We start from the raw sequence: 451,095 nt of genomic DNA on the forward strand, positions 1-451,095 counted from the left end.
TTCACCCAGCTACGGCAGAACCTGGCCGCCGAGCTTGACAGCGTCATCAACGACGCGGAGGAAGTCGTGGTCACCCGTTCCGGCCACGAGCCCGTGGTGATCGTGCCGCTTGCCGAGTACGAGTCGATGAAGGAGACCGAATACCTCCTGCGCAACCCGAGCAACGCCGCCGCGCTGCGCCGGTCGATGGCGGAGCTGGAGAAGGGTGACGCGGCCGAGCGGGATCTGATCGACCCGGCCAGCGTGCGGGACGTCGCGTGAGGCTGGTCTTCACCGCGACAGCGTGGAGTCAGTACCTCAGCCACACGGACCGGAAGCTGGTCAAGCGCATCAACGACCTGATCGCGGACGTGATGCGCAACGAATACGAGGGCATCGGCAAACCGGAACCCCTGCGGGGCGAGCTGTCGGGCTTCTGGTCCCGCCGAATCGATCGTGAACACCGGCTGGTGTACCGGATCACCAAGGACGACGTCGAGATCATCGCCTGCCGGTACCACTACGGCGACCGCTAGCGGACCGGACTGAACCCGCAGCGCGGTTGGGCCATGCCGTCCGCTCGTCCGGCAGCCGTCGGCGTTGGCCGTCCAAGCTTCTCATCGCACAGGCCACCGACGCCTGCGCCTGACCGGGCCGGCCGCGTGGCTGCACGCGGTCCTCTTCGCGTACTTCCGCTTCGGCGCCGCGGCACTGACGACCGCAACCTTCCTGATGCCGGTTCGTGCCGGACAAGCCGGATCGCAGGCCGTAACTGACGACCGCTGACCACGGGACCGGGCTTGACGCGGCATGCCTTCGGACCGTCGGTCGGAGTTGGTGGTCTCAGTGGCTGGACGCCGTTGCTCATGCGTCTGGCCAATCAGCCGCAATGATCAACGGGATTGAGTCCGGCGACCGGTATTCGTCACCAGGGAAGTACTCGATGTGCTGATGCCGACGGACTGCCCGGTCATCGGCGGTCTCGGCTTGCTCGGCCACACCATCGAGCGCGTCCCAGATGATGTCGAGATACTCATGCCCGCCGGAGAAGTGCAGCGTGGTCCCGCCGAGCAAACTGACGAGCAGCGGGCCTGCGGTCACTTCTTGGCCGACGGCCCCGTCGGTGACCGCCACCTCGAAGGGCTCAACATGGTGGCGTAGCAGCCGGCTGAGGGCGCGGAGCGCAGCTGGGGGCCCGGCAAGCTCCAACTCGTGGTCGCTGACGGAGAGACGGCAGCGTCGGTGATCATCCATCGGGCGCATTGCCCTTCACTGCGCGGGCCAGGGCCGAGTAGCCGCCCAAGGGTCAGAACCGCGCCCACGGCGGGGTGTACCGGCTCACGTAGTCGCGGGCACGGGGCAGCGGATCTTGCCAGTACTGGTGTGGCATGCGGGAGTGGTGCGCCTCGCAGAATTCGGCGAGACCATCCATGATCTTGACGCTCTCCAGCGGGCGGCCCTCGAAGAAGGTGTTGGCCTCCAGCAGCTCCGGTTCGGCGTTCCAGCCCGAGTGGTCGAACGCCCAGCCGTCCCAGAGCGCATAGACGTGGAAGACCTGCCATTCGCCTGCCAGCCGCACTCCCGCGATCTCGATCGGCCGGTCCGGATAGGAGGCCCGGCACACCCAGGCGAGGATGTGGCACGCTCCGGCAGCGAAGAAGGCCTGGTCCGTCCGGTTCCAGGAGATGCGCTGATCAGCTCGCTCGATCGGTGTCCGACGATATGCACCCGCTGCTTGGGCCGCCACCGCCCGAACGCTAGCGGACTGTCCGTCTGACCGGGCGAATGGCGGTACTGGAGACCTCCTCGAAGCGCATTGGCCAAGCCTCAGTCGCCGCCGTACTCGTCCACATCCAGCTCGGCTCCCGTGCGGTGAAGGAAGTCCAAGGCCCGGCGGTCGAGGTGCCAGCCGAGAAGCTGATGCTGCGGACTCCCCTCCACGTCACCGTCGTCATCGAGGTAGCGCACTACTTGGAGCGTCCCGGTGATGCCCGGCCCCTCCGACGCATCGATCTCTCTAATGAGGGCTGCGATCTCATCGGCGAAGGGCTCAAGTCGGCCGATGACGCGGTCAATTTGCTCATCGAGCGGCAGGCCTCCGTCACGGCACACAACCCTCCACGCATGAACACGCGGCACCGGAGGGTTCTCCCGCTTGCTGGCCTTGACAGTCGTCTCGTCTGCCCCCAGGCCCAACCGCGCTGACATCTCGTGGGCCGGCAGGTGGTCCGATGACAGGGAGAAGTACACGTACTGATGCACCCGTGCCTACTTCACCTTCTGCATCGGCTGACCGGTCCAGGCGCTGTAGACGACAGTCACCAAAATCATGGTGCCGGCCGCTGCGAAAGCTACGCCCATCGCCCGTTCCAGCAGGATGAAGCGCGCCAGACGCTCCTCATCCGGGGCATCGGGCAGCCAACGCCATGGCGGGACTCGCCGCAACCCGCTCGCGAGAGACATCGATTGCCGCACGTGCCACTCCGTGACCCCGCGAAAATTGCTGGCCAGTGCGACGCCTAGAAGACTCAGAGCCGGGCCGATGCTGACAGCCGCCACGACACGCCACGTCTCCATCTGTCCCCTCCGGGTGTGTTACCGGAGCTTAGTTGAGGCCGGCGAGCCCCACAGTCAGCAGACGCACTCGAACGGGAGGCAGCAGCGGCGTACCGCAGTGGCGCCTTGCCGGGTCCGGGACTTTTCGGATGTCCAGGTACGGCGCACGGTGTCATCATGGCGAGATGGCGACCCCAAAGAATGGATCATGAGCCGTACGCCTCCGAGCCATCTACGAGTGCCTCGGTATACCAGGCACGCCGACGCCTCCCCACGGGTTCCCGACGGGATCTCGGCCAAGGTGCTGCGGCAGATCACCGATGCCGCACAGGCAGGGCGCTGTCATGACGTGGAGTCGATGGCCTCGGCGGTTGCCACCTTGAAGCGGTTTCTGCGGCGATCCGGCGCGGTGTTGACGCTCGATCAGGACGCCGACTGCCCCTGCTGTGACCCGCGTCAGGCGATGGACACCCTGCACAGGATCGCCAGGGCGGTCCCTCCGACCGGCAGGCGCGAGATCCAGGCGATCGTGGATCCCCTTGCTGAGCGGTACCGCGCCCGCACCCTGCACGATCCGAGCTGGCCGCAGGACAGCCAGTGGTGGTGGCGACGCATCGCCGATCGCTGAGTGACCGCGAGACCACTGCGGCGCGGGTCGGCCCGTCCGTCACTCGCGTCGGGCGGCGCCGCGCATCGCGTACGCCATGATGCCCGTGACCGCCAGGACGGCCGCGACCACGACCGCCGGCCGACTGTCGTGGGGTTGGCCGGGCCAGGTGGCGAGCGTGCCCCACGTGCCCGGTTGGGGAAACATGGCGGCGATGACCGCCCAGCCCACGGGGAGGAACCAGGCGCGGGCCGCGCCCGCGACCGTCGCGCAGAGCGCGGTCAGGCCCAGCAGGCCGGCGGCGTCGCGGACCAGCAGCGCGGTGGGGCCGAAACGGGCGCCGGTGGGTTGGGTGGCGAGCAACACGACGAGTACGAGCGCCAGCGCGGCCAGCAGGTGCACGGCTCGCCGCCACGGCCAGCGCAGTGCGGCGGTGCGTTCCAGGTCCTCGTCGGGGGCGGCCAGGGTGGTCGAAAGGGCCGCCACCATCAGCGTGACCGTCAGGACGACGAGCAGGAGGATGACGTCGCGCTCGGTGGAGAGGGTCAGCCACAGCGCCCAGATCAGGGCGGCGGCGCTGACGGACGCGGCCAGTGCCACGGGTACGCGTCGTGCGCGTAGGTGCAGGATCATCGGGACAGCAGTCCGGTGGGGTCCTGGCAGGCCAGGATCGCGTCGCGTACCGCCGTCACGCGGGAGAGCGCTTCCGGCGCGGGCAGCTTCTGGAGGTCTCGCCACAGGGTGACCGCCTCGGCGTTGAGCTGCGGATCCTCCTCGATCATTTCGGGGATGACGCCGACGTCGGAGACCGGCTCGCGGCCGAGCAGGTGGTATGCGGCGGCTCGTTCGACCGCGCCGTTGCGCTCGCAGTCCGGGCCGCCGTATCCGGTGCCCAGGCCGAACACCATCTCGGGGACCACGGCGTCGGGATGAGCCAGGCCGCCGTGGTCGTCGATCCGGACGTCGATCGTGACGGTGTCGGCGTCGCGGACGGGCACGTCCCCGATGAGGTAGGCCCGCGTGTCCTCGTGCGCCTGGGTGGGGGCGTCCGGCATCTTGGCGAGGGCGGCCAGGCCCTGGCGGGCGAGCGGGGTCAGCGTGTCCAGCACGTTGGCGTTGACCCGGGTGACGCAGACCTTCGGGGCGTCGTCGGTGCAGACGAGTTCGCGGGCCACGGGGTCGATCGGTGCGACGAGGGTTGCCTCGTCACGAGGGACGAGCGCCGCCGCGACACCGAAGCCGAGCAACACCGGCAGCACGGCGGCCACCGACGTACGGGGACCATGCGCTACCAGCAGGAGTACGCCGGTCAGCGCCAGCCCGCCCAGGAAGATGGCGAGCGCGGCGGTGACCCGGGGGTCGATGGTCTGGAACGGGTAGAACGTGCTGCTGCCGTACGCGGGAGACAGGATCGCGCCCATCCAGTCCGGCCGCATGATCGCGGTGAAGAAGACCAGCAGCACACCGGCCACGGCGAGCACGGGCGCGGTCACCAGAGCGGGTAGCAGCCGCCCGATGCCCAGGCCGAGCCAGGCCGCCGCGACCAGGGAGAACGCGCCGACCAGTGTGATGGCGACGACGTCCGGCGGGAAGTACGCGGCGGTGGACGCGATCCGCACGCCGCCCGCGCCGAGCACCAGCAGGAAGGCGAGCCCGAGCGCGGCGCCCATCGCGACGAGGACCGGAATCATCCGGCGGGCGCGGGACCGGGGTGTGGTGGCGAAGAGTTCCCCGACCTTGGCCCGGTGTTCGCGGCGGCCCTGCCACGCTCCGGCGGCGAGGGCGATCGGCCAGAGCAGGAGCAGGTACTCCTTGACGGCGAGTGTGAGGGACATCCACCCCTCCGACCAGCGGCCCGGGGCGAGGTAGAGGGCGGCGACGCCGACCGCCACCGCGAGGAGCGCGGCGCCGGCTGCGGCGGAGCGCCGGAGTTCGATCCGCAGGACGCTCATCGGCTGGCCGCCTCGTGACGGCGGAGCAGTGCCGAGTAGCCGCGTTCGGCGGGGCTGTCGCCCGGGTGGCGCTCGTCGCCCTCGGCGGCCAGACCGGCGGGCGTGCCCTGCCACACCAACCTACCCTCGTTGATCAGCACCACCTCGGTGCAGGCGGCGACCACGTCCTCGACGAGGTGCGTGGAGACCAGCACGCAGGCGTCCGTACCCAGGTCGCGCAGCAGTTCGCGCAGGTCGAGGCGCTGCTCGGGGTCGAGGCCGACGGTCGGCTCGTCCAGCAGCAGCACCCGCGGATCGTTGACGATGGCCTGGGCGACGCCGGCCCGGCGCAGCATCCCGCCGGAGAGTGTGCGGAGCTTGGCGTCGGCCTTGGCGCTGAGGCCGACACGGTCGATCGCGCGCTGCGTGGCCGCCGGGATGTCGGGCTTCGGCATCTCCTTCAGCCAGGCCAGGTACGACACGAACTCCCGCACCGTGAACCGCGGGTAGTAGCCGAAGTGCTGCGGCAGGTAGCCCAGCGAACGCCGGGCCTGGCGCAGGTCGGCGCGACCGTCCACCGAACTGCCGAGCAGGGTGAGCCGGCCGCCGGACGGCTTGAGCACCGTGGCCAGGGCCCGCATCAACGTCGTCTTGCCCGCACCGTTGCGCCCCAGCAGGCCGTGCACGCCGGTGCCGAGGCTCAGGTCGAGCCCGTCGACGGCCAGGTGCCGGCCGGCCCGCACCTTCAGCGCCTCGGCGTGGATGGCCCAGGGGTGGATGGTGGTGGCCGTCTCGGCCAGGCTCACCGCTCGCATGGTTGGTCCCTTCAGAACGAGGTGAGGCGCCGGAAGCTGTTGGCGCGCAGGAGGGTCAGGGCGGCCAGCACGACCGTGACGACGGCCCACCCACCGATGGCCGCCGGTTCCAGGAGCACCGGTAACTCGGCGGCGGCGAGGCTGGGTGCGACCACGGCGGCGGCCCAGGCGGCCATCAGCCCGACCGCGGCGCGGCGGACGCCGACGAGGGAGCCGAGCAGCAGCGTGGCGGCGGTGAAGGCCAGGCACGGCAGCAGCATCAGCGCGGGGTTCACCCGGCCGGCCCCGTAGGCGGCGAGCACGGCGAGCACGGGGATGACGAGGACGAGCACCCCGGCGGTACGGCGCAGGAGCATCGTCAGACCGGCCGAGGGGGTGCCGACGACCAGTTCCCAGGCCGGGTCCCCGCGTCTGCTCCAGGCCGCCGCGACCCCGGGCAGCGGCGCGAGGGGCGCGAGCAGCAGCACGATCGACGGCAACTCGGACAGGAAGTACGTGAGCAGGGCCGCGGTGCCGAGCACGCCGGCGGTCATGGCCACCCAGGGCAGCAGCGCCGCCACGAACCAGCGCTGCCGCAGCGGCGTACGAAGGAAAGCCCTTGATCGTGGGGCGGGGCCGGCGGCGATCGTGCGGTCGACGACCGCCGCGACCTCGGCGACCAGGGCGCGCGACTCGGCCGTGGTGCTTCCGGCGAGGCGGGCGCGGCAGTCGGCGCAGCTCTCCAGGTGCACCTCGATCGTCCAGACGGTCGCCTCGTCGAGGCCGGCATCGCCGTCGGCGTAGCGGTCGATGTCGTTCAGGGTGGGATGCGTGGTCATGACAGGGCCTCCCGCAGGACGATCCGGGCGCGGCGGATCCGGGACTTGACGGTGTTCTCGGGTACGCCCAGCAGCACGGACGTCTCGCGGACGGTGAATCCGTCCAGGACGGTGGCGCGCAGCACCGCGCGGACCTCGGGCGGCAGCACGGCGAGGGCCTGTTCGAGTTCCTGCCCGACCCGACCGGCGAGCGCCTCGTCCTCGGCGGCGGGCACGACCGTCTCGACCGGATGCACCTGCGGCACCCGGGCCTGCCGCGAACGACGCCGGAACGCGTCCACCAGGCGGTGCGCGGCGATGGTCCACAACCAGCCGACGGCGCTGCCGCTGACCTGGTCGCCGGCGAAGCTGCCGGCCGCCCGCCACACCGTCAGGTAGGTCTCCTGGAGGACGTCGGCGACCACGTCCGGGTCCGCGCACCGGCGGCGCAGGCGCACCTCCAACCAGGGCGCGGTACGCCGGTACAGCTCGTCGAAGGCCCGCCGGTCACCGCAGGCCACGCGACGGACGAGTTCCTGCTCGTCCGCCGCGTCCAGGCTTCGTCTCACGTGAGGTAAGACGACCGTCTCCGCGCATTCGGGTGCCTCGCGACTGTGACCGCCGTCACGAGTCGCCGGATCCTTTGGTGATCTGTTGCATCAGGTTGCGGAAGTCCCCTGTCCCACCCTCACCGTCGTGGATCTGCACATGGTGGTGTGCCGTGCCCTGTGCGCCGTCACCTGTGCGATGTGCTGGGCATGCGATGTGTGGTGGGGAATCGAACCCCTGCGCCTGCCCCCGGCGCGCCAGGAGGTAGCCGGATTGCCCGCCGGCTTGCGGGTTCGTGCACGCCTCCACGTCGGCTACCTGCTCCGCAACTCCTAGTCCAGCAGGTCGACCTCCCAGTTCGTACGCTGGATCAGCGTGTCCACCTCACGAAGCTGCCGGGCCAGGTCGTCGGCCTGTCGGCGCAGCTCGGCCACCGGCAGCGCCGGGATCATCTTCAACTCCGACCGCAACTGCCGGTACCCACGCTGGCCTTCACCAGCGGCGGCCGCCGCGGCCGACGTGACGACGTTGTGCCGCAGACGGAGTACGTCGCGCCGGGCGAGTGCATCGGTGAGCGTGCCGCCGCCCACGACGGTGGCGGCGTTCGTGCGGTTGATCCGCCGGATCAACGACTCCAACTCGTCGAGCGTCTCGCCCACCTCGACGAGCAGAGCCGAGGCGTCCTCGGCGGGATTCTCGCCCTCCTGGAAGCGAGCGCTGGCGGTGATGCGGGCACGGAGTTGTTCGGCGCGGCGCGCCGCGTCCGCGCGCACCGCCAAGGCCTCAGCGAGCTTCATGGGCACCAGTATCGCCAGCGAAGATCATTGCCCGCGCCTGATTTTCCGGCGCGCGAATGCGGCAAGGTCATCGCTTGTCGAGTTGTACGCGGGCGCGCATCAAGGCGAACCCGAGAAGATTCCGACCGCGCCACTGGGCCGGATCCTCGGCGCGCGGGTCCGTGGCCGCCAGCCCGATGCCCCACACCCGGTCCACGGGGCTGGCTTCGACCAAGATCCGGTTGGCCGTGCGAGCCAGGTACCGCCCGAGGTCGAGGTGCTGGTTGAACTTCGCCACGTTGCCAGCGACCACCAGACCGAAGCTGTGCTCGTCCCAGCTGGCCTGATCGAATCCGCGTACCTGTCGGCCCAGGGCCTTGACCGCGCCCGGGTGCGACGCCGTCAGCATCTGTGCGGCGATCGCCTCGTCACCGAACAGGCGGGCCTTGCCGACCATCATGTAGTGCTCAGCGGTCAGATAACGCTCTCCATCTACGGTGAACGGCGCCGGCCACCACTGGCTCAGACACCCCGGACCGATGCTGCCGTCGGCCTGCGGCCGGTGACCCCAGAAGAACAGGTACTTGGGACGCCCGCCCTCAGCGACATGGGTGCGCAGGCTGGGGAGGTCGCAGGGCAACGGATCCGTCGTGGTCACGTCGAGCAGGGTGCCAGACCTGTGCGACATCGAGCGTCGGGTGACCTGGCCCGGCGCAGGTGGCCTGCACCTGCTCGGCATCCGAACCCCCGAACGGATGTGAGCGAAACCGGCGCGGTCGGAAGCCCCGCCATCCATGCTGGCGATCCCAGGATCACGAGCAGCGTAGGTAGATTGGACCGAAGTAAGATGCAATCTAGCTTCGGAGGGGTCGAACCGGCTGCCTCACATGGCAGGACCGGCCGTTCGACCGGCGCCACCTCGACGAACTACGCCGCCACGCCCCAGCGATCCCGGGCTTCGAACCCGGGACCAGCGGCCTGGTCGTCGTCAGCCGATCCGGCACAGCCCTGCCGAGCGATGCTGTGGATCTCGTCTGGGGTCCTGACGACATCATGCGTGCCTGGTCGGTCTGATGCGGTCACGTCATGCCGTCGGTTCCGCGCCGGCACCCCCGGACCGGCGATTGGTCGTCCGCGGGAGTTGCCAACGCCGCTCGGAGCCTGGCGCGGACGGCTCACGTGGCTATCCTCTTCAGGTGCTGGTCCGTGTGGAGATCGTTGACGCGGGTCCGGCATTTCGAAGGGACTAGCGACATGGCCCGTGTGGTACCGGCAGTTATCCGCGCACTCGACGTCCTCGAACTGTTCCTGGACTGCCCCCAACTGTCGGCCCGTCAGGTGATGGAGCGGCTCGACCTGCCGCGCACTACCGTCCACGAGTTGCTCGTGACGCTCGAAGCCCGCTCGTACCTGATCTCCGTGCCGGGTCAACCGGTGCAGTATCGGCTCGGGATGCCGCTGTTCCAGCTGGGCGCGGCGTTCGCGGGTCGGCTCGATCTCGTACGCGAGGCGCAGGGTGTCGCGCGGGACGTGGCCGCCGCCTGTGACGAGGCGGTTCACGTGGCGGTGCTGGACGGCGCCGATGTCGTCTACCTCGTCAAGTTCGACAGCATTCACCCCGTTCGGATGGTGTCCGGAGTCGGGTTGCGGCTGCCCGCCCACTGCACGGCGGTCGGCAAGGTGCTGCTGTCGGCCCTCGATCCGGAGGACCTGGACGCGGTCCTGTTGAAGGATCCCCTGCCGGGCATGACGCCGGACAGCATCACCGATCCGGACCTCCTGCGGGAGCATCTCGACCAGGTCCGGGCGGAGGGCGTCGCGGTCGACGTCGGCGAGTCGGACAGCGCGATGCGCTGCGTCGCGGCGGCGATCCGGGATCACTCCGGGGCCGTCATCGCCGCGATGAGCCTGTCCGCGCCGATCATCCGGTGGACACCGCAGGTGCAGGTGGAGTGGACCGGGCTGGTTCGCGAGGGCGCGGCAGCGCTGTCGGAGCGCATGGGCTACCGGGCCCAGTCCCGGTAGCAAACCTCCCGCTTTTGGTTCGAAACAGCATCGAAACATTGACATCGCTGACCGGGCTGCTCTAGCGTCGCACCACTCGATGCGGTATATCGAACCTAGTTCGAAATCTCGAACGGCGGTGGTCCCGTGACACGACCGAACCGGAACGTCAGCGTCACTGTCTCGGCCCTGTCGCCGACCGCCTCGACCACGTCGCGCCATCCGAGGTGCGGCACCCGACAGATCTCGGGTGGCTCGGACGGAGCATGCGTGAGCGGACGTCCCGCGGCGGCCGGCTGGCCCGCTCGCCGTGACGGCGACCGACGAGCGAACTGATCTCGACAGGCGACCCTCCCCGGTCGCCACCACAGAAGCCCAACTGGAAACACGACGATCGCGGCGTTCGCCGGGTACGCCTTCGGCGTGCAGCCGTGCGCGGCGAGATGAAGGAGGCGGGTGTCCATGGAGGACAAATCGGGTTGGTCTCGACGCGGCGTGCTGGGGATGGGGGTGGGAGTGCTCGGCGCGGCAGGTCTGGCCGCGTGTGGAGGCACTTCCGAATCGCCGACCAAGGTGCAGGCCGAGGTCCCGCAGGAGCTGATCGACGCCGCCGCGTCGATGAAGGGCTCCTCGATGGGAATGTTGTCGCAGAAGCTGTACTCGACGGCTGCGAACGACGCGCTCGACAGCTCGATCAAGAAGTTCGCCGACACCACCGGCACGAAGATCGAGAACAGCCTGGTCCAGGCCGACGCGGGTGACGTGGTCGCCAAGATCGATGCCGAGGTCAAGGGCGGGGTGGCACGTGACCTGGCGTTCATGACCGACTCCCGGTTCGTCGCGCAGTTCCAGGCGCTGGGCGACCTGGAGGACGTCACCGACGTGGTCCAGGCGCTGACCGCCAAGTACGGCGAGCCGTGCGCGGAGTCCAAGAACTACTGCGTCTTCGACGGCAAGTGGTTCGCGATCCCGTACCACTTCATCGGGATCGGGTCGTTCCTGCGCAAGGATTGGATGCAGGACAAGGGCATCACGCCCAAGGACATCTACAGCTGGGAGGAGCTGCGGGACGTCTGCCTGGAGATCTCCGATCCGAGCAAGCGCCGGTTCGGCTGGGGCATGACGATCAACCGGTCCGGTGACGCCAACGGCATGATCGAGGCGCTGATCAACGCGTACGGCGGGTCGATCGCCTCCAACGACGGCCGGAAGGTCACGTTCGAGTCGCCGGAGACGGTGCAGGCGGTGACCTTCCTCGGCGACATCTACACCAACGCCAAGTACAAGCCGATGCTGCCGCCGGGGATCGCGAGCTGGACCGACACCAGCAACAACGAGAACTGGCTCGCCGGGATCCTCGGCTACACCCGCAACCAGTTCAGCGTCTACGCGGACTCGCGGACCAAGAAGAACCCGGTGCACGCCAACACCCACGTGTTCTCCGACTGCATCGGACCGGCCACGAACAACCCTCTGCTGCTCGGCCAGTCGCAGGGCTTCGTCGTCTTCAAGGGCGCCAAGAACCCCGCGCTCGCCAAGCTCCTGGCGCAGTACCTGGTCAGCGCGCCCGCGCTGCTCGGCGTGGCGAAGGAGGCCCCCGGTCTGGTGATGCCCGCCTGGGAGAAGGTCTGGGACGCGGACCCGTTCTTCACCAGCGGTGACCCTGCGTTCCCCATGCTGCGCAAGATCACCCAGTTGCAGCTGCCGTTGAACACGAAGAATGGCCTGACCTTCCCGCAGAAGGCCAGCGCCGGCCAGCAGGCCGTCGGCTCGGCCTACGTCCTGACCGACATGATGCAGCAGGTCGTGCAGGGCACCGCGCCCGCGCAGGCCGTGAAGGCGGCCCACACGAAGATGGTGCAGATCTTCAACCAGCAGGGGCTGCCGCAGTGAGGACGCTCCGTCCCGCGCGGGTCCCGGCGGCGAGGGTCTCCTCGCCGCCGGGATCCGGCTCCCTCACGCCGACCCAGCGCCGACTGGGTCGTGACTGGCGAATGGCGGCGCTGTTCCTGACGCCGATGGCCGTGCTGGTCGGCGGCCTCGTGCTCGTACCGATCGCCCGATCGATCGTCACCAGCACCACCGAACGGCACGGGCAGGAGTCCGTGTTCGTCGGCCTGGACAACTATCTGCACCTCGTCGGAGACGACCAGTTCCACACGGGCGTGGTGAACTCGTTCGTCTTCACCGCGTACGCCGAGATCTTCAAGGTCGTGCTCGGGCTGGCCGCGGCCCTGCTGCTGCACCACCGACGCCGCGGGCGGGCGGTGCTGGCGGGGTTGCTCCTGGTGCCGTGGGTGGTGCCGACCGTGGTGACGGCGTTCAGCTGGCGCGCGCTGCTCGATCCGATCTTCGGCAGCGTCAACAACCTGCTCACCGCCACCGGAATCGGGCCGCTGCTGGTCGACCTGCACCTGGTGGACAGTTGGCCGGCGGGCTGGTTGTCCGACCCGTCGCTGGCGATGCCGTCGGTGATCATGGTGAACGTCTGGAAGGGGGTGCCCTTCTTCACCGTGTGCTTCCTCGCCGGCCTGAAGGCCATCCCGGCCGACCTGTACGAGGCGGCGACCATCGACGGCGCCTCGGCGTGGCAACGGTTTGCCAACGTGACGCTGCCCGGCCTGCGCCACGTGATCACCGTGACGGTGACCCTGTCGTCGATCTGGACGTTCAACAACTTCGACCTCGTCTGGCTGCTCACCCAGGGTGGTCCGGGCGACGTGACCGCGCCGTACGTGCTCGTCGCGTACTCGAAGGCGATCCTGCAGTTGCAGTACGGCGCGGGCGCGGCGGTCACGCTCGTGATGCTGCCGGTCATCGGCGGGCTGGTGTTCTTCCTGGTCCGGCTGTTGCGCCAGGATTCGGGGGCGAAACTGCCCCGGGCACGACGCACGGCCCTGCGGCTCGGTACGCGGGCGCGTAAGGCCCTGCCGTGGGTGATCACGGCGGTGGTCACCGGGCTGCTGATCTGGGCGTCGCCGGAGATCTTCTGGAAGGCGGCGGTCGTCCTCGGGGTGATCCTGCTGATCGCGGCGGCGGTCGGCCGGGTGGTGTCGACCCTCCAGTCGCGCGGCGGTCGCCGGGCATCCTCGGCGGTGTCGGGCTTCGGCTCCTGGGTCGCGCTCGCCGGGCTGCTCTTCTTCGTGCTCGGTCCGCTGTACTGGATCGGCGTCACGGCCTTCAAGTCCGAGGGCCAGGTCGTCATGCGTACGGACGACCTGTGGCCGACGCCGTGGACCACGGAGCAGTTCACCGGGCTCTTCGCCAACCAGCCGTTCGGTCGCTGGTACCTCAACACCCTGCTGGTGTCCGCGGCGTCCACGGCGGTGGCGCTGGTCTGCGCCGCTCTCGCGGGTTACGCGCTGGCCCGGCTGCGGTTCCGTGGCGCGCAGGGGTTCACCGTCACCGTGCTGCTCACCTACGTGATGCCGGGCGCGCTGCTGTTCATCCCGCTCTACCAGATGCTCATCGGCGTGCGACTCACCGACTCGTTGTGGTCGCTGGTGGTGACGTACCCGACGTTCACGCTTCCGTTCGCCACGTGGCTGCTGGTCGGCTACTTCTCCTCGATCCCCGTGGAGCTGGAGGAGGCCGCGCTCGTCGACGGCTGCACCCGTCTACAGGCGTTCGGCCGGGTGGTGTTGCCGCTGGCCAAGCCCGGACTGCTGGCGGTCGCGCTCTTCACCCTGACCAACGCCTGGAACGAGTTCCTCTTCGCCTTCGTGTTCATCACCAAGGACGAGTACAAGACGTTGCCGGTGGGGATGCAGTCGATGATCGCCGGAGATGTCGTACCGCAGGGACAGCTCGCCGCGGCCTCGCTCCTCGTCAGCATCCCCGTGGTGATCATGTACGCGCTCGGGCAGCGCTTCCTGACCGAAGGCCTCACCGCGGGGGCGGTCAAGGGCTGATCGGTGGGGACGTTCAGGTGTACGCGAGCAGGAAGTCGACGGTGCCCGTACCGCCGGGCTGGCCCTGCGGGGTCTGGAGTGCGGGCTCGCTGTTGATGACGTAGAACCCGCCGTTGCCGACCAGGCGAGGGGTGACCGCCATCGCCTGGTGGGCCAGGTTCGCCCCGGTCGGGCGTACGACGAAGTCGCGCAGCAGCGTGAACAGGTTGTCGTTCAGATTCGACACGTGCAGCACGCGGTAGGAGCGGGGGGCCGGGGCGCCCCCGCTCGTCAGGCCCCAGATCGGGACGATCTGGTTCCGCCAGTTCGCCGGGTTGTTGCTGATCACGTTGTCGTACGAGTTGAGCTGCGTCTGGATTCCACTGTGGATGCCGGCCAGGTGGATGTGCAGTTGGTCCTGCTGGCGGGCGTCGGCCGAGTTGATCCCGAGCCCGATGTTCGGGTACACCACGTGCGAGGGCTGCCCGGGCTGCGCGTTGATCCAGGCGTCCAACCAGTAGTTCGGCGCGGCGGCGGTGGCGATGAACGGGCACTCGATGCCCTTCACGCGGCAGGTCGGCACGAGCAGATAGTTGTGGGTGTTCGGCGGCGCGCCGTTGAGCACCACGTAGGTGGACGTGGTGCGCAGGCAGTTGGTCGGCGGTGAGGTCCGCGTACCCAGGCAGACCTGGACCCGGTCCCAGAGGTCGAACCGGCCGCCGGTGTCGGTGGGATAGCCGCACAGCGCCGACGGCGTCGGGCAGGCGGTGCCGCCCGGGTTCGGCGGTGGCGGGGGTTGGGTTGTGCCGTCACCACCGTCGGCCATTCCGCCGTCCGCCCCGGCCAGGGTGAGAAGCCCGCCCGCGCTGGCGGCCCCGGACAACTTGACGAACTGACGTCGGGCCATCTGGTCGATCCGTCTGCTGCCGCTCATCGCCACTCTCCACCCAGGACGGTCCGAGGACGCTGCCCGCCCGAAGCCCCTGGTCAGGGTTCGGACGAGAAGGTCGGAACGTGCTGAGATTAGGACAAACTTTCACACCTCAGCAGACCGCTGGCGGCGGAGTCCCCTGATCGTGTCCGGACGCGCTCTGCTCAGCGCGCGAGCGGTTTCTCGAACCAGTGGTGGGCGTAGCGCTCGGTGTTGTACGGCGGGATCTCCCGGTAACCGGCCGAGCGGTACAGGGCGATCGCCTCGGTGAGGTTGCGGTTGGTGTCCAGCCGCACGGCGGTCGCGCCGCGCTCGGCGGCGTACCGCTCCAGCTCGCCGAGCAGCCGCCGCCCGACGCCCAGCCCGCGCACGGTGTCCGCGACCCAGACGCGCTTGATCTCGGCGGGACCGTCGCGGTGCAGTTTGACCGCGCCGCAGCCGACGGGCTCGGTGTTGAGGGTGGCGAGCAGGAGTACGCCGGCCGGCGGGACGAGCGCCTCGTCGTCGACCGGGTTGCTCAATGCCGGGTCGAAGCCGTCGTCGAATCGTCGTCCGACCTCCCGGGTGTACGCACGCAGGCAGGCGCGGGCCCGCGGGTCGGCGGGCGGGCACGGTTCGACGACCACCATCGACCCGACGAGCAGCCGTTCGACCTCCGCCATGGCGGTGACGAGTCGGTCCCGGCGGTGTGCGGTGAGCGGTTCGAGGATCGAGGCGGCCAGGTCGTCGGACCGCCGGTCGAGTTCGGCCCACTCCGTACGGCCGGCGGCGGTGAGGGCGGCGGTGCGGACCCGGCCGTCGCCCCCTGCCTGGTCCGCCGGCCCCACGGTGACGAGCCCGTCGTTCTCCAGGGCGCGCAGGAGCCGGCTGAGGTATCCCGAGTCGAGGCCCAGCCGGGCTCGCAGCGCCGCGACCTCGGAACCCGCCGGGCCGATCTCCCACAGCAGCCGAGCCTGCCCGAGCGGGCGCCCCTGGGCCATGTACTCGTCGTCCAGCGCACCCACCCGCTGGGTCACCGTCCGGTTGAACCGCCGCACGGCGGCGATGAGCGCGGCGTCCATACCCCTGACTTTAGTCAGGTTTCCAGCAAAACGCGTGGGCGGCGCTCGCCGACCCCGCCTCACCAACGGAGCGCCCGAGGCGACGACCCGCCGCCCCCTCGTGTCGTTGATCCGGCTGCGCCCCTGGTCAGCGCCGACCACGGTGGGGGCACCCACGCACGAGGAGGGACGCCGATGACCAGTCAACGGGAGACCGTACGGGTCGAGAAGGACCTGTTCCGCGCCGTGTACGACTCGCCCGCGTCACTGCCCGGCCGACACCGGTGGACCACGCCGGAGTCGGACGTGCGGCGTCTGGAGAAGCTGCTCGGCATGCCGACGCGCACCATCGGCGCCCCGCTCTGGGTCAGCGGCGACGAGCCGGACTGCCCGAAGTGCGGCCGGCGGATCACCTGGTACGACATCGTCTCCTCGGCGGTCACCGGGCTGCACGACAAGGGCATGATCGCCGAGGTCATCCTCGGCGACCACAAGTACGTCAACACCGAGGTCCCGGACGCCATCGCGGGGGTGCACTGCGCCGACTGCCACACCGCCATCGAGGGCCTGCGCAGCTTCAAGTGCCACAACTGGGCGTACGCCTTCGAGGCGCTGGAGGCCGTCCGGGAGCGCATGGCCGGCGGTCCCGGCCCGACCCAGCGGGTGGCCGAGGGACCCGCGACGACCTGAGCCACGGCCAGCCGATCGCGTGCTGGACCGACCTGCCCCACGTTCGCGTTTCCAAGATTTCTCCAAGATGAACGCGGTATGAACGTGTGGAGAGGTGATTCATGGCCGACAACGGCAGCACGGACGTCCCAGAGATCAGCGCCGAGTGGTACCGCGACATCGTCGATGCCGCCGCCGGCACCCCGCACCCGGTGCAGTGGTTCGTCGGGCACGCCACCGAGGGGGTGATCCTGCTTCTCGGCGCTCTCCTGGTGGTTGCCGCGCTGCGCCGCCTGGCCGGTGGCCCGCACGACCGGGCCCTCGCCCTCGTCGCGCCGCTGCCGACTCTCCTGGCGTACGCGGGCAGCGAACTGCTCAAGACCGTGGTGGACGAGGACCGGCCGTGCCGGACAGTGGGCCGGGCGATCATCGCCGGCACCTGCCCACCGCCGGGTGACTACTCGTTCCCGAGCAACCACGCCACCCTCGCCGGCGCGCTGGCGGTCACCACCCTGCTGCTCTCCCGGCGGCTCGGGCTGCTCGCCCTGCCGCTGGCCGTGCTGGCCGCGTTCTCCCGGGTCTTCGTGGGCGTGCACTACCCGCACGACGTGGCCGGAGGTCTGCTGCTCGGCGCCCTGGTCGCCCTCGTCGCGACCCCGCTGCTGGCCCGACCAACCGCCGAGGCGCTACGTCGCCGCACCGACGCCCGCCGACGAATACCCGATCTGGCCGGCCGCCCCCACCCGTAACCCCTCAGGTCGCCAGGAGTGCACCCGCCGTGCCGAGGAGCAGGAACGGGCCGAACGGCAGGTGGGTGGTCCAGCGGACCCGTCGGGCCACCAGCAGCCCCAGGCTCACCAGCGCGGACAGCCCGAACGTGAGCAACAGCCCGAGCACGAGGACGGGCCAGCCGTACCAGCCGAGTAGCGCGCCCACGCCGAGCGCCAGCTTGGCGTCGCCCAGCCCGAAGCCCCGGCGACCGAGCAGCAACGTGCTGGCGGCGAAGAGCAGGGCCAGACCCGTACCGGCGGCGACGGCCCGCACCCACGGACCCGCCCCGGCACCGGCCAACGCCGCCACGCCGAGCAGCAGCCAGGTCCCGCCGGCGGCGGGCAGGGTGAGCCGGTCGGGTAGCCGGTGCACGGCCAGGTCGACGAAGACCGCCGGTAGCGTCCAGCCCAGCCACCAGGCCACGGCCGGCAACGCGCCCAGCGGCGGGCCGACGAGCACGAGCAGCGCCACGGCGGCCAGTGCCGTCACCTCGATCGTGCCGGGCGGCGGCCCGACCCGGGCGCCGCACCGGCCGCACCGGCCCGCCGGGCCGAGCGCCGGCCACGGCCTGGTCAGGCTGATCGCGGCCCCGCAGGAGTCGCACCCGGTCCGGCTGGGAGCGTCCGACGGTACGGCGTGACGCACGACGGCCAACCGCAGCGGCGGCACGACGAGCAGGGACGCCAACACCGTGGCGAGCCGGGGTCGGGCGGCACCCGCGACCGGCCCGGCCTCGGTGACCGCAGGGCGGTCGGAGGCGGACGGTTGGTCGGTCGGTTCGGTCGTCAGCGCCACGTCGACTCCACCGATCGTCCGGCCACCGTCGCAAAAGGTGAACACGGATCGTGACTGAACGTTCGCTCGGGTGTAGCGGATGGCGCGGAAAGCGACGCCCCCCACCCACGATGTCCGCCCCGGATCGGCCCGCACGAGGTGCGCTCGCCGCCGACCCGCGACACGGGCCGGATGTCGGAATGCGGGCGCGATACCCCACTCTCGTAAGGGGCGTAGGGGTCGGGACGGATCGGCCCGCGCCAGCGAGGCCGGGCCACCGACGACCCCTGGACCGACAGCCATCCGGAGCGCGGCACGGACACCTGCCACCACCACCCATCATCACTCAGAGTGTTCGCTTGAATTGCCTCTGTTGCATCGGCGATCGTGAGCTTATGCTCGCCCCTTGAGTGTGACGCAAGCCTCACATCGATGACCGGACAGCACAGGACCTCGCATTTGTAGAAGATCCGCAACGGTGAATGCAGAAGCGCAATGAACGGCCGGATGAAGTGATCCGGGCGCGCTTTCGCATGCTCGGCACCGGCGCTTCGTCGCCACGTCGGGCTGTCACAAGGAGGGTTCGGCGGTGGTCGAACGGCAGCTCAGGCGAGCGACAACCTGCCTGCTGGCGATCGTGGCGACGGTGGCGGTCACCGCCTGCGGCAGCGGGCCGGAGGCGGTCGAGCGCCCGACGTCGGAGCGTCCCGACGGGGTACGGGCGGATTCGGATGTCGAACGTGGGGCTGCGGAAAAGGCGGCGCTCGGGGCGTACTCCGGATATCTCACGGCCTCGCGCACGGCGAGTCGGCGCGGCGATCCGCACGCGCCGGAACTGTCCAGATATCTCGCTGATCCACTGTTGACCCGGGTGCAATTGTCCATTCGCGACGCTAAGGAGCACGGCGCGATGCGTACCGGGACCTTGCGATCCGATCCCACCGTGATCGCCGTCGACCTCGATTCGGACCCGGCCACCGTGGAGATCCAGGACTGCCTGGACGCGACCGGCTACCGGCTCGTCTACACCAAGGACCAGAAGGTGGTTCCCGGCAGCGGTGGCGGCAAGCACCTGGCGACGGCCACCGCAACCCGCTATCCCGACGGTCGATGGCTGATCAGCTCCGGCGTCGCGCACCAGGACCAGCCGTGCTGAGCCGCCGCACCCTCGCCGGGGTCGGCCTGGCGATGCTGATGGTGATGGTCGCCGCGACCCCGCCGGCCTCCGCCGCCCGCCGCGCGGGCCCGGGGGTGGAGTGCCCGCCCGGCCAACCGGACTGCAACGTCTGGGACGACGAGCCCGGCCACCCCGGCGACCCGGGGGGCGGCGGGGACAACGGCGGCGGAGACTCCGGCGGCGGTGGGGGTGGCGGCGTCTGCCAGTGGGGTGGCCGCACGATCCCCTGCTACGACGACGTGCTGGGTTGGTTCAACAACGGCGACGGCTGCTACTACAAGCTCGCCGTGCCGCAGCCGTCGGCACCCGAGGGCCAGCAATGGTACGTGCAGACCTGCAACGGCGGCGACCTCGGCGCGCAGCGGACCCTGCCGCTCGACGGGCCTCCGGCCGGCTTCGGGGCTCCGCCGGACCCGGAGGAGCTGGCCCGCCGGGCCCTCGCGTCGATCAAGCTGCTGCCCGCGCGGCTCAAGGTGGCCCCGCGCAAGGACATCGGACCCGGTCTGGTCGGCCTGCCGGTCTGGATGTGGGCGACGCCGAGCGCCGACTACTTCGGGCCGCTGCACGCCTCGGCGGAGGACCGTGGTCTGCGCGTCTCGATCGAGGCGAAGGTCAGCCGGATCGTCTGGAACATGGGCAACGGCGACACGGTCACCTGCACCAAGCCCGGCACCCCGTACGACCCGAAGGGCGCGCGAGCCGGCAGCACCTCGCCGGACTGCGGTTACGACCACGGCTATCCGAAGGCCGGCACGTACCGGGTGGGTGCCACCACGTACTGGACCGTCCGCTGGTGGACCAACAACGGCGTCGAGGGCGACCCGATCGCGCAGACCCGCGCCAGCGGCACGGTGCCGGTACGGATCAATGAACTCCAGGTGGTGACCAGGTAATGAGAGCACCCCAGGCGCGAATGGAGATCGAACGGTGAGTGTGGCGACGCGTAACGCGACGGGGCCGGTGGACGCGCCGGTCAGCCCGCCCAAGGTGGTCCGGCAGCGCCGCGTCCGTCCAGGCCTGCTGGGTCTCGCCGTGCTCCTGATCGCCCTCGGTGGGCTGGGGGCCGCGTTCGCGGTCACCTCGGTCCGGGCCACCGGCAGCTACCTCGCGGTGGCCCGGCCGGTGGAGGTGGGCCGGGAGGTCACCGCCGCCGACCTGATCACCGTGCAGGTCGCCGGCGGCCAGGGGCTACGCCCCGTGCCGGCGGGCCGGCTGGACGAGGTGGTCGGCAAGCGGGCCGCCGTGGCGCTGGTGCCGGGCACCCTGCTCACCCTCGGGCAGGTCACCGACGACCCGCTGCTCGGCCCGGGGCAGCAGCAGATCGCGCTCGGCCTGAAGACCGCCCAGGTGCCCGCCCGCGCGCTGCACCCCGGCGACAAGGTGCTGCTGGTCAGCACCCCGGACGACGACGCCACCGGGGCGGCCGCCACGGCCGGCACCCGGTTCACGGCCACCGTCATCGACATGGTCAGCCCGACGGACGACGAGAAGGTGCTGTACCTGGCGCTCCTCATCCGGGACGTACCCGCCGTGGTGGCGCTCGCCGCCCAGGAACGGGTCGCCGTCGTGCTGATCGAGGCGGCCTGACCATGGCGATCATCGCGTTGGTGTCCGCGAAGGGTTCGCCCGGCGTGACCACCTCGGCGTTGGCCTGCGCCCTCACCTGGCATCGCCGGCTGGTCCTCGCCGAGTGCGACCCGGCGGGCGGGTCGATCCTCGCCGGCTATCTGGGCGGCCAGTTGGACGGTCCACGCGGCATCGGGGAGCTGGCCGTCGGCGAGCTGCGCGACGGCAACCTGGAGACGGCGTTCTGGTCCCAGCTGGTCGACCTGGACGCGCCGCGCCGGGAACGGCTGCTGCTGCCCGGTCTGGTCGACCCGACACAGGCCGGCAGCGTCACGCCGCTCTGGCAGCGCTTCGCCGACTACTTCAACGCCCTGGACCGGGGCACCCCCGGCTACGACGTGCTCGTCGACTGCGGCCGACTGCACGTGAACGGTCCACCGTGGCCACTGCTGCGGGCCGCCTCGGTGGTGCTGCTGGTGACCCGGGCGAACCTGCCCGACCTGTCCGGGACGCGGGCGGCGGTGACCACGATCGAGCGGGACTTCGCCGAGCACCGGGTACCGCCGGGCACCCTGCGGCTGCTGCTGGTCGGCGACGGTCACGGGCGCGCCGAGATCAGTCGCGGGCTGAAGCTGCCGGTGATCGCCCGGCTGCCGCACGACCCGCGTACCGCGGGGGTGCTCGGCCTCGGCGGGACCGTGCGGGCCGGACGGCCGCTGCTGCGGGCAGCGACCGCGCTGGAGGTGCCGGTCGGGGCGTTGCTGGAACGCCGACGGGCACGGCTGGCCTGGCCGGTACAGCAGGGGGTGCCGGATGCGGTTTGAACCCGTCTCGGCCGACCCCCGCCAGCAGCCGCCGGGCGCGACATCCACCGCGCCACCGCTGAACCCCGCGAACGGCCGGCACCACCACGTGACGCCGATGCCGCAGCCGACGCCCACGGCCACGCCGCCGCCCGAGACGGCCCCTCGACCCCGGATGGACTTCCAGGTGGTCCGGGAGCTTCGCCGGGAACTCACCGAACGACTCACCCTGTGGCAGCGCGGCCGGGAGTTCACCGTCGACGAGGAGGACACCGAGCGGGCTCGGCTGGCCGTCCAGGTGGTCGCCGAGTACGCCGACGCGGTCCGCCGGGCCGGCACGCCGATGGCCGCCGGCGAGGAGCGTCTGCTGCTCGACCAGGTGACCGCCGAGCTGGTCGGGCTCGGCCGGCTCCAGACCCTGCTGGTCGACGACACCATCGAGGAGGTGCACATCCTCGGCTGCGACCAGGTGCGCATCACCCGACACGGCGGCGGGGTGGACTGGGGCGAGCCGATCGCCGACAGCGACGCCGAACTGGTGGAGATCCTCCAGGCGGCGGCGCGGCGGGCCGGCGCGACCGAGCGGTCCCTGTCCACCGTGAAGCCCACCCTCGACCTGCAACTGCCCGACGGCAGCCGGTTGGCGGCGGTGTTCCTGGTCAGCCACCGCCCGTACGCGGTGATCCGCAAACACAACACCCTGGACGTGAGCCTCGACGACGTCGCCGGTAGCCGGGGCGACCTGGACGAGATGATCGACCCGCTGCTGCGTGACTTCCTGCGCGCCGCCATGCGCGCCGGGTTGAACATCATGGTCGCCGGGCTGGCCGGCGCCGGAAAGACCACAATCATCCGGGCCTTGATGAACGAGATCCCGCCCGACGAGCCGTACGTGCTGCTGGAGGAGAGCCGGGAACTGCTGCCGGCGCGCCGCCGCGAACGGCACCGGGCGGTGATGAGCTTCGAGGCGCGGGAGGGGCACGGCGAGCGCGGCTTCGACGGCCGTCCGGCGGGCGAGGTGACGATCGCCGACCTGATCCCGCTGTCGCTGCGGATGGGCGTCCTGCGGATCATCGTGGGCGAGGTGCGGTCCCGCGAGATCGTGCCGATGCTCCAGGCGATGACCACCAGCCGGGGGTCGATGTGCACGATCCACGCCCGTACGGCCGCCGGCGTCGGCGAGCGGATCGTGGAGCTGGCGTTGGCGCACGGCCGCGAGATGACCGTCGACCAGGCGCGTCGGATGGCCGGCAACGCCCTCGACCTGATCGTCTACGTCACCGTCGAGGACGAGAGCGCGATCGGCGGACGTAAGCACCGGTTCGTCTCGCACGTGGAGGAGGTGATCGGGGCCGGCGAGGCCGGACGGATCACCACCACCACCGTCTTCGGTCCCGGTCCGGACGGCCGCGCGGTCCCCCGGCACCTGCCGGAACGGGTCCGCGACCAGTTGCTCCGCGTGGGGTACGACTCCCGACTGCTGACCCGGTGGATCGAGGCCGGTACGGGCGCGTGGCGGCGGCCCCGACAGACCCGACTGGCCCGGCGGTGACCTGATGGGGAACAGCCTGGAGTTGATCGCAGTGGTCTCCGGAGCCGCCTGCGTGGCGGGGCTCCTGCTGGCGGTGGTCGCGCTGGTCGGCACCCGTCGACCCCCGGGCCCCGGCCCGGGAGCGGGACCCGGCCTGAGTCGCCTCTGGCGGGGCTCCGGCGCCACGCCCGCCGAGCGGCGGTCCTACCAGGCGCTGCTGCTCGCCGCGGTGGTCGCCGGGGCGTTGGCCTTCCTGCTGACCGGGCTGCCGGTGGTGGGCCTGCTCGTGGCGGTGGCGGTACCCGGTACACCGTGGCTGTTCGCGGTGGGCAAGGCCGAGCAGCGGGCGATCGCCCGGATCGAGGCCGTCGGCGAGTGGACCCGCCGGCTCAAGGACGTCTCCGGTACGGGCCAGGGCCTCCAACAGGCGATCATCAGCACGATCGGCAGCGTGCCACCCGGCATCGAGGACGAGGTACGACTGCTCGCCGCCCGGTTGCAGGCCGGCTGGCTGGCCCGCTCCGCGCTGCTGGCGTTCGCCGACGAGATCGGCGACCCGGTCTGCGACCAGGTGGTGGCGGCCCTGATCCTGCACCTCACCGACCGGGGCGAGCGGTTGGGCGACGTACTCGGTTCGATCGCCGGCGCGGCGTCCGCCGAGGTGGCGACCCGCCGGGAGATCGAGGCCAAGCGCACCCAGCCCCGGTTCGCGGTCCGCTTCCTGACCGGGATGACGCTGGCGACGCTGGCGTACGGGCTGGTCAACACCGAGTACATCGAGCCGTACGGCACCCCGACGGGTCAGATCGTGATGGCTGCTCTCGGGGCCGCCTTCATCGGCCTGCTGGCGTGGGTGCGCTCGATGAGTCAGCCGCAGCGACCGGCCCGGTTCCTGCCGGCGCCCGACCCACAGGAGGTCGTCGCGTGAGCGCGAGCGCCATCGTGCCGGCAAGGGGCCCGCGATGATCGTCAACTGGCTCCTCGGCGTCGCCGTCACCGGCGGGGCGGCGATCGGGTTGGGCCTGTTCCTGGTGATCCGCGAGCTGGTGCCGGCCACTCCCGCGCTCGGGCCGGCGCTGCGCCGCCTGCACCAGCCGCCGGGTACCGGCCGGGTGGCAACTCCCGCCTCCCGGCGGTTGGACTGGCTGACCGGGCTGTCCCGCTGGCTGCGACCGCCGCACCGGCAACTCGCCCTGATCGGCCAGACCCCTGAGCAGTACGCGCTGTCGGTGCTGCTGTCCGCGCTGATCGGACTGGCCACGCCGACCCTGCTGGGGGTGGCGCTGTTCGTCCTCGGCATCTCGCTGCCGCTGGTCGTACCGGTGCTCGGGGGCCTCGGCATGGCGTTCGTCGCCGGCCTGCTGGCGCACCGGTCGGTCCTGACCAAGGCGGACGCCGCCCGCGACGAGTTCCGCCAGGCCGTCTGCACGTACCTGGATCTGGTGGCCTTGCAGCTCTCCGCCGCGCACGGGCCGGTGCAGTCGTTGGAGCGGGCCGCGGCGGTCTGCGACGGCTGGGTGTTCGACCGCCTTCAGGAGGCGCTGCGGATCGCCCAGATGCAGATGCACGCCCCCTGGGACGAGCTGCGCGACCTCGCCGACAAGATCGGTATCCCGGAGTTGGGCGACGTCGGCGCGATCATGCGCTCCTCCGGCAGCGAGGGCGCGCAGGTGCACGAGACCCTGCGCAGCCGGGCCGACTCGCTGCGTGACCAGATCCGCACCGACAACCTGGCCCGCGCCGAGGGCGTGACCAGCAAGCTCGACATTCCGGGCGCGCTCCTCGTCTTCGTGCTGCTCGGTTTCGTCGTCTACCCGTTCATCGCCCGTGTCTGATCCGACCCCGAGAAGGAGTACGCCATGTCCATCCTCACCTACCTGCACGTCGTGGTGACGACGCGCTTCGCCGAGCTACGTCGGGACGGCGAGCGGGGCGACAGCCCGGTACCGACCGCGGTGATCATCTTCGGTCTGGTCTTCGTGGCCACCGTCGTCACCGGCCTGGCCCTCGGCAAGGCCAACGACTGGATGAAGGCCATCCCGGGCCACGCGAACCCGAAGTAACCGACATGCGTCGAGCCACGTACCCGAGGTGGCGCCGGGCGGTTTCCGCCGCTCGGCGTCGTCTCGTGGCCGGCGACCGGGAGCGGGGTGCGAACCCGGTGGAGCTGGCCGTGGTGATGCCGCTGATCCTGGTGCTCCTGTTCGCGTCACTCCAGGTTGCGGCCGTCTTCCTGGCTCGTGCCACGGCATTGAACGCCGCCCAGAGCGGGGTCAACGCCGAACGGCGGTACAACGCGTCCAACGGCGCCGGGGTAGCCAGCGCCGAGCAGTTCCTGTCCACCAGCGGCAGCTGGCTGCTGGGCTGGGACAAGGCCGGCGGTCCGAGCTGTGTGACCAGCGACGTCGACGTGACCTGCACGGTGACCGGTCGGTCCCTGTCGGTCGTACCCGGCGTGGACTTCGAGATCGGGCAGACCGCGCACGGGCCGGTGGAGCGGGTGACCGCGCCGTGAGCCGGACCACCGAGCGTGGCTCGGTCTCCATCGAGGTGGCGGTGCTCGCGCCCGCGTTCATCGCGCTGATGGTGCTGGCGGGCGTTGCCGGACGCAGTGCGGTGGCGGCGGAGGCCCTCGACGCCGCCGCGCACGACGCGGCCCGCGCCGCCTCGATCTCCCGCAACCCGACCGACGCCAAGGAACAGGCCCGCAGGGCGGCCCAGGAGCAGTTGGACTGGCACGGACTGGACTGCGGAGCCGCTCCGACCCTGACGTTCGCCGGCAGGGTCGGCAACAGCGACACCGGATTCGACGACGCCTACCGCAGCGCGCTCGGCCAGAACGCGACGGTCACCGTCAAGGTCGAGTGCCGGGTGTCGTTCCGCGACCTACGACTCAACGCCCTACCGGGCATGCCCACGGAAAACAAGATCGAGGCCAGTTTCACCTCGCCACTGGACCGCTACCGGAGCCGACGATGAACCTCCGTACGCTCTCCGGCGACCACGGCCGGGTCAGCATCTTCCTGGCCGTGGCGATGATCGGCGTACTGGCCATCGTGGGACTCTCGTTCGACGGCGCGGGCCAGCTCCGCACGCTGCAACGCGCCGACAACCTGGCCGCCGAGGCGGCCCGTGCGGGCGGGCAGGCCATCGACCGGGCCACCGCGATCGAGGGTGGGCCGACGCGGATCGACCAGCCGCAGGCCCGCGTGGCGGTCGCCGAATACCTCACCGCCGTCGGCTCCACCACCAGCCACACCGTGAGCTTCCCGCAGATCGCCGGGGAGGTGGTCGTCCGGGTACGCCTCACGATCACCTACCGCCGCTCGATGCTCGGCCTGTTCGGCTTCGCCGACCAGGTCACCATCACCGGCGAGGCGACCGCACGGGCCATCACCACAGCCCCAGCCCCGCCCCCATAGGAAGGAAGGCAGCCATGTCCGCATCGGGTCGGTCCGTCGTACGGCGGACGGGACGTGTCCTCACCGGCCTCGGCGCGCTCGTCGTGCTCTGCGCCCTGGTGGCGGGCGCGCCGGTCGCGCTGCTCGCCTTCGCCGGCAATCCCCTGCCCGACCATCTGCCCACCCTCGCCGAGGTGGGCACCACCCTGACCAGCCGGGACGACGGGCAACTCTTCCTGCGGGCCCTGGCGCTGGCCGGGTGGTTCGGCTGGGCCACGTTCACCTTCTCTGTCCTCGTCGAGTTGGGCGCACAGACCCTGCGCCGGCCGGCGCCGAAGCTGCCCGGGATGAGCCGCCAGCAGAAGGCCGCCGCCGCGCTGGTCGGTTCGGTCGCCCTGATCCTCGCGGCCAGCCCGGCCGCCGCCAGCGCCGCCGCGGTATACGCCGGCCCGACGTACGCCCAGCCGAGCGCGTCGGCGACCACCACGCGGCTCACCGAGAGCACCCCGCTGGGCCTGGCCGCGAGCGGGCACCGCGACGCCCTGGGGAGCGGGCCGCTCGGACTTGTCGCGCCGGGCGGGCCGAGCCCTGGCGACCAGGCTGCGCCGGTGTACCGCGTGGCCCGGGGCGACTACCTCGGCGAGGTGGCCGAGCGGTACCTCGACGAGTTCGACGACTACCGGCAACTCGCCAAGCTGAACCGGCTGGACGACCCGGACCGGATTCGTCCCGGGCAACTGCTCCGGCTCCCGGCGGAGGCCACCGACCAGGGCGCACGCTCGCACGCGACCGGCAAACTCGTCGGTCGACCCGCCGCGCCCACACCGCCCGCGCCGCGACCGACGCCGGAGCGGTCGGCCCCGGAGCGCGCGGAGCAGGCACCACCCAGCGGTACGGAGTCGACGGGTCAGGCGCCCACGATGACCGTCGGCGCGGCCCGGGCCGGAACCACCGACCGGGTGAACCGGCCGCTGGCCGTCTCCGCCGTCCTGGCCGTGGCGAGCATCGTCGGCGCCCAGATCGGCGCGGTTCTCGGTCTCCGTCGTCGACCGGCCACCGCCGGCGCCGCACCCCGGCTGACTGCCGCCGCCCGTACCCCGCGACGCCGGTCAAACGGGGTCGGCGGCAGCTCCACCACCGGGAGCCGCGCCTCTCGGAGCGGCGGCTCCGGCCTGAGCGGCAGTCCCGGTCGGAGCGGCGACGCGGGCCGAGCGGGCAGTGGCGCCGCCTGGGCCGCCCGTCGTGCGGCGGCGGCCACCGACACGCCTGCCCCGCCCACTGGCCCGCCGACCGGCACGCCGCTGGCCCTGCCCGGTCGTAGTGCCGGAGCGGTCGGCGAATGGGACGACGGCATCCAGGGCGGTCGGCACCGGCGGGGTTGAGCCGGCACCCGCACGCGGAGGTCGCAGCCCCGCTCGCCGAGTTCCGCACGAACGCCGCTCGGGAGCTGCGGCCCGTGCGCGGTCGACGCCGAGCGCCGTGGCCCACGCGGCCGACGCACGTGAGCGCCGTGGCCCACGCGCGGCCGAGCGCAAACGCCGTGCCACATGGCCGACGCCCAAGCGCCATGGCCCCTACACGGCCGACGCGGCCGGGAGCGGGCACCCCACACAGACTGATGCCACATAGTCATCTTGATGACTATGTGGCATCAGCGCGTCGAGGGCGGCCGGGCGTCCTCGTCGGCCCGGCAGCACCCTTGTCAGGGGAGACGGGTCTGGAGCACGCCGTCCTGGATGCGGGTGGGCAGGATCTGCTGATCGTTGCCGGAGGGTCCCTGCACGACCTCGCCGCCGTTGAGGCGGAACGCGCTGCCGTGCCACGGGCAGACCACGCACGCGTGGCCGTCGATCTCCTGGACCTCGCCCTCGCCCAGCGGCCCGCTCTGGTGCGGGCACCGCTCCAGCATCACCGTGACCTCGCCGCCGTGCCGGTAGAGGATCACCGAGATGTCGTCGTCCACCTCTCGGGTGATCAGCGTGCGCTGCGGCAGGGTGGCCATGTCGGCCAGCGAGTGCCACCCGTCGCTCATCCGGTGCAGCTCGGACACGCTCTGGTTGACCTGGGCGCCCTGCTTGTACGCCAGGTGCCCGCCGATGTACGCGCCGAGGCTGACGGCGGAGAGTCCGAGGAACCCGAGCGCCTTGCCGACGCCGCTCCGCCCGGAGAGCCGCGCCGCCAGTGAGCCGGCGTAGAGGCCGACACCGACGGTGTTCGCGGCGGCGTGCACGAGGCCGACCCGGCGCTGGTCCCGGGAGAGCGCCGCCCAGTCGTTCAAACCGGCGACCGCCGCCGGCAGGGCGCTGAGCGTCCCCAGACCGACCAGCACGGTCGCCGGTCGGCGCTGCCCTGGCATCAGGTCCAGTACGGCGGCACTGATCCACGCCCCGACCGGCACCTGCACCATGGCCGGGTGCAGCGGGTGCCCCAGCGTCACGCCGTGCAGCAGGTCCCGCAGTCGCCGCGGTCGCAGCGTGCCCAGGACGACCTTCTGCAACCGGTCACCCGCGCGGTCCAGCCGGGAGTCCTGCTCAACTTTCGTCAATAGCGCTCGCACGAGTACCGACTTCCCGGCGATCCCCCTCCCAAACCGGTCGCCGACGACAAACCTGCCGGGGGCGGGCATGCTGGCGGGATGGGTGTGCGGGTGGAGCGCAGCGGGGCGGTCACTACGGTGATTCTGGATCGGCCGGAGGCTCGGAACGCTGTCGACGGGGCTACCGCTCGGGCGTTGGCGGATGCCTTCCGCGCCTTCGAGGCTGATCCGGGCGCGGCGGTCGCCGTGCTGTGGGGTGCGGGCGGCACGTTCTGCGCCGGGGCCGACCTGAAGGCCGTCGGCACGCCGAGGGGTAACCGGGTGGAGCCGGAGGGGGACGGCCCGATGGGTCCCACCCGCATGGTGCTGAGCAAGCCGGTGATCGCGGCCATCTCGGGGTACGCGGTGGCCGGCGGCCTGGAGCTGGCGCTCTGGTGCGACCTGCGGGTCGCCGAATCCGACGCCACGCTCGGAGTGTTCTGCCGCCGCTGGGGAGTACCGCTGATCGACGGCGGCACGGTCCGGCTGCCCCGGCTGGTCGGGGAGAGCCGGGCGATGGACCTGATCCTCACCGGGCGGGCGGTGCCGGCCGACGAGGCGTACGCCATGGGGTTGGTCAACCGGGTGGTGCCGCCGGGCCGGGCACGGGCGGCGGCCGAGGAACTGGCGACGGCGATCGCCCGGCATCCGCAGACCTGCCTGCGCAACGACCGGGCGGCCCTGCTGGCGGGCGTCGGACGGCCCGAGGCGGAGGCGCTGGCGACCGAACTGGCGTACGGGATGGATTCGCTGGCCACCGACGCGCTGGCCGGCGCGGCCCGGTTCGCCGCGGGTGCGGGCCGGCACGGCACGACGCCGCCGGGAGGGTGGGACCCCCCGACGGCGTCGGCTACCGGGTGAATCAGTTGCGGTTGATGGTGAAGGTCGTCGTGGGGTTCTGGATGTCCACCGCGTTGTTGCTCAGCCGCAGGTTGGTGAAGGTGACCGACCCGACGGCGGGACCCTGCCCGGACTCCGGCATGGGGTTGGCCCAGATGCCGAAGCCGGACTTGGCGTCGTAGGCGTCACCGCTCTTGCGGGCGCCGCTGATGGAGATGTTGGTGAAGACCGTGTCGGTGATCGGGTTCTGCGGCTGCCCACCGACGTAGTTGGTCTGGAACATGATGCCGCTGTAGGTCGGATCGACGATGTCCACGTCGCTGACGCGGATGCCCTGGAACACCTTCGAGGCGGAGAACACCCAGATCGCCGGGAAGGTCTGCCCGCCCCAGAAGTGCCCACCGGCCCGGACGATCGAGATGTTCTCGAACTTCGTGGGCGGGCTCGCGCCGAAGCCGTTCATCGGGTAGCCGAAGTCCAGCGAGCTGATGGTGATGCCGGAGTAGACCAGCGTGTCCGCGATGTAGATGTTGCGGAACGTGTTGCCGTAGCCGCCGTAGACGGCCACACCGGCGGCCCGCCAGGTCAGCGTCGACGTCAGGTTCTCGTAGACGTTGTCCTTCATGTCGGCGCCGCCCGCGTCGATCGCCGAGAACAGCGCGAAGCTGTCGTCACCGGTGGCCCGGGCGTCGTTGTTGCTGACCAGGTTGTTGGTGCTGCCGTTGGTCATGTTGACGCCGTCGGCGAACAGGTTGCGGATCCGCGAGTTCCTGATCGTCATGTAGTCGGTGTTGGCGCCCCAGTAGAGGCAGACCTGGTGCTCGGCCCAGATGTTGTCGATCACGATGTTCGACACGTTGGAGAAGTCGAACACCTTGCCCGGGCCGTCGATCCGCGAGGTGTAGTTGCCGAAGTACGCGAAGTTCTTGAACGACGAGCCGGCCGCCGAGTTCTCGGCCCGGAAGCCGATGTCGGTGTTCTCCTGGCCGGACGGCGCGTTGAACCGGGTGTACCAGGGGCCGGCACCGGTCACCTGGACCGCCTTGCCGTACACCTGGAACTTCGACGAGGTGGAGTAGTTGCCGGCCGGCAGGTAGACACCGATCAGATTGCCGGTGGTGTCCATCCGGACCCGGTCCAGGGCGTTCTGCACGTCCTGGTGGGTGAAGCCGGTCGGCGTGGCGTACCGCGCCGAGTCCGGGTTGGCGATCGGCGAGACCTGCTCGGTGTTGATGAAGTCGATCGCGTACGTGGTGGTGTTGGCCGCGTCCTTCTGCAGGCGGATCTTGCTGCCGGCCGGAACGGTCGAGTTGAGCATGACGTTGGCTTCGTCGTAGATGTGCCGCGGTCCGCCCGCGCTCGGCGAGTTGCCCGGGCTGGTCTCGTTGCCGTACAGCCACGCGTAGCGGGACGTCAGGTCGATGGCCTTGTGGAACGTGCCGTTGACGTAGACGTTGAGCGTCGAGTTGATGCCCCCGCCACCCGCCGCGTCCGGAATGGAGAAGCGGGTGACAAGCGTGTTGGTGCTGGCCCGGGTGGTGAACTCGACGTAGGCGCCGGTCGAGTTCAGGGTCACCGCACGCCGGCCGGACGCCTCACCGGCCAGGTCGCCGACGGTCCGGTTCGGGCCCACGACGTTCGCGCCGCCACCGACCACGCCGTCCTCGGCCTCGTACATGTCGTACGGCATGTTGGCGCCGCGCCCGACGAAGAGCGGCTGGTCGCTGGTGTTGTTGGTCTGCTTGACCGGCAGCTCGTTGGCGTCGGCGGCGAGCACGACCCGGACGGTGTACTTGCCGTTCGCGGCCGTCCAGGTGCCCAGGTTGACCGGGCCGACGGTGGCCCCGGCGTTGATGACACCGGAGTACGAGCCGGTCAGGGTACGGACCACGGTGCCGGACTCGTTGAGGACGGTCAGCGTGATGCCGTGCGAACCGGACGCGGACGCCACGCTGCCGGCGTTGCGGATCGACACGGAGAACGTGACGGTGTTGCCGGCCGACGGGTTCCCCGGCGACCAGGCGACCGAGGAGGCGACCAGGTCACTGGTGGCGACCGGGCTCACGACCAGCGGGCTGGGGTTGGAGTAGCTGTTGTTGGTGTCGTCCTGCTCGACGACGGTGTTCGACTCGTCGACCTTCGCGCTGAGCGGGTAGCTGCCCGCGTCGCGGGTGCCGATGCTGGCGCTGACCGTGGTCGACGCGCCCGCCGCGAGGGCACCGACCGACGCGGTGCCGACCCGGGTGGAGCCCAGGTAGAAGTTGACGTTGGTCGCGGCGGAGACCGCCGAACCGGCGTTCCGCACGGTCGCCGAGAGCGTGACGGTGCTGGTCTCGACGGGCGCGGACGGGCTGTACGACATGCCGGTGACGGTGAGGTCCGGGTTCGGCGCGGGGGTGCCGAAGACCTGGAACTCGGCCACCTGACCGGCCGGGGCGCCGGTGTTCGAGGCGATCGAGAGGCGTACGTCGGCCGCCGCCCCGGAGACCGGGATGGTCACCGTGTTGCCGCTGCCCGGGTTGAACGTGTAGTTCGTCGCGCCGACCAGCGTGGTGAAGCTCGACGAGCCCTGGTCCCGGCCGAGGACGGTGATGTTCTGGGTACGGGTACCCCACGCCGAGTCCGGGTTGAGCTTCAGCACGATCTGGCTGAGGCTGGCGTTCGCGCCGAGCTGCACGGTCAGCGTGCTCGGGTTGCCGTTGCCCTCCCAGTAGGTGGCCACGTTGTTGTCGTTGGCGTTGGTCGCCACGAACGTGTGCACGTACCCGGAGGCGGTGATCGGCTTGCCGACCGCCAGGTTGCTCCCGGTGGGCGGGTTACCGGTGCCGGTACGGGTCACCGTGTTGCTGTTCGACGACTGATTGCCGGCCGCGTCCTTGGCCCGGACGTAGTACGACACCGTGGCGCTGTCCGCCTGGCTGTCGGTGTACGTCAGCGTCGAGCCGCCGACGCTGCCGCGCAGCGCGCCGTTGGCGTAGACGTCGTACCCGGTCACCCCGACGTTATCGCTCGACGCCGACCAGGTGAGCCGGATCTGACCGCTGGCCGGCTGGGTGTAGGCCAGGTTGCCGGGGGCGCTGGGGGCCTGGGTGTCGGTGCTGCCGCTGGATCCGTACACCTCCACCTCGGAGAGCTGCGCGGCCGGCCAGCCGGTGTTGCCGGTGACCTGCACCCGGACGTAGCGGGTGCTGGCGGCGGTGAAGCTGACGGTCGCGGTGTTGCCGCTGCTCGGGTTGAACGTGTAGTCGGCCGACGACTTCAGGGTGCTGAAGGTCGAGCCGTTGGTGGAGCCGAGAACCGAGAGGGTCTGCGTACGCGTCTGCCAGTCCGACGACGGCGGCAGCTTCAGCACGACCCGGTCCACGCCGACCGTCGCGCCCAGGTCGGCCTGGATCCACTGCGGGAACGCGTTGTTGGCGCTCTCCCAGTAGGTCGAGGCGTTGCCGTCGTTCGCGTTGCTCGCCACGTAGTTCTGGTTGTAGCTGCTGGCGCTCATGGTGGCCGAGAGCCCCGCGAGCAGAGCCGCGCGGGCGGAGCCCGCCGGTGCGGAGGTGGGCGTCGCCGCCGGTGCCGCGGTCGCCGGGGTGACGGCGGGAGCGGCGGCGAGGAGCAGTCCGGCGAGCGTGCCGGCGAGCAGTCGGCGGCGGGCCGGCGCTCGGTTGGCTCGGACGGTCGAACCGGGTGAGCCGGTTCGGGGGGTGCCTCGGGTGGGGCCGTTTCTGGACATCGGTCGCTACACCTCTTTCGGGGGTGGTGTGGGGTGCGTTGCCCGGTGACGGGTGCAGGGGTACGCCCGTCGTGCCGCGACAGGTGGGGGACGGTGCGGTGGCCCCCGCCCTGGTCGGGCGGGGGCCGTCGGCCTAGCTGGAGTAGACCTCGAACTCGCTGAGCTGACCGGCGGGCCAACCCGTGTTGCCGGTGACGGTCAGGCGCAGGTATCGCTGGCTGGTCGCCGTGAAGGTCACGGTGACCGTGTTGCCGCTGGACGGGTTGAAGGTGTAGCCGGCGGACGCCTTGAGGGTGTTGAACGACGAACCGTCGGTGGAGCCGAGCACCGCCAGCGTCTGCGTACGCGTCTGCCAGGCCGACGACGGCGGCAGCTTCAGTACGACCCGGGACACCGTTCGGGCGGCGCCCAGGTCGACGGTCAGCGACTGCGGGAAGGCGTTGTTGGCGCTCTCCCAGTAGGTGTTGGCGTTGCCGTCCACCGCGTTGGGCGCGGCGTACACGTCGGAGTGGCTGGTCTCGGTTATCGACCGTCCCGCCGCCAGGTTGCCGGTGGGGGCCGACGTGGTCGGGGGCGGGGTGGTCGTCGGGGGCGCGGTGGTGGGCGGGGCCGTGGTCTGCGTGCCGCCGTACACCTCGACCTCGCTGAGCTGCGCGGCCGGCCAGCCGGTGTTGCCGGTCACGGTGACCCGGATGTAGCGGCGGTTACCCGAGGGCAGCCCGATCGACACGGTGTTGCCCGAGCCGGGTGCGAAGACCCGACCGGCGGACGACGCCAGCGTGTCGTACGACGAGCCGTCGGTGGAGCCGAGCACCGACAGCGTCTCGGTGCGCTGCTCCCAGCCGGGGGGCAGTTTGAGCACCACCCGGTCGACCGAGCGGACCGCGCCCAGGTCGACGGTGACCGACTGCGGGAAGGCGTTGTTGGCGCTCTCCCAGTAGGTCGAGGCGTTGCCGTCCACCACGTTGCCCGGTCCGTAGTTCTGGTTCGTGCTGGTCGCGGTCGTCGACCGGTTCAGCGCCAGGTTGCCACCGGTGGGCGGCGGGGTCGTCGGCGGCGCGGTGGTCGGCGGCGCGGTGGTCGGCGGCGCGGTCGTGGGCGGCGCGGTGGTCGGGCCGGTGGTCGGCGGGGTGCTGGGCCCACCACCCCACTGCGGCTCCGGCCACGGGCCGCAGTACGGGGTCGAGGTGTACCAGCCCGAGTTGCCCGAGCCCTGGGTGATCTGGAAGCCGCCGCCCACGCAGTTGTGCATCGGGTTGCTCTGGGCGATGTTGGTGGCCCGTACGTTGGTGAACGACACCTGGCTGGGCGCCTGCACCTGGAGCGCGTACGTGCCGGCGCCGTCGATGCGGACGTTGGTGAGGTTGATGCCGCTGGTCTGGCCCTCGATCCAGTGCAGCGCCGCGTACGAGCTGTCCAGGATGTCGGTGTCGGTGATGTTGATGGTGGCCTGCTGGAACGCCTCGTTGAGGGCGGAGAACCAGATCGCCCCGACGCCGAAGTTCCAGTTGTAGTCCGAGTTGCCGTTGCGGATCAACGTGTTCCGGGCGATCGTCCAGGTGCCCCGGACGGCGGTGTCGCCCTGCACACCGGGATAGCGGTTGGCGACGTGGATGCCGCCGCCGTTGGTCAGCGAGTCGGCCGTCACGTTGTCGGTGATCTTGATGTCCCGACCGCCGTAGCTGACCAGGTGGTTCGCCAGCAGCGTCACGCCGATGGTGTTGTGCGTGAACGAGTTGTTGACGTTCGGCACGCTCTGCGCCCACATCGCCAGGGCGTCGTCACCGGTGTTGCGGACGAACGTGTTGGTCACCGTCGAGTTGGTGACGCCGGTGTGGAAGTTCACCCCGTCGGCGGTCTGGTCCAGGATCCGGCTGTTGCGGATGGTGAAGTTGTCCATCGGCCCGTCCATCCACGCGCCGACCTTGGTGTTCTCCAACCAGAGGTTGTCGACCACCGAGTTGGTCATCGCCCCGCCCAGCGCGTTGACCTGGTCGTCGTCCACCCGCTCGCGGATGTCGCCGATGATGGCGAAGTCCCGCAGGGTGACGTTGCGGCTCGGCCCGTTCGCCTCGTGCGACCGGATCTCACCGGTGTAGCCGCCGCCGGGGACGTACTTGCCGTAGATGCCGGCCGCCCGCTTGCGGTCGGTGGGGTGCCGGCCGCCGAGCACCGAGTACCAGGGACCGGCGCCGCGCAGGGTCACCCCATCGACCACCACGTGGTCCCAGAGGGTGAAGGTGCCGGTCGGGATCCAGACCGCCCGGCCCTGGGCCTTTCCGGCGTCGACCGCCGCCTGGAACTTCGCGGTCGAGTCGGTCGCGCCGGTCGGGTCCGCGCCGAAGTCGGTGACCACGTCGATGACGCCGGAGGGCTTGGCGATCGGCGCGACCACCTCGAAGTCGGCCAGGTCGATCGTGAAGGTGGGTGACTGTGCGGTCGAGGAGACCTGCAACCGGATCTTCGTACCGGCCGGCTGGGTGCTGCCGAACAACGCCCGGGTCTCGTCGTAGAAGTGGTGCGGGTTGGTGTCGCCCGGGTTGTTGTTGAACGGGTAGCCGCCGTAGTACCAGCCGTACTTCGAGGTGACCGGGACCGACTTCAGCAGGTTGCCGTTGGCCCGCAGGTCGATGGTGGCGTCCCGGCCCGTGCCCGAGGAGTTGTCCGGCAGGCTGTACCGGAAGGTGACCGCGTTGGCCGGAGCGGTGAGCGTGAACTCGACGTACTCACCGACGGCGTCGAGGGTGACCGCCTCCCGGCCGGACGCCTCCGACGGGAGCGTGCCGTAGCGCCGGTCCGGGCCGATCTTCGTGCCGTTGTGCGCGGCCTTCTCCGCCTCCTGCTCGAGAAAGGGGACGGTGGCGCCTCGGCCGGAGATGTCGAAGGGGGACAACCCGGCCGCCGAGGCCGGGGTGGCACTGCCGGTGACCGCGAGGGCGGTCAGGGTGGTGGCCGCGAGCAGGGTGGCGGCGATGGCGGCCAACCCTGCCCGGGCCGGGTGTCGAAGGTGGTGCGGAGTGCCGGTGGTGTGGTCGGCCATGAGCTGCGCTCTCCCTTTCGTCAGGCAGGCCAGGTCCCCCGTGTCGGTGCGGTGTGGCGGTCCCTCGTACTCCCTTCGTGGGCGCGGTGCGCGGGTGGTGTGGTGCCGGCGGTCGGGACGGGACCGCCGGCACCACGGCGGGTCGGGTCAGGTCAGGGCGGCGGCGTCCGCGCGCGGTCCGTCGGCCTCGTCTGGGGTACGCAGCCAGACGGCGGTGTCCGACGGCAGCAGTCCGTCGTCGAGTGGGCCGCTGGCCAGCAGTACCTCTCCCTCGGCGGGCATCGGCACCGCCGCGTCGGTGAGGTTGACGAGGCAGCGGAAGCCGCCGCCACGGCTGAAGGCCAGTACGCCGTCGGGTGCGGGCAGCCAGCTCAGCTCACCGTCACCGAGCGCCGCCTCGCCCCGGCGGATGTGGATCGCATCCCGGTACAGCTCCAGCATCGACGCCGCGTCGCCGGTCTGCGCCAGCGCCGTCCGGTCCTTCCAGTCGGCCGGCTGGGGCAACCAGGGCGCCGCCGAGCCTTCCGGGCTGAACTCGAAGGGCGGCTCGTCACCGGCCCAGGGCAGCGGCACCCGGCAGCCGTCCCGCCCGGGGTCGATCCGTCCGGAGCGTTCCCACATCGGATCCTGCCGCATCGCGTACGGGATGTCCTCGACCTCCCAGAGCCCCAGCTCCTCACCCTGGTAGACGTAGGCGGCGCCGGGCAGCGACAGCGACAGCAGCGCGGCGGCCCGCGCCCGCCGGGTGCCCAGCTCCAGGTCGGTGGGGATCCCCTCGCGCTTCGCGGCGAAGCTGAACGTGGTGTCCGCCCGGCCGTAGCGGGTGACGTGCCGGGTCACGTCGTGGTTGGAGAGCACCCAGGTGGCGGGCGCGCCGACCGGCGCGTGCGCGCTCAGCGTGCCGTCGATGCTCTCCCGCAGCGCGGAGGCGTCCCAGGCGCAGCCGAGGAAGTCGAAGTTGAACGCGGCGTGCAGCTCGTCGGGGCGCAGGTAGTTGGCGAACCGCTGCCGGTCCGGCAACCACACCTCACCGATCAGCGCGCGGTCGGCGTACGAGTCGGCGACCCGCCGCCAGCCCCGGTAGATGTCGTGCACCCCGTCGAGGTCGTGGAACGGGTGCGGCCGGTCCGGCTCGACCTCGGGCAGCGTCCCGTCCTTCACGAGCAGACCGGCCGAGTCGATCCGGATGCCGTCGACGCCCCGGTCGAACCAGAACCGCAGGATGTCCTCGAACTCGGCCCGTACCCGTGGGTGGTCCCAGTTGAAGTCCGGCTGCTGGGGGGCGAAGAGGTGCAGGTACCAGTCACCGGGCGTGCCGTCCGGGTTGGTGGTGCGGGTCCACGTCTCGCCGCCGAACTCGCCCACCCAGTCGGTGGGTCGCTGGTCACCGTTCGGGCCCCGCCCGGGACGGAACCAGAACAGGTCCCGCTCGGGCGCCCCCGGGCCCCCGGCCAGCGCGGCCTGGAACCACGGGTGCGCGTCGGAGCAGTGGTTGGGCACCACGTCGACGATCGTCCGGATGCCCAGGTCGTGCGCCTCCGCGATCAGCGCCTCGACCTCGGCGAGCGTGCCGAAGACCGGATCGATGTCGCGGTAGTCGGACACGTCGTACCCGGCGTCGGCCATCGGCGACGGATACCAGGGACTGAACCAGATCGCGTCGATGCCAAGCGCGGACAGGTGGTTCAGGCGGGAGCGGATACCTGCGATGTCACCGATGCCGTCACCGTTGCCGTCGGCGAAGCTGCGTGGGTACACCTGATAGATAACGGCTCCACGCCACCACGGACTGCTGTCTGCTGTGGACACGAGCACCTGCTTTCTGCGTCAGTACGTCGCCGGGTACGCCGGTGGCGATTGTGTGTCGAACGAACGGCCGTTGTTCGCTCCGCTGTCTTCGGTGGTGGCTATCCCTTGATGCTGCCGGCGGTCAGGCCAGACATGATGTTCCGCTGGAAGATCAGGAAGACGATAACGGTCGGGATGGCGGCGATGACCGACGCGGCGATCACGATGTTCATGGGCGTACCGCCCGCGAAGGAGTAGATGCCGACACTGACCGTCCGGGTCTCCGGAGAGGGCATGACCAGCTTCGGCCAGAGGAAGTCCTTCCAGACCGCCGTCATGGCCAGGATCGCGACGACGCCGAGGATCGGGCGGGACATCGGCAGGATGATCGACCAGAGCGTCCGCAACGACGTCGCCCCGTCGACCAGGGCCGCCGCCATCAACTCCTCGGGAATCGAGTCGAAGAATCGCTTCAGCAGAAAGATGTTGAATGCGTTCGCCACCAGCGGCAGCCAGATGGCGAACGGCGAGTCGAGCAGGTTGATGTGCAGGATCGGCAGGTCGATGACGGTCACGTACTGGGGGACGATGAGCACCATCGCCGGGATCATCAGCGTGGCGAGCATCAGCCCGAGAATCACGTTGCCGAAGATCGGTCGCAGTTTCGACAACGAGTACGCGGCGGCCGCGTCGAACACGAGCTGGAACAGCACCGCGCCGATCGCGTAGTAGAACGTGTTGAACAGCAGCTTGGCGAGTTCCAGATTGTTCCAGGCGTCGATGTAGTTCTGCGGCTGCGGGTCCTTGGGAAACAGCGTGGGTGGGGTCTGCGCGATCTCCTGGCCGGACTTGAGCGCGCCGGTGACCATCCAGTAGAGGGGCCCGAGGAAGACGAGCGTGAACGCCGTCACGACGACCACCAGCAGCGTCCAGTAGATGACCCGCCCGCGTCCCCGACTGATCTGGGCATGGGAGATGAGGGTCCGGGTGCCGGAATCCTGTGCCATTGCGCGCCGTCCTAGTCCTGTTTCGCAGTCAGCCGCACGTACACGGCGGAGAAGCCGGCCAGCACCACGAGCATGAGCACGCCGAGGGCGGCAGCGCCGTTGAGGTCGTTCTGGAAGAACCCGTGCTGGTAGATGAGGTACGCCACGGTGGTCGCGGAGTCCTCCGCGCCCGCGCCGTTGGCGAGGATCAGTGGCTCGATGAAGAGCTGCATCGTGGCGACGATCTGGATCATCGCCAGGAGCGCGAGGATGAGCCGGGTCTGCGGGATCGTCACGTGGCGGATCCGCTTGAGGATCCCGGCGCCGTCGAGCTCGGCGGCCTCGTACAACTCGCCGGGGATGTTCTGCAGCGACGCCAGGTAGATCAGGACAGCGCCGCCCATGTTCATCCAGGTGGACGCGATCACCATGGCCGGCATCGTCATCTCCGGCGACTGCATCCACTGCGACGTCGGCAGGTGCAGCGCCTTGAGGATCGCGTTGAAGAGCCCGGCCTCGCTCGGGTCGTACGCGTAGAACTTGAAGAGGTACAGGGCCGAGGCCGGCGGCAGCATCACCGGCAGGTAGACCAGGATCCGCAGGTAGCCCTTGGCGTGCCGGAACTCGTTGAGCAGGATCGCCACGAAGAACGGCACCGCGTACCCGAGCACGAGCGCGAGCAGCGTGAAGTAGAAGGTGTTCTTCCACGCCGGCCAGAAACTGGGGTCGGCGAGGAGACGGGTGTAGTTGTCCCAGCCCACCCAGGTCGTCTCGCCGCGCCTGGTCCGCTGGAAGCTCATGACGACGCCACGGACCATCGGGTACCAGGAGAAGACCAGGAAGCAGAGCACGGCGCCGATCAGGAAGGCGTGCCCGGTGAGGTTGTCCCGTACCTTGCGGCCGAGGCTCGTACGCTGCTTCGGCCCTGCCGCGTACGACGGCATCGGGCGGCCCGGTTTCCCGGGGGCCTGGGGGGCGGCGGTGATCGCCACGGCACACTCCTGCGGAGATCGGTGAGGGGCGGACGGTACGGCGCCGGGGTGTGGGGGCCGGTGCGACGGCCCCCACACCTGTGGATCAGCTCTCCGCGGCGAGGAGCTGGTTGACCTTGTCTTCGGCCGTCTTGAGCAGCGCGTCGATGTTCGCGTTCGGGTTCGTCAACACCCCGGACATCGCGGCGTCGAGCACCGCGTAGATCGCCTGGGCGTTACGCGGCTCACCCTTGATCGGCACCGGGGTCGCCTCGAAGAGGGCGAAGTTCGTGGTGTCGACGTTGGCGTTGGCCTTACGCAGCTCGAGTTCCTGCTTCTGCACCTCACTGCCGTTGGCGAACAGCAGCGGCTGCGGCAGACCCACCGGGTAGTTCTGCGGCTTGGCGCGCACGTAGTCGAACTGGCCCTTGCCCGGGGTCAACTTCTGGTACGCGACCCACTTCAGACCGGCCTTGACCTGCTCGGGAGAGAGGTCCTTCTTGAAGAAGTAGCCCTCACCGCCGCCGAGCGTGCCCTTCGCCGGGCCGTCCTGGCCGGGCAGCGGGCTCATCGCCCAGTCCTGGAACTTGCCCTGGAACTGGCTGACGATCGCCTGGGTGGCGTCCGGCGCGCCGATGAACATGCCGACCTTGCCCGCGCCGGCGTTGGTGAGCAGGTCACCCCACTGGAGCAGCTGACGGGAGCCCATGCTGTTGTCGCCGTACCGCATGTCCTTGATGTTCTGCAGGACCTGCTTGCCCATCGGGTTGTTGAAGTCGGCCTTCTTGCCGTCGGCCGTGAGCACCTGGCCGCCCTGCGAGTAGAGCAGCGAGGTGAAGTGCCAGCCGCCGGTGTTGCCGGCGCTGTACTCCGAGTAGCCGGCGATGCCGTTGCCGAGCGCCGAGATCTTCTTGGCGGCGGCCCGGACCTCGCCCCACGTCTTGGGCGGGTTGTTGACGTCCAACCCGGCCTGCTGGAACAGGACCTTGTTGTAGACCAGGCCCATCGAGTAGTTCTTCACCGGTACGGCGTAGAGCTTGCCGCCGTCGGTGAAGACCTCCTTGAGCGCCGGGTCGACGCTGTCCCAGGTGGAGATCGTGTCCTTGTTGACGTACTGGGAGATGTCCATCGCCTGACCGGAGTCGAGCACCTGCTGAAGATCCGTCATGTATCCGTAGAACACGTCGGTGACGGTGCCGCCGGCCAGGCGGGCGGTGAAGTCCGGCGGGTTGTTGCACTGCTCGCCGACGCTCACGCTCTTGATGACGATGTCCGGGTTCTGCTTCTGGAACTCGGCGACGTCGTCGTTCCAGTTCTTCAACAACTCTTTCTGCGCGCCGACCGGCTGGCAGTCGACGGTGATGGTGACCTTGCCGCCGGCGGTCGAGTCCTTGTCGTCACTCTTCGTGGAGCATGCCGTGAGGCTGAACCCCAGGCCGGCCACGAGCGCCAGGGTCGCAGCCCTTCGGTATTGCGGTACGGACATCTGTCCATCCCTTCGGGAACGGGTGTCTCCGTGAGGTGCGCTTATCTGCGGTGATGCGACCTGACGCCCTGTAGCTGTGCCGGAGCCAGGTGTGAGTGGAGTCACTGTAACGAGCACGACTCATTTCAGCAAGGTGTCGACGATGTTTTGAAAGGACTCGACATCAGGGCGACAGACGACGACAGGATGCGGGATTGCGCCCGTTATGCGGCTACTTGGGCACCAAAAAAGCCGTCGACCGCGAGAGCGGTCGACGGCCTTCGGGAAGGTCGGTCAGTACGCCAGGAGCGCGATCACCGGCGGGGTGCGGGCGCGGTCGAGCCGCGGACCACCAGCTCCGGCTCGAACAGCAGCTCGTCCTGGAGGACGCCGGCACCCTCGATCTGGGTCACCAGCAGGTCCACCGCCGCCTGCCCCATCGTCTCGATCGGCTGCCGGACGGTGGTCAACGGCGGATCGGTGCACGTCATGAACGCGGAGTCGTCGAAGCCGACCACCGAGATGTCCGTCGGCACCGCACGACCCAGACGCCGGGCGGCCCGGATCGTCCCCAGAGCAAGGACGTCGCTGGCGCAGATGATGCCGGTGACGCCCCGCTCGACCAGTTTCGTGGCGGCGACCCGGGCGCCCTCCATCGAGAAGCTGGAACGCTCGACGCACTCCTGTTCGGCGGCACCCCAGTCGGCGGCCTGCACCATCGCGTCCAGCTTGCGGCGGGACGGCACGTGCCCCTCCGGGCCGAGCACCATGCCGATCCGCTCGTGGCCGAGCGAGCGCAGATGCCCGTACGCCTGCTCCACCGCCACCGCGTCGTCGGTCGAGACCCGGGGAAAGCCCAGCTCGTCCACACCGGCGTTGACCAGCACCACCGGAAGTCCCCGGTCGGTCAGCCGGCGGTAGTGGTCGTGGCGGGCGTCGGCGAGCGCGTACGAGCCGCCGGCGAAGATCACGCCGGACACCTGGTGGTCGAGGAGCATCTCGACGTAGTCCATCTCGGACACGCCGCCGATGGTGCGGGCGCACAGGGCCGGCGTGTAGCCGCGCTGGGCGAGCGTCCCGGTCACCACCTCGGCGAGCGCCGGGAAGATCGGGTTCTGCAACTCGGGCAGCACCAGCCCGACCAGCCGGGCACGCTCACCGCGCAGCTTGGTCGGCCGCTCGTAGCCGAGCACGTCGAGCGCGGTCAGCACCGCCGTCCGGGTCGCCTCGGAGACACCGTCCCGACCGTTGAGCACCCGGCTGACGGTGGCCTCGCTGACGCCCGCCTTCTTGGCAACTTCAGTCAACCGCTTGGTCACGGCCGCAATCGTACGTCACGCGAATGAAAGAAATGAACCGCCAAACCGTCGTATTTTGCCGCGCAACTGTCGTGTCTTGCGACGAATCCGGTCAGGACAGGTCGCGTAACGCGTCCTCGATGGCCCGGTGGAACGTCGGGTACGCGTAGATCATGTGCCGCAGTTGGCTCAGCGGCACGGCCGCGTGCACCGCCACCACGAGCGCCGACAGCACCTCACCACCGGCCGGGCCGACCGACGTCGCGCCGATCAGCACGCCCTGGTCGGCGTCCGCGACGACCTTGATGAAGCCCTCGTCGCCGACCCGATGGATCCAACCCCGGGTCGAGCTGCCCAGCTTGGTGAACCCGACCTGCACGTTGATGCCGCGTTCGCGGGCCTGCCGCTCGGTCAGCCCCACGGCCCCGACCTCGGGATCGGTGAAGGTCACCCGGGGCAGCGCGCGGTAGTCGGCGCGCGGGACGGTGCCGGCCGAACCGCTCGATCCGCTGGCGGCCAGCGAACTGGAGGAGCCCATCGCGCCGCCGACGACGCTGGCGGTCCCGCTCGCGTCCGGGCCGGCCGTCGCCTGTCGGTAGTGGGCGAGGACGTCGGACACCACGATGGCCGCCTGGTACATGGCGATGTGGGTGAACGCCCCCTCGCCGGTCAGGTCACCCACCGCCCAGATGCCCTCGGTGACGTGCATCCGGTCGTCCACCGGCAGGTAACGCTGCTCGGCGTCGACGCCGACGGTGTCCAGCCCCAACTCCTCCAGGTGCGCCCGACGCCCGGTGACGACGAGCAGTCGCTCGGCGGTGAACTCCGTCCCACCACCGCCGTGCAGCGTGAAACGGTCGCCGTCATGGTCGACCCGTTCGGCGCGTACCCCGGTGTGGATCTCGACGCCGTCGGCGCGCAGCGCGGCGGCGGCCACGTCGGAGGCCTCCGGCTCCTCCACGGCCAGCACCCGGTCCAACGCCTCCACCACGGTGACGCGGACGCCGAAGCGCGCGAAGACCTGGGCCAGTTCCAGCCCGATCGCGCCACCACCGAGCACCAGCAGCGACCCCGGCAGTTCCTCGACCTCGATCGCCTGGTGGTTGGTCCAGTACGGCGTGTCGGCCAGGCCGTCGATCGGCGGCACCGAGGGCCGGGTACCGGTGCCCAGGACGACGCCGTGCCGGGCCTGGAACACCTGGTCGCCGACGCGGACGCGCCCCGGGCCGTCGAGCCGGCCACTGCCCCGGACGAACCGGCCACCCTTGCCGGTGAACCGGTCGACCGCGACCTTGTCGTCCCACGTGTCGGTGGCCTCCTCGCGGATCCGCTTCGCCACCGGCGCCCAGTCCGGCTGGACCTGCGCCGTACCCGCCAGCCCGTCGACCCGACGCGCCTCGGCCAGCGCGTTCGCGGCCCTGATCATCATCTTGCTCGGAATGCAGCCCCAGTACGGGCACTCGCCGCCGACGAGGTCCCGCTCGATACCGACGACGCTCAGGCCGGCCTCGGCGAGTCGCTCGGCCACCTCCTCGCCGCCGACCCCGAGGCCCACCACGACAACGTCCACCAGCTCCGGCTCCGCCACCGGAACAGCATCCCCCAGCGGCGCCGTCCCGACCACCGGGGTCCGGAAAGTCGGCGGGCGTACCGCGCCGCAGCGCCTACGGTGATCCGATGCACGCACGCTTCGCCCCCGTCCGGGACTGCTTCCACGACCTGCTGACCGCCGGTCGGGAGACCGGCGCCAGCCTCACCATCTGGTACGACGGCCAGCCGGTGGTCGACCTGGTGGGCGGGTTCCGCGCCGGTGACGGGCCGTCCGGCCAACCGTGGCGGCCGGACACGCTGGTCAACGTCTACTCGGTCGGCAAGCCGGTGGCCGCGCTGTGCCTGCTGCTGCTCGTCGACCGGGGACGGGTCGACCTGGACTCGCCCGTGCAGCGGTACTGGCCGGAGTTCCGTGCCCCGGCCACCGTGCGGCACGTGTTGTCGCACACCGCCGGGCTGCCGGCGTTCCCGGTGCCCCGGCCTGCCAGCGCGATCGCGGACTGGGCGCTGCTCGCCGGCGACCTGGCCGCCGCCGACCCCGAATGGCCGCCCGGGTCGTTGGCCGGCGAGCACGCCTGGACGTACGGCCACCTGGTGGGCGAGTTGGTCCGCCGGGTGGACGGCCGCAGCGTGGGCCGTTTCCTCGCCGACGAGATCGCCGGCCCGTGGCAGCTCGACCTCGGGTTCGGGCTGGCCGAGTCGGACCAACGGCGCTGCGCGGACCTGCGCTACGGCGACCCGGAGTGGCCGATCCGCAAACTGGGCGAGCCGGAGACACTGCGGGCGAGGGCGTTGGGCAACCCGGCCGGTGGGCTGGACCTCGCCGTGCTGAACAGTCCGCTGTGGCGGGGTGCCGAGATGCCGGCGGTCAACCTGCACGCCACCTCCGTGGGCCTGGGCCGGCTCTACGCGGGCCTGCTGGCCGGCGGCGTCCTGGACGGCGTACGGCTGTTCAGCCCCGCTCTTCTCGACGAGGCGACCCGGGTCCAGTACGACGGACCGGACCTGGTGCTCGACCGCCGGGCCCGGTGGACGCTGGGCATGCAGTGGGAGCCCGACCTCAGTTGGGGCATGGCCGGGCTCGGGGGCAGCAGCGCCTGGGCCGACCCGGTGCGCGGCTACACGCTCGCGTACGTCACGGCACAGCTCGCCGAGCACGACCGGGTCGACGAGTTGGCCGAGGCACTGCACTCCTGCCTCTGATCAGCGCAGCCAGACCGGATCGGTGCCGGGCACGGTGAGCGGCGGCGGATAGTCAAGCGTGCGGCGGAGGTCGTCGGGCAGCTTCCACGGCTGGTGGATGGCCTTACCCGACACCTTCGCCAACTCCGGCACCCACCGGCGTACGTAGTCGCCGGCCGGGTCGTACCGCTCGGCCTGCCGGACCGGGTTGAACCCCCGGTACGGCTTGGTGTCGTTACCGGTGCCGGCGACCCACTGCCAGTTGCCGGAGTTGTTGGCCACGTCGCCGTCGAGGAGCCAGCGGAAGAAGACCTGCACGCCGGCCCGCCAGTCCTGCCCCAGGTGCTTGGTCAGGTAACCGGCGGTGATCAGCCGGGCCCGGTTGTGCTGCCAACCCTGGGCCCGCATCTGCCGCATCCCGGCGTCCACGATCGGCATGCCCGTCCGGCCCTCGGCCCAGGCGGCGAGGGCGTCGTCGTCGTAGCGCCACTCCTCGGTGGCGCCCCGCCGGTAGGCGGCCGTCGAGATCGCCGGGAACGCGGCGGTGACCTGGTAGTAGAAGTCGCGCCAGCAGATCTGCCGCACGAACGGCCCGGAGCGGTCACCGGCCCGGTTCGCCACCGACAGCGGCGACACGCAACCGAAGCGCAGGTACGGGCTGAGGCGGGAGGTGTCGTCGCCGGCCATGTCGTCGTGCTGGTCGTCGTACCGGCTCAGCTCGGGCAGCCAGTCGTTGAGCCGCTGCCGGGCGACGCGTTCGCCGCCGACGGCCGCGTCCGGTGACTCCCCCGCCGGCAGCGCCGGCAACCGGCCCACGCTCACCCCGTCGGGCAGCACGATCCGGCGGGGCGCGGCCAACTCCTCGCGCCACCGCGCGCCGGCCCACGCCCGGTGGTAGGGGCTGAACACCCGGTAGTGGTCGCCTCCGCCGCCGGGGCGCAGCGCACCCGGCTCGACGACCGTCAGCCCCGGAAAGAGCCGCAGGTGCAGCCGGTGCCGCTCGCACTCGGCCCGCAGCCGGCGCTCCCGCCGGCGGGCGTAGTGGCTGACGTCGGCGGAGAGGGCCACGGCGGTGGCGCCGACCTTGCCGGCCAGCCCGATCGTCTCGGCCACCGGGTCGCCGCGCCGCACCACCAGGTCGCCGCCGCGCTCGCGCAGCGCCTCGCGCAGGTCGGCGAGCGCCTGGTGCAGGAACCGGGTGCGGTTGGCCGACAAGTCGGCCAGGGCCGGGTCGAGCACGTACAACGGCACCACCCGGTCGAACGCCGCACAGGTCGTCGCCAGCGCCGGGTGGTCGTGCACCCGCAGGTCGCGGGTGAAGAGCACGACCGCGGTGCCCCCGCTCACCGGGCCGCCGGCTGGGCCGTCGGGCCCGGGATCGTGACCGGGGTACCCGTCGACGTCAGCAGAGCACGCGCGGCCACCGCCATCCGTCGCCGCTGCGGCACCAGGGCGCGGCGGGCGAAGACGTCGTAGTCCTGCGCGGCCACCTCGTCGAGGATGCCGCCGTAGAGCGCGTACGCCGTGCGCATGCACGCCTGCGAGGCGGGAGCGAGCATGGTGATGCCGGGCGCGGCGGCGGCGTAGTGCGCCTGGGCCCGGGTCACCTCGTACTCGATCAACTCGCGGGTGCGGGGCGTGCCCTGCCCGCGGTCGCGGGCCTCGATCAGCTCCTCGCGGGTGACGCCGAACTTCGCCAGGTCCTCGTCGGGGAGGTAGGTGCGGCCCCGGTCGAGGTCCTCGGCGACGTCCCGGATGAAGTTGGTGAGCTGGAAGGCGAAGCCGAGCTGCCGGGCCGGCTCGCGGGCCGCCGCCGGGTCGGAGCTGCCCAGGATCGGCAACATCATCGTGCCGATCACCGCCGCCGAGCCCTCCATGTAGTCGAGCAGGTGGTCGTACGTCGGGTACGAGGTGACCGTCAGGTCCATCGCCATGCTCTTGAGAAACGACGCGAAGTCGTCCCGGTCGAGATCGAAGATGGCGATCGTGTGCAACACGGCCGGCAGCAGCGGGTCGTCAACCGACGCGCCGTGCAGGCCGGCCACGAACCTGCTGGCCCAGTCGTCGAGTAGGGCGGCCCGCTCGGCGGGTGGGAGGGCCTCGGTGCTGTCGACGATCTCGTCGGCGTACCGCGTGAATCCGTAGAGAGCGTGCACATGTCGCCGTTTCCACGCGGGAAGCAGCCGGGTGGCGAGATAGTAGGTGCGGCCGTGGCGTTTGTGCAGCTCACGGCATCGGTCATAGGCAGCGGTGAGATCCGTTTCCACCGGCCCTCCTCAGATATCGACGCACCAATCGACGCAACTCGTACCCTAGGGTACGCTCGCCCACATGGCCAACGACGCAGTTGCGGGCAACGCGGTACGTGTGGCGCCAGCGGAGCCAGGCGAGCGGGACGACCCGGTCCGCGCTGTCCTGGCCGCATACACCCAGGACCTGATCACGGCGGTCGACGAGACCCTGTCGACCTTCCTCACCGCCGAGGTCGACGCACTCACCGAGATCGACGCGGCCATGGGCGGATTCGCGTCCGCCGCACGCGCGGCCGTGCTGTCCGGGGGAAAACGGATCCGGTCCACGTTCGGCTACTGGGGCTGGCGCGGGACCGTCGGTGGCGACCAACGGCTCACCGCGGTCCTACCCGCGCTCGCCGCCCTCGAACTGCTGCACACCTTCGCGCTCGTCCACGACGACGTGATGGACGCCTCCACCACCCGTCGCGGCCGGCCCACCGCGCACGTCGCCCTCGCGGCCCAGCACGTCGCCGCCGGCCACCGGGGCGACCCGGACCGGTTCGGCGAGGCCGCCGCCGTACTGATCGGCGACCTCTGCATGGTCTGGGCCGACAAGCTGCTCGCCCGCGCCACCATCACCCCGGACCGGCTGTTCGAGGTCCGGCGCTGCTACGACCAGATGCGGGTCGAGACGGTCGCCGGGCAGTACCTGGACGTGCTCGGCGAGAACGACCCGGACAGCTGGTCGGTCGACCGGGCGCTGCGGGTGGCCCGCTACAAGACCGCCAGCTACACGGTGCAGCGACCGCTGCTGTTCGGCGCCCGCCTGGCCGCGGTGACGGCCGACGACGCGCTGGTCACCGCGTACACCCGCTACGGGCTGGCCGTCGGCGAGGCGTTCCAGCTCCGCGACGACCTGCTCGGCGTCTACGGCGACCCGGGGTCGACCGGTAAACCGGCCGGCGACGACCTGCGCGTCGGCAAGCCCACCACGCTGCTCATGCTGGCCCGCCAACTGGCCACGCCGAGCCAGCTCCGGGCGCTGGAGCAGACCGACGGCGAACCCGTCGAACGGCTCGCCGACGTGGTCGCCGCGACCGGTGCGGTGGCCCGGGTCGAACGGATGATCGCCGAGCGGGTGGGCGATGCCCTGGCCGCGCTCGACAGCGCGCCCGTGGACCGGACGGCGCGTACCGCGCTGACCGGGTTGGCCACCGCTGCCACCAGTCGGCGGGCCTGATGACCGAGGATCTCGAGGAGGTGGTCACGTGCGGACGGTGACGGGACGAACTGACCGGGTGGTGGTCGTGGGCGCCGGACTGGGTGGGCTCGCCTGCGCGCTGCACCTCGCCGGCAGCGGCCGGCAGGTGACGGTGCTGGAGCGCGAGTCGGTCCCCGGCGGACGGGCCGGGCGGCTCACGGTCGACGGCTACGAGTTCGACACCGGCCCGACCGTGCTCACCATGCCCGACCTCATCGCCGAGGCGCTCGGGGCCGTCGGCGAGGAGCTGCGCGACTGGCTCGACCTGACCCCGCTGGACCCGGCGTACCGGGCGTACTACCCGGACGGGTCGACCCTCGACGTACGCACCGACACCACCCGGATGGCGGCCGAGATCTCCCGGGTCTGCGGTCCCCGTGAGGCCGACGGCTACCTGCGCTTCGTCGACTACTCGCGCGAGCTGTGGCGGCTGGAGCGAGCCGACTTCATCGAGCGCAACCTGGACGCGCCGACCGACCTGCTCACCGGCAACCTGCTCAAGCTGCTCACCGGCGGGGCCTTCCGCCGCCTCCAGACCAAGATCAACCAGTTCTTCCGGGACCCCCGTACCCAGCGGATCTTCTCCTTCCAGGCGATGTACGCCGGGCTCGCCCCGCACGACGCGCTGGCCATCTACGCGGTCATCGCGTACCTCGACTCGGTGGCCGGGGTCTACTTCCCCCGGGGCGGCATCCACGCGGTCTCCCGCGCGATGGCCGGCGCGGCCGAGAAGCACGGCGTGCAGATCCGGTACGACACCACGGTGACCCGGGTGGAGACCGCGAACGGCCGGGCCACCGGCGTGCTGACCGCCGACGGCGAGCTGGTGCCGGCGGACGTGGTGGTGCTCAACCCGGACCTGCCGGTCGCCTACCGGGACCTGCTGCCCGACGCGCCCGCGCGACGCCTCACCTACTCGCCGTCCTGCGTCGTCCTGCACGTCGGCTCGCGGCAGGGCTATGCGAAGATCGCCCACCACAACATCCACTTCGGACGCGCGTGGAAGGGCACCTTCGATGAGGTCATCCGCAGGGGTGAGCTGATGACCGATCCGTCGCTGCTCGTCACGAATCCCAGCCGGACCGACCCGTCGGTGGCACCGGCGGATCGGCACACCTACTACGTGCTCGCGCCCGTGCCGAACCTCGACCGGGCGCCCTTCGAGTGGCGCGGCGACCTGACCCAGCGGTACGGCGACCAGCTCATCGCGACGCTGGAGGAGCGCGGCTACGTCGGGTTCGGCGACGGCGTCGAGGTGCTGCGGGCGATCACCCCCGCCGAGTGGGCCGAGCAGGGCATGGCCGCCGGCACACCGTTCGCCGCCGCGCACACCCTCTTCCAGACCGGGCCGTTCCGCCCGTCGAACCTGCACCGACACCTGTCGAACGTCGTCTTCGTCGGCTCCGGCACCCAACCCGGCGTGGGCGTACCGATGGTGTTGATCTCTGGCAAGCTGGCCGCCGGCCGGATCACGGGGGAGGGACGATGAGCAGCCGCGAGGACCATCTCGTCGAGCTGGTCGACGACGCCGGGCGAGCCCACGGCGACACCACCGTCGCCGCCGCACACCAACCGCCGGGGCAACTGCACCGGGCGTTCTCGGTGATGCTCGTCGACCCGGACGGCCAGGTGCTGTTGCAACGACGGGCCGCGGTCAAGACCCGCTTTCCGCTGCGGTGGGCGAACTCCTGCTGCGGCCATCCCCGGCCGGGCGAGTCGCTCACCGAGGCGGCCAACCGGCGGCTGCGTGAGGAGCTGGGCACCGGTCCGGTCGAGCTGACCCAGGTGGGCGTCTACGTCTACTACGCCGAGGACCCCACCACCGGTCGGGTCGAGTTCGAGTACGACCACGTGCTGCGCGGCGAGTTCCGGCCCGCCGCACCACTGCGCCCCGACCCGGACGAGGTGGCCGAGCTGCGCTGGGCCGACCCGGCCGCCCTGGAAGCCGACCTCGACCGGGACCCTCGTTCGTACGCGCCCTGGCTGGGCGGGGTGGTGAACCGCCTGTTGCGCCCCTCGGGGTCCTCGTCGGACACCCCCGGCTCCACCAGCACGACCCCGCCCGGATCGCCGGCGGACGACGCGGTGGAGCGGTCGGGTGGCCGATGAGGCGTTGAGCGCGGGCGCCGTCGCGCGCCGGCTGGGGGTCGCGGTCACCACGCTGCGTACCTGGCACCAGCGCTACGGGCTCGGGCCCAGCGAGCACGTGCCCGGCCATCACCGCCGGTACACACCGGCCGACCTGGCCCGCCTCGAAACCATGCGGCGGCTGACCGCCGAGGGCGTCAGCCCGGCCGAGGCGGCTCGATGGGCCCGGCAGGCACCGGACCGCGCGCACCTGGACACCGTCGCCCGGGATCGGATCCGTCCGACGAGCCGCGACGGTGGCGGCGCCATCGGGGTGGGCCGCGCCGGACCGGCGGCCCGGGGCCTGGCCCGCGCTGCCATGCGCCTGGACGCGGCGGTGATCAACGAGACGATCGCGCACACGATCGCCGCCAGCGGCGTCGTCGCCACCTGGGAGACCCTGCTGCGGCCGGTGCTCGCCGGCATCGGTGACCGGCATGTCGCCACCTCCGGCCTCATCGAGGTGGAGCACCTGGTCTCCCGGTGCGTGTCGGAGGCGTTCGCCGCGGCCAGCCGGGCCAATCCGCCCGCCGGGCCCGCCCGGATCCTGCTCTCCTGCGCCGACGAGGAGCAGCACACCCTGCCCCTGGAAGCACTGGCCGCCGCGCTCGCCGAGGCCGGGGTGGGCTACCGGATGCTGGGCGCCCGGGTGCCGGTGGCCGCCCTCGTCGAAGCGGTCAGCCGGACCGGACCGGCCGCGGTGGTCCTCTGGTCACACACCCGGGCCACCGCCGACCCGGCCCAGCTCAGCGCGCTGCTCGCCGCGCCCCGCCGCCCGCTGCTGATCCTCGCCGCCGGCCCGGGCTGGCGGGCTGACGGGCTGCCCGCCGGAGTGGTCCGGCCGGTCGACCTGGCCGAGGCGGTCTCGCTGGCGGCGGCGGTCCGCGACTCGCTGGACCAGTCGCAAGAGGCCTGACCGACCTGTCGGCTCCCCGGACGCTTCCACTACCGTCGAGTGGTCCGCCCACCCCGACCCCCCGGGAGCGAACAGATGCAAGCCCGCGCCGCCCTGGCGTCCGTCCTCGCCGTGGTGCTGGTCTTGTCCGGTTGCGCCCAGCCAGACACTGCCATCCACGTCGCCGGGCCGCCGCAGCCCGTCGAGTCGGCCACCGGCCCCACGCCGAAGCCCACCCCGAGCGCCACCCGCACCAAGCTGCCGAAACCGCCGCTGCGACCGCTGCCGGCGAAGCTCCCGGCCGGGCTCCGGCGCAACACCGGCGTACGGCCCGTGGCGCTGACCTTCGACGACGGGCCCAGCCCGGCCTGGACGCCGAAGGTGCTCGACCAGTTGAAGGCGGCCCACGTGACGGCCACCTTCTGCGTGGTGGGCCGCGAAGCCCAGCGGCACCCGGAGCTGATCCGGCGAATCGTCCGGGAGGGTCACCAACTGTGCAACCACAGTTGGCAGCACGACCTCGACCTCGCCCGCCGACCGGTCGCCGACATCAAGGCAGACCTGGCCCGGACCAACAAGGCCATCCAGACGGCCGCCCCGGGCACGCCGGTGCGCTTCTACCGCCAACCCGGTGGTCGGTGGACACCCGAGGTCCTGGCCGTGGCCAAGGAGCTCGGCATGCTCCCGCTGCACTGGGCCGTCGACCCGCAGGACTGGGACAAGCCGACCGCCGCCACGATCGCTAAGCGGGTCCACAACGCGGCACGTCCCGGCTCCATCGTGCTGCTGCACGACGGGGGCGGAAACCGGGCCGCGACGCTCGCCGCCTGCCCGCACCTGATCGCTGACCTGAAGCACCGCTACGGGATCACCCGGCTTAAGTAGATGGGGTCTGACCTGCGGTTATGCGGTTTATGGGGGCTCCGGCCATACCGGTTTTGTCGACCGGCCAGGCATCACGTATGCTTTCCAAGCCTCCGGCGGGGCCGGATGGGAGCAAGTCCGCTTGAAGTTGCGAATGTGCAATGATGGCGGGGCCGCCCTCATCGTCTAGCGGCCCAGGACGCCGCCCTTTCAAGGCGGTAGCACGGGTTCGAATCCCGTTGGGGGCACGACCGGCGCAAGCCGGAGCAACACAAGCTAGGTCCTGTGGAGCAGTTGGAGTGCTCGCCGCCCTGTCAAGGCGGAGGTCGCGGGTTCAAGTCCCGTCAGGACCGCAGCGCTGACGCCGCGCATCGCGCGGCGTTCTGCGTATCGGAGCGTGTGATCCTGTCAGCAGCTCGATCTGCTGACGGGTAGCATGAGCCGAGCAACACGGCCAGGTAGCTCAGTTGGTACGAGCGTCCGACTGAAAATCGGAAGGTCGGCGGTTCGACCCCGCCCCTGGCCACATAGCCTTTCGCCGGGCTACAGAGGTCCCCACCAGCGAATACGCAGGTGGGGATCTTGCTTTTGTGCCTCGCCGCATCAGTCGCCGTTGCCCCTGGTCGACCGCTCTGGCTAGTGATCACCGCCACTCGTCGCACGCAGATCGCACGCCCGCCCCGCTTCTGCGGCCATCCCGTCGCCGCTGCCAGCTTCGAGAACTCGGCCGAGTACGCCGGGGCCACGGTGATGCCGCGAGACTTCCCAGCACATCACCATGCGCGGCTAGCGGCGGAGCAGCGCCACCGATCCCGCCGCAGTCAGCAGAAGCAACAGGAACACCGCGATCAGTGCAACTCCCACTGCATAGGGCATGGGGACGAGGAACGTTGCGCCATACGCGACCAAGCCCGCGCCGCTCATGACCTGGGCGCAGCCCATCCGCACGGGCCGGGCCCGCTGGATCGGCGTCGGGCGTACCAGTCGAATCCAGGCTGTGGGAAACCGCCGTGAGACGGCCACACGCGCGCCCAGCACAGCCCAGGCGAGGCCGAGGACCACAGCCGCAAGGCTCAAAGCGATCAGGACCGGCTCACCGTCATCCAGGCTCATGCGGCCATCATCGATTGCGCGTCAAGGCCGCAATCGCCGACAGATCGCACGGCGGCCTCAGGTAGCGCCCTGACGTGCGGGATGCACGTGCCTGACGATCAGAAGGTCGGCGGTTCGACCCCACCCCTGGTCACCTAGCCTTTCGCCGGGCTACAGAGATCCCCACCAGCTACGTCCTTCCACAGCCCGATCACGGCGGGTACGAGATCTTGGACAGTTTCCGTTCGGGCCGAACGGAAACTGTCCAAGATCTCGATGTCGCGTCACTGGTCCCCGCGGCCCTGTTGGCGATGCTGGGCGATCCCACCCTGGATCGCCTCCCACACGCTGCGGCCCGCCTGCCGGATGCTCTCGCCCGCCTGCTCGGCGAGCTGTGCCGCGCTCTGGGCTGCCGCCTGCGCCCCACCCGCGACACCGCCGCCATCCTGCTCGTCACCTCGCTGCTGACCACCAGCTCGCCGCTGGCCGCCACCTGGCTGCTGGCCGCCGCCCTGCTGACGACCACCACCGCCCTGCTGACCTCCGCCCCGATGCTCGCCGCTCGGACCGCCCTCAGGCCGACCATCCCCGCCTCGACTCGTCGGGCCGCCACTGCCCGGCGTCCCGGTCGGGCCACCAGCCGGACGCCCTGCGCCGGGGCGGCCACCAGTCGGACCGCCACCAGCCGAACCACCGCCGGTCTGGCCATCACCAGTCCGACCGCCACTGGTCGGCCCACCGCCGGTCTGGCCACCACCAGCCGGGCTGCCAGCGCCCGGGCCGCCGCCGCTCGGGCCCCTATCACCCCGGTCGCTAGCAGGAGGCCCCGACGGGCCAGGAGTGGAGGTCGGAGCGGGCGGACCGGCCGGACTCACCGGGCGGGCGGGTCGCGCCCGCGTCTGGTCGCCGGCCGGCACGCCAGCCTGCCGGGCCAGTTCGTCGCGTACGCCGGAGTGCTGTGCCAGGGCGGTGATCTCGCCGGCGCGGGCCGCCAACTGCTCGCTACTGCGGTTCACGTCGTCGAGCGCGTCGCTGCCCGCGCGAGTAAGGGATTCGATGACCTGCGGGTTGTTGTCGATGGTGTCGAGCGCGCGGCCCAGGAGCGACACCAACTGCTCCAGCCGTACCCGGAGCTGCGCCTCAGCGTGCACCCCGTCGATGTCCAGTTCGACGCCGTGCAGGTGGACCCGTAAGCCCGCGTCGAGTTGAAGCAGGTTGGCCAGCCGGGCGCGCAGCGAGAGGTCGGCGTCCAGCCCGTCCACGGCCAGCCGGATCGAGTCGACCGAGACCTTCGGGATGTCGAGGAGGACGTCCGGATCTGCGGCGTCGGCGTCCCGCTCCGGCTGTCGCTGCTGCGCGTTCTCGCTCATGCTCTCCCGCCCCGCCCCGCCCCGCCCGTGCGTGTCCAGCGCCGCGACACTGGCCGCTGCCCGGCCGACCCGGTCGTCCGGGCCGTCCGGCGCGGGTACCCGCTATCCGGCGGGCCATCCCGTGCGTGACGACTCGGCAACCCACTGTCTGGAAAAGGGCACTGCGGAAGCTGCACAGCCGGGCATCAGCCGGTATGGTCCGGGCCTATGGGACAGGGGATGGCTGATCCGGCCGACATTCGGCAGGACCTGGAGCGCTTCTCCCTACGGTGCAGTCTCCTCGTCCCCGGGTCCGCCGAGCGGGCGTTCGCCGTGTTCACCGACGAGCTGACCGAGTGGTGGGTCACCGAGTACACCTGGTCCGGTCCGGAAGCCCTCGCCGAGCTGGGTATGGAGCCCCGGGCCGGCGGAATGCTCTACGAGATCGGCCCGTACGGCTTCCGCGCCGACTGGGGTCGGGTGCTCACCTGGGATCCGCCTCGACGGCTGGTCTTCGCCTGGCAGCTCGGCCCGGACCGGGTGCCGGTGCCGGATCCGGCGAAGGCGAGCGAGGTCGAGGTGCTGTTCCTGCCGGACGGACCCGAACGGACCCGGGTCGAGCTGGAGCACCGGCACTTCGACCGGCACGGTGAGGCGGCCGAGGGCTATCGCAAGGCGCTCACGGCGGGCTGGCACGAGTTGCTCACCCGCTATCTCGCCACGGTGTCGCGCGGCGGCCCGCACACCGCCTGAGCCCTGCCGGGCCGGAGTTAGTGGCCGAGTTGTCGACCGACCCGGCCGGTGTCGAGATTCCGGCCGCCCAGGTGTGCGCGGCTGCCCGCCTCGGCGCCGGAGCCGAAGCCCGTGCCCCCGAGGCGACGAGCCGGGGCGGTACGCAGTCGCGGGTACTCCTCGGTGAGCCGTCGCTGCACCCGGTCGGAGCGGTCGGCCAGCACCAACGCCATCGACGGGGCGCCTGACTCGCTGGCCGCCGCCGACTCGGCCGCCCAGAGCCGTCCCCCGATCACCTCCGCGAAGCCCGCGAGCCAGGAGCGTCGGAAGGCGGCCGGATGGTCGTCCGCCGGCACCGCCGTGGCCGCCAGACCGTGTGCGGCCTGTACGAGCAGCGACGTGAAGAGCAGATCCACGCGTTCGAGGTCGCTGGCGAAGCCGAACAGGTGGGCGACGAAGCCGTTGCCCTGCTTACGCCGGACGCAGCGGCAGCGCAGCGGCTCGGCGACCGCCGCGAGCAGACCGACCTTGTCCCGCGCGTACGGGGCGACGATGTCGAGCACGCGGTCGCCGACCGGGTCGGTGGTCGGGTCGCGGACCGCGAGCAGCGCCCTGTCGACGCCGTACCGGGCGATCAGCTCGGTCGCCTTGGCGGTGAACGCCGCCGATTCGGCGGGCGTGCAGGCCGGATCCTCGGCCTGGGCGAGCAGCTTGCGCACCTTGCTGAGCATGGCCTCGGACATGCCCCAGAGCTATCACACCGGACCGACGATCCGGGATCACGCCACTATTGATCGATCAGTATCATCGTCACGGTCAGCTCGTCCGTCCAATACGGACAGTCAGTTAACTGTTTTCGGAGGCCGCCTGCATGTCATCCCCGACCGCTCGCCTGCTCGCCGTCGCCACGGCCGCCGCGCTGCTCGCCACCGGCGCACCCGCCCAGGCCGTCACGGCCACCCCGGGCGCCGACTCCACCGATTTCACCTCGGGGCCGAACCTCTTCGCGCCGCTCGCCACCTGCTACGGCGGCGCGGTCCGCTCGTTCTTCCAGACCGGCGGATACGGCGGCCAGGCCGGCCCGTACCGCACCACAACCCGGTGCCGCGACATCAACGTCCGCAACACCAGCGCGTACGCCACCGAAGCCTGCGTGATCTTCATCGACAAGACAAGCAACTGCAACTACTGGACCTACCTGCCGGCCAACTCCGGCTGGACCGTCGTCGCGACCAACGTCCGGGACGGGGTCAACTTCCGGGTCCGCTTCGACAACCTGCGCTACGAGTACGAGCCGCTGGTCGCGTACCACGCCTTCTGAACGGCCCGCGCGGACGCGGCGCCCGAAGCGGGTGCCGCGTTCACTCGGCGCGGCTGCGCAGGGTGGCGATCGTCGAGCCGGCGAGCGTGAGCAGGCAGTCGGAGAGCAGCCCGTCGGCCGCCGCCGCGCCGAACAGGGCCTCGCCGGTCGATACGTCCCGGTTGGCGTAGGCGCTCACGAAGCGAGCCACCCAGCGGGTGTCGTAGTCCGCCTGCTCGATGCCCGGGAACTCCAGCGCGCATCCGGTGCTCGTCGGCGCGTCACCGACCATCGTCGCCGCCAGGCACCAGGCGACCCCGTACGCCCCGGACAGGCCGGCCCGGTCGACGACGGCGTCGAACGCACCCGTCACGGCGTCCCCGTCCCCGGCCAGCGCCGATCGGAGCACGGCGGTCGCGTCGTCGAACGTTTGCTGTGGTAGGTCCGTCACGCAGCGCACAGTAGGACGGGGGGTCAAGCCACGGCGCTTTCGTCACTCTCCGTATTCACAGTGAGCTACCTACGCATTGCGCCGCCTCCACGGTCCCGCGACCGGCCTCGGCACGCTAATGTGCGCAGCGGACCTTCGCCGGAGGAAGGACGACCATGCTCGTATCACGCCGCTCGCGGGTGGCCACACTGGCTGCCTGCGCGACGATCCTGCTCGCCACAAGCGCTTGCGGGGATGACAAGGCCCAGGAGGGGAGCGCCCAACAGGTGCGCCTCTACGGCACGGACGGCAACATGCTCAACTCCTACCCAGCGGAGTTGAAGGAACGCGCCGACCTCGTCGACGGAATGAAGGGGACCACGCCACTCACCCCACTGCCCGAAGACTTCAAGGGCCGGCTACGGTCCGTCAATCCGGCGCTGACGGACTACCTCTACTCCGCCGAGACGTACGACGCGGTGGTCATCGGTGTGCTCGCGGCCCAACTGGCCGGCAGCACCGACCCGGCGGCCATCGCCAAGCAGATCGTCGGCGTGACCAACAACGGACAGCGCTGCGAGACCCCGGCGAGCTGCCTCACGCTGGCCCGGGCCGGCCAGGACATCGAGTACCGCAGCGTCTCGCTGACCCGCGCCGGCTTCACCGACAAGGGTGAGCCGGCCACCGCGAGCTACGCCACGCTGACCTTCGACGGCCAGCAGCTCAACGACGGCAAGACCGAGTTCGTCGGCGCGGGCTCCGAGTCGGCAGCGAGCACCAAGACGCCGCCGAAGGGCAGGAAGCCGCGCGCCGGTGACGCCGACGACCAGAAGCCGCTGATCGTGGGCGGTCTGCTGCCGAAGACCGGTGACCTGGCGATCGCGTACCCGCCGATGGCGGCCGGCGCGGCTTTGGCCATCCAGGAGATCAACGCCGCCGGTGGCGTGCTGGGCAAGCCGGTGACGTGGAAGGACGGCGACGACGGCACCAACCCGGCGGTGGCCAAGGCGACCGTCGCCAAGCACGTGGCGGACGGGGTCAGCATCATCATCGGCGCGGGCGCCTCGGGCATCTCCCGCGAGGTGCTGCCGGACGTGGTCAGGGCCGGGAAGATCCTCTTCTCGCCGTCGAACACCGACTCGGGCCTGACCGACGTCGAGGACAAGGGCCTCTACTTCCGTACCGCCCCACCGGACAGCCTCCAGGGCCGGGCGCTGGCCGACGTGGTCCTCCGCGACGGGTCGCAGAAGATCGTCATCGTCGCCCGTAAGGACTCCTACGGTGAGGGCCTGCAGGCCACCGTCCGTGACGAGCTGGAGAAGGCCGGCATCCCCGGTGACCGACTCAAGCTGCTCACGTACGACCCGCCGGCCGACGCCAAGGCCGCGCCGGTGGACTTCTCCGGCGGCGCGAAGGAGATCAAGGAATTCGGCGCGGACGCCGTCCTGATCATCGGCTTCGGTGAGTCGGCCCAGGTGATCCGGGCCCTCGCCGACACCGGGGTGCAGATCCGGCACTGAGCAGTACCCGCGGACCGCGACGGCCGCACCGGCTCGACAGCCGGTGCGGCCGTTCCCGTTGCCGCGTCAGCGACCCCGACGGCGTTCCAGGAACTCGGTCATGCGGCGGTGCTTCTCCTCGTCCTCGAAGAGCACCGCCTGACTCACCAGGTCGAGCTGCGGGTGCGCGGCGGGGGGCGCGTCGACGGCCAGTTTGGTGAGCCGCAGCGCCAGGGGCGAGGCCTGGGCCATCTCGTCCAGCAGCCCGTGCGCCGTCGTCAGCAGCTCACCGGGCTCGTCCACCACCCGGTTCACCAGACCGATCCGCAGGGCCTCCGCCGCGTCCACCCGACGGCCGGTGAACAGCAGTTCCTTGGCCCGACCTTCGCCGACGAGGGCGGGCAGTCGGTGGGTCGCGCCGGCGCCGGCCAGGATGCCCAACCGCACCTCCGGCTGACCGAACACCGCCCGGGCCGTACACACCCGAAGATCGCAGGCGTACGCCAGTTCCGCGCCGCCGCCCAGCGCCGGCCCGTCCACGGCGGCCACGCTCGGCATGGGCAGTGCCCTGATCCGCGCGAAGGCAGCCGAGTTGATCGCGGCCAGGGCGTCCGTGCGGCCCCGCTCGCGGAGCTGGCCGATGTCGGCGCCACCGGCGAAGATGCCGTCCGCGCCGCCGGTCAGGAGCAGCAGCCGGGGACGGGCCTCCAACTCGGCGCAGACCTCGTGCAGCTCGGCGATCAGGTCGGCGTCGATGGCGTTGCGTTTCTCCGGTCGGGCCAGCGTCACCACGAGCCGGTCCGACCGCTCCTCGATCCGCAGACCACTCATTGCTTGACGCCACCTTCCCAACGGTAGAAGCCGTGCCCGGACTTCTTGCCCAGCCGTCCGGCGGCCACCATCTCCACCAGCAGCTCCGGCGGCGCGAAGCGGTCCCCGTACGCGGCCTGGAGGGTACGGGCGATGTCGAGGCGCACGTCCAGCCCCACCAGGTCGGTGAGTTCCAGCGGCCCGACGGGGTGCCGGTAGCCGAGCACAATCGCCTTGTCGATGTCGGCGGGGCTGGCCACCTGGTCGGCGACCATCCGGATCGCCTCCAGCCCGAGGGTGACCCCGAGCCGGGACGTCGCGAAGCCGGGCAGGTCGCGTACCACGACGGGGTCCTTGCCCAACCGGCCGGCGAGCGCGACGGCCGCGGTGGTGGTCTCCTCGGCGGTGGCCGGGCCGACCACGATCTCCAGCAGCGTCATCGCCCAGACGGGGTTGAAGAAGTGCAGGCCGAGGAAGCGCTCGGGCGCGTCCAGAACCGCGGCCAGCTCGCCGATGGCGATGCTGGACGTGTTGCTGCCGAGCAGGGCCGGGTCCAGGGCGGCGGCGTCGCGCAGCACCGCCCGCTTCAGGTCCAGCCGCTCCGGCACCGCCTCCACGACCACTCCCGGGGCGGGGGCGACGTCGGCGAGGCTCGGCCGCAGGATCACCCGCTCCCGGTTCACGGCGGCCTCATCGGCGGTCAGCTTGCCGCGCTGCACCGCGCGCTCCCACAGGTCGGCGAGCCGGGTCAGCGCCGTCGCGCCCCGGCCCGGGTCCACCTCGACCAGCTCGACGACGTGGCCGGCGCCGGCCGCCACGTACGCGATGCCGAGCCCCATCGTGCCCGCACCGACGACCACGAAACGATCGTTCATCACGCCTCCCTGTCCGTCCCGGTGGCGCGCGGGGTCTCCGCCACGCCGGCCCGGGTGCCCGGCCCGCTGCGCTCGCTCATGGTGCGACCCTAGACAGCCCGGGACCCCGCCGAAGCTTGGGGGAGCGCGGGATCGGGTACGTACGGCCCGTCAACTCAACGGAAGGACCGCATCGAGATGAGCCAGGCACCGGAGAGCGTCACGACCGACTCCGAGACCGTGGAGACCCGGGGCGACGAACGGGTCGACCTGCTGCGCGCCGACACCAACAACGACGGCAAGACCGACGTGTGGGTGGTGGACACCGACGGCGACGGCAAGGCCGACCTGTTCCAGTTCGACACCGACGGTGACGGCAAGGTGGACATCACCATGGTCGACATCGACGAGGACGGCACCCCGGACGAGGTCGTCGACGGCGACGGCGGTCTCCCGCCCGAGCCGCTGCCCCCGACCGTTCAGGTCTGAGCCGTACGACGGCTCCCGCGTCCGAGGCGGCGCGGGAGCCGTCGCTCACCCGGCGAGGCGCAGGGTGGCCAGGTAGTAGGGGGCGTCACGGTCGTCCACATCGGTCAACCGCCAGCCGCTGCCGTGCACCAGCTCGGCGAACTCGTCCGGCGAGCAGACCAGGTAGTCGAACCATTCGGTGCCGAGTTCCCGGTAGCGCAGCCGGAGCCGGAGCTGGCCTCCGAGCCGCCCCCGGCGTCGGTTGCGCTCGTGGTAGCCGGTGTGCACGGGGTCGCGGGTGCCGTACGGGTTGGTGCCGTGCGCGATGATCTGCGCCCCCGGTCGGGCCAGCGCGGCGAGTGCGGCGAGGAACACCGGGGCCCGCTCGCGCCCCTCGAACAGCCCGAGGTTGTTGCCGAGCAGCAGGAACGTGTCGTAGCGCCGGCCGTCGGCGACGTGGGTGTCCACCGTTCCGTGCACCAGCCGCCGTACGCCGCGACGCCGGCTCACGTCGAGCGCGCCCGCCGACGTGTCCAGCCCGGTGACGGGTACGCCGCGCTCCTGGAGCAGCAGCGCGATGCGGCCGGCGCCGGTGCCGACGTCAAGCGTCTCGCCCCGGGCCCGGTCGACGGCCCGGTGGTCGTACGGCTGCCAGTCGGCCGGCCCGTCGAGGTAGTGCGCCGCCGGAGCGCCGTTGATCAGACCGTCGTCCCGTTCGATGATCTCGATGACCGGCCGGGGCAGTCGGCCGCCGACCATCGGCCGGGGGCCGACCCCGGTAGCCACGGCGAGCGTGTCCCGCAGCAGTTCGCCGACCACGTCACCAATTGCAGGCTCCCCCGTCACGCCGTTCACGCTATCTGGCCGCTCAGTGGCCCGTGGCGGCCTATCCTGGCGGCGTGACCACCCTGGACCGGCTGTCGGCCGAGAAGTACATCCTGCTCACGACCTTCCGCAGGGACGGTCGGGCGGTGCCGACCCCGGTCTGGGCCGTCCGCGACGGGGACGCGTTGGCGGTGTGGACCCGTGCCGACTCGGGGAAGGTCAAGCGGATCCGCCACAACGGCGAGGTGACCGTGGCACCGTGCGACGTGCGGGGCCGACCGCACGGCGCGGAGGTGCCCGCCCACGCGACCCTCTACGGAGGCCGCGACACAGGCCGGGTCCGCGACCTGCTCAAGCACAAGTACCGCCTGATCGGTCGGCTGAGCCTGCTCGGCAGCCGGTTCCGTCACGGCGAGGGCGGCACGGTCGGCATCCGGTTGACGTTGACCGGCCCCGACACGGACTGATGCGCCACCGTGGGAGCCGAGCGGACATGAAAAGGGGCGGTGGATCGAGATCCACCGCCCCTTCGGAAACCTCTATCGGGTCAGTCGCCCTGCCGCTGCTGCGGGATCTGGCCCTGTAGCAGCGCCCTGACCTCCGACTCGCGGTATCGACGGTGGCCACCCAGGGTGCGGATGGCACTGAGCTTGCCCGCCTTCGCCCACCGGGTCACCGTCTTCGGGTCGACACGGAACATCGACGCCACCTCGGCCGGTGTGAGCAGCGGCTCTGGTTCGTGCGTTCGCGATGCCATCGGTCACTCCTCCACATGTATAGACATCGGCCGGGGTCCCGCCGGCCGACGCGTCTCCCATGGTCCGGCTAGTCCCCGATGTCCGACATGGGCCGAACGGATGAAGGTCCCTAGACGGACGGATGAACCATGCCCGATTTTTACGACTTTTACACGGCAGAAAGTACCTTATTCGGACTCATGATCACGGTTCGTGATGCGTCAACTACGAGACACCCTCGCTTTGGGAGCGCTCCTAGGGGTGATTTGCCTTAGTTGCACCGCTCCAGGAGCTGCACCGCGCGCCAGCGGGCCACCAACTTGTCGTACGCGGCCGACGCCTCGTCCGCCTCCCCCCGCGACAGGCCCGCGAGGCCACCGGCGACCAACTCCGGCGAGTCGTCGGCGGCGAGAGTCTCATCGGAGAGAAGGTCGACAAGGCCGCCGTAGTCCAGCTCCACCACCGAGCCCGGGTGGAACTCCTCCAGCCAGCGCGCGGCCTCCTGGACCGCCTCGGTGATCGGCGCCTCGCCCACCGACTTACGCAGCACCGACAGCGCCCGTGACGAACGACGACGAGCCTTGGAGATCTCCGTCCGGTAGCGCAGCGCCCGCCGGCCCGGCTGGGTGACGAAGTCCCGCTCCGTCGGGTCGAAGAGCACGAACCACCGCAGGGGTACGCCCCAGGTGGCGATCTGCTCGTGCACCCGGGGCACCCCGTGCTCCAGAACCCGTGCGCCGCTGCGCCAGTCGTCGACGACCGCCCGGGCCTGCCCGGCGAGCACCGGCGGCACGAAGGCGTCGGCAAGCACCGGGGGCACCCCGTCCCGGGCGTTGAGCGCCGCCTCAGCGACCCGGATGCGCAGGTTCCAGGGGCAGACCAGCAGGCTGTCGTCCGTCTCCAGGACGTACGCCTCCTCGGGCAGGTCGGGTAGGCGGGTCCAGCCCGCGCCCAGCGCCTCGATCACCGCCGTCCGCTGACGGCCGGGCCCCTCGACGGGAGCGATCGCCCGTCCCTCCGAGACATAGCGACGCCAGTAACTCTGCCGGTCCCGGTCGAAGGCGGTCAGCGGCTCGTACACGCGCAGGTAAGAAGCGAAGAGCGACGGCACCGCGCGATCCTCCCATGAACCGCACCCCCACAGGGCCAGCGGCCGGACCGCGCGCCCCGCACCGTGGGACGGCGGCGGCGCGTCGGGCGGTCGTACGGCGGCCGATACTAGGCTCGATCACACCGGCAGCATCCCCGCCGGGGTCCACCAGGTCCGCGTCCCACAAGGAACGCACACCATCGTAGGAGCCAGTCATGGGCGTATTCGCGAGCACCGACGACCCGATATCGACCGGTCACGAACAGGTCGTCTTCTGCCAGGACAAGCAGAGCGGCCTCAAGGCGATCATCGGGATCTACTCCACCGCGCTGGGGCCCGCGCTCGGCGGCACCCGCTTCTACCCGTACGCCAGCGAGGACGACGCCCTCGCCGACGTGCTCGACCTGTCCCGCGGGATGGCGTACAAGAACGCGCTCGCCGGCCTGGACCTCGGCGGCGGCAAGGCCGTCATCTGGGGCGACCCGGAGCAGATCAAGAGCGAGGCGCTGTTGCGCGCGTACGGCCGCTTCGTGGAGTCGCTGGCGGGCCGCTACTACACCGCCTGCGACGTCGGCACCTACGTGCCCGACATGGACATCATCGCCCGCGAGACCCGCTACGTGACTGGCCGCAGCGTGGAGCACGGCGGCGCCGGCGACTCGTCGATCCTCACCGCCTGGGGCGTGTTCCAGGGGATGCGGGCGGCCGCCGAGCACGTCTGGGGCACGCCGAGCCTGAACGGTCGCCGGGTCGGCGTGGCGGGCCTGGGCAAGGTCGGCAAGTACCTGACCGGGCACCTGCTGGACGACGGCGCCGAGGTGGTCGCCACGGACGTCAACCCGAAGGCCCTGGCCTGGGTACGCGCCAACCACCCGCAGGTCACTCTGGTGGACGACGCAAGCGCGCTGGTCGCTGCGGACATCGACGTGTACGCCCCCTGCGCGTTGGGCGGCGCGCTCAACGACGACACCGTTCCGGCGCTGCGCGCCAAGGTGGTGGCCGGTGCGGCCAACAATCAGCTCGCGCACCCGGGGATCGAGAAGCTGCTGGCCAATCGGGGCATCCTCTACACGCCGGACTACGTGGTCAACGCCGGCGGTGTGATCCAGGTGGCCGACGAGATCGAGGGCTTCAACTTCGACCGCGCGAAGCTGCGGGCCACCCGGATCTACGACACCACGCGGGAGATCCTGCGCCTGGCGGACGCCGAGGGCGTGCCGCCCGCGGTCGCCGCGGACCGGCTGGCCGAGCGGCGGATGGCCGAGGTCGGTCGGCTGCGCACGATCCACCTTCGCTGACGCATCCCGGAGGCGGATCGACCGGGATCCGCCTCCGGGCCTCCCGTACCGCCCCGACTCGGTAGGCTGAGGCCCGGGTCAAGTTTGGCGTGTTTTGCCCGGTGTCACGGGTGCTCTCCGTTCCGCTCCTTACCAGGTACACTGGGTGACGGCCGGATCGCCGCGACGCGCAGAGCCGGCTGACGGTAACCCGAGGTGCCGAACGATGGCATCCCCATGTACCGTAAGAGCCACGAGAGATGCCTGACGTCATCGGGGCCCGCCTTCGGGCTGCCCCGCATTCTGTGCGAGGGGGTCGAGCCATGGGGCGCGGCCGTGCTAAGGCCAAGCAGACGAAGGTGGCCCGGGAGTTGAAGTACCACTCCCCGAACACCGACCTCACCGCCTTGCAGCGCGAACTGGCGGGTGCTGGTAAGTCTGAGCACCACTTCGACGACGACTCAAAAGAGTTCGTCGACGACGATGATGAGAATCACGCGGACGACGACCCCGATCCCTGGGTCCGTCCGACCCGCTGACCTCTCGACGTAGTTGAGCACGCGGTAACCCCCGCGTGCTCACGCATGTGTCCTTCGGGAGCGAGATCGGTGCCGATCATCAGGGGCCTGCCCTGGCCGGGGACTACCCCGTCTGGCCGACAGGCCCCTGATCACGGCCGCCCTAGCGCGGCCGGTTGTTCCAGTTGTAGAAGGTCGGGATGTTCTCGAAGTGGTTCCAGGCGCAGACCGCGCTGACGCCGTCTCCGCCCGCCACCTCGGCCCGTAGCCGCCGTGCGTCCGCGGCCTCCTGCAACAGGGCGACAAGCCCGGGGGCGGCCTCCCGTACGCGCTCGGTGACGTCGTCGTCCGGGGCATCGTCCGCTTCGCGCTCAGGCCGCCGGTGACTGGTGATCTCGGGCATGCTCCAACACTCCCTCCAATAGGCGGATCTTGCTGTTGCGGCAGTGCTCGGTCTCCGTACCGTCAAAACGCCCCAGCTCGAAGTAACGGTTGGCAGCGTGGCCGCCGCCACAGAAGCCGAAGTAAGGGCACGACACCCGACACGCTTCCACCCCGGTCAGGAACTCGCCGACCCACGAGGTCGACGCGGCACCGGCCAGGATCCGGGCCAGCGGAGTGGTCAGCACGTTCCCACTGCTGAAGTCGCCGTAGCGCGGGTCGGTGAAGCCGGCCAGCTCCGGGGAGAGCACTGTCACCGAGCCGTCGTGCCCAATGGTCGGAATCGGATCCAGGCGGCGGGGCAGCACACCGTCCGCCGTGCCGTCGAGGACCGCCGCCGCGTACCGCAGCGACCACTCGACCTCGCGCAGGTGGATCCGGGGCGCCCGCCGCCAGGCCGCCACCAACTCGGCCCAGAACGTCGTCACCGCCGCCGGGTCGTGGCTGTTGTCGCGGGTGTTGACCCCTTCGGTCTCCTCGATGTTGATGCCCAGCACATCGCAGCCCAGATCGAGGAAGTAGTCGTACAGCTCCGCGGCGAGGCCCGGCGTCGGCCGGGACACCACGGCCAGCGCGGAGAAGGGCAGGTCGTGCCGGCGCAGCGCGGCCACACCCCGCAGGATCCGGTCGTACGCCGGCTGACCGCCACGGTTGACCCGGTCGCCGTTGCGCTCGCGCGGCCCGTCCACGCTCACGCTCACCCGCATCTCGTGCCGGGCGAAGAACTCGCACCACTCGTCGTCGATCAACGTGGCGTTCGTCTGCACGTGGTGTTCGACCTCGGGCCCGAAGGGCGCGATCAGGGCGGCCAGGTGCTCCCGACCGGCCGCCAACGGCTCGCCGCCGTGCCACACGACGGAGAAGCGCCCGGAGGCCGCCCACGGGTTGACCGCCGCCGCCACCGCCTCGGCCACCGGCACCGACATCCGCCGGTCGGCGGCCCGGAACGGCAGGTAGCAGTACGCGCAGTCGAGGTTGCACAGCGTGGTGGGCTGCATGACGACGTACGACGGGACGGCGGCCAGCCCGCGCATCCCGCTGAACGTCGGTTCCCCAGCAGCCATCACCCTCCTCCGCCCAGCCCGAGCCTTTCAGGCTAGGCGGCGCCGGCCACTCGGGTGAAGCCCTGATCAGGTGCCCGTACGGTCACCGGAGCGTGATCAGCCGCGAGTGTGCTGACCCACCATCTGCACGTTGCCGGTGCCCTCGATGATCTCGCCCGCCTGCCAGGCCTCGACTCCGCGGCCGGTCAGCGTGGCCAGGGCGCGGTCGGCGTCCTCGGCCGAGACGATCGCGAACATGCCGACGCCCATGTTGAACGTCGACTCCATGTCCTGGTCGTCGATCCGACCCTTCGACTGGATCAGGTCGAAGATGGGCTGCGGCTTCCAGGTGGACCGGTTGACCACCGCGTCGACGTGCTCGGGAAGCACCCGCACCAGGTTGCCCGGGATGCCGCCGCCGGTGATGTGCGACAGCGCCCGCACCTCGGCCTCCTCGATCAGCTTGAGGCAGTCCTTGGCGTAGATCTTGGTGGGGGTCAGCAGCTCCTCACCGAGGGTCCGCTGCCGGCCGAAGTCGTCGATCACGATGTCCAGCCGCATCCGGGCGGCGCCGAGCAGCACGTGCCGGACCAGCGAGTAGCCGTTGGAGTGCAGGCCGGAGGAGCGCATGGCAATGACGACGTCACCCACCTCGACGCGCTCCGGGCTGAGGATGTCAGCCTCCTCGACCACACCGACGCCGGTCGCGGAGATGTCGTACTCGTCGGGGCGCAGCACACCGGGGTGCTCGGCGGTCTCCCCGCCCAGCAGCGCGCAGCCCGCGTACCGGCAGCCGTCGGCGATGCCCGCGCCGATCTCGGCCACCTTGTCCGGAACGACCTCGCCGGTGGCGATGTAGTCGAGCAGGAACAGCGGCTCGGCGCCGCACGCCACCAGGTCGTCGACGACCATCGCGACCAGGTCGATGCCGACCGTGTCGTGGATGTCCATCTGCTGGGCGATGACCAGCTTGGTGCCCACACCGTCGGTCGAGGACGCCAGGATCGGGTTCTTGTACTTCTTCGTGTCCAGGCGGAACAGGCCGGCGAAGCCGCCGAGGTCACCCAGCACCTCGGGGCGCCGGGTCTCGCGCACCTTCGACTTCAGCAGCTCGACCGCGCGGTCGCCCGCGTCGATGGAGACCCCGGCGTCGGCGTACGAGACGGAGCGCTTGCCCCGCTGGCGGCCGGCACCGCCCGTCCACGGCTGGTGGTCGCTGCCAGCGCCGTTCGGGCTGCTTCCTGCGCCGCTGCGCTCGGACACGTGCGTCACGGTTCTCCCCTTTTGTGGTTCTCGGTGCCGCGCCGGCGGTGGCCGGGCCGCGCCGGTTGGTGCTACGGGCGGTTTGCGGTCACGCCACCCGGAGTGGCGACGAGCGAGCCGAAGCTCTCCGGAGCCTCCGGCGTCGCGTTGGCGACCCGGCGGCCCATCCCTTCGAGCACATGCTTGCCGATCAGGTTGCCGGCCGGCAGCTCGATCGGGTACTCCCCATCGAAACACGCCCGACACAGCCGGGTCTTCGGCTGCTCGGTCGCGGCGATCAGGCCGGGAAGCGACACGTAACCCAGCGTGTCGGCGCCGATGGAACGCCGGATGCCGTCGTTGTCCAACCCGTTGGCCAGCAGCTCCGCCCGGGTGGCGAAGTCGATGCCGTAGAAGCACGGCCAACTCACCGGCGGGGACGAGATCCGGACGTGCACCTCGAGCGCCCCCGCCTCGCGCAACATCCGGACGATGGCCCGCTGCGTGTTGCCGCGCACGATCGAGTCGTCCACGACCACCAGCCGCTTGCCACGCACGTTCTGCCGCAGGGGGTTGAGCTTGAGTCGGATGCCGAGCTGACGCAGGGTCTGCGACGGCTGGATGAAGGTCCGCCCCACGTACGGGTTCTTCATGAGGCCCGCGCCGTAGGTGATGCCGGACGCCTCCGCGTACCCGATCGCGGCCGGGGTGCCGGACTCGGGCACCGGGATGACCAGGTCGGCCTCGACCGGGTGCTCCTTGGCCAACTGGCGGCCGATCTGCACCCGCGCCGCGTGCACGTTGCGCCCGGCGATGGTCGCGTCGGGGCGGGCGATGTAGACGTACTCGAAGAGGCAGCCCTTCGGCTCGGGCGCGGCAAAGCGGGTGGACCGCAGCCCCTCCTCGTCGATCGCGATCAGCTCGCCGGGCTCGATCTCGCGCACCACGCTCGCGCCGACGATGTCCAGCGCGGCGGTCTCGCTCGCCACCACCCAGCCACGCTCCAGCCGGCCGAGCACCAGCGGGCGTACGCCGTGCGGGTCGCGGGCCGCGTACAGCGTCGACTCGTCCATAAAGACGAAGCTGAACGCCCCGCGGAGCTGCGGCAGCACCTCAAGTGCGGCGGCCTCGACCGACAGGTCGGGGCGGCTGGCCAGCAGCATCGTCACCAGCGAGGTGTCGTTGGTCGAGCCGTCCGCGACCAGGCCGCGCTCGGCGACCTCCTTCTCCAACTCGGCGGTGTTGACCAGGTTGCCGTTGTGGGCCAGCGCGATGGTCGTGCCGGAATCGGTCGACCGGATGGTCGGCTGGGCGTTCTCCCAGTTGGACGCGCCGGTCGTGGAGTATCGGGCGTGCCCGATCGCCAGGTGGCCGCGCAGGCTGGCCAGGGTGGGCTCGTCGAAGACCTGGGCCACCAGGCCGAGATCCTTGTAGACCACCACACCCGAGCCGTCGCTGACCGCGATGCCCGCCGCCTCCTGGCCGCGGTGCTGTAGGGCGTAGAGGCCGAAGTAGGTCAGATTCGCGACCTCTTCGCCGGGGGCCCACACGCCGAAGACGCCGCAGGCATCCTGGGGGCCAGGTCGTTGGGGGTCAAGGTCGTGGCTCAGCCGGCCGTCGCCTCGGGGCACTACCGCTCCCTCATGCTGGTCTGGACCGGCCTGGCGGGGATCACGGGGCGGATCCACACTTCTCGGCCGGGACCACTGTCGTCGCCTGACAGTGTACGCGAGTCAACGTCAATACAGATAGTCACGATTTCCCTGCCGAGAGTCACGATCACCCGGACATCGGAGCAGCTAGAGGGGCAGATAGGCCGAGATGTCCGCCCGAATGCCGCTCACCTGAACACGACCATCGGTGACCCCGTCGGCCCACCCGAGCCGGCCGGTGGCGAGCTCCAACCAGGTCTGCGGGGACATCTCGACCACGTTCGGCGGGTTTCCCCTGGTGTGTCGAGGACCGGGGACGCACTGGATCGCACCGTATGGTGGGACGCGCACCTCCACCGATCGGCCGGGGGCGCGCTCCGTGAGGACGGCCAACAAGGACCGGACCGCCTCCCGGAGTACCGGCCGTTCGGGCGTACGCCCCTCGTCAAGCGCCGACAGAGCCGCCACGACGGCGGCGGACTTACTGTGCGGAGAGGACACGACGGGACGATACGACCCACAGGTGGAGCACCTGACATTGGCCCTGGGTCGCGCCGATCCAGTGAGACAAGGCATAGTGGCCGACGGCGTATTCGTACCGTGATGATTCCCCGGCCCGGCGCCCCGCCGGTCGAGGGACGTCAGCCCGGAAGGCGGTGGACGTGTCAACACACCGACGTGCCTGGAAGCAGCGGGCCGGTGTGGTCGTAGCGCTGGTTGCCGGCGCTCTGCTCGCCGTTCCCGCCACACCGGCCATGGCCGCGGAGGTCGATGTCTCCCCCGGCTCGGTCACCGTGAACGCCGGCAGCGATGCCACGATCACCGTCCGCATCACTGGCGGTGACAACGACGAGTCGGCGAAGGTCAGCCTCTCCGGGCTGCCGTCCGGCGTCACCTGTGCCAGTGGCTGTGGCGATGTCAAACTCTCCGGCGGCGGCCTGGGCGGCCCGAAGGGGTCGGTGCTGGTCCGGATCGCGGCCAACGACAACGCCGGTGACGCGACCACGAACATCACCGTGGCGGTCGAGGCCGCTTCGGGCCCAGACACCGCCACCGTCTCGCTGACCGTCAAGGGCAAGGCCGCACCGCCGCCTCCGCCGCAGAACCAGACGGTGAAGTCCATCTCCGGCAAGGTGGTCAAGAAGGCTGACGGCGAGCCGGTGCCGAACGCGATCGTGATCCTGCAGGACACCGGCGGCCACCGGTACGACACGATCAGCAACGGCAGCGGCAACTTCAGCTTCACGGGCAGCAGTCAGAACCCGATCACGCCCGGTCGGATCGACGTGGGCGCGTCGTCCAACAACATCAACGCGGTCAAGAGCTTCACCGCCAACGCCGGGCAGTCGATCACCGGCCAGCGGATCACCTTGGAGATCAAGGTCGAGGTGACGCCGAGCGCCACCCCATCGCCCACCGCCGAGGCCACCCCCAGCGACGAGGCGACCGAGGAGGGTGCCGAGGAGCAGCCCTCCGAGGAGGCCAGCCCAGGCGCCCCGGCGAACGCCAGCAAGGAGGACGACGGCGGCGGCTTCGGCTCGTACCTGATCATCCTGCTCGGCGGCCTGCTCGTCGCGGCCGGCGTCGGCACGATCGTCCTGCTGTGGATGAAGCGCCGCGAGAGCGGCGACGACGATGACGAGCCGGCGGCGGCCGGCGCTGCCGGTGCCGGCGGCGCGGTTCCGGCGGCCCGTGGGGCCTTCCGCGGGGCCGACGACCAGACCCGGGTGGTCAACCGCCCCGGTGGCGCGCCCGACCCGACCATGGTCGGCGGCGCGGCGTTGAGCGAGGCGCCAACCATGATGCACCGCCCGGTCGTCGACGACGTCCCGCCGGACCCCTACGGCGCGCCAGCGCAGCCCTACGGCGCGGCGGGCCAGCAGGGCTGGGGCGGGACCGGCTACGACGACGAGCCCGGCCAGGGCGGCTACGGCGGCTACGGCAACGCCCCCGCCTCGGGTGGCGGCTACGGCACCGGGGCGACGCCGGACGGCGGCTACGGCGGTGGCGCGGACGGCTACGGCGCCGCACCCGGCTCCGGCGCGGGCTACGGCGGCGCTACGGCCCCCGATGGCGGCTACGGCGGCGCTGCGTCCCCGGATGGCGGCTACGGCGGCGCGCCCTCCTCGGGCGGCGGCTACGGCAGCCGTGACTACACCGCGCCGGCCGGCGCGGGCGGCTACCCGCCGGCTCCCACCGGTGGGGCGGCCGGCGGCTACGGCGAGCGCTTCGACGAGCCGACCGGCCGGTACACCGGCGACAGCACCCAGTACCCGGCGCCGGCCGACCCGTACGCCACCGGCGTGTACCAGCCGGAGCAGGGCCAGGGCTACGGCCAGCCCGACCCCACCGCCCCGTACGGCGGCGGTCGTGGGGCGGAGCCGACGGGCGGCTACGGCCAGCAGACCAACGCGTACGACCAGGGTGGCTACGGCCAGACCGGCGGCGGGTACGACCAGGGCGGCTACGGCCAGGAGCCCCCGCAGCAACGCGGCGGCTACGACGACCGGGGCTACGACCAGGGTGGCTACAGCCAGACCGGAGGCGGGTACGACCAGGGCGGCTACGGCCAGGAGCCCCCGCAGCAACGCGGCGGCTACGACGACCGGGGCTACGACCAGGGCGGTTACGGCCAGCAGCAGGGTGGCCGGGCCCGTCCGGACAATCCCCCGCCCACCGAGCGAGGCGGCCGCCGCCTCGACTGGCTGGACGACTGACACCTGCACCACCCACAGCACAAGCGGAACGGCCGCCCGGAAACCCGGGCGGCCGTTCCGCTGTAACCCCACCCCACCCACCCCACCTCGTCGATCATGAAGTTGCCCCGACACGCCGCGTGCGTGGGCAATAACTTCATGATCACCGGGGTGGGCGCGGCGGGGTGGCCGGCGAGGTGGGTGCCGCCACCGGGCTGCGGGCGGCGGGCGGGCCGGGTCGGTCAGGCGGCGGAGAAGACGCCTTGGCGGAGGACCGGTACGACGTCGGACACGCCGATCTGGACGGCGATGTCTACGTCGGCCTCGAAACCGCCCTCGGTCAACTCCCGACCGGAGACGCTGCCGCGTACCGCAGCGGGTACGTCCGGAGTGCTGGCGAGCGCGGCGAGGGCCATGGCCGCCTCCACGGAGAGGCCGCCCGGCACCCCGGACAGGGCGTCCAGCACGCTCGCCGCGCCGAGTTGGTCTTCGACGCAGGGGCGTAGCGACCCGTCCGGCCAGCGCTCTCCGGAGGCGATCACGCCGATCGGGGCGTCCGTCGTCCCGTACCCCTGGCGGCGCAGCCAACGCCCGACGGCGCGCGCGTTACGCAGGCACGCCGCGACCACCGGCAGTCCGGTGGCGCTGGCGGCGGCGCTGATGGCCGAGCCGTTCGGCGAGGGCAGCACCAGGTCCGCGACGATCGGCGCGGTGCTCAACGCGGCGGGTGAGAGCGACCACGGATGGTCGGCCGTCACCCGACGACGGCCGACCGCCGCCACCGCGCCGACCCGCAGCGCGTACTCGGCGGCCTGCTCACCCCAGGGGAAGGGGTGCACCCGCATACCCCGGGCGACCGCCACCTCCACGGCGGTGGTGAACGAGAGCACGTCCACCACCACCAGCGCCGCGCAGACCCGGCCGAGTTCGGCCGCCCCGGTCAGGCCCCAGTCGAACCTGGCGCCTGACCCGGGCTGGCCGTAGACGGCCGCCGCCAACGCCTCAGCGCTCGTCAGGCGACGGCTCGGTGGCACCGGAACCAGACTCGGCCGGCTGCTCCGACCCGATCGGGTCGACAGCTCCGGTCTGCGGGGACGGGCCGGCCGAGGCGATCGGCTCGGAGAGCACCTCCGACGCGTCCACCGGCTCGGCCGGGGCGGTCGGCAGCGGCACGGCCTCGACCGCGCCCGCCACGCCGGCGGCCGGGGCGGGCACCTCGGCGACGGCGGGCTCGGTGACAGCCGATGGCGCTGCCTCGACGGCGGCGGTGCCGCCGAAGAGGCGCGGAAGCGTCTCGGTGTGCGCGGCCCGCAGCTCGTCCAGGCCGATCCGGAACTGCCCGTGCACCTCGAGCGCCCCGCCGGACGGGTCGGTGACACCGATCAGCTCGAACGGCACGCCCCGCTCGGCGCAGAGCGCCGCGAACGCCTTGTCGTGGCCACGCGGCACCGACACCAGCGCCCGCGTCGCGGACTCGCTGAACAGGTAGACGAAGGGCATCGACCCCTCGGCGAACTGCTCCGGCACGGCGATCCGGGCGCCGACGCCACGCCGCAGGCAGGACTCGACCAGGCTCTGGGCGAGACCACCGTCGGACAGGTCGTGCGCCGAGCTGAGGTGGCCCACCCGGGCCGCCTCAGCCAGCAGGTCGGCCAGCGCCTTCTCGCGGAGAAGGTCGACCTGCGGCGGGATGCCGCCCAGGTGTTCGTGCGTCACCCAGGCCCACTCCGAGCCGGACAGCTCGACGTTGGTCTCACCGAGCAGGTAGAGCTGGTCGTGGTCGCCACCGGGACGCGGGACGAAGCCCATCGGCACCCGGTCGGCCACGTTGTCCAGCACGCCCAGCACCCCGACCACCGGGGTCGGGTGGATGGCCGCCGCGCCGGTCTGGTTGTAGAAACTGACGTTGCCGCCGGTCACCGGGATGCCCAGCTCCAGGCAGCCGTCCGCCAGGCCGCGCACGGCCTCGGCGAACTGCCACATCACGCCCGGGTCCTCCGGCGAGCCGAAGTTGAGGCAGTTGGTGACGGCGATCGGCTTCGCGCCGGTCACCGCCACGTTCCGGTACGCCTCGGCGAGGGCCAGCTTGGTGCCCTGGTACGGGTCGAGCCGGGCGTACCGGCCATTGCCGTCGACCGACAGCGCCACGCCGAGCCCGGTCTGCTCGTCGATCCGGATCACGCCGCCGTCCTCCGGCTGGGCGAGCACGGTGTTGCCCAGCACGTAACGGTCGTACTGCTCGGTGACCCAGGTCTTGTCGGCCAGGTTCGGCGACGCGATCATGCGCAGCAGGGTCTCCCGCAGCGCCTCCGGGTCGGCCGGGCGGGGCAGCGTCTCGGCGCGGTCGGCCTGGAGCAGGATCAGGTCGGCCGGTTCACGCATCGGACGGGCGTAGACCGGGCCGTCGTCCACCAGCGAACCCGGCGGCACGTCGACGACCAGGTGGTCCCGCCAGGTGATCAGCAGGCGACCGGGGCGGCCGTCCGGCTCCGGAGCGGTGACCTCACCGATCGCGGTGCCGAGGACGCCCCACTTCTCGCAGGTCTTGAGCACCGCGTCGAGCTTGTCCGGCTCGACGACCAGCAGCATCCGCTCCTGCGACTCGCTGGCCAGGATCTCGTGCGGGTCCATCGAGGGCTCCCGCAGCGGCACCCGCTCCAGCCAGACCCGCATGCCGGTGCCGGCCGCGGCGGCGGTCTCGGTGAGCGCGCAGGTCAGGCCGGCACCACCGAGGTCCTGGATGCCGACGACCAGCTGGCCGTCGTACAGCTCCAGGCACGCCTCGATCAACAGCTTCTCGGTGAACGGGTCGCCGACCTGCACGGCCGGGCGACGGGCCTCGCTGCCCTCGTCGAAGGTGGCGCTGGCCAGCACCGACACGCCGCCGATGCCGTCCCGGCCGGTCTTCGCGCCCATCAGCACCACGACGTTGCCGGGGCCGGCGGCGGCCTTGTTCTGCAGGCGGTCGACCGGCAGGACACCCAGGCAGAGCGCGTTGAGCAGCGGGTTGCCCTGGTAGGACGGGTCGAAGACCAGCTCGCCGCCGATGTTGGGCAGGCCGAGGCAGTTGCCGTAGCCGCCGACACCGGCGACCACGCCGGTGAGCACCCGGGCGGTGTCCGGGTGGTCCGCCGCGCCGAAGCGCAGCGGGTCCATGACCGCGATCGGGCGGGCGCCCATGGCGAGGATGTCCCGGACGATGCCGCCGACACCCGTCGCCGCGCCCTGGTACGGCTCGACGAAGCTCGGGTGGTTGTGCGACTCGACCTTGAAGGTCACCGCCAGCTTGTCGGAGACCTGCACGACACCGGCGTTCTCGCCGATGCCGGCGAGCAGGCGGTCGCTCTGCGGGGCCTTCTCAGCGAACTGGCGCAGGTGCACCTTGCTCGACTTGTAGGAGCAGTGCTCGCTCCACATGATCGAGTACATGGCCAGCTCGGACTGGGTGGGCCGACGGCCGAGGATCTGCCGGATCCGGTCGTACTCGTCGTCGCGCAGGCCCAGCTCGGTGTACGGCTGAAGCTCCCCCGGGGTGCCACCGGCCCGCGGCACGGTGTCCACGCCGTCGGTCCAGTCGGCGCTCGCCGGCTGCGCGGGAGCGGCCGCCGGGGCGGTGGGCTGCGCCAGCGGCTCGGTCGGCTGCGCCGGGGCGGAGTACGCCTCCGGAGTGTCCCGTACCGGGTCCGGATGGGTGGTCATGACCTCTCCTCGCTGCGCTCGTACCCGCCGGGACGGCGGTTGAGCTGACCGATGCTCACGCTGGGGTCCCCACCAGGTGCTTGAGGACCGAGGTGAAGAACCCGAGACCGTCCAGCGAGGGGCCGGTGAGCGCCTCCACCGCGTGCTCCGGGTGCGGCATGATGCCGACCACGTTGCCGGCGGCGTTGGTGATCGCGGCGATGTCGCGCTGCGACCCGTTCGGGTTACCACCGACATAGCGGGCGACGACCCGGCCCTCGGCTTCGAGCTGGTCCAGCGTCGCGGTGTCGGCGACGTAGCAGCCCTCGCCGTTCTTGACCGGGATCAGCACCTCCTGGCCGGCCTGGAACGCGTTGGTCCACGCGGTGCCGGCCGACTCGATGCGCAGCACCTGGTCCCGGTTGCGGAAGTGCAGGTGCTGGTTGCGGGTGAGCGCGCCCGGCAGCAGGTGCGCCTCGCAGAGGATCTGGAAGCCGTTGCAGATGCCGAGCACCGGCAGACCGCCCTGGGCGGCGTCCACGATCGTCTCCATCACCGGGGCGAACCGGGCGATGGCCCCGCAGCGCAGGTAGTCGCCGTAGGAGAACCCGCCGGGCAGGACGACGGCGTCCACCCCGTGCAGGTTCTCGTCGCCGTGCCAGAGCCGGACCGGCTCGGCGCCGGCGATCCGGACGGCGCGGGCCGCGTCCCCGTCATCGAGCGAGCCGGGGAACGTGACCACACCGACCCGGGCGGTCACGAGCGGGCGTCCGCGGTCTCGTCGGTCTCGACCAGGCGGACGGTGAAGTCCTCGATGACCGGGTTGGCGAGCAGCTTGTCGGCGATTTCCCGGGCCCGGTCCAGGTCCGGTTCACCGGTGAAGTCGATCTCGATCCGCCTGCCGATCCGGACTGAGGCGACGTCGCTGACGCCGAGCCGGGGCAGCGCGTTTGCGACGGCCTGGCCCTGCGGATCGAGGATCTCGGGCTTGAGCATGACGTCGACGACGACGCGAGGCACTGGGCACTCCTGACTGTGTACGCAGTTGGGTGCCTACCCACAACGGGCGAGCGCAGCCAGCCTACCTGGCAGATTCCGCTGCGGACGCACCGGCCGGGCGCAGTCCAGGCAGTGATCCACATAACGGGCGGCAAGGGGGCCCGGCAGCGCGGGACAGGCCGCCTCACCAGGGGATATACAGCGCGCGGGGTAGCCGAATCGTTACATTGGACGATCTCGATCGGCTTCTTGAAAACGATGCTCGCCGGCCCTAAAGTACATCGACATGGCTCGATGCCAGCGGCGACGGGGACCTCCCGTCGTCGCCCCCGGGCACCCGGCGACCCCGGGCCCCCACCCGCCCCAAGGAGTCCACCGATGCGCGTTCGTCCCCTGCTCGCCCTGATCAGCACGGCGCTGGTCGGCGCCCTCGCCGCCGCGTCCGGCGCGTCCGCCGCCCCGGCCGGCCCCCAGCCCATCATCGGCGGCGGCACCGTCTCGTCCGCCCCCTGGGCCGCCGCCGTACTGAGCAACGGCTCGTTCACCTGCTCGGGCAGCGTGATCGCCGCGCAGTGGGTGCTCACCGCTCGGCACTGCATCAGCGGCACGATGTCCGTCCGGGTCGGCAGCGTCTACCGCGCCTCGGGTGGGGTCACCCGGACCGTCAGCGCCACCTACACCCGTAACGACCTGGCCCTCATGCGCCTCTCCAGCACCGTGAGCACCTCGACGGTCTCCCTGGCGAGCGGCAACCCGCCGGTCGGCTCGACCAACTCGATCTACGGGTGGGGCATGACCTGCTACAGCGGCTGCTCCGCGTCCAGCCAGCTCAAGACCGCCACCGTCCAGGTGACCAGCACCAACGTCACCGACGCGTACGGCGGCCAGGCCATCCGCAGCACCCGGATCAACGGCAACGCCTGGCGGGGCGACTCGGGCGGCCCGCAGTTCTACAACGGCCAGCAGGTTGGCGTCGCCTCCACGGCCGACGGCTACAACATCCAGAACTACGGCAGCGTCGCGTACAACCGGGCCTGGATCACCTCGGTGGCCGGTGTCTGACGGTTAGCGCCCGCGCGACGCGGATGGTCGGCCGCGCGCCGGCCGTCCGCGCCGCGCCGTTTTGCAGCATCCGATCAGGTGAACACGGCACCCGATCGGGTCGCGCAACTCCTGACAGCATCGGAAACGTGCTGGTCGTGACGACAGAGCAACTGCCCGGCTACGAGATCCGCCAGATTCTCGGTGAGGTGGTGTCATCGATGGCCAGGACGCGCAACCCGTACCGCGAGGGGGTCAAGAACCTGCGCGGTGGCGCGTACGACCCGATGGCGCCGGACAACCTGACCCGGTGGCGGACCGACTCGGTGACCCGCCTCGGCGAGGAGGCCCTCCGGCTCGGCGCGAACGCCGTGATCGGCATGCGCTTCGACAGCCGGGACTGCGGCGAGATGTGGATGGAGATCTGCGCGTACGGCACGGCGGTCGTCGCCGTACCGACGATGCCCGAGGTCATGCCGCCGGACCAGCCGGCGGTGGCGGCGGACACCGCCACCGACCCCGCCTTCGCGGAGTCCCTCGGCGGCATCGCCGAACCGGCAAGCGCCCCAACCCTGCGAACAGCCGCCGAAACCCCCACCGGCGACTAGGACCCCACCCCAACCCCCACCCCAACCCCACCCGGTTGATCAAGAGGTTTGCGTCACCAGGGAGATCAAAATTGACGCGAACCTCTTGATCAACGGGCCAGAAGGGGGGCGGGGGGCGGGCGGCGGGCGGCGCCCGGGGGTTAGAGGATGGGGGGTGGGGTGTAGGTGGCGGCGTCGGGGTGGGTTTCCACCACCTTGGTGATTCTGCGGGTTACCGACTCCACCTGGGACTTGGCCGCTCCTACGAAGGCGGTGCGGTCGGCTACCAGGGTGTCGATGTCGGCTCGGGACAGGCCGAGGCGGCCGTCGGCGGCCAGGCGGTCGAAGAGGTCGTTCTCCGGGGCGCCCTTCTCGCGCATGGCCAGCGCCACCGCGACCGCGTGCTCCTTGATCACCTCGTGGGCGACCTCCCGACCGACGCCCCGCCGGACCGCCGCCACCAGGATCTTGGTGGTGGCCAGGAACGGCAGGAAGCGCTCCAGCTCCCGGTTGATCACCGCCGGGTACGCGCCGAACTCGTCCAGCACGGTGAGGAACGTCTGGAACAGCCCGTCGGCGGCGAAGAACGCGTCCGGCAGGGCCACCCGACGGACCACCGAGCAGGACACGTCCCCCTCGTTCCACTGGTCGCCGGCCAGCTCGCCGACCATCGACAGGTAACCCCGGATGATCACCGCGAAGCCGTTCACGCGCTCCGACGAACGGGTGTTCATCTTGTGCGGCATCGCGCTGGAACCGACCTGACCCGGCTTGAAGCCCTCGGTGACCAGCTCCTGGCCGACCATCAGGCGGATCGTGGTGGCCAGCGACGACGGCGCGGCGGCGGTCTGCGCCAGCGCGGCCAGCACGTCGAAGTCCAGCGAGCGCGGGTAGACCTGCCCGACGCTGTCCAGCACCCGCGAGAAGCCCAGGTGCTCGGCGACGCGTCGCTCCAGCTCGGCCACCTTGTCGGCGTCGCCGTCGAAGAGGTCGAGCTGGTCGGCGGCCGTACCCACCGGGCCCTTGATGCCGCGCAGCGGGTAGCGGGCGATCAGCTCCTCCAGCCGGTCGTACGCGATGAGCAGCTCCTCCGCCGCCGACGCGAAGCGCTTGCCCAGCGTGGTGGCCTGCGCGGCCACGTTGTGCGAGCGGCCGGTCATGACCAGCTCGGAGTGCTCGTACGCGAGCCACGCCAACCGCGCCAGGGTAGCCACCACGCGATCCCGGATCAGCTCCAGCGAGGCGCGCACCTGAAGCTGCTCGACGTTCTCGGTGAGGTCCCGCGAGGTCATCCCCTTGTGCACGTGCTCGTGCCCGGCCAACGCGCTGAACTCCTCGATGCGGGCCTTCACGTCGTGCCGGGTGACCCGCTCCCGCTCGGCGATCGACGCGAGGTCGACCTGATCGAGCACCCGCTCGTACGCCTCGACCACGCCGTCCGGGACCGCCACGCCCAGGTCACGCTGTGCGCGGAGCACGGCGAGCCACAGCCGCCGTTCCATCCGGACCTTCTCCTCGGGCGACCAGAGGGCGACCAACTCGGGCGAGGCGTACCGGTTGGCGAGCACGTTCGGGATCGTCGTCACGTACCTCATTGTCCGTCACCCGCCCGAGCCGGCCGGGACCGGGCCGGCTCGGGCGGGAGCCCGCCCGCCCCAGGTCAGGGCAGCTCGTAGATGATCACCGGGCCGGAGACCAGGCGGATCGGGGCCAGCTCGGCCAGGGCCGGCGACACGCGGGCCGCCCGGGTGTCGGCGAACAGCCACCGGACGCCGTACTCCCGGCGCAGCCGGTCCAGGTCCGCCGCCACGGGCGCGCTGAACACCCGCTCGTTGAGCGCGAACAGCGCCGCGTCGGGTGGGTCCTGTCGGGCGTACCCCAGCCCGTAGCGACCGTGCGCGGCGAGCGCCGCGTCGGTGTAACCCCAGCTCTCCACCACCGTCCGGTGCCCGCCCAGCCCGGTCACCCAGAACGCGCGGGCGTCGCAGTGCCGCGACGTCCGCACCGGTCGGCAGTGCACGTTGGTGGCGACGACGTCGTCGGCGTCGGCGTGCGCGTCGAGCCAGAGGGCGGCCCGCGCCTCCGCCCTGGTGAGTACGTACCGCGTGTCGCTCGGCGTGGGCGGCACGCCGGCCACCGTGGACCGGGTGTCGCGCAGCCGCAGCGCCGCCGACACCGTCCCCTGGACGCCGACCGCGACGCTGGCCGCGAGGATCGCCGCGGTGGCCGCGGCCACCGCCGCCGCCCACCACCGACCGCCGTCCCGACGACGCAGCAGGACAACGACCAGGACACCGAGTACGCCCGCGAGCAGCACCAGCGCCGCGAACCGTCCCGCCGACGCGGCCAACGCCCCCCACCAGCCGCGCAGCGACGCGGCCGGGTTGCCGGCCTTCGGGACGGCCAGGGAGACCGCGACGCCGGCCAGCGCTCCGACGGCCAGCACCGGCCAGCGGGGGCGCGTGGCCGCGAGCAGGTGACCGGAGAGCAGCACCCCGATCGGCAGCACCGCCAGCCAGAAGTAGACCTGACTGGCCGACGGGTGGTGGAACACCCAGGTGGCGCCCACCCCGGCGAGCACGGTGCCGCTGAGCAGCCAGGTCGCCGGGTCGGCGCGGTGCCGCCGGGAGAACAGCAGCAGCGTGCCGGCCAGCCGGGGCGCCTGCATCAGCAGCCACCAGCCGAGGATGCCGCCGGCGAAGAGCCCGGCCGGCCAGCCGCCGGCGGCCAGCCCGGGTGGCGCGAGACCGCCCGCCCGGGTGCCGTCGCTGCCGCCGAAGGTCTGCCCGTACGGCAGCATGAAGCGCAGCAGCCCGAACACCTGCACCCGCAGCGTCCCCGCGCCGCCACTGGCGAAGAGCCGGTACCCGACGGCCGTCGCCACCAGCAGGAGGGCCAGCGCCACGACGGTGGGCCACGGCACCCGACGCCGCCGCCACACGGTCACCACGGCGGTAATCAGCAGGCCGGCGAGCAGCGCCGGTAGCGCGCTGGACTTCGAACCGGCGCACGCCAGGCCGAACGCCGGCACCAGCGCCCAGCCGGGCCCGAGCGCCCGGCCGCGCACGGCGTCCAGGCAGAGCCCCACGAGCACGACGAAGAGCGCCAGCACGTACGTCTGCGACGGGCTGGCCACGGACAGGACGCCGGCCGCGTCGGTCAACGCCGAGCCGAGCGCCACCGGGAGCCCGACGTACGTCACGGCGGCGACGACCGGCCCGGTCCACCAGACCCGGCTCAGGTCCCGGGCCACCCCGGCGCTGACGAGCACGGCCGTGGCCGCCACCGGCACCAGCCACAGACGCAGGAGCACAAGCGCGGGCGAACTGCCGGTGATCATGCTGGCGCTGGCCATGTGCGCGTCGGAGAGGTAGTGGTAGCGCAGCGGCTCCCCGGCCACGTGCGGCAGCACGAACGGCATGTCGCGGGTGAGTTCCTGTACCAGCGACAGGTGGTAGAAGAGGTCCGGATAGTAGGTGTGGTCGGCCGCCGGTGGCACCGGGTTGCCGGGCCACTGCACGGCGGCCCAGGCCAGCACCAGCAGCAGCACCGCCGCCATCGCCACGTGCCAGGCCAGCGGCAGAGGGCTTCGCCGGTCGATCCGCCAGTGCCGTCGCAGGCTCGGCACGGCCAGGAAGAGCAGCACCACCGGTGCCGCCCACCAGCGCAGCAGGTGCTGCTGGCCGGTGGCCGCCGCCAGGGCCCAGGCGGCGAGTTCCAACACGAGTCCGGTGGCGGCGCCGAACCCGAGGTCCTCGGGCAGGTTGCCCCGGCTGCCGCGCAACGCCCGGTGTACCAGCGTGCCGGGCAGCACGAGAGCGCCCGCCCAGTACGCGACGTAGCCGGCGATGTCGTGGACCCCGACGCCGATCCGCCACCACGCGACGGGCAGCAGGGCCAGGACGACCAGCCAGGGCAGCGCCGCCAGGGCATGGCCGGCGATCTGGCGGGACGGTCTGGCCGGGGCGTCCGGTGCCGGGGACGTCTCCCGGTCAGCCACGGCGACGGGCTCGGTCACGGCGGCGCGCTCAGTCACGGCGGGTAGCGACGGCGGGCAGGTTCGTCAGGGCCTCCGGCGCGGTCTGCGCCGAGTCGAACCCGACGTGGAACGCGGGACGGTTCTGCACGGTGGCGTAGATGCGCCCCACGTACTCGCCGAGCAGGCCGAGGCAGACCAACTGCACCCCGCTGAGCAGCAGCACCGCGACGAACATCGACGTCCAGCCGGGAATGGTGGTGCCCGAGACGTGCGCGACCATGCCGAACGCGATCAGCGCGAGGCACAGCAGGAAGCTCGACATGCCCAGCCAGGTAGCCAGGCGCAGCGGGGCGGCCGAGAAGTTCGCCGTGCTCTCCCAGGCCAGGGCCACCATCCGACGCAGCGGGTACTTGGTCTCCCCGGCGGCCCGCGCCGCGCGGGTGTAGCGCACCTCGGCGCTGGGGAAGCCGAGCGACGGCACCAGCAGTCGGTAGACCGGGGCACGTTCCGGCAGCCGCCGCAGCACCTCGACGACGTCTCGACTGAGCAGCCGGAAGTCACCAGCCTGGGCGGGCAGTTCGGTGCCGACGATCCTCCGCATCACCCAGTAGTAGGCGCGGGCGGTGTTGCGCTTGAAGATGGTGTCGGTGCTGCGGTCGGACCGGACCCCGTAGACCACGTCCACACCGTCCGTCCGGGCCACCCGCAGCATCTCGGCGATGGCCTCGGGCGGGTCCTGGAGGTCGGCGTCGAGACTCACGATCCACCGGCCGACGGCGCGGTGCAGGCCCGCCGTCAACGCCGCCTGGTGACCGCTGTTGCGCCGCAGCCGGAGCACCCGCAACTGCGGCCAGTCCCGGCCGTGGTCGAAGAGCACCGAAACGGTGTCGTCGGAGCTGCCGTCGTCGACGGCGACCACCTCGTAGTCGACGCCGAGCGCGTCGAGCACCGGCCGCAGTCGAGCCACCAGGGCCGGGATGACAGCGGTCTCGTTGAACATCGGGATGACCACCGACAGGGTGGTCCTCCCAGGGTCGACGGACTCCATGGAGATACGGCCCCGTTCCGCACGCAGGAGTGATCAGCGCCGCGTCGAGGACGCGGCAGCGATCACCGTCGCGTGGTAAACCCACCGCCAGCGGGCGAAATGCTGAACGGCCCGTTAACGCCTGGTGGAGGTCACTCCGGCAAGGGACGATCGAGCGTTCAACGCTCCAAAATGGCGGTCGCGCTATTCACTCTCGGGCCGGATCTCCTGGTGGTATTCCAGCTCGTGCAGGTGGCCGCCCTTGATCAGGACTGACACCTCGACCGGATCCCCGTGCACCGAGCGGACCACCCGGAACTGACGGATCACCGGCACCTGCGGCGGCAGCGCCAGGATCTCCACCTCTTGGGTGGTCGGCATGCGGACGGACAGCCGGTCGACGAGGTCTCGCTGTGCGTGCCCCAGGTCGGCGAGTGCCCGGGGGATTCCGCCAACGAGCTTCTTGCGCGACGAGATTGCGGTGCCTCGGCCGATCGCGACCGGATAGTACGACCACGACACCTCCACCGGGTCGCCGTCGTATGAGAGCAGGCGATGACGGAGGACGGCGGGCTCGTCGTCCGCGATACCGAGAGCAAGCGCCACATCGCTGGGCGGTCGCACCTCGGCCACGTCGAGCAGGTGGTAGGTGTACCCACCATCTGCGGGCGGGACGTATGCGTCGACCGCTATGACCAACGGGTGGCGGTCCCGGACGTAGACCCCCTTGCCTACCCGGCTGTGGAGATAACCCTCTGCCTTGAGCGAGGTCAGGGCCCGCTGCACGGTCGCGTTCGCCACCGAATACTGGTCGATCAACTGAGCTGTCGACGGCAACTGCGACCCGGAAGGCAGCTCACCGGACATGATCCGCGCTCGAATGTCGGCGGCGATCTGCTCATGCCGAGGCCGGTCATCGCTCCCGCGAGTCACAACGGCCTCCTTATGCGATCGACGATTCGTACCGAAGGCGGCGGCCTCCGGGGATCATGCTCATCACGCTCAACTCGACCGGCGAGCCGTCATCGGCGCTGAGCACGCGAGTCAGCCCGAGCACCCAATCGTCCTCACGTAGTTGAAGTAACGACCTTTCCACCTCGGTCGCCCTCCGCGTGTAGACGTCCTCGCTCACGCGTCGTGGCCGGTAGCCCAACTCAGCCAGGAGAGTGACTGCTCCGCCGCGAATCTTGCGGAACTCTGCAAGGCCGGTGTCGCGAGCGATGGTCGCCGGATAAAGGGATGTCGTCAACTCCACCGGCCGTCCGTCCAGCAACATGATTCGACGGCGTTGGATCACCGGTTCGCCGGCTTCCAGGTGCAGCGCTTCGGCCAACTCCGCCGCCGGAACGATCTCGCTGACGTCGAGCAGACGCTGCGTACCCACTCCGCCGTACTGCGCGGCCTCCGCGCCCCAGGCTTCGGCCTGACCCGGCCGCCGTGGGGTCACATAGGGAGTGGAGACGCTGATCCATTCGAGGTCACTCAAGATCCGCTCCTTCGCCTCGTCCGAGCCATCTCTCCCGCACCACAGTAGATGCCAGCGATCCGACCTTCGGTCCTTGATGCCTTTCGCGTACGGCAGTAAGGTTACGCCATAGCCGAGCACCCCGCCGACCGCACTTCCCTGCGGTCCTAGGGAGCTGCTGCGTCCCGCCCATGCCGACAGGAGCATGAGATGACGTTCGACTGGTATCGCCTGCTCGATGCGCCGTTTGCCCCGCCGCTGGCGTACCGGATCGCACCGTGACCCGTTGTCGGCCGCCCACCGTCCGGGTAGGTGATGTCGTCGAGGTAGACGAGCAGCACTACTGCTACGGGCTGGGTCGGTTGATCCTGCGGGTGATCGAGGTGGGTCGACGCGAGCGGCACAGCGACGGCATCTGGCTTCACCTGCGCGGCATCGAGTTGGGACCGCCCGGCGGTCCGCGTCAGCGCCGGGTGCTCGTACGCCTGGCTGCCCTTCAGGTACGACCCGCCAGGCGGACAGCGGAGCCCGAATCTGCTACGCCGCACGTGCCAGTCCGGCCGGCTTGGAGCTGCGCCGGCTGCGGACAGGAATGGCCATGCGCGAATCGTCGGCGTCGACTGCTCATCGAGTACGCGCACGACCGGTTGTCGCTGACGTTCTACCTGGGTCTACACCTGGCGGAGGCGGCAGTCGATCTACCGAGCCTTCCCGCCGAGAGGCTGCACGCCCGGTTCCTCGGCTGGACACGCCCCCGCCGATCGTGACCCAGCGCGGACGGAGTGGGATGTCCCAATGTCTCTCGATAAGAGACATTGGGACATCACCGCAGGCTGGCTCAGCGCTCCAAAATGGCGGTCACGCCCTGGCCGCCGGCCGCGCAGATGGAGATCAGTCCGCGCCCGCTGCCCTTCTCCGCGAGCAGCTTGGCCAGCGTGGCGACGATCCGCCCACCGGTCGCGGCGAACGGGTGCCCGGCGGCCAGCGACGATCCGTTGACGTTGAGCCGGTCGGTGTCGATCGCGCCCAGCGGGGCGTCCAGGCCGAGCCGGTCCTTGCAGAACTCCGGCGACTCCCAGGCGGCGAGGGTGGCCAGCACCTGCGAGGCGAACGCCTCGTGGATCTCGTAGTAGTCGAAGTCCTGCAACGTGAGCCCGGCGCGGGCCAGCATCCGGGGCACCGCGTACGCGGGGGCCATCAGCAGCCCCTCGTCGCCGTGTACGAAGTCGACGGCCGCCGTCTCGGACCAGCTGAACCAGGCCAGCACCGGCAGGTTGTGCGCGGCAGCCCACTCCTCGCTGGCCAGCAGCACGGTGGACGCGCCGTCGGTGAGCGGCGAGGAGTTGCCGGCGGTCATGGTGGCCTGCTCGGCGTCCGGGCCGCGGGTGCCGAAGACCGGCTTGAGCGCGCCGAGCTTCTCCACGCTCGTGTCCGGGCGCAGGTTCTGGTCGCGGGTCAGGCCCAGGTACGGCGTCATCAGGTCGTCGAAGAAGCCCTTGTCGTACGCGGCGGCGAGCCGCTGGTGCGAGCGCAGTGCCAGCTCGTCCTGGGAGCGCCGGTCGATCTGCCAGCGCAGGGCGGTCTGGGCGGCGTGGTCACCCATCGACAGGCCGGTGCGCGGTTCGGCGTTGCGGGGGATGTCCGGCTTGAACGGCTGGAGCGGGCGCAGCTTCGCGGCGATCTTCAGCCGCTGGCCGACCGTGCGGGCGGAGTTGAGTTTGAGCAGCGTACGGCGCATGTCCTCGTTGACCGCGAGGGGCGCGTCGGAGGTGGTGTCGACACCGCCGGCGATGCCCACGTCGAGCTGACCGAGAGCGATCTTGTTGGCGACGAGGATCGCGGCCTCCAGGCCGGTGCCGCACGCCTGCTGGATGTCGTACGCCGGGGTGTGCGGGTCGAGCCGGGACCCGAGGACCACCTCGCGGGTGAGGTTGAAGTCGCGGGAGTGCTTGAGCACCGCCCCGGTGACCACCTCGCCGACCCGCTGCCCGGCCAGCCCGTACCGGGCGATCAGACCGTCCAGCGCCGCGCCGAGCAGGTCGGCATTGGACGCGTCGGCGTAGCGGGAGTTGGAACGGGCGAAGGGGATGCGGTTTCCCCCGATGACCGCGACCCTCCGGATGCTCTGCACGATCCGCCTCCTCGCCAAGTGTTGCTCGAACCTTACTCGCCAGTAGGCTACGCCCATGACCGACAGGTACGCGAGCTTCGTCCAATCGGCCGCCGGCCGCACGCTGGTGAAGCGTCTCGGGCTGCCCGATCCGCCGCGACTGCGCCGGCACCAGCCCGGCGACCCGCTGCTGACCGGCCCGGCGCTGCTCGGCGCGGCCGACGGCGGCCGGCTCGCCAAGCCGGTCCGGACGATCCTGACCGCCGCCGGGGTCGAGCTGCGCGACACCGGCACGGTCGCTGCCGAAGACCGCTTCGGCGCCCTGGTGTACGACGCGACCGGCATCACCGACTCGACGCAACTGCGCCAGCTCTACGACTTCTTCCACCCGCACGCCCGCACCCTGCTGCCCAGCGGCCGGGTGATCGTGCTCGGCACCCCGCCCGGTGAGTGCCCGACCCCGCGCGAGGCGACCGCCCAGCGGGCCCTGGAAGGGCTGGTACGCAGCATCGGCAAGGAGTTCGGCCGGGGCACCACGGCCCAGCTCGTCCAGGTGGCTCGGGACGGTGACGCCACCAGCCTCGAAGCGACCCTCCGGTTCCTGCTGTCCGGCCGGTCCGCGTACGTCTCGGGGCAGGTCGTCCGGGTCGGCACCGGCACGGCGACCGCCCCGGCGGACTGGAACCGCCCGCTGGACGGGCAGGTCGTGCTGGTCACCGGGGCGGCAAGGGGCATCGGTGCGGCCCTGGCCCGGGTCCTCGCCCGCGACGGCGCCCAGGTGGTCGCGCTGGACGTACCGGCGGCCGGGGACGCCCTCGCCGCCGTGGCGAACGACATCGGCGGTACGGCGCTCCAACTCGACCTGACCGCCCCGGACGCGCCGACCCGGCTCGCCGACTACCTGACCAGCCGGCACGGGCGCGTCGACGCGGTGGTGCACAACGCCGGCATTACCCGCGACAAGACGCTCGGCCGAATGGACGCCGACCGGTGGGACCAGGTCATCGACGTCAACCTGTCCAGTCAGGAGCGGATCAACGACGTACTGCTGGAACGGGAGTTGATCCCGGCGGGCGGGCGGATCATCGGGGTGTCCTCGATCGCCGGGATCGCCGGCAACCGGGGGCAGACCAACTACGCCACCAGCAAGGCCGGCGTGATCGGCCTGGTCGACTCTCTCGCCCCGGCCCTGCGCGACCGGGGGATCAGCGTCAACGCCGTGGCGCCCGGCTTCATCGAGACCCGGCTGACCGCCCGCATCCCGCTGGTCGTCCGCGAGGCGGGCCGGCGGATGAACAGCCTGGCCCAGGGCGGGCTGCCGGTGGACGTGGCCGAGACGATCGGCTGGTTGGCCTGGCCGGCCAGCGGCGCGATCAGCGGCAACGTGGTCCGGGTCTGCGGCCAGAGTCTGCTGGGGGCGTGATGGGCCGCAAGAGAGAGCCGGACGACCTGTCGGTCCACGAGCTGATCGAGGGCCCGACCGAGATCCTGTCGCGGGAGACCCTGGACGCGATCCGCCGGCCGGAGTCCACCGACGCCGACCCGAGCGTCGAGCGGACACACGACCTGAGCGCGTCGGCAACCGAGGTGACCACCGACTTGAGCGGGTCGGCGGCCGACGTGACCACCGACCTCAGCGCTCACGGGACGGCCGGCACGGGTGGCCGCGAGCGGGTCGAATTTGCTCGGATGCCGGCGCCTGGTGCGCTGTACCGGCGGGCCGCCCTCGGCGCGCTGCCGGGCCTGGGCCGGGGGCGGAAGAGCAACGACCTGCCGGCGGTCGAGTTCGCCGTGCACGGCGTGCGGATCGACCGGGCACACCTGGCCGACTACGACCGGGTGTGCGGGTTCCGGCTCACCGACCGGCTACCGGGGACGTACCCGCACATCCTGGGCTTTCCGCTGGCCCTGCGGCTGATGACCACGCCCGGCTTCCCCATCGCGCTGACCGGCGTGGTGCACGTCGGCAACCGGATCACCATGCACCGCCCGATCACCGCCGACGAGACCCTCGACTTCACGACGTACGCCCAAGACCTGCGCCCGCACGACCGGGGGCGGCAGGTGGACGTGGTGCTGGTCGGCTCGGTCGGCGGGGAGGAGGTCTGGCGCGGCGTCTCGACGTACCTTGGCCGCGAGCGCACACCCGGCGGGCGCGAGCGGGGCGACCGGCCGACACCGCCCACGGCCACCGCCCGGTGGCGGGTCGAGCCCCGGGTGGGCACCGATTACGCGCGCGTCTCCGGGGACCACAACCCGATCCACACCTCCCGGCTCGGCGCGCGACTGTTCGGCTTCCGCCAACCGATCGCGCACGGCATGTGGAGCAAGGCGCGATGCCTCGCCGCGCTCGAGGCGCGGCTGCCGGACGCGTACACGGTCGAGGTGGCCTTCAAGCTGCCCGTACCGCTGCCGAGCACGGTGAACTTCGCCCTCCTGCCGGACGACGGGTTCGCCCTGCACGACTCGGGCGGCCGGCCGCACCTGGTGGGTCTCGTGCGCTGACGCGCCCCTGCCGATCCAAGGGGTTGGCAGGGGCGCACGTCTGCGCTAAGTTGTTCTCACAGCGAGATGTTCTCAGATTGAGAGAGACATGGTTGACGAGCAGCACTTCCTGGCCGCGTACGACCCTCGGGACTACCCGGCGGTCGCCGTGACCGTCGACGTGGTGGCACTGACCATCCGCGACGGCGAACTGAACTTGCTGCTCATCCGGCGTGGCCAGGCGCCCTTCGCGGGGCACTGGGCGCTGCCCGGCGGGTTCGTCCGCCCCGAGGAGGACCTGGCCGCCGGCGCGCGACGGGAGCTGGCCGAGGAGACCGGCCTCGGCGGCGAGGAGTTGCGCCGCGTACACCTGGAGCAGTTGGGCAGTTACGGCGCTCCCGACCGCGACCCGCGGATGCGCGTCGTCTCGATCGCCCACCTCGCGTTCGCCCCCGACCTGCCGGACGCCGCCGCCGGCTCGGACGCCGACGAGGCGATCTGGCTGCCGGTCACGGCGCTGACCACCCGGCAGCTCGCCTTCGACCACGGCCGGATCATCGACGACGCGCTGGAGCGGGCCCGGTCCAAGCTGGAGTACACCCCGCTGGCCACGCGCTTCCTCACCGCCGAGTTCACGATCAGCGAGCTGCGGGCCGTCTACGAGACGGTCTGGGGTCACCCGCTGCACGCCGGCAACTTCCACCGCAAGGTGCTCTCCGTGCCGGGCTTCGTGGAGAGCACCGGCGCGAGCACCGAGCGCGGCGGCGCCCGAGGCGGCCCCCGCGCCCGGCTCTACCGGGCCGGCGACGCCCGGCTGCTGCACCCGGCGCTGCTGCGACCGGCCCGCGAGGAGACGGTGCGATGAGGACCGCCGAGGCCATCGACCTGGTCACGGCCGCCCGCACCGACGCCGAGCTGTTCGGCGCCGACCAGCCGGCCCGCCGCTACCGCGAGCTGGTCGCGGCCCTGCACCCCGACCGGCTGCCGACAGACCCGGGGGTACGCGCCGACGCCCTCGACGCGTTCGTCCACGTCACGACCCGGTGGCAGGCCCGGCGGACGACCGTCCTCGGCGACTACCGACTCGGCACGCCGGCGCACTCGGGCGACGTGGCCGACCTGTACGACGTCGGCGACGACCGGCTGCTCAAGCTCCCCCGGCGGCCCACCGACAACGACCTGATGGCGCGTGAGGCACACGCGCTGCACACCATCGCCGAGCGTGGCGACCCGCGCTACCTGCCGTACGTGCCCCGGCTCGTCGACGAGTTCGCGCACCGCGACTCCGCGACCGGCGCGGAACGCCGGATCAACGTGCTCGCCACCGCGCCCGGGCTGCACGACCTCGACGCGGTGCGGCGCGCGTACCCCGACGGGTTGGATCCCCGGGACGCGGCCTGGATGTGGCGGCGGCTGCTGGTGGCGCTCGGCCTGGCCCACCGCGCGGGCATCGTGCACGGCGCGGTGCTGCCGCGACACGTGTTGATCGAGCCGGACGCCCACGGCGTGGTGCTCGTCGACTGGTGCTTCTCGGCCCCGGCCGGCAGCAGGGTCCCGGCGCTGGTGCCGGACCACCAGGACTGGTACCCGCAGGAGGTCCTGCGCAGGCGGCCCTGCGGTCCGGGCACCGACCTCGCGATGGCCAGCGGATGCATGAGCTGGCTGATGGGACCGCGCGTGCCTCGCGAGCTGGACGCCTTCGCGCAGGGCTGCCGGCAGACCTCCCTGAGCGGCCGGCCCGACGACGCCTGGGGCCTGCTGCGCGAACTCGACCAGGTGCTGGACCGGCTCTACGGCCCACGCACCTTCCGACCCTTCACCCTCTAGAGGAGCTGTCATGGGCAGTGGAACCTGGTCCACCGACGTGTACGACGCCGCCGACCGCTACCGGCGCTCCACCGGCCGCAGCGCGTTCTCCTACAGCGACAGCGGGGCACGGACCGTGCACCCCGCGCTCGACCCCCGCGACGCCACCCGGGAGAGCCGCGACTCCGCCGAACACCCCCACTCGACGCCCGTCGCGGTGCTCTTCGACGTGACCGGCTCGATGCGCATGGTGCCGCGTGTCCTACAGACCAAGCTGCCGCAACTGCTCGGGCTGCTGCAACGGCAGGGCTACGCCAGCGACCCGCAGATCATGTTCGGCGCGATCGGCGACGCCACCTGCGACCGGGTGCCGTTGCAGGTGGGCCAGTTCGAGTCGGACAACCGGATGGACGACGACCTCGGCCGGATCGTCCTCGAAGGTGGTGGCGGCGGGCAGATGAGCGAGTCGTACGAGTTGGCCCTGTACTTCATGGCCCGGCACACCGTCACCGACAACTGGGAGAAGCGCGGCCGGCGCGGCTACCTGTTCGTCATCGGCGACGAACTGGCGTACCAGCGGGTCAAGGCGCGGGAGGTGGCCGGGCTGATCGGTGACGACCTGGGCGAGGACGTGGCGCTGCGCCAGATCGTCGACGAGGTGACCCGGCGGTGGGACACCTACTACCTGCTCCCCGCCGGCAGCAGCTACGCCGGCAACACGAAGGTGCTCGACTTCTGGCGGGACCTGCTCGGACAGAACGCCGTCGTGCTCGACGACCTGGACGCGGTCTGCGAGACCATCGCGGTCACCATCGGCCTCGGCGAGCAGGCCATCGACCTGGACGAGGGCCTGCGCCACCTGGACCGAGCCGGCTCCGGTGCCACCGGGACGGTGTCCAAGGCACTGGCCCGCCTCGGCCGGGGTCGACGGGCCGAGATGTCGACGCTGCCGGCGTTCCGCGACACCACCGCCGGGGTGAGGAGGCTGTGAGACACGTGGCGGTGGTCGACCTCGGGTACGGCGACGCGGGCAAGGGCACCGTCGTGGACTGGCTCTGCGCCACCCGCCCGGTGCACACGGTGGTCCGCTTCAACGGGGGCGCGCAGGCGGCACACAACGTCGTCCTGCGCGATGGGCGGCACCACACGTTCGCCCAGTTCGGGGCCGGCACGTTCCACCCCGGCGTCGGGACGCACCTCTCCCGGCACGTGGTGGTGGACCCGCTGGCCCTGGCCGCCGAGGCCGACCATCTCGCCACGGTCGGGGTGCCCGACGCGCTGGACCGGCTGACCGTCGACTCCGAGGCGCTGCTCGCCACCCCGTACCACCGGGCCGCCAACCGGGCCCGCGAGATCGCCCGGGGCGCCGACCGGCACGGCTCCTGCGGGCTGGGGGTGGGCGAGACCGTCGCGTACGGCCTCGCCCACCCGGACGACGCGCCCCGGGTCGGCGACTGCCGGCGTCCGGCTGTGCTGCGGCGCAGGTTGACCGCCCTGCGGGACCGGCTGACCGTCGAACTCGGCCCGCTGGACGCGCCGCCGGTCGACGACTGCCTGCCCGCGTACGCCGGGTTCGCGGAGCGGGTCGCCATCGTCGACCGGACCTGGCTCGCCGGGGCGCTGCGCTCGGGGACCTGCGTCTTCGAGGGCGCGCAGGGCGTGCTGCTCGACGAGTGGCACGGCTTCCACCCGTACAGGACGTGGAGCACTACCACCTTCACCAACGCCGACCGTCTGCTCGCCGAGGCGGGACAGGCGGGCGAGCTGACCCGGATCGGCGTGCTGCGGACCGTCACCACCCGGCACGGTCCCGGCCCGCTGGTGACCGAGGACCCGGCACTGCCCTTCGTCGACCGGCACAACCCGACGAACCCGTGGCAGGGTCGGTTCCGGTTCGGCCACTTCGACGCCGTCGCCCACCGGTACGCCCTCGCGGCGGCCGGCGGGGTCGACGGCCTCGCGCTGACCCACCTCGACCTCGCCGGCCCCGACCTGCGGATCTGCCGCCGCTACGACACCGGCGACCGGCTCACCCCCGGCCCGCCCGGCGACCTGGACCGGCAGGCCGCGCTCACCGACCGGCTGCTGCGGTCCCGCCCGGTGTACGACGAGGCTCCGGCCGACTGGGCCGAGGCGGTGGGCGCGGAGTTGGCCACGCCGGTGGTGCTGACCTCGCACGGGCCCACCGCCGACGACAAGATCCCGTGCGGTCCGCTGCTCAACCGCCCGGCACTGATCGGCACGCGCTGAGGGCGTCTTCCGGCGACTCGGCCACCGGGCCGGTCGTACCCGGCAAGCATGGGGGGATGGACGCCCTGCTCGACCTCCTCCGTGGGACGGTCACCTCGCCATGGGTGTACCTGGTGATCTTCGGCCTCACGGCGGTCGACGCGTTCTTTCCGGCGGTGCCCGGCGAGGCCGCCGTGATCACCGCCGGGGTGCTGTCCGCCAGCGGTGGTCACCCCAGCCTGACCCTCGTGATCGTCAGCGCCGGCGTGGGCGCGCTGGTCGGCGACCACATCTCGTACGCCATCGGGCGCGGCGGCGGTGCGAGCCGGCTGGCCCGGCTGCCCGACGGCAGCCGTCGGCGGGCCAGCTCCGACTGGGCCCGCCGCGCGGTGGACCGCCGGGGCGGAATGATCTTGACCACTAGCCGGTACGTCCCGGGCGGGCGGACCGCCGTCACCCTCACCATGGGCGCGGTGGGCTACTCCCGCCGCGCGTTCCTGCTCTACGACAGCATCGGGGCGTTCACCTGGGCCGTGTACTGCGGCCTGCTCGGATACTTCGGCGGGCTGGCCTTCGAGCGGGATCCGGTGAAGGGCGTACTGGTCGGGGTGGGGGTCTCCCTCGTCATCACCTTCGGCCTGGAGGGGATCCGGTGGCTGCGCCGCCAGGCACACCGGCGCGCGGCCTCCCGCCGGTGATCGCCGCCCGGCCACCGGGGTACGTCACAGCAGGTCGGCGTCGTGCACCAGGATCGCCAACCGCACTCGATTGCCCACGTGCAGTTTCGCCAGCGCCCGGCTGACATGCGCCTTCACGGTGGCCTCGCTCATCGTCAGCCGCCTGGCGATCTCCGCGTTGCCGTGCCCGCGTGCCACCTCCCGCACGATCTCCAGCTCCCGTCCGGTGAGCGCGGCGAGCCGTTCGCGAGCCGCGTCCCGACGGGCCGGCCCTCGCTCGGCGAACGAGCTGATCAGCCGCCGGGTCACCGTCGGGGCCAGCATCGCGTGCCCGGCGGCCACCGTACGGACGGCGGCGGCCAACTCGTGGGGCGGGGTGTCCTTGAGCAGGAAGCCGACCGCACCGGCACGCAGCGCCCCGTGCACGTAATCGTCGAGGTCGAAGGTGGTCAGCATGATCACCTTCGGGCCGGCGGCAACCATCTCCGGCGCGACGGTCAGCCCGTCCACGCCCGGCATCCGCACGTCGAGCAGCACCACGTCGGGGCGCAACCGGTGGGCCTGCTCCAGCGCGCCGGCGCCGTTCGCCGCCTCGCCGACCACGGTGATGTCCTTCGCCGCCTCGAGGATCAGCCGCAGCCCGGCGCGGACGAGCTGCTCGTCGTCGACGACCAGCACCCGGATCACGCCACACCCGCCAGCGGGAGCAGGGCCCGGACCAGGAAACCGCCGTCGACGGGCGTCGCGTCCAGCCGCCCGCCGAGCAGTTCCACCCGCTCCCGCAGACCGAGCAGGCCCTGCCCGGCACCGGGCAGCTCCGGCCCGCCCGCGGACGGACCGTTGCGCACGACGACCTCCAGCCCGTCGGGGAGGTAGCGCAGGCGCACGACCGTCTCCGCGTCAGCCGCGTGCTTGCGCACGTTCGTCAACGCCTCGCGGACGACCCGGTACGCGGTGCGCCCCAACGTCGCGGGTAGTGCGGTCGGCACGCCGTCATCCTCCCGGGACACCCGCAGACCGGCGGCACGGGACTCCCCGATCAGCTCGTCCAGCGCGTCGAGCCCCCGCTCCGGCAACACGGCCGCCTCGGCCTGTCGGAGCACACCCAGCACCTCACGCAGGTCGGTGAGCGCCGCCCGGCCGGTCGTCCTGATGAGCGCGGCGGTCTCGACGGTCGCCGGGTTCGCGGCGGTCACCTCCAGGGCCCCGGCGTGCACGACCATGAGCGAGACCCGGTGCGCCACCACGTCGTGCATCTCCCGCGCGATCCGGGTCCGCTCCTCGGCGCGGACCCGGTCGGCGTGAGCCTCCCGCTCGCGCTCCAGCCGTTCGGCCCGGTCCCGCAGAGCAGCGAGAGTGTCCCGACGCGCGCGGATCCAGAGGCCGAACAGCAACGGGAGCCCGACCAGGCAGACGGCGAGCAGAAGCACGTTGCCGGTGGTGGCGGTGGTGATCCGGCGTACGCCGCCCACCTGCTGCCCGACCACGACCCCACCGCCGAGCACCACGGCGACGCCGACGAGGTAGCCGGCGAGTCGGCGACCCCGCAGCCGCACCCCCGCCTGGTACGAGGCGACCACCCCGGCTGCCGCGGCGGCGAGCACCAGCCAACCAACCGCCGCGACCAGGAACAACGGCCAGCGACGGGTACGGACGGCACCGCTGGCCCAGCCGGAGGCGACGGCGAGGACCAGCGGAACGACGCCCGGCAGCGGCGAGCGGACCCCGAGGTCACCGGCCGCGCTGGCCCACACCGCTCCCCCGACCACGACCGCGAGCAGCAGCGAGGCGTACCGCCGGACGACGAGCCGCACCGGGGCGTACCGCTGGAGGCCCCGCCGGGCGGTGACGGTGGTGGATGCCACGCAGCGAGCGTAGGGCTCGGTGGACGGGCCGGCCCTCCTCGCGGCACAGGACGGGGGTGCGGTGGGGGAACACCCTGAGCCGGCGTCCGGGCCGACAGCTACCTAAGTAGTGTCGCCCGCCTGACCACTGGCCGATGGCGGGGGCCGCCCCGGACAGCAGCATCAGGATCATGGATCTGCTCGACCTGCTGCACGACACGATGTCCTCGCCCTGGGTGTACCTGGCGCTCTTCGCGATCGCGGTGCTCGACGGCTTCTTTCCGGTGGTGCCGAGCGAGACGGCGGTGATCACGGCCGGGGTGTTCGCCGCCTCGGGAACGCCGTACCTGCCCGCGGTCATCCTGGTGGCCGCCGCCGGGGCGCTGGTCGGCGACCACGTCTCGTACGCCATCGGGCGGGGCGGCGGAGCGCGACTGCTCGGCCGGCTGCCGCCCGACGGCCGACGTGCAAGGGCCATCGACCGGGCCCGTCGGGGCATCGCGACGCGCGGTGGTCTGATCCTCACCGTGGCCCGCTACGTACCGGGCGGCCGGACCGCGGTCACCCTCACCATGGGTGCGGTGCGGTTCCCGCGGCGACGTTTCCTGGCCTTCGACGCGCTCGCCGCCGGCTCGTGGGGGCTCTACTCGGCGCTGGTCGGCTACGTCGGCGGGCTGGCGTTCGAGCAGGACCCTCTTCGTGGCCTCCTGCTCGGTCTGGGCCTGGCCCTGACGGTGACGGTGGTCGTCGAGGTGGCCCGCTGGCTGCGCAACCGCCGCCGCGCGACGCCGAACACCGAGGTTTTCTCCGCCGAGGCCGTCAGTCGACCGGCGGACGCCAGGTGACGCCGTGCAGAAGTTGGGCGGCGCCGAGCCAGGCCACGTTCATCATCCGGGTGGCCGTCTTCTCCGGGTCGGCCTCCGGGTGATCGGCGAGCCAGTCGGCCAGCGACTCGGTCGCGCCGACCAGGGCGTACGCGACGACCTCCAGGTCGGTGGGCGCGATCTCGCGGCCCTCCTCGCGCAGCGCGTGGTCGAGCATCCCGGCGACCACCTCGACCAGCCGGGCGCGCATGGTGGCCAGTTCACCGGCGAACGGCTGCTCACCGCGGGCCTGCCGGTAGAGCACCGCCCAGCCGTCGCGGTGTGCGCCCACGAAGCCGAAGAACGCCTTCAGCCCACGCCACAGCCGCTCGTCGGCCGGCAGGTCGGGGGCGGCGGCACCGGCGATGGCCTGCATCATCCGGGTCCCCTCCCGGTGCAGGCAGGCGACGAAGAGCTCCTCCTTGGTGCCGAGGTACGCGTACACCATGGGTTTGGAGATGCCGGCGTCCTCCGCGATCTCGTCCATGCTGGCGGCGTGGAAGCCGCGCCGGGAGAAGACCTTCACGGCCGCGTCGAGCATCTGTTGCTCGCGTACGGCGCGCGGCAGGCGCTTGAACGCGGGAGGCGTGGACACCTTGCGAGCATACCTACTCGTGCGTAGGGTTACGCACGAGTAGCCAAATCTTCCGGAAGGCGCGTCTCATGACTGACTTCGACCCGGCCAATTTCGCCAACGTCGGGCCCAAGGAGTTCGCCCAGCTGGTCAAGTCCACCCCGGACGACAAGATCGCCCAGGTGATGGCCGGCGAGCTGCGCGGCAAGGTCCTCGGTGAGGTGTTCGGCCGGATGCCGTCGCTGTTCCGCGCGGACCGGGCCGGCTCCACCAACGCGGTCATTCACTGGATCATCACCGGTCGCCCGGACGGCGGCAGCGACACCTACGAGGTGGCCATCGCCGACGGCAAGTGCGAGGTGAACGAGACCCCGCAGCACGACCCGAAGCTCAGCCTCACCATGGGCCCGGTCGAGTTCCTGAAGATCGTCTCCGGCGGCGCAAACCCGGTCATGATGTTCATGACCGGCAAGCTGAAGGCGAAGGGCGACCTGGGCCTCGCCGCCAACATCGCCAACCTGTTCGACATCCCCAAGGCCTGACATGGCCGAGTTCTCGCTCGACCTGAACGAGGAACAGCGGGATCTACGCGACTGGGTGCACGGCTTCGCCGCCGAGGTCGTGCGCCCGGCCGCCGCCGAGTGGGACGAACGCGAGGAAACCCCGTGGCCGGTGATCCAGGAGGCCGCCAAGGTCGGCCTCTACGGCTTCGAGTTCCTCGCCACCTGCTGGGCCGATCCGACCGGACTGTCCCTGCCCATCGCCAGCGAGGAACTCTTCTGGGGTGACGCCGGCATCGGCCTGAGCATCTTCGGCACCTCGCTCGCCGTCGCCGCCATCTACGGCACCGGCACCCCGGACCAGCTGGTCGAGTGGGTGCCGCAGTGCTTCGGCGACGTCGACTCGCCCGCCGTCGCCGCGTTCTGCAGCAGCGAACCCGAGGCCGGTTCCGACGTCAGCGCGATGCGAACCCGCGCCGTCCACGACGAGGCCACCGACGAGTGGGTGCTCACCGGCCAGAAGGCGTACGCCACCAACGGCGGTATCGCCGGAGTGCACGTGGTCACCGCCTCCGTGGATCCCACGCTCGGCTCGCGCGGTCAGGCGGCGTTCGTCGTACCGCCGGGCACGCCCGGCCTGGCCGCGACCCGCAAGCTGCGCAAGCTCGGCCTGCGCGCGTCACACACCGCCGACGTCTTCCTCGACGAGGTACGCGTGCCCGGCCGCTGCCTGCTCGGCGGCAAGGACGCCCTGGACGAACGCCTGGCCCGAGCCCGGTCCGGGCAACGCGCCAGCGGGCAGGCCGCGATGCGTACGTTCGAGCTGTCCCGACCCACCGTGGGCGCGCAGGCACTCGGCGTGGCGCGCGCCGCCTACGAGTACGCCCTCGACTACGCCAAGGACCGGGTCCAGTTCGGACGGCCGATCGTCGAGAACCAGGCCGTCGCGTTCACGCTGGCCGACATGCGGATGGAGATCGACGCCGCGCGACTGCTGGTCTGGCGGGCCTCCTGGATGGGCCGCAACAACCGCCCGTTCACCGCGGGCGAGGGCTCGATGTCCAAGCTCAAGGCCGGCGAGGTCGCGGTGTCCGTCACCGAGAAGGCCGTACAACTGCTCGGCGGCGCCGGGTTCCTACGCGACCACCCGGTCGAGCGCTGGTACCGCGACGCGAAGATCTACACCATTTTCGAGGGTACGTCCGAGATCCAGCGACTGGTCATCTCCCGAGCGATCTCCGGCATGCAGATCCGCTGACCCTCCGGCCGACGGTCGTCCGGGCCGGGGTGTCCCCTGACCCCGCCCGGACCACCGCTTCTGCCTATCTGTGCCGACTACGTCACCCCACGCCGACGTCGGCTGGGCCCGCCGCCGCCCCCGGTGCATGATCAAGGAAGACGCCCCGCCGGATGGGGCTGTCCGCGTGCCACCCCCCAAGGAGGTCTGCGGCATGGACCTGCCGTTCGTCGTCACCACGCTGACCCGTCGCGGTCTGCTCACCCCGGGCCGCCCGGTCCGGATCGCCTCGCAGCTCAACGCGCTGCGCACCTGGGGATGGAGCCTCGCCGGCGAACTACGCCAGGCGGCCGCCCGCGACCCCGGACGACCGGCGATCATCGACGAGGACGGCGTCGAGCTGACCTACCAGGCGCTCCTCGACCGGGCCGAGCGGATGGCCCGCTCGATGCGGGCCGGGCTCGGCGTACAACCCGGCGACCGGATCGGCGTCCTCTGCCGGAACCACCACGGACTCATCGAGACGATCGTCGCGGCGACGCTGCTCGGCGTCGACGCGGTGCTCGTCAACACGGGCCTCTCCGCCGCCCAACTGGCGACCGTCGCCGAGGAACAACGGCTGCGGCTGTTGGTGCACGACGACGAGTTCGCCGAACGGGTCCTCGGCCTGCCCGCCGAGCTACCCCGCCTCGACGAGCGCGCCCGCGAGGAACTGGTGGCCGGGGCGCTACCGGGCGAGCTGCACCCGCCGGAACGCGACGGCCGGATCATCGTGCTGACCTCGGGCACCACCGGCGCTCCCAAGGGCGCCCGCCGTCCCACACCCAGCGGCTTCGGGCCGCTCGTGTCCATCATCGACCGCATACCCCTGCACACGAAGGACCGGGTGCTGATCGCCGCCCCGATCTTCCACACCTGGGGATTCGCCGCGCTCCAGGTGTGCTTCGCGCTGCGGGCCACCATCGTGCTGCACCGCCGCTTCGACCCGGCCGCCACGCTCGCCGCCCTGGTCACCCACCGCTGCGACGCCCTCTTCGCCGTACCCGTGATGCTCCAGCGGCTGCTGGAGGTGCCCCCGCCGGACCCGCGCCCCACGCTCAAGGTCGTCGCGGTCAGCGGATCGGCCCTGCCCGGCGGGCTCGCACCGAAGTTCATGGACGCGTACGGGGACGTCCTCTACAACCTGTACGGATCCACCGAGGTCTCCTGGGCGTCCATCGCGAACCCGGCGGACCTGCGCCAGGCACCCACCACGGCCGGCCGGCCACCGCACGGCACCCGGCTGGAACTGCTCGGCAACGCCGGCCAACCGGTGCCGCAGGGACAGGTCGGCCGCATCTTCGTCGGCAACGAGATGCTCTTCGAGGGTTACACCTCGGGTGCCACCCCCCAGGCCCGCGACGGGCTGCTCGACACCGGCGACCTCGGCCGGCTCAACCCCGACGGGCTGCTCTTCGTGGACGGCCGGGCCGACGACATGATCGTCTCCGGGGGCGAGAACGTGTTCCCGTCCGAGGTGGAGGACCTGCTCGCCCAGCTACCGCAGGTACGCGAGGCCGCCGTGATCGGCGTACCCGACCCCGAGTACGGCCAGCGACTCGCCGCGTTCCTCGCCCTGCACCCCGGCGAGACGCTCGACCCCGAGGCGGTCCGCGAGTACGTCCGGCACTACCTGGCCCGCTTCTCCGTGCCCCGGGACGTGGTCTACGTGAAGTACCTGCCCCGCAACGCCACCGGCAAGGTCCTCGCGCGCGAGCTGCGCCGCTACTACAGCTGATCGTCCGGGCGCGCCGACGGCCTCACCGGCGTGGGCCCAGGCCAGCCTCCTGCGCCAGCAGCGCCGCCTGGGTCCGGTTGGCGCAACCGAGCTTGACCAGGAGCCGGGAGACGTAGCCCTTGACGGTGGCCTCGGACAGGTGCAGGCGACGGGCGATCTGCTGGTTCGACCGGCCGGCCCCGAGGCTCTCCAGCACTTCCACCTCGCGCTCGGTGAGCGACAGAAGCAGGTCACGGGCACGCTGGCTCCGCGCCGTCTGCGCGACGAGCCGGTCAGCCGCCACCGCGGAGAGCACCGTGTGCCCGGCCGCCGCCACCCGTACCAGGGCGAGCAGATCGTCGGGCGACGTCGACTTGAGCAGGAAGCCGGCCGCGCCGGCCCGGAGCGCGCCGGTCACGTAGTCGTCCAGGTCGAACGTGGTGAGGGCCAGGACCCGTGGCGGCGCCGGCAGCGTCATGATCCGCTCGGTGGCGCTGATCCCGTCGACGCCCGGCATCCGCAGGTCCATCAGCACCACGTCGGGGCGTAGTCGCACCGCGGCCTCCACCGCGTCCGCCCCGTCGTACGCCTCGCCGACGACCGTCAGGTCCGGCGCGGACCCGAGGATCGTGCGCAGGTGGGCACAGACCATCCGCTCGTCGTCGACGACGAGTACCCGGATCACGACCGCACCGCCGTCGACACCCGCACCGGCAGCGTCGCGTTAACAGTGAAGCCACCCGACCCCGTCGGTCCGGCCGCGAAGGTCCCGCCGAGCACCTCGACGCGGTGCCGCAACCCGGCCAGGCCGGTGCCACCACCGGCGGCAGCCAGGGCACCGTCGGGTGACCGACCCGCCGGGGTGTTCGACACCGTGACGAGCACCGTCCGCCCGCCGTACTCGATCGACACGGTGGCGGTGGCGCCCGGCGCATGCTTGTGCACGTTCGTCAGCGACTCCTGGACCAGCCGGAACAGCGTCCTGCGCACCGTCGCCGAGAGTCCCTCCGGGTCGCCGACTTCGGCGAGCCGCACCGGTAGACCGACCGCACGGGAGTCGTCGACCAACCGGACCAGCTCGGGGGTGTCGTCCGGGACCGGATCGACCCGCGGGTGTCCGTCCTCGCCCCGCAGCACCCCAACCAGGTCGCGCAGCTCGGTCAAGGCCTGGCAGCCGGTCGCCCGCAGTTCCTCGGCCGCCGCCCGGGCCGTCGGATCGGTGGTGGTGACCCGAAGCGCGCCCGCCTGCAACACCATGAGGTTGATCCGGTGGGTCACCACGTCGTGCATCTCGGCGGCGAGCCGCACCCGTTCCTCGGCGCGCGCCTGATCGGCCAGGAGCAGGCGCTCCCGCTCGGCCCGCTCCGCCCGGTCGGTCAACTCCGCCAGCAGGCTCCGCCGGGCCCGGACGTACATGCCCAGGACCGCTGCGGCGAGGATGACGGTCGGCGCGGTGAACGGGTCGTCGATCGACCAGGCGCTCGCCCCCGCCAGGAACGCCACCGTCAGCAGCCCGATCACCGTCCACTGTCGCCACCGTCGACCCCGGCCGTACGCCGTGACGGCATACGGAACGAGGACGGCGGCCCAGGCCGGCGCGAAGAGGCTGATCCCCGCGATGGTCAACGCGGCGGTGTACGGGCGTTGCCGACGCATCAGCAGCATGAGCGCGGCGGCCACCTGAGCGGCCACGTAGGCCCAGGTAGGCGCGGGGATCAGCTTGGTCTCGACGTCCCGATCCGCCAGTTCCAGCCCACCGCCGGCCGCCGTCGCCAGAAGCGCCAACAGCACGTCCACGGCGACCCGGAGCGCCCGGTCTCGGCCCATGGCAGCAGGGTAACGGGACGCCCGGGAAACGGCCCGCCACGCGTGCGCGGACCCGACGAACCCACGACCGGCATACGACGAAAGGAGGTAGCGGTCCAGACGTTCTCCGCTGACGACGCTCGGCGACCCCACGGTGGGATCGACCCATGACCGAATCGGTACGGACGACTGACCGGCCACCGCAATCGACCGACGTTTCCACCGTCGGGCCACGGATCGGCGCGCTGGACGCGCTGCGCGGCTTCGCGCTCTGCGGCATCCTGATCATCAACATCTACCAGCAGGTCGTCTTCCGCGGCGAGGCGGCCGGCACCTCGTCGCAGCTACCGGAGGCGGTGCAACTGCTCTTCTACGAGCGGTTCTATCCGATCTTCTCGATCCTGTTCGGTGTCGGCTTCGGCATCTTCCTCCGACGCGCCGCGACCCGGACCACCCGGCCCCGGGTGGTGCTGGCCCGCCGACTGGTCGTCCTCCTGCTGATCGGTCTCGCGCACTTCGTCGTCCACCCCGGCGAGGCGCTGACCGCGTACGCGTTGGCCGGTCTTCTCGTACTGCTCCCGCTGAGTTACCTCGGCGGGCGCGTGGCCCTCGTCGTCGCGGTACTGCTGCTGCTCGTCGGCGCGCAACTCGTCGTCGGATACGGGCCCATCCCGGGCCTGCTCGCCCTCGGCTACGCGCTGGCAGAGCTGGGCGTGCCGGCCGCGCTCGATCGTCGCGTCGCTCGGGTGGCGACCGCGTTCGTCGTCTTCGCCGCGCTCGCGGTTACCTGGATCGTGCTGACCCTCCGCGAGGTGGACCTGCCGTTCGTCAACATCCTCGGCGGGCCAGGCGGCGGCGTGAGCCTGCTACCCCCGCTCGCCGGCGTCGCCACCGGCCTCGCCTACTGCTGCGGTCTGGTGCTGCTGCTACACACGCCGGTCGGACCGGCGCTGTCCGCGATGTTGTCGCCAATGGGCCGGATGGCCCTGACGAACTACCTGAGCGCCACCGCGTTGTTCCTGCTCGCCGGTCCACCGCTGGGCATCGACAGCACCCGCGACCTGCCCCGCATCGTGGGACTGACCGTCGCCATCATCATCGTCCAGGCAGTGTGGAGCGTGCTCTGGCTGCGGTCGTTCCGGTACGGCCCGGTCGAGTGGGCGTGGCGGTGCCTGACGTGGTGGCGACGCGCCCCGATCAGGCGTCGGGACACGGAGTCGACGACCCCGGCCTGACCCGCGCGGCGACGCGCGCCGATCAGGCGTCGGGACACGGGGTCGTGACTCGGCCTGACCCACGCCGAGAAGCGGCTTCAGCTCGTCGACCTCGGCGCTGGTCGCGCTGGGCCGGCTGATGCAGGAGCGGCCAACGGCTTCAGCCGGGAATTGTGATCCGGCCGTCGATCGCGGCGGCGGCGATGTCGGTGCGGTGCTGCGAGCCCGCCAACTCCACCCCGTCCACCAGCGCGTACGCCGCGTCCCGGGCGGCCGCCAGGTCGCGCCCGGTGGCCGTACCACAGAGAACGCGGCCGCCGGCGGACAGCAACGCGCCGTCGCCGGCCCGGCGGGCGGTGCCCGCGTGGATGATGCCCGGCCGGTCCGCGCCGGTGATCACATCGCCGGTGCGCGGCGCGGCCGGGTAGCCCTGCGCGGCGAGCACCACGGTGACGGCGGCGCCGTCCCGCCAGCGCAGCGGCGGGTGCTCGGCCAGCGTGCCGGTGGCCGCCGCGTGCAACAACCCACCCAGGGGAGTCTCCAGCAGCGCGAGCACCACCTGGGTCTCCGGGTCACCGAAGCGCGCGTTGAACTCGATCACCCGGGGGCCGGCGGCGGTCATCGCCAGGCCGACGTAGAGCAGGCCCGCGAACGGCGTGCCCCGGCGGCGCAACTCCGCCAGCGTCGGGTGGACCACGTCGCGCATCACGTCGTCGACCAGGCCCGGCGGTGCCCACGGCAGCGGCGCGTACGCGCCCATGCCACCCGTGTTCGGGCCGGTGTCGCCGTCGCCGATCCGCTTGAAGTCCTGCGCGGGCAGCAGCGGCAGGGTCGCCTCGCCGTCGGTGACCACGAACAGGCTGACCTCCGGGCCGTCGAGGAACTCCTCGACCACGACCCGGCCACACTCGGCGGCGTGCGCCAGCGCGGCGGACCGGTCGTCGGTCACCACCACGCCCTTGCCGGCGGCGAGACCGTCGTCCTTCACCACGTACGGCGCGCCGAACTCGTCGAGCGCACGCGCGGTGCTCTCCTCGTCCGTGCAGACGTACGCCCGGGCGGTCGGCACACCGGCGGCGGTCATCACGTCCTTGGCGAACGCCTTCGAACCCTCCAACTGGGCGGCCTCGGCCGACGGGCCGAAAACGGCGATGCCCTTGGCGCGTACGGCATCGGCGACACCGGCGACCAGCGGCGCCTCCGGCCCGATCACCACCAGGTCGGCTGCGGTCTCCACCGCCAGCGCCGCCACGGCGGCCGGATCGGTCGCGGCAACGGTCTTCACCTCGGCGACCTCGGCGATCCCCGGATTACCTGGAGCGGCGATCAGCGCGTCGACAGCCGAATCGCGAACCAACCCGAGGGCAAGCGCATGCTCACGCCCTCCACCACCCACCAAGAGAACCCGCACAACGCGCCATCCTACCGCCCACCCCTCCCCACCCCCGTTCCCCGCCGCCACCCCGCCCACCCCCACCCCCACCCCCGCCCCCCCGGGCCCGGTGATCATGAGGTTGGCGGGAGCCGTTGCGATCCACTACGCCGCCAACCTCATGATCGATTGAATCGAGCGGCGGCGATGGCCTGGCGGACCGTCCACGGGATGTAGTCGGGCTGCATCGTGTCCTGCCAGGTGAACCTGAGGACCGTCCAGCCGGCGTTCACGAGACGATTCTGGCGGCGCCGGTCGGCGAAGACCGCCTCCGGAACGCTATGGACATCCCGACCATCCGCCTCGGCGACCACCCGCGGGCCTCGCCAACCGAGGTCGCCGGTTCCGAGGAGATAGCCGTCCGGATCGCGGATCTCCAACTGGAGAACGTCGGGCGGCACCCGCCCGTCAACGCACCGGAGACGGCTTCGGGTTTCCAAAGGTGACTGAGACCGGCCGTCGGCCTCGGCGAGGTAACCCCGTGCCGCGACCGCACCTCGCCGACCCCTGATCAGCGCCGGAATGCGCGCCAGACAATCAAGCGTGAGCAGGCGGCGATTGAGCGCCGAATCGAGCACTGAGACAGAGGCGTACCGGTCCTCCCGGAGGAGGATCTCGCTGATGGTCGTCAACGGCGTGGTTACCGGGATTCCCCTCCATCGACAAACCGTCTCTGGCGGATGTTCGAGCTGGTGCAGCACGACGGCCGGGTCTGCGATCCGCGCCAATCTGGCCGCCCTACCGGGCAGCGCGACGTGGATTTCGTCACGTTGCGGCAGGCCGGCAATGCCGTGTAGTTCAGCCGCCGTCCCGAAGACCGCGTGCGCGGGCGGACCCAGCGAGAGCACAGCAGCGCGGATGCGACATCGGCGGCTGGGCGGGTCGACGCGATGTCCAGACGTCAGGTATACCGCTCGGGCCACCCGCCGCCACCGGCCGGCGGCGACGAGCTGATCGATGTCGTTCCGGCTGAACCCTATCCGCATCGCTTGCGCCCGGGTGACCAACCCATCTTGCTCAGCGGCGATGGAACGCAGGAGATCCACGCGATTCACGGCAGTCACGCTGCCGCGCCGACACTCCCCACACCACCCCTGTGGAAAACCTGTGGACAAACCCGCCGGAGCATCCGGCGATCATGAGGTTAACGGGGAACTCGATCTTCGCAGCCCTCGCCAACCTCATGATCACCGGCACTAATGGCCCGGGGGGTTAGGGGAGGAGGGGGTGTTGGACTACGTTTTCGTCTCGGCCTGGGCCTACGCCTATGACGCTCACCCTCGTGTTGCAGAGTTCCTCTACGCGGGCGATGTAGCGGCGGGCGTTCTCGGGCAGGTCTTCCGGGGTGCGGGCCTTGGTGATGTCCTCCCACCACCCGTCCAGCTCCTCGTACACCGGTGTGGCGTGGTGGAAGTCCGTCTGGCTCATCGGCATGTCGTCGACCCGCTTGCCGTTGATCTCGTAACCGACGCAGATCGGCACCTTCGGCAGCCCGGTGAGCACGTCCAGCTTGGTGATGACCAGGTCGGTGACACCGTTGAGGCGGCACGCGTACCGGGCCACCACGGCGTCGAACCACCCGCACCGGCGTTCCCGGCCGGTGGTGGTGCCGTACTCCGCGCCGATCTTGCGCAGGTGCGCGCCGTTGGCGTCGAACAGTTCGGTCGGGAACGGCCCGGAGCCGACCCGCGTGGTGTACGCCTTGCTCACCGCGATCACCTGGTTGATCGCGGTCGGCGGGATGCCGGCGCCCACGCAGGCGCCACCGGCCGTCGGGTTGGACGACGTCACGAAGGGGTACGTGCCGTGGTCCATGTCCAGCATGGTGGCCTGCGCGCCCTCCAACAGCACCGTCTCGCCCCGGTCCAGGGCGTCCCAGAGCATGGCCCGCGTCTCGGCGATGTACGGCTTGAGCCGCTCCGCGTACTCCAGGTACTCCTCGACCGTGGCCTCGAGGTCGATCGCCTTACGGTTGTAGACCTTGAACAGCATCTGGTTCTTCTCGCGCAGCGCGAGTTCCAGCTTCTTGCGCAGGATGCCCGGGTCGAGCAGGTCCTGGAGTCGGATGCCCATGCGGGCGACCTTGTCGCCGTACGCGGGGCCGATGCCCCGACCGGTGGTACCGATCCGGGACGAGCCGAGGTACCGCTCGACGACCCGGTCCAGTGCCCGGTGGTGCGGCATGATGAGGTGCGCGTCACCGGAGATCCGCAGCCGGGAGACGTCCACGCCACGCTCGGCGAGACCGTCGATCTCGGCGAGGAGCACCTTCGGGTCGACGACCACGCCGTTGCCGATGACGATCATCGCGCTCGGCGAGAGCGCCCCGGAGGGCATCAGGTGGAGCGCGTACTTCTGGCCGTCCGGGGTGATCACCGTGTGCCCGGCGTTGTTGCCGCCGGAGTAGCGCACGACGTAGTCGACCCGCTCACCCAGCAGGTCGGTAACCTTGCCCTTGCCCTCGTCGCCCCACTGAGCGCCGATGAGCACGATCGCTGGCATCTCTTCCGCCTCCAGAAGGCTCGGGTGCCAGATGGCGACCGGTTGGCGAGCCCGGGGTGTCAGGTTAACAAGTAGTGACGGCGCGACCGGCAGGGGTCGCGTCGAGAGGCGGGAGGCTCCTTCGGTGTACGACGTGGTGCTGCTCACCCTTGCGTCGGAGCGGGACGCTTCCGGCGGGTGCGGCAGCGGCGAGGCCTGCTGCGGCGGCGCGGACGCGACCGGCGCGGGCGTCGACGGAACCGGACCGACGCCGGCCGATGCCGACAGTTGCGCCACCGACCGGCCCCGGGTGCCGGTGCTGGCCTGCGCCGACGCGCTGACCGCCCGGGGCGCCCGGGTGCAGATGGTCACCGCCCGCTCGGACGCGGAGATCGACGCCGTACTCGCGCAGCTCGATGGCCCGGCCCGTCCGGACGGCCTCACCTGGCCGGACACGGACGGCAAGACCCGGCTGGTCGTCGCCACGGCCAGCGACGGTCAGTTGCGCGCCGTGCTGCGCCGGCTCGTTCGGCGGTACGCGCCAGCGCCGAGCCGTCGCCCGGCGGATCTGCGCGACGACCGGACCCTGCCCGACCTGCCGCCGGTCGCCGTACTCCCGCTCGACCCGGCGCGCGGCGGCGCCCAGCGGGACCTGGCCGCGCAGCTCGGGTTGCCCCGCGACCCGGCGGCCGTGGCGGCCGCGGTGCTCGACGGCACGCCGCGTCGGCTGGATCTGCTGCGCAACGACGGCGGTTCGGTGACCCTGGACGGCGCCCTGTTCGGGGCCGCCGACGACGCGGGCCGGCCGCTGCACTGGCGGGCCCGGGTGGAGGTCGACGACGCCGTCCTCACGAACGGTGACGAACCGTTGCTGGCCTGCGCGGTCGGCAACGCCGGCGGGTACGCGTCGCTCGACGACGTGACGTTGCTGGCCGCGCCGGACCCGGCGGACGGCCGGGTCGAGGTCGCGGTGGCCGTTCCGGTGGTCGTCAGGTCGGCGTGGGGTCGCAAGCGGGTACGCCTCGAAGTGCGGCGGGCTCGCGGACGGGCGGTGTCGGTGCTGCCCCGCGAGGGAAAGGTGCCCTACCTCGACGACGGCGTCGAGGGTGAGCTGACCCGCAAGCGTTCGTGGTGGGTCGAACCGGGTGCGTGGGCGGTCTGGGTGGTCTGACCCCCGTTGCGCCGACCGGCCCCGGTCGGCCGGTGGGCCTATCCTCGCAGGAGGACTGGGGAGGAACCGTAATGGACAAGAACGCCGACCGGGCGCAGGTGCCCGGCCAGCAGCCGGTGCCGGAGCGGGACATCGAACCACTGTGGCCGCCGGATCCGGCCGAGCAGGGCGCAGCGGTGGTACCGCCGTGGGCGGCGGTCGCCGAGCAGCGGGTCGCCCCGTCGCAGTCCGCGCCGGCGGCCGTGTCGCCGCCGGTCGCCGCACCGCCGATCACGGCGCCGTCGGTCGGCCGTCCGGGCGTCCCCGGGCAGCCGGGCGCAGCGGCCCTGCCGCCGCCATCTCCGTCGGACTATCCGTCGCTGACCGGGGCGGTGCCGCCGCCGACCGGCTGGGGCGCGAACGGGCCGGGCGGGCCGGGCACGGGCTGGGCGCCGGCGCAACCGAGCTGGCCTCCGGCCGACCCGCCGGCCGCGTCACCCGCGTCGACGACGTCGCCCGCTCCTTCGGCGCCGCCCGCACCGCCGACACCACCGCTGCCGCCCGCGGTGGGCGGGTTCATCGGGCCCGGCACTGCGCCCACCGGCAACGCCACGCCGAACCCCGCGGCCACCGCGGCGTCGCCCGGCGGCGCGAACGGAGCGACCGGCACCGGGGCGCCCGGTGCCGCACCGGAAGCGGCAGGCACCGTCGCCGGACCGACTGCCGCCTCGACTGAAGCAGCCGGCAGCCCGCCCGCGGCGGGGCCACCGGACGGCTCCGGCACCGGCCCGGTCCCCGGGCCGTCCGGCGGCGTCGACCTGGACCTGCCGTTCTCCCTGGACCGCCCGCCGGTCCTAGCCGCCGAGGTAGGGGCCACCGCAAGCCCTGGCACGGCTGCCGGTTCAGCCGCAATGGACGCGGGCAAGGCCGGCCCGACCGCAGCAGGGCCGGCAGCGGAACCGGTGTCGCAGGGTGGCGGGGAGACCGCGCCTGCCGTCGGGGCCGCTCGGCCCGCGACCGAGTCACCCTGGGCGTATCCACCGCAGCGACCGGCCAGCCCGACCCCGTCGGCACCGGAGCAGGTCGACATCCCGCCGCCACCGATCCCCACCCCGCCGGTCCCACCAGCGCCGACACCCGCCGTCGACAGCGGCGGCGCGGCGGGGCAGATGTACGCGGGGCAGGTCTACGGCGGTCAGGCGGCGATCCCCGGCCAGGCCGGCCCGGCGGAACCACCGCAGCAGGACGCCGTGCCGACCCCGCCGCCGGGGCCGTTCCCCCCGTCGCCGGGCTGGTATCCGCCGCCCTGGCAGCAGGTCGCGGCGGCGGCTCCACCGGTCCCGCCGCAGCAGTACCAGGAGACCGACCCGGTGGCGCGGGTGCCGGCCACGGGTTACCCGGACGCCACGTGGACGCCGGAGACCACGGCCGCGCCGACGGCAGAGGACTTCGCCCGCCGTCGGCAGGTCCGGCCCGCCGACCCGGTGGCCACCATGGGCGTACGGGCGGTGGTCAACAAGATGGGCCTGCTCCGGCTCTCTCCGGGGCGGCACGAGCAGGAACTCAAGCGGGACATCGAGATGGTGCGCCGCAACTTCGGCGGGCTGCGGCAGGTGACCGTGGTCAACCCGAAGGGCGGCGCCGGTAAGACGGTGGCCATCCTGCTGCTCGCCATGACGTTCGGTCAGAAGCGCGGCGGCTACGTGCTGGCCTGGGACAACAACGAGACCCAGGGCACCCTCGGGATGCGCGCCCAGCAGGACTTCCACGCCCGCACGGTGCGCGACATGTTGCGCGACCTCGGGCAGTTCCAGGGCGCGCACGGGCGGGTCGGCGACCTGTCGCAGTACGTGCGGTCGCAGGGCGAGGGCATGTTCGACGTACTCGCCTCGGACGAGTCGGCCACCGGCGGCGAGATGTTGACCGCAGCCGCGTTCGCCGAGATCCGCGAGGTGGTCAGCCGGTTCTACAAGCTGATCTTCGTGGACACCGGGAACAACGTGCGGGCGCAGAACTGGCAGGCGTCGATGGACGCCACCGACCAGCTCGTGGTCACCATGTCCGCCCGTAACGACTCGGCGGAGACCGCCGCCCGGATGCTCGACCACCTGGAGCAGAGCGGCCGGCAGCGGCTGGTCCGGCAGGCGGTGACGGTGGTGTCGATGCCGCCGTCGCGCAAGGAGATCGACCTGCCGGCCATCCAGGAGCACTTCGCGGCTCGCACCAGGGCGGTGCTGCTGGCGCCGTACGAGCGGCTCATCGACAGCGGCGAGCCGATCCGGTACGGCGGTCTCTCCGCGGCCACCCGGGACGCCTGGCTGAAGATCGCCGCAGCGGTCGCCGAAGGGCTCTGAGCAGCCGACGGCCGGCCCGGTGCCGGGCCGGCCGTCGGAACGGGTCAGTTGCTGGCGAGCGCGTCCGCCGCTGCCGGGTCGCAGTCGCGCAGGAACTGGGCGCAGCGGGCCGCCTCGTCGGCCTCGCCGATCTCGTCGGCGGCCCGGGAGAGCACGTACAGGCAGCGCAGGAAGCCCCGGTTGGGCTCGTGGGACCACGGCACGGGTCCGTGGCCCTTCCAGCCGTTGCGGCGGAGCTGGTCCAGGCCACGGTGGTAGCCGGTACGCGCGTACGCGTAGCCCGTCACCACCGCGCCGGCCGCGAACGCCCGGGCCGCGAGCGCGCCCCACGCCGCGCTGAAGGTCGGGAAGCGGGCCGCGACCTCGGCGTACGCCTCGTCGGTGCCGGCCTCCTGGGCAGCGGCCAGGGCGGCGTCGGCCTCGTCGTTCGCGGGCAGGAGGGTGGCCGGTGGCTCCGGCAAAAGGTTCTGCATCGCCCCATTCAACCCGCTGGACAGGGCGACATGCGAGCGGGTCGGCGGACGCGTCCCGCTGAACGGCTGAGGAGTTCATCACGCCTGCGGCCTATGCCGCCGCCAGGTGTTTTCCACTACAACTAATGGTCCGGAGCCTCCCCAGGACCCGGTTACGCAGGAGCCCGGCGGCCACGACCGCCGGGCTCCTGTCGCGTCCCGGGCCCTCCGGGGTTTGGCCGACCCCGCCGAAGGGGCAGGATGGCCCGGTGCCGACCCCACCACCCACCGACGTCATCGAACCGCACCTGCACGCCGACGAGATCCAGACCCGGGACGAATTCGACCGGCAACTGGTCACCGGCCGGCTGACCGGGCTGACCGTGCAGGGGCTACGCCTCGACCTCGCCCCGGTGCCCGACCTGACCGGAGTCGAGGTCACCGGCGCTCTCTTCGTCGGCTGCCGGTTCGCCTCCCGGGAGGTCGGCGCCGACCTGGTCCGGCGCGGCGCGAACGTGGTGCCGCCGTTCTCCGGGCTGCCGTACCCGACCCAGCCGGCGCACCTCTACACCCCGGACGACCTCGCCGCCGGGTTCGTCGAGGGCGGGTTCGCCGGCATGTACGACACCCGGGTGTACGAGCACTACCGGGCGCACGGCGGCGCGCTGCCGGACGTGAAGGAGGCGCTCGGCCAGCGGCTGCACGACCACGGCGTGGACAACGCGCTGGGTGACGCCACCCGGGCCTGGCTGACCGCCCACGGGGCGCAGTCGGTGGTGGGCATCATGGGCGGGCACGCGGTACGGCGCGGCAGCCCCGCGTACCGGATGGCGGCAGTGCTGGGGTGGGAGCTGGCGCGGGCCGACCGGCTGGTGGTGACCGGTGGCGGTCCCGGGGTGATGGAGGCCGCGAACCTCGGCGCCTACCTGGCGGACCGACCGGCGGCGGACCTGACCGCGGCGATCGACCTGCTGGCCACCGCGCCCGACTTCACCGACCACCACCGGTACACGGCGGCGGCGTTGACGGCCCGGCAGCGGTACGCGGGCGTACCCCGCCAGCGGGGCGACGACCTCGGTTGGGCGCGGGCCGGTGGGCTGGCCATCCCGACCTGGCTCTACGGGCACGAGCCGGCGAACCTGTTCGCGGGACGGATCGCGAAGTACTTCTCGAACGCGATCCGGGAGGACACGATCCTGCGCCTCGCTCGGGGTGGCATCGTGTTCGCGCCCGGACGGGCGGGCACGGTGCAGGAGGTGTTCCAGGCGGCCACCAAGACCTACTACGGCACCGACGGGGCCAGTGGCGCGTACATCTTCCTGGACCGCTCCTACTGGACGCGGGAGCTGCCGGTGGAGGCGTTGCTGCGTCCGCTGCTGGCCGCCTCGCCGTTCGGTGACCTGTCGTCGACGATCCACCTCACCGACGACGTCCGCGAAGCCGTCCGCCTGCTGACCGCGTGAAAGGAAGGGCCCCCTATTAACAGACGGGTGCTAATAGGGGGCCCTTCCTTTCACCAACTACTTGGTCATCGTGGTGCCGGTGGAGCGCAGGTGCTCGCACGCCTCGACGACCCGGGCGGCCAGGCCGGCCTCGGCGGCCTTGCCCCAGGCGCGCGGGTCGTACTGCTTCTTGTTGCCGACCTCGCCGTCGATCTTCAGCACGCCGTCGTAGTTGCGCAGCATGTGGTCGGCGACGGGCCGGGTGAAGGCGTACTGGGTGTCGGTGTCGATGTTCATCTTCACCACGCCGTAGTCAAGCGCCTCACGGATCTCGCTGAGCAGGGAGCCCGAGCCGCCGTGGAACACCAGGCTCAGCGGCTTGTCCTTGCCGTACTTGGCACCGACCGCCTCCTGGATCTGGTTGAGGATCTCGGGGCGGAGCTTGACGTTGCCCGGCTTGTAGACGCCGTGCACGTTGCCGAAGGTCAGCGCCGCCATGTAGCGGCCCTTCTCGCCGAGGCCGAGCGCCTCGACCATGGCCAGGCCGTCCTCGGTGGTGGTGTAGAGCTTGTCGTTGATGGCGTTCTCGACGCCATCCTCCTCACCACCGACGACGCCGACCTCGATCTCCAGGACGATCTTGGCCTTGGCGGCCTCGTCGAGGAGCTGGGCGGCGATCTGCAGGTTCTCGGCGACCGGCACGGCCGAGCCGTCCCACATGTGCGACTGGTACAGCGGCTCCTCGCCGCGCTTCACCCGCTCCTGCGAGATGCCCATCAGCGGACGCACGAACTTGTCCAGCTTGTCCTTCGGGCAGTGGTCGGTGTGCAGGGCGATGTTCACCGAGTACTTCTTGGCCACCTCGTGCGCGTACGCGGCGAACGCGACCGCGCCGGTGACCATGTCCTTGATCGAGGGACCGGACAGGTACTCCGCGCCACCGGTGGAGACCTGGATGATGCCGTCGCTCTCCGCGTCGGCGAAGCCCTTGAGCGCCGCGTTCAGCGTCTGGGAGGAGGTCACGTTGATCGCGGGGTACGCGTACCGGCCAGCCTTGGCGCGGTCCAGCATCTCCGCGTAGGCCTCGGGGGAAGCGATGGGCATGTGATGTGCTCCTTACTTACCACTCTCGGCCGTGCTGGCCGCTGTTGTTCGTCTGTGCGCCGGACCGCGCTGTCCTCCGCCCGGCAGTATCCCGCAGGTGAGGTGCGCAGGACCAACCGAGGGGGTGTCAGCCCCTCACCGGGTGTCCAGACGGTCCGGCACGATCACGCTGATCAGCCAGGTGACCACGGTCATCACGATCGCTCCCCAGAACGCCGCCCAGAAACCGTCCACCTGGAACGGCAGGTCGAGCCCACGCGCGATCCGGTCGGTGAGCAGGAAGAGCAGCGCGTTCACCACCAGGGCGAACAGGCCGAGGGTGAGCAGGTAGAACACACAGCCGACCACCCTGATCACCGGCTTGAGCACGGCGTTGATCACACCGAAGATGAGCGCCACCACGATCAGTGTGAGCACGGTGTTGCCACCGGAGCGGCCGTGCACGTCCACCCCGGGCACGATCAGCGTGGTCACCCACAACGCGACCGCGGTGATCGCCAGTCGGATGAGGAAGCCCACGGCACCATCCTGGCACCGGCTCCTGCCGTCCCGGGGTGATTCGGCCGACTCGGCTTGCCGGCGCGGAGCGGACGCAGCCCGTACGGTGGTGGGAGCCGTGCCCCGAGACCCCGGGAGGGACGATGGGTCAGCCCGACGAGGACTTCACCCCCGGCGACCACCTCGCCGCGGACGAACGCGATCCGGAGGCGGAGCCGGCCGACGCGGTCGAACAGGCCACCTCGGTCGACCCCGCCGACGTCGACGGCGAGCCACACCGCGGCATGGAGGTCGACGACTGGGACGCCATGGAGCAGGCCCGGGTGGTCACCGCGGACGAGGACGACTACCGCTGATCCCGCTGCGAGCACGGACTGCCCGTTACGGCAGAGGTGCCACGCCGTTCGGATAGTTGGATGCGCATCGATAGGACGGGGCGTGCGCAGGACGCCGGTTCTCCCTAGGTTGTACGAGCGTCGTCAACTCTCCGGGAGGACCCTCGTGCTCAAGCACTCGATCCGCTGGCTGGTCGGGCTGGGTGCCGTGAGCGCCCTGGTCGCCGCGTCCGCCACACCCGCCGTCGCCGCGGCCACGATCGAGCCGTACTTCCAGGACGCCACGCTGGCCGTCGGCTCGGAGAAGATGTCCGGCCTGCTCCTGTACGCCAACGAGCCGACGACCCTCGAAGGCGTCTCCGTGCGGTACGACTACCGCTCTCTCACCGGCAAGATCAGCATCACGCCGGCCGACCAGCAGACGTGCACGACTCCGGAACCGGGCGTTCTCGTCTGTCCGGAGCAGTTCGCTGTCGTCCTCAACGAGCTACCGCCGCTCGGCAGCGGGATCTACCGGAACGGCACCAAGCGGGTGAACCTGGCCGCTACCGAGGACGCGCAGCTCGGCGACTCTGGCGACCTCGTGGTCAGCTTCGAGGCGGCTGGCGGGCGGCGAGGCAGCTACACCTCGCGGGTCCGCATCGGCGAGGGCGTGGACCTGGCTGGCGGACCCTTCACCACCGCCACCTCCAAACCGGGCGGAAAGGTGACGGTCCCGCTGGCCGTGTCCAACGTCGGCGACAAGACCGTCACGGGCTTCGTCGCGGTCTTCGATCTTCCGTACGCGATCCGGACCAAGGATCGGTTCAGCAACTGCCGCTACTCCGACGACCACCTAGTCTCCTGCCAGTTCGACCAGGAGATCCCGCCGGGCGAGGGGCTCGCCACCACGTTGAACCTCGAACTCGCCAGGGACACCTACGCCCCGACCAACCAGTCCGGCTATGCCCAGTTCATGACCATCGCCGACTTCGAGGACCTGACCCGGGTACGGGAAGCCGTCGGTGCCCGAACTGCCGCGCCGGGCACCGGCCCGAAGCTGACCCTGACCGATGCGCCCAACCGGACGCGGCAGGCCGACCAGACCGACGTCGGCCCGGGCTACGACTACACGGGCTGGATCATCAAGGTCACCGGCAGGAACGGCACCGACCTCGCGGCGATCGGCACCACCCTCAAGGGCGGGGTCGGCACGGTCGTGACGGCAACCGTCGGTTTCCGGAACAACGGCCCGGCGACGCTCGACAACGTGAGCGAGGAATGGGAGGCCGCCACCCACACGCTCGTCGAGCTGCCGCCCGGCACCACGGCCGTCGAGGTTCCCCTCGGCTGTCAACTGCGACCGGGCACCCGGACGTACCAGTGCGCCTCGGACATGCTGTTGGTCGCGGGCAAGACCTACACCGTGGACTTCCGGCTGCGTATCGACAAGATCGCCCCCAACGCCAAGGGCACGGTGTGGGTCAACGCGCCGTGTGAGTGTCCCGCCGGCGGCGGCTTCACCGGCGACATCAAGCCGGCCAACGACCGGGCCACGATCCTGGTCAACCCGGGCCAAGGTGGTGGCAGCGGTGACGGTGACGGAGGCAGCGGTGGCGGTGGTTCGCTGCCCATCACCGGCACCCCCACGAGCCTGCTCGCAGGCCTCGGTGGCCTGCTGCTCGCCGCCGGTCTGGGCGCGTACCTGCTAGCCCGACGTCGCAGCAGCCACTTCGTCGCCTGACCTGCCCCGCCTGACCGGCGCCCCACCGTCGTTCGTCCCCTTGGCGGTGGGGTGCCGTCGCAGTTCACGGAGTTACCGGGCCCGGTCGACCAAGGTCGGGTGACGGGCGGCCCACTCGCCGAGGCGGTCCTCCCGCAGCGCCTTCAGGAACTCCGGCACGAACGTCGGGTCGGCACGCAGGGAGCGATCCCTCGCGGTCGGCAGGGCGACCGGCAGTCCGATCCCGACCGGCTCGACCGACCGCAGCGTGGGCACGAGCCGCAGCAGGTCCAGGATGGCCGCCCGGTCGGGTGACACCACGAGGTCGGGGGCGACGGTGGCCAGCAGCCTGGCGAGGCGTACCGGATCGGTCAGTACGCCCTGGTCGGTGGCCTGGCGGACGAGACCGGCGGCGAACAGACGAGCGTTACGGTCCCGGTCCTGGCTGCCTGCGGGCAGACCGTAGCGCTGCCGGAGCAGGTCGATCGACGCGGCGCCGTCGAGGCGTTGGCACCCGGCCGGGAAGACCCGCCGAGTGTGTACGGAACGCACCCGGTCGCTCAGGCAGACCGGCACACCGCCGACGGCGTCGGTCAGCGCGCTCACGGCGCGGTACGTCAGCACCACGCCGGCATCCACCCGTACCCCGGTCAGCTCGGCCACCGTACGCCGGGTCAGCTCGTACCCCTTGGTCATCTCGGGCCGGGTCGACCCGACGCCGGCCGGGAAAGCGGCGCTCAGCTTGTCGGTGCCGTGGCCCGGGATCGACACGCCCAGGTCGCGGGGCAGTGACACCAGGTAGGGGCGACTGCGGTCGGCCGGGATGTGCACCAACAGCACCGCGTCGGACCGCGTCGCCGCCGGCCCGTCGCCGTCGAGGCCGAGCAGCAGGATGTTCAGAGCGCCGGTTGGCGCCGGTCGAGCGGACTCACCGAGCAGTTCGGCAGCCGGCGGCGGACCCCCGCGCTCGGGAGTCAGCAGCGGCACCCCGATCCCCAGCACCCCGAGCAGGGCCAACGCGACACCACCGGCCTGCCAGCGGCGACGCCGACGGCGACGGCGGATGGTCAGGCGGTCGATCGCCGCGCGCAGCGGGCCGGTCGGCGGGGTCAGCGGCTCGTGCCGGGCGAAGGCGGCACGCAGGTCATCCTCGATCATGAGGGAACCTCCACGTACTCGGCCCGGAGCGTCGCGAGGGCCCGGGAGATGGACGAACGGACGGTCCCGACGGCACAGCCGAGGATGTCGGCGATCTCGGCGTCGGGCAGATCCTCGTAGTAGCGCAGCACGAGGGTGGCGCGCTGCCGGCGCGGCAGCCGGGACAGCCAGGTCCAGATCTGGTCCCGGTCCACGGCGGACTGGGCGTGGTCGGCGGCCGCCGGCAGGGACTCGTCGGGCTCCCCGCGCAGCAGCACCCGACGCATCCACGAGCCGCGCTTCCAGTCGACGTACTGGTTGGTGAGCATGCGGCGCACGTACCGCTCGGGCGAGTCCGCGCGGGCGACCCGCCGCCAGTTCAGCTGGACCCGGACCATCGTCTCCTGCACCAGATCCTGCGCCTGGTGCGGATCACCGGTGAGCATCACCGCGTACCGCAGCAGCGGGGCAAGCCGCGTGTCCGCGAACTCCTCGTACGTCACTGCACCTCCCGGGGTCTGCTTCAGATGACGGGAGCGGACGCGCCGAACATTGCGGTGGCGGTGATCAGCCTTTCGGTTCGTCCTGCTCACCAGGCGGTGATCGGGGGCGACGCCGAACCTTAGCGGTTCCTTAAGATCCACGGGCTGCACCTGAATCCCCCAACTGGAGGAATCCCCCCTCATGCTCACGCACTCCACCCGGCGCTGGCTCGCCGGACTGGGCGTCGCAGGCGCGTTCGTCGCCGCCTCCGCCAGCCCGGCCCTCGCCGACGAGGCCCGTTTCGATATCGCCACGCATGACGTGCTCGTGGCACCGGGTCAGTCCACGTCCGGCTATCTCTACGCCCGGCCGACCGATGACGAGTCCGAGCTGACGTTCGGGCAGACCTCGGTGGACGTCGACCTCTCCGCGGTCGCGGACTTCGCCATCGTGGAGCCGATGTGGGGCTGGACCTGCGACGTCTCGCCGACGAAGCTGCACTGCGAGAGCGAGACGGAGGACGGCCTGCCGCCGTGGTTCGACTACACGGTCACGGGTAAGCAGGACGCGAAGCCGGGGCAGCAGGGCTCCCTGGCCGTCAGCATCACCTCTGGCGGCAAGACCGCCAAGGCGACGGCAGGCGTCACCATCGCCGAGGGCGTCGACCTGGCGGGCGACCTGACCGCCGAGGCCAGCGGCGCCCCGGGCAGCACTGCGGAACTGCCGGGCGTCGTCCGTAACACCGGCGAGACCGCCATCGACGGTGCCGTTCTCGTGTTGCAGGCCCAGGAGCTCGCCGCCTACGGCGGCGACCACTCGAACTGCAGGTCCGACGAGTGGGGCATGGTCGCCTTCTGCGCGTTCGACACGAAGATCGAGCCGGGCAAGTCGTACAAGCTCTCGAACGGCATGCCGATCAAGGTGAGCGCGAAGGCACGCACCCGTGCGACCTTCTCAGTGGCGCTGTCCTGGTGGACCACTGACGACTGGGACCTGGCGTCCAAGGACTCGCCCATGGAGGACTTCAAGCCCGGCAAGGGTGACAAGCTCCGCCTGGTCGAGCAGTCGATGCAGGCAGCACGGGTGCCGCAGACGGACGTCGACGTGTCGAACGACGTCACCATCGGGAGTGTTCGGGTAACCGGCAACACTTCGGCTGACCTCGCGGCCAAGGGCGCGACCGCAAGTGGCAAGAAGGGCGACGTGGTCACCGTCGCGCCCAGCTTCACCAACCTGGGGCCGGCGGTGCTGGAGTACATCGGCCAGGGCACGCCGGACCTCGGGATGGAGGACCTGCCGGTTCGGGTGACCGTTCCGGCCGGCACCACCGCGGTAGAGGTCGACCCCAACTGCGTGCCGTTCAAGCCGGGCACCGCGTGGGACCCGTGGGACGCGGCCTGGGGTGAGCCGGGCGCGAAGGAGTACGCGTGCCTGAGCCTCGAGACCTGGCCGGACGACGTGACCACGTACGACTTCCAACTTCGGATCGACATGGTCACCGCGAACGCCTCGGGTGCTATCACCACCGTGCTCGCCGGTGACCCGAACAAGGGCAACAACACCGCGACGATCGTGATCAACCCGGCCTCGGCAGGGGGCGGCAATGGTGGCGGCGAGGGTGACGGTGGCTCGCTGCCGATCACCGGTCAGTCGACCGGCCTGCTCGCCGGCCTGGGCGCGCTGCTGCTCGCCGCGGGCGTCGGCGGCTACCTGGTGGCCAAGCGCCGCCGGACCCGCTTCGTCGCCTGATCCATCCCGGCACTACCGGTGCCCCGTCGACCATGCTGGTCGGCGGGGCACCGTCGTATCCGGCGACCGGGTGGTGAGGACCGGTCCGGCGCGGCCCGGGCACCGGGCTTCGGTACCCTTTGTGGCCGTGGACACAGCTGAGAAGACCCGCGCTCTCACGGAGAGCGTCGCCCTGAACCCGCTCGATCCCAAGGACCTGTTGCAGACCTTCGGGCTGGTCGGCGTCTGGGTGATCCTCTTCGCCGAGACCGGCCTGCTGGTGGGCTTCTTCTTCCCCGGCGACTCGCTGCTGTTCCTCGCCGGTGTGGCCGCCTCGCCGGTGGCGGACGCCATCTTCGGCGACGGCACCCGGCTCTCGCTGGCCGGTCTGCTGATCGGGGGGCCGATCTGCGCGATCCTCGGCGCGCAGTTGGGGCACTGGCTCGGCGCACGGTACGGCCGACGGATGTTCGAGCGGCCCAACTCGCGGCTCTTCAAGAAGGAGTACGTGGAGAAGGCCGAGTACTACTTCCAGAAGTTCGGCCCGGCCAAGGCCGTGGTGCTGGCGCGTTTCATCCCGATCGTGCGGACGTTCCTCAACCCGGTCGCCGGGGCGCTGGGCATGCCGGCTCGGCAGTTCCTGCTGTGGAACATCGTCGGCGGGGTGCTCTGGGTCGACGGCATCCTGCTGATCGGCTACCTGCTGGCCGACCGGATCTACAAGGCGATCGGCGACAAGATCGACCACTACATCCTGCCGGTGGTCGCACTGATCATCCTGATCTCGGTGCTGCCGATTTTCTTCGAGTTCCTCCGCGACCGGCGGGCGCGCAAGCGGGGCGAGGCGGTCGCGGTCGTCGCCGCGGCCAGCGCCGCGGGCGCCGTCGACGCGGTGCGCGAGAAGTTCGACCACGACGAGAACCCGCACGACCGTCGCGGGCACGAGCGCTGACCTGAGATACGACGACGGCCGGCCCCCTGGTGCGGGGGTCGGCCGTCGGCATGTCGGACCCGGCCTCCGGCGGTGCGGCCGGGGACGAGCAGGTATCAGCTACCGGTGGCGCCACCCCTGGTTCGCCACCGGACACCGCCCCGGGTACGAGACGGTGCGCAGCGCCTTACGTCAGCGGGCCTTCTTGGTGGCCCGCTTACGCGGCGGGGTCAGCAGGTCGGCGATCGTCGCGATCGCGCTCGGGACCAGCCGGTAGTACGCCCAGACACCGCGCTTCTCCCGCTCCAGCAAGCCGGCCTCGGTGAGGATACGCAGGTGGTGACTGACCGTCGGCTGGGAGAGGCCGAGCGGCGCGGTCAGGTCACAGACGCACGCCTCGCCCTCGGGGGCCGACTGGATCAGGCTGAGCAGCCGCAACCGGGCGGGATCCGCAAGGGCCTTGAGGACCCCCGCGAGACGCTCGGCATCGGCACGTTCGATCGGCTCACCGGCAAGCGGCGAGATCTGAGGCATAGTCATTTCGGCCAACGCAGTTCCCACGTATTCCATCCTTCCACCAGCAGCATCGATCCGCCTGCATATCAGCAGATACGAATCGGCAGACTTTTACGCCACAAGGCCGAGGTCAGCCAACGTATAGGCCGCCCGGTACGGCAATCCGGCGGCTCGCACCGCGTCGCCGGCGCCTCGATCAACAATAACCGCCACGCCCACGACTTCGGCTCCGGCCTCGCGAAGAGCCTCCACGGCGGTCAACACACTTCCGCCCGTTGTGGACGTGTCCTCCACCGCCAACACCCGGCGGCCGGCCACCTCCGGTCCCTCGATCCGTCGCTGCAGACCGTGGGCCTTGCCCGCCTTTCGCACCACAAAGGCGTCCAGGGCACGGCCGGTTCCAGCGGCGGCGTGCAGCATCGAGAGCGCGACAGGGTCCGCGCCCAGGGTGAGGCCACCGACCGCGTCGTACTCCCAGTCGGCGGTGAGGTCGAGCAGCGCCTTACCGACCAACGGAGCGGCCTGGTGATGGAGCGTGACGCGTCGCAGATCGACGTACCAGTCGGCCTCACGCCCCGATGACAACGTGACCCGTCCGTGGACCACAGCCAGGTCGGTAATGAATTTGCGCAGGTCGTCGTGGTCCCCCATGGCGATAGAGGTTACTGCGCAACTCTGAACGCCGTGTGGACGGGCCTGCCGAATCGGGGCGGTGAGACACCGATGAATGGCGATGTCCGACTACGCTCAGCGACCGGTTCGGTCGCGGTGCGCCAACGACCGACGGCGGCGTCTCCGGCGCGACGACGCGCCGGGGGCTCAGCGTTCCTCGCGACCGATCCGGCCGCGGGTGTCGCGCGAGACCACCTCCAGCAGCCGGCGCGGCGCGTGCCGCAGACCGGCGACGACCACCTTGTACTTCCACGCCGGAACACTCACCAACTTGCCTTTGCGCAGGTCACGAAGGGCCTCTCCGACGACGTCCTCGGCTCGCAGCCACATCCAGTTCGGCGTCTTGGACATGTTGATGCCGGCCCGCTCGTGGAATTCGGTACGGGTGTAGCCGGGGCACAGAGCCATCACCCGGACGCCGAAAGGGCGTGCCGACTGGCCCACGGACTCACTGAAATTGGTGACCCACGCCTTGCTGGCCGAGTAGGTCGACCCGGGCATCACCGCGCCGAAACCAGCAACCGAAGAGACATTTATCACTGCCCCGTCGCGCCGTTCGGTCATCGGACGTAACGCCGCCAGTGTCAATCGCATGACGGCGTGCACATTGAGGCGGAGCAGCCGCGCCTCGTCCTCCACTGTGGAGCGCAGGAACGGCTTGTTCAGGCTGATGCCGGCGTTATTGACCAGGAGCTGAACGGGAGTGTCGGACGCCAGCCGCTGTTCGACGGTGGCACAGCCGTCATCGGTGGACAGGTCCGCCGGCAGCGTCTCGACGTCGTGCCCGTGTCGGGCGCCCAACTCCGTGGCCATCGCGGCCAGTCGATCCGCGTCCCGGGCGACCAGCACCAGGTGCCAACCGTCGGCCGCCAGGCGCCGGGCGAACGCCGCACCGATGCCGGAGGTGGCACCGGTGATCAACGCCCGTCGCTCGGCGGTCGTGGATTCGAGCGTCACGGGCGGTCCTCACCTGGGCGGGTACGGGGGCATGGCCGGCGCCTGCGGGGGTTGGTGCGACGCGGGCGGGAACGCGGACGGCGCGGTCGGTGCCGTGCGGCGGTGTCGACCGAACCAGGCGTTCGCCGCCGGCAGGGCCAGCAGCGCGGCTACCACAAGGTAACCGAGGGCCTGCCCGACCGAAAGCCCGGCATTGAGCGGAATCCACCAGGACGGGTACGCGTCCGAGAGCAGACCCAACAGCTCGGCGGTGGCCCGCTCGTCCGCCCCCAGCCGCAGCGGCGCGGCGCGTTCGCCGACGAGCACCGCCACGCTGCAACAGCCCGCGAGCAGGCCGAGCCCGCAGACCGCCCAGATGGCCACCCGTACGCCCCGTCGACCCGTCAACAGTCCGAGGGCCAGGCCGGCGAGCACGAGCGCGGACAGCGCGGCCACCACCGCGGTCAGTGCCGCCGACGCGCGCAGCAGGGTCACCACGTCGTCGATCTGCTGCGGGCTGGCCGAGGTGTTCCGCGCCGCGGCGCGGAACTCGTCCACCGTCCGGCCCAGCACCGCCAGGTCGACGGCGGTGTACGCGAGCGCGCCGACCGCCATCAGCAGCAGCACGGCCGTGGCCACCGGGACCACGGCGGGCCGGCGGGGCGGTGCCGGTTCGGGGTACGACACGACAGATCCCTCCGGTAGGCGTCGGGTTGCAACCTACTCGGAGGGATCGTCGGCGTCGTGCCTATCAGTGGATCAACTCGTCGACGGCGGGGTCGTGCCGGGGCGGTCCGTGGGCGGCGTGTCGTCCGGGCGGTCCGAGCTGGACGGGTTGGCCCGCGGGGTGGTCGGCTGCTCCGGCTCGGACGCCGGGCCGGGCGTCGACGGGTAGGCCGGCTCCCCGCTGGACGGCTGACCGGATGCCTGCGGGTAGCCGGGCTGACCGGGCGCCTGCGGGTAGCCGGGCTGACCGGATGCCTGCGGGTAGGCCGGGTAGCTGGCGCCCGGGGTCGGCGGCTCCCACGCGGCGGCGGGCTTGCGGAAGAACTCGTTCGACTTGGGCAGTGCCAGCAGGATGAGCGCCGCCAGCAGCGCGAGCAGGCTGATCACGCCGAGCAGGAGGCTGACCGGGGTGACCCAGCCGGGCAGCGCCTCGTCGAGGCGACGCCGGATCTCCTCGGCGCTCGGCATGTCGCCGCCGGTGTTCCCACCGGTGTTGAAGCCGCCGGCCGCACCGCTGAGCAGGCTGCCACCCGTGCAGCAGACCATGATGCCGCCGACGATCCAGGTGGTGATCCGGGCACCGTTCTTGCCCTGGTTGTTGAACATGGCCAGCACGCCCAGCACGACCGCCAGCAGGAGCACGAGGATGGCGCTGCCGAGGCCGAAGGCGTAGAAGAAGTTCGCCACCTGATCGGCACCGTCGGCGGTGCTGCCCGCGTACGCGTCGCGGAGCACGTCCCGGGTCTTGCCGATGGTGGAGAGGGTGATGATGAGACTGATCACCTGGCACGCCAGGAAGAGGTAGAGCAGGTAGCTGGAAATCGTCACGGTGGAGGGCCGTTGGCGGGCCGGCGTGCTCGGGGAGTCGACCACGATTCTCCTTTCCTAGATCGGGCCCACACCGTATCGGCAACCGGCCACTCCGGCATGCCGTGACGAAAGCGGCGCGCCCGGCGAGGTCGCTCAGCGCGCGTCGTCGACGGGTCGGATCGCCAGGTCGGCCGGATCGAGCAGGTCACCGCGCGCGACCCGCCAGCCCTCTTCGCCGTACGCCTCGAAGGAGAGCCGGGCACGCCCGCCCGACTCGTAGTCGTGGTAGCGCATCGTCCCCGCCGCCGGCAGGCCGGTCTCCCCGGTGGAGGTGTAGCGCGCCTGCCCGGTCTCGGCCCAGGTGTATCGCCGCCCGCCGAGGTCGATCTCGGGGGCGCCGGGGGTGACTGTCGCGCCGGGCTCGGCGGTCCAGAGCACCAGCTCCAGCTCGGGACCACCGTCACCCTCGACAGAGAGCCGGTGCGGCGTGCCGGAGGCGTCGTCGAGGAGGTGCTGCACCCAGGTCCAGCCCCCCTCGACAAGTCGGATCGTGCCGCTGACGACGTACTCCCGCTGGCGGATCCGCACGCGATCACCCGGGGCCAGCCGGCGGGTCGGCGGGAGGCCGGTGGGCCGGGCCGCGGCCCGCCGCCGGGCGCGCACGACGACCACGAGCACGACCGTCATGAGTACGACAACGGCCCCCACCAGGGACGCCAGCGACCCGTCCACCCGACCACCTCCCCAGGTACGTCGGCGCAGACGGTAACAACCTGGCGCACCGAAATGAGTCGCGTCGTGACCGAAAGCTCAGCCCCCCACGTCGGACCGCCGAACGCGTGGGGGTGCGCGGCGATCGTCAGGCCGCCGCGAGTCGCTGCGTGGCGTAGTCGCCGAGGGTGGAGCGGCCCATGACGCAGCCGACGAAGGTGGTGAACTCGGTGGGATCGTCGCGCAGCGACGTCCAGGTCGCCTGGGCGGCCGCCGGCTCGACTCGTTCCAGCAGCGTCGCCGCGTACGCGCGGCCGGCGGGCGAGCCCTCCGCCACGAGGTGGTCGAGTTGCCGACGTACCTCCTCGGGGTGCTCGTCGAGTGCTGCCTCGACGCGGTGGTACGCCTCGGTCACCGGCAGAACCTCACCGGCGAACCCGACACCGCCGAAGGCCAGCGTGTCGGCGGTCATCAACTCGTCGACCGCAGACCGAAGGTCCCGCTCCCACCTACTCATCCCGAACATGCCCCACTCCTTTCCCCGCCGGCCCGCCTCTCACCCTGTTGATCAAGAGGTTTGCGTCATGGGAAGACGTCCCGATGACGCAAACCTCTTGATCACGGGGCTCAGGCGGGGGTGACCGTCAGGGCGCCTCCGGCAGGGCTCAGATCGACCTTGACCGTGTTGCCGTCCCTGATCGTTCCGCTCAGCAGGGCCTTGGCCAACTGGTCGCCGATGGCGGTCTGCACCAGTCGGCGCAGCGGGCGGGCACCGTAGATCGGGTCGTAGCCGTGCTCGGCCAGCCAGCCCCGCGCCGCCTCGGTGATCTCCAGGCCGAGTCGCCGGTCGGCGAGACGGCGTCGCATCCGGTCGAGCTGGATGTCCACGATGGAGCGCAGATCATCCCCGCGCAACGCCGCGAACACCACGATGTCGTCGAGCCGGTTGAGGAACTCGGGCTTGAAGTGCGACCGGACCACGGCGAGGACGCCCTCGCGGCGCTGCTCCTCGGCCAGCGTCAGGTCGCTGATCACCGACGACCCGAGGTTGGAGGTGAGGATCAGGATGGCGTTGCGGAAGTCGACCGTCCGGCCCTGGCCATCGGTGAGCCGACCGTCGTCCAGCACCTGGAGCAGCACGTCGAAGACGTCCGGGTGCGCCTTCTCCACCTCGTCCAACAGGATCACCGAGTACGGCCGGCGGCGGACGGCCTCGGTGAGCTGGCCACCCTCCTCGTAGCCGACGTAGCCGGGCGGGGCGCCGACGAGGCGGGCGACGGTGTGCTTCTCGCCGTACTCGCTCATGTCGATGCGGACCATGGCCCGCTCGTCGTCGAAGAGGAACCCGGCGAGCGCCTTGGCCAGCTCGGTCTTGCCGACACCGGTCGGGCCGAGGAAGAGGAAGCTACCGGTCGGGCGGTCCGGGTCGGCGACACCGGCCCGGGCCCGGCGTACGGCGTCGGAGACCGCGCCGACGGCCTCGGCCTGGCCGACCACCCGGCTGCCGAGCGACTCCTCCATCCGCAGCAGCTTTGCCGTCTCGCCCTCCAGCAGGCGGCCCGCCGGGATGCCCGTCCAGGAGGCGACGACCGCGGCGATGTCGTCCGAGCCGACCTCCTCCTTGAGCATCGCACCGTCGGCCTGGAGCCGGGCCAGCTCCTCCTCGGCCTGCGTCAGCTCGACCTTCAGGGCCGGGATCCGCCCGTAGCGCAGCTCGGCGGCGCGCTCCAACTCGCCGTCGCGCTCGGCCCGCTCGGCCTCGCCACCCAGGCGCTCCAACTCCTCTTTGGCGGTGGAGAGCTTGGTGATGTGGCTCTTCTCGGTCTGCCAGCGCTCGGAGAGCACGGTGAGCTGCTCGCGCTTGTCGGCCAGCTCCTGGCGCAGCCGCGCCAACCGCTCGGCGGAGGCGGCGTCGGGCTCCTTGGCCAGCGCCATCTCCTCGATCTCCAGCCGGCGCACGGCCCGCTCGATCTCGTCCACCTCGACCGGACGGGAGTCGATCTCCATTCGGAGCCGGGACGCGGACTCGTCGACCAGGTCGATCGCCTTGTCCGGCAGGAACCGGTCGGTGATGTACCGGTCGGAGAGCGTGGCGGCGGCGACCAGCGCGGCGTCGGTGATCCGTACGCCGTGGTGCACCTCGTAGCGTTCCTTGAGCCCGCGCAGGATGCCGATCGTGTCCTCGATCGTCGGCTCGCCGACCAGCACCGGTTGGAAGCGGCGCTCCAACGCCGGGTCCTTCTCGATGTGCTCGCGGTACTCGTCCAGAGTGGTGGCGCCGACCATCCGCAGCTCACCACGGGCCAGCATCGGCTTGAGCATGTTGCCGGCGTCCATCGAGCCCTCGCCCTTGCCGGCGCCGACGACGGTGTGCAGCTCGTCGAGGAACGTGATGACCTGCCCGTTGGAGTTCTTGATCTCCTCCAGGACGGACTTCAGCCGCTCCTCGAACTGGCCCCGGTACTGCGCGCCGGCGACCATCGCGCCGAGATCCAGCGAGACCAGCTTCTTGTCGCGCAGCGACTCGGGCACGTCACCGGCCACGATCCGCTGGGCGAGACCCTCGACGATGGCCGTCTTGCCGACGCCGGGCTCGCCGATCAGCACGGGGTTGTTCTTCGTACGCCGGGAGAGCACCTGGATGACCCGGCGGATCTCGGAGTCCCGGCCGATGACCGGGTCGATCTTGCCGTCGCGGGCGCTCGCGGTGAGGTCGACGCCGTACTTGCTGAGCGCCTGGTAGGTCTGCTCGGGGTCGGCGGTGGTGACCCGCCGGTCCCCGCCCCGGACGGTCGGGAAGGCCGCGATCAGCGCCTCCTCGGTGGCACCGGCCGACTTGAGCGCCGCCGACACGGCACCGCCCACGCGGGAAAGGCCGGCGAGCAGGTGCTCGGTGGAGGTGTACTCGTCACCCAGCGGGCGGGCGATCTGCTCGGCGGCCCCGATGGCGTTGACGAACTCGCGGGCCAGGGTGGGCTCGGCGATGCTGGAGCCCCGCGCGGCCGGCAGGGCGTCGACCGCACGCTCGGTGGCCCGGCGCAGCTCGGCGGGGTCGGCCCCGACGGCGCGCAGCAGACCGGCGGCGGTCGAGCCTTCGGTGTCGAGCAGGGACAGCAGCAGGTGCCAGGGCTCCACGGTCGCGTGGCCACGCTGGTTGGCCAGGGAGACGGCACCGGTGATGGTCTCGCGGGTCTTGGTGGTGAGTTTCTCGGTGTTCATGGGCTCCCCCGGATCGGCGTTGTCCACTGTCTTGGACACAACCAGAGTTGAGCGTATTCCACTCAACCTTAGCGCGTGACGCCCGTCACTCGCGGCGTCGCCACCGCCAGTCGAACTCCCCGGCAGCCGGCGCCGGGCCGGGCAGCTCGCCCGCCTCCGACACCGTCGACAGACCGCCCAGCAACACCGCGAGCTGCCGGCGGCGCAGCTCGCGCGTCCGCTCCCCATCGGGTACGCGAACGGCCGCGCACCCCTCCAACACCAGCCCCAGATCCTGTACGACCACGTCGGCGCGCAGCCGCCCACTGGCGTGCGCCCGATCGACGAGCGCCGAGGCCAGCTCGCCCGCGCGCACCGCGTCCCGACCCATCTCCTCGGTCGGCGTGAAGGTGCCGGCCAGGTGGACCGTGAGCGAGTGCACGTCGGCGTCGACCACCCGGGCCAGGAAACCGGCGAACGCGGCCCAGTCGTCCGGCTCGGCGAGCGCCTCCTCGGCCACCGCGATGTAGCGGCGCAGCCCGTCGTGGCAGAGCTGGCGCAGCAGGGCCTCCTTGCCCGCGTACCGCCGGTAGAGCGCGCTGATCCCGACGCCGGCGCGGTCCGCGACGGCGGCGATCGGTGCCTTCGGGTCGTCCAGGAAGACGGCGCGGGCGGCTTCGAGGATCACCTCGTCGTTACGGGCGGCCTGGGCGCGGCGGCCGGCCAAGGGCTTCGTCGACATGACTCGAGGCTACCACTGGAACGGATCGTTCCGGTCTGCTACCGTGATTGCAGAACGAAGCATTCCGTTCCGAAGGAGCCTGAGATGACCGGCACCGCGATCCGCCCGTTCCGCGCCGAGATCCCGCAGACCGCCCTCGACGACCTGGCCGCCCGCCTGGACCGCACGATCTGGCCCGCCGAGCTGCCCGGCGTCGGCGACGCGTACGGGATGAGCGGCGACCGGGTCCGCGCGCTCGCCGACCGCTGGCGCGACGGATTCGACTGGCGAACCGTCGAGGCTCAGCTCAACGCCCACCCGCAGTTCGTGACCGAGATCGACGGCGAGCAGATCCACTTCCTGCACGTCCGGTCGTCCCGGCCGGACGCCACCGCCCTGGTGCTCACCCACGGCTGGCCGGGCTCGGTGCTCGAATACCTGGACGTCATCGGCCCGCTCACCGAGCCGAGCGACCCGGCCGCGCCGGCCTTCCACGTGGTCATCCCGTCGCTGCCGGGCTTCGGGTTCTCCGGCCCCACCCGCAGCGCCGGCTGGAACCGGCACCGCACGGCCCGCGCCTGGGCCGAGCTGATGAACCGCCTGGGGTACGACAGCTACGGCGCGGTCGGAAACGACGCCGGCTCGATGATCTCGCCCGAGCTGGGCCGGATCGACCGCGAGCACGTGCTCGGCGTGCACGTCACCCAGCTCTTCTCGTTCCCCTCCGGCGACCCGGCCGAGTTCGCGGACCTGTCCGAGGCGGACCAGGCGGCGCTGGGGCACCTCCAGTGGTTCTACGAGAACAAGTTCTCCTTCAACCAGGTGCACAGCCAGCAGCCGCAGACCCTGGCGTACGCGCTGGCCGACTCGCCCGTCGGGCTGCTGGCCTGGAACGCGCAGCTCTTCGACGAGAGCCTGGACGCCGATTTCGTCCTGGCCAACGTGTCCCTCTACTGGTTGACCGGCACAGCCGCCTCGGCGATCCGTTTCTACTGGGAGGACGCGCACGCCGACGAGCAGCCGGCCGAGCCGACCACGGCGCCCACCGCGGTGGCCATGTTCCCCGGTGACTTCCAGTCCATCCGCCGCTTCGCCGATCGGGACCACGCGAACATCGTCCGCTGGACGGCCTACGGGACCGATGTCGAGGGACGCGGTGACGTCGGCGGCCACTACGCCGCCCACCAGGTGACCGACGTCCTGGTCGGCGACATCCGCGAGTTCTTCGCCAGCCTTTGATCGACTCGGTTTCCCGGAAGTTGGGGTGTCCTGGAGGTCCGGACACCCCGACTTGCGTGACGTCGAGTCGATCAGGCTCGACGTCAGGCGTTGTCGAGGGTGATCTTCGTCCAGCGACGCTCGGCCACCCAGCCGACGCCGAGCAGGATCCCACCGTCCCCGCCGATGGCCACGATCGTGCCGTCGGTCAGCACGGACAGGCTGCGGTCGGGGCCGATCGGCCAGGGCAACTCGGTGTAGCGGCCGTCGCCCCCGACAGCCCCTGCGCCCGCCGGGCCGGTCACCGCGAGCAGCCCGCCGCCGATCGGTGCGACGGATTGGATTTGTGGCGGAGCGCCGTCGACACGGATCGGGTCCCACCCTCGGCGCAGTCGCCAGAGCGCCGGGAAGGATCTGCGGTCCGGCCGCTCCCCGACCAGCCAGGCCGTCCCGTCCCGCTCGACCTCGGCGTGCAGGGCACCGATGCGCCCGTCGGGTGCCGGCACCGGGGTCTGCTGCCAGCTCCGCCCCCGGTCGAATGACACAGCCGCGTACAGCTTCCCGTCCTTCTCCCCGGTCGCGACCACCAGCGGGCCGTCACCCGCGTCGACCGCGTTCAATCCGGGTACGCGGGGCTGCGCGGCCAGCGGGCGCAGCCGTTGGCCGTCCCACTCGCCGATCTGATCACCGGCCTCGATCACCTGAAATCGACTTCGGGCACCGACCCACTGCGGCGGCGGCCCGTTCAGCGCGTACGTGAACGAGGTGCCGCCGTCGGTCGAGGTCCACCAGCCGTGCGGCTCACTCCACAGCGTCAGAACCCCCGGCGCGGCGTAGAGCTGGTGGTTCTCCGCCGCCGGGTGGGGATGTCGCAACTCCCGCCAGGACCGTCCGCCGTCAAGGGTGGTGAACAGTCGCGCCGGGCAGTCGTCGCCGGGCGGCGGCTCGCCGCAGTTGGCGAAGAGGGCGTAGCCGTGCTCGGCGTCGACGAACTCGACGTACGGCGGGTCGTACCGCTGGGGAACGGCGACCCGGACGCGGCGCTCCTGCGCGACGGTGGCCGTTGGAGACGGCGCGGTGGCGGTTGCCCCGGACGACGCGGTCGGCGGCTTACGGCGGACATCGCCGATCGAACACCCAGCCAACAGAGGTACGAGCAGCAGCACCGCTGCCCGCCCAGACATCCATCCGATCATCGGCGTCTCCGAAGCGGTAGCCTTGCCCGGGTGCGAGTACGCGTGGAACAGACTGCCTTACCGGGCATCGGAGTGCGTCACGATCTGGTGACCGAATCCGGCCGGCGGCTCGGCGTGGTTTCCCACCGCAACGGCCGGCGCGATCTTGTCCTCTACGACCCCGACGATCCCGACGCCTGCCAGGCGGACATTCCGCTGACGGACGACGAGGCGGAGGCGCTGGCCGACATCCTCGGCGCGTCGCTCATGCTCGGTCAGCTCTCCGGGCTGCGCGAGCAGGCCGCCGGGCTGCTCACCGAGCAGATCGCCATCCCGGCGGGGTCGCGGTACGTCAACCGTCCGCTCGCGGACACCAAGGCGCGTACCCGCACCAGCGCCTCCATCGTGGCGGTGCTGCGTGACGGCGAGGTCATCGTCTCGCCGCTCCCCTCGTTCCGCTTCGCCGCCGGTGACGTGGTGGTCGTCGTCGGGACCCGCAGAGGTCTCGACGGTGTGTCCGCCATCCTCGCCGACAGTGACCCGGACGGCTGAGGCGGATGCACGATTTCACCACGCTGCTCATCGAAGTCGGTGCGCTCCTGCTGCTGCTCGGGCTCCTGAGCCGGCTCAGTCGTCGCTTCGGCCTCTCTCCCATCCCCCTCTACCTGCTCGCCGGGCTCGCGTTCGGGCACGGCGGGCTGTTGCCGCTGGACGCCAGCGAGGAGTTCTTCGCGGTCGGCGCCGAGATCGGCGTGATCCTCCTGCTGGTGATGCTCGGCCTGGAGTACTCGGCCAACGAGCTCGTCGGCAACCTGCGCTCGGCGGCACCCGCCGGTCTGATCGACGGAGTGCTCAACGCGCTGCCCGGCGCGGGGTTCGCTCTGCTGCTTGGCTGGGACTGGGTGGCCGCCCTCGTACTCGGCGGCATCACCTGGGTCTCCTCGTCCGGTGTGATCGCCAAGGTCCTCGCCGACCTGGGTCGGCTCGGTAACCGCGAGACTCCCGTGATCCTCTCGGTGCTCGTCATCGAGGACCTGGCGATGGCGCTCTACCTGCCGCTGGTCACCGCCGTACTGGCCGGCACCGGCCTGCTCGGCGGCGGGATCGCGCTCACCGTCGCGGTGGGCACGGTGCTGATCGTGCTGGTGGTCGCCATCCGGTACGGCCATCTGATCTCGTCCGCCCTGTCGGCGAAGGACCCGGAGGCGCTGCTGCTCGGCGTACTCGGCCTGACATTGCTGATCGCGGGCATCGCGGCGTCGCTCCAGGTGTCGGCGGCCGTCGGCGCGTTCCTGGTCGGCATCGCCCTCTCCGGCCCGGTGGCCCACCACGCCACCGAGCTGCTCTCCCCACTGCGGGACCTGTTCGCGGCCGTGTTCTTCGTGTTCTTCGGCCTGACCACCAGCCCGCAGGACATCCCGCCGGTGCTGCTGCCGGCGCTCGCGCTGGCCGTGGTCACCATGGGCACGAAGACGCTCACCGGCTACCTGGCGGCCCGCCGGGTCGGCATCGCCGAACCCGGTCGCTGGCGGGCCGGTCTGGCGCTCGTACCCCGGGGTGAGTTCTCCATCGTCATCGCCGGCCTCGCGGTCGCGGCCGGCAGCGTCGAGCCACGGTTGGCCGCGCTCGCCGCGACGTACGTCCTCATCACCGTGGTGACCGGACCGATCCTGGCCCGGCTGCCCGACTTCCCGTGGTTCAAGCGGTGGTTGCGCAACCGAGCCCTGGCCCAGCGGCAACAACCGGTTCCCGTCCACGACTGACGTCGGCCGCCGCTGGCGTACCTCACGAGGTACGACAGCGGCGCTGGCCAGGGCACCCGAACGGCCGTTCGGGCCGGGCCGGCCAACGGTTGCCGAATTGCGCCTTACGGGTACTACCGCAGTAACCGACGGCGGGTTACCGTTTCGCCCCAGCAGCCAGGGTCCGCAGGCAGCGTTGCCACCCGCGGGCGAGAGCGGAAGGTTGGCCGGTGAGCGTGCAGGAGTCGACGTTCCACGGCTTCGCGAACCCCGTCGATCCGAGCCCGGCGGAGTTGCGAGCTTGGGCGTACCAACCGGATTCGGTGCCGTTGGCGTCCATGCCGCCCGACTGGGACCTCCTGGTCTCGGGTGACCGGCTGGTGTTGACGCTCTTCGAGCTGGCCATGGATCCGACGTGCCCGGCCCGGCGCTTCGCGCTGCACTGCCTCTACATCTACGCCGCCGACGGCATCCGGACGAACTTCCGGGCCCATCCCAAGCGCCGTTTCCGCAAGCTCGTGGAGCAGGCCGAGCGCGACGGCGACGAGCTGATGAGGATCTGGGCGCACAACGGCCGGGTACTGCTGGCCCGGCCGGATCTCTTCGTCTACCGGGACTGGTGCGAGGGCGGCCTGGTCCGCGAGAACCGCCGCCTCGGCTGAGCCCTCGCCCCTTCATTGCGCCGATCTTGCACTTTCTGTGCCGACTACTACGCAAAGCGGGATCTTTCACCGACCGAAAGTGCAAGATCGGCGGGGTAGGAGCGGCGCGGGGTAGGGGCGGCGCGTCCCGGCCCGCACGGCACGACGAACGGGCCGGGACCCCCCGTGGGTCCCGGCCCGTACGTTGGTCGCCGGTCAGTCGCGCTTGCGGTCCGGTTCTGGTCGGGTCGGCTCGCCCTGCTCGGCGAATCGCCCCTCCTTGATCCGGTCGCGGAACGTTCCCTCGGTGACCTTGTCGAACTTCTCGCGGACGGTGTCGGCCAAGCCTTCCAACCGCTCCTCCGTCTGCTGAGCGACCTTCTTCGCCGGCTCCGCCATCGCTCCCCCTCGCCATGCCGGTAGGCCCGAATTAAGCCGTTTGGACCCCTTATCGACAGGTTAACGGAAACGGCCCGGTCCGCGCCGGGAAATCAGAGCGCGGGCCGGGCCGAGGAAGCGGTACGTGGGTCAGCGGTCGGTGTTGCGGCGGGGACGCCAGACCACCAACGCGGTGGACGTGCGGTTGGTCGGCACCAGATCCCGACCCGGAAAGCGCGCCAGCGACTCGAGCTCGGCCACCCGGCGGTAGGCGGCGTCCAACTCCGCCTCCAACCGCGCGACCCGCTGCTGCGCCTGCTCCAGCAGCCGCTCCAAGCCGATGATCCGCTTGACGCCGGCGAGGTTGATCCCGTCGTCCTGACTGAGCCGCTGCACCTCACGCAGCAGCACCACGTCCCGGACGCTGTAGCGACGACCACCGCCAGCCGCCCGGCCAGGCTGCACCAGCCCCAGCCGGTCGTACTGGCGCAGAGTCTGCGGATGCATCCCCGCCATCCGCGCCGCCACCGAGATCATGAGCACCTTGGCCTCGTAGGCAGGGTCACCCGAACCGAGGAACTCGCCCGACATCCCGCTCACCTCCGCGTCCATCCCACCGGACTATCCGACCCGACGCACTCGCGCGTCGAGATGTTCCCGCGCCGCCGGAGGACTCTGCTCGGCGAACGCCTCCAGCGCGGCCCGCGCCTCGTCCGTCAGTCGGGCGGGCACCACCACGTCCAGGGTGACCAGCAGATCGCCGGCCTGCCCGTCGCGGCGGACCACGCCCTTGCCCCGGGCCCGCAGCACGCGCCCGCTGGGCGTGCCCGGCGGCACCCGCAGCGTCACCGCGCCGTCGAGCGTGGGCACCCGCAGGTCCGTGCCGAGCACGGCCTCCGGGAAGGTCACCGGCACCGTCAACGTCAGGTCGTCTCCGGTACGCCCGAACAACTCGTCCGGTCGAACCTTCACGTGCACGAAAAGGTCGCCGGCCGGGCCACCACGCTCGCCCGGCTCACCGCGCCCGGCCAGCCGGATGCGTTGGCCGTCGGCCACCCCGGCCGGGAAGCGCACGTTCATCGTGCGGGTCTTGGTGACCCCGCCGCTGCCGTGGCACTCCGGGCACTTCTCCTCCACCACGGTCCCGACGCCCTGGCAGTTGCCGCACGGCTCGGAGAAGCTGAAGGACCCCTGGTTGCGGGTCGTCACCCCGGCCCCGTGGCAGACCGGGCAGGTACGCGGTTGGGTGCCGGGCTTGGCGCCGCTGCCGTGACAGGTGTCGCAGACACCGGGAGCGCGCAACGTCAGCGGCAGGGTCACCCCGCGCACCGCGTCGCCGAAGTCGAGCGCCACCTCGGTCTCGACGTCCCGGCCCCGGGCCGGACCACGCGCCGCGGCCTGCCCACCGGCCTGCCCGCCCGAAAAGATCGAGCTGAACAGGTCCTGGAAACCGGCGCCACCACCGAAACGGCGATCGGCGCCGCCCGCTCCGCCGCCGAACAGGTCGGAGACGTCGAACGGCATCCCGCCCGGCTGGCCGCCGGCGCGGGCGTTGCGCCGGAACGCGCCCGAACCGAACAGCGACCGCATCTCGTCGTACTCCCGGCGACGGCCGGCGTCCGACAGCACGTTGTACGCCTCGGAGACGGCCTTGAACCGCTCCTCGGCCTTCGGGTCGCCCGGATTGTGATCCGGGTGCGATTCCCGGGCCAGCTTGCGGTACGTCTTCTTGATGTCATCCGCGGAGGCGGCCTTGTCCACGCCGAGCACGGCGTAGAAGTCCTTCTCGAGCCAGTCCTTCGAACTCACCGGTCCACCCCCTTCCGACCGTCGTGGCCCGGCCGTCCCGCCCACCGCAGCGCGGGGGACGGGACGGCCCGGTCACCGTCTCGCACTATTCCGGATCCGCGACCGCGACCAGCGCGGGGCGCAGCAGCCGCTCACCGAGCTGGTAGCCGCGCCGCATGACCTGCACGCAGGTCGGCTCGCTGACCTCGGCCGAGGTCTGGTGCGCGACGGCCTCGTGCCGGGTCGGGTCGAACGGGTCGCCCTGCTCGCCGAAGGCGGTCAGGCCGAACTTGCCCAGCGCGGCGGTGAGCTGGTCCGCCACCGTTCCGAACGGTCCGACCAGGTCGCCGTGTTCCCGTGCCCGGTCCAGGTCGTCGAGGATCGGCAGCAGCGCGGCCAGCACCGAGCCGGTCGCCTGCTCCTGCACCAGGGCACGGTCGCGGTCGACCCGCTTGCGGTAGTTGGCGTACTCCGCCGACACCCGCTGCAGGTCCCTGGTCCGCTCGTCGAGGTCGGCGCGGAGCGCCTCCAGCTCGGCGCCGAGCGTGGTCCCCGTGCCGCCGCCGTCCACCGGCTGCGCCGGGGCGTCCACCACCGGCGGACCGGAGGGTTCCGGCCCGTCGGTGGCGTTGACCTCGACCTCGATCTCGTCGACCACGACCTCGGCGTCCTCGACCAGACCCTCGGCCGGGGCGCCGGTCTCCGCGTCGGCGGCGGTGCCCTCCGGCTCCGTCGCGTCACTGAGCTTGCGGTTGTTGCGGATGACGACCCGCTCCTCGGCGCCGGTGGTCGACTCCGTGGGCGCGGAGCCACCCGGCGTCGACCCGGTGTCGTCCGAGTCGGCGGCTCGTGGCTTCTGCGTCATGGGGCTACCTCATCCCTTCGCCGTGGATACGTGTCGGAGGTGGGCAGTCACTTCTTGCCGTCCTCGTCCACGATCTCCGCGTCGACCACGTCGTCCGCACCGCCGGCCTGCGCGCCACCCGGCGCACCGGTCGCACCGGTCGCACCCGGGCCGGCCTCGCCGCCGGGCTGACCCTGCTCAGCCTGCTGCGCGTAGAGCAGCGAGCCGGCCTGCTGGGAGACCTGCGCCAGCTTCTCGTGCGCCGACTTGATCTTCTCGATGTCCTGGCCGCCCAGGGCGCCCCGCAGCTCGCCGAGCGCCTCGTTGAGCTGCTCGCGGTTCTCGCTGGGCAGCTTGTCACCGCTCTCGGCGAGGAACTTCTCGGTCTGCCACTGCAGCGCCTCGGCCACGTTGCGGGTCTCGGCGTCGTCGCGGCGGCGCTTGTCCTCCTCCGCGTGCTCCTCGGCGTCGCGGCGCATGCGCTCGATGTCGTCCTTCGGCAGCGAGGAGCCACCGGTGATCGTCATCTTCTGTTCCTTGCCGGTGCCCAGGTCCTTGGCGTGCACGTTGACGATGCCGTTGGCGTCGATGTCGAAGGCGACCTCGATCTGCGGCACGCCGCGCGGCGCCGGCGGGAGGCCGGTCAGCTCGAAGGTGCCGAGCTTCTTGTTGTAGGCCGCGATCTCCCGCTCACCCTGGAACACCTGGATCAGCACCGACGGCTGGTTGTCGTCCGCGGTGGTGAACACCTCGGAGCGCTTGGTCGGGATGGTGGTGTTGCGCTCGATGAGCTTGGTGAAGATGCCGCCCTTGGTCTCGATGCCCAGGCTCAGCGGGGTCACGTCGAGCAGCAGGACGTCCTTGACCTCACCCTTGAGCACACCGGCCTGCAGGGCGGCGCCGACGGCGACGACCTCGTCCGGGTTGACGCCCTTGTTGGGGTCGCGGCCGGTGAGCTGCTTGACCAGGTCGGTCACGGCGGGCATCCGGGTCGAACCACCGACGAGGATGACGTGCTCGACGTCCGAGATCTTGATCCCGGCGTCCTTCACGGCCTGCTCGAACGGACCCTTGCAGCGGTCCAGCAGGTCCTGCGTCATCCGCTGGAACTCGGCGCGGCTGAGCGTCACGTCGAGGTGCAGCGGGCCGGCGGAGCCGGCGGTGATGTACGGCAGGTTGATGTTGGTGGTGGTGGCGGCGGACAGCTCGATCTTGGCCTTCTCGGCAGCCTCACGGAGGCGCTGGAGGGCCATCTTGTCCTGACCGAGGTCGATGCCGTGCTCACCGCGGAACGTCTTGACCAGGTGGTCGATGATCCGCTGGTCCCAGTCGTCGCCACCGAGGTGGTTGTCACCGCTGGTCGACTTGACCTCGATGACGCCCTCGGCCAGCTCCAGCAGCGACACGTCGAAGGTGCCGCCACCGAGGTCGAAGACCAGGACGGTCTGCTCCTTGGAGCCCTTGTCCAGGCCGTACGCCAGGGCGGCCGCGGTCGGCTCGTTGACGATCCGCAGCACGTTGAAGCCGGCGATCTCACCGGCCTCCTTGGTGGCCTGCCGCTGGCTGTCGTTGAAGTAGGCCGGGACGGTGATCACCGCGTCGGTGATCTGCTCGCCCAGGTACGCCTCGGCGTCCCGCTTGAGCTTCATCAGGGTCCGGGCCGAGATCTCCTGCGGGGTGTACTTCTTGCCGTCGATGTCGACGGACCAGTTCGTGCCGACCTCACGCTTGACCGAACGGATCGTCCGGTCCGGGTTGGTCACCGCCTGGCGCTTCGCGACCTCACCGACGAGCACCTCGCCGTTGCGGGCGAACGCGACGATCGACGGGGTCGTCCGCGAGCCCTCAGCGTTGGCGATGACGGTGGGCTCACCGCCCTCGAGAACGCTGACGCAGGAGTTCGTCGTGCCGAGGTCGATACCGACCGCACGTGCCATCTTCGCTTCCTCGCTTCGTAAGGTTGTGCAGGTGACGGGCACCGCCCGCGACTGCTCGGCGGGCGCCGCCCGCAGCGGGCCCCACCACAAGTTGAGTGAACTTGACTCAATAGTGCCACGCGCCCGCGAATCGTCAAGTCGAGTTGAGCCGACCCGACGCAACCCAGACGTTATTACCGTCCGGTTGTCTTCCCTTGCATCGGTCGGGCACGCTTTAGCGGTGACGACGCACGGCGACTCCGCCACCCGTTCCGGCGCGCCCGCCGTCGCCGCCCGCACCGTCCCTCCGGACGCCGCGGAGGAGCCGTCCGTCACGACCGGGGACGCCAGCCTCCCCGGCGCGCTGTCGGGCCTGAGGGCCGCGATCGGCGCCACCCACTATCCGCTCGCCCTGCCCTCCGCCAGCTCCGCCCGGCAGGCCGCCCACGCCCTCACCGACCAACTCGACGACTACCTGCTACCCCGACTGGCCCGGCTGGACGCCCCGCTGCTCGTGGTCGTCGGCGGCTCCACCGGCGCGGGCAAGTCGACCCTGGTCAACAGCCTGGTCAAGGCCCGCGTCAGCGCCGCGGGGGTGCTGCGACCCACCACCCGCTCCCCGGTGCTGGTGTGCAACCCGGCCGACGCGACCTGGTTCCGGCAGGGCGACCTGCTGCCCGGGTTGACGCGTACGACGGAGCCGAGCGACGACCCGCGCTCCCTGCACCTGGTGACCGCTCCGGCCCTCCCCCCGGGCCTCGCGTTCCTCGACGCGCCGGACATCGACTCGGTGGTCGACGCCAATCGCGCGCTCGCGAGCCAACTGCTCGCCGCCGCCGACCTCTGGCTCTTCGTCACCACCGCCGCCCGGTACGCCGACGCGGTGCCGTGGGAGCTGCTCCGGAGCGCACGCGCCCGGGGAGCCGTGATCGCCATGGTGCTCGACCGCGTACCCGCCGAGGCCAGCGACGAGATCGCCGCGCACCTCGCCGAGATGCTCGCCGCCCAGGACCTCGACCGCGCTCCGCTGTTCGTGCTGCCGGAGACCTGGGTCGACGGTCAGGGGCTGCTGCCCGAGGGGGTCACCGCGCCACTGGCCGAGTGGTTCGCCCGACTGGCCGCCGACGCCGACGCCCGCGCCGCGGTGGTCCGGCAGACGCTGGACGGCGCGCTGGCCGCCCTGCACCCCGCCGTCGAGGAGCTGGCCGACGCCGCCGACGAGCAGGTCGCCGCCGCCGACGCGCTGGACGAGAGGGTACGGGCGGCGTACCGCGCCGCCGAGCGGACCGTCGAGCAGGGCCTGCGAGACGGTCGGCTGCTCCGCGGCGAGGTCCTGGCCCGCTGGCAGGAGTTCGTCGGCACGGGCGAGTTCTTCCGCACGCTGGAGGCCCGCATCGGGCGCCTCCGGGACCGGCTGGTGGCCGCCGTCACCGGCCGCCCCGCGCCCGCCGCCGAGCTGCGCAACGCCATCGAGTCGCAGCTCGTCACCCTGCTGCGCGGGGTGGCGTCCGAGGCCGCCGAATCCGCGTACACCGGGTGGAAGGCGCACCCGGCCGGCGCGGATCTGCTCGACCCGGCGCTCGCCCACCCCAGCGGCGACCTGCCCGAACGCGCCGAGCGGATGGTCCGGGACTGGCAGCGCGGGGTGCTGGAGCTGGTCCGCGTCGAGGGCGGCGACAAGCGCTTCGTGGCCCGGACGGCCGCATACGCGGTGAACGCCACCGGGCTGGCCGTGATGATCGCCGTGTTCGCCTCGACCGCGTTCATCCCCACCGGGTTGGAGGTGGCGACGGGGGCCGGCACGACGGTCGCCGCGCAGGCCGTACTCCAGGCGATCTTCGGCGACCAGGCGGTGCGTACCCTCGCCGCCAAGGCCCGGGTCGACCTCCTCGCGCGGGTGCGGACGCTGCTGGACGCGGAGGCAGACCGCTTCCTCACCCGCACCGCCGACGCCCGGCCCGCCGAGGCGGCCGGCGAGACACTGCGCCAGGCTGCCGGGCGGGTCGAGCTGGCCCGGCACCGCAGCGGCCTCGCCGACCACGACGGCACCGTGCCGGCCGGTGACGAGGAGGGTTCGCGATGAGCAACCTCGCCGGCCGGGTACGCGAAGCCTTCCGTGGCGACCAGCGGATCGACCCGGACGACCTGATCGCCCGCCTGGACGCCGTACGCCGCCTCCTGACCGCCGTCGACGGCCTGCTGCCCGACGCCGAACTGGTGCCCGCGCACACCCTGGTCGAACGGGCCGGCACCCGGCTCGCGCTGTCCCGCGACCACACCGTCGTCGCCCTCGCCGGCGCGACCGGGAGCGGCAAGTCCAGCCTGTTCAACGCGCTGGCCCAGCTCGAACTCTCACCGGTCGGCGTCCGCCGACCCACCACCGGCGTGACGCACGCGTGCGTGTGGGGGCCACTGGAGGACGCCAACCGGCTGCTCGACTGGATCGGGGTGCTGCCCCGGCACCGCTTCGTCCGCGAGAGCGCGCTCGACGGCGACGACGAGACGCCCCTGCACGGCCTGATCCTGCTCGACCTGCCCGACTTCGACTCGGTGCAGCGGTCCCACCGCCTCGAGGTGGACCGGTTGCTCGGCCTGGTCGACCAGGTGGTCTGGGTGGTCGACCCGCAGAAGTACGCCGACCGGATCATCCACGACAGCTACCTGCGCGAGTTCCACCGGCACCGGGACGTCACCCTGGTCGTGCTCAACCAGGCCGACCGGCTGCCCGCGGCCGAGCTGCCCCGCGTCCTGGACGACCTGCGCCGACTGCTCGACTCCGACGGGCTGACCGGCGTACCCCTGCTCGCCACCACCGCCATCGACCCGGCCGGGATGGTCGGGCTGCGCAGCGCGTTGGAGCGTACGGTCGCCGAGCGGCAGGCCGCCCTGCGTCGACTGGCCGGCGACGTCGACACCGTGGTCGCCGGGCTGGACGAGATGATCGGCTCGGCCCGGCCGCGGGGCGGCCCGGACGACGCGACCGTCGCCGGGTTGAACCGGGCACTGGCCGGCGCCGCCGGAGTACCGGCGGTGAGCGAGGCGGTGGAGCGGGCGTACCGACATCGGGCCGGCGCGGCCACCGGCTGGCCGGTGGTCCGGGGCTGGCGGCGGCTGCGGCCCGACCCGCTGCGCCGGCTGCACCTGCCCGGCCCGGCCGGCGCGGACGCCGACCCCGCCGAGAGCCTGGTGGCGGCGACCTCGGTGCCCGATCCGACGGCCGCCCAGCGGTCGTCGCTCGGTCTGGCGATCCGTGCGGTGGCCGACCGGGCCGGCGGCGACCTGCCCGCCGCCTGGCCGACGGCGGTGACCTCCGCGGCCCGGTCCCGCCTCGACGACCTGCCGGACGCGCTGGACCGCGCGATCGCCGGCACGGACCTCGGCCTCGACCACCAGCCGGTGTGGTGGCGGGTCGTCGGTGGCGTGCAGTGGCTGGTCACCCTGGCCGCCGTGGTCGGCCTGGGCTGGCTGGCGCTCGGCTACGCGCTGCGGGCGCTCGGCCTTCCCGCGCTGGACAACCCCATGGTCGGGCAGGTGCCGATGCCGACCGTGCTGCTGCTCGGTGGCCTGCTGGCCGGGCTGCTGACGGCGGCGCTGACCCGACCGGTCGTGCGCTGGGCGGCCCAACGGGCGCGGGCCCGCGCCCGGCAGCGGCTGACGGTCCGGGTCGCCGAGGTCGGCGAGGAGTACGTGCTCGCCCCGGTACGGATCGTGCTCACCTCGTACGCGCAGGCGCGCGACGCGCTCGGTGAGGCTGCCCGCCGCTGACGCCTCTGCGTACGCCCCGAGCGGCGTAGGGTCGAAGCATGGCCACGCCTCAGACCCCTTACGACGCGGTGCTGCACGCCGCACGCGACGTGACCAAGCTGGAGTCCGCCCTCGACGCCGAGATGCTCGGCAGCGCGCTGCTGGGCAGTGTCTACGCAATCGCGGAGACCGACCGCGACACCGCCTTGCGGGAGTTCGTCACCGGTTTCCTCGCCGCCACCGCCCGCCGCCGGATCGCGGCGGCGACCACCATCCGCCAGGTCTTCGCCGCGCTCGTCCCGACCGCCCAGGGCGTCGAGCGGGTACGCCCCGGCAGCCAGGCCCCCGCCTGGTCCAGCCAGCTCGGTCGGGTGCACCTCACCGGCAGTTGGGCGTACGGCGACGTCTACGGCGACCAGACCTCCTACCTCGCCACCTTCGCGTACGACGACGCGGCCGGAGGCCCGGAGCACGCGCTGGTGGCCCTCGTCGACCACAACATCGGGATCACCAAGGACATCTTCGTGGGCGGGCCCGCCGAACGGATCCTGGACCAGGTCCGGCAGATGTGCGCGGACGACGAGCTGACCTGGTTCCGCACCGAGGACCCGTCGCGGCTGCGCGGCGAGGTGGCCCGTCACCTCTCGGTCACCGACGACCTGGGCGAGCTGCCCGGCGAGGGCTCGCTCGCCACCGACCGCGCGCTCGTGGGCGCCCGGCTCGCGGTGCTGCCCATGGCCGCCGTGCCGACCGGCCCGGCCGAGGTCGAACCGCTGTCCGCCGCCGAACGCACCGACCTCGTCCGGCGGTTCCTGGCGTCGCCGGAGGCCGCCCGGTTCGGGCTCGACAGCGTCGACGGTCCCGAGCTCGCGTCGCTGCACTTCTGCCTCAGCCTGCTCCTGGACCACTCGGCGTCCTTCCCCGACTCCGACCCGATGCGGTGGAGTCCGGCCGTGTCCGGGCTCTTCCTGCTCGACTGGGTGCACCGCCGTGCCGTGCTCGACATGGACGACGCGGCGATGCTGCCCCGGGTGCTGCGCGCCTGGGCCCGGTACGCGTCACAGCAGCGCGGGCTCCCCGAGGCCGCCGCCGAGCGGACCGACGAGGCGATCGAGGAGATGGTGCCGGAGTTCGCCCGGCTCTACTCGACCGGCGAGCGGCGTAGCCCGGCCACGGCGGCCGTCGCGCAACTCATGGCCGACGGCGTGGATCCGGACGACCCGGCCGCGCTGGACGCCTGGATCGAGGCGAACCGGCACCGACTCGCCGACGACGGCGCCTGACGGCACCCGGGCGGGTGGCAGCACCAGGCCGCCCGCCCGGTGGGTCACGTCGGGTCCCGGCCGGCCTCTCCGCATCGCCCGCTCGACTTCGCCTGCTCTGTGGGGTGTGCGCTCAGCGCAGGGTCTCTGTGGGGTGTGCGGTCAGCGCAGGGCCTCTGGGGTGTGCGCTCAGCGCAGGGCACCGAAGACGACCGCGGCGATCAGCGCGCCGAGCACTCCGCCGGCGAGCACCTGCGCGACGGTGTGGTCCCGCAGGCGTACCCGGGCCCAGCCGACCACGCCCAACAGCGGCGCGGCGACCAGGAGCCCGCGTCCGAAGGTCAGCGCCAGGATGACCAGGGTGCCGGCGGAGACCGCCGAGTGGATCGACATCTTCCACCAGTGGCTCACCGACACGGCGACCACCAGTCCGACCAGCCCCGCCACCGCCAGCGCCAGCAGGGGCCGTGGTGCGCCGAGGACGACGAGCAGGGCGAGCCCGGCGGTTACCGAGCCGAGTCCGACCAGCAGGGGCACCCGGCGCTGCTCCCGACGGCCGATGTGGTGGTCGGTGAGTCGCCCCCGGCGGACCCCACCGACGATGTAGGCGAACGGGATGCCGGTGACGAAGACCGTCGCGAGCAGGCCCCACACCAGCCCTCGAACGCTGTCCCGACTGCTGTGCCAGCTCACGGTGATGATCAACAGCGACACCAGCACGGCCGGCGCGGTCAGCTCGGTGACGAGCCGGGCGACCCGCAGCCCCGGACCGGGACGAGGGGCGACCGGGCGGGGTTCCGCACCGCCGCCCACGCCACCCCCCTGATACGCGCCACCGCTGACCAGCGCCGTCTCGGCGACACCTGCCCGTCACCGTACCGCCGAGAAGGCCTCCGAATGCACGGGTCCGGCCGCCGACGGACGGACCCGCCACCGCCAGCCCGACCCACCCAACAGCCCCCACCCCCGCCCACCCCGCCCCACCCCGCGGTCGCTCGCGGTGATCAAGAAGTTTGCGTCACCGCGACCACGATTCTTGACGCAAAGCTCTTGATCACCGGAGTTCCGCGGGTGATGGGCTGCGCAGGGTCGCGCTTGACGTCGTCGGTCCGGGCGGGGGCCCGCACGATCGCGCCGATCTTGCGGTTTGTGTTGTCGTTATGGGCCGTATCGAGTCTTATGTCGGGACAGGAAGTGCAAGATCGCGGGGGTCCCCGGGTGCGGCGGTGGGACTGGGCGCGAGCGTCGGTGACGGCGCGGTGGTGGGCTCGGGTGGGGTGGGGGACGGGCGTGGGGCGGGGGACGGGCGTGGGGTGGGCGACGGCGGGGCTGTGGTCGCCGGGGCGGAGAAGGTGCTGGTGGGGACGGCGGTGGGGATCGCCGGATCGGTCGTGGCGGGCGTCGCCGGATCGGTCGTGGCGGGGGTCGCCGGGTCGGTCGTGGCGGGGGTCGCCGGGTCGGTCGTGGTGGGCGTCCCCGGGTCGGTGGCGGTGGGGGTCGTCGGATCGGTCGGCGACGGGCTCGGGTTGGACGTCTCGGTCGGGTCCGGATCCGGTGGCGCGGTCGGCGACGGCACCGGCGACGGGCTGGCCGGTGGCCCGGCCGGCGGGGCGCTGCGGGTGGGCCGGGGCGCCGGCGGCGCGGACACCACCCGGCGGGTGGGCAGCCGGTCGTCGACGTGCGGGCCGTACCACGAGTCGTCCGGGACACGCCGGGGCGCGCCGGGCAGCCAGCCGGTGGTCGCGGTCGGGCCGGCGCTGGGCGTGCCGGGGGACGGGAGCACGGGCGGCGGCGGCTGACTGGTCACCGGCATCGGGATGACCACCGGTCCGACCGACGGGGTCGGGATGAACGGCGTACCGGCGTCCGGCAGCGCGGAGGTGCCGGGAGTGGCCGAGCCCGCGCTGATCGCCGCGAGCACGGGCATCGACGCGGTGCCGGCCAGAAGTGCGACGGTGAGCAGGTATCCCCGGGAGGGGCCACCCGCGCCGGGTGCCCGGTGCGCTCCGATCACCCGGCGGTAGCCGCCCGGCGAACGGTGGCGGCCGAGCACGGGTGTGCCGGGCCCGTCACCTGACTCGTCCACCGCACACCCCTCGTCGTCGGACCCTGCGGTCGCTGTCGGCACCGCGCGACGGTGTTAATCCGGCTAATCACCCGATCGGCGCGATCCTGCGGAATCAGCCTCGCCCAGTTACGGTCCGTCAGCCAACACCCACCGCGTGTCGACACGCGGCACTGACCGAACGGTGACGAATCAGCACCGGATCACCCGGTGGACGCGAAGCGGCATGATGGCGACAAAGGGTGGCAAACCGTAGACGGTCGGAATGCGACCTGGGCGTACTGTGGGCACGCTCACCTGCTCTGCGAATATGGAACACGACGGCAACGCAGCCGCGACCTCCGCGCACCCCCGCGGCAGGCGCGGCCCGGCGCCGGCGCTCCCGATCCGGGTTCGGCCAGAACCCGGCTCACGCCGCGCGGCAACCCCCACCCGGGCTAGGCGCGGCCGCCAGGAACCGGTCCGGCAGCAGCCGGACAGGCGCACGAGTTGCGTGGCCGGGTGACCCCCCGGTGCCGACGCAGACACGACAGGGAGAGACCGATGGCAAAGGGCGACCCCGGGGGCACCACCCGCAGCAGGCGGGCAGCTCCCCGCTCCAGAAAGGGCGCGGCCGGCAACCCCGAGCTGGTGCAGCTGCTCACCCCCGAAGGCGAGCGGATCGACAGCGCCACCGGACCGGACGGCACCGAGTACCGCGTCGACTTCACCGACGAGGAGTACCGCGGGCTCTACCGCGACCTGGTGCTGGTCCGCAAGCTGGACGCCGAGGCGACCGCGTTGCAGCGGCAGGGCGAACTGGGCCTCTGGGCCAGCCTGCTCGGCCAGGAGGCGGCGCAGGTCGGCTCGGGGCGCGCCCTGCGTACGCAGGACATGGCCTTCCCGACCTACCGGGAGCACGGCGTCCTCTACTGCCGGGGCATCGACCCGATCATGCCGCTCGGCCTGTTCCGCGGCGTCGACCAGGGCGGCTGGGACCCGAACGAGTTCAAGTTCAACATGTACACGATCGTCATCGGGGCGCAGACCCTGCACGCGACCGGGTACGCCATGGGCATCACCATGGACGGCAAGGTCGGCACCGACGACGGCGAGGCCGCGATCGCCTACTTCGGTGACGGGGCCACCAGCCAGGGCGACGTCAACGAGGCATTCGTCTGGGCCAGCGTGTTCAACGCGCCGCTGGTCTTCTTCTGCCAGAACAACCAGTACGCGATCTCCGAGCCGCTGGAGCGCCAGACCCGTGTCCCGCTCTACCAGCGGGCCGCCGGCTTCGGTTTCCCCGGCGTACGGGTGGACGGCAACGACGTGCTGGCGTCGTACGCGGTCACCCGCACGGCGCTGGACAACGCGCGGCACGGGCAGGGCCCGAGCCTGATCGAGGCGTACACCTACCGGATGGGCGCGCACACCACCTCCGACGATCCGACCCGCTACCGGATCGCCAGCGAGGTGGAGTCGTGGCAGGCGAAGGACCCGATCCTGCGGGTCAAGACCTTCCTGGAGAAGCAGCAGATCGCCGACGCGGCCTTCTTCGCCGAGGTCGACGAGCAGGCCCGCCGCGAGTCGGTGCACCTGCGCGAGCGGGTGCTCAGCATGCCCAACCCGGAGCCGGTGACGATGTTCGACCACGTCTACCCCAACGGCTCCCCGCTGCTCGACGAGCAGCGTGCGCAGTTCAACCGCTACATGGAGTCGTTCGAGGGGAGCGCCCACTGATGGCCACGGAGACGCTCACCCTCGGCAAGGCCCTCAACACCGGTCTGCGCCGCGCCCTGGAGAACGACAACAAGGTCGTCATCATGGGCGAGGACGTCGGCAAGCTCGGCGGCGTCTTCCGGATCACCGACGGGCTCCAGAAGGACTTCGGCGACCAACGGGTGATCGACACCCCGCTCGCCGAGTCCGGCATCATCGGCACCGCCGTCGGCCTGGCCATCCGTGGCTACCGGCCGGTCTGCGAGATCCAGTTCGACGGCTTCGTCTACCCGGCGTACGACCAGATCGTGTCGCAGGTGGCGAAGATGCACTACCGCTCGGGCGGCAAGCTGCGCATCCCGATGGTGATCCGGATTCCGTTCGGCGGCGGCATCGGCGCGGTCGAGCACCACTCCGAGTCGCCGGAGGCGTACTTCGCGCACACCGCCGGCCTGAAGGTGGTGACCTGCGCCAACCCGCAGGACGCGTACGTGATGATCCAGCAGGCCATCGCCTCGGACGACCCGATCGTCTTCCTGGAGCCCAAGCGGCGCTACTGGGAGAAGGGCCAGGTGGACCTGGACGCGTCGCTGTCCGACGCGTACCCGCTGCACTCGGCCCGGGTGGTGCGGCCCGGCACGGACGCGACCGTGCTGGCGTACGGCCCGATGGTGCGCACCTGCCTGGAGGCCGCGACGGCCGCCGCCGAGGACGGCCGGGAGCTGGAGGTCATCGACCTCCGCACGCTGTCCCCGCTGGACCTGGGCGCGGTCTACGAGTCGGTGAAGCGCACCGGCCGCGCGGTCGTGGTGCACGAGGCGCCGTCCAACATCGGGCTGGGCGCCGAACTGGCCGCCCGCATCACCGAGGAGTGCTTCTACTCCCTGGAGTCGCCCGTCCTGCGGGTCACCGGCTTCGACACCCCCTACCCGGCGGCCCGGGTGGAGGAGGAGTACCTGCCCGACCTCGACCGGGTGCTCGACGCCGTCGACCGCACCTTCGGCTGGTGAGCGACATGTCCCGGATCAAGACGTTCAACCTGCCCGACCTGGGCGAAGGGCTGACCGAGGGCGAGATCCTGGCCTGGCTGGTCAAGGTCGGCGACACCATCGAGCTGAACCAGCCGATCGTCGAGGTCGAGACGGCCAAGGCAGCGGTGGAGATCCCGGCGAAGTGGGCCGGACAGGTGCAGGCGATCCACCACCCGGAGGGCAGCACGGTCGAGGTCGGTACGCCGATCATCGCGATCGACACCGACCCGGGCGCGGGCCCGCTGGACGTCCCGTCCACCACGGCCACGCCCGCCGGTGACCTGCCCACTCCGTCGGCGGCGTCGCTGGCGGCAGTGGAGGTGGCTCCCGCCGAGGGCATGGTCGAGCCCGGTCTCATCGGCGGTCCCGCCCCGGGCGGCCGCACGGCGGTCCTGGTCGGCTACGGCCCCCGTACGACAACGGCAAAGCGCCGCCCCCGCAAGGCTGCCGTCCCGGCACAGACCGCCACCACCGCGACCCCCGCTGGGGTCGATCATGGAGTTGTGGTGGGTGACAGAATCACCCCAACCGCCGTAAGTCCGGCACCACAAATCCATGATCGACGCGGCGGGGTGGGGCCCGGCGGGGTGGGGCCCGGGGCAGGCGGCGGGGCAGGCACGGCGGGCGTTCTGGCTAAGCCGCCGGTTCGGAAGCTTGCCAAGGATCTTGGGGTTGATCTGCGAGCGGTGATCGGGTCGGGGCCGCTGGGCTCGATCACGCGGGAGGACGTACAGCAGGCGTCCCGCGGGGCCGTGGCGGCCGAGCCGGTCGCGGCCACCTCGACCGCGACGAGCGCCGCGAGCTTCGGCGCGGACCGTGAGCAGCGCATCCCGGTCAAGGGGGTCCGCAAGCTCACCGCCGAGAACATGTCCCGCTCGGCGTTCACCGCCCCGCACGTGACGGAGTTCCTGACCGTCGACGTGACGCGGGCGATGAGGGCGTTGGAGCGCCTGCGGGGCCGGCGCGAGTGGCGCGACGTACGGGTCTCGCCCCTGCTGCTGGTGGCGAAGGCCGTGCTGCTGGCCGTCAAGCGTCACCCCATGGTCAACTCGACCTGGGCGGGTGACGAGATCGTGGTCAAGGAGTACGTCAACCTCGGTATCGCGGCGGCGACCGAACGCGGCCTGATCGTGCCCAACGTCAAGGACGCCGGTCGGCTCTCGCTGCGCGAGTTGGCCGACGCGCTCAACGGTCTGGTGCAGACGGCGAAGTCCGGCCGCACCTCGCCCGCCGACATGTCCGGCGGCACCCTGACCATCACCAACGTCGGGGTGTTCGGCGTGGACACCGGAACGCCGATCCTGCCGCCGGGCGAGTCGGCGATCCTCGCCTTCGGCGCGGTGCGGGAGATGCCCTGGGTGCACAAGGGCAAGGTCAAGGTCCGCCAGGTGACCACCCTGGGGTTGAGCTTCGACCACCGGATCATCGACGGTGAGCTGGGCTCGAAGTTCCTGCGCGACATCGGCGACTTCCTCGCGGACCCCGAGGCGGCGCTACTCGCCTGGACCTGACGGTTCGAGACGCCAGCCACGGCCGGTGTGCCACGGGTTAACGCCCGGCACACCGGCCGTGTCCGTTGGGCGAAGGAACCGTCGGCGATGGGCCCTGTTGACCTTTGATTGTTAGGCAGGTGTCTCAGCTCACCTAATAATCGATGGAAGTTGGCCGGCTTCTGCGGTTGAATAGACACATCAGGGGCCGACAACCGAATAGCCAGGGGGACCCAGCAATGAGCAGCATGATCGAGCGAATCCGCAACCACCGCGAGGCCAACCGCCGCGCCCGTGCCATCGAGCACGCGTTGCGCTCGGCGAACTCGCCGGCCGTGCGCGAGGAGCTTCTCGTCATCGCCCAGCGTCACATGAGCTGACGCTCCACAACTTTCCTCACCTCCTCCAGATCGATGGCCCACCCGGCCCACCGGGTGGGCCATCGGCGTTCCGCCCGTGCGTCACACCGGGACGCCCGCACGTGACACCGGGATTCCGCACTGCCGCAGCGCCCGGTACGGTGGGCTTCGGTCGCCGTCCGCCGGCCCGGCCGACGCCGAGCCGATAGAAGCTACTCGACACCACCCGGCGACGGGCAGTGACGACCGGTGCTCCTTTGGACGCCCCATGGGGCCACCGGATACGGTGCGGGGAGCCGGCACGGCGGTACGCCGGTGACGCCGGCAGCCATGCCGAGGAGACCGATCGGCACCGGCGGCCGACATGTGATGGAGGAGGCGCACCCATGACGTCCGAGGGCCCGCACCGTTCCGGCCAGGAGCCGGACGAGGTGTCACCGGGCGCCGGCGGACCGGCGCCGTACGGCGACCGCCCGGCGCAGCCGGACAACGGCAACAACGCCGCCGGCCCCGACCTGGGCTGGGCACCACCCCCGCCGCCCGCGCGGCCGAACCCGTCCTGGGCGACCCAGGTGGAGCAGCAGCCGAACCCCGCATGGGGCGCTGCCGCCGCGCCGCAGCCCAGCGATCCGGCGCAGCCCGCCTGGGCGGCCGGAGGCCCTCCGGAGCCGGCCCCGACCGCCCAGTGGACTCCCGCGCAACAGGCCTGGACGCCACCCGAGCAGCCGGCCCCCGCCTGGCCCGCCGCCTCCGAGCAGCAGCCCGACTGGGCGCAGGCCCAACCGGCCGCGCGTGGCGCCGCGCAGGTACCCCCGGCCACCGCCGCCTGGCCCGCCCAGGACGACCCGTCCCGCTCCGGCGGATGGGCCGCCGGCGCTGCCCCGGTCAGCCCGTCAGCCCCCCAGTGGCACGCCGAGCCGGCGCAGCACGCCGGCCGCGCTGGCGTACCCGCGCAGCAGGACGACCCGTCGGGATCGGGCGGATGGCCCGTCGGGGCCGCCGCCGCCCGGGAGGACCAGCCCGTGTGGACGCCGGCCGAGCAGCCGCTCCAGACCTGGGGCCAACCGGCCGGGCAGGCCGAACAGGCATCCCCCGGCTGGGCGCCGGCCGAAGCGCGCGGCGCGGCCCAGGTCCCGGCCGGTACCTGGCCCGCGCAGGACGACGCACCGCAGCCCACGGCCTGGGGTGCGGCAGAGAGCCGTCCGCAGCAGCCGGACTGGGTGCTTCCGTCCCAGGACCAGCCCGTCGAGCGTCCGGAACCGACCGCATGGCCCCAACCCGAGCAGGCCGGCCCCGCGTCCGCCCGGGCCAGCGTCAGCGTGCCCGGCACCGACGTGACGCCCGGCTGGGCGGCCGCCGGCCCGGACAACCAGGCGCCGGCCACGCCCGGCGTCGCCCATACCGAGCCGTGGGCAGCGGGCGAGGTGTGGGGCCGCGCCGAGGCGGAGGCATCCGCACAGGCCCGCGGCGGTTGGGACGCCGACCGGGGTGACGAGCCGCCGGTGTACCAGCCCGCGCCCGCGCCCGGCATCTCACCCGCCAACGCCGTGCCGCTGCCACCGCAGGAGCAGCGCGTTCCGGGCGCGAGCCTCGCCGCCGCCCCACCGGCCGACTACGTGCCCCCGACGCCCTTCGCCGCGCTCCCCGAGCAGCCGGCGTACCCCGAGCGGGACACCCCGGACGTGCAGCACGACGCCGAGCCGGTCGGCTGGGGCCGGGGCGAGGAGGCCTCCGCGGGTGCCGCCGTGGTGCCCGCTCCGCGTACCTCGCCGGAGTCCGGGGCGGGCCGCGCGGTCGTACCGGCGGCGGACGCCGATTCGTCCGCCGGCGCGGCGGGCCGCGCCTCGGCGAGCGCCTCGGTGCCGCTGGCCAGCCGCGTGATGCCCCCGGCCGACCAGGCGATGCGGCCGGCCAGCGCGGCCGCACCCCAACCCCGGGTGTACGGCCGTCCGTCCCGGCCCGACGAGGACGAGCCGGAGCAGGCAGGTCCCGCGGCGTTCCAGGCCAGCCCGAGCCCCGAGCACCCGGGCACGCCCGACTGGCAGCAGGACGCCGAGCGCCCCAGCGCTCCGGACTGGCAGCAGGCGCCCGACCGCCCGGCCGTACCGGACTGGCAGCAGGACGCCGGTCGTCCCGGCGTGCCCGACTGGCAGCAGGCGCCCGAGCGCCCGAGCCCGCCGGACTGGCAGAACGGGCCGGAACGGCAGGGCTTCCCCGGGTGGGGCGAGGAAGCGCCGTCCGCACCGAACGGTTTCGGTGAGCCGCCCGCAGCAGCTGCCGCCGCCGCGCCGCCGGCCTTCCCGCCCGGTGTGCCGTCCTTCGTCGACGCGCCGGGCAACAACCGGCCGATGAACGGGGTTCGGCCGCAGTCCGGCGGTGAGCGTCCGGACGACCGCTTCGGACCGGGCGCGCCGGCCGCCGGCACCGCCACGCCGAACGGCGCCGCGGGCTTCGGAACAGCCGTCGAGCAGCCGCCGGGGGCGCAGTTCCCGGCCTTCCCGCCGCCGCAGCCCACACCGTCCTGGGGCCAGGAGGCCGGCCAATCGGACCAGGGCCGGTTCGACGCGTTCAAGCCGGACGCGGACGAGCCCAAGGTGGAACCGCCCACGCCGAAGGTGCGCAACGGGCGGGTCCTGGCCGCAGTGCTGATCGCCGCCGTACTCATCCTGGCGGTGCCGCTCGGCCTGCTGATGTTGCTTGGCAAGTTCGGTGGCGGGAACGACACGCCGGCCTTCGACCCGGCGGTCGGCACCTGCGTCAAGCAGGTCGGCCAGGGCGCCTCGGAGGTGCCCTGCACCGACGCGGGCGCGTTCACGATCGTCTCCAAGGTGGATGCCAAGGACAAGTGCGCCGACCCGGCGCAGCCCCACGTGGTGCTGCCCGGCGAGGGCACCAACCGGGTGCTCTGCCTCAAGCCGGCCACCAAGTAGGACCGACGACGGCGGGGTCACGGGCGACCGTGGCCCCGCCGCTTCGCGTCCGGGTGGTCCCGGCGCGTGATGTCGTCCGGGTCACCACGGCCGCACCGATGCCGCGTGGCAGGCTGGCAGGCATGGGAACGACAGCGCGCGTACGGGCACCCGAGCTTCGGGGCCGGCAGTGGCTCAACACCGGCGGCAAGGATCTGACTCTCCAGGATCTGCGTGGCAAGATCGTTCTTGCCGACTTCTGGACCTTCTGCTGCATCAACTGCCTGCACGTGCTGGACGAGCTTCGGCCGCTGGAGGAGAAGTACGGCGACGTGCTCGTCGTGATCGGCGTGCACTCGCCGAAGTTCGAGCATGAGAAGGACGCCGACGCGCTGGTCGCCGCCGTCGAACGGTACGGGGTGCACCACCCCGTACTCGATGATCCTGAGCTGGACATGTGGCAGCAGTACGCGGCGCGCGCCTGGCCGACCCTGTCGGTGATCGACCCCGAGGGGTACGTGGTGGCCACCATGGCCGGCGAGGGTCACGCCGAAGGGTTGGCCCGGCTGATCGACGAGCTGATCGCCACCCACGAGGCCAAGGGCACCCTGCACCGGGGCGACGGGCCGTACGTTCCTCCGCCGGCGCCGGAGACGGCGCTGCGCTTCCCGGGCAAGGCGGTGCTTCTTCCGGACGGCAACCTGCTGGTCTCCGACTCGGCGCGGCACTCGCTGGTCGAGGTGGCCCCGGACGGCGAGACGCCGGTACGCCGGATCGGCTCGGGCGAGCGGGGTCGGGCCGACGGGCCGGTCGGCTCGGCGACCTTCTCCGAGCCGCAGGGCCTGTGCCTGCTGCCCACGCACGTCGCCGAGGTGGCCGGTTACGACCTGGTGGTCGCCGACACCGTCAACCACCTGCTGCGGGGCGTACGGCTGGAGTCCGGCGAGGTGGTCACCGTCGCCGGCAGCGGCCGGCAGTGGCGTGCCTCGGTCGACGACCACGCCCACGACGCGCTCGCCGTGGACCTCTCCTCCCCGTGGGACCTGGCCTGGTACGACGACAAGCTGATCATCGCGATGGCGGGTATCCACCAGCTCTGGTGGTTCGACCCGATCAAGCGGACCGCCGGCATGTACGCGGGCACCACCGTGGAGGCGCTACGGGACGGGCCGCTGCCCGAGGCGTGGATGGCGCAGCCGTCGGGGCTGTCCGTCTCGGCCGACGGCGTCCGGCTCTGGGTTGCCGACAGCGAGACCAGCGCCGTCCGGTACGTCGAGAACGGGGTGCTGGGCACCGCCGTCGGCCAGGGTCTGTTCGACTTCGGGCACGTGGACGGGCCGGCCGAGTCGGCGCTGCTGCAACACCCGCTGGGCGTGTGCGCGTTGCCGGACGGCTCGGTGCTGATCGCGGACACCTACAACGGCGCGGTGCGCCGCTTCGACCCGGCCAGCAACCAGGTCTCGACGGTGGCGGACGGGTTGGCTGAGCCGAGCGATCTGGTGCTCACCCCGTCCGGTGAGGTGCTGGTGGTGGAGTCCGCCGCGCACCGGCTGACCCGGCTCGCTCCGGGCGCCCTGTCGGCGGCGGGCGCGAGCACGGTGGACGGCCCTCGGCACCGCACCGAGCGCAAGCCGACCGACGTGGCGGCCGGCGAGGTCACCCTGGACATCGTCTTCACCCCGGCCCCGGGCCAGAAGCTGGACGAGACGTACGGGCCGTCGACCCGTCTGGTCGTCTCGGCGTCCCCGCCGGAGCTGCTGCTCGACGGCGGCGGTACGGGCACCGAACTGTCCCGCCGGCTGGTGCTCAACGGCGAGGTCACCGGCGGGGTGCTCCAGGTGACGGCGCAGGCGGCGACCTGCGACGCGGACGTCGAGCACGCGGCCTGCCACCTGACCCGGCAGGACTGGGGGGTCCCGGTGCGCGTAGTCGACGGCGCGGCGACCCGGCTGCCCCTGGTGCTGCGCGGCCTCGACGCCTAAGTGAAAGGAAGGGCCCCTTGTTATGCAAAATCCGATAACAAGGGGCCCTTCCTTTCACGCGAACGGGGTGAGTGTCACGCCGGCGTCGATCAGGCTGGCGCGTACCAGCTCGGTGGCGGAAACCGCGCCCGGGGTGTCGCCGTGGACGCAGATCGACTCGACCGGACAGGGGATCACGGTGCCGTCCACCGCCACGACGGTCCGTTCGGTGGCCATCCGTACCGCCCGGGTGGCCACCTCCTCCGGGTCGCTGATCAGCGCGCCGGGCGTGCCGCGCGGCACCAGCGCCCCGTTGGGCAGGTAGCCGCGGTCGGCGAAGGCTTCGGCGACCACCGGTAGGCCCGCGCCGACGGCGAGTTGGGCGAGCGTGGAGCCGGGCAGACAGAGCACGGGCAGGTCGGGGTTGTGGTCGCTGACGGCGGCGACCACGGCCGCTGCCTGGGACTCGTCGGTGGCGGCGGCGTGGTACAGCGCGCCGTGCGGCTTGAGGTAGCGCACCCGGGTCCGAAAGATCCGGCAGAACGCGTCCAGGGCCCCCAACTGGTAGGTGATCTCGTCGCGCAGCTCGGTGAAGTCGTACGCGATCCGCCGCCGGCCGAAGCCGGCCAGGTCCCGGTAGCCGACCTGCGCGCCCACCGCCACCCCGTGCCGTACCGCGCCCTCGCAGACCCGTCGCATCGTGGACGGGTCGCCGCCGTGGAAGCCGCAGGCCACGTTGGCGCTGGTCACCAGGGCCAGCAGGGCGTCGTCGTCGCCGAGCCGCCAGATGCCGAATCCTTCGCCCAGGTCAGCGTTGAGGTCCATGAAACCTGACGGTAGTACCTGGGCGGGCCTGCGCGAGCGGGGTCACGTCGGTGACCACCCCGATGACCGGGTAACCGCCGGTGGTCGGGTGGTCGGCGAGGAAGATCAGGGGTTGGCCGTCCGCCGGCACCTGCACCGCGCCGAGCACGATGCCCTCGCTGGGCAGTTCGCCGGCCACCGCGCGGGGCAGCGGCGCGCCGGCGAGCCGCGCGCCGACCCGGTTGCTGACCGGGCTCACGGTGTACGCGCTGCCGAACAGCCGGTCGAGAGCGGTGGGGGTGAACCAGTCGTCACGGGGACCGAGGCGTACGCCCAAACGCAGTTCCGGCGCGGGGGTCGCAGCGATGGTCACGTCCACCGGTGCGGGTTCGCCGGTCGGTACGCCGAGCGGCAGCCGGTCACCGTCGCGCAGTGGGGCCGGGCCGAGACCTGCGAGGGTGTCGGTGGCGCGGCTGCCCAGCACCGCCGGCACATCGATGCCCCCGGCCACGGCCAGCCAGCTCCGTACGCCCTGACGGGCCGGCCCGACGCGCAGCACCGTACCGGCGGGCAGGCTGAGCGGGCGTCCGGTGTCGCCCGCCCGGTCCCCGGCCCGGACGGTCACCGGCGCGCCGGTGATGGCGACGGTGGTGGCACGGGTCAGCCGCAGCGCACAGCCGGTCAGGGTGATCTCCAGGCCGGCGGCCTCCTCGGCGTTGCCGACCAGCCGGTTGGCGAGCCGCAGGGCGGCCGGGTCGAGCGCGCCGGAGCGGGGTACGCCGAGGTGTGCCCAGCCGGGCCGGCCGAGGTCCTGCACCGTGGTGAGCGCCCCGGCGCGCAGCACCTCGATCTCGGCGGGACCTGTCACGCCGTCACCATCCGTACGCGGGTGCCGGGGCCGAGCCGGGCGGGCGGGTCGCTGTCGACGTCGAAGAGGGGCAGGTCGGTCCGGCCGACCAGCAGCCAACCGCCGGGGGACGCGCTGGGATAGATCCCGGCGTACGGGCCGGCCAGGGCGACCGAGCCGGCCGGTACCCGTGGGCGCGGGGTGGGCAGCCGGGGCAACGCCAGCTCGGCGGGGAGCCCGGTCAGGTAGGGAAAGCCAGGGGCGAAGCCGCAGAACGCGACTCGAAACGGCGTGTCGGTCAGGCGATGCCGCACCGCCGGCACGTCGACGCCCCAGTGCTCGGCGACGACCGGCAGGTCCGGCCCGTCGAACAAAACCGGAACGACGACGTCCGCGCCATGGGCCTCGTGCGTCGATCTTGCAGTTTCTGTTGTCGATATGACCTGATCAGGCTGTTTCGTCGGCGCAGAAAGTGCAAGATCGGCGGGAGGGGAGGGCGCGCTCGCGGCGGCGGTGACTTCGGGTGCCCAGCGGGACAGCACGGCGGCGGTTGCGGTGGGGTTTGGTAGTCCGTCTAGCAGGACCGTGGTGGCGGCTGGGACGATCTCCATCGCGGTCAGGTCCCCGCGTTCGCGGCGCTGCCACAACTCGGCCCGCCACGCCTCCACGAGGTCAGACGCGGTCAGGCCGGTGGAGCTGAACTCGATCAAAAGGGCGTGCGCCCCAACGGGCCGAATCCGCATCGCCCCATCTTCACCGACGAGCGCCGCGCGTGCCACGCGTCACCGGTCGGACTACTTGAAAGTAACCTACGGTGCCGTAACCTGTGGGCGTGACCACCTCCGCCCCGCTTCGCCTGAAGCCGGTCGACATCGGCAAGCCCCGGATGCGCGGCTGGCTACACACGTACGCCTTCTTCGTCGCGCTGGTCGCCGGCATCGTGCTCTGTTCGATCGCCGCCAGCCGCCCGGGCTGGGCGCCCCTCGTGAGCTGCGCCATCTACAGCCTGACGGTCTGCGGGCTGTTCGGCACCAGCGCCCTCTACCACCGTCGAGTGTGGTCGGAGCGCGGCTACCAGGTGATGCGCCGGATGGACCACTGCATGATCTTCGTGTTCATCGCCGGCACGTACACCCCGCTCTGCACCATGCTGCTCTCGACCCGGCAGGCCACCATCATGCTGGCCCTGGTCTGGGGTGGGGCTCTCGGCGGCGTGGCGCTGAAGCTCGTCTGGCCGCACGCGCCGCGCTGGGTCTCGGCGCCGCTCTACCTGGCGCTCGGCTGGGTCGCGGTCGCCATGCTGCCGGACATTCTGCACGGCGGCGGTGTCACGGCCTTGGTGCTGCTGGTCGTCGGCGGTGCCATCTACAGCGTCGGCGCGGTGTTCTACGCCCTGCGCCGGCCCAACCCGTGGCCGACGGTCTTCGGCCACCACGAGTTCTTCCACGCGTGCACGCTGGTGGCCGCGCTGTGCCACCACGTCGCGATCTACTTCGCGTTGTTCGCCTGAGTGGCTCCGGCTGGCGAGCCGCAGACGGAACGGCTGGTGGCGACCGCTTGCGGGCGGGAGCCAGGGGTGGTCGGGCGTCCTTTGCTCTGCTTCAGTCCAGGAAACACCTGACGTCCGATAAGCGGACACCGGGTGTTTCCTCCGCTGAAGCAGAGCAAAGGGGGTTGCGGCAGTGGCCTCCGCCGCCCGGCGGCCGGGCCGCTACCGATGCCCCGGCACCTCCGGGCTCCGCACATACGTGAGCCGGGGCCCCGCCACGCTGCGGGACCCCGGCTCACGCGGTCAGGGGTCAGACCGGACGGCCCGGCCGACGCACCTCGCGGTACTCCCGCATGACCTGGTCGTCCTGGACCGGCACCACCCGGTCGACCACCACGTCCTCGCGGACCGGCGCGGCGACCACGGTACGACGGCGGCTGTTCCAGAAGTAGAGGGTGACGAGCAGGCCGGCGACGCCGGCGAGCATCAACACCCAGCCGACCACGGACAGGTTCAGCCAGCCCAGGTCGGCCTCCACGGCGAATGCGAAGATCGCGCCCAGCGCGATCAGGAAGATGCTGCCACCAATGCCCATGTCTCGCTCCTCGGCTCTAACCTGGCGTACGACCCGCCGCGGCCGTTGGTAGGGGGTGCGGCATCCCTGGACTTACCCCGGCAGGATGATCGCCAATCGGGCAAGCTGTGGGGCATGACGGACAGCCCCGCCGAGGCGCGGACACTGGTGTTGCTCCGGCACGCGAAGGCCGAGCCGGGCAGCGAGGGTACGGACGACGCCCAGCGCCCGCTGAGCGCCCGTGGGGAGGCCGACGCGGCGGCGGCCGGGGCATGGTTGGCCCACCACGACCTGCTGCCCGACGTGGTGATCTGCTCGACCGCCCGGCGGACCCGGCAGACCTGGCACGGCGTGGCGATGGGAATGACGGGTTCGCCCCCGGAGGGCGGGCCGGCCGGTCCCCGCCCGAGCGTGCGTTACGAGCCCGGCGCGTACGACGCCCACCCCGAGGAGTTGTTGTCGCTGACCCGGACGGCCGATCCGGCGGCTCGGGTGGTGCTGTTGATCGCCCACAATCCGGGTGTCTCGCTGCTCTCCGCGTTTCTCGACCCGGAGACGGCGGACGAGGAGGGACTGCGGACCGCCGAACTGGCGGTGCACCGCAGCGCGGCCACCTGGACCCAGTGGGACCGGGGCGGAGCGCCGATCGCCCAGCGGCACACGGCACGCGGCTGAGCCACCCGCCGTTCGGTGGGTGGCTCAGGCGTACGCGCTCAGGTGGTCAGGACGGTGGCGCGGTCGGCGGCGGCGGGTCCGGCGGCGGAGGCATCATCGCCGTGGGATGGGACAGCCGGTTCTCCTCCACGATGAGGGTCCGGGCCCGCTTGCGCCGGTCCTGCCAGAACCAGAGGGTGGTCAGGAGCACGGCGAGCCCGGCCAGGATGAACACCCAGCCGACCGCGCGCAGGTCGATCCACCAGACGTTGGCCCGGATCGCGAAGGTCATGATCGCGCCGAGCGCGATGAGAAAGATGCCGCTTCCTACACCCATGTGCGCTGCACTCCCCCGTGCGGTGGCTCTGGGCGTTCCCGTGGTCGAGGCGGGTTACCCGCCACGGCAGCGGCATACCCGACCGCGCCCGGCCAACACGCGCCGCACGTCGTACCGCTCGGCTGGTGGCCCCGGAGACGGCGACGGCCGGCGGGGCGCGAGGCCCCACCGGCCGTCGGGAGGGTGCCGGGTGGTGCGACCCGGAACCGCTCAAGCGTGCCGTGGCACGGTCAGAAGGCCTCCTCCGGGAGGTCCATGACGTCGAGGTCGGCACCCTCGATGATGCGCCGGTCGGCGCCGATGCGCGGCAGCACCTCACGGGCGAAGAACCGGGCGGCGGCCACCTTGCCGGTGTAGAACGCCTTGTCGGTGGCGGACACCTCGCCGGCGAGGGCCTTGAGCGCGACGTCGGCCTGCTTCTGCAGCAGCCAACCGACGACCAGGTCACCGATCGCCAGCAGGAACCGCCGACTGCTCAGGCCGACCTTGTAGAGCGCGCGGGGGTCGCCGGCCTGCGCCTCACCCAGCCAGCCGGTCAGCACACCGAGGATGTTCTGGATCTCGGCCAGCGCCTTGCCGAGCGCCTGCCGCTCCTCCTTGAGCTGGCCGTTGCCCGCCTCGCTGGAGATGAACTCCTGGATCTCGCCGGACACCGCCAGCAGCGCCTTGCCGTTGTCCCGGACGATCTTGCGGAAGATCAGGTCGAGGCTCTGGATGGCGGTGGTGCCCTCGTACAGGGTGTCGATCTTGGCGTCCCGGACGTACTGCTCCAGCGGGTAGTCCGCAAGGAAGCCGGAGCCACCGAAGGTCTGCAGGGACTCGTGGCCGAGCAGCTCGTACGCCCGCTCCGAACCGACGCCCTTCACCAGCGGCAGCAGCAGATCGTTGACCCGCTTGGCCAGCTTGGTGGCCTTCTCGTCGCCGGCCGCCTCGGCGAGCGCGACCTTGTCCTGCCAGGTGGCGGTGTAGAGGACCAGGGCCCGCAGACCCTCGGCGTACGACTTCTGCAGCAGCAGCGAGCGCCGCACGTCCGGGTGGTGGGTGATGGTGACCCGCGGGGCGGTCTTGTCGGCCTGCTGGACCAGGTCGGCGCCCTGCACGCGGTTCTTCGCGTACTCCAGGGCGTTCAGGTAGCCGGTGGAGAGCGTGGCGATCGCCTTGGTGCCGACCATCATCCGGGCGTACTCGATGATCATGAACATCTGCCGGATGCCGTCGTGCTTGTCGCCCAGCAGCCAGCCCTTGGCCGGTACGCCGTGCTCGCCGAAGGTCATCTCGCAGGTGTTGGAGACCTTCAGACCCATCTTGTGCTCGACGTTCGTGGCGTAGACGCCGTTGCGCTCGCCCAGCTCCCCGGTGGTCTCGTCGAAGTGGAACTTCGGCACGACGAAGAGGGACAGGCCCTTGGTGCCGGGGCCGCCGACGCCCTCCACGCCGACCGGGCGGGCCAGCACGTAGTGCACGATGTTGTCGCTCAGGTCGTGCTCGCCCGAGGTGATGAAGCGCTTCACGCCCTCGATGTGCCAGCTGCCGTCGGGCTGCTGGATCGCCCGCGTACGACCCGCGCCCACGTCCGAACCGGCGTCCGGCTCGGTGAGCACCATGGTGGAGCCCCACTGCTTGTCGATGAAGAGCTTGGCCCAGCCCTTCTGCCGCTCGGTCCCCTCGACGTGCAGCACGTGCGCGAAGGAGGGACCGGAGGAGTACATCCAGACCGGCGCGTTAGCTCCGAGCACCAACTCGGCGAGGGCCCACCAGAGGGCACGCGGGGCGTTGGTGCCACCCAGGGCCGGCGGCAGGTCCAGCCGCCAGAACTCCGAGTCCATGAACGCCTGGTACGACTTCTTGAACGACTCCGGCAGCGGCGCGGTGTGCGTGGCCGGGTCGAAGACCGGTGGGTTGCGGTCGCTGTCCGTGTAGCTGGCGGCCAGGTCCTCGCGGGCCAGGCGGTCCACCTCGGCGAGGAAGCTCCGGGCGGTGTCGGTGTCCAGTTCCGAGTACGGCTCCTGGCCGAACGCCCGGTCCGCCCCGAAGACCTCGAACAGGTTGAACTCGAGGTCCCGAAGGTTGCTCTTGTAGTGGGTCATGCTCACTGGCCCCGCTTCCGGACAGGTGTTACCGATCAGTAACCCCGACTGTATTACTCGCGGGTAGGCAGCGACAAGCCGATCAGTGGAGTGACGGCGATTACACAGTTTCCGAGCGGTGGACCCGTTCAGCTCTCGGCGGCGCCGACTTCCCAGCTCGGCACGGCCGACGTGACCCCGGTACGGGAACCGACGTACTCCATGAGGACCAGCGCGATGTCGTCGTCCAGGCGGCCGTGCACCCACTCGACGAGGGCGGTCTCCAGCGAGGCGAGCCCGTCGGCGACCGTGCCGTGCCCGAGCAGCCGCCACGCGCGGTCGGCGGTGGGGAAGAACTCGCCGTCCCGCCGGGCCTCCCCGAGACCGTCGGTGAACAACAACAGGCGGTCGCCCGGTTCCAGGCGTTCCACCCGGGGCCGGACCGCCGGCATGAACCCGAGCGGCGGCGCGGGCGCCGGCGGCTCCAGCGGGATCACCGCGCCCCGGCGCAGCAGCAGCGGAGCGGGGTGGCCGCAGTTGACGATCGTCAGCGTCCCGCCCCGCTCCTCGACCAGCGCGGCCGTCACGAAATCTTCGTCGCCGACGTTGCGGGCCACCGCGCGGTCCAGGTCGGCGACCACGGCACGCAGGTCGGCCCGCTCGTAGGCCACGTGCCGGTACGAACCCAGGACGATGCTGGCCAGGCGGACCGCGTCCAGACCCTTGCCACGTACGTCACCGATGATCATGCGGACGCCGTACGGGGTGTCGATCGCCTCGTACAGGTCCCCGCCGATCTCGGCGGTGGCGGTGGATGAGATGTAGCGGCCGGCCACCGAGAGCATGCCGATCTGCGGTCCGAGCGGACGCAGCACGGCCTGCTGGGCCACCGACGCGAGCTTGGTCAGCTCGGCGATCTGCTCCGCCTGCCGCTGTCGTACCCAGGCCACCGCCACGGCCAGCCCGCTCGCGAGCCCGACCGCCACCATGTTGACCGAGGTCACCAACATCATCCGCGGGTCGGTCGCCGCGAAGGCGATCCCGATCAGGGTCGCCACGGCGCCCACGCCCAGCACCACCCTCCAGGCCGCCAGGGCGGCGGCCAGGATCGGGGCGGCGGCCAGGAGCGCGACGTAGTGCACCCGACGGCCGTCGGCCAGTTCCAGCACCGAGACGATCGCGAGCAGGACGACGGCCGCGCCGATGCCGGCGCGGGATCCGGGGCTCAGCGGGCTACGGCCCGACTGGAGGAGTCGCGTGCGTACGAGGGACAGCATGCCTGATCGACGTGAACCGGTGAATGAACCTGGCCCGTCGTCCGAGGATGTTCTGTCCGCCCGGCCCACGCTCGTGACCGTATCGGCGTTCTCGAATACGCTCAGCCGAGAACCTCGTAGCGAACGGTGAGCGCGCCGACGTCGACCGAGGCGATGGTCGCGAAGGCGGCCCGGGACAGGTCGAGGCAGCGACCGTCGATGAACGGCCCACGGTCGTTGATCCGCACGACGACCGACTTGCCGTTGCTCGGGTTGGTCACCCGGACCTTGGTGTTGAACGGCAGGGTCTTGTGCGCCGCGGTCAACTCGTTCGGGTTGAACGACTCACCGTTGGCGGTGAGCTGCCCGTCGGAGTAGAAGGACGCGCCACACGACCCGCTCTCCAGGACCTTCGCCGCCGGCGTGGTCTTCTTGGCCTTGGTGGGGCTCGGCTTCGGCGCCGCGGTGCGGGCCTTGCCCCGGGAGGCGGCCTGCGGCGAACGGCTGGCGGACGGGCTGGCCGTCACGCTGGGTGTCGCGGTGGCACTGGCGCTCGGCGAGATGCTCGGGGAGGCGGGGGTGAGGCTGGCGGCGGTGGTGGGGGTGAAGTCCAACGCCGCCTGGCCCGACTGGCCGGAGCCCGACGTGAGCTGGACGGCGCCGACCGTGCCGCCGACGGCCAGGGCGACGCCGACCGCCGCGGTGGCCGCGATGCCCGCCGGGGAGGAGAAGATGCGGGTACGGGAGTGCCTACCTGCCACCGGCCGATCCTTTCGTCGATTGAACAAACCGGGTCGGACCGTAACGAGAGAAGCACTTCCGAAGTCAACGTGATCATGGTGGTATGCCAGTATTTGCCCCAGTAGCTCTAGCCGATCATCCGAGGCGGGGTGGGTCGAGCGGCCCAGGTGCGGACGCGCCGAGCGCCCGTGCCGCACGATGAGCGGATGCCCACCGAACTGACCGGACGCCTGGCCGCCCTGTTCCGCTGGATCGACCCCGGCCCGGACGTCAGCCACCTGGTCAGCGACATCTCCGGCTGGTGGCGCGACCCGGCGGTGCTGGCCGAGCTGGGCCCCGCCCTGGTCGCCCCGCACCGGGAGGCCCGACCGACGGTGGTGCTCGCCCCGGCGGTCACCGGACTGCTGCTCGGACCGCTGGCCGCCACCGCCCTCGGGGTCGGCTTCGTGGCCGCGCACAAAACCGGCGACGGCAGGTTGCCGGCCGGCCCGCTCACCTGGGCACAGAGCCCGCCCGACTATCGGGGCCGGCGGGTCGACCTGGCCGTCCGGGACCGGCACCTCGGCCCCGACGACCGGGTGCTGGTGGTGGACGACTGGGTACGCACCGGTGCCCAGATCCGCGCCCTCTACGACATCTGCGCCACACGCGGCGCGCAGGTCCTCGGGGCGGCCGTGGTGGCCGTCGACTGCCCGCCGGAGACCGCCGCCGCGCTTCGGATCACCGGCCTGATCACCAGCGAGGAGTTGCCGGGTTGACCTGAAGCGCACTTCACCTTCGACCATCGACGCATGAGCGACGGAATCCTCGACGAGGCGTACGAACGGCTGCACCACACCGGTCCCGAATTCGAGGGCTGGCTCTCCAACCACGGCCCGATGGCCGTCGAGGCGCTGGCCCGGCACGGACACGAGGGAGAGGTGCACCGCTGGCTGGACGACTACCTCACCCGGCTGGACGAGCTGCCGCGCGGACTGCGTCCGATCGACGACTGGCGGGCGGCGCTGGGCGACGCGAAGCGGACCGGCGACTGGCTGGAGTACTTCGACCGACAGCTACGCGAGGCGCCGTGGCGGGACGTGCTCGGCACCTGGTGGCCCCGACTGCTGCCCGGCATCGCCGCGGGCGCAACCCACGGGGTGATCCGGGTCGGGCACGCGGTACGCGCTCTGCACCTGTACGGGGCGAACCCGCCCCGGCTCACCGAACTGGGCCAGGCCCTCGGCTACTGGGCGGCCCGTTGGCAGCCGGTGCCCGGCGCCGACCGGCTGCTCAGCTCGGTCTCGTCGGGCCACCCGGACTCCGCCGAGCCGGACGTGGCCGCCGCGCTGGCCGGGCTGCCCCGCATCGACGACCGGACCGGGGGCATCCGCGAGCGGTTGGGACGGCTGGTGAGCGTACCCGGGTGGGAACCGGCGCTCACGGCGCTGCGCCCCGCGCGGACGCCGGGTGAGGCGGAGCGGGGGCTCGGCACGCTCGTGTACCGCGCCGGTCTCGACTACCTGCGCTTCGGGCACGCCGAGCCGGTCATGCTGGTGCACGCCGTGACGGCGCCGACCGCCGTGCTGCGCACCCTGCCGGCACTCGACCGGGCGCTCTGGGCACCGAGCTTCGCCGCGGCCTGGGCCGCGACGGCGGCCGTGACCTCGGTGTACGCCTCGAGTGACGCGGCCGCGCCGCCGTCGGTCGCCGCCGGGACCCCGGCGGAGGTCTTCGCCCGGGCGGTCCGGCACGGCGACGAGCACGTGGTCAAGCTGGCCGACGCGGTCCTCGACGCCCACGCGGCCACCGGTGACCAGCGGCTGCTCGACGCCGCCGGCTACGCCGTGCAGTTGATCTGAGCCGCGCGGGACGGATTACGGCGGCGCGTCCGGCCGCGCTGGCCTAGCCTCGGCAGGATGTGGCCTCGGATCGGTGACCTGCGCACGCTCGCCCTCGGCACGCCGGGCGAGCTGCGGACGACCCTGAACACGCTGGTGCTGGCCGGTGTGAAGACCGCGACCGCCGGACGGCTGGCCGAGTACGCCGAAGAGAACGAGGAGCTGGAGCAGGTCGGCGAACGGCTGGCGCTCGTCGACGACGACGACGCGTTGGCCGGCGTCGTCGAGATCACCGGTGTCGAGGTGGTCCGCTTCGGCGACGTGCCCTGGGAGTTCGCCCGTGCCGAGGGCGAGGGTGACCGCTCGATCGAGGAGTGGCGGGCGGGGCACGCCGCCTACTGGGCGCGGCTCGGCACACCCGTCGACGACGACACCCCGATCGTCTGCCTGCGCCTGCGGCTGGTCTCCGGCGGCGAGGGCGGCGTGGCCACCGGAGACCTGGGCACCTGAGCCGACGCTATCCGCGTAGCTCGGGCAGCAGTCGGGTCGCCACGTCGACCAGGACGGCCTCGTCGCCGGCGTACCAACTGCTGGCGCGCGGCCAGTGCGTCACCACGTCGGTGAAGCCGAGCTCCGCAGCCCGGCCGACCTGGTCGGCGAAGAACTGCGCGCTGGTCAGCGAGAACACCGGCGCGGAGTCCAGCAGCAGGTAACGGTCCAGCGTGGCCGGGTCGCGGCCGGCCTCGGTGAGCGGCCGGTCCATCCGCGCGGACAGCGTCGAGACGCTGGTCCACCAGCTCGCCAGGTCGTTGTCGTCGCCGGTGCCGGTGGTCACCCATCCCTGCCCGAAGCGGGCCACCAGCCGCATCGAGCGCGGCCCGTTGGCGGCCACCACGAACGGCACCCGGGGCTGCTGCACGCAGCCGGGGTTGTTGCGGGCGTCCACCGCGGCGAACCAGTCACCCCGCCAGGTGGTGCCGTCCTCGCGCAGGATCAGGTCGAGTAGTTCGGTGAACTCGGCGAACCGGTCGACCCGCTGGCGCGGCGGCAGCGTCTCGCCACCCAGCACCGCCGAGTCGAACCCGATGCCGCCCGCACCGAGGCCGAGCAGCAGTCGACCGTCCGACACGTCGTCCACCGTGGTGATCTTGCGGGCGAACGCGGCCGGATGGCGGAAGTTCGGCGACGCCACGAGCGTGCCCAGTCGAATCCGGGACGTCACGGTGGCGGCGGCGGTCAGCGTGCTCATCGAGTCGAACCACGGGCCGTCGACCAGGTCCCGCCAGCCCAGGTGGTCGTACGTCCACGCGTGGTCGAAGCCCCACTCGTCGGCCTGCCGCCAGCGGTGCTGCGCCTGGCTCCAGCGCTGGTCCGGCAGGATCACGATGCCAATCCGCATGATCGCGAGCCTACCGGTACTCTTCTGTGATCCAGCTCACACGATCTTCCGGTAGGGGTGTCCCGATCGACTCCGACCTCGTTGCGAGCAGGCACCCGACGGGTGCCGCCCGAGCAGAGGGATCAAGCGAGATGACCAAGGTGACCGCACAGCTGTCGGTGTCCCTGGACGGGTTCTACGCCGGCCCACAGTTCGACGGCGACGGCGACTGGATCGACTCGGCCGAGGCCGCCGGCTTCTTCCGGATCACCCGCTGGGCCACCGAGGCAGCGGCCTGGCGCGAACGGCTGGGCTTCGCCGGTGGCGAGCGGGACACCAACTCCGACGTGCTGGCCGAGACGTTCGAGGCGGCCGGCGCGTACGTCATGGGTCGGCGGATGGCCGACGGCGGCGAGGTGCCGTGGGGCGAGGAGCCTCCGTTCCGCGCACCGGTCTTCGTCGTCACCCACCGACCCCGCGAAACCCTGCTGCGCGGCGGTGGCACCAGCTTCACCTACGTGACCGACGGAGTGGCCAGCGCGGTCGAGCAGGCACGCGCCGTGGCCGGCGGCAAGAACGTAGCCGTGGCCGGCGGCGGCCTCGTCCGACAGGTACTCAAGGCCGGCCTGCTCGACGAATTGGAGCTGCACGTCGTACCGGTCGTGCTCGGTACTGGCCTGCGACTCCTCGACGCCGACCTCGATCTCGACGCCAAGGAGGCGATCGAGCTGACGCCGACCCGGGTCATCCACACGCCGCAGGTCACCCACATCCGGTACGCCGTGGACGGTCGCGCCCCGCTCGTGCTCGACGACCGCGGTCGCGGCGGCGGCCCGACGACGACCGTCAACTGACGTCACAAGGGGATTTCTCATGCCACAGCTACTGCGGGTGCAGTGCTTCAATGTCTCGCGTGACGGGTTCGGCACCGGGGAGGGGCAGAGTCTGGAACGGCCCTTCGGTCACGCCGACCCCGCCCCGCTGTTCTCCTGGCGTTCCGCCACCGCCAGCTTCATCTACCGCACCGAGCCCGGCGGGACCCGTGGCCTGGACGACTACCTGACCCGCGACGCCGAACACAACATCGGCGCCGAGATCATGGGCCGCAACAAGTTCGGCCCCCAGCGTGGACCGTGGGAGAACCACGAGTGGCAGGGTTGGTGGGGCGACAACCCTCCGTTCCACACGCCGGTCTTCGTGCTCACCCATCACGTACGGCCGTCGTTCACCCTCGCCGACACCACGTTCCACTTCCTCGACGCCAGTCCGGCCGAGGCGCTGGCCCGGGCGAAAGAGGCAGCCGACGGACGGGACGTACGCCTCGGCGGCGGGGTCGCGACCATCCGCGAGTTCCTCGACGCCGACCTGGTCGACACCCTGCACATCGCCGTCGCCCCCGTCGACCTGTACCGGGGCGAGCGACTGTGGGACAGCCACACCGACCTGCTCGACCGCTTCCACCTGGATACGGTGCCCAGCTCCAGCGGCGTCACCCACCTGCTGTTCTGGAGGCGGTAGCCGCCCCGGCGCACACATGCCCGCGCGGCTGCGGGTAGACGAGCACCGGCCTTGATCGGGAAACTTCCGGGATGGAACCGACCCAGACGGCGCTCATCGTGCCGATACCCGGGGCCGAGGAAGCGGTAGGCCGGTTTCGGGACTCTCTCGACCCAGCGGCCTCGTGGGGCGTGCCGGCACACGTCACCGTTCTCTACCCGTTTCTAGCGCCACAGCAGATCGATGAGCAGGTCCTGACCGTGCTGAGCGAGACCATTGCCGGCATACCGCGGTTCGACGTCGCGCTGACGCACGTCGGCTGGTTCGGCGACACGGTCGTATGGCTCGCACCGCAGCCGGACCGTCCGTTCGTGAACCTCACCACGGCTGTGTGGCAGCGGTTTCCCGGGACCGCACCCTATGGGGGAGAGCACACCAATGTGGTGCCGCACCTGACCTTCGGCCAGGATGCCCCCAAGCCCACATTGAGCCAGGCTGCGGAGACCGTCTCGGCACAGCTGCCGATCGGCGCCGCCGTCGACATGGTTCGCCTCATCGCCGGCACGCCGGGGCTGAGATCTTGGCGCGCCGTCTGCGAGTTCCCCTTGGGTCCGCAAGAAGCTACCGAGGAGCCGCGGGGACGGGCGGAGAGGACAGGCTTGTGACCCCTCTGCCCCCAGCCGACGACCTGACGTCGCTGGTCCTGCGTGTTGACTTCACCGCGGTGTGGCCAGTGGCAACGTGATGACGACAAGACGAGGCGAACGGGACCAGGCCAGTCTTCAGCGGCGGCTGGAGGTATTGAAGCTGCCGGTGGTGCCACTGGAACGCCACGGATTTCTGACACCCGCAGATTGCGCGGACATGGAACGCGAGCCTGAGGCCGTCGGCGTTGGGCCCGATGGGACGGCGTTCGCCGTCTGGTCACACCGGACGGCCTCCCGGCGCAAGCAGGTGACGTGGCATGCCGGTGGCAACGGGGTCCGGATTGTCGGCGCGATCGATGTGGAGACAGACCTCCGTGTGTCGTTCGTGCAACCGCTGCCGGAGGGGCGGGTCCTGCTGGTGGCGGCCCGCGCCGGGTCTGGCGTGACCAACGGTGAGGTATGGACATACGACGGCGATCTGGAGCACCGTGGCCACCTCGGTGATGCCATCGAGGAACTCCAGACGACGCCGTCCGGCAAGGTATGGGCCGGATATTTCGATGAGGGAGCGTTGGGCGGAAGCGGGTCGGAGGGACACGGCCTGGCCCGGTTCAACCAGGACTCGGGGGTCCGGGCCCCGAGTACGACGTCGTGACGCTGCTGCGCATCGACCGAGACGGTGTGCGCCGCATCGGCGGGCAGTGCCGCCTCGTGCTGCCCGACGGCGTCGAAGCACAGCGTCTCCGCTACACCTGCCGGGGCGGCGACCTGCACGCCTTCACCCGAGGCACATGGTACGGCACCGCCATCGACGAGCTACAGGCTGTTGCGCTGAGCTCATAGCGGACGTGGCCCTGAAAGGCTGGAGTGCGGGACCTACGGCAGGTCGGCACACCGCGGTTGTTGTCGAGGGACTCCATCGTCGTGTGGCACTTCAGGTCGTTCAAGCGCAAGCAGTAGCGCATGCGCGGGTGGCAAGCCGATTCGGAGAAACCGCCCACATTACTGTTCCGTATGTGTCGATGAAGGCGTGCACCTAGAGCCCGCCGAGTGAACTGGCCGCGACACCGGTCTGATGCGACGGTTGTTGGTGCCGGATGTTGACTGCCGGGACGGCACCGTCGGGCATTCGGATGGACGTGTTCTAAATCTCTCCAAATCCCCTTCGTTGAACGGCTTCGTACGGCGCTGTCGTCTATTTGACCGCTGTTGTCATCGTGGTGACACGTAGCGTGGACCTTGACCGGGGAGGGTTTGGGATGGCGCGGCTGGTGGTGGCGGTAGATCCGGCGGTGGGTGTGGAGCCGGTGACGTTGGCGAAGGCGTGGGACTCCGATGAGGAGTCTGCTGCCCTGGGAGCGGCGTCGGTACAGCAGGCGGCTCCGGAAACATTCTTGCCAGGATTGGCGGAGTTGGTGTTGGTGCCGTTGGCGGTCAATCTGGCCAGCGGCCTGCTGTACGACCTGGTCCGGCGGCTTGTGGTTCAGCAGCGGCCGGCTGTGGACGTGACGGAGCTGGAGCTGACCGAGACCCGTTCGGGTGATGATCGTGTGGTGGTGGTCCGGGTTCGCCGGAGCGCTTCGTGAGCGTCAGCGGCGAGCCCCGGCCGGTGATGGTGATCAAAATTTCGGAGCGGTCACGCGCCGCTGACGGTTCGTTCATCGCCTGGGTGTCCTTTGGCGACGGCGCGGAGTACGAGGTCACGATCACCGACCCGGCCGGCGATGGTGACGAGAACCGGCTGGGGTGGTATTTCGAGGAGCACCTGAGATTTCCGTTCCTGGATAAGGATTTGGCGCGGGAGGCTGTGGAGCAGCTGCGGGCCTATGGTGAGCGGTTGTTCCGCCAGGTGTTCGCCGGGGATGCGTTGGTTGACTACCGGGTGGTGGCGCGGCGCGGGTTCGACGGTTACCGGGTGCAGGTGCGGGGTTCGGCGGCGTTTCACCGCCTGCATTGGGAGGCTCTGTACGACCCGGGGCTGCCGGTGCCGATGGCGATTCGGTTGCCGATCGTCCGCTGCGTGTACTTGACCCCGTCGGGATTCGACCTGCCGCCGCAGCGGCCGACGTTGAACATTCTTGTGGTGACGGCCCGCCCCGGCGGCCGCTCCGATGTCGGCTACCGCACGATTTCCCGACCCTTGTTGAAAGGCTTGCGTCGGGCGGACCGGCCGGTGGTGGTGGATCTGGTGCGCCCGGGGACGTGGCAGGCACTGGAACAGCATCTGCGCGCGGCGACGACGCTTCACGGCAGCGGCTACTACCAGGTGATTCATTTTGATGTGCATGGTGCGGTGGCGGGGTTCGCGGAGTTGGAGCGGGGTCGGGCCGCCGACCGGTATCTGTTCGGAACGCGGCGGCCGACGCTCTTTGCGGGTGAGCGGGCGTTCCTCTTCCTCGAGACCGCGGTCGAGGGCAAGGCGGAACCGGTGGCTGCCGAGGACATCGCGAATCTGTTGGCGGAGCATCGGGTTCCGGTGGCCGTTCTCAACGCGTGTCAGTCGGCGAAGGAACCGGCAAGCGAGGCCAGCCTTGCCCAACGCCTGGTGGAGGCCGGTGTCCCAGTGACAGTGGGGATGGCGTACTCGGTGACGGTGTCAGCCGCCAAGCAAGCGATGCCACTGGTCTACTCGGGCCTGGCCGCAGGCGACGACCCGGTCTCGGCGATGCAGACCGCGCGGCGGTCACTGTTCGACGACAAGACCCGGCAAGCGTACTTCGATCAGGACCTGGAATTGGAGGACTGGGTCCTGCCGGTGGTATTCAGCCAGCAGGACGTGAGGCTCTCGTTGTCGGAGATGTCGGCCGAGCAGCAGGCCCGGTTTCTTCAACGTGAGGCGCTGGTCGGCGACGAACCGGACACGGAATACGGGTTCGTCGGCCGGGACCTGGACATCCAAGCAATCGAGCGGCGGCTGCTGATCCGAGACGAACGGAACATGCTGCTGGTCAAAGGCATGGCTGGCGCCGGGAAGTCGACACTGCTGGAACATCTGGCTTGGTGGTGGCAACGCACCGGCCTCGTGGAGATGGTGTTCCGGTTCAGCTACGAACACCGAGCTTGGACCCTTGACCAGATCATCCCCGAGATCGCCGCCACTCTGCTGGATTCGGTGGAGCAGGCGAAGTTAGAACTGCTGCCCGAGAAGGCGCAGTCCGAGCACATTGCCCGGTTGCTGCGGTCACGCAGGTATCTGCTGGTCTTGGACAACACCGAGTCAATCACCGCCACCCCGGCGGCGATCCCCCACGCCCTCAACGACACAGAGCGTGAACGACTCAGCGGGTTTCTAGCTCGCCTGCGCGCCGGAAAAACTCTCGTGCTGTTCGGGTCACGCGAGCACGAGCAATGGATCGGCCCACGTACTTTCGGCGACAACACCTACTCCCTGGCCGGCCTGGACGACCAGGCCGCATCGGTGCTCATCGACGCCATCCTCACCCGCCACGGTGGAACCCATCACCTGCACGACAAGCAGCAGCGCGATGCACTGGAGCGGCTGACGACCCTGCTCGGTGGGTATCCGCTGCCGCTGACGGTGGTCCTGCCCACCCTCGCCACGCAAACCCCGGCGCAGGTCCTCGCCGACCTACAACAAGGCAACAGCGCCACGGATCTCGAGCGCATCAACCAGGTCATCGAGTACAGCCACGGCAAACTCAACCCCACGATCCAGCATTCCCTGCTGCTGCTGGCACCATTCACCGCCAGCATCCCCGCACCGTTCCTCGACGCCTACCAGCAGTTGCTTGCCGACCACGAGGCGGTCGAAGCCCTCGGCCCGATCGACCTCACGGCGGCGGTCGCCGAAACCGTCCGGGTCGGACTAGCCACCTCCCACCCCCACCTGACCGGCTGGGTGCAGATCCTGCCGGTGCTGCCCTACTTCCTACGTACCCGCATCAACGACCACCCCGAACTCCACAATGCCGCCCAGGATGCGCATTACCAGCTCTACACCGGCATCGGGAATCTGATTTACCGGATGCTCACCTCACCGGAGCCGCGACAGCGCGAGACCGGACACGCGACGGCGCGCACCGAGTACGCCAACCTCATCGCCGCCCTCGATCACGGACTTCACACTGGCCAAGTTGTCCTCCCCATCGTTCAGGCGGTAGAGGAGTACCTCGACCAGACCAAACAACAGGACACCCGCCGGCACGTGCTCGACAGCGCTATCGCCGCCCCCCGCGACCCCGACCGCGAAGACCTACGCCGCGAATCCGCCGCCCTGCATCACCTGGCTGGCATCGTCGCCCAGGACCAGCGGCGCTTCGACAAAGCCGAAGCCCACTACAAGCAGGCCCTGACCATCTTCCTGGAGTTCGCTGATAGGTCCAGCGCCGCCCTCACCTACGGCCAGCTCGGCAGAGTCGCGCAGGATCAGCGGCGCTTCGACGAAGCCGCAGCCCACTACAACCAGGCCCTGACCATCTTCCTGGAGTTCAAGGACCGGCACCACACCGCCGGCACCTACCACAATCTGGGCAGGGTCGCGCAGGACCAGCGGCGCTTCGACGAAGCCGAAGCCCGCTACAAGCAGGCCCTGACCATCAAGCTGGCGTCCGGTGATCGGCCCAGCGCTGCCCTCACCTACCACCAACTCGGCGTTGTCGCGCACAATCAGCGGCGCTTCGACGAAGCGGCAGCCCACTACAACCAGGCCCTGACCATCAAGCTGGAGTTCAACGACCGGCACAGCGCAGCCAGCACCTACCACCAGCTCGGCGTCGTCGCCCAGGATCAGCGGCGCTTCGACGAGGCCGAAGCCCACTACAAGCAGGCCCTGACCATCTACCTGGAGTTCAACGACCGGCACAGCACCGCCGGGATCTACCACAATCTCGGCGTTGTCGCCCGGGATCAGGGGCGCTTCGACAAAGCCGAAGCCCACTACAACCGGGCCCTGACCATCTACCTGGAGTTCAACGACCGGCACAGCGCTGCCGGTATCTACCACAATCTGGGCAGGGTCGCGCAGGATCAGCGGCGCTTCGACGAAGCCGAAGCCCACTACAACCGGGCCCTGACCATCTACCTGGAGTTCAACGACCGGCACAACGCGGCCGGCATCTACCACCAGCTCGGCGTTGTCGCGCAAATTCAGCGGCGCTTTGACGAAGCCGAGGCCCACTACGACCAGGCTCTGACCATCTACCTGGAGCTCGACGACCGGAACAACGCGGCCGGCACCTATCACAATCTCGGCAGGGTCGCGCAGGATCAGCGGCGCCTCGACGAAGCCGAAGCCCACTACAACCAGGCCCTGACCATCTACCTAGGGCTCAACGACCGGCACAACACCGCCAGCACCTACCACCGGCTCGGCCTGGTCGCTCAGGATCAGCGGCGCTTCGACAATGCAGCCCGCGCGTTGTTCAGAGCGGCTGGCAACTGGCGATCGCTGTACGGCCAGTGGCCCAGAGAGACGGTGACCGAGCTGAAGCAGCTGCGGCAACAGATGAGTCCAAACGACTTTCGTCGGATACTCCAAGACAACCTGTCTCCCGACCTCGTCGATGCGCTTCACGCGGCTGTCGAGGATGTCACCGAATGAGATAGCCGCTGCCATCCCGCACGCCCTCGAGCCGCCCTCGCTGAAAGCGGGCCGCCGTCCGACCCGCCACCTCAATCAAGCGGACCTTGCGCCGCTCTAACTCCCAGAACGCCCTCAGGTAGCGCGACTCGGTGGCTTCGGCCGGCCTGCCCGGTTCCGCTTCCACGACCTGCAGCACAGCGGAACATCGTCGCCTCCGCGCCAGAGCCAGCCCCGCTGACCTGTTGGCCCGGATGGTTCACGCCTGCGCCCGCGCCGCGCTACACGACACAAGCCGTCCATGGCACGCCGCGTGGTGAGCGCTGTCGACGCGATCGAGCGGTCAAGGCCGGCCGGCGCAAGCCGAGCAAGCGCAAGGTCAAGCGGGTTGCCGAGGGCGACGGACCGGCGCCGAGGCGGGCTAATGGCCCATCCCTGTTTCGGCATGACCTGGAACCACGGAAGCCCTGGCGGGACGTCTGTCCTGACCAGGGCTTCCGTGCGTGGAGCGGGTGACGGGAATCGAACCCGCACTGTCAGCTTGGGAAGCTGATGTTCTGCCATTGAACTACACCCGCAGGCTGCACCACTGTACCCGAGTCGTCGCAGCCATGCACCCAGCCACCCCCACGCGCCGACCGCCCCCGCTCGCACCCAAAGAAGTTTCCAGACGGCAACATATGGTCGTTCTCAAATGCGTCGATGAGTTGTAACGTCTGCCACACGTTCCCAGCCACGGCGTGACACACCCCCTGCCGCGCCGCCAGAAAGAGGTGGGCTCATGGGACTCCGTCCCAAACCGCTGACCCGGCGTGTCGCCGGTGTCGCGTCGACGACCCTCGCGCTGCTGCTCAGCACCGCTGCGGTGGGCGTCGTTCCGGCCGCTTCGGCCCTCTCCGCGGCACCGGGCGGCGCCTGCGCGGAGCCGGCCGCCAGCCACGCCAACGCCCGGGCGAAGCCCGGCGCGGGGGCCCTGCACGAACCGAACGAGCTGACCGCCAAGCAGGTCCGCGAGCGGGACGCCGACCTGGCGGCGGCGTTGCGCGAGCGGGCCAACTACCGGGCCGGCGCCGGCGCCACGACGCTGGCAGCCACCGTCACCATCCCGGTGGTGGTGCACGTGATCCAGGAGAACAGCACCCGGGCCGGCGGCAACATCCCCGACTCGATGATCACCTCGCAGATCAGCGTGCTGAACCAGGCCTACGCGGGCGGGACCGGCGGCGCGGCCACCGCCTTCGCCTTCCGACTCGACTCGATCAACCGGGTGACGAACCCGTCCTGGTACCCGATCGTCGACGGCTCGTCGGCGGAGCGGTCGATGAAGTCGTCGCTGCGGGTCGGCGGCAAGAACACGCTCAACATCTACCTCGGCGAGTTGAGCGACGACCTCTTGGGTTGGGCGACCTTTCCGCAGCGCAGACTCAGCAGCATGGATGGCGTGGTCGTGCTGAGCGAGTCGCTGCCGGGCGGCACCGCCACCAACTACAACCAGGGCGACACCGGCACCCACGAGGTCGGCCACTGGCTGAACCTCTACCACACCTTCCAGGGTGGTTGCGGCGGCTCCGGTGACGGGGTCAGCGATACCCCGGCCGAGGCGTCGCCCGCGTACGAGTGCCCGACCGGCCGGAACACCTGCTCGGCGGCCGGCCTGGACCCGATCACCAACTTCATGGACTACACCTACGACTCGTGCATGTACCAGTTCACCGCGGGTCAGGCGAGCCGCATGCTGACCGCCTGGAACGCGTACCGCGCGGCCTAGCTCCTCGCGTACACCAGGTGCCGGCTCCGTCACGACGGAGCCGGCATCGGCGTATCTGCCCCCAGGGCCGTGGTCAGGCCGCCGTGCACTGGACGTCGCGGCTGCGACGGGTCGGGCGCGTCTGCGGTACGGGGGAAGGCGCGGCCGCCGCGGGCGGGGTCTGCGGATCGAGCCAGACCTGGACGGCCGGGCGCCCCACGGCGATGCCCAGACCGTGCTGGTCGCGACGGGTCAGCATCGCCACGTCGACGGTGAACTCGAACAGCCGCCAGTCGGCCCGCGGCTCGGCCCGGGCGCTCTGCGCCAGCCTGGCCACCCGGACCGGATCGGTGACCGGCCAGGCGTGGCCCGCCACGTACGCCTCGTCGTCGCTCTCCTCGGGAGGGAACGAGTGCAGCGCGTATCGGCCGTCCCGTTCGAGGTCCCGGCGCTTCGGCGAGTCGATGATGAAGCAGAACAGCCCCTCGTCGGTGATGACCGGGGAGACCGGATGGACCCGGGGCCCACCGTCGGCGCGGACCGTGGCCAGATAGCCGAAGCCCGGCCCGTACTGCTGCAGGAGAACGCGGATGCCGTCGGCGAGGCGGGGCTCGTCGGCGGCGAAATCGGACCAGGAAGCCATGCGAGCATTCTATCGAACAAATGTACGAGGAGCGACCTCGACACGCTGGTCACCGCCCGCCTCGCTATGGTGGTCCGATGCTGCTCTCCGACCGTGACCTGGTCTCCGAGATCAAGGCCGGCACGCTGGGCCTGGAGCCGTTCGAGCCCACCCTGGTCCAACCTTCCAGCATCGACGTACGACTCGACCGGCTGTTCCGGGTCTTCAACAACCATCTCTACACCCACATCGATCCGGCCATGCAGCAGGACGACCTGACCTCGGTGGTCGAGGTGCCCGACGGTGAGCCGTTCGTGCTGCACCCGGGAGAGTTCGTGCTCGCCTCGACGCTGGAAGTGATCTCGCTCGGCGACCAGCTCGCCGGCCGGCTGGAGGGCAAGAGCTCACTGGGCCGCCTCGGCCTGCTCACCCACTCCACCGCCGGGTTCATCGATCCGGGCTTCTCCGGGCACGTCACGCTGGAGCTGTCCAACGTGGCGAACCTGCCGATCACCCTCTGGCCGGGCATGAAGATCGGGCAGCTCTGCATCTTCCGGCTCTCGTCGCCGGCCGAGCACCCGTACGGCTCGGTGGTCTACGGGTCGCGTTACCAGGGCCAGCGAGGCCCGACGCCCAGCCGCTCCTGGCAGAACTGGCGTGCCTGGCCGACGCGCTGATCGGCCCCTCCGATGTTAGGAAGGGCACCTTTCTATACCTGAAGCGTTAGAAGGGTGCCCTTCCTTACACGTCAGCCGGGGCGGCCGTAGCTGTGGATGGGCCCGTCGTCGACCTTCTTCATCTTGACGGGCACACCGGCCTGGGAGGCGTGCACCACCCAGCCGTCGCCGACGTACATCCCGACGTGGTGGATGTCGCTGTAGTAGAAGACCAGGTCACCGGGGCGCAGGTCGCCCTTGCTGACGTTCTTGGTCACCCGGCTCTGCGCGGCGGCGTTGTGCGGCAGCGACACACCGGCCTTCGCCCATGCCGCCAGCATCAGCCCGGAGCAGTCGTACGAGTTCGGTCCCTCGGTGCCCCACACGTACGGCTTGCCGATCTGGGCGCAGGCGAACTTGACCGCGATACCGGCACCGCCACCCGGGTAGCTGGCCGGGCAGGGCGCGGGACGCAGCGGACCGCCGCCGCCGCTGCCGTACACCTTGAGGCGCAGCTTCTGCAGCCGGTCGATCTCCTCGTTGATCTGCTTCTTCTTCGCAGCCAACTGGGCCTCGGTGCGGGTCAGCTGGACCACCATCTCGTCCAGCGGCGCCTTCTGCCGGGCCAGCTCGTTGCGCAGGTCGGCGACCTGGCGGACGTCCTCCTGCTGGTTGTGGGCGAAGCGGTCGAGCATTTCGAGCTGACCGACCATCTCGCTGGGCGACCGGCTGCCGAGCATCGTGTTGACGGTCGACAGGTTCTCACCCATGTACGCGCGGACGGCCAGCGCGCTGACCTTGTCCATCGCGGCGTCGACCTGGCGCTCCAGCGGCGCGATGCGGGCGGCGAGCGCGTCGGCCTGCTTGCGCTTGAGGGTCAGGTCGGCACGGGTGGCGTTGTGCCGCTCGATGATCGGTTCGAGCTTGTTCCAGTCGTCGTCGATCTGGCGTTCGATCTCGGCGACGGACGGATCGGCGTGGGCCACCGTGGCGCTGCCGGTCAGGACGACGGCGACGCCGACCAGGGCGGCGAGAGCGGTGGTGAAGCGGGACCAGCGTGGACGCGGCACGGTCGACGGCGGGTCGGCCGGAGCCGACCGTCCGGACGACGGCCGCGGGGCTTGGAGGGCCACCGGGTTCCGTACTCCTTCTTCCTGACCGCCTACCGGGTTAGCTGACGGGTTCGGGCGGGAAGTGGGCGCCCTACCGCAGGAACTGCGGATTCACCCCGAGGAACCTGGGTCCCCGGCTCGCTCGCGAGCGACTCGGCGGTGTCGGTCCGTTACCGCCCGGGGTGGGCAGACCTGCTACCGGGCCGACGAATGACCAGAGTAGAGACGGCCGTTACCGATCCGCAACCCGTGCGGCCGTGACACTCCGTACTGATTGCCGCGGGCCATCGAACCGATGTGAAGATTTCTTACCGCACGTTTCGAAACATGGAAAGGTATTGACGCGGACTCCCGGGCAGGGCGAAGGTGACCGCAACCGACACCAGTTCACATGTAGGGGGTTCGATGAAACGTCCGACCCTGCTCGCCGTCGCGCTCGTCACCGCCACGGCGGCCGTACCGCTGCCCTCCGGCCCGGCCACCGCGGCCCCTGCCGCCGACCGCCAGCAGCAGTACGCCGCCGCAGCGACCGAGTACGGCGTACCCATCGACGTACTGCTCGGCGTCTCCTACCTGGAGTCCCGCTGGGACAGCAACGCCGGCACGCCGAGCACCAGCGGCGGCTACGGCCCGATGCACCTGACCGATGCCCGGCACGTGGCCGCCCTACCCGGGCGCGGTCACCACGACGCCCCGGGAGAGGATCCGCGCGGCGACGAGTCCCGTCGTGCTCTCGCACCGGCGCCCGCCACCGGGGACGCGCCGCCCAGCGCCGCGCTGCAGACCGTGGACGCCGCCGCCGCGCTCACCGGCGCCACCACCGAGGCGCTGCGTACCGACCCGACGACGAACCTCCGGGGTGGGGCGGCGCTGCTGGCCGCGTACCAACGGGAGGTCGGCGCCCCGGTCGGAGTCGGCACCGACCCGGCCACCTGGTACGGCGCGGTGGCCCGCTATGCCGGCGCGGACAGCGCCGATGCCGCGGCGGCCTTCGCCGACGAGGTCTTCACCACGATCGGCGCCGGCGAGACGCGGGTGACCGACGACGGCCAGCGGGTCACGCTGCCGGCCCGGGCGGTACGCCCTGAGCGGACCTGGCTGGACCGACTGGGACTGCGCCGGCTCGCCCGCCCGGACGGGTTGGAGTGCCCGAGCACCGTGTCCTGTGAGTGGATCCCGGCACCCTACGCGGCGTTCGGCGACGGCGACTACGGCAACCACGACCTGTCCGACCGGCCCGCCCGGCAGAAGATCGAGTACATCGTCATCCACGACACCGAGGCGAGTTGGGCGACCACCCTGCAGCTCGTCCAGGACCCGACCTACGTGAGCTGGCACTACTCGCTGCGCTCGGTGGACGGCCACATCGCCCAGCACGTCAAGACCAAGGATGTCGCCTGGCACGCCGGCAACTGGTACGTCAACGCCAAGTCGATCGGGTTGGAACACGAGGGCTTCGCCGCGCAGGGCACCTGGTACACGGAGGCGATGTACCGGACCTCGGCGAAGCTCGTGCGGCACCTCGCGCTGCGGCTGGGCATCCCGCTGGACCGCCAGCACATCATCGGGCACGACAACGTGCCCGGCACGACCGCGTCGACGGTCCGCGGGATGCACTGGGACCCGGGACCCTACTGGGACTGGACGCACTACCTCGACCTGCTGCACGCGCCACGGCTGGACACCGGCACCCCGGCCACCGGACTGGTCCGGATCGACCCCGACTACGCGACCAACCAGCCGGCGTTCACCGGATGCGTCACCCCCGGGACGCCGTGCGCGCCCCGCGGTTCCTCGTCGGTGGTGCTACGCACCGCACCGGCTCCGGACGCGCCGCTGGTCAACGACATCGCGCTGCGCCCCGACGGCACCCCGAACACGATGGACGTGTCGGACCACGGGGCCCGCGCGTCCGCCGGCCAGACGTACGCGCTGGCCGGTCGACAGGGCGACTGGACGGCCATCTGGTACCTCGGGCAGCGGGCGTGGTTCCACAACCCGGCGTCCGCGCCGACGGCCACCTGGACGGTCGGCATGGTGGTCACCCCGAAGCCCGGCCGGGCCACGATCCCCGTCTACGGGCGGGCGTACCCGGAGCAGGCGGCCTACCCGGCCGGCGTGCCCTACCAGGCGATCTCACCGTTGCAATACACCCTCGCCGCCGGACAGCGGTACGCCGTCGGCGCGGTGCTGCCCGGCGAGTACTACCGGGCCAGCACGTTCGACGGCTCCTCGCCCGGCGACTGGACGGTGATCCGGGGCAACAACCGGTACGCGCAGATCCAGTTCGGCCACCGCGTCATGTACGTCGACCTCGCCGACGTACAGCTCCTGCCGTCTCCGGTGGGCGCACCCCGCTGAGGAACCACGACGGCCCCCGGTCGAGGTGACCGGGGGCCGTCGTGGTGCGTGCTGGGGATCAGCCAGGTCGGCGGAACCCGGCGACCGGCATGGTGTTGATGCTGGACACCTGCACCGGTTTACCGGCGCGTGGCGCGTGCACCATCTGGTTGTTGCCCAGATAGAGCCCGACATGACTCAGGCCGGAGTAGAAGAAGACCAGGTCACCGGCACGGGCGTCGGCGCGCGAGACGGCCTTGCCCTCGTTCCACTGGTCACCCGTGTGGTGGGTGAGGTAGATCCCGGCCGACTTGTAGGCGTACTGGGTCAGGCCCGAGCAGTCGAACGAGTTCGGGCCGGTGGCGCCCCAGACGTACGGATCGCCGACCTGCTGGCAGGCGGTCTTGATCGCCTTCTGCGCCGCGACAGAGACCACGCCGTTGATGGTCGGGCAACCGGCCGTCTTGACCGTGGTCTTGGGCATCGACGCTTCGAGCTTCTTGATCTCGGCGTCGATCTGCTTCTTCTTGGCCGCCAGCTCGCTCTGCTGCTTGGTCTGGGTGGCGATCAGCGCGTCCAGCTTCTGCTTCTCGCCGTCGTACTTGGCCCGGACGGCGAGCACACCCTCGACCTGCTTGCGCTCCTGGGAGGCGAGCCGGTCGAGGAGGGTGAGCTGCTCGGTGAGCGTGTCCGGCTTGGCGCTGACCAGCAGCGCGCCGATCTCCTGCGAGGGGCCCGACATGTAGTAGCGGGAAGCGAGGTCGCCGACCCGGTTGAGTGCCAGCTCGCTCTGCAGGGCCAGCGGCTCGATCTTCTTCTGAAGTTCGGACGACTTCTTGCGGTTGACGGCGAGTTGCGCCCGCACCTTGTTGTACTTCTCGATCGTGGGCTCCAACTCCTCCCACTTCTTGTCGATCTGCGCCTCGATCTCGTCGACCGTCGGCTCGGCCTGCGCCGGCACGGCGATCATGCCGGCACCGACCGCAGCGGCGGCGACCAGCACGATCAGGCGACGTGCGACCCGGCGCAGACCACGCGGTCGAACGGGCGACCCTGGTGCGTGACGATGAGGGGGCATGGTTGCCACCGGCACCGACTCCTTTGCAACCGACCGCCGGGCGCCTCGCGTGAGGGAAGGGCCGAGGCAGACGACCCACAGCGGTCGGTGCACCACATTAGGGAAGCGCCGGACCGAATTCAAGGCGAGCCGAGTCACCGTCACTGTCGCGCAACCACTTGCACACCAAGGGTGTTGGTCAATTAACCAACGATTGCGGTCAATACATCATCGAGCGTCACCACACCGAGAGGTCGGCGTCCGTCGCTGACCAGCACCATGTGCCGCCGTTCCCTGCGCATGGCCAGCAGCAGATCGGCGAGCGTACGGTCCGGCGGGACCACGGCCAACGGCCGGTACACCGCCTCCGGCACGGGAGCGCGGCGGCCCTGCCCGGCGTACCCGAGCACGTCCTTGACGTGCACGAAGCCCAGCACCCGCCGGGTGGACCGCTGCACCACCGGAAACCGGGACCGGCCGGTACGGGTCGCCAACACCTCAAGCGACGCCGGCGAGACGTCCTCGGCGACCGTCGTCACCGTCGACCACGGTTGCAGGGCGTCCGCCGCCGTACGGGTGTGCAGGGCCAGAGCGCCGGTGATGCGGGCGTGCTCCTCGGCGTCGAGCAGCCCCTCCGTACGCGCCTGCGACACCAGGCCCGCCAACTCCTCGGCCGTGAACACCGTCTTCACGGCCTCGGTCGCCTCGATCCGCCACAGGGCCAGCACCCGGCGGGCCGCCCACTTCATCGCCAGCAGCAGCGGCTTGGTCGCCACGCAGAACGCCAGCATGGCCGGGCCCAGCCAGAGCGCGGAGACCTCCGGACCGGCCAGCGTGATGTTCTTGGGCACCATCTCGCCGACCACCGTGTGCAGGAAGACGACGACACCGAGCGCCAGCACGAACGCCACCGGGTGCACCGCGCGGTCGGGCAGACCGACGGCGCGGAATGGCGACTCGAGCAGATGGGCCAACGCCGGCTCGGCGATCGCGCCGAGGCCCAGCGAACAGACCGTGATGCCGAGCTGCGCGCCGGCGATCATCAGCGGGATCTGGTTCATCGCCGACAACGCCCAGCGGGCCCGCTTCGAACCGGCCGCCAACGGCTCGATCACCGTCCGCCGGGACGCGATCAGCGCGAACTCGCTACCCACGAAGAAGCCGTTGCCGAGCAGGAGCAGCACGGCCACCAGCAGCTCAGTCATCGGCGTCCGGCTCCGCCGGTCGCAGCACCCGGACCTGCTCGATCCGGTGCCGCTCCACCTCGACCACGGTGAACTCCCAGCCGTCGGCGTCGACCGTCTCGCCGGGCAGCGGAATGTGCCCGAGCCGCGCCAGCAGGAACCCGGCCAGCGTCTCGTACGGCCCCTCGGGCAGCCGGAAGCCCGTCTGCTCGACCAACTCGTCGGAGCGCAACACCCCGTCGACCAACACCGTGCGCTCGCCGCCCGGAACGGTCAGCTGATGCGGATCGACGTCGTCCACGCTGGCCGGGTCGAACTCGTCGGCGATCTCGCCCACCAACTCCTCGACCAGGTCCTCGATCGTCACCACGCCGTCGGTGCCGCCGTACTCGTCGACGACGATCGCCAGGTCGGCCCCGGCCGCCTTCAACGCCGCCAGCACGCCGTCCAGGTCCAGGCTCTCCGGCACGTACACCGGCTCACGGGCCACTGCCGCCACCACCGTCGACGCCCGCGCGGCCAGCGGCACGCCCAGCGCGTCCGGCACGCCCGCGACGCCGGTGACGAGGTCGAGGGTCTCCTCGTACACCGGGAAGCGGGTCCGTCCCGTCCGCCGGGACTCCTCCAGCAGCTTTGCCACCGTGGCGGTGGCCCGCAGCGCGACCACGTCGACCCGCGGGGTCATGGCCTCGGCCGCCCGCTTGTCGCCGAACCGGATGGTGCGCCGCAGCAGCATCGCCGTGTCCGGCGGCAGCGCGCCCGCGCGGGCCGAGATGGCGGCCAGCAGCCCCAGTTCCTCGGGCGAGCGGGCGCTGGCCAACTCCTCCTGCGGCTCCACGCCGAGCGCCCGGACCAGCCGGTTCGCCGAACCGTTCAGGCCCCGGATCAACCAGCCGAACGTCCGGGAGAAGGTGTGCATCGGCCCGGCGGTGGCCAGCGCGGCCGGCATCGGCCGGGCCAGCGCCGCGTTCTTGGGCACCAGCTCACCGAAGAGCATGGACAGGAGCGTCGCCAGGGCCAGCGCCAGGAACGGGGTGAAGCGCTCGGTGCTCTCCCCGGCCACGGGACGCAGCAGCGGGGTGAAGATCCGAGCCAGCGCCGGTTCGGCCAGGTAGCCGGTGAGCAGGGCGGTGATGGTGATCCCGAGCTGCGCCCCGGAGAGCTGGAAGGACAGCTCGCGCAGCGCGGCGCGTACCGTCCGGGCGGCCTCGTCGCCGGCGGCGGCCCGCCGGTCGATCTCCGCGCGGTCGACCGTGACCAGGGCGAACTCGGCCGCGACGAAGAACGCGTTGCCGGCGGTCAGCGCAACGAACCCGACCAGCGGCAGCAGCGTCATCAAGAGCAGGCCGTCGATGTCTCCTCACCTCGGCGAGATTCTTGCACGGCGGCGACGGCCCCTGCGGGCCGCCGCCACCGATGTTCGGAACCGGGGTGTACGCCTCAACCGGCGACCGGCGTCGACTCCTTGTCGCCGCGCGGCTGCTCGGGCTTGACCGAGCGCAGCAGGACGCTCGCCACGTCGATGACCTCGACCTCCTCGCCGGCGCCCTTGCCATTGACGCCGTCGTTGAGCATGGTCGAGCAGAACGGGCAGCCGACGGCCACCGTCTTCGCCCCGGTGGCCATTGCCTCCTCGACCCGGTCCACGTTGATCCGCTTGCCGATCTTCTCTTCCATCCACATGCGGGCGCCGCCGGCGCCGCAGCAGAAGGAGCGCTCGCTGTTGCGCGGCATCTCGGTCAGCTCGCCCTGAATCGAGTCGCCCAGCACCTCGCGGGGGGCGGCGAAGACCCGGTTGTGCCGGCCCAGGTAGCAGGGGTCGTGGTAGGTGACACCGCCGTCGACCGGTTGCACCGGGGTCAGCTTGCCGGTGGAGACCAGGTGGGCCAGCAGTTGGGTGTGGTGTACCACCTCGAACTCGCCGCCGAGCTGGCCGTACTCGTTGCCCAGGGTGTTGAAGCAGTGCGGGCAGGTGGCGACGATCTTGCGTTTGGTCTTCTCCCGGCCCTCGAACGCCTCGTTGAGCGTCTCGACGTTCTGCTGGGCGAGCATCTGGAAGACGAACTCGTTGCCGATCCGGCGGGCCGGGTCGCCGGAGCACGTCTCGCCCTCGCCGAGGATCGCGAAGCTCACGCCGGCCTCGTTGAGCAGGGTGGCGACCGCCCGGGTGGTCTTCTTGGCCCGGTCCTCGAACGCGCCGGCGCAGCCGACCCAGAACAGGTACTCGAAGTCGTCCACCTCGCCGACCCGGGGCACCTCGAAGTCGAGGCCCTTGGTCCAGTCCTCACGGGTGTTCTGCGGCGCACCCCACGGGTTGCCCTTGTTCTCCAGGTTGCGCAGCATCACGCCGGCCTCGGAGGGGAAGCTCGACTCGATGAGCACCTGGTAGCGCCGCATGTCGACGATGTGGTCCACGTGCTCGATGTCCACCGGGCACTGCTCGACGCAGGCGCCGCAGGTGGTGCAGGACCAGAGGACGTCCGGGTCGATGACCCCACCCTCCTCGGCCGTGCCGATCAGCGGCTTGTCACCCTCGGCGAGCGACAGCACGTCCAGGTGCGCGAGCTGCGCCTGGGTGGCCTTCTCCTCGCCGGTGAGGTCCTTGCCGCCGCCGGCCAGCAGGTAGGGCGCCTTCGCGTACGCGTGGTCGCGCAGGCTGAGCACGAGCAGCTTCGGCGACAGCGGCTTGCCGGTGTTCCAGGCGGGGCACTGCGACTGGCAGCGACCGCACTCCGTGCAGGTGCTGAAGTCGAGCAGGCCCTTCCAGGTGAACTGCTCGACCTGGGCGACGCCGAACTGGTCCTTCTCCGGGTCGGCCTCCTCGAAGTCGAGCGGCTTGCCCTGGCTGGTCATCGGGCGCAGCGGGCCAAGACCGGAGCCGGCCGGCTTCTCCGGGTCGCGCTTGAAGAAGATGTTGGGGAACGCCAGGAAGCGGTGCCAGGCGACGCCCATGGTGACGTTGAGCGAGATGACGATCAGCCAGGTCATCGAGATGACGATCTTGATGAGCGCGGCGACGCTCGCGCCGTCCGACCAGTCCGGGAGGATCGCGCCGACCGCGTGGCTGACCGGGGTCGCCCAGACCGGGTACTCGAAGTGGTCGGTGGCGACCTTGAAGCCCCGGATCACCAGGCCGAAGACCAGGACCAGCAGCACGACCCACTCGACGAAGTACCCCTGCCACATGGTCGAGCCGGTGAAGCGGGAGCGACCGCCGGGCCGGTTCGGCCGGTTCCGGAGCCGGATCGCCATCAGCACCAGGATGCCGACCAGCCCCAGCACGGTGATGATCTCGGTGGCCAGCCCGAAGACGGTCCAGTGCCCGAGGATCGGCAGACCACCGGTCGGCGTGACGACCTCGAAGTACGCCTCGAGCACCAGCAGCGACAGCACGATGAAGCCGACCATCACGAACCAGTGGGCGGCACCCACCACACCCCACTTGAGCATCCGGGTGTGGCCGGCGGTCTCCACCAGCATCTTCCTGGTGCGGGCGCCCTTGTCGGCGAACCGCTCCGGAGCGGGTTGCCCCAGCCGGATCACGGCCGTCATCTTCATGACCGCGCGCACCGCCAGCCACACCGCCACGGCGGTGATGCCAGCCGCGAGGATCGTGGTGACGATCTGGACGCTGCCCATCGAGTTGGCCTCCCCGGTCTGCTGCTCGTCGAGCGGTTCAGCAACCGGGGCCGGGACAGGCGTAGGACAGCGTCGCGCCGCCGCACCTGCGACCGGACCGGTCGATGACCTCGCTCCGCTCGGTCATGCAGTGCAGCCTACGCGCAAGGTTACCCAGCAGTAACGTGAGTCATCTCGCAGTAGGCCACGCCGCCTGCGGACACCATAGGGTGCCCGGCCCGGTCCTGCCGGGCAGGGGGACGGCGGGTGACGGAGATCCTGCGGTCCGGTGGTGGATCGCGCGGTGCGGCGGCGGCCCGAGCGGGCTCAGCGCCAGCGGGAGAGCAGCACCAGCGACGCGACCATCGCGCCGAAGCCGACCGCCAGGTTCCAGTACTGCCACGAGGCGACCGGGTACTCCTGCTCGGAGAGGTAGTAGACGACAAGCCAGCCGATGCCCGCGACGATCAGAGCGACCGCGGTGATCGGCAGCCACACCGGGCTAGGCTTGCGCGACGCCGCCGTCGTCGTCGGACGGACGTCCGTCGGCGGGGTGTACACCTTCTTCTTGCGGACCTGAGACTTGGGCACGGCGCTCTCCAGAGGGGGTGACAACCTCGTCCGGCCTGACAACCGGACGCGGAGGCGACGGTTCATGGCCAATAATGTTCGACAGCTAGCGTAGTCCCGAACGGCCGCCTGGACCACGAATGGGGTCAGGCAGGTACATGGAGTGACCGAAAAGGGCGGGACTGTTCGCATCGCGGCCCGGTCGTCACGAACCGGTCCCCGACACTCGGAAGGAACGCTCGGTGGAGTACACATCCGGCGCCGCCTCCTGGCAGAAGGTCCTCCGACGGGCCGTCGCCGGGCTGCTGCCCCGGCGGCCACGCCAACGGCGACCGGGCTGGTCGATCGGGGTGCCCCTGATCGCCGCCGCGGCGGGACTGCTCTTCACCACCACCGCGACCACCGCCGGCGGCACCGCCCTCCGGGAGGACCGGCGGCCCCAGCTCAACCAGCTCATCGAGGAGCGGCAGCAGCAGGTCACGGCGAGCGAGCGCCGGGCCGCCACCCTGCGCGGCGAGGTCGAGCAACGCACCAACACGCTTGCCGACTCGGACGCCCCGATCAAGGCCCAGCAGAACCGAGCCCAACGCAGCCTCGCGGCGGCCGGATTCACTCCCGTCACCGGCACGGCCGTCACGGTCGAGCTGAACGACGCGCCCCAGCACAACGACGAGGCTCACTCCGACGCCACCAACGACGACCTGGTCGTGCACCAGGGGGACGTGCAGGCGGTGGTCAACGCGCTCTGGGCGGGTGGCGCGGAGGCCATGTCAATCATGAACGTCCGCGTGCTCGCAACCAGCGCGGTACGCTGCGTCGGTAACACCCTGCTGCTTCATGGCCGGGTGTACTCCCCACCGTTCAAGATCGTAGCAATCGGCGATCCCGCTGCCCTCCAGCAGGCCCTCGCCAGCTCTGAGGGAGTCCGGTTGTTCAAGGACGCAGTCGACGACTACCAACTCGGCTACAAGGAGTCCGTCTCCACGGTGACCGTCCCGGCCTTCGAGGATTCGACGGCCCTGCGCTCGGCGACGGTGCCCAAGTGAGCGGCCCCGACGAGCGCCGCGACGGCCGACACCGGGACCAGGCCGACGATCCGACGGCCTTCCTGCCCAAGGTCGACCGACCCGAGCCGGGTCGCGCCGAGCCGCCTGCGGGCCGGGTGGAGTCATCGCCCGGCCAGGCCGAGTCCACCGTAGGGCGACCCGGGTCGTCGCCGTCCCGGCCCGCCCCGACCCCGGGGCGGACGCCGACCGGTAACTGGCCGGATCCCGTGCTGCCCAGCCGGTCACGGCCGACGGGCCCGCCCGCCGCCTTCGAGGCACCGAGCCCCGGATGGTCCGACCCGCAGGGCTCCCCCGACCACGCGACCCCGACCGCGCCGCCGCGCTGGCCGGGTACCGCGTCGACTCCTCCCCCCGCCGCCACGCCCCCGAGCACGCCCACACCGCCGAGCGCCGCCACGCCCCCGAGCACGCCCACACCGCCGAGCGCCGTCACTCCACCGAGCGCGCCCACACCACCGAGCGCCGTCACGCCACCGAGCACGCCCACACCACCGAGCGCGTCCCCGCTCCCCGGTGTCCCCGCGTCGCCGGGCGGCGACGCGCCGACCGCGTTCATTCCGAAGATCACCCCCGGGTCCACGCGCCCGACCGGCGGCTCGGGCGCACCCGTCTCCCCGGCCGCACCCGGCCGCACCGCCGACCCGAACGCCACCGCGCTCATACCCACCGTGACCGGCAGGCCGACACCCCGGCCTCCGTCCATCGACACGACGGCGCTGATGGGTGCGGTTCCCCGTACGGCGGCACCGGAGGGGCCGACCGGCGAGGGCGACGGCGCCGCCGAGCCGCCGCGGCCGCGTCGGGGGGAGCGCGTCGTCCAACTCCGGCCGCACCAGACCGGCGAGGGCTACAAGAGCGTCTACTCGGAGCTGACCCGTCCGTCCATCGCCTCCCGACTCCGGACCGGCATCCGGGCCACCGGCGAAGTCCTGATCACCTTCGGCCTGGTGGTGCTCCTCTTCGCCGGCTACGAGGTGTGGGGCAAGTCCGCCGTCGTGGACGCCCACCAGAACGACCTCAGCAGCCAACTCGCCCGAGAGTGGGGCCCCACCGACGACCCGACGGTCGTCCCATCGAAGGCCCCGAGCGCCAAGCCGTCCCCGCCGGTGCGGGGCAAGCCGATCGCCGGCCTCTACATCCCCAAGCTCGACAAGAACTGGGTGGTGGTCGAGGGCGTCACCCAGGACGACATCCGCTACGCGCCGGGCCACTACCCGACCAGCGCGCTGCCCGGCCAGGTCGGCAACTTCTCCGTCGCCGGCCACCGGAACCGGGCCACCTTCTGGCGGCTGGACGAGTTGCACGACGGCGACGCGATCGTGGTCGAGAGCAAGACCGACTGGTACGTCTACCGGGTGGCACAGACCCGCATCGTCAAGCCGACGCAGGTCGAGGTCGTGGCGCCCGTGCCCGGCGAACCCAACAAGAAGCCGACCAAGCGGATGCTCACCCTGACCACCTGCAACCCCAAGTGGGACAACTACCAGCGCCTGATCATCCACGCGGAGTTGGACCGGACCCAGCCCAAGTCGGCGGGTCGCCCGACCGAGCTGGGAGGCTGACCCGGTGTACGCGTTCATCTGGCGCAAGCTTCCGTTCGGACTGGCCGGCAAGCTCGTCGGGTCGGTGCTGCTCGCGGCCGCCACGGTCGCCCTGCTCTGGTACGTGGCCTTTCCGTGGGCCGAGCCCTTGCTGCCCTTCGACGACGTCCAGGTCACCCAGGAGGACTCCGGCGTTCCCGGCGAGCCGAGCGGAGGCGATGCGGTGACCGACGACACGCCGACCGGCGACGAGCACGAGCTGCCGTACGACACGGAACGGAACAACCCCGAGCCGACCCCTTCGAGCAGGTGACGATGCGCGTCCTGGTGATCGACAACTACGACTCGTTCGTCTTCAACCTGGTGCAGTACCTGGGCCAGCTCGGCGTGGACTGCGACGTGCGCCGCAACGACGAGATCGACGTCGCCGAGGTCGGCCGGCTGGACGCGGCGGGCGTCCTGCTCTCACCCGGTCCGGGCAGCCCGGACCGTGCGGGTATCTGCCTGGACGTCATCCGGGAGTACGCGGGCAAGCTGCCGATCTTCGGTGTCTGCCTCGGTCACCAGGCCATCGGGGAGGCGTTCGGTGCGACCGTCACCCGGGCCCCCGAGCTGCTGCACGGCAAGACCTCCGAGGTACGCCACCACTCCGTCGGCGTACTCGCCGGCCTGCCCGACCCGTTCACCGCCACCCGCTACCACTCACTGGCCGTCCTGCCCGAGACACTGCCGGACGAGCTGGAGGTCACCGGCTGGACCGGGTCCGGAGTGGTGATGGCGATGCGGCACCGGACGCTGCCCATCGAGGGTGTGCAGTTCCACCCGGAGTCGGTGCTCACCGAGGGCGGCCACCTGATGCTCGCCAACTGGCTCGCGAGCTGCGGTCACACCGAGGCGCTGGAGCGCGCGCCGGCGCTGGCCGCCGAGGTGGACGCCCGGCGGCTCGCCGCCTTCGCCACCTCCTGAACACCCGGTCAGCTTCTGAGGGCGTCCCGCACGGCCGGGTTCGCGGGTGACCGGACCGCGGGCGGCCGCTCCCGGAACGCGTCCCAGGCCGCCTTGCCGCTGGCCAGATAGTCCCGGACCGCCTTACCGGCGAGCATGACGGAACCGCACCCGTCGCAGCGGGCGGCCACCCCGTCGACGTCGAGGCCGAGGTGGCGGCAGAGCGTCACCGCCCGGGACAGGTGGTAGGACTGCGTCACGATCAGCGCGCGCTCGACGCCGTACACGTCCCGGGCGCGGACGCAGCTGTCGTACGTGTCCAGGCCGAACGGGTCCGCCACCACCCGTCCCGGGTCGACGCCGAGCCGCTCGGTCAGGTACGCGGTCATCACCGTCGGCTCGTCGCCGGAGGTGCCACCCCCGTCCCCGGACACCAACACCGCCCGCGCCCGCCCGGTACGCACCAGCTCGGCGGCGGTCTCCAGACGGCCGGCGAGGCGGTCACCCGGTTGCCGTCCGTCCGCTGCCGCCGCCGTGCCGAGGACGATCACGACGTCGGCGGCGGGCGCCCCCGCCTCATCGTGGGTGTGCCCGCGCGCGCCGAGCGTCGTCCACAGCCACGGGACGCTGCTCAGTGCCAGCACGACCACGCCCAGGACCGCCACGTGTCGCAGCCGCCGTCGCCAGCGACCCGCCGGTGGGCGGTCGTCGACGGGTGGCCGCAGGCCCCGCCCCGGGATGCGGACGGCTACTCCCCGTCCACCCGGAACGGCGGGATGATCGGCTGGCCCGTGCCGCCACCGCCGCCGGGCGTCGGCGTGCCGCTCGGCGTCGGCGTCGGCGACCCCGGTGGAGTGGGCGTCTCCTCGACCTCCTCCGGGATGCCGACCTCGATGATCACCGTCTTGCCCTGGGCCAGCTCGGTGCCGCCCTTCGGGTTCTGCCTCTGGACCCGGCCGGCCTCGGCGGCCGGCACTTCGTCGCCCTCACGGAAGCTGACCACGTAACCCGCTGCGCGGAGCTCGGCGGCGGCGTCGTCCTTCGTGGAGTTGACGACGTTGGGCACCTTGCTGACGTTGCCGCGCGAGACCTCGAGGGTGACCTTGCTGTCCTGGGCAACGGTGGACCCCGAGGGCGGGCTGACCTTGACGACGATGCCCTTCTGCGCGGGGTTGTCGACCGGCTTCTGTTCCACGGTCAGCCCCAACGCTTCGAGCTGGGGCGCGACGTTGTCGAACTGCGAGTTGACCAGACCCGGGGGGATCTTGACGTCGGGCTTGCCGTCGCAGATCTGGACGGTCACCGTGCTCTCCGACTTCAGCCGGGCCCCCGCCGCGGGATCCTGCTTGGCGACGGTGCCCTTCGTGCAGTCGTTGGCCAGGACAGGATCGCCGACCACCGGGTTGAAACCCGCGTTGCGGATCTCGGTGACCGCCGCGTCGCGCGTCTTGCCGGCGAGCGTCGGCACCGCCTTCAGGTCCTTGTCCTGCTGCTCACTCCATAGCAGCGCGGCGACCAGGGCGATCACCGCCAGCACGCCGACCGCGCTGAACAGGGCGATCAGCCAGGAGGACGCCTTGCGCTGGCGCGGGTCGCCGACCCGGGCCGGGATCTGCCGGGTCTGCTGCCCGGTGGCGGCCGGCGGGTAGCCGGCGGCACCGCCGCCGGCCGGGGCCATCGCCACCGTCTCCGCCTCGCGCAGCACCGGAGTGGCCAGCACCGGGCGGCCGGCGGCGGCACGCAGCAGGTCGGCGCGCATCTCACCGGCACTCTGGTAGCGGTTCAACGGGTTCTTCGACAGCGCCTTGAGCACGATCGCGTCGACCGCCGGAGTGACGTCCGGGTTGATGTCGCTCGGGGTCGGCGGAGTCTCCCGTACGTGCTGGTACGCGACGCTGACCGGGCTGTCACCCACGAACGGCGGGTGACCACAGACCAGCTCGAAGAGGACGCAGCCCGCCGCGTACACGTCGGAGCGGGCGTCCACGGCCTCACCGCGCGCCTGCTCCGGCGACAGGTACTGGGCCGTGCCGATGACCGCGCTGGTCTGCGTCATGGTCGTCGCGCCGCTGGCCAGCGCCCGGGCGATGCCGAAGTCCATCACCTTGACCTGACCGGTCTGGGTGAGCATGACGTTGCCCGGCTTGATGTCCCGGTGGATGATCCCGTGCCGGTGGCTGAACTCCAACGCCGCGCACATGTCGGCGCAGATCTCCAACGCACGGCGGGGCTGCAACCGGCCCTCGACGCCGAGGACCTCCTTCAACGTCCGTCCGTTGACGAACTCCATGACGATGAAGGGCAGCGTCTCGCCGGTCGGGGCGGTCTCCTCGCCGGTGTCGTAGACCGCCACGATCGCCGGGTGGTTGAGCGACGCCGCGTTCTGTGCCTCCCGGCGGAAGCGCATCTGGAACGTCGCGTCCCGGGCGAGGTCGGTACGGAGCATCTTGATCGCGACGTCCCGACCGAGCCGGAGGTCGCGACCGCGGTGCACCTCGGCCATGCCGCCGTAGCCGAGCAGCTCGCCGACCTGGTACCTGCCACCGAGCAGGCGGGCCTGCGCTGTCATCGCGTCTGTCGTCCTTCGCTCGTCGTCGTCCCGCCGTAACCCGGCCGGAGTCGTACCTCACGACGGTACGACGTCCGGGTCGCATCGTCGCGTCCGTCGAGCCGCAGCGCGCCGGACGTCACGGTCTGTGAAGTCGTCGCCCCGGACGTACCCGTCTGCGACGCCTTCCGCAGCTTGTAGGAAATCACGCCGGAGCAGAGCAGGACCAGTAAGGCCAGCAGGATGGCGACGAGCACCATCCCGGGCCGGGACCGGCTCGGCTCGGACGCCGGACCGGCCTGCCGGGCGTACGCCGGAGGGTGTTCCTGCCGGGTCTGTGCCGGCGGCACCGCCGCCGCGCCGCGCGGATAGCCGGCCTGGGCGACCGGCGGCCGGGCGTGCGGTACGGCCGGCGCGACCGCGGTGGGGCGGGGTTGTTGGGCCGGCGCGATCGCGGTCGGCCGCTGCCCGACGGGCGGCTGCCGGTGTGGCGCGCCCGGCGGGCGGAACTGCTGCGCCTGCGGCACCTGGGCCCGGCCCGGCGCGGCGGGCGAGGACGGCGCCCCGGAGATCGGCGCGGAGTGACCGCCGGCCCGGGCCTGCTGGGACAGTGCGGCCTTGAGCTGCCGGGCGACCGAGGCGAGGGCGGCGGCGCTCGGCCAGCGGGCGGCCGGGTCCTTGGCCAACGCCCGCTCGACGACCGCCCGGACCTGCGGCGGGATGTCGTTGGGCAGCGGGCGCGGCGTCTCGCGGACGTGCCGCATGGCGATGTCGAGCGGGTTGTCCCCCTCGAACGGTCGCCGGCCGGCGAGGCACTGGTAGGCGACCACACCGAGCGCGTACACGTCGGACGCCGGGGTGGCCACCTGCCCGGTGGCCTGCTCGGGCGAGATGTACGAGGCGGTGCCGAGCACCGAGCCGGCGGCGGTGAGTTGGCCGACGATGTCCGAGCGGGCGATGCCGAAGTCGGTCAGCACGAGCGTGCCGTTCGGCCGGACCAGCAGGTTGCCCGGCTTCACGTCGCGGTGCACGATGCCCTTCTCGTGCGCGGCGTGCAGCGCGTCCGCGGCCTGCGCGACGAGCGCCATGGTGCGGGCCGGGGTGAGCCGGCCGACCCGGCTGAGCGTGGAGGACAGGGCGTCGCCCTCGACGTACTCCATGACCAGGAACGCGATCTGCTGATCGTTGCCGAAGTCGTAGACGTCGACGACCCCGGGGTGGTTGATCGTGGCCATCGTCCGGGCCTCGCCCCGGAACCGCTCCGCGAAGTCCGGGTCGTCGAGCAACGCCGGGAGCAGGCTCTTCACCGCGACCGTCCGGCCGAGCACCTGGTCGGTGCCGCGCCAGACGTCGCCCATGCCGCCGCTGGCGATCCGCTCGTCGAGACGGTAGCGGTTGCCGAGCTGCACGCCGGGGCTGAGCATGTCAGCGGCCCCCTGGGTCGGCGATGGCGGCCCGCATGATCTGGCCACCGATCCGGGCCGCCTCGGCGCTGCCGCCGCTGCCGGCCTGCTCCAGTACGACACACACGGCCGAGACCGGGTTGCCGTTCTTGTCCAGCGCGAAGCCGATGAACCAGCCGTGGTCGGGGCGGTCCGGCGCGGACTGCGCCGTACCCGTCTTGCCGCCCACCGTGTAACCGCTGATCGCCGCCTTCTGGCCGGTGCCCTTCTGCACGACGCTGACCATCATGTCGCGCAGGTCGGAGGCGACCTGCGGCTCGACGGGCTGGCGCAGCTCCCGTGCCTTCGCGGTGTAGTAGCTGGTGGTCCGGTCCGGGGCGAGGAGCTGCCGGACCAGATACGGCCGCATCTGGCTGCCGCCGTTGGCGACCGCCCCGGCGATCATCGCGCCCTGCAACGGGGTCATCCGGACGTTGTTCTGGCCGATCGAGGACTGGGCGAGCGCGGCCGGGTCGGTACTGCCGTCCGGGTTCTGCATGTCGCCGGTCCGGCTGGCCGCCGTCCGCAGGCCGCCCTCGCCGAGCTGGCCGACGGTGAGGTCCTCCTGCTCGAAGCCGAACTGGCGGGCCTTCTCCTTGACCTTGTCCGCGCCGAGCCGTACGCCTAGCTGCGCGAAGCCCGTGTTGCAGGATTCGGTGACCGCCTCCTGGAGGGTGACCTGCGGCTCGGGGCAGATCGACGCTGCGGCGTTACGGATCGGGCTGCCCGAGGTGGGCGGCGTGTAGCTGGACCCGGCCGGGATCGGGGTCGACTTGGTCACGCCGTTCTCCAACGCCGCCGCCGCAACCACGATCTTGAAGGTGGAGCCCGGGGGCAGCGTCTCGGAGAGGGCGCGGTTCTTCAGCGGACCGTCCGGGTTCTGCTCCAGCTTGTTGATCTCCGCAGCCGCCGCCGTGGTGTCGTGGCTGACGAGCGGGTTCGGGTCGAAGCTGGGCATCGACACCAGGGCCTGCACCGCACCGGTACGCGGGTCGATGGCGATCGCCGCGCCCCTCTTCGCATCCACCTGGTTGTTGCGCATCTGGTCGTACGCCACGTCCTGCGCCCGCTTCGAGAGCGTGAGCAGCACGTTGCCGCCGGCGGTCTCGTCGCCGGTGAACATGTCCTTGAACCGGTCGCCGATCAACTGGTCGCTGGTGCCGGCCAGGAAGTCGTTCTCCAACTGCTCGATGCCGGTGTCGGCCAGGTTGACCGGCTTGTAGCCGAGCACATGGGCGTACTTGGCGCCGCCCGGGTAGGTGCGCTGGAACTTCAGCTTGCCGGTGGTCTCCTTGCTGGTCGCCAACGCGGTGCCGCCGGCCTCGATGTTGCCGCGCTTGCGCTTGTAGTCGGCGACCTGGACCCGACCGTTGTAGTCACTGGTGCGGTACTCATCAGCCTTGTACGCCTGGATCCAGTTCAGGTTCGCGAAGAGCAGACCGAACAGGACCATGACGACGACACCGACACGACGCAGGGGTGCGTTCACGGCTTGATCACCTCCGTGGGAGCACCGTGCAACTGCTCGGGCGGACCGCCCGCCGGCCGGGCCGCCTTGCCGGCGCCACCGGTCACCGGCCGCCGAGCCCCGTCGGAGACCCGCAGCAGGACCGCGATGAGCAGCCAGTTCGCCATCAGCGACGAGCCACCGGCGGACAGGAACGGCGTGGTCTGGCCGGTCAACGGGATCAGCTTGCTGATGCCGCCGACGATCACGAAGACCTGGAGGCCCAGGGTGAAGGCGAGACCGCCGGCGAGCAGCTTGCCGAACGAGTCACGGACCGCCAGCGCGGCGCGCAGACCCCGCTCCACGATCAGCAGGTAGACCACCAGCAGCGCGGAGAGACCGAAGAGGCCGATCTCCTCGCCGATGCCGGCAAAGATGAAGTCGTTCTGCACCTCGGGCAGGATGTCCGGCTGACCGCCGCCCGGTCCCGCGCCGAAGAGCCCGCCCGTGCCGAGGGCGAGCAGGCCCTGGACGAGCTGATAGCCCTTGTCGGTCGGGTCGGCGAACGGGTCCAGCCAGATCTCGGCGCGCACGTAGAAGTTGGCGAACGGCCCGCCGACCGTCGAACCGAGGACGTACGCGAGGTAGGCGCCACCGAAGAAGAGAAGCAGACCGATCAGCAGCCAACTGACCCGTTCGGTGGCGATGTAGAGGGTCACCACGAACATGCCGAAGTACAGCAGAGAGGTGCCGAGGTCCTTCTCGAAGACCAGCACCAGGAGGCTGATCAACCAGACCACGACCACCGGTCCGAGGTCCCGGCCGCGGGGGAAGTCGATACCGAGGAACCGCCGGCTCGCCAGTGAGAGCACCTCGCGCTTGCGCACCAGGTAGTACGCGAAGAAGACCAGCAGCGCCAGCTTGGCGAACTCACCCGGCTGGATCGAGAACCCGCCGAGACGGATCCACAGCTTGGCGCCGTTGATCTCGGACATGCTGCGCGGCAGCACCGCCGGGAGCATCACCAGCACGATGCCGGCGAGTCCCAGGGTGTACGCGTACCGGGACACCGAACGGTGGTCGCGCATGATCGCGAGCAGGCCCGCGGCGAGGATCACCGAGGCGAGCGTCCAGGCGAGCTGCCGGCCGCCGATGCCGGCGAACGTGGCCAGGTCCTCCCGGTCCACCGGCGCGGCCTCACCCAGGTCGATCCGGCGCAGGAAGCCCACGCCGAGACCGTTGAGCAGAGCCACCGCCGGCAGCAGAGCCGGATCGGCGAACGGGGCGAGGAACCGGATGACCAGGTGCAGGCCGAGGAAGACCGCCCCGAGCGCGGCGGCGGGCATCCAGAAATCCGGAGTGACCGTGTCCAGGAGGTTCGCCTCGACGGTCGCCATGTACGCGGCCACCAGCACCATGGCCAACAGCAGCAGGGACAGCTCGGCGTTGCGCCGGGACCGGGCCAGGCGTACGCCGGACTCCCCGCCCGTGGTGGCGGGCGAGGATGCCGGTGTGGCCGCTACGGTCACGGGTGGAGTCCTTGTGATCTCAGTCGACGCTCACTCAGGAGACCGGCAGCCGGCCGGGTCGAGCGCCGGCGGTGCCGAGTCGGAGGGCGTGGCGTCGGGTGCGGTGGTCGGATCGGTCCCGCCGGCGGTGACCGCCGTGGTCGGGCTCGCGCTGAGGACCCCGTTCACCGACGCGCTGGGGCTGGTGGCCGGCGTCGGGGACGTCACGGGCGGGGTCGGGGAAGGAGTGGGCGTGGGCGAGCCGGTCAACGCGCCCGGGTCGGGCGCGCAGAGCGGCTTCAGGTTCGGGTTGGTCGGCGTGTCGCTGGTCAGCTCCGCGAGCTGCCGTTCGGCGTCCGGCTCGCTCTTGGCGCGGATGCCCACCTTGACCGTGTCCTGGGCGGCGACGGTGAGGTCGTCCAACCGGGTGCCGCTGGTGCGGTGCACGGTGGACAGGTCCATCCCGGCGATCTGCCCCTGGATGCCGCGGAAGACGGCGACCTGGCCCTCCTCGGTGGCGCCCACGTAGTACTGGCGCTGGGTGTACGTCCAGCCGGCGAAGAGTCCGCCGCCGAGGATCACCAGAAGGGCCACGGCCATGGCGGTGGCGCGTACCGGCCGGCGCTTGCGCGGTTCCGGCTCGTCGTCCGCGGCGGCGGGCTCCTCCGGCGCGGCGGGGCGCGGCGCGGAGAGCGCCGAGGCCCGGGCGGCCGGGGTCGAGTCGTCGGCGGAGGTGGCCATGCCCCGGTCCCGGGCGGCGGCACCGCCGACGATCGGGGTCGCCTCGACGATGTCGTGGTCGGTGGCATCGGCGATGATCACCGTGATGTTGTCCGGGCCGCCGCCGCGCAGCGCGAGCTGCACCAGCCGCTCGACGCACTGCTGCGGATCGGTGTACTCGCGCAGGGTCTCGCCGATGGTCTCGGCGCTCACCACACCCGAGAGGCCGTCGCTGCAGATCAGGTAGCGGTCACCGGGGAGCACCTGGCGCACCGAGTACTCCGGGTCGATGTCCCGGCCGTCCAGCGCGCGGGTCAGCAGCGACCGCTGTGGGTGGCTGCTGGCCTCCTCGGCGCTGATCCGGCCCTCGTCGACGAGCATCTGGACGTACGTGTCGTCCTTGGTGATCTGTGCGAACTCACCGTTGCGCAGCAGATAGGCCCGCGAGTCACCGATGTGGACCATCCCCAGCTTGCTGCCGGAGAAGAGGGTCGCCGTCAGTGTGGTGCCCATCCCCTCCAACTGCGGGTTGGCGTCCACCGTGTCGCGGAGCTGTTGGTTGGCGGTGCCCACGGCCGAACGCAGCGCGTCGACGAGGGCGTCCCCAGGGACATCCTCGTCGAGCGGCGCCATGGCACCGATGACGATGTTGCTGGCGACGTCACCGGCGGCCATGCCGCCCATGCCGTCGGCAACGGCGAGTAGCCGCGGCCCGGCGTAGACGGAGTCTTGATTGCCGTCACGGATCAGACCGCGGTCGCTGTGGGCCGCATAGCGCAGGGTCAGAGTCATGGCCGTAATTCGAGGGAAGTGCGGCCGATCCGGATCGGCACGCCGAGGGGTACGGGGGTTGGTCCGGTGACCTTAGCGCGATCCAGGTACGTGCCGTTAGTCGAGCCGAGATCCTCGACGAACCACTGACCCTCGCGCGGTAGGAGTCTCGCGTGCCGCGCGGAGGCGTAGTCGTCGGTGATGACCAGGGTGGAGTCCTCGGCCCGACCGATGGTGATCTGCGCTTCACCGAGGGTGATGCGGGTGCCGGCCAACTGACCGGCGGTGACCACCAGCTGGTGGGCCGCCCTACCTCGCTTCGCCTTCGCCGGTTTGGCCGCCTGCCCCGTCGAGGCGCCAACCGCGCGCGGTGCCGCCACCAGGCGACCGGATCGGGCTCCCGCGAAGAGATCTCGGCGGATCACGCCGACCACCGTGAACACGAAGATCCACAGCAGGATCAGGAACCCGAACCGGGCAACGGTGATGACCAGTGCCGGCAAGGCGGCTCAGCCGTCCACGCGGAAGGTCAGCGTCGTGGTGCCGAGCTGGACCATGTCACCGGGGTTCAGCGCGACGGCGGAGACCCGCTGCCCGTTGACCATGGTGCCGTTGGTGGAACCCAGATCGGTCAGCACAACCTGGCCGCCGTCGAAATCCAGTCGGGCGTGTCGCCGGGAGATACCGACGTCGGGCAGGCGCAGGTTCGCCTGGTCGCCGCGACCGATCACCGTCGACCCCATTTGGAGGGGGTAGGTGCGTCCGTCACCGGAGACCAGCCGCACGTTGCGACCGCCACCGTGCCCGGGCGGCGGGCCGTAGCCGCCACCCTGGTCGTACGCGGGGTAGGCGGGCGGACCGGCGTCGTAGCCGGGCGCCGACACCGGGGCGACCTCGCCACCGGTGTAGACCTCGGCGGTGACGCGGAACATTCCCGTGTCCAGGCCCTCGCCCCGCTCGATCTCCACGATCACGTCGCCGTAGACCGTCCAGGCCTGCTCGCCGATGAACTCCGCCTGCGACTGGGCCAGCTCCTGGGCCAGTGCGGCGGCGTACGGCGCCAGACGACTGTGGTCGAACGGCGAGAGATCGATCACGTAGCGGTTGGGCACCAACGTGCGCCCACCGGCCAGGATCGCCTTGTGCGCCTCGGCCTCCCGCTGCATGGCGTTGAGGATCTCCACGGGGTGGACCACCCCTTTGAAGACCTTGGCGAAAGCCCCTTCGACCAGGCCTTCCAGACGCTTCTCGAAGCGTTGCAGCACGCTCACCGGCTCCTCCTCGGGTCCCGAGGACATGATGGTATCCGGCCGGCGCGCGCGCAGCTCACACGCCGCTCGGCCGCCTGCTCCCGGCCCGTTCGGAAGGACCGGGACCGCCGTGCTAATCTTTCGTCCGCCACGAACGGTAACCGCTCGTGGCGAGCGTCTGGGACAGCGTAGTATTCCCGGGGCCTGTTGGAGACAGCGGGTTCGGGCGGCTAGAGTGTCCCGGGTCGTGCCACGGGGATGTGGCGGAATGGCAGACGCGCACGGTTCAGGTCCGTGTGCCCGAAAGGGCGTGGGGGTTCAACTCCCCCCATCCCCACCAAAAGGCGAGGGCTCCGCTTGATGCGGGGCCCTTCCGTCATATCGGGGCGTGCCGGACGTCACGCTATGCTCCGATGGTTTCTGCCTCCGATGGACCAGGAGTGGCGTGTGAGTGTCGCGTTGGTGACCGGGTCGGGCGGTCTGATCGGCTCCGAGGCGGTCCGGCACTTCGCCGGCCTCGGTCTGGACGTCGTCGGCATCGACAACGACATGCGCCGGTACTTCTTCGGAGAGGACGGCTCCACCTCGTGGAGCCTGGAGCGGCTCGGCCGCGACCTCGGTAGTGCCTACACCCACTACGCCGTGGACATCCGGGACCGGGACGGCCTGGAGCAGGTGTTCAAGAAGTACGGCTCGGACATCGCCGTGGTGATCCACAGCGCTGCCCAGCCCAGCCACGACTGGGCGGCCAAGGAGCCGTACACGGACTTCGACGTGAACGCCGGTGGCACGCTCAACATGCTGGAGAACACCCGCCAGCACGCGATCGACGCGGCGTTCATCCACTGCTCGACCAACAAGGTGTACGGCGACCGGCCCAACAGCCTGCCGCTGCTCGAGCTGGAGACCCGGTACGAGCTGCCCGAGGACCACCGCTGGTACGAGGGCATCACCGAGGAGATGTCGATCGACCACTCACTGCACTCGGTCTTCGGCGCCTCGAAGGTGGCCGCGGACGTGATGGTGCAGGAGTACGGCCGCTACTTCGACATGAAGACCGCCTGTTTCCGGGGCGGCACCCTGACCGGCCCGGCCCACTCGGCCGCCGAGCTGCACGGATTCCTGGCGTACCTGATGCGCTGCGTGATGGAGGGTCGGACGTACAACCTGTTCGGCTACAAGGGCAAGATGGTCCGCGACGCGATCCACTCGCACGACGTGCTGACCGCGTTCGAGGCGTTCTTCCGGGCACCCCGCTCGGCCGAGGTCTACAACCTCGGTGGCGGCCGGCACTCCAACACCTCCCACATCGAGGCGTTCGCGATCGCCCAGGAGATCACCGGCCGTGAGGCGCGGATCAACTACGTCGAGCAGAACCGCACCGGCGACCACCAGTGGTACGTGAGCAGCATGGCCCGGTTCGAGGCGCAGTACCCGGACTGGAAGATCACGTACGACGTGCCGACGATCCTGCGGGAGATCTACGAGGCGAACGTGGACAAGTGGGTGCCGCAGCCATGACTCCCCAGACCAAGCGCAACGTGCTCGGCGTCCTCGTCGACGCCACCGACTACGCCTCGGCGACCGACGCGGTGGTGACCGCGGCGCACGAGCGACGGCCTCTCGCGCTGACGGCGCTGGCCGTGCACGGCGTGATGACCGGGGTGCTCGATCCGGCGCACAACGCCCGGTTGAACTCCTTCGACGTGGTCACCCCCGACGGGCAGCCGGTGCGCTGGGCGCTCAACCTGCTGCACGGCGCCGGGCTCACCGACCGGGTCTACGGGCCGACGCTGACCCTGCACGTGCTCTCCCGGTTCGCCGACGAGGGGTTGCCCGTCTACCTGTACGGCTCGACCGAGGAGACGCTGGCGAAGCTGATCCCGGCGTTGGAGCGGATGTTCCCGGCCCTGAAGATCGCCGGGGTGGAGCCGTCGAAGTTCCGCGCGGTCCAGCCGGGCGAGGACGCCGAGATCGCCGACCGGATCCGGTCCAGCGGCGCCCGGCTGGTCCTGGTCGGGCTCGGCTGCCCGCGCCAGGAGGTCTTCACGTACGCCATGCGCCCGCTGCTGGACATGCCGATGATGGCGGTCGGCGCCGCGTTCGACTACCACGCCGGGCTGCTGCGCCAGCCGCCGCCGTGGATGCAGCGCGCCGGCCTGGAGTGGTTCTGGCGGCTCGGGCTGGAGCCCAAGCGGCTGTGGCGTCGCTACGTGATCCTCAACCCCGCGTATCTGGCCCGGCTCGCCGGCCAGAAGACCGGCCTGTGGAAGGCGCGCCCGCCGGCCCCGGCGACCGAGCGGCCGGCGACCTTCGCGGTCTAGGACGACACGAGGCCCCACCGGGATCGTCCGGATGGGGCCTCGTCCCTGGGGAACAGGTCAGACGGTCAGGGTCCAGCTGTTGATGTAGCCGGTGTCCGCCGAGTAGGTGTCGCGCACCTGGAGCCGCCAGGTGCCGTCCGCCGCCTCGCCGGACAGGTTGACCGAGTACGTGGCGATCACGTTGTCGGCGCTGTCCGAGGTGCTGCTGTTCTTCAGCCGGTACGAGCTGCCGTCCGGGGCGAGCAGGTCGATGACCAGGTCACCGCGGAAGGTATGCACGATGTTCACCGCCACCGTGGAGGCCGAGGAGGCGTTGCGCCCACAGCCGGAGATGGTGACCGAGCTGGTCACCGCCGCGCCGGCGTCCGGGATCGAGACGTCGGTGCCGTTGGTGCCGGTGCAGCCGGTGGGCGGCGGGGTGGTGCCGCCGCTGCCCACGTAGAGCAGCAGGTTCGGTGAGCCCGAGCCGACATTGCTGATCACGTTCGGGGTGGCGTTGGACACCAGCTGGTTGCGTACCTGAGCCGGGGTCCAGCTCGGGTTCGTGCTCGCCACCAGGGCCGCCGCTCCGACGACGTGCGGCGTGGCCATCGAGGTGCCGCTGATCGTGTTGGTCGCGGTGTTGCTGGTGTACCAGGCCGAGGTGATCGACGAGCCGGGCGCGAAGATGTCCAGGCAGGTGCCGATGTTGGAGAACGACGAGCGGGCGTCCGAGCTGGTCGTGGAGCCGACCGTGATCGCCTCCGTGGTCCGCGCCGGCGAGGTGTTGCAGGCGTTCGCGCCGTTGTCGTTGCCGGCCGCGAGGCCGTACGTCACACCGGAGGCGATCGAGTTGCGGACGGCGGTGTCCAGCGAGCTGTTCGCCCCGCCGCCGAGGCTCATGTTCGCCACGGCCGGCTTGATCGCGTTCTGGGTGACCCAGTCGACGCCGGCGATCACACCGGCGTTGGTGCCGCTGCCGGAGCAGTTCAGCACGCGTACGCCGACGAGCTGGACGCCCTTCGCGACCCCGTACGTCGAGCCGCCCACAGTGCCGGCGACGTGCGTGCCGTGCCCGTTGCAGTCGTCGGCCGAACCGCCGTCCACGGCGTCGTAGCCGGAGGTGGCCCGGCCGCCGAAGTCGTTGTGGGAGAAGCGGATGCCGGTGTCGATGATGTAGGCGTGCACGTTGCTCGCCGTGTTCGGGTACGTGTAGGAGCTGTCCAGCGGCAGGTTGCGCTGGTCGATGCGGTCGAGGCCCCAGGAGGGCGGGTTGGCCTGCGTTCCGGAGATGGACACGGTGTGGTTCTGCTCGACGTACGCGACAGCCGGGTCGGCGGCGATCCGTGCCGCTGCCGTCGCGCTGACGGTGACCTCGAAGCCCCGCAGCGCGGTGCCGTAGGTGCGCGCGACCTTTCCGCCGTGCCGGCCGGTCAGCCGTTGCGCGGTGTCGCCGACCTGGTTGGGCGCCACCGTGCCGTCCTTGAGGACGACGATGTAGCTGTCCGGCACGGCGGTGGCTCCGCCCGCCTCCCGTACGACGCCCACCGGCTCGGCGGCCAGAGCCGGGGCACCGACGGCCAGCACGGTCGCGGTAGCCATCCCGACCAGTGCGGACCTGCGTGGAAGACCCATCTCCCTACCTCCCTCCAACCGGCGGTGAAGCGCGACCACCGGCACTTTCAATCGACGCTTGCCGATTTCGCTGAGAGTAGGTCCGCCGACCCGACAGATGAACATGTCGAAACGTCCATCACCTGGATGGGATGCCCCTACGGGCCCGACCTCCGGGGCCAACGGGGGTCCGGCCCGGATTCGCCGCGCCGATGAACGGGAAAGACTCTCCGACATGGAGAGTCAGCTCACCATCCTGTTGCCGGTCGCCGCCGTCTGGCTGGCCGCCGGGGTCCTGGCCGACCGACTGCCCCGGCTGCGCGATGCGCGTGCGCTCCGTCGCCGTACCGGATGGTTGCTGGCGCTCGCGCTGGTCGGCCTCGCGCTGATCGCGGCGGTGGCCGTCGGCGGCCTGTCGAGCGCCGGCGCCGCGCCGATCGATCGTGCCGCCGCCGGGCTCGCCCTCGCCACCTGCCCGGCGCTCGTGGTCGCCGTCTGCTCCATACGCCGAATCCGCCGGCTGCGGGCCGGGGCCGGCGCGTTCGACAGCGCACCCGGCACACCCGCCCCGCACGGGCTGCGGGCCGCTGCGGCCCATCCGCTCGTCGGCATTCCGTTGCAGGTCACCGCCCTGGCGACACTTCCGGCGGTGATCGCGGCAGCCGGCACGGACCTCGGCGCCGAGCCCGGGATCACCGGCCCGGCGATCACCGTCGGCGCCCTCACGGTGGCGACCATCGCCGTCCGGCACGCGCTGCGGCACAGCCGGTTCATCGAGCGGGCGCAGCCGACCCCCGCCGCGCGGTCAACGCGAGCGGCCGGCCCCCTGCACGTATAGGAGCTCCAGGATCGCCCGGGTCGCCTCGAACCAGCGGTCCAGCCAGCCGGGCGGCGGCACGCTGCCCTTCGGCGGCAACTCCAGCAGCAGACCACGCAGCAACGGGTGGTCGGCCAGCGAACTGGTGGGCTCGATCGGCCAACCGTCCGGGGGAAACGACGGCTCGACCAGCGGGTTCGGGTCCAGTGACGGCAGCGAGAGGGGCGGATCCATCGGCTCCGGGTCCGACACCTCCCGCCCGTCCAACTCCTGGTCGGTCGAGACCACCTCGGTCAGTACGGTGTCTCGACGCGCCCCGCGGTACTTGCCACCGAAGCGCTCCGGCTTGGCCGGACCGTTGGTGAGGTTCTCTGAACCGATCGTCGTCATCCGTCTCGCCTGCCTCGCTCGGTTTGCGGATCGGTGCGGCGGGTCGTCGACCAGGCCGTACCGACGGGTTCAACGACGCGAGCCCGCTGTGGCGACGGGAATCCCGGCGGAACCTGGCAGCGGTCGGGACCGCGGAGTGCGGACACGGAACGTCCCCGCCCGGTCGAGGACCGGACGGGGACGTTCATCGACCACTCGGTCAGGCCGAGCCCAACACACCACCCCTGGCTCCGGCAACGAAGGCACGCCAGTCGCCGGGCGCGAAGACCAGGGCCGGACCGGCCTTGTCCTTCGAGTCCCGGACGCCGACCGCACCGGTCACGTACGCCACTTCCACGCAGTTGTCGCAGTTGGGCCCGCTCTTCGAGCTCTTGAACCACGTCGCCTGCGTCAGGTCCACGGGGAACCTCTTGGTCGCCATTTCGGCTCCTCTGCCAGTTTTGCGATGTGTGCGACGGACTCCTCCGGACGAATGGCCGCAGCGCGGATGTGATCGAAGATGAAGCTGTACTTCTGCAGTTCGTCGCTCTTCTCGAGGAAGAGCCCACCCGTGGCGTTCTCCGCGTACACAACATCCGGATCACCGGGCTCAGGGAAGCTGAGGATCGTGAAGGTGCCGTCCATGCCGGCGTGCGCACCCACCTCGAAGGGGAGGATCTGGAGCGTCACGTTCGGCAACTCGGCCACCTCGACCAACCGCCTGAGTTGGCCGCGCATCACCTCGTCCCCGCCCACCGGCCGACTTACCACCGCCTCATCGAGCACCACCCACAGATCGACCGGATCGTCCTGGGTCAACAACGACTGACGGCCCAGACGGACACGCACCCTTTGATGTACCTGATCGGCGGTGAAGTCCGGACGGGCGGCGCGGATCATCGCCCCGGCGTACTCCTCGGTCTCCAACAGGCCGGGGACGACCTGCTGTTCGTACGCCCGGATGGAGCTGGCCGCCGCCTCCAGGCCGACGTACGCCCCGACCAGCACCGTGCTGTACGGGTGCCACCAGCCCTTCTGCCGGGCCTCCCGGGCGATCTGCACGAGTTCGTCGCTCTCGGCGCCCACGACGCCGTAGATCCGCAGCATGTCCCGCACGTCGCGCGGGGTGGCCGTGGTGTGGCCCGTCTCGATCCGGGAGACCTTGGACGCCGAGCACTCCAACTGCTCGGCCACCACCTCGATGGTGATCCCCGCCGACTCCCGCTGCCGGCGCAGCTCGGCGCCGAGCCGTCGCCGTCTGATCGTCGGGCTGCGCCGTTCACTCATCGCGCGGCCTCGGCACTTCTGGCCATCGCCACTGGTTGCTCGACCCCACTCTCGGGCTACCTCCGGTCGACGCGCCCACTGGTTGCCGCTCGCCGGGGGCGCGACCGTCGGCCGGCGAGCGTTCGCGACGAGGGGTGGTGCCGGTCATCGGCCGGCCGCGACGGGCGAAACCGGCCCTCAGTGTGCCGCCCACACGCGGATCGCTTCAAGCGCCGCTTTGCGTGGCGAACTCACGTATCGGCAAAAGTCGACGTGCAACTTGCATGAAGCACGTCGCTGATGCACTCTGTCCGTATGGCTCGGATCACTCAGCGTTCCGGTCCGCTCTCCAGGAGTGGTGAACCCACTGACTCCGGGCAGCCGGACGGAGCGCGGGCCCGGCCAGCGACACCCGGACCTGCGCCGGGGTAATGACCCCACCGCTGCAAGCCAGCTGACTGCGGCGGTGGGCGCGGTTCCCGGCAGCAGTCAGGTGATGGTCGGGTGGCGGCACGCCACCAGCGGGTACGGCCCGACCACCACCAGCACCAGACGGTCCACGAGGCGCGATCCCGCAACCGGGCCGAGACATCCCAGACCAGTCACCGCCGGCACGCCCGCCGGCTTACCCTCCCCAGGAGCCCATGTGCTTCCCCGCTCCGGTGACGTTCTGCACGTGACTCGCGCGGCGAGTGTCCAGTTCCTCAGGCCGATCATGTTCCGGGTGATCCGGGTGCTCGACTGGCCGACCTACGACGGTTGGCTCTGGCTCGACGGCTACGAGCTCAACGCCGCCGGCGACGCCGTCAACCGCCGGTCGATCTTCGTACAGCGGGAAGGGCTGCAACAGGTGCAGGCCGCGCCGGTGCCCCGCCCGCACACCGTACGGACCCGGCGACCGGTCACCCGTACGCCGGTCAGAGTCGGCTGACCAGCGCGATCCGCCGCGGGTAGGCGTGCCGTCGCCATAGAATCGGTACGCCCACCCCGGCACCGTTCCACCCGCACGTCCAGGACCCTGAGCCTGGGATGGTCATGGTCAATCAGCCCGCCGTGCGGCGGCACCACCGCTGGAGTATCACCTACGCTCTCGGACTGCTCGCCCTCCTCGGGGCCCTGACCATGGTCGTGGTCCTGGTCCACGATCCGGCGTCGTCGTCCACCCGGCTGGCCGTTCCGGTACCGGCGCCGGAGATCACCGTGGCCGGCTCCGATCCACCCGTCGACGAGTACGGCTGGATCGGCGCCGACACCTCCGACGGGTACGCCGGGGCGGACGACACGACCGGCCCGGCCACCGGTTCCGGCGCTGGCGGTCAGGCCGACGGCCAGCAGGGACTCGCCGAGCCGACGTCGGGCGGCCACCACAGCACGGACGTACGCCGGTCGCTCTTCTGGTCCGGGGTATTCGGCCTCACCATCTCGCTCGCCGGCCTCGGCCTCGTCGGCACCCGTCGACGCAGGTGGTGAGGACCGGTCACGGCGTGGCCGTCGCCGTCGGACTCGGGCTGGTCGAGCTGCCGCTCGGCGACGGCCGGTCCTGGGAGATCACCACCAGCACCTCCCGGTCGGTCGGCACCAGGGTGCCGGCCTCCGGATCGGTCCGCACCACCGTGCCCGGTGGTAGTTCGGACGGGCGGTACACCACGCGGTAGCTCACACCCAGTCGCTCCAGCAGTCCTTCGGCGGTGGACTGCGGGAGACCGGTCAGCGGCGGCACCGGTATCTGCGCCTCCTCGGTGGTGGCCGCCGGGCTGCTCGGCGTCGCGCTGGTGGGCGCCGCCGACGTCGGCGCGCTGCTGCTCGGCGCGGCGGTGACGCTGGTCGGGGGGACGGACGGCGTGGCCGGGTCGTCGGCGTCGTCCTCCCGCGCGCTCAAGACCACCCACAGGGCCGCACCGAGCAGGGCGGCGAACAACAACGCGAGTACGCCCCAGAGGATCGGCAGCCACCACCGACGGCCGCCCTGCTCCTCCGAGTACCAGTCAGTGGACGGCTCGGCCGGTCGAGGTGCCCGCACCTCGGCCCGCCCCGACCACGACGGTGGCGTCGAGCGCTCCGCCGGCATCCGCGCCGTCCGGTCAGACGCGGACGCAGGCGCGGTCCGGTCGATGGGCATCGTCTCGTCCGGCGAAGCGCCACCACCGGACGAGACCCGGTCGATGGGCATCGTCTCGTCGGGCGACGCGGTCGGTTGTGGGCGGTCGCCGCCGGTGGGCGGCAGAGGGCGCGTGCGGTCGTCGTCCGCTGACCCGGCGGGCGGCTCCTGGCGGTCGTCGCTCATCGCACGTCCCTTCCCGAACCGGGCGGGCGTGCCCTGGCCCTCAACGTCAACCTAACCGCCCAGGTCGACATCGGCCGGTATCGGTGGCACGAACCGCGTGCCGCCGGCGGGTCGGAGCCGCTCGGCAGGCAGGTCGGGTCAGGGAGTGGGCTTCGCGGTCGGCTGGCTCGGTGGGGCCGCCGCGCCGCACCAGATGCTGACCTCGTCGTTCCAGCGCGCCGGGCCGTCCTCGGCCGGTTCCTGCCGACTGACCTTTCCACTGCGCCCGCTCTGGTAACGCGGGTAGAGCCCCTCTTCGACCAACTCGTCCGCTGCCTTGGCGCAGTCGTCGCCGACCACGTCCGGCACTTCGGCGGCGGGCGGTGGCCCGGCGATCTGCAGTTGAACCGTGGTACCCCGGGTCACCGGGGTGCCCACCGCCGGCGAGGCGCTCTCCACCGTGCGTCCGGTGCCGCTGCCGAAGACCAGCCGCCAACCCAACCGCTGTTTGCGCAGCATCTCGCGCGCCTGGAGGAAGTCGCTCCCGACCACCGGGGGTACGGTCAGCCCGGTCCCCTTCGTCGCGGAGGCGGTCGTGCGGGGAGCGGACGGGGTGGTCCGACCGGTGGTCGGCCGAGACGAGGTGGCCTCCCCGGTCGGTGTACCCGCCGTGGTGGCGACCGCTTGCGGGGTCGCCGGTGACTCGTCGTCCTCGCCGGCCAGCAGCCAACCGCCGGTCGCGCCGACCACGGCGAGGAGCACCGCGACCAGTCCGCCACCGAGCAGCACGCCAGCTCGGCGGCCGTCACCGCCGTCCCGGCCGCCGGAAGATTCCTGCCGACCCGTGTTCGCGTCCGTCATACCGTCCACCGCCTCATCACCGGCGACCGTACCGTTCGCCGCCCACCACGTTTCGCCGACGGTCCGTACCGGCGGGTCGCTGCGACTCGCCGCGCCGACGACGGGACGTTACGCTGCCCGGCATGGCCAGACGGGGCTGGGGAGTATCGATCGCGACGGCGGTCGGGGTCGCTGCCGGCGCAGGCGCCGCGCAACTGGGCTTCGGCTATGGGCTCGGCGTCATCACCTGGACGCCCACCGAGGCCGGCGCCAACGGCACGGCCTGGGCCGACGGCCTCGCCTGGGCCACCTGGCTCGCCGCCAGCTCCACTGTGCTGGGAGCCGTCTGCGCGCAGCGACTGCACCAGCGCGCGGCACCCACGCCGACGACCGGCGCCCTACGGGCGGACGAGGCTGACCGGCCGCAGTCGCCGGCGCTCACGCCGGGCCAACCGGCCCGGGCCGAGGACGCCGACGTGACGCAGGATCGGCCAGTCATCGATCCGCCGGATCGGCCGGTCGTCGAGCGGGCCGAACCGGTGCCCCTCGATCATCCCGGTCTGCTCCGCCGGCTGTCCCTGGCGCTCGGTGCCGGGCTCGGTGGACTGGTCACCGTACTGCTGGTCGCCGTACCGGCCCGGGTCGCCGCGGGCGCCGACACCGGCACCCCGCAGCGGGTCGCGGCCCTGCACGCGGCGCTGGGAATCCTGATCGGCGTCCTCGTCGCGCTCTGGGCGCTGCGCTCCCGCACGGTCGCGGTGAACATCACCGCGACGGCCGCCTGGCTGTGGCTGCTCGCCGTGGTCTCGGTCATCGACGGTGTACGCGTCGGACGCGGGCTGACCGGCGCCCAACTCGGCACCTGGCAGCTCGACCCGGACCACGGGCGGTACTGGATCGGAGGCCAGATCTACTGGCCCGGGGCGCTGCTGGCGCTCGTACCCGCGCTTCTGATCGGCGCCCTCGCCGCCCGCGGCGCCGCGCGTCCGGGCGGACACCGGGTGGGCGCGGCGGCCTCCGGTGCGGCCGGCCCGCTGCTCGTCGCGCTCGCCTACCTGACCACCGTGCCGAGGTGGGCAGCCCCCGGCCCGGCACAGTTCTCGACCCAGCTCATCGCCCCGTACGCGGTGATCGCCGGTGTCGGCGGCTCGATACTTGTCGCCCGACTCGCCGAGAGGGCCGGTCACCAACGCGCCGCCGATCGCCGACCGACCGTCCCGGCCGCCGGTCCGGACGCCGCCTCGACGGGTACGTCGGCGAACCCCGAGTCGGGTGACGTGTCCGACCCGACGACGACCGCTTCGACCGGCCCCCGCGAACCGGCGTCGACCCCTGCGGTCGGCTCACGCAGCTCGACGTCGACCTCTCCGGCGGACTTCACCCGGGCCGGAGGGCTCCCGACCGATCGGACGACGCCCACGAGAGAGGGCGTGGCGGACGCCGGGCGGCCCGGACGCCGCGCCCGCTCGGTAACCGACGCCGCAGCCGGCACGGTAACCCGACGCGGCAGGACGCCGTCGGCACCGACAAGCCCACGCGAGGACCAGCCAACCGAGGCGACCACGACCTCACCCCGCGTCCCGGCCCCCCGCCCCAACCCCGACGCCGCACCCCCAACCGACGCCGCACCCTCAACCGACGCCCCCACCGCGTCCCGAGCCCGCCCACCCCGCCGCCCCACCACCTGACCTCACCGCCACCTACCTGTTGATCAAGAGGTTTGCGTCATCAGCAGCGCGATTCCTGACGCGAACCTCTTGATCAACAAGGCAGGGTGCGAGGCCCTTCGGGGGGTGGGGTGGGGTGGTTATTGGACGGGCCAGGTGTGGACTGGTTCGTTGGTGCGTTGGAGTTCCGCGTAGCGCTTGACCATGTGGTGCAGGGCTGCCGGCCGCTCCATGCCGTGGTGGTGCTCCGCCGCCCAGACCGCCTCGGTCTGCCAGACGGAGCCGTTGCGACCGGTACGGCAGCGCTGCTCGATGATGCCGAGCAGCCGGTCCCGTTGCGCCGGCGCGACGCCGAAGCCGTCCAGTCCGGTCGCGGCGACGGGCAGCAACTGATCGAGTACGAGCTTGGTGACCGGCACGTCACCGACCCCGGGCCAGTGCAGCACGGCGTCCAGACCACGGCGGGCCGCCGAGTGGAAGTTCTCCTCGGCCGAGGAGAAGGTGAGCTGACTCCAGATCGGCCGGTCGGCCTCGGCCAGACCACGCACCAGTCCGAAGTAGAAGGCCGCGTTGGCCAGCATGTCCACCACGGTGGGACCAGCGGGCAGCACCCGGTTCTCCACCCGCAGGTGCGGGCGGCCGTTCATGATGTCGTAGACCGGGCGGTTCCAGCGGTAGACCGTGCCATTGTGCAGCCGCAGCTCGCTCAGTTGGGGCACCCCGCCGGCGTGCAGCACCTCCACCGGGTCCTCGTCCTCGCAGATCGGCAGCAGTGGTGGGAAGTACCGGACGTTCTCCTCGAACAAGTCGAAGATCGAGGTGATCCACCGCTCGCCGAACCAGACCCGGGGGCGTACGCCCTGGGCCTTGAGTTCTTCCGGACGAGTGTCGGTGGCCTGCTTGAACAGTGCGATCCGGGTCTCGGCCCAGAGTTGACGGCCGTAGAGGAAGGGCGAGTTCGCCCCCACCGCCACCTGCACTCCGGCGATGGCCTGGGACGCGTTCCAGTAGTCGGCGAAGCTGTCCGGCGCGACCTGGAGGTGGAACTGGAGACTCGTGCAGGCCGCCTCGGGGGCGATCGAGTCGGTGTGCGTCCGCAACTGCTCGACGCCACGGATGTCGAGTTCGATGGCCTCGCCCCGAGCGCCGACGATCTGGTCGTTGAGGACCCGGTAGCGCTCGTTGGTGGAGAGGTTGTCCTCGACCAGGTGCCCCTCGGTGAGAGTGGGCAGGATGCCGACCAGGACGATCTTCGCGTCGGACCTGGCGGCACGCTCGTCGGCCCGGGAGAGGCTGCTGCGCAGGTCGTGCTCGTAGTCGGCGAAACCGGCGCCCTCGATCAGCCGGGGCTCGGCGTTCAATTCCAGGTTGAACTGCCCCAGCTCGGTCTGGAAGAGCGGATCGGCGATCTCGGCGAGGATCTCCTCGTTGCGCATCGCCGGCTCGGCCGCCGAGTCGACCAGGTTCAGCTCGATCTCGAGGCCGGTCATCGGCCGGTCGGCGTCGAACCCGAAGTCGTCGAGCATCAGGGCGAAGACGTCGAGGCACCGCCGGACCTTCTGCCGGTAGCGGACGCGGTCCTCCCGGGTGAAGGCGCCCTGCGAGACGTCCCTGCCCATGTGTCCTCCCGACAACCGGCGCGGTCGGGATTCTGCCGTCCCGGAAGCGCATTGTGAACCATCAACGGTAAGAGCGCTCGCCTGGCCGGGGCCAGAGGCCGACGACGGGTGATCCGACGCCGGCCGGATGGATTCGCTCGTGGCGCCATCTCTACCCCGTCGCCGGCACGTCGGACCTAACGGAGGCAAGAACAAGTCGTGACAATTCACACGTGCTCGGCACGGACGACACCGGGCCCGCGCCGACGTGCGGCGCGGGCCCGGTGTACGGGTGATCCGTGGGATCAGGCCTGGCGGACGGCCTCGCCCTCGATCTCGATCTTGATCTTCTTGCCGACCAGCACGCCGCCGGTCTCCAGGGCGACGTTCCAGGTCAGACCGAACTCCTCGCGGTCGATCTCGGTGCTCGCGGAGAAGCCGAAGATGTCCTGGCCGAACGGGCTGCGACCCACGCCCTCGAACTCGACCTCCAGCTCGACCGGACGGGTGACGCCCTTGACGGTCAGCTCACCGTCGAGCACGAACTCGTTGCCCTTGCGGGACTTGACGCCGGTACTGCGGAACTCCAGGGTCGGGAACTGCTCCGCGTCGAGGAACTCGGGGCTGCGCAGGTGCGCGTCCCGGTCGTCCTGGGTGGTGTCGATGCTGGCGGCCTGGATGGTCGCGACGACCGAGGACTGCAGCGGGTCCTCGGCGACGGTGATGGTGGCGGTCGCCTCGTTGAACTCACCGCGGACCTTGCTCACCATCATGTGCCGGGCGACGAAGCCGACCCGCTTGTGCGCCGCGTCCAGCACGTAGGTGCCGGCCGCCGGGATGGTGAGACCGTCCCAGTCGCGGGTAACCGCGTCGATGCTGCTGGTCATGGCTGGTGTCCTCCAGAGGATCGTTTAGTAGTCCAACGACTGCTTGAGCAAATATAACCGTAACAACATTCCCCGTGTCAAGGACTGGTAGGGTTAACGAGTGACCAACGTGTTCGACGACCCCCGGATCACCGCGGTTGGCCTCCTGTACGAGGCCCACGCCGGGCTCTCCGCCCGGTTCGCCGCCCAACTCGAGGAGCACGGCCTCTCCCAGGTCGAGTTCGAGGTGATCACCCGACTGGCCCGCTCGCCCGGCAACCAGCTACGGATGACCGACCTCGCCGCACAGACCTCACTGTCCACCAGCGGGGTGACCCGGGTGGTGGACCGGATGGAACGCGACGGACTGCTCACCCGTCGAGCATGCCCGAACGACCGCCGCAGCTCGTACGCGGTGGTCACCGCGTCCGGAATGCAGCGGCTCGACGAGACGCTGCCCGGGCACCTGCGGATCATCGAACAGTGGTTCACCGGCCAGCTCGAACCCGAGGCCCTGGCGGCACTGCTCGACGGCCTGCGGCGGGTGCGGGACGCGGTCCATCCTGGCGCGACCGCCGGTAGTACCGAGCAGGAGACGGCCGACGACTGCGACCCGACCTGACCGTCGACCCGCAAGAAGGGCGTCCGGGCGGTACCGGCAGAAAGACCGGCAGAACTGGCCCCAGAGTCCGGACAAACCTCTTGAAAAACACCTTCTTCCCCGGCAACGGTGGCAGGCTTTCGCCCACCGGGGAATCACCGGGGGGTGACGGCGCGGGCGAACAGCGAGGGGTAGCACCAAGGGGCTCTTCGCCCGCGCCACTCTCCATCCGGCGGTCCGCCGACCGGCCGCCGCTCACCGTTCGGTGGCTCCACCCCGCGCTGCGATCAGCGCGTAGAGCAGCCCGGACTCCTGCGGCAGCAGTCGGATCCCGGCGTCCTCGCAGACCTGGTCCAGGCGATCGAGGACCGTCGGATCTCCGGTGCTCGCGGCGAGGCCCACCAGCGCCTCCACCACGTCCCGGCGATCGTGACCGGCCTCGGCGGCGGCCGCGAACCACTCGGCCGCCAACTCCCGATCACCCCGGTGCAGCGCCAGGTTCCCCTCGATCAGCGCGCAGATCCCCGCCTCCGGTCCGCTCCACGACAACACGGTGTCGTCCGACCGTGGTCGCGGAAGTCCGACCCGCTCCATCCACTGCCGCCCCGGCACGGCGACGGTCGCCTCGGCGCCGCCGGCGCGCAGCTCGGTGAGAAGCTCGGTCGCCTCGGCGGCACGGCCGTCCTGAGCGAGCGCCAGACCGACCGTGCCGAGCACCCGACGGCGATGTCCCGGGTCGCCCAGCTCGAACAGCGCCGCCACCGCACGCCGCCCCTGGTCGACGGCATCGGCGTACCGGCCCTCCAGGCGGGACACCTCGGCCCGGTTGGCCCAGGCCAGTACGCGCAACCGCTGCTCACCCCCCTCGGCCGCGAGCCGGTCCACGGCGGCCAGTCGCCGGCGTGCCGCCGCCAGGTCGCCGACGCGGATCTCGTGCCACGCCAGGCTGTTCTGCGCGACCGCCAGATCACGCGTACGACCGTTGCGGGCGGCGAGCCGGAGCACCGCCTCGGCCTGTTCCCGCGCCTCGTCGTGTCCGCCGACGGTGGTCAGCAGAGCACCAAGCACTCCGCGCGCCTCCAACTCGCCGGTCACGTCGCCGGACTGTCGGAAGATCTCCAACGCGGCGCGTGCCGTGGGCAACTCCTCTGCCTCGGCACCGTGTTCGGCCGCGAGCCGGGCCATCCCGAGGCTGGCCCAGCCGCGCAGGATCGGATCCGCGTCGGCGGTTCGCGGGTCGGCCAACAGACGTCGCAGCCACTGCCGCCCGGCGACGTCCCGGCCCCGGAAACGCCACCAGCGGGGGAGGCAGGCGGCGAGCCGGAGCGCGGTCAGGGGGTCATCGGTGGCCGCGTGGGCGAGCGCGGAGCTGATATCGCTGCTCAGCTGGTCGAGCCGGTGCACCGCGTCGAGCATCCGTGGGCCGGCCAGGTCGGCGGCGGTCCGCGCCACGAGGCGGGCGGTCACCTCCGCGTGCCGACGCCGTACGCAGGTCAGCTCACCGCCGCCGACCGCCTGCTCCACGGCGAAGTCACGGACCGCGTCGAGCAGGCGGAACCGGAACGGCCCGGTGCCGCGAACGCTCAGCAGGCCCAGCTCGATCAGGCGGTCCAGCACCGGGACCGGATCAATGGCGACGGTCCCGTCCCGGTCGGCCTCGTCGGCGAGCATCTCCTCGGCCATCTCCACCGACCACCGGTTGCCGAACATGGCGAGTCGCCGCAGCGCGTCGCGCTCGTGCGGCGCGAGCAGGCGGTAGCTGGTCGCCACCGCGTCCCGCAGGGTCACCGCCACCGATGCCCGGGTGGCATCGGTGGCGTACGGACGGCGGGCGGCGGACTCCGGCCGGTCCCACCGGGCACGGGTCTCCTCGGTCGAGGTGGTCAGGTCGAGCACGCGGTCGCCGTACCGGTCGAGCAGTTCGGTGAGGTCGAGCAGCCGGCCACGGGCGGCCATCAGCTCGATGGCCAGCGGCAGGCCACCCAGCCGGCGGACCAGGGCGGCCAGTGCCGGTAGCTCGTCGGGGCCGGGCGGTTCCCGACGGACCTGGGCGAGCCGTGCGATGAACAGCGCGACCGCTGGCCACGAGACGAGCGTGGCGGGACCGGATTGTTCACCGTCCGGCGGCGGCACCTCGAGCGGGGCGACCGGCCAGACCCGCTCGCCGGGTAACCCGACCGGATGCCGGCCGGTGACCAGCACCCGCAGCGACGGCAGTACGGTGCCCAACCGGTGCAGTGTCTCGGCCACCGGGCCGGGAGCGCGCTCGACGGCGTCCATGACCAGCAGCGCCCGCCGGCCGGCGAGGCGGGCGACCAGTTCCGGTAACCGGGCGGCGCCGAGGACGGTCATCGAGGCCGCGAGGACGTCCGGCCCGTCCGAGCCCTCGCCGACCAGCACGCCGGCCACACCGCCTGGATGCGCCCGTGCCGCCGCGTGGGCCACGGCGAGCGCGAGCGCGGTCTTGCCGACACCGGCCAGGCCGACGAGGCTGATCAGCCGTGGTCCGTGTTCTGCGGTCAGCATCGCGGCCAACTCGGTGACATCGCGATCGCGTCCAATCAGGGCGACCGGCGGCGGGAGGGCGACCGGCGCGTCGGCTCGGGTGGCTTCCGCCGACGCGACGCCGACCGTGCCCGGGCCGACATCCGACGGCGGCTCTCCGCCGACGGGGCCGCGGGCCGTGGCCAGGAATGCCGCCCGGACGGCACCGGTCAACCCCAACGCCGCGGCGAGCAGATCGACGGTCGTGCGCTGTGGCCGGACCGACCGGCCACGCTCCAGATCCCGCACCGTCCGCACACCGACTCGGGCACGGGACGCCAGTTCCGCCTGGGTCAGACCGGCGGCGCGCCGGTGCGCACGGAGCAGCTCCGGCAGCCCGGTACGACCGGCCGGGCTCCGCGACCACCCATGATCCGGAGTCATGGGCACGAAGAGTACGGTTCGCCTCCGACCATCGGCAGTCGAACGTCGTCCTGCCGACGTCCGGTCGCCGATAATCCGACAGCCGACCGGTTGATCGATGGTGATCGGTAGCCGGCGCCCTACGGCGGGGTCAGAGACCCAGATCGCGGGCGATGATCATGCGTTGCACCTCGCTGGTGCCCTCGCCGATCTCCAGGATCTTGGAGTCCCGCCAGAACCGGGCGACCGGGTACTCGTTCATGAATCCGTAGCCGCCGTGGATCTGGGTGGCCTCCCGGGCGTTGTCCACCGCGATCGTGCTCGCGTGCAGCTTCGCGATGGCGGCCTGCCGCTTGAACGGCTCGCCGGCCAGCATCCGGGCGGCGGCGTCGTAGTAGGCCAGGCGGGCGGTGTGCGCCTTCAGCTCCATGTCCGCGATCTTGAACTGGACGGCCTGGTTGTCGCCGATCGGCCGGCCGAAGGCGTGCCGCTCCTTGGCGTACCTGATGGACTCGTCGACGCAGCCCTGGGCGAGACCGACAGCCAACGCGGCGATGGCGATCCGGCCCTCGTCGAGGATCCGCAGAAACTGCGCGAAGCCCCGGCCGCGCGCACCGAGCAGGTTGGCCGCCGGCACCCGGCAGTCGTCGAAGGTCAGCTCGTGGGTGTCCGAGGCGGTCCAACCGACCTTGGAGTAACCCGGAGCCACCGTGAATCCGGGCGTGCCGGTGGGCACGATGATCGTCGACAACTCCTTGGAGCCGTCCGGGTTGGTGCCGGTCACCGCCGTGACGGTCACCATGGCCGTGATGTCGGTGCCCGAGTTGGTGATGAACGCCTTCGCGCCGTTGATCACCCACTCGTCGCCGTCCAGCACGGCCCGCGTCTGGGTGCCGCCGGCGTCGGAACCGGTGCCCGGCTCGGTGAGGCCGAAGCCGGCCAGGGCCTCCCCGCTGAGCAGCCGGGGCAGCCAGGTGGCCTTCTGCTCCTCGGTGCCGAAGCGGTAGATCGGCATCGCGCCGAGCGAGACGGCCGCCTCCAACGTGATGGCCACGCTGGAGTCGACCCGGGCCAACTCCTCCAGGGCCAGGCACAGCGCGAAGTAGTCGCCGCCCATCCCGCCGTGCTCCTCGTCGAAGGGCAGGCCGAACAGGCCCATCTTGCCCATCTGCCGAATCACCTCGTACGGGAAGGTGTGCCGCTCGTAGTGCTCGGCGATCACCGGGGCGACCACCTCGCGGGCGAAGTCCCGCACGCTCTCCCGCAGCGCCGCTTGTTCGTCGGTGAGCCGGAAGTCCATCTCGATCCTCCTACTGGGGCGGGCCGCCCGGCGCTCGTGACGCGGAAGCGGCTGAAGCGTTAGGAGGGGCCCCCTCCTATACACCAGGCGTTAAGCGGGGGCCCTTCCTTGCGGGTCAGACGGGGGTGACGCCGTGCCGTCGCCGGGAGAAGGTGCGGTCCTTGGTGCGGGCCGCCGCGAACCGGCGGACCAGCTCGTCGCGTAGGTCGTGCGGCTCGACGATGGCGTCCACCACCAGCTCGCTGGCGAGCCGGACGACGTCGATGTCCTGCTCGTACTCGGCCCGTTTGGCGGCCACGAAGGCGGCCCGCTCGTCCGCGTCCTCGATCGCCGCGATCTTGTTGGCGTAGACGGCGTTCACGGCGGCCTCGGCGCCCATCACCGCGATCTTGGCGCTGGGCAGCGCGATCGTCGCGTCCGGCTCGAAGCCGGGGCCGGCCATCGCGTACAGGCCCGCGCCGTACGCCTTGCGGACGACCACGCAGATCTTCGGCACGGTCGCCTCGGAGATCGCGGTGATCATCTTGGCGCCGTGCCGGATGATGCCCTGCTTCTCCACCGCGCTGCCGACCATGAATCCGGGAACGTCGCTGAGGAAGAGCAGGGGCACGTTGAACGCGTCGCAGAGCTGCACGAACCGGGTGGCCTTGTCGGCCGAGTCGACGAAGAGCACGCCGCCCTTGAACATCGAGTTGTTGCCGACCACGCCGACGACCTGGCCGTCGAGGCGACCGAAGCCGATCGTCAACTCCTTGGCCCACAGCGCCTGGATCTCGAAGAAGGAACCCTCGTCGAGCAGGCCCTTGACGTACCGTCGCATGTCGAACGCCTGCCGCTCGCTGGCCGGCACCAGCGCGGCCAGGTCGACCTTCGCGGACGCGGCGACCGCCGGCGCGGCCGGCGGCGCCTGGGTCCAGTTCGCCGGCAGGTACGACAGGTAGGTCTTCACCACGTCGAGCGCGTCGGCCTCGGTCTTGCAGAGGAAGTGCCCGACGCCGGACTCGGCGGTGTGCACCTTGGCCCCGCCCATCGCCTCCAGGGTGGTCTTCTCCCCGGTGACCATCTCGACCATCCGGTCGGAGCCGAGATACATGCTGGCGTTGCCGTCGACCATCGCCACCACGTCGCAGAACGCCGGGATGTACGCCCCTCCGGCGGCGCTCGGGCCGAACAGCGCGCAGACCTGCGGGATCGAGCCGGAGGCGCGGACCTGGTTCCAGAAGATCTTGCCGGCCCCACGGCGACCGGGGAAGAGGTCGACCTGGTCGGTGATCCGGGCGCCGGCCGAGTCGACCAGGTAGACCATCGGGACGCCGGCCCCGTAGGCCCGCTCGATGATCCGGATGATCTTCTCGACGGTACGGGCGCCCCAACTGCCGGCCTTCACGGTGGAGTCGTTGGCCATCAGGCAGACCTGTCGGCCGTCGATCGTGGCGGTGCCGGTGACCACGCCGTCGGCCGGCAGGCCGTCGGCGAGCGCGTTGGCGTAGAGGCCGTCCTCGACGAAGGAGCCCTCGTCGACGAGGAGCGTGACGCGTTCGCGGGCGAAGAGCTTGCCCTTGGCCTCGTTGGCCGCGTGGTACTTGTCCGCGCCGCCGGACCGGGCCCGCTTGCGCAGTTGTTCCAGCGCCTCACCGTCGAGCGTCACGCCGACTCCCTCGCCCGTGCTGACCTGAACGATCGTTAGGCTATCGCATCCACGCACCCTCCGGCGACCCATGCCGCACCGACGCCCCTTCGAACGAAACATTGAAATCTATTAATCTCTGTGGATAGGCTCCTGTCACCCCCTCCCGGATAGGAGTCAGCGATGACCTCACGACTCAGTCGGCTCGCCGTCGCGTTGGTCGCGACGGCAGGCGCCACGCTCGGCGTCACGGTCGCCAACCCCGCGCCCGCGTCCGCCGCGATGACCATCTGCTACAACACCAGCCAGGCAGGCGCCTACGCGGGCACCGCCAACCAGGCCGCCTCGATCTGGAACAACGCCACCGTCAACCTGACGCTCTCCGCGAACTGCGGCTCCAACCTGCGGATCTACCAGATCACCGGCGGCGGCTCGTACGCCGTACGGACCAGCCTCGGCAACGGCCGGGTCTACATCGACACGCAGCAGGCGGCGCAGTACAGCCCGCTGCGGATCATGACCCACGAGATCGGTCACATCCTCGGCCTGCCGGACAACTACAACGGCAACTGCGCGATCCTGATGTCCGGCGGCAGCGCCGGCACGAGCTGCACCAACCCGTACCCGAGCACCGCTGAGGCGAACCGGGTCAGCAACCTCTTCGCCGGTACCCGCATCGCCACCGAGCGCAGCACCGACCGCAGCGCGGACATCTTCCGCGACAGCTGGCCGTCGGCCCTCACCACGGTGGGCTGACCGAACCCGCGTACCACGAAGGGGCCGGCAGCTCGCCGGCCCCTTCCGCGTGTCCTCAGCTCGGCATCGGCGTCAGCCGCGTACGTGGACCGGCCCGCAGCACCCCGGACGGCAGCGTCTTGCCGAGCAGTTCCTCGGCCAACTCGGCCACCTCGATCAGGGCATCCAGGTCGATGCCGGTGTCGATGCCCATGTCGTGCAGCATGTGCACCGCCTCCTCCGTCGCCAGATTGCCACTCGCACCCGGCGCGTAGGGGCAGCCACCCAGACCGCCGACGCTCGCGTCGAACTCGGTCACGCCCAGCTCCAGCGCGGTCAGAAGGTTGGCCAGCGCCGTACCCCGGGTGTTGTGGAAGTGCAGCAGCACCGGCACATGCGCGTTGCGGTCGCGTACCGCGGTCAGCAACTCACGGACCCGACGCGGCGTGCCCATGCCGGTCGTGTCGCCGAAAGCCACCCGGTCCGCGCCGTCGCGGACGACCCGGTCGACGATGCCGGCGACACGGCCCGGGTCGACGTCCCCCTCGTACGGGCACCCGAAGCTGGTCGCCACGATCACCTCGGCCCGCGCGGACGCGCCGTGCAGGAGGTCGATCAGCTCGGCGATGTCGTCAAGCGACTGGTCGGTCGAGCGGTTGACGTTGCGGCGGTTGTGCGTGTCGCTGGCCGACACCACCACCTCGATCTCGGTGAAGCCGGCCGCCAGGGCCCGCTGGGCGCCCCGGGTGTTCGGCACCAGAGCCGAATACCGCACCCCGTCGACCTTCGCCGCCCGCCGCCACACCTCGTCGGCGTCGGCCATCTGCGGAATCGCCCTGGGATGCACGAACGACACCGCCTCGATCCGGCGTACGCCGGTGGCGGAGAGCGCGTCGAGCAGCCGCACCTTGGCGTCGGCGGGGATGGGCTCCTCGTTCTGCAACCCGTCCCGCGGCCCGACTTCACGGATCGACACCGAGTTTGGCAGTTCCGCCATGGGGTCACCTCACTGTCTGCCCTGGTGGGGCAACGGTAGCGACATCGGCCCGGATAACCGCCAGTGTCGAGGACGGTACGGACACGGTGTGCGATGGCTCTCCGCCGAGGTGGGCCGTCCAGCCACCACCGGACCACCCTTCGGCGGATGAATCAGGCCAGAAGGATGCCATCACCGGCGGCGGCATGGAACTGCGGGCGGTCGGGTGGCTACGTTGGTGCCGGCGGGACGGCGGGGCCAGCCATCGGCTCGACCCCACCGTCTGGACGCCTCCGGTGGTCAGCGCTGCGACGGTCCTTCCAAGAGCTCCGCAGCGCATCGGAGTGCGGTCGAGAGGGCGCCGGCGCACGCGGCGGCGTCCTCCCGACCCACGCACAGGGTCAGCACCGCAACACCATCGGCGCCGAGCGACATCTTCCGCAGAGTTCGGACGATACGTCGTCCCGTGTTCGGCGGTCGAACCGAATTACCGTTCATCTGCCTTCCTCTCCAGCGTCAGTTGACAATTGTCGCGGGATTGTCATTCCGTGGAACTTCCACGACTGATCCCGCGATCAACAAACAATGGGGTCGTCTCCCATCGACTACGACAACGACGCGATCCGACGGACCGAACGATCTTCTGACCGGGTTCTCGACCGGCCACCCCGGCCAAAGCGACGGAGCAGCGGAAGTCCAACAAGGACCAAGCCGGAACGCCTCCGACACAAGGGCTCCGCCCCGGCCAGCGACCCGGCCAGAATCTGACTGGCGACACAGCCCGCAAGACCCGCGCTGTTGATCGGAGGCGGTACAAATACTGGTCCGAGTCATGTGAGCTCTTGGAAGGACCCGCATGACCAGTCCATTGCAAGTTCCGAGACCACCGGGACGAAAGGAGAGGCATGAACAACGAGGCAGAGGAACACACCCGGAGACACCGACTCGTCTCACGATCGAAGCTCGAAGCGCAACACGCGCAGCGCTATCACAACCCCGCCGTCGCGACCTACGCACTGGCGGTCCGCGAGATCGTGGCGAACTGTTCCGAGATCGGCCCGATCGACACCTGGCGGAAGCTGGCCGACCTGGTCCACACGCCCCGAACCGACCCTGACCGCGCCAGTCGCAGCAGGAAACAACTCCGCCTGCGCAAGAAGCTGTCGCGGCACTTCACCGCCGAGAGCAAGGGCCCACCCTGGCAGACGGTGATGCTCGTGGTGAAGTACGCGCTGCCACCGGAGTTCCGACGGGAGCGGTTGGCTCAGTTCGCCGAGTTGTACGAGCTAGCCCGCGGCGAAAAACCGCCAAACGGCGTTCGGGACGACGAACAAGACGAGAACGGGGCGGGCGAGGATGTCGAGCAGCGCTTACGCCAGAGGATCGCCGCCTTGGAGCAGGAACGTCTGGACCTCAGGGTGGAGGTCAGCAAGCTGCGGGCCACCGCCGGCCTCGACACCACGTCGAACGATCTACCTCGACAACGCGATCCGTCGAGTGGCCCGTCCACCGGGGCACCCAACGCCCGGCACTTCCGGGCCGGCGGCCCGGTACCGGGCAACCATCGTGCACCGAGGCTGGACACCGGCGGTCCCGGCCTGCCCGGGCAGAGCCGAGGAGAGCGACCCCGCCTGACTGACCAGCCCTGGCACGGGACCGACAGCCCCGACAACCTACCCAGGTACCGCTGACAAGCCCTCGCCAGCGGCGTCGATCAAGAGGTTTGCGTCAAAATTCCGGCCCCGGACGACGCAAACCTCTTGATCAACTACAGGCAGGAGCGCGGAACGGTCAGCGCATGCGGGAGACGATTCCGGTGTCGTAGGCGCCGGAGCGGAACTCCTCGTTGCCCAGCAGCTCGGCGAAGAAGGGGACGTTGTTCTTCGGGCCCTCGATCTGGAACGCCGCCACCGCGTCGCGAGCGCGTTCGAGGACCTCGTCGCGGGTCGTGCCGGTGACGATCAGCTTGGCCAGCAGGCTGTCGTAGAACGGCGTGACTGTGTTGCCCCCGGTGTAGCCGGAATCCACCCGGACCCCCTCGCCGGTCGGCTCCACCCAGGTCCGGATCACACCGGGGCCGGGCAGGAAACGCTTCGGGTCCTCGGCGTTGATCCGCATCTCGATGGCGTGCCCGCTCGGCGCGAGCGCGTCCGGATCGAACGTCGGCGCCAGCCCGGACGCCACCCGCAACTGCTCCTCGACCAGGTCGATCCCGTAGACGTACTCGGTCACCGGGTGTTCCACCTGAAGGCGCGTGTTCATCTCGAGGAAGAAGAACTCGTTCGTCGAAGGATCGAGCAAACACTCGACGGTCCCCGCGTTGCGGTAGCCCACGGCCTCGCCCGCCCGCACCGCCGCCGCCAGGAGGCGCGCCCGCAGCTCCGGCGAGACCGCCGGCGACGGGGATTCCTCGACGAGCTTCTGGTTGCGTCGCTGCACCGAGCACTCCCGCTCGCCGAGCGCCACCACCCGACCGTCGGCCAGGCCGAGGATCTGCACCTCGACGTGCCGCACCCGGGGGAAGTACCGCTCGATCAGCACCGAGCCGTCACCGAACATCCGCTCGGCGAAGGCGCGCACCTTGTCGTACTCGGTGCGCAACGCGGCCTCGTCGACGGCCACGCCCATGCCCATGCCGCCGCCACCGGCGGCAGCCTTGACCATCACCGGGTAGCCGATCTCGGCGGCGGCCGTCACGGCCGCGTCCAGGTCGGCGGCCGGATCGGTGGTGCCGGGCGCGACCGGCACGCCGGCCGCCGCCATCAGGTTCCGAGCATTGATCTTGTCGCCCATCGCGCTGATCGCGTCCGCGCCGGGTCCGACCCAGATCAGCCCGCTGGCCTCGACGGTACGAGCGAACTCCGCGTTCTCCGACAGGAAGCCGTAGCCGGGGTGGATGGCCTGCGCGCCGGTCGACTTGGCGGCGGCGAGGATCGCCTCGACGTTGCGGTAGCTCTGCGCCGGGTTCGGCGGGCCGATGAGGACCGCCTCGTCCGCCTCGGTGACGAACGGCAGGTCGGCGTCCGCCTCCGAGTACACCGCGATCGCGCGGATGCCGAGCCGCTTGGCGGTCCGGATGACCCGGCGGGCGATCTCGCCCCGATTGGCGACCAGCAGTGACTCGATCATGTTTCCTCCCGGCGTCCGGATGTTGGGACGATGTCAGGGAATCATGACCGGCGTACTTCTGACGAGTCGGGCTCAGGCGAGCAGCGCGGCCAGCGTCGCTCCGCGCAACAGCTCGGCCCGACGTCGCCGGTCCACCTCGCCGCCGAGGAACGGAGTCGAGTTCATCAGGCCGAACGCGGCGTGCGCGAGCACCCGAGCCTCGCCGTCGGGCATGCCCGGGTGCAACGCCGTGAGCACCGTCACCCACTCCTCGACGTACATCCGTTGCAGCCGGCGGATCCGTCGTCGCGGCTCCTCCGGCAGGCGGTCCAGCTCGTGCAGGTGCAGCGCGATCACGGCCGGGTTGGCCAGCGCGAACTCGACGTGGAAGTCGATCAGGGACTCCAGCACGCCGCGCGGGTCGTCCGGGTGCCCGGCGGCGCGTTCCCGCCCGCCGGCCAGCAGCCCCTCGCTGACCGGGATCAGCGCCGCGGCCAGCATCGCCTCCTTGCCGGCGAAGTGGTGATAGAGCGCCGGACCCGTCACCCCGGCTGCCGCGCCGATGTCGTCCATCGACACGCCGTGGTAGCCGCGGGCGGCGAACAGACCGACCGCGATCTCCAGGATCTCGTCCTTGCGGGACCGGCGCCGGCCCGTACCCGCCGCCCCCCGTGCCTGCTGCTCCACCGTCACCGGGCAAGCGTAGACCGCGAGCTGGACACGGTGGGGCGACGGATACCGGTCGGTTCGCCGCAGCGGTCAGTCGTCCGGGTCGAGGTCGTGCTCCTGTCGCAGGGCGGCTGCCTCGGCGGGCCGGTCGAGCAGGTCCAACGCACGGGCCAGCAACCACGCGGTCTGGCGGACCGGCCGCGATCCGGCCGGCAACCCACCGAGTACGCGACGCAACAGCGGCTCCGCCTCGACCGGCCGGTCCAGTCGGAGCAGCAACTCACCGACGAGGATCTCCACCTGGGCGGCCTCACCGAAGGCCTCGATCGACCGCAGCCGGTCGGGCACCCCGGCGAGCCGTTCCAGCGCCTCGTCCGCCCGGCCCTCCCCGGTCAGCACCCGCGCGCCGGTCTCGGCCGTCATCGCCAGCTCGTACGTCACCGGTGGCGGCGGCTCCGGCTGCCCGGCCAACACCGCCGCCAACCCGTCCGCCAGTTCGACGACACGGATCGCCTCCGGCAGGTTGTCGGACCAGAACCAGGCGTACGCCTCCCGGCGACGGGCCCGCAGCTCGTCCAGCGGCAGATCGGCGAGCCGGTACGCCGTGGCGGCGGCGGCGAACCGCTCGGCGGCCGCGGCGTCCCGGTCGGCGTCGTACAGGATCCCGCCGGCCTCCTCCAGCACCTGGGCCCGGATGGGCAGGTTGTCCGGGCCATCCAGGTTGACGGACAACTGCTCCAGCAGAGCCAACGCGGGGTCGATCTCGCCGAGCCCGCCGTACACGCCGGCCAGCAGGTGCCGGCAGCGGTCGGCCTCCGCCTGGGCGCCCAGGCGGTCCAGGCCGAGCACGGCCTCCTCGGCGACCTCGGCCGCCTCGGCGAGCCGACCCACCACCCGGTACGCGTTCGCCAGCTCCCAGCGCAGGAACGCGTCCCCCTCGGCGCCCCGCTCCACGCAGAGCGTCACCGCCTCGACGAAGTCGTCCACCGCGTCGTCGGCCCGCCCGGCGGAGAGCAGTGCCCGCGCGCGGGCGACCCGGACGGGCAGCTCCGCGTCCGCCGGTGCCACCCGCAGCGCCTCGTCGCAGGCGGCCACCGCCTCCGCCGGATCGTCGACCGTCCGGGCGCAGGCCAGGCAGGCGGCCGTGACCAGCTCGTCGACGCCCAGCTCACGGGCCATCCGGCGGGCCTGGACGGCGGCGGCACGGGCCTCGTCGACGCGGTCGGACTGCTCCAGCAGATGTGCCCGGTGCAGCGCGACCCGGGCCGCCAGGTGCTCGTCGCCACCGGCGTCGGCCGGTATCCGGGAAAGGGCCGCCAGGGCATCCGCCCACCGGTGCCGGTGCAGCAGCGCCAACGCCAGCCGGTCGTACCCGGCGGCGCGCTGCCGGGGGTCGCCGAGCCGATCCAGGGTCTCGGCGGCCTCCCGGACCAGCGTCAGCCCCTCCTCGGCGTGCTCGTCGGCGCGGGTCAGCAGCACACCCAGCCGCCCCGCGACCACCTGGGCGGGCAGCTCCTCGCCCGCGGAGCGGTACAGGTCCAACGCCGCCCGGTTCAGCTCGACCGCACCCTCGACGTCGTCCTCGTCGCCCCGCTCGGCCGCCCGCAGCGACAGTCGGTGCGCGACCGTACGCGGCGGAAGGTCGGCGGCGTCGAACCGGTCGTCGTACGCGGCCAGCGCCGCCCGGAAGGTGGCCCGGTCGTGCTGGCCCCAGCTCTCCTCGGCGACGGTCAGCAGCTCGTCGGCGTCGGCGGGTAGAGCCACGGTGGACACCGCGACCGGTGCGCGGCCGGGCCGTTCGGACGCGGGCGCTGCCCCGCCGACCGGCGCGTCCCCACCGGTTCGGGCCGGACGGCGACGGACGCTGGCGGACAGCGGCACGTGCTCGCCGCTCGGTCGTACGGCGAGCCGACGGGCGATCCACTGCGACTGGTGGGTAGTGCCGTTGCGGACGTCGAAACGGGCGGCCAGCTCGGTCGCCCGGTCGGCCAACTCGTCGGCCAGCGCCGACGCCGGAACCTCGGCCGCCGGCCGGCCCTCGGCGGCCCGGCGGTACACGGTGGCCACGCCGGCCTGGCGCAGCGCGGCGGCGGCGGTCGCCGCGAAGTGCATGGCGGCGGCCGGCGACGGCGGTCGGTCCAGCCAGTCCAGGTGCCGTTCGACCAGCTCGACCGCCCGCGCCTCGTTGCCGGTGAGCGTGCAGAACTCGATGTGGTCGCCGATGTCCCACAGGTCGGCGAGGCTGCCGCGCAGTTTGCGGTACGCCTCCCGGTGCGCGTCGCGCGCCGACTCACCCCGACCGGTCCGCAGGTACGGCAGCAGAAGCGCCGTGAGGATCGCCTGCGGCTGCTCGGTGCACGTGAGCCGACCGGCGAGCACCGGCTCGGCGAGGGCCACCGCCTCGGCGTCCCGACCGGTGTCGGCGAGGTAGCCCACCTGGCTCGTCGGGTCACAACCCGCGCAGTCGGACAGTTCGTCACGGGGCGTCGTCTGCCACAGCCGGTACCAGTGCGCGGCAGCCTCGGCGTCGCCCACGTGGTCGGCGACCCTGAACCGGTGCTTGTGGACGGTCTGCAGACTGTGCCCGCCGGCCCGGTAGCGCCGCTCCATGTCGTCGAGCACGCCGTACGTGCGGTCCAGTGGCACCTCGGGGAACTTCAGCAGACCCGACACCATGTACTTGAAGTGCCACAGCAACTGGTGCAGGTGCTGCTGGTGGTAGGGCTGCGGGTCACGGTCGAACTCGGACAGGCACCAGGAGAACGTCACGAACGACTTCGCCGGCTCGCCCCCGTAGACGTACCCGGTCGTCGCCTGCATGCGGGTGACGAAGGCGAGGTGCCGGTCGTCGGCGGCGTCCACCCGGCGCAGCAACTGCTCCAACGCGGCGATCTGCCCTGCCCCGTACGGCATGTCGGCGATGCCACCCAGCACCCGCCACAGGTCCTCGTCGCTCATTCCTGCTCCCGTCCCGGCACGGCCCGGCCGAGCAGGCCGAGGAAGGAATCGTTCAGCAGCGCGGCGTCGGCCGCGCGGATCGGATGGTGCCCGAGCAGCAGCGCCTGCCCGTACAGCGCCTCGACGGCGAGCCCGACCAGCTCCGGGTCGCCCAGCATCGTGACCCGCCGTACCAGCGGGTTGCGGTGGTTGAGCACCAGTTGCGGGCGGTCCGGTGGGGCGGTGGCGGCGAGCGCGTCGAGCACCCCACCCCACAGCTCGTCGGCCCGGTCGCGGCTGGCGGCGAGCTGGTCGTTGAACGCCGCCGACCGGCTGACCAGGTAGAGCGCGGGCAGCGAGACCGGGTCGTACGCCCGGATGACCACCTCGCAACCGGAACGCTCGACGGCCCGCTGCGCGGCGGTGAGGAACGGTCGCAGCGCCAGTTCCACGGACGGGTCGAGGGCCTCGAACCGGGTGGTGAGGTCACTCGGCTCGAGCCGTTCGATCAGCACCGAACGGTCCACCGCCGGCAGTCGCTCGATCAGCTCGGTGTCGTACGTGTAACCGGCGTTGACGACGGCCAGGTCCTGTGCGGCGGCCACCGCGGCGAGCTGGCGGAACTCGTCGAGGCTGGCCGCGTAGCGGACCACCCCGTGGCGTTCCCGGAACTCGGCGAGGGTGAGCGTGCCGACGTTGGTGTCCATCGGCCACCACCTGTCGACCAGCCGGAGCATGTCGTCGTCGTGCAGGGCCAGCGCCTTCACGCCGAGGTGGTGCACCTGGAGGAACTGGGCCAACCGGTGCGGGTCGTGTCGCGCCAGCCGGACCAGCCAGCCGCGTACCTGGTCGCCGAGCGCCTCCCGGGTCGCGGTCAGCAGGGTGTCCTCGTACAGGGCCTCGCGGCTGGCCGTCGGACGCAACTCGCTCGCGTCGACGACGCAGTGCGCGAAGAACGCCCAGTCCGGCAGCAGGCCGTCGGCGTTCTCGGTGAGCAGCATCCGCTTGAGGTAGACGCGGTGCCCGGCACGGGCCGCCGGGTTCACCGGGGTCGGCAGGATGACGGCGACACCGGTCAGCCCGGCCTCGGGGACACTCAACGGCAGCACGTCGAACGGGTCGACCCCGAGCGTCTCGCGGGCGTACGCGATCAGCGCCGCCCGATCGACCGGCGTGCCCGGCGTCGTCGGCCAGGGCGGCTCACCGACGGTGGTGACCACGTCGCCGACCCGGACGGTGACCGGCAGCAACGCGCCGAAGAGCCGCGCCAGGTCGACGACGGTCGGGGTGCTGAACCACTGGTCGGCATCACGTCGGGGCACCAGCGTCACGGTGGTGCCCACTTCGGCGCGGGCCTGCTCCGGCGGCGCGACGGTAACCGCGTACCGGCCGTCGGCGTACCCGGTCCAGCGGACGGTCGGATTGTCGCCGTGGCGGGTGAGCACCTGGATCTCGTCGGCCACCAGGAAGCAGGAGAGCAGGCCGATGCCGAACTGGCCGAGGAACTCGTGCCGGGAGAAGCCCAACTCGTCACGCTTGGAGCTGCGGCCGATGGTCGCCAGCAGCTCGTGTACCTGCGCCTCGGTCAGGCCCACGCCGGTGTCGTGCACCCGGAGGGTGCCGTCCCCGGTGATCTCCGGCGGTTCGATCCGGACCAGCGCCGGCGCGTCCGGCTCGGTGGTACGCCGGGCGGTGATCGCGTCCACGGCGTTCTGGAGCAGCTCCCGGACGTAGACCCGAGGGCTGCCGTAGAGGTGATGGCTGAGCAGGTCGACCACGCCACGCAGGTCGACCTGGAAGGTGTGGTCCACGCCTGTGCTCTCCCCGGTCCCGATGCCGGCGCTCACCGTACCCAAGATCACCGGCGGCCCGCGTCCCCCTTTCGCCCGGCGGCTTGACCCTCGACCCGGTCGAACCGGCACGGTCGGCGGCATGACCTCCTCCGTTCTGGGCCGGGACTTCCGGCTGCTCTGGTCCGCCGCCGTGGCGTCCCGCTTCGGGGACGCGTTGCGGACGCCGGCGCTGGCGCTGCTCGCGGCCACGCTGACCCGCGACCCCCGGGTCATCGCCGCGGTCACCGTGGCCGCGCAGGTGCCGCCGCTGCTCTTCGGCCCGCTCGGCGGGGTGTACGCGGACCGCTGGGACCGCCGCCGGACGATGGCCGGCATCGACGGGGTACGCGCCGCAGTGGTGGCGGCGGTGGCCGTGGCGGTGGCCGTCGACCGGGCCGGCATCGGGCTCCTGCTGGTGGCGGCGTTCCTGCTCGCCGCGCTGGGAACGCTCTTCGACGCCGCCTCTTTCGCGATGCTCCCGGCCCTGGTGCCGCCGGCCGCGCTGCCCCGGGCGAACGGCCGCCTCCAGGCGGGTGCGGCGGTGGCCGGGGGTTTCCTCGGCGCTCCCGCCGCCGGTGTCCTGTTCGCCGCCGCTCCCGCCCTCCCGTTCGCTCTCGACGCCGTCACCTTCGCGGTGGCCGCCCTGCTCGTGCTCGCCCTCACCTCTCCGGTCGCCGTACCCGTCACGCCGGCGACCGGGCGCGCGTCCGTGTGGGGCGACGTCGTCGAGGGAGTGCGGTGGCTGCGCGCGCACCGGACCATGTGGCGGGTCACCCTGCTCGCCGCGGCGAGCAACCTGGCGATCTCCGGCATCATGGCGGTGCTGGTGCTCTACGCGCTGGACGTGCTGCGAGTACCGCCGGCCGGGTACGGGCTGTTCGCCGCGTCGGTGATCCTCGGCGGGGTGGCCGGGGCGCTGGGATCGAACCGGCTCGCCGCCCGGCTCGGCACCGTACCGGCGCTGGGTGCGGTTCTCGCCACGCAGACCGTGGCGCTGACCGGCTTCGCGCTGGCCCGGCATCCGGTGCCGGGCGCGTTCGCGCTTGCCGTCTTCGCGGCCGGGACGGTGGTGTGGAACAGCCTGTGGGCGTCGTACGGTCAGCGGGAGGTGCCGTCGAGGCTGCTCGGCCGGGTCGGCGCCGCCCAGCGGATGGTCGGTCTGCTCACCGCGCCGGTCGGCGCGGGACTCGCCGGGCTGGTCGCCGCCGTCCACGGGACGGTCCCGGTGGTGGGCGCGGCGGCGGGCGTCTTCGCGCTGGTGACCGTGGTGGCGTGGCGGATCCTGCGACCGGCCGGAAAATCGGTCCAACCTTTTCCGCCCTCCCGTGCGTCTGTCGGGTGACGCGCACCGCGGGCGGCCGGAAGGGGTGCGGATGGGATCGACGGCGGACGACGGCCGCGACGGCTACCTCGCCTTCGTGGAGAGCAACCAGCACCGGCTCCTGCGCGCGGCCTTCCTGATCTGTGGCAACCGGCACCAGGCCGAGGACCTTCTCCAGGACGCCCTGCTGAAGCTCGCGCTGCGCTGGACCTCGGTCCGCGACGGGGATCCCGCCGCCTACGTGCGGGCCATCCTCTACCGGGACGCGGTGTCCTGGTGGCGACGTCGCCGCCGGGAGTGGCTCAGCGCCGCGCCGCCGGAGCGGGCCGCGCCGGACCGGGACGGCGCGCTGCGGCTGACCCTGCACGACGCGCTGGGGATGCTGCCGCCACGCCAGCGGGCCGTGCTGGTGCTGCGTTACTACGAGGACCTGACCGAGGTCGCCACGGCCGAGGCGCTCGGGGTGACCGTGGGCACCGTGAAGAGCCAGTGCCACCTGGCGCTGCGGCGGCTCCGGGAGGTTGCTCCCGCCCTCACCGGGGACGACCGACCGGGTCGGGGCGTCAACGGTGTGGAGGTGAACCAGTGAACGAGCAGAACCTGCGCGACCTGTTCACCGTCACCGTGCAGGACGTGCTGCCCAGCGCACCGGCGACGGCAGGCTGGGAGCGGGCGCGGCGGACCCGGCGGACCCGACGCGCCCTCGGCGCGGTCGTCGTGGCGGTGGCCCTGGCCGGCGGTACGGCGATCGCCCTACGACCGTCCCCCGATCCACGCCTGGCCCATCCGGTGGCGCCGACCGTTGCGCCCACCCACGGCGATCCCGTGCAGCGCCCGCCCGCCAAGCTGACGTACCCACCCGATCCGCTGAGCCGGATCAGCGGCCCGCCGACCGTGGCGCTGTCCGCGCGACCGGTCCAGCGGGCGCTGGCGCTGTTCCAGCCACTGAGCGAGGAGGGTCAACCGGACGGCCCGATCCGAATCCTCGGCGACGACGGCGTGGTCCGCAGTCTGGACGTGGTGACGCCGGCACCCACCTGGGACGAGAGCGGCAACGAGGCGACAGCGGTCAAGCCGGGTGTCCTGTCGCCGGACGGGCGGTGGGCGGCGTTCGCGCAGACCAACGAGCTGATCATGGTCGACCTCACCACGGCGGGCGTACGTCGCATCCCCCTCGACGGCTACCTGGAGTTGGTGGTGTGGGCGCACGACCGGGTGCTGGTCGGCGGCGACAACCGGACGTACGTGGTACAGCGGGACACCGAGGCGGCCAGCACCACCGACGTGTCGGCCTGGAATGTGGTCACGCCCGATCCGGAGGCCGGCCGTGGGGCGGCTGTGCTCGAGCTGGTCGGCGAGCGCGGTGACCTGAAGCTGCAGAGCCGGACCGCCTTCGACGGCCCGGTCCGCTCCGAATCGCGGATCACCTTTGACGGGCTGCCGCCGCCCTATCAGGTCAACGAGTTCTACGGCCGGGGTTGGCTGCACGGGGGCCGGCTGGCCAGCGCAGCGTGGATCGTCAACAACCAGATCAGCGGCGCGGAGGGGGTGGCCGTGCTGGACTCCCGTACCGGCTCGGTGACCCACCTGCTCGACCTCGGGCGGGACCGTGGCAAGGGCTGCTGCCCGGTGTTGGGCTGGGACAACAAGGGCGCGGTGCTGCTGCGCCTGGAACCGGCCGCCCTGGCGCGCTGGGACCCGGAGACCGGCGAGATCACTGGGATCATCGCCGACCTGCGAGGCGTGCTGGCGCTGGCCGGCTGAGGGGCGGCGTGCTGGCGCTGCCCGGCTGAAGAGCGGGCGTGTCGGTACTGGCCGGCTGAAGAGCGGGCGTGTTGGTACTGGCCGGCTGAGCAGCGTGGCGTGCTCAGCCGGCCGAGCCCGCGTCTCAGGCGGCGATGCCGCCGGGCTGGTCGCCCTTCACCACCGGCGCCCGGACCAGGTTGCCCCACTCCGTCCACGAGCCGTCGTAGTTGCGCACCTGCGGGTAGCCGAGCAGGTGCCGCAGCACGAACCAGGTGTGGCTGGACCGCTCGCCGATCCGGCAGTACGCGATCACGTCGTCGTCCGGGCTGAGCCCGAGCTGGTCAGCGTAGATCGCCTTCAGCTCGTCGGCGGACTTGAACGTCCCGTCCTCGTTCGCGGCGGACTTCCACGGCTTGTTGACCGCGCCCGGGATGTGCCCACCCCGCAACGCGCCCTCCTGCGGGTAGTCCGGCATGTGCAGCATCTCGCCGGTGTACTCGCCCGGGGACCGGACGTCGACCAGCGGCCGACCCACCGCGATGTGGGCCATCACCTGCTCGCGGAACGCGCGCAGCGGCGCGTCGTCCCGCAGCGGCACCGGGTAGTCGGCGCGGGGCCGGGCCGGCTTGTCGCGGGTCAGCTCGCGCCCCTCGGCGACCCACTTCTGCCGGCCGCCGTCGAGCAGCCGCACGTCGGCGTGGCCGAAGAGCGAGAAGACCCAGAGGGCGTACGCGGCCCACCAGTTGAAGTTGTCGCCGTAGAAGACGACGGTGTCGCCCCGACCGATACCCTTCGCGGCGCACATCTCGGCGAAGCTGGTCGCGTCGAGGTAGTCCCGGGTGACCTGGTCGTTCAGGTCGAGGTGCCAGTCGACCTTGACGGCGCCGGGGATGTGACCGGATTCGTAGAGCAGGACGTCCTCGTCGGACTCGATCACGACGAGGCCCTCGTCGCCCAGGTGCTCGGCCAGCCAGTCGGTGGTGACCAGCCGCCGTGGGTCGGCGTACGACTGGAGGCGGGGATCAGGATCGTTCGGCACAGACATGAGCCCCAAGGTACGCCGCGACACCGCCGGGCGGCCCGCCATCGGGGATCGGGGGGTCAGGGGTGTCGCAGCTAACGCTGCCGCGTTCAGGCGCGTCGGTGCACGATCCGGCCGGCGACCACGGTCGCGAGGCAGGTTCCGTCGACGTCGTGTACCGACAGGTCCGCCCGGCCACCGCTCACCAGGGTCGGTGCCGCTGGTCCGGCCAGCACCAGCAGTTCACTGCGGTCGACGGCGCCCCGTAGTGCCGGTTCGGCCAGATGATCCGCCAGCACCGCCGTCACTCCGGTACGCAGCAGCGCGTGCACCCGCTCACGCGGGGTGGGTGCCGCCGGCAGCGGGCCGTCGTGCAGCAGGCCCGGACCGAGGACTCCGGCCCAGCGGCGCACCCGCACCCCCGGGTACGCCTCGGTCAGCTCGGCCAGCGGGCCGATCGCCTCGACGCGGTCGCCGACGACCAGCACGGCGTGCTCCCGCACCGGCTCGCCGTCCCGTTCGCGGCGCAGCAGCGGCGCGGTGTGCAACGTGCGCACGGTCAGTCGACGATCGGCCCGAGCAGCGGACGCTTCGCGGTCACCGTGTCACCGGACGACCGGCCGGTGAGCCGCCGCTTGATCCACGGGGCCAGGTACTGCCCGGCCCAGCGCAGGTCGGACGCACGCGCGGCGAGCCACGGCGACGGCGCCGGGTGCGGCGGGACCAGCAGCCACTCCTCGTCACAGCCCACGCCGAGCGCATTCAACACCTGCCCGGCGACCCGCCGGTGACCGGCCGGAGAGAGGTGCAGCCGGTCGGTGCTCCACAGCATCGGGTTGAGGAACGTGTCGTCGGCGTACAGGTCGACCAGGATCGCGCCGTGCCGCTCGGCAGTCTCGCCGACCGCCTGGTTGAGCAGTTGCACCCGGGGAGCGACGAGACGCTGGCCGGGCAGGCGTGCCATCACGTCCGCGAATCGGAAGAGCAGCACGTCCGCACCGCCGGAGCGGAGTTGCCGAACGACATCGTCGAAGCGGGAGACGAGCGTCTCCGGGTCGAAGGTGCGGCGCAGCACGTCGTTGCCGCCGGCCGCGAAGCTGATCAGGTCGGGCTTCATCGCCACCGCGGAGGGCACCTGCTCGGCGACCACGCTCGGGAAGAGCCGGCCCCGGATGGCCAGGTTCGCGTACCGGAAGTCGGGGCCCGCCTCGGCGGCGAGCCGGGTCGCCACCAGGTCGGCCCACCCCCGGAAGGTGCCATCCGGGTACGCGTCGTCCATACCCTCGGTGAAGCTGTCCCCGACCGCGACAAAACTGCGCCAGCGCACCCGCGCCCCCTCACGCCACCCGTTGCCTGCGGCGACCAGTCTTTCACCGCAGGCGCGTCGGCCGGTGCCCCGACCGGCCGACGTGGCGGACGTCATGCGCGCGCCTCGATCGAGTGCCGTGCTCGAGCCCAGCGCCGGGCTCTGCCGCCTTGATCGACACGAGGTCGCTGATATGGGGGTATCGGAGTCGACTTGATACCCCGACTTCGGCGAACTCGTGTCGATCAAGCCGATCCGGCCAGCTAGGCCGCCGGCTTGGTGTCGCCAATCCGGCTGATGTCGGGATGTCCCTCCCTCGCCGGCAGGCCCCACAATGGAGGGCCGGTCACCGGGCCGGGTAGCGGGGAGGGCCTAGTTGAGTCAGGCAAGCGAGCCGAGCCCCGCCGGGCCGGCGCCGGCGGCGGACACACCGTCGCGCACCACACGGACCCGTCAGATCCGACTCGTGGGGCTCGTCGTCGCGCTGGCCGTCCTGGCCGCCGCCCTGGTCCCGATCGTCCTCGCCATGGGTCCGCCGACCCGGGACGAGCTGCTGGAGGACGCTCAGCTCAAGGGCAAGCAGCAGCTCATCATCGGGGTGAAGGACGACCAGCCGGGCATCTCACAGCGCCTTCCGAACAACGTCTGGAAGGGCTTCGACGTCGACATCGCGTACATGATCGCGAGCTATCTCGGCTTCGACCACTCCCAAGTGCGTTTCGTGCCGATCGAGAGTGAGGACCGGGCCCGTCGGCAGGCCCAGGACGGCGAGGGTTTCGTCACCGTCGACCTGGTCATCGCGTCGTACAGCATCAACGACAAGCGCCGAGAGGAGGGCGCGGTCTTCTCGGCCGCGTACCTGCACACCGAGCAGTCGGTGGTGACGTTGAAGGACTTCAAGGGCCAGGTGAGCAGCCTGGAGGATCTGCGTGGGCTGACCGTTTGCTCGCTGACCACTTCGACGTCCATTCAGCGCCTCGCCGAGGCCGGTGCCACGCCGGTGGGCCGTAACCGGATCAGCGAGTGCATCCAGGAGATGTACGACGGCAAGGTGCAGGCCGTCACCACCGACGCGGCGATCCTCGCCGGCTTCGTCACCGGCGACCAGCCGGGCGACGACGGTCAGCGGTTCACCGTGACCCTCAAGAACGTCAAACCGCTGCGGCACTGGGACATCGGCTCGTCGCCGCAGGAGCGGTGGGGCGTCAACACCGGCCCCAACAAGGCCCTGCTCGACCTTGTCGACCTGGCTCTCTACGAGTCGGCCAAGGACGAGGACAACTCGGCCTGGGAGAACGCGTTCAACGCCAACCTCCGATGGCAGCAGGGGTACAACCTCCCGCAGCCGGTCGCGGAACAGCAGCAACCCGATCCGAGGAAGGTGGAGGTGCGACAGTGGCCGTGGGAGAGGATCGCACTGCCGCCCCCGGCGCACCCCGGGTCGTCACCGGTTCACACTGGGCCGTTCGCCCGCGTCGGATGGCGGGGGCGCGGCAGGCGCAACAGTGGCTGCTGACCCTCCTACCCGCCTTCCCCGTCCTCCTGCTGGTGCTGCGGCTCTGGCAGCTCAGCCAGCAGGACATGTCCACGATGCTGCTGCTGGTCCAGTACGTCAGCCCGCTCGGCCTGCTCAGCGCCCTGTTGATCGCCCTGGTGTGGGCATTCCCCGTCGTCGTGCTCACCTTCGGCGTCCTCGGTCGGCTGCTCCGGCTCAGCGCCCCTGAACGATTCGACCCGGAACGCTCGCTGCTGGCCTCCGGGACGGCGCGTACCCCCGGTTGGGTGATCAGCGCGGCGGTCGCGCTGGCGGCGCTCACCTGGCAGCTCCGCTTCCTGCCGTCGCTGCTGATGCTCGGCCTCTGGCTGCTGGCGCTGCGCACCCGCTACCTGCACCCGGATCAGCCGACCCGCATCCTGTTCGTCAGCGTGGCCCTGCCACTGGCGGCGGCGGTCCTGGCGTACAGCGTGCTCGGACCGGCGATCTGGACGGCGTTCCGGCAGGGTGAGTTGGCCACCGCCGCCCTGCTGGCCGTGCCACCCGCCGCCACCCTGCTGCTCACCGGCCCGATTCCCGGGTGGATCGCCCCGGCGCTGACACACGGCCTGGCGTTCACGGTCGCCGCCGTGCTCCCCGTGGTGATGGGCGCGGTGTTCCTCCGGGTGCCGCTGCTGCCCACCGCCGCCGTCGAGGTGGTCCCGAAGAAATCGGCCGCGACGACCCCGGAAGTCCCGGCGTCGACAGCCCCGGACGGCCCGGCCCCGCGGCCGTTGGAAAGCACGAACTCAGCGGCCCCGGGTGCCCCCGGAAACGGCGGCACGGGAACCCCGGACGGTCCCCCGTCCGCCGCCGACGGCCGGCAGGTGGTGCTCGGCGCGCTCATCACTGTCACCGACACGTCGACCATCGTGCTGGACCGCACCGCCACCGTGCGGTTCCTGCCCAACGACTGGGTCGAGTCGCAGGTCCTCTGCCCGCAGGCGGCGGCGGTGCCGTACAGCCTCGTCTCGGTGGGAGGTTGGCCGGTGGAGGAGACCGCCCTCGACTGGATGATGCCCCGCCGGCCGGTGGCCGATCCGGACATCCGCTGCGAGGGCCGCCTCCCCGGCACTCCCTGACCCGGCCTGAATTGGCTCGCCGTGCCCGGATCGCGGTCATTAGGCTGCGCGGATGCTGCTACGCATGTCGACCCTGTTGCTGCGGACCCTGCGCGAGGATCCGGCCGACGCGGAGGTGCCGAGCCATCGGCTGCTGCTGCGCGCCGGGTACATCCGCCGCGCCGCGCCGGGCGGCTACACGTGGCTGCCGCTGGGCAAGCTGGTGCTGGACCGGATCACCGAGGTGGTGCGCGCCGAACTGAACGCGATCGGCGACCAGGAGGTGCACTTCCCGGCGCTGCTGCCCGCCGAGCCGTACCGCACCAGCGGCCGGTGGACCGAGTACGGCGACCTCCTCTTCACCCTCGCCGACCGGCGCGGCGCCGAACACCTGTTGGCGCCCACCCACGAGGAGATGGCGGCGCTGCTGGTGAAGGACGTGTTCACGTCGTACCGGGATTTCCCGGTGACGCTGTACCAGGTGCAGACGAAGTTCCGCGACGAGGCGCGACCCCGGGCCGGTGTGCTGCGCGGCCGGGAGTTCCTGATGAAGGACGCGTACTCCTTCGACCTGGACGAGGCGGGCCTGCGGGACGCGTACGCCCGGCACCGGGCGGCGTACCAGCGGATCTTCGATCGGCTGGGCCTGGACCACACGGTGGTGCACGCGATGTCCGGCGCGATGGGCGGCTCGGCGTCGGAGGAGTTCCTGGCCTCGACGCCGGTCGGCGAGGACACCTTCGTCGGCTGCACCGCCTGCGACTACGCGGCGAACACCGAGGCCGTCGTCACCCGCGCGCCCGCTGCGGGCGATCCCGACGCCCAGCCGGCGGCGCGGGTGCACGACACCCCCGAGACTCCGACGATCGCCGGCCTGGTCGAGTTGGCGAACAGCCGCCGGCTCGGTGGCCGCGACGACTGGACCGCCGCGGACACCCTGAAGAACGTCGTCCTGACCGTGCGTCAGCCCGGGTCGGACCGCGCCGAACCCCTGGTGGTCGGGCTGCCCGGTGACCGGGAGGTCGACCTGAAGCGGCTCGCCGCCGCGCTGGAGCCGGCGCAGGTGGCGGTCTTCGAGGAGTGGACCGAACATCCGGAGTTGGTACGCGGCTACCTCGGCCCGCAGGTGCTCGCCAAGCTGGGCATCCGCTACCTGGTCGATCCCCGGGTGGTGACCGGTTCCGGCTGGCTGACGGGCGCGAACGAGCCGGGTCGGCACGCCACCGACGTGGTCTGCGGCCGGGACTTCACGCCCGACGGCACGATCGAGGCGGCCGAGGTACGTGCCGGCGACCCCTGCCCCGACTGCGCCGACGGCGAGCTGACCATCCGGCGGGGCATCGAGATCGGGCACATCTTCCAGCTCGGTCGCCGGTACACCGACGCGTTCGCCGTCGACGTGCTCGGGCCGGCCGGCAAGCCGGTCCGACCCACCATGGGCTGCTACGGCATCGGGATCTCCCGAGCGGTCGCGGCCATCGCCGAGCAGCATCACGACGAGCGCGGGCTCCGCTGGCCGGCGGCGGTCGCGCCGTGCGACGTACACCTGGTGGTGGCGGGCAAGGGCCCGCAGCTCGACGCGGCGCTGGACCTCGGCGGGCGGCTGGCCGCCGCCGGCCTGCGCGTGCTGGTCGACGACCGCACGCACGTCTCGGCCGGGGTGAAGTTCACCGACGCCGAGCTGATCGGCATCCCGCGCGCCGTCGTGGTCGGCCGCCGTCTGACCGACGGGTACGTCGAGCTGCGTGAGCGGGCGACTGACCGGCGGACGGAACTGCCGGTGGACGCCGTGGTGGGGCGGATCGTCGACGAGGTCGGCCGCGAACGTGCGAACCTGGTGTAGCCGCCGCGTCACGGGGTAGTGCAGTCGGATCGGGTAGAGCGTCTTCGGAGGATCTCATGACCGGTTACCGGGTCAGCGACGTGATGACCAAGCAGGTCGTGTACCTGTCGGCGGAGACCACCCTGGACGAGGCGGCCAGGGTGATGAAGGAGGCGGACATCGGCGACGTGGTGGTCACCGACGGCGCCACCCTCGCCGGCATGCTCACCGACCGGGACATCGTGGTCCGGGCGGTCGCCGAGAACGCGTCACCGGCATCGACCACCATCGGCTCGATCGTGACCCGCGAGGTGGTCATGATCGAGCAGCACTGCACGGCCGGGGAGGCCGCGGCGCTCATGCGGGACCGGGGCATCCGGCGGGTGCTGGTCTGCGACACCGACCGCAAGCTGGTGGGCATCGTCTCGCTCGGTGACCTGGCCATGCAGCTCGACCCGACCAGCGCGTTGAGTGAGATCAGCGAACAGTCGCCGACCACGTGAGCCGTCGGCGCCGGCGGTAGCCTCGACTCATGGCTGACATGCCGGCCCGACTGGCCGAGATCGTCGACGAGTTCGCCGCCGCGCCGCGCGACCTGGTGTTGGAGATGCTGCTGGAGTACGCGGACGTCATTCCCGTGCTGCCGGACGACGACACCACGCGCGAGGGCATGGAGCAGGTGCCCGAGTGCCAGACCGCGTTCTTCCTGCGCGCCACCGTGACGCCGGACGGGGTGGTCGAGACGCTCTTCGACTGCCCGCCGGAGGCGCCGACCACCCGGGCGTTCGCCGGAATCCTCGCCGAAGGGCTGGCCGGCGCGAGCGCCGAGGAGGTGCTGGCGGTTCCGGACGATCTCTACCAGCGGATGGGCCTGGCCCAGGCGATCAGTCCGCTGCGGGTACGCGGGGGTACCGCGATCCTGGGCCGACTCAAGCGGCAGGTCCGGGAACAACTCGGCTGAACGGGCAGTTGCCACCGATCATGGAGATCGAGATCTACGCGGACGTCGTCTGCCCGTGGTGCTACCTGGGCAAGCGTCGCCTGGACGAGGCAATCGCCCGCTACGACGGTGAGGTGACCGTCCGCTACCGGCCGTTCCAGCTCGACCCGTCGCCGGTGCCCGAACCGCTCCCGGTGGTCGACGCGCTGGCCGGCAAGTTCGGCGGCCCCGAGCGGGCGCGACAGATGGTCGAGCGGGTGGTCCAGGTCGCGGCGGGTGACGGACTCCGGCTGGACTACGACCACGCGGTGGCCGCGAACACCTTCGACGCGCACCGGCTGGTCGGCTACGCCAGCGAGCGCGACCGGGCGGCCGAGATGGTGGACGCCCTGTACCAGGCGCACTTCACCGAGGGTCTCGACGTCGGCTCCCGGGAGGTGTTGGCGACGATCGCCGGCTCGATCGGCCTGGACGCTGCCGACGTCCGCCGGTTCCTCGACTCCGACGAGCGGACCGCTGAACTCGCCGCCGACCTGGCCGCCGCCCGTGACCTGGGCATCAGCAGCGTGCCGACGTTCGTGCTGGCCGGGAAGTACGCGGTCAGCGGCGCCCAGGAGACGTCCACGCTGCTCGCCGCGCTGGCCGAGGTCGAGCAGCGGGAGGCCGCCGCCGGTCAGGCGTGATGTTTCACGTGCAACGGTATCGATGCTGATGCCTGGTCAGGCCGGTCTGGCCAGGCCTTCCACCACCTGCGCGCCGGGCAGTGCGCCCAGCGCCGGCCCGGGCAGCGCGATCTTGCTGTGCCGTACGCCGGACCCGATGATCACGTGCGGGGTGGCGATCACCCGCGCGTCCACCAGGATCGGCCACTGCGCCGGCAGCCCGATCGGGGTGATCCCGCCGTACTCCATGCCGGTCAAATCGACCGCGTCGGTCATCGGGGCGAAGCTCGCCTTGCGGACGTCCAGTGCCCTGCGGGCCACCCCGTTCACGTCGGCCCGCGTGGTCGCCAGCACGATGCAGGCCGCGTAGCGGACCACGCCCTCGCGCTTGCCGGCCACCACGACGCAGTTGGCCGACACGTCCAACCCCACCTCGTACGCGGCGCAGAACTCCGCCGTGTCGGCGAGGTCGGCGTCGATCGGCGCGACCAGCACGTCGTCGACGTCGACCGGCGCCTCGGCGGGCCACTGGGCAATGGCCTCCGCGACCGGCGGGGCGAGCAGATCCAGGCGGGTACGGGCCGGTTCGGTCTTCAACGTTCCCATCACGGATGCGATCCTCGCACCCGTGCCGCCGGATCGCCCGTCGACACCGGGCACGTCCCGCGACGCCACGTCCACGTCGCGGCTCAACTGCCCGCGAGGAACGCGTTGTCGCGCATGAACGAGCGGTCGCGGTCGGCCGCCAGCTCCTCTTCGCGTCGGGCCCGGGCCCGCTGAAGCTCCAGGTCCTCCAGCGCGTGCCGGACGCCCAGCCGGATCACGCCGTAGAGGAACACGAAACCGAAGACGTAGAGGATCACCGTGGTGACGACAACGAACATGGGGTCACCGTAAGACGAACGTGAACCGGCACATCTCTCATCTCCGCGCGGTTCCCCCGTACGTGTCCGGGGCACCGCGACCTCACCCCGACTTGAGCAGGTCCAACACCGTGAGCAGCGCGAAGAACGCGATCACGATCTCGTTGACGATCCAGGCATGCCCCTCGGCCCAGCTCCGCATCCGGGCGAGCACCCTCGCGGCCTTCGACCCGAGCAGCACCAGCGCCAGTAGCGGCACGGCGAGCAGCAGCACGGTGAGCAGCACGAACGGCACCAGGTGCCACCACGGAAGATCGTGCCGGGCCACCGTCGCGCCCACCGTCGCCATGGTGAGGTCGTCGGTGGGCGTCACCACGAAGAGCAGCGCGCCCGTACGCGCCGCCCAGCGCGGATCGGCGTGACTGACGCTGCCCAGCCATCGTGGCGGCCCGGAGCGGTCGCGGCGTACCCAGATCACCACGGCCATGACCACCAACAGCGCGAGGACCACCAGGTCGATGGCCGGACCACTGTCGACCTTGCGGGCGGCCGTGCTGGCGTCGTTCGCCAGCCCGCCCAGCACCCGGGTCAGCAACCAGCTCACCGTCACGCCGGCGACCACCACCAGTCCGGCGCCGGCGAGGAACCCGGACGACGCGGCCCGGGGCCGGTCGGACGAGGCGAGGAAGATCGCCACGACCAGTTGGGTCCCGGCGACCATCACCACGGCCAGCGGCAGGACGGTCAGGAAGCTCATCGCTGCCATCCTGACGCCCGACCGGGACCGATGCGCCGAATCGTCGGTGGATCACCCGCCCGGCCGGGTGCTCCCCGGCACCACCACCCGGCCGGCCAGTAACGCGCCGAGCAACGCCAGACCGGCCGCCACCACGAGCGTCACCAGATAGCTCGACGGGCCGGGCGCGCTCCCCGCAGCCAGGACGGCGCCGGTGAGCGCCAGCACGGTCGCCGCGAAGAGGGAGTCGCCCAGTTGCAGCGACGAGCTGTTGCGGCCCTGTTCACCGGGTGCGGACAGCTCCAACGTGAGCACCGACAACGACGGGTAGAGCAGTCCCATGCCGAGCCCGGCGACCGCCCAGCCCAGCACGGCGACGGCCACCGGCACCTCGGGTCGAACGGCCAGCGCCACCGTCGCCGTACCGGCCGTGATCGCGCACAGGCCGACGCGCGGCAGGCTGGCCCGGGAGGCCGGCACCGGAATTCGGCCCTGTATCCAGGAGCCCACCGACCAGGCCAAAGCGCCCACGGTGAGGACCAGCCCGGCGGCGGTCGGCGACAGTCCCCGCTCCCGGGACAGCATCAACGGGATGACCACCTCGGCACCGACGAACGCCGCCGACGCCAGACCCCGCAGACCGACGACGGTGGGCAGCCCTCGGCCCGCCCGGAGGAACCCGGGTGGTAGCAGGCGCGGAGCGCAGATCACCAGACCGGCCAGGGCGAGCGCGATCACCGTCAGGGCCGCCACGCCACGCTGCTGCCCCCCGATGTGCAACAGTGCGGCGCTCGCGCCCGCCCCGCAGGCCCAACCGATGCGGGCGACCGCGCCGCCCGGCGGCCGGGTCGGCACGGTCGCGTCGAGCGACCGCAGGCCCGGCTGGATCAGCAACACCGCCGGGACGGCCACCGCCGGCACCACGAGAAAGACCCACCGCCAGCCCAGGTACTCGACGATCAGCCCGGCCAGCGCCGGCCCGACCAGCGAGGGTACGACCCACGCCGCCGCGAACGCGGCGAAGATCCGCCGGTGGAGTTCCTCCGGGTACGCCTGCCCGACGATGACGTAGAGCGCGACCGAGAGCAGCCCGGAGCCGAAGCCCTGCACCACCCGGCCGACCACCAGTGCCGTCATCGCCTGCGCCGTACCGGCGATCAGCAGTCCCACCACGAACCAGGCGACGCCGTGCCACATCGGCCCTCGCGGTCCGCGCGCGTCGCACCAGATGCCGGAGACGACCATGGCCAGTACACCGGCGGCGAACGGGCCGCCGAACGCGATGCCGTACAACGCCAGGCCGTCCAGACTGCGCGCCACGGTCGGCATGGCCGTGCCCACCGCCAGCGCCTCGAAGGCAAGCAGCGACACCAACGCCACGCTACCGACCGTCATCGCCCGCAGCCGAGACGCGAACAGCCCGGCGGACGTTGGGGCGAGGGTGGCGGTTCGGCTCGACATGCACCGAGCCTGCGACCTCAACCCGGATTCATGTCAACCGGGGCGTGACCCGGCTCTCGTCAGGCTTCCTGGATCGCCTCCCCGAGGCCGCGGACCAGTCCCGAGAAGTGCTGGTCCGCGAGGAGATGCCCGGCGGTGATCACCAGGGCGAGCGGCCACTCGATCACCTGCAACGCGGCCAGGACCCCGAGCCCGGCGTAGTAGGCGACCTTGTCCGGTGGCGGCACGGCCACCTCACCCAGCATGGGCAACTCGACCCGCCGGCTGTACATCTGGACGTTCTCGCGTGAACCGTTGAGGTGTCGCGTCAGCGTGCTCATTCCGGCCTCCCCATGTCCGGTGCTGGTCGTCGGATTCCACCGCCCACCCCGTCCATGCGCAGCCCGCCGCGCAAAGTTCCGGTCCTCCGAGGGGCATAACGGACGCCAGGTCGGGAAGCCAGGCCGCCGGACGCGAGGGCGGCGGGAGGACGAGATGACCGACGGCACGAGAAACGGCAACGGGGAGTCGGGCCGGCGTCCGTCCGGCCGTACGCCTCGATGACGGCGGCGGGTCGCGCCGCCGGCCGCCTCCTGCCGTCCATCGGCGTGCCGCACCTGGTCGGTGAGGCGTCCCGGACCGTCGGGTCGGCCGCGACCCGTCTGGCCCGGACCGCCGGCCTGAGCCGACGCCGGGTCTGGTCGCGCCCGGGCCGCCACCACATCGAGGTGCACGGTGTCTGCCAGGACGGCGGCGACCGGTTGGCCCGGCAGGTCGAGGCCGCGCTGGAACGACTGCCCGGAGTCGCCTGGGCCCGGGTGAACGCACCCTCGGGTCGGGTCGTGGTGGCCGTGCAGGCTCCCGAGCCGAGGCTGCGCGACCTCATCGCCGCGATCAGCCGGGTCGAGCGGACCTGTGACCACGAACCGGACCCGGAGATCCCACCCCCGCACCCGCCGGAAGAGGGGCCGCGTACGCCGCGCACCCTCGGCGCGCTCGCCTCGGACGCGCTGGGTCTGACCATCTCGGCGGCCACCCGCATCCTGCCGTTCACCCCGTTGCCCGGTGAGGTCGCGGGCCTGCTGGCCGCCGCCGACCTCCAACCGAAACTGCACGCGTTCGTCGGCAGACGACTGCGCTCCGATCCCCGCGCCGACGTCATCTTCCCGCTGGCCGAAGCCGTCGTGCAGGGCCTGACCGGCAGGTGGACGGGGATAGTCCTCGACGGCGCCCAACGGATGGTGCAGTGGGGCGAGGCGCGGGCCCAGCTCGCCGCCTGGGAGGAGGCCGAGCCACGGCTGACCGGTGACCCGGAACGTGCCACCGCCCGGTGGCCGGCGGTCGAGCGCCCCTGCCCGAAGCCGGACGGCCCGGTCGAGCGCTACATCAACCGGGTGCTCGCGGCGGGCGCGGCGGCGGCAGCGGCGGCGACGCCGCTCGCCGGACCCAAGCGGGCCGCCGCGCTGGGACTCTCCGCGCTACCGAAGGCCCCCGGCAGCGGACGGGAGGGGTACGCGGCGCAGCTCGGCCGGATCCTCGCCCGGCGCGGGGTGATCGCGATGGACCGCAGTGTGCTGCGGCAGTTGGACCGGATCGACACGCTGGTGCTGGACGCGGCGGTGCTCGGTTCGGAGCGGGGCGTACTCGCCGATCTGGCCCCGGCGGCCGACGCGGACGTCGACGAGGTGGCGGAGCGGGCGTTCGAGCTGTTCGACCCCGCCGACCCGACCACCTCGCGGCAGTCCGACGGTTGGCGGCTCGCACCTCTGCACCAACTGCCCGAGAACGCCCGCGGCGACGTACCCGACGGCGAGCGGCTGCGTACGGCGGGCGGGCAGTTGCTCGGGCTGACCAACGCGGGACGACTGGCCGCGCTGCTGCGGGTCGAACCGGAGCCCGCGCCCGGCGTCGACGGTCTACCCGCCGCCGCGCGTCACGCCGGACTGAGGCTGGTCGTGGCCGGGGGCGACGAGCAGCGGTACGACTTCGCCGACGCGTTGCTGCCCGGTGGAGACCGGTTGGCCGACTCCGTACGCGCGCTCCAGCGCGACGGCGCGGTGGTGATGCTGGTCTCCGGCGACCGGGCGGCGCTCGGCGCGTCCGACTGCGGGCTAGGCATCTCGGCCGCCGAGGAGTTGCCCCCGTGGGGAGCGCACCTGCTGGTCGGCGCCGACCTCCGGGTGGTGGCACTGGTGATCGAGGCGACCGGGGCAGCCCGCCGGATGACCCAGCAGAACATCCGGCTCGCCATGGCGGGCACCGGGCTGGGTGCGCTGGGCGCGTTCACCGCGCCGCCGGCCCAACTGCCACATCGGGCCCTCGTGGCGGTCAACGGCGCGGCCGCACTGGCGTTCGCGAACGGGGTCTGGCGGGCCCACCGGCTACCCGACCGGTCGGACACACCGCTGCCGGTGGCGACGGCCTGGCACCTGATGCCGGTACGGACCGTGCTGGACCGCCTGGACACCACACCCGACGGGTTGACCGGCGCGGAGGCGCACCGCCGGCACGACGGCCACGGCACGGGCGGCGGCACGCCCGGCGGTGGTGGGCTGCTGCGGGCGTTCCTGGACGAGCTGTCCAACCCACTCACCCCCGTACTGGCGGCCGGGGCGGTGTTGTCCGCGTCGTTCGGCTCGCTCGTCGACGCCGCGCTGGTCGGCAGCGTCGTCGGCGGTTCGGCGCTGGTCGGCGCCGTGCACGAGCGCAACACGGAACGTTCGCTGGCGGAACTGCTGTCGCGTTCGGCGGTGACCGCCCGGGTCCACCGGGACGGAGTCGAGCAGGTCGTCGCGGCCGAGGATCTGGTGCTCGGCGACGTCATCTCCCTCGAACCGGGTGACTCGGTGCCGGCCGACTGCCGGGTGCTCGAATCGGTGGGGTTGGAGGCGGACGAGTCGTCGCTGACCGGCGAGTCGCTGCCGGTCGCCAAGAGCAATCGGGCGGTCGTCGCCGCGGCCATCGCCGACCGCCACTCGATGCTGTACGAGGGCACCACCGTCGCCGCCGGCCACGGCACCGCCGTCGTGGTGGCGATCGGGGCCGACACCGAGTCCGGACGCAGCCTGGCGCTGGTTCGCCAGGCGCCCCCGACCAGCGGGGTGGAGGCCCGACTCGGCTCGTTGACCAGCGCCGCCATCCCGTTGGCCGCCGGTTCGGCGATCGCCGTCGCCGGGGCGGGACTGCTCCGGGGCGTACCCCTGGCCGAAACGGCGGCGACCGCCGCGAACCTGGCCGTGGCGTCGGTGCCGGAGGGGCTGCCGTTCCTGGTCAGCGCCGCGCAACTGGCGGCGGCCCGGCGCCTCGCCGAGCACGGCGCGTTGGTCCGCAATCCGCGCACCATCGAGGCGTTGGGCCGGGTGGATGTGCTCTGCTTCGACAAGACCGGCACCCTCACCGAGGGCAAGTTGCTCCTCGCGGGGGTCGGCGACGGTGTCGGCGACCGGTACGCGCCGGTGGACCGGCTCGACGACCGCCTGCGGTCGACCCTCGCCACCGCGTTGCGGGCCACCCCGGCGGCGGCCGATCCGGAAGAGTTGGCGTTGCAGACCGACCGGGCGGTCCGGCGGGGCGCCGCCACGGCTCAGGTTGTCGAACAGACCGGGGCGACCGGCTGGCGCGCGGTCGGCGGGCTGCCGTTCGAGCCGTCCCGGGGCTACCACGCCACCGTCGGCGAGACCGATGGGCACCTGCTGTTGAGCGTCAAGGGCGCCCCCGAGACGGTGCTGCCACGCTGCGCGAACCGCCGTACCGACGGCCGACGGGAGCCGCTGGACGACGCCGGCCGCGCGGAACTCCAGCGCGTGCTGGCCGACCGGGCGGGCGCCGGGCACCGGATCCTCGCCGTCGCTGAGTGCCAGGTGGACGCCGCGCAGATCACCGACTCCGAGGTCCGGGGGCTGACCTTCGTGGGGTTCCTGGCGCTCGCGGACGGGGTGCGGGAGAGCGCCGCGCCGGCGGTACGCCGCATCCGGCAGGCGGGCGTGCACACCATCATGATCACCGGTGACCATCCGGCCACCGCCGAGGCCATCGCGGCCACCATCAGCGAGCACGACGAGCAGCGGGTGGTCACCGCCACCGAACTCGACCAACTGGACGACGAGGCGCTCGCCGAGCGGCTCGCCACCACCGACGTGGTGGCCCGCTGCACCCCGACGCACAAGGTACGGATCATCCAGGCGTTGCAAAAGTGCGGGCGGACCGTGGCGATGACCGGCGACGGCGCCAACGACGCCCCGGCGATCCGGTTGGCCGACGTCGGCATCGCCCTCGGCCAACGTGGCACACCGGCGGCCCGGGCGGCCGCCGACCTGGTGGTCACCGACGACCGCCTGGAGACCATCATCGCCACCCTGGTCGAAGGGCGTGCCATGTGGTCGTCGGTCCGGCACGCGCTGAGCATCCTCGTCGGCGGCAACCTCGGCGAGATCGCGTTCAGCGTGCTCAGCGCAGCGGCGACCGGCCGCTCGGCCCTCACCGGCCGGCAACTGCTGCTGGTCAACCTGCTCACCGACCTGGCGCCGGCGCTGGCCATCGCGGTCCGGCCGCCCGCCGCGGACCGCACCGACGGACTGCTCACCGAGGGCCCGGACGCGTCCCTCGGTGAGACCCTCAGCCGGGAGATCGGACTGCGCGCGGCGTCCACCACGCTGGGCGCAACGGTCGGCTGGACGTTGGCCCGGTACACCGGACGGCAGCGCCGGGCCGGCACCGTCGCTCTCGTCTCGCTGGTCGGCACCCAACTCGGGCAGACCATCCTGGCCGGAGGCACGAGCCCGGCGGTGCTGGCGTCCACGGCGGCGTCGCTGGGAGTGCTCGTCGTGGTGGTGCAGACGCCGGGGGTGAGTCAGTTCTTCGGCTGCACGCCGCTCGGTCCGGTCGGTTGGACCATCGGCGCCGGATCGGCGCTCGGCGCCACCCTCGCCAACGGCGCGCTCACCCGGCTGGTCGCGCATCTCCCGTCGGCCCGACCCGACCTCGCCCAGCCGGTCGACGGCGACTGACGGCAGCGCTGACCGGTGGCTCGGGCATCATTGATCTCGCTGACTAGCCTGGCGGCATGCCGTCGTTCCTGGCCAACGGAACTCGTCCGAAAGCCTGGCCAAGTCTTCCACTGGCGCTGCTGCTGCCCTGCGGCCTGCTGATACTGCTGGGTGTCACCGACGACCGCGAGCCGCCCCCACCCGTCGGCGTGCTGACGCCGGCGACGGTGATCGCGGTGGAACCGGCCCGGACCGCCCACGGCCCCTACGTGCTGCTGCGGGTGGACGCCGTAGACGGGCCCACCACCTGCGGCATCTACGAACGGTCGTTTCCCGACCGGCGGCTACCGCCGCTGCACCAGCCGCTCACCATCGACTACACCCCGTCCAGGTGCATGCCGGAGCCGGTCAACACCGAACTGCCCCGAGGGGTCATCGTCGCCATGGGAACCACCGGGCTGGCGGTGTCGCTCCTGTGGCTCCGGGCAGGTCCGCGCTTTGAACGGCTGACGCGCGGGCGGCGCTCCTGCACCTGACAAGGACGACCCACGAGCCGACACGTCGTTACCGGAGCGGACCGGGGAGCGGCACCTCCCCCCGCATCGCCTTCTCGGCCAACTCGATGCGTTCCGGATGAAGTCTGTCGTCGCCCAGGGGGTGGCCGGGCGAATTGATGCAGCGCTGCCCCGACGCGGCGCTGCACACCGGACACGCGAGGAAGAATCCGCAGGATGGCACGAGTTCGATGCCCTGGGCCAGCGCGGCTCTGCCAATCTTGACGACCGCTTCGAGCAGGTCGTCGTCCTGGTGCCGGGTAGCGGCAGCGGCCACCTCCCGCATCCCTTCCCAGAATTTCTCGGCGGAGTTCGGTTCGTTCACGTCGATGCGCACGAGCGCGGATCCCCGCCTCCGATCCCGGTAAACGCGGGGCCATGGGCTACGCCCGTCGGCGGTAGTATCCGCAGGCTTTGATCTACAACGGGGAGGACCATCCACATGCGAGGCAAGATCCCGGCCGGCATCGCGATAGCGCTGGCCTTCATGGTTCCGGCGGCGCCGGCGATGGCACAGAGCGCGTCGCCCGGGCTCGACCAGAACTGCCAGACGGTCGAGCGCAAGACGTTCAAGGACATCCGTGAGCTCTTCACCTTCGACCTGGACACCGCCAATGTCGGCCAGCTACGACTGCTGACCAACCGGATCCTGTCTGCCGCCAATGACGAAGCCCTGCCCACCCTGCCCGACGTCATCCAGGAGCGGCTGGGCGGCACCTCGGATGACCTGCGCGCCTGGCTCAAGAAGGACGCGCAGGCCGTCTGGGCGATCGATCTGCGGATCAAGGTGGGGCAGACGATGACCGGCGCCGGCCCGAAGGTGAAGGAGGCCGCGCAGAAGACGCTCGACGCCGAGGGCGTCGATCCCTACCTGGCCTACCTGAACGAGGGCCTGTACGCCGCGCGGGCGCTCGACTGCGCGTCGCAGCCCACCCCGACGCCGACGACGCAGCCCACTCCCACGGCGAGCGCGACGTCGAGCGTCGCGCCGACCGCGGCCACCTCCACGAGCCCGGTCGCTGCCGGCGGTAATGGTGGCGGACTGCCCGTGACCGGCGCCGACACCGCGACCGTGGCCGGCATCGGCGGCGCGCTCCTGCTCGTCGGCGGCGCGAGCTTCGTGATCGCACGCCGTCGCCGTTCCCGCTTCGTCGCGTAGCTCGATCCGGACGCGCCCGGCCCGACACGTCGTCGGGCCGGGCGCTTCTTTTCGCAGGTGGACGGCCACCAACTTGCTTGCGCGGGCCTGATGTAGGCGCTAGCTGACATTCCCGAAGCAGGCTTACCCTGAAGCTCCCGGCTGAAGAGGAAGACCCGGACCATGACCGCCACGGATCCCGCGCTGACCGCCCTCGCCAGCGGATGGGCAGCCCTCTCGCTCCTGTACGGCAGGATCGAGGCGCACCTCGAGCGCGCTCTGCAGTCCGCGCACGACCTCAGCGTGCGGGAGTATTCCTTGCTCGACGTGCTCAGCCGCCAGCACGACCGCGAAGGCGGCCATCTGCAGATGAAGCAGGTCGCCGACGCCGTGGTGCTGAGCCAGAGCGCCACCACCCGCCTGGTCGCCCGCTTGGAGGACCGTGGCCTGCTCTCCCGCTACCTGTGCCCGACCGACCGCCGCGGCATCTACACCGACGTCACCGACGCCGGCCTGAAACTCCTGCGAGAGGCCCGGCCGACCAACGACACCGCCCTGCGAAAGGCGCTGGACGACGCCGCCGAGAACCCCGAGTTGGCACCACTGGTAACGGCAGTCGAGGCGATGGACCTCACACGTCGACCATGACCACCCACGGTGCGGCGTCGAAGGATTCGACTGCCTGAGGAGGCACGTCCCCGCCGGTCTGGTCCGAGGAAGTGGCTAGGCCGTATCCCAGTCGGAGGAAGCCGAGACCTCGTAGGGGATCGTCGCCAACAGCTCGGCAGGCCCTTCCAACTTCCAGGCTCGGACGCAGCAGCCGCAGCCGCCTTCCTCTTCGGCGTAGGCGAGAGCGTCTCGGTTGGCGTTCAACCAGGCCTCAGCCGCCTCGACCTCGCCCGGCTTGTCGACGGAGGCCATCATGGTCTGCCGGATCACAGCGAGCACCCTAGCGAACCCCTTGACCTGCTGACGCCCGCTGGGCGAGGAGGGGGCGGCGTAACCGCCCGGCTGTACCGAGGGGCCGGGATCGGCCGAAGAAAGCGCTGGTGGAGCCCAGGGGACTCGAACCCCTAACCCCTGCCTTGCAAAGGCAGTGCTCTGCCAGTTGAGCTAGGGCCCCGCAAATGACGGCGACTGGCTCGCCGCCACTAAGAAGTCAGCGCAGGTCGGGCGCGGTGGTCGCCTCGTGCCAGAGGGCGCGCTCGTCGTTGGCGGCCTTGACCTTGTTGAAGACGACGGCAGCCACGCCGACGACGCCGGCCAGGATCAGCAGCTTCTTGAACATGGGGCAACCCCTTGCGCTCGACTACCGTCGGACGATGTGCGGTGGGGCTAGATGGAATCGAACCATCGACCTCAGAGTTATCAGCTCTGCGCTCTAACCGACTGAGCTATAGCCCCGCGTAGCGACGAGCAAGATTAACCCATCCGCCGCGCCGGCCCCAAATCGGGGTCCGACTGCGCGAGCCGGGTCGTCGACGCCCGCAAAACCTACCTGAGTACGGGGCGTCGGAGCGACCGCATTCCGCGGAGGCCCCGACGCCCCGGTCACACTCAGTCCCGCTCGGCGAGCGTCAGTTCGATCCCGCCGACCAGGTCGGCGCAGACGTTGTAGACGAACGCGCCCAGCGTGGCCAGCGCGGTGAACAGCACCACGTTGACCAGGCCGATCAGCGCCGAGCTGAGGATCACGCCCTTGGCGGTGATCTGGAACCCGCTGGTGCTCTGCCCACCACCCGCGTTGACCAGGTCGCTGAGGCTGTCGTTGACGCTCTGGAACACACCCATCGCGTCCAGCGCCAGGTAGAGCACCGACGTGGCGACCACCACGACGATGAACAGCACCACCGAGACGGCGAACGCGAACTTCATCACGGACCAGGGGTCGATCCGCTTGAGGTTCAGCCGGGCCCGGCGCGGCCCACGGGACGCCGCCGAACTGACCGAGCTCCGCGCGGCGCGGACGGCCTCGCCGACCCGGGCAGCCCCGACGGCCGACGCGTTGCCGATCCCCGGCGGCAGGCCGCCACCACTGGCGGGGCGACCACCGGGGGACGTACGACCCGGATCCGGCGGCGTCATACCCGGTGTGATCCGGGGCTGCGTGCCAGTCGCCCCGGTCGATGTCGCCTGACCGGGTCGGGTGCTGATCGGCTGCGTGGTCGTCGGACGCGCCGGGTTCGGGGCGGCCGCCGTGGGGGCCGCCCCGGACGACGTCGCTGCCTCGCCGGCCGACTTCTCGGCCTTGGTGTCACCCGATCCCGCGTCCTCGCCGGGCTGCTCCGGCGGGGGTGTCATGCCGGGAGCCCGGGTGAATTTCGGGGCAGGCGCGTCGGCGGGAACCGTGGCCCGGCCCACGGCCGCGCGGCCGGTCGCTGGTGTGCCGCCCTTGGCGGCCTCCTCGTCGACCGGGTTGGCCGAGGTCCCCGTGTTCCCCGACTTCGCCTGTGTCTCCGTCATTCAACTAGTCCTGTTCGTCAGGCTCGTCGGCATTGCGAGCAATCGCCACGATAGTCACGCCGTCCGGGAGGTCCATCAGCTTGACCCCCATTGTGTTCCGGTCACGCGTACGGCGTACAGGCTTCACCGGAGTCCGGATGACACCACCGTTGCTGGTGATCGCGAACAACTCGTCGTCCGGGTCGATCACCACCGCACCGACCAGACCACCGCGCCGTTCGGTGATCTTCGCAGTCAGCACGCCCTTACCTCCCCGGCCCTGCACCGGGTATTCCTCGATCGGGGTACGTTTCGCGTAACCCCCGTTCGTGGCCACCAGGACGTCCAGACCCTCCCGGACGACCTCCATGGCGAGTAGGACATCGTCGTCCGTGAAGCGCATGCCGATCACGCCCGAGGTGGCCCGACCCATCGGCCGCAGCGCCTCGTCCGAGGCGTTGAACCGGATCGCCTGCGCCTTCTTCGAGACCAGCAGCAGGTCGTTCTCCGGCGCCACGAGAGCAGCACCGACCAGCTCGTCCTCATCGCGCAGGTTGATCGCGATGATGCCGCCGGAACGGTTGGAGTCGAACTCCTCGAGCCGCGTCTTCTTCACCAGGCCGTTCTTCGTGGCCAGTACCAGATAGGGGGCTACCTGGTAGTCCGGGATTTCGATGATCTGCGCGATCTGCTCATCCGGTAGGAAGGCGAGCAGATTGGCCACGTGTTGGCCCTTGGCTACCCTACTGGCTTCCGGCAACTCGTACGCCTTGGCCCGGTACACCCGGCCCTTGTTCGTGAAGAACAGGATCCAGTCGTGGGTCGAGCACACGAAGAAGTGGCTGACGATGTCGTCCTGCCGCAGCGTGGCGCCACTGACGCCCTTGCCGCCCCGCCGCTGCGAGCGGTACAGGTCGACCTTCGTCCGCTTGGCGTACCCCGTCCGGGTGATCGTGACGACCACGTCCTCCCGGGCGATGAGGTCCTCCATCGAGACCTCGCCGTCGAACGGAATGATCTGCGTACGCCGATCGTCGCCCCACTTCGCGACGATCTCGCCCAGCTCCTCCGAGACGATCCGCCGCTGCCGCTCCGGCTTGGCCAGGATGTCCTTCAGGTCGGCGATCTCGATCTCGAGCTTGGCCAGGTCGTCGAGGATCCGCTGCCGCTCCAGGGCGGCGAGGCGACGAAGCTGCATGTCCAGGATCGCGGTCGCCTGGATCTCGTCGATCTCCAGCAGCCGGATCAGGCCCTGCCGGGCGTCGTCCACCGTCGGCGACCGCCGGATCAGCGCGATCACCTCGTCCAGGGCGTCCAGCGCCTTGGACAGACCGCGCAGGATGTGCGCCCGCTCCTCGGCCTTGCGCAGCCGGAACGCCGTCCGCCGGCGGATCACGTCGATCTGGTGCTCGACGTAGTACCGGATGAACTGCGCCAGGTTGAGCGTGCGCGGCACCCCGTCGACGAGCGCCAGCATGTTGGCGCCGAACGTCTCCTGAAGCTGCGTGTGCTTGTAGAGGTTGTTCAGCACCACCTTGGCGACCGCGTCGCGCTTGAGCACCAGCACGATTCGCATGCCGGTACGACCGGAGGACTCGTCGCGGATGTCGGCGATCCCCGCGAGCTTGCCCTCCTTGATCAGCTCGGCGATCCGCTCGGCGAGATTGTCCGGGTTGACCTGGTAGGGCAGCTCGCTGACGACCAGGCAGGGACGACCCCGCTTGTCCTCCTCGACTTCCACCACGGCCCGCATCCGGATCGAGCCACGACCCGTGCGGTACGCGTCCTGGATCGCCGTCGTGCCGACGATCAGACCGTGGGTCGGGAAGTCCGGGCCCTTGACGATGCCGAGCAGCGCCTCGAGGGTGGTCTCCTCGTCCTCCTCCGGGTGCTCCAGGCACCACTGCACCGCCGCGCCGATCTCGCGCAGGTTGTGCGGCGGGATCTTGGTGGCCATGCCGACCGCGATGCCCTCGGAGCCGTTCACCAACAGGTTGGGGATCCGCGACGGCAGGATGGTGGGCTCCTTGGCCCGACCGTCGTAGTTGTCCTGCAGGTCGACGGTGTCCTCGTCGATGTCCCGCAGCATCTCCATGGCCAGCGGGTCGAGCTTGCATTCGGTGTTGTGGCTGACGAAGCCGTCCGAGACGAACGAGTGGTCGTCGGTGTCGACCCGGACGCTGTAGACCGGCTGCACACCGGCGTCCGTGATTTGCGCTACCTCGGCGTAGTAGAAACGCCCGTCGACCAACGGCTCGACCACGTCGAGCACCTCTGAGTTGGTGATCCGCGCCGCGATCTCGTCCCGGTCACGCTCCCACCGCTCGACTCGGTCCACGTTGTGCCGGCGAAGCCAGTCGCGCTCCGTCCAGCGCGTCGCGCCGTGCTCGCGGATGAAGTCACCGACCAGCGGCACATGGTCGCTGGAGAGCGCCGTGCTGCTCGCCGGCACCTGGTCCAGCTCGGCCTCCAGCTTGGCCTGCTTGCGGCCGAGGAAGCCGACGTGCGCGGCGAAGATCCGGGCGTCGCGGCGGTTGGTCACCACGACCTTGATCTCGCCGCTGTCGTAGCTGGTCTGCCGGCTGATCACGCCGAACTCCAGCAGCAACTGCTGGACCTCGGCCGCCAGCCGCTCGCTGCGGGTCGAGTACGAGATCTGCATGGTGTTGCGCGGCAGCAGCGACGACGACCCGTCACCCTCGAACAGCGCCTGGAGGAACGCCCGCTTGACTGCGGCCGGCCCCTGCCAGACGAACTCGGGAACGAACTTCGCGGCGCTGCGAGCGCCCACCATCTCGCCGAGGACGCTCGTGCGCAGCGCGGTGAGGTTCTGTACGTCCAGTTCGTGCAGCGTGCTGCCGGAGGCGATGACCCGCTCGCTCACGTAGCGCGGCCCACCCACCGCCAGGTCGTAGGCCGCGAGTACGCGGACGAAGAAGTCGCGGTCGACGTTGTTGAAGCCGGCACGGTCCGCGGATACCCAGCCCTCGCTGACGAAGGCACCGGCGAGGATCGCCGCCTCGATGTGCTCCAGCATCGGGTAGCCGATCTCGTCCGGCACCGAACGCTGCACGACCACCCGGTCGCCCGGGGAGATCTCGGCGAGCAGCTTCCACAGCAGGGTCGGCACGCCGGCGACGTCCACCAGGCAGAGCACCGGGTGGTTGTGAGTGCCGGTCAGCTCGTACCCCTCGCAGGTGCGCAGCCGCAGCGTGGGGTGCTCGCCGGAGTGGAAGAACTTAGAGGCGCGGACCAGGTCGCCGTTGCGGTCGCGGACCTTCAGGTCGATGTCGGTCTCGCTGGACGGCGCGGCGTCGGCGACCACGTCCGCGATCCGCACGCTGCCCTCGGCGGTGCGTATCCGGACATTTCCGGATACGCAGTATCTCATGGCCGCAGCCGGATCGTTACCCGGCGAGCCGAAGTTGCCGTTGCCGTCGACCAGCGGGTAGCGCAGTGACCAGGGCTGCGCCATCCGGACCAGCGCGTCGTAGATCGCCGAGTCGCCGTGCGGGTGGAACTGGCCCATCACGTCGCCGACGACGCGGGAGCACTTCACGTAGCCGCGGTCCGGCCGGTAGCCGGAGTCGAACATGGCGTAGAGGATCTTGCGGTGGACCGGCTTGAGCCCGTCCCGGACGTCCGGCAGCGCGCGCCCGACGATGACGCTCATCGCGTAGTCGAGGTAGGAGCGCTGCATCTCCACCTCGAGCCCGACCGGTTCGATCCGGTCGTGCGCGACCACCGCGGCGATGGCCTCGGTGGGGACCTCGGGCTCGTTCGGTGTGGACTCGGGGGAATCGGTCACTGTATACCCTTATCAGACTCAGAGTCGTTTTTGTGCTGTGGATAACGGCTGTGGATAGCCGTCAAGCTGTGGATAACTCTGTGGACCGGCAGGCCAGCCGGGTCCTGCCCGGCTGGCCCGCCGACGTCCGTCAGATGTCCAGGAACCGCACATCCTTGGCGTTGCGCTGGATGAACGACCGGCGGGCTTCGACGTCCTCACCCATCAGGACGCTGAACAACTCGTCTGCGGTTGCAGCGTCGTCGAGCGTGACCTGACGCAGGGTGCGGGTCGCCGGGTTCATCGTGGTCTCCCACAGCTCGGGATAGTTCATCTCGCCGAGGCCCTTGAACCGCTGGATGTCGTCCGGCTTGGCGTTCGGCTTCTTCTGCTGGCGCAGCGCGATGAGCCCGTCCCGCTCCCGGTCGGAGTAGGCGTACTGCGCGTCGTCGCCCTTCTTGTTCCACTTGATCTTGTAGAGCGGCGGGGCGGCCAGGTAGACGTGCCCCAGCTCGACCAGCGGACGCATGAAGCGGAACAGCAGGGTGAGCAGCAGCGTCTGGATGTGCTGGCCGTCGACGTCCGCGTCGGCCATCAGCACCACCTTGTGGTACCGCAGCTTCTCCATGTCGAAGTCGTCGTGAATGCCGGTGCCCAGCGCGGTGATCAGCGCCTGGACCTCGTTGTTCTTGAGGACCCGGTCGATCCGCGCCTTCTCCACGTTGAGGATCTTGCCGCGGATCGGCAGGATCGCCTGGGTGCGCGGGTCGCGGCCCTGCTTGGCCGAGCCACCGGCCGAGTCACCCTCGACGATGAAGACCTCGGACTCGCGCGGGTCGGTGGACTGGCAGTCGGCGAGCTTGCCCGGCATCGAGCCGGACTCCAGCAGCGACTTGCGCCGGGCCAGCTTGCGGGCCTGCTGCGCGGCGATGCGGGCGCGGGCCGCCTGGGACGCCTTCTGGATGATCATCTTGGCTTCGGCCGGGTTGCGGTCGAACCAGTCCACCAGCCACTCGTTGCAGACCCGCTGGACGAAGCTCTTCACCGGGGTGTTGCCGAGCTTGGTCTTCGTCTGACCCTCGAACTGCGGGTTGGCCAGCTTGACCGAGATGATCGCCGCGAGCCCTTCGCGGATGTCCTCGCCGGAGAGCTTCTCGTCGCCCTTGAGCAGCTTCTTGTCGGTGCCGTAGCGGTTGACCACGCTGGTCAGCGCGGACCGGAAGCCCTCCTCGTGAGTGCCGCCCTCATGCGTGTTGATCGTGTTGGCGAAGGTGTAGACCGACTCGCCGTACGACTCGTTCCACTGCATGGCGATCTCGACCGACATGCCCTCTTCCTCGGCACCGAACTCGACCACGGTCTTGTGGATCGGGTTCTTCGAGGCGTTGAGGTGCCGGACGAAGTCGGAGATGCCGCCCTCGTAGTAGAAGGTCACCTCGCGCTGCCGGCCGTCCTCCTCCTGGGACACCCGCTCGTCAAGCAGGTGGATGCGGAGGGCACGGTTGAGGAAGGCCATCTCCTGAAGGCGCCGGTAGATGGTCTGGAAGTCGAAGTCGACGGTCTCGAAGACGTCGGGATCGGGCCAGAAGGAGACCGCCGAGCCGGTGCGGTCGGTAGCCTCGCCCTTCTCCAGCGGGCTCGGCTTGGAGTTGGTGTAGTGCTGCCGCCAGACGGAGCCAGACTTGTGGATCTCCACGAACATCTTGGTGGAGAGCGCGTTCACCACGGAGACACCGACGCCGTGCAGACCGCCGGAGACCGCGTACGCCTTGCCGTCGAACTTGCCGCCCGCGTGCAGGATGGTCAACGCGACCTCGACACCCGGCTTCTTGAGCTTGGGGTGCAGGTCGACGGGGAAGCCTCGGCCGTTGTCGGTGACCCGGACGCCGCCGTCGGCGAGCAGCACCACGTCGATGGTGTCGCAGTATCCGGCGAGAGCCTCGTCGACCGCGTTGTCGACGACCTCCCAGACGAGGTGGTGCAGACCGCGTTCGCCGGTGGACCCGATGTACATACCGGGCCGCTTGCGGACCGCCTCCAGACCTTCGAGAACGGTGATCGACTCTGCGCCGTACTCCTGCTTGTCCTGCGCTGCCACCCTCGGCCACTTTCTCGCGTCGTCGGCGCCGGTGGGGCGCGTCGGGCGCGGGTTCGGCGGGACAGGACGCGACGTCGGCGCGCGGACCGGTGCCGGAGACCTCCGGACAGCGGGAACGCGCCGGTCGCCGCGGTCGCCCGCGGATCGCGATCGGCTCGACTCGGAGTGGAGAATGACCTGGGGCCACCGGCCCCGTCGCTCACCCGCACCGGGTCTTCGTCTCGCTGTCAATCCTACTGTGCGCGGGAGACAGAACCACCACTCGGCACCCTCAACGAGGCGGCTGAGATGTCCGTAGCCGGCAGAACCCCGTTACCCTCGACTCCCCCCACACGCCACGCCCTGTTCGGACGCGCCGCCCCCAGACAGGTTGACCCGCGCTCGGGCGGGTCGGGGGTCGCGGTCGGATCGTCCGTGCCGTACGTTTGCGGCGCCCCGGAAGCGGCCTTGATCTTTACCGGTCGGAACCGGGACGATCGACCCGATCGACCCGACACGTGCTCTCTAAGAGGTGACAGATGGGGCTGGACAACGTCGCGGTGCAGTGGCCGCGGACCGGCCGCTTCTATGATCCGGTGGCGCCGGCCGAGTTCGTCGACTTCGGCGAGATCGTCGACCTGCCACGGATCTCCGCGCCGACTGCGGCGCTGGCCGAGCTGATCGCGAAGACCGGCACCGTCCGGGCGACCGCCTACACCGAGCTGGTGGATCTCCTGCTCGGCCTCGAAGGTGTGTTGTACGCCACAGACGCCGCGGCCGAGGACGAGGATCCGGTGATCGACCCGGACGGCTGCGCCTGGATCGCCGGTGGCATCGAACGGTTCGTGGCCGGGCACCGGGAGTACGGCGAGGCGGTCACCTTCGACTCGGTGAGTACGGTGCTGCGGGCGCTGCTCGGCGACGGTCGGCTGGCGGAGCAGCAGCTGCGCTGGCTGGACACCCGGCTCGACGCGTTGCGCGACGAGAGCGGTGATCCGCCGCAGTGGAACTTCACCTGCGCGGAGCTGGGCGTGCTGGCGGCGTTCTACCGGCGGTGCGCCGAGCGCGGCTTCGCCGTCTACGCCGACGCCTGAGCCTCCGGGCCGGCGGGGCGGTTGGCGGCGGCTATCACCTGAGTGAGCGCCGCGTGCAGGTGTTGCAGGTCCTCGACGGGCAGTCCGAGGCGCTGGACGATCGCGGCCGGGATCCGCTCGGCCTGGGCGCGCAGGGCCACGCCGCTGGCGGTGAGGGTGACGGCGAGGCTGCGCTCGTCGGCGGTGTCCCGTTCCCGGCGCAGGTAGCCGGCCGCTTCGAGCCGCTTGAGCAGGGGTGACAGGGTGCCCGGGTCGAGCTGCAACAGGCGGCTGAGGTCACGGCCGGACAGCGGGGCGTGCTGCCAGAGCGCCAGCATCACCAGGTACTGCGGGTGGGTCAGGCCCATCGGCTCCAACAGGGGCCGGTAGACGGCCACCACGCTGCGTGCCGCGACCGACAGGGCGAAGCAGACCTGCTGCTCCAGCGCCAGCGGATCGGTGCCCTGCGGTTGGTCGCTCATCGGTTGCTCTCCTCGCGCACGGCAACTATCGTACCGATCGTTGGTGCACCAACTATTGGTGCGGCAACCTTGGAGCGACGGCACGCAGGAGGGGCGGCAGATGAGCGAGGACGGCGCGACCACCAGGGCACCGGGCGAGGGCGGTCGACTCCTGAGCTGGGCCTTCCGGCACCTCGCCGGGCCGGCCGACGGCGTGCAGGGCGCGGTGCAGGGCGGTTCGACGGCCGCCCGCGAGGCCTGGAAACGTGACCTGGCCGAGCGCAAGCGCTACACGCAGGAACAACGCGAGCGCCGGCGTGCGGCCCGGGAGGCGCAGCGGCGCGCTGAGTAGGCCGGCTCAGCCGTACGTGTCGCGCGGTCCCCGCCCGCGCACCCGGCGTGGACCCTTCTGCCAGGACGGCGCGGCCGGGCCGTGGATGTGCAGCTTGCGCACCACGTTGTGGCCGACCTCCTGGGCGATCTGCTTGAGCAGCGAGCCGGCCAGCAGCCGCAACTGGGTGGCCCAGGCCGTCGAGCGCGCCTCCACGGTCAACTCGCCGTCCTCCAGCTTGACCGGCCGGCTGTGCTGGGCCACCTCCGCGCCAACCACCCGCTCCCACGCGCCGAACACGGTGGCCTCGGCCGCGGGCTGCTGCCAGCCCCGCGCCTTCACCAGCCGGTTCAGCACCGCGCCCAGGGGCTGCGGGTCGCGCGGGTCGGGCCCGGGGCCCGAGTAGCCACGCAGCCGCCGTCCCGAGCCGCCAGCGCCGTCGGCGCCACCACCGGGGGTACGCCGGGTGCGCGCTGCCGCCTGGCGGCGGGACAGCGCGGCGTCGAGCACCGCCCGCGCCAACTCCGGGCCGCTGGGCCCCTCCGGCGGCCCGTCGGTCGCCCCGGCCGGTGGAGTACGCCCGCCGGCGGCATTCCCGGCCTGCCGGCCGCTGCCGGTGGACGTGGCGCGCGCCGGCCGGGTCTCTGGCTCATCCGACATGTCGTACCGTCCCCTCGCCGACCTGGTAACGGGTGCCCCGCAACGCGGCCGGAACGTCGTCGTCCACGGCACAGGTGACCAGCAGTTGACTCGCCCCGCCGACCAGTTCCGCCAGCCGTTCCCGACGACCGGCGTCCAGCTCGGCGAAGACGTCGTCGAGCACCAGGACCGGTTCGATGCCGTCGGCGCGTAGCAGGTCGTACCCGGCGAGTCGCAGCGCGAGCGCGAACGACCAGGATTCGCCGTGGCTCGCGTACCCCTTGGCCGGCATCGGGCCGAGCGACAGGGCCAGCTCGTCCCGGTGTGGCCCGACGAGCGTGGTGCCCCGTTCGATCTCGGCGGTCCGCGAGGCGGCGAGCGCGGCGGTCAGCGCCTCGGCGAGCGTGGCCCGGTCGGTGGTCGGTTCGGCCAGTTCGACCGTCGGCCGGTAGGCGATGCCGGCCGCGCCGTGGCCGGCGGCGACCGCGTCGTACGCCTTGGCGACGTGCGGGGTGAGCGCGGCGACCAGTTCCAGCCGGCCGGCGAGCAGCTCCGCGCCGTGCTGGGCCAGGTGGGTGTCCCACACCGCGAGGGTGCCCAGGTCGCCGCCCCGGGAGCCGCCGGTCTTGCGGGCGAGGTACGCGGTGCGCAGCAGGGCGTTGCGCTGCTTGACCACCCGGTCGTAGTCGGCGCGTACGCCCGCGTAGCGGGGTTGCCGGTTGACCAGGAGATCGTCGAGGTAGCGGCGACGCTCGGCCGGGTCGCCCCGGACCAGCTCCAGGTCCTCCGGGGCGAACAGCACCAGCCGCAGCGCCCCGAGCACGTCTCTCGCTCGCCGGGCGGGAGATCGGCCCAGTCGGGCGCGGTTGGCCCGCCCCGGCACGATCTCCAGCTCGACCAGCAGTTCCCGCCCGTCGTGTACGACCGCGCAGCGGATCACCGCCGAGGAGGCGCCCATCCGGACCAGCGGCGCGTCCGTGGCGACCCGGTGCGAGTCCAGGGTCGCCACGTAACCGAGCGCCTCGACGAGGTTGGTCTTGCCGACACCGTTGGCGCCGATCAGGACGTTCGCCCCCGGCTGGAGGTCGACGGCGACCCGCTCGTACGAGCGGAAGTCGACCAGTTCCAGCCGGCGGACGTACACAGGTTGTGGATACCGCTCAGCGCTTGTGGACGGCGTGGCCGCCGAACTGCTGGCGCAGCGCGGCGACGGCCTTCATGGCGGGCGAGTCGTCCTGTCGCGACTGGAACCGGGCGAACAGGGAGGCGGTGATGACGTTCAGCGGTACGGCGAGCCGGACCGCCTCGTCGACCGTCCAGCGCCCCTCGCCCGTGTCCTCGGTGTAGCCGCTCAGGTCGGCCAGCTCCGGGTCCTCGTCGAGAGCCCGGTCCAGCAGGTCGAGCAGCCAGGAGCGGACGACGGTGCCCTCGCGCCACGACTTGAACACGCCGGGGACGTTGGTCACCAGCTCGGAGGCGGTCAGCAGCTCGTAGCCCTCGGCGTAGGCGTGCATCAGGCCGTACTCGATGCCGTTGTGCACCATCTTCGAGTAGTGGCCGGCGCCCACGGGGCCGGCGTGCACGAAGCCGAACTCGCCCTCGGGCTTGAGCGCCTGGAAGATCGGCATGAGCCGGTCGACGTGCTCCTGGGCGCCGCCGACCATCAGGCCGTAGCCGTTCTGCCGGCCCCAGACGCCGCCGGAGACGCCGACGTCCACGTAGCCGATACCGCGCGCATTCAGCCGCTCGGCACGGGGAGCGTCGTCGCTGAAGCGGGAGTTCCCGCCGTCGATGATGATGTCGCCGTCCCCGAGCACCTCGGCGAGTTCGTCGATCGTGGCATCGGTGACGCCGGCCGGCACCATGACCCAGACGGCACGCGGCGATTCGAGCTTCTGTGCCAGCTCGGCGAGGTTAGCCGCGTCGCTCAGCTGCGGGTTGTGATCGAATCCGACCACTTCGTGGCCGGCAGCCCGCAACCGCTCGCGCATGTTGCCGCCCATCCGGCCGAGTCCTACCAGGCCGAGCTGCATTTGTTCCTACCTCCGTGGATCTGGTGTTGCTGGGCCGATCAGCGAGAGACGCGGATCGGCATGATGAGGTACCGATACCCCGGAATGACCTCACCATCCTCGCCAGCGGGTGAGATCACCGCCGGCTTGAAAGCGTCGACGAACGAGAGCATGGCGGTCTGCGCCCCCAGGTTTGCCAGGCCGTCGATGAGGTACTGGGGGTTGAAGCCGATGGTGAGCGGGTCACCGGTGAAGGTGGCCTCCATCGCCTCGCTCGCCCGTGCCTCCTCGGAGCCGCCGGCCTCGACCACCAGGCCGTCGGCGCTGAAGCTGAGCAGCACCGGCGTGGTGCGCTCGGCCACCAGGGCGACCCGCTTGACCACCTCGATCAGCGTGCTCACCGACACCCGCGCCTCGGCGTTGTGGGTGGCCGGGAAGAGCGAGCGCACCGGCGGGTAGTTGGCGCCGTCGAGCAACCGGCTCGTGGTACGACGGGTGCCACCGGCGAGGCCGACCATGCCCTCACCCGCCGCGCCCTGGGCGAGGGCGAGGGTGACCTCGCCGCCCAGCGGGCCGAGCGCCTTGGCGGTGTCGTTCAGGGTGCGGGCCGGCACCAGCGCGTTGATGCTGACCTCGGGGTCGTCGGGTCGCCACTGGATCTCGCGCAGCGCCAGCCGGTACCGGTCGGTGGCGAGCATCGACAGCGTGCTGCCGGAGAGCTCGACGCGGACACCGGTCATCATCGGCAGCGTCTCGTCGCGGCCGGCGGCGATGGCCACCTGGGCGACCGCCGTGGCGAAGGCCGCGGCGTCGACGGTGCCGGCGCTCTGCGGCATCTCGGGCAGGGCGGGGTAGTCCTCCACCGGCATGGTGGGCAGGGTGAACCGCGCGCTGCCGCAGACCAGCTCGAGGTGGGCGCCGACCGCGGCGATGTCGACCGGCTTGGCCGGCAGCGCCTTGGTGATCTCGGCGAGCAGGCGGCCGGAGACCAGCGCGGCGCCGTCAGCGTCACCCTGCACCTCGACGGTCACCTGGCTGGAGACCTCGTAGTCGAAACCGGAGACCCGCAGGTTGCCGTCGGTGACCCGGAGCATCACCCCGGCGAGCACCGGTACGGACGGCCGGTTGGGCAGGCTCTTCGCGGTCCACGCCACAGCCTCGGCGAGCGCGTCGCGCTCCACTCGGAACTTCATCAATGCCTCCGCGTCGACGTCAGCGACAACTCTCTCATGCCGACCGCTGCCTACCGTCCCGCCCGACCGTGCGGGTGTCCATCGCACCTTAGGGCGCGGGGACATCGGCTGTGCGCCCGACCCCATGGATCGTGTCGATGCTGACCGGCCTGTCCGGCAGCGTTCGGCCCGATCCACAGAAAGCCCAACGGTGATGATTGGTTTTTGTTCTCTTAGAAGAGATAACCCATCGTCTTCATCGCACCTGTGCAAACTGTGGAGAACTCGGGTCTGCGCAGCTCAGACAGGTTATCCACCGGTGAGTTGGCTGTGGAGAACCGGGTGTGAAACCGCGTCACCTGTCCACAGCCCGGCGGCGCGGGCCGGTTGTCCACCGTTGTCCACCGGTTGTCCACCGGTAATCCACCGACTTTCTCCCCAAGGTTGTGGACGGCCGAGAAGATCACCATTGGCGTTGTCCCCAGAACCTTCAACAGCTCGTACACACCTCGACGATCATCGGTGGATAACTTCGGCGTTGTCCCCAGGCGTCCACAGCGTCGTGCACAGGGTTTCTCCACAGCCTGTGGGTAACCGGGGCGGGACCGACCGTAGTTATCCACCGACGGTGGATAACGAGTTGTGGACAACGAGTGAGCTTTGAGGTGGACACGGCACCGATCCTGTGGCCTACACCATGTCGAGGGTCAAGCCGAAGCCCTCGTCTGGCGGCGAAATCGGCCGCCGACGTCGAAGCGAGCACCGTCCGGAGTCGGGTCGCGGCGTCGCGGCGTCGCGGCGTCCAAAGAAGAACGCCCGGCCGGAGATCCGGCCGGGCGTGTCCTGCGGAGTCGTGCGGCGTCGTACCCCTCAGGTGTTCTGCTTGATCCGGTTGGTCAGCTCGGCGATCTGGTTGTAGAGCGAGCGCCGCTCGGCCATCTGCTGGCGGATCTTGCGGTCCGCGTGCATGACAGTGGTGTGGTCCCGGCCACCGAAGGCCTGCCCGATCCTCGGCAACGACAACTCGGTCAGCTCCCGGCACAGGTACATGGCGACCTGGCGGGCGTTGACCAGGACGCGCGAGCGGGACTGGCCGCGCAGATCCTCCAGGCTCACGCCGAAGTAGTCGGCCGTGGAGACCATGATCTGGTCCGCCGTGATCTCCGGGCCGGCGCCGTCCGGGATGAAGTCCCGCAGCACCTCCTCGGCGAGCGACAACTCCACGGTCGAGCGGGTGAGACTGGCGAACGCGGTCACCCGGATCAGCGCGCCCTCCAACTCGCGGATCGAGTTCGACACCCGGGAGGCGATGAACTCCAGCACGTCCGGCGGGGCGTAGAGGCGCTCCTGTGCCGCCTTCTTCTGCAGGATCGCGATCCGCGTCTCCAGGTCCGGCGGCTGGATGTCGGCCAGCAGCCCCCACTCGAAGCGCGTCCGCAGCCGGTCCTCCAACGTGGCCAACTGCTTCGGCGACCGGTCGGACGTGATCACGATCTGCTTGTTGGCGTTGTGCAGGGTGTTGAAGGTGTGGAAGAACTCCTCCTGCGTGCGCTCGCGGTTCTCCAGGAACTGGATGTCGTCGATCAGCAGGATGTCGACGTCGCGGTAGCGCCGCTGGAACGCGCTGGTCTTGTCGTCCCGGAGCGAGTTGATGAAGTCGTTGGTGAACTCCTCGGTCGAGACGTACCGCACCGACCGGGCGTTGCCGAGTGTCGTGGCGTAGTGCCCGATGGCGTGCAGCAGGTGCGTCTTGCCCAACCCGGAACTGCCGTAGATGAAGAGCGGGTTGTACGCCTTCGCCGGCGACTCGGCCACCGCCACGCTCGCCGCGTGGGCGAACCGGTTGGACGAGCCGATGACGAACGTCTCGAACATGTACTTCGGGTTCAACCGGTTGCCACCGGTGTCGGCGCCGGGCAGTCGGCGCTCGTCACGCCCGCCGGGACGATGATCCATCCCGCTGCGACCCGGGCCGCTGTCCGTTCCGCCGTCGCGGGGCAGGGGACGGATCACGTGCTGGTCCCGGGGGGACGTGGCGTCCTCGCGGTAGCGGGGCTCGTACGGCCGGGTGTCGGGGCCGGGCGGGTCGAGGCGGGCCGCCTGCTCGTCGTACCCCCGCCGTTCGGGCGCTGGTCGGGACGACCGCATCGGCTCGACGAAGGCCGCGCTGAACAGCGCCTCCTGTCCGTCGCGGCTGGCCGGGATCAGCCCGGGCCGGTGCGCGTCGACGACCGGCGCGGGGGGCGGGCCCGCCGGCGGTACGGCGGTCTCAGGCAGCCGTGGCCCGAGTTGCTCGCCGATGGCCTCGTTCGCCATGGACCGTCCGGCGTACTCGTCCCCGAGCGGGCCCGACTGCGGTTCGTCGACGTCGAGTGGCCCGGGCTCGGGGGTGCTGCGGTAGACGGTGCCGGCCGGACGGCCGCTGGCGTCCTCCGCCACGCGTACGGTCACGGCAACCTGGATCGGCCGGCCGAGTCGGCGGGTGAGCGCCTCGGTGATCGCCGGGCGCAGCCGCGACTCGATCACGTCCCGGGTGAACGCGTCCGGTACCGAGAGCAGCGCGGTGTCCTCGACGATCGCCCGCAGCCGGGTCAACCGGAGGTAGGCGCGCTGCTGGGCGGAGATGATCTCGTCGGCGAGCTCGTCGGTCGCCGCCAACCACACCGCGGCAAGGTCGGTCGTACCGGCCACCGTCGTGCCACCCCCTCGCCTCTGCTCCCGGCCGCCGCTGTCTGCCAGCCGCCCGTCCCGGGCCCGCCGCGTGCACGGGTGGAACATCACCCACCCGGACAACTGACCAGCGCTCGTCCACAGGTTATCCACAGCCTGTGCACCGACCGATTGTGGCCGCCCGCCGGGCGCGGGACCTGCCCCTGCCTGGACGGCCGTTGAAGCGGGTTCACCGTGCCGAACGATTCACCAGCGTGTCCGGTCTTGCCTGCGCGCGACGACCGGAGCATCCGACGCTCACCGCAATCGGGCACGGTAACAGCGTCGCCCCTGCCCCATCAACCGGCGACGCCCCAGCGACCTTGTCGGCATCAGCGAAAACCGCCCCTTCGGTCCCGGGCGCGTCCCGACCTCCTCGCTGTGGGTGTTTGACGGTCATTGCACCCCTGCGTAGGCTGGAGCGGCTGCTCTCTCGCCCTCTGCTAGGGTGATGGGTGCTTGCTGCCCGCGGTCGTTCCCCCGCACCGTCGGTCCCGATCCGCCGGGCAGCGCCGAACGGTGGCCATCGTCGAGGTGGCCTGGACCACCCCACGACCCCGGCGATCCCGTCGCGCGGGGCGCGTACGAAAACGGAGAGCCTGACGTGAGCAAGCGCACCTACCAGCCGAACAACCGCCGGCGCGCGAAGACCCACGGCTTCCGGCTGCGCATGCGCACCCGTGCCGGCCGTGCCATCCTCTCGAGCCGCCGCGCCAAGGGTCGCACCACCCTGTCGGCCTGAGCCGACCGGGCTGGTCCGGGGGACGTGGGCAGTCGTGCTGGCCGCCGCACAGCGACTGCGGCGCAGCACTGACTTCGCCGCAGCGGTTCGCGGTGGCCGACGCGTCGGCCGAGGTGCCGTCGTGGTCCACCTGACCGTGCCTCCGGCCATCGACCACAGCACAACGACCTCGCCGAAGCCGGCGCGGGAGCCTGGCGCGGAGCAGCCCTCCGGTCCGGCCCGCGCCGGCTTCGTCGTGTCCAAGGCCGTCGGCAACGCGGTGGTCCGTAACAAGGTCCGGCGTCGACTTCGGGCGCTGGTCCGGGAGCGGCTGGGCGCGTTGCCCGACGGCAGCACCCTGGTCGTCCGAGCACTGCCCGCCGCGGCCGAGGCGTCGTACGCCCGGCTCACCACCGACCTGGACGCCGCCATCGCGGTTGCCCGGTCGCCGCGAGAGAGGCGGCCCCGGTGAGCGCCGATCCGACCGCCACACGCCCATCGTCGACAGGTGCCCGGGTGCTGATCGCGCCCATCATCGCGTACCGTCGGTGGATAAGTCCGGCACTGCCGGCACGCTGCCGGTTCTACCCGTCGTGCAGTGCGTACGCCCAGGAGGCGCTCGTGCGGCACGGCGCGTTCCGGGGAGTCGTGCTGGCGGTCCGGCGGTTACTGCGCTGCCACCCCTTTCACCCTGGTGGACATGACCCGGTTCCGGAGCCGGGCGGTCGCCGCCGTGTCGATGTGACTGGAGCCCCGAATTGAGTCTCGACTGGATCTACTTCGCGATTTCGTGGATCCTGCTGACCTGGCACTCTGCCTGGGACGCCATCGGGGTGCCCGTCGACGCGGTGATCGGCACCAACTTCGCCTGGATCCTGGCCATCGTCTTCCTGGTGGTCACCGTCCGGGTCATCCTGTTCCCGGTCTTCGTCAAGCAGATCAAGTCCCAGCGGGCGATGCAGGCGCTCCAGCCCAAGGTCAAGGAGCTGCAGGAGAAGCACAAGGGTGACCGGGAGACGCTCCAGAAGGAGATGATGGAGCTCTACCGGAAGGAAAAGGCCAACCCGCTCATGGGCTGCCTTCCGATGTTCCTCCAGATCCCGGTCTTCCTGGGCCTCTTCCACGTGCTGCGCCGCCTCGACCCGGCCAAGCAGAGCAAGACGCTCTACGGCTGGACGGTCGAGCAGTTCGACAGCGCGTCGAACGCCAAGCTCTTCACGGCCCCGATCGCCGGCAAGTTCGGCTCGACCGCCGACGAACTGGCGCGCCTGGGTGCGAACGGCACCACCGTCAAGATCATTGCTGGTGTCCTGGTGCTGGTCATGATCGCGACCACCTACCTGACCAGCCGCCAGATGATCCTCAAGACCGGCTGGGCCGAGGACCCGCAGCAGCGGATGATCCAGCGCCTGATGCTCTACGGCATCCCGGCCTCGCTGCTGATCTCCGGCGCGATCTTCCCGATCGGTGTGATCATCTACTGGGTCACGAACAACCTCTTCACCCTCGGCCAGCAGCAGTGGGTGCTGCGGAAGTTCCCGCCGCCGGTGACCGCCAAGAAGGCCACCGCCCCCGCGGCGAGCCGCAACCCGGTGCAGCCCGCCAAGTCGGGTGGGCTCTTCGGGCGTGGCAAGGCCGCCCCGGCCGCGCCCGTCAAGGCCGCCGCGCCGAAGGTGGCCGGTCCGAAGCCGGGTGCCAAGCCCGCCAACCCGAAGAAGAGCCGACCCGCCAAGCGGCAGGGCTGAACGCCGTGCGGCCGTCGCCGGGCAACCGGCGACGGCCCAGGCCCCGCACCGCGCAGCCGCCGTACGGCCGGCGCCGGGCGGAACCGGCCGCGCACGGCGCGGTCACGGGCGACACTGCCCGTACAGACGTGCCCGTGGGCACCGGCGACCTCCCGCCGGCCCCGGGAAACCAGCGGACCCGACGGTCCGGCCGAGCGAGTACGGAGATGAGACCGTGACCGAGACCAGCATCCCCCGCGCCGACCAGTCCCTGGACGAGGAGGAGACCGCGACGCTCGAGGTGGACGGCGACGACACCGACGACGCCGCCGACGACGCCGAGGCCCCGGCCGGTGGTCGTGAGAAGAGGAGCGCGGGCGAGAGCGACCTGTTCCGGCAGAGCGAGATCGCGGCCGACTACGTCGAGGGACTGCTCGACATCCTCGACTACGACGGCGACATCGACGAGTTGGTGGCCGGCGGCCGTCCCGTCGTCGAGGTGGTCGGCTCCCGGCTGCAGAACCTGGTCGGCCAGCGTGGCGCCACCCTGGATGCGCTCCAGGAGTTGACCCGGCTCGCCGTCTTCCGGCAGACCGGTACGCCGAGCCGCCTGCTGCTCGACGTCGGTGGCTACCGGACGAACCGTCGCAAGGAACTCGCCGCCGTCGCCAAGAACGCCGTCGAGAAGGTCAAGGAGTACGGCGAGCCCGTGCGCCTGGAGGCGATGAACGCGTTCGAGCGCAAGTGCGTCCACGACGTGGTCAACGCCATGGCCGGCGTGGCGAGCGAGTCGGAGGGCGTCGAGCCGAATCGTCGCATCGTCGTACGGCCGGCGGACTGACTCCGTTGACCCACGACGACACCGCGGCTGATGCCGTGACCGGCCCGGGCGGTACGCCGTCCGGGCCGTCGGCTGTCCGGGGCGACAGCCCGGCGGGGTACGACGCGGCCGACAGGAATCCGCCGTCGCCGGCCGACGCCGCGTTGCCGCCCGAGCTGGCTTCGGCCGCGTTGACCCTCTTCGGTGACCGGCTCGACATCGCCGCCGCGTACGCCGAACTGCTGGCCACCGACGGCGTGGTCCGCGGTCTGATCGGCCCGCGGGAGGCACCCCGGATCTGGGACCGTCACCTCCTCAACTGTGCCGCCGTGGTCGAGCGCATTCCGAGCGACGCGAGCGTGCTCGACGTGGGCTCCGGCGCCGGGCTGCCCGGTCTGGTGTTGGCCATCGCGCGTCCCGACCTGACGGTCACGCTGATCGAGCCGCTCGCGCGGCGCACGTCGTTCCTCATCGAGGTCGTCGAGCGGCTCGGCCTGACCCGATCGGTGCGGGTGTTCCGTGGCCGCGCCGACGAGGCCGCCAGCGGGTCGAGCGGCCGGGACCCGATCAGCGGTGACGTGGTGACCGCCCGCGCCGTCGCGCCGTTGGACCGACTGGCCGCCTGGTGCCTGCCGCTCGCCGTACGTGGTGGACGACTGCTGGCCCTCAAGGGATCGTCCGCAGCGGCTGAGATCGAGGAGCACGCCACGGTCGTGGAGCGGCTCGGCGGCGGCGAGGCGGCCGTGCACCTCTGCGGCGTGGGCGTGATCGACCCGCCCACCACCGTGGTGGAGATCGTGCGGGAGCGAATGGTCGGCCCGGCCCGACCGGCGGCGAGCAAGCGCTCGCGCGGCGGGCGGACTCGCCGCCGCTGACCAGCGCGCCATCGGGCGTCCGGTCGACGGGTTGACTCGTTGTATCGGTACGGATGGACGACGGAATGAGAACCCGACGTGGACCGGCCACGCCCGTCCGCCGTAGGCTGGCCGCGCGTCGATAATGTGGAGCGGCCGACGGACGTCGCGGACTCCGACCGCTCCCGAGGGGCCGTACGCTCCGGGGTGCGAGAGCGGGTGTGGCCAAGTTGACCGGGGCGCGGACCGACCATCCGAAGCGGGCAGGGATGACAGGTGCATGACGACGGCAGGTACGACGATCCACGCGTGACCGGGTCAACCAGCGACCCTGTTTCACGTGAAACCGACTACCCGAGCTGGTCCCCCGGCGTCGCCGGAACATCCGTTCCGGTGGACGACGATGTCTTCGCCGCACCGGACGACGAAGTGACTCCGACCGTCGGGCCGGAGCCGACGACCGGTCGGCGGGCGGCCGACGGACCGAGTCGACCTGCCAATGCCGCCGACGTGCGGCAGACGCCGGGTCGGCGGAACAGAGCTGCGGCGGTGCGCTTCGAGTCCGCCGTGCCCCACCAGCCCACCGCCGCAGCGGCGCGCGACGCCGCGCCGGTGGTTCCCGACGTACCGGTCGCGTCGGCCGAGTCGTTGGCAGCGGTTGCGGCTGACCCCACGTACGTTTCACGTGAAACCCCGACGCGCGAAGAGGATGACCCACCCTTGGCTATGGAGGCGATGCGCGCCGTGCAGATCCTGAATCCCAGTGGCGAGGTGACCATGCCTCGACCGGATCGGACCCGGGTCATGTGCGTCGCCAACCAGAAGGGCGGCGTGGGTAAGACCACGACCACGGTCAACCTCGCGGTGGCGCTCGCCCTGCACGGCAACCGGGTGCTCGTGGTCGATCTGGACCCCCAGGGCAACGCGTCGACCGGTCTGAACGTGCCCCACCACACCGGCATTCCAGACGTGTACGACTGCCTGATCAACAGCGTGCCGCTGGCCGAGGTGGCGCAGGCGGTCGAGGGGATCCCCAACCTGTGGTGCGTGCCGGCCACGATCGACCTCGCCGGGGCGGAGATCGAATTGGTGTCCGTGGTGGCCCGCGAGTCGCGCCTCGACCGTGCCATCGCCGCCTACCCGGGCCAGTTCGACTACGTCTTCATCGACTGCCCGCCGTCGCTCGGCCTGCTCACGGTCAACGCGCTGGTCGCCGCGCAGGAGGTGCTGATCCCGATCCAGTGCGAGTACTACGCGCTGGAAGGCCTCAACCAGCTGATCAACAACATCAACCTGGTACGGCAACACCTCAACCCGAAGCTCGAAGTCTCCACGATCCTGCTCACGATGTACGACCGCCGTACCCGCCTCGCGGACGCGGTCGAGCAGGACGTCCGGAACCACTTCGGCGACAAGGTGCTCCAGGCGGTCATCCCCCGCAACGTGCGGGTGTCGGAGGCACCCAGCTACGGCCAGTCGGTCATGACCTACGATCCCGGTTCGCGGGGTGCCACGAGCTACTTCGAGGCCGCCCAGGAGATCGCCGAGCGGGGCGTCAAGGAGCCGGTGGGCCGGAATGCGTAGTGGGGACGAGTCGCTGGGAGGCGTGGCATGAAGAACCGCCCTCGGGGCGGTCTGGGGCGGGGCCTGGGGGCTCTCATCCCGACCGGGCCCGTGCCGGGTGCCGCCGGCACCGTGACTGCCGAGCCGGAGAACGGGAGCGTCGACGCTGACGAGGGCGTGCCCCCCACTGCCGTGCACACGGCCCCGGTGGGCGCCGCCGCCCACCAACCGGAGCCTGAGCTCAGCCCCGTGCCGGGCGCTCGGTTCGCGGAGATCCCGGTCGACGCGATCATGCCGAACCCGAAGCAGCCGCGCCAGGTCTTCGACGAGGAGGCGTTGGAGGAGCTGAAGACCTCCATCCGGGAGGTCGGCTTCCTGCAGCCGATCGTCGTGCGCCAGCTCGACGACGAGAAGTACGAGCTGGTGATGGGCGAGCGTCGTTGGCGCGCAGCCCAGGCGGTGGGACGGGACAACATCCCGGCCATCGTCCGGGACACCCGCGACGACGCGATGCTCCGGGACGCGCTGCTGGAGAACATCCACCGGGCCAACCTGAACCCGCTGGAGGAGGCCGCCGCGTACCAGCAGCTGCTGGAGGAGTTCGGCGCCACCCACGAGGAACTGGCCCGTCGGATCGGCCGCAGTCGGCCGCAGATCTCCAACACGATCCGGCTCCTCAACCTGCCGGCCCAGGTGCAGCGCCGGGTCGCCGCCGGCATCCTCTCCGCCGGCCATGCCCGCGCTCTGCTCAGCCTCGACGACTCGGAGGCCCAGGAGAAGCTGGCGTTGCGGATCGTCGCCGAAGGGCTGTCGGTACGGGCGACCGAAGAGATCGTGGCGCTGACGCTGAACGACGGTCCGGCGAAGGGACCGGCCGCCAAGCGGCGACCGAAGCCCCACGCACCCGCCCTGTCGGATCTCGCCGACCGTCTGTCGGACCGCTTCGACACGCGGGTGAAGGTCGACATCGGTCGCAGCAAGGGCAAGATCACTATTGAGTTCGCCACCGTGGATGATCTGGAACGGATCGTCGGCATCATCGGCGTACAGGAGGAGGGGTCGCAGGACTGACGTCCGCGACCTCCCGTCGAGGGCCGCGCCTCCCCAGGGAGGCGCGGCCCTCGGGCGTGCGGCCCTCGGGCGTGCGGCCCTCGGCCTCGTTTCACGTGAAACGGACGCGGGAGCGGCTCGCTCGGTCTCGACTCGGCGTCCCCGAGTTGCCAGCCGGACGCGTCCGCCCGCTACGGCCCGCGAGGGCGTCTAAGGCGGCCGGGTGAGCCCGGGGTGCCCCTCGGTGTCCTGAGGGCGGTAGCGGCCCTCTCAGGCGGCGCGCGGGCCACTGCTCACCGGGCCCGAGTTCGCGGCGTTCGGACCCTCGTGTGGGTAATCGCGTTTCACGTGAAACGGCCCTCGGCGAGCGAGGCGCCCACGCGTCCCAGCGGCGCCAGGAGTGGTGGGTCGGAGCGCGACCGGCGCGACGCGCGGGCAACGATCGAGGGGGCGAAAAGTTATCCACACCGGTTGTCCACAGGCACCCCCAGTTTCACGTGAAACACCGCGTGAAAGCGGGTGACAGCCTGTGGATGACCGCGTGTACGAGCGCCTTTGGCAGCCTGTGGATATCGACTCGTCGGCCAACGGCGACGGGCCCTGCCGATCGACGACGGACGCTGATCGTGGCGGTTGGAACCGGTCGATCAGGTAGGGACAGCGGTGCCAGACTCGGTTAGGGTCAGCGTCGTGCGCGACACCCCTCCCTCAGTCCCGGACTTCACCCAGTGGCCCTCGTTCCCCTTCGAGGGCGAGCTGCGGGTGAAGCAGCTCGAAGAACCGGTCCCGGTCGAACCGCCCCGCAAGGGTGAGGGTCTCCGGGAATGCACCGCCTGCAACGCGCCCGACGACGCCTACATCTGGGTGGGAGAGCGGTGGCGGGTCCGTGCCATGGACCGGCCGACCGGCCTGCCGATGGTGCTCATCCTCGAATCGCGGAGCCACCTGGACCTGGGTGACCTGCCGAACCTGCTCGCCGCCGAGCTGGGGGTGATGACAGTACGTCTCGAGCGAGCCATTCGGTCGCTGGACGGCGTGGCACGGGTGCACGTGAACCGGTGGGGCGACGGCTCCGCCCACCTGCACATGTGGTTCCTCGCCCGGCCGTACGGTCGGCTCCAACTACGGGGAACCTTTCTGTCCCTGTGGGACTCGATCCTGCCGCCGATCTCCGAGGAGCAGTGGCGGGAGAATCTGGCGCTCGTCGCCGCCTGGCTCGCCGAGTTCGGTGGCCGACCGTTGGCCGAGCCACCCCGCATCCAGTGGCAGGCCCCGTCGAGCCTGCTGGCCCAGTCTGCGGCGGCGGCGGCACACGCGGCAGCCGCAGCGGACGAAGCGGTGTCTGTCATCGAGGCCGCCGAGGAGATTCCCGAGCCAGTCGAGGACGCCGACGGTAACGTCCATGGCGACCTCGGTTCCGAGTCGCCGGCTGCGGCGGAGGACCAGTCTGTGGACAGCGACGACCCGGTAACGGCCTTCGCTGACGACGCCGACGGATCGACAGTCGCCCCAGCGTCCGAGCCGAAGTCGCCCATCAGCCCGGTACTCGATGCCCCTGCGGTCGGATCGGTCGCCGATGGCACGAGGACCTCGGAGCCGGAACGCGACGCCGAGGATCCGGCACCGGTTACTCCGGTCGTCCCAGCTCAGCGGAGGACCCCCACCGACGACGCCAGCGACGGCGGAGTCACCCCACCCGACGTGAGCGCACCTCGCTGATCAACCGGTTGCGCGTGGGGGGGTGGCGAACGACGGTCTGGATGTCAAGCCACCCCCACGCCCGCCGCGGCGGCAATGCCGGGTGAGGACTAATGCTCGGAAATGCCCGATCGTCGACGATGTGCCGGTGGGGCGGCGTGGTGAACTGACCGATGAGGCGTGGACGGTGATCGCGCCGGTCCTACCAGAACCGGGCGGTGCGCGGGGGCGGTTGCGGGATTACCGCCAGGTCATCAACGGCATCCTGTGGAAGCTACGCACCGGCGCGCCGTGGCGTGACCTGCCGGAACGCTTCGGGCCGTGGAAGACCTGCCACGAACGCCTGCGCCGGTGGACTGAGCACGAAGATCCACCTCGCCGTCGACGGACCCGGCCGGCCGCTGTCGATCCTGCTCACCCCAGGCCAGGCAGGCGACAACCCGCAGCTAATGGCGCTGCTGGACGCGATCCGCGTCAACGAGCCCGGACCCGGACGGCCCCGCAAGCGCCCCGAGGTGCTGATCGCAGACAAGGGCTACGCACACGACTCCACCCGCCGAGCCCTGCGGCAGCGCGGGATCCGCCACGTCATCCCGGAACGCAGCGACCAAGTCGCCAGCCGGGCGGCCAAGGGCAGCGCCGGCGGCAGGCCGCCGGCCTTCGACAAGGTGATCTACCGCAAGTGCAGGGTGTCACGAGAGGTGCCCGAAGGTACCCGACCGGTCAGGTCAGGATGTGTGGCGGGCGGCGGCCCGGGTGACCAGTGAGCCGAGCAGGCGGCCGAAGTCCAGGCCGGCGGCCTGGACGGCCAGCGGCAGCAGCGAGGTCTCCGTCATGCCGGGCGAGACGTTGACCTCCAGCACGTGCGGACGGCCCTCCGCGTCCACGATCACGTCGACTCGGGAGAGGTCCCGCAGACCGAGCGCGGTGTGCGCGGCCAACGCCACGTCGGCCACCGAGGCGGCCACCTCCGGCTCCAACCGGGCGGGAGCGTGCCAGGTGGTGCGGCCGGCGGTGTAGCGGGCGGCGTAGTCGTACACGCCGTTGCGCGGCACGATCTCCACCGGTGGCAGCGCCTGCGGACCGTCTCCCAGGTCGATCACGGAGACCGCCACGTCGATCCCGGCCACGTACCGCTCGACGAGGGCCGTCGAGTCGTACGCGAAGCAACCGACCATCGCGGCCGGGAGGGACGTGGCGTCCCGGACCACGGCGGCGCCCAGACCGGAGCCGCCCTGCGCCGGCTTGACCATCAACGGCAGGCCGAGCCGGTCGGCGATGCGGTCCAGCACGGCGACCGCCCCGAGTTCGGAGAAGCGGTCGTGCGGCAGGGCCACCCAGTCGGGGGTGGGGATGCCGGCCTCGCGGAGCACCGCCTTTGCGGAGGGCTTGTCCCAGGCGAGCCGGGAGGCCCGGGCGTCACAGCCGACGTACGGGATGCCGCACAGGTCCAGCACTCCTCGCAGCGAGCCGTCCTCGCCGGTCGCTCCGTGCAGCGCGATCACGACGGCGTCCGGCGGATCGGCGGTGAGGGACGGCAGGAGGGCCACGTCGGCATCCCGCAGTTCGGCGTCGACGCCGACGGCGCGCAGGGCGTCGAGCACGCGTCGACCGGAGCGCAACGACACGTCCCGCTCGTAGGAGAGTCCGCCGGCGAGGACCAGCACTCGCAGGTCGGCCGCGACGGCGGAATCGGTCACGGAGAAACGCTCGGCAGCGGTCGTACCCATGCCGGCATCATGCCAAGTCGGGACCCGGCACGTCGGAGCCGGGCCGGCCGCGACGGCCGGCGACACCGCCCACGGCACCGAAGACGCGCCGGGTCGCGAGTTCCTGCTCCATGACGCCCGCCAACCGGCGTACGCCCTCGCGGATGCGCTCCGGGGGAGGGAAGCTGAAGTTCAGCCGCATCGCGCCGGTGCCCGTGCCGTCGGCGTAGAAGCCGGTGCCGGGCACGTAGGCGACCCGGGCGGCGATGGCGCGCGGCATCATGGCCTTGGAGTCCAGGCCCTCCGGCAGGGTGGCCCAGACGAAGAGCCCGCCGGCCGGGGTGGTCCAGCTGGTGCCCTCGGGCATCAGATCGGCCAACGCGTCGAGCAGGGCGTCGCGGCGTTCCCGGTAGACCTCGCGGTAGACCTTGAGCTGCTGCCGCCACGGCATCGTGCTCAGGTAGGTGGAGACGGCGGACTGGGCGTAGACGCTGGGGCAGAGGATCTGTGCCTCGCTGGCGATGACCATCTTGTCGCGGACCGCGTGCGGCGCCAGGATCCACCCCACCCGCAGGCCGGGGGCGAACGTCTTGGAGAAGGTGCTGAGGTAGAAGACGCCGTCGCGCCGCCGGGCCCGCAACGGAGCGGGGGCCTCACCCTCGAAACCCAGCTGGCCGTACGGGTCGTCCTCGACCACGAGCAGGCCGGCACGCTCGCAGATGTCGAGTACGCGCTCGCGGCGTTCCTCGCTGAGGGTCACACCGGCCGGGTTCTGGTAGGTGGGGATCGTGTAGAGGAACTTGACGCGTCGGCCGGCCCGGGCGAGGTCGGCGATGGCCGTCTCCAACGCCTCGGGAATCAGCCCGTCGGCGTCCATCGGCACGTGTACCACCTGGGCCTGGGCGGCCTGGAACACCCCGAGCGCGCCCACGTAGGTCGGGCCCTCGGCGAGCACCACGTCGCCTGGGTCGAGGAAGAGCCGGGCGACCAGGTCGAGCGCCTGCTGACCGCCCACCGTGACCACCACGTCCTCGGGGGAGGCGCCGCACGCGGCGTCGATGCCGGAGAGGGCCATCACCTCGCAGATCCGCTCGCGCAGCTCCAGGGTGCCCTGGCCGATGCCGTACTGAAGGGTGGTGACCCCGTGCTCGGAGCCGAGCCGGCCCAGCATCTCGCCGACCGCGTCGAGCGGCAGCGCGGCGATGTACGGAGCGCCGCCGGCGAGCGACACGACCTCCGGTCGACTGGCCACCGCGAAGAGTGCTCGGATCTCGGAGACGGTCATCCCGCGCACGCGCCGGGCATACCGGTCGGTGTAGTCGTCGAGTGTCGTGCCGGTCATGACCTCACCTCGATCACTGCTCGGGTGGCTACCGCCCCGGGTACCCCGCCTGCTCGTGTCCATGGCGGCGGCACACCGATTGTCGATCCTAGTCCGCCGAGGCCTGGTTGCCGCCCTGCCGGAACGGATCGACCACATGGCGGACCCTCCCGTCGGGGGTGGGGATCTGCGAGTCCCCTCCCGTACGGTCGATCGGCGGCGTACGATCGCTCGTCGGGGGCAGGAAGGCGGCGCTGTCGTTCCGTGCCGGTCTCACCACCGAGCCTATTGTGGGGATGCGCCATATGTCGCGACGTCTGGTCAGCCTGACCCTCGACACGCTGGAGGATCTTCCGCGCCCCTGCCGTCAGTGCGTCTACTGGGAGCTTGATCCGGTCTCCGCGGACCGGGCGTGCGCCGCCGGTGACCCGGGCCTGGAGAAGGAGGCGTGGGTCTCCCAGACCCTGCTGGAGTGGGGGTCCTGCGGCAAGCTCGCGTACGTCGACGGCATGCCGGCGGGCTTCGTGATGTACGCGCCACCCGCCTACGTTCCCCGCTCGATGGCGTTCCCGACGTCGCCGGTCTCGGCCGATGCCGCGCTCTTGATGACCGCCAACGTGGTCGCCGCGTTCGCCGGGGGCGGGTTGGGCCGGATGTTGGTGCAGGGCGTCGCACGGGACCTGACGAAGCGGGGCATCAAGGCGATCGAGGCGTTCGGCGACGCCAAGTTCGGTGACGCCGACGATCCGGCCGGCGGCTGCGTGGCACCGGCCGACTTCTTCCTCTCCGTCGGCTTCAAGACGGTACGTCCGCATCCCCGTTTCCCCCGGTTGCGGCTCGAACTGCGTACGGCGCTGAGCTGGAAGTCCGACGTCGAGTACGCGCTGGAGAAGCTGCTCGGCTCGATGAGCCCGGAGACGCTGCTCCGGCCGGTCCGGCCCGCCCCGGCCACCCGCTCCACGGGCGGCTGAGCGGGATCAGTCGACCACGGTGCCGGCGGCCACGACCGCACGCAGTTCGCTGACGTCGAGCGAGCCGGTCGGCACGTCCCGCTCGATCGGGTAGTACATCCGCTGGACGGCGGCCACGATCGCCTCCACCACCCGGTCGCGGAAGCGGGGGTCGACGAGCCGGGCGCGGTCCACGGGCGAGGTGAGGTAGCCGACCTCGACCCGGACCGCCGGCATCCTCGTCAGTCGCAGCAGGTCCCACGCCTTGGCGTGCGTACGGCAGTCCCGCAGCCCGGTCCGCGCCACGATCTCCCGCTGCACCAGACCCGCCAACCGTTCACCGGTCGCCGAGGTCACCCCGTTGTCGGTGCCGTAGTGGTAGGTCGCCACCCCCTCCGCGTCCGGGTTGGCGTGCCCGTCGAGGTGCAGGGAGATGAACACGTCGGCGCCGAGCGAATTCGCCAGCAACGCCCGGTCGGTGTCCGGCAGGCACGCGTCGGGCGCGGGACCCCGGGTGAGCTGAACCCGGACCCCGGACGCGGCGAGTCGTCCCTCCAACCGGCTCGCCAGGTCGTGCACGAGGTCGGCCTCCGTCCAGCGCAGCGGGCCGTCCGGAACCACCATCCCGGGGTCGGTGCCACCGTGGCCGGGGTCGATGACCACCGTCTTACCGACCAGCGCCGGTCCGGACTGGCGGATCGCGTCGGACTCGCGCAACCACTGGGGGCGACCGCCGACGACCTTGCGACCGATCCGGCGCAGCGCGTCCATCGTGTGCGGGCCGCAGGAGCCGTCGGGTGTGAGACCCACCTCGCGCTGGAACTGGGCCACGGCCCGGGACGTCCGGATGCCGTAGATGGCGTCGGCGCGGCCGACGTCGTACCCCATCTCCAGCAGCCGTTCCTGCAGCGACCGGACATCCTCGCCGGTGAGCGGCTCGGGGACCGCGTGGTAGAGGGTGCGGGCACCGAGTCGCCAGCGTGCGGCCTCCAGCGCGCCCCAGGTCTCCGAGCCGACCCGGCCGTCCACGCTGAGCCCCCGCGACTGCTGGAACGCGCGGACCGCGCGTTCGGTGTCCAGGTCGAACTCGTCGCTGTGCGGGCCGGCGGCGAGCAGGTCGAGGCCGGCGAGGATGGTACGGATCTCCGTGACCGCAGGTCCCCGGTCTCCGGGTCGGATCGGACGCACGCACGACCCCCTCTGCACGAGTCTGGCTGGCCGGGCGGCGGCCCTGAGCTTGAGGCTATGCGTTCCGGACCGGCGACGGGCTCGGGCCGGGAAAAACACCGAACCCCGCACCCGACGAGCGGGTACGGGGTTCGGTGGTGTTCGTGCTGATCAGAGGGCCGACTCGATGAGCCGGACCAGCTCGCCCTTCGGCCTGGCGCCGGCGACCGACTGCACGGGCTGGCCGTTCTTGAAGACGGTGAGGGTCGGCACCGACATCACCCGGTACGCCCGGGCGGTCTCCGGGTTCTCGTCGATGTTGAGCTTCACGACGGTGACCTGGTCGCCCATCTCGCCCGCGATCTCCTCGAGCAGCGGCGACACCTTACGGCACGGCCCGCACCACTCGGCCCAGAAGTCCACCAGTACCGGCTTGTCAGCCTGCAGCACGTCGGCGACGAAACTCGCGTCCGTGACCGCCTTGGTATTTCCCACTATTGCCCTCCTCCGGGATGTGTTTCCTGTTTCAGCTGAGCGTCGCGATGAACCGTTCGGCGTCGAGCGCGGCGGCACAACCGGTGCCGGCCGCGGTGATCGCCTGGCGGTAGGTGTGGTCGACCACGTCACCGGCGGCGAAGACGCCGGGCACGCTCGTCCGGGTGCTGGGCGCCTGGACCTTCACGTAGCCCTCGTCGTCCAGCTCGACCTGGCCCTGGAAGAGCTCGCTGCGGGGATCGTGGCCGATGGCCACGAACACGCCGGTCACGTCCAGCACCTTGGTCTCGCCGCTGTGTACGTTGCGGACCCGTACGCCGGTGACCTTGCCGTCAGCGCCCAGGACCTCTTCGACGGTGCTGTTCCACTCGACCTTGATCTTCTCGTTGCTCAGCGCCCGGTCGGCCATGATCTTGCTGGCCCGGAAGGAGTCGCGCCGGTGGATGATGGTCACCGAGTCGGCGAAGCGCGTGAGGAAGCTGGCCTCCTCCATCGCCGAGTCACCACCGCCGACGACGACGATGTGCTGGTTGCGGAAGAAGAAGCCGTCACAGGTGGCACACGACGAGACACCGTGGCCCAGGTACTCCTGCTCGCCCGGCACGCCCAGCGGACGCCAGGCCGAACCGGTGGAGAGGATCACGGCGCGGGCCCGGTAGGCGGTCTCGCCGACCCACACGGTGCTCGTCGCGCCCGAGCCGGCGTCGCCGGTGTCGACCAGCTCGACCCGCGTCACGTCGTCGGTCAGGAACTCGGCGCCGAACCGCTCGGCCTGCTTGCGCATGTTGTCCATCAGCTCGGGGCCGAGGATGCCGTCGGCGAAGCCGGGGAAGTTCTCCACCTCGGTCGTGGTCATCAGCGCGCCGCCGGACTGGACACCCTCGATGATCAGCGGCTTCAGGTTGGCGCGCGCCGCGTAGACCGCCGCCGTGTAACCGGCCGGGCCGGAGCCGATGATGATCAGGTTGCGGACCTCGTCCACTGCCGTCTCCCGAGTTGTGTGTGTTCGGCGTCGGCGCGCGCACCGATGCTGATCCGAGTGCCGACGCCTGGAGGGTGCCGGCAGCTGACTTCCAGAACGTCATCGTACGAAGCGGGGATTCCCGAACCGGGCAACCGGTGGGTCAGGTCACGTGGACGCTCATCGTGCTGCGGATTCACCCTACCCGCGCCGAATACCGGCTGTCCGAGCCGGACCCGGGCACGCCGCACTCGGCGCCGCTCACCCAGGCCCAGCGCGATCCGGTCGCGTCGGTGAACCGGATGACGAGCGCCTGCTCGCCCTGGAACCGCGCGTAGTCGATCATTTCGACGACGAGTGGACCCGAGCCGTGCTCCGCCGCCACGGATGCCAGGCAACCGGTCAGCGCGGCCTCGGTGCTGAGCCGGGCGAGCTGGTTCGACCCGTCGGGGGAAGGTCGTCGCTCACCTCCGGTGTCCACCCCGGGCTGCTCGCCGGGGCCGCTGCTGCTCGCCCCCAGCATCGGCGACGGCTGCGTCGGCGGGACGCCGCTCCGCGTTCCGCCGAGGCTCTGCGGGGTGTAGTCGGTGCCGCTGTGCAACGTCGGGCCGGACGTGTGGGCCGCCGCGCCGGCAGCGGCCTCTTCCCGCGCGTTGACCGGGCGGTCCACGGCGCCGGAGTCCGCGGTGTCGGTCGACAGGTGGCTGAGCCCCAGGCCGAGTGCGACGACGGCGGCGGCCGCGACGGCCACCGGGGTGGCGCTGCGGATCCAGCGACGCTGCCGGCGACCCGGGCCGGTGGAGCCGCTGCGCCCCGACTCGGCGGGGGACGAGCTGGTGGGTCGACGTCCACCCTGCGCCGGCACCGTCACCGGCGTGGCGGAACCGGTCACCTCGGTGGGCGGGGTGTCGGCTGCCGCCAGCGCGCCGGCGATTCGTTTGGCCACGGCGGACGGCAGCTCCGGGGCGGGCTCGGCCCAGCGGGCCAGGTCCGCACTCACCTGTGTGACCGCGGGTGCCAGCAGCGCGTACGCCTCGGCCCAGGACGGGTCCGTGGACACCAGTTCGGCGATCTCCACCTGCTGCGGTGTGCCGTCCAACGCGCCGCCGAGGTAGTCAGCGAGCAGGTCGGCGTCGACCTCCCTGAACTCCTCGGCCGTCACGTCTCCTCCTGATTGGCGTCCTGCCGGATGCGAACCGACCCCGATCCGACGCCCTCGGCCGGGCGTGGGTTCCCCGCCGTGACGTCGGGCACGTCCGGGTCGACCCGTCCGGGACGCGTCGATGCCGGGCGGAGGTGCCCGAGCAGCACCGCCAACCGGGCCCGGCCCCGGGCGCACCGGCTCTTCACCGTCCCCTCGGCGACCCCGAGGATGCGGGCCACCTCGGCCACCGGGTAGCCCTGCACATCCACCAGCACCAGGGCGGCCCGCTGCTCGACCGGGAGCGCGGCGAGCGCCGCGCGGACGACGAGCGCGGTGTCGTGGTCCTGCACGGGCGCGGCCGGCTCGACGCCGCCGGTGCCCGATCCGTCGGTCCGGTTGCCGTCGGGCAGCGGCACCGTGGGGTGCGCCTGCCGGCGTCGGATGCGGTCCAGGCAGGCGTTCACCACGATCCGGTGCAGCCAGGTGGTGACGGCGGAGTCACCACGGAAGCGGGCTGCTGCGCGGTGTGCCGACAGCAGGGCGTCCTGGAGCGCGTCGGCGGCCTCCTCACGGTCGCCGAGCGTCCGCAGGGCCACCGCCCAGAGCCGATCGCGGTGCCGGTGGAACAGGGCCGCGAAGGCGTCCCGGTCGCCGGCGACGTGGGCGCGCAGCAGCTCCAGATCCGTTGCCGCGTCGCGCCCGTCCATCACCGCATCCGGCTGATGCGCTGCCCGGGGCGTGCCGTGCGGCTCACGAACCCTGGACCGTGATCTCCTGCACTCCCAGCTTGAAGCCGCCGTCGTCGCCGTTGGGCGGCAACTCGGTGAACCAGAGCAGCAGGTACCGGTACTTCTGGTCGGCGTCGAACCCGTTGAAGGTCATCGTGGTGCCGTCGTGCTCCTTGAGGACACCGATCTCCGTCTTGTAGTTCGACACCATCGACTTGTCGCCGTTGGAGGTCGCCGGGTAGGTCGTCGTGCCGGCGAGCAGCTTCGCGGTGGCGCCCCGACCGGAGAGCACAGCCTGCACCGACTTCACCGTGTGCGGCGAACCCAGGTCGAGCCAGACACCCATGCCGGACTTGAGGTTGCCGTACGTGGCGTTCGGGTAGCGGTCGGTCTCCCAACCCTTGTCGTTGTCGCCATCGGTCATCTTCTTGGCGCCGTCGAGCTCGTCCCGCGGGGCGCTGTCCGGGTCGATGATCCGGATGTCCTGCACCTTGAGATTGCGCACCGTGGCGGCGGCCGGGGTGGCCTCGCCGGCCGGAGCGCTGGCACTCGGCGTCGCCCCGGCGGTCTCCTGCGGGTCCTTGTCGTCGCCGCCGAGCGCGCTGATGCCGATGAGCAGGCCGACCAGCGCGACCGCCAGCAGACCGGCGATGCCGATGGCGACCTTGCGGCCACCGGCGGCGGCCAGCGGGGACGGCTCCTCCCCGGTCTCGGCGGTGAACCGCAGCGGCCCGCCGTTGTCGAGGTAGTGGTCCTCCTCGGCCGGCACGTCCAGCCGGGCCAACTCGGCCGCCAGCACATCGGACGACGGCGGCGCGATGTCGGCGTCGAGCAGGTCCATCGTGAGGTCGTCCAGGTACGCGGGCACGCCGGCCCGCACCTGGCGGGGCGCCGCGAGGGCGCTGGCGGCATCCCGGACGGCGTCCGGGATGGCGGCCCGCCCGTGACCGGCGGTGGCCCCGCGCAGCGGTGCCTCGGCGTGCGGCCAGTGACCGGTCAGCGCGAAGTAGAGGACGCCGCCGACCGCCCGGATGTCGCTCTCCTGGCTGTCGTCGCCGTCGGTGCGGGCGTCGGCCAGGACCACGCGACCATCGTCGCTGATCATGACGGTGCCGGGGTGGACGTTGCCGTGCACCATGCCGGTGGCGTGCACCGCGGCCAGCGCGCTGGCGACGGCGTTGCCGACAGCGGTGGCGCGAGCCGGGTCCAGCGGGCCCTCGGCGGCCAGATCGCGCAGCGACTGCCCGTCCACCCACTCGCGGACCACGTACGCCCGCTCGGCCTCGTCGATGGCGTCGTACACGCCGACGAGGTTGGGGTGGATGACCCGGCTGGCCGCGACGGCCGCCTGAAGCATCTCGGTGGCGGAGTCGCCACCCGGGTAGCGCAGCACCACCGCGACAGGGCGGCGCAGGATGACGTCGACCCCGCGCCAGACCAGTCGACCCGCGCTGTCGTTGTTGATGTGCTCGACCAGCTCGTAACGCTCGGCGAGGATCTCACCGGCCGTGGGAGCACCGAAGGTCATGATCGGAGGAGCGCTCTCGTCCGCCTCCTGACCCTCGCCGACCTGGGTCACCCGTCCTCCCTCGGTGATCGTGTCGATCGATGGACCCGTACTGCTGGGCATGTGGCTTCCCGCTCTGCCGTTGAAGGAACCGGCCAACCGGTGTCGACGCGCAGCGTCGGCGCCTGCCGTATCCGTCGAGAGCGACCTTACCCGGGTTGCCCGTCTCCCCGACATGTCATCTTCTTGCCGTACCCGGCGGGGTGCCGGGGATCGGGGAAGTCGTCCGGTTACGACCGTTGTCAGCCACGTTGCTGGCACATGTACTAGCTAATCTACGGCTTCACCGCAAGTGACCGACGTCGGGGCCGGGCCGGGCGTGCCGCCCTCGTCCACCAGCCGGTTCCCCGCCGATCGGTCGCCCACGCTCAGCCGTACGGTTGGTTATCCACAGGCCGATCCGGCGGCTGACCGGTGAATCGCGGAGTTATCCACAGGGACATCCCCAGGCTGGTGATCCATGGTCACGTTCCGTGTGGCCGGCGACTGTGGGTGCGGCTCAACGACCGAGACGACGGCGGACCATGCCGACAACCTCGGTGATCTCTCCGATCCGCAGCGCCATGGCGAGCCCGAGGTAGGTTCCGCCGATCACGGCGCCGCCGATCACGAGCTGAAGGACGGCCTGTATCCAGCTCGGCGTGTCGCCGCCGGGCAGCAGGCTCACCACGAGCAGGCCGACCAGGGCGGCCCCCAACGCGGCCACGAGGACCCGGCCGAGCGTGCGCAGGATGGCACCCATCCCGATCCGGCCGATCCGGGGGCGCAGCAGCCACGCGGAGGCGAACGCCGCCGCCAGGTAGGACACGGCGTTACCGATCATCATCCCGGCCGCCGCGAAGTGCGCGGCGAAGGCGACGTAGAGCACCACCTGCACGCCGATCCGCAGCGCGACCACGGGAATGTTGATCAGCGCCGGGGTGCGGGTGTCCGGCAGGGCGTAGAAGGCGAAGGTGAAGAGCTGGCTGATCGCGAACGGCACCAGCGCCAGGGCCGCGAGCAGCAGCACCAGCGAGGTGTCGGCGGCATTCTCGTCGGTGAACGCGCCGTACCGGAACAGCGTCACGGCCAATGGGGTGGCCAGCACCGCGTAGCAGACCGCGATCGGGGCGAGGACCGCCGAGACCGTGCGGGTGCCCCGGGACAGGTCGGCGGCGACGTCGGCGTAGCGGCCGTCGGCGGCCGCCGCGCTCATCCGGGGCATCAACGCCGTGATGATCGAGACGGCGATGATGCCGTGCGCCATCATCAGCAGCAGGAACACGTTGTTGTAGATCAGCGGACCGGCGGCGTTCTCCTTGCCCGCCCTGTTCAGCAGGTTGAACAGCACGATCAGGCCGACCTGGCTGACCGCCACGTAGCAGAACATCCAGCCGCCCAGGCGGCCCAGCTCGCGCAGCCCGAGGGTGCGGAAGTCGAACCGGAACCGCCAGCGGAAGCCGACCTTGCGCAGCGCCGGCAGCAGTCCGGCGGCCTGGATGGCGACACCGAGCAGGGTGCCGCCGCCGATCAGCAGGATGCGGCCGGTGGTCATCTGGTCGGGCCGGACGATCTCCGCACCGAAGATCGCGATGTAGAGCCCCGCCGTGCCGATCACCACGATGTTGTTCAGGATCGGCGCCCACATCGGCGCGGCGAAGTGCCCCCGGGTGTTGAGCACCGCGCTGATCAGGGCGCTGAGACCGGTGAAGAAGATCATCGGCAACATCAGGTACGACAGAGCCGTGACCAGATCCCGGAAGTCCGCCCCGGTCTTCTTGCTGGCGTAGAGCGAGGTCAGCACGGAGGCGAAGGCCACCGCGACCAGCGCCGCCGCGGCCAGCGCCAGCACCGCGAGGGTCAGCAACCGCTGGGCGTACGCCTGACCGCCGTCGCTGTCGATCTTGCGGCGGCGGACCAGCACCGGGATCAGGACACTGGTGAGGATGCCGCCGAGCAGGAACTCGTACACCATGCCGGGCAGGATCTGCGCGGTCGTGTACGCGTCACCCACCAGCGCGCCGCCGAGCGCGGCGGTCAGCGCGAGCGTGCGCAGGAAGCCCGTACCCCGGCTGACCAGGCTCCCGATCGCCATCACCGCGCTGTTGGTCGCCGCGCTCGCCTCGCCCACCTGCTCCTGCGGCGGGGCGGTCGACTCCATGGCGGGCTGGTTCAGCGGCTCCGCGGAGATGAAGGTGGCGCCGTCGGAGGGGCGGATGTTGGCTCCCGCACCACCGTCCCGCGCGGCATTCGCGCTGCGGTAGAGCCCGCCGCTCATCTCCAGCCTCCCAGGGGTACGTCGAGCCGGGCACCGACCCGCACGTCACAGACCTTAGTCAACCCGCACCCGTTACCCGCGCCCGGCGGATCGGATCACACCCCGGCCCGATAGGCTGGCGATCCCATGTCCGAAGCCTCCGTTCCCCACGCCGCCGACCGCCGCGACCTCACCGCCGCGCAGCGCAACGCCGTCGCCGAACTGCTCCGGGTCTCCCCGGTCGCCGACGAGCTGGGCCGCCGTTTCGTCCGTGCCGGCCACGAGCTACACCTGGTGGGCGGTTCGGTACGCGACGCGCTGCTCGGCCGACTCGGCGACGACCTCGACTTCTGCACCGACGCCCACCCCGACGAGACGCTGCGGATCGTCAAGGGCTGGGCCGAGTCGATCTGGGAGACCGGCCGTGAGTTCGGCACCATCGGGCTCCAGCGCGACGGCCTCCGGCTGGAGGTCACCACCTTCCGCGCCGAGTCGTACGACCAGGTCAGCCGCAACCCGGTGGTGATCTACGGCACCAGCCTCGACGAGGACCTGAAGCGGCGCGACTTCACCATCAACGCGATGGCGGTCAGCCTGCCGGACCACCGCTTCACCGATCCGCACGGCGGGCTGGACGACCTCGCGGCCAAGGTCATCCGTACTCCCAGCACCCCGCGGGAGTCCTTCGGCGACGACCCGCTGCGCATGCTGCGGGCCGCCCGGTTCGCCGCCCAACTGCGCTTCGCCGTCCACCCGGACGTGCACGTCGCGATGACCGAGATGGCCGCCGACCTGGACCGGATCACCGCCGAGCGGATCCGTGACGAGTTCACCAAGCTGCTCTGCGGCGCGGACCCGATCACCGGGCTGCGTCTGCTGGTCGACACCGGTCTGGCCGAACGGTTCCTGCCGGAGCTGACCGGGCTGAAGCTGGAGATCGACGAGCACGCCCAGCACAAGGACGTGTACGAGCACACGCTGACGGTCGTCGAGAACGCGGTCTCCTACGAGGAGGACGGCTGCGACTTCATCCTGCGGATGGCCGCCCTCATGCACGACGCGGGCAAGCCGGCCACGAAGGCCGTCGGGTCCGACGGTCGGGTCAGTTTCCACCACCACGAGGTCGTGGGCGCCCGCCTGACCAAGGCCCGGATGAAGGCGATGCGGTACCCCAAGGAGATCACCGCGAAGGTGACCGCGCTGGTCGCGCTGCACCTGCGCTTCTACGGGTACGGTCGGGGCGAGTGGACCGACTCGGCGGTGCGTCGTTACGTCGCCGACGCCGGTGACCTGCTGCCCCGGCTGCACAAGCTGACCCGCTCGGACTGCACGACCCGCAACCGTCGTAAGGCGGCCCAGCTCGCCGCCGACTACGACGCGCTGGAGGAGCGGATCGCCCGGATCGCCGCCGAGGAGGATCTGGCCCGGGTACGCCCCGACCTGGACGGCAACGCGATCATGGAGCTGCTCGGCGTACCTCCGGGGCCGATCGTCGGGCGGGCCTGGAAGCACCTCAAGGAACAGCGCCTGGAGCACGGGCCCCTGGACCGCGACGCCGCCGAGGCGGAGCTGCTGCGCTGGGCCCGCGCCGAAGGCCTGATCCCCTAACCCCGCCCCAACCCCGCGCCCCCCGCCCCTGCCCCGCCCCGAATCCGCCGATCTTGCACTTTCTGTCGTCGATATGAGGGGACTGCCCTCTCTTGTCGCGACAGAAAGTGCAAGATCGCGGGGGCGGGGGCGGGGGCGGGGGCGGGGGCGGGGTGGGTGATGGACTAGCGCGTTTCGACGGCTGTTCCGTCTACGGACGGGTTCTTGGCCGCGGGGGTGCCGTTGCCGCCGGGCGCCGATGCCGAGCCGAGGCGGGCCAGCAGGCCGGCCAGGTCGATGCCGGTGAGGTCGCTGCCGAGCTGTAGACCCTGTGCCACGTTGCCGGCCACCGACTTCGTCAGCGACGACGCGCCATCGGTGGAGATGACCGTCATCTTGTCGATCGCCCCGATCGGAGCGCTGGCCGCCTCGACGACCTGCGGCAGGACCTTGACCAGCAGATCCAGCACCGCGGCCTCGCCATACGCCGCGAACGCCTCGGCCTTGCGCGCCATCGCGTCGGCCTCGGCCTCACCCCTGGCCAGGATGGCCGCCGCCTCGGCCTGACCCTCGCGCTCGACGGCCTCGGCGATCGCGGAGCGCCGACGCTGCTCGGCCTCACCCTCCTTGGCGCCCTCGATCGCGTTCGCCTCGGCGAGGGTCGCCCGCCGGGCCCGCTCGCCCTCACCGGTGAGCCGCGCCTGCTCGGCGGAAGCCTGCGCGGCGGCGATGACCGCCTGACGCTGCGCGTCCGCGGTGAGCACCGCCGCGTTGCGGGCCGCCTCGGCCTCCTGCTCCACCTTGTACCGGGCGGCGTCGGCCGGCTTGCGTACCTCGGTGTCCAGTTGGCGCTGCTTCAGCTCGGCGTTGCGCTCGGCCACCTTCTGCTGCTCGGAGAGGATGGCCTGGTCCCGTTCCGCCTGGGCGAGCGGCCCGGCCGCGGCCGACTTGGCCTTCGCCGCGTCGATCTCCGCCTGGATGCCGGCCTGCTTCAGTGCCAGGTTACGGTTCGCCTCGGCGATGGCCTCCTCGGCGAGCAGCCGCTCCTGCTCGGCCTGCTGCCGGGCCCGCGCCTCGGCGATGGCCGCGTCCTTGAGCACCCGGGCGGCCTCGGGCCGGCCCAGGTCCTGCAGGTAGGAGCCCTCGGCGAGGATGTCCTGGAGCTGGAAGGTGTCGAGCACCAGACCCTGGTTGGTCATCGAGTGCTCGGCCTCCTCGGCCACCGCGCTGGCGAACGCCGCCCGGTCCCGGATGACCTCCTCGACGGTGAGCCGACCGACGATCGAACGCAGCGCGCCGGCCAGCACCTCCCGGGTGAAATTGTCGATCTCGTCCTGCTGGTGCAGGAACCGCTGGGCGGCCGCCCGGATCGCGTCCTCGGTGCCGCCGACCTTGACGATCGCCACGCCGTGCAGGTCGGCACGGATGCCCTGCTTGCTGACCGCGCCCCGGATGCCGACGTCGATCCGCCGGCTGGACAGGTCGAGCGACTGGAGCTTCTGCACCACCGGGAGCACGAAGACCGAGGCGCCGAGCACCACCTTCTGCCCGGAGGTGTCGGTCGACCGGCCGCCGTCGGCGGTGTGCGTGGTACGTCCCTTGCGACCCGTGACGATGAAGGCCTCGTTCGGCCCGGCCACCTTGATCCGGGACAGCACGAACAACACCAGGACGAGCGCGAGGACGACCGCGCCCACGACAGCTATCAACAGGGGCATTAAGGGGGTCCTGTCTACGAGAAGGAATCAGTAGGTCTCGACGTGCACGCTGGTCTCACTCAGCGCCTGCACGACGAAGACCTGCGCGCCGATCGGGATCGGCTGGTCGGCGCGGGCGTTGAGCTTGACCGGCTGGCCGGCGACGCGTACCCGCACCTCGCCGTACCCGTCGAGGGGCACCGGCGTGACGACCAGGCCGAGCGCGCCGACCAGGTCGTCGCGGGTGGGGGTGGCGTCGGTGCGCATGTTGCGCGCCGCCCGACTAAAGCGGGACGCCAGCCACGCCGTGGGCACGGCCGCGAGCACACCGCCGGCCGCCGCGCCCGCGATCATCCCGGGGGTACGCGCACCGAGCAGTTCGTTGACGATCGCCCCGCCGAAGCCGAACGCTCCGGCGAAGCCCGCGATCGTCTCGGTGGAGATCGGGCCGTCCACGTCGGCGTGCCCGAAGTGGAGCATTTCGCTGCCGAGCAGGGCGAGCGCCAGTACCGCGACACCGGCTCCGCCGATGATCAGAAAGATGAGCGTCCCCGTGGCCACGACCTGCACGGTATCGATGCCGCGCAACGCCGATGAAGGGCCGAACGGCTCAACGAGGCGCCACGTTGATCTCCAACTCGGACAGCTGTGCGGGCAGTGGCTGGCGGACGAGTTCGCGCCCTGTGGTGTCGGCGAGCACGAAGTCACCCTTGTAGGGTTCCCGGTAGAGCAGCAGGTCGTCGTCGACCCAGGCGGCGTCGGCGCTCGGCAACGGATTGACCACCCGTCCGCTGGCCGCCTCCACCAGCAACGGTTCCTGCTGGCCTTGCACGACGACCAGGCGACCGTCCGGCGACCAGGCCCACGGCCCGGCGGGATCGCCGGGTAGCGGCTCCGACCGGGTCGGTCGTCCGTCGTCGGCGGAGAACATCTGCACACCACTTCGGGGGTGCCGGACCGCCTCGGACCGTGGCCTGCCCTGGGCGGTCTGTGGCAGTGCCACCTCCCGGCCGTCCCGGGTCCAGACGAAGGAGCACTGGTCGGTGCAGAGGTAATCCTTCCGGGACACCTGGTGGGTACGCTTCGTGCCGTCGCGCTCGACCACGACGAAGCCGAAGTGGTCCAGCGCAGTGGTGGTGAACAGGAGGCGGCGACCGTCCGGTGACCAGGTCGGGCGGCTCAGCGCACGGCCTACCTCGTGCCAGCGGGTCTTTCCCGTGGCCATGTCGACGAGACCGACCTCGCGTGGACGGTCCTCCTCGACGACCGCGACCAGAGACCCGGTAGGTGCGGGAAAGATGGCGTCGTAGCGGTCGGTGGGCACGTAGCGGCCCCGGCTCCGGTCCAGCAGGAATCCGCTGCCCGACCCGCCGGCGAACTGTGCCCGGGTCACCACCCAGTTACCGGGCAGCACCAGCGGCGCGGCGGTCCAGTTCGCTCCCGGGGTGGGCCGGACCGACGGTGACGAGGTGATCGAGGGTGACGGAGTCGCATCCGTGGGTGGCGTCGCGGGAGTTGCGGCCGGCCGAGGACGCAGCAGCACGAACGGCACAGCCGCCGTGACGACCGCTACCAGCACTGCCGCGCTGACGGTCAACCGCCGCCGCCGACGCAGCCGGCGTCCCTGGCCGAGCGCCCGGACGGCGAGCCCGGGAGCGGGCGCGGCGCCCTCGGCCAGGTCGCGTACGGCCCTGCGGAGCAGGGCGTCGAGTTGTGCGGTCATCGCGTCACCTCCGGGCGGCTGGTCAGCTCGTCCAGCCCCGGTACCAGGCGCCGCAGCCGCGCCAGTGCCCTGGTGCTCTGGCTGGCGACCGTGCCGGTCCGGCAGCCGAGCAGCGACGCGGTCTGCTCGACGCTCAGGTCCTCCAGGTAGCGCAGGGTGAGCACGGCCCGTTGCCGTGGCGGCAGCGCCCGGAGAGCGTCCAGCAGCAGCAACCGCAGATCGGTCTCGCGGCCGCTGTCGCTGTCCACCGGCCGTTCCGGTAGCTCCGCCACAGGCACCTCCGCTCGCCGCGCTCGCCGTCGCCAGCCGGACACCTGATCGTGGTACAGGATGCGTTTCACGTACGGCTCGGCGTCACCCCTGATGCGCGGCCAGCGCGCGTACGCCTTGGCCAGCGCGTTCTGCAGCAGGTCCTCTGCCGCGTGCTGATTCCCGGCCAGCACGTACGCGACGCGCAGCAAGGCGGCACCCCGTTCCTGAACGAACGTGGTGAACTCCCCGTCGACATCCGCCACCGCCCACCTCCGTAGTTCAGACGCCGAGCGGCAGCGGAACTTTGCCTCGTCGCGAGGGACAATGGGTTTGTGCGCTGGACTGTGCTCGACTCGCCGATCGGGGAATTCTCCGTGGCCACCGACGACACAAGTGTGTGCGGAGCCCACTTCGGTCGGGTGGACGCGGCCGTCGACGAGCCGGGCGATCCGCTGTCCCGGCAGGTCGTGGCCGAGCTGCGGGCGTACTTCACGGGTGCGTTGACCGCGTTCACGGTTCCCGTGTCGGCCCCGCGCGGCTCCGAGTTCGAGCGGGCGGTGTGGCGGGAGATGACCCGCATTCCGTACGGCGGGACGCTGACGTACGGCGAGGTGGCGCGGCTGGTCGGCGATCCCGGGGCGGCGCGCGCGGTGGGAGTGGCCTGCAACCGCAACCCGATCCCCGTGATCGTGCCGTGTCACCGGATCGTCGGCGCGGGCGGCAAGCTGGTCGGTTTCGGCGGCGGCCTGCCGCGCAAGGTCAGGTTGCTGGAGCTGGAGGCGGGCGTGGCTCTGCGGCAGGCCTGGTCCTGACCCGTTGATCGTTGGCTGCTGAGCGGGGCGACACGCCGAACACGGTGCTGCTGGGCAGCCACCGATCGCCGCACCGGCAGTGCCCGGACGCGGCGAGGGCCGGGTCCGACCGGACCCGGCCCTCGGCCGTGCTGGTGGTTCAGCGGGTCAGCGCTCGACCTCGCCGGCGATGAACTCCTCCACGGCCTGGTGGGCGTCGTGGTCGGCGTACTGCACCGGCGGGGACTTCATGAAGTACGACGAGGCCGACAGGATCGGGCCACCGATCTTGCGGTCCAGCGCGATCTTCGCGGCCCGGACGGCGTCGATGATGACACCGGCCGAGTTCGGCGAGTCCCACACCTCGAGCTTCAGCTCGGCGTTGAGCGGGGTGTCGCCGAAGGAGCGCCCCTCCAGGCGGATGTACGCCCACTTGCGGTCGTCCAGCCACGGCACGTGGTCCGACGGGCCGATGTGCACGTCGCTCTTGCTCATCTCGTGCGGGATCTGCGAGGTGACCGACTGGGTCTTCGAGATCTTCTTCGAGACCAGGCGGTTGCGCTCCAGCATGTTCATGAAGTCCATGTTGCCGCCGAAGTTGAGCTGGTACGTGCGCAGCAGCTCGACACCGCGGTCCTCGAAGAGCTTCGCGAGCGCGCGGTGCACGATGGTGGCGCCGACCTGGCTCTTGATGTCGTCGCCGACGATCGGCAGGCCCGCGTCGGTGAACTTCTGCGCCCACTCGGGGTCGGAGGCGATGAAGACCGGCAGGGCGTTGACGAACGCGCAACCGGCGTCGATCGCGGCCTGGGCGTAGAACTTGTCGGCCTGCTCGGAGCCGACCGGCAGGTAGGAGACGACGACGTCGACCTGCGCGTCGCGCAGCGCCTGGGCCACGTCGACCGGGGTGGCGTCGGACTCCTCGACGATCTCGCGGTAGTACTGGCCCAGACCATCGAAGGTCGGGCCGCGTTGCACGGACACGCCGGTCGGCGGTACGTCGCAGAGCTTGATGGTGTTGTTCTCGCTGGCGACGATCGCCTCCGCGAGGTCCATGCCCACCTTCTTGGCGTCGACGTCGAACGCCGCGACGAACTGAACGTCAGAGACGTGGTAGTCGCCGAAGGTGACGTGCATGAGACCCGGGACGCGGTCGTTCGGGTCGGCGTTGCGGTAGTACTCGACGCCCTGAACCAGGGACGAGGCGCAGTTACCCACACCGACGATGGCGACGCGGACGGAGCCCATAGCGTCTGCCTCCTTCTTTTCTGTCACGGCCGCTCTTTCCTGGTCTCTCCAGGCGGAGGCGGGCTGTTGTCTTCTCGTCGGCCACCGGCTGTCCCCAGGTGGGGGACCGTCGGGGCTCGGCCGGAGCGCTCGTTGGCGATGAGCTCCTCCAGCCAGCGGACCTCACGCTCACAGGCGTCCAGGCCGTGGCGCTGCAGTTCCAAGGTGTAAGCGTCGAGGCGCTCGGCCGCCCGGCCCAGCACGTCGCGAAGGCCTTCGCGACGTTCCTCGATCTTGCGGCGGCGACCCTCCAGAATGCGCAGGCGGGTCGCCTGGTCGGTCCGGGCGAAGAACGCGAAGTGCACACCGAAACCCGTGTCGTCGTACGTCTCGGGCCCGGCCTGTGCGATGAGCTGGGCGAAGCGTTCCTTGCCCTCCGCGGTGATTTTGTAGACCACCCGACCTCGTCGGCTGGTCAGCGCGGGAACCTCCTCGGCGGTGGCGGGTGTCTCGGCGGCTTCGGTGATCCAGCCCGCCGCCTGCAACCTGCGCAGGGTCGGGTAGAGCGAGCCGTAGCTGATCGCCGCCCGGATCGCGCCGAGTTTGGCGGTCAACTCCTTGCGCAGCTCATAGCCGTGCATCGGAGACTCCTGCAGGAGGCCGAGGATGGCGAATTCGAGCACGGGCCACCCTCCCTTTACCCTCCGGCGCGGAGCGGTAACCGCCGCGATGTATCGGACCGATACATCGCACGTTAGCGGCTGCTGCCGGCCAGGGCAAACCCCCGTTCCGGGGTGTTGTCGTCACGCATCGTGACCGTGGTCGCCTCGTCGAGCCGGACCGCGTACCCTTCACCGCATGCGTACGCAGCGCCAGATCGTCGACTACTCGCTTCAGAAGCGAGCAGTGCTGCGTGAGCTCATGGCCAGCCGCATCGGTACGTACGACGTGTGTGACGCGTCGCCGTACCTGAAGAACGCTGCACGCTTCCACGGCGAGCCGACCGACCTGCGCTGCCCCATCTGCCGCAGCGAGAATCTGACGCTGGTCCACTACATTTACGGGGACGAACTCAAGCAGTCCGCCGGACAGGCCCGGACACTGGCCGAGTTGCCGGTGCTGGCGATGACGCTACGTGAGTTCCAGGTCTTCGTGGTGGAGGTGTGCCTCGGCTGTGACTGGAACCATCTCGTCGAGCAGTACCTGCTCGGTCGGGACGGTCTCACCGGCGACGGCGACAGTGTTGGCGCCGACGAGCAGGATACTGCGACCGCCGAGGGCGTGGGTCGGCGGAGGCGAGAGGCGCAACGGTGACTTCAGCGGGTTGGACCGGCTCCGGGGTATGGACATGACCCGGAACGACCGACCACTCGTTGGTCCGATTGGCCCGATTGATTCAGCAATGACCCTGGCGAACCGGCACCCTCGTGCCGGTGGTCCGGGTGAAGCAACTCACGGCAACCCGGTGGCGGCGCTGTCGCGTCCCACCGCGACCGGCAGGGTGTGAAGAATGAACTCGTACGGCGATCCCAGCTCCGCGCGCGGTCGGGCCCAGTACCCGGGCCCGGACGGTGACCCCGGACCGGGCGCGGACGACGCGTACCGCAGACCCGGCGGTGACTCCCGCGCGGGCGGTTGGTCCTCCGCGGAGCCCGCAGCGCCCCCTGGTCGGGCCTCGGTGACACCGAGAGCCGCCGGCGGCCGCGCGTCGGTCGGTGGCTCGGCCTCCGTGCCGCCCCCCGGCGCTGCCGCCGGATCCGCGACGCCCGGCCGCAGTGGTCGGGCCTCGGTGCCCGTGTCGCCGGCACCGGGCGCGGCTGCGGGCCGTGCCGGCGCCGGTCGGGCGTCCGTTCCGGTGTCCCCGGCGCCGGGAGCGCCCGCCGGTCGGGCCCGGGTGGGCACCGCCGCCGTCGGCGCCGCCTCGGCGGGTCGGGCCAGCGTCGGCTCCGCGTCGGTGGGTGGCCGCGCCGCGGTCGCCCGGGCGAGCGTCTCCCCGGTCTCCGGCGGGCCGGGTGGTCCCGGCGGTCCGAATGGTCCGGGCGGACCGAACGGGCCCGGTCGCGGTGGCCGGGGCGGTCGCGGCGCGGGTGACCCCGCCGCGGCGGCGCGGGCCAAGAAGCGCAAGCGGATGAACCTGCTGATCGCCGGGTTCGCCGTCTTCATCATGCTCGCCGGTGCCGGCGTGGTCGGGTTCACCTACTACTCGACGAACGTGGTCATGCCCGAGGAGCTGCCGCTGCCGCTGTCCACCACGGTGTACGCCAAGGACGGCAAGACCACGCTGGCCAAACTCGGCAACGAGAACCGCACCTTCGTCACCATCAGCCAGATTCCGGAGCACGTGCAGCACGCGGTGGCGGCGGCCGAGGACCGGAACTTCTATCGGCACTCCGGCGTCGACTACAAGGGCATCGTCCGTGCCGCCTGGAACAACGTCTCCAACGGTGACAAGCAGGGCGCGTCGACGATCACCCAGCAGTACGCCCGCAACGCGTTCGAGAACCTCAAGGACGACACCTACGGCCGCAAGGTGAAGGAGGCGATCCTCGCCTCCAAGTTGAACGACGCGTACAGCAAGCCGGAGATCATGCAGCACTACCTCAACGTCATCTACTTCGGTCGCGGCGCGTACGGCATCGAGGCGGCGGCGCAGACGTACTTCGGCAAGCCGGCGATCAAGCTGACCCCCGCCGAGGGCGCGGTCCTGGCCGCGCTGATCAAGCAGCCGGTGCCGTCCGCGACCCACAAGGGTTACGACCCGTCGGTCAACCCGACCGACGCGAAGACCCGCTGGGACTACGTGATCGACGGGATGAAGAAGGAAAAGTGGCTGGACCCCGCCGCCCCGATCGCGTACCCGAAGGTGCTGCCACCCAAGAAGGGCGGCAACGGCTTCGGCGTCGACAGCCCCCGGGGCAACGTCATCAACTACGTCCGTCAGGAGATGGACGCGATGGGCCTCTGCTCCGACAGCGGCGCGGAGGGTAAGACGAGCTGTGTCGACGCGCTGCGCGACGGCGGCTACCGGATCACCACGACCATCGACCCGAAGCTCCAGACGGCCGCCGAGAACGTCGCCATGCAGTCGAAGAAGGGCTCGGAGCTCAACGACCAGCCCAAGAACCTGATGGCGGCCGTTGTCTCGATCGACCCGAAGAAGGGCCGGGTGCTCGCCTACTACGGCGGTGACAGTGGCGCCGACTTCGACTACGCCGGCAAGAACACCGACAAGAACGGCGACCTAGCCGGTGGTCACGCCCCGGGCTCGTCGATGAAGGTCTACACCCTGGCCGCCGCGATCGAGGCGGGCATCTCGGTGAAGTCGCACTGGGACCCCACGCCGTACAAGCCCGAGGGTTCCAAGGTCGCGATCGGTAACGCCGGCCGGACCAACCTCAAGTGCGGCAAGTACTGCACCCTCGAAGAGTCGACGATCCAGTCGTACAACGTGCCGTTCTACTGGGTCACCAAGGAGATCGGCGCCGAGAAGGTGGTCGACATGGCCCGCAAGGCCGGGGTGACCACCATGTGGGGAGTCGACCCGCCGCAGGCGTTCGACCTGTCGAAGAAGGGGCCGAACCCGTTCGACAACTACACCGGTTTCGGCAAGTACCCGCTCACCGTGTTCGACCACGCGAACGCGATGGCGACGTTCGCCAACGACGGCAAGTACATCAAGGCGCACTTCGTCATCAAGGTGGAGCAGCAGGACAAGAGCACCGGTAAGTGGAAGGTCGTCGGCAGCGAGCGCATCAAGCCCGAGCAGCGGATCGACAAGAAGGTCACCGACGAGGTCACCGCGGTCCTGAAGCAGATCCCCGCCCCCAACCATCTCTCGCTGGAGGGCGGCCGCCAGGCCGCCGCGAAGACGGGCACCTGGGAGTACAACAGCGAGGACAACGCGCACGCCTGGACGGTCGGCTACACCCCCCAGATCGCCACGGCCGTCTGGGTGGGCAGCCGGGATATCAAGAAGCCCGAGATCCGCCTCGCGAGCGGTAAGCCCATCGGCGGTTCGACCCTCCCCGGCCCGATCTGGGAGAAGTACATGAACACCGCCCTGAAGGGTCAGGAGGAGATCCCCCTGCCCACCGTCACCGGTGAGGGCGACATCACCAAGGGCAACGGCAAGGAGCCGGCGGCGCCTCCGCCACCGCCGCCGGGTCAGCCGGGGCAACCAGGTCAGCCTGGACAGCCCTGTGACCCGCTGACCAATCCGTTCTGCCCCCGCAACGGTGGCAACCCCGGCGGGAACAACCCGGGCGGTCCCGGTGGGCCGGGCGGTCCGACCGGTTAGCCGCCACCCGACCTGCCACTGAGCACCCTGGAACAAGAGCCACAGCGCACACGCCGCCGCCGGCCGGACGACCTGTCCGGCCGGCGGTTGACGTAGTGGCACCGGGCACTCGTCGCTTGTCGACGGTGCGGGTCGTGACCTCGACGGGCGCACGAGTACATGACGCACCGCTGCGAGTACGGCAGGATGCCTCTCTATGAGCACCCAGTCGACGCCCGGCATCGACGACGCCGGAACCACCGACCACCCGTCCCGGTCCGACGGGTTCGTCCGCGGCCTGTCCGGCGCCATCGGCGGGCCGCTGGGCGACCACGCGACGGCACTGGACCGGCCGGCCGGGCAGGAACGCCGATTCTGGACCGCCGTCCGGATCGTCCTGGCGCTGGTCTGCCTCACGCTCGCGCTGCACTGGGTGCAGAAATCCCCGTGCCAGGACGGCGCGTGGCAGAACAACGTCCAGTACAACCGGTTCTGCTACACGGACGTCCTCGCCCTCTACTACGCCGAGGGCCTCAACGAGGGCAAGGTGCCCTACCGGGACCACCCGGTGGAGTACCCGGTGCTCACCGGCTACTTCATGGGCGCCCTCGGTCTGCCGGTGCACGCGATCGGCAAGGGGGACCCGAGCATCAACCAGGGTCAGTGGTTCTACAACCTCAACGCGCTCGTGCTGGGCGCGCTCGCCGTGGCCACCGTGGCGGTGATCCTCGCGTTGCGCCGCCGGCGACCCTGGGACGCCGCGTTGTTCGCGCTCGCCCCGGCGCTGCTGCTCACCGCGACCGTCAACTGGGACCTGCTCGCCATCGGGTTGGCGGCGTTCGGTCTGCTGGCGTGGGCCCGGCGACAACCGGTGGCGGCCGGCGTGCTGCTCGGTTTGGCCGGCGCGGCGAAACTCTGGCCGCTGTTCCTGCTGGGACCGATCCTCGTCCTGGCGCTGCGGGCCAACCGGCTCCGCGCCGCGCTCACCACGCTCGGCGCGGCGGTGGTGGCCGTGGTGCTGGTGAACCTGCCGGCCTACCGGGCCAACCCGGACAACTGGGGTCGGTTCTTCGAGCTGAACACCACCCGGCCGATCGACTGGGGCACGCTCTGGTACATCGGGCGCTACCTCGACGGCAAGGTCGGCAACGACCCCGGCGAGCAGGGCCCGTTCGAATGGTTGAACACCAACATCCCGACCCTCAACACCATCTCGTACGCCCTGTTCGGGCTGGCCTGCATCGGCGTGGCGGTGTTGGCGCTGCGGGCACCGCGCCGGCCGCGGCTCGCGCAGCTCGCCTTCCTGGTGGTCGCCGCGTTCCTCGTCTTCAGCAAGGTCTGGTCCCAGCAGTTCGTGCTCTGGATGTTGCCGCTGGTGGTGCTGGCCCGGCCGAAGTGGGGCGCCTTCCTGGCCTGGCAACTCGCCGAGGTCTGCTACTTCGTGGCCTTCTACGGTGAGCTGCTGGGCGCGGCGACCAGCCGTCCCGTCTTCCCCGAAGGCGTATTCGTGCTGGCCTCGACGCTGCGGCTGGCCACCGTGGTGACCCTGTGCGTGCTGGTCGTGCGGGAGATCCTGCACCCAGAGCAGGACGCGGTACGCGCCACCTACGCCGACGACCCGGACGGCGGCGTACTGGACGGCGCACCAGACGCCCCCTGGCTCGACCGCTGGCGCCGCCCCGCGACCAAACCCGACCTGGAGCCCGAGCCCGCCACCGCCACCGCCACGTGATCTCCAGGACCTGACGCGCCGGAGCCACGTCAGGTTTGCGGGGGGAGCCCGCCCGGCGCAGGGATCAAGCCTGACCGCCCGGAGCCGGGCGGGCTCCCCCCGCAAACCGCCCCAGAGGGCGAGCGCGTCAGAGCCGATACACCACGGCGTCGCCGACCTCCTGGCGCGTGATGCCGAGCGACTCGACCGGCGCGTCGATGGTGATCTCCCATGGCGTGCCGGGCACCTCGTCGCGTAGCAGCACCACCGTCCGCACGCCGTACGTGCGCAGGTAGTTGACGCTGTTTGGGTCGGGGAACGACTGGCTGGCCCGGCGGAGTTCGTCGAGCTGCCGGGGCGTGAAGCCGCTGCCGCCGTTCGCCACGTCCGGGAACCCACTCGTCGACCAGAGCATGACGTGCTGGTCGAGGCCCTGGTCGCTGGGGAGCACGAGCAGCGGACCCTCCGCCGAGCGCATCGCGGCGGGCTGCCTCGGCACCACCGGATGCCCGGTGGTGTTCAACCCTTCAAGGGTGACCAGCAGCAGCGGCAACAGCGTGGCGATCCGCAGCCACGGCCCGGGCCAGGACGGCACCCGCTGCGCGGCCAGCTCACGGACCCGGTCGGTGAGGGCGGTGACCGCGCCTGCCGCGAGCAGCGCGAGCAGCAACGTGATCCAGAGCATCAACCGCCCGGGGGTACGCAGCGCGTTCCAGCCCGGCGCGTGCTCGAACAGCGGCACGTAGGTGAAGGTGCCGTCGAAGAAGCGGGTGCCCATCGCGAACACCATCGTGACCAGCACACCGCCGAGCAGGAACAGTCGGTGTCGCAGCCGCCAGACCGAGAAGAAGAGCCCGCCGAACGCCAGCGCGTAGAGCACGAAGCCCGGCAGCAGTGTCATCTCGGCATGGAACGGCAGCGCCGCACGGGCGCCCTCGTGCAACCCACCCCAGATCCGCGACTCCGCGGGCGCGGTCACGAAGCCGGACGCGGGCGGCGAGAAGATGGCGATGTCGCCGACGGTCCGCTCGGCGTACGGGTGCAGCTCGATCACCTGGAAGTACGGGAACGCCATCAGCGCGCCCACCCCGGCGAAGAACAACCCGCCGACCAGGTCGGCCACGAGCAGCCGGCGGCCGAACGGCAGGGTACGCCCGGACCGCAGCCACTTCACTCCGAACAGCACAGCGGCGACCAGCGCGGCGGCGGCCAGGAAGTACGCGAACGGCAAGCCGATGCCGAAGCCGAGGCTGATCTGCCAGGCCGCCACCAGCCAACCGCCGTACACCCAGCCGTCGTGTCGTCGTTCGGGCCGGTAGCCGTGGCGCAGCGACCAGCCGTGCCCCCGCGCGAGCATCGCGAGGGCCAGCGGAATGCCACCGTTGGAGAGCACGTGCAGGTGCCCCGCCTGGGCGAGCAGCCACGGCGCGTAGGCGTAGCCGACCCCGGCGACGGCGGCGCCGATCCGGCCGGCCGCGAGCTGCCGGGCCAGGGCGTACGCCCCGAGCGTGGCGAGCGCATGCGCGAGCACGAACATGATGTTGTAGCGCAGCACCGCGTCCTCGGGGCCGCTGCCGAGCATCCCGGCCGGGGCGTAGCCGAGCAGCGTGTCGGAGAACGCGAAGCTCCACAGCTCCGGAAAGAACGTGTTCGACTGCCACAGGCGGGCCGGGTCGGCCAGCAGGATGTGGCCGGACCATGCCATCTGCCACGCCTGGAGGCTCGGGTCCCAGGTGTCCTGCGGCAGGGTGTAGCGCGGGTAGCGCAGCGTCGGCCAGGTCATCAACACGGCCAGCGCCAACGAGGCGAGGGCCGCCAGGGTCCACTCGTGGACCAGGGACCGGCCCACCGGGCGGGCGGCCCGGGTGAGCCAGCTGGGCCGGGGCTCCGGCGCCGAGGCGAACGCCTCCCAGCGGTCGGGGTCGACCGGCTTGGCCTCGTCTGTCGCCTCCGCGGTCGACTCGCCGTCCTTGGCGGTGGCGTCCTCGGCGTCGTCGGCCTTCTTCTCGCTGTCGGCCTTCTTCTCGCCGTCGCTGGCCGTACCGACGCTCTTGGCCTTGTCGGCCTTCTCCGCGCCGCCCTTGGCGCGACCGTTCCTGCCGGGGGTGCCCTTCGCGGCCGTGCCGGCGGTGGTCGCGCCGGCCTGCTCGTCGGCGGCGCCCTTCGCGGCCGTGCCGGTGCTCGCGCGAGCCTTCCCCTGTGCCGGGTCGTCGCGGGTCGCGCCGTTCCCGGTGGTTCCGGGCGAGGTGGCCGGGGTGTCACCGGTGGGCGGCGCGGCGGGTCGGATGGGTTTGTCGCCGGTGGGAGCGGGCCGAGCCTTCCCCGGCTTGGACTGGCCGGTCGTCATGCTGCCGGGCGCTCCGTCGGAAGCTGCTGACGCAGGAAGTCGATGTCGGCGGCCTGGCCCTCGACGCCGCCCGGGGTCTCGACGACCACCGGCGCCCCGGCGGCGCGGATCACCGCCACCACCAGCTCCGGGTCGATCGTCCCGCCGTCGAGGTTGTCGTGCCGGTCCTGCCCCGAGTTGAACGCGCCCTTGGAGTTGTTGGCGTGCACCAGGTCGATCCGGCCGGTGATCGCCTTGACCCGGTCGACCAGGCCGAGAAGCTCCTCACCCCCGGCGTACGCGTGGCAGGTGTCCAGGCAGAAGCCGACCTCGTAGTCGCCGACCGCGTCCCAGAGCCGGGCCAGCGCGTCCAGCCGGCGGGCGCACGCGTTGTCGCCGCCGGCCGTGTTCTCGATGAGGACCGGCACGCCGAACCCACCGGAGTCGGCCGCGTACGCGAAGGTCTTGCGCCAGTTGTCGAAGCCGACCGCCAGGTCGTCGCCGGCGTTGACGTGCCCACCGTGGACGATCAGGCCCTTGGCGCCGATCTCGGCCGCTGCGGTCGCATGCCCGAGCAGCAGCTTTCGACTGGGGATCCGGATGCGGTTGTTGAGGGTCGCCACGTTGATGACGTACGGCGCGTGCACGTAGAGGTCGACCTCGCCGGTCCGCAGCCGCTCGGCGTCCTCCCGAGGCTTGGGTGCCTTCCATCCCTGCGGGTCGGAGAGGAAGAACTGCACGGTGTCGGCGGACCGTGCGGCTGCCTCCGCCAGCGGGTCGGTCGAATCGACGTGGGCTCCGATACGCATGGCAGCGAGCCTACGTCGGGAGCACGGCGGACGTGCTGACGGTCGGCGCGATGTCGTCACTCCCGCCGGCGGACGATCGTTGAGTGGATGGGATCCGACGAGCGGCCCGGGGCTGGGCGCGACGAGGCGCCCGGGTGCGGCCAGCGGGTGTTCGTCGGCCCGACAGCGAGGTCACCCCTGCGGCGCGGCCCGGCGTCGCGGGGGGAGACCCGTCGTCGCACCAGATCGGCCCGGATCCAGAATCTCGGAAATTTCTGCCTTTTCCCCCTACATGGGACGACAGCCGTTGTATCGTCAGATAACAACACGATAAAGCTCCGCGGGGCGTCTCCGGTCCAACCTCATCGGTGTGGTCGTTCCTCCCCAGGTCCCACCCAAGGAATGCGGACGGGACGCTCCGCGGCCTCGTTGACGGGGGCTCGCCACCGACCAGTGACGGTCGGCTGGCGGGCCCCCGTCGGCATGCCCGCGACGCCGACCCGACCGCCCCGGGCATGATCGTCCGGACCGGGTATCCTGGTCAGGTTGTCCGCGTCCGGCCGGGTTCCCCCGGCACGTGCGGGCAGCGACGCACGACCTCCTGCCACGGAAGGACCGTGGCCGCTTAGCCCACAGGAGGTGAGCACGTCTTGCGTCATTACGAGATCATGGTGATCCTCGACCCCAGCCTCGAGGAGCGCACCGTCGCCCCGTCGCTCGACACGTACCTGAACGTGATTCGGACCGCGGGTGGCTCGGTTGAGAAGACGGACGTGTGGGGCCGCCGGCGCCTCGCGTTCGAGATCAACAAAAAGGCCGAGGGCATCTACGCCGTCGTCGACCTGCAGGCCACGCCTGCTGCCGTGGCCGAGCTGGACCGTCAGCTCCGGCTGAACGAGTCCGTTCTGCGCACCAAGGTCATCCGGCCGGAGATGCGCTAAGCATTCTGTCCGGCATTCAACCCGGTTCGCCCGGATCAGCCTCCGCGACTCTGTCGTACGGCTCTGAGAGCCTGTACGACGAGACGCTGAGTGCGCGAGGAGATGGTCATGGCAGGAGACACCACCATCACGGTCATCGGCAATCTGACCGATGACCCCGAGTTGCGGTTCACCCCCTCCGGGGCTGCGGTCGCCAAGTTCCGTGTCGCCTCGACGCCCCGATTCATGGACAAGGCGTCGGGCGAGTGGAAGGACGGCGAGCCGCTGTTCCTCGCTTGCACCGTCTGGCGGCAGGCCGCCGAGCACGTCGCCGAGTCGCTGCAGCGCGGCGCTCGGGTGATCGTCTCGGGCCGGCTGCGTCAGCGGTCATACGAGACCCGCGAGGGTGAGAAGCGCACCGTCATCGAGCTTGAGGTCGACGAGATCGGCCCGTCGCTGCGCTACGCCACGGCGAAGGTGCAGAAGATGTCCCGCTCGGGTGGCGGTGGCGGCGGCTTCGGTGGCAGCGGCGGTGGTGGTGGCCAGGGTGGCGGCGGAGGCAACTTCGACGACCCCTGGGCTTCGGCCGCACCCTCTCCCGCGCGTGCCGGTTCGGGCGGCAACTTCGACGAGGAGCCTCCGTTCTAATGGCGCCGAGCGCCCGCGATCGCAAACCAGGAGCAAGGTCAATGGCCAAGGCTGCGGCACTTCGCAAGCCGAAGAAGAAGGTGAACCCGCTCGACAAGGACGGGATCACCTATATCGATTACAAGGACACGGCGCTGCTGCGCAAGTTCATCTCCGACCGCGGCAAGATCCGCGCTCGGCGGGTCACTGGCGTGACCTCGCAGCAGCAGCGGCAGATCGCCCGCGCGGTCAAGAACGCCCGCGAGATGGCGCTCCTGCCGTACACCGCAACGGCCCGCTGAGAGGAGGCACCGATATGAAGATCATCCTGACTCAGGAAGTGTCCGGCCTCGGTGCCCCGGGCGACATCGTCGAGGTCAAGGACGGCTTCGGCCGTAACTACCTGCTGCCGCAGGGCTTCGCGATCGCCTGGACCAAGGGCGCGGAAAAGCAGGTCACGGTCATCAAGCGGGCCCGCTCGGCCCGTGAGATCCGCGACCTCGACCACGCCAACGAGGTCAAGGGCCAGCTCGAGGGTCTCAAGGTCAACCTGAAGGCCCGTGCCGGCGACGGAGGGCGGCTCTTCGGCTCGGTCACCTCGGCCGAGATCGTCGACGCCGTCAAGGGCGCCGGCGGTCCGGTCCTCGACCGTCGTCGGCTGGAGGTGCCCGGTCACATCAAGTCGACCGGCACCTACCCGGTGAGGATCAAGCTGCACCCCGAGGTCACCGCATCGTTCAACCTGAACGTCGTTCAGGGCTGACGACCCGCTGGACCACGACGAAGGCCCGCACCGAGCGATCGGTGCGGGCCTTCGCGCATGCGCCACAAGTGACCCGGCTCGCCAGCCTCAGCCGATCGGTTGACCGGTCACCGCGCTGATCAGCACCGTGGACAGACCACCACCGACCACCGCCGCGGCAAGCGCGATCGTCGCCGACCGCCACGTCGTGCCGACCCGCCGCAGCAGCGCCGCCACCACCAGGCTGCTCACCAGCGCCAACCCGAATCGCGGCGAGCCGGCGAGCAACGACTCCAACGCACGGGACCGTGCGGAGTCGCAGCCACCCCCGGAGATGTCGGTGACACAACCGGCGGGCGCCTGCCCGTCCAGCGTCAGCAGCCACAGGAAGATCAGCACAGCCGGCACCACGTAGCAGGCGGTGGTGTACAGCAGTGGCCGGACCGACCCACCCGGGTCAGGGTCGAGGAGGTCATCCTCCAGACGCCGCGCCCAGCCGCCCGTCGCCACCGACTCGACCCGCCGCCGCACCGACGCCGTACCGACCGGCGACCGGTCCGCCCGACGCACGGCACCGGAAGGGGGTACGGGCGCACTACGCGGTCGCGGGGCGGTGTAACCCACCACCGGCGACCGAGGCGCCGACGTCGTCGTGGTGTCCATCCAGCGCGGATCGTCACCGGACAACCGCGTACCGGACCAGAAACCCGTGTCCCGGCTCGGCCACCCCTCCGTCAGTCGATCCGAGCGGGGTGGCAGCGTCCGGTCCCACTGGTCGTCCTCGACCGCGGACCGCTCCCACTGGCCGGTGCGGTCCGACCGCTCCCAGCCAGCGACACTCTCCCCCTGCGACCACTGCCCGCTCAGGTCCGTGGTGTCCGGGCCCGGCGGCGGCCACGCGTGCACACCCGACGCGTCCCACGGGTCCACCGCGGGCGCGTACGACGGATCCGGCTCCGCCGGCCGCTCCGACCCGCGTTCCCAGGGATCGACCGCCGGGCGTGTCCACGACTCCTCCGCCGCGCGCCGGCTACGCCGCGTCGGTCGGCTCACCTCCGAGCGGGACGTCGCCTCGGCCGAGCCGGCCTCCAGGTCCCCACCGGACCAGATCACCTGCGGACGACCGGCCGGCGCGCGACGGGGACGACGGTCGGCGACCGCGCCGGAGACCGGCTCCTCCTCCGCCGAGTCGGCGCGTCGGCGGCCCGCGTAGCCCTGCTCCTGGGGACGGTCGAGCGTCCACTCCCGGGTGTGGTCCGAATCGGGGCCAGCGCCGATCGCCGGCTGCTCGCGTCGACCCCCCGCGCCGATCGCCGGCTGCTCGCGCCACCCACCCGCGCCGATCGCCCGCTGCTCGCGCCGACCGCTCGCGTCAGCCCGGCGTCTGCCCGTCGTCTCGGCGCTGCGCCAACCGGCACCCGAGCTCGGACGCTCCGGCTCCACCTCGTCCTGTGCCTCGTCGGGCGCGGCGTGTCGTCCACCACCGTCGGCACGCTGGACGCCCGATTCCAGCGCCCACCGTGGCAGGTAGGCGTCGACCGGCTCGTCCTGCCCACGGTCCCGCGCACGCCGCCGACTGGAGGTGCGGTAGGGCGCGTCCTCGTCGTACGGATCGGCCGGAGCGGGCAGCGCGGGCCGACCCCACGAGGCGGTTGACGGACGCTCCCGCGGGCTGCCCTCCCCGCGTCCCCAGTCCCGGTAACTCACGGCCGGAGTGTGACCCTTCTGAACCCAAAGCGTGATTCGCTGTCCAGGTGTAGCCGTTCGCTGGAGATAGTACGGGAAGATCGTGTAAAAGAACCGACCGAAATATTCTCCTCCACAGGGTGGGGACCGCATATTCCCAGGTCAACGACCTGCGGCCGAGAATTCCCCAGCGGTTGTCCACAGGCTGTGCACACCCTGCGCACATGCTCGTCCACCGGCGTCCACAGGTTGTCCCGAGGCTCGTCCACCGTGCTTGTTGAGTGGCTGACCTCGGGGTCCGTATGGTTGGCCCTCGACCGCCGGCGCGATGGCCCCCGATCGACCGGTTCGGTCGGGAGAACTGTCGCACCCGGCCGGTAGAGCTGGGACGGATCCGACGCAGTGGAGGGGGGACCGGGTGTCGGTCACCGACGACATGCGGGCGGAGGCCCGATCCGGCAACGGTCAGCCACCCGTGCAGCGGGACGGCCAGTTCGACAAGACCCCACCCCAGGACGTCGCTGCCGAGCAGTGCGTCCTCGGCGGCATGTTGCTCTCCAAGGACGCCATCGCCGACGTCGTCGAGATCCTCAAGACCAACGACTTCTACCGGCCGGTGCACGCCACCATCTTCGACACCATCCTCGACATCTACGGTCGGGGTGAGCCGGCAGACCCGATCACCGTGGCCGCCGCCCTGACCGACTCGGGCGACCTGGCCCGCATCGGTGGCGCTCCCTATCTGCACACCCTCATCGCCAGCGTTCCCACCGCCGCCAACGCCTCGTACTACGCCCGCATCGTCAGCGAGCGTGCCGTGCTGCGTCGGCTCGTCGAGGCCGGCACCAAGATCGTGCAGCTGGGCTACGGCACCGCCAGCGGCGGCAGCCGCGACGTCGACGACGTCGTGGACCTCGCCCAGCAGGCCGTCTACGACGTCACCGAACGCCGGGTCAGCGAGGACTTCGCGGTCCTGGCCGACATGCTCCAGCCGACCTTGGACGAGATCGAGGCGGTGGGCGCGCAGGGCGGCGTGATGACCGGCGTGCCGACCGGCTTCAGCGACCTGGACCGGCTACTCAACGGACTGCACGCGGGGCAATTGATCATCGTGGCCGGCAGGCCCGGTTTGGGCAAATCTACGGCGAGTATGGACTTTGCCCGAAATGCCGCCATTCGCGCCAACCAGGCCGCTGCCATCTTCTCGCTGGAAATGAGCAAGGTCGAGATCGTCATGCGACTGCTCTCGGCCGAGGCGCGGGTGCCGCTGCACGTCCTGCGCAGCGGGCAGCTCTCCGACGACGACTGGACCAAACTGGCCCGCTGCATGGGTGAGATCAGCGAGGCGCCGTTGTTCGTCGACGACACGCCCAGCATGAACCTGATGGAGATTCGCGCGAAGGCCCGCCGACTCAAGCAGCGGCACGACCTCAAGATGATCGTGGTCGACTACCTCCAGCTGATGACCTCGCCCAAACGCACCGAGAGCCGCCAGCAGGAGGTCGCGGACCTCTCCCGTGGCCTCAAGCTGCTGGCCAAGGAGGTCGAGTGCCCGGTCATCGCGGTCAGCCAGCTCAACCGTGGCCCGGAGCAGCGCACCGACAAGCGTCCACAGTTGTCCGACTTGCGTGAATCGGGCTCAATTGAGCAGGATGCGGACGTTGTCATCCTTCTGCATCGCGACGACTACTACGACAAGGAGTCACCGCGGGCGGGCGAAGCGGACTTCATCGTTGCCAAGCACCGAAATGGTCCGACCGACACGGTGACGGTCGCAGCCCAACTGCACCTGTCGCGATTCGTGGACATGGCCATCGGATGATCGGCGTCCGCAGCGCACCGTGCGGCTCGCCGATCCGCCGACGGCCGAGTCGCCCGGGGCGACGGATCGAGACAGGCATCACCCCAGGCTGAGGCCGTGCTTCTCGAGAGCGGCCTGGATGATGTCGAGCGCCTTCGGGCCCATGCCGTGCAGCGCGGCCAGCTCCGTACGGGGCACCCCGGCCAGCTCGCGCAGAGTCGTGTAACCGGCGCCGTGCAGGGCGCGCGTGGCCGGCGCACCGACCTTCGGCAGCATGTCGGTTGAAGGATCCACGTCCCCATCGTTCATCACGTCACCCCAGCAGAGGGAACCAGCCCGCCGCCTCGCCCAACTCCAGCCGGTCCCGGTCGGTGAGCGGCAGCCGGCCGGTCGCCTTCAGCAGGAACTCCTGGTCGTCCCATCCGGCGGGGCGTACGGCGTCGTCGCTCAACAGGCCATCCATCGTGGACACCGCCACGCCCACCGCCAGCGGTCCGGGCGGCGGCGCGGCCGGCAGCTCCGGCGTGAGGTCCAGGTGGTGCACCACGGCCTCGGTGGTCAGGGTGGCCAGGAGATCGGGTACGCGCAGCACGTGGCCCTGTGTGGTCACGTACCCCTCGGGGTCCGCGAACCCGGCGGCGCGGACCGCGGCCGGGGCGGTCTCCCGCCACAGCCGGACGATGACGGTCGGCCGGTCGAAGGCGGACGCCGACCGCCGGATCCACCAGGCGTGCCGGGCTGCCTGTTCGTCGCCGCCCGGGAAGCCGCGCCAGTAGGAGATGTCGTCCACGTCGGCAGGACCGTCAACCGGGCTGGCCAGGGCCACCAGTGCCCGCTGGGCGTCGCCGAGCACGTGCAGGAGCAGGTCGGCGACGAGCCAGCCCCGGCATCGGGTGGCCCGTTGCAGGTCAGCGTCGTCGAGGGCGTCAACCACTGCGGTGATGCCGTCGTACGCCTCGGCGAGGGCCTCGTCGTGCCGGGTGGCGGTCATGCGGTGCAGCCTCGCACGGACCGCCGCGCCAGCCAATCACTCGCGGCGTTGCCCGGGTCGACGTGGATCGACCCGGGCGGGAGAGATTCGGCCGGGTTCAGCCGAACATCTCGTCGAGGAAGCTCTTGCGCTTCTTCTGCCGGTAGTGGCCGTGGTAGCCGTAGTGCTGCTGCTGCTGCTGGTGGCCGTAGGCAGGCGCCGGCGGGTAGCCGTGTGCGGGCGGCGGGGGCGGCGGTGGCGGGACGGCGCCGTAACCGGGCTGGTGCTGGGCAGGCGGCGGGGGTGGGGGCGCGTAACCGCCCGGCTGCTGGGCCGGCGCGGTCGGCCCGGCCTGCTGGCGACTCCAGTTGGCCTCTGCCTCGAACAGCTTCTCGAGCTCGCCGCGATCGAGGAAGATGCCCCGGCACTCGCCGCACTGGTCGATGACGACGCCGCTGCGCTCGTACTGGCGCATCTCGCCGCGACACTTGGGACAGATGAGGTCACTCATCACCCGACGGTACCCGGTCGACCTAAGCGATTGCTGTGAGCGCCTCGATGACTTCGTCGTCGGAGACCTCGTGGAAGTCGTCGTAGTAGACGCTCACCGAGCCGAACTCCGGCGGGCGTTGGGCACAGATGACCTGGTCGGCTTCGGCGGTCAGCAGTTCGTACGCCTCCTGGGCGCCGACCGGCACGGCCACCACGACGCGGCGGGCGCCGAGCCGGCGGGCGACCTCGACGGCGGCACGGGCGGTCGCGCCGGTGGCCAGCCCGTCGTCGACGATCACGGCGACTCGTCCGGTGAGGTCCAGCGGTGGGCGACCGCCCCGGTAGAGCCGCTCGCGGCGCTCCAACTCGACCTGTTCGCGGTGGCTGACCTCGGCGATGTCGTTGCTGCCGAGGCGGCTGGCGATCGCGTCGTTGAGCACCTGCACGCCACCGGGGCCGAGCGCGCCGAAGGCGACCTCCCGCGCCCAGGGCATGCCGAGCTTGCGGACGACCAGCACGTCCAGGGGGACGCCGAGCCGTTCGGCGACGACCCGGGCCACCGGTACGCCGCCGCGGACCAGGCCGAGGACGACGGCGTCCGGGTCGCCGACCAGGGCGGTGAGCCGCTCGGCGAGCACCCGGCCCGCCTCGGCGCGGTCGCGGTAGGTGGTCATGGCTTCAGGTGTACGCCGTGCGACGTCGTTTCGCCCGGCGGTTACGCCGATGTGGCCCGACCGGGCAGGTGCGCGGGCGTCGGGGTAGTCGGTGCGGACTCCGGGCGGTGCACCGCGGGTGCCCAGACGAGCAGCGCCACCGGGTAGAGCAGGTAACCGAACCGGGTGGAGGGCATGAGGGCGATGGCGGCGAGCAGCCCGTACCCACAGATCGAAGCGGTGGTCGCGGCGGTGCCGGGCGGGCGTCGCGCGAGCCGGACGGCGATGGCCGCGCCGGCCGCGACCAGGAGGGTGGCGGCGATCAGCCGGCCTCCCGGCAGGGTGGTGGCGATCAGGTAACCGGGAAACGGGGACTGTGCCGGGCTGGTGACCAGGCCGTGGCCGAGTGGAAAGCGCAGCACGTTCTCGGCGAGGGCCCCGCGGTCGACGAGCAACGCCGGGAGCAGGGCGAGCACGGGTAGCCCGATCGCGCCGGCCGCGACCCGGGCGCCGGCTCGCCGGGTCAGACCCCAGACGATCAGGACCAGGGCGATCGGCCAGGCGAACAGCTTCAGCGCGCCGGCCAGGCCGACGGCGAGACCGGCCCGGCCCGGCCGTCCGGCGGCGGCGAGCGCGAGGGCGAGCAGGCAGAGCGCGAGTACGGGTAGGTCATCGCCGCCGGTGGCCAGGGTCAGCGCGCAGACGGGCAGGACGGTGGCGGCCTGCACTCCCCGCAGCAGGGCGGCGTCCCGCCGGTGCTCCCCGCCGAGGGTGGCGGGCGCGGCGCGCAGCGTGACCACGGCCAGGGCGAGCGCCAGCGCGGTGCCCAGCGCGAACCACACCCGGGCGTCGGTCCACCAGACGTCGACGAGAGCTCGGGGCACACCGAACATCGCCATGCCCGGCTGGTACGGCGTGTATCCGAGCAGTTGCTCACCGGGTGGCAGGGCGGCGATCGCGTCCCGACCGAGGTACGGCGTGCCGTGGTCGAGCAGTCGGATGCCGGCCTGCTCGACGACCAGCACTTCTTCCTGCGCCCGGTCGGTGCGTCCGTTGGCCCGGTCGATGCTCTGCCAGAGCACGGGTACCAGTGCGGTGGTCACCCAGGCGAAGGCCGTCACCACCCAGCGGGAAGCGAGGCCGGCCAGCCGGGGGTTACGTCGGCGGACGATGAGTTGGACGACCACCGCCAGCGTCGTGACCAGGTATCCGACGGCGGCGACGGCACCCCAGGCCCGGTGTGGCAGGAGGGTCGACGTGCTCGCGGTGATCGCCGCGAACAGGGCCGACACGGTGTAGAGACCCAGGTCGAGGGCGAGTCCGCCGGCGGCGCTGTCGAGCGTCCGCCAGCGCTGGTGAAGGGCGGTCGGGGCGTCGGCGGTCACGGCCGCCAGTCTGGCAGATCTCGCTGCTCACCCAGCTGGCCGTCCGGCCGCGGCCTGGTCGGTGCGCAGGTGCCCGGTCAGGCCGGGAGATGGCGGTCGGGGCGGGAGCGACCGGCCTGGCGGCGGGTCTGGTTGAGGCGGATCACCGCGCCGGTGTCGTGCAGCGGCGGCGCCAGCGTCCCGGGTTGGCCCCCCGAGCCGCGCAGCATCGTGGCGAGCAGGGTCCCGGCGGGCATCGGTCGGGCGAACAGGTGGCCCTGACCGGCCGAGCAGCCCAGCTCCCAGAGGGCCCGCCGCTGCGGTTCGCTCTCCACGCCTTCGGCGACCACCGCAAGGTTGAGGCTGCGGCCCAGGTCGAGGGTGGAGCGGATGACGGCCGCCGCCTCGGCCGAACTCTCCATGGTCGTGACGAAGCTGCGGTCGATCTTCAGTTCGTGTACGGGTATCCGGGAGAGAAGCGACAGGGAGGAGTAGCCGGTGCCGAAGTCGTCAAGCGCCAACCGGACGCCCTCGTCGCGGAGCCGGCTGAGGACCCGGTCGACCACGTCGAGTTGGCTGAGCGTCAACGTCTCGGTCAGCTCCAGCACCAGCCGCTCGGGCGGCAGGTCGTGGGCGCGCAGCCGGGCCAGTACCGAGCCGGGGAAGCGTGCGTCGAGCAGGCTGCGCGGCGAGACGTTGACCGCCACCGGCACGTCGAAGCCGGCGTCACGCCAGTCGGCGGCGGCGATCAGTGCCTGGTCGAGGATGGCCTCGGCGAAGGCTGGCAGCATTCCCGAGCGTTCCACCGCCTCCAGGAAGCGCAGCGGATCGATCAGCCCGTGGGTGGGGTGGTGCCAGCGGGCCAGCGCCTCGGCGCTGGTCACCTCGCCGGTGCCCAGGTCGACGATCGGTTGGAAGTTGACGATGAACTCGTGGTCGGCGACCGCACGGGGCAGATCACCGCCGAGGGTGAGGCGGTTCAGGTCGGCGGTGTCCCGGGTCGGCGCGTACGTGGAGATCCGCTGCCCGGCCCGCTTCGCCTGGTACATCGCCACGTCCGCGCGGCGCAGCAGCTCGGGCATGCCACCGCTGGCCGGGGCCACGGAGATCCCGCCGCTGGCCTCGACGCTGATCCGCATCCCGTCCAGCTCGAACGGCTCGTGCAGGGCGGCCAGCAGCGTGTCGGCCCGGTGCGCGGCCACCGCCGGGGCCGGCAGCCCGCGCAGGAGTACGGCGAACTCGTCGCCGCCGAGGCGGGCCACCAGGTCACTCGACTGGGCGGCCCCGCGCAGCCGGTCGGCGACCTGGACCAGCACCTGGTCGCCGGCAGCGTGGCCGAGGGTGTCGTTGACCTCCTTGAAGTGGTTGAGGTCGATCAGCACGAGGGCGGTTACCCCGTCGGCGTGCCGGGCACTGAGCTGCTCGGTGCCCTGATCGAGCAGCTGCCGCCGGTTCGCGAGGCCGGTGAGGGCGTCGTGCGCGGCGGCGTACGCGTGCTCGTCGGCCACCCGGGCCAGCTCGGCGTACGCCTGTGCGTTACGGACGGCCGTGCAGAGCGCCGAGGCGAAGGTCCGCAGCGTGTACTGCTCCCGCTCGGACAGCCGCACCGGCCCACGGAAGCGCAGGCGCAGGACGCCGATGTCGACGGAGCGGTCGTGGCCCTCCAGCGGAGTGGGCACGACGGTGCCGTCCACCTCGGTGGCTGTGTCGGTCGGCCCGTCGAAGGTGATGCCGACGGTGGCGCCCCGGACGGTGCGACCACCGTCGCGCAGCTCGATCTCGACCTCGTCGGCGGAGAACAGTTCGGCGGCCTGGGTGACGGCCGTGGTGAGGACGTTGTCCAGGTCGACCACGTTGAGCGCGTCGGTGGTGCGGGCGAGTCGCTGCCACGCCTGCTGTTCGGTGCGACCCCGGATACGTGCGGAGTAGGCGAGGTGCAGGCTCAGGACCAGTGGTGGAACGGCAAGCAGCAAGCGGGGTTCCGCCTGAAGAATGACCAGGGTGAAGGCGGCGACCACGAAGCGCACGGCGAAGCCGGCGAGCCGAAGGTCGAGGTTGGCCCGGAACTGCCTTCCGATGCTGGTCTGGGAGGCCAGCGCGATGACCGGGATGGCGAGCAGATCGTCCAGGAGAGCCGCGACCACGTAGGCCAGCGTCAGCGGCATGAGCAACTCGGACAGCCCCGATGGGGGCCAGGTCCACGTCGTCATCGCGAGCGCCGTGCCGGCTCCCCAGGCGACGATGACGTTCTTTCCGATGCCGAAGGCCAGCTTCATCGGCGAGAGGCGAAGTGAGGCAAGGGCAATGCCGACCGCGGTGCTGAGGACCACCACGGAAGTCGGCGCGATGGCCGCACCGACGATGATGGCCGTCTCGTTCCAGCTGATCGATTGGGTGGTGGACCGGATGCGCACCCGGGCCTTGACGAGTGTCCCCAGAGCGATCGTGAGGGTGAGCGTGACGAGTACCGCTACGTCGTTCACCGTCGCCGACCTTGCCGAGACCAGCGCAGGCGGCAGTGAGGTTCCGATCAACGTCGCCGCGGTAACGACGACGAGACCGACGAGCAGCAGCAGCCGCCGATCGGTCTCAATCTCGCGTCGCTGAGGAAGGGTCATGCCACTCCCGAGGGGCTGTCTCACCGTGCCCGCAGCCTACTCTCGTCAGGCTTCGGTTGCCCCCGGTAAACATTCAGTTCCAGTCGGTGCCGCGCATCGCAATCCCCTTTCACTGCCAGTCGACCTATCCGCAGAACGGGGTCTTCCTACGAAAGGCAGCTTAAGAGGAGGAAGGGCAATTTAGTTAGAATAAATGTCGGTATGCGCAATATTAGTCAAGATGGGGATGTTATGTCACGTTGTGTCCACATGCCCTGCGCGGAGTGCGGTCGAGGCTTCTGCCTATGACCCTCGGTGTCGACTGACCAGCTAGCGGTATTGCTCGAACATTGTGGTCGCGTTATTCCCACAGTCTGGGGGCTCACCCCGAGATGACTCATCCGGGGTTCGGCTAGAAGCGAAGGCGGGCGCGCCCTGGTGGGGCCCGATAGGTGCACGACGAGCGAATTGTCGCCCCGCCATCTGACGATGGTGGGGCGTGATCCGTCAAGCGGACCCCGTTGTGCAACTTGCCGCTCACACACTGCAACCTCCTGGCCGGGTGGGAGTTGGGCTCCGCGAAGGCTGCCCCACCGGTGGCCGGGCCAGGTCGTACGCTTCGTTGCGTGACTGATTGAATACCCCGCGACGGCTGGAGTAGGGACGGTGGAGATTCGGCTTCTGGGCGGCCTTTCCGCGCGACTCCCAAGCGGCGCGTTGCACATGGGCACTCCCAAGCAGCAGGCAATCTTCGCAATGCTCGCGGTGCAACCCGGCCAACTGGTGAGCGTGGACGAACTCGTCGACGAGTTATGGCCCGACCGTCCCCCGCGATCCGCGGTGCCGAATGTGCGGACGTACGCCGCCAATCTGCGTCGAGGCTTTGAGGCATTACAGCCCGGGCGTGGAACTATCGTGCGGCAGCGGAACGGCTATCGACTCGACGTGCCGCCGCACCTGATTGACGTCTTTTGCTTCGAGTCGGAGCGGAGTTCGGGTCGGCAGGCGCTGGCGGTCGGCGACCTGGCTCAGGCTGGCCAGCTGTTGAGCCGGGCCCTGGCCCGGTGGGAGGGCCCGATGCTTGCCGGTCTCCCGCTGGGGCCCGTACTGGCGGCTCGCACCGTCGCGGTCGAAGAGGAGCGGCTGTTGGCGGTGGAACTCCTCGCCGAGGTCCATCTCCGGTCCGGACGGGGTGATCTCGCGATCCCGTCACTGCGGGAGGTGGTTACCCGACATCCGCTGCGCGAGTCGACGCACCTCCTCCTGATGCGGACGCTGTGCTCGCGCGGCGACAACGCGGCGGCGCTTGTCGTGTACGACGAGGTCCGCAGGCGCCTGGTCACCGAGTTGGGGGTGGGTCCGGCGGCCACCCTTGAAGCATTGCGCCGCAGGATCCTTGCCGAGATGCCGAACCGCGTGACTGATGTCGTCCGGAGCGAGAGCGAGGCCCGACGCCCGTCCGCGCCGGGGTCGACCCGCGCTTCGGCGATCGGGCGGAGACCCCCGGTCACTCCAGTGGACCATTTACCCCGCTCGATCACCGATTTCGTCGGTCGCGAAGCCGTGGTGGCACGGCTGTTGTCGGAGACGCGGCGGGTCGGGGACCGGGTCCCGGTCGTGCACCTCATCGACGGGATGGCCGGCAGCGGCAAGACGACGCTTGCCGTGCACCTGGCCCGCCAGCTGAGTGACCGGTATCCGGACGCCCGCTTGTATCTCGACCTGCGTGGGCATGGTGCGAAGGACCTGGTGGAACCGGCGTCGGCTCTGGTCGTCCTGCTTCGCCAGCTTGGGGTGTCGTCCGAGCGGATGCCCGTCGAACTCGACGGCAGGATCGAACTCTGGCGACGCGAGCTGGCCCGCCGGAAGTCGGTGATCATCTTGGACAACGCCGCCAGCAGCGACCAGATCCTCCCGCTCCTGCCGGTCGAGCCGACCGCAGTCGTACTGGTGACGTCGCGACGGCGATTCACCCACCCCGATCTCGGGGCTTCGCAGACCCTGCCGGTCATGTCGTCCGGGGAGGGCGTCGAGCTGTTGGCCCTGAGCGTGGGCCGCGAACGAGTCGACGTCGAGTCGGAAGCAGCGCTTGAGGTGGTCCGGCGGTGCGGCCACCTGCCCCTGGCGATCCGGTTGGCGGGCGCCAGGCTTTCGCACCGACATGGTTGGCGATTGGCGGATCTCGCGGCACAGATGGCGGGTCCGACGTCGGTACTCCTTCATCTGGGCGGGGAGAACAGCACGGTCACCGGCGCGTTCGCCGCCTCCTACGAGCCGCTACCCGAGCCGACCAAGCGGGTCTTCCGCTTCCTGGGCCTCTACCCGGGTAGCCGGATAAGCCCTCCTTTTGTCGCCGCACTGACCGGACTGACGGTGGCGAAGGCGCGCGCGGCGCTCGACGAGCTCACCGATCGGCACCTGGTGGAGGACCTGGACGCGACCCACTATCGGCTGCACGACCTCATGCGCCAGTACGCCGTCGAGATGTGTTCGCACATCGACCCCGCGGCCGAGCGGCAGGTCGCGCTCGGAGAGCTGTTCGATCTCGTGCTGGCGGCGACTCTGCGGGTCGCCGAGACGCTCGAAGCGGGCGTGATCGGCTCCCAGCTCACACACCTGCCGATCGGCCGTCCTGAGCTGCTCGAATCCATCGGGGAACCGAGCAGCGAGTGGCTGGAGACCCACCGAACCGATTTGGTGGCGATGGTGTCGGCAGCGCGGGAGTCAGGGTTTTACGAACACGCCTGGCGGATGGCGCGCTCGCTATGGCGCTTCTGCTACATCAGGGGGTATTTCGAGGACATCATCCGGGCACACCAGGACGGACTGATCGCCGCGGAGGCGACCGGAGACGTCGATGCCATGGCGTTGATGAACAACTACCTGGCCTCCGCATACGTTCGTACCGCTGACAAGCAGAGCACACTCGACTACCTGTCCCGCGCGGTCGAATACTTCCGCCGGTCGGGAAACGTTCTGGGTGCTGCGCGATCGCGTGCCAACCTCGCCGCCGTCTATCTGTGGAGCGGCCACCTCAACGAGGCGGTGGCACTTGGTTTCGAGTGCCTGCGCGACACGGTGTACGGGAACGAGGGAAGTCCGATACTGCTGCCGAATCTGGGTCTGGCGCTCATGGCCCTGGGACGCCACGCGGAAGCGTTACGGCTGCATCGTCTGCACCTGGCGTGGGCGCGGACCAATTCCGACGACTTCCACATCCTCAACGCACTCAGTCACATCGGCTCGGTGCGTACCCGCATGGGTGATCTAGCCCAGGGGATCCGGATCCTCATGTGCTCATTGGCGATGCGCGACCGCACCGGTCATCGATACGCCGAGGCTGAGGTCCGCATCGATCTCGGAATCGCCTATCGCGGTCTCGGGCGGCTGGCCGAGGCGCAGCAGCAACATGAGTCTGCCCGGAATCTCGCTGCCGACGTCGGCGAACGGCACATCGAGGCCGTGGCGTTGAACGAGTTGGGCAGCACGTTGCGGGCACGTGGGCGGGATCGCGAGGCAGCCGAGATGCACCGTGAGGCGCTGCGGTTGGCGACCCGGATCGCCCACCCGCACGAGCAGGGACGGGCGCTGGCCGGGCTGGGCGAACACTTCGCCAGTATCGATCCGGTCGAGGCCCGGAGGCACTGGGAACGGGCGCTCGCCATCTTCCGCCGGATGGGTGTGCCGGAACGCCTCGACGTGGAGCGTCGCCTCGCCGGGCTGGACGACGAGACAGGTCGCTGACCTGCCCACACGTCGCTTATCGATTTCTTATCGCCGGGCTCGATAGCTTCTCCCGCGTATCGACGAACGGGGGAGGTTCTGCCCCTGGGCAGAACCAGGTCGTCGAGACAAGCCCGTCACCGGGTCACCCCCCAGCGACTCCGGTGACGGGTCCGGCCAGGAAGGGGTGACGGTCCAGTGGAGGCGCCGTCGCACCCGGCGAGCTGCTGTGCCGTCACCCCTTCCGAGCGTCCGAGCGTCGTACCGCAGCGATAGGCTCAGCGCCGTGACCGAACCCGCGCAGCTCAGCCACGTCGACCGTGCCGGCGCGGCCCGCATGGTCGACGTCTCCGCCAAGTCGGTGACCGGGCGGCTGGCCGTCGCGGCGGGCCGTCTGCGCACCACCGAAGAGGTCGTCGGCCTGCTACAACGGGACGGGTTGCCCAAGGGCGACGCACTGGCGGTAGGCCGGCTCGCCGGAATCATGGGGGCCAAACGCACCCCGGAGCTGATCCCGCTCTGCCACCCGATCGCCCTGCACGGCGTCACCGTCGACCTGCGCCTGACGACCGACACCGTGGAGATCACCGCCACCGCCCGCACGGCGGACCGGACGGGAGTCGAGATGGAGGCGCTCACCGCCGTCGCGGTCGCCGGCCTCGCGCTCGTCGACATGGTCAAGGCGGTCGACCCGGCGGCCTCGGTGGAGGCGGTCCGGGTGCTGCGCAAGGAGGGCGGCAAGACCGGCGAGTGGGTGCGGCCGGAGGACCGGCCGTGATCCGGGCCCGGGTGATCGTGGCCTCCAACCGGGCGGCGGCCGGCGTCTACGCCGACACCAGTGGTCCGCTGCTCGTCGCGGGCCTGCGTGAGTTGGGCTGTCAGGTGGACGATCCGGTCGTGGTGCCCGACGGCGAGCCCGTCGGCGAGGCTCTGCGGGCGGCGGCCAGCGACGGTGTCGACGTGGTGTTGACCAGCGGTGGCACCGGCGTCACGCCGTCCGACCGGACGCCGGACGTGACCCGGGCCCTGCTGGACTACGAGATCCCCGGCATCGCCGAGGCGATCCGGTCGCACAGTCGGGAACGGGTACCCACCTCGGTGCTGTCCCGGGGGCTGGCCGGGGTGGCCGGCCGGATGCTGGTGGTCAACCTGCCCGGTTCGACGGGCGGCGCCCGCGACGGCCTCGCCGTGCTGGGGCCGATCCTCGGCCACACCGTCGACCAACTGCGCGGCGGCGACCACTGACCGCACGCGCGGAATCGGACCAGCCAGCCGCGCCGCAGCGATCACCGATCGGCCCGCAGCCCGTCTCGGGTCGCCAGAGCGCGCCGGCTGTCCGTCCGTCCCGATAGGCTCGGTCGGTGCGAACGGAAACCACACCAACGGCGGCCCAGGTCGCCGCGCCCCCGCCGGCCGGGTGGGAGGAGGCGCGGTCCCGGGTGTACGCGGTAGGCCTGGCCGCCGCACTGCCCGCCGTCCCCCGGCCGCTGGTCGACACCGACGGGCTGACCCTGGCCGAGCCCCTGACCACCCGCACCGACCTGCCCGCGTTCCCCACCTCCAGCGTGGACGGCTGGGCCGTCCGGGGCGACGGGCCGTGGCGGATCGTCGGGCGGGTACTGGCCGGCAACACTCCCGGGCCGCTCACCGACGACGGCACGACCGTCGAGATCGCGACCGGAGCGATGGTCCCGGAGGGCGCCAGCGCCGTGCTGCGCGTCGAGGAGTCCACCGTCGCCGACGGTCTGGTCAGCGGAACGCCCCGGCGCACGCCGGAGTGGCGGCAGCCGGGCGAGGAGGCGTACGCCGATGAGGAGCTCTTGCCCGTCGGCACGCCGGTCGACCCGGCGGTGATCGGCCTGGCCGCCTCCTGCGGCCACGACACGCTGCTGGTCCGGCGCGCGCCGCGCGCCGCGCTGCTGGTCTTCGGCGACGAGTTGCTGACGGCGGGCCCGCCCGCGGCGGGTCGGGTGCGGGACGCGTTGGGCCCAGCGGTGCCGGCGTGGCTGCGGCGGTACGGGTGCCACGTCCGCCCCTCGGATGTGGTGGGGCCCGTGGCGGACACGCTGCCCGCGCACGTGGCGGCGCTGCGTACGGCGCTGACCACCGCCGACCTGGTCTGCACCACCGGCGGCACGATGCACGGTCCGGTCGACCATCTGCACCCGACCCTGGAGGCGCTGGGCGCCGACTACGTGGTCAACACGGTGGCGGTCCGGCCGGGCTTCCCGATGTTGTTGGCCCGGCTGGCCGATCCGGACGGGCGGGTCCGGTTCGTCGCCGGCCTGCCGGGCAATCCGCAGTCCGCGATCGTCGCGCTGGTGTCACTGGTCGCGCCGCTGCTCGCCGGCCTCGCGGGTCGCTCGATGCCGGTGTTGCCGCACGCCACGTTGGCCGAGGCGGTGCCCGGGCGCGGTGACCACACCCACCTGGCGCTGGTTCGGCTGGACCGGACCGCCGGCACGGCGCACCCGGTGCGGCACGTCGGTTCGGCGATGCTGCGCGGCCTCGCGGGCGCCGACGGGTTCGCCGTCATCCGACCGGGCACCAGCGGCGCGCAGGGTGACCGGGTGCCGATCGTGCCGCTGCCGTTGCTGTCCGGGGAGCGGGCATCGTGACCGCGCCGGCGATCACCGTCGTCGAGGTCACCGACCGGCCCCTGGACCTCGCCGCCCACGAGGCGGCGGTCGCCGACCGTCGGGCCGGCGCGGTCGTCTCCTTCCAGGGCGTCGTCCGCGACCACGACCACGGGCGTGCGGTGGTCAGCCTGGACTACGAGGGGCACCCGAGCGCCGCGCAGGTGCTGCGCGAGGTGGCCGCCGAGATCGCGGCCGACCCCGACGTCTACGCGGTGGCGGTCTCGCACCGGGTCGGCCCGTTGGCCATCGGTGACGTGGCGCTGGTCGCCGCGGTGAGCACCGCGCACCGCGCCGCCGCCTTCACCGCGTGTGCCCGACTGGTCGACGAGGCCAAGGCCCGCCTGCCCATCTGGAAGCGACAGGTCTTCGCCGACGGCACCGAGGAGTGGGTCAACTGCCCCTGACCGGGCCATCGCCCTGGGCCGGCCTGCGGCGGGCCCAGACGGCGGCCAGGCAAGGTTCTAGCGGCGGCCGTTCACCACCACTGCCCGGGCGAGTCGTTCGCCGTAGAAGGCCGGCTCAGCGCCGGGCCGCCAGGGCAGGGCCGCGACCAGCACGATCAGGGCGAGAGCCAGCGAGTTCTCCATCAGCGCCCCGAACAGGCCGTCCTGGTAGTGCGACACCTCCGGCAACTGGTGCTCGTACGGCCAGATGGGGGAGATGAGGAACAGCAGGTAGAGCCCGACGGCGGCGACGCCGTGCCGGAGCCCGGTCAGCGTGGGATACCAGATCGGTGGGCGAAGTGCGTTCAGGCCGTTCAGGCCACCGAGCGCCGGCCCCTGGCCGGTGCGCTGCGAGAGGCCCCGGCTGGCCTCGCGGCGGCGTACGGCGGCGTCGGCCAGCACGATGATCGCCGGGATCACCCAGACGAGGTGGTGCGTCCAGGAGATCGGACTGATCACGTTGGCGGTCAGTCCGACAAGCGTGAACGCGGTCAGCTCGTCGCCCTCGGCGCGTGAACTGGCCGCCCGGGACAGGCCCAGCGCCAGGATCAGCACCGAGAAGGCGAACCAGAGCAGGCCGGGCGTCTCGATCGAGTCGTACAGGCGGGCCAGCAGGCCGGCGAGCGACTGGTTCGGCGTCATGTCGGCCGCGCCGACGCGCTCGGTCTGCCAGAGCACGCTGCCGAAGTAGGTACGCGATTCGTCGCCGACGATCGCGAACGTACCGACGGTCACGCCGATCGCCGTGCCGATCGCGGTGGCCGCCACCCGCCACTGCCGGGTGATCAGCAGGTAGGCGATGAACAGCGCCGGGGTGAGCTTGACGGCGGTGGCCAGGCCGATGCCGGCGCCCGCCCAGGCGCCACCGTAGACGAAGCGCAGCAGCGGACCGTCGGTCGCGGCGTAGTGGGTGCCCCGGCGGGAGCGCCAGCGCAGCCCGATGAGGTCCGCCATGATCAGGGCGAAGAGCAGGAGGTTGACCTGGCCGTACCCCAGTGTCTCGCGGCTGGGCTCGATGGCGACGGCGAGCGGGACGGCCAGGGCCACGGTGAACCACAGTGGCCACGCCAACCGGTCCACGATGGGGCGCAGCAGCCCGGCCAGCACCAGGGCCAGCGCGGCGATGCTGGCGAGGGCGTTGACCATCCCGGCCGCGCCGATCGGTAGCTGTGCCATCGGCAACATGACGAGTCCGGCGAACGGCGGGTAGGTGAAACCGAGCGTGGTGCCGGGCGCGATGAACTCGTAGAGCTCGTGACCGCTCGCCCACCACACCACCGCGCCGTGGTAGATCTTCATATCGAAGAAGTTGTACGGTCGCCCGAACTCGCCGATGGCGAGCCATGCGGCGTAGGCGACGGCGACCACGACGGCGCCCCGTACGACACTCCTGCGATCGATCCCCCGGGTCATGCGCTGAACTGGGGCGAGGCGGTCCGCCCGTCTACCGACAGTCGTCGGCATGGCGTGGCCACCCCCGTACCAAGGTCGTCCTACCCGTCCAGGTCCTGCACGGAGCCTAGAACGGCGCCTCACGTCAATGCCTCCCGCGTTATGCGACCGTGTCCGATCCCACACATGTTTTTGACATTTCCACCGCGTTAACGCCTACCGGGTGGTTCAGGTAATTCGCGGCCTTAGCGGGGGGTGGGGAAGCGAACGAGAGGCATCGAGGCAGGTCAGCCGGGGAGTCGACGCGCGGTGGCCGCCGACCGGACGGCGATCCGTGCCTCGCGGCGGGCGGTGCGCACCGCGCGCTGCATGGAGCGTCGAGAGTGGCCGATGCGGTGACCCGTACGCCAGCGCACGCCGGGCTTGCCCTCGGTGTCGACGGCCGCGAGGAGGAGACCGCCGAGGAGCCCGAGGTTCTTGAGGGTGTGGATCTGGTTGTTGTTCTTGGCGACCGGGTCGTCGTTCTTCCAGAACGGATGCCCGGCGATGGTCACGGGCACCAGGGTGCCGGCGAGGACCAGCGCGGCGGGCCGGCTGAACCGCCCGGTGGCCAACATGAGCCCCGCCCCGACCTGCGTCGCCGCGTTGAGCCGGATCAACGACTCGGTGTCGGTGGGGATCTTCGGGTGCGCCTTCTGCAGCAACGGCGCGACCTTGTCGGTCACCGGCTTGGCGGTCTCCGCCAGTCGGTGCGGGTTGCGGAGGTTGCGGTATCCCTGGATCACGAAGATGCCGCTCAGCATGGCGCGGGCGAGGGAGCGTACGGGCGTCATGGATCAGTCATACCCCCTCGCGGCGTTTGCTACCCGGTCAACCGGCGGATCCGGATCGGTCTCCGGGCGCGCGCGCCACGCCGAATCGAGCGACCATCGCTGATGGACGGGGCGTGACGGGTAACGTCGCGCGGGTGACGACGCTTCGGCTCCGCCCCGAGGGCCCGGCCGACGCCGGCCCGGTGCGTCGGGTGCTGGCCTCGGCGTTCGCCCGCCCGGACGTGCAGACGCCGCCGGAGGTGGGACTGGTCGACGACCTGCGCGGCACCGACGCCTGGCTGCCCGAGCTGGCCATGGTCGCCGAGTACGGCGGTGAGATCGTCGGATACGCGCTGCTCACCCGGGTGCGGGTGCGGCCCGAACGCGGTGCCGTGGTGCCCGCCCTGGCACTCGGGCCGGTGGCCGTGGCGCCGCACCGACAGCGGGTCGGACACGGCAGCGCGGTGGTGCAGGCCGCCCTGGACGCCGCCACCGAACTGGGCGAGCGGGTGGTCGTGGTGCTCGGTGACCCGGCCTTCTACCGCCGCTTCGGCTTCGGACCGGCCACCGAGCTGGGGCTCAGCAGTCCGTGGGCCGGTCTCGGTGAGCCGTGGCAGGCGCTGGTGCTGCCGCCGTCCACCAGCGAGGAGGGCCCGCCGCCGCGCGGTGAGGTCGTCTTTCCCGCGCCCTGGTCCCAGGTCTGACGCCCGGCCCGTCACCGCGCCGGGCCGATCCGGTCGCGGGGTCAGGCCGGCTGGGTGCGCAGGTAGCGGCCGAAGTGTGGAACGGTGAAGGCCACCGTGCCCCGCTCGCCCGAGTAGATGAGCCCCTTCTTGATCAGCGCGTCCCGCGCCGGGGAGAGGCTGGCCGGCTTCCGGCCGAGGGCACGGGCGATCTCGGCGGTGGGCACGGCGGCGTCCATGTCGTCGCGTACCGTCCCGCTGGCTTCGCCCTCCACCAGGGACAGCGTGGCCATCGCCCGCATGTACTCACGCTCGGCCGGGGTGGCCCGCTCGAACCGGGAGCCGAAGAACCCGACCGCCAGTTCGGCCTCGGCTTCGGGTGCGGCGACCCGGACGTCCGCCGCGGTGATCGGCGACCGTGGCGCATGGTCCCAGGTCGCCTTCCCGTACGCCTGGACGAAGTACGGGTAGCCGCCGCACTTCTCGTAGAGCAGGTCGAGCGCCTTCTGCTCGTACTCCACCTCCTCGCGCTCGGCCGGGGCGCAGAGCGCCTGGTCGGCGGCGATCCGGTCGAGCCGGTCGATGCGCTGGTAGCGGAAGAGCCGCTCGGAGTACGACTTGGCGGCGCTGAGCACGGCCGGTAGGTGTGGCAGCCCGGCGCCGACGACGATCAGCGGGGCGCCGATCTGGGACAGCTCGTGGCAGGCGGCGCAGAGCGCGGAGACGTCCTCCGGCCCGACGTCCTGCATCTCGTCGATGAAGAGCGCGATGCCGGTGCCGACGTCGCTGGCCACGTCGGCGGCGTCGCTGAACAGCTCGACCAGGTCGATCTCGATGTCGCCGGAGTCGGCCCGGCCACTGGCGGCGGGTACGTCGATGCCGGGTTGCCACCGGTCGCGCAGCTTGGGCGTGGCCCCGCGGCCTGCCGGTGCGGACCGCTGGGCGAACGCCTTGAGCACCCCGAGGAAGGCGTCGATCCGGTCGGGGGCGCGGTGGCGCGGGGCGAGTTCGCGGACCGCCATGTGCAGCGCGGCGGCGACGGGGCGGCGCAGGGACTGGTCCGGACGAGCCTCGATCTTGCCGGTGCCCCAGAGTCGGTTGATCGCCTGGGACCGCAGGGTGTTGAGCAGGACGGTCTTGCCGACGCCGCGCAGCCCGGTGAGCATGAGGCTGCGCTCGGGCCGGCCGCGGGCGATGCGTTCCAGCACGATGTCGAACACGTCCAGCTCGCGCCCCCGCCCGGCGAGTTCGGGTGGGCGCTGACCGGCGCCGGGGGCGTACGGGTTGCGGACCGGATCCACGCATCGCAGATTATCGGGCCCTCTAGCTGGGAAGCTAGATATGGATAGATGAGGCTACGGCGTGTCGAGGCCGTCGAGACAAAACTAGGGCTGTCTAGCGTCCACGCTAGACAGCCCTAGTTTCGGGAATCGTCTACTGCTTCTTCAGGCAGAGCACGTAGTCGAACAGGTCGATCGAGTTGTCGTGCACGTAGTTCGCGGTCGCCTGCGGCGCGAGTGTCTCGCACCGGTCCCCGTCGGTGGTCGCCGGGATCCGCAGCAGCACCTGGTAGGTGTTGGGGCCGCACGGCACCTTGCGCAGCTCCGCGTCGTCCTCGGAGCCGTCGTTGACCACGCAGTCGCCCTTGGCGAACTCCTCCTCTTCCTCCTCGTCCGGCGACGGCGCGACCGAGCTCGGCGCATCGCTGGGCAGGCCGGGAGGAAAGACCGGCGCGCTCGCCGACGGCAGGGGCGTGGCGTCGCTGTCGGAGTCGGCGATCCGCCAGGCCGCCCAACCGACGAGACCGAGGCAGGGGCAGAGCAGAAGCAGCACGACCAGCCCCACGATCAGGGCGACCTTGCGGCCGTTGCGACCGGCGGGGGCGGCGGGCGGCATCGGGTACGCGCCGGGCGGCGGCGGACCCAGCGGTGCTCCCGGCTGACCGGGTGCGGGCGGGAACGGCCCCGGCGGCGCATTCCACTGCCCCGGCTGCTGCGGTGGCGCATTCCACTGCCCCGGCTGCTGCGGTGGAGCGTTCCACTGCGTCGGCTGCCCCGGGGGAGCCCACTGCGAGGGCTCCGGTGGTGGCCCCCACTGCGGGAGCGTCGGATCGACCGGTGGCGGACCGCCGGGGCCGGTCGGCGGACGCTGGTACGGGTCGTCCGGCTGCCCGGCACCCGGTGGTCCGTAGGTCGTCATGTCATCCCCAGGGTGGGTGGTCAGCGCTGCTTGAGGCAGAGCACGAAGTCGAGAGTGTCCAGCTCGCTGTCGAAGAAGTACCAGTTCGTGTAACCCTCGACCTTGGCGCACTTGGCCTCGGCGTCGCGTTCACCGCTGGTCGCGCCGTCGACTCGGCGCAGCACCTCGTACGACTTCGGCGCGCAGCCGCTGATCAGCAGCTTGGGCTTGCCGCCCGCCACGCCGTCGTTGCGTACACACTGCCCGACCTTGACGAACCGCGGATCGGCCGACGACTCCGGCGCCGCGGCGCTCGGCGCCGGCTCCTCCGGATCGGTCACCCCGGCGGTGGGCTCCGCCGCGGCGGCCGAGCCGCTTGGCGCGGCCGTGGTCGGCGCCGGATCGTCCGATCCCCGCAGGAACCAGTACGCCCCGCCGGCCACCACCAGCAGCACGACGACGGCGAGCACCGCGATCAGCGGTCCCCGCCCCCGCCTCGGCGGCTCGGGTGCCGGGTCGTCGTCTGGTCGGTAGGACCCTGGGCCGTAGGCCGGGTTGCCGTCGACGGCCGGGTACGCGCCGCCGTAGGGCTCCGAGGCCCCGCCGCCGTACGGCGTCCCCTGCCCACCCCCGTACTGCCCGCCTCCGTACTGGCCGCCTCCGTGCTGCCCGCCCCCGTACTGGCCGCCCTCATGGGGCGCCGCCGGCGCGCCGCCGTACGGGCCGCCGCCGTAGGGGCCGGGCCGCTGCGACGCCACCGGGTAGGGCTGGACCGTCGGCGGATAGGGCTCGGCAGCCGGCGGATAGGGCTGCTGCGGCGGCCGGTTGGGCGTCTCGTCGGGGCGTTGCCCACGCCAAGGGCGTCCGTAGCCCTCACCCGGTGGTCCGTAGTTCGTCATGCCGCCCTCCTGCACAAGTGGTGAGAGGCCGGCCACCAAAGCGCGACGCCGACTCCGAGGTCACCGTAGCGTGGTCCACCGATGAGCTCATCTCCACCGAGCGCCGCCGCCGCATCCGGCCGCCGCGCCGACGCCGCGCCAAGCCTCGTCTGGACCGCGTTGATCGTGGTCTACCTGCTGTGGGGCTCCACCTATCTGGCCATCCGGATCACGGTGGAGACGCTGCCGCCGCTGCTGTCCGCCACGATGCGGTTCGCGGTGGCCGGTCTGGTGCTGGCGGTGGTGCTGCGGTTGCGCCGAGGGCCGGGCGCGCTCCGCGTGCGGCCTCGACAGCTCGGCTCGGCCGCGCTGGTCGGTGTGCTCCTGCTCGCCGGCGGCAACGGTCTGGTGGTGCTCGCCGAGTCCGGGCCGCCCGGGGTGGCGCTGCCCTCCGGCGTCGCCGCCCTGCTGGTGGCGACCGTGCCGCTGCTCGTGGTGCTGCTGCGGTCGGTCACCGGCGACCGACCGCCGCTCTGGACGTTCGCCGGGGTCACCGTGGGCTTCGCCGGCCTGGTGCTGCTGGTGCTGCCGGCCGGTACCTCGGATGCGGTGCCACTGGTCGGTGCGCTGACGGTGGTGGCGGGAGCCGCCGCCTGGTCGTTCGGGTCGTTCCTGTCGGGACGGATCGGAATGCCCGCCGACCCGTTCGTGGCGACCGTGTACGAGATGGCGGCCGGAGCGCTGGCCCTGGCCGTGGTCGCCGCCGGCCGGGGTGAACTGAGTGACTTCCACCCGTCGGCCGTCAGCGCCCGGTCCTGGTTGGCGCTGGGCTACCTCATGGTGGCCGGATCGTTGGTGGCCTTCACGGCGTACGTCTGGCTGCTGCAGAGCGCGCCGATCTCGTTGGTGTCGACGTACGCGTACGTGAACCCGGCGGTCGCGGTGGCGCTCGGCGCGTTGCTCGTGGCCGAGCCGATCACACCGCAGGTGCTGCTCGGCGGGGTGGTCATCGTCGCCGGGGTGGCCCTGGTGGTGAGCACCGAACGCCCACGCCGCAAGGCAGCGGTTCCACGATCGGGGGCGGCGCGGGCGGGAGCCCGCCGGTAACGTCCGGCCCATGTCGGCGGCCGCGCTGGTGGGGGTGGCGCTGCTCGGCGGTCTGGTCGGTCTGGTCGTACCCTCACTGGCCCGGCGGTTCGTCGATCCGCCCGCGCGGCGGATCGGGTCGGCCTGGCTCTGTCCGCCGGTGTCGGTCGTGGTGTTCGTGGGGCTCGCCACTGTGCGGCGCGACGACCCGGCGCTGCCGGTCCTTGTCGCGGTGGCGGTGGTGGGGTTGGTGCTGGCCGTGGTCGACCTCGTGTGCCTGCGGCTGCCCGACCCACTGGTCGCTGCTGCCGGCACGCTGGCCCTCGGCGGCCTGACCGGGACGGCGTTGCTGGCCGCCACTCCGGGGCGTCTGGTCGGCGCTCTGGTCGGTGCGGTTCTCTGCGGCGCGGCGCACGTGCTGCTCGCCCTGCTGCCGAGATCCCGGCTCGGCTTCGGGGACGTCAAGCTCGCCGTGGTCCTCGGACTGCCGCTCGGCTGGCTGGGACACGACGCCCTGCTCACCGGGCTCCTGCTGGCGCACCTGCTACAGGGTGGGCTGGTGGTCGGCCTGCTCGCCGCGCGACGGGTACGCCGAGACACCCTGCTCCCCCTCGGCCCAGCCCTGCTGGCCGGCGCGTGGCTCGCCGCACTCCTCACCTGACCGCGCCCCCGCCCGCCTGCGGCGCGGGGAGGCCGGGGACTCCGCGCCGCTCGTCCGGCCCGGCGTGGGTGAGTTCGGGCTCGAGCCTGCGCTGCTCTTCGGCTTCGCCCCGATGACGGTGATGCCCGTGAGTCATCTTGATGACTCACGGGCATCAGACTCAAAGTGCCCATGGCCCCGCAGGCCGCGACGCTCCCCGGAACGTCAGATCAGGCGGAGTTGGCGGTCCTTGGGGCGGCGGGGTTCGGTCTCGCCGAACCGTTCGAACAGGCCCGGGTCGATCGAGGCGAGGAACGGCGAGGGTGCGCAGTCACGTTCCGCGCCGTGCCGGGTACGGCGGGCGGCGTGGCTGACGTACAGCCGGTCCTGGGCCCGGGTCAGGCCGACGAAGAAGAGTCGGCGCTCCTCGGCGACCGCGTCCTCGTCGGGCATCGATCCGGGCCAACGCAGCGGCAGCAGCCCGTCCTCGGCGCCGACCAGGAAGACCACCGGGAACTCGAGGCCCTTCGCGGCGTGCAGGGTCAGCAGGGTAACCGCCTCCGCGCGCGGGTCGAGCGCGTCCACCTCGGCACCGGTGGCCAGCTGCGACAGGAAGGCCTCTAGGTCGTCGCCGCAGCGGTGGGCCAGCGGGGTCAACAGGTCCACCGCCGATCGCACGTCCTCGGGGCGGGCCCCGCTACCCGAGCCGTCCAGGGTGGGCACCGCGAACCGCTCAGCGACCGTCTGGCCGGCCAGCCGCACCCGGGCCGCCAGCGACCCGGCCAACCCGTCGGCGTGCCGCAGCTCCCGGGCGATCGCCGCCACCCCGGGCCGGTCCCGGAGCCGGTCGTGCGAGCGCTTCTGTACGGGGATGTTGGCCCTGGTCAGGGCGTCCACGATCGGGGCGGCCTGTGCGTCGGTGCGGTACAGCACGGCGATGTCGGAGAACGACAGCGTGGTGGACCGGCCGTCGATCCGGCCCGAGTCCAGCGATCGGTGCGACAGTCCGCCGACCAGTTCGTCGACGGTCCGGACCACGAAGTCGGCCTCGTCAACGACGGACGGCGCCGGGTATCGGCCGACCAGCGGGGCCTCCGGGTCGAGCCGGGCCGGATCCAGTCGCCGGCCCTGGACCAGCGAGGACGGCGCGATGGCCTGCACGGCGGCGGCCAGGATCGGTGCCGACGAGCGGTAGTTCCGGTTGAGCCGGACCAGCCGGGCGTCCGTGAAGTCCTGCGAGAAGCGCAGGAAGTAGCCGACGTCGGCACCCCGGAAGGAGTAGATCGCCTGGTCCGGGTCACCGATCGCACACAGGTTGCCGTCGGTGGGGCTGAGCAGCCGCAGCAGCTCGTACTGCACCGCGTCGACGTCCTGGTACTCGTCAACGAAGATCCACCGCCAGCGGTCCCGGTACCGCTCGACCAGCTTCCGGTCCGCGCGCAGCAGCTCCACCGGCAGCGTCACCAGCTCGTCCAGGTCGACGAGGTCCTGCTTGCGCAGCCGCGCCGTGTAGCCGGCGGTGTCGTCACCCGCCTCCGACCGGGCCGCCGCACGCTCGGCGTCGTCGGCGATCCGGAAGCCGGCCGGCAGACCCGCCGCGTCGGCGTTCTCCCGCAGGATGGTCAACCCCAGCGCGTGGAAGGTGCCCACGGTGACGTCCTCGGCGACCGGGCCGAGCAGCCCGTCGAGGCGGTGCCGCAGTTCCTCGGCCGCACGGCGGGTGAACGTGATCGCCAGGCAGTGCTCGGGGAAGACGTTCAGCTCCGCACAGAGGTACGCGATCCGGTGGGTCAGCGTCCGGGTCTTGCCGGTGCCCGGTCCGGCCACGATGAGCAGCGGTCCGCCGGGCGCGGACGCCGCCACCCGCTGCATCGCGTCCAAGCGGTCCAGCAGGCCGGTGCCGACCTCCTCCATACCGGAGAGCATCGGCTCGAACGGTTCGTGCGGTGACGGCGGCGGCGCGATCGGTGGCGCGGGAGGCGGGGTCGGCTTGCGCTTCGACTCGGCCTTGGCCGCCGCCGGGCGCTTGGGCGTCGCCCGAGCCGCCGGCTCCGCCGGACGTCGCTGCGACGGCACCGACACGGGTACGTCGAACAGCGTCTCCTGCGCCGTGCCCGCGCCCCTGCCCAGCTCCGCCGGATCGAACAGCGTGATCACTCCGTACTCGCCGTCGTAACCCGGCACTCGGCGTACGTCGCCCCGCCGCAGCCGCCCGATGCCCTCGGCGAGCAGCTCACCGCCGGCCTGCGCGATGTCGGACAGCGGCGTCGTGGTCAGAATTTCCAACTCGGGGCCGAGCGCGGCGAGCAGCTCGTTGAGCCGCCCCTCGACCTTCTTCGACCGGGCGCCCACCTTGTTGATCTCGCCGAGGATCTCGGCGAGCGGCACCAGATGGGTGACGTCCCGGGCGTGTGCCGGCCGGTGCCCCTCCGGACGGTCGGCCAGCTCCTCCACGCGGCTCAGGACGCCCACGGTGAGCGGCTTGCCGCACTCGGGACAGCGTCCCCCGGCCTCCCGGGTCCGCTCCGGCGGCCAGTTGACGCCGCAGAGCCGGTGCCCGTCCGCGTGGTACTTGCCCTCCTCGGGGAAGAACTCGACGGTGCCGGCCAGGCCGACCCCGGTGCGCAGTGCCTCCCGGACGGCGAAGTAGTCCCGCTCGGCGGTCAGCACGGTCGCCTCCCGGCCGAGGGCCGGCGGCGAGTGCGCGTCCGAGTTGGAGACGAGCTGGTACCCGTCCAGACTGCCGACCCGCCAGTTCATCGCCGGATCGGACGAGAGACCCGTCTCCACGGCGAAGATGTGCTCGGCCAGATCGGCGTAGCAGTCGGCGATCGCGTCGAAGCCGGACTTCGAGCCCAGCGCGGAGAACCACGGCGTCCAGATGTGCGCCGGCACGAGATAGCCGTCCGAGCTGGCTTCGAGGGTGATCTCCAACAGGTCCCGCGAGTCCAGGCCGAGGATCGGTCGACCGTCGGACCCGAGGTTGCCGATCCGCCCGAGAGCGGTGTTGAACCGGGCCACCGCCTCCAGATCGGGCAGGTAGACCAGGTGATGCACCTTGCGCGTCCGGTCGTCCCGCTTGTAGATGGTGGAGATCTCCACGCTCAGCATGAAACGGACCGCGTCCGCGTCGGTCGTACCGGCCAGTCGCGGCGGCAGCCGGCGGGCGATGTCGCGCTCCGCCTCCGGGCCGAGCCGGTAGAGCCCCGGCTCGGCCGGCCGCAGCGACTCCACCAGGTGGTCGTACCAGGCGGGGTGGGTGAAGTCGCCGGTGCCGAGCAGGGCGATGCCCTTGCGCCGCGCCCACCATCCGAGGGTCGGCAGGCTCAGGTCCCGGCTGCACGCGCGCGAGTACTTCGAGTGGATGTGCAGGTCCGCGACGAAGGGCGCAAGGCCACCGGGGGGTACGTCACTGAACGGGGGCACGCCGCATCCTGTCACGCCCGCCACGCGGCCCGCTCTCCGCCACGCGCGGACGTGACCTCTGCTATGCCGAGCGCAACTCCACGAGGCTGATCTGCGGCTCGGCGCCCACCCGCACCGGCGGACCCCAGAAACCGGCGCCGTTGGTCACGTAGACCTTCGTGCCGTCGACCTCGCCGAGCCCGCTCACCACCGGCTGCTGGAGACGGACCGCCAGGTTGAACGGCATCACCTGACCACCGTGCGTGTGTCCGGAGAGTTGCAGGTCGACGCCGTAGCGAGCAGCCTGCTTGGCGGCGAGCGGCTGGTGTGCGAGCAGGACGACCGGGCGGCTCGGGTCGCGGTCGCCGAGGGCGGCCTCGAAGTCCGGGCCGGCGGCCAGGCCGGTGCCCTTGGGGTCCGCGTTCAGGTCGTTGACGCCGGCCAGGTCGAGCACACCGCCCCGGGCCTGGATCTCCTGCCGGCGGTTCTGCAGGACCCGCAGGCCGAGGCGGTCCACCTCCTGCACCCACTCCTCGACCCCGGAGTAGTACTCGTGGTTGCCGGTGACGAAGAAGCTGCCGTACCGGGAGCGCAGGTCACGCAGCGGCGCGGCGGCCGGGCCCAGCTCGGCGACCGAACCGTCGACCAGGTCGCCGACGACCGCGACCAGGTCCGCGTCGAGGCGGTTGATCGCGGCGACGATCCGTTCGGTGTGCGCCCGGCCGCGCAGGGGGCCGAGGTGGATGTCGGAGACGGTGGCGATACGCAGGCCGTCCATGCTGCGTGGGAGCTTCGCCAGGGGGATCCGCACCCGGTCGAGGTGGGGCGGGCCGAGCGCCGTGCGGACGCCGTACCCCGTGATGCCGGTGGCGGTGAGACCGGCGAAGATGGCCGCGCCGCGCGCCAGCAGCAGGCGACGGGCCGGGTCGTGGTCCGGTGCCGCGACCGCGCCGGCGGCCGGCGGATCGGCGGGCCCGGCCGCCCCGACCAGCACCGGCTCAGGCGCGGCGGTGGTCGACTCGGCGACGGTCACCCGGCGGCGCAGCACCAGCCGTGCGATGAGCATCGGCACTTCCAGCACGACCAGCGTGACCAGCAGGTAGAACATGACGGCGAGCCACAGGTAGCCCGGCCAGGCGAGCCAGTAGAGGCCGGCCTGCGTGCCGACGAGGGTGACCGGCACGAGCACCGCCAGCACTCCGGCGGCGATCCCGCCGACGCGCCGCCAGCGACCCGGCGTCGTCGTGTCCCGGACGAGACGCTTCCACAGGTAGAGGTGGACAAGCCCGGTGACCAGCGCCAGTACGCCCAGGAAACCCAGAACCGCCAACATGTGCGCCCCCTCAGCCGCCCGCGAACGGGGGTAGGACATCGATCGTGGCCCCGCCCGGCAGGGGTGCCCGACGATCATGGCAGGTGACGCCGTCCACGAGGAAACTGGCCACCCGCAGCACGGCGGCCAGTCGGTCGCCGTGCCGCTGGGACAGCTCGGCCGTCAGGTCGTCGAGAGACCGGCCGGCTGGCGTGACCTCCTCGGAGCGGCCCGCGGCGGCTCGCGCCCCGGCGAAGTAGCGGACGGTCAACGGCCTCGGTTCCACGACTCAACCCCCGATCGCGGACATCGGCCGGGTCGGCTGGAGGAAGGTGGGGTCGTCGATGCCGTGTCCGGCCCGCTTGCCCCACATCGCGGTACGCCACCGCCGCGCCAACTCGTCGTCGGTCGCGCCGTCGCGCAGCGCCGCCCGTAGGTCGGACTCCTCGGTGGCGAAGAGGCACGCCCGCACCTGGCCGTCGGCGGTCAGCCGGGTGCGGTCGCAGTCGCCGCAGAAGGGCCGGGTGACACTGGCGATCACGCCGACCCGGGCCGGGCCGCCGTCGACCAGCCAGGTCTCGGCGGGCGCCGCGCCGCGCTCGGCCGGGTCGGGGCTCAGGTCGAACCGGGTACGCAGGGACGCCAGGATCTCCTCGGCGGTGACCATCGTGCTCCGGTCCCAGCCGTGCTGCGCGTCCAGCGGCATCTGCTCGATGATCCGCAAGTGGTAGCCGTGGTCGAGCGCGAAGCGGAGCAGAGCCGGCGCCTCGTCCTCGTTGACCCCGCGCATCAGGACTGAGTTGATCTTTACGGGGTCGAGACCCGCGGCCGCCGCCCCGGCGAGCCCGGCCAGCACCGCGTCCAGGCGGGGACGGCGGGTGAGCTGGGCGAACCGGGCCGCGTCCAGGGTGTCCAGCGAGACGTTGACCCGGTCCAGGCCGGCCGTCCGCAGCGCGGGCGCCAGCCGGTCCAGGCCGATGCCGTTCGTGGTGAGCGAGATCCGGGGGCGCGGATCGAGCCCGGCGACCGCACCCACGATGCCGAGCAGTCCGGGACGGATCAACGGCTCCCCGCCGGTGAACCGCACCTCGGTCACACCGAGCTGCTCGACGGCCACCCGGACCAGCCGGACGATCTCCTCGTCGGTGAGCAGCTCCGGGCCGGCCAACCAGGGCAGTCCCTCGGCCGGCATGCAGTACGTGCACCGCAGGTTGCACTTGTCGGTGAGGGAGACGCGCAGGTCCCGCGCGACGCGGCCGTACCGGTCGACGAGGACGCCGTCGGTACGTCGGTCGACACTCACCGGTCGACCGTAGCGCGCTCGACGCCGCCCAGGGCGGCTCGGGCGACCTGGACAACCGCATCGCGGTAGCCGGCACCGAAGAGCGCGGTGTGCACGAGCAGCAGATGCAGCTGGTGCAGTGGCACCCGCTCGCGCCAACCGTCGGCCAGCGGCCAGCTCTCCCGGTAGGCGGCCAGCACCCGGTTCAGGTGCGCGACACCGCCGAAGAGCGCCAGTTGGGCGAGGTCGGTCTCGCGGTGCCCGCCGTGCGCCGCCGGGTCGATGAGCCACGCCCGCTCGTCGATGCCCCAGAGCACGTTGCCCGGCCACAGGTCGCCGTGGACGCGGGCCGGCGGCTCGTCCCCGCCGAACTCGGCGACGTGCCCGATCACCCGCTCGACGAGCGCGGCATCGCTGCTGGTCAGCGCACCGCTGTCGACCGACAGGCGCAGGTAGGGGGCGAGTCGCCGCCGCGCGAACCACGTCGACCAGGGACCGTCGTCGGGGGTGTTGTCCTGACCAAGCGCACCGATGAAGCCGTCCCAGGGTGCGCCGAAGGCAGGCGCGCCGGCCCGGTGCAGGGCGGCCAACTCCCGACCGAAGCGATCGGCGGCCTGCGGCGTCGGCTCGCCGGGCTCCACCCAGTCGAGCGCCAGCAGGTCGGGCAACGCCACGATCACCTCGGGTACGCCGATCGCGTCGGCCTCCCGCAGCCAGCGCAGCCCGGCGGCCTCGGCGGCGAAGAAGCCCTCGGGCGCCGGCCGGTCGGACCCCTCGGGCCAGGACTTCGCGAGGACCGAGTGACCGTCGTCGAGCGTCAGCCGAGCGGCGGCACAGATGTCGCCTCCGGCGACCGGCGTCTCCCGGAGCCGTTGGTGGGTCCGGAACGTCGGCAGGTGTGCCGGATGCGCGCGCAGGTACGCCAGGTCCATCAGCGCACGGTAGCGGCTGCCCATGACACCGGGGTGTCGTGTGAGCACATCGAATGGCTTCTACCTGTGGGAATACGCTCCGTAGTTGTGGATAAGTCGCGTGTCATCCACAGGGTCTGGAAGGCTCCGCGGCTCGGACGCAGCCTTCCTGCATGACCTCGACCGAACGTCCGAAGCTCTCCGTCCGCTCGCCCGCAGATCTGATCGCCGCCGTGCCGTACCTGCTCGGCTTCCACCCGGCCGACAGCGTGGTCGCGGTGGCGCTGCGCGGTCGACAGATCATCTTCGCCGCTCGCGCCGATCTGCCCGAGCCCGCGACGGATCCGGTCGACCGTGCGCGGCACCTGGCCGGGGTGATCCACCGCCAGGGCGCGGACGCTGCCACCGTGGTGGGCTACGGGCCGCCCGAGAAGGTGACCCCGAGCGTGGACGCGGTTCGCGCGGCCCTGACGGCTGCCGGCCTGGAGGTGCTCGACGCGCTGCGGGTCACCGACGGCCGGTGGTGGTCCTACCTGTGCACCGAGGTGGACTGCTGCCCGCCCGAGGGTCGGCGCTACGACCCGCAGGCTAATGCGGTGACCGCGTCGGCCGTGTTCGCCGGTCAGGTCGCCCTCCCCGATCGGGCCGCCCTCGTGGCGCAGGTGTCGCCGGTGGTCGGCCCGGCCCGCGAGGCGCTGCAGGCGGCCACCGTCCGTGCCGAGCGACGGCTGGTCGAGCTGATCGAGCGGGCGCCCGCCAGCGACCTGCTGGGCGGGCGGGCCGTACGCTCCGCCGGGGTGACGGCGGTCCGCGACGCGCAACGACGACACCGGCGCGGTGAGCGGCTCGACGACGACGAGGTGGCCTGGCTCAGCCTGCTCCTCGGGCACCTGCCCGTCCGCGACCACGCCTGGGAACGCACCGACGGCCGCGACCGGGACATCGACCTCTGGACGGACGTGCTGCGCCGGGCCGAGCCGGAGTTGACCGCCGCGCCCGGAGCGCTCCTGGCGTTCGCGGCGTGGCGGGCGGGTCAGGGGGCCCTGGCGGCGGTAGCGCTGGAACGCACGCTGAGCCTGCACCCCGAATACTCGCTGGCCCTGCTCCTGGACGACCTGCTCCGGCGGGGCGTACCCCCCTCCGAACTGGACGGCTGGCCCTCGGTCGGGATGCCCGGCGTGGTCCGCCCCCGCAAGCGGAGCCGACGTGGCCGCCGCTGACCAGTCCGGCCCAGGGCCTAGTAGCACCGCTGGTGCTACCAGGGTTGCTAGGCTGACGACCATGACTGTGAAGCGCTCCGTCAGCCTTCCCGACGACGTCGCGGAGTGGCTAGACCAGCAGCCCAACGTCTCGGCCGCGATCACCGAGGCGGTACGCGCCCAGATGGCCGTCGTCCACCTCCACGAGGTGTTGCGGCGAGCCGGCATCGAGGTGACCGAGGCGGGTCGGGCGCGGTGGCGGGAGCGTCTCGCGATACCCATCCCGGCGGACGCCCTCGCCGAGGGGCGCCGCATGCTGGGTCGTGCCGAATGAGCGATCGGATCGCGGCGGTGTTCGACGCGTCGGCGCTGACGGCCTACATCGAGGGCAACCTCTCGGTGGGGGAGTTGATGCTGGAGATCGCCGATGAGGGTCGGCAGGTGGCGGTCCCGGCCGCCTGCTTGGCGGTCGCCATCGCGGATGCGGGTGATGAGGTTGGCGCGGCGCTGCTCGCCCTGCTGGTCAGTGCTCCGATGATCCGTGTGCTGCCGCTCGACGCCGACGGCGTACGCGACACCGGCACGCTGGCCCGCGCCGTGAGTGGAGACGTCTCGCTCGGGCAGGCAGCCAGTGTCGCCCTCACCCACGAGGCGCACTACGCGACCGCGCGGCCCGACATGGCCGCGAAGGCGCTGCCCGCCAACTGGAGCATCCTCAATCTGGCCTGAGGGGCAACCGGGTGGCCGCCGTCCGTCCAAGATCTCGTCCAGCGATCAGCCGAGGCCGATGCGCCAATCGTTGCTGCGCATCAGGGAGCCGCTACCTGGTGGGTACTCGAAGTCGCAGGGGCCGAGAAGAGTGAAGCCAAGGCGTTGGCAGAGCGCATTGGAGGAGGCGTTCTCGACCGAGGGGAACGCGTGAACGCTGCGAGGTGCGTCGGGGTGGCGGGCAACCGCGCGGACGATGGTGATCAGAGCCGTGCCGGCTGTGAGCGCAATGCCACGGCCCTGATAGGGCGGTAGGACGTTCCAGCCGGTCTCGTAGATCTGCTCACCCTGCCAGTCACGCTCGTGATAGGCGATGCTGCCCACCATCTCCTCACGCCATCACGGTCCGGGTCATCCGCGAACTGGCCGACCGGCACACCTACCACGGCTGGACCTGGATCGAGGCGTACGAGCTGGGACCGGACGGCAGCGCACGGGCCAGGCGGGAGCTGTTCGTACTGCGCGAAGGAGTCGACCTGTTGACCTCCGGCCAGTCCGGCCAGTCCGGCCGGTCCGGCTCCGACGCTCAGCCGGCCCGACACGACATGCGGGCTGGCCGATGACCGAACACGCGGAACACCCCCTGCTCATGCCGACCTGGCGCTGCCGCACCTGCGGGATCGCCTGGCCCTGCTCGACCGCGAAACTGCGCCTGCTCGGTCAGTACCGCGGTCGACCCGACGAGTTGGTCGCGCACCTGAGGACGCTGCAGGCCGAAGCGACCGAACACCTGACCGAGCTGCACGGCGGCAGGACACCGGACGGCCTGACCGAACGCTTCACCGGCTGGGTGCCGGGTCCGACTGATCGGTAGCCGACCGGCCGCTCGCGTCAGCCCGGCTGCTCGACCATGATCCGCTGCGGGCCGGCGTACACGTTCATGGTTTGGCCGCGCAGGAAGCCAACCAGCGTCATCCCGGCCTCCTCGGCCAACTCGACGGCGAGGGTGCTCGGCGCGGACACCGCGGCCAGCAGCGGCAGCCCCGCCATCCACGCCTTCTGGGTCAGCTCGAAGCTGGCCCGGCCGGACACCAGCAGCAGGTGCCCGGTCAACGGCAGCCGACGTTCCCGCACCGCCCAGCCGATCACCTTGTCCACGGCGTTGTGCCGGCCCACGTCCTCCCGGAGCACCACCAGCTCACCGGTCGGGGTGAACAGCCCCGCCGCGTGCAGCCCGCCGGTGCGGTCGAAGGCGCGCTGGGCGGCCCGCAGCCGGTCGGGCAGCTCGGCGAGGAGGGTGGCCGGCACGGCGAGCGGGTCCGCCGTGACGTCGAACAGTGACCGCGTCCGGATCGCGTCGATGCTGGCCTTGCCACAGACCCCGCAGGAACTGGTCGTGTAGAAGTTCCGGGACGGGTCGGTGGTCGGCTCCGGCACCCCGGGAGCGAGCACCACGTCCACCACGTTGTACGTGTTCGGCGTCTCCGCGCCGGCGCAGAGCTGGGCGGTCAGCACGTCGTCGGCCGAGCGGATCAGCCCCTCGGTCAGCAGGAAACCGATCGCCAGATCGAGGTCGTCGCCGGGCGTCCGCATGGTGACGGCGAGCGGCTTGCGTCGGCCCGGACCCGCCGCGCCGACCCGGATCTCCAACGGCTCCTCCACGGCGAGCGTGTCCGGCCGTCGGACGGCCGCGCGGCCGTCGGCCGCCGCGTCCAGGTCGATCCGTAGTACGCCCCGTCGGTCAGTCGCCCGTCCCATCCCGCCATCCTGCACCCCACCCCGGCACGCCCGCACGGCTACCGTGGCCGGGTGGGGACGTACGCGGCAGTGGTGCTCGCGGGTGGGGCCGCCCGACGGATGGGCGGGGCGGACAAGCCCGCGCTGCCGGTCGGTGGCCGCTCGATGCGCGACCGGGTGCTGGCGGCCGTGGCTGATGCCACGCCGCGAGTGCTTGTCGGTCCCGCCGACAACCTCCCGAACGGCGTGCGGGTGACCCGGGAGGAGCCCGCCGGAGGTGGGCCGGTCGCCGCGACGGCGGCCGGGCTGGCGCTGCTCGACCCCGACACGACACTCGTCGCGCTGCTCGCCGCCGACCTGCCGCTGCTCACCCGCGCCGCGATCGACGACCTGCTGACCCACCTCACCGCCGGTGCCGGCCCAGCAGCCGGCAACCTCGCCGTTCCGCAGGCCGGCAGCGACCTCGACGGGGTGTGCTTCGTCGACGCGGACGGCCGGCGGCAGTCACTCTGCGGGGTGTGGCGGGTCGGCGCGCTGCGGGCCGGGCTGGCCCGGCTGGCCGCCGAGCGCGGCGGGAGCCTGGACGGTGCTCCGGTGCGGGCGCTGTTGGCCGGTCTGGCGATCCGCGAGGTGCCGTGGAGCGGCGAGGGTCCACCGCCGTGGTTCGACTGCGACACTGACGAGGACGTACGCCGGGCGGAGGAGTGGGTGCGATGACGGTCTTGGACGACTGGGTCACGGCGGCCTGCGCCGAGGTGGGCCTGGACGCGACCGAGGTGCCCGTGTCGGCGGTGCTGGACCTGGCCCGCGACGTCGCCCACCAGGTGGTGCGACCCGGGGCGCCGGTCAGCGCGTACCTCCTCGGGTTGGCCGTCGGTCGCGGCGCGGACCCGGCGGACGCGGCGGCCCGGCTCAGCGCCCTCGCGGCCGACTGGCCGGTCGCGCTCGACACCGAACCCGCCGACCCCACCTCCTGACCCGCCGCTCCGCGCCGCGCCCCCGCGACCAGGCCGGCTCCACGGCGGAGGACGGCGGGTGTCCGATCCCGGTCCGGGCTGATTCGACGTCCACGGGGCGTGGGTAGGGTGATCGGAACGGACGGAGGCGATCATGACGGCTGACCACCCCTCGGCGTCGGACGGGGAGCCCGGCGGTACACCCGAGCCGGCGGAGTCGATCCTGCTCGACGACCCCAGCACCACCGATCTACGGGCCAAGGTGACGGAGGCGTGGCGGGAGTTCGCCCGGATGCTCGCCCTGCGGCTACGGGAGCTACCGGCCGGCGCGCACCTCGAACTGACCCTCGATCCCACCGCCTCCGGTACGGGTGACGCCGTCTACTCGATCAGCGTCGACGCGACCGACGACGGCGGTCTCTCCGCTCGGGCGGTCGGTAACGCGGCGCTGCCGCAGGGCTACCGGCTGGACCGTGCCGCGGTGGCGGACATGGTGGCGCTCGGCTGGTCCCCGCCCGGCGTGGTGGCCGGCTCCGGCGGCGCGTTCGGGCTGGACGGCACGGTGGCGGAGGCCAACCGGATCGCCCCGCTGCTGTCCCGGACGCTGCGCGACGTGTACGGCGCACCCCACCCGGCCTTCCTCGTCTACCTGGTGCACGACGCCGAGGGCGAGCCGCTGGCTGTCGAGCCGTTGGGTACCGCGCGCAGCGAGTTCGGCCCGGACGCCGACGTGGAGGGGGACCTTCAGGAGGCGTTGGCCGAGGCGTCCGCCGACCGGGACGACGTGTTGGACCTGCCGGAGCGCGTCCGTACCGTCGTGTCCACGATGTTGAAGTCCGACGCCGAGCGGTTGCAGGTCGACTCGGACGGCGACATCACCATCCGGGCCGGCTCGGCGATGGTCTTCGTGCGGGTGCGGGACAACCCGCCGCTGGTGGACGTCCTCTCCCCGATCCTCACCGAGGTCGAGCCGACCGAACGGCTCTACGTCAAGCTGTCGGAGCTGACCAACCGCATGCCGATCGGCCGCCTCTACTGTGCCGACGACACGGTCTGGGCTTCCATCCCGGTCTTCGGCCGTAACTTCCAGGCGACCCACCTCATGCTGGCCGTGCAGGTGATGACCGGTCTCGCCGACGAGTTGGACGATCGTCTGCACGGTGAGTTCGGCGGCAAGCGCTTCTTCGGCGAGGGCGACAAGCCGGTCCGCGGCGACGACTCCCAGCACCGCACCGGCATGTACCTCTAGGCCACGTCCAACAGGGTCTTGCCGACCGTCGCGCGCGCCTCGATGGCGGCGTGCGCGTCGGCGGCGCGTTCGAGGGGGAAGCGCTGGCCGATCAGCGGCCGGAGCTGCCCGGCCGCCGCGTCCGCCAGGACCCCGATGGTGTACGCCCGCAGCCGCGCGGGCGTCACGTCCGGCCGGATCAGCGTGATCCGGCGTTCGGCGGCGGCATCCGGTGTCACGGGAGACCACTCGCCGCTGGCCAACCCGTAGCTGATCATCCGGCCGCCCGGGGTCAGCAGCTCGAACGCCGCTCTGGCCACCGAGCCGCCGACGCCGTCGAACACCGCGTCGACCCCGCCCACCGCGTCGCGGACGCGATCGGCCCAGTCCGGCCGCAGGTAGTCGACCGCCACGTCGGCGCCCAACCCGGGCAGCAGGGCCACCTTGCGCGGTCCGCCAGCCACGCCGATCACGCGTGCGCCGGCCCGCGTCGCGATCTGAACGAGCATGCTCCCCACCCCACCTGCGGCGGCCTCGACCAGCACGCGGTCACCGGCGCGGACGCCGACCGCCTCGACGAGCATGGTGGCGGTACGCCCGTCGGCGAGCAGCGCCACGGCCGCGTCCAGCGCCAGCCCGGCCGGCACGTCGATGGGCGCGGACGCGTCCACCGCGACCTGTTCGGCGTATCCGCCGGCGCCGCCGGTGGCGGTGACCACCCGTTGCCCGACGCGGGCCGGGTCGACGTCCGACCCGACGGCGGTGATGACGCCGCCGACGCCGTTGCCGGGGATGAGCGGCGGGGTGTACCGGTTCGGCCCGGGACGCCCCGAGCGCTGCTGCGTCTCGACGAAGGTGACGTTCGCGTGCGCGACGTCGATCAACACCTGGCCGGGGCCGGGCGTCGGGTCTGGCGCCGGGCCGGGCGTCAGCACGTCGGGACCGCCGAATTCACGTAGCCAGATCGCCCGCATGCAGTCCTCCTGGTTGTCCTTTGCACTGCTTCCACCGACGCAACACTTTCCGCACCGCACTGTCGCCTGGAGGGAAGCAGAGCAAAGGACTGACTGCCAGGCCGCCATGAGTCCAACACCTGAAGCAGACTTGAGGTCAAGCGCGGACGGTCAAGCCGCGAATCGCGGGTCGAGCCGCGCGGTCGACGGTCAGGCGCCGGTGGACGGCCCGACGCCGGGGGATTCGACCAGCCGGGACAGCACGATGGTGCTGCGGGTGGACGTCACGAACGACTCGGCGCGCAGCCGTTCGAGGGCCGCCTCGAGGTGGGCGATGTCGGCGGCGCGTAGGTGCACCAGCGCGTCCGCCTCGCCGGAGACGGTGTACGCGCCGACCACCTCGGGGTGCCGGCGGGCGGCCACGCCGATCTGCGCCGGGGTGGTCCGGCCGGCGCAGAACAGCTCGACGAACGCCTCGGTGGTCCAGCCGACGGCGGCCGGGTCGACGACGGCCGTGAATCCCCGGATGACGCCGGTGGCGCGCAGTCGGTCGACCCGGCGCTTGACCGCCGGGGCGGAGAGTGACACGCGGGTGCCGATGTCGGCGTACGACGCGCGGGCGTCGGCGACAAGCAACGCAATGATCCGCTGGTCAACGGCGTCTATCTGCAACGTTCCGCCTCTGGGAAGCAATGGTTGTGGCTGTTACCAAAGTTCAACGATACCTACTCTTGGTGACCGTGAACCAGCAGCGAGTCCCGCGAAAGCGGACATATCTCATGTGCTCGCCCGAGCATTTCGCGGTCGAGTACGCGATCAATCCGTGGATGGACGTGACCACCCCGGTCGACCGGGACCTGGCCGTCAAGCAGTGGGACCGACTGCGCGAGACGCTCGTCGGTCTCGGCCACGAGGTGCACCTGCTCACGCCGGAGCCGGGACTGCCCGACATGGTGTTCGCCGCCAACGGCGCCTTCGTGGTCGACGGCAGCGTCTACGGCGCGCGGTTCAAGCACGAGCAACGGAGCGCCGAGGCCGCCGCGCACCACGCGTTCTACGAGCAGCAGGGCTGGCGGTTCATCGCGCCGAGCGAGACCAACGAGGGCGAGGGCGACTTCGCGTACGTGCCGGAGGCGCACGGCGGACTCATCCTGGCCGGGCACGGCTTCCGTACCGAGATCCCGGCGCACGCCGAGGCGCAGGAGGCGCTGGGTCGGCCGGTGGTGTCGTTGCGGCTGGTCGACCCGCGCTTCTACCACCTGGACGTGGCGCTCGCCGCCCTCGACGACGCGAACGTCGTCTACTTCCCCGGCGCGTTCTCCGCGGCCAGTCAGCGCGTCCTCACGCAGCTCTTCCCGGACGCGGTGATCGCCGACGACGAGGACGCGTTGGCCTTCGGGCTCAACCTGGTCAGCGACGGCGCGAACGTGGTGCTCAACAGCGAGGCCACCCGACTGGCGGGCAAGCTCAAGGCCGCCGGTTACACACCGGTGCCGGTGGAGCTGGCCGAGCTTAAGAAGGGCGGCGGCAGCGTGAAGTGCTGCATCGCCGAACTACGGCACTGACCCGAACGGCGCCGTACAGCAGGGGCCGGCCTCCCGTGGGGAGGCCGGCCCCTGCTTCGTCCGGTGGGCGCCCGTTCTAGCCCAGCGTGGCCAGCTCGTTGATCAGCACGTTCGACATGACCTGACCGTCCTGCTGGACCTCCCGCAGGTACCACTTCTGCTGCGGGGTACGCGGCTGGTTGAACTGCCAGATGCCGCGCGGGCTGTCGATCTGGCCGATCTTGCCCAGCGCCAGGTTGACCTGCTGCGGGGTGGGCGTGCCGCCGGTCAGCTGGATGGCCTGGTCGAGCACCTGGGCCGCGTCGTACGACGCCATCGCGTAGGTCGTCGGCGTGCTCTGGTGCTTCTTGCGGTACGCCGAGGCGAAGACCCGGTTCGACGTGTTGTTGAGGTCGGCCGAGTAGTTCAGGGCGGTCTGGATGCCCAGCGCGTCCCGGTCCAGGCTGTCCAGCACGGCGCCCTCGGTGAGGAAGCCGGGGGCGTACACGGGCCCGGAGAACTGGTCGCGCAGCTGCTTGATGAACTCGACGGCGGCCGCACCCGCGAAGAAGCAGAACACGGCGGTCGGCTTCTTGCGCAGCGCCTTCTCGATGTCCGCCGCGTAGGTGGTCTTGCCCGGGTTCGGGGTGGGGCTGGTGTTGGTCACCGGGTCGGCGATGCGCGGGTCGGTAGGGCCGAACTCCTGCTTGAAGCCCCGCACGACGTCGGGGCTGCCCACGTTCTCCGGCATGATGATCGCGATCCGGCCGTTCGCCGGGAGCTGGTCGCGCAGGTAGCGGCCGAGCGCCCGGCCGGCCTCGTCCAGCACGTACGAGGTACGCCAGATGTAGACGACGCTCTGCAGGCTGCTCGGGGAGGCGTTCGACCCGATGAGCGGGACTCGGGCGTCCTCGATGGTGTCACGGATGCCCACCATCACCGACGAGTTGACCACGCCGGTGAGCGCCAGCACGTTCTGCTTGAGGAGCTGGTCGACGGCGGCCTTGCCGGTCTTGGCGGTCTCGCCCTCGTCGGCGGTGAGCAGCTCGACCGGGTGCCCACCCAGTTGTTGGTTGTGCAGGTCGAGGAAGAGTTGGAAGCCGTTGGTGATGTCGTCACCGATGGACTTGAACCCGCCGGCCTTCGGCGCGATCAGACCGATCTTGATCGCGTTCTTGGCGACGGTCGGCTGGTCGCCGGTGTCGGAGCCGCACGCGGTGGCGAATCCGGTCGTACCGAGCGCGGCCAACAGTTGGAGCGCCCGCCTGCGATTCATCTGCGACACCGAGTTCCCTTCCAGGAGCGTTGCAGGGCGAACAGCGCCCCTCCGGCGTTCTACCTGGTCGGCGACGCTGCGTCAATGGCTATAGATCATCGTGCAGGGACCGCAACACATCCCGCACCTGGGGCCACGCCGTGGACTCTGGGTCGATCAGCCCGAAATGCTCGCATCCGGGCAGTTCAACAAGGGAAATATCGGATCCCACGGTACGAGCGGCCGCCACGAAATCCCGGCTCATCGAGACCGGCACCTGTTCGTCAAGTGAGCCATGCATCACTACCGTGCGTGTTGGCATCGGTACCAATGACCGTGGATCGGCCGCCACGTACCGGTCCGGCACCTCCCCCGGACCGCCACCGAGCAGCGCGGCCACCGCGCCGGAGTCCAGGTCCAGCCGGTACGCCTCGGCGAGATCGGCCACCGGGGCCAGGGCCAGCACCCCGCCCACCGTCGACGGCGCGGTGGCCGCCGCGTACAACGCCAGGTGGCCACCGGCGGAATGACCGATCAGGATCGGCGCGGCACCGCTCACCCGACCGGGCAGCGCCCGCGCGACCAGCGCCGGCAGCGCCGCGATCCCGGCGAGGGCGTCCGTCAACGTGCCCGGCCAGCCACCGCCCGGTTGCCCGGTACGCCGGTACTCCAGCTGCGCCACCGGGTACCCGTCGGCCGCGAGCGCGGCGGCCAGCGGTCCGGTGTGCCGCCGGTCGTACTCGGCCCGCCAGAAGCCCCCGTGCACCACGACGACCAGCGGCCGGGCCGGCCCGGAACCGGCTGGGCGGCGAAGGTCGGCGATCTGGTCGGGGTGGTCGCCGTACGCCACCGTCCGGTCCGGCGCGGGCGCCGGCCGGGTCAGCACCGCGCGTGGGTCGGCAGACATGGCGCGACCGTAGCGCGCCCCGCCCGGGTGGTTCGGCCCAGGGGAGTCGGTCCCGGGCGGCGTGGTCCGGACCTCCTGGGTAAAGATGGACTCCATGACCGCTGAGCAGAACGACCAGCCCGGCCCCGACGACTCCGGCCACTCCGGCACCGTGGTGGTGGTCGGACCGGACGGGCGGCCGATCGGCGCCGTGCAGACCGAGGAGGGCCACGGTGAGGACCCGACCCGCCTGGTCGAGCAGCCGGCCAAGGTGATGCGGATCGGCAGCATGATCAAGCAGCTGCTGGAGGAGGTCAAGGCCGCCCCGCTGGACGACGCCAGCCGGCACCGCATGCGGGAGATCCACGAACGCTCGATCGTCGAGCTGAAGGAGGGTCTCGCGCCCGAGCTGCGCGACGAGTTGGAGCGGATCTCGCTGCCCTTCACCGAGGACAAGGCGCCCAGCGAGAGCGAGCTGCGCATCGCGCACGCCCAGCTCGTCGGCTGGCTGGAGGGCCTGTTCCACGGCATCCAGGCGGCCCTGGTCGCCCAGCAGATGGCCGCCCGGGTCCAGCTTGAGCAGATGCGCGGCGGCCGGCAGGCGCTGCCCAGCGGCCCCGGCGGGGTCGTCCCCGGCATGCCGGGCATCGGCCAGCCGGGCGGCGGTGAGGGTCACAACACCGGCCAGTACCTCTGACCGGTCACTGGACCCCGAAGACCTTCTCCAAATACGCGGCCACGCCGTCCTCGGAGTTCGAACCGGTCACCTCGTCGGCGACCGCGAGGACGGCGGGGTGCGCGTTGGCCACCGCCACGCCGCGCCCCGCCCAGCTCAGCATCGGTACGTCGTTCGGCATGTCGCCGAAGGCGACCACGTCCGCCGCGGCCACGCCGAGCCGGTCGCAGTACCAGTCGAGCCCGGCTGCCTTGGTCACCCCGGCCGCGGAGATCTCCACCAGCCCCGAGGACGACGAGTGCGTCGCCTCGGCCAACCCCTGCAACGCCCTGGCGACCAGCGCCGCGAACGCGTCCGGGTCCTGCTCGCCGGCACGGGCGAGGAGCTTCACCGCTGGCACGGAGAGCAACTCCTCCGGCGTCTCGATCGGCCGGATGGCGTCGGCGTCGGCATCCCAGCGCAGCGGGTAGTCCGCCTCGTGACGCATCTCCCGGCTGTCCAGGATCTCCACGGCGAAGCGGATGCCGGGCACCTCGGCGCGCAGCCGGCGGGCCACCTCCACCAGGTGCTGTGGCGCGAGCGGGTCGGCCCGCAACACCTCGTCGTTGAACGGGTCGTAGACCACGGCGCCGTTGGCGCAGACCGCCGGCAGGGGCTCGGTCAGCTGGTCGTACACCATCTTGAGCCAGCGGACCGGGCGGCCGGTGACCAGCACGACCGGCGTGCCTCGCGCGGAGATCCGCGCGAGCACGTCGGCGGTGTGCGCGCTTACCGTGTGGTCGTCGCGGATCAGCGTGCCGTCGATGTCCGTGGCTACCAGCCGGGGTGTCTCTCCCATCATCGGGAGAGTAGTCGGTCCAGATACACCGCCACCCCGTCGTCATCATTACGCAGGGTCACCTCGTCGGCCGCCGCGCGGACGTCGGGGTGAGCGTTGGCGACCGCCACCCGCGACCAGCCGGCCCACTCGAACATCGGCAGGTCGTTGGGCATGTCGCCGAAGACCAGCACGTCGGCCGGGTCGACCCCGAGCGTCTGCGCCACGACGGTCAGCCCGGTCGCCTTGTCCACCCCGGGCGGGCAGATCTCGATGAAACCGAGCCCGGCCTGGGTGAGCGTGGCGACCTGCGGCTCGACGATCCGGCGGGCCACCGCCAGCAGTTCGTCCACGTGGTGGTCGGCGGTCCTGGCGAACGCCTTGAGCACGTCACAGGAGAGGCACTCGTCGCGGGTACGCGCCTCGAACCGGTCCTGGTAGGGCCAGCTCGGGTGGTAGTCACCCCAGAGCGGGGCATCGTGCTCGTCGGACGCCTCGACCATCACGGTCAGCGGGCCGACCTCGGCCTCCAGGTCGGCGAGCAACCGGGCCAGCACCTCGGCGGGCAGGCGCTCGTCGCGCAGCACCACCGGGCCGGCCGGGTCGCTCTGGTCGACCACACGTCCGCCGCCAGCCATCACCAGAAAGTCGGCGGCGCGGATGTCGTTGCGGGTCAGCTCGGTCAGGCGAGGGCCGCGTCCGGTCGCGCCGACGACCGGAATACCGGCGGCCCGCACCCGGTCGAGCACCCCATGGGTGTACGCGGAGACGGTGTCGTCGCTGCGGACGAGTGTTCCGTCGAGGTCGGTCGCGATCAGCTTGGGCAGTCCCGGGCGGGTCATCGTTCCTCCTTCGCCCGCCGCCGTCGCAGCCAGCCGTGCGGTCCTGGTCGAGACCCGGCGTGACGGCGGGCAGCAACCGTACCTCGCGGAAAGGGTCGCAACCATGGCTTCCCGGCGAATCGGGCACCAACGCGCGGCACCCGAGAGGTGTCCAACCCCGCCCTCGCGCCCGTCCCGCGCACTCGCCCCTCGCCCCGTCGATCTTGCACTTTCGGCGGCTGATTTGTTGGCTTGTGCGTCTTATGTGACGACAGAAACCGCAAGATCGGCGCGGTGGTGCGGTGGTGCGGTGGGGTCAGGGGTCAGGTGGGGTTTTCGGGGCGGGCGAAGGGGGTGGCTGGTTCCACCGTCAGGTCGGCGGGGGGAGGTAGGCCGTCGTCGAGTGGACCCGGGTGCGGGCGGCGACGCCAGGACCGCATCGCGGGTACGTCGGCGGCCCGGGCATCGTCGTCAGCCGGCCCCGCCGACGCGCGGGTCGGTACGGCCCCCGCCAGTCGCAGGGCGGCGGCGAAGAGGACGCACGCGACGAACGCCAGCACGAGACCGCGGCCGTACTCGACCCGGAACTCTTCCTCGGGCGAGTAGAGAAGGGCCCGCTCCCCGGTGTCGTGGAGCGTCGCGGCAGCGGCGACCAGCAACGCCAGGAGCGCGCCGGCCAGCGTGAGGCCGACCAGCCGCGCGTTCGCACGAACCGCCGCCGTGCCCCCCAGCGCCAGGGCCACGGCGCAGGCCAGGCCGAGCAGGCCGGCGAGATAGGCGACCCCGAAGCCACCGATTTCGGACACGCTGGCGGGCACCTCGATCGTGTTGGGCCCTTCGGGCCCGCCGCTCGGGACGGTCGTCAGCAGCCACTCGCCGATCATCGACGCGATCCCGGCGACCGCACCGAGGCCGGCCAGCAGCAGCGGCAGGCGAGGGTCACGGGTCAGGCCGACCAGGGGATTACCGAAGCGGCGTGCCCGCGCGGGCTCGTCGGCGCCCCACTCGATCACAGCCGGCGCGTCGGGCGAGTCTCCCTGGCGCGGAACGGGCAGATCCTCGGGCATCGGCCATCCCTCCGCCGGTCGCGGGCCTGCGTCGAATCATGGCACAGCCCCCGGTCGTAGCGCTGCCGTCGACACCGCGCGCCCGCCCACGTCCGCCGCGCGGCCGATCACGGTGACGGGAATCGCAGGGCGGTCGTCGGTGCCGGTCGGTCGCCCGCAGGTCACGTATCCGCTAGCGTTCTCAACATGCCTATCCGTACCGCTTCCGCACAATGGCAGGGCAATCTCACCGAGGGTTCCGGCACCGTCCGGACCGGTAAGGGCGGCCTGTCCGGCAACTACTCCTTCAAGTCGCGCTTCGAGGAGGGCGAGGGCACCAACCCCGAGGAGCTGATCGCCGCCGCGCACGCGGGCTGCTTCTCGATGGCGTTCTCGAAGGCCCTCGCCGACGCCGGCACCACGCCCACCTCGGTCGAGACCACCGCCAAGGTCCACCTGGACAAGACCGACGCCGGGTTCAGCGTGACCCGGATCGACCTCGAGACCGTCGGCCAGGTGCCCGGGGTCGACGAGGCGGAGTTCCAGAAGCTCGCCGAGGCCGCCAAGGCCAACTGCCCGATCTCCCGCCTGCTCTCGCCGGGCGCCGAGATCACCCTCACCGCCCGCCTGGCCGCCTGACCCGGCGACCCGCACACGTGGACCCCGGCCCGGGTCGCCGAGCGCGACCCGGCCGACCGGTCCCGCATCGGGCAGAATGAACGTCGTGCCGGTGGAGATGACCCGCGAGCGCTTCGAGGAGCTGGTCGCTGACGCCCTCGACGAGGTGCCTGAAGAGCTTCTCGGCCTGATGAACAACGTGGTGATCCTCGTCGAGGACGACCCACCGCCGGGTGAATCCGACCTGCTCGGCCTCTACGAGGGGCACGCGCTCACCAACCGGGGCTGGGACTACTCCGGCGTGCTGCCGGACCGGATCTTCATCTACCGCCACCCGATCCTGCGGATCTGCGACAACGACGAGGACGTCGTCGACGAGGTGGCGGTGACCGTGGTGCACGAGATCGCCCACCACTTCGGCATCGACGACGAGCGGCTGCACGCCCTGGGCTGGGGCTGACGCGCCAGCCGGTGAACCGATCGCCTCCGGTTGCCGTGGTCACCTACGGTCGATGCAGCGATCGCGACCATTTCAGGAGGCACCTTTCATGCGCAGCGAGCTGTTCTCGGCGGAGAATCTGGAGAAGGAGTCGGCGCAGGCGGGCATGCGTCTGCAGAACTCCAAGATGTTGAAGATCGAGCTCAACGGCGAGGCGATGGCCCGAGTCGGCTCGATGGTCGCCTACCAGGGCAACGTGCAGTTCCAGGCCCTGGGCTCCGGCGGCCTCGGCAAGTTCCTCAAGCAGAAGCTCACCGGCGAGGGCGTCCCGCTGATGAAGGTCACCGGCCAGGGTGACGTCTTCCTCGCCGAACTGGCCAAGGACGTCCACATCATCGACCTGGAGCCGGGCGACGCGCTCTCCATCAACGGTTCCAGCGTGCTCGCCTTCGACTCCACCCTGCAGTACGACATCAGGATGGTCGGCGGCGCCGGCATGGCCTCCTCGTCCGGGCTGTTCAACTGCGTGTTCAGCGGGTACGGCCGGATCGCCATCACGACCAAGGGCACCCCCGTGGTGCTCAACGTGGACGCCCCGACGTACGTCGACCCGCAGGCCGCCGTCTGCTGGTCGGCCAACCTCCAGACCGGCTACCACCGTGCCGAGCAGCTCGGTCTCGGCACGCTGCTCGGCCGGCGCACCGGCGAGTCGTTCACCATGAGCTTCGCCGGTCAGGGCTTCGTGGTGGTGCAGCCGTCCGAGGAGCCGCCCGTCATGGGCAGCGGTCAGCAGCAGCAGGAGGGTGGCCTGCTCGGCGGCCTGCTGAGCTGAGCGCCGATCCGGGTGGGGCGCGCTCCGGAGCACCCCACCCCCAGGGCCCCGGCGTTCGGCCCGGTCAGCTCATCTCGCCGGTGCGTAGCCGGGCCAGCCAGGCCGCCGCGTCGGCGTAGTCGACGTCGGACAGGCCGGCCGGCGCGGGCACCCGCCGCTCGCCGGCCTCGACCCAACGGTGGCGGGGATAGGACCCGAGGAAGCGGACCTCCGCGCACACCCGGCGTAGCCCCTGCAACGCCTCACCCAGGCGTACGTCGGCCACGTGCCCGGTGCAGTCGAGGAAGAAGACGTACCGGCCCAGCGCCTCACCGGTCGGGCGGGACTCGATCCGGGTCAGGTTCACCCCGCGTACGGCCAGCTCGACCAGCACCGACAGCAGCGCGCCCACCCGGTCGTGAGCGATGTAGACGGCCAGCGAGGTGAGGTCATCGCCACTCGGCGGTGGAGGTGGCCCGGGACGGGAGACCAGCACGAACCGGGTCACCGCGTCGGGGTGGTCGGCGATCTTGTCGGCGAGCAGCGCGAGCCGGTGCCGGGCCGCCCCGATGGGCGCGCAGATCGCCGCGTCGTACTCGCCGGACCCGGCGCCGGCGGCGGCCGCGCCGTTGGAGAGGACATCGACGACCGTCGCATCGGGCAGGTGGTCCCGCAGCCAGCCCCGGCACTGGGTGGACGCCTGCGGGTGTGCCGCGATGGAGCGGACCGCCGACAGCGCGGTGCCCGTACGGGCGGCGAGCACGAACTCCACCGGCAGGACCACCTCGCGGGTGATCACCAGCGGCTCACCCTCGACGATCTCGTCGAGGGTGACGCCGACCGCCCCGCCGATCGAGTTCTCCAGCGGTACGAGCGCCGCGTCGGCCTCTCCGGCCCGGATACTGTCGAGCGCCTCCCCGACGCTGCGAGCCGGCGTACGGGAGCCGTGCTCGGCTGCTGGGATGGTGCGCAGGGCCTGCTCGGCGAAGGTGCCCTCGGGGCCGAGGTAGACGTAGCGCGTAGGCGGTGTTCCGGGCATGCCGCCCAGACTACGCACCCGGTCCGACCGCTGGAGATGGATCGCAGGCGAGCGTACGGATTCCGGCCGGCCCGGTGGCCCGGACCTCGATGGTGCACACGTCGGTGCCGGCCGTGACCAGTTGCAGAGCCGTCGGCCCGCCCTGGGTGACGACCTGAAGCTCCTCGTGCCCGGTCACCTCCAGCACGGTGTACTGCCAGTCCCCGGCGCACAACGGGCCGGTGCGGACCCGGACCCGGACGTTGTCCGGGAGCACCGAGGCCGGTCCGCGCAGCAACTGCACCACCCGCTGCCCGGTCGGCCCGTTCCGGCAGGCCGTCGCCACCAGGCCCGGCTCCGGGGTGGCCGCGCCGGTGGCGGGTGGCGGTGCGGTCGGCGCGGTCGAGGGTGTACCCGTCGCGACGCCGGTCGGGCCCGACGGCCTGGGGCTGCTGGCTCCGGTGGGCACGCCGGCCGGGTCACGCAGTTCCGGAGGTGCTCCGCAGCCGGTCAGCGCTCCGATGGTGAGAAGCGCCAGCAGCGCCGCCCACGCGGGCGCGGTGGGGGCGGACGGGCGGCGGGGTGGGCTGAACGGCACGGGCCGGTCCTCGGGACATCGGGATACGTCGCGGCCGGGGTGGCCGAGCCCATCGTAGGGCGAGCGGTCGGCCGGGTGAAGCTCAGCCGAGGACGCGGTGTCCGGCGCGCACCAACGCGGTCGTGCCCTCGGTCAGTCGGACGGCCGGCAGCAGCACGTAGTCGGTGTCGAAGGTGGAGAAGGTGACCACGCTGACGCGGGCCGCGGCGAGTGGGTCCACGAGCGCCGCGAGTGTGCCGGTGCCGTCCACGCCCGCCGGACCGGCGACGCGGAGGCAGCGCCAGGTGGTCTCCGCCACGGCCTCGTCGGGCAACCGATCGGCCGGGCAGATCACCGAAATCCCGTCGGCGGTCCAGCTCACCGTGACCACGTCGGCGCGACCCAGCCCGCTCGACAACCCTTCCGGCAGGGCGGTGCCGCCACCCAGCCGGCACACGGCGTACTCCCCCGGCAGCAGAGTGATATCGAGCATGAGGGCACCCTACGGCGTGGAACCGAGCCCGCCCGGGCATCGCCGCGTGCGGCGAACACCACATCGCGCCGCAGGTCAGACCTCGGAGAAGAAGGTGAGCGAGCCCGCGACGACGCCGTCGGAGAGCACCGGCGTGGAGATCGCGTCGACCGTCGCGTCAGGCCCGCCGCCGGAGGCGGCCTGCACCCGCAGCAGGCCCCGGGCGAGCCGGCCGGAGGAGAGCGCCAGCAGGGGCGGAATCTTGTCGATCTCGGCCTCGGTCAGCTCGCCGCGGTTCGCGGTGAAGTCGAGCAGGCGAAGGCCGCCGTCGAGCAGTGGACGCCCGATCAGGCCGGCGGGCTCGCCCAGGCAGAGCAACGCGCAGCCGGCGGTGGAGATGGCCATCACACGGGTGTCGGCGTCGATCAGCAGGCAGGGCTCGTCCGCCCGCCCGACTGTCGAGGACCACTGGCCGACATTGTCGAACTCAGACTCTGTCGAGGCTCGGGCCGAGGGCACGAACACTTCTGAGAGCGAGAGTTCGACGTGGGCCACCGCGCCTCCTATGTACAACGACGGACTGTCCACGCTAGCCGGTCGACGACGGATTCACCGAGCGAGCCGGGTCACCGCGCCGCAGCGGAGAACTCCGGGCGGCCGGCGACGGCGCGGGAGCCGGTGGGTAGGTGGGGGACCGGGGCCGCGTGGCGTCGCCGGTGACGTTACCGGCGGTGGGCCGCCTTGTCAGCGGCCGTTCGGCCCTCCTCGTACCACCGGTAGTCGGCCGATGGACGGTACGTGCCGTTCAGCCAGGTGCTCGGGTGCTGTGCCACCCGTGCCAGCTTCTCGGCCGTGGTCGGGCTGATCCGGTTGCCACCGGCCACGAGGAGCCGGTCCAGCTCCCGGTGGGTGGCCATCAGACAGTCCTTCGGCAGGCCGTAGACGCTGATCACGCCGGAACCCACGAAGGTCAGCACGGGCGTCACCGGGATGGTCAGCCCCACCGCGTCGGAGAGGGCCTTGCTGGCCCGCTTGGCGTCCCGGCGGGCCTCGGTCACGTACGGGGGCCGCTTCCCGTTGATCTGTACGACGTCCCCGGCGACGAGCACCCGGGCCCGGCCGTGGTCGGCGATGGTCACCGCGAACAGACCGCTCGGCCCGATGGCGAGGAAACCGGCGCGGTCGTCCTGAGCGCGGTCGAGCAGGACGTCCGCCACGTCGGTGCGGGGCCACTCGATGACGTGCCAGGAAGGCCCGAGGTGGTCGAGTTGACCGAGTGCCCGCGCGCCGGCCGCCTCCAGCCGACGGGCGCCCCGCTCGGCACGGCGGCGTCGGGCCCACTCGAGCGGTGTGGGGCGGACCGGTTCGAGAGCCCCCGGCGCCTCGACGCGGGGGTGGGGCACCGCGATGGGCGGCAGTGCCCGTGCGGTTGGTACGGCTCGTCGTGCGGGAAAGACAGTCATCGCGACCTCCGGCAAAAGGTCCCTCGAAGTTATGTCCTCACTACCCTACGTTGCCACTGTGGGTGTTCGGCAAGCCGGAACGCCGGAGTGACTGTGGATGAATGCCATATTCATCCACAGTTCTTTTCTCGGATGCCGCCAAACCCTGCCCTACGCTGCGGGAGTGACCCACTACGTCGACAGTGAAGTCGGCCGGCTCGGCACCGTCCTGCTGCACCGGCCCGGCCCGGAACTGGCCCGGCTCACCCCGCGCAACAACGACTCGCTCCTGTTCGACGCGATCCCCTGGGTCGGCCGCGCCCAGGAGGAGCACGACGCCTTCGCGGCCGCGCTGCGCGAGCGCGGGGTCGAGGTGCTGTACCTGGCCACCCTGCTGGCCGAGACGCTTGCCGTCGAGGACGCCCGCGCCGAACTGACCGAGCAGGTGCTGCGCTCGCGCCGCCTCGGCGACACGCTCCGCGCCCGGGTCGCCGACCACCTCGCCTACCTGGACCCGGCCGCGCTGGCCGACGTGCTGACCGCCGGGCTGGCCCACGAGGAGCTGCGGATCAGCTCGGAGCGGCCGGGCGGTCTCGTCTACACCCTGATGGACCGGCACGACTTCGTCATCGACCCGCTGCCCAACCTGCTCTTCACCCGGGACTCGTCGCTGTGGATCGGCGACCGGGTCGGTGTCACCAGCCTCGCCATGCCGGCCCGCCGGCGGGAGACCACCCTGACCGACGCCATCTACCGGCACCACCCCCGGTTCGCCGGCACCGAGTTCGTCTACCGCCCCGACCTGGAACACCTGGAGGGCGGGGACGTGCTGCTGCTCGCACCCGGCGTGCTGGCCGTCGGGGTCGGTGAGCGGACCACCCCGGCGGGCGCCGAACGCCTCGGCCGGCAGGTCTTCGCCGCCGGCCTGGCCCACACCATCCTGGTGGTGCCGATCGCCCAGAAGCGCGCCACGATGCACCTGGACACCGTCTGCACGATGGTCGACGTCGACGCCGTCCTGATGTATCCGAACATCGCCAGCACGCTCTCGGCGTACACCGTCATCGCCGGCGCGGACGGCGAGGACCCACGGGTGGACGGCCCGGCGCCCTTCCTGCGAGCCGCCGCCGACGCGATGGACCTGGACCAGCTCCGGGTCATCGACACCGGCCTGGACCCGGTGACCGCGGAACGGGAGCAGTGGGACGACGGCAACAACACCCTCGCCCTCGCGCCCCGGCTGTGCGTCGGTTATGAGCGCAACACGGAGACCAACGCGCAGTTGGAGCGGGCCGGCATCGAGATCATCCCGATCGCCGGTTCGGAGTTGGGCTCCGGCCGGGGAGGCCCGCGCTGCATGTCCTGCCCGATCGTCCGCGCCCCTTTGAAGGAAGGGGCCCCTGCTAACGCCTAGTGCCTAGCAAGGGCCCCTTCCTAACGCCTCAGCGCAGGGTGAGCTGGCGGCCGAGCAGCCCCTGGCGGGCGCGCCGGCCGGCGGCGTCCAACGCCTCGGTGTTGGCGAGAGCCTCCGCGTACCGCTTGGCGAACTGCGCCACCGGGTCCTCCCACTCGATCGCCGGAGTGTCCTCGGGGAGGTCCCAGACGGGTACGAGCCGGCCGTGGGCGCGGAACATCCCGGCGAACTTGGTCTGCTCGCCGAGCGTCAGCGTGCCGGCCGCGCCGAGCCGGGCCAGCGCGTCGAGGGCGGCGTCCTCGTCGTCGGGCAGCACCCAGCGCACGTGCGCCTTCTCGGGGACCTGGCACCAGTACGCGGCCTTCGCGGAGGTCATCCGGACGGTCGGGTAGATGGCGGCGTTCGCCCGCTCCAGGGACGCCTGGACGCCCGGGTCGTCGGTCGCGCCGGGATCGAGCCAGAACTCGAACCCGTCGTGCATGCTGATCTCCAGCGGGCCGTCCACGAGGATGTCCTGAAGTCGCGGCCCGGGGCCGGGCAGCGGCGGCACGGACACCTGGCCGCCCGGCTCGGTGCGCAGCGCGCTGAGGAGCGCTTCGGCCAGGTCCCGGGAGACATCGCCGGACTGCTGGTGACGCTGCAGACCGATGAGCACCTGGCCGTCCGGCTTGCTCACCGCCGGCGCCGCCATCGGCAGCACCGTGGCCAGGGTCGCCGACCGGTCGCCGAACTCCTCGACCAGGGCGGGCGCCAGTCGCAGCGGGGCGGACGCGGCGGGCACCAGCTCGCGCAGCGCGATCCACTCGGGCTCGTCGACCAGGCCCTCGAAGGGACGCGGCACGAAGACGTCCCGCACCTTCTCCCGACGGGGAGTGGTGTCGGTGGCTGCTCGCTGGCTCTTTCGACGCTTGCTCACGGCGTCACAGCCTAGAGCCCTCGGCCTCGTGCCGTGGCCCGGACCCGCCACCGGGGCCAGGGCCTGTGTCAGAAGAACTGCCCGGCCTCTGCCTCGGTTCGACCGCCCTTATGGAACAGGCCCTACTTCGCCGCGACCAGCCGGGGAGTGGGGTCGAACTCCGCCCAGACGCGCTGGCCCATGCCGTCCCGCTCGACGCCCCAGCGGGTCGCCAGTCCGGCCACGATGTGCAGGCCGCGCCCGTCCGCCGCGTCGAGGCCGGCGGTGCGGATCCGTGGGCCGGTGGCCGCGCCGCCGTCGGTCACCCGCAACTGGATCCGTGGGCCGTCGGCGGACGGTCGCAGCCGCCAGGCCACCCGGACCACGCCGCCGGGCAGCGGGTGGGCGTGCCGGACCGAGTTGCCCACCAGTTCGGCGAGCACCGCGATCAGATCCGCGAGGAGCGCCGGGGGCACGACGTCCGCCAGGTCGTCGGCGAGCCGATGCCGGGCCAGTCGTGCGCCGGCGGGGTGGTGGGGAACCACCACGCACCACGCCCGATCCCTCGCCGCCGTCGCCACCGTCGCCTCCACGTCGCGCCCCGCAGGTCAACCGCGCGGTAGCCGCACCTCTGCGACCGTACCGCCGTCGGTCCTCGGACGTAGGGATACCCATCCATTCTGCTGTTCAACGATCCGGCGGACGAGATAGAGGCCGAGCCCCGCTCCGGGGTAGCCGCGCCGGTCACCGGACTCGCCCTGCCAGAACCGGTCGAACGCCCGTTCCACGTGCTCCGGCCGGATGCTGATGCCGCGGTCGCTCACCCGGAACGCGACCAACTGACCGTCGACCCCGGCCGTGATCTCGATGGGGGAGCCCGGTGGCGAGTACTTGCCCGCGTTGGTCACCAGCTCGGTCAGGACGGTGGCCAGGCTGGGACGGTGGCCGAGCGCCTTGGGCAGGTCGACGGGCAGGCGGAGCGTCAGCCGGTGTCGCAGCTCCGCCGGCAGGTCCACGACCGCCGCGCGCAGCGCCGCACCGAGGTCGAACGGGGTGGGCGGCTCGTCCGCGGGCCCCGTCTCCGCCGCCGAGGAGAGCAGCCGGTCGACCAGCCGGGCCAGTTCGTTGGCGCGCTGCCCGATCACCCGGGCGGCCTGCCGCCGGTCGCCGTCGGTCAGCGACTCCCAGTGGTCGGTGAGGGTGTCCGCGTACCCCTTGATGACGGTGACCGGCGTGCGTAGCTCGTGGCTGGTCACCGCGACGAACAGCTCCCGGTCGTGATCGCGGCGCTGCTGGTCGGTGATGTCGCGGAAGGTGACCACCCGCAGCGCGCCCGGGCCGGGCAGGTCGCCGGAGGTGATGCGCAGCCAACGCCCGTCCGGCAGCCGGTGGTCGCGGACCTGGCCGGCGGGCGGCAGCGGGAACGGCAACGGCCGGTTCAGGGCCTGGTCCGTCGTACGTCCGGTGACCTGGACGGCGGCCGGGTTCCACAGCCGGACGTGCCCGTCCCGGTCGACCACCGCCAGCCCGTCGGCGAGCGCCGCCACCACCGGCCCGTCGCCGTGCACCGGCAGTCCGCTCTGGTCGCCGTACATGTGCGCCACGCACGAGGCCAGATACTCGATGGCCCCCTGCTGTTCGGCGCCCGGCTCGTCGTCGCCCGGATAGAGGGCGTGCAGGCTGCCGACGGTGTGACCGCCGATCTCGGCCCGGGACACCACCATCCGGTGCAGGCCGCTGCCGGCCAGTTCGGCGGCGAGCTTGCCGCTCAGATCGGTCACCCGGACCTGGCTCACCCGGGGTCCGGAGAGCAGGCGGACCGTGTCCGGGTCGTCCGCCGCGAGCGGGCGGCCCAGCGCCCACTCCGCCGCGCCGGTGGCCGCGATCACCCGACCGCCCGTCGGACCGAACTCGACGAACGCCATCCCGCTCGCGCGCAGCGCCGGTTGGGTCATCCGGAGGAGTTGGGTGAGGACCGGCAGGCCCGCGTCCCCCGCATTGATCATCTCGATCACGACGGTGTGGCCGGCGAGAAGAGCGGGAAAATCGATACGCTCCGGCATGTGCCGAGTCTGCCCCGCCGGCCCGGCTTTCGGCACCCCCGGTTGTCGCACAGGCGTCGGCCCGCTCGCCTCGACAGGCCCGTTCAGCGGTCCCGCCGAGCAAGGACGTGCGCCGGTCGGTCCGTGATGATCCCGTCCACCTCCTCGGCCAGCACCATCTCCACGTCGGCCGGCTCGTTGACCGTCCAGACGTACACCTGGTTGCCGGCGGCGCGCAGCGCGGGCAGCAGGTGGGGGCGGGCCCGGAGCAGGCCGATGCCCGGGCCGGCGATGCGGGCGCCGAACGGCAGCCGGCCCAGCCGCAGCCAGGGTGGAAGCACCTCCAGCAGCAGCACCGTGGGCAGCGCCGGAGCCAACTCCCGGATCCGGCGTACGGCCAGCGGGGAGAACGACATGACGGTCACCTGGACCGGGTCGTCCGGTGCCGGGTCGACCAGCCCGTACTGCCGCAGCAGGTCGACCAGCCGCCGCTCCACCAGCGAGCCGAAGCGGGACGGATGCTTCGTCTCGACGAGCAGCCGGACGGGCCGCCCGGCGGCGAGCACCGCGTCGAGCAGCCGGGCCAGGGTCAACAGCCGGGTGTGCGACTCGTCCGGCGGAAGGTCACCGCTCGGCGCGCCGGCCGGATGCCACGAGCCGAAGTCCAGCGCGTCCAACTCGGCGAGAGTCCGTGCGCTGACCAGCCCGCGACCGTTGCTCGTACGGTCCAGCCGCCGGTCGTGTACGCAGACCAGATGACCGTCCCGGGTCAGCCGGACGTCGCACTCCAGCCCGTCGGCGCCTTCGTCGAGGGCGCGCAGGTACGCGGCGAGGGTGTGCTCCGGAAGGTCGTACGAGGCGCCGCGGTGCGCGAAGACCAGTGGCCCGCCCATTCCGCCCGCCTCAGATGACCTGGCCGGGCTGCCCGTTCGCGTCGACCACTGGCCGGCCGACCGCTGCCCACTGGCGCATCCCGCCGTCGGCGTTGCGTACCTGCCCCCAACCGTTGTTGATCAGGTAGGCGACGACCTGGGCGGATCGTCCACCGGAGCGGCAGATGACGGCCACGTCCCGGTCGGTCGGCACCTCGGCCAGCCGCGCGGGCAGCTCCATCATCGGCAGGTGGTGAGCGGTGGGGGCGTGGCCGGCCGCCCATTCGTCGGCCTCCCGCACATCGAGCAGGTAGGTGTCGTCAGCGATCTCGGTCACGGGCACGGTGGGAACCTGGGGTCCGAACACAGGAAGCAACACTAGATCCTCGGGGGCCGGATCGGCACCGACCCGGCCGTCGCCACGGTCACAACCGGGTCACCCAGCGCGGGTTGGCCTGCGCCCAGTCCGGTACGCGGGTGCCCCGGACCGCCTCGAACAGCCCGTTGCCACCGTTGTCGAGCACCACGTACGAGACCTGGTCGATGGTCTGCGGGGACGAGGGCACCTGGACGCCGCGCATTCCGTCGGGCGGCAGCGCGCGGAGCGCGAGGAGTAGATCCTCAAGGGGTACGCCGTTGGTGTCGACGGTCAACGAGCCGCCGACCGCCCGGAGCACCTGGTCCAGCTTCACGGGATTGTTGCGCAGGTCGGCGTCGCCGGCGCTGTCCAGCAGAGCCCGCAGGAGTTGCTGCTGGTGGCGCTGCCGGTCGTAGTCGCCCCCGGGCAGGTCGTAGCGCTGCCGTACGTAGTCCAGCGCCTGTGCCCCGTCCATCCGCTGGCAGCCGGTCCGGAAGAGCCGGTTGGTGTGGATCGAGCGCACCTCGGTGTCGACGCACATCTGCACGCCGCCGAGGAGGTCGATCACTTTCCGGAAGCCGGAGAAGTCGATCAGGGCGGCGCCGTCGAACCGGATGCCGGTGAGCCGGTTCAGGGTGGTGGAGAGCAGTCGGGCGCCGGCCGATCCGCCGCCACCGTGCTCGTACGCGGCGTTGATCTTGTCGGGGCCGCCGCCGAAGCCGTTCGCCGGCGGGATGGCGACCAGCAGGTCACGCGGGATCGAGACCAGGTACGCCGCGCGCCGCCCGGCGGGTACGTGCACGATGAGGATGGTGTCGGAGCGCTGGTCCGGCTCGCTGCTGCCGGCACGTTTGTCGGTGCCGATCAGGAGGTAGTTGAGCGACCCGTCCAGGTCGGTCCGGTCGCTGCGGGCGTCGGCGTCGAGCAACTGCTCCTTGGTGACCGTACGGTCGTACCGGTGGGTCAGTGTCTTCAGGCCCGCCACCGCGAGCCCGGCCAGCAGGACGAGGGCCAGTCCGACGCCGAGCAGGAGGCGTGGCCAGCGAGCGCGGCGCGACCCGGCCGGGTGTGCCCGGCCGGCCGCGTTCCGTCCCCACCTGGACGTGACCGCCTCCCCGCAGCCGATACGTGAACCTTGCTCACGTCAGGCTACGGTGAGTGACGGGACGGTCGCCGGGCTTTCCGCGACTTGGCCACGCCCGGCCGTCACTTCCGGCCGGAGATCACCTCGGGGTGGGTGAAGACGAACTCGGCGAGCTTGTCCTGCTTGACCGCCTCGAACATCTCCATCGTCTCCGCGCTCAACGCCTCACGGTTGTTGCCGTTGCCGTTGAAGCTGCCGTTGTTGGTCTTCAACATGGTCAGCTCGTTCGCGGTCACGCCGCGCATGGTGAAGATGAAGTTCTCGATCGGCACGCCGCCGGTGTCCAGGACGAACGCCTTGCCGGCCGCCTTGATCAACGAGTTCAGCTTGGCCGGGTTGGTCAGCATGCCGCCGTCGGTGGCCTTGCGCGCCATCGCCTTGATCAGCTGCTGCTGGTTCTGCTGCCGGTCGTAGTCGCCGCCGGGGAGGCCGTACCGCTGCCGGGCGTAGTCGAGGGCGGCCCAGCCCTCCATCTCCTGGCAGCCTTTCTTGTGCACCACCGGGGTCATCGACTTGCCTGTCTTCTTGGCGTCCGCGTTCCACATCGGCTTGCCGTCGACGAACGACATGTGGTGCGACTTGACCTCGTGGCTGACACAGATCTTGACCGTGCCCAGCGTGTCGATGACGTTCTTGAAGCCACCGAAGTTGATGATCGCCGCGCCGTCGAAGCTGACGCCGGTGAGGCGCTTGATCGTCTGGGCCATCAACTGGGCGCCACCCTCCCAGCCGCCGCCGCCGCGGGCGCCGGCCTGGAAGGCAGCGTTGATCTTGTCGGTGCCACCGGGGAAGCCGCTCTTCTTGAACGGGGGGATCTGCGCCTCGGTGTCGCGGGGGATCGAGATCAGGTACGCCTGGTCGTGCGAGGCCGGGATGTGCAGGATGATGATGCTGTCCGACCGGACGTCGTCGGCGGCCCAGCGTTCCCGGGCGTCCACGCCGAGCAGCAGCATGTCGATCGGCCCGTCCAGGCTCGCGCCACCCTCGGCGTCGGTCTTGCCGGCGTCGCCGAGCAGGTTGCGCTGGGCGATGTCGCCGGTGGCCTGACCGACCAGCACCTTCGTGCCGACGATGGCCACCCCGCTGCTGAGCATCAGCACCGCACCGAAGATGACGGTGAGGCGGGCCCAGAGCGGGTCCTTGCGCCGGGGCCGCTTCTTCGCCGGCCCCTTGCCGCCCGTCCGGCTGTCGCCACCACCCGGCGGGCGACCGCCCGGGCCACCGCCCGACGGGCCGGGCTGCACCGGTATGGACGCGGCGATCCGGCCGCTCGGCGCGGCGGATCCGGTGGACGAAGGGCGACGGCTGGCCTGAACCGGCATTCGTGCTCCAGCTCGTGATCAGGAGGGGGCGGCCCCACTGTACGTACATCAATTCGACTTTGCGAGTTCATCTGGACTCAATTGGGACGACAGGTCCCGTCAACCGGGCGATCGGTCGCACTCGATCACCGAAACGGTGAGTGCGCCTCACGTTGGGTTGACCGCCGCAGCCCCCGCGCTCAGCCGCCGTCGGAGTTCTTCGGCGGATTGGCCTTCACCCAGTCCGCCATCGTGTCCGCCGACATGGCCTTGTACATCGCCAGCGCCTTCTCCCGGTCCGAGACCACCACCGACTCGCCGTTGATCGTGTCGCTGCCCGAGTTCGGGCTGGTCAGGAACGTGAGGTTCTCGCCGCGCAGGCTCCGGAACTGCACTGCCATATCGGTCAACGAGAAGCCCTGGTCGACGGTCACCGCCGCGGTCACCGACTTGAGGAAGTCATTGAGCTTCTTCGGGTTCGCCAGGGTTCCGGTGCTGGCCGCCTTGTCCATCAGCGCACGCAGGAAGTCCTGCTGGTGCCGCATCCGGGCGAAGTCGCCGTCCGGGAACTGCTTGCGCTGCCGGATCCAGTCCAGCGCCTCCGCGCCGTCCATGTGGTTGGTGCCCTTGGTGAACGTCCGGTACGGCTTGTGGATCGAGGTGATCGTCCGCTCCACCTTCAGGTCCACCCCGCCGAGGGCGTCGGTGACCTCCTTGAACCCGCCGAAGTCGATCGCCATGACGTGGTCGATCCGGACGTCGCTGAAGCATTCGACGGTACGGACCGCCAGCGGCAGGCCACCGAAGGCGAACGCCGCGTTGATCTTCGCGCGCTGGCCGGAGCCGCAGTCCGCGCCCGCGCTCTCCGGGATGGGCACGTACAGGTCGCGCGGGATGGAGACCAGGTACGCCTCCTTATGGTCGGCCGGGATGTGCATCACGATGATGGTGTCGGCCCGCCACTGGCTCTTGGTGTCGACGGGCGCGTCCGGGTCCCGCGAGTCGCTGCCGACCAGCAGGATGTTCAACGCGCCGTCGACCGGCTTCGCCGGCCGGCCACCGGTGATCTCCGCGAAGGGATCGGTGCGGGCCAGGTCGTTGTTGAGGTTGCGCGCGTAGAGCCACGCGCCGAGGCCGCCGAGCAGCGCCAACACCAGCACCGCGATGCCCGCCACCAGGCCGATCCGCCCCCAGCGTGGGCGGGGACCACGCCGTCCCGACCCGCCGACGCCACCCGGCCCGCCCGGTCCCGCCGGGCCGCCGGGGCCGACCTGCCGATCGTCGTACGACGGGTAGAAGCGCGCCTCGGCCGGACGCGCGCGTCCGGAGGCGCCCCGGTCGGGGCCGGGCACCGAGGCGCGCCCGGCGCTGCGGTGCAGGTACGGCTGGGGAACGCCGGCAGAGGTCGCTGACATGCAAATCAGGGTACGTAGCGGGAGCCACTACCGCCCTCAGGTGACACTCAGCGATCGGCGGTCCGCCGCGAGCCGGTTACCCTAGCCGCGCCCGGAAGTACTCGATCGTGCGTCGCAGGCCGTCTTCGGGCGTCACGGCCGGCTCGTATCCGAGCAGTTCACGGGCGAGGGTCAGGTCGGGCCGGCGCATCTCCGGGTCGTCCGCGCTGCGCGTGATGTACGTCACCTCCGAGCTGCTGTCGGAGAGCGACACGATCAACTCGGCGAGTTGCCGCATGGACATCTCGTGCTCGGTACCGCAGTTGACCGGGCCGGTCTCGGTCGAGTCGAGCAGCAGCAGGATGCCCCGCACCAGATCCTCGACGAAGCAGATCGACCGGGTCTGGTTGCCGGTGCCGTGCACGGTGATCGGCTCGTCGCGCAGCGCCTGGGAGATGAAGGTCGGGATGGCGCGACCGTCGTCCGGGCGCATCCGCGGGCCGTACGTGTTGAAGATCCGCACGATCGCGGCGTCCAGCCCCCGGTACCGGTGGTACGCCATGGTGGCCGCCTCGGAGAAGCGCTTCGCCTCGTCGTAGACGCTGCGGACGCCGATGGGGTTGACGTTGCCCCAGTAGGTCTCGCGCTGCGGGTGCTCCTTCGGGTCCCCGTACGCCTCGCTGGTGGAGGCCATCAGGAACCGGGCGCCGTCGGCGACCGCGCGGTCCAGCAGGTGCAGGGTGCCCACCGAGCCGACCCGGAGGATCTCCACCGGAAGCTGGGCGAAGTCGGTGGGGCTGGCCGGCGAGGCCATGTGCAGGATCGCGTCGAAGCGCTCGGTCAGCGCCGGGTGGTGCGTCGGCAGACCGTCGGAGATGTCCGCCTCGACCAGGGTGAAGGTTGGCCGGTCCAGCAGGTGGGCGACGTTCTCCTTGGAACCCGTGACGAAGTTGTCCAGGGCCACCACCGTGCAGCCACGGGCGATCAGCGAGTCGACCAGGTGCGACGGAACGAAACCGGCGCCGCCGGTGACGAGAACGCGGTGACCAGACCCGAAGCGCTCAGCAACCTTCATACCGGTCAGCCTACCGACCGAAGGAAGGGCCCCCTGCTAACGCCTGGCGTTAGCAGGGGGCCCTTCCTAACAGCTAGCGCGTCAGTGGGCACCCGCGCCGGTGAGGGAGCGGACCTCCAGCTCGGCGTACTTGTCCTCGTCGTGCTCCTTCGAGATGAGCGTGCCGACGAACCCGCAGAGGAACCCGAACGGGATGGACAGGATGCCCGGGTTGGACAGCGGGAACCACTGCCAGTCGTGGTCCGGGAACATCGACGTCGCCGCGCCCGACACGACCGGGGAGAAGAACACCAGCACCACGGCCGAGATCAGACCGCCGTAGATCGCCCACACCGCTCCGGAGGTGTTGAACCGCTTCCAGAACAGGCTGTAGAGGATTGCCGGCAGGTTGCCCGAGGCGGCGACCGCGAAGGCCAGCGCCACGAGGAACGCCACGTTGAGGTTCTGCGCGTAGATCGACAGCAGGATCGAGATCGCGCCGATCACCAGGGCGGAGATCCGGGCGACCCGTACCTCCTGGCGCTCGGACGTCTCGCCCTTCTTCAGGACGTTCGCGTAGAAGTCGTGGGCCAGGCTGGACGAGGAGGCCAGGGTCAACCCGGCGACCACGGCCAGGATGGTGGCGAAGGCGACCGCCGCGATGATCGCCAGCAGGGCCGCGCCACCCAGTTCACCGCCGAAGAACTCCAGGCCGAGCGCCTCGGCCAGCTGGGGTGCGGCCGTGTTGCCGGCCTTGTCCTGCGCGATGATCGCCGGACCACCCACCATCGCCGCCGCGCCGAAGCCGAGGGCCAGGGTGAGCAGGTAGAAGGTGCCGATGATGCCGATGGCCCAGAGCACGCTCTTACGGGCCGCCTTGGCGGTCGGCACGGTGTAGAAGCGGATCAGGATGTGCGGCAGACCGGCCGTGCCGAGCACCAGGGCGATGCCGAGCGAGAGCAGGTCCATCTTGTTGTAGAACGTCTGCGTGGAGTTGCCGGCGACCTCCACCCCGTACCGCAGGCCCGGTTCCAGGAGTTTGTCGCCCTTGCCGGAGGCCGCGGCGGCGGCGCCGAGCAGCTCCGACAGGTTGAAGTGGAACTTGGCGAGGACCAGCACGGTCATCAGCAGCGCGCCGCTCATCAGCAGGAACGCCTTGACGATCTGCACGTACGTGGTGCCCTTCATGCCACCCACGGTCACGTAGATGATCATCAGGGCGCCGACCATGATGATGGTCGCCACCTTGGCCGTGGCGGCATCCATGCCGAGGAAGGTCGTCCCGGGCTTGATGCCGAGCAGCAGCGCGACGAGCGCGCCGGCGCCGACCATCTGGGCGAGCAGATAGAAGATCGAGACGGTGATGGTGGAGACGGCGGCCGCCGTACGCACCGGCCGCTGCCGCATCCGGAACGCCAGTACGTCGGCCATCGTGTACCGGCCGGAGTTGCGCAGCAGCTCCGCGACCAGCAGGAGGGCCACCAGCCAGGCGACCAGGAAGCCGATCGAGTAGAGGAAGCCGTCGTAGCCGTAGAGCGCGATGATGCCGGCGATGCCGAGGAACGAGGCGGCGGACATGTAGTCGCCACCGATCGCCATGCCGTTCTGGAATCCGGAGAAGGACCGGCCGCCGGCGTAGAAGTCGGTGGCCGTCTTGGTCTGCCGGCTGGCCCAGATGGTGATGCCCAGGGTCACCGCCACGAACACCAGGAACAGCGTGATGGTCAGGTTGCGGGCCGTGTGGTTACCAGCCTCGGCCGCGAGGAGCAGGTCAGCCGCGTGGACCGTCGTCATGGGTCACCTCCCCGATCTCGGCACGGATGCGGTCGGCGACCGGGTCGATCTTCCGGTCGGCGTACCGGGAGTAGAGCCAGGCGATCAGGAACGTCGAGACGAACTGGAGCAGGCCGAAGACCAGGGCAACGTTGATGTTGCTGCCGAACAGCTTCGTGCCCATGAAGTCCCGGGCGTACGCGGAGAGAATGACGTAGAGCGCGTACCACAGGAAGAACGCGACGGTCATCGGGAAGACGAAGCCGCGCAACGCGCGCCGCAACCCGGCGAACTCGTCTGACTGTTGTACGGCCAGGTACTTGTCCGGCTGGGAAGCGGTCGGCGCGGGTGTGTCCGTGGACATCTGTGGATCACCACCTTCACAGGCGTCGGGGGTAGTTGCGCGCACCGTAGGAGGCACGCTCCCCGACGGGGAAGGTCGAGATCGACGCCGGTCGCCGAGTGCGCCGAGCGGTTGGCTGGGTGCGCCGAGTGACGCACGTCACCCCGGTGACCGGTCGCGCTCCCGGGCCCCTGGTCAGCCCGGCAGCTCGTGGTACCGCCCCCGGTAGTGCAGCAGCGGCGTGGTGTCCTCGACCAGGTCGACGGCCTCGATGGTGGCCTCCACCAGCAGGCCCCAGCCGTACTCCCGGGCAGTGTCCAGCCGGCACCCCGCCCAGCCGCCGGCGTCGGACGGCACCGGCCCGTAGGGCGTGTCGGTCCACCCGCCGGTGGCGAAGAGTCCTCCCGGGGCGGGAAAGAGGCCGGCGAAGCGGTCGGCGAGCTGCCGGTGTGACGGGCCGAGCGGCGCGACGGCGAACCGGCCCGCCTCCTCGACGGCCGCCCAGAGGTCGGACTCCGGGTCGATCAGCCCGAGCAGTCGGTCCGGCTCCCCCTCCGCGACCAGTGTCGACGACACCGTCAGACCCGCCGGGCCGGGTGCCGTCCAGAGGGTGACCGGCGCGGCGAGCCGACCCCGCAGCCGACGGGCGGGCGACCGTTGCCCGGTCGGCACCGCGAACGGATCGGTGTGGTGGATCTCGGCACCCGGCTCATGATTCACGTGAAACATTGTGCCGCCCCGTCCGCGTACCCAGCCCAGGAAGCGTGCGTGCAGGTCGGCGGGTCGCCCGTTCACCCGGGCGAGCTGATCGCCCGCCTCCGCCATCAGCGTCCCCAGGTAGAACAGCAGCGCCGTTCGGTCGCCCCGGTACTCGGCCAGCAGCGCCAGCCGCGCGGGTTGGCAGGGCCAGTGCGCGCCGCAGCCCCGACACCGCCACAGCGGTCGCATCGGCAGGTGCGGCCGACTCACTCCGCACCGCCGGCGGCTGGCGGGAGGCAACACTTCGGTGAGCGTGATGCCGGTGAGTCATCAAGATGACTGACAGGCATCACGGTCGTTTGGGTGACAGGTCCCCGCGCGAGACGCGCCGCACCGCCGCGTGCCGGCTCGATCGCGCCCGGCACGGCCGTCGCCGCCACGTTCCTCATCGAGTACGACCACCGCGTCCCCTGCCCATCGAGGACTGACCCGATCATGAGCGATCCCTCCCGGTGAACGAGGGCCGCCCCGCTCGGGGGATGACCGGGGCGGCCCGACGCAGGACCAACCGCCGGGTCATCGCCTCCACCGGCCGGGCCGCGTGCTCTCCACCCTGGACGGCGCGGCGTGGACACGGGAGGATTCCAGGGCTTACTACACAGCGCAGTCACGTACTTACCGGAGAGGTAAGGATGAACATCGAGATGTGGGTACGGGCGTTGAAGGCCGCCCGCGCCGGTGCCGACGTGTCCCAGGAGGCGCTGGCGACCCTGATCAGGTGGAGTCCCTCCACGGTGGCCGCGATCGAGACCGGCCGCCGCCGACCGACGATGGAATTCGCGGTGGCCGCCGACGAGGCCCTGGCCACCGGCGGCCTCCTCGCCGAACTCCTCAAGGCTGCGGACCAGGAACACGGCCCATCCTGGTTCGTTCCTTGGCGGGGCTACGAGCAGCGGGCGACACGTCTCCGTGCCTTCGAGGCATGTCTCGTGCCCGGCCTGTTGCAGACCGAGGAGTATGCCCGTGCCGTCATCTCGGCAGGTGGTTTGCAACCACCAGCCGTGGTCGACGAACTTGTCGCGGTTCGCTTGGAACGTCAACGGCTATTTGCCCGGGAGGCGCCGCCACACTGCGTCTTCGTGGTGGATGAAATGGGTCTCCATCGCCCTGTGGGCGGTCACGCCGTGCTCAATGCCCAACTCGGTCGGCTGCTTGAGGTGGCGGACCTCCCGTTCGTGCGATTGCACGTCATTCCATTGAGCGTCGGTGAGCATGTCGGGTTCGGTGGCGGCTTCGTATTCGCCGATCTGCCCGACGGAGATGGGGTGCTCTACCTGGAGAATGCCGCTCGCGGACACGTCATGGACGAACCGCAGACGCTCCGATTGATTGATCGCAAATGGGATAGTCTGCTCGGCGAAGCACTGTCCACAGGCGCGTCGATGGACCTGATTCGGAAGCTGAAGGTGACACCGTGACGATGATCGAACCGCACTGGCGCACCTCCACCCGGTCGACCGACTCCGGCGGCAACTGCGTCGAGGTGGCGGACAATCTGCCGGGTGTCGTGCTGGTGCGGGACAGCAAGGATCGGTCCGGCCCGGTGCTCACGTTCAGCCCGTCGGCCTGGACCGGATTCCTCGCCGCCCACGCAGCTCGCGGCCCGGCCGCCTAGCGGCGTGGCGTGACGGTGGCCAGCAGTTCCGGCTGACGCCGGTCCAGCACGTCACCGGCCAGGTACGCGCCGAGCAGCGCCGCACCCAGCCCGTACGCCGTGCCGAGCGGGAGGGCCAGCCAGAGCCAGGCGTCGCCGAGCAGCGCGGCGGCCACCACCATCGGCACGCCGATGACCGCCGTGGTGATCATGGCGACCAGGGTGAGCAACCCCTTCGCCATGCCGGCGCCGCTGTTCATCCCGAACGGGTTGCTCGTCTCCGGCAGCGAGTACGCCCCGAGCACCGACACGAAACTGCTCACCGCCAGCCCGGCGCCGTAGGTGCCGACCAGGCCGCCCACCATCAGCCCGATCCACCCCGGTCGGCTGAGCAGTGCCGACAGGACCACCGAGACGAGCACCAGCAGCGGCAGGACGTACAGCGAGAACGCGGTCATCCGCGCGCGCAGCTCGACCCGACCGGGAATGCCAGCCACGACGTTCGCGGCGTACGCGCTGCCGTCGAAGCCGAACTGGTTGGCCAGGGTGACCGAGGCGAGTACCCCGACGAAGAGCAGCGAGATGGTGACGACGACCGGTGAGCTGTCGCCGACCGCCGCCGTGAACCCTCCGTCCTGCGCCGCGAAGTCTCCGCCCGTGACGTTGACCAGGACGGGCACGAAGATGCCGACCACCGCGATGGTGATCAGGTTGGCTCGACGGCGGGCGTCCCGCCACCAGTAGCGGGCCTCCCGGGCGACGAGCGCGCCGAACCGGTCCCGCCGCGCCCAGGTGGCGGCCCGGGGGAAGAGTTGGGCGACCGCGCCGCCGTCGACGCCGCGTCGCGCCGGTGCCCGGCCGGCGGTCGCCGAGCCCACCATCGCCGACTCCAGCGACCGCGACCACCAGGCCAGCAGCGCGCCGATCGCCGCCAGCGTGATCAGCAGCTTGAGCGGGGCGGCCCACACCCGTCCCTGCGCCACGTCGATGCCGGCGGTCCACGGCGCCCCGAACGGCGTCCACCCGAGCACCGACGCGGCTCCGGTCAGTCGGGTCCAGTCCGTCTGGCGCAGCGCCGCCAGGCCGAACACCTGCAACGGGCCGAGTAGCGCGGCGACCACCGCCAGCAGCACGGCGGCCAGGTCGCGTACCCGACGGGACCGCAGCATGCTGGCGAAGGCGCTGGTCACCGCGCGGCTCGCGGCCACACAGAGCAACAACCCGGTGAGTACGCCGAGCACGGCCACGACACCGGCGGACCAACCGCCCAGCGCCCAGGCGGTCAGGACCAGCCCCAGCGAGGCGATCGACGCCGCCAGTACCGGCACGCTGACCAGCGCGGCGGCGAACAGGCCGACGACAAGAGTGCGGCGCGGCAGCGGCAGCAGCGCGAACCGGGCCGGGTCGAGTGTTTCGTCCACCCCGAAGAAGACCAGCGGCAGTAGTAGCCAACCGAGCACCAGCAGGCCACCGCCGGCCGCCGCGACCAGCACCGCGTACCGGCCGTTGCCCGTCATGCCCGGCGCAGCGAACAGGAAGAAGCCGCTGGCCGCGAACCAGAGGCCGACCAGCGCCCCGCCGACGAACATCGCGATCCGCCAGCCCTGGCCCCGGAAGTTGTTGCCCATCACCCGCAGCTTGAGCCGTACGAAGTGCCGCGCGGAGACCCGTCGCGCCGTAGCGGCGGGCGCGGTGGCCGCGGTGGCCGGGTTCACCGAGACAGCCATGACAACTCGTCACCGGTCGCGGTACGCCCGCCGACCACCTCGACGAAGACCTGTTCCAGCGACCGGTCGCCCCGCACGTCCGCGATCGTGCCGACCCGCTTGATGGTGCCCTGGGCCAGGATCGCCACGTGCGAGCACAGCCGCTCGACGACCTCCATCACGTGACTGGAGAAGACCACCGTGCCGCCGCCGGCCGCGTACCGGGTGAGGATGTCGCGGATCAGCGCCGCCGACACCGGGTCGACCGCCTCGAACGGCTCGTCCAGCACCAGTACCCGGGGCGCGTGCAGCAACGCGCAGGCCAGGCCGATCTTCTTCTTCATGCCCGCCGAGTAGTCGACCACCAGCGTCCGGCCGGCGTCGCCGAGCGCCAGGACGTCCAGCAGCTCCGCAGCCCGCTGGTCGACCACCGCCGGGTCCATCCCCCGCAGCAGCCCGTGGTACGCCAGGAGTTCCGCGCCGCTGAGCCGGTCGAACAGCCGGACACCGTCGGGCATCACGCCGAGCAACTGCTTGGCCGTGACCGGGTCGCGCCACACGTCCTGGCCGAGCACCCACGCCGAGCCGGCATCCGGCCGCAGCAGGCCGACCGCCATCGACAGGGTGGTGGTCTTGCCGGCTCCGTTCGGGCCGAGCAGCCCGTAGAAGGACCCGGCCGGTACGTCCAGGTCGACACCGGCGACCGCGACCGTGCCGTCGAATCGTTTAGCCAGACCACGCAGCACGAGCGCGGGATGCTCACCAGTCATGGCCCGACGTTATCCGCCGACCGCCAGATCCGCCGTCCGGAGACAGGCCGATCCACGATCATTCCCAAGACGTAGTCCCTGTTCCGGCGTACAAGGCATAGACGCGCAATCCATCAACTTCTGAAGTAGTGTTGATGTCGTGTCAATGCCCATGGAGTCCGTGCCGTTCTCGGAGCTGCTGCGGCAGCCGGCCGAGACGACTGAGCGACTCACTCGCGCTCGCGCCGTGCGTCTGCGCCGCCGGGACGCAGCCGATCTTGTCCTGATGTCGGCCGACCGGGCCGCAGCCGAGGGTGAGGTCGTGGATCTGACCGCCCGGTTGCTGGCCAGCGTGGTGCGCCGGGATCCCACCTTGGTCCGTGAGGCACTGCCGACCGTGCTGCCGTGGGTGCGCTTCCTGCCGCCTGAAGATCGCGAGCAGATGGCCATTGAGTTCGTCGAGACGGCGGAGGCGGCTGCGGCGGTCGGGAACACCGCAGCCCTGTCGCAGTTGCTCAGCGAGTGGCGGCACAGCGCCGAGATCCACGCCGACCCCGATCTGCACCGCGTCCTTGCCGCGCCCAGCTTCGACGACTTCGGGGCGGTGCCCCGCCCGACCGCCGAGTGAGCGCCAAGCGCGGCGATCGGGCAGCGCCGCCACCCCGCCCTGGCGATTACGCCCTGCGATTCGCCACCAACGACGCGGCCAAGGGCTGGGAGGAGCTGTGCCGTCAGGCCGCCGCCAATACCCGGGCAGCCTTTGACGCCATCGAGTCCGACCCCTGCCCGCCTCCGCCGACCAGTAGGCAGCACCCTCTCAAGGGCTCGCTCGCCACCGCCAGTCACAACGGAAAGGCGCTGCCACAGTGGCAGTACGAGGTGACCGCCGGTGGTCGGATCTGGTATCTCCCCGACCATGACACCCGCATCTGCTGGGTCAAACACGCTGGCACGGGCCACCCCAGAGCCACCGACTGAATACCGTCACAGCCCCGGGTACGGGTGCGTCCGCCCGTTCTCGCTCTCCCACTCGACGACCGCTCGCGTGCGGTCCGGGTCCTCGGCGAGTAGTCGCCAGTACTGCGCCACGACCCGCCGGGTCTCCGCCAGCGGATAGTGGGCGTGCAGGACCTCCCGCCACAGATTTTGCAGGTCGACGCCTTCCGCGCTCAGCTCGGCGGCCCAGGCGTTCCCCTCCCAGCTCTCGCTCTCCTTGCGCCCGGCGGCGATGTCCTCAAGATCGGCCAACAGGTCGAGGCAGAGTTCGTGGACGCTCTGGATGTCGTCGGTCAACCACATCCCCAGGCAGGCGAGCCGCTGGTCTGTCGACTGGTACTCGGCGATGCGCTCCTTGGACCAGCGGAACTCGATAGTGCTCAAGGAGTGCCTCCAGGCAGAGTGGGGTAGCCGTGGCTGAGAGTGTCGGTCTCTGGATCGTAGAAGCCTTTCAGATGGACACCGTTGAACGTGCCTGACCACCGTCCAGTCTGCGGATCCTTGACGACGTCCGGCGAGTTGAATCCACGGGTGATCGCGTTGTCGACGTCCTGCGGTGTCCAGTGGTCGGGGAAGAAGGTGCTACCGCCGCGCTTCTCCTGCCACTCACCATTGCGTCGGTTCTGCATGGCGACCTTGCCGTTGTAGACGCCAGTTCGGCTGTCCCGTTTCGTCACCTTGATCAGCTTTGCGCCCGGTGGGTCGATGCCGCCCGGTCGGTGGTGCCATCCCGAAGATCTGCCGTCGCGTTCCCCGAGCAGGGTGTGTCGCAGCCGTTCCGGCGTCATGCCGCCCGTCCGTTGACCGCGCCGCGCCCGCGCCCGCTGTTTGCGCAGGTGGGAGAGGGCGGACCGGATGAACTTGCCCCGCCCGCGCTTACCCATCGAGGAGCGCGCCGATCACCTGGTCGATCAGCAGGCCGACGATCTCGCGGGTGATCATCTGGAAGATGGGGATCTCCGCCAGCGAGGCGCCGAACGTGGCCACCGCCGTCGCCACCGCCTGGGCGATCTCCACCGACAGGATCACCAGCTGCACGATGACCTGAATCTTCAGGGCGAGGACGATCGCGCCGATGATGATCAGGCCGGTGCCGGCCAGGGTGGCGGCGAGCGCGCCATCCTGTAGCACCTGCACCGGCCCGTCCTGCTCGGTCCAGTACGCCTGGAAGGCGTCGATGTCGGCGCCCGCGTTGCCGGCGCCGACCGGCTGGGCCGCCTGTCCCGCCTCTGTCGTCAGGGTGTGCAGGGTGCCGCTGAAGGCGAGCCACCGTTGGCCCATTTCGACCAGCGCGGTCTCGTCTGCCTGCGGCCAGTCGTACCCGATCATGCTGAGGAAGGTGGTCAGCTCACCCGGCAGTTGCAGTCCCACGTCACCTCACCCGAGTTCCTGGCCGAGCCCGCTCAGGTGGGCCGTGATGGCCCGCTCGTCCTCCTCGACGAGGTGTGCCATCCGGTTGAGGTCCACGCCGACGACGCCAAGCTCCTCGATCGCCGACTCGAAGCACTCCGCGGCGTACGCGGTCACCTCCTCGCAGGCGGCGCCGATCAGGCTGCCGATGTCGTCGTTGCCCCAGGGCGCGCCGAACCCTTGCAGGTCGGCCAGGAAGGTGCGCAGTTCGGTGAGGAAGCGATCGGAGATGTCCTGTAGGTCGGTGCCCGCCCCGCGCAGGCCCTCCGGGTCCACCATGCGGGCCACGTCAGGGCCTTCCACCGGAGGAGAGCCGGTCCTGAACGCTGCCGAGGGTGTCGATGAGACCCTGCAACTGCGGTACGGCACCACGTTGCAGCTCACGCAGCTGTTCCAGCATGGCCGCCGTGTCCGGCGTGGCGGTCGCGTCGGCCAGCGCTGCCCGCAGGTCCGTCAGGGCCGCGTTGGTGGCCGTGCGGATCTCCTCGGCCAGGCTCTCCGATGCCGAACGCATCAGCTTCGGGTCGATCCACACCGACTCGATCTGTCCACCCGGGACGGCTACCACGCGTACCAGCCCGTCGGCAGCCTCACCGACTCCCTGGAGGGGCGGCGCAGCTTCGCTGGGCGCTGCTGGACCGCCTCCGGTGTGATCGCGGTCGAGCGTCGACAGCAGCTCCGAAATGGACCTGCTCAAATCCGAGGGGCTCGTCACGATTCGCAGTGTAGTAATCGCCCGCACCGATCTTGCGCTTTCGGTTGTCCGAATGCGAAGAATGCCCGTGATGCCGCGACAGAAAGTGCAAGATCGCGGGGGCGGGGGGAGGGGGGGCTACAGGCGCAGGGCTTCGGGGGTGTGGAGGCGGAGCATGGTGGCGGCTACGTCGGCCGGTGCTCGGCGGCGGGTCGCCATCGACACCGCGACCATCACGGTGAAGGCCAGCGGCACCGTCCACGCGGCCGGCTGCGCGGTGAGGGTGGCGGGCCAGCCGGACAGCGGTGGGCCGAGCACGGTCACCAGCACCGCGCCGATCGCCGCCCCGCCGCCGGCCAGCACACCGGCGGCCGCGCCCAGGTCGGTCAGACCGCGCCACCAGATGCCGAGCACCAGCAGCGGGCAGAAGCTCGACGCGGCGACGGCGAAGGCCAACCCGACCACCTGTGAGACGTCCAGGCCGGAGACGTGCAGGGCCAGCACCGCCGGTACGCCCCCGGCGATGACGGTCGCCCAGCGGAAGCCGCGTACCGAGCCGCGGCCGAGTACGTCCGTCGAGATCACCCCGGCGACGCTGGTCAGCAGGCCCGACGAGGTGGACAGGAAGGCGGCGAACGCTCCCGCCGAGACCAGCGCGGCGAGCAGCCGCCCGGTGAGCCCGTCACCGAGGACCGCGCCGGGCAGCAGGACCACCACCGCATCGGTCTGTCCGCTGACGAGCAGTTGCGGGGTGTAGATCCGGCCCAGCACCCCGTACAGGGTGGGTAGCAGGTAGAAGACGCCGACCAGGGCCAGCACCACGAGCGTCGTCCGGCGTGCCGCCGCGCCGTCGGGGTTGGTGTAGAAGCGGACCAGCACGTGCGGGAGACCCATCGTGCCCAGGAAGGTGGCCAGGATCAGCGAGTACGTGCCGAACAGGCCCCGGTCGTCGGCGCCGGCGGCGCTGGGCAGCAACCAGTCCGCCGCGTCAGTGGCCACTCCGGACACCTGCGGCACCGGGTCGCCGGCCGCGAAGGTCAGTTCGTCGCCGGGGCGTACCTCCCGAATCTCACCGTCGGCCAGGGTGAGGGTCGCGCGGTGCTCGACCACGACGGTGGTCGCGGCCCGGAACGTCGGCCCGTCCGGCGGTGTCACCGCCGGGCGGGCATCGGCCTGCCACTGCAACGCCAGGAAGATCACGGGTACGGCGAGAGCGGTCAACTTGAGCCAGTACTGGAACGCCTGGACGAAGGTGATGGCCCGCATCCCGCCGAGCGCCACGTTCGCGGTGACCACGGCCGCGACCAGGAGAGCACCCACCGGGTACGGGGAGCCGGCCACCGTGGCCAGCGTGAGCCCGGCGCCCTGCAACTGCGGCACCAGGTAGAGCCACCCGATGAAGATCACGAAGGCGGTGGCGAGGATGCGCAGGCGGCGTGACCCGAGCCGTAGTTCGCAGAAGTCGGGCAGCGTGAACGCGCCGGAGCGGCGCAGCGGCGCGGCCACGAACAGCAGGAGGGCCAGGTAGCCGGCGGCGAAGCCGACCGGGTACCAGAGCACGTCCACGCCGTACTTGAGGACCAGACCGGCGATGCCGAGGAAGCTCGCGGCCGACAGGTACTCCCCACCGATGGCGGCGGCGTTCCAGGTCGGGCTGATGGCCCGCGAGGCGACCAGGAAATCTGACGTGGTCCGGGCCAGCCGCAGCCCGTAGAAGCCGATGCCGACGGTGACCAGGGTGACCGCGACGATGGCCGGAACCACGTAGTCGTTGCCCACGTCAGTGCTCCGGCCGCTGCACCAGGTCGGTGAAGTCCTGCTCGTTGCGCTCGGCCAGCCGTACGTACGCCCAGCCCACCGCGATCAGGAACGGGAACGACGCCACCCCGAGCAGCAGCCAGGGCAGGTTGACGCCGGCCACGGTGGTCCGGCCGAGCGACGGCGCGATGGCGAACAGCCAGGGCAACCCGCCCAGCCCGATGACGACCACCAACGACAACCGCAACGCCAGCGCGAGCTGGGCCCGGACCAGGCCACGGACCAGCGCCTCGCCGACCTGGGTCTGCTGGGCCAGCTCGGCGCGGGTCCGCTCGGAGCGCGTGTCGCGCCGGGTGATGTCGGCCAACACGATCCGGGCCCGCCGGGGCGGCGGAACCGCACCGCCCGACCCCACGTCAGGGAGTTGCTTGGCCACCCCGGCAGTCTTGCCCGCCTCGCCGGATTGTCAAGCGTCGGCGCTCACCAGCCCCGCGGGACGAGGCAGTGCGACGCCGGGCCGATCACCGGGATCCGGTCCAGCTCGGGGCGGGCGCGCTCCCGTCCGAGGTTCGTCGCCCAGACACCGTCCCATGGCAGTTCGACGGCGAGCCGGGACAGAGCGCAGATCCGCATCGGCTCGGGCAGCCGGGCCAGGGCGGGTACGGCGTCCGCCGACAGGCCGGACACGTAGTCGACGTCCAACCGGCCGGTCTGCAGGTACCGGTCGACGTTCCGGTCGGCGATCAGCCGATCGGGGTTGACCAGGGCCAACCCGAGCAGCGCCAGCACCGCCGTGCCGATCACCAGTCGGGGCAGCCAGGTGGCCCGCAGCCGTACCACTGCCACGCCCACCAGCACGAACAGCAGCCCGAGCCACAGTTCGACGGTCGCCACGACGAGCCGCAGACGGGTGGCGCCGTACGCGTCGGCGTAGACCTGCATCCGGTAGAGCGCCGAGGCGACGATCACCAGGCTGAGCGCGGTGAGCGCCCCGAGCAGCGCGCGGACGAGCAGCCGGTCGGTCCGCGTGGCCTTCGGTGCCCGACGGGCGGCGACGGCGATCACCAGCAGGGTGAGCCCGGTGACGGCGAGCAGTTGCCAGAAGCCGCCGCGCGCGTACTGCGCGTAGGTAAGCCCTGCCGTGCGCAGCACGTGCCCCGAGCCACCGAACAGCACCGTCAACTGGACCAGTACGAACGCCGCGAACAGCGCGTCGAGCAGCACCAGCGGAAGCGTCCACTCCAGCCGGTGTGCCGGCCGCGCCGGCCCAGGCCGCAGACCGTCGAGGTTGGGCGGTCGACTGACCAGGTACGCGGCACCCAGCAGACCGCCGCCGATCAGCAGCAGACGGAACGTCCACCCGATCGTGCCGGGAACCGAGACGTCGGGCAACAAGCCGCTGACCAGGTCGGCGAAGACCGCGTCGGCGGACGAGAAGAGCAGCCCGAACAGCGTCAGGAGACCGGCGGAGATCGCCACGCTGGTCAGGACCCGTCCGACGGCGATCCCCGAGCCGGCCGGTCGGGTGTCGCGCAGCCCGCGTACCGCCCAGGGGAGCGCCCGTACCGTCGCGGCCGGCGGCAGGGTCGCGGCCAGCAGCATCCCGAGCGGGCTCCGCCCGCCGGTCACCGCGAGCGTCCCGGTCACCACGGCGGCGAGCAGGCAGAGCGCGAAGAGCCAGCCGGCCGCCCGGAGGGTACCCACGCCCACCAACGCGACGGTCGCGGCGGCCCAGACGACCTGCGCCGCCCGCCCCGATGCCCCCGTGGCATCGGGACGGGCGGCGACGGCCAGCGCGGCGGTGCCGGCCAGCACGGCCACCAGCCAGCCGAGTCCGGGACGAACCATCGTGATCGTCGACGCGCCGAGGACGGCAGCCGCCGTGAGGGCCGCCAGGACGAGCGGGCGCGCGGCACCCGATGGCCCTGGCCAGCGCCGCTCGATCAGCGACGGTGGCCGGGGTACAGCCGCCATCGGCTGGGGCCAGGCCGGAAGCGGCCGTCCGGCGGGGCCGGTCGGCGGTGCGGCTGGGCCTCCGGCCCGGGGTGCCGCTGGGCCTCCGGTCGGCGGTGCCGCTGGGCCTCCGGTCGGCGGTGCCGACGGGTTGGCTGTCGGCGGTGCCGGTGCTTCGGCGACCGGCGTCGCCGGGCCGCTGGTCGGCGGCGGAGTGCTGCCAGGGGTGGTCATGCGACCTCTCCTCGGTGTGGGCCGTTGTTCGGGATGGTGACCTGGATGCGGCAGCCTGGACGGGCGCCCTTGGCGGCGCTGACCGGGTCGAGGACCGCGATCCGGCCGCCGTGGAGTTCGACGACCCAGCGGGCGATGGCGAGGCCGAGGCCGGTTCCACCCCCGGCGGCGCGGTCGCCGCGCGTGAATCGTTCGAACACCCGGGACCGCTCGGCCGTCGGGATGCCCTGCCCCTCGTCGCTGACCTCGAAGTGGAGTTCGCCGGCGTGTTCCTCGGCGCTCACCCGCACGGTGCCGTCCGGTGGGCTGTGTCGCGCCGCGTTGTCGAGCAGGTTGGCGAACACCTGGTGCAACCGCCACGGGTCGGCGTGCACGGTCAACGGCGTCGTCAACTCGTGCAGCCGGAAGTCCACGTCCAGCCCCGCGCCGGCCGCGCTGGCGGTGGCGTGCTCCACCGCCTCGTCGAGGAAGTCCCCCACGTCGATCGTGACCCGGCGCAGTGGCACCACCCCGGCGTCGAGACGGGACAGGTCGAGCAGGTCGGCGACGAGATGCCCCAGCCGTTCGGTCTGGGACAACGCCGCGCGCAGTGCCGCCGGCTCCGGCTCGGCCACCCCGTCCACCATGTTCTCCAGTACGCCCTGCAACGCGGTGATCGGCGTCCGCAGCTCGTGGGAGACGTTGGCGATCAGTTCACGCCGCCGCTGGTCCGCCGCGTGCAGGTCCTCGGCCATCTTGTTGAACGCCTGGGCCAGCTCGCCCACCTCGTCGCGGGAGGTGGCGCGTACCCGACGGGTGTAGTCGCCGCGGGCCATCACCCCGGCGGCGGCCGTCATCTCGCGTAGCGGCGAGGTCATCCCGTGGGCGAGCACCTGCGAGGTGACCAGCGCGATGCAGATGGAGGTGATCGCCGTGCCCGGTGGAAGCCAGCCGATGCCGTACCAGAAGTAGCCGATGGCCACCGCCCAGGAGGCGACCAGCAGGACGCCGAGCTTCATCTTGATCGAGCGGACCGGGTCGAGGGGGCGGGGAAGCACCCGGTCCAGCCAGTCCACCAGCCGGCCGGTCACGCGGGGACCTCCAGGGCGTACCCGACGCCGTGGACGGTCCGGATCAGGTCGGCGCCGAGTTTGCGGCGCAACGCCTTCACGTGGCTGTCCACCGTGCGGGTGCCGGTGCCGTCGGCCCAGCCCCACACGTCGGCGAGCAGTCGTTCCCGGGGAAGCACCGTCCGGGGTCGCCCGGCGAGGTGCAGCAGGAGGTCGAACTCGGTGGGCGTGAGGTGCACGTCCGCGCCGGCCCGGCGGACCCGCCGTTCGGCTTCGTTGATCTCGATGTCGCCGAGGCGGATGGCGGGTGGTGCCGGGGTCGCGGCCCGTTCCATGCGACGCAGCAGCACGTGGACCCGGGCGGCCAGCTCCCGCATCGAGAACGGCTTGGTGAGGTAGTCGTCCGCGCCGACGGCGAGCCCGACCAGCAGATCGGTCTCGTCGTCGCGGGCGGTGAGCATCAGCACCGGAACCGGCCGGACCGCCTGGATACGCCGGCACACCTCCAGTCCGTCGAACCCGGGCAGCATCACGTCGAGGACGACGAGGTCCGGCTGTCCGGTCCGGAACCGCTCGACCGCGCTGGGGCCGTCCGTGGCGATCTCCACGGCGAAACCCTCGGCGCGGAGCCGGGCGGCGACCGACTCGGCGATGGTGCGTTCGTCCTCGACGACCAGGACGCGGCGTTCCTTCATGGGGTCTGACTGTAGGGAGCCACCGTGGAGATCAGTGGGTGGCGTTGTGAACAACCTGTGGAGAACCCGTCAGCCCTGTGGATAACTCGGTGGTAATGCCGGCCGGCCTCCCCGAACGTCCGAGGTTCGTTGTGGACGACCAACCGTTTGCGGGTCAGTCCAGGCCGACGCGCTCGGGGCGGGCCGAGGCGGAGCCGAGCCAGGTGTGCGGGTTGCCGTACCAGCACCAGCCGAGCTTCGGGGCACCCTGGCTGATCCACAGCGCCGGCACCCGCTTGTCGCCGCACCGCGAGCCGACCAGCGAGAAGCACCTGTTGCTGGCCAGCGCCTCGGGGTAGAGCGTGATGAAGGCGAGCCCCTCGTCGATGGTGAGCGGAAGCCGATCCTGGGCGGTCATGCCCTCCATGGCCGCCGCCGGGGCGAGGTTGCGGAACTCCTCACCACGGTCGACGTCGAAGAGGAGGTACGCCGGCCCGGGGGGCACCTCCAGCTCCTTGATGGGGTCGAAGCGCGGCAGGTCGTCCTCGGCGTAGTGCCGGTCGAGGAAGCCGGGCTTGTGCTTGCCGGCCAGGGTGGTGAGTGCGAGTCGGGGCTCCACGCCGATCAGGTCGCGCGTGACGACGAGCAGGAAGGGCACCCGGGCGTCGGTGGGCCGGGGCAGGCCCGCGGCACCGTCGACCGCTCGGGATCGAAGGGGCGCGACCAGGTCGCGGAAGGCGCTCTCGGTCATCCCGGCGAGGGTCGGGTAACCCAACTCCACCAGGCGGTCGATCTGGCTGTCGAACTCGGTCTCGGCGTCGAACGGGGTTTCGGTCACGGCGGCCCTCCCGGTTGTCGTACGGCCTAGCGTACAACGTACGGGATGGTTGTCGGCATTCCTGGTTCAGCGACTCCAATCCTGCTTCGCCGCCCTGACCAGCTTGTCCTTCAGCTCGCGGGTGTGCCGCCGGCTCACCGGCAGCTCGGTGGAGTCGACTACGACCACGTAGCCGGAGTTCACCAGACGCAGTTCCGCGATCAACTTCAACTGCACCAGGTACGACCGGTGCACCCGCACGAAACCCGCGTCCGCCCAGCGCTCGGCGAGCGTGGCGAGCGAAACCCGCACCAGGTGCGACCCCTCGGCGGTGTGCAGCCGCGCGTAGTCGCCCTGCGCCTCCACCCACCGCACCGCCGAACGGGGCAGCATGCGGGTCGTCCCGGCCAGCTCGATCGGGATGGTCGGATCCTCCTCGGCCCGGGCCAGCGCCGCCGGGTGCGACGGCACCACCCGCGACCCGATTACCCGCCGCAGCGACTCGGCCAGCCGCTCGGCGCGTACCGGTTTGCGGACGTAGTCCGTGGCGCCCAGGTCGAAGGCGTCAACCGCGCCGTCGTCGTACGCGGTGACGAAGACGATCGCCGGTGGCCGGGCGAACCGGCGCAGCACCCGGGCCAGCTCCATGCCGTCCAGGCCGGGCATCCGGATGTCCAGGAAGACCACGTCCACGTCGCCGTCGCGCAACAGCCGCAGCGCCTCCGTGGCGTCCCCGGCCGTGTGCAGCCGGGCCACCCGGGGGTCGGCCCGCAGGTGGTACGCCAACTCGTCGAGCGCGGGCGGCTCGTCGTCCACCGCCAACACCCGCAAAAAACCGGAGGCGTTCACCGGGCTGCCCGCATTCGCTCGCTGCGCTCGCTCACGAACCGGCCCGTACGCCCGGGTGGAACTTCGGCACCCGCACGCTCACCCGCGTGCCCGAGCCCAGCCCGGTCTCGACGACCAGACCGAAACGGTCACCGAAGACGGAGCGCAGCCGCTCGTCGACGTTCGAGAGGCCGACGTGCTGGCCGGTGTCGTCAGCTGGGTCGCCGGTGCCGCGGGCCAGCTCGGCGATGCCGGCGGTCAGCGTGGTCGGATCCATTCCCACTCCGTCGTCCTCCACCGTGATGTGGCATTCGGCCCCCGCGTCCCGGGCTTCGATGCTCACCATGCCCGTGCCCGGCTTGCGGGACAACCCGTGGCGAACCGCGTTCTCCACCAACGGCTGGAGGCAGAGGAACGGCAGCGTCACCGGCAGCACCTCCGGGGCGATCTGCAACCGCACCTGCAACCGGTCGCCGAACCGGGCCCGCTCGATCGTCAGATAACGGTCGATCGACCGCAGCTCCTCCGCGAGAGTGGTGAACTCCCCGTGCGCCCGGAACGAGTACCTGGTGAACTCGGCGAACTCCAGGATCAGCTCCCGGGCCCGCTCCGGATCGGTGCGCACGAACGAGCCGATCGCGGTGAGCGCGTTGTAGATGAAGTGCGGGCTGATCTGCGCCCGCAGCGCCCGGATCTCGGCCCGCGCCAGCCGCTCCCGGGACGAGTCCAGCTCGGCCAGGGCGAGCTGGTTGCCGGCCCAGTGCGCGGTCTCCAGGGTGGCCTGCACCAGCCCCGGCGCCGGCGCGCTGTCGGCGATCGCCACCAACGCCCCGACCACCCGGGCGTCGGCGCCGTGCAGGGGCGCGACCACCGCACCGCGGATCGGGCAGTCCACCCGGTCGCAGCGCAGGTCGGACTCCCCGAGCACCGTCGACCGCCCGGAGCTGATCGACCGCTGCGCCGCCGCCAGCAGCTGCTCGCCGTGGTGCGTGCCGCGTCCGTCGAGGGCGAGCACCTCGTCGGCGTCCGTGAGCGCCAGCCCGACCGCGCCCACCAGGGCCCGCAGATGGCGTACGGCCTTCGCCGCGCCGGCCGCGCTCAGCCCGGCCCGGAGCGGTTCGGCGGCCAGCCCGGCGGTGTGCAGGACCTCGTAGGTGGCCCGCTGGGTGGCGGTGGCGATGCCGCGCCGGGCGCGTAGTCGCAGCACCGCCAGCAGAGCCGCGGTCAGCGCGGTGACCAGCGAGACGACGCCGACGACGGCGGAGAGGTTGCCACCCACGCAGCGATCCTGACGGCTCGCCGCCGCCCGCGCTAGTAGGCGCCCTTGCGGGCGAGCACCACCCCGACGGTCCGCCACAGGATGCTGAGGTCGTACGCCAGCGACCAGTTGTCGACGTAGTAGAGGTCGAGTCGGACGGCCTCGTCCCACGACAGGTCGGAGCGGCCGGAGACCTGCCACAGCCCGGTCATGCCGGGGCGCACCAGCAGCCGGCGTCGCACGTCGCCCAGGAAGTCGCCGTCGTCGGCGGGCAGCGGACGCGGCCCGACCAGCGACATCTCACCCCAGAGCACGTTGATCAACTGCGGCAGCTCGTCCAGCGACGAGGCCCGCAGGAAGCGACCCACCGGGAAGACCCGGGGGTCCTGCTTCATCTTGAACAGCATGCCGTCGGTCTCGTTCTGGTCGGTGAGGCTAGCCAGCCGGTCCTCGGCGTCGACGTACATCGTCCGGAACTTCCACACCCGGAACGTGCGTCCCTCGTGACCCACCCGGGGTTGGCGGAAGAAGACCGGCCCGCGGTCGGAGATTCGGATCGCCACCGCGATCGAGAGGAAGAGCGGGATCAGCAGCAGCAGGCCGAGGCCGGCGGCGACGCGGTCCATCAGGTTCTTGGCCAGCAGCGCCGGCCCGGAGAGCGTCGGCTCCTCGACGTGCAGCAGCGGCAGACCCTCGATCGGCCGGATGTGCACACGCGGGCCGGCGATGTCGGTCAACTGCGGGGCGACCACGAGATCGACTCCGGAGCCTTCGAGCTGCCAGGCCAGTCGGCGCAGCTCGCCCGGCTCGGCGCTGGCCGACCCGCAAACGGCGATGGTGTCCCCGCCGACCTCGCGGACCAGGGCCAGGACGTCCCGGCCCGAGTGCACCGGCACCGGCGTCGGCACCCCACGGGCCGCCGCGTAGCCGTCGGTGATGTGGATGGCGACCGGCATCAGGCCGGCGGCCGGGCTACGGGTGACCGCCGCGTAGACCTCCAGGCACTCCGGGAGGGTGCCGACCAGCACCATCCGGTGCGCGGCCTGGCCGGCCCGCCGACGGATGTAGTGCAGCGCCCAGCGGGCCACGAAACGGCCCCACAGGATCAGCAGCAGCGCCCCGAGCAGCGCCGTGCCCACCGTCCACCGCGACAGCGCGGTCTTGGTGGCGAAGGCGAGGAAGGAGACGCTGGCCGCGACGGTGACGGCGGCCCGGATCACCCGCTTGAACTCGTCCGGGCCGAGCCCCAGATACCGCCGGTCGTACGCTCGGTTGCTCCAGAGGATGACCACCCAGCCCAGCGGGAGCAGCAGGTAGGAGATGGTGTGGAACCAGGTCGGGTCCTGGTTGGTGCCGGAGAAACCCGAGGCGGCCTGGTCGAAGAGTTGGATCGCGATCCAACTGGCGAACGCCGCCGCGCCGAAGTCGAGCAGCAGCAGGATCGCGGTGTAGGGGCGGTGCCAACGGGAGACACGTCGTCGCGCCCTGGCCCACGCCGACCGAGGGACGCCGTTGTGTGACGGCGGCGTCGGCGGCTGGATCTCGAAGCTGTCGACGTGCCGCACGAGTCTGCTCCGGCCTTCGTTGGATACCGGGCGCTGGAGGCTTGCCGTCACCTCACCCATGTCCTCCCGCATGACACGTGCCGCTCACTCGCCGTGAGGGCCCGGGTCGCCCACCGTCCCAGTCTCCCACGCGGGCTCCGGCCGGTCGCCGCCCCGCAGGAGATTGGCGACCGATGGTGTCGGCGGGATTCTGGCCGGCTCCGCACCATTTCAGAAGCCGGGGACCGGGCCACTATACCGATGGATGCGCCTGTGGCGAGAACGGTGGACCGGAGGTTCGGCTCACTCGGGTCGATTCCGCTCTGTAGTCGCCTCGTGGGATTACTCACCGTACGAGACGGGACAACCGTCGGTCAGCCAGCGGCTTGCCGCCGGTCTGACAAGTGGCGCAGTACTGCAGGCTCGAGTCGGCGAACGAGACTTCCCGGACGGTGTCGCCACAGACCGGGCAGGGCAGGCCGGTACGGGCGTGTACCTTCAGCCCGGATCGCTTCTCGCCCTTGAGCTCGGCGGCACGCTGACCGAGGGACCGCTCGACGGCGTCGCCGAGTACCTGCCGCGTCGCCGCGTGCAGGGTGGCGAGCTGGGCGTCCGTGAGCCGATCGGTGATCGCGAACGGGGACAGCTTCGCGGCGTGCAGGATCTCGTCGGAGTACGCGTTACCCACCCCGGACAGCACCGACTGGTCGGTCAGCACCCCCTTGACCTGCCCGCGTCGGCTGCGCAGCCGCTCGGCGAAGGTGGGCAGGTCGGCGGCGAGCGCGTCCGGCCCCAGCTTGGCCACCCCGGGCACCGTCGCCGGATCGGTGACCAGGTAGGCGGCGAGCTTCTTCTGCGTACCGGCCTCGGTGAGGTCGAAGCCGGAGCCGTCGTCGAGCCGGACCCGTACGGCGATCGGGCCCTTGCCCGGGCGCAACGGGGTGGTGGCCGGGAACGCCTCCCGGTAGTGCAGCCAGCCCGCCCGGGCCAGGTGAACCACGAGATGCAGGTCACCCTCGATCACCACGTCGAGGAACTTGCCGTGCCGACGGGCGTCGACCACCGCCTTGCCGGCGACGGCGGTGGGCGCCGGGTCGTACGTCTTCAGGGCGCTGATCGCGGCGATCTCCAGCCGGTCGACACGCCGCCCCACCGCGCGCTGCCGCAGGTAACCCGCGAGCGCTTCAACCTCCGGTAGTTCGGGCACCAGCCAACGGTAGCCTTCTTTCCCGTGAGAATCGTGGTGGCGCACAACCGGTACCGGGAAGCTCAGCCCTCTGGCGAGAACACCATCGTCGACGTGGAGATCGCTCAGCTCACCGCCGCCGGTGTCGAGGTGCTGCCCTTCATCCGCAGTTCGGACGAGATCCCCTCGATGTCGAAGGCCGCCAAGGCGCTGCTGCCGATCTCACCGATCTGGGCGCCCCGCGCGCAGCAGGACCTGAGCCGGCTGCTCACCGAGCACCGGCCGGACGTCCTGCACCTGCACAACCCGTACCCCCTGATCTCGCCCTGGGTGGTGCGGACCGCGCACCGGCACGGCGTGCCGGTGGTGCAGACGGTGCACAACTACCGGCAGGTCTGCTCCTCGGGGATCTACTTCCGCGACGGGGTGATCTGCCAGGACTGCAAGGGCCGGGCGCTGGGCGTGCCGGCGATCAGGCACCGGTGCTACCGCGACTCGGCGGCGCAGAGCGCGCTGATGGCGACCACCCTGGCGGTGCACCGGGGCACCTGGCGGTCGGTGGACCGTTTCATCGCGCTCACCTCGGCGATCGCCGACCACCTGCGCGACTACGGCATCCCGGACGATCGGATCGTGGTCAAGCCGAACGCCGTGCCCGACCCGGGGCGGCCGGCGCCGCTCGGTGACGGGTTCCTCTACATGGCCCGGCTCTCCCCCGAAAAGGGCGTCGACCTGCTGCTGGACGCGTGGCGACGGCATCCGGTGGGCACCCTGGGCACGCTGCGGATCGCGGGCGACGGCGAACTGCGCGCGCTGGTGGAGGCGGCCGCCGCCGAACGACCCGACGTGGTCTACCTCGGTCAGCTCGACCGCGCCGGGGTCCGGGCCGCGGTCGAGGCCAGCGCCGTGGTGATCGCCGCCTCGATGTGGCACGACGTGCTGCCGACCGTGATCATCGAGGCGCTGGCGAGTGGCCGGCCGGTGCTCGGCACGGCGCTGGGCGGCATTCCGTACCTGGTCGGGGCCGACGCCCCGCACGAGCCCGCCGGCACCGGTCCGGCCGAGGTCGCCTCCGCGGTCGCCGGGGACGGCGGACCGGCGATGCCCGCCGGGATCGATCTGGGCGAGGCTGGTTGGGTCGTCGCCCCGGAGCCGGCCGCGCTGGCCGCCGCCCTGCCGGTCGCCCGGGCGGGCGCGTCCGGGCTGACCCTGGCGGCCCGCGCCCGCTACGAGCGCACCTTCCACCCAGACGTCGTCACCAAGCAACTCATCGACATCTACGCGGGGATGGCCCACGCCGTCACACCGTGATGCGGGAGCGCGGGAGCGCCGTCACCCGGGAGCGCTGGAGCGCCGTGGCGCGGCAGCGCCGTAGCGCGGGAGGAGGCCACCTACCGTTCGCTCCCTTTGCTCTGCTTCACCGGAGGAAACACCCGGTGTCCGGATATCGGACGCCGGGTGTTTCCTGGGTTGAAGCAGAGCAAAGGAGGACTCGAACACCCTTGGCACCCGGTCGGGGAGTGGCGCGGGCGGCGGGGGTCAGCGCAGCGAGGCGCGGGCGGAGAAGGCGATGCTGGCCAGCAGGAAGCCGCCGTTGACGACGGTGAACGCGACAAGCACCCAGAGGACGAGGGCGGGGGCTACGGCGAGGACCAGGGCGGCCACGAAGACGACCGCGCCGTAGTCGCGGACCAGTTTCACGAGGCGTACGGGCAGCGAGGTCGAGGTGACCATGCTGGCGGCGTTCGGGCCGGCCTGCATAACCGAGGTGACCAGGTTGACCATCCAGGTACCCGCGAAGGTGGCCACCAGCCAGGTCGGGGTGGACGGCTCCTGCGCGACGGCGGTGGCCGCCAGCGCGGCCACCAGGGCGATCTGCGCGGCCACGTCGCAGAGCACGTCGATCCGGGCCCCGGCCGCGCTGCCCTGGCCGGTGACGCGGGCGAGCTGTCCGTCGGCGCAGTCCAGGGAGTACGCGACCTGCCAGCCGACGAGCGCGATCAGGCCGACTGCCCAGGCCGGTACGTCCCCGTCGGCGACCGGTCCGGCGAGCGCGACCACGGAGATCGAGGTGGCCAGCCCGAGCACCAGGTTGGTGAGGGTCAGCGCGGTCGGGCGCAGCCCGAGGCGTTGCGCGACCAGCGCGAACACCGCGCCGAGCCACTGGCTGATCGACTCGCTGAACAGGCCGCCGCCCCGGTTGACCCGGTGGAAGTCGGCGACGGTGGGACGGGGGTCAGCCAAGCTGGTCGCGGATTGCACCGGCGTAGTCTGCCAGCCGCTCCCGCGTCTCGGTAGGCGACAGGGCCAGGTGCTCGAGGATGGTGTACCGGTCCGGGCGGGTACGCGGCGCGAACTGCACCGCCTCGACGAACTGGTCGTCGGTGAGCGCCACCTCGGCGGGGAGCCGGGGCAGGCCGTGCCGGGTCAGGCAGGCGGACATCTCCGCGAAGCGGCGTTGGTCACCGCGCAGCCAGGTGCAGAACAGCGCGCCCAGCCCGGCCAGCTCGCCGTGCGAGGCGGTGCCGGGGTAGAGCGAGTCGACCGCGTGCATGATCTCGTGGCAGCCGCCGCTGCACGGACGGCTGGTGCCGTCGACGGCCATCGCCAGGCCGCTGGAGATCAACGCCTCGGCCAGCACGGTGACGAAGGCGTCGTCACTCATGTCGCCGGGGTGGTTGAGCACCGCCTCGGCGCCCGCCCGGGAGAGCGATGCGGCCAGCCCGTCGACCGGCTCACCGCGTACCTGCCGGGACAGCTCCCAGTCGGCCAGCGCGCTGATGTTGCTGATCACGTCGCCGATGCCGGCCCGGTTGTGCCGGTCCGGGCCGCTCTCCACGAAGTCCAGGTCGACGATCACCGCGATCGGGATGTGCACCCCGTAGGAGCCCTTGATCCCGTCCGTGATGAGGCTGGCCACCGGGGAGCCGATCCCGTCGTTGGCGAGGCTGGTCGCCACCGACACCATCGGCAGCCCTCGGCGGGTCGCGGCGTACTTGGCGACGTCTATCGTCTTGCCACCGCCGATGCCGACGACCGCGTCGTACGAGCGGGCGCGGAGCTTGCCGCCCAGGTCGTCGGCGGCCTCGAGGGTCCCGCCGGAGACGGTGAAGACGTCCGCCGAGCGCAGCGACGGTTGGATCAGCTCGGCGATCTGGGCGCCCTGGCCCGGGCCGAGCACCACGGCGACGTCGCCGCCGGAGGAGATCCGCCCGTCGGCCAGGATCGCGGCCAGGTCGGCGACCGCCCCGCGTCGCACGTCGATGTGCAGCGGGGTGAGGATGCTCCGGGCTAGTAGCGGCACGCGATCTCCCGCGCGCGGGCCAGGTCGGCGTGGTTGTCGACCTCGACCCACGGGACGTCACCGATCGGCGCGGCCCGGACCTCGCCACCACGGTCGGCGAACTCCTGGTAGCCGTCCTCGTAGTAGAGGTTCGGGTCCCGCCGCCAGGTCGCCTCCAGCGCGTCGGCGAGGGCGTCGGCGACCTGCGGCTCGATCAGCGTCGCGCCGATGTACTCCCCGTACGCCTCACCCGGATCCATGATCTTGGTGATTTGGGTGAGCTGGCCGGCGGCGTCGAAGGTGGTCTTCATCTCCTCCTCGGCCAGCGGCTTGAGGGTGTCCACCGCGAGCAGGATGCCCGGACCGCGCTCGGCCAGCAGGGTCTTCTCCACGCTCACCGGGTGCACGGTGTCGCCGTTGACCAGCAGGACCCCGCGCGCGAAGTGCTCCCGGGCCAGCCAGAGGGAGTACGCGTTGTTCCACTCCTCGGCCTTGTCGTTGTGGACCAGGGTGAGCGTGACCCCGTACTTCTTCTCCAGCTCCGCCTGACGGGAGACGACCGCGTCCGCCGCGTAGCCGACCACGATCACGATGTCGGTGAGCCCGACCTCGGCGAGGTTGCCCAGCGCGATGTCCAGGATCGTGATCTCGCCGTCCACCGGCACCAGCGCCTTCGGCAGCGTGTCGGTGTACGGGCGCAGCCGGCGCCCCGCCCCGGCCGCGAGCACCATTCCGATCATCGCGACATCCTCCCTCGTCCTGCTGCCGTCACCGGTGGAGGATAGCCCTGGGAGGCCCGGCGACTCCGGCCAACCGGTCAGCCGGGCAGCGCCGCGAGGTCGGCCAGCATGGTCAGCCGCTCCTCGGCGGCGAGCACTGCGTACGGCCCGGCGGCCCGGCGGTCGGTCTCCAGCTCGATGGCGAGCCGCTCGGGGCCGGGCGGCAGGGCGGTGACGCTGGACGCGGTGTGCCCGGCGGCGGTCCAGGCGGCGGCGTGCGCGTCCGCCCGGTGGTGGCGCAGCGCGCCGAGCCGGTTGAGCAGCAGCACACCGGGCGGGGTGCCGTCCGGCTCGTGCGGGGGCGCGAGCGCGGCGAAGGCGGAACCGCTCCGGGTCCTCTCCTCGTCGGCCAGCACGAGGGCGTACGCCACCAGCCGTCCGAGCACGGCGACCAGTCGGGCGACCCGCTCGTCGTGCCCGGACCACAGCTCTTCGGTGACCTCGGCGTGCACCTGGTACAGCTCGCCGAGGAAGGCGGCACCGCGCTCGGTGGCGGAGAGGGCGCCGTCCGGGCTCCGGTAGATCATCCCGTGGGCCACCTGCTTGTCCACGGCTCGTCGGCAGGCGATCGGATCCCGGTACCTGGTGATCGCCGCGAACCCCGCCCCGTCGACGGCGCCACCGGGCGCGGCCAGCCGGGTACGCAGGTCGACGAGGAAACCGCTTGCTGCCGGCCCTCCGTAGCGCTGGGACAGCTCGGCCCCACCCCAGTCGTATCCGGCAGACATGCCGGCGCGGAAGACTCGGTCCACGGCTGGGGCGAGCAGCCCGGCGATCCGGTGCGGCGGCAGCGCGACGCTGTTCACCGGCCGATCGACCGCAGGAGCGCGAAGCCCTCCTCCGCGATCCGCCGGATCAGACCGTCGTAACCGACGTGGCGGCCGTCGCGGTCGACGATCAACGCGCCGGCGCAGCGCAGGGACTCGGTGGACACGCGTCGACAGTAGCGAGCGCCGCCGCATCCCGACGATGTCCGGTCTTGTCCTGGAAACATCCACGGACGACCATGTCCGTACCGAATGCCACGGTCCCAAAGGGGTGATGCGTGATGCAGGTACGGGAAGCAATGTCCAGCCAGGTCCTCGTCGTCGGTCCGGAGCACACGCTCCGTCAGGCGGCCCGGATGATGTCGGCCCGCGGTGTCGGGTCGGCGGTCGTGATCGATCCCGAGTCCGAGGGGGTCGGCATCATGACCGAACGCGACGTGTTGAAGGCCATCGGTGCGGGTCTCGACTGCGACACCGAGCGCACCGGCGCCCACCTCACCTGGGACGTCGTCTACGCGGCGCCGGAGTGGACGGTCGCCGAGGCGGCCGCCGCGATGGCCCGGGGTGGCTTCCGGCACCTCGTGGTGCTCGACGGCGGGGAGGTGGCCGGGGTGATCTCGGTGCGGGACATCATGCGCGTCTGGGCCCGGAGCGAGGTGGCCGCCACGACCTGAACCGCGCAGGTGTGCCGGGTCGGATCGAAGGGTAAGGATCCCTCGCGGGCGCGGAGATGCCGTGGCCCGTGAGGGAGGGCCCGATGCGTGACGCGGAGCGCCTGGTCGAGCAGCAGTACGCGATGCTCCTGCGACGGGACGTGGCCCGACTGCCGGACCTGTACGCCCCGGAGGCGTTCTACTCCATGCCGGGTGTCACGGTCCGACCGATCGAGCTGCCGGCGCTGCTGCGTACCTGGACGGGGGCCTTTCCGGACCTGCTGGTCGACCCGGTGGGCGCGGTGCGCACGTCCAGCGGCGCGGCCGTGGAGCTGCGCCTCTGTGGCACCCACACCGGCACGTTGCACTCGCCGTACGGCACGGTCGCTCCGACCGGCCGCTCGGTGAGTTGGGAGGTCGCCGACGTGGTCCGGGCACGCCGGGGTCGGATCGTCGCGTGGCGCTCCTACTTCGACTGGAGCCAGCTCCTCGACGCGCTCGGCGTGCAGTTTGACGGCCTCTCCCGGGCGGCGCAGCACGACTCGCTCGCACTTCCGGTCTGATCTGTCGCCGTCCGGCCCGGCCGGGTCACCCGTCCCGGTGGCTCAGGATGCGGACATCGCCGTGCCGTCGGCGCGTCCCCCGCCGCCGCCCGTACGCTCAATATCCATGACCGCCGAGCAGCTGATCTCCTTTGCCCGTGGGGCCCCCTCGCTGGACATCGTCGATGTCGAGGGGCTCAAGGCCGCCGCCGTACGCGCCTTCGACGCCGATCCCGCGGGGGTCACGGCGTACGGCACCTCCGTCGGCTACGTGCCGCTGCGCAAGTGGATCGCCGAGAAGCACGGCGTCGCGGCCGACCAGGTGCTGGTCACCAACGGGTCGCTGCAGGCCGACGCGTTCCTCTTCGACCACCTGATCCGCCCCGGCGACGCGGTGGTCGTCGAGCGCCCCACGTACGACCGCACGCTGCTCAACCTTCAGCGGATGGGCAGCGAGCTGCACGGGGTCACGGTCCAGCCGGACGGTCTGGACACCGCCGAGCTGCGCAAGCTGCTGGAGTCCGGAGTGCGCCCCCGGCTGGCGCACGTCATCCCGAACTACCAGAACCCGGCCGGCGTGACGCTGTCGCTGGAGAAGCGCCGTGAGCTGCTCGACCTGGCCGCTGAGTACCACTTCACGATCTTCGAGGACGACCCGTACGCGGACATCCGCTTCCGGGGCGAGGCCCTGCCGTCGATGCTGTCGATGGACACCCGCAACGTCGTCGTGCACGCGTCGAGCTTCACGAAGACGGTCTGCCCGGGCGTACGCGTCGGCTACCTGGTCGGTCCGGCGGATCTGATCGCCGATATCGCCAAGAACGCGACGAGCCTCTACATCTCGCCCGGCATGGTGTCGCAGGCGATCGTGCACCAGTTCTGCGTCTCCGGCGACATCGACCGCTCGATCGAGACCGTCCGGGCGGCGCTCGGCGAGCGGGCCCAGGTGCTGGCCGAGTCGCTGCGCCGGCACCTGCCGCAGGCGCGGTTCGTCGAGCCCGACGGCGGCTACTTCCTGTGGGTGGAGTTCCCCGAGGACGTGCTGGTGGACCGGCTCGCCCCGGCGGCGGCCGAGCGTGGCGTCGCCGTGGTCAAGGGCAGCGACTTCGTCCTCGACGGTGGGCGGCACGCCCTGCGGCTGGCCTTCTCGGCCGTGACGGCGGACCGGATCGACGAGGGCGTCCGCCGGCTCGCCGAGGCCGTCGAGGCCAGCCGAAGCTGAAAATCTGTCGGGTTTCCGACAAAAAGACGATGCCGGCCGTCCCGGGTCTCCCCAGCGGGCGGCCGGCGGCCCACAATGCTGCGAGCGTAACCCCCGCCCCCACGGGCGCCGGGTGGGCCGTGTCGTCCCTTCACCCCCCGATGCGGCCCGGCCCGCCCGGCGCCGCACCCGCGACCGCCGTCACACCTGCCGATGGCCACCATCGGCGTAGCCTGCAAGCCGCAGGCGAGCGCGGGGAGGTGTCGCGATGACGGATCGGGCAGAGCGGGGCCGGACGGCGCCGCTGAACACATCTCGGGTGCTGCGACCCCGAGCCTGGCCGTCCCCGGTCCGGGCGATGACCCGGATGCTCAACGCCGACGGTTCACCACCCGCCCCTGCGCCCAGCGGCGCCGGGCGCAGCGGAGTGGTCGACTGCGCGCTGTACATCGACGGCAAGCGGCAGCCCGGTGACTGGTCGTACGCCGAGGCGCTGGAGGCCGCACGTCGCGAGGAGCACGGCTTCGTCTGGATCGGGCTGCACCAGCCCGAGCTGGCCGAGATGAGCGCCATCGCGGAGACGTACGGCCTGCACGAGCTGGCCGTCGAGGACGCCGTGAAGGCCGAGCAGCGGCCCAAGCTGGAGCGCTTCGGCGACGTCAGTTTCCTGGTGCTGCGCACCGCCCGCTACTGCGAGCACACCGAGCTGACCGAGACCTCCGAGGTGGTCGAGACCGGTCAGGTGATGCTCTTCATCGGCCCGAACTTTTTGATCAGTGTCCGGCACGGTGACGCCTGCCGGCTCTCCCCGGTCCGGGCCGACCTGGAGACCAAGCAGGAGCTGCTGCTCCAAGGCCCGTGGGCGGTGGCGTACGGGGTGACCGACCGGGTGGTCGACCTCTACCTCGAGGTGGCCGAGCAGCTCGAGGACGACCTGGACCAGTTGGAGGCCGAGGTCTTCGACCGTAACAGCCACGGGCGCATCCAGCGGATCTACCAGATGAAGCGGGAGCTGGTGGAGTTCAAGCGGGCGGTGATCCCCTTGCAGCGGCCGCTGATGAACCTGACCTCGCAGGTCAACCGGGACGTACCCAAGGAGATCCGCAAGTACTTCCGGGACGTGCAGGACCACCTGAGCCGCACGGTCGAGCAGGTGAACTCGTACGACGACCTGCTGAACTCGATCCTCCAGGCGCGGCTGGCCCAGGTGTCCGTCGACCAGAACAACGACATGCGCAAGATCGCCGCGTGGGCGGCCATCGCCGCGGTCTGGACCTCCATCGCCGGCGTCGAGGGCATGAACTTCGAGAACATGCCCGAGCTGAAGATGACGTACGGCTATCCGGTGGCGCTGGCCCTCATGCTCGGCGTCTCGCTGGCCCTCTACCGCTGGTTCCGCCGCAACGGCTGGCTCTGACCGGCCCGCCCGGCGGACGCCGACAGCACGGAGCGCCGGTGCGCGGGGGAAAGCCCGCGTCGCCGGCGCTCGTCGCGCTGCTGTCCGGGGTCAGCGGCGGCCGTTGGTGCGGGCGGTGTCCTTGCCCAGCGCCTTGGTGAGGTCGTCGGCCGGGCGTCCCGAAACGTCCTTGGCGCCCTCGGCCACCGACGGAACCTTGTCGGTCGGACGCACACCGGTCGGCTTGGCCGTGGCGGTGGTGCTGGCGCTGTCGCCGCCGGCCACCGCCGAGCTGCCGGCACCGGTCATTCCGGAGATGGCGGACCCGTCGGAGCCCTTGGTCGCGGCCGGGGTACGAACCTCGATCGAGTCGACCTCGTTGCGCATCGGCTCCAGGGTGTGGGTCGGGTCGTACTCGGCCCACTCCTGCTGCTCGCGGCGGCGGCGCAGGGCCACCGCACCGACCAGGCCGACGACGGCGCCCGCGGCCAGCAGGCCGGTCATCTTCGAACCGCGACGGCGCGGCTGCTTCTTCTTCCCCGTGATCCGCATGGTCTTCGACTTGGCCTTCCTGGTCAGCGGCCCTGCCTGCACGGCGCCGTCACGAGCCGCCGCGGCCAGCGGTGCCAGCGTGGTGAGTGTCGTCCCCCAACCGGTCGACGCGCGGTCGCGCACCTTCACCGCGGCCGGCCCGACATAGCCCCGGGCCGCCTGGACCCGCGGGCCGACGGACGCGCCGGCGCCCTTGGCGGCGTGGTTGGCTGCCTGCATCAGGTGGCTGATGCTCTGGTTCAGCTCTGCCTTCGCGAGCTGGCCCTGGGACTTACGCCGCCCGATTCCAAACACGGTCCTACCTCCTGGGAGTTGTTCCTTCGTCATCCTCCACCTTCGGATGCCTCCGCGATGCCAGATCGGGCACATGGGAGGATCCGCATGGAACTGACCAACAAGTGAGGAGTACCCGTGGCCGAGGCTGTCTACGCCACCCTGCACACCAACGCTGGCCCGATCCGGCTGGAGCTCTTCCCGAACCACGCGCCGAAGACCGTCCGCAACTTCGTCGACCTGGCTGAGGGCAACCGGGAGTACACCGACCCGCGCACCGGTCAGCCGGGCAACGGGCCGTACTACGACGGCACCATTTCGCACCGTGTGATCAGCGGTTTCATGGTCCAGATGGGCGACCCGACCGGCACCGGTCGGGGCGGGCCGGGCTACAAGTTCGCCGACGAGTTCCACCCGGAGCTGCGGTTCGACCGTCCCTACCTGCTGGCGATGGCGAACGCCGGACCGGGCACCAACGGTTCGCAGTTCTTCATCACCGTGTCCCCGACGCCGCACCTCAACAACCGGCACACCATCTTCGGCCAGGTCGCCGACGAGGAGTCGGTGAAGGTCGTCGACTCGATCGCGAACACCCCGACCGGCCCGAGCGACCGTCCGCTGCAGGACGTCGTCATCGAGCGGGTCGAGATCGAGCGATCCGCTTCCTGACGACACGGCGAGGTACCTTTGCTCGCATGATTGAGCGCTCCGGAGCATCGCGGCGGCCGGCGTCGGTGCGTCGCGCGGTGGCGGACGGAGGTTCGAGCCGGTGAGCGAGTCCCCGCCGACCACCCCGGTCTGCTACCGGCACCCCGGTCGGGAGACCTACGTCCGGTGTACCCGCTGCGACCGGCCGATCTGTCCGGAGTGCATGCGGGAGGCGTCCGTCGGGCACCAGTGCCCGGAGTGCGTCAACGAGGGTCGTCGTAGTGTCCGGCCGGCGCGTACCGCCTTCGGTGGCGGTGCCGCCGGCCGGCACGGCTACGTCACCAAGGCGCTCATCGCCCTGAACGTGTTGTTCTTCCTGCTCTCCATCGCCTCCGCCCGGTCCGGGACGGCGCTGGTGGGCGGGTCCGGCTTCGGCGGGCTGGCCGGCGACGAGACGCCGCTGACCCGTTGGGGTGGCGTGCTCGGCTACGCCTCGTACGTTGCCTTCGGCCCGGTGCACGGTGTCGCGGCCGGTGAGTGGTACCGCCTGGTCACCGCCATGTTCCTGCACTACGGCGTGATCCACCTGCTGCTGAACATGTGGGCACTGTGGGTGCTCGGGCGGGAGTTGGAGGGCGCGCTCGGGCGAGCGCGTTTCCTCGCCCTCTACCTGATCGCGGGGCTCGGGGGCAATGTCGCCGTCTTCCTGGTCAGTGCTCCCAACCAGCCCCCGACGGTCGGCGCGTCGACGGCCACCTTCGGGCTCTTCGCCGCGATCTTCGTGATCATGCGCCGTCTCGGCCTGAACACCTCGGCGATCGTGCCGATCCTCGTCATCAACCTCGTCTTCACCTTCGCCGTGCCGGGCATCTCGATCCCCGGGCACCTCGGTGGCCTCGCGGTTGGCGGGGCGATGGCGGCGGTGCTCGCGTACGCGCCACGGGAGCGGCGCACGCTGGTGCAGGTCGTCGGCGGCGCGATCATCCTGCTGATCCTGCTCGCCCTGGCGGTCTTCCGAACCGTGCAACTGCTCAACTGACCAGGCGGGCGGCCCGCAGCGCCACGGCCACCTCCTCCGGGGTGGCTCCCAGGTCGTACCTGCCGAACAGGTGCAGCGACTCGCCCGCGTCGATCTCCAGGATCTCGCCGGTCAACCCCAGCCGTTGCCGGCGGTCCACGCTGATCGCCTCGACCGTCGACCAGGGCAGCAGCCGCCGGCCGGCGAAGCCGTGGATGACGGTGAGTCCCGCCGGGTCGACCGCCAGCCGGACCGGCGCCACCAGGTCGCGTACCGCCCAGACGGCCAGCGCGGCGGCGGCCACACCAGCCAGGACCAGCCGCACCGGGTCACCGTCGGCGAACAGCAGACCGAGGGCGACCAGCAGAACGGCACCGGCGAGCTTCGCCGCCGGCAGGGTCGACGGCACCCGCCACTGCCGCACCGTGGAGATCTCATCCATCCGACCAGCATGCCCGGGGGCGGACGGCCGGTCCACCGACGACGTAGGATCGGGACAGCCCAAGTTACCGGGGAGTAAACATGAGTGACGCGGTCATCGTCGGCGCGGTACGCACCCCGGTCGGGCGGCGCAAGGGCGGTCTCGCCGGTGTCCACCCGGTCGACCTGTCGGCGCACGTGCTGCGCGCCCTCGCCGAGCGCACCGGCCTGGACCCGGCGCAGGTCGACGACGTCTTCTGGGGCTGCGTGTCCCAGGTCGGCGAGCAGTCGTGGAACATCGCCCGCAACGCCGTCCTCGCCGCCGGCTGGCCGGAGGCGGTGCCCGGCACCACGCTGGACCGGCAGTGCGGTTCCAGCCAGCAGGCGCTGCACTTCGCCGCCGCGACGGTGCTCTCCGGCCAGGCCGATCTGGTGGTCGCCGGTGGGGTGGAGTCGATGACCCGGGTGCCGATGGGTTCCAGCGTGGCGGACGGCCTGCCGTTCAGCGACCAGCTCCGCGCCCGCTACCGGGGGGTGGAGGGCTTCGCCGACGACGCGCCGCTCCCCTTCAACCAGGGCGTCGGGGCCGAGCTGATCGCCCGGCGCTGGCGCTTCTCCCGTACCCAGCTCGACGAGTTCGCCCTGGCCAGCCACGAGAAGGCCGCCGCCGCGCAGGACGCCGGGGCGTTCGACCCGGAGATCGCCGCAGTGCCCCTCGACGACGGTGGCACGGTCGCGGCCGACGAGGGCATCCGCCGGGACACCTCGCTGGACCGGCTCGCCGAGCTGCCCACCCCGTTCCGCGCCGACGGTGTGGTCACCGCCGGGTCCGCGTCACAGATCTCCGACGGCGCCGCCGCGCTCGCGGTGACCACGTCCGACTGGGCCAGTCGGCACGGCCTGCGCCCGCTGGCCCGCATCCACACCGCGGTGGTCGCCGCCGACGACCCGGTCACCATGCTCACCGCGCCCATCCCGGCCACCGCGAAGGCGCTGCGCCGCGCCGGGCTGGGCATCGAGGAGATCGGGGTGTACGAGGTGAACGAGGCGTTCGCCCCCGTACCGCTCGCCTGGTTGGCGGAGACCGAGGCCGATCCGGAGCGGCTGAACCCGCGTGGCGGCGCGATCGCCCTCGGGCATCCGCTCGGTGGCTCCGGCGCCCGGATCATGACGACGATGTTGGCGCACATGCGGGACAACGGAATCCGCTACGGCCTGCAGACCATGTGCGAGGGCGGCGGCATGGCCAACGCCACGATCGTCGAGCTGGTCTGATCCGTCCCGGAAATGCTCTCGCCGGGGTCGGGCACGCCGCCTAGGGTTCCCGACGTGACGACGATCGCCGACGAGCGCGCTCCCGACTGGTCCAGTGTGCAGTGGCAGGAGCAGGCCCGATCCTGGGTCGACGAGCGACTCGCGGGCACCGGCCGACGGGTCAGTGGGCCGGTCGAGCCCCGGGTCCGGCCGTGGTCGCTGGTCTGGCGGGTGCCGACCGACGACGGGCCGGTCTGGTTCAAGGCCAACAACTCCGGCACCACGCACGAGGCGGTCCTGATCGCGACGCTGGCCGCGCTGACGCCCGAGCGGGTGCTGGCTCCGATCGGGGTGGACCGGGAGCGGGGCTGGTCGCTGCTTCCCGACGGCGGGGAGACGCTGCGCGACGTGCTGGGCCGCGACCCCGACCTGACGCACTGGGAGCGGGCCCTGCCGGGGTACGCGGCGCTGCAACTCGCCACCGCGTCGCGCGCCGACGAACTGGTCGCCCTCGGCGTGCCGGACCACCGTCCGGAGGTGCTGGCCGGGCTGCTCGCCGACCTGCTCGACGATTCCGAGTCGCTGCGCGTCGGTGCGGAGGGCGGACTGACCGTCGAGACGTACGAGCGGCTGCGGGCGGAGGTTCCGGCGTACGCGCGGCGGTGCCGTCGGCTCGCGGACATCGGCATCGAGGCGACCGTGCAGCACGACGACCTGCACGACGGCAACGTCTTCGCCGGGCCGGCCGGGTACCGCTACTTCGACTGGGGCGACGCCTCGGTGGCGCACCCGTTCGGCACGCTGCTGGTGACCCTGCGCTCCATCCGGTACGCCACCGCGCTGTCCGCCGACGACGTCAGTCTGGCCCGGCTGCGCGACGCCTACCTGGAGGCGTGGACCGACCGCTACGACCGCGGCACCCTCGTCGAGGCCGCCGACCTGGCGATGAACCTGGGCGCGGTGAGCCGTTCGCTCTCCTGGCGGCGGGCCCTCGACACGACCGACCCGGCGCGCGCGGAGTACGCCGAGGCGGTGCCCGGGTGGCTCGCCGAGCTGTTCGCCGCCACCCCGCTTCAGCCCGAAAGCTGACCGGCATCCGTCCACGTCGGAAATCGGACAGGCAGTGCGACGGGACGGCGTGGAACTTCCAAAAATTCGCCGTGACCCACGTCACCCCGCCGGGGAGGTCGTTGGGCACGTCATGGACGTCTTCTCCCGAACGTTCCTCCCGGCCGCCACCGAGGCCGGCCTCGCCGTGCAGACCGTGAGCCGGCACATGCCCGTGTTCCGTCGCTGCGTCGGCTCCGGTGACGCGACCATCCTCGTCACCCGTTGCAGCCGCCCCGACCGTCCGGTCACCGGCGACTACCTGCTGCTGCTCACGCACCGCCGACTGGTGGTGACCCAGCAGACCCGACTCCTGCACCGACTGCGCCTGCACCTCAACACCGAACTGCGCGAGCTGAGCAACGTCACGTGGAGCCCCGACCCGCGGTTGCACTCGGTCGAGCTGGCCGCCACCGCGATCGACGGGATCCGCGAGCGGTTCCTCATCCGCACCAACCACCCGAAGCAGGTGTGGCAGCTCGACGCGCTGCTCAACCACGCCTTTCGGACCCGTCTGCGGGCACCCCGCGAGCGGGTTCTCGCCACCATCGGCGACACGCCCGCCCCCGTACGGCCCAGCGTGTTCCGTCCCGCCGTCGCACGCTGACGCCGTACGACGCCCGCCTTTACCGAACTCGAACACGTACCGATCGCGCCGAGCCACCGGGTCGGGAATCATGGGCCGGTGACTCTGGAAACGCCGCACCGCGGACTCGTCCTCGTGGTCGAGGACGAGCCGGCCATCGCCGACCTGGTACGGCTCTACCTAAGCCGCGACGGGTTCGGCGTCCACCTCGAACGCGACGGTGAGGCCGGGCTGAACGCGGCCCGCCGGCTGCGCCCGGTGGCCTGCGTCCTGGACATCGCCCTGCCCGGCCTTCCCGGCACCGAGATCTGCCGACGGCTGCGCGAGGCCGGCGACTGGACGCCGGTCATCTTCCTCACCGCTCGCGACGACGAGGTCGACCGGATCGTCGGGCTGGAACTGGGTGCCGACGACTACGTGACGAAACCGTTCAGCCCGCGCGAGCTGGTCGCCCGGGTACGCGCCGTGCTGCGCCGCACCGCCGGTGGCCCCGAGGGCGCGGAACGACAGCGCGTCGTCGGCCCGGTGACCCTCGACCCGGCCCGCCGGACGGTCACCGCCGGGGGTGTCCCGGTGCAGCTCACCTCGACCGAGTTCGACCTGCTGGCCCACCTCATGGCCCGGCCGGGGCGGGTCTTCACCCGCGAGGAGTTGCTGGCCGGGGTCTGGGGATACGCCGCGCACGCCGGCACCCGCACGGTGGACGTGCACGTCGCGCAGGTACGCGCGAAGCTCGGCCCGGCCAGCGTCATCCGCACCCACCGCGGCGTGGGGTACGCGGTCGATGCCTGAGCAGCCGGTACGCGTCGAGTCGCCGACCATGGCGCTGCCGGTGGTCGGTGACCGCCAGTCGGCCGCCTCCCGGCGTCGCCGGTTCGGCCGGACCCTGACCGCCCGCGCGGTGCTGGTCACCTGCGCGGTGGCACTGGTGTCGGTGCTCGTCACGGCGATCGTCGCCGTGCCGTTGGCGATCCGGGGCGCGGAGCGACGTGATCAGGAGGCCCTCGCCGCCCAGGCGCGACTCGCCGCCGAGGTGCTGCGGACCCGGCTGGACCGGGGACGCGCCGCCGACGAGGAGAAGCTCATCCAGCAACTTCGTGACCAGGGCATCGACGCGTACCTGATCCGGCGCGGGACCGTCGACCGGTCGGGGCTGCCGCCGCGCGTGGTGCAGCGGATCGGGCAGGGCCGCAACGTGTCGGCCCGCCGGTCGGTCAACGGTCACCGCGCCCTGGTGGAGGGCCGGGCGCTGCCCGGCGGCAACGGGGTGGTGCTTTCCCGCGCCACGGCGGACGGGCTGTGGGCGCAGGTGCTGCTCAGCCTGTGGCTGCCGCTGCTCGCCGGGCTGGCCGCCGGTGTGGTGGCCGGTCTCCTGTTGGCCCGCCGGCTGGCCCGACCGATCCGCGTCGCGGCCACCGCCGCCGCCCGGTTGCGCGCCGGGGACCGCGCGGTACGGGTGCCGGTCGAGCCTCCGGACGAGGTTGCCGACCTGGCCGAGGCGTTGAACGGCCTGGCCGCCGCACTGACCACCAGCGAGGGCCGGCAGCGCGAGTTCCTGCTGTCCGTCTCGCACGAGCTGCGCACCCCGCTGACCGCGATCCGGGGGTACGCCGAGGCGCTGGCCGACGGGGTCATCGACGCGGACGGCAGCGCCGACACCGGCCGGACCATGCTGGCCGAGGCCCAGCACCTCGACCGGCTGATCGGCGACCTGCTGGCGCTGGCCCGGTTGGAGGCCGCCGACTTCCCGCTGGAACCGGTACCCGTCGACCTGACCCGACTGGCCGCCGACGCGGAGCCCACCTGGTCCGGCCGGTGTGCCGCGGTCGGTGTGCCGTTCCACCTGGAGACGCCCGGCGGTCCGGTGTCCGCGTACACCGATCCGGGTCGGATCCGGCAGGTGCTGGACGGGTTGTTGGAGAACGCGCTGCGGGTCGTACCCCCGGGTGCGCCCGTGGTGCTCGCGGTCCGGCCGGTCGGCGCGGACCCGGCGGACGGCGGTGTGCTGGAGGTCCGCGACGGCGGGCCCGGCTTCACCGACGACGACCTGGCGGTGGCATTCGAGCGGGGAGCGCTGCACGAGCGGTACCGGGGGGTGCGCAAGGTGGGCAGTGGGCTCGGGCTGGCGCTCGCCGCCGGGCTGGTGCGCCGGCTCGGCGGGGAGATCGTCGCGGGGCACGCCCCCGAGGGGGGCGCGGCCTTCATGGTCCGGCTGCCCGGTGATCCTTACCGGACCCGAACATCGGCCTGACGGTCCGCTCGTCCTTGCGGGGAAGGCTGAAGGCTCCACGGACGAGAGGGAGAGTCATGCCACGTTGGGGATTCGTCACCGGCACCACGGCACTGTTCGCAGCGGTGGCGTTCGGCGTCAGCGGATGCGGCGCGGCCGAGGTGGCCAGCCAGCCCGCGCGGGACGCGGCGGTCGAGGTCGCCGCCGCGATGGGTGTGGAGGGCCAGGCGCTCACCGCGATGGGCTTCGACGCCGCCGACCTGGACGTGCAGACCGTCGCCGCCCCGGCGACGCCCGCACCCTCCCCCACGGCGGCCGAGAAGGGTAAGCAGAAGCGCGGCGAGGAGTTGCGCAAGCGCCACCAGGCCCGCGTGCTGCTGCGGAAGAACACCCTGCACGGCGAGGCGGTGGTGCAGACCAAGGAGAACGGTACGCAGACCGTCGCCGTCCAGCGTGGCGCGGTGACCGCCGTCGACGGCGACTCGATGACCGTCAAGTCCACCGACGGTTTCACGATGACGTGGACCTTCGGCGAGGACCTGCGCGTCGTCGAGAAGCGGTCGACGGTGCAGCCCAGCGAGGTGAAGGTCGGCACGACGGTCGGCGTCGCCGGCACCAAGGAAGGGGACAAGGGCGTCGCCCGGCTCGTCCTCATCCCGCGCGCCAAGTAACGGAAAGCGAGGGCCCCGCACGTCGTACGTGCGGGGCTCTCGCCTGCCGTCGTCTCAGCGACCCGGGGGCAGGGCGTAACCGACGTAGTCGCGGAACTCCAAGCGCCACCCGGCCGGGACCAGCTCGGCGCAGGTCGGTTGGCTGCCGGTGCAGACGATCGCGTCCACCGAGGCCGGGTCGGCCGGCGGTCGCTCCGGCAGGACCGACTGCAACGAGACCAGATCCGGCGAGCTGCCGTCCGGCTGGCGCAGCAGCAGCCACCACGGGTACTCCCAGTCGTCGTTCCGCTCGACCAGACCGATCCGGTGCGCGCCGCTCTCGCGGACCGCCGCCGCGGCCCAGCGGAACTCGTCGGCCCACTCGGGCCGGCGCAGGAACCGGGTGTCCCAGTCCGAGGTCGTGAAGACCGAGCCCGAGCCGACGAGCCGGCGCGGAAAGCCGTACGACAGCGCGAGCACTCCGGCCAGCGCCGAGGTGGCGAGCACGACGACCGCCACGGCGGCCACCGAGCGTCGCCGCCGACCCGGGTCGGCGGGCTCCGGCGTCCGGTCGGCGTGGCGGCGCAGGAGCGCGTCGAGCCAGAGGCCGGCGAGCGGGACGGCGAGCACCAGGGCGTAGAGGATCAGTCGGTTGCCCCACGGCTGCCACTTGATCATCGAGGTGTGCAGCAGCACGGCGGCGAGCACCACCACGGCGTACGCCCGCAGCGGCCCGGCCTGCGCGGGATCGATCCGGCGCGGGCGGACGAGCGCGACCAGCGCGCCGAGCAGCGCCACCGACCCGGCGATCGGGAACGCCACCCGGTCCTCGTCCGGGTACCAGGCCGGCACCGGGAACACCTCCCGGCCGAAGGTGATCGCCCGGTCCTGAGGGTCGACGCCGATCGCCTCCGCGCCAACGATGATCGCGTCCGCACCGGCGGTGCGCAGCGGCGCGACCGGGGTGTCGAAGGCCGTGTGCCCGATGCGCAGCGCGTTGACCAGGATCGACGCCGGGTCGTGCCGCTCCATCGGGATCGACTCACGCAGCCGGGGCGGGCCCAACGGGTGCCCGAACTCGGCCGTCACCCGGGCCAGGAACGGGCCGACCACCAGCGCGGCCACCGCCATGATCAGCGCCGAACCGGTGACGACCCGGAACACCGGCCGCGCCCGCCCGGCCGACGCCCCGACGCTCGCCGCCCGACCCGCCGGTTCGGCGGCTGATGGCCGAGCCGCCAGGGCCAGCCGGAGCTGGGCCAGACCCCAGAGCACCAGCAGCGGGCCCACCGCGATCAGGCCACTGGTCTTGGTCACCGCCGTCAACCCGGTGGCCGCCCCCAGGCCGAGTACGGTTCCCCACCCGGTGCGGCGGCGCAGACCGTCCAGCGCGAGGGTCGCCGCGCACGCCACCCACGCCGCGCAGACCAGGTCGGTCTGCGTGCTGGTCGCCTGTAGCGCGACCATCGGGGTGCTGGCCAGCACGAACGTGGTGATCAACTGGGCTCGCCGGCCGCCGCCGAGCTGCGCGGTGATCCGCGCGGCCACCAGGAGGCAGAGCACCCCGGCGGCCCACTGCACCAGGTTGTGCAGCGCGTCGCCGCCGGTGAGCAGGCGCAGGTGCAGTAGTAGGTACTCCGCGCCGGGCGGAATGGTCACCTGCCGGTGGATGGCGGTGGGCCAGAAGTCGAGGTCGCCCTGGGCCACCCAGTGCTCGACCTTCGGCAGGTGGTACGTCTGCGAGTCGAAGTTGTTCGGCTCGGCCAAGAGCGCGATCAGCAGCTCCAGCAGCACCAGGCCGCCGATGCCGCCCGCGAGCAGCCGTTCGCTTCGACTTGCCGTACGCCAGCTCTCGGTGGCCCGGGCGAGCAGTCTGGCGCGTACTCCATTCGGCTGGACCGGTGCGGCCGCCCGCCCGCCCACCGGGCCGTGGTCGACGGCCGGGGCGGGTGTGTCCGGGGTGGCGCCGGCGGGCACCGCCGCGCCCACCGCCACCGGCTGCGGCGTCGCGGCCGCCGCCGGTGTGGCCGGGGTGTCGCGACGCCGGCGCAGAGCCACCGCCGTCCCGGCGGCGACGAGGAAGAGCAGCCAGGCGACGACGAACGCCGGCCGGGTCAGCGCGTGCAGCGCGCCGAGCACCTCGACGACGAGCACCGCGTACGCCCCGGTGAGCAGCGCGGCGCGCACCGCGGCGAGCCGGGACGGGGCCACCGCACCACCCTCGCGCGGCTTCGCCGCGATCGTGAGCAGGAGCACCGAGGCGGCGGGGAACACCGCGAGCAGGGAGCCGGCAGCCGACATGGCGGGAAGTAAACACCATCGGGCTGATACCGCCACGCCGGCTGTCCGGCGGTGGCGGCCACCGTTGGGCTGACCAGCCAGGCTAGGCTATGCCCGACGTGTTGTCGCCACCGTGGAGATTCCCGTGAAGCTCTCGATCCTCATGCCGGTCTACAACGAGGAAGAACGCATCGCGGATGCCCTCAAGCAGGCATTGGCGGTGGACTACCCCTGCGAGATCGAGCTGGTCGTGGTCGACGACGGCAGCCGCGACGGCACCGGCGAGGTCCTCGGCCGGGCCGACGACGCGCGCCTGCGGGTGATCACTCACCAGCGCAACGCGGGCAAGGGCGCGGCCATCAAGACGGCGGTGGACAGCGCCGAGGGCGAATACATGGTCATCCTGGACGCCGATCTGGAGTACGACCCGCAGGACATCCCGAAGCTGCTCGCCCCGGTGCTCGACGGGCGGGCCACGGTCGTCTACGGCAACCGCACGTTCGGCAGCCACAGCGCCTACAGCTTCTGGTACGTGATGGGCAACAAGGGCGTCACGATGGCGGCGAACGTCCTCTTCAACTCGTACATCGGTGACCTGGAGACCTGCTTCAAGCTGATGCCGGTGGAGCTGTACCGGTCGCTGGAGGTGCGCTCGCGGGGCTTCGGCATGGAGGCCGAGGTGACCGGCAAGCTGCTGCGCCGCCGGATCCGCCCGTACGAGGTGCCGATCAGCTACCGGGCCCGGGGCCGCGAAGAGGGCAAGAAGATCACCTGGAAGGACGGCGTCGAGGCGATCTGGATCCTCGGTCGCGAGCGCGCCCGTCGCCGTCCGGCGGTCACGTCCGCGCGCTGATCGCCGGTATCCTTGAGTTGAAGTCGACTTCAACTCAAGGATGCGGTGATGCAGGACGCGTTGACGATCGGTGAGCTGTCCGTCCGCTCCGGCGTGGCACCGTCCGCGCTGCGCTACTACGAGCGCCTCGGCCTGATCCGCGCCGACCGCACCGGCGGCAACCAGCGCCGCTACGCCCGCGCCGAGCTGCGGCGGGTCGCCTTCATCCGGATCTCCCAGCAGGTCGGCGTCTCGCTCGACGAGATCCGCGACGCGCTGGAATCGCTGCCCGGCAGCCGCACCCCCAGCCCGCAGGACTGGGAGCGCCTCTCCGCGAGCTGGCGCGGCCGGCTGGACGAGAAGATCCGGCTGCTCACCAAGCTCCGCGACGACCTCGACGGCTGCATCGGCTGCGGCTGCCTGTCGATGCAACGCTGCATGCTCTACAACCCGGGCGACACCCTCGCCGCACAGGGCCCCGGCGCCCGCCTCATGCTGCCGCCCGCCTCACCCGACGGTCAGTAGCACCTTCCCGACGTGGTCGCTCGACTCGACCAGCCGGTGCGCCTCGGCCGCCTCGGCCATCGGCAGCCGCCGGTCCACCACCGGCCGTACCTTGCCGGCCGCGACCAACGGCCACACCTCATCGCGTACGCCCCGCACGATCGCCGCCTTCTCGGCCAGCGGCCGGGAGCGCAGCGCGGTCGCCGACACGCTGGCCCGCTTGGTCAGCAACGCGCCGAGATCCAGCTCGGCCTTGCGGCCACCCTGCATCCCGATCACCACGAGCCGGCCGCCGGTCGCCAGCGCGGCGACGTTCCGCCCCAGGTAGGACCCGCCCAGAATGTCGAGGATGACGTCCGCGCCGCGGCCGTCGGTGGCCTTGTCGACCTCCTCGACGAAATCCTGCTCCCGGTAGTCGATCGTGTGCGCCGCGCCCAGCTCGCGCAGCCGGGGATGCTTCGTCGTCCGGGCAGTCGCCAGGACCGTGGCGCCGAGCGCCGCCCCGAGCTGGATCGCGAACGTACCGATCCCACTGCCCCCGCCGTGCACCAGCAGCGTGTCACCCGTTTCGAGCCGACCGACGCCCACCACGTTCGACCAGACCGTGCAGGCCACCTCCGGCAGCGCCGCGGCGTCGACCAGGTCCACGCCGGCCGGCACCGGCAGCAGCTGACCGGCGGGCACCGCCACACGCTCGGCGTACCCGCCACCGGCCAGCAGCGCGCAGACCTCCTGGCCGACCGCCCACCCGGTCACCTCCGGTCCGACCGTGTCGATTACCCCGGAACACTCCAGACCGAGGTACGCGGGCGCACCCGGCGGCGGCGGATAGTGCCCCTGCCGTTGCAGCAGGTCGGCGCGGTTGACCGCGCTGGCCCGCACCCGGACGATCACCTCGCCGGGGCCGGGCTCGGGATCGGGGACCTCGGCCCAGACCAGCGCGTCGGGTCCACCGGGCTGCGGAACGGTGATGGCTCGCATGGTCCCAGTCTCACCCGCCGCGCCCCGCGCCGCAGGCGCACCCCTCCCGGCGCGGCGGTCCGCCGGACTTGATCAACTCGACTTCCCCAAACTCGGGCGGTCTGCGGGCTTGATCAGGTCGACTTCCGTGAAGTCGGGGCATCGCGCGCGTCGGGATGCCCCGGTTTCGGGGAAGTCGAGTCGATCAGCGCCACAGTGGACGCTGGGCCTGCCGCCTGGCCGGCGCTTTTCGGGGAGGGACGGCGAGCCGGCCACCGGGTGCCGTGGCAGACTGTTCACGGCCGCGCACCCACGGGTGGCGGTCCGGGAGGGTTCGCCTAGTGGCCGATGGCGCTGGTCTTGAAAACCGGTAAGGCAGCGATGTCTTCGTGGGTTCGAATCCCACACCCTCCGCTCATTTCGCACAGCAAAACGCACCCCTGACCAGCGCGAACGCCGGTCAGGGGGCGTGTCTAGAGCCCACGAGTAAGTCTCACTTCGTCTCGCTCGGGACTGCCGTGTCTCACTGGTTGTGTCGTCTACGCGTCGGCGGTTGCCGGCCCTTCCTCGGCCTCGCTCGATTCCGGATCGGCGCCCAACACGCCCTCGATCCGCTTCCGCGCGGCTTCGTCCTGCGCGTCGATGCACGAGGCGTAGACCATCAACAGCACATGCACGCTGTGCCCGGCCCACTGCGCGACCTGGGTGGCCGGCACCCCCGCGTTGAGCCAGAGCGACACGGCGGCGTGCCGCAGTTGATGCGTAATAAAGAGTACGGCCGAGATCGCAAGCGCTCTCATTAGCGGGGCCTGCTCCTCATCGGTTGACGTCGAGCAGGTTAATGGCCTTGCCTAGTCATCGACGTCCGCGATCTTCTCCAGGATTTGTTGCACAGCAACGGTGTGGGGGTGTTCCACTCCAAGAACACGCAGGTAACCACTTAGAACCTTTTCGAATTCAAGCCTAGCTGCGTTGTAGTTCCGCCGCCCGAGGAGAAAGTTTGCGAGGCAAGAACGCATCCGCAGCGTCCTCGGATGATCTTCACCAACCACTTCTGCTGCAAATCTAAGGACCTCTTGGTGCGCCGCTTGCGCCTCATCATGCTCTTTTGTGTGCTCAAGAACGTGAGCCAATCCATGCAGTGCTTCTACCGTATTTGGGTGACGTTCCCCAAGAACGCGGCGCCGCCCATCAAGAACAACACGATACTCGGCTGCGGCAGCTTCGTACTCGCCCCTTTGTTGCAGAAGGCCCGACAGGCAATATCGGGTCTGGAGCGTTCCGGGATGATCGTCGCCCAGGACCCGTCGCTCCGCCTCTAAAACAGACCGATGTTCGGTTTCCGCTTCTTCGAGTTCGCCACTCGACGTAAGCACATCGGCCAAGTGATGCCGAGCCGACAGCGTAAGCCGATGATTTTCGCCTAGGACTGAACGTCGGGAGGCAATGACCTTGCCGTACTCTTGTTTCGCGGCTTCGTACCTACCCCGACTCTTGAGGAACCCGGCATAGCTCGTGCGAACACCGATGGTCTCTAGATCTTCGTTTCCAAATCGCTCCTCACGAATAAGAGTCAACTCTTTCAACTCATTCTCTACGGCATCATACTCGCCTAGATCCTCAAGGATCAGAGCATAACACTCACGAGTCTTGAGCGTTTTCCTGTGATGCGGCCCCATCGTGCGCGCTTGGGCTTCGATCACCACAAGATGTTCCCTTGCGGCCTCGGCTGGCTTTCCACGGCTTCGAAGGGTGTGACCAAGGTTATGTCGAATGTTCAAAGTCTGGACATGGTCTTCACCCAGCGCCCGCCGTGCGGTTTCCAGGGCAAGCCGCTGCTCAGCCTCAGCTTCTTCATACTTGCCTTGCAAGTCTAAGAGCGATCCTAGGCAATTGCGAAGATTGAGAGTGTAGGGAGCGTCTTCGCCTCTTACCCTTCGCGTCGTCTCAAGAACAGAAACGTGCTCGATCCGCGCTTCTTCGAGGTTTCCGCGTTGGGAAAGTATATGGGCCAGCCTGTGGCGGCCCTCCAGGACAGCACTGCTCTCGTCGCCGAGCCGACGTTGTTGAGCCGCTATTATTGATCTCAGTTCCACCTCTGCCTGTAGATGCAGACCCCGCTCTTCAAGGTAACGGGTAGCAGCAAGCGCGGCCGATCCAGCAAGGGCAGTCAGCTCATCAGGCACGCCAGCGAAGTCATCGAGGATATGGAATAGATGAAGTATATGCGGCGTGAGGTACTGCCAACGGGGCCACCCTTCTTGAAGGGTTGGGCTGGCCTCGGACGTCAATTTTCCGATCCTGATCACAAGGAGAGATACGTATGTCGAGCGGTTTCCACTCGCCGCAGCTCGACGTGCTGCATGACGGACCAGTGGATGAACTCTTAGGGTGAGGACTTCGTCACTTGAGGTATCTGCGGCTGACGGCAAAACGAGATCTATCATCGCCAAATTGTTCAGCGCCTGCAAGATCCGCCAAAGTTGAGGGCCATCTAGCCCTTGAAATGTGGCTGACCGAGCAAGCAGTCCTGGCTCCAATACCGTTTGATAGGGAATCGGCGCGTCGGCGAGATTGGATAACAGTTCCAACAATGAAACCGCGTCGAGAAGCCCTCGCTTCTCCAGCAGGCTAATAGATAGCTGCCAGACTCTTTCAATCAACTGCTCCCCACCGGGCGGGGGGAAATCCCCAACGATGCTGGCGCTATACTGCGAAAAGGACTTAATGGCGTCGGCTTCCGGCCAAGGTGATGAAGTGGTCTCTGCCAAATACGAGCCGGCTATCCTCAGAGCTAACGGCAGGCCGCCCAGTATGGTGGCCAAGGCGGCAGCCTCGCCCCTACTGCCAGCCCGGTTGCCGGTGTGATCTAGGAGAACCTGAGCGCCATCATCCGGTGCAAGCATGTCCATGACATGTAACTCGCACCACGACCCCCACAATTCTGGCGTGGCGTCACGAGAAGTTACCAACACTCGTCCTTGCTGGGGGACAGTCGGTCTTATCCACCCAGTGCCATCGCTCAGAGCGCCGGGTGCTTCCCCAAGTAAACTGGGATTGTCCGCATTGTCAACCACCAGTAACCAATTTCGGGGAAATCTTTGAAGATGATTCCAGAGCACGTCCGGTGCGTTCCCTTGGCCGAGTTCCTCGGCACTAGCGCCCACCTGACGAGCGACCGCGTGCATCCCTGCAGCTAACAGCGCAGAATCGCCGGCATTAATCCACCAGACGTGGATGTTGCGTGAGGATGCAGTGGCGGCAACTTCCAGTGCTACAGCCGTCTTTCCGCTTCCGCCGAGCCCATGAATGACGTGGACCCTCTTGCTCTGGTTTGCCTCACTCAACATCGCAGCAAGTCGCTTCGTGACGTGCGACCGCCCACGTAGTGGCCGTGCTGGATCACGCCGTCCCAAGGGAGGCGCAACCGATACAGCAGTGGGTTGAGAAGCAAGCGCAGACGGGTTGCCGAGATAGACGTGTTGCGTGCCGGAGCCAAGTGTCGCAGTTTTACTTGATCCATCTGCCAAGATGTGTTGCACTATTCGTGGGACGCCCGCCGCCTGGTCGCTACTCATTCGCTACTCCCAGGGCTAGCTAAAGTTCACGTTCTGCACGCCATGCCCCTGAACAGCCTGGCGGCTATTGTCGTAGCCGACGACATGCTGCTGAACTGGGCCCGAAATTTGTGTCCCAGCTATCGCTAATGCCGCTTGCAGGTCGTTGGCCGAATCGGGATATCTCGCCAGAAAATCTTCCAACCGTGCTCTCCACGCGATCGCCAGTATTGCACGTGCGCTTTCGAGTTCGGCACCCGAAAGACCGTCTAGGGTCGATGCCGAACTGTCTAGGCGATACTCGAGTTCGGACGTGATGGTCGCCGTGTCTCGCCGCATAACCCGCAAGACCCCGGACTTAACCGCAGTCCATGCGTCGGTGGCCATCGCTTCGGCGATAGCAGCGCCTCCAATTGATGCAAGCGCCAGCAAGCTCTCGGTCAGCATTTCTCTCCGGCCTCCAAATCGATGTACTGCGGGTATACACGATGACCTAGCCAGTTTCGACACTTGGTCAGAAAGTTGTCTGCCGGCAACCGACAGAGGGGAACGCCTGTGGACACAGCTGGGCGCGACAGGGTGCCTGCAGATGCTTGGTCGCAGACCTCGAAAGCGTGCGAGGGCAGCAGCCGTCTCAGGTGTGTGGACGGTAGACGGGACGGCCGGGGCGAGGGCTCGCGCAAGCCGCCGCAACTACGCATGGCGGCCCGCCACTAATCAACGCAACCGCTTGGCGACGCTGCTGGCGACTATGGTGGCGGCGGCGCCCACAATCAAGTTGAAGGAAGTATGAATCCGAAGGCACTGATCATCAGTCTCGCTCTTGGCACGGTGGCGACTTGGGCCGCCGGCAAGATCATGAGAGAGCTGAGTGACCTGTCTACGCGGCACCGCTTGCGGTGATGATCACCTCCGATGGACCAGTCGAGAGCCTCGCTGGTTCTAGCGCACGCGTACGACAGAATCAGAGAGCGACACCAAGTGACCCGGGTTATCCCAATGACGTATTCGTGTCGCGTGACGGGCGTTGGCTCGCATAACAGCAGGTCAGCGCGGTGACCTTCGTCGTCTTCAAAACCGGTATGGCAGCGACGTCTTCGTGGGTTCGAATCCCATATCCTCCGGTCATCGACGGCTACCTCATTGCGGCGTACGGTCGGGGTGCGCGATGTACCCGATGCTGCGAGGTGCCTCCATGTCCGATCAGCAACTCACTCCCGGCCAGCGCGTCGAGCGGCTTCGTCGGGCCGCCGGCCTGTCCCGCGAACAGCTCGCGGGCCTTGCCGGGCTCTCTCCGACCACCGTCAAGTTCGTGGAGAACGGGCGTCGAAGCCTGACGTTGCGGGCCGCCCAGCAGCTAGCTCCCCACCTTGGGGTGCGTGACCTCGGCGACCTGTTCGGTCCGCAGGTAACTCTGTCGCTGGACGGACGACCCAGTCATCCCGCCATCGGCGACGTTCGTCGCGCACTGACCGCTTGGCAGATCACCCTCTCCGGTACGCCAGACTCCCCTGACTATCTGCGAGGTGCCGTGGATGCTGCATGGCAGACCTGGCACACTTCTCGGCATCAGCGCACCGAGGTCAGTGTCGTCCTGCCTGGTCTGCTCGATGCCACCCAGCGGGCGGCCCGGCTGCACACCGGCGACGATCGGCGCGCAAGCCTCGCTCTGCTCGCCCAGGCGCATCACCTCGCCCAGGCATACCTCGCCTGGCACGGTGACCGTGAGCTGTGCTGGCTGACCGTCGACCGTGGCATGGCTGCGGCTCTCGATGCCGACGACCCTCTCGCCATCGCCCAGTCGACCTGGTACGCGGCACACCTGTTGCGGGCGGTCGGCCGCGGCGACGAAGCGCTGGAGCGGTTGCGGGAGGCTCGCGCCTTGATCGAACCTCGGGTCGCCGATGGGGGCACTGAGTGGGCGGAGATGTTGGCGGACCTGCTTCTCTGTACCGCCTTGACGAGGGCCCGCACCGGTGACCAGGGCGCGTGGTCGGATCTGGATGCCGCCCGTCGGGTGGTCGAGCAGGCGCTACCAGCGGAGTTCGTCGGCCTTCGTACCCGGGTTTCGCGGCCGTTGGTCGACGTGTACGCCGTGATGTGCGCGGTGGACCTCGGAGATCCTGACGAAGCCCAGAGGCGTGCGCATTCGCTCGATCCGGCGTCGATCCCGTCCACCGAGCGGCGCGGCCGACACTACGTTGAGCTTGCCCGCTCTGCCGACCTTGAGGGGGCGCGGGAGGCGACGCTTCATCTGCTGACTCTCGCCGAGACCACGTCTCCGGAGACCGTTCGATACTCGCCAGCCGCTCAGGAGTTGGCGGGGCGGCTGGCTCGGGAGGCGCCAGCGGCGATTCGCGCGGAAGCAGTTCAGTTGGAGACCCGGATCGCGGTGCCGGAGCTCTAGGGGTACGTCCTGTCGCTGGGTACATCGCGTACCCTCTCTGGCCCTTCCAACTCCATAGCGTGTCCTCACGATTGCAGTAGGTGTTGCGAGCGGTCGTCCGATCCGAGTGGGACAAACGGCCAGGTCGCCACGCCCTGAAGTGGGAGGACGCCGCGATGATCTGGCCCTTCAATTTGCTGCGCCGGAGATCCCGGTGGCTGTCGCTCGCCGTACCACCGACGGGCATCGGTCCGGCGATCCAACGGGCTGAGCAGGAAGCCGCGCGGGCGCGATTGCTGGCTCAGGCTCGTGAGCAGTCCGCCGATCGGCCGGAAGCCGGTGCGGGCCGATGATCGGGGAGGTGCCCACCACAGCCAAGGCAGCGGCACGAGCCCGAGTGGCACAGGGCGAGCGGGCCGCCGCCGCCCTGGATGGCCGGCTAGCAGATTTCCACGTGCCGCGCCGCCCGGAGTGGAGCTGCCGGAGCTGTGCGCAGGACACGCCCTGGCCGTGTGCGCCGGCCCGAGTCCGCTTGGCGGAGGCCTACGGGCGGGACCGGATCGGCCTGTCCATGTACGTGGGCGGCCTGCACGCGGTGGCTGTGATGGAGTTGCCGACGATTCCGGCGGGTGAGCTGTACGAGCGCTTCGTTTCCTGGGCCCGTTGACCGGCGACGACTAGTTTCCCTCGGGCTCGTCCCGGCGGGCCTCGCGGATCGTCGTGTCGGCGAGCCGTTCGACGGCGCGTCGACGCTCCTCGGCGAGCGCCCGCTCGTCCGGTTTGCGCAGGACGCCGACGACGGCGACCAGAAAGTCCCGCCAGATGCTCAGCAAGAAATTCCCCCCGTGGAACGCTTCAGGGGCATCACCCTAGCCCGCTCCCGTGATCCGGCACACCCCGACCAATCGGTCGTTCCACGCCGTGGAAAGGGGTATGAAGAGGCTGGTATCTGCCCACTCCGGAAGGACGCGTACCGATGACCCTGGAACGACCGATCGCCCCGGACCCGTACGAGCTGCTGCCGACCGTTCCCTCGTTCACCCTGACCAGTGACGACGTGCAGAACGGCGAGCCGATGGACGTCCGGCACGCCCACGGCAGCGCCGGCGGTGAGAACGTCTCGCCGCAGCTCACCTGGTCGGACTTCCCCGCCGAGACCAAGAGCTTCACCGTCACCTGTTACGACCCGGACGCGCCGACCGGCAGCGGCTTCTGGCACTGGGTGCTGGTGAACGTGCCGGCCGATGTCACGCAGCTCCCCGCCGGTGCCGGGGGTGCGGCGGGCACCGATCTCGGCGGAGCGTTCTCCGTCCGCAACGACTACGGCGAGCAGGGCTACGGCGGCGCGGCGCCGCCGCCCGGTGACCGCCCCCACCGGTACGTCTTCGCGGTGCACGCCCTGGACGTAGACCGCCTGGACCTAACCCCCGACGCCAGCCCCGCCTACGTCGGCTTCAACCTGACCTTCCACACCCTGGCGCGGGCGGTAATCCGCCCCACCCACCAGACCAAGGAGTAACCCCACCCCCTAGCCGCGCCGATCTTGCACATTCTGCGCCGACATACCCCCGCAGAAGGGACGTAACGGCAACAGAAAGTGCAAGATCGGCGAAAAAATCAGGCCGGGACCCGGGCTACCGCGAAGACGGACTGGCCGAACGGGGGGCGGACGACCTGTTCGGCGGCCTTCGTCGCCGGGAGGACCAGGGTGTCGTACACCTTGACCATGGGGCCCTCCTTCGGCATGAGCCGGAAGACCTTGGTGGCCATGAAGTAGCCGATCAACCCGAGCGCGTTCGCGTAGTGGATCTTCTCCACGGTCAGGCCGGCCTCGGTCATCGCCGTACCGAGCGTCTTCTTGGTGTAGCGCCGGACGTGGCCGGTGGCGATGTCGGCCGGGCTCATGGCGAACTGGAACGCCGGCACGATGATGATCACCGCGCCGCCGGGCCGGACCAGGTCACGCATGCTGCGCAGCGCGCCCACGTGGTCCTCGATGTGCTCCAGCACGTTGTACGAGACCGCGGCGCTGTAGTTTCCCCGATCGTTGTGCGGCAGCAGCATCTGCCGGACGTCGACGCCCGCCTGGCTGGCGAGCCGCTCCTTGAGCTGCACGAGCCGGTCGGGGTCGGCCTCCGTGGCCGTGAACCGGGGCAGCCGCTGCGACCATTCCAACGCGTAGTCGCCGAGGCCGCTGCCGATCTCGATCGGGTCGTCACCGAGGTACGGCACCGCCAGTTCGACGAACCAGCGACGGTGGTTGACGGCCATCGCCAGGCCCTCAAGCACCTCGGACTGGACGCGCTGGTCCCCAGTGATTTCTGCCATGCGTCGATTCCTCACGATATGAACTCGACCCGTGCCTGGACCGACAGAGTGAATCATCCGCTTGGATGGCGAAGGAATCGGGGGAGCTGTTGGCCGAATTGCGGGTCGGGGGGTGGGCACGTGATCGGCGGTCGGCGAACCCGGCACATAGTACGGCAGTACCTCGAAACATGTCACGGCACCGTCATACGCTGACTACCCTATGAATTGTCATGACTACTCCCGAATCGGACGCTCCCGGCGACGGTCCGTCCACCGCTTCGCGGGTGGAGGAGCCCGGCGACGGCGATCGGTTGCGCCGCAACGGGAAGTGGGCCGATCTGGCCGCCGTGCTGAGCTTCGTCGTGCTCGGCTTCTGGATCACCGGGCGTCTCTGGTGGAACCCGGGCAGCGGAGTGCGGGACAACCGCTCGGACCAGTCGCAGTTCGAATGGATGATGGCGCACGGTGCGCGGGTCGTCACGCAATTCGCGTACCCGTTCCACTCGGACCAGATGAACGTGCCGGACGGCGTCAACCTAATGGCAAATACGTCCGTATTATCCATTTCATTACCAATGACGCCGATAACCCTGTTGTTCGGGCCACGTGCGTCATTCCTGCTCTTTCTCACCCTCGGAATGATCGCCACCGCTACGGCCTGGTACTTCCTGCTCTCCCGAGTCCTGGTCGGAAGTCGGGGGCCGGCCTGGCTGGGCGCCGGCTTCTGCGCGTTCGCGCCGGCCATGGTGTCGCACGCCAACGGGCACCCGAACATCGTGTCGCAGTTCGTCGTCCCACTGATCATCTGGCGTACGCTGCGGCTCGCCGACCCCGGCCGCTGGCTGCGTAACGGTGTGCTGCTCGCGTTGGTGATCGTCTGGCAGGCGTTCCTCAACCTGGAGATCCTGCTGATGACCGCCATCGGGCTCGGCGTGATCGTCGGCGCGCTGGCCCTCGCTCGCCCCGCCCTGCGATCACGGACCCGAGGGTTCCTCGCCGGCCTGGCCGTCGCCGCCGTGGTCGCCGGTGCGCTGCTCGCGTACCCGCTGTACGTGCAGTTCTTCGGCCCGGGTGCCTACTCCGGGTTGTCCAGCCTGATCCGTGGCTACTCCAGTGACCTGGCCTCGTTCGTGGCGTACTCCCGGGAATCCCTCGCCGGCAGCCCGCGCACCGCCGCCGGCCTGGCCAAGAACCCGACCGAGGAGAACAGCTTCTTCGGCTGGTCGCTGCTCGTACTGGTGATCGCCCTCGTCTGGTGGCTGCGGCGCTCGGCGGTGGTGCTCGCGCTGGCCGGGCTCGGGCTGCTCTTCGCGGTGCTCTCGCTCGGCCGGGAGATCCGCTTCAACAATCGCGGCACCGGGGTGCCGGGGCCCTGGGCGGCGCTGGAGAACCTGCCGATCCTGCACTCGGTGGTGCCGACCCGGTGGGCGCTGGCGATCACTCCGATCATCGGGGTGTTGCTCGCCTACGGCACCGAGCGCGCCCGCGAGGTGGCCCGCGCCCGACCGGCCGCCCGGCCGCAGATCCGCTTCGCCACCGCGACCGTGCTGACGATGGCTCTGCTGCCGATCCTGCCCACCCCGCTGCCGGTGGTCCAACTGGATCCGGTGCCCACCTTCGTGACCAGTGGGGCGTGGCGGCCGTACGTGGCTGGTGGGCGCAGTGTGGTGACCCTGCCGCTGCCGGATACCACCTACGCGGAGCCGCTGCGCTGGGCTGCCGTCACCCGGGACGACATGCCGCTGGCCCGGGGCTACTTCCTCGGCCCGGACACCCGCCCGAGCGCCCAGCCGCCGAAGGTCGCGCTGTTCACCGCGCCGCCGCGACCCACGAGCAGCTTCTTCGCCACCATCCACCGTACCGGCGCGGTTCCGCCGATCACCCCGCAGAGTCGGGTCAAGGCGGTCGACGACCTGCGCTACTGGCGGGCCGGCGTGGTGATCCTGGGACCGCACGAGCACGAGATGGAACTGCGCCGCGGGATGACCGAGTTGACCGGTGTCCAGCCGACCTTCACGGGCGGCGTGTGGGTGTGGGACGTCCGACCGCTGACCGACTGAAGAGCGGGTCAGCCCTGGCGGACGCAGCAGCCCTGGCAGACCTTGGGGCTGGGCAGCGTGAAGGCCAGGCAGCAGGTGCGGCGCTGGACGCTGGGCTCGCCGGCCGGGCCGGGAACCAGCTCCACCAGGTCGGCCAGGTCGAGCGCGCCGAGCAGGGTGTCGATGCTCTGCACGGTCGAGCCGGGCAGCGCGTCGGCACCACGCAGGATGCCGTGCGCGATGCCGGAGGCGACCGAGCCGAGCAGCGTCCGGGTGCCCACCCGCACCTCTGCCTGGATCGCCGCGATCAGCGGGGCCAGGTGGGCGTCGAGCAGGGAGGCCCGCAGCTCGGCGAGCAACTCCGCCTCACCCGCGACGACGCGTACCTCCGGCAGGCCGGACAGCGCCAGCGGGTCGCTCGGCAGGACCGCCACGGTGGTGCCGCGGCGCAGACCCAGCGTGATCAGGGGCCGGTGGTCCTCGAAGTGGATCAGCACGTCGGACGGGTGGAGCAGCGGAACCCGGCGGGCCGAGGCCCAACCGAGTACGACCGGCAGCGCCGTCCAGTAGCTGTACGACTTCCAAGCCAGAGCGGCGCAGGCGTGCGGGGTGCCGCCCCAGCGGACACTCGCCGCGCGCAGCAGCTCCGGCAGTCGGGTGCCGTCGACCAGGGTCGTGGCGGGCGTCCAGCCCAGCTCGTCGTCGACCAGCAGCCCTCGGGCGAGCCCGGGAAGGTCGTCGGTGCCGAACATGGTCCGAAGCGCGGCGGTGACGGGGGCGAGCGGCGTGGCGGTCACGTCCCGCCTCGGCATCACCGCAGTCACCTGAGCCGTCCCCCGTCCGCATGGCCGAGGAGCCTCCCCCGGCGGACGGTCAGATGCCGTCCTGAGCTAAGGCTAGCCTAACCATGCTCGCCGGCATACCCGAGTGTTCTGTAATCCGGGCGACAGCGGCTGCCCTGTTCGGGCAGGCCGAGAGGCCCCGGACCGCGTACCGCGATCCGGGGCCTCGTAAACGCGACTCGAGGGCGTGTTTCACAAGAGCTGGCCCTTATGAAAAAGCCCTAATCGTTCAAGCCGCAGTCCTTGGCCGGCGTCGGCGTGCACGGCAGCTTCCGGTAGTCGGCCGGAGGTGAGACGGTCACCTTGGCCAGGTTCTCCTTGCTGCGCGGCAGCCACTCGTAGTCACTGGTGGTGGTGCCGGTGAACAGCTTGTTGACCACCCGAACCGGCAGGTAGGACTTCTTGTCGACCCAGATCTGCATGGACTCCTCGGCGGTCTTGGCAGCAGCGTCCATGGCGCTGTCCGGGCCGCCCAGCCACTGCAGGTGCACGGTCTGCCGGCCGTCCAACCGCTCCTCCCCGACGAGCGTCACCTTCCCGCTGTCGACGGCGCGCTTGAGGTCCTTGGGGTTGAGCGACGGCGGTAGGTACTGGACCTGGTTGGTGTCGGCGGGCTTGAGCGAGCCGATCTGGTAGGTCCACCACTTCTTCTTGTCGTGGTTCAGCTCGACGGCGGTGGAGCCGTCCAGCGCCAGGGTGTACGAGCGGACGTCGCCGTAGTAGATCTTGTTGTCCTGCCGTTCGCGGCTGGTGGTGCGGTCGGCCCAGAGCTCGATCAGGCTCGCCTGCTTGCCGTCCCGGCCCTGGTGTTTGGCGGTCTCGTGCTGGACGTACCCCGGTAGTTGGCCCAGGGCGGTGGCCGTCTGCTCGGCGACGTAGCCGACGGTGAGCATCTCCGGCGCCTCCTTCGGGGCGCCGCCGCCTCCCACGCCGCCGGGAGCGAACGCCAGCGAGGCGCCCACGGCCACGGCGGCGACCACCGGCGCGGCGACGGCCAGACCCAGTGCCCGGGTACGGCGCCGGTTCCGGTGGTGCAGGGTCTCGGTGAGATTGGATGGTGCGGTCATGGTGTACGTCTCCTCGTGGAGCCGGTCGCCCAGCAGGCGGCCCAGCTGTTCGTCGTCGAGAGCGGTCATCGCAGGGTCCTTGCCTCTTCGGTTTCGTGAAGGTCGCCGAGTAGTTCGCGCAGCCGCGCCAGCGCACGGGAGGTGTACGACTTGACCGTTCCGATCGAGCAGCCGATCAGCTCCGCCGTCTGCTCGATGGAGAGGTCTTCGAAGTACCGGAGCACGATCACCTGTCGCTGCCGCACGGGAAGTTGGGCGAGCGCCCGGGCGACCGTCTGCCGCTCCCCGACGCCGTCGAACCCGGAGTCGGTGGAGCGGAAGGCATCGGGGTTGTCCGGCAGTGCCGTCTCGCGCGGGCGTCGCAGCAGATCCCTGATCCGGTCCCGGGACAGGTTGACCATGACCTGCCGGACGTACGGCTCAGGCGCCTCGCGGGCCTTCGACCAGCGACGCATCGTGCGCAGCAGGGCCGTCTGCAGCAGATCCTCCGCGTGGCCCCGGTCCCCGGTGAGGAGGAACGCGAGCCGCAGCAGCGCCGCCGACCTCTGCTCGACGAAGGTGTCGAAACTCGGATCAACTCTCACGGGGATAAGGACTCCGATCACCCGGCGGGGGTTGCCATCGCCGGCCGCCGTCACAGGGGGCGAGACCTGAGCTGTCAAGCGGTGTGTCGGGAACATGCCAGATGAGTGTGCGGTCGGCCACGGAACGTGAAACTGATACTCCCGGCCGCGAGGAAGCCGATGACGACCTCACCCCTCGAACGGGCTGCCGAGTCCTTCGCGGCCGAGCTTGCCCGTCAGCGCGCCGGGCGGGGCCTCTCCAAGAAACAACTGGCCGTGCTGATGGGTTTCGACCCGTCTTACGTGAGCCACGTCGAAGGGCGCCGACACCGGCCGACCGAGGACTTCGCCCGCCGCGCCGAGGCCGTCCTGGAGGCCAGCGGCGCGATCTGGCAGCGTTTCCGCGAGTACGACGACCTCCGGCACGCCCGCTCCGGCCAACCGCAGCGCGAACCCTCGCTGTCCGGCCAGTGGCTGCCCCCCGGCACCGGCCTTGTGGTGGAGCGGGAGTTGGCCTCCCTCACCCACACCGCTGACGGCTACCGGTGCGTCATCCACCGCGAGCTGTACAACGCCGGCACCGAGCCGGTAACCCGCTACCTCGTCCGCGTCGCGGTGGACCGCTACCCGAACGATCCCGGTCGCTCCAACCGGCACCACCGGGAACACCCGCTCACCTTCGCCGAGCTGCAACTACAGGCCCGGCGCGACGACGGCACCGGCGACCCGGAGCCGATGCACTGGCGGGCGAAGCACGACCGGGACGCCTTCAAGGAGATCTGGCTGCTCTTCGAGAACGGCGAGCGCCGCTTCCCGCTGTACCCCGGCGACCGGACCAGCATCGAGTACGCGTACAGCGTCGGCCACGACAAGTGGGGCCCCTGGTTCCAGCGGGCCGTCCGGCTGCCCACCCGGCACCTCGCCGTACACCTGGATCTGCCGGCGGCGTTCGACCCGCAGGTCTGGGGCGTGGAGACCTCGCTCTCGGCGGAGGAGGGCCCGCTGCGGACGGCCCCGCAGCGGCGCGACGAGGGTGACCGGGCGATCGTCGACTGGCAGACCGACGACCCGCCGCTGAACGCCCGCTACCGGATGCAGTGGCGCTTCCGGGCTCGGCCGGACACCGAGCCGGACGCCGGCCCCGGCACCACCCGGGTCCGACCCAGCGACCGCATGCGCGGGATCGGCATCGTGCAGCGCGGCGACGACCTGCTCCGACAGCCGGTCCGACAGTTCGACCTGCCCGGCGAGGAGCAGGCGGCCCGCGAGATCGTGGACCGCCTCATCATGGCGCTGGCCCGGCTCGACGAGCTGCACCCGTTCAGTAAGGGGGTCGGTGTCGCCGCCCCGCAGCTCGCCATCGGCCGTGCCGCCGCCGTCGTCCGACCCCCCGACCGCTCGGCGGAGCCGGTCGTCCTGCTCAACCCGCGGGTGGTCGACGCCGACCCGGAGACCGACGAGCAGTACGAGGGGTGCCTCTCGTTCTTCGACCACCGCGGTCTGGTGCCCCGGCCGCTGCGGCTCGACGTCGAACACGCCCAGTGGGACGGCAGCCGGATCATCACGTCGTTCGAGTTCGGCATGGCCCGGCTCGTCGCGCATGAGATCGACCATCTTCATGGTCGTCTCTACGTGGACCGGATGGCGCCGGGTGTGCCGCTGGTGCCGGTCGAGGAGTACCGGGAGACCGGGCGACCCTGGCGCTACTGAGACACGGAGGGGACCGGGGCGCGCGCCCCAGGGGGCAGGGGCACGCGCCCCGGTGTGGGGGGAGGAACGTCTAGAGATCGCCGAACGTGTCGTAGCGGACGGTCGACGGCGGCACCTCGTCGGCGGCGAGCACCCGCAGGGTCGACCGGACCATCTGCGCCGACCCGGAGACGTAACAGTCGTGCGTGGTCCACGGGCCGTACCGGGCCACCACGTCCGCGATGTCACCCTGCTCGCCGTCGAAGTCCGGGTCGTCGCTGCACGCGGCGGTGACCGACAACCACGGATGTGCGGCCACCAGATCCTGCAACCCGGCCAGCCCGTACAGGTCTGTCGCCTGCCGGGCGCCGTAGAAGACGTGCACCCACCGCGTCCGGTTGTAGGTGGCCAACTCCTCCACCAGCGCCTTGATCGGCGCGAGCCCGACGCCACCGGCCACGCAGAGGATGTCCCGCTCGGAGGAGCGGTCCAGGGTCATCGACCCCATCGGCGCCGCCAGCCGCAGCAGGTGCCCGGGCTGCACCCGGCGGACCAGCGCCCCGGACACCCAGCCCGCGCCGGGGCTCCGGACGTGGAACTCCAGCACGTTGTCGTCGTTCGGGGCGTTCGCCACCGAGTAGTTCCGCCACACCCTCGGGTGGAAGCGGGGCAGCTCCAGGCTGACGTACTGGCCCGCCCGCCAGGGCAGCGGATGTTGCAGGGCCCGGCAGGTCAGCACGGCGATGTCGGGGCCGTGGCGCTCGTGGGTCAGCACCTCGGCGTGCCAGAACGGCGGGTTGTCGTCGTCGGCCGCCCCGGCCACCATCTTCGCGGTGATGGCCGCGTACGCGTCCCGCCAGGCCTGGTCGTACTCCAGGTTCCAGCCGTCGCCGGCGGTGCTGCGCAGCGCGTCGAGCAGCGCGACGCCCATCGTGGCGTAGTGCCGGTCGTCGACGTGGTACTTGCGGTGGTCGCGGCCCAGCGCGCGAAGGAACTCGTCGAAGCTCTCCGGGTCGTCCACGGTGTGGATCGCCGTGATGATCGCCTCCAGCAGGCGGTCACCCTGGCCGGTCATCTGCACCGGGAAGAGCTGGCGCAGGGCGGGGTCGAGCAGGAACACCCGAGCGTAGAAGTGCCCGGTCAGCCGCTCCCGGTCCTCCTCGACCAGGGTCCAGCTCTCCTTCAGCAACCGTGCGACGTCGTCCACCGGTGCTCCTTCTCCAGACGGCAGCGGATCGGGCACCCATAGAATCTCCACGGAGCGTGTCCACCGGTCGCACAGAATGTGCGATCGGTTCATGCCGGCCGGTCGGCCCTGCCCGCTGGCCGGTCCGTCGGGCAGAGTGGTGCGGTGACCGTTGAGCTGACCCGCCCGGTGTCCCGCCGGCTGCTGGGGACCGAAACGTTGCTGGTCCTGGGCCTGTCCCTGGGCCAGTCCGCCGTCTACGCGGTGGTCTCGATCATCGCGAAGCTGACCGCCGAAGGCCCGCTCTCCAAGCAGACCGCCGCACTGAACACCTCCGCGTCGGCCCGCCCCTGGCTGGACCTGACGTACCAGCTCCTCGGCATCGTGTTCGCGCTGCTTCCCGTGCTGCTCGCCGTACACCTGCTCAGCAGGGACCCCGGCGACCCGGCGCGGACCCTCGGCCTGGACGCGCGACGGCCCGGCCAGGATCTGGCCCGGGGCGCCGGCCTGGCCGCGCTGATCGGCCTGCCCGGTCTGGCCCTGTTCTGGGTGGCGGCGCAGCTCGGCCTCAACGCGACGCTGGTGCCGGCGGCCCTACCGCACGTCTGGTGGGCGGTGCCCATCCTGATCCTCGCCGCCGTGCAGAACGCCGTGCTGGAGGAGGTGATCGTGGTCGGCTACCTGGTCACCCGGCTGCGCCAACTCCAGTGGCGGCTCGCCGCGATCATCGCGGCCAGCGCGCTGCTGCGCGGCAGCTACCACCTCTACCAGGGCTTCGGCGCCTTCGTCGGCAACGCGGTGATGGGCGTCGTGTTCAGCCTCTTCTACCTGCGTACCCGCCGGGTGATGCCCCTGGTCATCGCGCACACCGTGCTCGACGTGGTCGCCTTCGTCGGCTACGCGTCGCTGCCCCGCGAGTGGTTCGACTGGTTGTGACCACTCAGCGCCGGTGCGGCCGGTAGGCGGCCACCGCCCGCGCCGCCAGCCGATCGGCCGCCGCCGCGTCGCCAAGCGTCGCGGCGACCACCGCCGCCCCCGGCACCAGTCGGGACGCCAACCGCAACGCCACCCACCCGCCGGCCTGCGCGGTGAGCGGCGCGGCGAGCCGCCAGGCGGCCTCCGCCGCCTTCGGCCACGTCCCCTCCACCGGATCACCGGCCTCCCGCGCGCCGACCAGCGCGGCCCGCGCGCTCGCCGCGTCCGGATGCACCTGGGTCAACACCAGCAGCTCCTCGGCCCGATCGGGATGCGCCGGGTCGTGGCCGTACGCCGCCGCCAGGTGCAGCACCAGATTCGCCTGGGTCCAGAGCACCGACACCAGCTCCGCCAGCGGCGCGAACAGACCGGCCAGCGCCGCCGCCGCCCCTCCCGCGCCCGCCGCCCGCACGTACCGCCGGGTCGCCAGCCGGGCCAGACCGTCCGCCGGAGCGTCCGGGTAGCGGTCCCGCAGCCGCCGCGCCCACTCGGCCGCGCCGGGTCCGAGCGTCCGCACCGCCTCCATCGCCAGGAACTCCGGCGCGAAGCCAGGGTGGTCACGCAGGCGCGCGACCACCGCCGGCAATTCGGGGGTACGCGTCGAAGCCGCCTCCGGGTCAGCCGATGGAACTGCCGCTGCGGCCGGTTCGGGGGCGATCCCGGAAGCCGCTTCCGGGGTGGGCGTCGGTGCGGTTTCGGGTGCGCTCGCCTCCGGCGTGACGGCTTTGGTCGGGGTGACCTTCTGCGGCTCTGCCGTGCGCGGGGTGGACTTTCGCGGCGCGACTGGGGCCGGAGTCGCGTTGTCCTGGGCCGTCGAACGCGAGGTCGCCTTCCCCGGGGTCGCCTTGCTCGGGGTCGTCTTGCTCGGGGTCGTCTTGCTCTGGGTCGTGGCGCGGGTGGGCGTGGCGCGCTTGCGAGGAGTTGGCGTGATCTCGGTCGGCTCTGGTGTGACGGGCGTCGCATCCGGGATGGCCGGCGCTGGCGAAGGTGGTGTCGGTGCGACGGCCGCCGTGCTGGTGGCGGTCTTCCGGGGCCGGGGAGCCCGTGCCCTCGGCGGCTGGCCCGTCGGTTCTCCCACCGCGCCGGGAGGCGTCTCGTCCTGGGCGGGGTGAGCTGCCTTCTTGGCGGGCTTCCTGGTGGGCTGCGCCGTGTTTGCGGCGGGTTCGTTGGTGGGCTGCGCCGTGTCTTCGGCGGGTTCCTTGATGGGGTGCGGCGCGTCTCTGGCGGCGGCGGGCGGCTCGACCGGACTGCTTCCCGCGTGGGCGGGGGCGGGCTCTGTCTGTCGCGGCAGGGGACGGTCCGGATCCGGTGGCTGGAAGATCACCGGCGCCGCTTTGGCCCGGCGGGGACGCGGGCTCGCCGGTGCCGCAGGGGCCGTCTCGGCAGACTGATCGGTCGCCTGCGGCGGCGTGAACGTGGCCCGCGCCGGGCGCCGGCGCGGGCGCTCAGCAGGCTCCTGGCGGGTCGGTTCGCTGGGCGGCTGCTCCTGCATATCGATGGAGCGTAGTCCCGATCACGCCACCGCACAGCGGTGAAATACCGGGGCGGGCCGCCCCGGTGGGCGTACCCCGGAAGTCGTTTTGCCCCCGGTGGGTGCCGACCTGTATCCTCGGGCGCGGTGGTCTGCGGGCCACCAGGGAGACTTCGCCTAGTCTGGTCTATGGCGCCGCACTGCTAATGCGGTTGGGGTCTTAAAGCCCCTCCCGGGTTCGAATCCCGGAGTCTCCGCGCGAAAGCCGGGTGTGTACACTGGCTGAGCACGAGCGCCCGTAGCTCAATGGATAGAGCATCTGACTACGGATCAGAAGGTTAGGGGTTCGAGTCCCTTCGGGCGCACAAGATCAAAAAAGCCTGACCTGCGGAAACGCAGGTCAGGCTTTTTGCTTGGTGTCCTTGTGTCTGGCTCCGGCTCTGTCCCATCCAGCTCGCGCGAAGACGAGCGTCAGGATGGTCGATTTAGTCGATGCTGATTGATGGACAGGGCTCGCGGTTCGCGTGCTGGTCATATCCGGCGTGCCGGCCTTAACAAGGCGTGTGGGGCGTCGCTGGATCGCCCCGGGTGACCTGGCGGTGGGCCTGCAAGAGCGGTGCAAGGGCGCTGCATGGGCCAGGCGGAATGGTGTCTGCAGACGGGGTGCTCGCAGCGGGGGATGGCACGCGGGCGCTCCGGTTCAGCCATCCACCGAGGGAGATAGATGAAGAAGCTGTTCCGTGCCGCCGCGGTGGTGGTGCTGGCCGCAGCCGCAGGCATCGCCATGGTCGCCACACCGGCCCAGGCCGCGACAACGAAGTGCTACGGCGAAGTCGGCAACCTGTGGGAGGTCGACCTGCCCAACAAGACCGACCTCCTGCTGGGCGCGGACCCGTGCATCGTGCGCGACGGCAGCGGGCTGTACGCATACTTCGACGTCCGCTGGCAGGAGTGTTGCATTCCGGCCTACGGAAGCGGGCACAAGTTCGACGGTGTGAAGATCACCGTACGGCTCGAACGTCGACCCAACGGTTCCAGCACCGACACCGTTGTCACCTCGCGGACCTGTGACATCACCAGCGCGATCAACTCAACCTGGGGCGACATCAGGGCCATGTGCTACACCGACATGAAGTTCGTCTACGACTCCAGCTACGACTGGTCGGCTGACGGCACCATCCAGTGGGACATCGACAACGACGGTGAGTCCTGGAAGCCGGCCAAGAACCTGACGGGCAGCCCGCTGATCACCTGAGCGGCCCACCACACCGCGATCACACAGCCGGATCCCGGCCGCCCACCGGCGGCCGGGATCCTCTGCGTACGCCTGAGCCGGCGCGGCGAACCTCGCCGAGCCGGCCGTTCCGTCTGCACCGCCCCTGCACATGCCTTGCCTGGCATCGAGAGGAGACTCCGTCATAATCTCCCGGGAGGCGCAATGGACATCGACTTCCGCCTGTTGGGGCCGGTCGAAGCCCGCTATCGCGGGCAGTCGGTGGATCTCGGCTCCCGCAAGCAGCGACTCGTGCTGGCCATCCTGGCCCTCGAAGCGGGCCGCGTCGTCCCGCTCGATCGGCTCATTGACCTCATCTGGTCCAGCACGCCACCGAGGGCGGCCCGCAACACCGTGCAGGCTCTCGTGTCGCGACTACGGGCAGCGTTTCGGGCGGCCGGCTGCGCCGACGAAGTGATCGAACACCGCGGTTCGGGCTACGCACTCGCCGTCGACCCGATCACCGTGGACGCCCATCATTTCCAGGCACTGACCGCTCGCGCCCGCAAGGCCGACAAGGCGCAGGCCGTGGGCCTGTACGACGCGGCCACCGCACTGTGGCGCGGGGAAGCGCTTGTCGACGTCGCCCCGGCCGACCTGCGTGAACGGCTCTGCAGCGGGCTCGACGAGGCGCGCTGGGCCGCGGTCGAGGACCGTGTCGACGCACAGCTGCACCTCGGCGACGGGCGCGAGCTACTCGGCGAACTCATCGAGCTGGTGGCGGCGCATCCGCTTCGGCAGCGCCTGGTCGGTCAACTGATGCAGGTGCTGCATCGACAGGGCCGGGCCAGCGACGCCCTGAAGTGCTACCGCCAACTGCGCGTCCGGCTCGCCGAGGAGTTCGGCCTCGACCCTTCGCCCGAGCTTGCCCGGCTGCAGACGGCGATCCTGCGGGCCGACCCATCGCCGGTCATGTCGGGCCCGTCGCCGGCCCTGGAGCGGCCCCGCCCGGCGACGTTACCCCACGCCGTGCGCGGCTTCGTCGGCCGCGAACACCAGTTGGCCCGGCTGGACGAGGCGACCGTGTCGTCCGGGCCGACAAACATCTGGGTCATCACCGGCACCGCCGGGGTGGGCAAATCCGCCCTCGCCGTGCACTGGGCGCACCGGTCTCGGCCGGCCTTTCCGGACGGGCAACTCCACCTGGATCTGCGCGGCTTCACTCCCCGGCAGCGGCCGCTGACCGCAGCCGAGGCGCTCACGCAACTGCTACGCGACCTCGGTAACGATCCCCGGGCCATCCCACCGGACCAGGAGGGGCAGCTTGCGCTCTACCGCTCGACCCTCGCTGACCGGCGGATCCTGCTGCTGCTCGACAACGCCCGGGACGCCGAGCAGGTGATACCCCTGATCCCGTCAGCGGGAACGGTCCTGATCACCAGCCGGCAACGCCTCGGGGACCTCGTGGCGCAGTCCGGGGCGTACCCCCTGGCGCTTGACGTGCTGCCCGCCTCCGACGCCCTCGCGCTGCTGGGCCACGTGCTCGGGCCGGCCGCGGTGGCGGCCGAGCCGCAGGCCGCTGCCGACCTGGCCGGGCTGTGCGGCTACCTGCCGCTGGCGCTGCGGGTGGCCGCGGCGGCGGTGGCGGCGACGCCGGAGCCGCGCATCGCCTCGGTGGTGGCCGATCTGCGTCGCGGTGATCCCCTGTCCGACCTGGTTTTGGACGGCGCGGACAGCAGCGTGGTACAGAGCGCGTTGACGCTCTCCTACCAGGCGCTGCCCGACCGGCAGCGCCGGCTGTTCCGTCTGCTCGGCGTCATGATCGGCGGCACCTTCAGCGCCGAGGCGGTGAGCGTGGTGTCCGGGTTGGCCCCGCTGGACGCGCGCCGGCAGCTACGCGGGCTCGCCGCGGCGCACCTGATCGAGCCACACCCGGATGACAGGTACGGATTCCATGACCTGTTACGCCGGTTCGCCGCCGCCCGGCTGGCCGTCGAGGAGCCTGCCGGCCGGCGCAATGAGGCGCAGCGGGCCCTGCTGGATTTTCTGCTGCGCCGCGCCGACGCCGCCGGACGGCAGTTGATGCCCCACTTCCTCCGGCTGCCCCGCGTGGCGGTCGCCGACGAGGCGGTGGCCACCACCGAGACGGCGCTGTCGTGGCTGGACTGCGAGTGGCCCAACCTGATGGCCGCGATCGAGGACACTGCGGCACACGGCCCGCAGTCGTACGCCTGGCAGTTGGCCGACGCCCTTCGGGCGTACTTCCACCATCGCGGCCACCGGACCGCCTGGCACGCGACAGCCCTCACCGCGCTGCGCGCGGCCCAGTCGGCTGGCGACTGCCACGCGCAGGCCGCGATGCGCCTGAGCGCGGCTCTGGCCTGCGTCAACAGCGGTCGGTATGCCGAAGCACGGGAGCATCTGGTCGACGCGCTCGCCGGCGACCTGGCCCAGGGCTGGCCGGCTGGCGAGTCAGCGGCGCTCAACAACCTCAGCGCCGTACACCAGCGCCTGGGCAACCCGGCGGAGGCCGTCTCGTGCAGCCAACGATCGCTGGCGTACTACCAGCGGGTGTCCAACCTTGACGGCATCGCCATGTCGCTGGCCAATCTCGGGTTCGCCAACTGGCAGCTCGGTCGGCTGGAGGAGGCACGCGACCACTTCAGCGCCGCTCTGGACCAGAGCGAACGCGCCGGGGCTCGCTACAGCACGGCGGTACTGCTGGTGGACCTGGGCAACGTCCACCGGGACCTCGGCGACCATCCGGCTGCGGCTCGCTGCTACACCGACGCGCTGGCGGCCAACCGCCAGCTCGGGTACCGCTACGGCGAGGCGGCGGCGCTGGCCGGGCAGGCCCTGCTCCGCACCACGTCAGGCCCGTCGGCCGAGGCGCTGCGCGACGCCGAAGCCGCGGTGCAGGTGATCGGCCTGGTCGGTGACGAGGGTACGCAAGCATGGACTCGCACCTGCCTCGGCCAGGTGTACCTGCGCAACGACCAACCGGACGCCGCGATTGAGCAGCACCGGGCCGCCCTGGAGACGGCCCGGCGCACCAGCTACCTGTGGTGCCAGGCCGATGCGCTGGCCGGCCTGGCCGAGGCACAGGCACGGCTCGACCGGCACGGAGCTGCTCGGGCGTACGCCGAGCAGGCGCTTGCCCTGGCCAGGCAGGCGGGATACCGTCTCATCGCCGAGCGGGCGGGGCGGGTGCTCACCACCGGCGCCAGTGCCGGCGGTCAGGGACCAGGCTGAGCACCAGGCGGCGCAGCAGCGCGACGTACTCGGGGACTGAGACCTCTTGGCTCTGACCGTTCTCGACTCTGGGGTCTACGGCAGTGACAACGCGGCCGCCGTTGTGGCCGCGTTGCGGGCGAGGGCCTCGCGGGCGCCGTCCGGGCCGAGGGCGATCACCGCACGAACGCGTTCGACGATCGCATCCTCCCAGGGGATCGGGTGCGGGCGGGAACGGTTCAGTTCGCCAGCCTCCTCAGCCAGTGCCGCCGCGCTCAGCGCGGCGTCCCAGTCACCGCGGATCACATGCAGGTAGGCGAGTTCCTCGGCTGCACGTACGTCGGGGTCGGTCAGGCCACGCTCCGCGTCCTGGGCTTCCCACTCCAGCCGGTGGGCGAGCAAGCCCTCCACATCTCCGTAACGGTCCAGGAACGGGATGCCCTGCCGGAGTACGACGTCCCGGATGTCGGCCATCACCGGTTCGTAGCCAGCCAGGGAGTCCGGCTCCGGGAACACTCCCTCCAGCCGCCGTGAGCACGTGTGGCCGTCGGCCCCCGGCACTGCGAGCAACCAGACGATCACCTCCACCTGAAAATTGGGCCGTGGGCGCAGTGGCGGCACGGGTTGCGCCGTCTGGGCGGTCCAGCCGACCGGCCCTCGCACCAGCCGGCCCTCCACGGCACGCCAGCCGTCACCCAGAGCGGGCAGCAGGTACGCGTCGACGGCCTTCTCCCACCTGCCGACATCCACGTGATCATCCCCTTCTCAGCATCGAACGGTGATCGCCGGAACGTTCCGATACCTTGCCGGGAGCTGGTTCTGTAGGTCCCCGTACCACTTGGTTTCGAGCCCCTTGGCACCGGTCTTGAGGTCGAGGATGAGTTCCGGCCGCAGTTCGTCCACGCCGAGCACGACATCCGGCGCCTTGGCGCCCTTCTCCCAGCCCTCTCGTGCGGTGACCGGATTCTTCCACCTCCTGGCGAGCAGACCGTTGCGGTAGCCGACCTCCGCGAACAGGTTGGCCGATGCCGGTTCCGCACCGACGAGCTCCGCGAGTCGTTTGTGCACCCGGTCGCCCCAGTGCCGCGGGGACTCCCCGGGCCACCGCTGCACGTCTTTGCAAGCCTGCTTCGCGAGCTGTTCGACACGGGTCTTCGCCTGCTGCTGACGGGCGTTCAGGGCTGGTGGGTTCGCGCCGGTCGGCAGGTACTCATGAGGCTTGTCCGCCGGCTTGACGCCCAACGTGCCGTTGCGTTTGATCTCGTCGGCGAGGTCGGCGGCCATCTTCTTGGCATCCGCCGTGGTGACCGCCCGGGCGACCGCCGTGTACGTGGCGTACACCTGGTGGGTCTTGGGTTTCCGGGCCGGCGGGATGTAGTACGACGCGCGGCACCGGACCGTTTTGGTGTCCTTCGGCTTCATGACCAGGACTTCCGGGCAGGTCTGCACCGGCCTGCCGTCCAACGTCATGATGATGTTCACCTCGACGGTGACCTGCTTGTCGATCGTCACGTACTTGGATGCCGACGTCACCCTGCTGCGGAGCTTCAGGTTCGCGGTGCAGCCGTTGGTGGTGCAGGGGCTGAGGCTCGCGTCGCCGCTGAGCGACACCTGGACGATGCTGTCGAGGGACTGCGCCAGTACGCCCATCTGACGTTTCACCTCGTCGAACAGCAGCTGCCGCTGGTCGTCAGTGAGAACCTCCAGCTTGGCGCGCAACTCGACGTCACTCACCCGGTGGGCGATCGTTTGAAAGCCGCTTCCCGACTCGGTCACCGGGGTGGTGCTCACACCCAACAGCCGTTTCGGTTCGGCCGTACTGATCAGGTACGTGACACCGCTGAGGACCACCGATCGTGCCTCGACGCCATCCACCGAGGTGACCACGCCCAGTCCGAGCGACTCCTCCTGCTGCGGATAGCCGTTATCGTCGATGCTCGGCACCATGCCGGTGGCGAGCAGAGCCGGCGCCAAGACGTCACCGAAGTCGAATCCAAAGAGGTCACCGGCGACCCGCACCCACCGGTTGGCGAACTTCTTCTCGCGCCCGTCGGTGATCCCGGCCGCACGCCAGAACGCCTCGCCGACCTTGAGGAACGTACGATCGCCAAGGTCCAGGATCTCGGCGGTCTGGCCGTCAGTGATCAGCTTGCCTCGCACCGTGCCTTCATTTGTCACCTGTGCGTCCATGCTGATGCGGTCGCCGTCCGGTCCGGAGAACGACCCCTGGTAGCGGACCGCCGGCGTGGTGAGCAGCTGCTCAGCCGCCTGACTCAACTCCTGATCGGCGGTATTCACCGCCACCTGCGCCTCAGTGGCCCGTTCCTCCTTGCCACCTGGGTTGCCGGTGAAGCGGGGCACCACGACAAGCGCGCCGATCGTGCAGATCAGCAGGAAAGCCAGGGCCAGGCCACCAAACAGCAGCAGGAGCCGTCGCGGCCGTGCCGGTCCCGGCGGCAGTGGCGGTGGCGGTGGGGGTGAAAGCGGCGGTGGTGGCGGGGGAAGCGGTGGCGGCGTCGGGTAATTCATCGCGCCTCGATCCATCGACAGCGAACCGGCGCTGGTCAATGTATACATTGCGGTCAAGCGCGCGTGGTGCCGCTGCGCACGGCGCACGAGCAAGCAAATTCGATTCACCTTCTGCCGCGATCAGCGCGCCGAGGTGTCGCAGATCAGCGCCTGAAAAGGCCACGCGGCATAGAGCATCGGATTACCTGTCAGATGCCATATGCCCCTTGCACCAAACAGCTCGGCTGAGATGTCACGGCTAGCGTCTGCTTCCGCTACCTCGAACGGTGGCCGTTGGGGCGCCGTCCAGGGAGTCGGGGGGCTGGTTATCCTGCGTCGACCGGAGGTTGGCTCCGTTCGATCAGTAAGGCGTCGGCGATGATGTTCAGCAGGTCCTTGGTGTCATCGGAGCTGAGGTCCCCGTTGTCGGCGACCGTACCGACGCCGCCGACGAGCCGGCATACCTGTAGAGATCGGACACCGGGCTGAATCGCCTCCAGCCGCTCGAGGTGGTGCAGGACCGTCGTGTTGGCGGTCACGAGTCCTTGCCACTTGCTGGCCATGGTTGATTCCGGGTTGCCCAGGGCGGTGGTGAACCGGGCCGCGCCACCGCGGTGCACGCTGATGTGCGCGATGAGAGCTTCGAACCAGGTGATGAGCAGCGCGCGAGGGGTCAGGTCGGTGCGGATCACCTCGTCGGCGGCCGATTGGATGCGTCCGATCCAGTCGGCCAGCAGCACGTCCAGCAGATGATCGCGGTCACGGAAGTGGCGATAGAGGGTGCCCGGGCCGACCCCGGCGCGCTTGGCGATCTCGTTCATCGAGGCATTGGTGCCCTGCTCGGTGAACACGTCGCCCGCCACGGCCAGGATGCGGTCGTAACTGCGCTGTGCGTCAGCTCTCATGCGTGATCCCCTTGCTAACCGGAGAGATTCTCCGTATCGTCTTAAGCGGAGAACTTCTCCGATTGTATGCGAAGTCGCAGGTCGACGGCACTGCCCACGACGATCACGAGCGGACCCACCCGCGCGCGAGCAAGACCGCGCCGTTCCAAAAGTTGCCTCAGGCGACACCGCCCTCCGTCATGACAGCCGACCACTGCGATCTCGTCCCCGAAGGGAATCACGCCATGGGAAACATGCAGAACAAGGTCGCCGTGGTGACTGGCGGCATGCGAGGTCTGGGCCACGCCATCGCCGAAGAGCTGATCGCCAACGACGCCACCGTCGTCATCACCGACATCGACCAGGAGGGCGTCGACGAGGCCGCCGCCGCACTCGGCCCCCACTGTGTCGGCGTCCTGGCCGACGTCACCGACGCGGCCGTCATGAACGACGTCATGCGCGACGTCGCCACGCGGCACGGCCGAATCGACGTCGTCGTCGCCAACGCCGGGGTCGGCGACAGCGCCGTGCTGGGCACCATTACCGAGCGGCAGTTCAACAAGATCTTCGACATCAACGTCAAGGGCGTCCTGCTCACCATCCAAGCGGCCCTGCCACACCTCAGCTCCACCGGCTCAATCATCCTCCTCGGCTCCACCGGCTCGATCCAGGCGCAGCAAGGCATGAGCCTCTACTGCGGGTCGAAAGCAGCGCTGCGGGGAAGCCTCCGAGGCTGGATCCAGGAGGTCAGGGGCACCGGCGTGAGAATCAACCTCCTCAGCCCCGGCGCGGTCGACACCCCATCGCTGCGGCTCGCCTTCGAGGGAGCCTCCGGAGCTGACAAGGTGGACGAACTGGTGACCAAGATGGGTGAGCACAACCCCCTCGGACGGCTCGTCCAGCCCGAGGAGGTGGCCAAGGCAGCCCTCTTCCTCGCCAGCGAGGACTCCAGCGCCATCACCGGAATCGAGCTGTTCGTCGACGGGGGCGTGGCGCAGACCGGCTGACCAGCGGGCCGACCCGCCCTCGCGGGGGTGCGCCGATGAGCAGAGATCGAGCACCCCCGCTCCGCTGGCTCCCGCCACGGCAATCTCAGGGACGTCCCGTGACTGGTGGAAGGTGCCGCCTGGCAATGGGCTGGTGGTCAGCCGGTGAGAATGATGTCAAGAAGGCTGGCGACGCCGAAAGCCGCGTCGGCCAATGTGTTCGCGCCGTGGCGGTGGTCGCGCAGGATCTTGAAGCACCTCATTCAGACCAGGGCGCACTGCCCACAGAGGACGCCGACGGTTCAGACGGCTAGGGGTTCGAGTCCCATCGGGCACAAGGTGACCCAGCACGTCCTGAATCCGAAGGTCCCCGCTCGCCCAACTGCTCGAAATGCCGATTGATATTGCGCGACCCGCCCGCGGTGCCAGTGTCTGTGGCGGACAGCGAGCGCGTCAGTCCTCGTCCGGCACTTGGTCGGGTGACCACCGACCCAGGTGCACGGCCGGTTTGCCCTCGACGTCCTCGTCGGCAAGCGTGGCCGCGTCGGTGAGGACACCGTGCATGACCGGCACCGGCAGGTGTGGGTTGGCGGCGGCTGCTCCGGCCGTTGCCGGGTCGTCGAACATTTCGAGCACGCGACTGGGTGAGAGTCGTGGGTCACCGGCCGTCGACTCCCGTACGACCGGATGCGGGTCGTTGCTGAGCCGCTCGATGAGCTTCGGCGCTGCCTCGGGATCGAGGACCACCAGGGCTCGGGCCTGCGGGTCCGGCGAGTCTGTCAGGCGGGCCAGCCCGACGCGCTGGAAGCTGGGGTGGCCCAGCAGTCGGCCTCGGGTCATCGTCGTCGCCTCGAGGTACGTGTTGAGCACCGTCTCGGGGGCGACGTCGGGGTGGCGCTCGCACAACAGGAGCCGGACGGCGAAGTCGTCGTCGTTGGCGAGCGTGGCGATGTGGTCGGCGGCCAGGTGGGGGTTGCAGGCGACGCTGCGGCGTAGACCGATGTGGGCCGAGAGCACGCAGCGGCGCTGGATCTCTGGGTCGCGGGTGTCGATCGCCCAACGGGCGGGCTGGATCCGGTCGTCGCGTCCGACGTGGTAGTCGATCTCTGCGCGTTGCTCCTCGCTGAGCTCGGGGCGCATCGAAACGGCGAGTCGGACCGCGGGCGACGGGTCCACCGCTAGCCGGGCGACGAGGTCGGCGGGCAGCTTGGGATCGGCGGCGGCGGCAGCGCGCGTCCATTCGTTGGTGGCGCCGGCCTGCGCCTCGGCCTCCGGCCTGTCCTGCGGCGGCTCGTCGGCCGGCGCCGATGGTGATACGGCCGGCCATAGCCGGGCGCGGAGGTCCTGCGGCAGCCACCGCGAGTCAGCCATGATCAGTTCCAGCCCCGGGTTCCGTTCGAGCAGCCGCTCGTACGCCCACGTGGGCAACGCCGGCTGTGGCGTCCACGTCCACGCGAGGAACCAGTCGGGGCCTTCGGCGAGCGCGCGAAGTACGCCGGGTTCTGGATCCTCAACCAGCCTGGCCCGCTGTTCGGGGGTGACGTGCAGCGCTTGGGCCAGCAGTTCGCGCACCTTGCGGTCGGGGTGGTCGGCCAACACCTCGAACTGTTCGTCGGTCCATTCCTTGCGGAAGGTCAGGGCGAAATCCACCTCCTTCAGTTGCTCGTCGACGAGCCGCCGCAACAGGTCGGCGGGGATGGTGGGGTTGCGGGCCAGGCCGCGCAGCCGAGCCCGGGCGGGCTTTCGGTAGTGGGCGAGGAACGCGTCGTTGACGTGCAGCGGGACCTCCGGGATTGGTCGTCAAGACCTGCGAGAAGCCACCGTAGAAGGAGAACACGCAGTTCGACAGGGCCGTACGACCGAGTGATTCACGTCGTTGCAGGCGCTAGGCTGTGGTGGCCGCAACCTGCCGATGAAGCGCTGTTCTGCCGCGATCAGCGCGCTGAGGTTTCGCATAACAGTTGCCGGACGGCTATAGCGGATCAGCCGACGGACGGCACTGCCGACAGGCCCCGTCCGGGAAGGCTGGCCGGACTGGCCGCGACCTGTAGCGGTCGGCGTGGGCGCATGCCCAGCGGCGCGAGGGCGCTACCGAGGTGGGTAGCGGAACGCACGTTCCCAGCACGAGCTGCACACGCAGCGCCGGCGTCCAGACGTGCCGTCAGTGCGTCGGCGTGTGTGTCTGGGGCTGCCCCAACTCCGCCAGCAGTCCGGGAGGGGTAAGGGCTACGGCTTCTCGGCGACGAACGTCCCGCGCGCTGGAAGCGTCACGACGAGACCACGTTCCCGCAGCAGGCGGATAGCCGCTCGGACCGTGCCCCGAGCCACGCCGTACTCCTGCTGGAGGTGGGCCTCGGAGGGGAGCGGCTGACGAGGCTTGAGCTTTCCGGACTCGATCTTCTTGGCGAGGAGATCCGCGAGCTGGATGTAGAGCGCTACCGGACTCATCTCGTCAACCATGATCGACACCTTATGGACGCCTAGCACGGGCGGGCCGTTGGGTACCTATCAGACGTCTTGTACTTACAGCAACAGCTATACGAACTGTACAAGTTGAACTAGATTGAGGTCAGACCTTCGCCAAGGTAGGAGGCTCCTCGTGAAGCTCTGGCCGTTCGCCTGTCCTGCTCCACCCCACCCGAAGCGGGAGGGGGCACAGTGAGCGCGGTGCCGTTCGAGGTCGAGCTTTCCTGGACGGTGATCGATTACCACCGCATGCAGAGGTGTCGCCGTTGCCACCCGGACGGCTGGTGCCCGAGGGCTGCGGTAGCCCGGGCACGGATCGTGGCGTGGCGACGGGCGGTGGGTCGTGCACCCGTTCAGGAGTGGTGACCTCCTGCACCTCACGCCGGCGGCCAGCGTCCAGTTCTCCCGGCCGTTCTACTTCCGGCTCATCCGCGTACTCGAAGACCGGATCACGTACGACGGGTGGGCCTGGATCGAGGGGTACGAGTTGGACCCCCGGGGAGATGCGGTAGCCCGGCGGGAACTCTTCGTCCAGCCTGGCGGTCTCCGGAAACTCACGCCTTCGCGACCCAGGAGCGGAGCTTGTCGGGGTTGAGTACGGCCCAGATGTGGTTGATGCGGTCGTCGCGGACGTCGAACGCCATCACCGACACGGTGCTGCCGTCCCGCAGAGCAACGAGACCGGGCTGGCCGTTGACCGTGCACTCCTGGAGCGTCACGCCGGCCGCCGCAGTGGGCCGGTCGACGAAGAAGCGGGCAACCTGCTCGGCTCCCTCGACCGGGTGGAGCGCGGCGGTGACGAGCCCTCCGCCGTCGCCGGTCGCCGTGGCGTCGGGTCCGAGCAGGCCGATGAGCGCCTCGATGTCGGTGGCCTCCCAGGCGCGTTTGAAGGCCCGGACGAGATCGCTACGTCGGCCTGACGCGCCAGCGCCCGCGTCCGGCTGCGGGACGCGGATGCGCCGCCGAGCCGACGCCGCGAGCTGGCGGCATGCCCCGGGGGTACGGCCGACGATCGCGGCCACATCGGCGAAGGGGTAGCCGAAGACGTCGTGCAGGATGAACGCGACCCGTTCGGCAGGGGTCATCGCGTCGAGGACGACGAGGAAGGCCATGCTGACCGACTCGTCGAGGGTGACCCGGTCGGCGGGATCGGCGTCGCCGTTCGACTGGCCGCTGATCCATTCAGCCCGGTCGGGCAGCGGTTCCGGGATCCATTCGCCGACGTAACGCTCGCGCCTGACCCGCGCCGAGCGGAGCAGGTCCAGGCAGATGCGGCTGGCAACTGTCGTCAGCCAGCCACCGGGTGCGTCGATGTCCTCCTGCTGGCGGGGGGACATGGCGTACCAGCGGGCGTAGGTCTCCTGCACGACGTCCTCCGCGTCGGCCAGGGAGCCCAGCAGCCGGTACGCCAGGTTGGTCAGCTGACGCCGCTCCCTGATGATCGCGCTGAGGTTCGGATCGGACCGGTCGTGCAGCCGCTCGGACGGGTGGGCCATGAGTTCACCGGCTCCTTCAGACGATCTGGCTCACCCCTTACGACGAACCGTCGCCGCGAATTGTGCGGTCGCAGGTCGCCTCACATCTTCTCGCGCTGTCTCGTCGTACCGGTCAGAACCGCAGAGGGAGGAGATCGACCGTGGAACCCGTGCACCTCGCGATCATCTACTACAGCTCCACCGGCACCATCCACACGTTGGCGCGAGCTGCCGTCGAAGGGGCCGAGAAGGCCGGCGCCACCGTGCGACTGCGCAAGGTCGCCGAAACCGCCCCGGCGGCGGCGGTCAGCGCCAGGCCGGAGTGGGACCAGCACCTGAAGGACACCGTGGACATTGCCGAGGCCAGCCACGACGATGTGGATTGGGCCGACGCGGTGCTCTTCGGCACTCCGACCCGCTTCGGCAGCCCGGCCAGCCAGCTACGCGCATTCATCGACACCACCGGCCCGCTGTGGTTCGGGGGCAAGCTCGCCGACAAGGTGTACTCGGCCTTCACCTCATCCAACACGCCGCACGGCGGCCAGGAGTCGACTCTCCTGGCGTTGATGAACACCTTCTGCCACTGGGGCGGCATCATCGTGCCCCCCGGCTACACCGACCCCGTTCAGTTCCAGGCCGGCAACCCCTACGGCACCTCCCACGTGGTCGGCGACGGCCCGCCCGGCGAGGCGGTCCTCCAGGCGGCCCGCCATCAGGCCCGCCGGGTCGTCGACATCACCGCCCGCCTCAAGGCGGGCGCTGCCGCCTGATCACGCCGCAGCTCGTCTGCACGGGATCTTCAGAAGGAATAAAGAACTGGCCGGTAGGTTCGTGGCGCAGTTCTGCCGGCTATTTCTTGTTGGAGATGACGTGAAAAAGCGCAAAGCTCTCACGGCCACGTTCGCTACCGCCGCGGCCGTCGTGGCCTCGGTGACGGTCGCCCCGACGGCCGCGCAGGCGGTGTACAGGTGCGCCGAGAAGTATGTGGAGGTCTGCTTCTACGAGAACTTCGGCTGGACGGGTTCGACCATGGCGTTCCGGACCGTCGATGCCGGCGCCAGCTTCGCCGATTTCCGCTGGTACCAGTACACCAACGGAAAAAACCTGAACGATTCAGCGTCCTCCGTGTGGAACGGCAGTAATCACACGATCGGTGTCTTCGAGCACGGCTTCGCCGCCGGCAGCGGCGGCGGCAGGATCACGTTCGTCCCCGCGCACAGTGGAGTGGATTTCCGGGGTGGCGGAGACGAGATCCCGAATGACTCCGCGTCCGCGTTCGTAGTGTTCTACGACTGAGCCTTGTCGTGACGGCTGCTCGTCGGCAGCCCCAGATCGACCTGGCGCCCCGGACGCCGGTCGGGCAGCGGTTGTCTACGTGAAGCTCAGAGCGTCGGTCCGGGCGCGTTTGAGTTCGGAGAAAGCCGGACAGCCGGCGAGCAGACGGGCACCGTCGAAGACGCGCAGGGCGTCTTCTCCGCGTGGGATCGAGGAGAGGACGGGGCCGAAGAAGGCCACGCCGTCGACCACGATCGTCGGGGTGCCGAGGTCCTCACCCACGAGCTGCTGCGCGCGGGCGGTGCTCGCCCGCATCTGGTCGTCAACGTCGCTCCGGCCGGCGGTGTCGGCCAGGTCGGCGGGAAGGTCCACCTCGGCCAGGGCCGCCGGGATGACGGCGTCGAAGTCCTTGTCGCCCTCGTCGTGGATCCGCCGTCCGAGCGCGGGGTACAGACGCGCGAGGGCGGCGGACCCGTGTCGGGTGCCGGCCGCCGTGCACACCCGCGCCGGACCCCAGGCCCGGTCGTTGAACTCGCGGTACCAGGGCTCCAGGTCGCGATGCTCGTTGACGACGGCGAGGCTCATCACCTCGAACCGCAGGGCGATCGGTCGCAGACGGGCGACCTCCATGAGCCACCGCGAGGTGATCCAGGCGAACGGACAGGACGGGTCGACGTAGGCCGTGACTGCGGGAGCGGGCACTTCAGGAGCTTTATCTTCCACGGAAGAGAACTATATCTGCCGTGGAAGATATAGTGCAAGCGTGAACGAGGACCGGGTTGCCGAGATCGTGGGTCAGTGGCGTCGTGAACGACCTGACCTGGACCCCAGCCCGCTGTTGATCATCGGTCGGATCCAGCACCTGGCCGAGGTGCTCGACGCGGCCCTGCGGCCGCCGTTCGCCGCCGCAGGTCTCGGCAACGGCGAGTTCGACATGCTCGCCGCGCTGCGCCGGGAGGGCGAGCCGTACGCGCTCACGGCGGGTCAGTTGAGTGAACGGATGCTCGTCACCACCGGTGCGGTGACCAAGCGCGTGGACCGGTTGATCGCCCGGGGTCTCGTGTCGCGCTCGGTCTCCGAGGTCGACGCGCGCGGCAGGGTGGTGGGTCTGACCCCGGCCGGGGTGACGTTGACCGACCGGCTCATCGAGGAGCACCTGGCGAACGAGGCGGCGATTCTCCGAGGCCTGACCGACAGCGACCGCAGAGCGCTCGAGCGCCTACTGGCGATGTTGACGGGGACCGCGGGTTCGTGAGCCCGGCACACTGAAGCACGTTCCCGGTCTCCGTGGTCCGGACGCCTGGGCAGTGACGCCAAAGGAGCGCGGCTCGTCGTACCAGCCTCGGTGGGCCACCGAAGGTGGTATCAATTCTCAAAAGGTGAAGAATCCGGGCAAAGTCGGGCGGCGGGATGTCGACAGGCGCAGCAACGCTGCTTCGCAAGGCGGAGCGGCCGCAGCGGCCGAGCCTCCTGGAACTCTTCTTCGACCTGGTGTTCGTCTTCGCGCTCAACCGGGTCTCTCACCGGCTCGTCGAAGACCTGACCCAGCGAAGGATGGTTCTCGCCGAAGTCGGCGAGACGTTGCTGTTGCTGATGGCCTTCATGTCGCTCTGGTTCGTCACGGCGTGGGTCACCGATCTCTACGACTCCGAGCGGCCACAGGTCCAGTTCGTGGTCTACACGGCCATGCTCGGCGCCCTGATGATGGCGGTCGCGGTGCCGGAGGCGTTCGGTGCCGGGGGTCTGGTCTTCGCCGGCTCGTACGTGGCGGTGCACATCGTCCGTGGCCTCGTCATCGTGCCGGCGTTGCGCGGTCTGGAGGCCCAGAGTCGGGCGGCGGGCGTGCTCCTGTGGTTCTCGATGTCCGCCGTGCCGTGGATCGTCGGAGCGCTGCTGCCGGATGCGGCGCGGACGCTGCTGTGGGCGCTCGCGCTCGCCATCGACGGTACGGCGCTGCTGCTCTTCTACCCCGCCCCGTGGAACATCTCCAGCCGGCCCAAGTGGCCCGTGTCGGCGGAGTACATCTCCGAGCGGTACCGGCAGTTCTTCATCATCGCGCTCGGTGAGCTGATCCTGACCACCGGATCGGCCTACAGCGACGCGTCGTTCCAAGAGGGCGGCGCCGCCGCGGCGTTCGCCGTCTCGTTCGCCACGACCGTGCTGTTGTTCCGGGTGTACCTCTTCAGGGCGGGCCAGTTGCTGCCCGGGGCGCTCGACGCCGCGCGTAACCCGGCGCACCTCATCCGTGAGGCGTTCCTCGCCCACATGCTCATGGTCGTCGGGACCGTTGCCATCGCCGTCGGCTACGAAATCGTGATCACCCATCCGTCCGGGCACACCGACGCGTCGTGGATCGTCGCCATCCTCGGTGGACCGGTGCTGTTCCTGGCCGGGCGTGCCCTGGTCGAACACGCGGTGTTCGCGCGGGTGTCCCGCTCGCGGCTGATCGGCGTCTTCCTGCTGGTCGCCGTCTCGCCCACGATGACCCTCGTCCCGCCACTGGCCGTGGCCGGCACCGCCGTCGTCGTCCTGGCCGGCATCGCCATCTCCGATGCGATACGCGCCATGGGTAAACCCCCGGAGCAGCCCTCTCCACCCGGCGTCGGCGGTTGACGGGAAACGGTTGAGCCTTTCCCTACTATGATCCCATCTATGGCTTTTTGTCCGTTCGGCTGGGCAGGCTGATGGCCAGGCGTTGGCGCTTCCGGCGGCGGACACGACCGGGGGATGAGGCTGCGCTGCAGGGCAGCGCTCTCCGGGACCCGAGCCGGACCGTGTTCTTCAGTGATGGCGTCTTCGCCATCTCCATCACGCTTCTGGTGCTGGAGATCCACCCGCCCGAGGACACCGCCAACCTCGGTCGGGGTCTGGTCGAGCTGTGGCCCTCGTTCCTGGCGTACGTGCTGAGCTTCTTCCTGATCGCTTCGATCTGGGCCAACCACCATGTCATGTTCGACCAGGTCGTCGCCGCTGATCGAGGGCTGCTCCTGCTCAACACCGTGCTGCTGATGACCGTGGCGTTCGTGCCGTTCGCGGCCTCCGTACTCGCGGCGGCCTTTCGCAACGGGTCGGGCGAGCCGCTCGCCGTGCTGTTCTTCGGCGGCTCCTTCGGCCTGGGGGCGATCTTCTTCAACGCCCTCTGGTGGTACGCGCTGCGTGCGTCAAAGTTGTTGAATCCGCGAGTCAGTGCGCACGCGGGAATGCTGGTGGGCAGACGCTTTCTGGCGGGACCGGTGCTGACTTTTCTCGGTGCGGCGGTCGGTACGGTCGCCCCCGCCGCCGGGCTGGTCATCTACGCCCTGATGATCCCCATTTTCTGGCTGCCCCTGCCCGCGCTCGAACCGGTCCCTCTCGACGGATGACGCGCGGAGGAGGCGGAAACCGCCATCCCCCGCGCGTTGCCAGGGTCGTCAGACCCCTACCTACCGTCGGTCAGGCCGTCGCCGCAGGTGCTGAGGCCGGCGAGCAGGACAGTTCAGAGTTCGACGACGCCGCCGTCGGCGACGAGGTCGAACCCGGTGACGTAGCTGCTCTGGTCGGAGGCCAGGTAGTAGACGGCGTCGGCCATCTCCTCGGGTCGGCCGAGCCGACCCAGCGGGATGATCGACTTGAACATCTCGACTCCGGCCTGCCTCTCGGTCGGATTCGAGAACTGGTCGTCCAAGATCGTCGTCTCGATCACGCCGGGGCTCAGCACGTTCACCCGAATGCCCTGATCCTTGAGCTCCGCGGCGAAGGTTCGGCCGAAGGATCGGATCGCGGCCTTGGTGGCGGCGTACGCGCCATAGGCCGGGAATCCCTTCACGTTCATGCCGGAGGAGACCAGGACGATGCTGCCGGCCCGATCGAAGAGCGGCAGTGCCTTCTGCACCGTGAAGTACGTACCCCGGGCGTTGGTGTTGAAAATCTTGTCGAAGTGTTCAGGGTCGGCTTGGGCCGTCGGCCGGATTTCGACAGTGCCCGCGTTGGCGACGAGGATGTCGAGTCGGCCCTGCTCATCGCGGATCGTGGCGTAGAGCCGATCAAGGTCGTCCAGCTTCGAGATGTCGCCCGTGACGGCTCGGACGTCGTGCCCGATCTCGGCCATGGCCTTGTCCAGTTCCTCGGCGCGGCGGCCGGTGATGTAGACGTAGGCGCCTTCGTCGACGAGCCGCTTTGCCGCTGCCAAGCCGATGCCGGCGCTTCCGCCGGTGACGAGTGCGATCTTGCCGGTGAGCGTCTTGCTCATGGTTGCTCCTCTGTCATGGCCAGGTTCTGTACTGGTCTGACAAAAACCTATCTCGGTTCTGTACCGAGCTGACAAGAACTCGGAGTGTGTTCTGTACTACACGGACAAGAACGCGTTATCCTGGCGGTATGGCCCGACCACGCAACTTCGACGAGCAGACCGTCATCGAGGCCGCCGTCCGTGTGTTCCGGACGGGCGGCTACACCGGCACCAGCCTCGACGACATCTCAGGCGCCACAGGTGTGGGTCGAGGCAGCCTCTACGCGTCGTTCGGCGACAAACACGCCGTCTTCATGAAGGCTCTCCGGGAGTACGTCCGACAGGCGCTGGTGCAGACACACGAGGAACTCGACGGTCCGGACGAGACGGCGGTCGACCGACTGCACGCCTGGATCGTGTCGGGTGCTGGTTTCGTGCTCCGCGACGACGAGCGCTTCGGCTGTATGGCCGGCAAGTTCGCCCTGGAGGTGGCCGACCACGACGCTGCGGCGCACGAGGTGATCCTCGGCGTCTTCTCGGAGC

Annotated in this window: 431 protein-coding genes, 10 tRNA genes, 4 pseudogenes and 1 riboswitch (2 of these 446 cut by a window edge); of the genes and pseudogenes, 197 read left to right on the forward strand and 248 right to left on the reverse strand. The window is 71.2% G+C overall.

Annotation, left to right across the window (positions count from 1 at the left end):
* Together ABZ272_RS03705 and ABZ272_RS03710 are read left to right on the forward strand one after the other, a co-directional pair.
* Positions 1-261, forward strand: the 3' portion of a protein-coding gene (locus ABZ272_RS03705; RefSeq protein ID WP_278136915.1) for a type II toxin-antitoxin system prevent-host-death family antitoxin. It extends 15 nt beyond the left edge of the window; the window shows 261 of its 276 coding nt (coding positions 16-276); its start codon lies off the left edge, out of view; it ends in the stop codon at positions 259-261.
* On the forward strand, positions 258-515 hold the full coding sequence (locus ABZ272_RS03710) for a Txe/YoeB family addiction module toxin (RefSeq protein WP_091246726.1): 258 nt from the start codon (positions 258-260) through the stop codon (positions 513-515). The genes ABZ272_RS03705 and ABZ272_RS03710 overlap by 4 nt, the downstream gene beginning before the upstream one ends.
* A gap of 328 nt (positions 516-843) precedes the next feature.
* On the opposite strand, the gene ABZ272_RS03715 is transcribed toward ABZ272_RS03710, so the two are convergent.
* The 4 genes from ABZ272_RS03715 to ABZ272_RS03730 all read right to left on the reverse strand — a co-directional run bounded on the left by ABZ272_RS03715 (position 844) and on the right by ABZ272_RS03730 (position 2,556).
* On the reverse strand, positions 844-1,113 hold the full coding sequence (locus ABZ272_RS03715; protein WP_355048348.1) for a hypothetical protein: 270 nt from the start codon (positions 1,111-1,113) through the stop codon (positions 844-846).
* Positions 1,114-1,285: 172 nt separating this feature from the next.
* Entirely contained in the window at positions 1,286-1,603 is a 318-nt protein-coding gene (locus ABZ272_RS03720; RefSeq protein WP_355048349.1) for a hypothetical protein, read from the reverse strand.
* A gap of 203 nt (positions 1,604-1,806) precedes the next feature.
* Entirely contained in the window at positions 1,807-2,241 is a 435-nt protein-coding gene (locus tag ABZ272_RS03725) for a DUF4279 domain-containing protein (RefSeq protein WP_355048350.1), read from the reverse strand.
* A 6-nt stretch (positions 2,242-2,247) separates the two neighbouring features.
* Positions 2,248-2,556, reverse strand: a complete 309-nt coding sequence (locus tag ABZ272_RS03730; RefSeq protein ID WP_355048351.1) for a hypothetical protein — start codon at positions 2,554-2,556, stop codon at positions 2,248-2,250.
* Positions 2,557-2,836: 280 nt separating this feature from the next.
* On the opposite strand from ABZ272_RS03730, the gene ABZ272_RS03735 reads away from it, so the two are divergent.
* The gene (locus ABZ272_RS03735) at positions 2,837-3,163 is read left to right on the forward strand and encodes a hypothetical protein (protein ID WP_355048352.1); all 327 of its coding nucleotides are present in this window, start codon (positions 2,837-2,839) and stop codon (positions 3,161-3,163) included.
* A gap of 39 nt (positions 3,164-3,202) precedes the next feature.
* Here the strand turns inward: ABZ272_RS03735 and ABZ272_RS03740 are convergent, their stop codons facing one another.
* From ABZ272_RS03740 to ABZ272_RS03770, 7 genes are all read right to left on the reverse strand, one after another.
* Entirely contained in the window at positions 3,203-3,775 is a 573-nt protein-coding gene (locus tag ABZ272_RS03740; RefSeq protein ID WP_355048353.1) for a hypothetical protein, read from the reverse strand.
* Positions 3,772-5,094: a hypothetical protein gene (locus ABZ272_RS03745; RefSeq protein WP_355048354.1), complete on the reverse strand. Its 1,323-nt coding sequence runs from the start codon at positions 5,092-5,094 to the stop codon at positions 3,772-3,774. Before ABZ272_RS03745 ends, ABZ272_RS03740 begins: the two co-directional genes overlap by 4 nt.
* Positions 5,091-5,888 carry an ATP-binding cassette domain-containing protein gene (locus ABZ272_RS03750; protein WP_355048355.1) on the reverse strand — a complete coding sequence of 266 codons (798 nt, stop codon included), beginning with the start codon at positions 5,886-5,888 and terminating at the stop codon, positions 5,091-5,093. The genes ABZ272_RS03745 and ABZ272_RS03750 overlap by 4 nt, the downstream gene beginning before the upstream one ends.
* An 11-nt stretch (positions 5,889-5,899) precedes the next feature.
* Positions 5,900-6,706: a hypothetical protein gene (locus tag ABZ272_RS03755; protein ID WP_355048356.1), complete on the reverse strand. Its 807-nt coding sequence runs from the start codon at positions 6,704-6,706 to the stop codon at positions 5,900-5,902.
* Positions 6,703-7,254, reverse strand: coding sequence for a sigma-70 family RNA polymerase sigma factor (locus ABZ272_RS03760; protein WP_355048357.1), 552 nt, complete (start codon positions 7,252-7,254; stop codon positions 6,703-6,705). The genes ABZ272_RS03755 and ABZ272_RS03760 overlap by 4 nt, the downstream gene beginning before the upstream one ends.
* A gap of 312 nt (positions 7,255-7,566) precedes the next feature.
* Complete coding sequence (locus ABZ272_RS03765; protein ID WP_355048358.1) at positions 7,567-8,031, reverse strand: DIP1984 family protein; 465 nt, start codon at positions 8,029-8,031, stop codon at positions 7,567-7,569.
* A 67-nt stretch (positions 8,032-8,098) separates the two neighbouring features.
* Positions 8,099-8,668: an NADAR family protein gene (locus ABZ272_RS03770; protein ID WP_355048359.1), complete on the reverse strand. Its 570-nt coding sequence runs from the start codon at positions 8,666-8,668 to the stop codon at positions 8,099-8,101.
* Positions 8,669-9,264: 596 nt separating this feature from the next.
* Here ABZ272_RS03770 and ABZ272_RS03775 point away from each other — a divergent pair.
* From ABZ272_RS03775 to ABZ272_RS03785, 3 genes are all read left to right on the forward strand, one after another.
* The gene (locus ABZ272_RS03775; RefSeq protein WP_355048360.1) at positions 9,265-10,035 is read left to right on the forward strand and encodes an IclR family transcriptional regulator; all 771 of its coding nucleotides are present in this window, start codon (positions 9,265-9,267) and stop codon (positions 10,033-10,035) included.
* Positions 10,036-10,476: 441 nt separating this feature from the next.
* Positions 10,477-11,907 (forward strand): extracellular solute-binding protein, encoded by a 1,431-nt coding sequence (locus tag ABZ272_RS03780; protein WP_355048361.1) that lies wholly within the window; start codon positions 10,477-10,479, stop codon positions 11,905-11,907.
* 101 nt (positions 11,908-12,008) lie between these two features.
* The gene (locus ABZ272_RS03785; protein ID WP_355048362.1) at positions 12,009-13,925 is read left to right on the forward strand and encodes an ABC transporter permease subunit; all 1,917 of its coding nucleotides are present in this window, start codon (positions 12,009-12,011) and stop codon (positions 13,923-13,925) included.
* 13 nt (positions 13,926-13,938) lie between these two features.
* Here the strand turns inward: ABZ272_RS03785 and ABZ272_RS03790 are convergent, their stop codons facing one another.
* On the reverse strand, positions 13,939-14,838 hold the full coding sequence (locus ABZ272_RS03790) for a CDP-diacylglycerol diphosphatase (protein WP_355048363.1): 900 nt from the start codon (positions 14,836-14,838) through the stop codon (positions 13,939-13,941).
* A 161-nt stretch (positions 14,839-14,999) separates the two neighbouring features.
* Positions 15,000-15,896 (reverse strand): helix-turn-helix domain-containing GNAT family N-acetyltransferase, encoded by an 897-nt coding sequence (locus ABZ272_RS03795; RefSeq protein WP_355048364.1) that lies wholly within the window; start codon positions 15,894-15,896, stop codon positions 15,000-15,002.
* 174 nt (positions 15,897-16,070) lie between these two features.
* Between ABZ272_RS03795 and ABZ272_RS03800 the strand changes: the two genes are divergently transcribed.
* Both ABZ272_RS03800 and ABZ272_RS03805 read left to right on the forward strand, forming a co-directional pair.
* Positions 16,071-16,565 (forward strand): hypothetical protein, encoded by a 495-nt coding sequence (locus ABZ272_RS03800; protein ID WP_355048365.1) that lies wholly within the window; start codon positions 16,071-16,073, stop codon positions 16,563-16,565.
* 101 nt (positions 16,566-16,666) lie between these two features.
* A complete protein-coding gene (locus tag ABZ272_RS03805) occupies positions 16,667-17,293 on the forward strand; it encodes a phosphatase PAP2 family protein (RefSeq protein ID WP_355048366.1) in 627 nt (208 codons plus the stop codon).
* Positions 17,294-17,297: 4 nt separating this feature from the next.
* Here ABZ272_RS03805 and ABZ272_RS03810 read toward each other — a convergent pair whose 3' ends face one another.
* Positions 17,298-18,005, reverse strand: coding sequence for an A24 family peptidase (locus ABZ272_RS03810; protein WP_355048774.1), 708 nt, complete (start codon positions 18,003-18,005; stop codon positions 17,298-17,300).
* A 721-nt stretch (positions 18,006-18,726) separates the two neighbouring features.
* Between ABZ272_RS03810 and ABZ272_RS03815 the strand changes: the two genes are divergently transcribed.
* The 12 genes and pseudogenes from ABZ272_RS03815 to ABZ272_RS03870 form a co-directional block, all read left to right on the forward strand.
* Positions 18,727-19,245 (forward strand): hypothetical protein, encoded by a 519-nt coding sequence (locus tag ABZ272_RS03815; protein ID WP_355048775.1) that lies wholly within the window; start codon positions 18,727-18,729, stop codon positions 19,243-19,245.
* 32 nt (positions 19,246-19,277) lie between these two features.
* Positions 19,278-20,159 (forward strand): hypothetical protein, encoded by an 882-nt coding sequence (locus tag ABZ272_RS03820; protein WP_355048776.1) that lies wholly within the window; start codon positions 19,278-19,280, stop codon positions 20,157-20,159.
* Positions 20,160-20,193: 34 nt separating this feature from the next.
* Positions 20,194-20,853 (forward strand): SAF domain-containing protein, encoded by a 660-nt coding sequence (locus ABZ272_RS03825; protein ID WP_355048367.1) that lies wholly within the window; start codon positions 20,194-20,196, stop codon positions 20,851-20,853.
* Positions 20,854-20,855: 2 nt separating this feature from the next.
* Positions 20,856-21,656, forward strand: a complete 801-nt coding sequence (locus tag ABZ272_RS03830; RefSeq protein WP_355048368.1) for a ParA family protein — start codon at positions 20,856-20,858, stop codon at positions 21,654-21,656.
* Positions 21,646-23,187 carry a CpaF/VirB11 family protein gene (locus ABZ272_RS03835; RefSeq protein ID WP_355048369.1) on the forward strand — a complete coding sequence of 514 codons (1,542 nt, stop codon included), beginning with the start codon at positions 21,646-21,648 and terminating at the stop codon, positions 23,185-23,187. Before ABZ272_RS03830 ends, ABZ272_RS03835 begins: the two co-directional genes overlap by 11 nt.
* A gap of 4 nt (positions 23,188-23,191) precedes the next feature.
* Positions 23,192-24,094, forward strand: a complete 903-nt coding sequence (locus ABZ272_RS03840; RefSeq protein WP_355048370.1) for a type II secretion system F family protein — start codon at positions 23,192-23,194, stop codon at positions 24,092-24,094.
* 37 nt (positions 24,095-24,131) lie between these two features.
* Positions 24,132-25,001, forward strand: coding sequence for a type II secretion system F family protein (locus tag ABZ272_RS03845; RefSeq protein WP_355048777.1), 870 nt, complete (start codon positions 24,132-24,134; stop codon positions 24,999-25,001).
* A 24-nt stretch (positions 25,002-25,025) separates the two neighbouring features.
* The gene (locus tag ABZ272_RS03850; RefSeq protein WP_355048371.1) at positions 25,026-25,229 is read left to right on the forward strand and encodes a hypothetical protein; all 204 of its coding nucleotides are present in this window, start codon (positions 25,026-25,028) and stop codon (positions 25,227-25,229) included.
* Between the two features lie 5 nt (positions 25,230-25,234).
* Entirely contained in the window at positions 25,235-25,681 is a 447-nt protein-coding gene (locus ABZ272_RS03855) for a TadE family protein (RefSeq protein WP_355048372.1), read from the forward strand.
* Complete coding sequence (locus tag ABZ272_RS03860; RefSeq protein ID WP_355048373.1) at positions 25,678-26,145, forward strand: TadE/TadG family type IV pilus assembly protein; 468 nt, start codon at positions 25,678-25,680, stop codon at positions 26,143-26,145. Before ABZ272_RS03855 ends, ABZ272_RS03860 begins: the two co-directional genes overlap by 4 nt.
* On the forward strand, positions 26,142-26,588 hold the full coding sequence (locus ABZ272_RS03865) for a pilus assembly protein TadG-related protein (protein WP_355048374.1): 447 nt from the start codon (positions 26,142-26,144) through the stop codon (positions 26,586-26,588). Before ABZ272_RS03860 ends, ABZ272_RS03865 begins: the two co-directional genes overlap by 4 nt.
* Positions 26,589-26,602: 14 nt before the next feature.
* Positions 26,603-27,625 (forward strand): annotated as a pseudogene (locus ABZ272_RS03870) (LysM domain-containing protein); the annotation flags it as partial.
* A gap of 644 nt (positions 27,626-28,269) precedes the next feature.
* On the opposite strand, the gene ABZ272_RS03875 reads toward ABZ272_RS03870, so the two are convergent.
* Complete coding sequence (locus ABZ272_RS03875) at positions 28,270-29,124, reverse strand: Rieske 2Fe-2S domain-containing protein (RefSeq protein ID WP_355048375.1); 855 nt, start codon at positions 29,122-29,124, stop codon at positions 28,270-28,272.
* A 78-nt stretch (positions 29,125-29,202) separates the two neighbouring features.
* Here ABZ272_RS03875 and ABZ272_RS03880 point away from each other — a divergent pair, with 78 nt between their 5' ends.
* The gene (locus ABZ272_RS03880; RefSeq protein ID WP_355048376.1) at positions 29,203-30,003 is read left to right on the forward strand and encodes a crotonase/enoyl-CoA hydratase family protein; all 801 of its coding nucleotides are present in this window, start codon (positions 29,203-29,205) and stop codon (positions 30,001-30,003) included.
* Position 30,004: 1 nt separating this feature from the next.
* On the opposite strand, the gene ABZ272_RS03885 is transcribed toward ABZ272_RS03880, so the two are convergent.
* The 8 genes from ABZ272_RS03885 to ABZ272_RS03920 all read right to left on the reverse strand — a co-directional run bounded on the left by ABZ272_RS03885 (position 30,005) and on the right by ABZ272_RS03920 (position 44,845).
* Positions 30,005-33,709 carry a discoidin domain-containing protein gene (locus ABZ272_RS03885; RefSeq protein WP_355048377.1) on the reverse strand — a complete coding sequence of 1,235 codons (3,705 nt, stop codon included), beginning with the start codon at positions 33,707-33,709 and terminating at the stop codon, positions 30,005-30,007.
* Between the two features lie 133 nt (positions 33,710-33,842).
* Positions 33,843-36,749 (reverse strand): discoidin domain-containing protein, encoded by a 2,907-nt coding sequence (locus ABZ272_RS03890; protein ID WP_355048378.1) that lies wholly within the window; start codon positions 36,747-36,749, stop codon positions 33,843-33,845.
* A 147-nt stretch (positions 36,750-36,896) separates the two neighbouring features.
* Entirely contained in the window at positions 36,897-38,558 is a 1,662-nt protein-coding gene (locus ABZ272_RS03895; protein WP_355048379.1) for a glycoside hydrolase family 13 protein, read from the reverse strand.
* 98 nt (positions 38,559-38,656) lie between these two features.
* On the reverse strand, positions 38,657-39,544 hold the full coding sequence (locus ABZ272_RS03900; protein ID WP_355048380.1) for a carbohydrate ABC transporter permease: 888 nt from the start codon (positions 39,542-39,544) through the stop codon (positions 38,657-38,659).
* Between the two features lie 11 nt (positions 39,545-39,555).
* A complete protein-coding gene (locus ABZ272_RS03905) occupies positions 39,556-40,515 on the reverse strand; it encodes a sugar ABC transporter permease (protein ID WP_355048381.1) in 960 nt (319 codons plus the stop codon).
* An 85-nt stretch (positions 40,516-40,600) separates the two neighbouring features.
* Positions 40,601-41,980, reverse strand: coding sequence for an extracellular solute-binding protein (locus tag ABZ272_RS03910; protein WP_355048382.1), 1,380 nt, complete (start codon positions 41,978-41,980; stop codon positions 40,601-40,603).
* Positions 41,981-42,273: 293 nt separating this feature from the next.
* Positions 42,274-43,278: a LacI family DNA-binding transcriptional regulator gene (locus ABZ272_RS03915; protein WP_355048383.1), complete on the reverse strand. Its 1,005-nt coding sequence runs from the start codon at positions 43,276-43,278 to the stop codon at positions 42,274-42,276.
* Between the two features lie 91 nt (positions 43,279-43,369).
* Positions 43,370-44,845 (reverse strand): FAD-dependent oxidoreductase, encoded by a 1,476-nt coding sequence (locus ABZ272_RS03920; RefSeq protein ID WP_355048384.1) that lies wholly within the window; start codon positions 44,843-44,845, stop codon positions 43,370-43,372.
* Between the two features lie 89 nt (positions 44,846-44,934).
* Between ABZ272_RS03920 and ABZ272_RS03925 the strand changes: the two genes are divergently transcribed.
* A complete protein-coding gene (locus ABZ272_RS03925) occupies positions 44,935-46,011 on the forward strand; it encodes a serine hydrolase domain-containing protein (protein ID WP_355048385.1) in 1,077 nt (358 codons plus the stop codon).
* Here ABZ272_RS03925 and ABZ272_RS03930 read toward each other — a convergent pair whose 3' ends face one another.
* Positions 46,012-47,337 (reverse strand): deoxyribodipyrimidine photo-lyase, encoded by a 1,326-nt coding sequence (locus ABZ272_RS03930; RefSeq protein WP_355048386.1) that lies wholly within the window; start codon positions 47,335-47,337, stop codon positions 46,012-46,014.
* Complete coding sequence (locus ABZ272_RS03935) at positions 47,334-48,257, reverse strand: phytoene/squalene synthase family protein (protein ID WP_355048387.1); 924 nt, start codon at positions 48,255-48,257, stop codon at positions 47,334-47,336. Before ABZ272_RS03935 ends, ABZ272_RS03930 begins: the two co-directional genes overlap by 4 nt.
* 64 nt (positions 48,258-48,321) lie before the next feature.
* Here ABZ272_RS03935 and ABZ272_RS03940 point away from each other — a divergent pair, with 64 nt between their 5' ends.
* From ABZ272_RS03940 to ABZ272_RS03975, 8 genes are all read left to right on the forward strand, one after another.
* Positions 48,322-49,464: a polyprenyl synthetase family protein gene (locus ABZ272_RS03940; RefSeq protein ID WP_355048388.1), complete on the forward strand. Its 1,143-nt coding sequence runs from the start codon at positions 48,322-48,324 to the stop codon at positions 49,462-49,464.
* Between the two features lie 28 nt (positions 49,465-49,492).
* On the forward strand, positions 49,493-50,974 hold the full coding sequence (gene crtI / locus ABZ272_RS03945) for a phytoene desaturase family protein (protein WP_355048389.1): 1,482 nt from the start codon (positions 49,493-49,495) through the stop codon (positions 50,972-50,974).
* Complete coding sequence (gene idi / locus ABZ272_RS03950; protein WP_355048390.1) at positions 50,971-51,594, forward strand: isopentenyl-diphosphate Delta-isomerase; 624 nt, start codon at positions 50,971-50,973, stop codon at positions 51,592-51,594. The genes crtI and idi overlap by 4 nt, the downstream gene beginning before the upstream one ends.
* Complete coding sequence (locus ABZ272_RS03955; protein WP_355048391.1) at positions 51,584-52,528, forward strand: MerR family transcriptional regulator; 945 nt, start codon at positions 51,584-51,586, stop codon at positions 52,526-52,528. Before idi ends, ABZ272_RS03955 begins: the two co-directional genes overlap by 11 nt.
* A 75-nt stretch (positions 52,529-52,603) precedes the next feature.
* Positions 52,604-53,392 (forward strand): polysaccharide deacetylase family protein, encoded by a 789-nt coding sequence (locus ABZ272_RS03960; RefSeq protein ID WP_355048392.1) that lies wholly within the window; start codon positions 52,604-52,606, stop codon positions 53,390-53,392.
* Between the two features lie 154 nt (positions 53,393-53,546).
* Positions 53,547-53,619 (forward strand) — tRNA-Glu (locus ABZ272_RS03965).
* A gap of 31 nt (positions 53,620-53,650) precedes the next feature.
* Positions 53,651-53,724, forward strand: a tRNA-Asp gene (locus ABZ272_RS03970).
* 99 nt (positions 53,725-53,823) lie between these two features.
* A tRNA-Phe gene (locus ABZ272_RS03975) sits at positions 53,824-53,897 on the forward strand.
* A 260-nt stretch (positions 53,898-54,157) separates the two neighbouring features.
* Here ABZ272_RS03975 and ABZ272_RS03980 read toward each other — a convergent pair.
* Both ABZ272_RS03980 and ABZ272_RS03985 read right to left on the reverse strand, forming a co-directional pair.
* Positions 54,158-54,484, reverse strand: coding sequence for a hypothetical protein (locus ABZ272_RS03980; RefSeq protein ID WP_355048393.1), 327 nt, complete (start codon positions 54,482-54,484; stop codon positions 54,158-54,160).
* 263 nt (positions 54,485-54,747) lie between these two features.
* Complete coding sequence (locus tag ABZ272_RS03985; protein WP_355048394.1) at positions 54,748-55,833, reverse strand: hypothetical protein; 1,086 nt, start codon at positions 55,831-55,833, stop codon at positions 54,748-54,750.
* 207 nt (positions 55,834-56,040) lie between these two features.
* Between ABZ272_RS03985 and ABZ272_RS03990 the strand changes: the two genes are divergently transcribed.
* Positions 56,041-56,565, forward strand: coding sequence for an SRPBCC family protein (locus tag ABZ272_RS03990; protein WP_355048395.1), 525 nt, complete (start codon positions 56,041-56,043; stop codon positions 56,563-56,565).
* A 17-nt stretch (positions 56,566-56,582) separates the two neighbouring features.
* Here the strand turns inward: ABZ272_RS03990 and ABZ272_RS03995 are convergent, their stop codons facing one another.
* On the reverse strand, positions 56,583-57,287 hold the full coding sequence (locus ABZ272_RS03995; protein WP_355048396.1) for a DUF2786 domain-containing protein: 705 nt from the start codon (positions 57,285-57,287) through the stop codon (positions 56,583-56,585).
* 128 nt (positions 57,288-57,415) lie between these two features.
* On the opposite strand from ABZ272_RS03995, the gene ABZ272_RS04000 reads away from it, so the two are divergent.
* Positions 57,416-57,865, forward strand: coding sequence for a hypothetical protein (locus tag ABZ272_RS04000; RefSeq protein WP_355048397.1), 450 nt, complete (start codon positions 57,416-57,418; stop codon positions 57,863-57,865).
* Positions 57,866-57,905: 40 nt separating this feature from the next.
* Here ABZ272_RS04000 and ABZ272_RS04005 read toward each other — a convergent pair whose 3' ends face one another.
* A complete protein-coding gene (locus ABZ272_RS04005) occupies positions 57,906-58,295 on the reverse strand; it encodes a hypothetical protein (RefSeq protein ID WP_355048398.1) in 390 nt (129 codons plus the stop codon).
* Positions 58,296-58,450: 155 nt separating this feature from the next.
* Here ABZ272_RS04005 and ABZ272_RS04010 point away from each other — a divergent pair, with 155 nt between their 5' ends.
* Complete coding sequence (locus ABZ272_RS04010; RefSeq protein ID WP_355048399.1) at positions 58,451-59,794, forward strand: ABC transporter substrate-binding protein; 1,344 nt, start codon at positions 58,451-58,453, stop codon at positions 59,792-59,794.
* A 66-nt stretch (positions 59,795-59,860) separates the two neighbouring features.
* Here the strand turns inward: ABZ272_RS04010 and ABZ272_RS04015 are convergent, their stop codons facing one another.
* Positions 59,861-60,604: an enoyl-CoA hydratase/isomerase family protein gene (locus ABZ272_RS04015; protein WP_355048400.1), complete on the reverse strand. Its 744-nt coding sequence runs from the start codon at positions 60,602-60,604 to the stop codon at positions 59,861-59,863.
* On the reverse strand, positions 60,601-61,458 hold the full coding sequence (locus ABZ272_RS04020; protein ID WP_355048401.1) for a 3-hydroxyacyl-CoA dehydrogenase family protein: 858 nt from the start codon (positions 61,456-61,458) through the stop codon (positions 60,601-60,603). The genes ABZ272_RS04015 and ABZ272_RS04020 overlap by 4 nt, the downstream gene beginning before the upstream one ends.
* A gap of 177 nt (positions 61,459-61,635) precedes the next feature.
* Here ABZ272_RS04020 and ABZ272_RS04025 point away from each other — a divergent pair, with 177 nt between their 5' ends.
* Positions 61,636-61,926, forward strand: coding sequence for a hypothetical protein (locus ABZ272_RS04025; RefSeq protein WP_355048402.1), 291 nt, complete (start codon positions 61,636-61,638; stop codon positions 61,924-61,926).
* Positions 61,927-61,971: 45 nt separating this feature from the next.
* On the opposite strand, the gene ABZ272_RS04030 is transcribed toward ABZ272_RS04025, so the two are convergent.
* Positions 61,972-62,751, reverse strand: a complete 780-nt coding sequence (locus tag ABZ272_RS04030; RefSeq protein WP_355048403.1) for a class I SAM-dependent methyltransferase — start codon at positions 62,749-62,751, stop codon at positions 61,972-61,974.
* Positions 62,752-62,804: 53 nt separating this feature from the next.
* Between ABZ272_RS04030 and ABZ272_RS04035 the strand changes: the two genes are divergently transcribed.
* A complete protein-coding gene (locus tag ABZ272_RS04035) occupies positions 62,805-63,197 on the forward strand; it encodes a PPOX class F420-dependent oxidoreductase (protein ID WP_355048404.1) in 393 nt (130 codons plus the stop codon).
* A gap of 80 nt (positions 63,198-63,277) precedes the next feature.
* Here the strand turns inward: ABZ272_RS04035 and ABZ272_RS04040 are convergent, their stop codons facing one another.
* Positions 63,278-63,487 (reverse strand): BldC family transcriptional regulator, encoded by a 210-nt coding sequence (locus ABZ272_RS04040; protein WP_007073996.1) that lies wholly within the window; start codon positions 63,485-63,487, stop codon positions 63,278-63,280.
* A 251-nt stretch (positions 63,488-63,738) separates the two neighbouring features.
* A complete protein-coding gene (locus tag ABZ272_RS04045; protein ID WP_355048405.1) occupies positions 63,739-64,578 on the reverse strand; it encodes a hypothetical protein in 840 nt (279 codons plus the stop codon).
* Positions 64,579-64,772: 194 nt separating this feature from the next.
* Between ABZ272_RS04045 and ABZ272_RS04050 the strand changes: the two genes are divergently transcribed.
* Together ABZ272_RS04050 and ABZ272_RS04055 are read left to right on the forward strand one after the other, a co-directional pair.
* Positions 64,773-65,855, forward strand: coding sequence for a Glu/Leu/Phe/Val dehydrogenase (locus ABZ272_RS04050; RefSeq protein ID WP_355048406.1), 1,083 nt, complete (start codon positions 64,773-64,775; stop codon positions 65,853-65,855).
* Positions 65,856-66,157: 302 nt separating this feature from the next.
* Positions 66,158-66,373, forward strand: a complete 216-nt coding sequence (locus ABZ272_RS04055) for a DUF3073 domain-containing protein (protein ID WP_007454329.1) — start codon at positions 66,158-66,160, stop codon at positions 66,371-66,373.
* Positions 66,374-66,515: 142 nt separating this feature from the next.
* Here the strand turns inward: ABZ272_RS04055 and amcA are convergent, their stop codons facing one another.
* From amcA to ABZ272_RS04080, 5 genes are all read right to left on the reverse strand, one after another.
* Complete coding sequence (gene amcA / locus ABZ272_RS04060; protein ID WP_355048407.1) at positions 66,516-66,755, reverse strand: multiple cyclophane-containing RiPP AmcA; 240 nt, start codon at positions 66,753-66,755, stop codon at positions 66,516-66,518.
* Positions 66,724-67,827: a cyclophane-forming radical SAM peptide maturase AmcB gene (amcB, locus tag ABZ272_RS04065; RefSeq protein WP_355048778.1), complete on the reverse strand. Its 1,104-nt coding sequence runs from the start codon at positions 67,825-67,827 to the stop codon at positions 66,724-66,726. The genes amcA and amcB overlap by 32 nt, the downstream gene beginning before the upstream one ends.
* A 126-nt stretch (positions 67,828-67,953) precedes the next feature.
* Positions 67,954-69,108, reverse strand: a complete 1,155-nt coding sequence (gene purM / locus ABZ272_RS04070; protein ID WP_355048408.1) for a phosphoribosylformylglycinamidine cyclo-ligase — start codon at positions 69,106-69,108, stop codon at positions 67,954-67,956.
* 62 nt (positions 69,109-69,170) lie between these two features.
* Complete coding sequence (gene purF / locus ABZ272_RS04075) at positions 69,171-70,709, reverse strand: amidophosphoribosyltransferase (protein WP_355048409.1); 1,539 nt, start codon at positions 70,707-70,709, stop codon at positions 69,171-69,173.
* A gap of 168 nt (positions 70,710-70,877) precedes the next feature.
* On the reverse strand, positions 70,878-71,231 hold the full coding sequence (locus ABZ272_RS04080; RefSeq protein ID WP_355048410.1) for a sterol carrier family protein: 354 nt from the start codon (positions 71,229-71,231) through the stop codon (positions 70,878-70,880).
* A gap of 161 nt (positions 71,232-71,392) precedes the next feature.
* Between ABZ272_RS04080 and ABZ272_RS04085 the strand changes: the two genes are divergently transcribed.
* Positions 71,393-73,447, forward strand: a complete 2,055-nt coding sequence (locus tag ABZ272_RS04085) for a carboxypeptidase regulatory-like domain-containing protein (RefSeq protein WP_355048411.1) — start codon at positions 71,393-71,395, stop codon at positions 73,445-73,447.
* Between the two features lie 221 nt (positions 73,448-73,668).
* On the opposite strand, the gene ABZ272_RS04090 is transcribed toward ABZ272_RS04085, so the two are convergent.
* Genes ABZ272_RS04090 through purS form a run of 4 tightly spaced genes read right to left on the reverse strand, consistent with a single transcriptional unit; the run spans position 73,669 to position 78,124 of the window.
* Positions 73,669-74,424, reverse strand: coding sequence for a 2-phosphosulfolactate phosphatase (locus ABZ272_RS04090; protein ID WP_355048779.1), 756 nt, complete (start codon positions 74,422-74,424; stop codon positions 73,669-73,671).
* A gap of 4 nt (positions 74,425-74,428) precedes the next feature.
* Positions 74,429-77,125, reverse strand: a complete 2,697-nt coding sequence (gene purL / locus ABZ272_RS04095) for a phosphoribosylformylglycinamidine synthase subunit PurL (RefSeq protein WP_355048412.1) — start codon at positions 77,123-77,125, stop codon at positions 74,429-74,431.
* A gap of 55 nt (positions 77,126-77,180) precedes the next feature.
* Complete coding sequence (purQ, locus tag ABZ272_RS04100) at positions 77,181-77,864, reverse strand: phosphoribosylformylglycinamidine synthase subunit PurQ (RefSeq protein ID WP_355048413.1); 684 nt, start codon at positions 77,862-77,864, stop codon at positions 77,181-77,183.
* Positions 77,861-78,124: a phosphoribosylformylglycinamidine synthase subunit PurS gene (gene purS, locus ABZ272_RS04105; RefSeq protein ID WP_007454310.1), complete on the reverse strand. Its 264-nt coding sequence runs from the start codon at positions 78,122-78,124 to the stop codon at positions 77,861-77,863. The genes purQ and purS overlap by 4 nt, the downstream gene beginning before the upstream one ends.
* A 357-nt stretch (positions 78,125-78,481) precedes the next feature.
* Here purS and ABZ272_RS04110 point away from each other — a divergent pair, with 357 nt between their 5' ends.
* Together ABZ272_RS04110 and ABZ272_RS04115 are read left to right on the forward strand one after the other, a co-directional pair.
* Positions 78,482-79,165 (forward strand): trypsin-like serine protease, encoded by a 684-nt coding sequence (locus ABZ272_RS04110; RefSeq protein ID WP_355048414.1) that lies wholly within the window; start codon positions 78,482-78,484, stop codon positions 79,163-79,165.
* A 23-nt stretch (positions 79,166-79,188) separates the two neighbouring features.
* Positions 79,189-79,752, forward strand: coding sequence for a YbjQ family protein (locus ABZ272_RS04115; RefSeq protein ID WP_355048415.1), 564 nt, complete (start codon positions 79,189-79,191; stop codon positions 79,750-79,752).
* A gap of 140 nt (positions 79,753-79,892) precedes the next feature.
* On the opposite strand, the gene purB is transcribed toward ABZ272_RS04115, so the two are convergent.
* The 5 genes from purB to ABZ272_RS04140 all read right to left on the reverse strand — a co-directional run bounded on the left by purB (position 79,893) and on the right by ABZ272_RS04140 (position 86,223).
* Positions 79,893-81,317, reverse strand: a complete 1,425-nt coding sequence (purB, locus tag ABZ272_RS04120) for an adenylosuccinate lyase (RefSeq protein ID WP_355048416.1) — start codon at positions 81,315-81,317, stop codon at positions 79,893-79,895.
* 74 nt (positions 81,318-81,391) lie between these two features.
* Positions 81,392-83,767: a hypothetical protein gene (locus ABZ272_RS04125; RefSeq protein WP_355048417.1), complete on the reverse strand. Its 2,376-nt coding sequence runs from the start codon at positions 83,765-83,767 to the stop codon at positions 81,392-81,394.
* Positions 83,760-84,758 carry a glycosyltransferase family 2 protein gene (locus tag ABZ272_RS04130; protein WP_355048418.1) on the reverse strand — a complete coding sequence of 333 codons (999 nt, stop codon included), beginning with the start codon at positions 84,756-84,758 and terminating at the stop codon, positions 83,760-83,762. Before ABZ272_RS04130 ends, ABZ272_RS04125 begins: the two co-directional genes overlap by 8 nt.
* A 183-nt stretch (positions 84,759-84,941) precedes the next feature.
* Positions 84,942-85,670: a GntR family transcriptional regulator gene (locus ABZ272_RS04135; RefSeq protein WP_355048419.1), complete on the reverse strand. Its 729-nt coding sequence runs from the start codon at positions 85,668-85,670 to the stop codon at positions 84,942-84,944.
* Positions 85,671-85,680: 10 nt separating this feature from the next.
* Positions 85,681-86,223 (reverse strand): UTRA domain-containing protein, encoded by a 543-nt coding sequence (locus tag ABZ272_RS04140; RefSeq protein ID WP_355048420.1) that lies wholly within the window; start codon positions 86,221-86,223, stop codon positions 85,681-85,683.
* Between the two features lie 257 nt (positions 86,224-86,480).
* Between ABZ272_RS04140 and ABZ272_RS04145 the strand changes: the two genes are divergently transcribed.
* A complete protein-coding gene (locus ABZ272_RS04145; RefSeq protein WP_355048421.1) occupies positions 86,481-86,969 on the forward strand; it encodes a hypothetical protein in 489 nt (162 codons plus the stop codon).
* Positions 86,970-87,040: 71 nt separating this feature from the next.
* Here the strand turns inward: ABZ272_RS04145 and ABZ272_RS04150 are convergent, their stop codons facing one another.
* Positions 87,041-88,333, reverse strand: a complete 1,293-nt coding sequence (locus ABZ272_RS04150) for an acetyl-CoA C-acetyltransferase (RefSeq protein WP_355048422.1) — start codon at positions 88,331-88,333, stop codon at positions 87,041-87,043.
* 55 nt (positions 88,334-88,388) lie between these two features.
* On the opposite strand from ABZ272_RS04150, the gene ABZ272_RS04155 reads away from it, so the two are divergent.
* From ABZ272_RS04155 to ABZ272_RS04185, 7 genes are all read left to right on the forward strand, one after another.
* Positions 88,389-89,735 carry a 3-oxoacyl-ACP reductase gene (locus ABZ272_RS04155; RefSeq protein ID WP_355048423.1) on the forward strand — a complete coding sequence of 449 codons (1,347 nt, stop codon included), beginning with the start codon at positions 88,389-88,391 and terminating at the stop codon, positions 89,733-89,735.
* Positions 89,735-90,817, forward strand: a complete 1,083-nt coding sequence (locus ABZ272_RS04160) for a MaoC/PaaZ C-terminal domain-containing protein (protein ID WP_355048424.1) — start codon at positions 89,735-89,737, stop codon at positions 90,815-90,817. Before ABZ272_RS04155 ends, ABZ272_RS04160 begins: the two co-directional genes overlap by 1 nt.
* A gap of 88 nt (positions 90,818-90,905) precedes the next feature.
* Entirely contained in the window at positions 90,906-91,661 is a 756-nt protein-coding gene (locus ABZ272_RS04165; protein ID WP_355048425.1) for an NUDIX domain-containing protein, read from the forward strand.
* Positions 91,658-92,623, forward strand: a complete 966-nt coding sequence (locus ABZ272_RS04170; protein WP_355048426.1) for a serine/threonine protein kinase — start codon at positions 91,658-91,660, stop codon at positions 92,621-92,623. The genes ABZ272_RS04165 and ABZ272_RS04170 overlap by 4 nt, the downstream gene beginning before the upstream one ends.
* 10 nt (positions 92,624-92,633) lie before the next feature.
* The gene (locus ABZ272_RS04175; RefSeq protein ID WP_355048427.1) at positions 92,634-93,593 is read left to right on the forward strand and encodes a hypothetical protein; all 960 of its coding nucleotides are present in this window, start codon (positions 92,634-92,636) and stop codon (positions 93,591-93,593) included.
* On the forward strand, positions 93,590-94,852 hold the full coding sequence (locus tag ABZ272_RS04180; RefSeq protein ID WP_355048428.1) for an adenylosuccinate synthetase: 1,263 nt from the start codon (positions 93,590-93,592) through the stop codon (positions 94,850-94,852). Before ABZ272_RS04175 ends, ABZ272_RS04180 begins: the two co-directional genes overlap by 4 nt.
* A 56-nt stretch (positions 94,853-94,908) precedes the next feature.
* A complete protein-coding gene (locus ABZ272_RS04185; protein WP_355048429.1) occupies positions 94,909-95,529 on the forward strand; it encodes a DedA family protein in 621 nt (206 codons plus the stop codon).
* Positions 95,530-95,553: 24 nt separating this feature from the next.
* Here ABZ272_RS04185 and ABZ272_RS04190 read toward each other — a convergent pair whose 3' ends face one another.
* Entirely contained in the window at positions 95,554-96,195 is a 642-nt protein-coding gene (locus tag ABZ272_RS04190; RefSeq protein WP_355048430.1) for a response regulator transcription factor, read from the reverse strand.
* A complete protein-coding gene (locus tag ABZ272_RS04195) occupies positions 96,192-97,373 on the reverse strand; it encodes a histidine kinase (RefSeq protein ID WP_355048431.1) in 1,182 nt (393 codons plus the stop codon). Before ABZ272_RS04195 ends, ABZ272_RS04190 begins: the two co-directional genes overlap by 4 nt.
* Before the next feature lie 167 nt (positions 97,374-97,540).
* Between ABZ272_RS04195 and ABZ272_RS04200 the strand changes: the two genes are divergently transcribed.
* A complete protein-coding gene (locus ABZ272_RS04200) occupies positions 97,541-98,197 on the forward strand; it encodes a DedA family protein (RefSeq protein ID WP_355048780.1) in 657 nt (218 codons plus the stop codon).
* Here ABZ272_RS04200 and ABZ272_RS04205 read toward each other — a convergent pair.
* Positions 98,172-98,810, reverse strand: a complete 639-nt coding sequence (locus ABZ272_RS04205) for a TetR/AcrR family transcriptional regulator (protein ID WP_355048432.1) — start codon at positions 98,808-98,810, stop codon at positions 98,172-98,174. The genes ABZ272_RS04200 and ABZ272_RS04205 overlap by 26 nt on opposite strands.
* A gap of 68 nt (positions 98,811-98,878) precedes the next feature.
* Between ABZ272_RS04205 and ABZ272_RS04210 the strand changes: the two genes are divergently transcribed.
* The 3 genes from ABZ272_RS04210 (at position 98,879) to ABZ272_RS04220 (ending at position 102,303) form a co-directional block, all read left to right on the forward strand.
* Positions 98,879-99,331, forward strand: coding sequence for an SCP2 sterol-binding domain-containing protein (locus ABZ272_RS04210; RefSeq protein ID WP_355048433.1), 453 nt, complete (start codon positions 98,879-98,881; stop codon positions 99,329-99,331).
* A gap of 1 nt (position 99,332) precedes the next feature.
* Entirely contained in the window at positions 99,333-100,547 is a 1,215-nt protein-coding gene (locus ABZ272_RS04215) for an acyl-CoA dehydrogenase family protein (protein WP_355048434.1), read from the forward strand.
* Positions 100,548-100,740: 193 nt separating this feature from the next.
* Positions 100,741-102,303, forward strand: a complete 1,563-nt coding sequence (locus tag ABZ272_RS04220) for an AMP-binding protein (RefSeq protein ID WP_355048435.1) — start codon at positions 100,741-100,743, stop codon at positions 102,301-102,303.
* 22 nt (positions 102,304-102,325) lie between these two features.
* Here the strand turns inward: ABZ272_RS04220 and ABZ272_RS04225 are convergent, their stop codons facing one another.
* Positions 102,326-102,967 (reverse strand): response regulator transcription factor, encoded by a 642-nt coding sequence (locus ABZ272_RS04225; RefSeq protein ID WP_355048436.1) that lies wholly within the window; start codon positions 102,965-102,967, stop codon positions 102,326-102,328.
* Complete coding sequence (locus ABZ272_RS04230; RefSeq protein ID WP_355048437.1) at positions 102,964-104,109, reverse strand: histidine kinase; 1,146 nt, start codon at positions 104,107-104,109, stop codon at positions 102,964-102,966. The genes ABZ272_RS04225 and ABZ272_RS04230 overlap by 4 nt, the downstream gene beginning before the upstream one ends.
* A gap of 146 nt (positions 104,110-104,255) precedes the next feature.
* Between ABZ272_RS04230 and ABZ272_RS04235 the strand changes: the two genes are divergently transcribed.
* Complete coding sequence (locus ABZ272_RS04235; RefSeq protein ID WP_355048438.1) at positions 104,256-105,323, forward strand: DUF418 domain-containing protein; 1,068 nt, start codon at positions 104,256-104,258, stop codon at positions 105,321-105,323.
* 139 nt (positions 105,324-105,462) lie between these two features.
* On the opposite strand, the gene purD is transcribed toward ABZ272_RS04235, so the two are convergent.
* The 3 genes from purD to ABZ272_RS04250 form a co-directional block, all read right to left on the reverse strand.
* A complete protein-coding gene (purD, locus tag ABZ272_RS04240) occupies positions 105,463-106,713 on the reverse strand; it encodes a phosphoribosylamine--glycine ligase (protein ID WP_355048439.1) in 1,251 nt (416 codons plus the stop codon).
* Between the two features lie 140 nt (positions 106,714-106,853).
* Positions 106,854-107,789, reverse strand: a complete 936-nt coding sequence (locus tag ABZ272_RS04245) for a type IV toxin-antitoxin system AbiEi family antitoxin domain-containing protein (protein WP_355048440.1) — start codon at positions 107,787-107,789, stop codon at positions 106,854-106,856.
* Positions 107,790-107,946: 157 nt separating this feature from the next.
* Positions 107,947-109,236: an adenylosuccinate synthase gene (locus ABZ272_RS04250; RefSeq protein ID WP_355048441.1), complete on the reverse strand. Its 1,290-nt coding sequence runs from the start codon at positions 109,234-109,236 to the stop codon at positions 107,947-107,949.
* 124 nt (positions 109,237-109,360) lie between these two features.
* Here ABZ272_RS04250 and ABZ272_RS04255 point away from each other — a divergent pair, with 124 nt between their 5' ends.
* Together ABZ272_RS04255 and ABZ272_RS04260 are read left to right on the forward strand one after the other, a co-directional pair.
* Positions 109,361-110,386, forward strand: a complete 1,026-nt coding sequence (locus tag ABZ272_RS04255) for a hypothetical protein (protein ID WP_355048442.1) — start codon at positions 109,361-109,363, stop codon at positions 110,384-110,386.
* A 71-nt stretch (positions 110,387-110,457) separates the two neighbouring features.
* Positions 110,458-112,719, forward strand: a complete 2,262-nt coding sequence (locus tag ABZ272_RS04260) for a chromosome partitioning protein (protein WP_355048443.1) — start codon at positions 110,458-110,460, stop codon at positions 112,717-112,719.
* 44 nt (positions 112,720-112,763) lie between these two features.
* Here the strand turns inward: ABZ272_RS04260 and ABZ272_RS04265 are convergent, their stop codons facing one another.
* Positions 112,764-113,192: a DUF3151 domain-containing protein gene (locus ABZ272_RS04265; protein WP_355048444.1), complete on the reverse strand. Its 429-nt coding sequence runs from the start codon at positions 113,190-113,192 to the stop codon at positions 112,764-112,766.
* 248 nt (positions 113,193-113,440) lie between these two features.
* Between ABZ272_RS04265 and ABZ272_RS04270 the strand changes: the two genes are divergently transcribed.
* Complete coding sequence (locus ABZ272_RS04270; RefSeq protein ID WP_355048445.1) at positions 113,441-114,634, forward strand: hypothetical protein; 1,194 nt, start codon at positions 113,441-113,443, stop codon at positions 114,632-114,634.
* A 57-nt stretch (positions 114,635-114,691) separates the two neighbouring features.
* On the opposite strand, the gene fbaA is transcribed toward ABZ272_RS04270, so the two are convergent.
* On the reverse strand, positions 114,692-115,717 hold the full coding sequence (gene fbaA / locus ABZ272_RS04275; protein WP_124771129.1) for a class II fructose-bisphosphate aldolase: 1,026 nt from the start codon (positions 115,715-115,717) through the stop codon (positions 114,692-114,694).
* Between the two features lie 135 nt (positions 115,718-115,852).
* Positions 115,853-116,236: a phage holin family protein gene (locus ABZ272_RS04280; RefSeq protein WP_355048446.1), complete on the reverse strand. Its 384-nt coding sequence runs from the start codon at positions 116,234-116,236 to the stop codon at positions 115,853-115,855.
* 122 nt (positions 116,237-116,358) lie between these two features.
* Between ABZ272_RS04280 and ABZ272_RS04285 the strand changes: the two genes are divergently transcribed.
* The gene (locus ABZ272_RS04285; RefSeq protein ID WP_355048447.1) at positions 116,359-116,571 is read left to right on the forward strand and encodes a hypothetical protein; all 213 of its coding nucleotides are present in this window, start codon (positions 116,359-116,361) and stop codon (positions 116,569-116,571) included.
* Between the two features lie 145 nt (positions 116,572-116,716).
* A complete protein-coding gene (locus ABZ272_RS04290) occupies positions 116,717-118,273 on the forward strand; it encodes an LPXTG cell wall anchor domain-containing protein (protein WP_355048448.1) in 1,557 nt (518 codons plus the stop codon).
* A 72-nt stretch (positions 118,274-118,345) separates the two neighbouring features.
* Here the strand turns inward: ABZ272_RS04290 and ABZ272_RS04295 are convergent, their stop codons facing one another.
* A complete protein-coding gene (locus ABZ272_RS04295) occupies positions 118,346-119,410 on the reverse strand; it encodes an LCP family protein (protein ID WP_355048449.1) in 1,065 nt (354 codons plus the stop codon).
* Positions 119,407-119,892 carry a SigE family RNA polymerase sigma factor gene (locus ABZ272_RS04300; RefSeq protein ID WP_355048450.1) on the reverse strand — a complete coding sequence of 162 codons (486 nt, stop codon included), beginning with the start codon at positions 119,890-119,892 and terminating at the stop codon, positions 119,407-119,409. The genes ABZ272_RS04295 and ABZ272_RS04300 overlap by 4 nt, the downstream gene beginning before the upstream one ends.
* Before the next feature lie 181 nt (positions 119,893-120,073).
* Between ABZ272_RS04300 and ABZ272_RS04305 the strand changes: the two genes are divergently transcribed.
* Positions 120,074-121,621 carry an LPXTG cell wall anchor domain-containing protein gene (locus tag ABZ272_RS04305; RefSeq protein ID WP_355048451.1) on the forward strand — a complete coding sequence of 516 codons (1,548 nt, stop codon included), beginning with the start codon at positions 120,074-120,076 and terminating at the stop codon, positions 121,619-121,621.
* Positions 121,622-121,742: 121 nt separating this feature from the next.
* A complete protein-coding gene (locus ABZ272_RS04310; RefSeq protein WP_355048452.1) occupies positions 121,743-122,552 on the forward strand; it encodes a DedA family protein in 810 nt (269 codons plus the stop codon).
* 171 nt (positions 122,553-122,723) lie between these two features.
* On the opposite strand, the gene ABZ272_RS04315 is transcribed toward ABZ272_RS04310, so the two are convergent.
* From ABZ272_RS04315 to ABZ272_RS04355, 9 genes are all read right to left on the reverse strand, one after another.
* Positions 122,724-123,101 carry a metalloregulator ArsR/SmtB family transcription factor gene (locus ABZ272_RS04315; protein ID WP_007454255.1) on the reverse strand — a complete coding sequence of 126 codons (378 nt, stop codon included), beginning with the start codon at positions 123,099-123,101 and terminating at the stop codon, positions 122,724-122,726.
* A gap of 57 nt (positions 123,102-123,158) precedes the next feature.
* Entirely contained in the window at positions 123,159-123,698 is a 540-nt protein-coding gene (gene pyrE / locus ABZ272_RS04320; protein ID WP_355048453.1) for an orotate phosphoribosyltransferase, read from the reverse strand.
* 168 nt (positions 123,699-123,866) lie between these two features.
* The gene (locus ABZ272_RS04325; RefSeq protein ID WP_355048454.1) at positions 123,867-124,676 is read right to left on the reverse strand and encodes an SDR family oxidoreductase; all 810 of its coding nucleotides are present in this window, start codon (positions 124,674-124,676) and stop codon (positions 123,867-123,869) included.
* Positions 124,677-124,685: 9 nt separating this feature from the next.
* Positions 124,686-125,342 carry a hypothetical protein gene (locus tag ABZ272_RS04330; protein WP_355048455.1) on the reverse strand — a complete coding sequence of 219 codons (657 nt, stop codon included), beginning with the start codon at positions 125,340-125,342 and terminating at the stop codon, positions 124,686-124,688.
* 72 nt (positions 125,343-125,414) lie between these two features.
* Positions 125,415-126,254: a hypothetical protein gene (locus ABZ272_RS04335; protein WP_355048456.1), complete on the reverse strand. Its 840-nt coding sequence runs from the start codon at positions 126,252-126,254 to the stop codon at positions 125,415-125,417.
* 90 nt (positions 126,255-126,344) lie between these two features.
* On the reverse strand, positions 126,345-126,923 hold the full coding sequence (locus tag ABZ272_RS04340) for a DUF4178 domain-containing protein (RefSeq protein WP_355048457.1): 579 nt from the start codon (positions 126,921-126,923) through the stop codon (positions 126,345-126,347).
* A gap of 127 nt (positions 126,924-127,050) precedes the next feature.
* Entirely contained in the window at positions 127,051-127,428 is a 378-nt protein-coding gene (locus ABZ272_RS04345) for a hypothetical protein (RefSeq protein WP_355048458.1), read from the reverse strand.
* Between the two features lie 101 nt (positions 127,429-127,529).
* Positions 127,530-130,121, reverse strand: a complete 2,592-nt coding sequence (gene clpB / locus ABZ272_RS04350; RefSeq protein ID WP_355048781.1) for an ATP-dependent chaperone ClpB — start codon at positions 130,119-130,121, stop codon at positions 127,530-127,532.
* An 85-nt stretch (positions 130,122-130,206) separates the two neighbouring features.
* A complete protein-coding gene (locus ABZ272_RS04355; protein ID WP_355048459.1) occupies positions 130,207-130,842 on the reverse strand; it encodes a helix-turn-helix domain-containing protein in 636 nt (211 codons plus the stop codon).
* Between the two features lie 84 nt (positions 130,843-130,926).
* Between ABZ272_RS04355 and ABZ272_RS04360 the strand changes: the two genes are divergently transcribed.
* Positions 130,927-132,060 carry an epoxide hydrolase gene (locus ABZ272_RS04360; RefSeq protein WP_355048460.1) on the forward strand — a complete coding sequence of 378 codons (1,134 nt, stop codon included), beginning with the start codon at positions 130,927-130,929 and terminating at the stop codon, positions 132,058-132,060.
* A gap of 83 nt (positions 132,061-132,143) precedes the next feature.
* On the opposite strand, the gene ABZ272_RS04365 is transcribed toward ABZ272_RS04360, so the two are convergent.
* Positions 132,144-133,223 carry a hypothetical protein gene (locus tag ABZ272_RS04365; protein WP_355048461.1) on the reverse strand — a complete coding sequence of 360 codons (1,080 nt, stop codon included), beginning with the start codon at positions 133,221-133,223 and terminating at the stop codon, positions 132,144-132,146.
* Between the two features lie 42 nt (positions 133,224-133,265).
* Here ABZ272_RS04365 and ABZ272_RS04370 point away from each other — a divergent pair, with 42 nt between their 5' ends.
* The 3 genes from ABZ272_RS04370 to ABZ272_RS04380 all read left to right on the forward strand — a co-directional run bounded on the left by ABZ272_RS04370 (position 133,266) and on the right by ABZ272_RS04380 (position 135,618).
* Positions 133,266-133,766 (forward strand): TrkA C-terminal domain-containing protein, encoded by a 501-nt coding sequence (locus tag ABZ272_RS04370; RefSeq protein ID WP_355048462.1) that lies wholly within the window; start codon positions 133,266-133,268, stop codon positions 133,764-133,766.
* A 5-nt stretch (positions 133,767-133,771) separates the two neighbouring features.
* Positions 133,772-134,977 carry a cation:proton antiporter gene (locus ABZ272_RS04375; protein ID WP_355048463.1) on the forward strand — a complete coding sequence of 402 codons (1,206 nt, stop codon included), beginning with the start codon at positions 133,772-133,774 and terminating at the stop codon, positions 134,975-134,977.
* A gap of 209 nt (positions 134,978-135,186) precedes the next feature.
* Positions 135,187-135,618: a hypothetical protein gene (locus ABZ272_RS04380; protein WP_355048464.1), complete on the forward strand. Its 432-nt coding sequence runs from the start codon at positions 135,187-135,189 to the stop codon at positions 135,616-135,618.
* Positions 135,619-135,813: 195 nt separating this feature from the next.
* Here ABZ272_RS04380 and ABZ272_RS04385 read toward each other — a convergent pair whose 3' ends face one another.
* The 5 genes from ABZ272_RS04385 to dnaK form a co-directional block, all read right to left on the reverse strand.
* Positions 135,814-135,996, reverse strand: coding sequence for a hypothetical protein (locus ABZ272_RS04385; RefSeq protein ID WP_355048465.1), 183 nt, complete (start codon positions 135,994-135,996; stop codon positions 135,814-135,816).
* Between the two features lie 129 nt (positions 135,997-136,125).
* Positions 136,126-136,566: a helix-turn-helix transcriptional regulator gene (locus tag ABZ272_RS04390; RefSeq protein ID WP_355048782.1), complete on the reverse strand. Its 441-nt coding sequence runs from the start codon at positions 136,564-136,566 to the stop codon at positions 136,126-136,128.
* 30 nt (positions 136,567-136,596) lie between these two features.
* Complete coding sequence (dnaJ, locus tag ABZ272_RS04395; protein WP_355048466.1) at positions 136,597-137,784, reverse strand: molecular chaperone DnaJ; 1,188 nt, start codon at positions 137,782-137,784, stop codon at positions 136,597-136,599.
* A gap of 85 nt (positions 137,785-137,869) precedes the next feature.
* Positions 137,870-138,628, reverse strand: coding sequence for a nucleotide exchange factor GrpE (gene grpE / locus ABZ272_RS04400; protein WP_355048467.1), 759 nt, complete (start codon positions 138,626-138,628; stop codon positions 137,870-137,872).
* A 47-nt stretch (positions 138,629-138,675) separates the two neighbouring features.
* Positions 138,676-140,544 (reverse strand): molecular chaperone DnaK, encoded by a 1,869-nt coding sequence (gene dnaK, locus ABZ272_RS04405; RefSeq protein WP_355048468.1) that lies wholly within the window; start codon positions 140,542-140,544, stop codon positions 138,676-138,678.
* Between the two features lie 220 nt (positions 140,545-140,764).
* Here dnaK and ABZ272_RS04410 point away from each other — a divergent pair, with 220 nt between their 5' ends.
* The 3 genes from ABZ272_RS04410 to ABZ272_RS04420 are packed head-to-tail and all read left to right on the forward strand — an operon-like array spanning position 140,765 to position 145,550.
* A complete protein-coding gene (locus ABZ272_RS04410) occupies positions 140,765-142,606 on the forward strand; it encodes an ABC transporter (protein WP_355048469.1) in 1,842 nt (613 codons plus the stop codon).
* Entirely contained in the window at positions 142,603-144,288 is a 1,686-nt protein-coding gene (locus ABZ272_RS04415) for a GTPase (RefSeq protein ID WP_355048470.1), read from the forward strand. The genes ABZ272_RS04410 and ABZ272_RS04415 overlap by 4 nt, the downstream gene beginning before the upstream one ends.
* Positions 144,289-144,326: 38 nt before the next feature.
* On the forward strand, positions 144,327-145,550 hold the full coding sequence (locus ABZ272_RS04420) for a hypothetical protein (RefSeq protein WP_355048471.1): 1,224 nt from the start codon (positions 144,327-144,329) through the stop codon (positions 145,548-145,550).
* Between the two features lie 168 nt (positions 145,551-145,718).
* On the opposite strand, the gene ABZ272_RS04425 is transcribed toward ABZ272_RS04420, so the two are convergent.
* On the reverse strand, positions 145,719-146,342 hold the full coding sequence (locus ABZ272_RS04425; RefSeq protein ID WP_355048472.1) for a phosphoesterase PA-phosphatase: 624 nt from the start codon (positions 146,340-146,342) through the stop codon (positions 145,719-145,721).
* 364 nt (positions 146,343-146,706) lie between these two features.
* The gene (locus ABZ272_RS04430; protein ID WP_355048473.1) at positions 146,707-147,615 is read right to left on the reverse strand and encodes a hypothetical protein; all 909 of its coding nucleotides are present in this window, start codon (positions 147,613-147,615) and stop codon (positions 146,707-146,709) included.
* A 522-nt stretch (positions 147,616-148,137) separates the two neighbouring features.
* On the opposite strand from ABZ272_RS04430, the gene pdhA reads away from it, so the two are divergent.
* The 6 genes from pdhA (at position 148,138) to ABZ272_RS04460 (ending at position 157,063) form a co-directional block, all read left to right on the forward strand.
* Entirely contained in the window at positions 148,138-149,313 is a 1,176-nt protein-coding gene (gene pdhA, locus ABZ272_RS04435; RefSeq protein WP_355048474.1) for a pyruvate dehydrogenase (acetyl-transferring) E1 component subunit alpha, read from the forward strand.
* The gene (locus tag ABZ272_RS04440) at positions 149,313-150,302 is read left to right on the forward strand and encodes an alpha-ketoacid dehydrogenase subunit beta (RefSeq protein ID WP_355048475.1); all 990 of its coding nucleotides are present in this window, start codon (positions 149,313-149,315) and stop codon (positions 150,300-150,302) included. Before pdhA ends, ABZ272_RS04440 begins: the two co-directional genes overlap by 1 nt.
* Positions 150,303-150,307: 5 nt before the next feature.
* Positions 150,308-151,834 (forward strand): dihydrolipoamide acetyltransferase family protein, encoded by a 1,527-nt coding sequence (locus ABZ272_RS04445; protein WP_355048783.1) that lies wholly within the window; start codon positions 150,308-150,310, stop codon positions 151,832-151,834.
* 218 nt (positions 151,835-152,052) lie between these two features.
* Positions 152,053-152,193: a hypothetical protein gene (locus ABZ272_RS04450; protein WP_355048476.1), complete on the forward strand. Its 141-nt coding sequence runs from the start codon at positions 152,053-152,055 to the stop codon at positions 152,191-152,193.
* A 365-nt stretch (positions 152,194-152,558) separates the two neighbouring features.
* Positions 152,559-155,102 (forward strand): hypothetical protein, encoded by a 2,544-nt coding sequence (locus ABZ272_RS04455; RefSeq protein WP_355048477.1) that lies wholly within the window; start codon positions 152,559-152,561, stop codon positions 155,100-155,102.
* Positions 155,103-155,224: 122 nt separating this feature from the next.
* Positions 155,225-157,063: an NHL domain-containing thioredoxin family protein gene (locus ABZ272_RS04460; protein WP_355048478.1), complete on the forward strand. Its 1,839-nt coding sequence runs from the start codon at positions 155,225-155,227 to the stop codon at positions 157,061-157,063.
* A 54-nt stretch (positions 157,064-157,117) separates the two neighbouring features.
* Here the strand turns inward: ABZ272_RS04460 and ABZ272_RS04465 are convergent, their stop codons facing one another.
* The 3 genes from ABZ272_RS04465 to ABZ272_RS04475 are packed head-to-tail and all read right to left on the reverse strand — an operon-like array spanning position 157,118 to position 159,436.
* Positions 157,118-157,867, reverse strand: coding sequence for a 5-oxoprolinase subunit PxpA (locus ABZ272_RS04465; protein ID WP_355048479.1), 750 nt, complete (start codon positions 157,865-157,867; stop codon positions 157,118-157,120).
* Complete coding sequence (locus ABZ272_RS04470; protein WP_355048480.1) at positions 157,851-158,714, reverse strand: biotin-dependent carboxyltransferase family protein; 864 nt, start codon at positions 158,712-158,714, stop codon at positions 157,851-157,853. The genes ABZ272_RS04465 and ABZ272_RS04470 overlap by 17 nt, the downstream gene beginning before the upstream one ends.
* On the reverse strand, positions 158,711-159,436 hold the full coding sequence (locus ABZ272_RS04475) for an allophanate hydrolase subunit 1 (protein WP_355048481.1): 726 nt from the start codon (positions 159,434-159,436) through the stop codon (positions 158,711-158,713). The genes ABZ272_RS04470 and ABZ272_RS04475 overlap by 4 nt, the downstream gene beginning before the upstream one ends.
* An 89-nt stretch (positions 159,437-159,525) precedes the next feature.
* Here ABZ272_RS04475 and ABZ272_RS04480 point away from each other — a divergent pair, with 89 nt between their 5' ends.
* On the forward strand, positions 159,526-160,203 hold the full coding sequence (locus ABZ272_RS04480) for a hemolysin III family protein (RefSeq protein WP_355048482.1): 678 nt from the start codon (positions 159,526-159,528) through the stop codon (positions 160,201-160,203).
* 289 nt (positions 160,204-160,492) lie between these two features.
* Here ABZ272_RS04480 and ABZ272_RS04485 read toward each other — a convergent pair whose 3' ends face one another.
* Entirely contained in the window at positions 160,493-160,777 is a 285-nt protein-coding gene (locus ABZ272_RS04485; protein ID WP_355048483.1) for a DUF6458 family protein, read from the reverse strand.
* A gap of 114 nt (positions 160,778-160,891) precedes the next feature.
* Between ABZ272_RS04485 and ABZ272_RS04490 the strand changes: the two genes are divergently transcribed.
* Positions 160,892-161,431 (forward strand): histidine phosphatase family protein, encoded by a 540-nt coding sequence (locus tag ABZ272_RS04490; protein ID WP_355048484.1) that lies wholly within the window; start codon positions 160,892-160,894, stop codon positions 161,429-161,431.
* A gap of 46 nt (positions 161,432-161,477) precedes the next feature.
* On the opposite strand, the gene ABZ272_RS04495 is transcribed toward ABZ272_RS04490, so the two are convergent.
* The 4 genes from ABZ272_RS04495 to ABZ272_RS04510 all read right to left on the reverse strand — a co-directional run bounded on the left by ABZ272_RS04495 (position 161,478) and on the right by ABZ272_RS04510 (position 165,830).
* Positions 161,478-161,747 carry a DUF6458 family protein gene (locus ABZ272_RS04495; RefSeq protein ID WP_007454197.1) on the reverse strand — a complete coding sequence of 90 codons (270 nt, stop codon included), beginning with the start codon at positions 161,745-161,747 and terminating at the stop codon, positions 161,478-161,480.
* A gap of 230 nt (positions 161,748-161,977) precedes the next feature.
* Positions 161,978-163,834: an acyl-CoA dehydrogenase gene (locus tag ABZ272_RS04500; RefSeq protein WP_355048784.1), complete on the reverse strand. Its 1,857-nt coding sequence runs from the start codon at positions 163,832-163,834 to the stop codon at positions 161,978-161,980.
* Positions 163,835-163,962: 128 nt separating this feature from the next.
* On the reverse strand, positions 163,963-165,090 hold the full coding sequence (locus tag ABZ272_RS04505) for a PP2C family protein-serine/threonine phosphatase (RefSeq protein ID WP_355048485.1): 1,128 nt from the start codon (positions 165,088-165,090) through the stop codon (positions 163,963-163,965).
* A gap of 101 nt (positions 165,091-165,191) precedes the next feature.
* Positions 165,192-165,830: a septal ring lytic transglycosylase RlpA family protein gene (locus ABZ272_RS04510; RefSeq protein WP_355048486.1), complete on the reverse strand. Its 639-nt coding sequence runs from the start codon at positions 165,828-165,830 to the stop codon at positions 165,192-165,194.
* A gap of 186 nt (positions 165,831-166,016) precedes the next feature.
* On the opposite strand from ABZ272_RS04510, the gene ABZ272_RS04515 reads away from it, so the two are divergent.
* From ABZ272_RS04515 to ABZ272_RS04525, 3 genes are read left to right on the forward strand one after another with little or no spacing between them, the layout of a single operon-like run.
* On the forward strand, positions 166,017-166,568 hold the full coding sequence (locus ABZ272_RS04515; RefSeq protein WP_355048487.1) for a phosphoribosyltransferase family protein: 552 nt from the start codon (positions 166,017-166,019) through the stop codon (positions 166,566-166,568).
* A 33-nt stretch (positions 166,569-166,601) separates the two neighbouring features.
* The gene (locus tag ABZ272_RS04520; RefSeq protein ID WP_355048488.1) at positions 166,602-167,651 is read left to right on the forward strand and encodes a questin oxidase family protein; all 1,050 of its coding nucleotides are present in this window, start codon (positions 166,602-166,604) and stop codon (positions 167,649-167,651) included.
* 57 nt (positions 167,652-167,708) lie between these two features.
* The gene (locus tag ABZ272_RS04525; RefSeq protein WP_355048489.1) at positions 167,709-168,140 is read left to right on the forward strand and encodes an ASCH domain-containing protein; all 432 of its coding nucleotides are present in this window, start codon (positions 167,709-167,711) and stop codon (positions 168,138-168,140) included.
* Between the two features lie 7 nt (positions 168,141-168,147).
* Here the strand turns inward: ABZ272_RS04525 and ABZ272_RS04530 are convergent, their stop codons facing one another.
* Complete coding sequence (locus ABZ272_RS04530) at positions 168,148-169,029, reverse strand: LLM class flavin-dependent oxidoreductase (protein WP_355048490.1); 882 nt, start codon at positions 169,027-169,029, stop codon at positions 168,148-168,150.
* A 131-nt stretch (positions 169,030-169,160) separates the two neighbouring features.
* Between ABZ272_RS04530 and ABZ272_RS04535 the strand changes: the two genes are divergently transcribed.
* From ABZ272_RS04535 to ABZ272_RS04565, 7 genes are all read left to right on the forward strand, one after another.
* Positions 169,161-169,862: a dihydrofolate reductase family protein gene (locus tag ABZ272_RS04535; RefSeq protein WP_355048491.1), complete on the forward strand. Its 702-nt coding sequence runs from the start codon at positions 169,161-169,163 to the stop codon at positions 169,860-169,862.
* Positions 169,863-169,881: 19 nt separating this feature from the next.
* Entirely contained in the window at positions 169,882-170,526 is a 645-nt protein-coding gene (locus ABZ272_RS04540) for a dihydrofolate reductase family protein (protein WP_355048492.1), read from the forward strand.
* Between the two features lie 71 nt (positions 170,527-170,597).
* Positions 170,598-171,170 carry a 2'-5' RNA ligase family protein gene (locus tag ABZ272_RS04545; RefSeq protein ID WP_355048493.1) on the forward strand — a complete coding sequence of 191 codons (573 nt, stop codon included), beginning with the start codon at positions 170,598-170,600 and terminating at the stop codon, positions 171,168-171,170.
* 61 nt (positions 171,171-171,231) lie between these two features.
* Entirely contained in the window at positions 171,232-171,807 is a 576-nt protein-coding gene (locus tag ABZ272_RS04550) for a hypothetical protein (protein WP_355048494.1), read from the forward strand.
* Positions 171,804-171,995: a hypothetical protein gene (locus ABZ272_RS04555; protein ID WP_355048495.1), complete on the forward strand. Its 192-nt coding sequence runs from the start codon at positions 171,804-171,806 to the stop codon at positions 171,993-171,995. The genes ABZ272_RS04550 and ABZ272_RS04555 overlap by 4 nt, the downstream gene beginning before the upstream one ends.
* A 416-nt stretch (positions 171,996-172,411) precedes the next feature.
* Positions 172,412-172,738: a hypothetical protein gene (locus ABZ272_RS04560; RefSeq protein WP_355048496.1), complete on the forward strand. Its 327-nt coding sequence runs from the start codon at positions 172,412-172,414 to the stop codon at positions 172,736-172,738.
* Positions 172,735-176,712: a tetratricopeptide repeat protein gene (locus tag ABZ272_RS04565; RefSeq protein ID WP_355048497.1), complete on the forward strand. Its 3,978-nt coding sequence runs from the start codon at positions 172,735-172,737 to the stop codon at positions 176,710-176,712. Before ABZ272_RS04560 ends, ABZ272_RS04565 begins: the two co-directional genes overlap by 4 nt.
* Here ABZ272_RS04565 and ABZ272_RS04570 read toward each other — a convergent pair.
* Positions 176,702-176,890, reverse strand: a complete 189-nt coding sequence (locus ABZ272_RS04570) for a hypothetical protein (protein WP_355048498.1) — start codon at positions 176,888-176,890, stop codon at positions 176,702-176,704. The two genes, ABZ272_RS04565 and ABZ272_RS04570, sit on opposite strands and share 11 nt — an antisense overlap.
* A 305-nt stretch (positions 176,891-177,195) precedes the next feature.
* Positions 177,196-177,269 (reverse strand) — tRNA-Gly (locus ABZ272_RS04575).
* A 203-nt stretch (positions 177,270-177,472) separates the two neighbouring features.
* Between ABZ272_RS04575 and ABZ272_RS04580 the strand changes: the two genes are divergently transcribed.
* Positions 177,473-178,459, forward strand: a complete 987-nt coding sequence (locus ABZ272_RS04580; protein WP_355048499.1) for a zinc metalloprotease — start codon at positions 177,473-177,475, stop codon at positions 178,457-178,459.
* A 73-nt stretch (positions 178,460-178,532) separates the two neighbouring features.
* Here the strand turns inward: ABZ272_RS04580 and ABZ272_RS04585 are convergent, their stop codons facing one another.
* Positions 178,533-179,081, reverse strand: a complete 549-nt coding sequence (locus ABZ272_RS04585; protein ID WP_355048500.1) for a pyridoxamine 5'-phosphate oxidase family protein — start codon at positions 179,079-179,081, stop codon at positions 178,533-178,535.
* Positions 179,082-179,158: 77 nt separating this feature from the next.
* Here ABZ272_RS04585 and dcd point away from each other — a divergent pair, with 77 nt between their 5' ends.
* Positions 179,159-179,737, forward strand: coding sequence for a dCTP deaminase (gene dcd, locus ABZ272_RS04590; protein ID WP_266247661.1), 579 nt, complete (start codon positions 179,159-179,161; stop codon positions 179,735-179,737).
* A 71-nt stretch (positions 179,738-179,808) separates the two neighbouring features.
* On the opposite strand, the gene ABZ272_RS04595 is transcribed toward dcd, so the two are convergent.
* The gene (locus ABZ272_RS04595) at positions 179,809-180,849 is read right to left on the reverse strand and encodes an NlpC/P60 family protein (RefSeq protein WP_355048501.1); all 1,041 of its coding nucleotides are present in this window, start codon (positions 180,847-180,849) and stop codon (positions 179,809-179,811) included.
* A gap of 12 nt (positions 180,850-180,861) precedes the next feature.
* Positions 180,862-180,997, reverse strand: a riboswitch (cyclic di-AMP (ydaO/yuaA leader).
* Between the two features lie 236 nt (positions 180,998-181,233).
* On the opposite strand from ABZ272_RS04595, the gene ABZ272_RS04600 reads away from it, so the two are divergent.
* Positions 181,234-183,189 (forward strand): peptidoglycan recognition family protein, encoded by a 1,956-nt coding sequence (locus tag ABZ272_RS04600; protein ID WP_355048502.1) that lies wholly within the window; start codon positions 181,234-181,236, stop codon positions 183,187-183,189.
* A gap of 58 nt (positions 183,190-183,247) precedes the next feature.
* On the opposite strand, the gene ABZ272_RS04605 is transcribed toward ABZ272_RS04600, so the two are convergent.
* The 5 genes from ABZ272_RS04605 to ABZ272_RS04625 form a co-directional block, all read right to left on the reverse strand.
* Positions 183,248-184,261 carry an NlpC/P60 family protein gene (locus ABZ272_RS04605; RefSeq protein WP_355048503.1) on the reverse strand — a complete coding sequence of 338 codons (1,014 nt, stop codon included), beginning with the start codon at positions 184,259-184,261 and terminating at the stop codon, positions 183,248-183,250.
* Between the two features lie 167 nt (positions 184,262-184,428).
* Complete coding sequence (locus ABZ272_RS04610; RefSeq protein WP_355048504.1) at positions 184,429-185,430, reverse strand: hemolysin family protein; 1,002 nt, start codon at positions 185,428-185,430, stop codon at positions 184,429-184,431.
* Entirely contained in the window at positions 185,423-186,745 is a 1,323-nt protein-coding gene (locus ABZ272_RS04615) for a hemolysin family protein (protein ID WP_355048505.1), read from the reverse strand. Before ABZ272_RS04615 ends, ABZ272_RS04610 begins: the two co-directional genes overlap by 8 nt.
* Before the next feature lie 104 nt (positions 186,746-186,849).
* On the reverse strand, positions 186,850-189,048 hold the full coding sequence (locus ABZ272_RS04620) for a (Fe-S)-binding protein (protein ID WP_355048506.1): 2,199 nt from the start codon (positions 189,046-189,048) through the stop codon (positions 186,850-186,852).
* A 306-nt stretch (positions 189,049-189,354) separates the two neighbouring features.
* A complete protein-coding gene (locus ABZ272_RS04625) occupies positions 189,355-189,618 on the reverse strand; it encodes a cell division protein CrgA (RefSeq protein WP_007454145.1) in 264 nt (87 codons plus the stop codon).
* A 221-nt stretch (positions 189,619-189,839) separates the two neighbouring features.
* Here ABZ272_RS04625 and ABZ272_RS04630 point away from each other — a divergent pair, with 221 nt between their 5' ends.
* From ABZ272_RS04630 to ABZ272_RS04645, 4 genes are read left to right on the forward strand one after another with little or no spacing between them, the layout of a single operon-like run.
* Positions 189,840-190,643 (forward strand): DUF881 domain-containing protein, encoded by an 804-nt coding sequence (locus ABZ272_RS04630; protein ID WP_355048507.1) that lies wholly within the window; start codon positions 189,840-189,842, stop codon positions 190,641-190,643.
* Positions 190,640-192,226 carry a class E sortase gene (locus tag ABZ272_RS04635; protein WP_355048508.1) on the forward strand — a complete coding sequence of 529 codons (1,587 nt, stop codon included), beginning with the start codon at positions 190,640-190,642 and terminating at the stop codon, positions 192,224-192,226. Before ABZ272_RS04630 ends, ABZ272_RS04635 begins: the two co-directional genes overlap by 4 nt.
* A gap of 4 nt (positions 192,227-192,230) precedes the next feature.
* Positions 192,231-192,518: a hypothetical protein gene (locus ABZ272_RS04640; protein ID WP_355048509.1), complete on the forward strand. Its 288-nt coding sequence runs from the start codon at positions 192,231-192,233 to the stop codon at positions 192,516-192,518.
* A 2-nt stretch (positions 192,519-192,520) separates the two neighbouring features.
* The gene (locus ABZ272_RS04645; RefSeq protein WP_355048510.1) at positions 192,521-193,171 is read left to right on the forward strand and encodes an aminodeoxychorismate/anthranilate synthase component II; all 651 of its coding nucleotides are present in this window, start codon (positions 192,521-192,523) and stop codon (positions 193,169-193,171) included.
* An 8-nt stretch (positions 193,172-193,179) separates the two neighbouring features.
* Here the strand turns inward: ABZ272_RS04645 and ABZ272_RS04650 are convergent, their stop codons facing one another.
* The 8 genes from ABZ272_RS04650 to ABZ272_RS04685 all read right to left on the reverse strand — a co-directional run bounded on the left by ABZ272_RS04650 (position 193,180) and on the right by ABZ272_RS04685 (position 202,884).
* Complete coding sequence (locus ABZ272_RS04650; RefSeq protein WP_355048511.1) at positions 193,180-193,815, reverse strand: ElyC/SanA/YdcF family protein; 636 nt, start codon at positions 193,813-193,815, stop codon at positions 193,180-193,182.
* 83 nt (positions 193,816-193,898) lie between these two features.
* A complete protein-coding gene (gene pknB, locus ABZ272_RS04655; RefSeq protein WP_355048512.1) occupies positions 193,899-195,719 on the reverse strand; it encodes a Stk1 family PASTA domain-containing Ser/Thr kinase in 1,821 nt (606 codons plus the stop codon).
* A complete protein-coding gene (locus ABZ272_RS04660) occupies positions 195,716-197,122 on the reverse strand; it encodes a protein kinase (RefSeq protein WP_355048513.1) in 1,407 nt (468 codons plus the stop codon). Before ABZ272_RS04660 ends, pknB begins: the two co-directional genes overlap by 4 nt.
* Before the next feature lies 1 nt (position 197,123).
* Entirely contained in the window at positions 197,124-198,629 is a 1,506-nt protein-coding gene (locus ABZ272_RS04665) for a penicillin-binding transpeptidase domain-containing protein (protein WP_355048514.1), read from the reverse strand.
* Positions 198,626-200,116 carry an FtsW/RodA/SpoVE family cell cycle protein gene (locus tag ABZ272_RS04670; protein WP_355048515.1) on the reverse strand — a complete coding sequence of 497 codons (1,491 nt, stop codon included), beginning with the start codon at positions 200,114-200,116 and terminating at the stop codon, positions 198,626-198,628. Before ABZ272_RS04670 ends, ABZ272_RS04665 begins: the two co-directional genes overlap by 4 nt.
* A gap of 30 nt (positions 200,117-200,146) precedes the next feature.
* Positions 200,147-201,607 (reverse strand): PP2C family serine/threonine-protein phosphatase, encoded by a 1,461-nt coding sequence (locus tag ABZ272_RS04675; RefSeq protein WP_355048516.1) that lies wholly within the window; start codon positions 201,605-201,607, stop codon positions 200,147-200,149.
* Positions 201,604-202,089 carry an FHA domain-containing protein gene (locus tag ABZ272_RS04680; protein ID WP_355048517.1) on the reverse strand — a complete coding sequence of 162 codons (486 nt, stop codon included), beginning with the start codon at positions 202,087-202,089 and terminating at the stop codon, positions 201,604-201,606. The genes ABZ272_RS04675 and ABZ272_RS04680 overlap by 4 nt, the downstream gene beginning before the upstream one ends.
* A 6-nt stretch (positions 202,090-202,095) precedes the next feature.
* Positions 202,096-202,884, reverse strand: a complete 789-nt coding sequence (locus ABZ272_RS04685; RefSeq protein WP_007454122.1) for a DUF3662 and FHA domain-containing protein — start codon at positions 202,882-202,884, stop codon at positions 202,096-202,098.
* Positions 202,885-203,090: 206 nt separating this feature from the next.
* On the opposite strand from ABZ272_RS04685, the gene ABZ272_RS04690 reads away from it, so the two are divergent.
* From ABZ272_RS04690 to ABZ272_RS04700, 3 genes are all read left to right on the forward strand, one after another.
* Positions 203,091-203,176, forward strand: a tRNA-Leu gene (locus tag ABZ272_RS04690).
* A 65-nt stretch (positions 203,177-203,241) separates the two neighbouring features.
* Positions 203,242-204,357, forward strand: coding sequence for an NAD-dependent epimerase/dehydratase family protein (locus tag ABZ272_RS04695; protein WP_355048518.1), 1,116 nt, complete (start codon positions 203,242-203,244; stop codon positions 204,355-204,357).
* On the forward strand, positions 204,354-205,160 hold the full coding sequence (locus ABZ272_RS04700; RefSeq protein ID WP_355048519.1) for a WecB/TagA/CpsF family glycosyltransferase: 807 nt from the start codon (positions 204,354-204,356) through the stop codon (positions 205,158-205,160). Before ABZ272_RS04695 ends, ABZ272_RS04700 begins: the two co-directional genes overlap by 4 nt.
* 57 nt (positions 205,161-205,217) lie before the next feature.
* On the opposite strand, the gene ABZ272_RS04705 is transcribed toward ABZ272_RS04700, so the two are convergent.
* The gene (locus ABZ272_RS04705; RefSeq protein ID WP_355048520.1) at positions 205,218-206,774 is read right to left on the reverse strand and encodes a S8 family serine peptidase; all 1,557 of its coding nucleotides are present in this window, start codon (positions 206,772-206,774) and stop codon (positions 205,218-205,220) included.
* 214 nt (positions 206,775-206,988) lie between these two features.
* Between ABZ272_RS04705 and ABZ272_RS04710 the strand changes: the two genes are divergently transcribed.
* Entirely contained in the window at positions 206,989-207,591 is a 603-nt protein-coding gene (locus ABZ272_RS04710) for a hypothetical protein (protein WP_355048521.1), read from the forward strand.
* Here ABZ272_RS04710 and ABZ272_RS04715 read toward each other — a convergent pair.
* The 3 genes from ABZ272_RS04715 to ABZ272_RS04725 all read right to left on the reverse strand — a co-directional run bounded on the left by ABZ272_RS04715 (position 207,559) and on the right by ABZ272_RS04725 (position 209,226).
* Positions 207,559-207,960: a hypothetical protein gene (locus ABZ272_RS04715; RefSeq protein ID WP_355048522.1), complete on the reverse strand. Its 402-nt coding sequence runs from the start codon at positions 207,958-207,960 to the stop codon at positions 207,559-207,561. The two genes, ABZ272_RS04710 and ABZ272_RS04715, sit on opposite strands and share 33 nt — an antisense overlap.
* A gap of 199 nt (positions 207,961-208,159) precedes the next feature.
* Positions 208,160-208,381, reverse strand: coding sequence for a DUF397 domain-containing protein (locus ABZ272_RS04720; protein ID WP_355048523.1), 222 nt, complete (start codon positions 208,379-208,381; stop codon positions 208,160-208,162).
* Complete coding sequence (locus ABZ272_RS04725; protein WP_234584497.1) at positions 208,351-209,226, reverse strand: helix-turn-helix transcriptional regulator; 876 nt, start codon at positions 209,224-209,226, stop codon at positions 208,351-208,353. Before ABZ272_RS04725 ends, ABZ272_RS04720 begins: the two co-directional genes overlap by 31 nt.
* A gap of 625 nt (positions 209,227-209,851) precedes the next feature.
* On the opposite strand from ABZ272_RS04725, the gene ABZ272_RS04730 reads away from it, so the two are divergent.
* Entirely contained in the window at positions 209,852-210,136 is a 285-nt protein-coding gene (locus ABZ272_RS04730; RefSeq protein ID WP_355048524.1) for a hypothetical protein, read from the forward strand.
* Between the two features lie 98 nt (positions 210,137-210,234).
* Positions 210,235-210,675 carry a hypothetical protein gene (locus tag ABZ272_RS04735; protein ID WP_355048525.1) on the forward strand — a complete coding sequence of 147 codons (441 nt, stop codon included), beginning with the start codon at positions 210,235-210,237 and terminating at the stop codon, positions 210,673-210,675.
* A gap of 7 nt (positions 210,676-210,682) precedes the next feature.
* Here the strand turns inward: ABZ272_RS04735 and ABZ272_RS04740 are convergent, their stop codons facing one another.
* Complete coding sequence (locus ABZ272_RS04740) at positions 210,683-211,489, reverse strand: PASTA domain-containing protein (RefSeq protein WP_355048526.1); 807 nt, start codon at positions 211,487-211,489, stop codon at positions 210,683-210,685.
* 138 nt (positions 211,490-211,627) lie between these two features.
* Entirely contained in the window at positions 211,628-212,329 is a 702-nt protein-coding gene (locus tag ABZ272_RS04745; RefSeq protein WP_355048527.1) for a PASTA domain-containing protein, read from the reverse strand.
* Between the two features lie 122 nt (positions 212,330-212,451).
* On the opposite strand from ABZ272_RS04745, the gene ABZ272_RS04750 reads away from it, so the two are divergent.
* A complete protein-coding gene (locus ABZ272_RS04750; protein WP_355048528.1) occupies positions 212,452-213,996 on the forward strand; it encodes a hypothetical protein in 1,545 nt (514 codons plus the stop codon).
* 119 nt (positions 213,997-214,115) lie between these two features.
* On the opposite strand, the gene ABZ272_RS04755 is transcribed toward ABZ272_RS04750, so the two are convergent.
* Positions 214,116-215,594, reverse strand: a complete 1,479-nt coding sequence (locus ABZ272_RS04755) for a glutamate--cysteine ligase (RefSeq protein WP_355048529.1) — start codon at positions 215,592-215,594, stop codon at positions 214,116-214,118.
* 284 nt (positions 215,595-215,878) lie between these two features.
* Entirely contained in the window at positions 215,879-216,460 is a 582-nt protein-coding gene (locus ABZ272_RS04760; protein ID WP_355048530.1) for a YceI family protein, read from the reverse strand.
* A 100-nt stretch (positions 216,461-216,560) separates the two neighbouring features.
* On the opposite strand from ABZ272_RS04760, the gene ABZ272_RS04765 reads away from it, so the two are divergent.
* Positions 216,561-217,061 carry a MarR family transcriptional regulator gene (locus tag ABZ272_RS04765; protein ID WP_355048531.1) on the forward strand — a complete coding sequence of 167 codons (501 nt, stop codon included), beginning with the start codon at positions 216,561-216,563 and terminating at the stop codon, positions 217,059-217,061.
* A gap of 234 nt (positions 217,062-217,295) precedes the next feature.
* Here the strand turns inward: ABZ272_RS04765 and ABZ272_RS04770 are convergent, their stop codons facing one another.
* From ABZ272_RS04770 to ABZ272_RS04780, 3 genes are all read right to left on the reverse strand, one after another.
* Positions 217,296-219,968, reverse strand: a complete 2,673-nt coding sequence (locus ABZ272_RS04770) for a helix-turn-helix domain-containing protein (protein WP_355048532.1) — start codon at positions 219,966-219,968, stop codon at positions 217,296-217,298.
* A gap of 130 nt (positions 219,969-220,098) precedes the next feature.
* A complete protein-coding gene (locus ABZ272_RS04775; RefSeq protein WP_355048533.1) occupies positions 220,099-221,247 on the reverse strand; it encodes an acyl-CoA dehydrogenase family protein in 1,149 nt (382 codons plus the stop codon).
* A 115-nt stretch (positions 221,248-221,362) separates the two neighbouring features.
* Positions 221,363-222,895, reverse strand: coding sequence for an acyl-CoA carboxylase subunit beta (locus tag ABZ272_RS04780; RefSeq protein ID WP_355048534.1), 1,533 nt, complete (start codon positions 222,893-222,895; stop codon positions 221,363-221,365).
* A gap of 162 nt (positions 222,896-223,057) precedes the next feature.
* Here ABZ272_RS04780 and ABZ272_RS04785 point away from each other — a divergent pair, with 162 nt between their 5' ends.
* Positions 223,058-223,630, forward strand: coding sequence for a snapalysin family zinc-dependent metalloprotease (locus ABZ272_RS04785; protein WP_355048535.1), 573 nt, complete (start codon positions 223,058-223,060; stop codon positions 223,628-223,630).
* Positions 223,631-223,685: 55 nt separating this feature from the next.
* Here ABZ272_RS04785 and ABZ272_RS04790 read toward each other — a convergent pair whose 3' ends face one another.
* The gene (locus ABZ272_RS04790; protein WP_355048536.1) at positions 223,686-224,606 is read right to left on the reverse strand and encodes a hydroxymethylglutaryl-CoA lyase; all 921 of its coding nucleotides are present in this window, start codon (positions 224,604-224,606) and stop codon (positions 223,686-223,688) included.
* Between the two features lie 884 nt (positions 224,607-225,490).
* On the opposite strand from ABZ272_RS04790, the gene ABZ272_RS04795 reads away from it, so the two are divergent.
* A complete protein-coding gene (locus ABZ272_RS04795) occupies positions 225,491-226,276 on the forward strand; it encodes a hypothetical protein (protein WP_355048537.1) in 786 nt (261 codons plus the stop codon).
* 100 nt (positions 226,277-226,376) lie between these two features.
* Here the strand turns inward: ABZ272_RS04795 and ABZ272_RS04800 are convergent, their stop codons facing one another.
* The 4 genes from ABZ272_RS04800 to ABZ272_RS04815 form a co-directional block, all read right to left on the reverse strand.
* A complete protein-coding gene (locus ABZ272_RS04800; RefSeq protein ID WP_355048538.1) occupies positions 226,377-227,714 on the reverse strand; it encodes a biotin carboxylase N-terminal domain-containing protein in 1,338 nt (445 codons plus the stop codon).
* Between the two features lie 72 nt (positions 227,715-227,786).
* Positions 227,787-228,386, reverse strand: a complete 600-nt coding sequence (locus ABZ272_RS04805; RefSeq protein ID WP_355048539.1) for a TetR/AcrR family transcriptional regulator — start codon at positions 228,384-228,386, stop codon at positions 227,787-227,789.
* A 66-nt stretch (positions 228,387-228,452) separates the two neighbouring features.
* Complete coding sequence (locus ABZ272_RS04810; RefSeq protein WP_355048540.1) at positions 228,453-231,320, reverse strand: hypothetical protein; 2,868 nt, start codon at positions 231,318-231,320, stop codon at positions 228,453-228,455.
* Positions 231,317-233,110 carry an HSP90 family protein gene (locus ABZ272_RS04815; RefSeq protein WP_355048785.1) on the reverse strand — a complete coding sequence of 598 codons (1,794 nt, stop codon included), beginning with the start codon at positions 233,108-233,110 and terminating at the stop codon, positions 231,317-231,319. Before ABZ272_RS04815 ends, ABZ272_RS04810 begins: the two co-directional genes overlap by 4 nt.
* A 121-nt stretch (positions 233,111-233,231) precedes the next feature.
* Between ABZ272_RS04815 and ABZ272_RS04820 the strand changes: the two genes are divergently transcribed.
* Genes ABZ272_RS04820 through ABZ272_RS04830 form a run of 3 tightly spaced genes read left to right on the forward strand, consistent with a single transcriptional unit; the run spans position 233,232 to position 236,216 of the window.
* Positions 233,232-234,473, forward strand: coding sequence for an MFS transporter (locus ABZ272_RS04820; RefSeq protein WP_355048541.1), 1,242 nt, complete (start codon positions 233,232-233,234; stop codon positions 234,471-234,473).
* A 31-nt stretch (positions 234,474-234,504) separates the two neighbouring features.
* Positions 234,505-235,041, forward strand: coding sequence for a SigE family RNA polymerase sigma factor (locus ABZ272_RS04825; protein ID WP_355048542.1), 537 nt, complete (start codon positions 234,505-234,507; stop codon positions 235,039-235,041).
* Positions 235,038-236,216: a hypothetical protein gene (locus ABZ272_RS04830; RefSeq protein WP_355048543.1), complete on the forward strand. Its 1,179-nt coding sequence runs from the start codon at positions 235,038-235,040 to the stop codon at positions 236,214-236,216. The genes ABZ272_RS04825 and ABZ272_RS04830 overlap by 4 nt, the downstream gene beginning before the upstream one ends.
* Positions 236,217-236,340: 124 nt before the next feature.
* Here the strand turns inward: ABZ272_RS04830 and ABZ272_RS04835 are convergent, their stop codons facing one another.
* The 3 genes from ABZ272_RS04835 to ABZ272_RS04845 form a co-directional block, all read right to left on the reverse strand.
* The gene (locus ABZ272_RS04835) at positions 236,341-237,243 is read right to left on the reverse strand and encodes a sulfurtransferase (protein ID WP_355048544.1); all 903 of its coding nucleotides are present in this window, start codon (positions 237,241-237,243) and stop codon (positions 236,341-236,343) included.
* 86 nt (positions 237,244-237,329) lie between these two features.
* A complete protein-coding gene (locus tag ABZ272_RS04840) occupies positions 237,330-237,776 on the reverse strand; it encodes a hypothetical protein (RefSeq protein ID WP_355048545.1) in 447 nt (148 codons plus the stop codon).
* A gap of 2 nt (positions 237,777-237,778) precedes the next feature.
* A complete protein-coding gene (locus ABZ272_RS04845) occupies positions 237,779-238,546 on the reverse strand; it encodes an SGNH/GDSL hydrolase family protein (RefSeq protein ID WP_355048786.1) in 768 nt (255 codons plus the stop codon).
* A gap of 355 nt (positions 238,547-238,901) precedes the next feature.
* On the opposite strand from ABZ272_RS04845, the gene ABZ272_RS04850 reads away from it, so the two are divergent.
* Genes ABZ272_RS04850 through ABZ272_RS04875 form a run of 6 tightly spaced genes read left to right on the forward strand, consistent with a single transcriptional unit; the run spans position 238,902 to position 244,565 of the window.
* Positions 238,902-240,041, forward strand: coding sequence for a transporter substrate-binding domain-containing protein (locus ABZ272_RS04850; protein WP_355048546.1), 1,140 nt, complete (start codon positions 238,902-238,904; stop codon positions 240,039-240,041).
* Positions 240,005-241,141, forward strand: coding sequence for a hypothetical protein (locus tag ABZ272_RS04855; RefSeq protein WP_355048547.1), 1,137 nt, complete (start codon positions 240,005-240,007; stop codon positions 241,139-241,141). The genes ABZ272_RS04850 and ABZ272_RS04855 overlap by 37 nt, the downstream gene beginning before the upstream one ends.
* A gap of 52 nt (positions 241,142-241,193) precedes the next feature.
* The gene (locus ABZ272_RS04860) at positions 241,194-242,963 is read left to right on the forward strand and encodes a proline--tRNA ligase (protein ID WP_355048548.1); all 1,770 of its coding nucleotides are present in this window, start codon (positions 241,194-241,196) and stop codon (positions 242,961-242,963) included.
* Positions 242,964-243,019: 56 nt separating this feature from the next.
* Positions 243,020-243,445: a CBS domain-containing protein gene (locus tag ABZ272_RS04865; protein WP_355048549.1), complete on the forward strand. Its 426-nt coding sequence runs from the start codon at positions 243,020-243,022 to the stop codon at positions 243,443-243,445.
* A 29-nt stretch (positions 243,446-243,474) separates the two neighbouring features.
* Positions 243,475-243,903, forward strand: coding sequence for a SufE family protein (locus ABZ272_RS04870; RefSeq protein ID WP_355048550.1), 429 nt, complete (start codon positions 243,475-243,477; stop codon positions 243,901-243,903).
* Positions 243,904-243,923: 20 nt separating this feature from the next.
* A complete protein-coding gene (locus tag ABZ272_RS04875; RefSeq protein ID WP_355048551.1) occupies positions 243,924-244,565 on the forward strand; it encodes a DsbA family oxidoreductase in 642 nt (213 codons plus the stop codon).
* Positions 244,566-244,601: 36 nt separating this feature from the next.
* Here ABZ272_RS04875 and ABZ272_RS04880 read toward each other — a convergent pair whose 3' ends face one another.
* From ABZ272_RS04880 to ABZ272_RS04900, 5 genes are all read right to left on the reverse strand, one after another.
* Positions 244,602-245,150: a YbaK/EbsC family protein gene (locus ABZ272_RS04880; RefSeq protein WP_355048787.1), complete on the reverse strand. Its 549-nt coding sequence runs from the start codon at positions 245,148-245,150 to the stop codon at positions 244,602-244,604.
* Positions 245,151-245,233: 83 nt separating this feature from the next.
* On the reverse strand, positions 245,234-245,428 hold the full coding sequence (locus ABZ272_RS04885) for a hypothetical protein (RefSeq protein ID WP_355048552.1): 195 nt from the start codon (positions 245,426-245,428) through the stop codon (positions 245,234-245,236).
* An 82-nt stretch (positions 245,429-245,510) separates the two neighbouring features.
* Entirely contained in the window at positions 245,511-246,164 is a 654-nt protein-coding gene (locus ABZ272_RS04890) for a GAP family protein (RefSeq protein WP_355048553.1), read from the reverse strand.
* Between the two features lie 51 nt (positions 246,165-246,215).
* Positions 246,216-247,604 (reverse strand): MFS transporter, encoded by a 1,389-nt coding sequence (locus ABZ272_RS04895; RefSeq protein ID WP_355048554.1) that lies wholly within the window; start codon positions 247,602-247,604, stop codon positions 246,216-246,218.
* A gap of 59 nt (positions 247,605-247,663) precedes the next feature.
* A complete protein-coding gene (locus ABZ272_RS04900; protein ID WP_355048555.1) occupies positions 247,664-247,924 on the reverse strand; it encodes a hypothetical protein in 261 nt (86 codons plus the stop codon).
* Between the two features lie 219 nt (positions 247,925-248,143).
* Here ABZ272_RS04900 and ABZ272_RS04905 point away from each other — a divergent pair, with 219 nt between their 5' ends.
* Positions 248,144-252,589 carry an HAD-IC family P-type ATPase gene (locus ABZ272_RS04905; RefSeq protein ID WP_355048556.1) on the forward strand — a complete coding sequence of 1,482 codons (4,446 nt, stop codon included), beginning with the start codon at positions 248,144-248,146 and terminating at the stop codon, positions 252,587-252,589.
* Positions 252,590-252,645: 56 nt separating this feature from the next.
* On the forward strand, positions 252,646-253,104 hold the full coding sequence (locus tag ABZ272_RS04910; protein WP_355048557.1) for a hypothetical protein: 459 nt from the start codon (positions 252,646-252,648) through the stop codon (positions 253,102-253,104).
* A gap of 28 nt (positions 253,105-253,132) precedes the next feature.
* On the opposite strand, the gene ABZ272_RS04915 is transcribed toward ABZ272_RS04910, so the two are convergent.
* Complete coding sequence (locus tag ABZ272_RS04915; protein WP_355048558.1) at positions 253,133-253,459, reverse strand: hypothetical protein; 327 nt, start codon at positions 253,457-253,459, stop codon at positions 253,133-253,135.
* Between the two features lie 105 nt (positions 253,460-253,564).
* On the opposite strand from ABZ272_RS04915, the gene ABZ272_RS04920 reads away from it, so the two are divergent.
* A complete protein-coding gene (locus ABZ272_RS04920; protein WP_355048559.1) occupies positions 253,565-254,281 on the forward strand; it encodes an LPXTG cell wall anchor domain-containing protein in 717 nt (238 codons plus the stop codon).
* A 162-nt stretch (positions 254,282-254,443) separates the two neighbouring features.
* The gene (locus ABZ272_RS04925) at positions 254,444-254,908 is read left to right on the forward strand and encodes a MarR family transcriptional regulator (RefSeq protein ID WP_355048560.1); all 465 of its coding nucleotides are present in this window, start codon (positions 254,444-254,446) and stop codon (positions 254,906-254,908) included.
* Positions 254,909-254,983: 75 nt separating this feature from the next.
* On the opposite strand, the gene ABZ272_RS04930 is transcribed toward ABZ272_RS04925, so the two are convergent.
* From ABZ272_RS04930 to gyrB, 7 genes are all read right to left on the reverse strand, one after another.
* The gene (locus tag ABZ272_RS04930; protein WP_355048561.1) at positions 254,984-255,199 is read right to left on the reverse strand and encodes a hypothetical protein; all 216 of its coding nucleotides are present in this window, start codon (positions 255,197-255,199) and stop codon (positions 254,984-254,986) included.
* 108 nt (positions 255,200-255,307) lie between these two features.
* Positions 255,308-255,383 (reverse strand) — tRNA-Ala (locus tag ABZ272_RS04935).
* A gap of 36 nt (positions 255,384-255,419) precedes the next feature.
* Entirely contained in the window at positions 255,420-255,548 is a 129-nt protein-coding gene (locus ABZ272_RS04940) for a DLW-39 family protein (protein ID WP_007453934.1), read from the reverse strand.
* A 42-nt stretch (positions 255,549-255,590) separates the two neighbouring features.
* Positions 255,591-255,664 (reverse strand) — tRNA-Ile (locus ABZ272_RS04945).
* A gap of 153 nt (positions 255,665-255,817) precedes the next feature.
* Positions 255,818-256,723, reverse strand: coding sequence for a DUF3566 domain-containing protein (locus tag ABZ272_RS04950; RefSeq protein ID WP_355048562.1), 906 nt, complete (start codon positions 256,721-256,723; stop codon positions 255,818-255,820).
* A gap of 4 nt (positions 256,724-256,727) precedes the next feature.
* The gene (gene gyrA, locus ABZ272_RS04955; RefSeq protein WP_355048788.1) at positions 256,728-260,447 is read right to left on the reverse strand and encodes an intein-containing DNA gyrase subunit A; all 3,720 of its coding nucleotides are present in this window, start codon (positions 260,445-260,447) and stop codon (positions 256,728-256,730) included.
* A gap of 193 nt (positions 260,448-260,640) precedes the next feature.
* Complete coding sequence (gyrB, locus tag ABZ272_RS04960) at positions 260,641-262,587, reverse strand: DNA topoisomerase (ATP-hydrolyzing) subunit B (protein ID WP_355048563.1); 1,947 nt, start codon at positions 262,585-262,587, stop codon at positions 260,641-260,643.
* Positions 262,588-263,105: 518 nt separating this feature from the next.
* On the opposite strand from gyrB, the gene ABZ272_RS04965 reads away from it, so the two are divergent.
* Positions 263,106-263,660, forward strand: a complete 555-nt coding sequence (locus ABZ272_RS04965) for a hypothetical protein (RefSeq protein WP_355048564.1) — start codon at positions 263,106-263,108, stop codon at positions 263,658-263,660.
* On the opposite strand, the gene ABZ272_RS04970 is transcribed toward ABZ272_RS04965, so the two are convergent.
* A complete protein-coding gene (locus tag ABZ272_RS04970; RefSeq protein WP_355048565.1) occupies positions 263,645-264,121 on the reverse strand; it encodes a MarR family transcriptional regulator in 477 nt (158 codons plus the stop codon). The two genes, ABZ272_RS04965 and ABZ272_RS04970, sit on opposite strands and share 16 nt — an antisense overlap.
* Before the next feature lie 100 nt (positions 264,122-264,221).
* Between ABZ272_RS04970 and ABZ272_RS04975 the strand changes: the two genes are divergently transcribed.
* Complete coding sequence (locus ABZ272_RS04975) at positions 264,222-264,452, forward strand: hypothetical protein (RefSeq protein WP_355048566.1); 231 nt, start codon at positions 264,222-264,224, stop codon at positions 264,450-264,452.
* Positions 264,453-264,458: 6 nt separating this feature from the next.
* On the opposite strand, the gene ABZ272_RS04980 is transcribed toward ABZ272_RS04975, so the two are convergent.
* The 6 genes from ABZ272_RS04980 to dnaA form a co-directional block, all read right to left on the reverse strand.
* Positions 264,459-265,091 (reverse strand): DciA family protein, encoded by a 633-nt coding sequence (locus ABZ272_RS04980; RefSeq protein WP_355048567.1) that lies wholly within the window; start codon positions 265,089-265,091, stop codon positions 264,459-264,461.
* A complete protein-coding gene (gene recF / locus ABZ272_RS04985; RefSeq protein WP_355048568.1) occupies positions 265,081-266,214 on the reverse strand; it encodes a DNA replication/repair protein RecF in 1,134 nt (377 codons plus the stop codon). The genes ABZ272_RS04980 and recF overlap by 11 nt, the downstream gene beginning before the upstream one ends.
* A 16-nt stretch (positions 266,215-266,230) precedes the next feature.
* Entirely contained in the window at positions 266,231-267,103 is an 873-nt protein-coding gene (gnd, locus tag ABZ272_RS04990; RefSeq protein WP_355048569.1) for a phosphogluconate dehydrogenase (NAD(+)-dependent, decarboxylating), read from the reverse strand.
* 38 nt (positions 267,104-267,141) lie between these two features.
* Positions 267,142-268,275, reverse strand: a complete 1,134-nt coding sequence (dnaN, locus tag ABZ272_RS04995; protein ID WP_355048570.1) for a DNA polymerase III subunit beta — start codon at positions 268,273-268,275, stop codon at positions 267,142-267,144.
* Between the two features lie 212 nt (positions 268,276-268,487).
* Positions 268,488-268,760, reverse strand: a complete 273-nt coding sequence (locus tag ABZ272_RS05000; protein ID WP_355048571.1) for a hypothetical protein — start codon at positions 268,758-268,760, stop codon at positions 268,488-268,490.
* A gap of 364 nt (positions 268,761-269,124) precedes the next feature.
* Positions 269,125-270,945: a chromosomal replication initiator protein DnaA gene (dnaA, locus tag ABZ272_RS05005; RefSeq protein ID WP_355048572.1), complete on the reverse strand. Its 1,821-nt coding sequence runs from the start codon at positions 270,943-270,945 to the stop codon at positions 269,125-269,127.
* Between the two features lie 622 nt (positions 270,946-271,567).
* Here dnaA and rpmH point away from each other — a divergent pair.
* From rpmH to ABZ272_RS05055, 10 genes and pseudogenes are all read left to right on the forward strand, one after another.
* Complete coding sequence (rpmH, locus tag ABZ272_RS05010; RefSeq protein WP_007453904.1) at positions 271,568-271,705, forward strand: 50S ribosomal protein L34; 138 nt, start codon at positions 271,568-271,570, stop codon at positions 271,703-271,705.
* 34 nt (positions 271,706-271,739) lie between these two features.
* On the forward strand, positions 271,740-272,156 hold the full coding sequence (gene rnpA, locus ABZ272_RS05015) for a ribonuclease P protein component (protein ID WP_355048573.1): 417 nt from the start codon (positions 271,740-271,742) through the stop codon (positions 272,154-272,156).
* On the forward strand, positions 272,153-272,446 hold the full coding sequence (yidD, locus tag ABZ272_RS05020) for a membrane protein insertion efficiency factor YidD (protein ID WP_355048574.1): 294 nt from the start codon (positions 272,153-272,155) through the stop codon (positions 272,444-272,446). Before rnpA ends, yidD begins: the two co-directional genes overlap by 4 nt.
* Positions 272,443-273,429: a membrane protein insertase YidC gene (gene yidC / locus ABZ272_RS05025; RefSeq protein WP_355048575.1), complete on the forward strand. Its 987-nt coding sequence runs from the start codon at positions 272,443-272,445 to the stop codon at positions 273,427-273,429. Before yidD ends, yidC begins: the two co-directional genes overlap by 4 nt.
* Before the next feature lie 214 nt (positions 273,430-273,643).
* Positions 273,644-274,249: a R3H domain-containing nucleic acid-binding protein gene (locus ABZ272_RS05030; protein ID WP_355048576.1), complete on the forward strand. Its 606-nt coding sequence runs from the start codon at positions 273,644-273,646 to the stop codon at positions 274,247-274,249.
* Between the two features lie 143 nt (positions 274,250-274,392).
* The gene (rsmG, locus tag ABZ272_RS05035; protein ID WP_355048789.1) at positions 274,393-275,103 is read left to right on the forward strand and encodes a 16S rRNA (guanine(527)-N(7))-methyltransferase RsmG; all 711 of its coding nucleotides are present in this window, start codon (positions 274,393-274,395) and stop codon (positions 275,101-275,103) included.
* 255 nt (positions 275,104-275,358) lie between these two features.
* Positions 275,359-276,666 (forward strand): ParA family protein, encoded by a 1,308-nt coding sequence (locus ABZ272_RS05040; RefSeq protein WP_355048577.1) that lies wholly within the window; start codon positions 275,359-275,361, stop codon positions 276,664-276,666.
* A 27-nt stretch (positions 276,667-276,693) separates the two neighbouring features.
* Positions 276,694-277,716, forward strand: coding sequence for a ParB/RepB/Spo0J family partition protein (locus tag ABZ272_RS05045; RefSeq protein ID WP_355048578.1), 1,023 nt, complete (start codon positions 276,694-276,696; stop codon positions 277,714-277,716).
* A 669-nt stretch (positions 277,717-278,385) separates the two neighbouring features.
* Complete coding sequence (locus tag ABZ272_RS05050; RefSeq protein WP_355048579.1) at positions 278,386-279,414, forward strand: hypothetical protein; 1,029 nt, start codon at positions 278,386-278,388, stop codon at positions 279,412-279,414.
* Positions 279,415-279,541: 127 nt separating this feature from the next.
* Positions 279,542-280,076 (forward strand): annotated as a pseudogene (locus ABZ272_RS05055) (transposase); the annotation flags it as partial.
* Between the two features lie 45 nt (positions 280,077-280,121).
* On the opposite strand, the gene ABZ272_RS05060 reads toward ABZ272_RS05055, so the two are convergent.
* Together ABZ272_RS05060 and ABZ272_RS05065 are read right to left on the reverse strand one after the other, a co-directional pair.
* Entirely contained in the window at positions 280,122-281,123 is a 1,002-nt protein-coding gene (locus tag ABZ272_RS05060) for a D-alanine--D-alanine ligase (RefSeq protein ID WP_355048580.1), read from the reverse strand.
* 7 nt (positions 281,124-281,130) lie between these two features.
* Complete coding sequence (locus tag ABZ272_RS05065) at positions 281,131-282,444, reverse strand: PLP-dependent aminotransferase family protein (RefSeq protein WP_355048581.1); 1,314 nt, start codon at positions 282,442-282,444, stop codon at positions 281,131-281,133.
* A gap of 284 nt (positions 282,445-282,728) precedes the next feature.
* On the opposite strand from ABZ272_RS05065, the gene ABZ272_RS05070 reads away from it, so the two are divergent.
* Positions 282,729-283,394: a GNAT family N-acetyltransferase gene (locus ABZ272_RS05070; RefSeq protein ID WP_074315552.1), complete on the forward strand. Its 666-nt coding sequence runs from the start codon at positions 282,729-282,731 to the stop codon at positions 283,392-283,394.
* Positions 283,395-283,400: 6 nt separating this feature from the next.
* Here the strand turns inward: ABZ272_RS05070 and ABZ272_RS05075 are convergent, their stop codons facing one another.
* From ABZ272_RS05075 to murJ, 7 genes are all read right to left on the reverse strand, one after another.
* The gene (locus ABZ272_RS05075) at positions 283,401-284,561 is read right to left on the reverse strand and encodes an N-acetylmuramoyl-L-alanine amidase (RefSeq protein ID WP_355048582.1); all 1,161 of its coding nucleotides are present in this window, start codon (positions 284,559-284,561) and stop codon (positions 283,401-283,403) included.
* Positions 284,562-284,711: 150 nt separating this feature from the next.
* Positions 284,712-285,035, reverse strand: a complete 324-nt coding sequence (trxA, locus tag ABZ272_RS05080; protein WP_355048583.1) for a thioredoxin — start codon at positions 285,033-285,035, stop codon at positions 284,712-284,714.
* Positions 285,036-285,066: 31 nt separating this feature from the next.
* Positions 285,067-286,017: a thioredoxin-disulfide reductase gene (trxB, locus tag ABZ272_RS05085; RefSeq protein WP_355048584.1), complete on the reverse strand. Its 951-nt coding sequence runs from the start codon at positions 286,015-286,017 to the stop codon at positions 285,067-285,069.
* A 175-nt stretch (positions 286,018-286,192) separates the two neighbouring features.
* Positions 286,193-287,158 (reverse strand): hypothetical protein, encoded by a 966-nt coding sequence (locus ABZ272_RS05090; RefSeq protein ID WP_355048585.1) that lies wholly within the window; start codon positions 287,156-287,158, stop codon positions 286,193-286,195.
* Positions 287,155-287,847: an RNA polymerase sigma factor SigM gene (sigM, locus tag ABZ272_RS05095; protein ID WP_355048586.1), complete on the reverse strand. Its 693-nt coding sequence runs from the start codon at positions 287,845-287,847 to the stop codon at positions 287,155-287,157. Before sigM ends, ABZ272_RS05090 begins: the two co-directional genes overlap by 4 nt.
* 43 nt (positions 287,848-287,890) lie before the next feature.
* On the reverse strand, positions 287,891-289,498 hold the full coding sequence (locus ABZ272_RS05100; protein ID WP_355048587.1) for a protein kinase family protein: 1,608 nt from the start codon (positions 289,496-289,498) through the stop codon (positions 287,891-287,893).
* Positions 289,499-289,934: 436 nt separating this feature from the next.
* A complete protein-coding gene (murJ, locus tag ABZ272_RS05105) occupies positions 289,935-291,692 on the reverse strand; it encodes a murein biosynthesis integral membrane protein MurJ (RefSeq protein ID WP_355048588.1) in 1,758 nt (585 codons plus the stop codon).
* A 126-nt stretch (positions 291,693-291,818) separates the two neighbouring features.
* On the opposite strand from murJ, the gene ABZ272_RS05110 reads away from it, so the two are divergent.
* Positions 291,819-293,279: a CCA tRNA nucleotidyltransferase gene (locus ABZ272_RS05110; RefSeq protein WP_355048589.1), complete on the forward strand. Its 1,461-nt coding sequence runs from the start codon at positions 291,819-291,821 to the stop codon at positions 293,277-293,279.
* 164 nt (positions 293,280-293,443) lie between these two features.
* On the opposite strand, the gene ABZ272_RS05115 is transcribed toward ABZ272_RS05110, so the two are convergent.
* The 4 genes from ABZ272_RS05115 to ABZ272_RS05130 are packed head-to-tail and all read right to left on the reverse strand — an operon-like array spanning position 293,444 to position 297,193.
* A complete protein-coding gene (locus ABZ272_RS05115) occupies positions 293,444-294,976 on the reverse strand; it encodes an SPFH domain-containing protein (RefSeq protein WP_355048590.1) in 1,533 nt (510 codons plus the stop codon).
* A 27-nt stretch (positions 294,977-295,003) separates the two neighbouring features.
* The gene (locus ABZ272_RS05120; protein WP_355048591.1) at positions 295,004-295,525 is read right to left on the reverse strand and encodes a hypothetical protein; all 522 of its coding nucleotides are present in this window, start codon (positions 295,523-295,525) and stop codon (positions 295,004-295,006) included.
* Positions 295,526-295,565: 40 nt separating this feature from the next.
* On the reverse strand, positions 295,566-296,678 hold the full coding sequence (locus ABZ272_RS05125; RefSeq protein ID WP_355048592.1) for a hypothetical protein: 1,113 nt from the start codon (positions 296,676-296,678) through the stop codon (positions 295,566-295,568).
* Positions 296,675-297,193, reverse strand: a complete 519-nt coding sequence (locus tag ABZ272_RS05130) for a SigE family RNA polymerase sigma factor (protein WP_355048593.1) — start codon at positions 297,191-297,193, stop codon at positions 296,675-296,677. Before ABZ272_RS05130 ends, ABZ272_RS05125 begins: the two co-directional genes overlap by 4 nt.
* A 69-nt stretch (positions 297,194-297,262) precedes the next feature.
* Here ABZ272_RS05130 and ABZ272_RS05135 point away from each other — a divergent pair, with 69 nt between their 5' ends.
* Entirely contained in the window at positions 297,263-297,742 is a 480-nt protein-coding gene (locus tag ABZ272_RS05135) for a methylated-DNA--[protein]-cysteine S-methyltransferase (protein ID WP_355048594.1), read from the forward strand.
* A gap of 147 nt (positions 297,743-297,889) precedes the next feature.
* Here the strand turns inward: ABZ272_RS05135 and ABZ272_RS05140 are convergent, their stop codons facing one another.
* A complete protein-coding gene (locus ABZ272_RS05140; protein WP_355048595.1) occupies positions 297,890-298,969 on the reverse strand; it encodes an inositol-3-phosphate synthase in 1,080 nt (359 codons plus the stop codon).
* A 23-nt stretch (positions 298,970-298,992) separates the two neighbouring features.
* Positions 298,993-299,631 (reverse strand): PadR family transcriptional regulator, encoded by a 639-nt coding sequence (locus ABZ272_RS05145; RefSeq protein WP_355048596.1) that lies wholly within the window; start codon positions 299,629-299,631, stop codon positions 298,993-298,995.
* A gap of 175 nt (positions 299,632-299,806) precedes the next feature.
* Between ABZ272_RS05145 and ABZ272_RS05150 the strand changes: the two genes are divergently transcribed.
* The 3 genes from ABZ272_RS05150 (at position 299,807) to ABZ272_RS05160 (ending at position 304,956) form a co-directional block, all read left to right on the forward strand.
* Positions 299,807-300,262, forward strand: coding sequence for a DUF5318 domain-containing protein (locus ABZ272_RS05150; protein WP_355048597.1), 456 nt, complete (start codon positions 299,807-299,809; stop codon positions 300,260-300,262).
* 196 nt (positions 300,263-300,458) lie between these two features.
* On the forward strand, positions 300,459-303,245 hold the full coding sequence (locus ABZ272_RS05155; RefSeq protein WP_355048598.1) for a transglycosylase domain-containing protein: 2,787 nt from the start codon (positions 300,459-300,461) through the stop codon (positions 303,243-303,245).
* A 196-nt stretch (positions 303,246-303,441) separates the two neighbouring features.
* Positions 303,442-304,956: a glycosyltransferase 87 family protein gene (locus ABZ272_RS05160; protein ID WP_355048599.1), complete on the forward strand. Its 1,515-nt coding sequence runs from the start codon at positions 303,442-303,444 to the stop codon at positions 304,954-304,956.
* 127 nt (positions 304,957-305,083) lie between these two features.
* On the opposite strand, the gene ABZ272_RS05165 is transcribed toward ABZ272_RS05160, so the two are convergent.
* Together ABZ272_RS05165 and ABZ272_RS05170 are read right to left on the reverse strand one after the other, a co-directional pair.
* Positions 305,084-307,282, reverse strand: a complete 2,199-nt coding sequence (locus ABZ272_RS05165) for a hypothetical protein (RefSeq protein WP_355048600.1) — start codon at positions 307,280-307,282, stop codon at positions 305,084-305,086.
* On the reverse strand, positions 307,279-308,070 hold the full coding sequence (locus tag ABZ272_RS05170; RefSeq protein ID WP_355048601.1) for a deoxyribonuclease IV: 792 nt from the start codon (positions 308,068-308,070) through the stop codon (positions 307,279-307,281). Before ABZ272_RS05170 ends, ABZ272_RS05165 begins: the two co-directional genes overlap by 4 nt.
* A 629-nt stretch (positions 308,071-308,699) precedes the next feature.
* Here ABZ272_RS05170 and rpsF point away from each other — a divergent pair.
* The 4 genes from rpsF (at position 308,700) to rplI (ending at position 310,359) form a co-directional block, all read left to right on the forward strand.
* A complete protein-coding gene (gene rpsF / locus ABZ272_RS05175) occupies positions 308,700-308,990 on the forward strand; it encodes a 30S ribosomal protein S6 (protein ID WP_007453836.1) in 291 nt (96 codons plus the stop codon).
* Positions 308,991-309,080: 90 nt separating this feature from the next.
* A complete protein-coding gene (locus ABZ272_RS05180; RefSeq protein ID WP_355048602.1) occupies positions 309,081-309,617 on the forward strand; it encodes a single-stranded DNA-binding protein in 537 nt (178 codons plus the stop codon).
* A gap of 41 nt (positions 309,618-309,658) precedes the next feature.
* Positions 309,659-309,898, forward strand: coding sequence for a 30S ribosomal protein S18 (gene rpsR, locus ABZ272_RS05185; RefSeq protein WP_007073789.1), 240 nt, complete (start codon positions 309,659-309,661; stop codon positions 309,896-309,898).
* Positions 309,899-309,912: 14 nt separating this feature from the next.
* A complete protein-coding gene (gene rplI / locus ABZ272_RS05190; protein ID WP_355048603.1) occupies positions 309,913-310,359 on the forward strand; it encodes a 50S ribosomal protein L9 in 447 nt (148 codons plus the stop codon).
* An 87-nt stretch (positions 310,360-310,446) separates the two neighbouring features.
* Here the strand turns inward: rplI and ABZ272_RS05195 are convergent, their stop codons facing one another.
* Positions 310,447-312,045, reverse strand: a complete 1,599-nt coding sequence (locus tag ABZ272_RS05195) for a hypothetical protein (RefSeq protein WP_355048604.1) — start codon at positions 312,043-312,045, stop codon at positions 310,447-310,449.
* Positions 312,046-312,442: 397 nt separating this feature from the next.
* On the opposite strand from ABZ272_RS05195, the gene dnaB reads away from it, so the two are divergent.
* A complete protein-coding gene (gene dnaB, locus ABZ272_RS05200; protein ID WP_355048605.1) occupies positions 312,443-313,846 on the forward strand; it encodes a replicative DNA helicase in 1,404 nt (467 codons plus the stop codon).
* 78 nt (positions 313,847-313,924) lie between these two features.
* Here the strand turns inward: dnaB and ABZ272_RS05205 are convergent, their stop codons facing one another.
* The 6 genes from ABZ272_RS05205 to ABZ272_RS05230 all read right to left on the reverse strand — a co-directional run bounded on the left by ABZ272_RS05205 (position 313,925) and on the right by ABZ272_RS05230 (position 319,922).
* A complete protein-coding gene (locus ABZ272_RS05205) occupies positions 313,925-314,119 on the reverse strand; it encodes a helix-hairpin-helix domain-containing protein (protein WP_355048606.1) in 195 nt (64 codons plus the stop codon).
* A 19-nt stretch (positions 314,120-314,138) separates the two neighbouring features.
* Positions 314,139-314,816, reverse strand: coding sequence for a maleylpyruvate isomerase N-terminal domain-containing protein (locus tag ABZ272_RS05210; RefSeq protein WP_355048607.1), 678 nt, complete (start codon positions 314,814-314,816; stop codon positions 314,139-314,141).
* 97 nt (positions 314,817-314,913) lie between these two features.
* Positions 314,914-315,306, reverse strand: a complete 393-nt coding sequence (locus ABZ272_RS05215; protein ID WP_355048608.1) for a zf-TFIIB domain-containing protein — start codon at positions 315,304-315,306, stop codon at positions 314,914-314,916.
* A 22-nt stretch (positions 315,307-315,328) separates the two neighbouring features.
* Positions 315,329-315,961: a phosphoribosyltransferase family protein gene (locus ABZ272_RS05220; RefSeq protein ID WP_355048609.1), complete on the reverse strand. Its 633-nt coding sequence runs from the start codon at positions 315,959-315,961 to the stop codon at positions 315,329-315,331.
* A 41-nt stretch (positions 315,962-316,002) separates the two neighbouring features.
* Positions 316,003-317,325: a glycosyltransferase 87 family protein gene (locus tag ABZ272_RS05225; protein WP_355048610.1), complete on the reverse strand. Its 1,323-nt coding sequence runs from the start codon at positions 317,323-317,325 to the stop codon at positions 316,003-316,005.
* A 77-nt stretch (positions 317,326-317,402) separates the two neighbouring features.
* Positions 317,403-319,922, reverse strand: coding sequence for an EAL domain-containing protein (locus tag ABZ272_RS05230; RefSeq protein WP_355048611.1), 2,520 nt, complete (start codon positions 319,920-319,922; stop codon positions 317,403-317,405).
* A 645-nt stretch (positions 319,923-320,567) separates the two neighbouring features.
* Between ABZ272_RS05230 and ABZ272_RS05235 the strand changes: the two genes are divergently transcribed.
* The 5 genes from ABZ272_RS05235 to ABZ272_RS05255 all read left to right on the forward strand — a co-directional run bounded on the left by ABZ272_RS05235 (position 320,568) and on the right by ABZ272_RS05255 (position 326,667).
* On the forward strand, positions 320,568-323,645 hold the full coding sequence (locus tag ABZ272_RS05235; RefSeq protein WP_355048612.1) for a BTAD domain-containing putative transcriptional regulator: 3,078 nt from the start codon (positions 320,568-320,570) through the stop codon (positions 323,643-323,645).
* A gap of 265 nt (positions 323,646-323,910) precedes the next feature.
* The gene (gene moaC, locus ABZ272_RS05240; protein WP_355048613.1) at positions 323,911-324,402 is read left to right on the forward strand and encodes a cyclic pyranopterin monophosphate synthase MoaC; all 492 of its coding nucleotides are present in this window, start codon (positions 323,911-323,913) and stop codon (positions 324,400-324,402) included.
* A complete protein-coding gene (locus ABZ272_RS05245; RefSeq protein ID WP_355048614.1) occupies positions 324,399-324,869 on the forward strand; it encodes a MogA/MoaB family molybdenum cofactor biosynthesis protein in 471 nt (156 codons plus the stop codon). The genes moaC and ABZ272_RS05245 overlap by 4 nt, the downstream gene beginning before the upstream one ends.
* A gap of 116 nt (positions 324,870-324,985) precedes the next feature.
* On the forward strand, positions 324,986-326,242 hold the full coding sequence (locus ABZ272_RS05250; protein WP_355048615.1) for a molybdopterin molybdotransferase MoeA: 1,257 nt from the start codon (positions 324,986-324,988) through the stop codon (positions 326,240-326,242).
* On the forward strand, positions 326,239-326,667 hold the full coding sequence (locus ABZ272_RS05255; protein WP_355048616.1) for a molybdenum cofactor biosynthesis protein MoaE: 429 nt from the start codon (positions 326,239-326,241) through the stop codon (positions 326,665-326,667). Before ABZ272_RS05250 ends, ABZ272_RS05255 begins: the two co-directional genes overlap by 4 nt.
* Before the next feature lie 57 nt (positions 326,668-326,724).
* On the opposite strand, the gene ABZ272_RS05260 is transcribed toward ABZ272_RS05255, so the two are convergent.
* Together ABZ272_RS05260 and ABZ272_RS05265 are read right to left on the reverse strand one after the other, a co-directional pair.
* Positions 326,725-328,170 carry a glycosyltransferase 87 family protein gene (locus ABZ272_RS05260; protein WP_355048617.1) on the reverse strand — a complete coding sequence of 482 codons (1,446 nt, stop codon included), beginning with the start codon at positions 328,168-328,170 and terminating at the stop codon, positions 326,725-326,727.
* 215 nt (positions 328,171-328,385) lie between these two features.
* Positions 328,386-328,931, reverse strand: a complete 546-nt coding sequence (locus ABZ272_RS05265; protein WP_355048618.1) for a DoxX family protein — start codon at positions 328,929-328,931, stop codon at positions 328,386-328,388.
* Between the two features lie 134 nt (positions 328,932-329,065).
* On the opposite strand from ABZ272_RS05265, the gene ABZ272_RS05270 reads away from it, so the two are divergent.
* Positions 329,066-329,614 (forward strand): N-acetyltransferase, encoded by a 549-nt coding sequence (locus tag ABZ272_RS05270; RefSeq protein WP_355048619.1) that lies wholly within the window; start codon positions 329,066-329,068, stop codon positions 329,612-329,614.
* A gap of 41 nt (positions 329,615-329,655) precedes the next feature.
* Here the strand turns inward: ABZ272_RS05270 and ABZ272_RS05275 are convergent, their stop codons facing one another.
* The 3 genes and pseudogenes from ABZ272_RS05275 to ABZ272_RS05285 form a co-directional block, all read right to left on the reverse strand.
* The gene (locus ABZ272_RS05275) at positions 329,656-330,894 is read right to left on the reverse strand and encodes an ATP-binding protein (protein WP_355048620.1); all 1,239 of its coding nucleotides are present in this window, start codon (positions 330,892-330,894) and stop codon (positions 329,656-329,658) included.
* Between the two features lie 133 nt (positions 330,895-331,027).
* On the reverse strand, positions 331,028-331,444 hold the full coding sequence (locus ABZ272_RS05280) for a hypothetical protein (RefSeq protein WP_355048790.1): 417 nt from the start codon (positions 331,442-331,444) through the stop codon (positions 331,028-331,030).
* A gap of 368 nt (positions 331,445-331,812) precedes the next feature.
* A pseudogene (locus tag ABZ272_RS05285) lies at positions 331,813-332,280 on the reverse strand (flagellar basal body protein FliL); the annotation flags it as partial.
* 471 nt (positions 332,281-332,751) lie between these two features.
* Between ABZ272_RS05285 and ABZ272_RS05290 the strand changes: the two are divergent.
* Positions 332,752-333,756, forward strand: a complete 1,005-nt coding sequence (locus ABZ272_RS05290; protein ID WP_355048621.1) for an EamA family transporter — start codon at positions 332,752-332,754, stop codon at positions 333,754-333,756.
* A gap of 10 nt (positions 333,757-333,766) precedes the next feature.
* Positions 333,767-334,396, forward strand: a complete 630-nt coding sequence (locus ABZ272_RS05295) for a prepilin peptidase (protein ID WP_355048622.1) — start codon at positions 333,767-333,769, stop codon at positions 334,394-334,396.
* 204 nt (positions 334,397-334,600) lie between these two features.
* On the opposite strand, the gene ABZ272_RS05300 is transcribed toward ABZ272_RS05295, so the two are convergent.
* From ABZ272_RS05300 to ABZ272_RS05320, 5 genes are all read right to left on the reverse strand, one after another.
* Entirely contained in the window at positions 334,601-337,801 is a 3,201-nt protein-coding gene (locus tag ABZ272_RS05300) for a UvrD-helicase domain-containing protein (RefSeq protein ID WP_355048623.1), read from the reverse strand.
* 61 nt (positions 337,802-337,862) lie between these two features.
* Positions 337,863-339,113, reverse strand: coding sequence for a metallophosphoesterase (locus ABZ272_RS05305; protein ID WP_355048624.1), 1,251 nt, complete (start codon positions 339,111-339,113; stop codon positions 337,863-337,865).
* Between the two features lie 10 nt (positions 339,114-339,123).
* Positions 339,124-339,378: a MoaD/ThiS family protein gene (locus ABZ272_RS05310; RefSeq protein ID WP_355048625.1), complete on the reverse strand. Its 255-nt coding sequence runs from the start codon at positions 339,376-339,378 to the stop codon at positions 339,124-339,126.
* A 3-nt stretch (positions 339,379-339,381) separates the two neighbouring features.
* A complete protein-coding gene (gene moaA, locus ABZ272_RS05315) occupies positions 339,382-340,395 on the reverse strand; it encodes a GTP 3',8-cyclase MoaA (protein ID WP_355048626.1) in 1,014 nt (337 codons plus the stop codon).
* Positions 340,392-341,306: a fructosamine kinase family protein gene (locus tag ABZ272_RS05320; RefSeq protein WP_355048627.1), complete on the reverse strand. Its 915-nt coding sequence runs from the start codon at positions 341,304-341,306 to the stop codon at positions 340,392-340,394. Before ABZ272_RS05320 ends, moaA begins: the two co-directional genes overlap by 4 nt.
* A gap of 152 nt (positions 341,307-341,458) precedes the next feature.
* On the opposite strand from ABZ272_RS05320, the gene ABZ272_RS05325 reads away from it, so the two are divergent.
* The 3 genes from ABZ272_RS05325 (at position 341,459) to ABZ272_RS05335 (ending at position 343,213) form a co-directional block, all read left to right on the forward strand.
* Positions 341,459-342,505 (forward strand): DUF4192 domain-containing protein, encoded by a 1,047-nt coding sequence (locus ABZ272_RS05325; RefSeq protein ID WP_355048628.1) that lies wholly within the window; start codon positions 341,459-341,461, stop codon positions 342,503-342,505.
* Positions 342,506-342,566: 61 nt separating this feature from the next.
* On the forward strand, positions 342,567-342,818 hold the full coding sequence (locus ABZ272_RS05330) for a hypothetical protein (RefSeq protein ID WP_355048629.1): 252 nt from the start codon (positions 342,567-342,569) through the stop codon (positions 342,816-342,818).
* Positions 342,815-343,213, forward strand: a complete 399-nt coding sequence (locus tag ABZ272_RS05335; RefSeq protein WP_355048630.1) for a hypothetical protein — start codon at positions 342,815-342,817, stop codon at positions 343,211-343,213. Before ABZ272_RS05330 ends, ABZ272_RS05335 begins: the two co-directional genes overlap by 4 nt.
* Positions 343,214-343,258: 45 nt before the next feature.
* Here ABZ272_RS05335 and ABZ272_RS05340 read toward each other — a convergent pair whose 3' ends face one another.
* On the reverse strand, positions 343,259-343,579 hold the full coding sequence (locus ABZ272_RS05340; RefSeq protein ID WP_355048631.1) for a GNAT family N-acetyltransferase: 321 nt from the start codon (positions 343,577-343,579) through the stop codon (positions 343,259-343,261).
* 232 nt (positions 343,580-343,811) lie between these two features.
* On the opposite strand from ABZ272_RS05340, the gene ABZ272_RS05345 reads away from it, so the two are divergent.
* Positions 343,812-344,066 (forward strand): flavin reductase, encoded by a 255-nt coding sequence (locus ABZ272_RS05345; protein ID WP_355048632.1) that lies wholly within the window; start codon positions 343,812-343,814, stop codon positions 344,064-344,066.
* 17 nt (positions 344,067-344,083) lie between these two features.
* Here the strand turns inward: ABZ272_RS05345 and fdhD are convergent, their stop codons facing one another.
* Positions 344,084-344,950 carry a formate dehydrogenase accessory sulfurtransferase FdhD gene (gene fdhD / locus ABZ272_RS05350; RefSeq protein WP_355048633.1) on the reverse strand — a complete coding sequence of 289 codons (867 nt, stop codon included), beginning with the start codon at positions 344,948-344,950 and terminating at the stop codon, positions 344,084-344,086.
* Positions 344,951-344,956: 6 nt separating this feature from the next.
* Between fdhD and ABZ272_RS05355 the strand changes: the two genes are divergently transcribed.
* The 3 genes from ABZ272_RS05355 (at position 344,957) to ABZ272_RS05365 (ending at position 347,134) form a co-directional block, all read left to right on the forward strand.
* Positions 344,957-345,646 carry an NTP transferase domain-containing protein gene (locus ABZ272_RS05355; protein ID WP_355048791.1) on the forward strand — a complete coding sequence of 230 codons (690 nt, stop codon included), beginning with the start codon at positions 344,957-344,959 and terminating at the stop codon, positions 345,644-345,646.
* Positions 345,643-345,906, forward strand: coding sequence for a DUF6457 domain-containing protein (locus tag ABZ272_RS05360; RefSeq protein WP_355048634.1), 264 nt, complete (start codon positions 345,643-345,645; stop codon positions 345,904-345,906). Before ABZ272_RS05355 ends, ABZ272_RS05360 begins: the two co-directional genes overlap by 4 nt.
* 133 nt (positions 345,907-346,039) lie before the next feature.
* Complete coding sequence (locus ABZ272_RS05365; protein ID WP_355048635.1) at positions 346,040-347,134, forward strand: hypothetical protein; 1,095 nt, start codon at positions 346,040-346,042, stop codon at positions 347,132-347,134.
* Here ABZ272_RS05365 and ABZ272_RS05370 read toward each other — a convergent pair.
* Entirely contained in the window at positions 347,131-348,087 is a 957-nt protein-coding gene (locus tag ABZ272_RS05370; protein WP_355048636.1) for a zinc-binding dehydrogenase, read from the reverse strand. The genes ABZ272_RS05365 and ABZ272_RS05370 overlap by 4 nt on opposite strands.
* 189 nt (positions 348,088-348,276) lie before the next feature.
* Positions 348,277-348,738 (reverse strand): Lrp/AsnC family transcriptional regulator, encoded by a 462-nt coding sequence (locus ABZ272_RS05375; RefSeq protein ID WP_354814963.1) that lies wholly within the window; start codon positions 348,736-348,738, stop codon positions 348,277-348,279.
* A 59-nt stretch (positions 348,739-348,797) separates the two neighbouring features.
* Here ABZ272_RS05375 and ddaH point away from each other — a divergent pair, with 59 nt between their 5' ends.
* On the forward strand, positions 348,798-349,631 hold the full coding sequence (ddaH, locus tag ABZ272_RS05380) for a dimethylargininase (RefSeq protein WP_355048637.1): 834 nt from the start codon (positions 348,798-348,800) through the stop codon (positions 349,629-349,631).
* A gap of 76 nt (positions 349,632-349,707) precedes the next feature.
* Here ddaH and ABZ272_RS05385 read toward each other — a convergent pair whose 3' ends face one another.
* Positions 349,708-350,895: an ABC transporter substrate-binding protein gene (locus tag ABZ272_RS05385; protein WP_355048638.1), complete on the reverse strand. Its 1,188-nt coding sequence runs from the start codon at positions 350,893-350,895 to the stop codon at positions 349,708-349,710.
* Positions 350,896-350,974: 79 nt separating this feature from the next.
* Entirely contained in the window at positions 350,975-351,772 is a 798-nt protein-coding gene (locus ABZ272_RS05390; protein ID WP_355048639.1) for an alpha/beta fold hydrolase, read from the reverse strand.
* 85 nt (positions 351,773-351,857) lie between these two features.
* On the opposite strand from ABZ272_RS05390, the gene ABZ272_RS05395 reads away from it, so the two are divergent.
* On the forward strand, positions 351,858-352,448 hold the full coding sequence (locus ABZ272_RS05395; RefSeq protein ID WP_355048640.1) for a bacterial proteasome activator family protein: 591 nt from the start codon (positions 351,858-351,860) through the stop codon (positions 352,446-352,448).
* A gap of 4 nt (positions 352,449-352,452) precedes the next feature.
* On the opposite strand, the gene ABZ272_RS05400 is transcribed toward ABZ272_RS05395, so the two are convergent.
* From ABZ272_RS05400 to ABZ272_RS05410, 3 genes are all read right to left on the reverse strand, one after another.
* Positions 352,453-353,265 (reverse strand): HAD family hydrolase, encoded by an 813-nt coding sequence (locus ABZ272_RS05400; RefSeq protein ID WP_355048641.1) that lies wholly within the window; start codon positions 353,263-353,265, stop codon positions 352,453-352,455.
* Positions 353,265-354,086: an HAD hydrolase family protein gene (locus ABZ272_RS05405; RefSeq protein ID WP_355048642.1), complete on the reverse strand. Its 822-nt coding sequence runs from the start codon at positions 354,084-354,086 to the stop codon at positions 353,265-353,267. Before ABZ272_RS05405 ends, ABZ272_RS05400 begins: the two co-directional genes overlap by 1 nt.
* Positions 354,087-354,388: 302 nt before the next feature.
* Positions 354,389-355,132 carry a hypothetical protein gene (locus ABZ272_RS05410; RefSeq protein WP_355048643.1) on the reverse strand — a complete coding sequence of 248 codons (744 nt, stop codon included), beginning with the start codon at positions 355,130-355,132 and terminating at the stop codon, positions 354,389-354,391.
* A 186-nt stretch (positions 355,133-355,318) separates the two neighbouring features.
* Between ABZ272_RS05410 and ABZ272_RS05415 the strand changes: the two genes are divergently transcribed.
* The 3 genes from ABZ272_RS05415 to ABZ272_RS05425 all read left to right on the forward strand — a co-directional run bounded on the left by ABZ272_RS05415 (position 355,319) and on the right by ABZ272_RS05425 (position 357,000).
* Entirely contained in the window at positions 355,319-355,750 is a 432-nt protein-coding gene (locus tag ABZ272_RS05415) for an OsmC family protein (RefSeq protein ID WP_355048644.1), read from the forward strand.
* A gap of 91 nt (positions 355,751-355,841) precedes the next feature.
* Positions 355,842-356,189: a metallopeptidase family protein gene (locus tag ABZ272_RS05420; protein WP_355048792.1), complete on the forward strand. Its 348-nt coding sequence runs from the start codon at positions 355,842-355,844 to the stop codon at positions 356,187-356,189.
* A gap of 88 nt (positions 356,190-356,277) precedes the next feature.
* Entirely contained in the window at positions 356,278-357,000 is a 723-nt protein-coding gene (locus tag ABZ272_RS05425) for an AIM24 family protein (RefSeq protein WP_234582643.1), read from the forward strand.
* A 64-nt stretch (positions 357,001-357,064) separates the two neighbouring features.
* Here the strand turns inward: ABZ272_RS05425 and pheA are convergent, their stop codons facing one another.
* The 5 genes from pheA to ABZ272_RS05450 form a co-directional block, all read right to left on the reverse strand.
* The gene (gene pheA, locus ABZ272_RS05430) at positions 357,065-358,018 is read right to left on the reverse strand and encodes a prephenate dehydratase (RefSeq protein WP_355048645.1); all 954 of its coding nucleotides are present in this window, start codon (positions 358,016-358,018) and stop codon (positions 357,065-357,067) included.
* Positions 358,019-358,028: 10 nt separating this feature from the next.
* Positions 358,029-358,595, reverse strand: a complete 567-nt coding sequence (locus tag ABZ272_RS05435) for a hypothetical protein (RefSeq protein WP_355048646.1) — start codon at positions 358,593-358,595, stop codon at positions 358,029-358,031.
* Between the two features lie 82 nt (positions 358,596-358,677).
* Complete coding sequence (locus ABZ272_RS05440; protein WP_355048647.1) at positions 358,678-359,067, reverse strand: ACT domain-containing protein; 390 nt, start codon at positions 359,065-359,067, stop codon at positions 358,678-358,680.
* A gap of 75 nt (positions 359,068-359,142) precedes the next feature.
* Positions 359,143-359,601 carry a hypothetical protein gene (locus tag ABZ272_RS05445; protein ID WP_355048648.1) on the reverse strand — a complete coding sequence of 153 codons (459 nt, stop codon included), beginning with the start codon at positions 359,599-359,601 and terminating at the stop codon, positions 359,143-359,145.
* 167 nt (positions 359,602-359,768) lie between these two features.
* Positions 359,769-360,509, reverse strand: coding sequence for a hypothetical protein (locus tag ABZ272_RS05450; protein ID WP_355048649.1), 741 nt, complete (start codon positions 360,507-360,509; stop codon positions 359,769-359,771).
* Positions 360,510-360,672: 163 nt separating this feature from the next.
* On the opposite strand from ABZ272_RS05450, the gene ABZ272_RS05455 reads away from it, so the two are divergent.
* Positions 360,673-361,902 carry an arginine deiminase gene (locus ABZ272_RS05455; protein WP_355048650.1) on the forward strand — a complete coding sequence of 410 codons (1,230 nt, stop codon included), beginning with the start codon at positions 360,673-360,675 and terminating at the stop codon, positions 361,900-361,902.
* Between the two features lie 28 nt (positions 361,903-361,930).
* Here the strand turns inward: ABZ272_RS05455 and ABZ272_RS05460 are convergent, their stop codons facing one another.
* The 12 genes from ABZ272_RS05460 to ABZ272_RS05515 form a co-directional block, all read right to left on the reverse strand.
* Entirely contained in the window at positions 361,931-362,818 is an 888-nt protein-coding gene (locus ABZ272_RS05460) for a DUF5926 family protein (RefSeq protein ID WP_355048651.1), read from the reverse strand.
* 122 nt (positions 362,819-362,940) lie between these two features.
* Positions 362,941-363,345, reverse strand: coding sequence for an ATP-binding protein (locus ABZ272_RS05465; RefSeq protein WP_355048793.1), 405 nt, complete (start codon positions 363,343-363,345; stop codon positions 362,941-362,943).
* A 60-nt stretch (positions 363,346-363,405) separates the two neighbouring features.
* Positions 363,406-364,860: an ATP-binding protein gene (locus ABZ272_RS05470; RefSeq protein WP_355048652.1), complete on the reverse strand. Its 1,455-nt coding sequence runs from the start codon at positions 364,858-364,860 to the stop codon at positions 363,406-363,408.
* 83 nt (positions 364,861-364,943) lie between these two features.
* Complete coding sequence (locus tag ABZ272_RS05475) at positions 364,944-365,732, reverse strand: glycerophosphodiester phosphodiesterase family protein (protein WP_355048653.1); 789 nt, start codon at positions 365,730-365,732, stop codon at positions 364,944-364,946.
* 10 nt (positions 365,733-365,742) lie between these two features.
* The gene (locus tag ABZ272_RS05480; RefSeq protein ID WP_355048654.1) at positions 365,743-366,078 is read right to left on the reverse strand and encodes a rhodanese-like domain-containing protein; all 336 of its coding nucleotides are present in this window, start codon (positions 366,076-366,078) and stop codon (positions 365,743-365,745) included.
* A 58-nt stretch (positions 366,079-366,136) separates the two neighbouring features.
* Entirely contained in the window at positions 366,137-367,054 is a 918-nt protein-coding gene (locus tag ABZ272_RS05485; RefSeq protein WP_355048655.1) for an LCP family protein, read from the reverse strand.
* A 221-nt stretch (positions 367,055-367,275) separates the two neighbouring features.
* Positions 367,276-368,535: an LCP family protein gene (locus ABZ272_RS05490; RefSeq protein WP_355048656.1), complete on the reverse strand. Its 1,260-nt coding sequence runs from the start codon at positions 368,533-368,535 to the stop codon at positions 367,276-367,278.
* Between the two features lie 179 nt (positions 368,536-368,714).
* Positions 368,715-369,929 carry an LCP family protein gene (locus ABZ272_RS05495; protein ID WP_355048657.1) on the reverse strand — a complete coding sequence of 405 codons (1,215 nt, stop codon included), beginning with the start codon at positions 369,927-369,929 and terminating at the stop codon, positions 368,715-368,717.
* Between the two features lie 76 nt (positions 369,930-370,005).
* Positions 370,006-370,983 (reverse strand): NAD-dependent epimerase/dehydratase family protein, encoded by a 978-nt coding sequence (locus ABZ272_RS05500; protein WP_355048658.1) that lies wholly within the window; start codon positions 370,981-370,983, stop codon positions 370,006-370,008.
* Positions 370,984-371,064: 81 nt separating this feature from the next.
* Complete coding sequence (locus tag ABZ272_RS05505; RefSeq protein WP_355048659.1) at positions 371,065-372,756, reverse strand: cation acetate symporter; 1,692 nt, start codon at positions 372,754-372,756, stop codon at positions 371,065-371,067.
* Entirely contained in the window at positions 372,734-373,099 is a 366-nt protein-coding gene (locus ABZ272_RS05510) for a DUF485 domain-containing protein (protein WP_355048660.1), read from the reverse strand. The genes ABZ272_RS05505 and ABZ272_RS05510 overlap by 23 nt, the downstream gene beginning before the upstream one ends.
* A gap of 174 nt (positions 373,100-373,273) precedes the next feature.
* Positions 373,274-374,026 (reverse strand): flavin reductase family protein, encoded by a 753-nt coding sequence (locus ABZ272_RS05515; protein WP_355048794.1) that lies wholly within the window; start codon positions 374,024-374,026, stop codon positions 373,274-373,276.
* A 443-nt stretch (positions 374,027-374,469) separates the two neighbouring features.
* Between ABZ272_RS05515 and ABZ272_RS05520 the strand changes: the two genes are divergently transcribed.
* Together ABZ272_RS05520 and ABZ272_RS05525 are read left to right on the forward strand one after the other, a co-directional pair.
* A complete protein-coding gene (locus ABZ272_RS05520) occupies positions 374,470-375,255 on the forward strand; it encodes a helix-turn-helix transcriptional regulator (protein WP_355048661.1) in 786 nt (261 codons plus the stop codon).
* The gene (locus ABZ272_RS05525) at positions 375,252-375,452 is read left to right on the forward strand and encodes a DUF397 domain-containing protein (RefSeq protein ID WP_355048662.1); all 201 of its coding nucleotides are present in this window, start codon (positions 375,252-375,254) and stop codon (positions 375,450-375,452) included. Before ABZ272_RS05520 ends, ABZ272_RS05525 begins: the two co-directional genes overlap by 4 nt.
* Here the strand turns inward: ABZ272_RS05525 and ABZ272_RS05530 are convergent.
* Positions 375,449-377,158, reverse strand: coding sequence for an ABC transporter permease (locus tag ABZ272_RS05530; protein ID WP_355048663.1), 1,710 nt, complete (start codon positions 377,156-377,158; stop codon positions 375,449-375,451). The two genes, ABZ272_RS05525 and ABZ272_RS05530, sit on opposite strands and share 4 nt — an antisense overlap.
* On the reverse strand, positions 377,143-377,907 hold the full coding sequence (locus ABZ272_RS05535; protein ID WP_355048664.1) for an ABC transporter ATP-binding protein: 765 nt from the start codon (positions 377,905-377,907) through the stop codon (positions 377,143-377,145). Before ABZ272_RS05535 ends, ABZ272_RS05530 begins: the two co-directional genes overlap by 16 nt.
* 145 nt (positions 377,908-378,052) lie before the next feature.
* Here ABZ272_RS05535 and ABZ272_RS05540 point away from each other — a divergent pair, with 145 nt between their 5' ends.
* Together ABZ272_RS05540 and ABZ272_RS05545 are read left to right on the forward strand one after the other, a co-directional pair.
* The gene (locus ABZ272_RS05540) at positions 378,053-378,514 is read left to right on the forward strand and encodes a hypothetical protein (protein WP_355048795.1); all 462 of its coding nucleotides are present in this window, start codon (positions 378,053-378,055) and stop codon (positions 378,512-378,514) included.
* On the forward strand, positions 378,511-378,864 hold the full coding sequence (locus tag ABZ272_RS05545) for a hypothetical protein (protein ID WP_355048665.1): 354 nt from the start codon (positions 378,511-378,513) through the stop codon (positions 378,862-378,864). Before ABZ272_RS05540 ends, ABZ272_RS05545 begins: the two co-directional genes overlap by 4 nt.
* 6 nt (positions 378,865-378,870) lie before the next feature.
* Here the strand turns inward: ABZ272_RS05545 and ABZ272_RS05550 are convergent, their stop codons facing one another.
* The 15 genes from ABZ272_RS05550 to ABZ272_RS05620 form a co-directional block, all read right to left on the reverse strand.
* The gene (locus ABZ272_RS05550) at positions 378,871-379,266 is read right to left on the reverse strand and encodes a hypothetical protein (RefSeq protein ID WP_355048666.1); all 396 of its coding nucleotides are present in this window, start codon (positions 379,264-379,266) and stop codon (positions 378,871-378,873) included.
* On the reverse strand, positions 379,263-379,670 hold the full coding sequence (locus ABZ272_RS05555; RefSeq protein ID WP_355048667.1) for an EndoU domain-containing protein: 408 nt from the start codon (positions 379,668-379,670) through the stop codon (positions 379,263-379,265). Before ABZ272_RS05555 ends, ABZ272_RS05550 begins: the two co-directional genes overlap by 4 nt.
* 88 nt (positions 379,671-379,758) lie before the next feature.
* Positions 379,759-380,253: a hypothetical protein gene (locus tag ABZ272_RS05560; RefSeq protein WP_355048668.1), complete on the reverse strand. Its 495-nt coding sequence runs from the start codon at positions 380,251-380,253 to the stop codon at positions 379,759-379,761.
* A gap of 6 nt (positions 380,254-380,259) precedes the next feature.
* Entirely contained in the window at positions 380,260-380,571 is a 312-nt protein-coding gene (locus ABZ272_RS05565; RefSeq protein ID WP_355048796.1) for a hypothetical protein, read from the reverse strand.
* A 10-nt stretch (positions 380,572-380,581) separates the two neighbouring features.
* Positions 380,582-381,007 carry a YbaB/EbfC family nucleoid-associated protein gene (locus ABZ272_RS05570; protein ID WP_355048669.1) on the reverse strand — a complete coding sequence of 142 codons (426 nt, stop codon included), beginning with the start codon at positions 381,005-381,007 and terminating at the stop codon, positions 380,582-380,584.
* A 117-nt stretch (positions 381,008-381,124) separates the two neighbouring features.
* Positions 381,125-382,765, reverse strand: coding sequence for a cation acetate symporter (locus ABZ272_RS05575; protein WP_355048670.1), 1,641 nt, complete (start codon positions 382,763-382,765; stop codon positions 381,125-381,127).
* Between the two features lies 1 nt (position 382,766).
* Positions 382,767-383,180 (reverse strand): hypothetical protein, encoded by a 414-nt coding sequence (locus tag ABZ272_RS05580; RefSeq protein ID WP_355048671.1) that lies wholly within the window; start codon positions 383,178-383,180, stop codon positions 382,767-382,769.
* 44 nt (positions 383,181-383,224) lie between these two features.
* A complete protein-coding gene (locus tag ABZ272_RS05585) occupies positions 383,225-384,718 on the reverse strand; it encodes a DUF4173 domain-containing protein (protein ID WP_355048672.1) in 1,494 nt (497 codons plus the stop codon).
* 209 nt (positions 384,719-384,927) lie between these two features.
* The gene (locus ABZ272_RS05590; protein ID WP_355048797.1) at positions 384,928-385,929 is read right to left on the reverse strand and encodes a HAMP domain-containing sensor histidine kinase; all 1,002 of its coding nucleotides are present in this window, start codon (positions 385,927-385,929) and stop codon (positions 384,928-384,930) included.
* Between the two features lie 68 nt (positions 385,930-385,997).
* A complete protein-coding gene (locus ABZ272_RS05595; protein WP_355048673.1) occupies positions 385,998-386,675 on the reverse strand; it encodes a response regulator transcription factor in 678 nt (225 codons plus the stop codon).
* A 154-nt stretch (positions 386,676-386,829) separates the two neighbouring features.
* On the reverse strand, positions 386,830-387,492 hold the full coding sequence (locus ABZ272_RS05600; RefSeq protein ID WP_355048674.1) for a DUF5701 family protein: 663 nt from the start codon (positions 387,490-387,492) through the stop codon (positions 386,830-386,832).
* Between the two features lie 66 nt (positions 387,493-387,558).
* Positions 387,559-388,320: a LytTR family DNA-binding domain-containing protein gene (locus ABZ272_RS05605; RefSeq protein WP_007453674.1), complete on the reverse strand. Its 762-nt coding sequence runs from the start codon at positions 388,318-388,320 to the stop codon at positions 387,559-387,561.
* Positions 388,321-388,351: 31 nt separating this feature from the next.
* Positions 388,352-389,578 (reverse strand): histidine kinase, encoded by a 1,227-nt coding sequence (locus ABZ272_RS05610; RefSeq protein WP_355048675.1) that lies wholly within the window; start codon positions 389,576-389,578, stop codon positions 388,352-388,354.
* A 32-nt stretch (positions 389,579-389,610) separates the two neighbouring features.
* Positions 389,611-391,182, reverse strand: a complete 1,572-nt coding sequence (locus tag ABZ272_RS05615) for a sugar transferase (RefSeq protein ID WP_355048798.1) — start codon at positions 391,180-391,182, stop codon at positions 389,611-389,613.
* Positions 391,183-391,447: 265 nt separating this feature from the next.
* Entirely contained in the window at positions 391,448-392,308 is an 861-nt protein-coding gene (locus tag ABZ272_RS05620; RefSeq protein WP_355048676.1) for a DNA-formamidopyrimidine glycosylase family protein, read from the reverse strand.
* Positions 392,309-392,332: 24 nt separating this feature from the next.
* Here ABZ272_RS05620 and ABZ272_RS05625 point away from each other — a divergent pair, with 24 nt between their 5' ends.
* A complete protein-coding gene (locus tag ABZ272_RS05625) occupies positions 392,333-393,598 on the forward strand; it encodes a glycosyltransferase (RefSeq protein ID WP_355048677.1) in 1,266 nt (421 codons plus the stop codon).
* Between the two features lie 228 nt (positions 393,599-393,826).
* Here the strand turns inward: ABZ272_RS05625 and ABZ272_RS05630 are convergent, their stop codons facing one another.
* From ABZ272_RS05630 to ABZ272_RS05650, 5 genes are all read right to left on the reverse strand, one after another.
* Positions 393,827-394,549: a CDP-alcohol phosphatidyltransferase family protein gene (locus tag ABZ272_RS05630; RefSeq protein ID WP_355048678.1), complete on the reverse strand. Its 723-nt coding sequence runs from the start codon at positions 394,547-394,549 to the stop codon at positions 393,827-393,829.
* Positions 394,524-395,591 (reverse strand): iron-containing alcohol dehydrogenase family protein, encoded by a 1,068-nt coding sequence (locus ABZ272_RS05635; protein ID WP_355048679.1) that lies wholly within the window; start codon positions 395,589-395,591, stop codon positions 394,524-394,526. The genes ABZ272_RS05630 and ABZ272_RS05635 overlap by 26 nt, the downstream gene beginning before the upstream one ends.
* Positions 395,579-396,310: a phosphocholine cytidylyltransferase family protein gene (locus ABZ272_RS05640; protein ID WP_355048680.1), complete on the reverse strand. Its 732-nt coding sequence runs from the start codon at positions 396,308-396,310 to the stop codon at positions 395,579-395,581. The genes ABZ272_RS05635 and ABZ272_RS05640 overlap by 13 nt, the downstream gene beginning before the upstream one ends.
* 77 nt (positions 396,311-396,387) lie before the next feature.
* Complete coding sequence (locus ABZ272_RS05645) at positions 396,388-397,155, reverse strand: hypothetical protein (protein WP_355048681.1); 768 nt, start codon at positions 397,153-397,155, stop codon at positions 396,388-396,390.
* Positions 397,152-397,283: a hypothetical protein gene (locus ABZ272_RS05650; protein ID WP_355048682.1), complete on the reverse strand. Its 132-nt coding sequence runs from the start codon at positions 397,281-397,283 to the stop codon at positions 397,152-397,154. Before ABZ272_RS05650 ends, ABZ272_RS05645 begins: the two co-directional genes overlap by 4 nt.
* A gap of 114 nt (positions 397,284-397,397) precedes the next feature.
* Between ABZ272_RS05650 and ABZ272_RS05655 the strand changes: the two genes are divergently transcribed.
* From ABZ272_RS05655 to corA, 4 genes are all read left to right on the forward strand, one after another.
* The gene (locus ABZ272_RS05655) at positions 397,398-397,790 is read left to right on the forward strand and encodes a CBS domain-containing protein (protein WP_355048683.1); all 393 of its coding nucleotides are present in this window, start codon (positions 397,398-397,400) and stop codon (positions 397,788-397,790) included.
* Positions 397,791-397,873: 83 nt separating this feature from the next.
* Positions 397,874-398,332: an ester cyclase gene (locus tag ABZ272_RS05660; RefSeq protein ID WP_355048684.1), complete on the forward strand. Its 459-nt coding sequence runs from the start codon at positions 397,874-397,876 to the stop codon at positions 398,330-398,332.
* A gap of 106 nt (positions 398,333-398,438) precedes the next feature.
* Positions 398,439-399,533, forward strand: coding sequence for a PLP-dependent aminotransferase family protein (locus ABZ272_RS05665; protein WP_355048685.1), 1,095 nt, complete (start codon positions 398,439-398,441; stop codon positions 399,531-399,533).
* 247 nt (positions 399,534-399,780) lie between these two features.
* Entirely contained in the window at positions 399,781-400,929 is a 1,149-nt protein-coding gene (corA, locus tag ABZ272_RS05670; protein WP_355048686.1) for a magnesium/cobalt transporter CorA, read from the forward strand.
* Positions 400,930-401,019: 90 nt separating this feature from the next.
* On the opposite strand, the gene ABZ272_RS05675 is transcribed toward corA, so the two are convergent.
* The gene (locus ABZ272_RS05675) at positions 401,020-401,787 is read right to left on the reverse strand and encodes a hypothetical protein (protein WP_355048687.1); all 768 of its coding nucleotides are present in this window, start codon (positions 401,785-401,787) and stop codon (positions 401,020-401,022) included.
* An 84-nt stretch (positions 401,788-401,871) separates the two neighbouring features.
* On the opposite strand from ABZ272_RS05675, the gene ABZ272_RS05680 reads away from it, so the two are divergent.
* Together ABZ272_RS05680 and ABZ272_RS05685 are read left to right on the forward strand one after the other, a co-directional pair.
* Positions 401,872-402,402, forward strand: coding sequence for a peptidylprolyl isomerase (locus ABZ272_RS05680; RefSeq protein ID WP_030331635.1), 531 nt, complete (start codon positions 401,872-401,874; stop codon positions 402,400-402,402).
* A 100-nt stretch (positions 402,403-402,502) separates the two neighbouring features.
* Complete coding sequence (locus ABZ272_RS05685; protein ID WP_355048688.1) at positions 402,503-403,420, forward strand: rhomboid family intramembrane serine protease; 918 nt, start codon at positions 402,503-402,505, stop codon at positions 403,418-403,420.
* On the opposite strand, the gene ABZ272_RS05690 is transcribed toward ABZ272_RS05685, so the two are convergent.
* Entirely contained in the window at positions 403,413-403,841 is a 429-nt protein-coding gene (locus tag ABZ272_RS05690) for a PH domain-containing protein (protein ID WP_355048689.1), read from the reverse strand. The genes ABZ272_RS05685 and ABZ272_RS05690 overlap by 8 nt on opposite strands.
* 80 nt (positions 403,842-403,921) lie before the next feature.
* Here ABZ272_RS05690 and ABZ272_RS05695 point away from each other — a divergent pair, with 80 nt between their 5' ends.
* From ABZ272_RS05695 to ABZ272_RS05720, 6 genes are all read left to right on the forward strand, one after another.
* Positions 403,922-405,094: an acetyl-CoA C-acyltransferase gene (locus ABZ272_RS05695; protein WP_355048690.1), complete on the forward strand. Its 1,173-nt coding sequence runs from the start codon at positions 403,922-403,924 to the stop codon at positions 405,092-405,094.
* Positions 405,095-405,148: 54 nt separating this feature from the next.
* On the forward strand, positions 405,149-406,162 hold the full coding sequence (locus tag ABZ272_RS05700; protein WP_355048691.1) for an aminoglycoside phosphotransferase family protein: 1,014 nt from the start codon (positions 405,149-405,151) through the stop codon (positions 406,160-406,162).
* Positions 406,163-406,274: 112 nt separating this feature from the next.
* Positions 406,275-406,787 carry a hypothetical protein gene (locus ABZ272_RS05705; RefSeq protein ID WP_355048692.1) on the forward strand — a complete coding sequence of 171 codons (513 nt, stop codon included), beginning with the start codon at positions 406,275-406,277 and terminating at the stop codon, positions 406,785-406,787.
* A 78-nt stretch (positions 406,788-406,865) separates the two neighbouring features.
* Complete coding sequence (locus tag ABZ272_RS05710) at positions 406,866-407,558, forward strand: response regulator transcription factor (RefSeq protein WP_355048693.1); 693 nt, start codon at positions 406,866-406,868, stop codon at positions 407,556-407,558.
* Positions 407,551-409,017 (forward strand): HAMP domain-containing sensor histidine kinase, encoded by a 1,467-nt coding sequence (locus ABZ272_RS05715; RefSeq protein WP_355048694.1) that lies wholly within the window; start codon positions 407,551-407,553, stop codon positions 409,015-409,017. Before ABZ272_RS05710 ends, ABZ272_RS05715 begins: the two co-directional genes overlap by 8 nt.
* 56 nt (positions 409,018-409,073) lie before the next feature.
* On the forward strand, positions 409,074-409,667 hold the full coding sequence (locus ABZ272_RS05720; RefSeq protein WP_355048695.1) for a hypothetical protein: 594 nt from the start codon (positions 409,074-409,076) through the stop codon (positions 409,665-409,667).
* A gap of 54 nt (positions 409,668-409,721) precedes the next feature.
* Here the strand turns inward: ABZ272_RS05720 and ABZ272_RS05725 are convergent, their stop codons facing one another.
* Complete coding sequence (locus ABZ272_RS05725) at positions 409,722-411,947, reverse strand: hypothetical protein (protein ID WP_355048696.1); 2,226 nt, start codon at positions 411,945-411,947, stop codon at positions 409,722-409,724.
* 124 nt (positions 411,948-412,071) lie between these two features.
* Between ABZ272_RS05725 and ABZ272_RS05730 the strand changes: the two genes are divergently transcribed.
* Together ABZ272_RS05730 and soxR are read left to right on the forward strand one after the other, a co-directional pair.
* Positions 412,072-412,779: a glycosyltransferase family 2 protein gene (locus ABZ272_RS05730; protein WP_355048697.1), complete on the forward strand. Its 708-nt coding sequence runs from the start codon at positions 412,072-412,074 to the stop codon at positions 412,777-412,779.
* A gap of 48 nt (positions 412,780-412,827) precedes the next feature.
* The gene (gene soxR / locus ABZ272_RS05735) at positions 412,828-413,283 is read left to right on the forward strand and encodes a redox-sensitive transcriptional activator SoxR (protein ID WP_355048698.1); all 456 of its coding nucleotides are present in this window, start codon (positions 412,828-412,830) and stop codon (positions 413,281-413,283) included.
* Here soxR and ABZ272_RS05740 read toward each other — a convergent pair.
* Entirely contained in the window at positions 413,266-414,243 is a 978-nt protein-coding gene (locus tag ABZ272_RS05740) for an NAD(P)H-quinone oxidoreductase (RefSeq protein WP_355048699.1), read from the reverse strand. The genes soxR and ABZ272_RS05740 overlap by 18 nt on opposite strands.
* Positions 414,244-414,549: 306 nt before the next feature.
* On the opposite strand from ABZ272_RS05740, the gene ABZ272_RS05745 reads away from it, so the two are divergent.
* Positions 414,550-414,636: transfer RNA gene (locus ABZ272_RS05745), tRNA-Ser, on the forward strand.
* 125 nt (positions 414,637-414,761) lie between these two features.
* On the opposite strand, the pseudogene ABZ272_RS05750 reads toward ABZ272_RS05745, so the two are convergent.
* The 3 genes and pseudogenes from ABZ272_RS05750 to ABZ272_RS05760 all read right to left on the reverse strand — a co-directional run.
* Positions 414,762-414,977: pseudogene (locus ABZ272_RS05750) on the reverse strand (integrase); the annotation flags it as partial.
* A 96-nt stretch (positions 414,978-415,073) separates the two neighbouring features.
* Positions 415,074-417,800, reverse strand: a complete 2,727-nt coding sequence (locus ABZ272_RS05755) for a tetratricopeptide repeat protein (protein ID WP_355048700.1) — start codon at positions 417,798-417,800, stop codon at positions 415,074-415,076.
* A 15-nt stretch (positions 417,801-417,815) separates the two neighbouring features.
* A complete protein-coding gene (locus ABZ272_RS05760) occupies positions 417,816-418,226 on the reverse strand; it encodes a hypothetical protein (protein WP_355048701.1) in 411 nt (136 codons plus the stop codon).
* Positions 418,227-418,974: 748 nt separating this feature from the next.
* Here ABZ272_RS05760 and ABZ272_RS05765 point away from each other — a divergent pair.
* Positions 418,975-420,186: a helix-turn-helix transcriptional regulator gene (locus tag ABZ272_RS05765; protein WP_355048702.1), complete on the forward strand. Its 1,212-nt coding sequence runs from the start codon at positions 418,975-418,977 to the stop codon at positions 420,184-420,186.
* A 511-nt stretch (positions 420,187-420,697) separates the two neighbouring features.
* Positions 420,698-420,832 (forward strand): hypothetical protein, encoded by a 135-nt coding sequence (locus tag ABZ272_RS05770; protein WP_355048703.1) that lies wholly within the window; start codon positions 420,698-420,700, stop codon positions 420,830-420,832.
* 10 nt (positions 420,833-420,842) lie between these two features.
* On the opposite strand, the gene ABZ272_RS05775 is transcribed toward ABZ272_RS05770, so the two are convergent.
* On the reverse strand, positions 420,843-420,998 hold the full coding sequence (locus ABZ272_RS05775; protein WP_355048704.1) for a hypothetical protein: 156 nt from the start codon (positions 420,996-420,998) through the stop codon (positions 420,843-420,845).
* Positions 420,999-421,141: 143 nt separating this feature from the next.
* On the opposite strand from ABZ272_RS05775, the gene ABZ272_RS05780 reads away from it, so the two are divergent.
* Complete coding sequence (locus ABZ272_RS05780) at positions 421,142-421,684, forward strand: YbhB/YbcL family Raf kinase inhibitor-like protein (RefSeq protein ID WP_355048705.1); 543 nt, start codon at positions 421,142-421,144, stop codon at positions 421,682-421,684.
* Between the two features lie 98 nt (positions 421,685-421,782).
* Here ABZ272_RS05780 and ABZ272_RS05785 read toward each other — a convergent pair whose 3' ends face one another.
* Complete coding sequence (locus tag ABZ272_RS05785; protein WP_355048706.1) at positions 421,783-422,493, reverse strand: class I SAM-dependent methyltransferase; 711 nt, start codon at positions 422,491-422,493, stop codon at positions 421,783-421,785.
* 212 nt (positions 422,494-422,705) lie between these two features.
* On the opposite strand from ABZ272_RS05785, the gene ABZ272_RS05790 reads away from it, so the two are divergent.
* Positions 422,706-424,535 carry a hypothetical protein gene (locus tag ABZ272_RS05790; protein WP_355048707.1) on the forward strand — a complete coding sequence of 610 codons (1,830 nt, stop codon included), beginning with the start codon at positions 422,706-422,708 and terminating at the stop codon, positions 424,533-424,535.
* An 8-nt stretch (positions 424,536-424,543) separates the two neighbouring features.
* Here ABZ272_RS05790 and ABZ272_RS05795 read toward each other — a convergent pair whose 3' ends face one another.
* The 3 genes from ABZ272_RS05795 to ABZ272_RS05805 all read right to left on the reverse strand — a co-directional run bounded on the left by ABZ272_RS05795 (position 424,544) and on the right by ABZ272_RS05805 (position 427,013).
* Positions 424,544-425,326 carry an IucA/IucC family C-terminal-domain containing protein gene (locus tag ABZ272_RS05795; protein ID WP_355048708.1) on the reverse strand — a complete coding sequence of 261 codons (783 nt, stop codon included), beginning with the start codon at positions 425,324-425,326 and terminating at the stop codon, positions 424,544-424,546.
* Between the two features lie 251 nt (positions 425,327-425,577).
* Positions 425,578-426,492 (reverse strand): hypothetical protein, encoded by a 915-nt coding sequence (locus tag ABZ272_RS05800; RefSeq protein ID WP_355048709.1) that lies wholly within the window; start codon positions 426,490-426,492, stop codon positions 425,578-425,580.
* Positions 426,489-427,013: a SigE family RNA polymerase sigma factor gene (locus tag ABZ272_RS05805; RefSeq protein ID WP_355048799.1), complete on the reverse strand. Its 525-nt coding sequence runs from the start codon at positions 427,011-427,013 to the stop codon at positions 426,489-426,491. The genes ABZ272_RS05800 and ABZ272_RS05805 overlap by 4 nt, the downstream gene beginning before the upstream one ends.
* A gap of 153 nt (positions 427,014-427,166) precedes the next feature.
* On the opposite strand from ABZ272_RS05805, the gene ABZ272_RS05810 reads away from it, so the two are divergent.
* Positions 427,167-428,696: a peptide deformylase gene (locus tag ABZ272_RS05810; protein WP_355048710.1), complete on the forward strand. Its 1,530-nt coding sequence runs from the start codon at positions 427,167-427,169 to the stop codon at positions 428,694-428,696.
* A 70-nt stretch (positions 428,697-428,766) separates the two neighbouring features.
* Here ABZ272_RS05810 and ABZ272_RS05815 read toward each other — a convergent pair whose 3' ends face one another.
* The gene (locus ABZ272_RS05815) at positions 428,767-429,882 is read right to left on the reverse strand and encodes a globin domain-containing protein (protein ID WP_355048711.1); all 1,116 of its coding nucleotides are present in this window, start codon (positions 429,880-429,882) and stop codon (positions 428,767-428,769) included.
* A gap of 144 nt (positions 429,883-430,026) precedes the next feature.
* Between ABZ272_RS05815 and ABZ272_RS05820 the strand changes: the two genes are divergently transcribed.
* Positions 430,027-430,797: a CPBP family intramembrane glutamic endopeptidase gene (locus ABZ272_RS05820; RefSeq protein ID WP_355048712.1), complete on the forward strand. Its 771-nt coding sequence runs from the start codon at positions 430,027-430,029 to the stop codon at positions 430,795-430,797.
* Between the two features lie 4 nt (positions 430,798-430,801).
* Here the strand turns inward: ABZ272_RS05820 and ABZ272_RS05825 are convergent, their stop codons facing one another.
* Positions 430,802-431,413, reverse strand: a complete 612-nt coding sequence (locus tag ABZ272_RS05825; RefSeq protein WP_355048713.1) for a hypothetical protein — start codon at positions 431,411-431,413, stop codon at positions 430,802-430,804.
* Between the two features lie 1,060 nt (positions 431,414-432,473).
* On the opposite strand from ABZ272_RS05825, the gene ABZ272_RS05830 reads away from it, so the two are divergent.
* The 4 genes from ABZ272_RS05830 (at position 432,474) to ABZ272_RS05845 (ending at position 436,772) form a co-directional block, all read left to right on the forward strand.
* Positions 432,474-432,564: transfer RNA gene (locus ABZ272_RS05830), tRNA-Ser, on the forward strand.
* A 35-nt stretch (positions 432,565-432,599) separates the two neighbouring features.
* A tRNA-Arg gene (locus tag ABZ272_RS05835) sits at positions 432,600-432,672 on the forward strand.
* Positions 432,673-433,031: 359 nt separating this feature from the next.
* Positions 433,032-433,562 carry a hypothetical protein gene (locus ABZ272_RS05840; RefSeq protein WP_355048714.1) on the forward strand — a complete coding sequence of 177 codons (531 nt, stop codon included), beginning with the start codon at positions 433,032-433,034 and terminating at the stop codon, positions 433,560-433,562.
* A 183-nt stretch (positions 433,563-433,745) separates the two neighbouring features.
* Positions 433,746-436,772 carry a BTAD domain-containing putative transcriptional regulator gene (locus ABZ272_RS05845; RefSeq protein WP_355048715.1) on the forward strand — a complete coding sequence of 1,009 codons (3,027 nt, stop codon included), beginning with the start codon at positions 433,746-433,748 and terminating at the stop codon, positions 436,770-436,772.
* 75 nt (positions 436,773-436,847) lie between these two features.
* Here ABZ272_RS05845 and ABZ272_RS05850 read toward each other — a convergent pair whose 3' ends face one another.
* The 3 genes from ABZ272_RS05850 to ABZ272_RS05860 all read right to left on the reverse strand — a co-directional run bounded on the left by ABZ272_RS05850 (position 436,848) and on the right by ABZ272_RS05860 (position 440,122).
* Positions 436,848-437,501, reverse strand: coding sequence for a hypothetical protein (locus tag ABZ272_RS05850; protein WP_355048716.1), 654 nt, complete (start codon positions 437,499-437,501; stop codon positions 436,848-436,850).
* Between the two features lie 15 nt (positions 437,502-437,516).
* Complete coding sequence (locus ABZ272_RS05855) at positions 437,517-439,319, reverse strand: hypothetical protein (protein ID WP_355048717.1); 1,803 nt, start codon at positions 439,317-439,319, stop codon at positions 437,517-437,519.
* Positions 439,320-439,585: 266 nt separating this feature from the next.
* A complete protein-coding gene (locus tag ABZ272_RS05860; RefSeq protein WP_355048718.1) occupies positions 439,586-440,122 on the reverse strand; it encodes a TetR/AcrR family transcriptional regulator in 537 nt (178 codons plus the stop codon).
* Positions 440,123-440,226: 104 nt separating this feature from the next.
* Here ABZ272_RS05860 and ABZ272_RS05865 point away from each other — a divergent pair, with 104 nt between their 5' ends.
* Positions 440,227-441,150, forward strand: a complete 924-nt coding sequence (locus tag ABZ272_RS05865; protein WP_355048719.1) for an SDR family oxidoreductase — start codon at positions 440,227-440,229, stop codon at positions 441,148-441,150.
* Between the two features lie 432 nt (positions 441,151-441,582).
* Here ABZ272_RS05865 and ABZ272_RS05870 read toward each other — a convergent pair whose 3' ends face one another.
* Together ABZ272_RS05870 and ABZ272_RS05875 are read right to left on the reverse strand one after the other, a co-directional pair.
* Complete coding sequence (locus tag ABZ272_RS05870) at positions 441,583-442,812, reverse strand: hypothetical protein (protein WP_355048720.1); 1,230 nt, start codon at positions 442,810-442,812, stop codon at positions 441,583-441,585.
* A 543-nt stretch (positions 442,813-443,355) separates the two neighbouring features.
* Positions 443,356-443,589: a GntR family transcriptional regulator gene (locus tag ABZ272_RS05875; protein ID WP_124822455.1), complete on the reverse strand. Its 234-nt coding sequence runs from the start codon at positions 443,587-443,589 to the stop codon at positions 443,356-443,358.
* 349 nt (positions 443,590-443,938) lie between these two features.
* Here ABZ272_RS05875 and ABZ272_RS05880 point away from each other — a divergent pair, with 349 nt between their 5' ends.
* Positions 443,939-444,190: a hypothetical protein gene (locus ABZ272_RS05880; RefSeq protein ID WP_355048721.1), complete on the forward strand. Its 252-nt coding sequence runs from the start codon at positions 443,939-443,941 to the stop codon at positions 444,188-444,190.
* Here the strand turns inward: ABZ272_RS05880 and sigJ are convergent.
* Complete coding sequence (sigJ, locus tag ABZ272_RS05885; RefSeq protein WP_355048722.1) at positions 444,150-445,091, reverse strand: RNA polymerase sigma factor SigJ; 942 nt, start codon at positions 445,089-445,091, stop codon at positions 444,150-444,152. The genes ABZ272_RS05880 and sigJ overlap by 41 nt on opposite strands.
* Positions 445,092-445,231: 140 nt before the next feature.
* On the opposite strand from sigJ, the gene wrbA reads away from it, so the two are divergent.
* Together wrbA and ABZ272_RS05895 are read left to right on the forward strand one after the other, a co-directional pair.
* Entirely contained in the window at positions 445,232-445,840 is a 609-nt protein-coding gene (gene wrbA, locus ABZ272_RS05890) for an NAD(P)H:quinone oxidoreductase (RefSeq protein ID WP_355048723.1), read from the forward strand.
* A gap of 61 nt (positions 445,841-445,901) precedes the next feature.
* Positions 445,902-446,366, forward strand: coding sequence for a peptidase inhibitor family I36 protein (locus ABZ272_RS05895; RefSeq protein WP_355048724.1), 465 nt, complete (start codon positions 445,902-445,904; stop codon positions 446,364-446,366).
* Between the two features lie 75 nt (positions 446,367-446,441).
* Here the strand turns inward: ABZ272_RS05895 and ABZ272_RS05900 are convergent, their stop codons facing one another.
* Positions 446,442-446,975, reverse strand: a complete 534-nt coding sequence (locus ABZ272_RS05900; protein WP_355048800.1) for a disulfide bond formation protein DsbA — start codon at positions 446,973-446,975, stop codon at positions 446,442-446,444.
* Positions 446,976-447,108: 133 nt separating this feature from the next.
* Between ABZ272_RS05900 and ABZ272_RS05905 the strand changes: the two genes are divergently transcribed.
* The 3 genes from ABZ272_RS05905 (at position 447,109) to ABZ272_RS05915 (ending at position 449,707) form a co-directional block, all read left to right on the forward strand.
* Entirely contained in the window at positions 447,109-447,600 is a 492-nt protein-coding gene (locus ABZ272_RS05905) for a MarR family transcriptional regulator (RefSeq protein WP_355048725.1), read from the forward strand.
* A 155-nt stretch (positions 447,601-447,755) separates the two neighbouring features.
* Entirely contained in the window at positions 447,756-448,958 is a 1,203-nt protein-coding gene (locus tag ABZ272_RS05910) for a low temperature requirement protein A (protein ID WP_355048726.1), read from the forward strand.
* A gap of 47 nt (positions 448,959-449,005) precedes the next feature.
* Entirely contained in the window at positions 449,006-449,707 is a 702-nt protein-coding gene (locus ABZ272_RS05915) for a TMEM175 family protein (protein ID WP_355048727.1), read from the forward strand.
* Positions 449,708-449,820: 113 nt separating this feature from the next.
* On the opposite strand, the gene ABZ272_RS05920 is transcribed toward ABZ272_RS05915, so the two are convergent.
* Positions 449,821-450,648: a glucose 1-dehydrogenase gene (locus tag ABZ272_RS05920; RefSeq protein ID WP_355048728.1), complete on the reverse strand. Its 828-nt coding sequence runs from the start codon at positions 450,646-450,648 to the stop codon at positions 449,821-449,823.
* Between the two features lie 53 nt (positions 450,649-450,701).
* On the opposite strand from ABZ272_RS05920, the gene ABZ272_RS05925 reads away from it, so the two are divergent.
* On the forward strand, positions 450,702-451,095 hold the 5' portion of the coding sequence (locus tag ABZ272_RS05925) for a TetR/AcrR family transcriptional regulator (RefSeq protein WP_355048729.1). 227 nt of this gene lie beyond the right edge of the window; the window shows 394 of its 621 coding nt (coding positions 1-394); it begins with the start codon at positions 450,702-450,704; its stop codon lies beyond the right edge, outside the window.

This window comes from Micromonospora sp. NPDC005979 (genome assembly GCF_040614415.1).
GTDB lineage: Bacteria > Actinomycetota > Actinomycetes > Mycobacteriales > Micromonosporaceae > Micromonospora.

What these genes read in the sequence shown, in the direction of transcription:
- ABZ272_RS05725 (WP_355048696.1), bottom strand. Translation starts at nt 411,947, where the DNA reads ATGTCGGCTGCCGGCTCCCTGCTCGCGGTGTTCCCCGCCGCCTCGGTG.
- ABZ272_RS05290 (WP_355048621.1), top strand. Translation starts at nt 332,752, where the DNA reads ATGAGCTCATCTCCACCGAGCGCCGCCGCCGCATCCGGCCGCCGCGCC.
- ABZ272_RS04560 (WP_355048496.1), top strand. Translation starts at nt 172,412, where the DNA reads ATGGCGCGGCTGGTGGTGGCGGTAGATCCGGCGGTGGGTGTGGAGCCG.
- ABZ272_RS04375 (WP_355048463.1), top strand. Translation starts at nt 133,772, where the DNA reads ATGCACGATTTCACCACGCTGCTCATCGAAGTCGGTGCGCTCCTGCTG.
- ABZ272_RS05490 (WP_355048656.1), bottom strand. Translation starts at nt 368,535, where the DNA reads ATGCCGGTTCAGGCCAGCCGTCGCCCTTCGTCCACCGGATCCGCCGCG.
- ABZ272_RS04415 (WP_355048470.1), top strand. Translation starts at nt 142,603, where the DNA reads ATGAGCAACCTCGCCGGCCGGGTACGCGAAGCCTTCCGTGGCGACCAG.
- ABZ272_RS04895 (WP_355048554.1), bottom strand. Translation starts at nt 247,604, where the DNA reads ATGTCGAGCCGAACCGCCACCCTCGCCCCAACGTCCGCCGGGCTGTTC.
- corA (WP_355048686.1), top strand. Translation starts at nt 399,781, where the DNA reads ATGACGGATCGGGCAGAGCGGGGCCGGACGGCGCCGCTGAACACATCT.
- ABZ272_RS04285 (WP_355048447.1), top strand. Translation starts at nt 116,359, where the DNA reads ATGGGTCAGCCCGACGAGGACTTCACCCCCGGCGACCACCTCGCCGCG.
- ABZ272_RS03885 (WP_355048377.1), bottom strand. Translation starts at nt 33,709, where the DNA reads ATGTCCAGAAACGGCCCCACCCGAGGCACCCCCCGAACCGGCTCACCC.
- ABZ272_RS05510 (WP_355048660.1), bottom strand. Translation starts at nt 373,099, where the DNA reads ATGTCCACGGACACACCCGCGCCGACCGCTTCCCAGCCGGACAAGTAC.
- ABZ272_RS03775 (WP_355048360.1), top strand. Translation starts at nt 9,265, where the DNA reads ATGGCCCGTGTGGTACCGGCAGTTATCCGCGCACTCGACGTCCTCGAA.
- ABZ272_RS05045 (WP_355048578.1), top strand. Translation starts at nt 276,694, where the DNA reads ATGAAGAACCGCCCTCGGGGCGGTCTGGGGCGGGGCCTGGGGGCTCTC.
- ABZ272_RS04015 (WP_355048400.1), bottom strand. Translation starts at nt 60,604, where the DNA reads ATGAGTGGTCTGCGGATCGAGGAGCGGTCGGACCGGCTCGTGGTGACG.
- ABZ272_RS04695 (WP_355048518.1), top strand. Translation starts at nt 203,242, where the DNA reads ATGCTCCGATGGTTTCTGCCTCCGATGGACCAGGAGTGGCGTGTGAGT.
- ABZ272_RS05065 (WP_355048581.1), bottom strand. Translation starts at nt 282,444, where the DNA reads ATGACCGGCACGACACTCGACGACTACACCGACCGGTATGCCCGGCGC.
- ABZ272_RS04110 (WP_355048414.1), top strand. Translation starts at nt 78,482, where the DNA reads ATGCGCGTTCGTCCCCTGCTCGCCCTGATCAGCACGGCGCTGGTCGGC.
- ABZ272_RS04900 (WP_355048555.1), bottom strand. Translation starts at nt 247,924, where the DNA reads ATGAGCACGCTGACGCGACACCTCAACGGTTCACGCGAGAACGTCCAG.
- ABZ272_RS05150 (WP_355048597.1), top strand. Translation starts at nt 299,807, where the DNA reads ATGCGTACGCAGCGCCAGATCGTCGACTACTCGCTTCAGAAGCGAGCA.
- ABZ272_RS04835 (WP_355048544.1), bottom strand. Translation starts at nt 237,243, where the DNA reads ATGTCTGTGCCGAACGATCCTGATCCCCGCCTCCAGTCGTACGCCGAC.
- ABZ272_RS03785 (WP_355048362.1), top strand. Translation starts at nt 12,009, where the DNA reads ATGGCGGCGCTGTTCCTGACGCCGATGGCCGTGCTGGTCGGCGGCCTC.
- ABZ272_RS04170 (WP_355048426.1), top strand. Translation starts at nt 91,658, where the DNA reads ATGAGGACCGCCGAGGCCATCGACCTGGTCACGGCCGCCCGCACCGAC.
- ABZ272_RS04295 (WP_355048449.1), bottom strand. Translation starts at nt 119,410, where the DNA reads ATGATCGAGGATGACCTGCGTGCCGCCTTCGCCCGGCACGAGCCGCTG.
- sigJ (WP_355048722.1), bottom strand. Translation starts at nt 445,091, where the DNA reads ATGGCCCACCCGTCCGAGCGGCTGCACGACCGGTCCGATCCGAACCTC.
- ABZ272_RS04215 (WP_355048434.1), top strand. Translation starts at nt 99,333, where the DNA reads ATGGCCGAGTTCTCGCTCGACCTGAACGAGGAACAGCGGGATCTACGC.
- ABZ272_RS03780 (WP_355048361.1), top strand. Translation starts at nt 10,477, where the DNA reads ATGGAGGACAAATCGGGTTGGTCTCGACGCGGCGTGCTGGGGATGGGG.
- gnd (WP_355048569.1), bottom strand. Translation starts at nt 267,103, where the DNA reads ATGCAGCTCGGCCTGGTAGGACTCGGCCGGATGGGCGGCAACATGCGC.
- ABZ272_RS05340 (WP_355048631.1), bottom strand. Translation starts at nt 343,579, where the DNA reads ATGGTGGGCAGCATCGCCTATCACGAGCGTGACTGGCAGGGTGAGCAG.
- ABZ272_RS04440 (WP_355048475.1), top strand. Translation starts at nt 149,313, where the DNA reads ATGGCCACGGAGACGCTCACCCTCGGCAAGGCCCTCAACACCGGTCTG.
- ABZ272_RS05305 (WP_355048624.1), bottom strand. Translation starts at nt 339,113, where the DNA reads ATGTTGGCGGTTCTGGGTTTCCTGGGCGTACTGGCGCTGGTCACCGGG.
- ABZ272_RS04675 (WP_355048516.1), bottom strand. Translation starts at nt 201,607, where the DNA reads ATGACTCTGACCCTGCGCTATGCGGCCCACAGCGACCGCGGTCTGATC.
- ABZ272_RS03980 (WP_355048393.1), bottom strand. Translation starts at nt 54,484, where the DNA reads ATGAGCCTGGATGACGGTGAGCCGGTCCTGATCGCTTTGAGCCTTGCG.
- ABZ272_RS04775 (WP_355048533.1), bottom strand. Translation starts at nt 221,247, where the DNA reads ATGGACTTCCGGCTCACCGACGAACAAGCGGCGCTGCGGGAGAGCGTG.
- ABZ272_RS05590 (WP_355048797.1), bottom strand. Translation starts at nt 385,929, where the DNA reads ATGAAGCTCGGCGTCCTGCTGGTCGCCTCCTGGGCGGTGGCCATCGGC.
- ABZ272_RS05875 (WP_124822455.1), bottom strand. Translation starts at nt 443,589, where the DNA reads ATGGTTGACGAGATGAGTCCGGTAGCGCTCTACATCCAGCTCGCGGAT.
- pyrE (WP_355048453.1), bottom strand. Translation starts at nt 123,698, where the DNA reads ATGGGGGACCACGACGACCTGCGCAAATTCATTACCGACCTGGCTGTG.
- ABZ272_RS04910 (WP_355048557.1), top strand. Translation starts at nt 252,646, where the DNA reads ATGCCGTCGTTCCTGGCCAACGGAACTCGTCCGAAAGCCTGGCCAAGT.
- ABZ272_RS04450 (WP_355048476.1), top strand. Translation starts at nt 152,053, where the DNA reads ATGAGCAGCATGATCGAGCGAATCCGCAACCACCGCGAGGCCAACCGC.
- grpE (WP_355048467.1), bottom strand. Translation starts at nt 138,628, where the DNA reads ATGACGCAGAAGCCACGAGCCGCCGACTCGGACGACACCGGGTCGACG.
- ABZ272_RS04445 (WP_355048783.1), top strand. Translation starts at nt 150,308, where the DNA reads ATGTCCCGGATCAAGACGTTCAACCTGCCCGACCTGGGCGAAGGGCTG.
- ABZ272_RS04115 (WP_355048415.1), top strand. Translation starts at nt 79,189, where the DNA reads ATGGTCGGCCGCGCGCCGGCCGTCCGCGCCGCGCCGTTTTGCAGCATC.
- ABZ272_RS03880 (WP_355048376.1), top strand. Translation starts at nt 29,203, where the DNA reads ATGGGTGTGCGGGTGGAGCGCAGCGGGGCGGTCACTACGGTGATTCTG.
- murJ (WP_355048588.1), bottom strand. Translation starts at nt 291,692, where the DNA reads ATGAGCGGCGGGCTCTACCGCAGCGCGAATGCCGCGCGGGACGGTGGT.
- ABZ272_RS03745 (WP_355048354.1), bottom strand. Translation starts at nt 5,094, where the DNA reads ATGAGCGTCCTGCGGATCGAACTCCGGCGCTCCGCCGCAGCCGGCGCC.
- ABZ272_RS05325 (WP_355048628.1), top strand. Translation starts at nt 341,459, where the DNA reads ATGACCTCGACCGAACGTCCGAAGCTCTCCGTCCGCTCGCCCGCAGAT.
- ABZ272_RS04210 (WP_355048433.1), top strand. Translation starts at nt 98,879, where the DNA reads ATGACTGACTTCGACCCGGCCAATTTCGCCAACGTCGGGCCCAAGGAG.
- ABZ272_RS05900 (WP_355048800.1), bottom strand. Translation starts at nt 446,975, where the DNA reads ATGGAGGTCGCCCGTCTGCGACCGATCGCCCTGCGGTTCGAGGTGATG.
- ABZ272_RS04465 (WP_355048479.1), bottom strand. Translation starts at nt 157,867, where the DNA reads ATGGACCTCAACGCTGACCTGGGCGAAGGATTCGGCATCTGGCGGCTC.
- ABZ272_RS03925 (WP_355048385.1), top strand. Translation starts at nt 44,935, where the DNA reads ATGCACGCACGCTTCGCCCCCGTCCGGGACTGCTTCCACGACCTGCTG.
- ABZ272_RS05155 (WP_355048598.1), top strand. Translation starts at nt 300,459, where the DNA reads ATGAACTCGTACGGCGATCCCAGCTCCGCGCGCGGTCGGGCCCAGTAC.
- ABZ272_RS05755 (WP_355048700.1), bottom strand. Translation starts at nt 417,800, where the DNA reads ATGAGTAGCGACCAGGCGGCGGGCGTCCCACGAATAGTGCAACACATC.
- ABZ272_RS03800 (WP_355048365.1), top strand. Translation starts at nt 16,071, where the DNA reads ATGACCAGTCAACGGGAGACCGTACGGGTCGAGAAGGACCTGTTCCGC.
- sigM (WP_355048586.1), bottom strand. Translation starts at nt 287,847, where the DNA reads ATGGACGGGCGCGACGCGGCAACGGATCTGGAGCTGCTGCGCGCCCAC.
- ABZ272_RS03805 (WP_355048366.1), top strand. Translation starts at nt 16,667, where the DNA reads ATGGCCGACAACGGCAGCACGGACGTCCCAGAGATCAGCGCCGAGTGG.
- ABZ272_RS05740 (WP_355048699.1), bottom strand. Translation starts at nt 414,243, where the DNA reads ATGCGAGCCATCACCGTTCCGCAGCCCGGTGGACCCGACGCGCTGGTC.
- ABZ272_RS04160 (WP_355048424.1), top strand. Translation starts at nt 89,735, where the DNA reads ATGGGCCGCAAGAGAGAGCCGGACGACCTGTCGGTCCACGAGCTGATC.
- ABZ272_RS05475 (WP_355048653.1), bottom strand. Translation starts at nt 365,732, where the DNA reads ATGGGCGGGCCACTGGTCTTCGCGCACCGCGGCGCCTCGTACGACCTT.
- ABZ272_RS04890 (WP_355048553.1), bottom strand. Translation starts at nt 246,164, where the DNA reads ATGAGCTTCCTGACCGTCCTGCCGCTGGCCGTGGTGATGGTCGCCGGG.
- fbaA (WP_124771129.1), bottom strand. Translation starts at nt 115,717, where the DNA reads ATGCCCATCGCTTCCCCCGAGGCCTACGCGGAGATGCTGGACCGCGCC.
- ABZ272_RS04875 (WP_355048551.1), top strand. Translation starts at nt 243,924, where the DNA reads ATGGAGATCGAGATCTACGCGGACGTCGTCTGCCCGTGGTGCTACCTG.
- ABZ272_RS04810 (WP_355048540.1), bottom strand. Translation starts at nt 231,320, where the DNA reads ATGAGCGACGAGGACCTGTGGCGGGTGCTGGGTGGCATCGCCGACATG.
- fdhD (WP_355048633.1), bottom strand. Translation starts at nt 344,950, where the DNA reads ATGGGACGGGCGACTGACCGACGGGGCGTACTACGGATCGACCTGGAC.
- ABZ272_RS04315 (WP_007454255.1), bottom strand. Translation starts at nt 123,101, where the DNA reads ATGGAATACGTGGGAACTGCGTTGGCCGAAATGACTATGCCTCAGATC.
- amcB (WP_355048778.1), bottom strand. Translation starts at nt 67,827, where the DNA reads ATGCGCGGGCTGGCCGCCGTCCCGTCGTACGTCGTCATGCAGCCCACC.
- ABZ272_RS05505 (WP_355048659.1), bottom strand. Translation starts at nt 372,756, where the DNA reads ATGACGACGGTCCACGCGGCTGACCTGCTCCTCGCGGCCGAGGCTGGT.
- ABZ272_RS04950 (WP_355048562.1), bottom strand. Translation starts at nt 256,723, where the DNA reads ATGACGGAGACACAGGCGAAGTCGGGGAACACGGGGACCTCGGCCAAC.
- ABZ272_RS05110 (WP_355048589.1), top strand. Translation starts at nt 291,819, where the DNA reads ATGTCCGAAGCCTCCGTTCCCCACGCCGCCGACCGCCGCGACCTCACC.
- ABZ272_RS05410 (WP_355048643.1), bottom strand. Translation starts at nt 355,132, where the DNA reads ATGCCCGAGGATCTGCCCGTTCCGCGCCAGGGAGACTCGCCCGACGCG.
- ABZ272_RS04365 (WP_355048461.1), bottom strand. Translation starts at nt 133,223, where the DNA reads ATGTCTGGGCGGGCAGCGGTGCTGCTGCTCGTACCTCTGTTGGCTGGG.
- ABZ272_RS05640 (WP_355048680.1), bottom strand. Translation starts at nt 396,310, where the DNA reads ATGATCGGAATGGTGCTCGCGGCCGGGGCGGGGCGCCGGCTGCGCCCG.
- ABZ272_RS03820 (WP_355048776.1), top strand. Translation starts at nt 19,278, where the DNA reads ATGCTGATGGTGATGGTCGCCGCGACCCCGCCGGCCTCCGCCGCCCGC.
- ABZ272_RS05695 (WP_355048690.1), top strand. Translation starts at nt 403,922, where the DNA reads ATGAGTGACGCGGTCATCGTCGGCGCGGTACGCACCCCGGTCGGGCGG.
- ABZ272_RS04720 (WP_355048523.1), bottom strand. Translation starts at nt 208,381, where the DNA reads ATGGCGACCAAGAGGTTCCCCGTGGACCTGACGCAGGCGACGTGGTTC.
- ABZ272_RS04880 (WP_355048787.1), bottom strand. Translation starts at nt 245,150, where the DNA reads ATGGGAACGTTGAAGACCGAACCGGCCCGTACCCGCCTGGATCTGCTC.
- ABZ272_RS05400 (WP_355048641.1), bottom strand. Translation starts at nt 353,265, where the DNA reads ATGGGAGAGACACCCCGGCTGGTAGCCACGGACATCGACGGCACGCTG.
- ABZ272_RS04970 (WP_355048565.1), bottom strand. Translation starts at nt 264,121, where the DNA reads ATGAGCGACCAACCGCAGGGCACCGATCCGCTGGCGCTGGAGCAGCAG.
- ABZ272_RS04965 (WP_355048564.1), top strand. Translation starts at nt 263,106, where the DNA reads ATGGGGCTGGACAACGTCGCGGTGCAGTGGCCGCGGACCGGCCGCTTC.
- ABZ272_RS04770 (WP_355048532.1), bottom strand. Translation starts at nt 219,968, where the DNA reads ATGACTCCGGATCATGGGTGGTCGCGGAGCCCGGCCGGTCGTACCGGG.
- ABZ272_RS04620 (WP_355048506.1), bottom strand. Translation starts at nt 189,048, where the DNA reads ATGGGCAGCGTCCAGATCGTCACCACGATCCTCGCGGCTGGCATCACC.
- ABZ272_RS05515 (WP_355048794.1), bottom strand. Translation starts at nt 374,026, where the DNA reads ATGCGACCGCTGTGGCGGTGTCGGGGCTGCGGCGCGCACTGGCCCTGC.
- ABZ272_RS04055 (WP_007454329.1), top strand. Translation starts at nt 66,158, where the DNA reads ATGGGGCGCGGCCGTGCTAAGGCCAAGCAGACGAAGGTGGCCCGGGAG.
- ABZ272_RS04750 (WP_355048528.1), top strand. Translation starts at nt 212,452, where the DNA reads ATGGCCAGACGGGGCTGGGGAGTATCGATCGCGACGGCGGTCGGGGTC.
- ABZ272_RS03790 (WP_355048363.1), bottom strand. Translation starts at nt 14,838, where the DNA reads ATGAGCGGCAGCAGACGGATCGACCAGATGGCCCGACGTCAGTTCGTC.
- soxR (WP_355048698.1), top strand. Translation starts at nt 412,828, where the DNA reads ATGCAGGACGCGTTGACGATCGGTGAGCTGTCCGTCCGCTCCGGCGTG.
- ABZ272_RS05265 (WP_355048618.1), bottom strand. Translation starts at nt 328,931, where the DNA reads ATGACGCCCGTACGCTCCCTCGCCCGCGCCATGCTGAGCGGCATCTTC.
- ABZ272_RS05260 (WP_355048617.1), bottom strand. Translation starts at nt 328,170, where the DNA reads ATGCCGACGACTGTCGGTAGACGGGCGGACCGCCTCGCCCCAGTTCAG.
- ABZ272_RS05220 (WP_355048609.1), bottom strand. Translation starts at nt 315,961, where the DNA reads ATGACCACCTACCGCGACCGCGCCGAGGCGGGCCGGGTGCTCGCCGAG.
- ABZ272_RS04855 (WP_355048547.1), top strand. Translation starts at nt 240,005, where the DNA reads ATGGCGGGGGCGCGGCAGGCGCAACAGTGGCTGCTGACCCTCCTACCC.
- ABZ272_RS04940 (WP_007453934.1), bottom strand. Translation starts at nt 255,548, where the DNA reads ATGTTCAAGAAGCTGCTGATCCTGGCCGGCGTCGTCGGCGTGGCTGCC.
- ABZ272_RS05810 (WP_355048710.1), top strand. Translation starts at nt 427,167, where the DNA reads ATGACGACCTCACCCCTCGAACGGGCTGCCGAGTCCTTCGCGGCCGAG.
- ABZ272_RS05520 (WP_355048661.1), top strand. Translation starts at nt 374,470, where the DNA reads ATGAACATCGAGATGTGGGTACGGGCGTTGAAGGCCGCCCGCGCCGGT.
- ABZ272_RS04820 (WP_355048541.1), top strand. Translation starts at nt 233,232, where the DNA reads ATGACCTCCTCCGTTCTGGGCCGGGACTTCCGGCTGCTCTGGTCCGCC.
- ABZ272_RS05840 (WP_355048714.1), top strand. Translation starts at nt 433,032, where the DNA reads ATGAAGAAGCTGTTCCGTGCCGCCGCGGTGGTGGTGCTGGCCGCAGCC.
- ABZ272_RS05160 (WP_355048599.1), top strand. Translation starts at nt 303,442, where the DNA reads ATGAGCACCCAGTCGACGCCCGGCATCGACGACGCCGGAACCACCGAC.
- ABZ272_RS04025 (WP_355048402.1), top strand. Translation starts at nt 61,636, where the DNA reads ATGAGCCAGGCACCGGAGAGCGTCACGACCGACTCCGAGACCGTGGAG.
- ABZ272_RS05565 (WP_355048796.1), bottom strand. Translation starts at nt 380,571, where the DNA reads ATGGTGGACCCGGAGGGCCTGCGCGGGGCGGGCACCGACCTACAGGAC.
- ABZ272_RS05450 (WP_355048649.1), bottom strand. Translation starts at nt 360,509, where the DNA reads ATGACTGTCTTTCCCGCACGACGAGCCGTACCAACCGCACGGGCACTG.
- ABZ272_RS04660 (WP_355048513.1), bottom strand. Translation starts at nt 197,122, where the DNA reads ATGCTCAGCCCCGGCGTGCAGCTCGGCAACCGCTACCGTCTCGACGAG.
- ABZ272_RS03985 (WP_355048394.1), bottom strand. Translation starts at nt 55,833, where the DNA reads ATGAGCGAGAACGCGCAGCAGCGACAGCCGGAGCGGGACGCCGACGCC.
- ABZ272_RS05295 (WP_355048622.1), top strand. Translation starts at nt 333,767, where the DNA reads ATGTCGGCGGCCGCGCTGGTGGGGGTGGCGCTGCTCGGCGGTCTGGTC.
- ABZ272_RS05660 (WP_355048684.1), top strand. Translation starts at nt 397,874, where the DNA reads ATGCGTGACGCGGAGCGCCTGGTCGAGCAGCAGTACGCGATGCTCCTG.
- ABZ272_RS05405 (WP_355048642.1), bottom strand. Translation starts at nt 354,086, where the DNA reads ATGACCCGCCCGGGACTGCCCAAGCTGATCGCGACCGACCTCGACGGA.
- ABZ272_RS05440 (WP_355048647.1), bottom strand. Translation starts at nt 359,067, where the DNA reads ATGCTCGATATCACTCTGCTGCCGGGGGAGTACGCCGTGTGCCGGCTG.
- ABZ272_RS04520 (WP_355048488.1), top strand. Translation starts at nt 166,602, where the DNA reads ATGAGCGACGGAATCCTCGACGAGGCGTACGAACGGCTGCACCACACC.
- ABZ272_RS05470 (WP_355048652.1), bottom strand. Translation starts at nt 364,860, where the DNA reads ATGCCGGAGCGTATCGATTTTCCCGCTCTTCTCGCCGGCCACACCGTC.
- ABZ272_RS03795 (WP_355048364.1), bottom strand. Translation starts at nt 15,896, where the DNA reads ATGGACGCCGCGCTCATCGCCGCCGTGCGGCGGTTCAACCGGACGGTG.
- ABZ272_RS05690 (WP_355048689.1), bottom strand. Translation starts at nt 403,841, where the DNA reads ATGGATGAGATCTCCACGGTGCGGCAGTGGCGGGTGCCGTCGACCCTG.
- ABZ272_RS05675 (WP_355048687.1), bottom strand. Translation starts at nt 401,787, where the DNA reads ATGACGAAGGAACAACTCCCAGGAGGTAGGACCGTGTTTGGAATCGGG.
- ABZ272_RS05115 (WP_355048590.1), bottom strand. Translation starts at nt 294,976, where the DNA reads ATGCCCCTGTTGATAGCTGTCGTGGGCGCGGTCGTCCTCGCGCTCGTC.
- ABZ272_RS04460 (WP_355048478.1), top strand. Translation starts at nt 155,225, where the DNA reads ATGGGAACGACAGCGCGCGTACGGGCACCCGAGCTTCGGGGCCGGCAG.
- ABZ272_RS04870 (WP_355048550.1), top strand. Translation starts at nt 243,475, where the DNA reads ATGGCTGACATGCCGGCCCGACTGGCCGAGATCGTCGACGAGTTCGCC.
- ABZ272_RS04345 (WP_355048458.1), bottom strand. Translation starts at nt 127,428, where the DNA reads ATGTTCGGGATGAGTAGGTGGGAGCGGGACCTTCGGTCTGCGGTCGAC.
- ABZ272_RS04230 (WP_355048437.1), bottom strand. Translation starts at nt 104,109, where the DNA reads ATGGGCCGAGACCGGGCGCTCCGGGTCGCCGTGGACGTGCTGTTGGCG.
- ABZ272_RS03835 (WP_355048369.1), top strand. Translation starts at nt 21,646, where the DNA reads ATGCGGTTTGAACCCGTCTCGGCCGACCCCCGCCAGCAGCCGCCGGGC.
- ABZ272_RS05540 (WP_355048795.1), top strand. Translation starts at nt 378,053, where the DNA reads ATGCCCATGGAGTCCGTGCCGTTCTCGGAGCTGCTGCGGCAGCCGGCC.
- ABZ272_RS04920 (WP_355048559.1), top strand. Translation starts at nt 253,565, where the DNA reads ATGCGAGGCAAGATCCCGGCCGGCATCGCGATAGCGCTGGCCTTCATG.
- ABZ272_RS03750 (WP_355048355.1), bottom strand. Translation starts at nt 5,888, where the DNA reads ATGCGAGCGGTGAGCCTGGCCGAGACGGCCACCACCATCCACCCCTGG.
- ABZ272_RS05785 (WP_355048706.1), bottom strand. Translation starts at nt 422,493, where the DNA reads ATGGCAGAAATCACTGGGGACCAGCGCGTCCAGTCCGAGGTGCTTGAG.
- ABZ272_RS04795 (WP_355048537.1), top strand. Translation starts at nt 225,491, where the DNA reads ATGAACAACGAGGCAGAGGAACACACCCGGAGACACCGACTCGTCTCA.
- ABZ272_RS05910 (WP_355048726.1), top strand. Translation starts at nt 447,756, where the DNA reads ATGTCGACAGGCGCAGCAACGCTGCTTCGCAAGGCGGAGCGGCCGCAG.
- ABZ272_RS05845 (WP_355048715.1), top strand. Translation starts at nt 433,746, where the DNA reads ATGGACATCGACTTCCGCCTGTTGGGGCCGGTCGAAGCCCGCTATCGC.
- ABZ272_RS04865 (WP_355048549.1), top strand. Translation starts at nt 243,020, where the DNA reads ATGACCGGTTACCGGGTCAGCGACGTGATGACCAAGCAGGTCGTGTAC.
- ABZ272_RS04700 (WP_355048519.1), top strand. Translation starts at nt 204,354, where the DNA reads ATGACTCCCCAGACCAAGCGCAACGTGCTCGGCGTCCTCGTCGACGCC.
- ABZ272_RS04545 (WP_355048493.1), top strand. Translation starts at nt 170,598, where the DNA reads ATGGAACCGACCCAGACGGCGCTCATCGTGCCGATACCCGGGGCCGAG.
- ABZ272_RS04530 (WP_355048490.1), bottom strand. Translation starts at nt 169,029, where the DNA reads ATGCGGATTGGCATCGTGATCCTGCCGGACCAGCGCTGGAGCCAGGCG.
- ABZ272_RS04500 (WP_355048784.1), bottom strand. Translation starts at nt 163,834, where the DNA reads ATGACCCACTACAAGAGCAACCTTCGGGACCTCGAGTTCAACCTGTTC.
- ABZ272_RS04265 (WP_355048444.1), bottom strand. Translation starts at nt 113,192, where the DNA reads ATGCAGAACCTTTTGCCGGAGCCACCGGCCACCCTCCTGCCCGCGAAC.
- ABZ272_RS03830 (WP_355048368.1), top strand. Translation starts at nt 20,856, where the DNA reads ATGGCGATCATCGCGTTGGTGTCCGCGAAGGGTTCGCCCGGCGTGACC.
- ABZ272_RS03900 (WP_355048380.1), bottom strand. Translation starts at nt 39,544, where the DNA reads ATGGCACAGGATTCCGGCACCCGGACCCTCATCTCCCATGCCCAGATC.
- ABZ272_RS04710 (WP_355048521.1), top strand. Translation starts at nt 206,989, where the DNA reads ATGGAGAGTCAGCTCACCATCCTGTTGCCGGTCGCCGCCGTCTGGCTG.
- ABZ272_RS05555 (WP_355048667.1), bottom strand. Translation starts at nt 379,670, where the DNA reads ATGACGCCGGAACGGCTGCGACACACCCTGCTCGGGGAACGCGACGGC.
- ABZ272_RS05665 (WP_355048685.1), top strand. Translation starts at nt 398,439, where the DNA reads ATGACCGCCGAGCAGCTGATCTCCTTTGCCCGTGGGGCCCCCTCGCTG.
- ABZ272_RS05720 (WP_355048695.1), top strand. Translation starts at nt 409,074, where the DNA reads ATGCCACGTTGGGGATTCGTCACCGGCACCACGGCACTGTTCGCAGCG.
- ABZ272_RS05800 (WP_355048709.1), bottom strand. Translation starts at nt 426,492, where the DNA reads ATGACCGCTCTCGACGACGAACAGCTGGGCCGCCTGCTGGGCGACCGG.
- ABZ272_RS04740 (WP_355048526.1), bottom strand. Translation starts at nt 211,489, where the DNA reads ATGAGCGACGACCGCCAGGAGCCGCCCGCCGGGTCAGCGGACGACGAC.
- ABZ272_RS04010 (WP_355048399.1), top strand. Translation starts at nt 58,451, where the DNA reads ATGCTCGTATCACGCCGCTCGCGGGTGGCCACACTGGCTGCCTGCGCG.
- ABZ272_RS04610 (WP_355048504.1), bottom strand. Translation starts at nt 185,430, where the DNA reads ATGACTGAGCTGCTGGTGGCCGTGCTGCTCCTGCTCGGCAACGGCTTC.
- ABZ272_RS04585 (WP_355048500.1), bottom strand. Translation starts at nt 179,081, where the DNA reads ATGGCTTCCTGGTCCGATTTCGCCGCCGACGAGCCCCGCCTCGCCGAC.
- ABZ272_RS04505 (WP_355048485.1), bottom strand. Translation starts at nt 165,090, where the DNA reads ATGCTGTCCCTCGTACGCACGCGACTCCTCCAGTCGGGCCGTAGCCCG.
- ABZ272_RS04185 (WP_355048429.1), top strand. Translation starts at nt 94,909, where the DNA reads ATGGACGCCCTGCTCGACCTCCTCCGTGGGACGGTCACCTCGCCATGG.
- ABZ272_RS05390 (WP_355048639.1), bottom strand. Translation starts at nt 351,772, where the DNA reads ATGTCTGCCGACCCACGCGCGGTGCTGACCCGGCCGGCGCCCGCGCCG.
- ABZ272_RS03840 (WP_355048370.1), top strand. Translation starts at nt 23,192, where the DNA reads ATGGGGAACAGCCTGGAGTTGATCGCAGTGGTCTCCGGAGCCGCCTGC.
- ABZ272_RS04760 (WP_355048530.1), bottom strand. Translation starts at nt 216,460, where the DNA reads ATGACCAGCAGCATCGACGCGGTTACCCGCGACTGGGACGGTCTCACC.
- ABZ272_RS04165 (WP_355048425.1), top strand. Translation starts at nt 90,906, where the DNA reads ATGGTTGACGAGCAGCACTTCCTGGCCGCGTACGACCCTCGGGACTAC.
- ABZ272_RS04020 (WP_355048401.1), bottom strand. Translation starts at nt 61,458, where the DNA reads ATGAACGATCGTTTCGTGGTCGTCGGTGCGGGCACGATGGGGCTCGGC.
- ABZ272_RS03890 (WP_355048378.1), bottom strand. Translation starts at nt 36,749, where the DNA reads ATGGCCGACCACACCACCGGCACTCCGCACCACCTTCGACACCCGGCC.
- ABZ272_RS04220 (WP_355048435.1), top strand. Translation starts at nt 100,741, where the DNA reads ATGGACCTGCCGTTCGTCGTCACCACGCTGACCCGTCGCGGTCTGCTC.
- dcd (WP_266247661.1), top strand. Translation starts at nt 179,159, where the DNA reads ATGCTGCTCTCCGACCGTGACCTGGTCTCCGAGATCAAGGCCGGCACG.
- ABZ272_RS05780 (WP_355048705.1), top strand. Translation starts at nt 421,142, where the DNA reads ATGACCCTGGAACGACCGATCGCCCCGGACCCGTACGAGCTGCTGCCG.
- ABZ272_RS04305 (WP_355048451.1), top strand. Translation starts at nt 120,074, where the DNA reads ATGCTCACGCACTCCACCCGGCGCTGGCTCGCCGGACTGGGCGTCGCA.
- ABZ272_RS04420 (WP_355048471.1), top strand. Translation starts at nt 144,327, where the DNA reads ATGGCCACGCCTCAGACCCCTTACGACGCGGTGCTGCACGCCGCACGC.
- ABZ272_RS05790 (WP_355048707.1), top strand. Translation starts at nt 422,706, where the DNA reads ATGACTACTCCCGAATCGGACGCTCCCGGCGACGGTCCGTCCACCGCT.
- ABZ272_RS04050 (WP_355048406.1), top strand. Translation starts at nt 64,773, where the DNA reads ATGGGCGTATTCGCGAGCACCGACGACCCGATATCGACCGGTCACGAA.
- ABZ272_RS04885 (WP_355048552.1), bottom strand. Translation starts at nt 245,428, where the DNA reads ATGTTCGTTGTCGTCACCACGGTGATCCTCTACGTCTTCGGTTTCGTG.
- ABZ272_RS05535 (WP_355048664.1), bottom strand. Translation starts at nt 377,907, where the DNA reads ATGACTGGTGAGCATCCCGCGCTCGTGCTGCGTGGTCTGGCTAAACGA.
- pdhA (WP_355048474.1), top strand. Translation starts at nt 148,138, where the DNA reads ATGGCAAAGGGCGACCCCGGGGGCACCACCCGCAGCAGGCGGGCAGCT.
- ABZ272_RS05595 (WP_355048673.1), bottom strand. Translation starts at nt 386,675, where the DNA reads ATGAAGGAACGCCGCGTCCTGGTCGTCGAGGACGAACGCACCATCGCC.
- ABZ272_RS04000 (WP_355048397.1), top strand. Translation starts at nt 57,416, where the DNA reads ATGTCATCCCCGACCGCTCGCCTGCTCGCCGTCGCCACGGCCGCCGCG.
- ABZ272_RS04235 (WP_355048438.1), top strand. Translation starts at nt 104,256, where the DNA reads ATGACCGAATCGGTACGGACGACTGACCGGCCACCGCAATCGACCGAC.
- ABZ272_RS03855 (WP_355048372.1), top strand. Translation starts at nt 25,235, where the DNA reads ATGCGTCGAGCCACGTACCCGAGGTGGCGCCGGGCGGTTTCCGCCGCT.
- rpsR (WP_007073789.1), top strand. Translation starts at nt 309,659, where the DNA reads ATGGCCAAGGCTGCGGCACTTCGCAAGCCGAAGAAGAAGGTGAACCCG.
- ABZ272_RS04580 (WP_355048499.1), top strand. Translation starts at nt 177,473, where the DNA reads ATGGGACTCCGTCCCAAACCGCTGACCCGGCGTGTCGCCGGTGTCGCG.
- ABZ272_RS05215 (WP_355048608.1), bottom strand. Translation starts at nt 315,306, where the DNA reads ATGAGTGACCTCATCTGTCCCAAGTGTCGCGGCGAGATGCGCCAGTAC.
- ABZ272_RS04745 (WP_355048527.1), bottom strand. Translation starts at nt 212,329, where the DNA reads ATGACGGACGCGAACACGGGTCGGCAGGAATCTTCCGGCGGCCGGGAC.
- ABZ272_RS04705 (WP_355048520.1), bottom strand. Translation starts at nt 206,774, where the DNA reads ATGGGTCTTCCACGCAGGTCCGCACTGGTCGGGATGGCTACCGCGACC.
- ABZ272_RS04980 (WP_355048567.1), bottom strand. Translation starts at nt 265,091, where the DNA reads ATGTCGGATGAGCCAGAGACCCGGCCGGCGCGCGCCACGTCCACCGGC.
- ABZ272_RS05705 (WP_355048692.1), top strand. Translation starts at nt 406,275, where the DNA reads ATGGACGTCTTCTCCCGAACGTTCCTCCCGGCCGCCACCGAGGCCGGC.
- pheA (WP_355048645.1), bottom strand. Translation starts at nt 358,018, where the DNA reads ATGCCCGGAACACCGCCTACGCGCTACGTCTACCTCGGCCCCGAGGGC.
- ABZ272_RS03755 (WP_355048356.1), bottom strand. Translation starts at nt 6,706, where the DNA reads ATGACCACGCATCCCACCCTGAACGACATCGACCGCTACGCCGACGGC.
- ABZ272_RS05655 (WP_355048683.1), top strand. Translation starts at nt 397,398, where the DNA reads ATGCAGGTACGGGAAGCAATGTCCAGCCAGGTCCTCGTCGTCGGTCCG.
- ABZ272_RS05425 (WP_234582643.1), top strand. Translation starts at nt 356,278, where the DNA reads ATGCGCAGCGAGCTGTTCTCGGCGGAGAATCTGGAGAAGGAGTCGGCG.
- ABZ272_RS04800 (WP_355048538.1), bottom strand. Translation starts at nt 227,714, where the DNA reads ATGATCGAGTCACTGCTGGTCGCCAATCGGGGCGAGATCGCCCGCCGG.
- ABZ272_RS05395 (WP_355048640.1), top strand. Translation starts at nt 351,858, where the DNA reads ATGGACTCCATGACCGCTGAGCAGAACGACCAGCCCGGCCCCGACGAC.
- ABZ272_RS05170 (WP_355048601.1), bottom strand. Translation starts at nt 308,070, where the DNA reads ATGCGTATCGGAGCCCACGTCGATTCGACCGACCCGCTGGCGGAGGCA.
- ABZ272_RS04515 (WP_355048487.1), top strand. Translation starts at nt 166,017, where the DNA reads ATGCCCACCGAACTGACCGGACGCCTGGCCGCCCTGTTCCGCTGGATC.
- ABZ272_RS05335 (WP_355048630.1), top strand. Translation starts at nt 342,815, where the DNA reads ATGAGCGATCGGATCGCGGCGGTGTTCGACGCGTCGGCGCTGACGGCC.
- ABZ272_RS03960 (WP_355048392.1), top strand. Translation starts at nt 52,604, where the DNA reads ATGCAAGCCCGCGCCGCCCTGGCGTCCGTCCTCGCCGTGGTGCTGGTC.
- ABZ272_RS05495 (WP_355048657.1), bottom strand. Translation starts at nt 369,929, where the DNA reads ATGTCAGCGACCTCTGCCGGCGTTCCCCAGCCGTACCTGCACCGCAGC.
- ABZ272_RS04535 (WP_355048491.1), top strand. Translation starts at nt 169,161, where the DNA reads ATGACCAAGGTGACCGCACAGCTGTCGGTGTCCCTGGACGGGTTCTAC.
- ABZ272_RS05330 (WP_355048629.1), top strand. Translation starts at nt 342,567, where the DNA reads ATGACTGTGAAGCGCTCCGTCAGCCTTCCCGACGACGTCGCGGAGTGG.
- ABZ272_RS05165 (WP_355048600.1), bottom strand. Translation starts at nt 307,282, where the DNA reads ATGACGACCGGCCAGTCCAAGCCGGGGAAGGCTCGGCCCGCTCCCACC.
- ABZ272_RS05345 (WP_355048632.1), top strand. Translation starts at nt 343,812, where the DNA reads ATGACCGAACACGCGGAACACCCCCTGCTCATGCCGACCTGGCGCTGC.
- ABZ272_RS04925 (WP_355048560.1), top strand. Translation starts at nt 254,444, where the DNA reads ATGACCGCCACGGATCCCGCGCTGACCGCCCTCGCCAGCGGATGGGCA.
- ABZ272_RS04495 (WP_007454197.1), bottom strand. Translation starts at nt 161,747, where the DNA reads ATGGGTGTAGGAAGCGGCATCTTTCTCATCGCGCTCGGCGCGATCATG.
- ABZ272_RS04385 (WP_355048465.1), bottom strand. Translation starts at nt 135,996, where the DNA reads ATGGCGGAGCCGGCGAAGAAGGTCGCTCAGCAGACGGAGGAGCGGTTG.
- ABZ272_RS04390 (WP_355048782.1), bottom strand. Translation starts at nt 136,566, where the DNA reads ATGTCGGGCGAGTTCCTCGGTTCGGGTGACCCTGCCTACGAGGCCAAG.
- ABZ272_RS04755 (WP_355048529.1), bottom strand. Translation starts at nt 215,594, where the DNA reads ATGGGCAGGGACGTCTCGCAGGGCGCCTTCACCCGGGAGGACCGCGTC.
- ABZ272_RS03730 (WP_355048351.1), bottom strand. Translation starts at nt 2,556, where the DNA reads ATGGAGACGTGGCGTGTCGTGGCGGCTGTCAGCATCGGCCCGGCTCTG.
- ABZ272_RS04645 (WP_355048510.1), top strand. Translation starts at nt 192,521, where the DNA reads ATGCGCGTCCTGGTGATCGACAACTACGACTCGTTCGTCTTCAACCTG.
- ABZ272_RS05140 (WP_355048595.1), bottom strand. Translation starts at nt 298,969, where the DNA reads ATGGGCTCCGTCCGCGTCGCCATCGTCGGTGTGGGTAACTGCGCCTCG.
- pknB (WP_355048512.1), bottom strand. Translation starts at nt 195,719, where the DNA reads ATGACAGCGCAGGCCCGCCTGCTCGGTGGCAGGTACCAGGTCGGCGAG.
- clpB (WP_355048781.1), bottom strand. Translation starts at nt 130,121, where the DNA reads ATGAACACCGAGAAACTCACCACCAAGACCCGCGAGACCATCACCGGT.
- ABZ272_RS04175 (WP_355048427.1), top strand. Translation starts at nt 92,634, where the DNA reads ATGGGCAGTGGAACCTGGTCCACCGACGTGTACGACGCCGCCGACCGC.
- rplI (WP_355048603.1), top strand. Translation starts at nt 309,913, where the DNA reads ATGAAGATCATCCTGACTCAGGAAGTGTCCGGCCTCGGTGCCCCGGGC.
- ABZ272_RS03910 (WP_355048382.1), bottom strand. Translation starts at nt 41,980, where the DNA reads ATGTCCGTACCGCAATACCGAAGGGCTGCGACCCTGGCGCTCGTGGCC.
- ABZ272_RS03765 (WP_355048358.1), bottom strand. Translation starts at nt 8,031, where the DNA reads ATGAAGCTCGCTGAGGCCTTGGCGGTGCGCGCGGACGCGGCGCGCCGC.
- ABZ272_RS04615 (WP_355048505.1), bottom strand. Translation starts at nt 186,745, where the DNA reads ATGACGCTGCTGCCGCTGGTCGGGTTCGTTGCGCTGACCGCCGGCAAC.
- ABZ272_RS04715 (WP_355048522.1), bottom strand. Translation starts at nt 207,960, where the DNA reads ATGACGACGATCGGTTCAGAGAACCTCACCAACGGTCCGGCCAAGCCG.
- ABZ272_RS03995 (WP_355048396.1), bottom strand. Translation starts at nt 57,287, where the DNA reads ATGTCCGAGGCCATGCTCAGCAAGGTGCGCAAGCTGCTCGCCCAGGCC.
- dnaK (WP_355048468.1), bottom strand. Translation starts at nt 140,544, where the DNA reads ATGGCACGTGCGGTCGGTATCGACCTCGGCACGACGAACTCCTGCGTC.
- ABZ272_RS04260 (WP_355048443.1), top strand. Translation starts at nt 110,458, where the DNA reads ATGGACAAGAACGCCGACCGGGCGCAGGTGCCCGGCCAGCAGCCGGTG.
- ABZ272_RS03740 (WP_355048353.1), bottom strand. Translation starts at nt 3,775, where the DNA reads ATGATCCTGCACCTACGCGCACGACGCGTACCCGTGGCACTGGCCGCG.
- ABZ272_RS03990 (WP_355048395.1), top strand. Translation starts at nt 56,041, where the DNA reads ATGGGACAGGGGATGGCTGATCCGGCCGACATTCGGCAGGACCTGGAG.
- ABZ272_RS04685 (WP_007454122.1), bottom strand. Translation starts at nt 202,884, where the DNA reads ATGTCCTCGGGACCCGAGGAGGAGCCGGTGAGCGTGCTGCAACGCTTC.
- ABZ272_RS04825 (WP_355048542.1), top strand. Translation starts at nt 234,505, where the DNA reads ATGGGATCGACGGCGGACGACGGCCGCGACGGCTACCTCGCCTTCGTG.
- ABZ272_RS03850 (WP_355048371.1), top strand. Translation starts at nt 25,026, where the DNA reads ATGTCCATCCTCACCTACCTGCACGTCGTGGTGACGACGCGCTTCGCC.
- ABZ272_RS05615 (WP_355048798.1), bottom strand. Translation starts at nt 391,182, where the DNA reads ATGGGTGAGGTGACGGCAAGCCTCCAGCGCCCGGTATCCAACGAAGGC.
- ABZ272_RS04490 (WP_355048484.1), top strand. Translation starts at nt 160,892, where the DNA reads ATGACGGACAGCCCCGCCGAGGCGCGGACACTGGTGTTGCTCCGGCAC.
- ABZ272_RS04155 (WP_355048423.1), top strand. Translation starts at nt 88,389, where the DNA reads ATGACCGACAGGTACGCGAGCTTCGTCCAATCGGCCGCCGGCCGCACG.
- ABZ272_RS04735 (WP_355048525.1), top strand. Translation starts at nt 210,235, where the DNA reads ATGGTCATGGTCAATCAGCCCGCCGTGCGGCGGCACCACCGCTGGAGT.
- ABZ272_RS04250 (WP_355048441.1), bottom strand. Translation starts at nt 109,236, where the DNA reads ATGCCAGCGATCGTGCTCATCGGCGCTCAGTGGGGCGACGAGGGCAAG.
- ABZ272_RS05765 (WP_355048702.1), top strand. Translation starts at nt 418,975, where the DNA reads ATGTCCGATCAGCAACTCACTCCCGGCCAGCGCGTCGAGCGGCTTCGT.
- ABZ272_RS04725 (WP_234584497.1), bottom strand. Translation starts at nt 209,226, where the DNA reads ATGAGTGAACGGCGCAGCCCGACGATCAGACGGCGACGGCTCGGCGCC.
- ABZ272_RS04790 (WP_355048536.1), bottom strand. Translation starts at nt 224,606, where the DNA reads ATGGCGGAACTGCCAAACTCGGTGTCGATCCGTGAAGTCGGGCCGCGG.
- ABZ272_RS05100 (WP_355048587.1), bottom strand. Translation starts at nt 289,498, where the DNA reads ATGCCCAGCAGTACGGGTCCATCGATCGACACGATCACCGAGGGAGGA.
- ABZ272_RS05760 (WP_355048701.1), bottom strand. Translation starts at nt 418,226, where the DNA reads ATGCTGACCGAGAGCTTGCTGGCGCTTGCATCAATTGGAGGCGCTGCT.
- ABZ272_RS04485 (WP_355048483.1), bottom strand. Translation starts at nt 160,777, where the DNA reads ATGGGCATTGGTGGCAGCATCTTCCTGATCGCGCTGGGCGCGATCTTC.
- ABZ272_RS05530 (WP_355048663.1), bottom strand. Translation starts at nt 377,158, where the DNA reads ATGGCTGTCTCGGTGAACCCGGCCACCGCGGCCACCGCGCCCGCCGCT.
- ABZ272_RS04975 (WP_355048566.1), top strand. Translation starts at nt 264,222, where the DNA reads ATGAGCGAGGACGGCGCGACCACCAGGGCACCGGGCGAGGGCGGTCGA.
- ABZ272_RS05715 (WP_355048694.1), top strand. Translation starts at nt 407,551, where the DNA reads ATGCCTGAGCAGCCGGTACGCGTCGAGTCGCCGACCATGGCGCTGCCG.
- ABZ272_RS05370 (WP_355048636.1), bottom strand. Translation starts at nt 348,087, where the DNA reads ATGCGGGCGATCTGGCTACGTGAATTCGGCGGTCCCGACGTGCTGACG.
- ABZ272_RS04785 (WP_355048535.1), top strand. Translation starts at nt 223,058, where the DNA reads ATGACCTCACGACTCAGTCGGCTCGCCGTCGCGTTGGTCGCGACGGCA.
- ABZ272_RS04525 (WP_355048489.1), top strand. Translation starts at nt 167,709, where the DNA reads ATGTGGCCTCGGATCGGTGACCTGCGCACGCTCGCCCTCGGCACGCCG.
- ABZ272_RS05585 (WP_355048672.1), bottom strand. Translation starts at nt 384,718, where the DNA reads ATGGCGGCTGTACCCCGGCCACCGTCGCTGATCGAGCGGCGCTGGCCA.
- ABZ272_RS05415 (WP_355048644.1), top strand. Translation starts at nt 355,319, where the DNA reads ATGCCTATCCGTACCGCTTCCGCACAATGGCAGGGCAATCTCACCGAG.
- ABZ272_RS05070 (WP_074315552.1), top strand. Translation starts at nt 282,729, where the DNA reads ATGTCGCGACGTCTGGTCAGCCTGACCCTCGACACGCTGGAGGATCTT.
- idi (WP_355048390.1), top strand. Translation starts at nt 50,971, where the DNA reads ATGAGCAGCCGCGAGGACCATCTCGTCGAGCTGGTCGACGACGCCGGG.
- ABZ272_RS04600 (WP_355048502.1), top strand. Translation starts at nt 181,234, where the DNA reads ATGAAACGTCCGACCCTGCTCGCCGTCGCGCTCGTCACCGCCACGGCG.
- purL (WP_355048412.1), bottom strand. Translation starts at nt 77,125, where the DNA reads ATGACCACCCATCCGGACCCGGTACGGGACACTCCGGAGGCGTACTCC.
- amcA (WP_355048407.1), bottom strand. Translation starts at nt 66,755, where the DNA reads ATGCCCGAGATCACCAGTCACCGGCGGCCTGAGCGCGAAGCGGACGAT.
- ABZ272_RS04040 (WP_007073996.1), bottom strand. Translation starts at nt 63,487, where the DNA reads ATGGCATCGCGAACGCACGAACCAGAGCCGCTGCTCACACCGGCCGAG.
- ABZ272_RS04360 (WP_355048460.1), top strand. Translation starts at nt 130,927, where the DNA reads ATGACCGGCACCGCGATCCGCCCGTTCCGCGCCGAGATCCCGCAGACC.
- ABZ272_RS05060 (WP_355048580.1), bottom strand. Translation starts at nt 281,123, where the DNA reads ATGGGTACGACCGCTGCCGAGCGTTTCTCCGTGACCGATTCCGCCGTC.
- ABZ272_RS05360 (WP_355048634.1), top strand. Translation starts at nt 345,643, where the DNA reads ATGACGGTCTTGGACGACTGGGTCACGGCGGCCTGCGCCGAGGTGGGC.
- ABZ272_RS04130 (WP_355048418.1), bottom strand. Translation starts at nt 84,758, where the DNA reads ATGGAGTCCGTCGACCCTGGGAGGACCACCCTGTCGGTGGTCATCCCG.
- ABZ272_RS05210 (WP_355048607.1), bottom strand. Translation starts at nt 314,816, where the DNA reads ATGACCGCCACCCGGCACGACGAGGCCCTCGCCGAGGCGTACGACGGC.
- ABZ272_RS03865 (WP_355048374.1), top strand. Translation starts at nt 26,142, where the DNA reads ATGAACCTCCGTACGCTCTCCGGCGACCACGGCCGGGTCAGCATCTTC.
- ABZ272_RS04455 (WP_355048477.1), top strand. Translation starts at nt 152,559, where the DNA reads ATGACGTCCGAGGGCCCGCACCGTTCCGGCCAGGAGCCGGACGAGGTG.
- ABZ272_RS05320 (WP_355048627.1), bottom strand. Translation starts at nt 341,306, where the DNA reads ATGGACCTGGCGTACCTGCGCGCGCATCCGGCACACCTGCCGACGTTC.
- ABZ272_RS05795 (WP_355048708.1), bottom strand. Translation starts at nt 425,326, where the DNA reads ATGCCGAGGCGGGACGTGACCGCCACGCCGCTCGCCCCCGTCACCGCC.
- ABZ272_RS05500 (WP_355048658.1), bottom strand. Translation starts at nt 370,983, where the DNA reads ATGAAGGTTGCTGAGCGCTTCGGGTCTGGTCACCGCGTTCTCGTCACC.
- ABZ272_RS04860 (WP_355048548.1), top strand. Translation starts at nt 241,194, where the DNA reads ATGCTGCTACGCATGTCGACCCTGTTGCTGCGGACCCTGCGCGAGGAT.
- ABZ272_RS05125 (WP_355048592.1), bottom strand. Translation starts at nt 296,678, where the DNA reads ATGACCGCACAACTCGACGCCCTGCTCCGCAGGGCCGTACGCGACCTG.
- ABZ272_RS03940 (WP_355048388.1), top strand. Translation starts at nt 48,322, where the DNA reads ATGGCCAACGACGCAGTTGCGGGCAACGCGGTACGTGTGGCGCCAGCG.
- ABZ272_RS05365 (WP_355048635.1), top strand. Translation starts at nt 346,040, where the DNA reads ATGACGGCTGACCACCCCTCGGCGTCGGACGGGGAGCCCGGCGGTACA.
- ABZ272_RS04905 (WP_355048556.1), top strand. Translation starts at nt 248,144, where the DNA reads ATGACGGCGGCGGGTCGCGCCGCCGGCCGCCTCCTGCCGTCCATCGGC.
- dnaN (WP_355048570.1), bottom strand. Translation starts at nt 268,275, where the DNA reads ATGAAGTTCCGAGTGGAGCGCGACGCGCTCGCCGAGGCTGTGGCGTGG.
- ABZ272_RS04355 (WP_355048459.1), bottom strand. Translation starts at nt 130,842, where the DNA reads ATGTCGACGAAGCCCTTGGCCGGCCGCCGCGCCCAGGCCGCCCGTAAC.
- ABZ272_RS05230 (WP_355048611.1), bottom strand. Translation starts at nt 319,922, where the DNA reads ATGACCCTTCCTCAGCGACGCGAGATTGAGACCGATCGGCGGCTGCTG.
- ABZ272_RS04475 (WP_355048481.1), bottom strand. Translation starts at nt 159,436, where the DNA reads ATGCGGATTCGGCCCGTTGGGGCGCACGCCCTTTTGATCGAGTTCAGC.
- ABZ272_RS04540 (WP_355048492.1), top strand. Translation starts at nt 169,882, where the DNA reads ATGCCACAGCTACTGCGGGTGCAGTGCTTCAATGTCTCGCGTGACGGG.